The sequence below is a fragment of the Kushneria indalinina DSM 14324 genome (assembly GCF_003385845.1).
Classification (GTDB): Bacteria; Pseudomonadota; Gammaproteobacteria; order Pseudomonadales; family Halomonadaceae; genus Kushneria; species Kushneria indalinina.
Genome location: NZ_QRDJ01000006.1, coordinates 1,052,707 through 1,421,887 on the forward strand (window position 1 = coordinate 1,052,707; position 369,181 = coordinate 1,421,887).

348 protein-coding genes, 8 tRNA genes and 1 other RNA gene are annotated in these 369,181 nt (G+C 59.6%); 139 read left to right on the forward strand and 218 right to left on the reverse strand.

Annotation, left to right across the window (positions count from 1 at the left end; genetic code table 11):
• The 6 genes from C8D72_RS17330 to C8D72_RS04915 all read left to right on the forward strand — a co-directional run.
• On the forward strand, window positions 1-812 hold an 812-nt coding region (locus C8D72_RS17330; RefSeq protein ID WP_211308757.1), incomplete at its 5' end, for a hypothetical protein.
• 15 nt (window positions 813-827) lie between these two features.
• Entirely contained in the window at window positions 828-902 is a 75-nt protein-coding gene (locus C8D72_RS17830) for a hypothetical protein (RefSeq protein WP_211308784.1), read from the forward strand.
• 186 nt (window positions 903-1,088) lie between these two features.
• The gene (locus C8D72_RS04900) at window positions 1,089-1,439 is read left to right on the forward strand and encodes a flagellin N-terminal helical domain-containing protein (protein WP_115853232.1); all 351 of its coding nucleotides are present in this window, start codon (window positions 1,089-1,091) and stop codon (window positions 1,437-1,439) included.
• 82 nt (window positions 1,440-1,521) lie between these two features.
• Entirely contained in the window at window positions 1,522-3,216 is a 1,695-nt protein-coding gene (locus tag C8D72_RS17730) for a flagellin (protein ID WP_115853233.1), read from the forward strand.
• A 284-nt stretch (window positions 3,217-3,500) separates the two neighbouring features.
• Window positions 3,501-4,157, forward strand: a complete 657-nt coding sequence (locus tag C8D72_RS04910) for an OmpW/AlkL family protein (RefSeq protein WP_115853234.1) — start codon at window positions 3,501-3,503, stop codon at window positions 4,155-4,157.
• Between the two features lie 125 nt (window positions 4,158-4,282).
• The gene (locus C8D72_RS04915; protein WP_115853235.1) at window positions 4,283-5,416 is read left to right on the forward strand and encodes a GGDEF domain-containing protein; all 1,134 of its coding nucleotides are present in this window, start codon (window positions 4,283-4,285) and stop codon (window positions 5,414-5,416) included.
• A 54-nt stretch (window positions 5,417-5,470) separates the two neighbouring features.
• Here the strand turns inward: C8D72_RS04915 and C8D72_RS04920 are convergent, their stop codons facing one another.
• A complete protein-coding gene (locus tag C8D72_RS04920; protein WP_170140503.1) occupies window positions 5,471-6,367 on the reverse strand; it encodes an ATP-grasp fold amidoligase family protein in 897 nt (298 codons plus the stop codon).
• 575 nt (window positions 6,368-6,942) lie between these two features.
• On the opposite strand from C8D72_RS04920, the gene C8D72_RS04925 reads away from it, so the two are divergent.
• Window positions 6,943-7,275 carry a flagellar protein FlaG gene (locus C8D72_RS04925; RefSeq protein ID WP_115853237.1) on the forward strand — a complete coding sequence of 111 codons (333 nt, stop codon included), beginning with the start codon at window positions 6,943-6,945 and terminating at the stop codon, window positions 7,273-7,275.
• Window positions 7,276-7,389: 114 nt separating this feature from the next.
• Here C8D72_RS04925 and fliE read toward each other — a convergent pair whose 3' ends face one another.
• Complete coding sequence (fliE, locus tag C8D72_RS04930; RefSeq protein WP_342768063.1) at window positions 7,390-7,713, reverse strand: flagellar hook-basal body complex protein FliE; 324 nt, start codon at window positions 7,711-7,713, stop codon at window positions 7,390-7,392.
• A gap of 264 nt (window positions 7,714-7,977) precedes the next feature.
• Here fliE and fliF point away from each other — a divergent pair, with 264 nt between their 5' ends.
• The 13 genes from fliF to fliR all read left to right on the forward strand — a co-directional run bounded on the left by fliF (window position 7,978) and on the right by fliR (window position 19,584).
• A complete protein-coding gene (gene fliF / locus C8D72_RS04935) occupies window positions 7,978-9,717 on the forward strand; it encodes a flagellar basal-body MS-ring/collar protein FliF (RefSeq protein WP_115853238.1) in 1,740 nt (579 codons plus the stop codon).
• The gene (fliG, locus tag C8D72_RS04940) at window positions 9,704-10,708 is read left to right on the forward strand and encodes a flagellar motor switch protein FliG (RefSeq protein ID WP_115853239.1); all 1,005 of its coding nucleotides are present in this window, start codon (window positions 9,704-9,706) and stop codon (window positions 10,706-10,708) included. The genes fliF and fliG overlap by 14 nt, the downstream gene beginning before the upstream one ends.
• Complete coding sequence (locus tag C8D72_RS04945; RefSeq protein WP_115853240.1) at window positions 10,701-11,393, forward strand: flagellar assembly protein FliH; 693 nt, start codon at window positions 10,701-10,703, stop codon at window positions 11,391-11,393. The genes fliG and C8D72_RS04945 overlap by 8 nt, the downstream gene beginning before the upstream one ends.
• A 27-nt stretch (window positions 11,394-11,420) precedes the next feature.
• Window positions 11,421-12,797: a flagellar protein export ATPase FliI gene (fliI, locus tag C8D72_RS04950; protein ID WP_245955148.1), complete on the forward strand. Its 1,377-nt coding sequence runs from the start codon at window positions 11,421-11,423 to the stop codon at window positions 12,795-12,797.
• Window positions 12,798-12,857: 60 nt separating this feature from the next.
• The gene (fliJ, locus tag C8D72_RS04955; RefSeq protein WP_115853241.1) at window positions 12,858-13,304 is read left to right on the forward strand and encodes a flagellar export protein FliJ; all 447 of its coding nucleotides are present in this window, start codon (window positions 12,858-12,860) and stop codon (window positions 13,302-13,304) included.
• 30 nt (window positions 13,305-13,334) lie between these two features.
• Window positions 13,335-14,789: a flagellar hook-length control protein FliK gene (locus tag C8D72_RS04960; RefSeq protein ID WP_115853242.1), complete on the forward strand. Its 1,455-nt coding sequence runs from the start codon at window positions 13,335-13,337 to the stop codon at window positions 14,787-14,789.
• Window positions 14,790-15,043: 254 nt separating this feature from the next.
• The gene (gene fliL, locus C8D72_RS04965; protein ID WP_115853243.1) at window positions 15,044-15,535 is read left to right on the forward strand and encodes a flagellar basal body-associated protein FliL; all 492 of its coding nucleotides are present in this window, start codon (window positions 15,044-15,046) and stop codon (window positions 15,533-15,535) included.
• A 6-nt stretch (window positions 15,536-15,541) separates the two neighbouring features.
• Window positions 15,542-16,549 (forward strand): flagellar motor switch protein FliM, encoded by a 1,008-nt coding sequence (gene fliM / locus C8D72_RS04970; protein ID WP_115853244.1) that lies wholly within the window; start codon window positions 15,542-15,544, stop codon window positions 16,547-16,549.
• Window positions 16,542-17,066 carry a flagellar motor switch protein FliN gene (fliN, locus tag C8D72_RS04975; protein ID WP_115853245.1) on the forward strand — a complete coding sequence of 175 codons (525 nt, stop codon included), beginning with the start codon at window positions 16,542-16,544 and terminating at the stop codon, window positions 17,064-17,066. Before fliM ends, fliN begins: the two co-directional genes overlap by 8 nt.
• A 53-nt stretch (window positions 17,067-17,119) precedes the next feature.
• A complete protein-coding gene (gene fliO / locus C8D72_RS04980) occupies window positions 17,120-17,671 on the forward strand; it encodes a flagellar biosynthetic protein FliO (protein WP_115853246.1) in 552 nt (183 codons plus the stop codon).
• Window positions 17,668-18,450 carry a flagellar type III secretion system pore protein FliP gene (gene fliP, locus C8D72_RS04985; protein WP_115853247.1) on the forward strand — a complete coding sequence of 261 codons (783 nt, stop codon included), beginning with the start codon at window positions 17,668-17,670 and terminating at the stop codon, window positions 18,448-18,450. Before fliO ends, fliP begins: the two co-directional genes overlap by 4 nt.
• 70 nt (window positions 18,451-18,520) lie before the next feature.
• On the forward strand, window positions 18,521-18,790 hold the full coding sequence (gene fliQ / locus C8D72_RS04990) for a flagellar biosynthesis protein FliQ (RefSeq protein ID WP_115853248.1): 270 nt from the start codon (window positions 18,521-18,523) through the stop codon (window positions 18,788-18,790).
• A gap of 11 nt (window positions 18,791-18,801) precedes the next feature.
• Window positions 18,802-19,584 (forward strand): flagellar biosynthetic protein FliR, encoded by a 783-nt coding sequence (fliR, locus tag C8D72_RS04995; RefSeq protein WP_115853249.1) that lies wholly within the window; start codon window positions 18,802-18,804, stop codon window positions 19,582-19,584.
• A gap of 131 nt (window positions 19,585-19,715) precedes the next feature.
• Here the strand turns inward: fliR and flgL are convergent, their stop codons facing one another.
• From flgL to flgB, 11 genes are all read right to left on the reverse strand, one after another.
• Complete coding sequence (gene flgL, locus C8D72_RS05000; protein WP_115853250.1) at window positions 19,716-20,657, reverse strand: flagellar hook-associated protein FlgL; 942 nt, start codon at window positions 20,655-20,657, stop codon at window positions 19,716-19,718.
• A gap of 14 nt (window positions 20,658-20,671) precedes the next feature.
• Window positions 20,672-22,333 carry a flagellar hook-associated protein FlgK gene (gene flgK / locus C8D72_RS05005; protein ID WP_115853251.1) on the reverse strand — a complete coding sequence of 554 codons (1,662 nt, stop codon included), beginning with the start codon at window positions 22,331-22,333 and terminating at the stop codon, window positions 20,672-20,674.
• A 103-nt stretch (window positions 22,334-22,436) separates the two neighbouring features.
• A complete protein-coding gene (flgJ, locus tag C8D72_RS05010) occupies window positions 22,437-23,567 on the reverse strand; it encodes a flagellar assembly peptidoglycan hydrolase FlgJ (protein ID WP_115853252.1) in 1,131 nt (376 codons plus the stop codon).
• Window positions 23,567-24,697 carry a flagellar basal body P-ring protein FlgI gene (locus tag C8D72_RS05015; protein WP_115853253.1) on the reverse strand — a complete coding sequence of 377 codons (1,131 nt, stop codon included), beginning with the start codon at window positions 24,695-24,697 and terminating at the stop codon, window positions 23,567-23,569. Before C8D72_RS05015 ends, flgJ begins: the two co-directional genes overlap by 1 nt.
• Before the next feature lie 15 nt (window positions 24,698-24,712).
• A complete protein-coding gene (locus C8D72_RS05020; protein ID WP_425453254.1) occupies window positions 24,713-25,381 on the reverse strand; it encodes a flagellar basal body L-ring protein FlgH in 669 nt (222 codons plus the stop codon).
• A gap of 54 nt (window positions 25,382-25,435) precedes the next feature.
• Complete coding sequence (gene flgG / locus C8D72_RS05025) at window positions 25,436-26,218, reverse strand: flagellar basal-body rod protein FlgG (protein ID WP_115853254.1); 783 nt, start codon at window positions 26,216-26,218, stop codon at window positions 25,436-25,438.
• A gap of 72 nt (window positions 26,219-26,290) precedes the next feature.
• Window positions 26,291-27,037 (reverse strand): flagellar basal-body rod protein FlgF, encoded by a 747-nt coding sequence (flgF, locus tag C8D72_RS05030; protein WP_115853255.1) that lies wholly within the window; start codon window positions 27,035-27,037, stop codon window positions 26,291-26,293.
• Between the two features lie 209 nt (window positions 27,038-27,246).
• Entirely contained in the window at window positions 27,247-28,443 is a 1,197-nt protein-coding gene (gene flgE, locus C8D72_RS05035; RefSeq protein WP_115853256.1) for a flagellar hook protein FlgE, read from the reverse strand.
• Between the two features lie 83 nt (window positions 28,444-28,526).
• Window positions 28,527-29,225, reverse strand: coding sequence for a flagellar hook assembly protein FlgD (locus C8D72_RS05040; RefSeq protein ID WP_115853257.1), 699 nt, complete (start codon window positions 29,223-29,225; stop codon window positions 28,527-28,529).
• 23 nt (window positions 29,226-29,248) lie between these two features.
• A complete protein-coding gene (gene flgC, locus C8D72_RS05045; RefSeq protein ID WP_115853258.1) occupies window positions 29,249-29,653 on the reverse strand; it encodes a flagellar basal body rod protein FlgC in 405 nt (134 codons plus the stop codon).
• Window positions 29,654-29,674: 21 nt separating this feature from the next.
• A complete protein-coding gene (flgB, locus tag C8D72_RS05050; RefSeq protein WP_115853259.1) occupies window positions 29,675-30,097 on the reverse strand; it encodes a flagellar basal body rod protein FlgB in 423 nt (140 codons plus the stop codon).
• Between the two features lie 190 nt (window positions 30,098-30,287).
• Between flgB and flgA the strand changes: the two genes are divergently transcribed.
• The 3 genes from flgA (at window position 30,288) to C8D72_RS05065 (ending at window position 31,942) form a co-directional block, all read left to right on the forward strand.
• On the forward strand, window positions 30,288-31,016 hold the full coding sequence (flgA, locus tag C8D72_RS05055) for a flagellar basal body P-ring formation chaperone FlgA (RefSeq protein WP_115853260.1): 729 nt from the start codon (window positions 30,288-30,290) through the stop codon (window positions 31,014-31,016).
• A 158-nt stretch (window positions 31,017-31,174) separates the two neighbouring features.
• Window positions 31,175-31,447, forward strand: coding sequence for a flagellar biosynthesis anti-sigma factor FlgM (gene flgM / locus C8D72_RS05060; protein WP_170140504.1), 273 nt, complete (start codon window positions 31,175-31,177; stop codon window positions 31,445-31,447).
• A gap of 39 nt (window positions 31,448-31,486) precedes the next feature.
• Window positions 31,487-31,942 (forward strand): flagella synthesis protein FlgN, encoded by a 456-nt coding sequence (locus C8D72_RS05065; protein ID WP_115853262.1) that lies wholly within the window; start codon window positions 31,487-31,489, stop codon window positions 31,940-31,942.
• Between the two features lie 178 nt (window positions 31,943-32,120).
• On the opposite strand, the gene C8D72_RS05070 is transcribed toward C8D72_RS05065, so the two are convergent.
• From C8D72_RS05070 to C8D72_RS05225, 32 genes are all read right to left on the reverse strand, one after another.
• Window positions 32,121-32,546 (reverse strand): flagellar protein FlhE, encoded by a 426-nt coding sequence (locus C8D72_RS05070; RefSeq protein WP_245955149.1) that lies wholly within the window; start codon window positions 32,544-32,546, stop codon window positions 32,121-32,123.
• Complete coding sequence (gene flhA / locus C8D72_RS05075) at window positions 32,543-34,627, reverse strand: flagellar biosynthesis protein FlhA (protein ID WP_115853263.1); 2,085 nt, start codon at window positions 34,625-34,627, stop codon at window positions 32,543-32,545. The genes C8D72_RS05070 and flhA overlap by 4 nt, the downstream gene beginning before the upstream one ends.
• Before the next feature lie 68 nt (window positions 34,628-34,695).
• Window positions 34,696-35,862 (reverse strand): flagellar biosynthesis protein FlhB, encoded by a 1,167-nt coding sequence (flhB, locus tag C8D72_RS05080; RefSeq protein ID WP_115853264.1) that lies wholly within the window; start codon window positions 35,860-35,862, stop codon window positions 34,696-34,698.
• Between the two features lie 129 nt (window positions 35,863-35,991).
• Complete coding sequence (gene cheZ / locus C8D72_RS05085) at window positions 35,992-36,663, reverse strand: protein phosphatase CheZ (RefSeq protein ID WP_115853265.1); 672 nt, start codon at window positions 36,661-36,663, stop codon at window positions 35,992-35,994.
• A 30-nt stretch (window positions 36,664-36,693) separates the two neighbouring features.
• Window positions 36,694-37,083, reverse strand: coding sequence for a chemotaxis response regulator CheY (gene cheY, locus C8D72_RS05090; protein ID WP_115853266.1), 390 nt, complete (start codon window positions 37,081-37,083; stop codon window positions 36,694-36,696).
• 63 nt (window positions 37,084-37,146) lie between these two features.
• Window positions 37,147-38,208 carry a protein-glutamate methylesterase/protein-glutamine glutaminase gene (locus C8D72_RS05095; RefSeq protein ID WP_115853267.1) on the reverse strand — a complete coding sequence of 354 codons (1,062 nt, stop codon included), beginning with the start codon at window positions 38,206-38,208 and terminating at the stop codon, window positions 37,147-37,149.
• On the reverse strand, window positions 38,205-38,819 hold the full coding sequence (locus C8D72_RS05100; protein WP_115853268.1) for a chemoreceptor glutamine deamidase CheD: 615 nt from the start codon (window positions 38,817-38,819) through the stop codon (window positions 38,205-38,207). Before C8D72_RS05100 ends, C8D72_RS05095 begins: the two co-directional genes overlap by 4 nt.
• Complete coding sequence (locus tag C8D72_RS05105; protein ID WP_115853269.1) at window positions 38,816-39,661, reverse strand: CheR family methyltransferase; 846 nt, start codon at window positions 39,659-39,661, stop codon at window positions 38,816-38,818. Before C8D72_RS05105 ends, C8D72_RS05100 begins: the two co-directional genes overlap by 4 nt.
• 29 nt (window positions 39,662-39,690) lie before the next feature.
• Window positions 39,691-41,481, reverse strand: a complete 1,791-nt coding sequence (locus tag C8D72_RS05110; protein WP_115853270.1) for a methyl-accepting chemotaxis protein — start codon at window positions 41,479-41,481, stop codon at window positions 39,691-39,693.
• Window positions 41,482-41,679: 198 nt separating this feature from the next.
• Window positions 41,680-42,168 carry a chemotaxis protein CheW gene (gene cheW / locus C8D72_RS05115; RefSeq protein WP_115853271.1) on the reverse strand — a complete coding sequence of 163 codons (489 nt, stop codon included), beginning with the start codon at window positions 42,166-42,168 and terminating at the stop codon, window positions 41,680-41,682.
• A gap of 67 nt (window positions 42,169-42,235) precedes the next feature.
• Window positions 42,236-44,305, reverse strand: a complete 2,070-nt coding sequence (gene cheA / locus C8D72_RS05120; RefSeq protein ID WP_211308786.1) for a chemotaxis protein CheA — start codon at window positions 44,303-44,305, stop codon at window positions 42,236-42,238.
• 94 nt (window positions 44,306-44,399) lie between these two features.
• Window positions 44,400-45,347, reverse strand: coding sequence for a flagellar motor protein MotB (motB, locus tag C8D72_RS05125; protein WP_115853273.1), 948 nt, complete (start codon window positions 45,345-45,347; stop codon window positions 44,400-44,402).
• 3 nt (window positions 45,348-45,350) lie between these two features.
• A complete protein-coding gene (gene motA, locus C8D72_RS05130; RefSeq protein ID WP_115853274.1) occupies window positions 45,351-46,232 on the reverse strand; it encodes a flagellar motor stator protein MotA in 882 nt (293 codons plus the stop codon).
• Between the two features lie 328 nt (window positions 46,233-46,560).
• Window positions 46,561-47,139 (reverse strand): flagellar transcriptional regulator FlhC, encoded by a 579-nt coding sequence (gene flhC, locus C8D72_RS05135; RefSeq protein ID WP_115853275.1) that lies wholly within the window; start codon window positions 47,137-47,139, stop codon window positions 46,561-46,563.
• Window positions 47,132-47,485 (reverse strand): flagellar transcriptional regulator FlhD, encoded by a 354-nt coding sequence (flhD, locus tag C8D72_RS05140; protein ID WP_342768064.1) that lies wholly within the window; start codon window positions 47,483-47,485, stop codon window positions 47,132-47,134. The genes flhC and flhD overlap by 8 nt, the downstream gene beginning before the upstream one ends.
• A gap of 356 nt (window positions 47,486-47,841) precedes the next feature.
• Window positions 47,842-48,129: an EscU/YscU/HrcU family type III secretion system export apparatus switch protein gene (locus C8D72_RS05145; RefSeq protein WP_115853277.1), complete on the reverse strand. Its 288-nt coding sequence runs from the start codon at window positions 48,127-48,129 to the stop codon at window positions 47,842-47,844.
• On the reverse strand, window positions 48,126-49,211 hold the full coding sequence (locus C8D72_RS17335; RefSeq protein WP_147301501.1) for a flagellar hook-length control protein FliK: 1,086 nt from the start codon (window positions 49,209-49,211) through the stop codon (window positions 48,126-48,128). The genes C8D72_RS05145 and C8D72_RS17335 overlap by 4 nt, the downstream gene beginning before the upstream one ends.
• 2 nt (window positions 49,212-49,213) lie before the next feature.
• Window positions 49,214-49,564 carry a flagellar protein FliT gene (gene fliT, locus C8D72_RS05155; protein ID WP_115853279.1) on the reverse strand — a complete coding sequence of 117 codons (351 nt, stop codon included), beginning with the start codon at window positions 49,562-49,564 and terminating at the stop codon, window positions 49,214-49,216.
• 1 nt (window position 49,565) lies between these two features.
• Complete coding sequence (gene fliS, locus C8D72_RS05160) at window positions 49,566-49,982, reverse strand: flagellar export chaperone FliS (protein ID WP_115853280.1); 417 nt, start codon at window positions 49,980-49,982, stop codon at window positions 49,566-49,568.
• A gap of 26 nt (window positions 49,983-50,008) precedes the next feature.
• On the reverse strand, window positions 50,009-51,373 hold the full coding sequence (gene fliD, locus C8D72_RS05165; protein WP_115853281.1) for a flagellar filament capping protein FliD: 1,365 nt from the start codon (window positions 51,371-51,373) through the stop codon (window positions 50,009-50,011).
• Between the two features lie 89 nt (window positions 51,374-51,462).
• Window positions 51,463-52,302 (reverse strand): 3'(2'),5'-bisphosphate nucleotidase CysQ, encoded by an 840-nt coding sequence (cysQ, locus tag C8D72_RS05170; RefSeq protein WP_115853282.1) that lies wholly within the window; start codon window positions 52,300-52,302, stop codon window positions 51,463-51,465.
• Window positions 52,303-52,520: 218 nt separating this feature from the next.
• Complete coding sequence (locus tag C8D72_RS05175) at window positions 52,521-53,342, reverse strand: glycosyltransferase (protein ID WP_115853283.1); 822 nt, start codon at window positions 53,340-53,342, stop codon at window positions 52,521-52,523.
• Between the two features lie 592 nt (window positions 53,343-53,934).
• The gene (locus tag C8D72_RS05180; RefSeq protein WP_115853284.1) at window positions 53,935-55,002 is read right to left on the reverse strand and encodes a glycosyltransferase; all 1,068 of its coding nucleotides are present in this window, start codon (window positions 55,000-55,002) and stop codon (window positions 53,935-53,937) included.
• Window positions 55,003-55,016: 14 nt separating this feature from the next.
• On the reverse strand, window positions 55,017-56,075 hold the full coding sequence (locus tag C8D72_RS05185) for a hypothetical protein (RefSeq protein WP_115853285.1): 1,059 nt from the start codon (window positions 56,073-56,075) through the stop codon (window positions 55,017-55,019).
• A 10-nt stretch (window positions 56,076-56,085) separates the two neighbouring features.
• Entirely contained in the window at window positions 56,086-56,988 is a 903-nt protein-coding gene (locus tag C8D72_RS05190) for a glycosyltransferase family 2 protein (protein ID WP_115853286.1), read from the reverse strand.
• Between the two features lie 13 nt (window positions 56,989-57,001).
• Entirely contained in the window at window positions 57,002-58,504 is a 1,503-nt protein-coding gene (locus C8D72_RS05195; protein WP_115853287.1) for a lipopolysaccharide biosynthesis protein, read from the reverse strand.
• A 9-nt stretch (window positions 58,505-58,513) separates the two neighbouring features.
• The gene (locus C8D72_RS05200) at window positions 58,514-59,674 is read right to left on the reverse strand and encodes a glycosyltransferase family 4 protein (RefSeq protein WP_115853288.1); all 1,161 of its coding nucleotides are present in this window, start codon (window positions 59,672-59,674) and stop codon (window positions 58,514-58,516) included.
• Window positions 59,674-60,492, reverse strand: a complete 819-nt coding sequence (locus C8D72_RS05205) for a hypothetical protein (RefSeq protein ID WP_147301502.1) — start codon at window positions 60,490-60,492, stop codon at window positions 59,674-59,676. The genes C8D72_RS05200 and C8D72_RS05205 overlap by 1 nt, the downstream gene beginning before the upstream one ends.
• 161 nt (window positions 60,493-60,653) lie before the next feature.
• On the reverse strand, window positions 60,654-61,940 hold the full coding sequence (locus C8D72_RS05210; RefSeq protein ID WP_245955151.1) for an exopolysaccharide biosynthesis polyprenyl glycosylphosphotransferase: 1,287 nt from the start codon (window positions 61,938-61,940) through the stop codon (window positions 60,654-60,656).
• A 70-nt stretch (window positions 61,941-62,010) separates the two neighbouring features.
• The gene (locus C8D72_RS05215; protein WP_115853290.1) at window positions 62,011-64,245 is read right to left on the reverse strand and encodes a polysaccharide biosynthesis tyrosine autokinase; all 2,235 of its coding nucleotides are present in this window, start codon (window positions 64,243-64,245) and stop codon (window positions 62,011-62,013) included.
• A gap of 128 nt (window positions 64,246-64,373) precedes the next feature.
• On the reverse strand, window positions 64,374-65,492 hold the full coding sequence (locus tag C8D72_RS05220; protein WP_115853291.1) for a polysaccharide export protein: 1,119 nt from the start codon (window positions 65,490-65,492) through the stop codon (window positions 64,374-64,376).
• Between the two features lie 639 nt (window positions 65,493-66,131).
• Complete coding sequence (locus C8D72_RS05225; protein WP_115853292.1) at window positions 66,132-66,515, reverse strand: histone-like nucleoid-structuring protein, MvaT/MvaU family; 384 nt, start codon at window positions 66,513-66,515, stop codon at window positions 66,132-66,134.
• 440 nt (window positions 66,516-66,955) lie between these two features.
• Here C8D72_RS05225 and dinB point away from each other — a divergent pair, with 440 nt between their 5' ends.
• A complete protein-coding gene (gene dinB, locus C8D72_RS05230) occupies window positions 66,956-67,999 on the forward strand; it encodes a DNA polymerase IV (protein ID WP_115853293.1) in 1,044 nt (347 codons plus the stop codon).
• Between the two features lie 30 nt (window positions 68,000-68,029).
• Here dinB and purU read toward each other — a convergent pair whose 3' ends face one another.
• Window positions 68,030-68,884 carry a formyltetrahydrofolate deformylase gene (gene purU / locus C8D72_RS05235; protein WP_115853294.1) on the reverse strand — a complete coding sequence of 285 codons (855 nt, stop codon included), beginning with the start codon at window positions 68,882-68,884 and terminating at the stop codon, window positions 68,030-68,032.
• A gap of 122 nt (window positions 68,885-69,006) precedes the next feature.
• Between purU and C8D72_RS05240 the strand changes: the two genes are divergently transcribed.
• Window positions 69,007-70,653 carry a ribonuclease J gene (locus tag C8D72_RS05240; protein WP_115853295.1) on the forward strand — a complete coding sequence of 549 codons (1,647 nt, stop codon included), beginning with the start codon at window positions 69,007-69,009 and terminating at the stop codon, window positions 70,651-70,653.
• Window positions 70,654-70,746: 93 nt separating this feature from the next.
• On the opposite strand, the gene C8D72_RS05245 is transcribed toward C8D72_RS05240, so the two are convergent.
• The 12 genes from C8D72_RS05245 to C8D72_RS05300 all read right to left on the reverse strand — a co-directional run bounded on the left by C8D72_RS05245 (window position 70,747) and on the right by C8D72_RS05300 (window position 79,182).
• Window positions 70,747-71,037, reverse strand: a complete 291-nt coding sequence (locus tag C8D72_RS05245) for an H-NS family histone-like protein (protein ID WP_086622989.1) — start codon at window positions 71,035-71,037, stop codon at window positions 70,747-70,749.
• Window positions 71,038-71,163: 126 nt separating this feature from the next.
• Window positions 71,164-72,153, reverse strand: coding sequence for a GTP 3',8-cyclase MoaA (gene moaA / locus C8D72_RS05250; protein ID WP_115853296.1), 990 nt, complete (start codon window positions 72,151-72,153; stop codon window positions 71,164-71,166).
• Window positions 72,150-72,656, reverse strand: coding sequence for a molybdopterin synthase catalytic subunit MoaE (gene moaE / locus C8D72_RS05255; RefSeq protein WP_425453256.1), 507 nt, complete (start codon window positions 72,654-72,656; stop codon window positions 72,150-72,152). The genes moaA and moaE overlap by 4 nt, the downstream gene beginning before the upstream one ends.
• Complete coding sequence (gene moaC / locus C8D72_RS05260) at window positions 72,625-73,428, reverse strand: cyclic pyranopterin monophosphate synthase MoaC (protein ID WP_115853298.1); 804 nt, start codon at window positions 73,426-73,428, stop codon at window positions 72,625-72,627. Before moaC ends, moaE begins: the two co-directional genes overlap by 32 nt.
• Complete coding sequence (locus tag C8D72_RS05265; RefSeq protein WP_170140505.1) at window positions 73,425-74,660, reverse strand: molybdopterin molybdotransferase MoeA; 1,236 nt, start codon at window positions 74,658-74,660, stop codon at window positions 73,425-73,427. The genes moaC and C8D72_RS05265 overlap by 4 nt, the downstream gene beginning before the upstream one ends.
• On the reverse strand, window positions 74,653-75,219 hold the full coding sequence (gene mobB / locus C8D72_RS05270) for a molybdopterin-guanine dinucleotide biosynthesis protein B (RefSeq protein WP_115853300.1): 567 nt from the start codon (window positions 75,217-75,219) through the stop codon (window positions 74,653-74,655). The genes C8D72_RS05265 and mobB overlap by 8 nt, the downstream gene beginning before the upstream one ends.
• Before the next feature lie 73 nt (window positions 75,220-75,292).
• The gene (mobA, locus tag C8D72_RS05275) at window positions 75,293-75,874 is read right to left on the reverse strand and encodes a molybdenum cofactor guanylyltransferase MobA (RefSeq protein WP_115853301.1); all 582 of its coding nucleotides are present in this window, start codon (window positions 75,872-75,874) and stop codon (window positions 75,293-75,295) included.
• Between the two features lie 8 nt (window positions 75,875-75,882).
• Window positions 75,883-76,512 (reverse strand): uracil phosphoribosyltransferase, encoded by a 630-nt coding sequence (gene upp, locus C8D72_RS05280; RefSeq protein WP_115853302.1) that lies wholly within the window; start codon window positions 76,510-76,512, stop codon window positions 75,883-75,885.
• A 150-nt stretch (window positions 76,513-76,662) separates the two neighbouring features.
• Window positions 76,663-77,364, reverse strand: coding sequence for a uracil-DNA glycosylase (ung, locus tag C8D72_RS05285; protein ID WP_115853303.1), 702 nt, complete (start codon window positions 77,362-77,364; stop codon window positions 76,663-76,665).
• Window positions 77,365-77,366: 2 nt separating this feature from the next.
• Window positions 77,367-77,855 (reverse strand): xanthine phosphoribosyltransferase, encoded by a 489-nt coding sequence (gene gpt / locus C8D72_RS05290; RefSeq protein ID WP_115853304.1) that lies wholly within the window; start codon window positions 77,853-77,855, stop codon window positions 77,367-77,369.
• A gap of 40 nt (window positions 77,856-77,895) precedes the next feature.
• Entirely contained in the window at window positions 77,896-78,447 is a 552-nt protein-coding gene (locus tag C8D72_RS05295; protein ID WP_115853305.1) for an adenine phosphoribosyltransferase, read from the reverse strand.
• A gap of 126 nt (window positions 78,448-78,573) precedes the next feature.
• The gene (locus C8D72_RS05300; RefSeq protein ID WP_115853306.1) at window positions 78,574-79,182 is read right to left on the reverse strand and encodes a riboflavin synthase subunit alpha; all 609 of its coding nucleotides are present in this window, start codon (window positions 79,180-79,182) and stop codon (window positions 78,574-78,576) included.
• 241 nt (window positions 79,183-79,423) lie between these two features.
• On the opposite strand from C8D72_RS05300, the gene C8D72_RS05305 reads away from it, so the two are divergent.
• From C8D72_RS05305 to C8D72_RS05320, 4 genes are all read left to right on the forward strand, one after another.
• On the forward strand, window positions 79,424-80,467 hold the full coding sequence (locus tag C8D72_RS05305; protein ID WP_115853307.1) for a methionine ABC transporter ATP-binding protein: 1,044 nt from the start codon (window positions 79,424-79,426) through the stop codon (window positions 80,465-80,467).
• On the forward strand, window positions 80,448-81,101 hold the full coding sequence (locus C8D72_RS05310; protein WP_115853308.1) for a methionine ABC transporter permease: 654 nt from the start codon (window positions 80,448-80,450) through the stop codon (window positions 81,099-81,101). The genes C8D72_RS05305 and C8D72_RS05310 overlap by 20 nt, the downstream gene beginning before the upstream one ends.
• A 125-nt stretch (window positions 81,102-81,226) precedes the next feature.
• The gene (locus tag C8D72_RS05315) at window positions 81,227-82,045 is read left to right on the forward strand and encodes a MetQ/NlpA family ABC transporter substrate-binding protein (protein ID WP_170140506.1); all 819 of its coding nucleotides are present in this window, start codon (window positions 81,227-81,229) and stop codon (window positions 82,043-82,045) included.
• Between the two features lie 67 nt (window positions 82,046-82,112).
• Window positions 82,113-82,598, forward strand: coding sequence for a GAF domain-containing protein (locus C8D72_RS05320; protein ID WP_115853309.1), 486 nt, complete (start codon window positions 82,113-82,115; stop codon window positions 82,596-82,598).
• A gap of 60 nt (window positions 82,599-82,658) precedes the next feature.
• Here the strand turns inward: C8D72_RS05320 and C8D72_RS05325 are convergent.
• The 4 genes from C8D72_RS05325 to C8D72_RS05340 form a co-directional block, all read right to left on the reverse strand.
• Window positions 82,659-82,735: transfer RNA gene (locus tag C8D72_RS05325), tRNA-Val, on the reverse strand.
• A gap of 45 nt (window positions 82,736-82,780) precedes the next feature.
• Window positions 82,781-82,857 (reverse strand) — tRNA-Val (locus tag C8D72_RS05330).
• Window positions 82,858-83,090: 233 nt separating this feature from the next.
• Window positions 83,091-84,599, reverse strand: a complete 1,509-nt coding sequence (gene glpK, locus C8D72_RS05335; protein WP_115853310.1) for a glycerol kinase GlpK — start codon at window positions 84,597-84,599, stop codon at window positions 83,091-83,093.
• Between the two features lie 52 nt (window positions 84,600-84,651).
• Window positions 84,652-85,380 carry an MIP/aquaporin family protein gene (locus C8D72_RS05340; RefSeq protein WP_211308759.1) on the reverse strand — a complete coding sequence of 243 codons (729 nt, stop codon included), beginning with the start codon at window positions 85,378-85,380 and terminating at the stop codon, window positions 84,652-84,654.
• Window positions 85,381-85,735: 355 nt separating this feature from the next.
• Here C8D72_RS05340 and C8D72_RS05345 point away from each other — a divergent pair, with 355 nt between their 5' ends.
• On the forward strand, window positions 85,736-86,500 hold the full coding sequence (locus C8D72_RS05345; RefSeq protein ID WP_115853311.1) for a DeoR/GlpR family transcriptional regulator: 765 nt from the start codon (window positions 85,736-85,738) through the stop codon (window positions 86,498-86,500).
• 170 nt (window positions 86,501-86,670) lie between these two features.
• Window positions 86,671-88,242: a glycerol-3-phosphate dehydrogenase gene (gene glpD / locus C8D72_RS05350; RefSeq protein ID WP_245955152.1), complete on the forward strand. Its 1,572-nt coding sequence runs from the start codon at window positions 86,671-86,673 to the stop codon at window positions 88,240-88,242.
• A 99-nt stretch (window positions 88,243-88,341) separates the two neighbouring features.
• On the opposite strand, the gene C8D72_RS05355 is transcribed toward glpD, so the two are convergent.
• The 3 genes from C8D72_RS05355 to attM form a co-directional block, all read right to left on the reverse strand.
• The gene (locus C8D72_RS05355) at window positions 88,342-89,721 is read right to left on the reverse strand and encodes a class II fumarate hydratase (RefSeq protein WP_115853313.1); all 1,380 of its coding nucleotides are present in this window, start codon (window positions 89,719-89,721) and stop codon (window positions 88,342-88,344) included.
• 116 nt (window positions 89,722-89,837) lie between these two features.
• On the reverse strand, window positions 89,838-90,962 hold the full coding sequence (locus C8D72_RS05360) for a zinc-dependent alcohol dehydrogenase family protein (RefSeq protein WP_115853314.1): 1,125 nt from the start codon (window positions 90,960-90,962) through the stop codon (window positions 89,838-89,840).
• 47 nt (window positions 90,963-91,009) lie between these two features.
• The gene (gene attM / locus C8D72_RS05365) at window positions 91,010-91,795 is read right to left on the reverse strand and encodes an AttM family quorum-quenching N-acyl homoserine lactonase (RefSeq protein WP_115853633.1); all 786 of its coding nucleotides are present in this window, start codon (window positions 91,793-91,795) and stop codon (window positions 91,010-91,012) included.
• A 223-nt stretch (window positions 91,796-92,018) separates the two neighbouring features.
• Between attM and C8D72_RS05370 the strand changes: the two genes are divergently transcribed.
• The gene (locus tag C8D72_RS05370) at window positions 92,019-92,438 is read left to right on the forward strand and encodes a secondary thiamine-phosphate synthase enzyme YjbQ (RefSeq protein ID WP_115853315.1); all 420 of its coding nucleotides are present in this window, start codon (window positions 92,019-92,021) and stop codon (window positions 92,436-92,438) included.
• 45 nt (window positions 92,439-92,483) lie between these two features.
• Here C8D72_RS05370 and C8D72_RS05375 read toward each other — a convergent pair whose 3' ends face one another.
• The 8 genes from C8D72_RS05375 to C8D72_RS17585 form a co-directional block, all read right to left on the reverse strand.
• Complete coding sequence (locus C8D72_RS05375) at window positions 92,484-93,503, reverse strand: DctP family TRAP transporter solute-binding subunit (RefSeq protein WP_211308760.1); 1,020 nt, start codon at window positions 93,501-93,503, stop codon at window positions 92,484-92,486.
• A gap of 23 nt (window positions 93,504-93,526) precedes the next feature.
• Window positions 93,527-94,807 carry a TRAP transporter large permease subunit gene (locus tag C8D72_RS05380; protein WP_115853316.1) on the reverse strand — a complete coding sequence of 427 codons (1,281 nt, stop codon included), beginning with the start codon at window positions 94,805-94,807 and terminating at the stop codon, window positions 93,527-93,529.
• Window positions 94,804-95,346: a TRAP transporter small permease gene (locus C8D72_RS05385; RefSeq protein WP_115853317.1), complete on the reverse strand. Its 543-nt coding sequence runs from the start codon at window positions 95,344-95,346 to the stop codon at window positions 94,804-94,806. The genes C8D72_RS05380 and C8D72_RS05385 overlap by 4 nt, the downstream gene beginning before the upstream one ends.
• A gap of 101 nt (window positions 95,347-95,447) precedes the next feature.
• A complete protein-coding gene (locus C8D72_RS05390) occupies window positions 95,448-96,386 on the reverse strand; it encodes an NAD(P)-dependent oxidoreductase (protein WP_115853318.1) in 939 nt (312 codons plus the stop codon).
• Between the two features lie 47 nt (window positions 96,387-96,433).
• Window positions 96,434-97,213 carry an IclR family transcriptional regulator gene (locus C8D72_RS05395; protein WP_115853319.1) on the reverse strand — a complete coding sequence of 260 codons (780 nt, stop codon included), beginning with the start codon at window positions 97,211-97,213 and terminating at the stop codon, window positions 96,434-96,436.
• Window positions 97,213-98,265 carry a D-2-hydroxyacid dehydrogenase gene (locus C8D72_RS05400; protein WP_115853635.1) on the reverse strand — a complete coding sequence of 351 codons (1,053 nt, stop codon included), beginning with the start codon at window positions 98,263-98,265 and terminating at the stop codon, window positions 97,213-97,215. The genes C8D72_RS05395 and C8D72_RS05400 overlap by 1 nt, the downstream gene beginning before the upstream one ends.
• A 162-nt stretch (window positions 98,266-98,427) precedes the next feature.
• Complete coding sequence (locus C8D72_RS17580) at window positions 98,428-98,940, reverse strand: ketopantoate reductase family protein (protein ID WP_211308761.1); 513 nt, start codon at window positions 98,938-98,940, stop codon at window positions 98,428-98,430.
• A complete protein-coding gene (locus C8D72_RS17585; RefSeq protein ID WP_211308762.1) occupies window positions 98,918-99,340 on the reverse strand; it encodes a ketopantoate reductase family protein in 423 nt (140 codons plus the stop codon). Before C8D72_RS17585 ends, C8D72_RS17580 begins: the two co-directional genes overlap by 23 nt.
• 178 nt (window positions 99,341-99,518) lie before the next feature.
• On the opposite strand from C8D72_RS17585, the gene C8D72_RS05410 reads away from it, so the two are divergent.
• The 3 genes from C8D72_RS05410 to C8D72_RS05420 all read left to right on the forward strand — a co-directional run bounded on the left by C8D72_RS05410 (window position 99,519) and on the right by C8D72_RS05420 (window position 103,176).
• A complete protein-coding gene (locus C8D72_RS05410) occupies window positions 99,519-100,016 on the forward strand; it encodes a TspO/MBR family protein (protein ID WP_115853320.1) in 498 nt (165 codons plus the stop codon).
• A gap of 92 nt (window positions 100,017-100,108) precedes the next feature.
• Window positions 100,109-101,485 (forward strand): carboxylesterase family protein, encoded by a 1,377-nt coding sequence (locus tag C8D72_RS05415; RefSeq protein WP_115853321.1) that lies wholly within the window; start codon window positions 100,109-100,111, stop codon window positions 101,483-101,485.
• Window positions 101,486-101,640: 155 nt separating this feature from the next.
• Complete coding sequence (locus tag C8D72_RS05420; RefSeq protein WP_115853322.1) at window positions 101,641-103,176, forward strand: Na+/H+ antiporter NhaC family protein; 1,536 nt, start codon at window positions 101,641-101,643, stop codon at window positions 103,174-103,176.
• Window positions 103,177-103,290: 114 nt separating this feature from the next.
• Here the strand turns inward: C8D72_RS05420 and C8D72_RS05425 are convergent, their stop codons facing one another.
• Window positions 103,291-104,349 (reverse strand): SDR family oxidoreductase, encoded by a 1,059-nt coding sequence (locus C8D72_RS05425; RefSeq protein ID WP_115853323.1) that lies wholly within the window; start codon window positions 104,347-104,349, stop codon window positions 103,291-103,293.
• A gap of 105 nt (window positions 104,350-104,454) precedes the next feature.
• Between C8D72_RS05425 and C8D72_RS05430 the strand changes: the two genes are divergently transcribed.
• Window positions 104,455-105,402: a LysR family transcriptional regulator gene (locus C8D72_RS05430; RefSeq protein ID WP_115853636.1), complete on the forward strand. Its 948-nt coding sequence runs from the start codon at window positions 104,455-104,457 to the stop codon at window positions 105,400-105,402.
• Window positions 105,403-105,407: 5 nt separating this feature from the next.
• Here the strand turns inward: C8D72_RS05430 and C8D72_RS05435 are convergent, their stop codons facing one another.
• The 6 genes from C8D72_RS05435 to C8D72_RS05460 all read right to left on the reverse strand — a co-directional run bounded on the left by C8D72_RS05435 (window position 105,408) and on the right by C8D72_RS05460 (window position 110,382).
• Entirely contained in the window at window positions 105,408-106,349 is a 942-nt protein-coding gene (locus C8D72_RS05435; RefSeq protein WP_115853324.1) for a DMT family transporter, read from the reverse strand.
• Complete coding sequence (locus C8D72_RS05440; protein WP_245955153.1) at window positions 106,346-106,933, reverse strand: TetR/AcrR family transcriptional regulator; 588 nt, start codon at window positions 106,931-106,933, stop codon at window positions 106,346-106,348. The genes C8D72_RS05435 and C8D72_RS05440 overlap by 4 nt, the downstream gene beginning before the upstream one ends.
• Before the next feature lie 316 nt (window positions 106,934-107,249).
• Window positions 107,250-107,939, reverse strand: coding sequence for a type 1 glutamine amidotransferase domain-containing protein (locus C8D72_RS05445; RefSeq protein ID WP_115853326.1), 690 nt, complete (start codon window positions 107,937-107,939; stop codon window positions 107,250-107,252).
• Between the two features lie 224 nt (window positions 107,940-108,163).
• The gene (locus C8D72_RS05450; protein WP_115853327.1) at window positions 108,164-108,322 is read right to left on the reverse strand and encodes a metallothionein; all 159 of its coding nucleotides are present in this window, start codon (window positions 108,320-108,322) and stop codon (window positions 108,164-108,166) included.
• Between the two features lie 142 nt (window positions 108,323-108,464).
• On the reverse strand, window positions 108,465-108,671 hold the full coding sequence (locus C8D72_RS05455) for a hypothetical protein (RefSeq protein ID WP_115853328.1): 207 nt from the start codon (window positions 108,669-108,671) through the stop codon (window positions 108,465-108,467).
• 133 nt (window positions 108,672-108,804) lie between these two features.
• On the reverse strand, window positions 108,805-110,382 hold the full coding sequence (locus C8D72_RS05460) for a methyl-accepting chemotaxis protein (protein WP_115853329.1): 1,578 nt from the start codon (window positions 110,380-110,382) through the stop codon (window positions 108,805-108,807).
• A gap of 390 nt (window positions 110,383-110,772) precedes the next feature.
• Here C8D72_RS05460 and bla point away from each other — a divergent pair, with 390 nt between their 5' ends.
• A complete protein-coding gene (gene bla, locus C8D72_RS05465; RefSeq protein ID WP_115853330.1) occupies window positions 110,773-111,666 on the forward strand; it encodes a class A beta-lactamase in 894 nt (297 codons plus the stop codon).
• 19 nt (window positions 111,667-111,685) lie between these two features.
• Here bla and C8D72_RS05470 read toward each other — a convergent pair whose 3' ends face one another.
• Window positions 111,686-112,270, reverse strand: a complete 585-nt coding sequence (locus C8D72_RS05470; protein WP_115853331.1) for a CGNR zinc finger domain-containing protein — start codon at window positions 112,268-112,270, stop codon at window positions 111,686-111,688.
• 89 nt (window positions 112,271-112,359) lie between these two features.
• On the opposite strand from C8D72_RS05470, the gene C8D72_RS05475 reads away from it, so the two are divergent.
• Window positions 112,360-113,265 (forward strand): alpha/beta fold hydrolase, encoded by a 906-nt coding sequence (locus tag C8D72_RS05475; RefSeq protein WP_211308763.1) that lies wholly within the window; start codon window positions 112,360-112,362, stop codon window positions 113,263-113,265.
• A 279-nt stretch (window positions 113,266-113,544) separates the two neighbouring features.
• Complete coding sequence (locus C8D72_RS05480; protein WP_115853333.1) at window positions 113,545-115,071, forward strand: mechanosensitive ion channel family protein; 1,527 nt, start codon at window positions 113,545-113,547, stop codon at window positions 115,069-115,071.
• 228 nt (window positions 115,072-115,299) lie between these two features.
• Here the strand turns inward: C8D72_RS05480 and C8D72_RS05485 are convergent, their stop codons facing one another.
• Window positions 115,300-115,878, reverse strand: a complete 579-nt coding sequence (locus tag C8D72_RS05485; protein ID WP_115853334.1) for a hypothetical protein — start codon at window positions 115,876-115,878, stop codon at window positions 115,300-115,302.
• Between the two features lie 570 nt (window positions 115,879-116,448).
• Entirely contained in the window at window positions 116,449-117,348 is a 900-nt protein-coding gene (locus tag C8D72_RS05490) for a LysR family transcriptional regulator (protein WP_115853335.1), read from the reverse strand.
• Window positions 117,349-117,459: 111 nt separating this feature from the next.
• On the opposite strand from C8D72_RS05490, the gene C8D72_RS05495 reads away from it, so the two are divergent.
• Window positions 117,460-118,335 (forward strand): SDR family oxidoreductase, encoded by an 876-nt coding sequence (locus C8D72_RS05495; protein WP_115853336.1) that lies wholly within the window; start codon window positions 117,460-117,462, stop codon window positions 118,333-118,335.
• Here the strand turns inward: C8D72_RS05495 and C8D72_RS05500 are convergent.
• Window positions 118,317-118,592 (reverse strand): putative quinol monooxygenase, encoded by a 276-nt coding sequence (locus C8D72_RS05500; RefSeq protein ID WP_115853337.1) that lies wholly within the window; start codon window positions 118,590-118,592, stop codon window positions 118,317-118,319. The two genes, C8D72_RS05495 and C8D72_RS05500, sit on opposite strands and share 19 nt — an antisense overlap.
• A 316-nt stretch (window positions 118,593-118,908) precedes the next feature.
• Between C8D72_RS05500 and C8D72_RS05505 the strand changes: the two genes are divergently transcribed.
• Window positions 118,909-119,442, forward strand: coding sequence for an HPP family protein (locus C8D72_RS05505; protein ID WP_115853637.1), 534 nt, complete (start codon window positions 118,909-118,911; stop codon window positions 119,440-119,442).
• A gap of 96 nt (window positions 119,443-119,538) precedes the next feature.
• Here C8D72_RS05505 and C8D72_RS05510 read toward each other — a convergent pair whose 3' ends face one another.
• The 3 genes from C8D72_RS05510 to C8D72_RS05520 all read right to left on the reverse strand — a co-directional run bounded on the left by C8D72_RS05510 (window position 119,539) and on the right by C8D72_RS05520 (window position 120,993).
• Window positions 119,539-119,736 carry a hypothetical protein gene (locus tag C8D72_RS05510; protein ID WP_115853338.1) on the reverse strand — a complete coding sequence of 66 codons (198 nt, stop codon included), beginning with the start codon at window positions 119,734-119,736 and terminating at the stop codon, window positions 119,539-119,541.
• 98 nt (window positions 119,737-119,834) lie between these two features.
• The gene (locus C8D72_RS05515) at window positions 119,835-120,476 is read right to left on the reverse strand and encodes a LysE family translocator (protein ID WP_115853339.1); all 642 of its coding nucleotides are present in this window, start codon (window positions 120,474-120,476) and stop codon (window positions 119,835-119,837) included.
• Between the two features lie 103 nt (window positions 120,477-120,579).
• A complete protein-coding gene (locus C8D72_RS05520) occupies window positions 120,580-120,993 on the reverse strand; it encodes a winged helix-turn-helix transcriptional regulator (protein WP_115853340.1) in 414 nt (137 codons plus the stop codon).
• A 79-nt stretch (window positions 120,994-121,072) separates the two neighbouring features.
• Between C8D72_RS05520 and C8D72_RS05525 the strand changes: the two genes are divergently transcribed.
• Entirely contained in the window at window positions 121,073-122,005 is a 933-nt protein-coding gene (locus C8D72_RS05525) for an aromatic alcohol reductase (protein WP_115853341.1), read from the forward strand.
• A gap of 189 nt (window positions 122,006-122,194) precedes the next feature.
• Window positions 122,195-122,782, forward strand: a complete 588-nt coding sequence (lpcA, locus tag C8D72_RS05530; RefSeq protein ID WP_115853342.1) for a D-sedoheptulose 7-phosphate isomerase — start codon at window positions 122,195-122,197, stop codon at window positions 122,780-122,782.
• 75 nt (window positions 122,783-122,857) lie between these two features.
• On the opposite strand, the gene C8D72_RS05535 is transcribed toward lpcA, so the two are convergent.
• Window positions 122,858-122,934 (reverse strand) — tRNA-Arg (locus C8D72_RS05535).
• A 379-nt stretch (window positions 122,935-123,313) separates the two neighbouring features.
• Here C8D72_RS05535 and C8D72_RS05540 point away from each other — a divergent pair.
• Window positions 123,314-124,207, forward strand: a complete 894-nt coding sequence (locus C8D72_RS05540) for a restriction endonuclease (protein WP_245955179.1) — start codon at window positions 123,314-123,316, stop codon at window positions 124,205-124,207.
• A gap of 50 nt (window positions 124,208-124,257) precedes the next feature.
• On the opposite strand, the gene C8D72_RS05545 is transcribed toward C8D72_RS05540, so the two are convergent.
• From C8D72_RS05545 to C8D72_RS05570, 6 genes are all read right to left on the reverse strand, one after another.
• Window positions 124,258-125,019 (reverse strand): SDR family oxidoreductase, encoded by a 762-nt coding sequence (locus tag C8D72_RS05545; protein ID WP_115853344.1) that lies wholly within the window; start codon window positions 125,017-125,019, stop codon window positions 124,258-124,260.
• 70 nt (window positions 125,020-125,089) lie between these two features.
• Complete coding sequence (locus C8D72_RS05550; protein WP_115853345.1) at window positions 125,090-126,142, reverse strand: substrate-binding domain-containing protein; 1,053 nt, start codon at window positions 126,140-126,142, stop codon at window positions 125,090-125,092.
• Window positions 126,143-126,198: 56 nt separating this feature from the next.
• Window positions 126,199-127,206 (reverse strand): ABC transporter permease, encoded by a 1,008-nt coding sequence (locus C8D72_RS05555; RefSeq protein WP_115853346.1) that lies wholly within the window; start codon window positions 127,204-127,206, stop codon window positions 126,199-126,201.
• Between the two features lie 39 nt (window positions 127,207-127,245).
• On the reverse strand, window positions 127,246-128,796 hold the full coding sequence (locus tag C8D72_RS05560; protein WP_170140507.1) for a sugar ABC transporter ATP-binding protein: 1,551 nt from the start codon (window positions 128,794-128,796) through the stop codon (window positions 127,246-127,248).
• Between the two features lie 289 nt (window positions 128,797-129,085).
• Window positions 129,086-129,736, reverse strand: coding sequence for a class II aldolase/adducin family protein (locus C8D72_RS05565; RefSeq protein ID WP_115853348.1), 651 nt, complete (start codon window positions 129,734-129,736; stop codon window positions 129,086-129,088).
• Between the two features lie 55 nt (window positions 129,737-129,791).
• A complete protein-coding gene (locus C8D72_RS05570; RefSeq protein WP_115853349.1) occupies window positions 129,792-130,784 on the reverse strand; it encodes a carbohydrate kinase family protein in 993 nt (330 codons plus the stop codon).
• Window positions 130,785-130,948: 164 nt separating this feature from the next.
• Between C8D72_RS05570 and C8D72_RS05575 the strand changes: the two genes are divergently transcribed.
• Window positions 130,949-131,908, forward strand: coding sequence for a sugar-binding transcriptional regulator (locus C8D72_RS05575; RefSeq protein WP_115853350.1), 960 nt, complete (start codon window positions 130,949-130,951; stop codon window positions 131,906-131,908).
• A 40-nt stretch (window positions 131,909-131,948) separates the two neighbouring features.
• On the opposite strand, the gene madM is transcribed toward C8D72_RS05575, so the two are convergent.
• The 4 genes from madM to C8D72_RS05595 form a co-directional block, all read right to left on the reverse strand.
• Window positions 131,949-132,710 (reverse strand): malonate transporter subunit MadM, encoded by a 762-nt coding sequence (madM, locus tag C8D72_RS05580; protein ID WP_115853351.1) that lies wholly within the window; start codon window positions 132,708-132,710, stop codon window positions 131,949-131,951.
• A gap of 67 nt (window positions 132,711-132,777) precedes the next feature.
• Window positions 132,778-133,185, reverse strand: coding sequence for a malonate transporter subunit MadL (madL, locus tag C8D72_RS05585; protein WP_115853352.1), 408 nt, complete (start codon window positions 133,183-133,185; stop codon window positions 132,778-132,780).
• A gap of 135 nt (window positions 133,186-133,320) precedes the next feature.
• The gene (locus C8D72_RS05590) at window positions 133,321-134,856 is read right to left on the reverse strand and encodes a malonate--CoA ligase (protein WP_115853353.1); all 1,536 of its coding nucleotides are present in this window, start codon (window positions 134,854-134,856) and stop codon (window positions 133,321-133,323) included.
• A gap of 78 nt (window positions 134,857-134,934) precedes the next feature.
• Window positions 134,935-136,296, reverse strand: a complete 1,362-nt coding sequence (locus C8D72_RS05595) for a malonyl-CoA decarboxylase (RefSeq protein WP_245955154.1) — start codon at window positions 136,294-136,296, stop codon at window positions 134,935-134,937.
• A gap of 157 nt (window positions 136,297-136,453) precedes the next feature.
• Here C8D72_RS05595 and C8D72_RS05600 point away from each other — a divergent pair, with 157 nt between their 5' ends.
• A complete protein-coding gene (locus tag C8D72_RS05600) occupies window positions 136,454-137,137 on the forward strand; it encodes a GntR family transcriptional regulator (protein ID WP_245955155.1) in 684 nt (227 codons plus the stop codon).
• 160 nt (window positions 137,138-137,297) lie between these two features.
• Here C8D72_RS05600 and C8D72_RS05605 read toward each other — a convergent pair whose 3' ends face one another.
• The 13 genes from C8D72_RS05605 to C8D72_RS05665 form a co-directional block, all read right to left on the reverse strand.
• Complete coding sequence (locus tag C8D72_RS05605; protein ID WP_245955156.1) at window positions 137,298-138,026, reverse strand: FadR/GntR family transcriptional regulator; 729 nt, start codon at window positions 138,024-138,026, stop codon at window positions 137,298-137,300.
• 112 nt (window positions 138,027-138,138) lie between these two features.
• The gene (locus C8D72_RS05610; RefSeq protein WP_115853357.1) at window positions 138,139-139,098 is read right to left on the reverse strand and encodes a 2-hydroxyacid dehydrogenase; all 960 of its coding nucleotides are present in this window, start codon (window positions 139,096-139,098) and stop codon (window positions 138,139-138,141) included.
• Window positions 139,099-139,110: 12 nt separating this feature from the next.
• Complete coding sequence (locus C8D72_RS05615) at window positions 139,111-140,607, reverse strand: tripartite tricarboxylate transporter permease (RefSeq protein WP_115853358.1); 1,497 nt, start codon at window positions 140,605-140,607, stop codon at window positions 139,111-139,113.
• 20 nt (window positions 140,608-140,627) lie between these two features.
• Entirely contained in the window at window positions 140,628-141,104 is a 477-nt protein-coding gene (locus C8D72_RS05620) for a tripartite tricarboxylate transporter TctB family protein (RefSeq protein ID WP_115853359.1), read from the reverse strand.
• A gap of 11 nt (window positions 141,105-141,115) precedes the next feature.
• A complete protein-coding gene (locus tag C8D72_RS05625) occupies window positions 141,116-142,033 on the reverse strand; it encodes a tripartite tricarboxylate transporter substrate binding protein (protein ID WP_170140508.1) in 918 nt (305 codons plus the stop codon).
• Window positions 142,034-142,270: 237 nt separating this feature from the next.
• Complete coding sequence (locus C8D72_RS05630; RefSeq protein ID WP_115853361.1) at window positions 142,271-143,848, reverse strand: aldehyde dehydrogenase (NADP(+)); 1,578 nt, start codon at window positions 143,846-143,848, stop codon at window positions 142,271-142,273.
• Window positions 143,849-143,885: 37 nt separating this feature from the next.
• Complete coding sequence (locus tag C8D72_RS05635; RefSeq protein ID WP_170140509.1) at window positions 143,886-145,214, reverse strand: enolase C-terminal domain-like protein; 1,329 nt, start codon at window positions 145,212-145,214, stop codon at window positions 143,886-143,888.
• A gap of 12 nt (window positions 145,215-145,226) precedes the next feature.
• Window positions 145,227-146,717: a tripartite tricarboxylate transporter permease gene (locus C8D72_RS05640; protein ID WP_115853362.1), complete on the reverse strand. Its 1,491-nt coding sequence runs from the start codon at window positions 146,715-146,717 to the stop codon at window positions 145,227-145,229.
• Window position 146,718: 1 nt separating this feature from the next.
• Window positions 146,719-147,237 carry a tripartite tricarboxylate transporter TctB family protein gene (locus C8D72_RS05645; RefSeq protein WP_115853363.1) on the reverse strand — a complete coding sequence of 173 codons (519 nt, stop codon included), beginning with the start codon at window positions 147,235-147,237 and terminating at the stop codon, window positions 146,719-146,721.
• Between the two features lie 16 nt (window positions 147,238-147,253).
• Entirely contained in the window at window positions 147,254-148,198 is a 945-nt protein-coding gene (locus tag C8D72_RS05650; RefSeq protein ID WP_115853364.1) for a Bug family tripartite tricarboxylate transporter substrate binding protein, read from the reverse strand.
• Window positions 148,199-148,261: 63 nt separating this feature from the next.
• Window positions 148,262-149,173, reverse strand: a complete 912-nt coding sequence (gene kdgD / locus C8D72_RS05655) for a 5-dehydro-4-deoxyglucarate dehydratase (protein ID WP_115853365.1) — start codon at window positions 149,171-149,173, stop codon at window positions 148,262-148,264.
• Window positions 149,174-149,293: 120 nt separating this feature from the next.
• Window positions 149,294-150,418 (reverse strand): L-talarate/galactarate dehydratase, encoded by a 1,125-nt coding sequence (locus C8D72_RS05660; protein ID WP_115853366.1) that lies wholly within the window; start codon window positions 150,416-150,418, stop codon window positions 149,294-149,296.
• Window positions 150,419-150,579: 161 nt separating this feature from the next.
• On the reverse strand, window positions 150,580-151,674 hold the full coding sequence (locus tag C8D72_RS05665; RefSeq protein ID WP_115853367.1) for a LacI family DNA-binding transcriptional regulator: 1,095 nt from the start codon (window positions 151,672-151,674) through the stop codon (window positions 150,580-150,582).
• Between the two features lie 258 nt (window positions 151,675-151,932).
• On the opposite strand from C8D72_RS05665, the gene C8D72_RS05670 reads away from it, so the two are divergent.
• A complete protein-coding gene (locus C8D72_RS05670) occupies window positions 151,933-152,886 on the forward strand; it encodes a tripartite tricarboxylate transporter substrate binding protein (protein WP_115853368.1) in 954 nt (317 codons plus the stop codon).
• Window positions 152,887-152,963: 77 nt separating this feature from the next.
• Here C8D72_RS05670 and C8D72_RS05675 read toward each other — a convergent pair whose 3' ends face one another.
• The 8 genes from C8D72_RS05675 to C8D72_RS05705 all read right to left on the reverse strand — a co-directional run bounded on the left by C8D72_RS05675 (window position 152,964) and on the right by C8D72_RS05705 (window position 160,338).
• On the reverse strand, window positions 152,964-153,497 hold the full coding sequence (locus tag C8D72_RS05675; protein ID WP_245955157.1) for an Ldh family oxidoreductase: 534 nt from the start codon (window positions 153,495-153,497) through the stop codon (window positions 152,964-152,966).
• A 31-nt stretch (window positions 153,498-153,528) separates the two neighbouring features.
• Window positions 153,529-153,684, reverse strand: a complete 156-nt coding sequence (locus tag C8D72_RS17590; RefSeq protein ID WP_211308765.1) for a hypothetical protein — start codon at window positions 153,682-153,684, stop codon at window positions 153,529-153,531.
• Window positions 153,681-155,195, reverse strand: a complete 1,515-nt coding sequence (locus C8D72_RS05680; RefSeq protein WP_115853369.1) for a tripartite tricarboxylate transporter permease — start codon at window positions 155,193-155,195, stop codon at window positions 153,681-153,683. The genes C8D72_RS17590 and C8D72_RS05680 overlap by 4 nt, the downstream gene beginning before the upstream one ends.
• A 34-nt stretch (window positions 155,196-155,229) precedes the next feature.
• The gene (locus C8D72_RS05685; protein ID WP_115853370.1) at window positions 155,230-155,727 is read right to left on the reverse strand and encodes a tripartite tricarboxylate transporter TctB family protein; all 498 of its coding nucleotides are present in this window, start codon (window positions 155,725-155,727) and stop codon (window positions 155,230-155,232) included.
• Between the two features lie 91 nt (window positions 155,728-155,818).
• On the reverse strand, window positions 155,819-156,763 hold the full coding sequence (locus tag C8D72_RS05690; RefSeq protein WP_115853371.1) for a Bug family tripartite tricarboxylate transporter substrate binding protein: 945 nt from the start codon (window positions 156,761-156,763) through the stop codon (window positions 155,819-155,821).
• Between the two features lie 31 nt (window positions 156,764-156,794).
• Entirely contained in the window at window positions 156,795-158,138 is a 1,344-nt protein-coding gene (locus tag C8D72_RS05695; RefSeq protein ID WP_115853372.1) for an enolase C-terminal domain-like protein, read from the reverse strand.
• Between the two features lie 391 nt (window positions 158,139-158,529).
• Window positions 158,530-159,327, reverse strand: coding sequence for an NAD-dependent epimerase/dehydratase family protein (locus C8D72_RS05700; protein WP_115853373.1), 798 nt, complete (start codon window positions 159,325-159,327; stop codon window positions 158,530-158,532).
• Window positions 159,328-159,441: 114 nt separating this feature from the next.
• Window positions 159,442-160,338, reverse strand: coding sequence for a TRAP transporter substrate-binding protein (locus tag C8D72_RS05705; RefSeq protein ID WP_245955158.1), 897 nt, complete (start codon window positions 160,336-160,338; stop codon window positions 159,442-159,444).
• A gap of 260 nt (window positions 160,339-160,598) precedes the next feature.
• On the opposite strand from C8D72_RS05705, the gene C8D72_RS05710 reads away from it, so the two are divergent.
• Genes C8D72_RS05710 through C8D72_RS05720 form a run of 3 tightly spaced genes read left to right on the forward strand, consistent with a single transcriptional unit; the run spans window position 160,599 to window position 164,816 of the window.
• Window positions 160,599-161,141, forward strand: a complete 543-nt coding sequence (locus C8D72_RS05710) for a TRAP transporter small permease (RefSeq protein WP_115853375.1) — start codon at window positions 160,599-160,601, stop codon at window positions 161,139-161,141.
• On the forward strand, window positions 161,135-162,430 hold the full coding sequence (locus tag C8D72_RS05715; protein WP_115853376.1) for a TRAP transporter large permease: 1,296 nt from the start codon (window positions 161,135-161,137) through the stop codon (window positions 162,428-162,430). Before C8D72_RS05710 ends, C8D72_RS05715 begins: the two co-directional genes overlap by 7 nt.
• Window positions 162,431-162,440: 10 nt before the next feature.
• Window positions 162,441-164,816, forward strand: coding sequence for a glycoside hydrolase family 31 protein (locus C8D72_RS05720; protein WP_115853377.1), 2,376 nt, complete (start codon window positions 162,441-162,443; stop codon window positions 164,814-164,816).
• 94 nt (window positions 164,817-164,910) lie between these two features.
• Here the strand turns inward: C8D72_RS05720 and C8D72_RS05725 are convergent, their stop codons facing one another.
• The 7 genes from C8D72_RS05725 to C8D72_RS05755 all read right to left on the reverse strand — a co-directional run bounded on the left by C8D72_RS05725 (window position 164,911) and on the right by C8D72_RS05755 (window position 173,816).
• Window positions 164,911-166,191 carry a TRAP transporter large permease gene (locus C8D72_RS05725; RefSeq protein ID WP_115853378.1) on the reverse strand — a complete coding sequence of 427 codons (1,281 nt, stop codon included), beginning with the start codon at window positions 166,189-166,191 and terminating at the stop codon, window positions 164,911-164,913.
• A 5-nt stretch (window positions 166,192-166,196) separates the two neighbouring features.
• The gene (locus C8D72_RS05730; protein WP_115853379.1) at window positions 166,197-166,730 is read right to left on the reverse strand and encodes a TRAP transporter small permease; all 534 of its coding nucleotides are present in this window, start codon (window positions 166,728-166,730) and stop codon (window positions 166,197-166,199) included.
• 57 nt (window positions 166,731-166,787) lie between these two features.
• The gene (locus C8D72_RS05735) at window positions 166,788-167,786 is read right to left on the reverse strand and encodes a TRAP transporter substrate-binding protein (protein WP_115853380.1); all 999 of its coding nucleotides are present in this window, start codon (window positions 167,784-167,786) and stop codon (window positions 166,788-166,790) included.
• Window positions 167,787-168,151: 365 nt separating this feature from the next.
• Entirely contained in the window at window positions 168,152-168,310 is a 159-nt protein-coding gene (locus C8D72_RS05740; RefSeq protein WP_108843789.1) for a YqaE/Pmp3 family membrane protein, read from the reverse strand.
• Between the two features lie 289 nt (window positions 168,311-168,599).
• On the reverse strand, window positions 168,600-169,538 hold the full coding sequence (gene epsC, locus C8D72_RS05745) for a serine O-acetyltransferase EpsC (RefSeq protein WP_115853381.1): 939 nt from the start codon (window positions 169,536-169,538) through the stop codon (window positions 168,600-168,602).
• Window positions 169,539-169,755: 217 nt separating this feature from the next.
• A complete protein-coding gene (locus C8D72_RS05750) occupies window positions 169,756-172,098 on the reverse strand; it encodes an ATP-dependent DNA helicase (protein WP_245955159.1) in 2,343 nt (780 codons plus the stop codon).
• On the reverse strand, window positions 172,095-173,816 hold the full coding sequence (locus C8D72_RS05755) for a VRR-NUC domain-containing protein (RefSeq protein ID WP_115853382.1): 1,722 nt from the start codon (window positions 173,814-173,816) through the stop codon (window positions 172,095-172,097). Before C8D72_RS05755 ends, C8D72_RS05750 begins: the two co-directional genes overlap by 4 nt.
• A 278-nt stretch (window positions 173,817-174,094) precedes the next feature.
• Between C8D72_RS05755 and C8D72_RS05760 the strand changes: the two genes are divergently transcribed.
• Window positions 174,095-174,346: a CsbD family protein gene (locus tag C8D72_RS05760; RefSeq protein WP_115853383.1), complete on the forward strand. Its 252-nt coding sequence runs from the start codon at window positions 174,095-174,097 to the stop codon at window positions 174,344-174,346.
• A 269-nt stretch (window positions 174,347-174,615) separates the two neighbouring features.
• Here C8D72_RS05760 and hda read toward each other — a convergent pair whose 3' ends face one another.
• A complete protein-coding gene (hda, locus tag C8D72_RS05765; RefSeq protein WP_115853384.1) occupies window positions 174,616-175,317 on the reverse strand; it encodes a DnaA regulatory inactivator Hda in 702 nt (233 codons plus the stop codon).
• Between the two features lie 204 nt (window positions 175,318-175,521).
• Here hda and purM point away from each other — a divergent pair, with 204 nt between their 5' ends.
• The 5 genes from purM (at window position 175,522) to C8D72_RS05790 (ending at window position 180,491) form a co-directional block, all read left to right on the forward strand.
• Window positions 175,522-176,589: a phosphoribosylformylglycinamidine cyclo-ligase gene (purM, locus tag C8D72_RS05770; RefSeq protein WP_115853385.1), complete on the forward strand. Its 1,068-nt coding sequence runs from the start codon at window positions 175,522-175,524 to the stop codon at window positions 176,587-176,589.
• Between the two features lie 16 nt (window positions 176,590-176,605).
• Complete coding sequence (purN, locus tag C8D72_RS05775) at window positions 176,606-177,322, forward strand: phosphoribosylglycinamide formyltransferase (RefSeq protein WP_115853386.1); 717 nt, start codon at window positions 176,606-176,608, stop codon at window positions 177,320-177,322.
• Between the two features lie 405 nt (window positions 177,323-177,727).
• Window positions 177,728-178,909: a Na/Pi cotransporter family protein gene (locus tag C8D72_RS05780; RefSeq protein ID WP_115853387.1), complete on the forward strand. Its 1,182-nt coding sequence runs from the start codon at window positions 177,728-177,730 to the stop codon at window positions 178,907-178,909.
• A gap of 4 nt (window positions 178,910-178,913) precedes the next feature.
• On the forward strand, window positions 178,914-179,147 hold the full coding sequence (locus tag C8D72_RS05785) for a hypothetical protein (RefSeq protein WP_115853388.1): 234 nt from the start codon (window positions 178,914-178,916) through the stop codon (window positions 179,145-179,147).
• Window positions 179,148-179,411: 264 nt separating this feature from the next.
• Complete coding sequence (locus tag C8D72_RS05790) at window positions 179,412-180,491, forward strand: aldo/keto reductase (protein ID WP_115853389.1); 1,080 nt, start codon at window positions 179,412-179,414, stop codon at window positions 180,489-180,491.
• A 178-nt stretch (window positions 180,492-180,669) separates the two neighbouring features.
• Here C8D72_RS05790 and ykgO read toward each other — a convergent pair whose 3' ends face one another.
• From ykgO to gyrA, 7 genes are all read right to left on the reverse strand, one after another.
• Window positions 180,670-180,813 (reverse strand): type B 50S ribosomal protein L36, encoded by a 144-nt coding sequence (ykgO, locus tag C8D72_RS05795; RefSeq protein ID WP_115853390.1) that lies wholly within the window; start codon window positions 180,811-180,813, stop codon window positions 180,670-180,672.
• Between the two features lie 147 nt (window positions 180,814-180,960).
• The gene (gene rpsA, locus C8D72_RS05800) at window positions 180,961-182,637 is read right to left on the reverse strand and encodes a 30S ribosomal protein S1 (protein ID WP_115853391.1); all 1,677 of its coding nucleotides are present in this window, start codon (window positions 182,635-182,637) and stop codon (window positions 180,961-180,963) included.
• Between the two features lie 182 nt (window positions 182,638-182,819).
• On the reverse strand, window positions 182,820-183,515 hold the full coding sequence (gene cmk, locus C8D72_RS05805; protein WP_115853392.1) for a (d)CMP kinase: 696 nt from the start codon (window positions 183,513-183,515) through the stop codon (window positions 182,820-182,822).
• On the reverse strand, window positions 183,512-185,761 hold the full coding sequence (locus C8D72_RS05810) for a bifunctional prephenate dehydrogenase/3-phosphoshikimate 1-carboxyvinyltransferase (protein WP_245955160.1): 2,250 nt from the start codon (window positions 185,759-185,761) through the stop codon (window positions 183,512-183,514). The genes cmk and C8D72_RS05810 overlap by 4 nt, the downstream gene beginning before the upstream one ends.
• The gene (gene pheA / locus C8D72_RS05815) at window positions 185,758-186,876 is read right to left on the reverse strand and encodes a prephenate dehydratase (RefSeq protein ID WP_115853394.1); all 1,119 of its coding nucleotides are present in this window, start codon (window positions 186,874-186,876) and stop codon (window positions 185,758-185,760) included. Before pheA ends, C8D72_RS05810 begins: the two co-directional genes overlap by 4 nt.
• A 5-nt stretch (window positions 186,877-186,881) precedes the next feature.
• Entirely contained in the window at window positions 186,882-187,961 is a 1,080-nt protein-coding gene (gene serC / locus C8D72_RS05820) for a 3-phosphoserine/phosphohydroxythreonine transaminase (RefSeq protein ID WP_115853395.1), read from the reverse strand.
• Window positions 187,962-188,021: 60 nt separating this feature from the next.
• Window positions 188,022-190,724: a DNA gyrase subunit A gene (gyrA, locus tag C8D72_RS05825; RefSeq protein WP_115853396.1), complete on the reverse strand. Its 2,703-nt coding sequence runs from the start codon at window positions 190,722-190,724 to the stop codon at window positions 188,022-188,024.
• Window positions 190,725-191,073: 349 nt separating this feature from the next.
• Between gyrA and C8D72_RS05830 the strand changes: the two genes are divergently transcribed.
• Together C8D72_RS05830 and C8D72_RS05835 are read left to right on the forward strand one after the other, a co-directional pair.
• On the forward strand, window positions 191,074-192,000 hold the full coding sequence (locus C8D72_RS05830; protein WP_115853397.1) for a recombination-associated protein RdgC: 927 nt from the start codon (window positions 191,074-191,076) through the stop codon (window positions 191,998-192,000).
• Between the two features lie 29 nt (window positions 192,001-192,029).
• The gene (locus tag C8D72_RS05835; RefSeq protein WP_115853398.1) at window positions 192,030-193,199 is read left to right on the forward strand and encodes a 1-acyl-sn-glycerol-3-phosphate acyltransferase; all 1,170 of its coding nucleotides are present in this window, start codon (window positions 192,030-192,032) and stop codon (window positions 193,197-193,199) included.
• A gap of 74 nt (window positions 193,200-193,273) precedes the next feature.
• On the opposite strand, the gene C8D72_RS05840 is transcribed toward C8D72_RS05835, so the two are convergent.
• Together C8D72_RS05840 and C8D72_RS05845 are read right to left on the reverse strand one after the other, a co-directional pair.
• The gene (locus tag C8D72_RS05840) at window positions 193,274-194,758 is read right to left on the reverse strand and encodes a TrkH family potassium uptake protein (protein ID WP_425453257.1); all 1,485 of its coding nucleotides are present in this window, start codon (window positions 194,756-194,758) and stop codon (window positions 193,274-193,276) included.
• 141 nt (window positions 194,759-194,899) lie between these two features.
• A complete protein-coding gene (locus C8D72_RS05845; protein WP_281271602.1) occupies window positions 194,900-195,367 on the reverse strand; it encodes a pilin in 468 nt (155 codons plus the stop codon).
• Window positions 195,368-195,529: 162 nt separating this feature from the next.
• Between C8D72_RS05845 and pilB the strand changes: the two genes are divergently transcribed.
• The 5 genes from pilB to yacG are packed head-to-tail and all read left to right on the forward strand — an operon-like array spanning window position 195,530 to window position 200,287.
• Window positions 195,530-197,263 carry a type IV-A pilus assembly ATPase PilB gene (pilB, locus tag C8D72_RS05850; RefSeq protein WP_115853400.1) on the forward strand — a complete coding sequence of 578 codons (1,734 nt, stop codon included), beginning with the start codon at window positions 195,530-195,532 and terminating at the stop codon, window positions 197,261-197,263.
• 8 nt (window positions 197,264-197,271) lie between these two features.
• A complete protein-coding gene (locus tag C8D72_RS05855) occupies window positions 197,272-198,513 on the forward strand; it encodes a type II secretion system F family protein (protein ID WP_115853401.1) in 1,242 nt (413 codons plus the stop codon).
• Between the two features lie 7 nt (window positions 198,514-198,520).
• Complete coding sequence (locus tag C8D72_RS05860; protein WP_115853402.1) at window positions 198,521-199,408, forward strand: prepilin peptidase; 888 nt, start codon at window positions 198,521-198,523, stop codon at window positions 199,406-199,408.
• Between the two features lie 56 nt (window positions 199,409-199,464).
• Window positions 199,465-200,076, forward strand: coding sequence for a dephospho-CoA kinase (gene coaE / locus C8D72_RS05865; RefSeq protein WP_115853403.1), 612 nt, complete (start codon window positions 199,465-199,467; stop codon window positions 200,074-200,076).
• Window positions 200,069-200,287, forward strand: coding sequence for a DNA gyrase inhibitor YacG (yacG, locus tag C8D72_RS05870; RefSeq protein WP_115853404.1), 219 nt, complete (start codon window positions 200,069-200,071; stop codon window positions 200,285-200,287). The genes coaE and yacG overlap by 8 nt, the downstream gene beginning before the upstream one ends.
• Window positions 200,288-200,381: 94 nt before the next feature.
• On the opposite strand, the gene C8D72_RS05875 is transcribed toward yacG, so the two are convergent.
• The 3 genes from C8D72_RS05875 to secA form a co-directional block, all read right to left on the reverse strand.
• Window positions 200,382-201,326 carry a Nudix family hydrolase gene (locus C8D72_RS05875; RefSeq protein ID WP_115853405.1) on the reverse strand — a complete coding sequence of 315 codons (945 nt, stop codon included), beginning with the start codon at window positions 201,324-201,326 and terminating at the stop codon, window positions 200,382-200,384.
• Window positions 201,327-201,431: 105 nt separating this feature from the next.
• A complete protein-coding gene (gene argJ / locus C8D72_RS05880) occupies window positions 201,432-202,640 on the reverse strand; it encodes a bifunctional glutamate N-acetyltransferase/amino-acid acetyltransferase ArgJ (protein ID WP_115853406.1) in 1,209 nt (402 codons plus the stop codon).
• Window positions 202,641-202,715: 75 nt separating this feature from the next.
• A complete protein-coding gene (gene secA, locus C8D72_RS05885) occupies window positions 202,716-205,463 on the reverse strand; it encodes a preprotein translocase subunit SecA (protein WP_115853407.1) in 2,748 nt (915 codons plus the stop codon).
• Between the two features lie 481 nt (window positions 205,464-205,944).
• Between secA and C8D72_RS05895 the strand changes: the two genes are divergently transcribed.
• Complete coding sequence (locus C8D72_RS05895) at window positions 205,945-206,373, forward strand: DUF721 domain-containing protein (RefSeq protein ID WP_342768065.1); 429 nt, start codon at window positions 205,945-205,947, stop codon at window positions 206,371-206,373.
• Window positions 206,374-206,462: 89 nt separating this feature from the next.
• Here C8D72_RS05895 and lpxC read toward each other — a convergent pair whose 3' ends face one another.
• The 16 genes from lpxC to rsmI form a co-directional block, all read right to left on the reverse strand.
• On the reverse strand, window positions 206,463-207,374 hold the full coding sequence (lpxC, locus tag C8D72_RS05900) for a UDP-3-O-acyl-N-acetylglucosamine deacetylase (protein ID WP_115853410.1): 912 nt from the start codon (window positions 207,372-207,374) through the stop codon (window positions 206,463-206,465).
• Window positions 207,375-207,526: 152 nt separating this feature from the next.
• The gene (gene ftsZ, locus C8D72_RS05905) at window positions 207,527-208,717 is read right to left on the reverse strand and encodes a cell division protein FtsZ (protein WP_115853411.1); all 1,191 of its coding nucleotides are present in this window, start codon (window positions 208,715-208,717) and stop codon (window positions 207,527-207,529) included.
• Between the two features lie 33 nt (window positions 208,718-208,750).
• A complete protein-coding gene (gene ftsA, locus C8D72_RS05910; RefSeq protein WP_115853412.1) occupies window positions 208,751-210,034 on the reverse strand; it encodes a cell division protein FtsA in 1,284 nt (427 codons plus the stop codon).
• A gap of 197 nt (window positions 210,035-210,231) precedes the next feature.
• A complete protein-coding gene (locus tag C8D72_RS05915; RefSeq protein WP_115853413.1) occupies window positions 210,232-210,957 on the reverse strand; it encodes a cell division protein FtsQ/DivIB in 726 nt (241 codons plus the stop codon).
• A gap of 43 nt (window positions 210,958-211,000) precedes the next feature.
• The gene (gene murC / locus C8D72_RS05920) at window positions 211,001-212,422 is read right to left on the reverse strand and encodes a UDP-N-acetylmuramate--L-alanine ligase (protein ID WP_245955182.1); all 1,422 of its coding nucleotides are present in this window, start codon (window positions 212,420-212,422) and stop codon (window positions 211,001-211,003) included.
• A 22-nt stretch (window positions 212,423-212,444) separates the two neighbouring features.
• Complete coding sequence (gene murG, locus C8D72_RS05925; protein ID WP_115853415.1) at window positions 212,445-213,527, reverse strand: undecaprenyldiphospho-muramoylpentapeptide beta-N-acetylglucosaminyltransferase; 1,083 nt, start codon at window positions 213,525-213,527, stop codon at window positions 212,445-212,447.
• 2 nt (window positions 213,528-213,529) lie between these two features.
• On the reverse strand, window positions 213,530-214,708 hold the full coding sequence (ftsW, locus tag C8D72_RS05930; RefSeq protein ID WP_115853416.1) for a putative lipid II flippase FtsW: 1,179 nt from the start codon (window positions 214,706-214,708) through the stop codon (window positions 213,530-213,532).
• Complete coding sequence (gene murD, locus C8D72_RS05935; RefSeq protein WP_245955162.1) at window positions 214,705-216,087, reverse strand: UDP-N-acetylmuramoyl-L-alanine--D-glutamate ligase; 1,383 nt, start codon at window positions 216,085-216,087, stop codon at window positions 214,705-214,707. The genes ftsW and murD overlap by 4 nt, the downstream gene beginning before the upstream one ends.
• Window position 216,088: 1 nt before the next feature.
• Window positions 216,089-217,171 carry a phospho-N-acetylmuramoyl-pentapeptide-transferase gene (gene mraY / locus C8D72_RS05940; protein ID WP_115853417.1) on the reverse strand — a complete coding sequence of 361 codons (1,083 nt, stop codon included), beginning with the start codon at window positions 217,169-217,171 and terminating at the stop codon, window positions 216,089-216,091.
• Window positions 217,171-218,568, reverse strand: coding sequence for a UDP-N-acetylmuramoyl-tripeptide--D-alanyl-D-alanine ligase (locus tag C8D72_RS05945; RefSeq protein WP_115853418.1), 1,398 nt, complete (start codon window positions 218,566-218,568; stop codon window positions 217,171-217,173). Before C8D72_RS05945 ends, mraY begins: the two co-directional genes overlap by 1 nt.
• Window positions 218,561-219,970, reverse strand: a complete 1,410-nt coding sequence (locus C8D72_RS05950) for a UDP-N-acetylmuramoyl-L-alanyl-D-glutamate--2,6-diaminopimelate ligase (RefSeq protein WP_245955183.1) — start codon at window positions 219,968-219,970, stop codon at window positions 218,561-218,563. The genes C8D72_RS05945 and C8D72_RS05950 overlap by 8 nt, the downstream gene beginning before the upstream one ends.
• A gap of 55 nt (window positions 219,971-220,025) precedes the next feature.
• Window positions 220,026-221,771 carry a peptidoglycan D,D-transpeptidase FtsI family protein gene (locus C8D72_RS05955; RefSeq protein WP_115853420.1) on the reverse strand — a complete coding sequence of 582 codons (1,746 nt, stop codon included), beginning with the start codon at window positions 221,769-221,771 and terminating at the stop codon, window positions 220,026-220,028.
• The gene (gene ftsL, locus C8D72_RS05960) at window positions 221,768-222,100 is read right to left on the reverse strand and encodes a cell division protein FtsL (protein ID WP_115853421.1); all 333 of its coding nucleotides are present in this window, start codon (window positions 222,098-222,100) and stop codon (window positions 221,768-221,770) included. Before ftsL ends, C8D72_RS05955 begins: the two co-directional genes overlap by 4 nt.
• A 5-nt stretch (window positions 222,101-222,105) precedes the next feature.
• Complete coding sequence (gene rsmH / locus C8D72_RS05965) at window positions 222,106-223,065, reverse strand: 16S rRNA (cytosine(1402)-N(4))-methyltransferase RsmH (RefSeq protein ID WP_115853422.1); 960 nt, start codon at window positions 223,063-223,065, stop codon at window positions 222,106-222,108.
• A 31-nt stretch (window positions 223,066-223,096) separates the two neighbouring features.
• Window positions 223,097-223,462, reverse strand: an RNA gene (gene rnpB, locus C8D72_RS05970) — RNase P RNA component class A.
• Between the two features lie 111 nt (window positions 223,463-223,573).
• Window positions 223,574-224,440 carry a 16S rRNA (cytidine(1402)-2'-O)-methyltransferase gene (rsmI, locus tag C8D72_RS05975; RefSeq protein WP_115853423.1) on the reverse strand — a complete coding sequence of 289 codons (867 nt, stop codon included), beginning with the start codon at window positions 224,438-224,440 and terminating at the stop codon, window positions 223,574-223,576.
• Between the two features lie 166 nt (window positions 224,441-224,606).
• Between rsmI and C8D72_RS05980 the strand changes: the two genes are divergently transcribed.
• The 4 genes from C8D72_RS05980 to C8D72_RS05995 all read left to right on the forward strand — a co-directional run bounded on the left by C8D72_RS05980 (window position 224,607) and on the right by C8D72_RS05995 (window position 227,948).
• Window positions 224,607-226,337 (forward strand): penicillin-binding protein activator, encoded by a 1,731-nt coding sequence (locus C8D72_RS05980; protein WP_115853424.1) that lies wholly within the window; start codon window positions 224,607-224,609, stop codon window positions 226,335-226,337.
• Between the two features lie 6 nt (window positions 226,338-226,343).
• Complete coding sequence (locus C8D72_RS05985) at window positions 226,344-226,718, forward strand: YraN family protein (RefSeq protein WP_115853425.1); 375 nt, start codon at window positions 226,344-226,346, stop codon at window positions 226,716-226,718.
• Between the two features lie 77 nt (window positions 226,719-226,795).
• Window positions 226,796-227,389: a phosphoheptose isomerase gene (locus C8D72_RS05990; protein WP_115853642.1), complete on the forward strand. Its 594-nt coding sequence runs from the start codon at window positions 226,796-226,798 to the stop codon at window positions 227,387-227,389.
• 31 nt (window positions 227,390-227,420) lie between these two features.
• Window positions 227,421-227,948 carry a BON domain-containing protein gene (locus tag C8D72_RS05995; protein ID WP_170140511.1) on the forward strand — a complete coding sequence of 176 codons (528 nt, stop codon included), beginning with the start codon at window positions 227,421-227,423 and terminating at the stop codon, window positions 227,946-227,948.
• Between the two features lie 112 nt (window positions 227,949-228,060).
• Here the strand turns inward: C8D72_RS05995 and C8D72_RS06000 are convergent, their stop codons facing one another.
• The 5 genes from C8D72_RS06000 to zapE all read right to left on the reverse strand — a co-directional run bounded on the left by C8D72_RS06000 (window position 228,061) and on the right by zapE (window position 231,576).
• On the reverse strand, window positions 228,061-228,549 hold the full coding sequence (locus C8D72_RS06000) for a ClpXP protease specificity-enhancing factor (RefSeq protein WP_115853427.1): 489 nt from the start codon (window positions 228,547-228,549) through the stop codon (window positions 228,061-228,063).
• A gap of 96 nt (window positions 228,550-228,645) precedes the next feature.
• Window positions 228,646-229,275, reverse strand: coding sequence for a stringent starvation protein SspA (gene sspA, locus C8D72_RS06005; protein WP_115853428.1), 630 nt, complete (start codon window positions 229,273-229,275; stop codon window positions 228,646-228,648).
• Window positions 229,276-229,438: 163 nt separating this feature from the next.
• A complete protein-coding gene (rpsI, locus tag C8D72_RS06010) occupies window positions 229,439-229,831 on the reverse strand; it encodes a 30S ribosomal protein S9 (RefSeq protein WP_115853429.1) in 393 nt (130 codons plus the stop codon).
• A 12-nt stretch (window positions 229,832-229,843) separates the two neighbouring features.
• Window positions 229,844-230,272: a 50S ribosomal protein L13 gene (gene rplM, locus C8D72_RS06015; protein ID WP_115853430.1), complete on the reverse strand. Its 429-nt coding sequence runs from the start codon at window positions 230,270-230,272 to the stop codon at window positions 229,844-229,846.
• Window positions 230,273-230,421: 149 nt separating this feature from the next.
• Entirely contained in the window at window positions 230,422-231,576 is a 1,155-nt protein-coding gene (gene zapE / locus C8D72_RS06020) for a cell division protein ZapE (protein ID WP_115853643.1), read from the reverse strand.
• Between the two features lie 207 nt (window positions 231,577-231,783).
• Between zapE and C8D72_RS06025 the strand changes: the two genes are divergently transcribed.
• Window positions 231,784-232,233 (forward strand): Z-ring associated ZapG family protein, encoded by a 450-nt coding sequence (locus tag C8D72_RS06025; RefSeq protein WP_170140512.1) that lies wholly within the window; start codon window positions 231,784-231,786, stop codon window positions 232,231-232,233.
• A gap of 32 nt (window positions 232,234-232,265) precedes the next feature.
• Here C8D72_RS06025 and C8D72_RS06030 read toward each other — a convergent pair whose 3' ends face one another.
• Window positions 232,266-233,021, reverse strand: a complete 756-nt coding sequence (locus C8D72_RS06030) for a Nif3-like dinuclear metal center hexameric protein (RefSeq protein WP_115853644.1) — start codon at window positions 233,019-233,021, stop codon at window positions 232,266-232,268.
• A 198-nt stretch (window positions 233,022-233,219) separates the two neighbouring features.
• Here C8D72_RS06030 and C8D72_RS06035 point away from each other — a divergent pair, with 198 nt between their 5' ends.
• Window positions 233,220-234,458 (forward strand): trypsin-like peptidase domain-containing protein, encoded by a 1,239-nt coding sequence (locus tag C8D72_RS06035; RefSeq protein ID WP_115853432.1) that lies wholly within the window; start codon window positions 233,220-233,222, stop codon window positions 234,456-234,458.
• 31 nt (window positions 234,459-234,489) lie between these two features.
• On the opposite strand, the gene hisD is transcribed toward C8D72_RS06035, so the two are convergent.
• From hisD to C8D72_RS06080, 9 genes are all read right to left on the reverse strand, one after another.
• Window positions 234,490-235,806 (reverse strand): histidinol dehydrogenase, encoded by a 1,317-nt coding sequence (gene hisD, locus C8D72_RS06040; protein WP_115853433.1) that lies wholly within the window; start codon window positions 235,804-235,806, stop codon window positions 234,490-234,492.
• Window positions 235,807-235,906: 100 nt separating this feature from the next.
• The gene (gene hisG, locus C8D72_RS06045; RefSeq protein WP_115853434.1) at window positions 235,907-236,563 is read right to left on the reverse strand and encodes an ATP phosphoribosyltransferase; all 657 of its coding nucleotides are present in this window, start codon (window positions 236,561-236,563) and stop codon (window positions 235,907-235,909) included.
• Between the two features lie 54 nt (window positions 236,564-236,617).
• On the reverse strand, window positions 236,618-237,877 hold the full coding sequence (gene murA / locus C8D72_RS06050; RefSeq protein ID WP_115853435.1) for a UDP-N-acetylglucosamine 1-carboxyvinyltransferase: 1,260 nt from the start codon (window positions 237,875-237,877) through the stop codon (window positions 236,618-236,620).
• 20 nt (window positions 237,878-237,897) lie between these two features.
• Window positions 237,898-238,155 carry a BolA family protein gene (locus tag C8D72_RS06055; RefSeq protein WP_115853436.1) on the reverse strand — a complete coding sequence of 86 codons (258 nt, stop codon included), beginning with the start codon at window positions 238,153-238,155 and terminating at the stop codon, window positions 237,898-237,900.
• A 127-nt stretch (window positions 238,156-238,282) separates the two neighbouring features.
• Window positions 238,283-238,636 (reverse strand): STAS domain-containing protein, encoded by a 354-nt coding sequence (locus C8D72_RS06060; RefSeq protein ID WP_115853437.1) that lies wholly within the window; start codon window positions 238,634-238,636, stop codon window positions 238,283-238,285.
• The gene (locus tag C8D72_RS06065) at window positions 238,636-239,292 is read right to left on the reverse strand and encodes an MlaC/ttg2D family ABC transporter substrate-binding protein (protein WP_115853438.1); all 657 of its coding nucleotides are present in this window, start codon (window positions 239,290-239,292) and stop codon (window positions 238,636-238,638) included. Before C8D72_RS06065 ends, C8D72_RS06060 begins: the two co-directional genes overlap by 1 nt.
• A gap of 67 nt (window positions 239,293-239,359) precedes the next feature.
• Entirely contained in the window at window positions 239,360-239,821 is a 462-nt protein-coding gene (gene mlaD, locus C8D72_RS06070) for an outer membrane lipid asymmetry maintenance protein MlaD (protein ID WP_115853439.1), read from the reverse strand.
• Complete coding sequence (gene mlaE, locus C8D72_RS06075; RefSeq protein ID WP_115853440.1) at window positions 239,821-240,597, reverse strand: lipid asymmetry maintenance ABC transporter permease subunit MlaE; 777 nt, start codon at window positions 240,595-240,597, stop codon at window positions 239,821-239,823. The genes mlaD and mlaE overlap by 1 nt, the downstream gene beginning before the upstream one ends.
• On the reverse strand, window positions 240,597-241,409 hold the full coding sequence (locus tag C8D72_RS06080) for an ABC transporter ATP-binding protein (RefSeq protein ID WP_115853441.1): 813 nt from the start codon (window positions 241,407-241,409) through the stop codon (window positions 240,597-240,599). The genes mlaE and C8D72_RS06080 overlap by 1 nt, the downstream gene beginning before the upstream one ends.
• Before the next feature lie 220 nt (window positions 241,410-241,629).
• Between C8D72_RS06080 and C8D72_RS06085 the strand changes: the two genes are divergently transcribed.
• The 11 genes from C8D72_RS06085 (at window position 241,630) to mgtE (ending at window position 250,305) form a co-directional block, all read left to right on the forward strand.
• A complete protein-coding gene (locus C8D72_RS06085) occupies window positions 241,630-242,613 on the forward strand; it encodes a KpsF/GutQ family sugar-phosphate isomerase (RefSeq protein WP_115853442.1) in 984 nt (327 codons plus the stop codon).
• Window positions 242,614-242,700: 87 nt separating this feature from the next.
• Window positions 242,701-243,255 carry a KdsC family phosphatase gene (locus C8D72_RS06090; protein ID WP_115853443.1) on the forward strand — a complete coding sequence of 185 codons (555 nt, stop codon included), beginning with the start codon at window positions 242,701-242,703 and terminating at the stop codon, window positions 243,253-243,255.
• A 31-nt stretch (window positions 243,256-243,286) separates the two neighbouring features.
• The gene (lptC, locus tag C8D72_RS06095; protein ID WP_115853444.1) at window positions 243,287-243,877 is read left to right on the forward strand and encodes an LPS export ABC transporter periplasmic protein LptC; all 591 of its coding nucleotides are present in this window, start codon (window positions 243,287-243,289) and stop codon (window positions 243,875-243,877) included.
• A 41-nt stretch (window positions 243,878-243,918) separates the two neighbouring features.
• Window positions 243,919-244,476, forward strand: coding sequence for a lipopolysaccharide transport periplasmic protein LptA (lptA, locus tag C8D72_RS06100; RefSeq protein WP_115853445.1), 558 nt, complete (start codon window positions 243,919-243,921; stop codon window positions 244,474-244,476).
• Window positions 244,476-245,201 carry an LPS export ABC transporter ATP-binding protein gene (lptB, locus tag C8D72_RS06105; protein ID WP_115853446.1) on the forward strand — a complete coding sequence of 242 codons (726 nt, stop codon included), beginning with the start codon at window positions 244,476-244,478 and terminating at the stop codon, window positions 245,199-245,201. The genes lptA and lptB overlap by 1 nt, the downstream gene beginning before the upstream one ends.
• Before the next feature lie 119 nt (window positions 245,202-245,320).
• Window positions 245,321-246,736: an RNA polymerase factor sigma-54 gene (locus C8D72_RS06110; RefSeq protein ID WP_115853447.1), complete on the forward strand. Its 1,416-nt coding sequence runs from the start codon at window positions 245,321-245,323 to the stop codon at window positions 246,734-246,736.
• A 181-nt stretch (window positions 246,737-246,917) separates the two neighbouring features.
• On the forward strand, window positions 246,918-247,229 hold the full coding sequence (hpf, locus tag C8D72_RS06115) for a ribosome hibernation-promoting factor, HPF/YfiA family (protein ID WP_115853448.1): 312 nt from the start codon (window positions 246,918-246,920) through the stop codon (window positions 247,227-247,229).
• Window positions 247,230-247,232: 3 nt separating this feature from the next.
• Window positions 247,233-247,706, forward strand: a complete 474-nt coding sequence (ptsN, locus tag C8D72_RS06120) for a PTS IIA-like nitrogen regulatory protein PtsN (RefSeq protein ID WP_115853449.1) — start codon at window positions 247,233-247,235, stop codon at window positions 247,704-247,706.
• 11 nt (window positions 247,707-247,717) lie between these two features.
• Window positions 247,718-248,614: an RNase adapter RapZ gene (gene rapZ / locus C8D72_RS06125; protein WP_115853645.1), complete on the forward strand. Its 897-nt coding sequence runs from the start codon at window positions 247,718-247,720 to the stop codon at window positions 248,612-248,614.
• Window positions 248,601-248,870, forward strand: a complete 270-nt coding sequence (locus tag C8D72_RS06130) for an HPr family phosphocarrier protein (RefSeq protein ID WP_115853450.1) — start codon at window positions 248,601-248,603, stop codon at window positions 248,868-248,870. Before rapZ ends, C8D72_RS06130 begins: the two co-directional genes overlap by 14 nt.
• 82 nt (window positions 248,871-248,952) lie before the next feature.
• The gene (gene mgtE / locus C8D72_RS06135) at window positions 248,953-250,305 is read left to right on the forward strand and encodes a magnesium transporter (RefSeq protein WP_115853451.1); all 1,353 of its coding nucleotides are present in this window, start codon (window positions 248,953-248,955) and stop codon (window positions 250,303-250,305) included.
• Window positions 250,306-250,347: 42 nt separating this feature from the next.
• On the opposite strand, the gene pmbA is transcribed toward mgtE, so the two are convergent.
• Window positions 250,348-251,685 (reverse strand): metalloprotease PmbA, encoded by a 1,338-nt coding sequence (gene pmbA, locus C8D72_RS06140; protein WP_115853452.1) that lies wholly within the window; start codon window positions 251,683-251,685, stop codon window positions 250,348-250,350.
• Window positions 251,686-251,773: 88 nt separating this feature from the next.
• Between pmbA and yjgA the strand changes: the two genes are divergently transcribed.
• A complete protein-coding gene (gene yjgA / locus C8D72_RS06145; RefSeq protein ID WP_115853453.1) occupies window positions 251,774-252,340 on the forward strand; it encodes a ribosome biogenesis factor YjgA in 567 nt (188 codons plus the stop codon).
• Window positions 252,341-252,360: 20 nt separating this feature from the next.
• Here yjgA and tldD read toward each other — a convergent pair whose 3' ends face one another.
• From tldD to C8D72_RS06180, 7 genes are all read right to left on the reverse strand, one after another.
• On the reverse strand, window positions 252,361-253,824 hold the full coding sequence (tldD, locus tag C8D72_RS06150; protein WP_115853454.1) for a metalloprotease TldD: 1,464 nt from the start codon (window positions 253,822-253,824) through the stop codon (window positions 252,361-252,363).
• The gene (locus C8D72_RS06155) at window positions 253,824-257,708 is read right to left on the reverse strand and encodes a YhdP family phospholipid transporter (protein ID WP_115853455.1); all 3,885 of its coding nucleotides are present in this window, start codon (window positions 257,706-257,708) and stop codon (window positions 253,824-253,826) included. Before C8D72_RS06155 ends, tldD begins: the two co-directional genes overlap by 1 nt.
• A 2-nt stretch (window positions 257,709-257,710) precedes the next feature.
• Window positions 257,711-259,171, reverse strand: coding sequence for a ribonuclease G (gene rng / locus C8D72_RS06160; RefSeq protein ID WP_115853456.1), 1,461 nt, complete (start codon window positions 259,169-259,171; stop codon window positions 257,711-257,713).
• Window positions 259,168-259,797 (reverse strand): Maf family protein, encoded by a 630-nt coding sequence (locus C8D72_RS06165; protein WP_115853646.1) that lies wholly within the window; start codon window positions 259,795-259,797, stop codon window positions 259,168-259,170. The genes rng and C8D72_RS06165 overlap by 4 nt, the downstream gene beginning before the upstream one ends.
• 84 nt (window positions 259,798-259,881) lie before the next feature.
• On the reverse strand, window positions 259,882-260,358 hold the full coding sequence (gene mreD / locus C8D72_RS06170; RefSeq protein WP_115853457.1) for a rod shape-determining protein MreD: 477 nt from the start codon (window positions 260,356-260,358) through the stop codon (window positions 259,882-259,884).
• Complete coding sequence (gene mreC, locus C8D72_RS06175) at window positions 260,355-261,326, reverse strand: rod shape-determining protein MreC (protein WP_115853458.1); 972 nt, start codon at window positions 261,324-261,326, stop codon at window positions 260,355-260,357. The genes mreD and mreC overlap by 4 nt, the downstream gene beginning before the upstream one ends.
• Window positions 261,326-262,363, reverse strand: a complete 1,038-nt coding sequence (locus tag C8D72_RS06180; protein ID WP_115853459.1) for a rod shape-determining protein — start codon at window positions 262,361-262,363, stop codon at window positions 261,326-261,328. Before C8D72_RS06180 ends, mreC begins: the two co-directional genes overlap by 1 nt.
• A gap of 223 nt (window positions 262,364-262,586) precedes the next feature.
• Between C8D72_RS06180 and gatC the strand changes: the two genes are divergently transcribed.
• The 3 genes from gatC to gatB all read left to right on the forward strand — a co-directional run bounded on the left by gatC (window position 262,587) and on the right by gatB (window position 265,873).
• On the forward strand, window positions 262,587-262,874 hold the full coding sequence (gene gatC / locus C8D72_RS06185; protein WP_115853460.1) for an Asp-tRNA(Asn)/Glu-tRNA(Gln) amidotransferase subunit GatC: 288 nt from the start codon (window positions 262,587-262,589) through the stop codon (window positions 262,872-262,874).
• 87 nt (window positions 262,875-262,961) lie between these two features.
• On the forward strand, window positions 262,962-264,413 hold the full coding sequence (gene gatA / locus C8D72_RS06190) for an Asp-tRNA(Asn)/Glu-tRNA(Gln) amidotransferase subunit GatA (RefSeq protein WP_115853461.1): 1,452 nt from the start codon (window positions 262,962-262,964) through the stop codon (window positions 264,411-264,413).
• A gap of 5 nt (window positions 264,414-264,418) precedes the next feature.
• Window positions 264,419-265,873 (forward strand): Asp-tRNA(Asn)/Glu-tRNA(Gln) amidotransferase subunit GatB, encoded by a 1,455-nt coding sequence (gatB, locus tag C8D72_RS06195; RefSeq protein WP_115853462.1) that lies wholly within the window; start codon window positions 264,419-264,421, stop codon window positions 265,871-265,873.
• A gap of 99 nt (window positions 265,874-265,972) precedes the next feature.
• Here the strand turns inward: gatB and C8D72_RS06200 are convergent, their stop codons facing one another.
• Window positions 265,973-266,671 carry an SDR family oxidoreductase gene (locus C8D72_RS06200; protein WP_115853463.1) on the reverse strand — a complete coding sequence of 233 codons (699 nt, stop codon included), beginning with the start codon at window positions 266,669-266,671 and terminating at the stop codon, window positions 265,973-265,975.
• Between the two features lie 298 nt (window positions 266,672-266,969).
• Here C8D72_RS06200 and C8D72_RS06205 point away from each other — a divergent pair, with 298 nt between their 5' ends.
• The 5 genes from C8D72_RS06205 to C8D72_RS06225 all read left to right on the forward strand — a co-directional run bounded on the left by C8D72_RS06205 (window position 266,970) and on the right by C8D72_RS06225 (window position 272,919).
• Window positions 266,970-267,890 (forward strand): polyprenyl synthetase family protein, encoded by a 921-nt coding sequence (locus C8D72_RS06205; protein WP_170140513.1) that lies wholly within the window; start codon window positions 266,970-266,972, stop codon window positions 267,888-267,890.
• Window positions 267,887-269,356, forward strand: a complete 1,470-nt coding sequence (gene crtI / locus C8D72_RS06210; RefSeq protein WP_115853465.1) for a phytoene desaturase family protein — start codon at window positions 267,887-267,889, stop codon at window positions 269,354-269,356. The genes C8D72_RS06205 and crtI overlap by 4 nt, the downstream gene beginning before the upstream one ends.
• Window positions 269,353-270,291 carry a phytoene/squalene synthase family protein gene (locus tag C8D72_RS06215; protein ID WP_115853466.1) on the forward strand — a complete coding sequence of 313 codons (939 nt, stop codon included), beginning with the start codon at window positions 269,353-269,355 and terminating at the stop codon, window positions 270,289-270,291. Before crtI ends, C8D72_RS06215 begins: the two co-directional genes overlap by 4 nt.
• Window positions 270,288-271,427 carry a lycopene cyclase family protein gene (locus C8D72_RS06220; protein WP_115853467.1) on the forward strand — a complete coding sequence of 380 codons (1,140 nt, stop codon included), beginning with the start codon at window positions 270,288-270,290 and terminating at the stop codon, window positions 271,425-271,427. Before C8D72_RS06215 ends, C8D72_RS06220 begins: the two co-directional genes overlap by 4 nt.
• Window positions 271,428-271,533: 106 nt before the next feature.
• The gene (locus C8D72_RS06225) at window positions 271,534-272,919 is read left to right on the forward strand and encodes a glutamine synthetase family protein (RefSeq protein ID WP_115853468.1); all 1,386 of its coding nucleotides are present in this window, start codon (window positions 271,534-271,536) and stop codon (window positions 272,917-272,919) included.
• A 35-nt stretch (window positions 272,920-272,954) separates the two neighbouring features.
• On the opposite strand, the gene C8D72_RS06230 is transcribed toward C8D72_RS06225, so the two are convergent.
• The 13 genes from C8D72_RS06230 to hemA form a co-directional block, all read right to left on the reverse strand.
• Window positions 272,955-273,797 carry an EamA family transporter gene (locus C8D72_RS06230; RefSeq protein WP_115853469.1) on the reverse strand — a complete coding sequence of 281 codons (843 nt, stop codon included), beginning with the start codon at window positions 273,795-273,797 and terminating at the stop codon, window positions 272,955-272,957.
• A gap of 31 nt (window positions 273,798-273,828) precedes the next feature.
• A complete protein-coding gene (locus C8D72_RS06235) occupies window positions 273,829-275,136 on the reverse strand; it encodes an NAD(P)/FAD-dependent oxidoreductase (protein WP_115853470.1) in 1,308 nt (435 codons plus the stop codon).
• Between the two features lie 42 nt (window positions 275,137-275,178).
• On the reverse strand, window positions 275,179-276,255 hold the full coding sequence (locus C8D72_RS06240; protein ID WP_245955164.1) for a polyamine ABC transporter substrate-binding protein: 1,077 nt from the start codon (window positions 276,253-276,255) through the stop codon (window positions 275,179-275,181).
• Between the two features lie 71 nt (window positions 276,256-276,326).
• Window positions 276,327-277,694, reverse strand: coding sequence for a glutamine synthetase family protein (locus tag C8D72_RS06245; RefSeq protein ID WP_115853471.1), 1,368 nt, complete (start codon window positions 277,692-277,694; stop codon window positions 276,327-276,329).
• A gap of 75 nt (window positions 277,695-277,769) precedes the next feature.
• Complete coding sequence (locus C8D72_RS06250; RefSeq protein WP_115853472.1) at window positions 277,770-278,840, reverse strand: ABC transporter substrate-binding protein; 1,071 nt, start codon at window positions 278,838-278,840, stop codon at window positions 277,770-277,772.
• Between the two features lie 66 nt (window positions 278,841-278,906).
• Entirely contained in the window at window positions 278,907-279,701 is a 795-nt protein-coding gene (locus C8D72_RS06255; RefSeq protein ID WP_115853473.1) for an ABC transporter permease, read from the reverse strand.
• 9 nt (window positions 279,702-279,710) lie between these two features.
• Window positions 279,711-280,625: an ABC transporter permease gene (locus C8D72_RS06260; RefSeq protein ID WP_115853474.1), complete on the reverse strand. Its 915-nt coding sequence runs from the start codon at window positions 280,623-280,625 to the stop codon at window positions 279,711-279,713.
• The gene (locus C8D72_RS06265) at window positions 280,622-281,797 is read right to left on the reverse strand and encodes an ABC transporter ATP-binding protein (protein ID WP_115853475.1); all 1,176 of its coding nucleotides are present in this window, start codon (window positions 281,795-281,797) and stop codon (window positions 280,622-280,624) included. The genes C8D72_RS06260 and C8D72_RS06265 overlap by 4 nt, the downstream gene beginning before the upstream one ends.
• Before the next feature lie 79 nt (window positions 281,798-281,876).
• On the reverse strand, window positions 281,877-283,148 hold the full coding sequence (locus C8D72_RS06270) for an NAD(P)/FAD-dependent oxidoreductase (RefSeq protein ID WP_115853476.1): 1,272 nt from the start codon (window positions 283,146-283,148) through the stop codon (window positions 281,877-281,879).
• 233 nt (window positions 283,149-283,381) lie between these two features.
• Window positions 283,382-284,131, reverse strand: coding sequence for a HesA/MoeB/ThiF family protein (locus tag C8D72_RS06275; RefSeq protein ID WP_115853477.1), 750 nt, complete (start codon window positions 284,129-284,131; stop codon window positions 283,382-283,384).
• A gap of 19 nt (window positions 284,132-284,150) precedes the next feature.
• Window positions 284,151-285,017 carry a peptide chain release factor N(5)-glutamine methyltransferase gene (gene prmC, locus C8D72_RS06280; protein WP_115853478.1) on the reverse strand — a complete coding sequence of 289 codons (867 nt, stop codon included), beginning with the start codon at window positions 285,015-285,017 and terminating at the stop codon, window positions 284,151-284,153.
• A gap of 24 nt (window positions 285,018-285,041) precedes the next feature.
• Entirely contained in the window at window positions 285,042-286,133 is a 1,092-nt protein-coding gene (gene prfA, locus C8D72_RS06285) for a peptide chain release factor 1 (RefSeq protein WP_115853479.1), read from the reverse strand.
• Window positions 286,130-287,401: a glutamyl-tRNA reductase gene (hemA, locus tag C8D72_RS06290; RefSeq protein ID WP_115853480.1), complete on the reverse strand. Its 1,272-nt coding sequence runs from the start codon at window positions 287,399-287,401 to the stop codon at window positions 286,130-286,132. Before hemA ends, prfA begins: the two co-directional genes overlap by 4 nt.
• A gap of 263 nt (window positions 287,402-287,664) precedes the next feature.
• Here hemA and C8D72_RS06295 point away from each other — a divergent pair, with 263 nt between their 5' ends.
• The 10 genes from C8D72_RS06295 (at window position 287,665) to C8D72_RS06340 (ending at window position 295,892) form a co-directional block, all read left to right on the forward strand.
• A complete protein-coding gene (locus C8D72_RS06295; protein WP_170140514.1) occupies window positions 287,665-289,491 on the forward strand; it encodes a tetratricopeptide repeat protein in 1,827 nt (608 codons plus the stop codon).
• A complete protein-coding gene (lolB, locus tag C8D72_RS06300) occupies window positions 289,488-290,120 on the forward strand; it encodes a lipoprotein insertase outer membrane protein LolB (protein ID WP_245955165.1) in 633 nt (210 codons plus the stop codon). Before C8D72_RS06295 ends, lolB begins: the two co-directional genes overlap by 4 nt.
• On the forward strand, window positions 290,117-291,022 hold the full coding sequence (gene ispE / locus C8D72_RS06305) for a 4-(cytidine 5'-diphospho)-2-C-methyl-D-erythritol kinase (protein WP_115853482.1): 906 nt from the start codon (window positions 290,117-290,119) through the stop codon (window positions 291,020-291,022). The genes lolB and ispE overlap by 4 nt, the downstream gene beginning before the upstream one ends.
• Window positions 291,023-291,056: 34 nt before the next feature.
• A tRNA-Gln gene (locus C8D72_RS06310) sits at window positions 291,057-291,131 on the forward strand.
• 73 nt (window positions 291,132-291,204) lie between these two features.
• The gene (locus C8D72_RS06315) at window positions 291,205-292,146 is read left to right on the forward strand and encodes a ribose-phosphate pyrophosphokinase (protein WP_211308766.1); all 942 of its coding nucleotides are present in this window, start codon (window positions 291,205-291,207) and stop codon (window positions 292,144-292,146) included.
• A 106-nt stretch (window positions 292,147-292,252) separates the two neighbouring features.
• A complete protein-coding gene (locus tag C8D72_RS06320; RefSeq protein ID WP_115853484.1) occupies window positions 292,253-292,936 on the forward strand; it encodes a 50S ribosomal protein L25/general stress protein Ctc in 684 nt (227 codons plus the stop codon).
• A 127-nt stretch (window positions 292,937-293,063) separates the two neighbouring features.
• On the forward strand, window positions 293,064-293,651 hold the full coding sequence (pth, locus tag C8D72_RS06325; RefSeq protein WP_115853485.1) for an aminoacyl-tRNA hydrolase: 588 nt from the start codon (window positions 293,064-293,066) through the stop codon (window positions 293,649-293,651).
• Between the two features lie 37 nt (window positions 293,652-293,688).
• Entirely contained in the window at window positions 293,689-294,567 is an 879-nt protein-coding gene (locus C8D72_RS06330) for a DMT family transporter (protein WP_115853486.1), read from the forward strand.
• Between the two features lie 94 nt (window positions 294,568-294,661).
• On the forward strand, window positions 294,662-295,753 hold the full coding sequence (gene ychF / locus C8D72_RS06335) for a redox-regulated ATPase YchF (protein WP_115853487.1): 1,092 nt from the start codon (window positions 294,662-294,664) through the stop codon (window positions 295,751-295,753).
• 62 nt (window positions 295,754-295,815) lie between these two features.
• A tRNA-Met gene (locus C8D72_RS06340) sits at window positions 295,816-295,892 on the forward strand.
• A 57-nt stretch (window positions 295,893-295,949) separates the two neighbouring features.
• Here C8D72_RS06340 and C8D72_RS06345 read toward each other — a convergent pair.
• Window positions 295,950-297,257, reverse strand: a complete 1,308-nt coding sequence (locus C8D72_RS06345) for a M18 family aminopeptidase (protein WP_115853488.1) — start codon at window positions 297,255-297,257, stop codon at window positions 295,950-295,952.
• Window positions 297,258-297,397: 140 nt separating this feature from the next.
• Here C8D72_RS06345 and C8D72_RS06350 point away from each other — a divergent pair, with 140 nt between their 5' ends.
• Window positions 297,398-299,602 carry a carboxy terminal-processing peptidase gene (locus C8D72_RS06350; protein WP_115853489.1) on the forward strand — a complete coding sequence of 735 codons (2,205 nt, stop codon included), beginning with the start codon at window positions 297,398-297,400 and terminating at the stop codon, window positions 299,600-299,602.
• Window positions 299,603-299,728: 126 nt separating this feature from the next.
• On the opposite strand, the gene C8D72_RS06355 is transcribed toward C8D72_RS06350, so the two are convergent.
• The 4 genes from C8D72_RS06355 to C8D72_RS06370 form a co-directional block, all read right to left on the reverse strand.
• The gene (locus C8D72_RS06355) at window positions 299,729-299,923 is read right to left on the reverse strand and encodes a hypothetical protein (protein WP_115853490.1); all 195 of its coding nucleotides are present in this window, start codon (window positions 299,921-299,923) and stop codon (window positions 299,729-299,731) included.
• Between the two features lie 508 nt (window positions 299,924-300,431).
• A tRNA-Asn gene (locus C8D72_RS06360) sits at window positions 300,432-300,507 on the reverse strand.
• 22 nt (window positions 300,508-300,529) lie between these two features.
• Window positions 300,530-300,605: transfer RNA gene (locus tag C8D72_RS06365), tRNA-Asn, on the reverse strand.
• A gap of 112 nt (window positions 300,606-300,717) precedes the next feature.
• A tRNA-Met gene (locus tag C8D72_RS06370) sits at window positions 300,718-300,794 on the reverse strand.
• A gap of 260 nt (window positions 300,795-301,054) precedes the next feature.
• Between C8D72_RS06370 and betI the strand changes: the two genes are divergently transcribed.
• The 3 genes from betI (at window position 301,055) to betA (ending at window position 304,952) form a co-directional block, all read left to right on the forward strand.
• A complete protein-coding gene (gene betI / locus C8D72_RS06375; protein WP_211308767.1) occupies window positions 301,055-301,651 on the forward strand; it encodes a transcriptional regulator BetI in 597 nt (198 codons plus the stop codon).
• Window positions 301,652-301,704: 53 nt separating this feature from the next.
• On the forward strand, window positions 301,705-303,174 hold the full coding sequence (gene betB / locus C8D72_RS06380; RefSeq protein ID WP_115853492.1) for a betaine-aldehyde dehydrogenase: 1,470 nt from the start codon (window positions 301,705-301,707) through the stop codon (window positions 303,172-303,174).
• A 74-nt stretch (window positions 303,175-303,248) separates the two neighbouring features.
• A complete protein-coding gene (gene betA / locus C8D72_RS06385; RefSeq protein WP_115853493.1) occupies window positions 303,249-304,952 on the forward strand; it encodes a choline dehydrogenase in 1,704 nt (567 codons plus the stop codon).
• A 50-nt stretch (window positions 304,953-305,002) separates the two neighbouring features.
• Here the strand turns inward: betA and edd are convergent, their stop codons facing one another.
• Window positions 305,003-306,904 carry a phosphogluconate dehydratase gene (gene edd / locus C8D72_RS06390; RefSeq protein WP_115853494.1) on the reverse strand — a complete coding sequence of 634 codons (1,902 nt, stop codon included), beginning with the start codon at window positions 306,902-306,904 and terminating at the stop codon, window positions 305,003-305,005.
• Window positions 306,905-307,229: 325 nt separating this feature from the next.
• On the opposite strand from edd, the gene C8D72_RS06395 reads away from it, so the two are divergent.
• From C8D72_RS06395 to C8D72_RS06410, 4 genes are all read left to right on the forward strand, one after another.
• The gene (locus C8D72_RS06395; protein WP_115853495.1) at window positions 307,230-308,501 is read left to right on the forward strand and encodes an efflux RND transporter periplasmic adaptor subunit; all 1,272 of its coding nucleotides are present in this window, start codon (window positions 307,230-307,232) and stop codon (window positions 308,499-308,501) included.
• Window positions 308,498-311,617 (forward strand): multidrug efflux RND transporter permease subunit, encoded by a 3,120-nt coding sequence (locus tag C8D72_RS06400; RefSeq protein ID WP_115853496.1) that lies wholly within the window; start codon window positions 308,498-308,500, stop codon window positions 311,615-311,617. Before C8D72_RS06395 ends, C8D72_RS06400 begins: the two co-directional genes overlap by 4 nt.
• Window positions 311,614-314,676, forward strand: coding sequence for an efflux RND transporter permease subunit (locus tag C8D72_RS06405; RefSeq protein ID WP_115853497.1), 3,063 nt, complete (start codon window positions 311,614-311,616; stop codon window positions 314,674-314,676). Before C8D72_RS06400 ends, C8D72_RS06405 begins: the two co-directional genes overlap by 4 nt.
• Window positions 314,677-314,893: 217 nt before the next feature.
• Window positions 314,894-316,315 (forward strand): hypothetical protein, encoded by a 1,422-nt coding sequence (locus C8D72_RS06410; RefSeq protein WP_115853498.1) that lies wholly within the window; start codon window positions 314,894-314,896, stop codon window positions 316,313-316,315.
• Between the two features lie 59 nt (window positions 316,316-316,374).
• Here C8D72_RS06410 and C8D72_RS06415 read toward each other — a convergent pair whose 3' ends face one another.
• Window positions 316,375-316,896 carry a hypothetical protein gene (locus C8D72_RS06415; RefSeq protein WP_147301503.1) on the reverse strand — a complete coding sequence of 174 codons (522 nt, stop codon included), beginning with the start codon at window positions 316,894-316,896 and terminating at the stop codon, window positions 316,375-316,377.
• A gap of 232 nt (window positions 316,897-317,128) precedes the next feature.
• On the opposite strand from C8D72_RS06415, the gene ugpB reads away from it, so the two are divergent.
• The 5 genes from ugpB to C8D72_RS06440 all read left to right on the forward strand — a co-directional run bounded on the left by ugpB (window position 317,129) and on the right by C8D72_RS06440 (window position 322,165).
• Window positions 317,129-318,460: a sn-glycerol-3-phosphate ABC transporter substrate-binding protein UgpB gene (gene ugpB / locus C8D72_RS06420; protein ID WP_115853500.1), complete on the forward strand. Its 1,332-nt coding sequence runs from the start codon at window positions 317,129-317,131 to the stop codon at window positions 318,458-318,460.
• Between the two features lie 75 nt (window positions 318,461-318,535).
• On the forward strand, window positions 318,536-319,414 hold the full coding sequence (ugpA, locus tag C8D72_RS06425) for a sn-glycerol-3-phosphate ABC transporter permease UgpA (protein ID WP_115853501.1): 879 nt from the start codon (window positions 318,536-318,538) through the stop codon (window positions 319,412-319,414).
• Between the two features lie 41 nt (window positions 319,415-319,455).
• Entirely contained in the window at window positions 319,456-320,301 is an 846-nt protein-coding gene (gene ugpE, locus C8D72_RS06430) for a sn-glycerol-3-phosphate ABC transporter permease UgpE (RefSeq protein WP_115853502.1), read from the forward strand.
• Window position 320,302: 1 nt separating this feature from the next.
• Entirely contained in the window at window positions 320,303-321,397 is a 1,095-nt protein-coding gene (locus C8D72_RS06435) for an ABC transporter ATP-binding protein (protein ID WP_115853503.1), read from the forward strand.
• A 3-nt stretch (window positions 321,398-321,400) separates the two neighbouring features.
• Window positions 321,401-322,165 (forward strand): glycerophosphodiester phosphodiesterase family protein, encoded by a 765-nt coding sequence (locus tag C8D72_RS06440; RefSeq protein WP_115853504.1) that lies wholly within the window; start codon window positions 321,401-321,403, stop codon window positions 322,163-322,165.
• Window positions 322,166-322,262: 97 nt separating this feature from the next.
• Here the strand turns inward: C8D72_RS06440 and trpC are convergent, their stop codons facing one another.
• The 5 genes from trpC to C8D72_RS06465 form a co-directional block, all read right to left on the reverse strand.
• Window positions 322,263-323,063, reverse strand: coding sequence for an indole-3-glycerol phosphate synthase TrpC (gene trpC, locus C8D72_RS06445; RefSeq protein WP_115853505.1), 801 nt, complete (start codon window positions 323,061-323,063; stop codon window positions 322,263-322,265).
• Between the two features lie 64 nt (window positions 323,064-323,127).
• Window positions 323,128-324,156: an anthranilate phosphoribosyltransferase gene (gene trpD / locus C8D72_RS06450; protein WP_115853506.1), complete on the reverse strand. Its 1,029-nt coding sequence runs from the start codon at window positions 324,154-324,156 to the stop codon at window positions 323,128-323,130.
• A gap of 83 nt (window positions 324,157-324,239) precedes the next feature.
• On the reverse strand, window positions 324,240-324,860 hold the full coding sequence (locus tag C8D72_RS06455) for an anthranilate synthase component II (RefSeq protein ID WP_115853507.1): 621 nt from the start codon (window positions 324,858-324,860) through the stop codon (window positions 324,240-324,242).
• A 101-nt stretch (window positions 324,861-324,961) separates the two neighbouring features.
• Window positions 324,962-326,449: an anthranilate synthase component I gene (gene trpE, locus C8D72_RS06460; protein ID WP_170140523.1), complete on the reverse strand. Its 1,488-nt coding sequence runs from the start codon at window positions 326,447-326,449 to the stop codon at window positions 324,962-324,964.
• A 196-nt stretch (window positions 326,450-326,645) separates the two neighbouring features.
• A complete protein-coding gene (locus C8D72_RS06465) occupies window positions 326,646-327,320 on the reverse strand; it encodes a phosphoglycolate phosphatase (protein WP_115853509.1) in 675 nt (224 codons plus the stop codon).
• A 226-nt stretch (window positions 327,321-327,546) separates the two neighbouring features.
• Between C8D72_RS06465 and C8D72_RS06470 the strand changes: the two genes are divergently transcribed.
• From C8D72_RS06470 to C8D72_RS06485, 4 genes are all read left to right on the forward strand, one after another.
• On the forward strand, window positions 327,547-328,845 hold the full coding sequence (locus C8D72_RS06470; RefSeq protein WP_115853510.1) for an NAD(P)/FAD-dependent oxidoreductase: 1,299 nt from the start codon (window positions 327,547-327,549) through the stop codon (window positions 328,843-328,845).
• 246 nt (window positions 328,846-329,091) lie between these two features.
• A complete protein-coding gene (locus tag C8D72_RS06475) occupies window positions 329,092-330,153 on the forward strand; it encodes a LacI family DNA-binding transcriptional regulator (RefSeq protein ID WP_115853511.1) in 1,062 nt (353 codons plus the stop codon).
• Between the two features lie 85 nt (window positions 330,154-330,238).
• Window positions 330,239-330,991, forward strand: coding sequence for a sugar phosphate isomerase/epimerase family protein (locus C8D72_RS06480; RefSeq protein ID WP_115853512.1), 753 nt, complete (start codon window positions 330,239-330,241; stop codon window positions 330,989-330,991).
• A gap of 76 nt (window positions 330,992-331,067) precedes the next feature.
• A complete protein-coding gene (locus C8D72_RS06485; RefSeq protein WP_115853513.1) occupies window positions 331,068-332,057 on the forward strand; it encodes a 2-hydroxyacid dehydrogenase in 990 nt (329 codons plus the stop codon).
• Between the two features lie 116 nt (window positions 332,058-332,173).
• Here the strand turns inward: C8D72_RS06485 and C8D72_RS06490 are convergent, their stop codons facing one another.
• The 6 genes from C8D72_RS06490 to C8D72_RS06515 all read right to left on the reverse strand — a co-directional run bounded on the left by C8D72_RS06490 (window position 332,174) and on the right by C8D72_RS06515 (window position 337,694).
• Window positions 332,174-333,940, reverse strand: coding sequence for a GMC family oxidoreductase (locus C8D72_RS06490; RefSeq protein ID WP_115853514.1), 1,767 nt, complete (start codon window positions 333,938-333,940; stop codon window positions 332,174-332,176).
• Window positions 333,941-334,017: 77 nt separating this feature from the next.
• Complete coding sequence (locus C8D72_RS06495) at window positions 334,018-335,376, reverse strand: cytochrome c (protein ID WP_211308768.1); 1,359 nt, start codon at window positions 335,374-335,376, stop codon at window positions 334,018-334,020.
• A 43-nt stretch (window positions 335,377-335,419) separates the two neighbouring features.
• On the reverse strand, window positions 335,420-336,142 hold the full coding sequence (locus C8D72_RS06500; protein ID WP_115853515.1) for a gluconate 2-dehydrogenase subunit 3 family protein: 723 nt from the start codon (window positions 336,140-336,142) through the stop codon (window positions 335,420-335,422).
• Between the two features lie 240 nt (window positions 336,143-336,382).
• The gene (locus C8D72_RS06505; RefSeq protein ID WP_115853516.1) at window positions 336,383-336,694 is read right to left on the reverse strand and encodes a GIY-YIG nuclease family protein; all 312 of its coding nucleotides are present in this window, start codon (window positions 336,692-336,694) and stop codon (window positions 336,383-336,385) included.
• Window positions 336,678-337,373 (reverse strand): ribulose-phosphate 3-epimerase, encoded by a 696-nt coding sequence (rpe, locus tag C8D72_RS06510; protein ID WP_115853650.1) that lies wholly within the window; start codon window positions 337,371-337,373, stop codon window positions 336,678-336,680. The genes C8D72_RS06505 and rpe overlap by 17 nt, the downstream gene beginning before the upstream one ends.
• A 144-nt stretch (window positions 337,374-337,517) precedes the next feature.
• Window positions 337,518-337,694 (reverse strand): hypothetical protein, encoded by a 177-nt coding sequence (locus tag C8D72_RS06515; protein WP_115853517.1) that lies wholly within the window; start codon window positions 337,692-337,694, stop codon window positions 337,518-337,520.
• A gap of 182 nt (window positions 337,695-337,876) precedes the next feature.
• Here C8D72_RS06515 and ggt point away from each other — a divergent pair, with 182 nt between their 5' ends.
• From ggt to C8D72_RS06540, 5 genes are all read left to right on the forward strand, one after another.
• Complete coding sequence (gene ggt / locus C8D72_RS06520; RefSeq protein WP_115853518.1) at window positions 337,877-339,595, forward strand: gamma-glutamyltransferase; 1,719 nt, start codon at window positions 337,877-337,879, stop codon at window positions 339,593-339,595.
• Between the two features lie 199 nt (window positions 339,596-339,794).
• Window positions 339,795-340,814, forward strand: a complete 1,020-nt coding sequence (gene cysP, locus C8D72_RS06525; RefSeq protein WP_115853519.1) for a thiosulfate ABC transporter substrate-binding protein CysP — start codon at window positions 339,795-339,797, stop codon at window positions 340,812-340,814.
• Window positions 340,814-341,650 carry a sulfate ABC transporter permease subunit CysT gene (gene cysT / locus C8D72_RS06530; protein WP_115853520.1) on the forward strand — a complete coding sequence of 279 codons (837 nt, stop codon included), beginning with the start codon at window positions 340,814-340,816 and terminating at the stop codon, window positions 341,648-341,650. Before cysP ends, cysT begins: the two co-directional genes overlap by 1 nt.
• A gap of 1 nt (window position 341,651) precedes the next feature.
• Window positions 341,652-342,479, forward strand: coding sequence for a sulfate ABC transporter permease subunit CysW (gene cysW / locus C8D72_RS06535; RefSeq protein ID WP_115853521.1), 828 nt, complete (start codon window positions 341,652-341,654; stop codon window positions 342,477-342,479).
• Window positions 342,476-343,534: a sulfate/molybdate ABC transporter ATP-binding protein gene (locus C8D72_RS06540; protein WP_115853522.1), complete on the forward strand. Its 1,059-nt coding sequence runs from the start codon at window positions 342,476-342,478 to the stop codon at window positions 343,532-343,534. The genes cysW and C8D72_RS06540 overlap by 4 nt, the downstream gene beginning before the upstream one ends.
• Window positions 343,535-343,611: 77 nt before the next feature.
• On the opposite strand, the gene C8D72_RS06545 is transcribed toward C8D72_RS06540, so the two are convergent.
• The 3 genes from C8D72_RS06545 to C8D72_RS06555 all read right to left on the reverse strand — a co-directional run bounded on the left by C8D72_RS06545 (window position 343,612) and on the right by C8D72_RS06555 (window position 345,451).
• The gene (locus tag C8D72_RS06545) at window positions 343,612-344,289 is read right to left on the reverse strand and encodes a class I SAM-dependent methyltransferase (RefSeq protein WP_115853523.1); all 678 of its coding nucleotides are present in this window, start codon (window positions 344,287-344,289) and stop codon (window positions 343,612-343,614) included.
• Between the two features lie 2 nt (window positions 344,290-344,291).
• Complete coding sequence (locus C8D72_RS06550; protein WP_115853524.1) at window positions 344,292-344,903, reverse strand: TIGR04211 family SH3 domain-containing protein; 612 nt, start codon at window positions 344,901-344,903, stop codon at window positions 344,292-344,294.
• A gap of 221 nt (window positions 344,904-345,124) precedes the next feature.
• On the reverse strand, window positions 345,125-345,451 hold the full coding sequence (locus C8D72_RS06555) for a DUF1820 family protein (protein ID WP_086620260.1): 327 nt from the start codon (window positions 345,449-345,451) through the stop codon (window positions 345,125-345,127).
• A 332-nt stretch (window positions 345,452-345,783) separates the two neighbouring features.
• Here C8D72_RS06555 and miaB point away from each other — a divergent pair, with 332 nt between their 5' ends.
• The 7 genes from miaB (at window position 345,784) to C8D72_RS06590 (ending at window position 353,615) form a co-directional block, all read left to right on the forward strand.
• Complete coding sequence (gene miaB / locus C8D72_RS06560) at window positions 345,784-347,133, forward strand: tRNA (N6-isopentenyl adenosine(37)-C2)-methylthiotransferase MiaB (RefSeq protein WP_115853525.1); 1,350 nt, start codon at window positions 345,784-345,786, stop codon at window positions 347,131-347,133.
• 170 nt (window positions 347,134-347,303) lie between these two features.
• A complete protein-coding gene (locus C8D72_RS06565) occupies window positions 347,304-348,305 on the forward strand; it encodes a PhoH family protein (RefSeq protein ID WP_115853526.1) in 1,002 nt (333 codons plus the stop codon).
• Window positions 348,302-348,829, forward strand: a complete 528-nt coding sequence (gene ybeY, locus C8D72_RS06570; RefSeq protein WP_115853527.1) for an rRNA maturation RNase YbeY — start codon at window positions 348,302-348,304, stop codon at window positions 348,827-348,829. Before C8D72_RS06565 ends, ybeY begins: the two co-directional genes overlap by 4 nt.
• The gene (locus C8D72_RS06575; protein WP_115853528.1) at window positions 348,826-349,719 is read left to right on the forward strand and encodes a CorC family transporter; all 894 of its coding nucleotides are present in this window, start codon (window positions 348,826-348,828) and stop codon (window positions 349,717-349,719) included. Before ybeY ends, C8D72_RS06575 begins: the two co-directional genes overlap by 4 nt.
• Before the next feature lie 95 nt (window positions 349,720-349,814).
• Window positions 349,815-351,302, forward strand: coding sequence for an apolipoprotein N-acyltransferase (lnt, locus tag C8D72_RS06580; protein WP_115853529.1), 1,488 nt, complete (start codon window positions 349,815-349,817; stop codon window positions 351,300-351,302).
• Window positions 351,303-351,331: 29 nt separating this feature from the next.
• On the forward strand, window positions 351,332-352,075 hold the full coding sequence (locus C8D72_RS06585) for a YdcF family protein (RefSeq protein WP_115853530.1): 744 nt from the start codon (window positions 351,332-351,334) through the stop codon (window positions 352,073-352,075).
• Between the two features lie 130 nt (window positions 352,076-352,205).
• Window positions 352,206-353,615, forward strand: a complete 1,410-nt coding sequence (locus C8D72_RS06590) for an MFS transporter (protein ID WP_211308769.1) — start codon at window positions 352,206-352,208, stop codon at window positions 353,613-353,615.
• 4 nt (window positions 353,616-353,619) lie between these two features.
• Here the strand turns inward: C8D72_RS06590 and C8D72_RS06595 are convergent, their stop codons facing one another.
• Window positions 353,620-354,210 (reverse strand): zinc ribbon-containing protein, encoded by a 591-nt coding sequence (locus C8D72_RS06595; RefSeq protein WP_115853531.1) that lies wholly within the window; start codon window positions 354,208-354,210, stop codon window positions 353,620-353,622.
• A 261-nt stretch (window positions 354,211-354,471) separates the two neighbouring features.
• On the opposite strand from C8D72_RS06595, the gene leuS reads away from it, so the two are divergent.
• The 6 genes from leuS (at window position 354,472) to C8D72_RS06625 (ending at window position 361,040) form a co-directional block, all read left to right on the forward strand.
• Window positions 354,472-357,063: a leucine--tRNA ligase gene (leuS, locus tag C8D72_RS06600; RefSeq protein ID WP_115853532.1), complete on the forward strand. Its 2,592-nt coding sequence runs from the start codon at window positions 354,472-354,474 to the stop codon at window positions 357,061-357,063.
• Window positions 357,064-357,153: 90 nt separating this feature from the next.
• On the forward strand, window positions 357,154-357,699 hold the full coding sequence (locus C8D72_RS06605) for an LPS-assembly lipoprotein LptE (RefSeq protein ID WP_170140515.1): 546 nt from the start codon (window positions 357,154-357,156) through the stop codon (window positions 357,697-357,699).
• A 13-nt stretch (window positions 357,700-357,712) separates the two neighbouring features.
• On the forward strand, window positions 357,713-358,786 hold the full coding sequence (holA, locus tag C8D72_RS06610) for a DNA polymerase III subunit delta (protein WP_115853534.1): 1,074 nt from the start codon (window positions 357,713-357,715) through the stop codon (window positions 358,784-358,786).
• 4 nt (window positions 358,787-358,790) lie between these two features.
• Window positions 358,791-359,894 carry a DUF5924 family protein gene (locus C8D72_RS06615; RefSeq protein ID WP_115853535.1) on the forward strand — a complete coding sequence of 368 codons (1,104 nt, stop codon included), beginning with the start codon at window positions 358,791-358,793 and terminating at the stop codon, window positions 359,892-359,894.
• Between the two features lie 88 nt (window positions 359,895-359,982).
• Window positions 359,983-360,435, forward strand: coding sequence for a transcriptional regulator SlyA (slyA, locus tag C8D72_RS06620; protein WP_115853536.1), 453 nt, complete (start codon window positions 359,983-359,985; stop codon window positions 360,433-360,435).
• Between the two features lie 146 nt (window positions 360,436-360,581).
• A complete protein-coding gene (locus C8D72_RS06625; RefSeq protein WP_115853537.1) occupies window positions 360,582-361,040 on the forward strand; it encodes a universal stress protein in 459 nt (152 codons plus the stop codon).
• A gap of 104 nt (window positions 361,041-361,144) precedes the next feature.
• On the opposite strand, the gene C8D72_RS06630 is transcribed toward C8D72_RS06625, so the two are convergent.
• Window positions 361,145-363,064: an ATP-binding cassette domain-containing protein gene (locus C8D72_RS06630; RefSeq protein ID WP_115853652.1), complete on the reverse strand. Its 1,920-nt coding sequence runs from the start codon at window positions 363,062-363,064 to the stop codon at window positions 361,145-361,147.
• Between the two features lie 142 nt (window positions 363,065-363,206).
• Between C8D72_RS06630 and C8D72_RS06635 the strand changes: the two genes are divergently transcribed.
• Window positions 363,207-364,040: a TatD family hydrolase gene (locus C8D72_RS06635; protein WP_115853538.1), complete on the forward strand. Its 834-nt coding sequence runs from the start codon at window positions 363,207-363,209 to the stop codon at window positions 364,038-364,040.
• Window positions 364,041-364,075: 35 nt separating this feature from the next.
• A complete protein-coding gene (locus C8D72_RS06640; RefSeq protein WP_115853539.1) occupies window positions 364,076-364,591 on the forward strand; it encodes a hypothetical protein in 516 nt (171 codons plus the stop codon).
• A 19-nt stretch (window positions 364,592-364,610) separates the two neighbouring features.
• On the opposite strand, the gene C8D72_RS06645 is transcribed toward C8D72_RS06640, so the two are convergent.
• On the reverse strand, window positions 364,611-365,192 hold the full coding sequence (locus C8D72_RS06645) for an elongation factor P hydroxylase (protein ID WP_425453259.1): 582 nt from the start codon (window positions 365,190-365,192) through the stop codon (window positions 364,611-364,613).
• A gap of 148 nt (window positions 365,193-365,340) precedes the next feature.
• On the opposite strand from C8D72_RS06645, the gene C8D72_RS06650 reads away from it, so the two are divergent.
• Both C8D72_RS06650 and C8D72_RS06655 read left to right on the forward strand, forming a co-directional pair.
• Window positions 365,341-366,720 carry an MATE family efflux transporter gene (locus C8D72_RS06650; RefSeq protein ID WP_245955185.1) on the forward strand — a complete coding sequence of 460 codons (1,380 nt, stop codon included), beginning with the start codon at window positions 365,341-365,343 and terminating at the stop codon, window positions 366,718-366,720.
• 162 nt (window positions 366,721-366,882) lie between these two features.
• Entirely contained in the window at window positions 366,883-367,575 is a 693-nt protein-coding gene (locus tag C8D72_RS06655) for a hypothetical protein (RefSeq protein WP_115853541.1), read from the forward strand.
• Window positions 367,576-367,577: 2 nt separating this feature from the next.
• Here the strand turns inward: C8D72_RS06655 and tusA are convergent, their stop codons facing one another.
• Window positions 367,578-367,844, reverse strand: a complete 267-nt coding sequence (tusA, locus tag C8D72_RS06660; RefSeq protein WP_115853542.1) for a sulfurtransferase TusA — start codon at window positions 367,842-367,844, stop codon at window positions 367,578-367,580.
• A 17-nt stretch (window positions 367,845-367,861) separates the two neighbouring features.
• Window positions 367,862-368,944 (reverse strand): 23S rRNA (cytidine(2498)-2'-O)-methyltransferase RlmM, encoded by a 1,083-nt coding sequence (gene rlmM / locus C8D72_RS06665; protein WP_115853543.1) that lies wholly within the window; start codon window positions 368,942-368,944, stop codon window positions 367,862-367,864.
• Between the last annotated feature and the right edge of the window lie 237 nt (window positions 368,945-369,181).

Sequence of the window (369,181 nt, forward strand, 5' to 3'; positions counted from 1 at the left end):
ATCCTGCAGCAGGCCGGTACTTCGGTTCTGGCGCAGGCCAACCAGACCACTCAGGGCGTCATGTCCCTGCTGCGTTAATCGCAGACCGGTTGAAAGCGTTAGATTTGAACATATCAGGGGCGCCTTCGGGCGCCCTTTTTTGTGTTGTCACCATGGCATATTTAACAAGTAACTGTTGCGAGGCCACCATGAATTACTCTCCAGCACTGCGCCAACAGGGTAAGGCGCTCTTTGGCGTTTTGGCTTTGATGGCTGCTTTCTGTTTCTTGTTGCTGGGGTTACTCACTATCGTGGTTATCAGCTTTACTTGGTCTTATAAAAACCTGACTGCTGAGGATTATGTGGCGACACTATGGTTTGAACCGGCGGCTGTACACAGCAACCTAGCTTACATGGCACATCTTTCGACTGATCAGGATCACTCGGAATATAAGAGTTATGAAATTATGGGTGATCAGTGGCGACTGGATGCTCGCTTTTTAAAAATGCGCTGGATGGCAACGGCATTTGTAGGGCAGCAGTCCAGATACGCCCTTTCTCGCCTGGAAGGTCGTTACTCCAACATCAATGATGCCAATCATCTGCCACATATGGCGCACGATATCGACGGCGGTGGTGTCTTGGAGAGCTTTTCAATCTTTGGTTTTAATATCTTTGCCGATATCAACTATGGCTCTTCGGTTTATCAGGATATCCACCCGAATACGCTTTACACCGTCTATAAGACTACCACCGGCCTACTGGTTAGACAGGCCGTCATGCATGAAGAAAAAACACTAAGAAACTTCTGGCAACGACTCATCGATTTTTAGAAGTCAACGAAGACCTTGCAGCAGGCCGGCACGTCCGTTCTGGCGCAGGCCAACCAGACCACTCAGGGCATCATGTCTCTGCTGCGTTAATCGCAGTTCGGTTGAAAGCATCAGGGGCGCCTTCGGGCGCCCTTTTTTGTGCCCTGTTGTTGACGCCCTCCTCCGCCTCAGCCGCAGCGTCCTTGAACATGGCCCCACCAATTTTTTTATTTTCTAAACCTCAGAAAACTTTGGCCGTTAAAGCGGTTATCCGGCTACCCGCTCCTGAGGATCCGCATGACCTCGATCTCATCCGCATCGTCTCGCCTCGCCACTAATTCACTGGACAAGACTCAGCGCTCGCTCAATCAGGCGATCGAGCGGTTATCCAGCGGGCTGCGCGTTAATTCCGCGAAGGACGATGCCGCGGGTCTGGCGATTGGCAACCGAATGGAGGCGCAGGTGCGCGGCACCGAGCAGGCGCGACGCAATACCAATGATGGCGCCTCGATGTCGCTGACCGCCGAAGGCGCGCTTTCCCAGGTCAACGATCATCTGCAACGCATTCGCGAGCTGACCGTTCAGGGGGCTCAACGGCACGCTCAAGCTGGTCGATCAGGATGCCATCCAGCAGGAAATCAATCTTAACCTGAAGGAAATTGATCGGCTCAATAGCCAGGCAGAGTTCAACGGCATCAATCTGCTCGATGGCTCAGCGGGAACAGTCAACGTGCAGGTGGGTGCCAATGACGGGGAAACGCTGGGCGTGGATCTCAACCGCCCTGGCTTCAGCGTGGAGGAACTCGGGCTGACCGATTTCACCGTTGCCGGCATCAGCGGCGAGGTGACCGATATCAATATCGTGACGGGCCGCGCACGGGATATCGCCGTCAGGGCCGGTGATTTTGCCCTGCCCGCCGGCTACAACAACCCACAGCTGATGCAGGCCGGTGCCAACACGGCCGGCTACCCGGCCAGCTGGTATACCCGCGCTCAGGATGGCGAGGGTAACACCGTTTATTTCGCCTCCAGCGTCAACGCTACTCACGAGACCGCCACGGATGCCAGCCAGGTTCGCATCGATATCAACCAGCAGCTCTACGCGCCGGTCACCAGTCATCAGGGGTATCAGATCGCGGACGTGGACAGTGTTTTTCTTGATCGCAGCGGGGCCACCCTTGCGGGTGATAACCAGCTGGTCAAAACCGGAACGCAGCACTTCATTAAAAACGGCAGTGGCTTTGATGCCACTTACTACCGCGCCGATGTGACCACAAGCCCTGCGGCCATTGAGACCCAGGTGAACAGCAACGAGGCTACGTGGCCGCCCTCGCCGGTCACCAGTATCAATGGGATATCGTTTGAAAATACTGATGCCGAGTATTTCGATAGCAACAATCAGCCGGTAGACCGTGCCACCCTGAGCCAGACGAATGGTAACTATTATCTGACCACCTCGGATACTGACGGCAACAGCGTCTTTTACCCGGCAGACGTTGATACTGATAATTACGTTGTTAGAGCAAATTCTGACCAACCGGCTTCAGCGCCGGTCACCCGGCCCGTCACCGAAGTCGATGGTCAGTCAATTGATGAGGCGTCACATCGTTATCTTGATGCCAACGGCAACCCGGCGCTTTTTCAAAATGCGACGCTCACACAATCCGATGATGGTCAGTACTACCTTGAGCAGGAGGGCCGCTATTACGCCGTCGTGCCCGAAAGCGTCACCGCCAGCCGGCCGCAGGTGATTGCCACCGCCACGACAGACACGCCGATTACGTCCCCTGAAAAGGCCATTACGATCGAGCGTGACATGGTCGATGGCGCCTCCACCATCACGCTTGATCCGCGCAACGTGACGGCAAGCTATACCGACCGGGACGGCCGACGCATGGAAGATGCCCTGCGCGTGGATGGCGACGGGCAGTATTTTTTACGCGCTGCCAACGGTGGTGATGAGACGACCGGGTACCGCTCCGCGACACTGGTCAACACCCAGGAGATGGGCACCCTGCTCAAGACGCGTACCGGCAGTGGCGATCTGATCATTTATTATCGGATGAACGTGCGCGCCAATACGGATGTGCCCAGCACGCACAGCACGGTCGAGCTGACGGAAGTAAACCCCGAGATTCGTCTCAGAACCCCCGATGACCCGCTCGCTGCACTCGATCGCGCCATCGCCCGGGTCGATGGCAAGCGCAGCGCGCTGGGTGCCACCCAAAACCGCATGAGCGCGATCATCGATCAGCAGGGTCATACCATTGGCGCCCTGAGCGAAGCGCGCTCACGCATCATGGATGCCGACTACGCGGTGGAAGTCTCCCGCATGAGCCGCGCTCAAATCACCCAGCAGGCCGGTACGGCCGTGCTGGCCCAGGCCAATCAGCGACTGGACAGCGTGCTCGCCCTGCTGCGTTGAGCGTGGCGAACTGCTCTTCTGCCGGATAGTTTCGACACTGGCCATCCACTTTTCCCTGCCCGCGTTTTAGTCCCCTTCTCCTGCTTGGTTACCACACGCACAGGGGCAGCCTCACTGTTACAAAATGTTAAAGAAACTTTGCCCCAGGCCGTTATTTCAGTCATCAGGCAGTGTTTTCAGTTCGTCATACGACGCCGCTTTCAGTGCCGGCTTATCGCCCTTATGGGTGTTGAATCAGCACAGCCATAACGCCTGAACATCACGTTGGTTTATGGAGTGTTGTCATGTTTCGAACCCTACGGCGTTTTCCAGCAGCTCTGATGGCCACCGCGCTAATGGTGTTGTGCATGCTGCCCGGACTGTCCCAGGCAGCATCGAGCGGCATTCAACAAGGCGACTGGCTGCTACGCCTGAAGGTGGCCGGCCTGGTGCCCACGCATGAAACAAGCAGCACTACCCCACTGGGCGGCCATCTGGACACACCATCGACGATATTACCCACGCTGGATGTGAGCTATTTCCTGACCGATCACTGGGCCGTCGAAATGAGCGGCGGCACTTTCTCGAGCGATTATCGACTGCGCGACAGCCTGCTGGGCGATCTGGAGGTCGGCCGCATTAAAAGCGGGAGCGTCTCGCTGGTGGCGCAGTATCACTTTCGCCCGGATACTGCTATCAGACCCTGGTTGGGCATCGGTATTAATCATACCTGGCCGATAAGCATCGATCCGGAAGAAGGTGTGCCCGATTTTGAGGCCAGCAGACTAACCAGCCCATTGATTGATGCCGGTCTGGATTACCCGTTATGGGGGCCGTGGTTTGCCAGTGCCAGCATGCGCTATGTGATGCTGCCGACTCAGCGCTTTGAAGGGGATGGTTTCAGTGCCAGGTCACGCTTGAATGTTCTGGTCATGAGCGCCGGTCTGGGGCTTCATTTCTGACGATAGACGCCACTGCTGGCGTCTTGTCTTTCTTTTCCAGATTGTCTGGTGGTGGCGCATCGCCCGCGCGGCCCAAACGACAGCTTGCCGGAAACCGGCATATTGGCAGGGGGGCATTCACCTTGATGCTCGATCTTGGAACACTTCATTTCTCGAGCGCTGTCAGCCGTGGGGCCTATCTTGCCGTTTTTCTGGTATTGGCTGTGCGCCAGCGCGAGGCGCGCTATCTGTGGCACTGGATCGGCGCGATTCTCGCCTCCCTACTGGGCGCGCTGGTGTTGTTCAATAATCCGATCGACGAGCAATTACCCGTCTGGGTAAGCATGCAGCTTTTTGCCTTTTATATGGCAAGCCTAGTGCTGTCATGGAGCGGGTTACGGCGTTTTTATGGCCATAACCTGCATTGGCCGGCGCTGCTGATATTGATTGTATTGCCATCGCTTGTGTGTCTTCCGCGGCCATGGCTGAACCTTTCGGCACATACCACGACGCTTGTGTTTTTCATGTGCGCTGCCCTTGCCGCAGGCCTGGTGGTGGTCGAGATTATCAGGGCCAGAAGCGAAAGGCTCTGGTCACAGCTGGTCGTGGCGCTTGCCTTTACGGGTTACTGTGCCAGTTTTTTGCTGGTCGTTTTGTTGTTGCAATTCACATCGCTACAGGTGTCGTCAAAAACGTCCTACCTGTCGATGATTTTTGACCAGGTCACCAGCATTCTGGTGTATGTCGGCTATATCGCGATGAACGGTGAGCGCGCCAATCTGAAGCTGAGACAACAGGCCGACACCGATCCCCTGACCGGGCTTTTCAATCGGCGCGGCATTCAGCGCATGCTCAAGGAACGACCCTGTGAAGGGGCTGAAAGCGAGCCGATGAGCGTCGTCATTGGCGATCTTGATCACTTCAAGCGCATCAACGACACGCTGGGGCATGAGGGCGGCGATGTGGTGTTGAGAATTTTCACCGAGCGCTTGAAAAGCACGCTGCGCCGCGATGATCTGGCGGTGCGCTGGGGTGGCGAGGAATTTCTGGTGGTGCTGCCGCATACCGATATCGAGGCAGCCGAGGTATTTGCTGAACGCTTGAGAGAGCTGACCGAAACCCACCCCTTTCAGGTGTGCGGCAAGAGCCTTGCCATCACCATCAGCATTGGTATTGCCGAGGTCGAGCGACCGGCAGAGCACTTCAACAAGGCGATCCAGCAGGCTGACAAGGCGCTCTATCGTGCCAAGCGTGAAGGACGCAATCGGGTCTGCCGCTAGATTGAACCTGCAGCACGTCGTTGACGCGATACAGGTTCATTGATCGCTGTCCATTCAGTAACGATTGCCTTCCATATCTTCATAACCAAAATCTTTTGTCATCGCCCGGTGATCAAACAGTTCCCCCCAGGCACGATCATGCGCCGCCGAGCGAAAGTTTTTCATGCCACCGGTAGGGGTAAAGGTGATTTCGCCAAAGTAAATGGCATCACGCATCAGGTAGAAATCAACACGTGCAAACCCGAAACCTTCCGACAGCTTGAGCGCCAGCTTCATGGCACGATCCAGCTGGGCTGGCTTCTCGATCGGACAGTCGGTATTGAAACGCTCGTTAACCACTTCCACAAGATTCCAGTCCTGATCATAGTAATCGACATGAAAATCGGTGAAGCGGTCATGCGTGACTTCGATGAAAATCTTCGGTTCCTGCCCCTCGGCTCGAAAGCAGTAGAACTTGTAGTCCTTGGGGATCTTGCCGTTTTCATCGAGCAGCAGCTTTTCACACATCAGCCGGGGCTTGATGCTGCGATAGTGCAACTCTCGGCTGTCACGATAGAAGTTACTGGCGAGCCAGTGATCGCTGAGACGACGCATCAGATCGTAGCTGTAGTCGGCCTTGTTGTGCACCACCAGGTTGTAGCCGGAGCCGTGGTTGGCCTTGAGCACGAAACTGTTGGGCAGGCGGTCGTAATCGTCCTGAGTAAAGGGCTGAGAGATGGGATACAGCGGCAGCAGGGTGTCATTGCCAATCTTCTGGCGCACATAGTCACGTACCAGAAGTTTGTCACTGAGCGGCGAGAAGATGGGCTCGGGATGCAGGCGCCGATAGCATATTTTTTCGTTAAAGGTTTCAGGATTGATCAGGTTGGGCCTGACGCCAAAGTGCTTCTGGTAGCGGTGCGCAATGTAAAGGCGATCCGGTATCCAGCGGGTAATGCTTCTTCGCATCATGCGTAGCCATTTCTGGCGCTTTTGAGGGAGAAGCTTTTTGAAATCGGTTTCGTAACCCTGCATCTCTGCTTTGGCGTGCTGACTTGCGGTTGAAAACACGTGTAATTCAGCCATTGCCATCCCCTGCGAGGTCATTGGATATTTCAGTAAGTAACGCCGACCTCACAAAAGGTAAAACGAGTAACTTGAAGAAAGTGTGCCGCAGCGTGCATGCCCCCTGGCTCTAACTGATCTCGTTGATGGCTGGCAAAGCCCGTGAGCTACAGGGTGTCATGAGTTGGCGCCAGTCCACGTGCCGCCTTCAGCCCGGCATCAAAAAAGCAGGTAACTCCCTGTTTCGAGGAACTTAAGTTTCTTCTGACGTAAGCGTTAAATTCATTCTCGCGCTCGTTTTCTCGAAGAATTCTCATCCTGATGGCTCAAAAATCGCACCAGCCCCCTCGAATTTTTCTGCTCAAATTCAGCTTTTTTTGGGATTTATTGCATCAGGTAATTTTTATATAAAAGCGTTCCAGCACAGTTTTTAGCAACCTTTAAAACGTTTTCAACAGCAACCCCGGAAAGGGAGCATCACCATGATCATCAACCCCATCATCCAGAGCGTTTCCAGTACCGCTGTATCCTCCAGGCCCGTTACGGCCTCTGCCCTGCCTGTCACCGCATTGCCCTTGCCTTTCGAAAAAGAAGACAACACCACAGGGCTTGAAAAGGCCGTGAGCCGGCTGAATCAGGATTTCGCCCCTATCGGCATCGAATTTGATATTCATGACGACAGTGGCCGAATCGTGACGCGCGTGATCGATCGCGCAAGTGGCGATGTACTGCGTCAGATCCCCACCGAAGAGGTGCTTCATATTGCGCGCCTGGCGGCACGTCAGCAGGGCCGTCTCTTGCAGACAACAGCGTGAAAGGCAGCCGATAGCTCAGGATATGAAGGCTGCAGATACAACAAAGCGCCCTTTCGGGCGCTTGATCGGAATCAGAAAAGATACTGCAGGGACGCAGTATCACTCCCTCAATATTTACACCTGCATGCTCATGATCTCGCGATAGGCGCTGAGCACACGATTGCGCACCTGTACCCCCATTTCCATGGCGACGCTGGATTTTTGCATGTCGACCATGACGTCGTTGAGCGCCACATTGCTGTCACCGCGCGAAAAGGCCAAAGCCTTGGTTTCGGCAGCCTGCTTCAGACCATCGATCCGATCGATCGCCCCCTTGAGTTCTCCAGCAAAACTGACACCTCCAACCTGCTGTGCAGCATTGTGATGACCGCCTGCCTGCTGCGCCACGCCCTGCATCTGCTGAACCAGGGCCTGAAGGCCCGCTGCTGCCACTGACATTAGAGTAACTCCGGGAGAGTAAACGTAACTGGAAGTAAAGTTTGTCAAGGAATGTGGCGCAGCTTAAAGACAAAGTGCTCCTGTCGATTGTTCTAAATAGTGAAAAAAACAACGGCTATTCGATCCTTCAATCTGGTTACTTACCGTAATAATGACGCCACTCCCGGTATAGGGTGCCACCGTTGCAGGCGCCCAGCGCATAAAGAGTCTGCCGATGCCCATCGAGCTGAACCCGCGTAACACCAATAACACTGAGGCGATGTGATGAGTGCTCAAGCAACACAAGGCACCGATCAGAAGCTGTCCGGACTGATGGATCGCCTCAAGGCCAATCCGCGTCTGCCCCTCATTGTGGCCGGCGCTGCTGCCATCGCGATTCTGGTCGTGCTCTTTTTGTGGGCACGTTCTCCCGACTATCGCGTGCTGTTTTCCAATCTGAGCGACAGCGATGGCGGCGTCATCATCGCGCGCCTGGACCAGATGCAGGTGCCCTACCGCTTCTCGGAAGGCGGCCAGGCCATTCTCATCCCGGCCGAGCGTGTCGAGCAGACCCGCATGGCGCTGGCCAGCGAAGGCTTGCCCAAGGGCGGCGGTGTCGGCTTTGAGTTGATGGACGGCCAGTCCTTCGGCATCAGCCAGTTTGCCGAACACGTGAACTACCAGCGCGCGCTTGAAGGCGAGCTGGCACGCTCCATTGAATCCATTGAGGCGGTCCAGGTCGCTCGCGTACATCTGGCGATGCCGCAGGAGTCCGTCTTTGTCAGGGATCGCCGCCAGCCGTCGGCCTCGGTCATTCTGACGCTGTATCGCAATCGGGCCGTCAGTGAAGGTCAGGTCAGCGCCATTACGCATCTGGTGTCTGCCAGCGTCTCGAACCTGCCGGTCAATCAGGTCACCGTGGTGGATCAAAGCGGCAACCTGCTGTCACAGCCCGGCAGCGAAGGCAGCCGTAACCTCAATGATGCGCAGCTCAAGTACACCAGTCAGGTCGAAGAAAGCTATCGCAAGCGTATCGAGACCCTGCTGTCCACCATCGTGGGCCACAGCAATGTGCGCGCTCAGGTGACCGCCAACATCGACTTCTCCATCGGTGAGCATACGCAGGAAACCTACGACCCCAATCAGGACCCCAATCAGGCCAGCGTGCGCAGCATTCAATCCAGTGAGAGCGAACAAAGCGGCAATGGCGGTATTGGCGGTGTCCCCGGGGCGTTGAGCAACCAGCCGGCACCTACCGTTCCCTCGCCGGTCGAGAACGCCGCAAACAACGGGCAACAAAACGACGACCAGGAGGGTGATGAGGAGGAAAATGTTACGACGCAGGCACCGGCCACACCGCGATCTGCCTCGCGCAGCAGCACGACCAATTACGAGATCAACCGGCTTATCCGCCATGTGCAGGAAGACACCGGTCAAGTACAGCGTCTGTCAGTGGCGGTCGTGGTGAACTACCGCGAGCAGACCGGTGAAGACGGCCAGACCGAAATGGTCGCCCTGTCCGAGGAAGAAATGAATCGGATCCAGCGGCTGGTGCGGGAAGGCATGGGCTTTTCCGAGGCTCGGGGCGATTCACTGGAAGTCGTCAATGCCGCCTTCAGCCAGCAGGCAACACCTGCGTCACCGGAACTGGCCTGGTATGAAAACCCCGAGATCATCTCGCTGGCCAAGACACTGGGACGCTACCTGCTGATCGCGATTGTCGCCTTTATCCTCTGGCGCAAGCTGCTCAAGCCGCTGGTAGAGCGCCAAAAGGCCATGCTGGTCCCGGCAGGCACCACAGCCGATGGCAGCACAAGCAATGGCAAGCTGCTGGCCACCGCCGGGGATGACGATGAGGAAGAGGAAGAAACCGAGTCCGATATCGCTGAACAGATTGCGAAAAAGCAGAAGCGCCGTCAGCGCATTGAACATGAAACCCTGTTGAACACGGTGCGCGAACAGGCTCAGAAAGACCCCAGAATGGTCGCAATGATTATCAGAGGCTGGATCAATGGCAAAGACTGAAGGCAGTGAAGAAGGCATCGAGCGCAGTGCCATTCTCATGATGGCACTGGATGATGATACGGCCGCCGAAGTCTTCAAGCACATGTCACAGCGGGAAGTGCAAAAGGTGGGTATGGCCATGGCCGGGCTCACCCAGCTGACCAACGAGCATCTGTTAGAAGTGCTCAGGCAGTTTGATCATGAGGTCGAAGAGCTTGGCGGCCTCAACCTGCAATCCAGCGATCATATTCGCTCGGTACTGGTCAAGGCGCTGGGCGAGGAGCGCGCCTCGAGCCTGCTGGAGGATATCTTTGAATCCGGCAACGATTCGGGCATCGATGCGCTGAATCTGATGGAGCCCAGCGTGGTGTCCGAGATGATCCGCGATGAGCATCCGCAGATCATTGCCACCATCATGGTGCACCTGGAGCGCCACCAGGCCTCTGAAGTACTGGCACGCTTTGATGAATCACTGCGTAACGATGTGGTACTGCGTATCGCCACCTTCAGCGGCGTACAGCCGGCCGCCCTTCAGGAACTTACTGAAGTGCTCAGCGGGCTGCTGGATGGTCAGAACCTCAAGCGCAGCAAGATGGGCGGCGTAAGAACGGCGGCCGAAATCCTCAACCTGATGAACTCCACCCAGGAAGAGAGCGTTATCGACAGCGTGCGCCATCATGACGACTCGCTGGCGCAGCAGATCCTTGATGAGATGTTCGTCTTCGACAATCTGGCCGATATCGACGATCGCAGCATCAAGCGCATCCTGCAGGATGTCGACAGCAACTCGCTGGTCATTGCGCTGAAGGGCGCACCGGAAGAGATTCGCGACCGCTTCCTCGCCAACATGTCCTCGCGTGCAGCCGAACTTCTGCGCGAAGACATGCAGATGCGCGGACCGATTCGCCTGTCGCAGGTCGAAGCCGAGCAGAAAAACATCCTGCAGCTGGTGCGCCGTCTGGCCGATGCCGGCGAAGTCACCATAGGAGGAGGCGACGACGCCTATGTCTAGGTCGAACGATCACGCCTCGTGGCAGCGCTGGGAGATGGGTCGTCTGGAACGACGCGAGGCGCGACAGCCCTCTCCCGAGGTGCTGGAGCAGCACAATATTCCTCAGCGCCGGGAAGATGACGACGCACGTCGCGAGGCCTTCGAGAAGGCACGTCAGGAAGGCTTTGAACAGGGCCGACGAGAAGGTCATGACGCCGGCTATGCCGCAGGACTTGAAGCCGGTCGCGAGCAGGCCCAGCAGGAGTACCAGCTCGAGCTTGAATCACGTCTGCACGAGGCGCTCGCCCCGGTGGCCGATATGGTCAACGCCTTTGATGCGGCCGCCGGTAGACTCAAGGACGATATTGCCTACACGCTGGTCGAGCTGGCGCTGGAAACCGGTCGGCAGCTGGCCGGGCGGTCGCTGGAGCTGGCCCCCGAACACATTCTCGATGATATCGAGAAGCTGATGATGGAACACCCGACCCTGGGCGGCACGCCGCGCATCTGCGTGCATCCCGATGATCTGGTCATGGTCCAGAAGCAGTTGAGCACCCTGCTGGGTGATGCCGGCTGGCAGCTCAAAAGCGATTCATCGCTGTCACGCGGTGACTGCCGACTGGAAACCGATCAAATTGAAATCGATGCCACTCGCGATGATCGATGGGAACGGCTGCGTCACGCCGTCGGCCATGGCAAGCACTGATGCCCCCCGGGACAGGAGACAGCAACCATGTCAGCAAACAGTGATGCCATGCTCAATCAGTGGAAGCGCACGCTGGAAACGGCCACCCGCCGCGTACAGAAGCTGCCGGCCAATCGTGAACGTGGCCGGCTGACACGCGCCACGGGGCTGGTACTGGAAGCGGTCGGCCTGCGTCTGCCGCTGGGCTGTAGCTGCATGGTCGAGCTGGCCGACGGTCAGGGAGAAGCCGAGGCCGAAGTGGTCGGCTTCAACGGCGACCGACTCTTTTTGATGCCGCTGGTTGAAACCAGCGGTCTGGTGCCCGGCGCGCTCGTCTGGCCCGCCAACCCTCGACCGGGCGCCAGCCAGTCCCAGAGCAAGCAGCTGCCGGTGGGCGATGCCCTGCTCGGGCGCGTGGTGGATGCCCGCGGCCGGGTACTGGATGGCCGTGGCCCGCTGGTCGAGCCGGATAATGTCTCGCTCAATGCCCCAACGCTCAACCCGTTGCAGCGAGCCCCCATCGAGGAAGTGCTCGATGTTGGTGTGCGCGCCATCAATGCCCTGCTCACGGTCGGTCGCGGCCAGCGTCTGGGCCTGTTTGCCGGTTCCGGCGTGGGCAAGAGTGTGCTGCTGGGCATGATGGCCCGCTATACCCAGGCCGACGTCATCGTGGTGGGTCTGATCGGTGAGCGTGGTCGTGAGGTCAAGGACTTCATCGAAAACATTCTGGGCGCCGAGGGTCAGCGCCGCGCCGTGGTGGTCGCCGCACCGGCTGACATGTCGCCGCTTTTGCGTCTTCAGGGCGCCGCCTATGCCACGCGCCTGGCCGAGGACTTTCGGGATCGCGGCAAGAACGTGCTTCTGATCATGGATTCTCTGACCCGCTACGCCATGGCCCAGCGTGAAATTGCGCTGGCCATCGGCGAGCCGCCGGCCACCAAGGGCTACCCGCCCTCGGTCTTTGCCAAGCTGCCGGCACTTGTTGAGCGCGCCGGCAATGACGCACCGGGCAAGGGCTCGATCACCGGCTTTTATACCGTACTGACCGAAGGCGATGACCAGCAGGACCCGATCGCCGATGCGGCGCGCGCCATTCTTGATGGCCATATCGTGTTGTCCCGAAAACTTGCCGAAGCCGGCCACTATCCGGCCATCGATATCGAAGCATCGATAAGCCGTGCAATGACAGCGCTTATCGACGAACCACATTTCGAGTGCATCAAATACTTTAAGCAGATGTTGTCACGCTATCAGCGCAACCGTGATCTGATCAGCGTGGGTGCCTACGCCGCAGGCAGTGACAGACTGCTGGATGAAGCCATCAGGCTCTATCCGGACCTGGAAGCCTTCCTGCAGCAGCGCATGAGCGAGCGCGCCGATGTTGAACACTCGGTAGAAGGGCTCAAGTCGCTTTTAAGCTCATAGCGCCAGGCACACCGACTACCAGCGGCCATCCGGCTGAATGTCACTGATATCGAGGGGACCATGTCCAATCATTCATCTCTTGAAATGTTGATCGAGCTGGCCGAAGGCGATCGTGACGCCGCAGCCAAACTGCTGGGTCAGCTACGCTCGGCACACCAGCAGAGCCATACACAGCTCGAGATGTTGAGTGATTATCGCAATGACTACCTGCGTCGTTTCGAACAGGCCATGCAGCGCGGTCTGACCATGGCCTCCATTCAGAACTATCAGCGCTTTTTGTCATCGCTCGACCGTGCCATCGAACATCAGCGCCAGCAGGTTGATCAGCATCAGGGCCGTATTACTCGCGGCATGACCAACTGGCAGCAGCAGCAAAAGCGGGTGAACTCCTATGACGTGTTGATCAGTCGACGCCGTCAGGAAGCGCAGCACCGCATGAACAAGCTCGAACAGCGCCAGAGTGATGAATATGCCAGCCGGGCCACCTCCGCGCTGGGTGGGTTCTAACCACGTTTTTTCTGTCAGGAAACATGACGCATGCTGACGCCAGTTAATGCTCAGATCACCTCTCAAGGCTCCGCCAGCGCCAACACCAAAGGCAGTGACGGTGATAGCGGCTTCGGCGCCCTTTTGAGCGATACAAGGGCGCGCCGCCAGAACGATGCCGGAACGTCAACGGCCAACACCGAGACACGCACACCGGCGTCGTCCCGGCAACAGGCACGCACCGATGATACCGGCGCTGACCACAAAGACACTGCACTGCAGACAGACAGCGGCGACGCCCTCGCGGACGGTCGCAAGCCCGTGCAGGCCGATAACGCCCGTCAGACGCTGTCCAGTGCTCTTGAGCAGCTTCAGGGCAATCGTCTGGAAGGCCGTGGGCAACGCGAGGAGGTTGGCCAGCAGCGCAGTAATGACCGCACCCGGCCGACACTGTCCGACCAGAAAATGGTCGATGGTGCTCGCCAGGAGAAGCTCGCCACCCTGGCCGATGGCCGCCAGCCCCTTGAAGCGCTCAGCGTCGAGCGTGCCGGCAGCAAGCTGGACAAGCCATTTGCCAGCCGTGCCGACGCCAAAGCCGACACGCTTGATGACAAGGGCAAGCGTCTGACCGAGAGCGATCAGACAGAAAGCGCAGCCTCACTGTATGGATTGATCGATACCGGCTTTTTGATGCAGGCCTCATCGGCGCAGAAGGCACCCACCGGACGTGAAGGCGCCCTGCCCGCTCGAGGCATCATGCTCGAGCAGGGGCTGCGCGGTCGTGACGCCGCAGGACTTGATGGCGCATCGGAGGCGTTGAAGGGTCGCGAGCAGGAGAGTGCCAGAAGTGACCGTCTTTTCGGCGAGATTCTGCAGCAGCGCGAAGGGCCGCTTGCCCGGTTGAATGGCGCAGGTGCTGACGCAGCGTTCAATACTCAGACAACCGCATCCACCACCAACGACAGCCCGCTGAACACCCTGTCGGCCTTGACGGGTCAAACCGGCACCAGCCCCATGGCCCCGGGCGCGGCCCAGGCCGTGGCCACCGCCACCCTGCCTGCCATGGACAGCGATCAGTGGAGCACGGCCCTTGAGCGTCATACCATCAACCTCAGCATGCGTGGCGGCGGTGAAGCACGGCTGAACATGAATCCGCTCGAACTGGGCCCGCTGTCCATTTCGCTGAAAATGGGTGAACAGAGCGCACAGCTGCATATTGCCTCGCATCACGCCCAGGTCCGTGCGGCCGTCGAAGCCGCCCTGCCGCAGCTTCGTGAGGCGTTCAGTGCCAGCGGCATCGAGCTGGGCCAGGCCTCGGTCAGTGATCAGGGCAGTTTCCAGCAGGGTGGTTTTCAGCAGCAGCAGGAACGCGCTCCTGGTGCCCTTGCCGGCCGTGATGGCGCCGGCGCTGTCTCCGGCATCAGTACGGAAGGTGATAGCGACGTGATATCGATTACCCCCTTGAACGGACGATCGCTCAACGGCGGTATCGACCTTTTCGCCTGATCGTCCCTGCAGCACTGTCAACGATCTCTTTCAGAGTCGCGCTGGTCTCCACCAGCGCGGCTTTTTGTTTTATCGACTCGGATAGGCGCCACCCTGAATTTCAAAACGTTGAGATAACCGTATGAGAGCGCGCTATTTGATCCATCGTTTGGCGCGCCAATCCGTACCATGGCATCAACCCGAACACGCCATGACACATGATGTTACGGATTAACGAACAAGTGTTCTCAACCCTGATGGATTGATCTGACGCCATGACGACATCTACCGCAACGCCTCCGGCCAAGGCCGGCAGTAAAAAACTCCTCTGGGTCATTGTCGCGCTGCTGGTCATTCTGGTGGGCATGGGATGTGCCGCTGGCGCCTGGTATTTCCTCAAGGGAGATGCTCCCGCCGAGACAGCACACGAAACCGAACAGAGCGCGCCCGCACCGGTTCCGGTCTTTGTCGAGCTCAAGCCCTTTACCGTGAACCTCAATGATGGCAGCGGTCGGATTCTTTATATCGGCATCACCCTCAAGGCAGAAGGTGAAGCCGCGGCCAGCACACTCAGGGAACAGATGCCCGAGGTGCGCAATCGCATCCTGATGGTATTGACCGGTCAGCAGGGCGATCAGCTGACCACGTCGGCCGGCAAGCAGGCCCTGGCACAAGCGTTGATTGGCGCCTTTGAGCAGCCCTTCAATGGCGATACAAGCAGCGTCGCGGTAAGCGATGCCCTCTTCACCGACTTCATTGTTCAGTAGGTCCTCATGGCAGATGAAATGCTGTCCCAGGAAGAGATCGACGCGCTACTCAAAGGGGTGAGTGGCGAGGAAGAAGAGACGCGTTCCGGGGACGTTGGCACCAAGCGTATTCGCCCTTTCGATCCAGCCAACCAGCAGCGCGTAGTGCGCGGCCGACTGCAGTCGCTCGATATTATTCATGAGCGCTTTGGCCGTCGCTTTCGCATGGCGCTGTTCAACCTGATCAGACGTACGGCGGACATTACGGTCGGTCCGGTCAAGATTCAGAAATACAGCGACTTCACGCGCAATCTGCCGGTACCGGCCAACATCAACATGATTGCGATCAAGCCGCTCAAGGGTAATGCGCTGATCGTGTTTCCGCCCAACCTGGTCTTTCTGGTGGTGGACAGCCTCTTCGGCGGAGACGGGCGTTTTCTGACCAAGTCAGAAGGCCGGGAATTTACCCATACCGAGCAGCGCATTATCCAGCGTCTTTTGAATCTGACGCTGGACAGCTATGCCGAGGGCTGGCAGTCCATCTACCCGGTGGAGCTTGAGTATCAGCGCTCGGAAATGCAGGTGAAGTTCACCAACATCACCAACAGCGCCAACGAACTGGTGGTCAATACCACATTCCATGTCGAGGTCGGTGCCTTTGGCAGTGATTTTCACATCTGCATGCCCTACTCGATGATCGAACCCATTCGGGAAACACTCTCCGGACCGCTGCAGCGCAACGACCCGGAAGAGGATCGCGAAAGGATGCAGCGTCTTGCCGGCGAGGTGAAATCCTCAAGCGTGGATCTGATCGCGGACTTTACGACGATCGAGACCACACTGAGCAGGATCGCAAGGCTGTCGGTGGGTGATGTACTGCCCATCGACCTGCCGCAGGACATCAACGTGCGCGTCGACGGTGTACCGGTCATGGCCTGCGATTACGGCAGTCTCAATGGCCAGAAGGGTCTGCGCGTCAAAAGACTGATCGACCATCGTCCCATCGATGCCAACAGGAACACGCATCATGACTGATCCCAAAAATCCGGATTCACCCAACGACAAGAATGATGAGATGCCCGATGACTGGGCCAGTGCCATGCAGGAGCAGGGCGTTGGCACTGATGAGGACGATATCGACTGGGGTGCCGCCTTTGCCGAGACCGGTGAAACGCCGGAGCATGAGCTCGAGGCGTCAGCCACCACAGCACCGGCCGCCACAGCACCGGCTGCCGCGGAGTCTGCCAGTGATCGTATCTTCCAGCCGCTGTCGGGCACTGACGCACACGGTCAGTCGCGCGAGCTGGATGTCATCATGGAAATTCCGGTCACGCTGTCGGTCGAACTTGGCCGTACCCGCATGACCATCCGTGAACTTCTGGACCTGGCCAAGGGGTCGGTCGTGGAGCTTGACGGTCTGGCCGGTGAGCCCATGAATATTCTGATCAATGGCTACCTGATTGCTCAGGGTGAGGTGGTCGTGGTGGAGGACAAATACGGTATCCGAATTACTGATATCATTACGCCTTCTGAACGCATTCATAATGCTTAATCGTTGAACGCGCGCCTCGCTCGTGCTAAGTCGTCTCCTCTGAATGAAACGATATGAGTCATCCCATGACCGACAGCCGCATGCGCGAGGCAACTGCCTCCCCCCCTTCAGAAAGCGCCAGCCACTCCGCTGACGGCCCGCTTCATGCCGAGGCGCTTCAAAGCGCCCGACATGTCGGTAGCGCTCACATTGCCGTAACGCCTGCCACCTCATCTCCCGGCATGTCTCAGGACAGTGGACTGGGGATGGCAGGGCTTGGCAAGACGGCACTGGGGCTGGCGCTGGTACTTTTGCTGATCTGGGGGCTTGGCGCGATCATCAAGCGTTTCGGACCGGGGCGACGCCTTCAGGGACAGTCACTTCGTATCGTGGCCAGCCAGAGCGTCGGCGCCCGCGAGCGCGTGGTGGTCGTTGAAGTAGACGATACCTGGCTGGTGCTGGGCGTCGCGCCCGGCAGCATTAATCGACTGCATGAGATGCCGGCCAGATCGCAGGAGCCTCTGGGCGGTGCCGGCGCCCCTGTCGATCAGACCACTTCTTCTCGCCTTACCTTTTCCGAAAGCTTCAAGCGTGCGCTGTCACAGCGCTTTGATAGGCGTCCATGACTCATTGTGCCCTGCTCCGTCTACCTCACTGGACCCGACACTGCCTGCCGGTGCTTTTGCCGGTGCTGGCTTTGCTGGTGTCACTGCCGAGCCACGCCTCGGCCGAATTCCCGGCCATGACCAGCCAGCCCATGGATGGCGGCGGCCAGTCCTGGAGTCTGTCCGTCGAGACTCTGGTGCTTTTGAGCTCGATGGCCTTTCTGCCGGCGGCGCTTTTAATGATGACCGGCTTTACCCGCATCATTATCGTACTGGGGCTTTTGCGCAGTGCGCTGGGCACCCAGTCCTCACCGCCCAATCAGGTGCTGGTGGGACTGGCGTTGTTTCTGACCTTTTTTGTCATGTCACCGGTCTTTGAGCAGATCTACGAAACGGCCTGGCAGCCGCTGTCGGAAGGTAACATCGGCATGCCACAGGCTATTGAGACCGGCAGCCAGCCGCTGCGGGAGTTCATGCTGCATCAGACCCGCGAAAGCGATATCGCCATGTTCGCCGGCATTGCCAATATGCCGGCCATGGAGGGCCCCGAGGATGTACCCATGCGTCTGCTGCTGCCCTCCTTTGTCACCAGTGAGCTGAAAACCGCCTTTCAGATCGGTTTTACGATTTTCATTCCCTTTTTGATTATCGACCTGGTGGTGGCAAGCGTTTTGATGGCACTGGGGATGATGATGGTGCCGCCTGCCATCGTCTCATTGCCCTTCAAGCTGATGCTCTTTGTTCTGGTCGATGGCTGGGGGCTTTTAATGGGGTCGCTGGCACAGAGTTTTTACATGTAGGCATGGCAATGGCAGCTGGTCGTTTCCAGCGTCATTGTCCCGTGTTATCTCGACTTCAAGGAGTGACTCCATGACACCGGAAATGGTAATGAGTCTGGCGTATCGCGGCATGATGCTGACGCTTTTGATTGCCGCGCCACTTCTGCTGGTGGCACTGACGGTCGGGCTGCTGGTCAGCCTTTTTCAGGCGGCCACCCAGATCAACGAAATGACGCTGTCCTTTATCCCCAAGATTCTGGCGGTTTTTACGACGCTGATCATTGGTGGCTCCTGGATGCTGGGAACGCTGTCCGATTTTACCCGGGAACTTTTTAACAACATTCCCGGCATGATCGGCTAGAGGGCCCTGCCTTGCTGGAGATTACTTCCGCCCAGCTTGATGCCTGGCTAACGGCCTTTCTCTGGCCGTTTGTCAGAATTCTGGCCTTTATTGGCGCCGCCCCCATCTTTGGCGAAAACTCTATCCCCCGAACCGCCAAGGTCGGGCTTGCCTTCGCCCTGACCATCATCGTGGCGCCCGTGTTGCCGCCCATGCCGGAGGTTCCCCCCGCCTCCTGGGCCGGCATCATGATCATCATCCAGCAATTCATTATCGGTGTGGCCCTGGGGCTGGTCATGCGGTTGGTCTTTGCCGCCATTCAGGCCGCCGGTGACTATATCGCCCTGCAAATGGGCCTCTCCTTTGCCTCGTTCTACTCGCCTGAGGCTCAGGGTACGACCACGGTACTGGCGCGCTTTCTCAACATGATTGCCATCCTCATGTTCATGGCGCTTAACGGTCATACCCTCATGATTCGGCTTCTGATCGAGACCTTTACCCGATTGCCCATCGGCCTGACAGGACTTGAACCGGCCGGCTTTGATGCCATCGCGCGCTGGGGCAGCTTCATCTTCTCGGCAGGTTTTCTAATGGCCCTGCCGGTACTGACGGCGCTTTTGATCATCAATATATCGATGGGGATTCTCAACCGCGCCTCACCGCAGTTTTCGGTCTTCTCGGTAGGCTTTCCCATCACCCTTACCACCGGGGTCATACTGCTTACCTTCATGACGCCAGAGCTGGGAACGATCTTTCAGCGCATGTTTGAAAGCGCACTCAATCAGATGGTCAGCGTTACCGAACTGTTTTCCTGAGTTGCGAGGTGTGCTCCCTCAAGTCATGGGTGTCAGGACATGCCCCGTTATCAGGGCGCTACACAACACGCATAAGAAAGCCCCCATGTCGGTCACGACATGGGGGCTTTTGTGACGCATTGTCTGGATCGTTAGCGAATCAGGCTGAACAGTGAGGTCTGCTGTGTCTGCATGAACATTTTCTGCGAGGCTTCAAGCCCGATCTGACCCAGCGTATAGCGAGAGATGGCTTCAGCGTAATCCAGATCTTCAAGATCAGAGAGCGCGATCTTGTTGCTGATGGTACGCGTATCCCCAATATCGCCAAGCACTTCCAGCTCGTTAAGCTTGCTGCCGATTGCCGAGCGCACGCTCAGAATATTGTCGCTGCCACTGTCGATCCGGCGGTTGGCCTGGTCCAGGTCGGCACGCAGTTCATCCTGGTTCTCCGCAGTCTGTGGTGTCTTAAGCGTCTCGATGGCTTTTTCAAATACCTTGAAAAGATCGCTCTCGGCATCACCACCCTTGGTGGCGGGTACCTTGAAGACTTCCGAACCTGCTGCGTTGACGTTCATGCTGCGCGACGCATCAACCTGCATGTTCAGCGGTTGCGTGTCTCCAGCATAGGCCTCGACCGTACCATCAGCGGACGTTTCAAAGGGTTTTACGTCTCCCTGTGACCCTGAAAACATGTATTGGCCGCTGCTGTCTCGAGTGTTGGCAAGACCCAGCATCTGGTTATAAAGCCCTTCAAGCTCTGTAGCTACCGAGGCGCGATCACTATCGGTGTAGGTACCGTTACCGCCCTTGATGATCAGCCCCTTGGCACTGGTCAGCAGATCCGACATGCTGTTCAGGGTATTTTCCTGCAGGGAGAGCGTGTTATTTGCCGTCACCCGACTGTCCTTGTACTGCTCCTGAACAGCCTGGTCCTGCTTGACGATCAACGCCTGCGACGCGGCGCGTGGGTCATCGGATGGTGAGACGATACGCTTGCCATTGGCTACCTGCTCGCCCACCTTTGACAGGTCGCTCTGGCGCCCCTGCATCGCATTCTGACTACGCTCGAACATCATTGAAGTACTGATACGCATTTAATATATACCCCTTAACGCATGATGCCGATCAGCGCGTTGAACATCTCCGAAGAGGCCCGGATCATCTGTGCGCTGGCAGTGTAAAGTTGCTGATACTTGAGCATATTGGCGGCTTCTTCATCGATATTGACCCCCGATACCGACTGCTGCGCGCTCTTGAGTTCCTGGGAAATCTGGGTCTGGGAGGCGTTGCTGCTCTTGAGTGTGGCCGTCTTGTTACCCACATCACTGACCATCGAGGCATAGGCCGTATTCAGGCTGGTGCTGCCGTTGATCAGCTTTTCGTTTTGAATGTTGGCCATGGCCAGTGCGTTGCTGTTGCCACGGACGCCTTCACTCAGGCTGCCACGGGCCGCGATGCCTTCCGGTGTCATGTCGCTGCTGACACTCAGTTGACCGGCGGCGTTATCAAGCGGCTTGATCACAAAAGTATCGCCGTTGATCATTCCTTCAGGCAGCGTTATATCAAGACCGACCTCATCAGCATTAACCGCCTGCCCGTTGTCCAATCTGACCAATGAGTACTCAGTATCACTGGTCATCGTCAGCTTGTAGTTACTGGTGGAGACTTTTGAAATCTCGGCGGTACCTTCCGGGTCAGACTCGCTTTTTGCACTTTCCCTAAAGGATACTGTTGGCACAACATCACTGCTGTTGCTCCTGCTCGCTACAACCCCCGGGGTGCTGGTGGTAAAAAAGTTTTTGCCAGCCTTGTCATCGAGATCGTAGCCACCGGTCTGCAGGTCATTAAGACGTGTCGTCAGCGCATGGGCCATCTGATCCAGGCGCTGCTGGGTAGGCTCCAGCGACTGGTTACGAAACTGCACCAGACCACCCAGCGTACCCCCGGCCAGCCTGCTTTCATCGAGCTCGAACAGGTTACCGTCGCTGGCCTTGAGGGCGACCACCTGACGGGTCGGGTCGTCTTCCGAGGCCACCATTTGCAGTGACTGTACCTGCTTGCCGGCCACCAGCGCCTGGCCGGTCGAGAGCGACACCATGTACTGACCATCCTGATCAACCACGGAGACGCCGGTCAGTTCGCTCATTTTGGCGACCAACAGATCGCGCTGATCCAGCATATCGTTGGGCGGCGTACCGGTCTTGGCCTGCGTCTGGGTAATCTGAACGTTGAGCGTGGCAATCTGTTTTGAGTAGCTGTTGATCTCATCGACCGCACCGCCCATCTGCGCCACGGTATTGTCCGACATGTTTTTCAGATAGCTGTCGGTGGCGCGAAACTGTGCCGTCATGCTTTCGGCATTGCCCAGCATGGCCTGGCGTGCCGAGGTATCGGCAGGATTGTTGGCCATGGTCTGCATGCCGGCAAAAAAGGTCTGCATCTGCCTGTTGAGACCGGCATCGCCATCGCCCAGCAGATTATCAATCTGGGACATCTGCGCCAGATGCGACTGGCTGGCACCCAGCTCACTGTTGGCTTCGTTGAGCTGAGTGCTGAGATACTGCTGATACTGGCGCTGTACGCCGGTCACACTGACGCCACTACCGGCGAAAAGCCCACCGGCACTGGTGCCCTTGGATTCGGCAAGCCCGGTAATCTGACGGTTGTAACCTTCAGTATTAACGTTGGCAATGTTGTTGCTTGTGGTATTCAGACCGATCTGGGCTGCTCGCAACCCGCTCAGCGCTGACCCCATCAATGAACCGGACATGGTGTTTCCTCGCACGCGCCCTTAAGGGAGTTATCTGTCATGTACTATCGGCCGCTGGCCGGGAAATTTTAGAAAATGTGTCCTGACCGACGGCTTCAAGGCATCAGAAAATCCTGCTGGCCTCGTTCTCAACGGCGTAGGCCATGGCAGCCCGTCGCTGTGCCACCGCCGAGATATCGCTTTCCTGACCTGCTGGAGTGCGTGAGGCATACAGCGACCGGGAAACGCCGGTCTCCTCTTTCGGCATCTGTGCCATGATGGATACCAGCTTTTCGCCGTAGCGCGGGTCGGTCGCATAGCCACATTTTTGCAGGGCATGCGCTGCCGCCTCGGGCGTACGTGCATCGAGTACGGGCTGGTAGCGCGAATTTTCGGTCAGAAGACGTGCATAGTCGGAAAACGCCGCTTCATAGGAGTCGTAGACCCTGAAAGCAGCGCGCTCCTTGCGCGCCGTACCGGCTTCAAACTCCGTGGTCATGACGCTTGCCCGATCGCCCTGCCAGCTACCGGTGGCCTTGATATTGAAAAGGTTATGACTGGCCTTGCCATCCCCAGTGCGAATTTCCTTCGCGCCCCAGCCGGTTTCAAGCGCCGCCTGTGCCAGAATCAGCTGATGCGGTATGCCGGTGCGGTCGCTGACCGCGCGCGCCGCACTGCCCATTTTCGAGACAAACGAAGAGACATGCGGGGCAACGTCCGCCACCATTTTCTGATGATCGTCACGCCCCTGCAGAGGATTGCCCAGCGAGGCATAGCCTTCAATCAGCGGCCCGCGCTTTTGCTCGGCCGGCTTGACCACATTGCCGCCCGCCTCAAGGCTCGCGTTACGCTTCAACTGCTCGTCGCTCAGCGGCATGGCCAGCGCCGAGGGGATATTACGTGACTGCGCCTTTAGCGTTTCCAACGGATCATTGGGGGACTGGCTGTCAGACATCGCACTGTCCTTCGACAGCTGCTTGATCATCATGTCGGACAGCCCGATGCCCTGCTCGGAGAGATTCTGCGCCCACTGCTGGTCCAGCATTTTGGTATAGGTGTCCATGCTGTCGCTTTTGAGCAGATCGCTCTTGGGCATGGCATCACGCATGCTTTTCAGCATCTTTTGCAGAAACAGCGCTTCAAACTGCTGCGTGGTTTCCTTGAGGCTCTCCTGAGGATTGTCACGCGCGCTGTACTTGAGCTTCGAGAGCCCCTGTACATCGAGTGCAAAACTTCCCCGACTGTCCATCGCCATTAGATGATCTCCAGATCCGCGTTGAGCGCACCGGCCGATTTGAGCGCCTGAAGAATGGCCATCAGGTCATTGGGGGTTGCGCCCAGACGATTAAGGGCATCCACCACCTGACTCAGGTCCGCTTCACCGCTGACGATGCTCAGCGCCCCGGACTCTTCCTGCACGCTGATATCGGCATTGGGTACCACCGCAGTTTGCCCGCCCGACAAGGCATTCGGTTGGCTGATAATCGGGTTGGAATCGATCGTAATCGACAGATTGCCATGGGCGATCGCGGCACGGTTGAGCGTGACACGGGTATTCATCGCCACCGACCCTGTACGTGCGTTCATGATGACCTTCGGCGTGACCACGCCCGGATCAACGTCGATGTTTTGTATGCGCGCCATAAAGGAGACCTGAGAGGCGCTATCCAGCGGTGCGGCCAGCGAAATCACCCGTGAATTCTGAGCCACCGCAATCCCCTGACCCATGGCATTGTTGATGGCATTCATGGTGCGCAGGGCCGTATTGAAGTCGGCGTCCTTGAGCTCCAGGTTGATACGCCCCTGCTCGGCCATCTGGACCGGCACCGTGCGCTCGATGGTGGCCCCTGCCGGAATACGGCCTGACGAGGTCTGATTGACCTGAACACTGCTGCCGGCGGCATCGGCACTGATGCCGGGAATGACCATGTTGCCCTGCGCCAGGGCGTAGATCTGGCCATCGGCGCCCTTTAGAGGCGTCATGAGCAGCGTACCGCCACGCAGGCTGCGCGCATTGCCCACCGAGGCAACGGTAATATCCAGGCGCTGACCCGGGCTTGAAAAGGGCGGCAGCTCGGCCGTGACCATGACGGCCGCGACATTCTTGAGCTGCATGTTGGTGCCGGCCGGCACCGTGACACCCAGCTCGGAGAGCATGTTGGTGACCGACTGCCCGGTGAAAGGCGCCTGCATGGTCTGGTCACCGGTGTTGTCCAGACCCACGACCAGGCCATAGCCGACCAGCGGGTTGGAGCGCACGCCCTGGAAGGTGGCAATGTCACCCAGTCGGGCCGCCTGTGCCTGACAGGCCATTCCCATCAGGGCACAACCGCTCAACAGCAGTGCTGCGCAACGTAGGGATAGGGGTTTCAACATTGCCATCATCGTGAACATCCTCGATCAGAACGGTGAAATATTGAGGAAGAAGCGCTGCAGCCAGCCCATGGTCTGCGCCTCGTTGATATACCCATCGCCGTAATACTCAAGACGGGCATCCGCGACCTGCGTCGAGGGTACGGTATTGAGTCCGGTAATCGTGCGCGGGTTGACGGTGCCCGAAAAACGGATGTATTCGGTGCCCTGATTGATGCCGATGCGCTTCTCGCCGGCCACCTGGAAGTTGCCATTGGGCAGCACGTTCATGACCGTGGTCGTGATGGTACCGGTAAAGGTATTGGACGCATTCGCCCCACCCTGCCCCTGGAAGGTCGTGTTGCCGGAAAGACTGGTCGTCTGTCCATCCAGCAGACCGCCGATGACTCGTGGCGTGGCCTCAAGGCCAAGGGCGGTCGAGCCATTACGGCTGGCGTTGGCGGCCGAGCTTTTGGTGGCGCTGACGTTTTCATTGAGCACAATGGTCAGGATGTCGCCCACACCGCGCGGGCGGCGATCCTCAAACAGCGGCCGCGTGTAATTGCTCTGATAGATCGAGCCGTTGGCCACCGGCATCGGCGGAAGCTGGGGCGGTGCCGTCGTCGGCCCTTCCACCACGTTTTGCCGCGGAATCTGGGCGCAGGCCACCATGGTCATGGCCAGACAGGCAACCAGAAGCAGCTTCCACAAACGCATGTATCGCATCATTGATCCCCGGTTACCCCTGCACGAATGCATCAACATCCCCTGTTAGAGCTGGGTCAGACGACCGAGCATCTGGTCGACGGTCGACACGGCCTTGGAATTGATCTCGTAGGCGCGCTGCGTCTCGATCATGTTGACCATCTCCTCCACCACATTGACGTTGGAGGTTTCCACAAAACCCTGATAGATCGTGCCGGCACCGTTGTTGCCGGGAATGCTGTCATTACGCGGCCCCGAGGCATCGGTTTCGAGATAGAGGTTATCGCCAATGCTTTCCAGACCGGTCGGGTTAATAAAGGTGGTCAGCTGCAGCTGGCCGACCTGCTGGCTGGCCGCAGCGCCCGGTACAGTGACCGACACCAGACCGTCATTGGAAATCGAGACCGACAGGGCGTTGGCCGGAATCACGATGCCCGGATCGACCGGAAACCCGTTGGCCGTGACCAGCTGACCGTCCTGATTGACCTGGAAGGCGCCGTCGCGAGTAAAGGAATTGGTGCCGTCAGGCATCTGGATGGCAAAAAAACCATCGCCACGAATCGCGACATCCTTGGTATTACCGGTCTGCTCCAGGTTCCCCTGGGTGTGCAGGCGCTCGGTGGCCACAGCTCGTACGCCGGTACCAATCTGAAGCCCGGAAGGCAGATTGGTCTGTACCGACGACATCGACCCCGGCTGGCGCAGGTTTTGATACAGCAGATCCTCGAACACCGCGCGCGAACGCTTGAAGCCGTTGGTCGAGACGTTGGCCAGGTTGTTGGAAATGACGTCCATGTTGGTCTGCTGGGCATCAAGACCGGTTTTGGCAATCCAGAGAGCGTTAATCATTTTTTTCTCCATTCACCGGACATGATCCAGTGACTTCATGTGCCTGATCAGGGCCGTCATGGCCCGGAACCATCAATTCATTGAGAGCAGCGAGTTGGCGCGCTGATCGTTCTCATCGGCCGTCGTGAGCACTTTCATGTTCATCTCGAAGCGACGGGCCGTATCGATCATGGCGACCATCGCTTCGGTCGGGTTGACGTTGCTGCCCTCAAGCGTGCCGCTGATCACCTGCGTATTTTCATCGCGCGGCAGGGCTGCCATGGGACCACCCTGCGCATTCCAGGCACCAAACAGGCCGTCCTCACGCCGAGCCATGCGGCCATCAGGGTTGCTGGCCAGCATCAGCCGACCGACTTCAGCCTGTACCTGGGTGCCGGCCTCCCGCGCGGAGATGGTGCCGTCACCGGCAATCGAGACCTCGGCATTGAGCGGCAAAATGATAGGGCCATCCTCACCCATCACCGGCCGGCCCTGAGACATCAGCATGCCGGTCGCATCGACCTGCAGCGCACCGTTACGGGTGTAGGCCGTTTCACCGTTGTTGGCCTGTACCGCCAGCCAGCCCTCGCCATTGATGGCAACGTCCAGGGCACGGCCCGTGGTGGTGAAGGAGCCGGGCGTAAAATCGGAGCCGGGGGTGGAATCAGAGGTAATGGCGCGCGTGGCATAGCCTGCGCCGTTGACCGGTACCGCGCGAGCGGCACTGAGTTCGGCACGAAAGCCGCTGGTCGAGACATTGGCCATGTTGTTGGCAACGGCCGACTGCCGCTCCAGACTCTGTTTGGCGCCCGACATGGCGGTATAGATGATTCTGTCCATGACCCGCTCCGAAAAGCTTGAGGAAGTATCGCGGCCGGCGTTTGGGTGTAACCGAAGGCCTGCTCTTTGTGACGCCTAGTAAACACGCAAAGGCATCTTCTCAAAGGCACAAGAAAGGCACGAGAAAGGTCGTATTTCGTAGGCTGCAAAACGCAGGGATCAAAAAAACGACCGGCTCTGAGCCGGTCGTTTTCACTGCATATCGAGATTTAGCGCAGGCTGACCATGGTCTGAAGAATCTGGTCCTGCGTCTTGATGGTCTGCGAGTTGGCCTGATAGTTGCGCTGCGCCACGATCATGGTGACAAGCTCGGCCGCCAGATCAACGTTGGAGTTCTCAAGCGTGCCCGACAGCAGTGACCCCAGCTGACCGGTACCGGCACTGCCCAGCAGCTCCTGGCCAGAGTTGGTGGTCGCCAGCCAGGCGTTGTTGCCATCCGGCTTGAGGCCCTGCTCGTTGGTGAAGCTGGCCAGCGCAACGCGACCCAGCGCGCGACTCTGGTTGTTGGAGTAGTTGCCCATAACGTTGCCGTTATCGGCAATCGATATGCCGGTCAGGCTGCCGGCGGCGTAGCCGTTCTGGGTGGCGGCCTTGACGTTAAAGTCGCCACTGTTCTGGGTCACGCCGGCCAGGTCGATATTGGCGGCAATATTGGCTGCGCCATTGCCCGGATTGATGGCAAGCGCCAGATTGGTGTTACCGGTCAGATTGCCGTTGACATCGAATTCAAGATCCAGCGAGCCAACATCGTTGCCACCGCTGCGCGCGTTCATGGTCCACTCGTTGCTGCCGGTTTTGACAAAGTACATGCTGACCTGCTGCGCGTTGCCCTGCGAGTCATAGGTCGTCAGCGGCGCCTGCCAGTTGTAGGTTTTGGGATCGCTGGCGTCGAAGTTGGCGTTATCCTTGGCTGTGTCGTTCGACGGCAGGTTAAAGGTCATGCTGCCGGTGGTGGTGGCGCTGGCATCGATATCGCCCTGGGGCACCTGCAGCGCGACTGGCTGGGCACCGGCCAGCACCACCGGGTTGGCAGAGGTCGGATCATCGACCGGATAGCCCGTCAGCCTGCCGCCGGTGTTGTTGACCAGAAAGCCGTTGGAATCCATCTGAAACTGACCGTTGCGCGAATAGGTGGTCTGCTGACCGTCGGTCAGGCGGAAGAAACCGCCACCGTCGATGGCCAGGTCAAGTTCACGGTCGGTCGTTTCCAGCGCGCCCTGCGAAAACCCCTGGGTAATGGCAGACACCTGCACCCCCAGACCTGCCTTGGCGCCGGCATAAAGATCGGCAAACTCGGTACGGCTTTTCTTGAAGCCGACGGTCTGCGAGTTGGCAATGTTGTGGCCGATGGTATCCAGCTGACTGGAAGCTGCATTCAGACCACTAACGCCCTGTGTAAAAGCCATGGTTCATCCTCTGATTAAAAGTCGTCTCACCGGCCGGGGCCGGATGGATCATCAGGACGCGCAACACCGCGCCCGGTGGTGCGTTACAGAATCTGTTTGACGTCGTTGAAGGCGACGCTGCCCATGTTGGGTCCCAGATCCAGCTTCGTAGCGTTATTCGCTGTCATCACGCCACTGACATAGCCGTACTGAAGGGCCCGTGAGGCCACTGCCCGCCCGCTGCCGTCAGTGGCCGCAATGCTGACCTGATAGGTAGTGCCATCCTCGACACGGGTATTGCTGGCGTCGGTGCCATCCCAGTTAAAGGACTGAACGCCAGCTGACATGGGCCCGCTTTTGGTCAAATCGTATTGATTGATGATGCGCCCCGAACCATCGGTAATGGTGGCCGTGACCTTGGCGGCATCATCATCCAGTTCGATACCAAACGGCAGTACAGTGTTGTTGTCCACGTGAATCTTGTTGCCTTCTACCAGTACGCCACGCCCCACCATCGCGCCTGCCTGCAGCTTCTGGGAGGCATCAATCTGACCGGTGATGCTGGACAGCGTGTTGTTAAGCTTGTCGATACCGCTGACCGTATTGATCTGCGCAATCTGTGAGGTGAACTCCGAGTTCTCCATCGGATTGAGCGGGTCCTGGTTTTTGAGCTGGGCGACCAGCAGGCTCATGAATTCTTCGCCCAGATCACTGGCGCTGGTGGCGCCCATGCCGCTGCCATTTGTGCCGCCGGTGGTACTGGTGCCGTTAACACGGCTCACCAGAGAGTTATCAAATGCCATGCTTCACTCCTTGATGACCCGATTTACTGACCCAGCGTCAGCGTCTTGAGCATCAGTGTCTTGTTGGTGTTGAGTACTTCGACGTTGGCCTGATAGGAGCGCGCTGCCGAAATCATGTTGACCATTTCAGAGGTGGTATCCACGTTGGGCATGCTGACGTAGCCCTGGTCATCTGCCGCCGGGTTTTTGGGATCATAAAGGCGCCGAAACTCACTCTGATCTTCACTGATACCCGCCACGCGCACGCCACCAATCTGCTGACCGGGCTCGCCGGCCATTTCGAAGGTCAGCTGCCTGGCGCGATAGGGCTGGCCATCCGGGCCCGCCACACTGTCAGCATTGGCCAGGTTGCTGGCAGTCACGTTCATGCGCTGCGACTGCGCCGACAGGGCCGAACCCGAGATGTTGAAAACGTTAAAAAGACTCATTGACTATGCTCCTGTCGGTGATCAGGACTCGCGCTGCATGGCGTTTTTCAGGCCCTGCAATCGACTGGTCAGAAACTGTACGTCGGCCTGGTAATGCACGGCGTTGTCTGCGAAGTTGACGCGCTCCATATCCATGTCGACCGTATTGCCATCCAGGCTTGGCTGCGTCGGGTTGCGATACAGCATGTCAATGCCGCCCACGCTGCCATTGGCCTGTGCCGGGATATGCCGGCTGGAAGTCATGCTCAGTGATAGCCCGCTCTGCCCTTCTGCCCGCCCCTGATTGACGACACGATCCAGTTCGCTTTTGAAGTCAAAGTCGCGTGCCTTGTACCCGGGCGTGTCAGCGTTGGCGATATTGGCTGACAGTACTTCCTGGCGTTCGGCACGCAGGTTAAGAGACTGCTGCATAACGTTGAGTGAGGCATTGAGCCGGTCGATCATGGGAGTCACTCCGTTGCGCCATGAATCATTAAGACAACAAAGGTTACTTTCGCTTACCTTCTGGGATGAGCGCAGCATAGAGAGCCCGCAACCTCCACCATTGAATGAAAAGGCTACTTTTTAGGGGTCATTTCGCACCCTGTTTTTTTTGGCGCTTGTCTAGAATGCCCAGCATCCGGGTAACCGTTTGATGACAACAGGCCATTTCATGTCGCTGCCCTTCACACGCTCACTTCAAAGGCACTGCCGCCGTGGCGCTACCCTTCTGCTGGTAGCGGCAGGGCTCGCCTGTACACCGGCTCAGGCGAGTGAGCAGGTCATTTATGACGTGATCGAAGGATTTTTGCTGGAGCAGACCGCAGGCGAAAACGGGGAAGTCGTCATCGACGTGACCCCGTCACCGGCGGCGGCCATGGCCTGTCAGGCACCCTCTGCCTTTCTACCGGGGCGCGGCGGCAAGGTCTCGGGGCGCACTTCTGTTGGGGTACGCTGTCCGGGCAACTCACCGGAAACGCGCTATTTTCAGGCCTACGTGCATATCAATGGACAGTATCCGGTCGTCAATCGCAACATTATGCCGGGCGATGTCATCGAAGAGAGTGATCTTGACTGGCAGGAAGGGGATCTGACCCGGCTTTCCAGCCGCTTGATTACCGATGCCTCACAACTGGTGGGACAGGTATCGCAGCGTCGTATTGCCGCCGGACAGCCGCTTCAGACAGGTATGGTCAAGGCGCCCGTGCTGATTCAGCGCGGTGCCAGGGTTGCCCTGCTGATAAGGGGCAATGGTTTCATGATCAGTAGCAACGGCCAGGCGTTGAATGACGCAGGCCTTGGTGAAAGTGTTCGGGTTAGAATGCCCTCTGGCAGCGTTATCAATGGTGAGGCAAGTCGCGAAGGACTGGTGGAAGTTCACTAGCCGACAAGGCAGCAACATTACGCACTGATATCCAATCGATACCTTTCGTTACTCAGACAGGTTAAAGAACCTGCCTGTGGTGTCGATAATGGATACAACAGCGCTTGCCTGCGCCCCTTTATCAGCTCACCCGAGTGAGCGCTTCGGAGAGCATGACGATGAAAATTGACAGCAACAACAGTTCGATCAACCGCATTGCCAGCCCGGTATCGGTATCCCGCGTCAATACGCCTGAAACCGCCAAAACCGAGCAGAGTGCCGCAACGCGCTGGGTTCCTTCCAGTGCCCATGATGGCTCACAGGACATTGACACGGTGCGTGTCAACGAACTGCGTCAGGCCATTCGCGACGGCAGCTTTGAGGTTGATACCGGAAAAATTGCCGACGGCCTGATCGCAAGCGCGCAGGAGCTGCTTTCGAACAAGGGCTAGGGCATCCCCTCTGCTTGACCGCCTTTGGAGAACACGTGAATGAACGATTACGCCAATATCCTGAATCAGATCGATGAAGCCCTCGGGCGCTTCATCGATCTACTGGATCGCGAGGCCGCACTGCTGGAAAGCCATCCGGTGGATATTGAAGCCCTGCTGCAGGTTTGTGAGCACAAGGGGTCTTCAATGGTCAGGCTGGACCAGCTCGAGCGTGCGCGCAGTGCGCTGCTCGAAAGCCGCGGTCTCAGCGCGGATCGCGCTACAAGCGATCGCGCCGCCATCAAGCTCGAACTCAACGAGATCTGGCAGCACATCATCGAGCGCACTGAAGCCGCCGCGCAGCGTAATCGTCTCAACGGGTTCGTGATTGGCAGACGTCTGGATTTTCACAGTCGCGCGCTTAACTTCCTGCAAACCGCCGCCGGCATGACCATGTATGGCCCCAACGGCCGCCAGCACAATATCGGCCGTTCCAGTACGCACCTGGTAGGCTGACCAGACCGAGCATCCGATACCAAAAGGCCGCGCCATAGTCATGGCGCGGCCCTTTTATTGTTGCTCTATTTTATTGTGGCTCTATGTACCGCTGTTCCTGCCGATGACACCCGAGCACTGTGTTAACACGCTTCAGGCAGGACATCAACGTCCTGCTCGACCAGCAGCTACCCTGCCATTACTCCTGCGTGCGGTAATTGACAAATACCTGTGCCACACCGCCTCGCACCGGACGTTTGAGCATGCCTTCCCCCGGCAGCACAAAACGCAGCGACAGCGGCGTACTGGCCGGCAGCCCGGCCAGCGCATCGGTACTGCCGTAGGCGAGGTTCAGTGCTACGCACTCTGCCGGCGTACAGAGCCAGGCGGCGGGCGCCGGGCCGCTCGGGGCCAGTTCATAGTGCCATGAAAGCTCGGTCAACTGGCTACCGGCGGGAGCGCTGTCAGCAGGCATCAGCGCCACTCGGTACTCCCACCCCTTCTGTCTCATGTCAGGGATGTTGCCCTGAACCGGTATGGCACCGCCGGCGCTGGCCCCGGCAAACACCATTGGTGAGGCCAGCGCGGCAGTGATCATGAGCCCAGGCAGCAGACGCGTGATCATGCCTGCGACCCGATAATGGCGGTCACGCGAATCTGGCGCTCTTCAGGAATTTCTGCCTGGGAGAGCACCACCAGACGCGGCAGGCGCCGACGCAGAAAGCGTGACAGAAGCGCGCGCACGCCGTGCTGCACCACCAGCACGGCCGGCAGACCACGCTCTTCCTGACGCTGAACGGCCGTTTCTGCCTGTTGAATCAGGGTGTCGGCCAGCCCCGGCTCCAGCGCCCCACCATTGTTGAGCGCCTGCATCAGCATTTTCTCCAGATCGACGTCCAGGCTGATGACCTCGGCAGCCTCCTGTCCCGGGAAGTACTGCTGCGTGATGGCACGGCCCAGCGCCAGTCGTACGGCCGCCGTCAGCTCCATGGCGTCGGTAGTATGGTTGGCGTGATCGGCCAGCGTATCGATAATGGTGCGCATATCGCGGATCGAGACATCTTCCGACAACAGCTGCTGCAGAATGCGGGTCAGCGTCGTCAGAGAAATCAGCTTGGGCACGACCTCCTCGACCAGGCTCGGTGACTCTTTCGCCAGTCGATCCAGCAGCTTCTGGGTTTCACTGCGACCCATCATTTCACTGGCGTGTTCGCCCAGCAGATGGTTAAGGTGCGTTGCCACCACCGTACTGGCATCTACCACGGTAAAGCCCTGCATCTGTGCCTGGTCGCGTTGATTGGCATCTATCCAGGTCGCAGGCAGTCCAAATGCGGGGTCCTTTGTGACGCGGCCTTCAAGGTTGCCCATCGCCTGACCCGGGTCGATGGCCAGATACTGTCCGGGCCATGACTCCCCTTCGCCAATCAATACGCCATTGAGCGCGATGCGATACTGCTGCGGCTGTAGCGACAGGTTATCGCGGATATGGACCACCGGCGGGAGGAACCCCACCTCCTGGGCAAACTTCTTGCGCAGGCTCTTGATGCGCTTCAAGAGCTCGCCGTCCTGGTTTTGATCCACCAGCGGAATCAGGCGATGGCCGACCTCAAGGCCAAGCGGGTCCACCAGCTGCACGTCATCCCAGCTGGCTTCGTGACTGTCGGTGGCGGCTACCTGTGCCGGCTGCGCGTCTTCGACGATGGCCGCTTCCTGCTTTTTCTTGTTCAGATACCAGCCCAGGCCGCCCAGCATGGCGGTGAACATCAAAAATACCAGGTTGGGCATGCCGGGAATGATGCCCAGTAGACCGATAACGCCCGCCGCAAGATAAAGAACCCGAGGATTGGTAAACAGCTGACCCAGCAGCTGCTGGCCGACGTCCTGCTCGGTATTGACGCGTGAGACGGTAACACCGGCCGCGGTCGAGATGATCAGGGCCGGAATCTGACCGACCAGACCATCCCCGATGGTCAAAAGCGTATAGGTATGCGCAGCATCACCCACCGACATCCCGTGCTGGGCAACGCCCACCACCAGCCCGCCCACGATGTTGATGACCATGATCAGAATACCGGCGATGGCATCACCACGCACAAACTTGCTGGCACCATCCATGGAACCGAAAAACTCGGCTTCCTGAGCGATCTCCTTGCGCCGCTCGCGCGCAAACTTTTCATCGATCAGACCAGCGTTAAGATCGGCATCGATGGCCATCTGCTTGCCGGGCATGGCATCCAGGGTAAAGCGGGCCCCGACTTCGGCAATACGCCCGGCACCCTTGGTGATGACCATGAAGTTGATCACCACCAGGATCACGAACACCACCAGACCCACGGCAAAGTTGCCGCCGACCAGAAACTCGGCAAACGCCTCGATAACCTTGCCCGCGGCATCACCGCCGCTGTGTCCTTCCAGCAGAACCACGCGGGTCGAGGCGACGTTCAGCGATAATCGCAGCAGCGTCGAAAACAGCAGCACCGCCGGAAAGGCAGCAAACTCGAGCGGCTTGGTGGTGAACATGCTGACCAGCAGCACCATGATCGACAGCGCGATGTTGAAGGTAAACAGCATGTCGAGCAGAAATGGTGGCAGCGGCAGCACCATCATCGACAGGATCATGAGAATCAGAATCGGGCCGGCCAGAAACTTCAGCTGGCTGCTCTGATTCAGACCACCACGGGAAAGCAGTGCACTCAATGCATTCATGTCAGCGATGACCTGTCACGGTAGATAGATGATTCAGGGCCTGTAATGGGCAATGCAGCGCCCGGGCATCAGTGTTCATTGTTGTCACCGTTATCCGAGGGTGTCGGGGTATAGGCCATCTCTTCAGGGACCTCGATATGGCCAGGCCGCTGCGGGGACTTGCCCCCCTCGCTGCGATAGCGCCGAAGCTGATACACCCAGGCCAGCACTTCAGCGACGGCGGTATACAGTGCCGCGGGAATTTCCCGGCCCAGCTCACCATGGCGATACAGGGAGCGTGCCAGCGCCGGGGCTTCCAGAAAGGGGATACGGTTTTCCTGCCCCAGCTCGCGGATTTTGGCCGCCACGGCATCGGCGCCCTTGGCCACCACCCGGGGCGCGCCCATTTCGTCATCCTTGTAGGCCAGCGCGACGGCAAAGTGGGTCGGGTTAGTGATGATGACATCAGCCTTGGGGACTTCACTCATCATGCGTCGCCGCGCGATCGCCTGCTGCTGCTGGCGAATGCGGCCCTTGACGTGCGGATCCCCTTCGGACTCCTTGTGCTCCTGACGAATATCCTCCCGGCTCATGCGAAGCTTTTTGGTATGGCTCCACAGCTGGTAGGGCACATCAATCAGGATGACGACGATAAAGGCCAGCAGGATCAGGGCACAGCAGAAGACAACCAGCAGCAGCATGTGGCGCATGGCGGACTGAATGCTTTCGCCGGCAAGCCTTAGAAGCTCTCCCTGATGGCTATAGATAAAGCCGGCGGCCACCAGTGCAATCAGCATCGATTTGGCAATGGTCTTGGCCAGCTCCGCCAGCACCTGGCTTGAAAACATGCGCTTGAGCCCGGAGATCGGGTTGAGCTTTTTGACATCGACCTTGATCGATTTGGTCGAAAACAGCCAGCCGCCCAACGCCATGGGCGCCATCAGCGCCACCACACCCATGATGCCCAGAATGGGCGCAAGGGCCAGCAGTGCCTGGCCACCCAGCGCAGAGACGTTGATCATCATCCGCGAAGGGTCGCGTGCCACATCGGCATCAAAGGTCAGTCCATCACTCATGACCTTTGAGAGCACCTCGCCCATCCAGCTCATGCAAAGCGACAGGCCAGCGGCCCCGACGGCCAGCATCAAAAAGGTGGTCAATTCACGTGAACGGGCAACCTGACCGTCTTCACGGGCCTTTTCAAGACGCCGCGCCGTGGGCTCTTCGGTTTTTTCTGCGTCGCTGTCGCCTGACATTTCGACCCCATGGAATCCTGTAGAGCATCGTGCTCACTGGGCGACATTGTGCGAGGAAGGAGGGAAAAACAATCGCTCGAATAGCCCTCCCGAGGGAGAGCTATTCGAAACATAAGCAGGAAATACGGTTTAAAACCCGAGACTGTCGAGCAGATCATCGACCTGTGACTGGTCGGTCACGACATCCGTGCGCCCTTCCGTCTTGATCTGCGGTCCATTGAGCAGGCCTTCCGACGTCGTCTTGCTGCTGCTCTCCTTGGCACGCTCACGCATGGTGTCTGATGGCATGTTGTCAATCAGCACCTGCAGAAGCTCGCGCTCGATCTCGCGGATGACCTCCATCATCTTCTTGATGACCTGGCCGGTCAGATCCTGAAAGTCCTGGGCCATCATGACTTCCATCAGCTGGCTCTGGGTCGCGCGGGTCTGTTCCGGCACCCACTCAAGATAGGCCCGGGTGTCCCCGACCAGATCACGCGCCTCCCCTTGCTCGAGCGGCTTGTCGAACCACTGGTCCCAGCGACCGGCCAGTTCAGCCGACTGTTTTTCAATATTGTCCTGGATCGGCTGGGCAATCTCGATGGCATTGAGCGAGCGTTCGGCGGCCTGCTCGGTCATGGTCGCGATATAGCTCAGACGATCACGGGAGTCGGGGATGGCCTGGGCGGCCTTCTCGACTTCCTTGTCCAGGCCGAGCTCTCGCATGTTGTCACGCAACGCACGCGTCAGATTACCGATTCTGGCGATAAGATCCGCCGGGATCGCATCATCTGCGTTCTGCGGTTTGGCATTGGCTGTCATGTCATAAACTCCCGATGGCTATCCGCAGACCTATTTATCGAGCTTTTCGAAGATCTTGTTCAGCTTTTCTTCGAGCGTTGCGGCGGTAAAGGGTTTGACCACGTAACCATTGGCGCCGGCCTGCGCCGCGGCAATGATATTTTCCTTTTTGGCTTCTGCCGTCACCATCAGCACCGGAAGATGCTTGAGGGCGTCATCGGCGCGAATCTGCTTGAGCATTTCCAGACCGTCCAGGTTGGGCATGTTCCAGTCAGAAACCACAAAACCGAAGCTGTCACTGCGAAGCTTTGCCAGACCATCGACGCCGTCTTCGGCTTCATCAACGTTGTTAAAGCCAAGCTCCTTGAGGAGGTTACGCACGATACGACGCATGGTGGGAAAGTCGTCCACCACCAGGATGTGAATGTTCTTGTCAGCCATGTCTGCCATTTCCTTTTCAAATAAGTGCGCTTGCGCGCGAGTCAACGATTCAGTGGTGCCGCGCTAGACGCGCAGCGCCTGACGATTGCTGCCACCCAGCTGTGCCAGCGCTCGTTCGCACATGCTGGTGATGGAGACGACCTCGCATGCGGCTCCCAGCGCAATGGCTTCACGCGGCATGCCAAAGACCACACAACTGGCCTCGTCCTGCGCCAGTGTCCAGGCACCGGCCTGACGCATCTTCAAAAGTCCCTGAGCGCCATCCTTGCCCATACCGGTCAACAGCACGCCGATGGCATTCTTGCCTGCGTTGGTGGCGGCTGATTCAAACAGCGCATCAACGGAAGGCCGGTGGCGGTTGATGGGGGCCTCATGGTCCAGTGAAATCACATAGTTGGCGCCGCTGCGGGCCAGACGCAGATGCGCCTCGCCACCGGGCGCCAGATAGGCATGCCCGGGCAGCACACGTTCGCCATGCACGGCTTCACGCACGCTGATGCGACAAAGGCTGTCCAGCCGCGCGGCAAAGGATTTGGTAAAGCCGGCCGGCATGTGCTGCGTAATCAGTATTGCCGGGCTGTCCGAAGGCAGCGGCATCAAAAACTCCCTGATGGCTTCGGTACCGCCCGTCGAGGCGCCGACAATCAGCAGCTTCTCGCTGGAGTACATCGGTGCGCGCAGTGCTGCCGGCGCCGGCGTCGACGAAGTCTGCGCCACCTTGAGCTTTGCTCTGGAGGCCGCCCGGATCTTGTCGGTGATGGCATGGGCGTATTCGGCCATGCCTTCACGAATGCCAAGCTGGGGCTTGGTCACGAAATCCACGGCCCCCAGTTCCAGCGCTCGCATGGTGATTTCCGAGCCGCGCTCTGTCAGGGAGGAGACCATGACCACCGGCATGGGGCGCAGACGCATGAGCCTTTCCAGAAAATCCAGGCCATCCATGCGCGGCATTTCGACATCCAGTGTCAGCACATCGGGATTGGTCCGCTTGATCAGATCACGAGCCACCAACGGATCGGGGGCCGTCGCGACCACCTCCATGTCCGGTTCCTGATTGATGATTTCGCTGATCAGGCTGCGAATCAGTGCCGAGTCGTCAACACACAATACCTTGATCTTGCTCACCGTCCTGCTCCTTTCATGCCTGCCGCCGCGACCAGCGGATGGACAGCTTCTTCGACCAGCGCCTCGATCAGCGTCTTTTCGCGACTGCAGACCGTGGCACTACCGTTGAGACGCCTGACCCGTACCTGACCGGTCCCCGGCAGATAGTGCACGCGACGCGCATGGCTACCGTTAAGGTCCTGCGCGAGCACACGAATGTTTTCGCGATCAAGCCATGCCATGACAAACTCGGCATTGGCAAAACCAATACGCGATGCCATGCCGGCGATGACCATACCGCCCCCGAACACCTTGGCTTCCAGCCTGTCCCGCCGTCCGCCCAGTCGGCATATCTCCTCGACCAGCGTGCTCATGGCGTGCTCGCCATAGCGCAGACGCGGTCCGCTGGTATCGTGGCTGCCATCGCCGGGCAGCATGTAGTGATTCATGCCGCCCACCCCTGCGACGCTGTCGCGAATGCACGCGGACACACAGGACCCCAGCACCGTCGACAGCACCATGGGGGATGAGGCCACGTAATACTCGCTTGGCAGCAGCTTGACCGCGTCAAGGCTGTCATCGCGATCAAAATAAAAGTGGTTGGCCAGTCCCTCCTGCTCCCGGACCTTCATGAGCGCGAGCCCGGGCCGGAAGCCAGCCCATAGACGGTATGGCCCTGCAGCCGGAAGGCATCGGTCAGATAGGTAAAGTTTTCGGAATGCCCCGCAAACAGCAGCCCGTTGGGCTTGAGCAGCGGTGCAAACCGCTCCAGAATCCGCTTCTGGGTGGGCTTGTCGAAATAGATCATGATGTTGCGACAAAAGATCACATCAAACGGGCCTTCCACGTTCCACCGTGCTTCCAGCAGATTCAGCTGTCGATATTCCACCATGGCTGCCAGCGCCGGATTCACGCGGGCGACGCCGGATTTGGCCCCTACCCCGCGCATGAAAAACCGCTTGCGCTGCTCCATCGACAGCTTCTCGATTTGAGCGATCGGGTAGATACCGGCCGCCGCCGTGGCAAGCGCCTTGGTATCAATATCGGTGGCCACGATTTTGGCGTTCTGGGCCCTGGAACCAAGCGCCTCGGTCAGCGTCATGGCCAGTGACCACGGTTCTTCACCGGTCGATGCCGCGCAACACCACACCTTGACGCTGCCACTCTGGGCACGGACATGATCGGCCAGAATCGGAAAATGGTGCGCCTCGCGGAAAAACGACGTCAGGTTGGTCGTCAGTGCATTAACGAAGTGCTCCCACTCCGAGGAGTCGACATGTCCATCCAGCAGATCCAGATACGCCTTGAACTGATTGAGCCCCAGCGTGCGCAGGCGACGTGCCAGACGGCTATACACCATCTCCTTTTTGTGTAATGCCAGTGCGATACCTGCACGCTCATGGATCAGGCGCCTTACACGCTCGAAATCCTCATGCGTCAGTTTTAAATCGCGGCTTTCAGCGACTTCTGTCACGTCTTTTACTCCGCATCACCTGAAGGTGATTAAAAGGTTGTCCAGTCCTCATCTGCCGTTGCAGATGCTTGCTCATCACGCTGGCGAGTCACCGACGCTTGGGCAGGGACAGAGGAGCCGGTCCGGGCAGATTCGATATGTGACGACGCTGGTGCGTGTCTGCTCGATTCCCTGTCGCTCGGCTGCTTCCTGCGCTGTGTTGCCAAAGCAGCCCCGTCTGAAGCTATTATCGGCCTCCGGGCGCTTTCCTTGATCCTGAAAAGACTGACAATTTCATTGAGGTGATCGGCGTTTTGCCGCATCGATTCAGACGCGGCCGAAGACTGCTCCACCATGGCGGCATTCTGCTGAGTCATTTCATCCATGCGATGGATCGCCTGACCGATCTGTTCGATACCGTTTTTCTGCTCATCGGTAGCCGAGGAGATCTCCTGCATCAGAGCGCTGACCCGATGTACCCCGCCGACGATATCGGTCATGGTGGACTGGGCGCGTGCGACCAGCTCACTGCCGGCACTGACTTCCACCGAAGACTCGTCGATCAGCTCTCGGATCTCGCGCGCAGCCTGCGCACTGCGACTGGCAAGGGAACGTACTTCGTTGGCGACCACGGCAAACCCCTTGCCCTGATCCCCGGCACGCGCCGCCTCGACTGAGGCATTGAGCGCCAGAATATTGGTCTGAAAGGCAATGCTGTCGATGACGCCCACGATATCGGAGATGCGTGCCGAGGCCTGCGTGATGCCCTCCATGCGGGCCACGACATCGCCCATCTCGTTGCGGCCGCGCTCTGCCACGGTCGACGCCTCATGAGCCAGCTTCGAGGCATCCCTGGCATGCCCGGCGTTATGGCCTACCGTGGCGGTTAGCTCTTCCATGCTGCTGGCGGTCTCTTCCAGTGACGCCGCCTGCTCCTCGGTACGTCGAGAGAGATTCTGATTACCGCTGGCAAGCTCGTTGCTGGCCGGGGCAATCACGCCAGCGCTGCTTTTGACGTCACGCACGACGCACAGCACGCACTTGCGCATGGTATCCAGCGCAATCATCAGTTGATCGCGACCATGACTGGTCGCTTCGAGATCGCCACCGGAAATCTGGCGGCAGCACGCCAGCGCCTGCTCAAGCGAGTGCTTCACACGCCGAACCAGCCAGGCACCTGCCACGGCAGAGCCTGTTGCAAGCAGGGCGGCGCCAACCGTGAGTACGCTCATGAGCGTGGGCAGGGCCTGCTGTGTCGAGAGCATCTGATAGTCCGCCATCAGAAGCCCCAGAAGCGCCATTGATGACACGGCGCTGGTCATCCCGGCCCAGCCAGCCTTGCGCGCGGGCGTCAAACGGCCAAGGCGGTTTATCCAGCCCCGCGGGCCGATCGGCGTAATGACACCCTGCACCAGGGTCCAGCTCTTGCCCCGCCCCTCATTGATTTGTCGATATACCTGTTCAGCGTGGGCAATGGCCGCATCATCAGCCTTGACCCTGACCGAGGCATACCCCTTGATCTGGCCCTGCTCGACCATGGGCATGACGGTTGCCCTGACCCAGTAATAGCCGCCATCCTTGCGACGATTCTTGACCATGCCAATCCAGGTGCCGCCATCCCGCAGGGTCTGCCACAGGTTGGCAAAGGCGATCGGCGGCATATCCGGATGACGCACCAGATTATGCGGCGCGCCGATCAGCTCATGACGCTCAAAACCGCTGACATCGATAAACGCCGGGTTGGCATAAATAATGTTGCCGTCCAGATCGGTCTGTGAGATCAAAAACTGCTGCTCATCAAGAACATGATGTTTGTCATTGATCGGTTGGTTGTTGCGCAAGGATAGATCTCCTGCAGTAGCCTCTGTAACCGGCAGATGCCAGCGTGTCTGCGCATATCAAACTATATTTTGAATAAAACAAACCAAGGATTAGCGCGTCTTAAACTACGTTATTTATGCCGAGACATTTTTAGATCAGATACAAAAAAGCGCCGGCAAATGCCGGCGCTTTTCGCTTTCAAAGTTACAGATTAAAAATCAAGCAGCCTTGTCGATCAGGGCCATTTCTTCACTGGTCATCAGCTTTTCGATATCGACCAGGATCAGCATGCGATCATCCAGACTACCCAGTCCCATCAGGTAGTGCGTGGAAAGTGTCGAACCAAATTCCGGTGCCGGCTTGATCTGCTCGCCGGTCAGCGCCAGAACATCGGAGACACCATCCACCACCACGCCCACGACGCGATGACCAATGTTGAGCACGATCACGACGGTTTGCGCCGTGTAGTCGGCATTGCCCAGGGCAAACTTCAGACGCAGGTCAACGATGGGGACAATAACGCCACGCAGGTTGGTCACGCCCTTGATAAAGGAAGGTGCGTTGGCAATGCGTGTCACCCCTTCATAGCCGCGAATTTCCTGCACACTCAGGATATCGATGCCGTACTCTTCCGCGCCCAGTCGAAAGACCAGAAACTCGTGACCTTCCCCTTCCAGCTGTACCTTGTCGATAGCAGAAGCTTCCATTGTCTCAACTCCCAGATGCCCGACCCAGCGGGCAGAATTAAAAATGGCTGTGCGTTATGCAACTGAATCAGTGCAGCGCGGCAGCACTACGATGATGACCTGCGTGACTGCCTTCACGATCCTGAGGCGCACGTGACAGTGCCGGAATGTCCAGAATCAATGCCACGCTGCCATCGCCCAGGATGGTGGCGGCAGAGATGCCGGGGACACGGCGATAATTGGTTTCCAGGTTCTTGACCACGACCTGGTGCTGCCCGATCAGTTGATCAACCTGTAGAGCAAAACTGCGCCCTTCGCTTTGCACGATCATGACGATCCCTTTGGTGACATCCTGCTGGGCATCGGGAATATCGAACACACGATACAACTCGACCAGGGGCAGGTATTCCCCGCGAACATGCAGTACGCGGTCGCTACCGGTCACGGTACTGATATCTTCGGGACTGACCTGCATGGATTCCTTGATGGCGCCCAGCGGCAGGATATAAACCTCTTCCCCCACGCGTACCGACATGCCATCGAGGATGGCAAGCGTCAGTGGCAGCACGATTCGCGTCGTGGTGCCCTGCCCGGGACGGGAGAGGATGTCCACGTGACCGCCCATCTGCGCGATATTACGCTTGACCACATCCATGCCGACCCCGCGCCCTGAAAGGTCAGTGACCTGCTCGGCCGTTGAAAAGCCCGGCGCAAAGATCAGCTGCCAGACATCGTCATCGCTCATGGCATCCGATACCGCCAGACCACTTTCGCGTGCCTTGTTCAATATACGGTCCCGGTTCAGACCAGCACCGTCATCACTGATCTCAATCAGAATGTTGCCACCCTGGTGGCTGGCGGACAGGGTCAGCCGACCCGCAGCCGGCTTGCCAGCGGCCAGGCGCCGATCGGGTGTTTCGATGCCGTGGTCCAGACTGTTGCGCACCAGGTGCGTCAGCGGGTCAACAATGCGCTCGATCAGGCCCTTGTCGAGTTCGGTGGACTTACCCACTGTCTCGAGTTCGACCTGCTTGCCAAGCTTGCCGGCCAGATCGCGCACCAGCCGCGGAAAACGGTTAAAGACCACATCCATGGGCATCATTCGAATCGACATGACCGCTTCCTGCAGATCGCGGGCATTGCGCTGCAGCTGATTCATGCCACTGAGCAGGCTGCCATGGGTCACCGGATCAAAATCGGCAGTTCCCTGCTCCAGCATGGACTGGGTAATCACCAGCTCACCGACCAGGTTGATGATCTGGTCAATCTTTTCGATCGATACACGCAGGGAGGCATTTTCACTGCTGGCGGCGGCGCTTGCGGCCTTTTTGGCGGCAGGCGCAGCGGCTTTGGCCGGCTCTGCCGGCACAGCAGCGGCATCCACTGCCGGCGGCGGGGTAGCATCATCCTTTTCAGGTGCTTCCTGCTCCACCTCTTCAGCCGCCGGGGCTACCACGGCACTTTCGGTCAGCGTTGCCGCGGCACTTTCAGACGGCGCTGACGCGGCACTTTCAAAGGTAATCTGATCGTCGTCGACCACAAAACAGAGCACGGCACGGATATCATCCTCACCCGTGGCGGTTTCAAGCTGCACGGTCAACACGTCATTGGCGTGCTGCTGATCCAGAACGGTTCCGAACAGCGCCAGCTCTTCGGCCAGGCTGGTGGCATTGTCCGCCGCCACACCGGCAATTCTGATCACCATTGCACCGCCTTTGGCGGGGCTGGCAGCGGACACCGGCGCTGCCGTATCGGCGACGCCAGCGCCCTGGCCCTTCTCTTCGGCCAGTGCCTTCAGTGTGTTGCAGATACGCTCGTAGGTGGCGCTGTCCGGCTCGGTCTGTTGACGATAGGCGTTGAGCTGATCGCTGAGCATATCCTTGGTTTCCAGAAATATGTCGATGATGGTCGGGTCAAGGGTCAGTTCATGATGACGCGCCTTGTCGAGCAGATTCTCGAACAGGTGCGTGGTCTCCTGTAGTACGGTAAAGCCGAACGTACCCGCACCGCCCTTGATGGAATGTGCAGCTCGAAAGATGGCGTTGAGCTGTTCGCTGTCAGGATCACTGGGATCGATCTGCAACAGCTGCTGCTCCATATCGCTGAGCAGTTCCTCGGCCTCTTCGAAAAATGTCTGATAAAACTCGGTAATGTCGATGCTCACGCCTGATGCCCTGCCCTGCTTCTGGATTCGGTCCAACGCTCGACTCGAGCGTGCGCGAAACTGCTGTCAAAACCTGCTGTCATGGTGCTCATGACTGTGTCGTCTGCTCTGACGCCCCCGGGACTTCCGAGGCGTTTTCGCTCCGGGTCAGATCCTCGATTGAAAGCGGGCGCTTCTCACCATCAATGACGGCCGGCGCGCCTGGTGCCATGTTTTCCTGTTCCATCATCTTCTGGGCACGGCTGTTGAGCACCAGAATGCTGATCCGACGATTGAGTGCATTGTCTTCTTCGCCGGGCATGTTCATGGTGTCCGCCATGCCAATGACCCGCAGCAGTTTCTCGGGCTCAAGCCCGCCTGCCACCAGCTCACGTCGTGATGCATTGGCCCGATCCGTTGAAAGCTCCCAGTTGCTGTATCCCCTGAGGCCGGCAGCAAACGGAAGATCGTCCGTATGCCCTGACAGGGTCAGCTTGTTGGGCAGTTCATTAAGCAGCGGTGCAATGGCCGTTAGTATGTTGTGCATGTGAGGCGCCACCCGTGCGCTGCCTATCTCAAACATCGGTCGGCGCTGACTGTCCACGATCTGAATTCGAAGCCCTTCGGGGGTAAGATCCAGACGCATCTGCGAGCGCAGATCCCGCAGTGCCGGGTCTTCCTGCATCAGCGCTTCAAGGCGTGCCTTGAGCCTGCTGAGCGCCGACATGTCGGCTGCCATGCTACTGTTTTGCTCGATGGTGATTCGAGAGCGCTCACCCTCACTGTGCATGACATCATCGCCGCCACCAGGGATGGCACTGTTACTGGCCGAATTACGATCCCCACCGGCCAGCGCCACCTTCAAGGGCGTGCGAAAATATTCACTGATCTGTTCAAATTCGGCTTTCGATGTTCCGGCCAGCAGCCACATGACCAGAAAGAAGGCCATCATGGCCGTCATGAAGTCGGCGTAGGCAATCTTCCAGCTGCCGTGCGAGCCGTGATGGCTGGCTGCTTTCTTGCGACGTACGACAATGGGACGGCGATGCTGGCTCATGATTTATCCCTGCCCATTGCCGCTGGGCTGTGAACGCACGCTGCGCACATGCTCTTCCAGTTCGTTGAAGCTGGGACGTTCCGTTGAATAGAGTACCTTGCGGCCAAATTCGACAGCGATTGGCGGTGCATAGCCATTCAGGTTGGCCAAAAGCGTGACCTTGATGCACTGCAGCATCTTCTCGACTTCACCGATCTGGTGCCTGATGTGTGTGGCAAGCGGTGTGACAAAACCATATGCCAGCAGTATGCCCAGAAATGTCCCTACCAGTGCCGCCGCGATCAGAGGGCCCACTTCTTCCGGCGTCAGCCCTTCGGCACCCAGTGCGTGCACTACCCCCATGACCGCAGCCACGATACCGAAGGCCGGCAAACCATCGCCCACCCCTGCAATGGCGTTGACGGGAATTTCGGCTTCATGCTGGAAGGTTTCAATTTCATGATCCATCAGCGCTTCGATTTCAAAGGCATCCATATTGCCGCTGATCATCAGGCGCAGATAATCGGTTAGAAACTCCATCAGCAATGGGTCTGCCATCAGCTTCGGGTAGCGGGTAAACAAGGGGCTTTCTGCGGGAGTTTCCACATCACGCTCGAGTGCCATCATGCCTTCCTGACGCCCCTTGGCCAGCAGCAGGTACAAAAGCGCCATGAGCTCCATGAAAAGCACCTTGTTGTACTTGACGCTTCCCTTGAGCTTGGGAACGACCCGCATCGTGGCCTTGATGGCCTTGCCGTTGTTACTGGCAATGAAGGCACCCACGGCAGCGCCACAGATAATAACGATTTCGGCTGGCTGGAATAATACTGCCAGATGCCCCCCCACCATCATGTACCCCCCGATTACCGAGGCAATAACAGCAACGTATCCAAATAATATAAGCACGGTAATTCCTCAGTATTCAGGATCTGGAGATAACATCGGCCAAAAGTGGCCTGGCTTGAGAGGCCATCTCATCAGATTCATCAGGGCAAAAGAGGTATGGCTTCTGCAACACTGCTGTTTCGTCCTGCAGGATAATGTCCGCAAGATTAACGCCTTTCATTGACGATCAAAGGCAGGACTAGCCTCAGAAAAAGTGGTCATTTTTCTTGTTTGAAAGCAGATGCAACAGCGTTACGCAGACAATAAAAAGCCCCGGAAGCATGGGCTCCGGGGCAAGGGGAATTATGGCAACGATGGGGGGTTAAATCAGAACGGTATAGAGCCTTGATCAGTATTGCGTACCGCTTTCCTGCGAACCGCTTTCCTTTCGGATGCGTTCCCTTTCAGCAGCGCGCCGGGTTTTGCCCGCACGTGAGGGTGGCTGGCAGATACCACAGACAAAATCCCGATCAAGGCTGTGGGCATGATTGACAAACCTGCCGCTGCATGAGGTACATGAGGAAAGCTGCATCATGTCGCTTTCAAAAAAGCGCACCAGTGTCCATGCACGGGTCAAACCCAGCACGGCTTCACCATCTTCAAGCATGGAAATCTGCTCATAGTAAAGCCGGTAGGCCTTGATAATGGCTTCCATGCGGTCGCAGCGGCTCTGTTCGCGCAGGGACAGATAAATATTGTAAAAAAGCGACGAATGAATGTTGGGAAGCCAGGTAATGAACCAGTCTGTCGAGAAGGGCAGCATTCCTTTCGGGGGGGAAACGCCACGCACCTCCTTGTAAAGACGGATCAATCGTCCACGAGACAGATCCGTTTCGGTTTCAAGCACCTGAAGCCTGGCCCCCAGCTCGATCAGTTCAATCGCCAGCTGGATATCACGCACTTCATTGATGACGCTTTTATCAGCCATGGTGATGCCCCTTTTTCAGCACCACCTCCTCCTCGTCATCATGCATGCTACCTGCCAGCAAAATGGCAGCATGTGTACGCTTGAGGTCATCCTCACGCTGCTGCGTGGTCAGCGAAGAAAGCTGTGAAGGATCCACCAGAGCAAAATGGCACAGCAGCTGATTGGAGTTGGCAAGCTTTGCAAGCTGGGATATGGGTAACGATGCCAGGGTATCAGCCATCTGCTCATTCAGTTTCAGCCTGAACATCGCAGAAGAGCGGTCTTCGTTTAACAGGCGCTGTACCAAAAGCAGATAAGACAGATTGACGTTGCGAATATCGTCCAGCAGATGGCTCGTGGTCATCATGTTCCCTTCCCCTCGTCTTGAAAATTTATCCCGTGTCACGACAGGTGCAGCGGCGATTGTTCACGCTCTTGACCGGTGTGTCGCAACAGGTTCATTGCCAGGCCAGGCGACATTTGGTCAGTTAAATGTAACGCCTCGTTACTTTTTGCAATATTGCCACATCATACTTTCCTATCACAACCATTTTTTTGTCTAGTACAAAAACAATGTTTCCTTATTCATTGTCTTAAGACAATAACAGAGAATTTAATCAATAAAATCAACGTTAGACGAAAAGGGCGTAAAAAGTGCCCCAATTCGTCGATTTGGGAAAGATTTAATGTGCATTTATGTTACATGGATGTTGCGAGGAAGTGTTACAAAACGGAGGCAGCGTCCTGCTCAAGTTCATGTATCCAGCACAGGAGCTCTGCCAGTGCCAGATACAGCTCCTGGGGGATGCGATCATCAAGATCGACGTGTAACAGCAGATTGACCAGCTCTGCAGACTGGTGCACATAAACACCACTTGCCTGTGCCTTTTCCATGATGGCATCGGCCGTTGTGCCATAGCCCTTCGCCACCACGCGAGGCGCATCGTTAATATCATGCGCTATGGCGACGGCGCGCTGGCGCTTCGAGGGCTGATCGTTGGAAGGTGTCATACCGTCTCCTCCCCATGATCATCCTTGTGCCGGGGCGAGAAATGCAGTGCCGTTAATTGAAGGCCTGCGTCTGACAGTCTTTCATCAAGATGTCGTCCCTGAACGGTCATCCACGCAAGATAGGTGCCTTCTACTTTGCCACTGACATTGATGGCCTTGTCCTGCAGACTGATTTCCAGAGCAACATGACCCAGCGCAGGCAGCACCAGATTCAGCTTTGAACGCCAGACACGTGGCGTTTCCTCTGCACTCTCACCGGTGGCCGCCTCTGACTCCTGCTCGATTTCCCATTGCACCGGTACCTGAGGCGTTAGAAGGCCTTCCCAGCGAATAAGTGGGTAAGTCATGAGCTCCAATTGGTGACGCAGAATGCCCTGTAGATCATCCTGCGCTGATGACATACCAGTAGCGCCACCTTCCTGAGACGGGAGACCGCCTCCCGATTGCGTTGTGACACGCTCGTGCAGGGCTACGGCTGATGCACTATAGGCCCTGCCAGTGTCAGCGGTCGTTTGACTGCCGGCCGCAGTCGGCTGAAAAAGCCTGTTTTGCGGTTCCTTGAGCAACTCCTGCTGATCATGCTGACCCACAAGCCATTGACGCAGATGCGACTCATAAAAGAGGCCGCTATGCCTGATCTGCCCGGCAAGCGTCGCCGCAAGAGCGGAAGGCTCAGGTGGGTGCGCAGCAGGTAATAGAACAGCATCGGACCTGACCACTGGCGCCGTGGCCGGGAATTTTTCCAGAATACGGGATATGGCCCTGGCTTCAGCACTAAAATGCGTCGTGGAGGATCTGGATGCTCTATCCGGGGTCCTGTCTTCGGAAGGAAGACCGTTGCCCGAAGTCGTTACTCGCGCAGTAGATGCCTTGTCGGCGGCTTTGGCCCTTGCAGCCGCATCTTCGCTGTGGCGCTCCAGAGTTTCATCCGGAGTATCGGAGGTGCCATGTCGCACTGCCGGTGTATAAGTCACGCCACCCAATGGCAGATCGGGTTGCCTTGAAGCAACCCGATCCAGATCCGCCCGACGCCCAAGAACGTTATGAAGCAAGGTATCCAGCAGTGGCGTAATCGCACTCATGACTACTCCCCCAGCGGGGCTGATGCCGCACTATAGGCACGACTGACCTGCTGTTGTACCCGCCCCTGCCCCATCAGATGACTGAGCTCGGCGAGCCTTTGCTGCAGCAGTGTATGTAGTCGCTGATCGTTTTCCAGAAGCCGCGCCAGAATTTCCTTCTTGTAGGTCTGACGAGTACTATCCAGCGTTATCTGACCATCACGTATCCTCAGGCGATCAATCTCACACAAGTAGTCATGCTCAAGGGCGATAAGCTGTTGCCACTCGCCTGCATCGGCATACCCAAGCATTTTCTGGCTCAGCTCAAGCGCCCGCTCGTAGCCATGAATGATCAGCGCACGTTTTTTTTCCATGTCAGACCTGAGCGGCAGCAGTGGGTTGCTGGGCAGTCGGGCCGATTTCCTTCCAGGCCCCTGCAATATCGCTCAAAAGGCTTTCTACATGCTCAAGCAATGCCTTGTCGTTCGACACATTGACCTTCAAAAGAGAACGCGACATGTATTCATAAAGCGATGACAGACGCTCCGCCAGAGCGCCACCACGCGTCATGTCCAGACTGGCGCGCAACCCGCCATCGATGATGTCGATGGCCTTGGAAATGGCCATGCCCCTGCCGGCGATATCGTTGTGCTCCATGGCCCATTTGGCCTTGAAGATGGCCGCCATGGCACCGTCAAACAGCATGACGATCAGCTGATGGGGCGATGCGCTCATCACGCCCGTCTCCACACCCACCGATGCGTAAGTGCTTGCCCCTCTTTGTGCATACATAATTGGTATCCGCCACTATGAACCGGTTAGTTTTTCGAAGCGCCGTTAAGCGCATCAAACTGCTGAGTAAGGTATGACTGTGTATTGTTGAGCTTGGACATCATCACATCGAGCTGCTGAAACTGCTTCTTGTAGCGCTCTACCGTTGCATCAATGGTGTCCTGCATTCGCAGACTGCGGGCTTCAAGGCTTTTGACAGAACTTTCAAGGCCTGACTTGGCACTGGCCACTGCGCCATTGTTTGTCAGCATCTGGGTAATACTGGTATCAAGCTTGGCGGCGATACCGGTCTTGCCGTCCCCGGCAAATAGCCCTTTCACCCCATCAAGATTGTTGGCCAGAGCGTCATCGAGCGTCTTCTCATCGCTGATCTCAAGCTTGCCGCTCTTGGTCAGATCCTTGCTAAAACTGACACCAGCCTCAAAGAGATAGTTCATGCCCTCGCCGCCCACGGCACTGCTCATGACATTGCGAAGCGTGCTCTGGACAGAACGTACGGTGCTGTTACCTGTCAGCGCAGCGCCCTTGACCTTGTCCCCCTCTGCATCGACCTTGGTCAATGACGTAATCTTGTCAGCCAGAGAGTTATAGGCTTTTACAAAATCCTGCACGGCAGTTTTAACGCTGTCGGTATCCTGACTGACCGTTAGTTTTGTAGAAGCACCTTCCGCGGTCGTCTCGACAAGATTCAGGGTGACGCCCTGAATGGCCTCTTCAACAGTGTTGGAAGCGCTCTTGATGGCCAGGCCATTCACTGTCAGAGACGCATCTGCTGCAGCGACTGTTTCAGTAGCGCCAGAAAAAAGCGCGCTGAGATCACTGTTGTCACTTGAAAGGGACATTTTCGACGCAGCGCCCGTTGTCTCGGAGCTCAACACCAGACGGTAAGGCGTACCGCTGCCATCATTGACAATGGAGGCGGTCACCCCGGCATCGGACTTGTTGATGGCATCGCGAATACCGGCCAGTGATCCATCGGTAATCTCGACATCAGTGGATTTGTCACCCACCTTGACGCTTAGCGTTCCTGTACCGATAGCACTGGTCGTATCAGCACGTCCGGTAGTAGCCAGAGACTGCGCCGTTGCCAGAGAATTGATCTTGATGTCATAGCTGCCTGCTGCTGCCGTACTCCCTGCAGTGGCAGTCAACGCCGAACCGCTGACCTTGGTAGCAAATCCTTCATAAAGCTTGGGACTGTTGAGCTTCTGAGCCGCCGTCTGAAAGCTTTCGAGCGACTGTGTCAATTGACCAAAGCCCGACAGTTTGGCGTTAGTGGAGGAAAGCTTGGAATTGATCGGCGCAAGCTTTTCCTGCTCTGCTGATTTCAAACCTGAAAGCAGTGACGTCAGATCAAGACTGGAACCAACACCCAGTGATTCGATAGCCATTTATAACACTCCGGAATGGGGGAACCCTGGCAGGCAAAGGCGGATTCATTGTTCTCTCAAGGACACTATCGGCCGGGGTCATAAAATATTTAAGTCGATTCATCATTGGCGCCCTTTAAAAACGTGGGAAGGTTCCACTGCTCGGCTAGTCCCGCACCAAGGGCAATAAAATCGGGATTGATCAGTGACTGACGCTGGTTGTATTGGAGCGCCTCTTCTACCTGAAGAGTACGGGTATTCAATTGCAGGACGGCGCCACCGGCTTCTTCAAGGATGATGTGGGCAGCCCCGGTATCCCATTCACAGGTTGAGCCAGGCCTTGGGTAGCAATCAGCGGCGCCCTCCGCGATACGACAGAACTTGAGAGAACTCCCTACGCCCTGCAAATGGTATGGCGGCAGGGCTTTGAGCAAACGCTCAAACTCATCACTGCCATGAGAGCGGCTTCCCACGACGCGCAGTACCTGATCAGGCTTCCATGCCGTGGTGGCGATGGGCTCAGCCGCCTCGCCTGCACGCTGACGCCATGCCCCATTGTCCTTTGCCCCGTACCACATGGTGTTTAAAACGGGCGCTGCGATAACGCCCAGGATCGGCTTTCCTTCATGCACCAGCGCAATATTGACTGTAAATTCGCCGTTTCGGTTAATAAATTCCTTTGTGCCGTCCAGTGGATCAATTAACCAGAAAATCGACCACGACAATCGATTCCGTATTTCATCAGCATCTGATTCTTCAGAAAGCGTCGGCCAGGAAGGTGCCAGGCTGGAAAGACGCTCCACTATCAACCGATGTGCCGCCAGATCAGCCTGGGTCAGGGGGCTACTGTCAGATTTGGCAGTAACCTCTATCGAGTCCTGATAGATGCTCATGATGGCGCCACAGGCGTCCCAAGCAATATTTTTCACGGACTCGAGCAGTTCTGTCATTGATTTACTCCCTTTACCTCATGGCTTGGATACTATACCGCGACTACCGATGGCAGCCGAGCCTGCCAGGTTACTTTGCATGAGTCGAGTAACGCGGGTTTTGGATCACTTATCGAGCTATCAGTGTGAAGAAAATCAAAAACCCCGGTACAGGCTTTTGGCCTATACCGGGGCAATAATGTGTTACAAGCAAGGTTAAGCTTGAAGGAGTAGCCTTCTTATCCGGCCGGCTTTTTCCTCAGAATGCCCTGATATACCGCAGCCAGCAGTTTTTCCGGCATGAGACGTAACGGGGCTCTCTTGAGTATATTCATGCACATGGTGCCCGGCCCGACAAACCCCATATCGAGAAACTTTTTCTGAAGTTTCACATCCTGCTTAAAATAGCCCCATCCTCGGCGTCTTGCCAGCATGCCGTTACCAACACGTGCATTAACCAGAATATCGCTGACATTATCAATATGGCTGCCCTGACACAGCAGGCGCGCCCACAAATAATAATCTTCGATACCCAAAAAATGCTGATAGCCGCCTGCTTTCAGAATGGCCGAGCGACGAAACATGACCGTCATGTGATTAACCGGGCAACGTGATCGTGCAAAACGTGCTACCTGTTCCTTGCCAGTGGGCAGCTCTCGAATGGCGTGAGGTTGTTGAGGATCCTCATTAAATTCGGCAATGGCACCGCCCAGCATGTCCACTTCCGGATGGGCTGCCATATAGTTGACCTGCAGCTCGAAGCGTCCCGGGCAACAGTGATCATCGGTATCCATCCTGGCAACAAGGTCATTACTGCAATGCTCAAGGCCCGTATTGAGCGCCTCACCCAGACCCTTGTTCTGTGCCAGCCTTACGGAAACAATATTCAGTGTGGGGCGGTATTCATCAAGCGCTTCATGCAATTGATCATTGATAGGGCCATCTTCGACGATGACAATTTCATCAGGCTGCACGCTCTGCGCCCTGATGCTTTCGAGGCATTCGCGTAGGAAGCGTGGTGATTCCTTATCATACACGGACATCAGCACTGAAAATTTCATTGCAGCCTTTTCCTTGAATATTTAATAAAAACGGTGCTATCGGCCCTTCTGGCAAACAGATATCAGCTGCCTCTCAATCTTTTAATGGCTGCTCAAACATCAGATATCCGGGACTCGACATGCCTTCGAACCACACAAACTACCGTAAATTGTAACGCTGGACATTTACATCATTTGTGCAATAAAGGGTCCCAACAAACGCTCATACATACAACAGGGTTCCTGACGTACTTTATAACTTGTCATCCAAACTGGAAGGCATTGTCATGTCAGCATGTGTGATACAAACTGCACCAATGTTCACCTTTCGCCCTGCCTTATTATCAAAGTTGTTACGCCCGGACATGACATACCCAAGTGCTTGCCCTAAACGTGATGCGCATTATCAGACAGACAAAAAGGCCAGTGTCTGCTTCAGATAAAATACTAGTCATCAACATCAGAAAAGGTTGGCCTATTCTGTTCACGCAAAACTATTGAAGCCTTGATTCAGAAACCACCTGACTCATCAGCACTTGCACATACCAGCGTCAGTTGAGAAATACCTGAGAACGATCAGGATGCTGATAACTTGTCATCAGCATAGCGTGCCTTATAAATCGACTGCCTTTCCCTTCTTTTTCATTACTTCCCTGTACAAGGCCTGATAGTTCTGGCTCATGGCTTCGCCTGTAAATTGGGCCAAGTAACGATTACGAGCACGCTCGGATAATTGCTGCCGATGACCAAGAGCACTGGAGATAGCGCTCTTGAGTGATGCCTGATCGCCAACAGTAAAGAAAGCAGCTTCATTCTCACGCAGAATTTCGCGGAAAACGCCGATATCACTACAAACACAGGGCAAGCCAGCTGCCATGGCCTCGAGCAGAGCCAATCCAAAACCTTCACTGACGCTGGGCATCATGTAAACATCATAATACGGCAGAAAAGCCGAAACGTTGTCCCTGTATCCCGCAAACCAGCACCTGTCTTTTACCCCCGCTTTTTTAGCCTGCGAGACAAGATCCTGCTTGTAAGGACCATCCCCTACAACCACAAGTGCACATTCGGGCATCTGTGAAAGCACACTAACGATCTGATCAACCCCTTTCCTTTTAATAAGATGAGCGTTGGTCCCCAGGACATGGTAGTGCTTGGAAAGCTCCTCCATCCTTGACCTGTCTTCAAAGGAGAGATCATGGATGGATGCCAGCTCTCGAATGCCGTTATGTACAACGCGTAATTTTTCGACTGGCAGACTAAAACGATAATAATTGTAGGCATCCTGAGTCAGCACAGCCAGACCATCCATGTGACGCCAAACTTTCATCCACAAAGGAGTAACAAAAGTTGCCGCCTTTTGACCATAAATGTTTAACAGCTCATCCCTGACGTAATTATGCAGGGTCGAGATAAAGACGCTTTTCCTGTTAAACAAGGAGGCATAGGCTCCCAGAAAATCCGGCCTGATACCATGAGAGTGCACAACATCAAATGGTTTAAGGAGACCGGGGTTACGGAAATCTATTTGCTTTGTCTCACAATTAACCTCCAACGTAGGAGGCCCTCGAAAATAAAAAATAGTTGATTCAACATCTGCGGGCAGATTGTCCACGATGTTTTTGACGACGTTGGCCGGCCCGCTCGGTTTAAGTTCAGTAATAATTTGAGCAATTTTCAATGTCGACTCCGAGACTAACCTGAAAGGCGCGCCGCTGTTATAAGGAAGTTATACGCTGAGCTAAACAGGAAGGTTGGTGCGATACCCGCCATGACAAAAAGCATACGCATCAGGATTTTTTCATTCTGTGATCTAAAGCTGCGATCAAGGTTTGTCGCAAAAATGGGCATGGTCACAATCAGCAGCATCATGCCAATACGCTCAGCCTGAGCTCCTCCCAACGCGGGAATGAAGGCCATAAATGTAAATATGGAATAGACCAGAGTCGTATTGTGTTGCACGAAGCGTTTCAAATTGAAGTTTTCAAGCACAAAGGCAACAGCGGACATCGCTATGAAAACCGCAAGGTAGGCATAGGTTAATGAAATCCCGGTAGACGAAGAAGATTTTCCAAATTCACTATCTCCCAAAGAAGAATAATAAACGCCTGCCAACATTATCAGGTAAAGAAATGCAAAAATGGTTTTATGAAAAAACCTGATCTTAGGAACTACCATACCGTTGGTCACGGCAAAGAGATAGAGCAGCGGCATATAAACAATAGAGGCATTATGTGTAAACAATGCCAGCAAGCCAAAGAAGCCTGCTATTACAAGATTTCTTGCCCCGAAGAAAGCAAATAGCACAAAGACACAGGCGATCAATTGACGATATACGTTTTGGTAGCCCATCAATAGCGGGAAAAACACTATCATGAAAGGAATGACATACATTGGCACTTGGCTACTTAACCGTCTATTACCCATTGCATAAAACAGCAGGGTAAGCCAGATCATATCAATGACCCAAAGCGTTACGACGTCATCCCGTATCCAGCTATACAGGTAGCCTGATCCGAACCAATATACAAACTCTCTTATATAATACGTTGTCGCTGTCGCAAAATCGAAATCGTAAGTAAGATATCTGGCATAGCCTACCATGTCGTAGTCGAAGCCCGAAGTTCGCACGATCCACAAATAATAAGCGGCAACCACATAAGTAATTAAAATTAGCGGCGTTCTTTTATTGACGAAGCAATAAAAAAAAGCGAGGCAACATAACACCAGATACCATGTAAGCTCAGCAGTCATATATCACCCATCAGGATCTTTTTAATCTAGCAATGGCTTTATAAGTGCCAAGCAAATGAGGTAACAAAAAGAATAGACCTATTTTATCAAGTGCATCACCTGCCATCTTGATCGTTTTGAACTTTGGTTTCAAAAGCTCTGGCATGATGCGATTTGAAAAAAAGCGGTAGGCACCATGGTCCTTCAAAAGGGCTGCCAGCACAAAGTGGCGTTTGGCAAAACCACTGATATGATTCGGATCTACAAGATATTTGTTCATGAAAACCTTGCTGGCTTCCATATTCATGGAGCCACTCATGCGTCCATCACGATCGCAATTCAATCGTACCCCTGGAACAGGATCATATCCCCATGATCTGCTGTGCTCGGCGGTATCGATCAGAAACCCCCAGTCCTGATGCTTGTTCAGGCTTTCATTGAACCGAAAGGTTTGCTTACGCTCAGCCAAAAAACTGATAGTGGACGTCCTGATGTCCTTGTCTTCGATAAAGAGGTAGTGGCGAGCATCACGAACGTCAGGCCTTTCAATAAAATCCCTTTCACCATCGAGCGAAACGTTTGTGTAGGCACCAAAACAAAAATCATGCTGTTCTCGATGCATAAAATCCAGGCGCTCGTTGATGTAGCCCGGCTTGAAATGATCATCAGAGTCAAGCAGGAAAATATGGCTGCCCGAGGCGCGCTCAATACCCATATTTCTTGAGACGGCAGCGTTGGATTTTTTTTCCTTTTCTACCAGAAAGGTATTGGGTGAATCGCTCACAATCGATAACAGCTTTTCAATGTCATCAGAACAATCGTCTACCAAAATCACTTCATAATCATGATCACGGGCGGATTGATGAACACTTTCGAGCGTATCCTTGATAAAACTACTGCTTCGATAAGTAGGAATAACTACTGAAATTTTCATTATCTAAACCTGGTTATCCTGCAATCAACTTCATTTTTCTTAAAGGCTTTTGCAATATTCTGGCGAAAAAAATCGCGGATTCATTTTTTAGCATAACTCCCAACGCCATCGTTATAACTAATTGAGAAACGCCGAAAAGGGCCAGATCGCAAAGGCTGGAAAGCGTTTTATTCGTCATAAACCCGAACGGTGATGGCATCCAATATACGATAGAGAACATGCCAGCCAGCAAAATAGCGGAAAGCAACGCTGTTGAAGGCATCCCTTTTAAAAGAACTTCCATTCTGAAATTTTCATTTTTGACATGTAATAACCAGAAGCATTGTATAAAGTTGAGAATACTGGCCATGGACAGCAGAAAAGCAACCAGATAAAGATTATTTAGGTAAACACCGGTGGCAATGGCCAGCACGCTTGTAATAGAAGAAAAGACGCCACAATAAAAAAGGGATTTTGTCTGGCCAAGGGTTTGCCATATTCCACCAGTAGTGGCCAGCACAATCTGAAAAACCAGAAACGGTGTCAGACACTCCAATATTACAGCGGAACGTTCCCACCCCGGGCCATAAAGTACATATATAATCTTGTCTGCAAACAGAAAAATATAGATGGCAACAAAAAAACCCAGAAAAAAGATCTTGTTAACCAGTCCATTGTAACTTTCCGCCACTTCTTTTTGACCGAACGTGCTATATACCGGTTGAAGCGCTGCTGTTGCGATGCCTGCTATATTCTGAATAGGTAGCATCATTAGGCGATAAGCCATATCATAAAGCCCCACCGCCGCTTCACCGATAAACTTTGAAATAAGGATCTTGTCAGAGTTTCTGGAAAAATAATTCAAAAAATTAAACATGAATTGGTAGGTAGAAAACCCCAACACCGTCTTGAATCCCGTTAGCGCTATTCTGCCTATTAAATTGCGCCATCCGGCATAAACACATACCAGAACAAACCGCATGCCTGTATGAATAATGGACTTCCACACCAGGGCATATACTCCATACCCACGGTACGCCATGACGCAGGCAATGGCGCCTGATGTCAAAGCGCTGATCAATGTAATAATGGCTACGGCGCTAAATCTTTTTTCCCGCCTCAACAGAGTTTCAGGCACAATTGAAACTACGGAAAATAAAATCATGGCCCCGATCAGAGGCATAACACCATAGTAAACGTCATTATTAAAGAAATCGACAGCGACAAATGAACCCGCTGAAAATATAAAATACAGCGCAATCCCCAATATGAGACAAATCAGGAAGAGGCCACGTATTTCTTCAGTCGTCAGCTCTTTATGATAAATAATGGCCGGACCAAGTCCCATCTCACCTAAAAGATTAAAGAAAAAAATAATCACCATGACGGTCGCCACAACACCGAATTCACTTGGCGTTAAAAACCGTGCCAGAACCATGGTGACAGCAAACTGTACAATCAGATTCGAGTATTTTTCTATGAAGCCAAAAACGAAACCGGATTTTAGATCTCGGTTCATTGCATCCGTATTACTCATTTGACTTCCTTATGCACCGCGATATAGCTCAAGTATTTTCCCACGATTGCTATCAGTACTAAAATGCGATAATAGATCGTCTACCTGCTCTTTTTTAAGCGGCGGGTGTTCACTTTCAATAATATCTACTACAGCCTGACAAATGCCTTGACTGCTTTTGGCATCGATAATCTGTGTCATCGGTTGATAGGGCGCGGCACAGATGGTGTCAGGCAGACCACCACTATCAGTCACCACTACCGGAAGGCCTACTGATATGGCTTCAAGGACAGCAATTCCGAAACTTTCTTCCTGCCCCGTTTCCTCGTCCTGTACCGAGGACTGAATATAAATATCGCTGGAAGATAACTCTTCAAATATTTTTTCGCGTGGCAAGTCAATTTTGAAATCCACTGCCCCTTCCAGACCGAGGTCAACGGCCTGTTGCCGCAATGCGCTTTCCAGTGGACCAAAACCGATTAATTTAAGCCTGACCTGTTTATACCCGTTTTCATGAAGTCTGGATAATGCATCAATCAGGTAGGCTTGCCCCTTGAACCCTACAAACCGACCAACATTGACTATATAAATATTTTCAGCAGGATCAATTTCTTTTTCTTTAAAGTCCGCCATTGAAATATTTACACAATTGGGCAAGACAATAATTTTTTCACCGGCGATGCCAAATATTTCCTGCAACTTTCTTTTCAGATAATTTGATGGCGCTGTAAAGTAGATATTATCATGCTGCTGACACTTATAAACCTTTTCTACATATTGTGGCTGCCCATACAACTTGTTATTCACCACATCGATACCGTGTGTAGAAATAATGACACGCCCGCGGAATCCACTTTTAATTATATCGTGTATATTTTCAAAAAAGTAATTGAAATGACTATGCACCACATCTGGTTGGATATCATTCACTACCTGCTGCAGCTTTTTTTGCTCGAAAACATGATAATCATTGAGTAACTTTCTACGCCCTCTTTTCAAGATTTTTTCAAAGATATTTCTATGATCAATATCAAAGCTAATCACTTTACTGAAAGGACGTTCAACCTTGTTGATATGCCGATTGGTCACAACATGGTTATCTATCCCTAACTCCTCCATGTCTACGACAAGATCATAGATAAATGTCTCGGATGAGTTAGAGAAATCAGAAACAAGATGAAGCACTTTCATTAAGAGACGTCCTTGTTAACAGTTTCTCTATATCTTTGAAGCTCTTCATCGTCCCCGTGCTGAAAGTAACCGTACCTATCATTGAAGTTGACCGGTTTTACACGCCCGAACCCGAAAGGAAAGACATCATAGCCTTTACCATATTTGAACAACCAGTATTGCAACTTATTAATTAGCTTATTTTTAAAGGTGCTATAATCTCGCTGATAAAAGAGCCTCTCCGGCAACCATTGGGCTACCTTCGTCGAAGCGATAGCAAATTTCATTTCAGGTGTAATGACTTCATCAGTCGCTTTTATTCGGGCATAAGCATTCAAAAAAGCCGGTATTGCAGATTTTTTGATAATCATCATTGATTGTTGCAGTGGCTGAGGCGTATTTCCTCTATCGCCAAACATGAAGTCAGAGGTCATGTTGTCGATCGCATATTCCACAATGCCCTTTCCGAAAAGCAGCGCATCCTGCTCGACGTACACCCAGTACTCTGCATCGCTTGCATAGGTATACGCCAATCCCACGAAAAAACATCTCGTGCAACCGGCATATTTTCCCAAATGGCTTGTAGAATGGCCGCCATTGACATCCATACTAACGAATTCCATACGCTCATCATCAGGCAGCTCAGGAACAGTGGGTGAAGCTGAGTCAACCACAATAATTTTTGTTGGTGATGTGTGTCGGTTTACCGATTCATACCATTCGCGAAAAAAAGCGACGCCTCTTATCTCATTTGAGCCATATTCAACTCTTTTATCGTTCTCGGGTGTCCTTTCACCACACCACCATCCAGAGTTGAGTATATAACTATATTTAGACATGCTTATCCCACACGGTACGAATCGTTTTGCCATACGATAATGCTTATATCGTATGACACGTTATGAATCATTGTTCGAGTCAGGCAAGTCACCTGCCCTAAAATAAAATTCTGAGCATTGGCGATATAACCAATGCTCAGAATGATGACTGCGAACAAATCTTATCTGGCGCCGAAGCCCGTCAGCATTGTTTTTATCGTGCGAATAACGATAAGAACGTCCAACCAGAATGAAAAATTCTTGATGTAGTAGAAGTCATGCTCAAGCTTTTTGGTCATGCCTTCTACCTCAGCAGCATAGCCAAGCTCAACCTGAGCCCAACCGGAAATTCCGGGACGTACTACGTGACGATAGTTAAAAAACGGGACATCACGCTCGTACCACTCTGCCAGGTTGCATGATTCCGGCCTTGGGCCAATCAGACTCATGTCTCCCTTGAGCACATTGAAAAGCTGGGGCAATTCGTCGATGCGGTATTTCCTGATGACCTTGCCCACTCGTGTAATGCGCGGGTCCTCACCTTCAGACGTAAAGCCAAGCCCCTCATGATTCATATACATGCTACGAAACTTGAACAACTTGAATGGGCGGCAATGGAAGCCCATGCGTTGCTGATTAAAGAAGGCCGGGCCCGGATCATCTCTTTTGATGATAATGATGGTTGCCAGCATGATTGGCAACACTACCGGCAACACCAGCAAAACACCAAAAATATCGATCAGGCGCTTGGCAAACTCATAATTCTCGCTGGGCGTCAGGCTGCCATACTTGTTTTCGTACAGATGATCCAGGTGTACCCGACCGGTAATGGATTCATGTATCTGTCGCGCATTGAACACCGGAATACGATGGATCGTGCAGTCGGCAAGAAATTTTTGCCAATTGTCATCCAGATCAGCACGCAGGTCTGCAACAACGCCATCAACGCGCAGCGTTTCAAGATCAGGTTTTTCCAGCCAGCGCCAGTCAACACTTTTGTCATGACAAAATTCGTGTACCCGCCCAAAAGGCACTACAGCCAGCTTACGCGTCCTGTAGCGGGTACTAAGCTGATATCCCAGAGAGCAGTACAGCACTGCAATCACATAAGAAAGAACAATCTGCGTTGTGGCAATATCAAGTTGCAGACTCAGCAAAATCGCTGTCATCACAATGTAAGACATTGTGATAAAAGGAATAATGTATAAAAAAGCCTTGGTTCTAGGGAAGTTAATAAGACGGTGTACGGCTATGATCGCTACCAGGTAAGCCAGAGCCGTACCCAGAAGTGTAATACAACGCTCAGCCTGCCACTCCGCTATTAGACTCCAGTTCCACTGAAACATCGCCGGCAGCAGCACAGCGATAATCAGCCCCAGCGCCTGGTTAAAGCGATAGCTGAGCAGGAGCTTTTCATACCACCGTGAATGACGACGATTCTGTTCCATGAAATTTGTGAACGTTTCCATGTTGCTTTTCTCACTTCCGATACGGCCACTCTGCCTTAAGCAGAGTGGCCACGGGGCGTTCTCTTAATCTTTACGATTTTTTGCCATAGCTGTAATGGTAATTGCCGTAGTTACCACCATAGCGATGAGAAGCCGTTTGCTCTATACCGTTGAGAACGGCCCCCTTGATTTCAACACCACTATGCTCGAATCGACGCCGTGCCTGCTCAATTTCGGCCGGAGGATTCACACCATATCGTGCGAGCAACATATTGGTGCCAGCCTGCTTGCCGATAATTGCAGCATCCGTTACTGCCAGAATGGGCGGTGTATCGATTATAATCAGATCGTAATGCTGATCTGCCCATGCAAGCAGCTCACTAAACCCTGCACTCATCAGCAGCTCAGCCGGGTTCGGCGGCGCAGCACCTCGAGAGATGAAGTCCAGTCCGTCAACACCACCGGAACGCACTACCGCGGAAGCTGTCGTCCTGCGTGCCAGAACATCACTCAAACCGTTCTCAGAGCGTCCCTTGAAGACATGGTGCAGATGACCCATACGCATATCGGCATCGATCACCAGTACTCGCTGGCCCGCCTGAGCGCAGACTACGCCCAGATTGGACACCACGAAACTCTTGCCGGCACCTGGACTGGCACTGCTGATCATGAGACGCGCGTTGGGGGCTTCCATCATGGCAAAGTGCAGGCTGGTTCGCAGACTACGGACAGCCTCAACAGCCTGATCATCCGAATTGCGCAGTGCCAGCACGCCAGTATCTACCGTATTTCTGGCACCTTGTTTATTCCCGATACGCAGGCCGCGATTGTTTCGTACCCTTTTCACCAGGCCACTTTGACTGCTGCTTAGCGGCACAGAGGCATAAACAGGCATACCGATTTGCTCAAGCTGTTCGGGACTTTCAATGCCGCGATTCATGATACGACGTATCAGGACCACGATAATGGCAATCACCAGTCCCAGTACAAAAGCGATGACGGTTACAAGAACCTTGCGCGGGGCTACCGGACTATTCTGCAGCGTTGAATCATCGATGATACGCACGTTGCCTACGGCACCAGCTTTTGCGATGTTCATTTCCTGCATGCGGTTAAGCATCTGAACGTACATTTCCTGATTAACGTTCACATCACGCTGAAGGCGCAGTACTTCCTGCTGTGTTTCAGGCAGGCTGTCGACACGCTTTTGCAGTCTTTCCTTTTCTGCATTGAGCTCCTCACGCTTTTCCAGAAGAGCCTGATACTGAGGATGACTTCTGTTAAAGCGACGAGAAAGGTCTGACTCGTCGAATCTCAGCTGATTAAGCTGATTATCGATGTTAACGATCTGGTTCAATACTGAAGAGGTTTCTTGATCCAGATCCACGGAATCCTGATTGACGCGATAGCTGTTAAGCTTGTTTTCTGCTTCAACAAGGCTTTCACGAACACGTGGCGCCTGCTCATTCAGGAAGTCAAGACTCTTTTGTGCTTCAGCAGACTGTCTTTCGATGTTTTGTGTGATGTAGATATCGGTAATGGCCTTGAGGCTGTCACGGATCTGGTTTCGATCAGTGCCCTGGAGGGTCAGTCTCAGGATACCCGTACCGGAACGGCCGACCTCTTCAACTTCAAAACCACCACGAAGACTATTGATAGCTGACAGACGCGAGCGCTTCACGACAGTAAACTCCGCTCCCTGCCCTGCCGTCATGTCCATGATACGCATTTCGACATTGCCATCACGTGACTGCGCCAGCTGGCCTACCTCACCTTCCAGGATCAGTTCGCCATCAGCGCGCAGCTCATAGCGATCGTTGCCCTGCGACCTGATGGTAAGCGGTCGGTTGATCCAGCCATCCGGAACGACAAATCGTGTGACATTGATGCCTTCACCGGCCCATACCGACGACCAGCCCTGAGCAAAGGAAGGACGCTCGATGCCGCGGCGCGCCAGCGTATCACCCAGAACAGGCAGGCCTTCCGGCTTGATGCTCAGTTGAAGATTGAGACGGTCAGCAGCCTGCCCGAGCACCATCCGCGACGTGAGAATCTGCATCTCGGCCGTCGAACGGGGTGTATCCCCGAAAACGCCCAGATTCTGGACCGGATTGTTGGCCGGATTGGCACGTCCCTCTATTTCAAGGAGTGCATCACTCTGGTAAACAGGCGTTTTAAACGTCACATAGAGAATACCAAGGAACGTAAATACACATACGATCAAGGCGATTAGCCACTTGTTGTCAACCATTAGACCGAAAAGACGGCCTAGATCAAGCTCTTCGCCGGAATCGGCTGACTGATATTTTTCAGTATTCGAGGCCATATTGATTTATCACTGATTCCATTTACGAAATGGTACATGAGCATATCTGTCAGTTTTATACAGCGCTCATTCCCGATACTGCCGCCTGGAAGCTCACGCTATCCAGCAGCCTGGATAGCGCGAACTCGTTAGAGGTCGTTGTAGTCGTTGACCGAGCCAACCGATTGACGCGTCAGGTTGGTTGACGGCAGCAGCTGGCTGATGACGCGGTTCCAGCGGCTAATGGGCGCGGTCGTGACATAAACAATGTCGCGCGGCTCAAGCTGGAACTCTGTGCCAATGACATAGGCCGCAGCATTACTGGCATCAAGCTGGTAAACGGTCGCCTGCTTATCGCCCGGCCCTCCCTGCCTGATGACAAAGATACCCGATGCACGTGCCTGGACTTCATCGATGCCACCAGATTGACTCAACGCGTCAACCAGGCTGAAGCGATGACCACCCATCGGCAGATCCTGAGGTCTTTGAACCTCGCCAAGCACGTAAACCTTCTCGTTACCTACATCAGGCACATGCAACACATCACCATCGTGAAGCAGCCGGTTCTGGTTGAGCTGACCGTTTTGCAGCATGTCATAAACATTAATAATTTCTTCCTGACCGTTGTGCGTCAGTATGACATGACGCCAGTCAGCGTTCTCATTGAGACCACCCGCGCTGCTGATGGCGTCCAGTACCGTAAGCGGGGTATTGGTAATCGCCTGCTGGCCAGGGTTGGACACCTGTCCGCTCACATAGGCTCTCTGGGACTGGAAGCTAGCAATGTTGACTTCGACCTGAGGCTCGGCGATGTAATCAGCCAGAGCTGAAGCAATCTGACTGCGAACATCCGCTACGTTCTTGCCGGCGACATGCACGCGTCCCACATAGGGGTAAAAGATGGTGCCATCGCTATGAACCACGTTACCGGTCTCGACCGAACTGCGCTCACCCCCGGCAGGAATTGTGAGTTCAGGATGGTCATACACGACAATATTGAGAATATCGCCCTTGCCTATCTGATAATCGTAATCGCTGGCGTTAAACTGCAGATCCTCGGTGGCCTCTTTCAGGCTTCGCTGAGAGCTGGCCTCCTGGCGTGCAGCGTTCTGCGCCTGCACCAAGCCAAAGGTGATGGGCTGGACATCTACCAGATCATCGATGGGTGGCCCCGAATTGTCATAGGGCATATCACTGCCGGGAGAAAGAACGCAGCCCCCCAGAAAAAGGGAACTCCCCAACAAGGCACAACTCAGCAGCCGCTTCATTAACCGCTTACTCCTGTCAAAATTATTCCGGCGTCTGGACACGCTACCGCCACGGAATGTCAATACTGGCGTGTTTCCGAGGCCATAAGATACCGCCGATGTCGCTTTTTTTTACCCGGCGCCTGCCGAGCGGTACCGCATGATGCAGCAGCCCATGACTGCAAGTCGAATCGACGCCTCAATAACATGACCTGATCTGATTAAAGCTATCGGCAAAAAAGCCTAAAGCTTTTAATTAAAGATCAGATAAAATTATTCAGACTTCTGGATTGCTGCTGATGCTATCAGACCCCCCTGGGTGGGGGTATGCTGCTTTGAGCATCATAATTTCGGGATTCTACAGCACCAGCATCACGCCGGCCATTAACAACCCTTTGTTTTACGAACCATCATGTCACGACGTGTTACGAGAACTCATGAAAAGGAGTTTAGACTGCGCCCCGGCTGGCTACTGAGTGTTTTAATCAATGGTCGATCTGATACTTTTGCAAAACAGATCATATATCTGAAGCTGCTACTGAAAGTCATGACAGCACAATAGAGCTACAGGGTAATATTGTCTCGCCCACCCACCACGCCAGTATCAAACTATAGATATAAAAAAAGGGCCGTCAGGACGGCCCTTCTGAAAAGAAAAAACTACTCGGTACGCTCAAGCCACTGTTCAACCGTATCGTTACCGTACTCTTCCTTCCAGGCCTTGAGCGTTTTCTGGTTGCCGCCACGGGTTTCCACGACATCACCGGTATGCGGGTTACGGTACACCTTCAGCTTGCGCTTGCGTCGACCCGCTCCCTGACTCTCGGAAGAAGATGGCTGCCTTGCAGTTGACTGTTCGCTATCAGGATTGAGGAGCTCAATGACATCAGCGGCCGTCTTGTCGTGAGACTGCATGAGTTGCTCAAGCTTTTCCTTGAACTCAAGCTCTCCCTTGAGCCTTTGATCCTGCTCCAGCTGCTGCAGCTCATCGCGCAGCTGCTTGAGCAGTTGTTCTTTTTTCATATATTCATTTAACAGCGACATTACCGACCTCTTCAGTTAATACACATCCCTTGACGAGATGCTGACCCCGCGGCCTATTAAAATAGTTTTAACCTCTGGTTAATCGGATAATACGTCAAAAAAAGAGCACTTTAAAGTGAAAACTGGCGCCAACAACCTCTTCAGCCGCAATTGATGATATATAACTGTGCCATACCCGCCATACGCGATATTAGAAAGTCCTGCCGAACCATCGTCAATAATGAAGAAACAATATTAGATGCCCGGTTTTCACCCTCTCACCTTGATCAATTTAGCACCATGGTAATAGCCATTATCAATACTTGAGCAGAAAGGCATTTACAGTGTGGCATGACGGATAGCAATTCAGGACAACACAACCTTCATGAAGAAACATGAAGCATTTACAGACTATCGGAGCTGTAGTATGTATATCCATACAGCCACTTCCAAGATTCTCAATGCGAAAGATACTTCACGCTGACTGTGACTGCTTCTATGCAGCAGTCGAGATGCGCGATAACCCTTCCCTGCGAGACGTTCCGTTAGTAATCGGTGGGCGCGCGGAACACAGGGGGGTCGTGGCCACATGTAATTATCCGGCCCGCGAATATGGCATACACTCGGCCATGTCGATGGCACATGCCAAAAGGCTTTGTCCTCATCTGCAACGCTTGAGTCCCGACTTTGACAAGTACCGGCAGGCCTCGCATCAGGTGCAGGATATATTCCGCCAGCTGACCCCTCTCATTGAACCGCTATCGCTTGATGAGGCATTTCTGGATGTCACGCATGTCGAGCGCATGCAGGGCAGTGCCACCTGGATGGCGCAATGGCTCAAACAGGAAGTACAACAGCGCGTGGGAATTACCATTTCCGTGGGCGTTGCTCCCAACAAGTTTCTCGCCAAGATAGCCAGCGATTGGCGAAAGCCTAACGGCCTCTATACCATCACGCCCAGCCAGGTCAGCGGATTTCTGGACCAGTTGCCCATCACAAAGCTTCATGGGGTAGGGCCGGCCACGGCCAAAAAGCTTGAAGCTCAGGGAATACATACCTGCAAGGAACTAAGAGCCGTTGAGCTTCCGGTACTTCTGGAAGAATTCGGCAAGTTCGGCGTACGGCTTCATGAGCTATCGCGCGGCATAGATGAGCGGCCGGTCAAGGTAGAAAGGGAGCGAAAGTCCATCAGCGTTGAAACCACGTTTGACCGCGATCTTCCCAGCATGGCTGCGTGCCGGGAAAAGATAACCGAGCTAGTGACGCGCCTGGAGGAACGCATGGCGCGCAATCAAAACCCGGCCATCAACAAGCTTTTCGTCAAAATACGCTTTGACGACTTTTCAATTACGACGATGGAAACTGCAGGGCAAACGCCTGAGCTGGAAAGCTTTCTGCCACTTTTTGATACGGCCTGGCAGCGAGTGGAGCGCCCGGTCAGGCTGCTTGGCGTCGGGGTACGGCTGGCATCAGAGGACGCGCAGCGACAGCTGGGTCTTTTTTAAATCATGAACCAGCTGCCGATGGAATCACGCTCAGGAAAAAACGACTGTCTTGTTGCCGTCGATCAACACGCGGTCCTGTAAATGCCAGCGTACGCCGCGTGCCAGTACAGATTTTTCTATGTCCCGTCCCAGCCGCACCAGGTCACCCGTCGTATGACAGTGGGTGACACGCTGAATGTCCTGTTCGATGATCGGCCCGGCATCCAGCTCCTGAGTGACATAGTGACAGGTAGCACCGATCAGCTTGACCCCACGGGTATGGGCCTGATGATAGGGTCTTGCCCCAGCAAAGGACGGCAGAAAGCTATGATGGATGTTAATAATCTGCCCACTGTAGCGTTCACACAACGAAGGCGGAATGATCTGCATGTAACGTGCCAGCACGATCGTATCAGCTCGGCTGTCTTCAATAATTTTTTCGACACTCGAGAAAGCAGACGCCTTGTCATCGGCTGATACCGGGACATGGTGATAGTCGATACCGTGCCATTCGACCACGCTGCGCATGTCTTCATGGTTGGAGATCACGCCTGCGATCTCGCAGTCAAGTTCACCGGCCGTCCATCGATACAATAGATCCACCAGGCAGTGAGACTCACGAGACACCATGATCATCAAACGCCGGCGCCTTTGCTCACCATCGCGCCATTGCCACTGCATCTCAAACTCTTCGGCAATGTGGGCAAAGGCCTGGCGAAAGGTATCGCTGTCAGCATTCATGTTCCGGGTCTCGACTTCATAGCGCATGAAAAAGCGCCCGGTTTCCAGATCGGAATGCTGATTGGCTTCGGTAATAGAGCCACCCTGCTCGGCGATAAACGACGAAACACGCGCGACAATACCAACACGATCAGGACAGGTTACCACTAAACGGCAAAGGGACATCGGGATCACGCTACTTGGTCAAAGACAGGAATTGTAGCGAATTCAGATGCTTTTGAGCAGTGTTCGTTGTGAGCACCTGATGCGTTGCGTATAGTTGATATCAAACTATCGCCGGACCCGCCATGGATCAGACACGCGTACAAGTTCGCCCCCGTCGCCGCTCTGAGATTGAAATATTACCGCTTGGCGGCTGCGGTGAAATCGGCATGAACCTGATGCTTTACGGCTTTCAGTCTCGATGGCTGATCGTCGATTGCGGCATGGCCCTGCGTCAGGACCTTCCAGATACTCCCTTGCAGATTCCCGATATCTCTTCGCTGGCAACGCTTGGTATTCACCCCGAAGCCATTGTCATCACCCATGGCCATGAAGATCATCTTGGCGCACTGGGCTGGCTATGGCCACGCTTTGGCTGTCCGATACATGCAACACCTCTGGCAGCCGGGATTGCACGCCAAAAGCTTGTCGAGCAGGGCCTGGCAACCGATGCCATTCGTACCTTTACCCCGGGCGCTCGCTTCGATGCAGGCCCCTTCTCGGTGCAAAGCCTCAATGTTGCGCACTCCATACCGGAAAGCGTTTCGCTGCTGCTTGAAGTAGACCGTCACCGCATTCTGCACACCGGTGACTGGAAAATTGATCCCCGCCCCCTGCTGGGCGCTCGGACCCGCGAACAGGACTTCACGCGTATTGCGCCTGTCGACCTTGTGGTAGGCGACTCTACCAATGCCATGGTGGAAGACCATTCACGCAGTGAAAGCGAGGTGGCCGCCACACTTGAACAGCTCATGGCGGGCCGTGAAGGTCGTATCGTGGTCAGTTGCTTTGCCAGTAATCTGGCACGCATTCTGGCCACAGGACTTGCCGCACGTCGCCACCACCGGCGCATCGCTCTGCTGGGCAGGGCAATGGAAAAAATGGTGCGTCTGGGGCGTGAGCTGGGCTATCTGGAAGACTTTCCGGACACGGTGCCTCTATCCGATATCGGCTACCTCCCTTCTGAAGAGACTTTGATTCTGGCAACCGGAAGCCAAGGAGAACCTCGCGCCGCTCTCTCCCGCCTGGCGGCCAATCAGCACTCTGCTCTTGAGATCGAACCCGGTGACTGCATCATCTTTTCCTCTCGAGCCATCCCGGGCAATGAAAGGGCCGTCACACGGCTACAGCAGGCGTTCACGCAAAGAGGCGCCCACGTTTTCAGCGATGAGACGCATCCGGGCCTGCACGCCTCGGGCCACCCCGGGCGTGACGAGCTAATCAGCCTGTATCAGTGGGTCAAACCGGCGCATCTATTGCCCGTGCATGGCGAAAGCGCACACCAACAGGCGCACTGTGACATTGCGGATACGCTGGGCATCAAGAGCTCGATACTTCCCGTTAACGGACAGTGGCTGCGCTGGAATGGCAAGCGCATGACGACCGAAGAGACACTACCCCTCTCACCGATCATCATTTCCCAGCGCAAGCGGGCAAGAAAACCCTCAAATCGTCAAAACGATACGGTCATTGTGCTACCGGTTACTTACCAGACTGACACGGGACAGTGGCAACGTATAGGCAGGATGCTGATCGACAGTCAGATCAGCGCCTTCGTGGATGAGGAAACGCTGGGAGATTGGGTAGATATCACCCTGGAAGGCATGACTGCACGTTCTGCCCGGGAATTGGCACATTTGCTTGAGGAGATGGCCAACCACTGGCTCAAGGAGCAGCTTCGACAATCATCCAGAGTCACAATTGATGTCGTCGATACAACGCTACATGAATAGTGGCATACCCATTATAAAAGCCGTGTAGCCATCACGGCTTTTCGCAAGGAGAGAGTGACAGGTAAAAGAGGCACGCTTGAACAGCAAGGATAGTCAGGCATTGGCATCCTTGGGTGGCCGACCCCGACGCTTCCTTGGCTGCTCGTTGCCGACAAGGTCATTAACAGACAAACCGGCATCCGTCATGGCAGCACGGATTTCGGCAAGTTTCTGTTCCTTGCTCGCCTCTTCCTGACGTCGCTTTTGTTCCTCTTCCTGCTTTTGTGTCATGACCTCATCAATGATTTCAGACAGCTTGCTCAACTGCTCCATACTCAATTGACGCGCCGCAGCCCTTGCTACATTCTTGTTGCGAGCGATCTTTTCCAGTGTTTCTGTCGACATATCAAGCACTCCAAATAAAAGACATATGCCTCGAGTAGTATATACCCTGAAAAAGGGTTAGCAATTATTCAATATAAAGAAAAGGGCCAACATGTGTCGGCCCTTTTTTCATAAAAGCAGGACGTTCTAGCCCCCTGTCATATTCATGAATCTGACAATCTGCACATCGCCATCGGTCGTAAAATGATGGCGATGAGGCTTGAGAGACATCGACTCACGAATTCTTTGCTTCAGAGGCTCTATTTCACCCGGGTTTTCGCGGATGACCTCACGTAAATCCGTGGAGTGCTCATTGCCCAGGCACAGCAGCAGCCTGCCCTCGCAGGTCACACGCACTCTGTTGCAAGTGTCGCAAAAGTTATGACTATGAGGAGAAATAAACCCGATTCTTGAGTTGCTGTCAGCCATGCGGTAGTAACGCGATGGCCCTCCTGAATTTTCGGCAGAGTGCAGCAACGGATAGCGGGTTTCTATGACCGAACGCACCTCATCGCTGGAGCAAAAGGTCTCCTGACGTGAATGCTCTGATACATCACCCAGTGGCATTTCTTCGATAAAGCTGATATCGATCCCTTCATCGCGAGCGAACTCTACCAGATCGGGTATCTCATCATCATTTCGCCCCTTGAGAATGACAGCATTGAGCTTGATACGCTCAAAGCCTGCCTCTTTTGCAGCGTGAATACCGTCGATAACCTTCTCGAGATTCCCGGTCCGGGTAAGCTCCTTGAAACGCTCCGGTTTCAGGGAATCGAGGCTGATATTGAGTCGCTGCATCCCCGACTCACGCAGCGACGACGCATACTTTCTCAGTTGCGCTCCATTGGTGGTCATGGTGAAGTCACGAAGGCCTTCCAGTGCACCGATATTGCCGACCAGTTCATCGATATTGCGTCGTACCAGGGGCTCACCGCCGGTCAAGCGGATCTTCTCCACGCCCAGCTCTGTAAATGCCTGCGCGACAAGCGAGATTTCCTCAATGGAAAGCACCTGATCACGCGGGAGAAAGGTCATTTCCTCACTCATGCAATAGACGCAGCGAAAATCGCAGCGATCCGTTACAGAGATGCGGACGTATTTGATACGACGATCAAAATCATCAATCAATTCACTCATTGCTGCTCCCAGCGCTTCAACGACGCCAGATCGCTTTCACGCTCACTGACCCAGTAAGCACCACTTTGGGTATGTTCTTTTTTCCAAAAGGGCGCACTGGTCTTTAAAAAATCCATGATAAAAGCGCAGGCTTCAAAAGCTGCATGACGGTGCGCCGTACTGACAAGTACGGCCACGATATCGTCTCCCGGTGTCATATAACCGATACGATGCACAATGATCGCATCATTGATCTCCCAGCGACCCTGCGCCCGCTCAACCACATTTTCCAGCGCCCTTTCGGTCATGCCAGGATAATGCTCAAGCGACAGTGCCGTGACCTCAGGTGATTCATTGAAATCCCTGACCCGACCAACGAAACTGACCACTGCACCGGTATTGTGGCTGCCTTCTGAAAGCCCCTTGTAAAGGGCACCAATATCGAAGGGCTCATGCTGTATCCTAATCATGCATTTTTTCTGACAATCATGATCAGCCTCCGGTAACGGGTGGGAAAAAGGCAACCTCATCGCCGGGATTTATGGTGATATCCCCCTGTACCATATCGTGATTGACAGCACACAGCAGGCGCGGCTGATCCAGTGCCTGCGGCGCATCAACCTGCGACTTTACCCACTCCTTTAGTCCCCTCAGTGTAGGAGACGATAGATGCCCTGGTAAAACACTCAATTTTTCGATACCCAGGCGTTCTCTGAGTTCGGCAAAAAAGCGTATCTCAATGGGGCTTTCATTCGATTTATCTGAAAGATCGGTAGTGTCAGCGACAGGCGCCACCGTGTCACTGGATACTGTTTCCGGCGATGCCTTTCTTTCCCAGACACCCGACTGACCACCGCTTTTATGCTCAAGGCGCACGTCCATGATTTCCATGCCACGATCCACGGCCTTGCACATGTCATAAAGCGTCAGACAGGCCACGGAAACTGCCGTCAGCGCCTCCATTTCCACGCCTGTGCGCCCACCGAGACGGCAAAAGGCACTGACCCGCACACAGTGAGCAGCCGTATCGAGCTCAAAATCCACCGTCACCTTTGAAAGCATCAGAGCATGACACAACGGGATCAGCTCATGCGTGCGTTTGGCCGCCTGAATGCCGGCAATACGCGCTGTCGTCAGTACATCTCCCTTGGGCATGCTGCCGTCGGCGAGAAGTTTCAATGTCTCGGGCTGCATGACAATGCGACCGCTGGCCACGGCTTCACGATGGCTGCTCTGCTTGTCCGATACATCGACCATGCTCGCCTCACCCCGTTCGTTAAGGTGGGTCAATGTCATATCAATTCTCCAAGCGGTTGTATGGTCACGGGCGTGCCGGCATCACAGGCCTCCATATCGGCAGGCAGCTCTATCAGGCAGTTGGCGTCATAAAGTGAACTCAAACGGTGCGAGCCCTGCTCCTTAAGAGCGCTGACACTGATGACGCCCTGAGCATCGATATGATAGCGACCTCTCAAGAGATCCAGACGGCCGAAACGCCCCTTCAGGGACTGCTCGCTGATGGCATGCCATTTAACGGCTTCCCAGTGGGTCATCCCGCAAAGCTGACGAAACAGGGGCTGCACAAACTGCATGAGGGTGACCAGTGCTGCCACGGGATTGCCCGGCAGGCCAAAAAACGGTATCTGTTCAATATGGCCAAAGGCCATCGGCTTGCCCGGCCGCATGGCGACACGCCATGAGGTTACCTGCCCAAGCTGCTGAATGGCGGCACGCATCAAATCGGCCTGACCTGCTGACACCCCTCCCGAAGTAATGATCAGATCAGCCTGCCTGCTGGCGCTTGAAAGACGGCTCACGCTGTCCTCAAGACTGTCAGGCAGTATATCGGTCATGACAACGTCCGCTCCCCAGCGCTTCAGACAGGCCGCAAGGCTAAAGGCATTGGCATCAAACAGGGAAGGCGCAGCATCTTCGACGTCCCCGGCACGTCGGAGTTCGTCACCACTGGAAAAAATAGCGACTTTCGGCCGGCAGTGCACCTCGATGTACTCATGACCGAGTGAGGCTGCCATACCGAGCTGGGCAGGCCCCAGAGGCGTGCCGGGCGAAAGAACGCTGTCTCCAACGGCAACTTCTTCGCCGGCATGGCGAATGTTCTGCCCCTGCCCGACCGCTTCAGGTCGAGAGAGCTTGGCCCACTCACCGGTGACGATAATATCTTCTGCCATGACCACCGTATCGCAGCCGGCCGGCAGCGGTGCGCCCGTGGTAATGGACACCGCCTCACCCGGAGCCACCGCGGCATCAAAGGGATGCCCGGCCAGGGCCTCTCCTACCAGCCTGAAACATCGTCGGTCCTGATACGCGAAGGCAATGCCATCCATGGCAGAGGCGGTATAGCGTGGCAGCGGCAGCGTGGCCACGATCGGCGCGGCAAGTATCCGGTCGACAGCCTGCGCCAGAGGCACATGCTCCCGGCCCACCGGCATGGGCGCAGCGGCCCTGATATGCGCCAGCATCTCGCTGACATCAAGAAGCGCCCCGCTGCTGCCAAAACAATCACTCATGACGCGGCCCCTGCGCCATGGCATGCCACCGGGAAGGCCAGGCAACCAGCCAATCCAGCAAGGCGGCGTGGTCATCAAGGTTCAGGCGCTCAACGCCCTGGGGCAAAGCCACCTCATCGGTGGTGGCCACCGCACGAACCCAGGGATCTTCAAAGGCGCGCAGTGACTTGCCCACGGCTTCACGATAAAGCTCAAGCTTGGGCAGTGACCACTGCTTGAACCCCTCGATCAGTACAAGATCCGGTCCCAGCATCAGCACCTGATCCAGCAGTGTCAGCAGGCAGGGCTCCTCCTGACCGGGAGTTTCCATCATCAGGGCAAACCGTTTTCCGGAGGCGACCAGCATTGGCGCAGCCCCCGCCGTTCGCAGACGATGGCTGTCCTTGCCGGGAACATCGACATCAAAGTCATGATGGGCATGCTTGATCACGGCCACATTGAGACCGCTCGAGCGCAAGGCGGGTAGAAGGGCTTCCAGCAGCGTTGTCTTGCCCGTACCACTCCAGGCCGCGATGCCCAGAAGCGGTGTATCAATGTCGGAAAGGGTCAGCTGCGTCATGGTACCTGCCAGAAAAAAGCGACACGGTTACCTGCCTGATATCAGGCCCGGCCCTGCATGACCCGTGACATGATCATTGGCCAAAGGCATCCCTGTCGTTGAGTGTATTGATGTTGATAAAGGCCCGCGCATCATCAAAATGACAGGATGCATGCGGATGACGTGCATACCACTGATCAATCTTGCGACCACCGCTGACCAACCACTGCTCGAGATCGTCTGCCAGCTCACGCTTCATGAGGACAACCGCAGGATGGGCACGCTCATGATCACTGGCATAGGCGATGTCCACCTCACGGTCCGTGAGTGTAGTCCAGAGCGCTTCTACCAGTGTGGCGGGAAGCGCCGGCGTATCACAGGGCACCATCAATACCAGTGGCGTTGAGGCTGCTCTGAGCGCGGCGTGAAAGCCTGCCAGCGGCCCGGCGCTGCCCGTGACGACATCAGAAATCACCGGATAACCCAGCGATGCATACTCCTCATGATGGCGATTGGCATTGATCATGACCTGCGATACCTGAGGCGCGATCGTTGCCAGCACATGACTGACCAATGGCCGACCGGCCGCCTCGACCAGCCCCTTGTCGACGCCTCCCATGCGGCGTCCCAGACCACCGGCCAGTACCACGCCGGTAATACACGCCCGGTTCTCCATGGTCACTGTCAGCGCGTGCCGAAGATCTTGTCACCGGCATCACCGAGCCCGGGAACGATATAGCCATGGCTGTCGAGGCCTTCATCGACCGCCGCCGTATAGAGCTCGATCTCGGGATGCGAACGGGAGACGCGTGCGATGCCTTCAGGCGTTGCCACCAGCACGATCACCTTGATCTGGCGACAGCCCTTGGCCTTGAGCATATCAAGCGTTGCGGCCATCGAGCCGCCGGTGGCAAGCATCGGGTCGATGACAATTGCCAGGCGCTCGTCCAGATCCTGCACAAACTTTTCGAAATAGGGGACCGGCTCGAAGGTCTCCTCATTGCGATAGAGACCCACGACGCTGATACGGGCACTCGGCAGAAGCGTTGTCACACCATCGAGCATCCCCAGACCGGCGCGCAGGATCGGCACGACCGTGACCTTCTTGCCCCTGATCTGCTGAACCTTGAGCGGCTTGCCGCTCCAGCCTTCGATGGTTTCATCACCTAGCTCCAGCCCCTTGGTGGCCTCATAGGTCAAAAGGGTCGCAAGCTCATTGGCCAGCTCGCGAAAGTGCTTGGTACTGATCCCCGCACCCCGCAGCAGTCCAAGCTTGTGTTTGACGAGAGGGTGATCAATGGTATGAACATTCATGATGGATATACGGCCTGATAGAAGAATATCGCTGTCCTTTTTACAGGTTGAACAGCGCAAGTGCCCCCTATTCTACTCCGGCGCACAGAGACGGTTAAGTCTCCACGCGCCGACAACAGAGGACATATTGACACATTGCCATGACGCTAATTAAGCGCCGGACAGTTGCTCAAGCGAAGGTAGACGCCAGTCGATGGGCGTTTCACCCTTTTGCGTCAGAAAGGCATTGGCTTTCGAGAAATGATGAGAGCCAAAAAAACCGCGGTGTGCCGCCAGCGGTGAAGGATGGGGCGCATGAAGCACCAGATGCTTCGTTCGATCCACGAAGGCCGCCTTTTTCTGGGCATAGCTGCCCCAGAGCAGAAAAACGACGTGCGAGCAGTGCTCGTTAATCGCTTCGATGGCCCGATCCGTAAAGGTCTCCCAGCCCTGCCCGCGATGTGAAGCGGCCTGTCCTCGCTCGACGGTCAGCACACTGTTGAGCAGCAGCACCCCCTGGCGCGCCCAGCTTTCCAGAAAGCCGTGATTGACCGGCTCAAAGGCCACATCATCGCCTTGCAGCTCCTTGTAGATATTGACAAGAGAGGGCGGAATGGCCACTTCCGGGCGCACCGAAAAACACAGGCCATGTGCCTGACCCGGCCCGTGGTAGGGGTCCTGCCCCAGAATGACGACCCTGACATTTTCCAGCGGTGTCAGTTCAAAGGCACGAAACCAGTGCTCGGAGGCCGGATAGATGACCTTGCGCTGATCCTTTTCATGACGCAAAAAGCCTTTCAGCGCCTGCATGTAGGGAGCATCCACCTCGTCACCAAGGTAGCGATGCCAGCTCTCGGGCAGCGGCAGGGCCATGATTACTCCTTGCGGGTACGAAACTGATCCACCAGCGGCTCGACAAAGGAGATGCCCATGTCCCATGGGAACTGGATCCAGGTATCCTGCGCCACTTCGGTGAGATACTGATCCACCATCGGGCGCCCTTCCGGCTTGGCGTAGATGGTCACGAAATGCGCGCGAGGCAACATCTCACGCACCGCGCCGGCCGTCTTGCCGGTATCGACCAGATCATCCACTAAAAGCCAGCCATCGCCATCATGATCGATGCCCTTGAGCACATTGATGCTGCTCTGCTCCATATGCTCATAGCTTTTGATGCAGACCGTATCGATCAGGCGGATATCAAGCTCGCGTGCGATCAGGGCCGCCGGAATCAGGCCACCGCGGGTGACGGCCACAATACCCTTGAAGTCACGTTCCATGAGCTGATGACACAGCATGCGCACGTCGCGATGAAGGCGGTCCCAGGAGATGGTGAACTGGTTATGATAGCGCTCGGTACTCATTGAAATATCCTGTGCGTCAAGGAAGACACGTCTGCCCTGCCTATTCGTCTTCGGTGAAGGTGCAGGCCGCAAAGACGCTGTAGCCTTCGGCGCGAATCATGTCACCGCCGCCAAGCTCGGGCAGATCAATGATGGCTGCCGTCTCAACGATGATGCCGCCGCTGCGCTCGATCAGCCGGGCAGCGGCCAGCATGGTGCCCCCCGTGGCAATCAGATCGTCCACCAGCAGGATCCTGTCGCCCTTTTGAAACGCATCGGAATGCAGCTCCACGGTCGACTCACCATACTCGAGGCTGTAGGTTTCGCTGATGGTACGAAACGGCAGCTTGCCCTTTTTCCGCACTGGTACGAAGCTGCATCCCAGCTCGTAGGCCAGTGGCGCGCCAATAATGAATCCACGCGCATCGATCGCTGCGATCGCATCGATATCAAGCTCCTGATATCGGTGAACGAAGCTATCGATCAGTTTTCGAAAGGCAGCACTGTTTTGCAGTACCGGCGTAATGTCGCGAAAGTTGACACCGGGTTCCGGCCAATCCTTCACGGTACGAATCACCGACTTGATATAGTCGCCGTAAATACTTGTCGCCACGTTCAATCTCTCGTCGACCCATATGCAAAACGACCGGTCGTTGCCGGTCGCTTTATATAAACGCTGAACATTTTACCCAATGGCGCCCGTGCAAGCGACCCGCACAGGCCACATCGGCATGCAATTTCACGCTCTTGCAGCAAGAACGCGCTCGACAGTCTCGACAATGGTCTGTGTCTGGGGGTCAATTTCGATATTGACCTGATCACCGACGCCGCGAGTGCCGATCACGGTACGTGCCAACGTATCGGGAATCAGGTTGACACAAAACTGGTGGCCCCTGACCTCACCGATGGTCAGGCTGATGCCATCCACCCCGATATAACCCTTGTCGAACAGAAATTTCGTCCACTGCTGCGGCAGCTCGAACCAGAGACGGCAGTTGTTGGGCGCATCCTCGCGTGACACCAGCGTCGCCATGCACATGACATGCCCCGACATCGCATGACCACCGATCTCGTCACCCAAACGTGCCGCTCGCTCTACATTCACATAATCTCCGACCTCCAGCGCACCCAGATTGGTCAGCGCCAGGGTTTCACGCATGAGATCAAAACCGATGTGCGACCCATCGATGGTCGTGACGCTCAGACAGCAACCGTTGTGCGCGACCGAGGCGCCATGGGCCAGCCCTTCAAGAAGCGGCGCGGGCATGTCGATCACATGACGATTGAGCCCCTCCAGGCGTTCGATGGCTACCATCCGGGCCATGCCCTGTACGATACCGGTAAACATGATGGCCTCACTGATAGATGAAAATGACCATACTCGCCTGTTCCGTGCGCGCTGTCACCCGGCATGGCCGATGGTCTGTCCATATAGCTGCGCTATAGGGTACTTATGACGCGAAAGAACGCTGTATCAAGTATACTGGCGCGCTTTGTGCCCAATGCACTTTTCACGACGATCACATTCACCACGTCAGGCATGCGCCCGGTGGTAAACGACCCAACTGTATTTAAGACATTCCAATCCGATGATTCGACTTGAAAATGTGACCCGAGTGTATGGTCAGGGTGCCAGAGCCGTGACGGCGCTCAAGGACGTCAATCTGGAAGTGGCCCCCGGCAGCATCACCGGTGTCATCGGGGTCTCCGGTGCCGGCAAGAGCACGCTGATCCGATGCGTCAATTTGCTTGAGCGTCCCACGCAGGGGCGGGTGTTCGTGGCCGACCAGGAGCTGACGGCCATGAGCAAGACCGAGCTGCGAAAGGCACGCCACGGCATTGGCATGATCTTTCAGCACTTCAACCTGCTCGAGTCACGTACCGTGCGTGGCAATATCGGCCTGCCGCTCGAACTGATTGGCACCCCGCGCCGCGACATCGATCAGCGCATCGATGAGCTGCTGGAACTGACCGGCCTGACCGAGCGCGCCAATGCCTATCCTGCTGCCCTCTCCGGTGGCCAGAAACAGCGCGTGGCCATCGCCCGGGCGCTGGCGAGCAATCCGCAGGCCCTATTATGTGACGAGGCCACCTCGGCGCTGGACCCGCAGACCACCAGCTCCATCCTGACGCTATTGAGAGACATCAACCAGCGGCTGGGGCTGACCATCCTGTTGATTACCCACGAAATGGAAGTGGTCAGAACCATCTGCGATCAGGTGGCCCTGATCAGCGGCGGAGAGCTGGTAGAAACCGCCCCGGTCGGCGATTTCTTCACCCGCCCCGCCACCGAGGAAGGCCGGCTCTTTCTCAACGACTTTTTGCAACTGGCGCCTTCCAACGCCCTGCTGCAACGCATGACAGCCCCCGCCGAAGGCGACAGCCTGCCCGTTGTGCGCCTCACCTTCCGCGGCCAGGCACTATCCAGCGAGCTGATGACCCGCCTTGTGCAGGACTTCGGCATTCGACTGCGCATTTTGCAGGCGCGCGTTGAAAACATTCAGGGCCGCACGCTCGGCCTGATGATTGTGGAGCTTGAGGGGGCCGGCGCCACCTTCGACGCCGCCATGGACCATCTACACACGCTTGACGTTCAAACGGAGGTACTCGGCCATGTCCAGCGCCATGATTGATCGTATTCTCGAGGCCGTTTTCGACACCTTCTATCTGGTCATCTGCAGCGGCCTGATCGGTATTGCGCTGGGCATCGTGATGGGTGTGGCGCTCTACGTCACCCGGGAAAACCGCATCATGGCCATGCCGGTCCTCAACCGCGCCATCAGCCTGGTCGTCAACGTGGGCCGCTCGGTCCCCTTTATCATTCTGATGCTGGCACTGGCACCCTTTACCCGCTGGCTGGTGGGTTCCTATATCGGCACGACCGCCGCTCTGGTACCGCTGAGCATTGCCGCCATTCCCTTTGTCGCACGCCTGGTCGAGGGCGCCCTTAATGAAGTGCCTCACGGCCTGATCGAGGCGGCAGAGTCGATGGGTGCCACGCCGTGGCAGATCATTACCCGGGTGCTGCTGCCCGAGGCACGAGGCGGGCTGATCACGGCCGCCACCATCACCATCATCGCGCTGATCGGCTACAGCGCCATGGCCGGTGCCATCGGCGCAGGCGGTCTGGGGGCCGTGGCCTATAACTACGGCTACTCCCGCTACAACCCGATGGTCATGTTGGTGACGGTACTGATCATGGTGGTCATGGTGCAGGGCGTGCAGATGCTGGGCGATTTCTTCGTGCATCGCAGCCGCCATCGCTAGGCGCAGGCCACACGCCAGAAGCAACGATTTTAAAACAACAACGACGACACCCACGGGCGCTGCCAATGGCCCGTTCAACCCTTTCGACAGTATTTCCCGTCGAACCCATTGCAAGGATATGGCACATGAAGATGTTACCGAAGGTTCTGGGCACTGCGCTGGCACTGAGCGCCAGCGTCATGGTCACCGGCTGCGGCAGCCAGAGCGACGACGACAACACCATTCGCGTCGGCACCATGGCAGGTCCTGAAACGGCGCTGATGGAGACCGCCGCAGAAGTGGCTCAGGAGCAGTACGGACTCAACGTCGAGATCACCGAGTTCAACGACTACGTCTCCCCCAATGCCGCACTTGACGATGGCAGCATTGATGCCAATGCCTATCAGCACCAGCCCTATCTGGACAGCATGATGGAAGACCGCGGCTTTGATTTCGTCGCCGCTGGCAAGACCTTCGTGTATCCGATCGGTGCCTACTCCGACAAGTACCAGAGCATTGACGAGCTGCCGGAGGGCGCGTCCATTGCCGTTCCCAATGATCCCTCCAACGAAGCGCGCGCCCTGCTGCTGCTGGCCCGCGAAAACCTGATCACCCTGCGTGATCCGCAGAGTCCGACCGCCACGCCGGATGACATTACCGACAATCCGCACAACTATCAGCTGCGCGAACTGGACGCTGCCCAGCTCACCCGCGCTCTGCCCGATGTCGACATGGCCTTTATCAACAGCACCTACTCGGTAGCCGCCGATATGACCGTTGATCAGGCGCTGATCGTTGAGGATGGCGACTCCCCCTATGTGAACCTCATCGTGGTGCGCCAGGGCGATCAGAACGGCGAAAAGGTGCAGCACCTCGTTGACGCCTTCCAGAGCCAGCAGGTCATCGACAGGGCCGAGGAACTCTTCCAGGGTGGCGCCATCGCGGGCTGGGAAAACGACCAGTAAGCACCCATATGATTGACAGGGGCCGGCCCATGCCGGCCCTTTTGTTATTCAGGCATCGAGACAATTCATGAACGAGACACACCCCACCACTGACTACGCCATGCTCAAGCGCCAACTGGCGGCCCTGCTCGACACGCGGGACTGGGTGACCAACACCTCACAGATGGCCGCCTTTATCTTTCAGCAGGTTCCCGAGCTGAACTGGGCAGGCTTTTATATCCAGCGCGAAGAACGCGTGCTGCGCCTCGGCCCGTTTCAGGGACAGCCGGCATGTAATCCCATCGAATTCGAGGCAGGGGTCTGCGGCGCGGCGGCGCGCACGCGTCAGACCCAGCGAGTGGAAGACGTACACGCCTTCCCGGGTCACATCGCCTGTGACGCAGCCTCGCGCTCCGAACTTGTCGTGCCGCTGATCAGTAATGATCGGCTCTGGGGCGTGCTGGATCTGGACAGTCCTCTGCCCGGCCGTTTTGCCTTGGAGGATCAGGAAGGGATTGAAGCGCTGTGTCAGGTACTGATGGATCAGACCGATCTACCTGACCTGATCGGCTAGATAATAGACAATAAAAGACAGGCAATAAAAAACCCCGCTTTCGCGGGGTTTTCAATATTCTGGTAGGACCGAGCGGATTTGAACCGCTGACCTCCACGATGTCAACGTGGCGCTCTAACCAACTGAGCTACGGTCCTTCAAATTAATACGTTTGAAATCGGCTGACCTGTCATCTGAATCACTGGTAGGACCGAGCGGATTTGAACCGCTGACCTCCACGATGTCAACGTGGCGCTCTAACCAACTGAGCTACGGTCCTGCTTCAATGACATGCGAGTGCCGTTTCAACGCTGCGCTATTGTACTGATTTCTGGTTCGAGCGCAACCGTTTAGCAGCCGCACCGGCATGATTTTTTGTTTTCCAGGCTCACGCTTACCGTCGGCAACGGCTGGAAAAACCGCACGATACAGCTCGCAATTCAAAATGCACCGGGCCTGTCGACATGACATCGACAGGCCCGGACACTATTCAGGCGATGCTATCCTTGGATACTACGACTCCACCCGGAATCCCATGGTGGCTTCAACCGCCTGCTTCCAACCGCCGTAAAGCTCGTCGCGCTGCTTCTCACTCATGGCCGGTTCGAATTTGCGCTCCAGTGCCCAGTACTCGGCAATCTGCTCACGCGACTCCCAGAAGCCAACCGCAAGACCGGCGAGATAGGCCGCGCCGAGCGCAGTGGTCTCGTTGACCTCACAGCGCAGCACGTCAACGCCCAGGATATCGGCCTGAAACTGGGCGAGGAAATTGTTGGATATGGCCCCACCGTCGGTACGCAGTTCGGCCAGCGCGATATTGGCATCATGTTGCATCGCGTGCAGCACGTCAGCGCTCTGGTAGGCCAGAGACTCTACCGCAGCGCGAATGAAGTGCTCCTTGGTCGTGCCTCGCGTCAGGCCGAACATGGCACCGCGCACGTTGGAGTTCCAGTAGGGTGCACCCAGACCGGTAAATGCCGGCACCATATAGACGCCGTCGTTGCTGCCGGCGCGCTCGGCGTAGGCTTCCGAATCGGACGCCCTGCCCAGCATGCGCAGCCCGTCACGCAGCCACTGGATGACCGAGCCGGCCACGAACACACTGCCCTCCAGTGCGTATTCCATGGTGCCCTCGATCTCCCAGGCCACGGTGGTGAGCAGCCCGTTATCGGAGGGCGTCGCCTCGGTACCGGTGTTCATCAGCGTAAAGCAGCCGGTACCGTAGGTGTTTTTGGCCATACCGGGCTTGAAGCAGGCCTGACCGAACAGCGCCGCATTCTGATCGCCTGCCATGCCGGCAATCGGCACCTCATGACCGAACAGATACTTCGGCAGCACATGGCCATACACTTCACTGTTGGACTTCACTTCGGGCAGCATGCTTTCAGGCACGCCGAACAGTTCCAGCAGCTCGGGGTCCCACTTGCGCTCTCGAATGTTGAAAAGCATCGTGCGCGAGGCATTGCTCACGTCGGTCACATGCACCTTGCCACCGGTCAGATTCCATACCAGCCAGCTATCGATGGTGCCAAACAGCAGATCGCCCTGCTCGGCCTTTTCCTTGACGCCCTCGACGTTATCGAAGATCCATTTCAGCTTGGTGGCGGAGAAATAGGCATCGATCACCAGACCGGTCTTGTCGCGAATCATGTCGGCATGGCCTGCTTCGCGCAGCTCATCGCAGATTTCAGCGGAGTGGCGCGACTGCCAGACGATGGCGTTATAGACGGCGTGGCCCGTCTTCTTGTCCCAGATAACCGTTGTCTCGCGCTGATTGGTGATACCGATCGAGGCGATTTCGCAGACATCAACTTCCGAGTTGTTGATGACCTCGGCAAGCGTGGTCAATACGCTGGTCATGATTTCGCGCGGGTTGTGCTCGACCCAGCCCGGACGCGGAAAGATCTGCTCAAATTCGCGCTGCGCGATACCCGCGACACGACCTTCATGATCGAACAGCATGGATCGTGAGCTGGTCGTGCCCTGGTCGATCGCGAGAATGTACTTTTTCTGCTTGCTCATGCGTGTTGACTCCTCGATTGAATACGAGCGGAGGTATGAAACCGATGATGACTTAATAAATGTGGGCAGCCAGGGCGGCCAGCGTACTGCCAATGATCGGCCCGATCACCGGCACCAGGGCGTACCCCCAGTTGTTGCTGCCCTTGTTTTTAATGGGCAGCACAGCATGCGCGATGCGAGGGCCAAGATCGCGCGCCGGGTTAATGGCGTATCCGGTAGGCCCGCCCAGTGATGCACCGATCGATACCACCAGCAGCGCCACTGCAAGCGGGCCGAGGCCGCTGGGGGTGTTGCCAAACATGATGATCACAAAGATCAGCACAAATGTCCCGATGATCTCGGTCACCATGTTCCATCCGTAGGACTTGATGGCTGGCCCGGTGGAGAACGTGGCGAGGATAGCGCCGGCATCATCCATATCGTCGTACTGCTTCTTGTAGGCCAGATAGCACGCTATCGCCCCGATAAAGGCGCCGATAAACTCGGCCACCAGATAGGCAACCGTGGTGGCGAAGGTGATCGGGATCCCCTCGGCATACTCCTTTGCCGGTCCGATGAGCAGGGCAACGGTCACGGCCGGATTGATATGTGCACCGGTATCAAAGGCCACATAAACGGCGCAAAACACCGCCAGGCCCCAGCCAAAGAAGATGACGATACCGTCACTACCATGGCCATTGGTCTTTTTCAAAAGCACGTTGGCAACCACACCACAACCCAGCAGCGTCAAAAAGGCCGTACCCGCTATTTCGTGAACCAGAATGGTTTCGATGACACCCATTTTTAACCCCGGAAAAACGTTGATTTTTATACATTCAAGGCATATCTGTGTTGCTTTCCGAGCATCCTATAGAAACCACTTCAAAAAACGATGTGCCGTTTCCGACTTTTTGCCTTTATTATTTCAAGGTATTGATTTTAAAGATATTAAAAGCTTTTAAACCTTAGTAGTACAAGCCGTTTTCAACGGCTTTACCCCACTTTGGCATGAGCAGAAAGCAACGCCCCCTGTTGCCTGATGAACATGCCGGCAGCGGATGACAGCAAGACGCACACAACTATTGCCGCACGGGCGCCGCGGGGCTAACCTGGTCATCTCGATCAGCCCCGGCAAAAGCCTCCGGACAGGACAGAACATGACCCAGCAGGAACGCCACAGCACTATCGCCGACATGGTCAAGCGTCAGGGCTACGCCACCATTGAGCAGCTGGCGCATCACTTCAATGTCACCCCGCAGACCATCCGACGCGATCTCAAGGTTCTGGCCGATGAGCAGGTGATACGACGAGTGCATGGCGGCGCCGGCCTGCTGGAATCCAGCACGGTCAATACCGCCTACAGTGCCCGCAAGTTGATCAACCACGATGCCAAGGCCCGCATTGCCCGGGCGCTGGCCGAACAGATCCCGGATCAGAGTTCGCTTTTCATCAATATCGGGACCAGCACCGAACTGATCGCCGAGGCGCTGCTCCATCATCAGGGGCTGGAAGTCATCACCAACAATCTCAACGTCGCCGCCACGCTCCAGCACCGCGAGGACTTCAACGTCATCGTGGCCGGCGGCAGCGTGCGTTCGCGCGATGGCGGGATCATCGGTGAGGCCACGGTGGACTTCATCAATCAGTTCAAGGTCGACTTTGGCATCATCGGCATCAGCAGTATCGACGAAGACGGCGCCCTGCTCGACTTTGATTACCAGGAGGTCAGAGTGGCGCAGGCGATCATCAGCAACTCGCGTCAGGTCTATCTGGCCGCCGACCACTCCAAGTTTGCCCGCAACGCCGTGGTGCGACTGGGCCATCTCACTCAGATTCACGCCCTGTTTACCGACCAGGAACCCCCGGCAGGCATATGTCGCCTGCTCAGTGAACACAGCATCACGCTCAACATCTGCCCCTGACAGGAGAACATCGAACGCGCGGCAAAACCGATCATGCCGATTGCATCAGACAATCACCGCTGACTTGATGTTCTTTTGAACATGCCTTATGTTCACATTCGAACATTCGTGATGGTATCGTTACCGCGTTCCCCAACTCCCTATCCGGCGCAGACGCGCAAGGCAGGCGCATGACTTCCGACAAGACTTCCGCAATGGACACCCCGGTTCTGGACCTTTTCATCATCGGTGGCGGCATCAATGGCACCGGTATTGCCAACGATGCGGCCGGCCGCGGTCTCAGCATCGGACTTTGTGAACAGGCCGACCTTGCCAGTGCCACCTCCTCGGCTTCCAGCAAGCTGATTCATGGCGGTCTGCGCTATCTGGAGCACAAGGAATTTCGTCTGGTCCGCGAAGCGCTTCACGAGCGTGAAGTACTGCTCAACAAGGCACCGCACATTATATGGCCGCTGCGCTTTATCCTGCCGCATCGCCAGCACCTGCGCCCTGCCTGGATGCTGCGCGCCGGTCTCTTTTTGTATGACCATCTCAGCCCGCGCGACACGCTGCCCGGCTCGAAATCGCTGAAATTCGACAACAACAGCGCGCTCAAGCCCGAGATCAAAAAAGGGTTTGAATACTCCGATTGCTGGGTCGACGACGCGCGTCTGGTCGTGCTCAACGCCCTGCAGGCGCAGGAACAGGGCGGTGAAATCCTGGTGCGCACGCGCTGTGTCAACGCCGTTGAAAAGGACGGTGTCTGGGAGATCACGCTTGAAAACACCCGCACCGGCGAGCAGATGGTTCGTCGAGCGAAGGCGCTGGTCAATGCCGCAGGTCCCTGGGTCGAGTCGTTTATCAAGGGCAGCACCCAGCGCCAGTCGCGCTACGGCATCCACATGATCAAGGGCAGCCATATCATCACCCGCCGCATCAACAGTGACGATCGCGCCTTCATCCTGCAAAACGAAGACAAGCGCATCGTCTTTGTCCTGCCCTGGCAGAACGACTACAGCCTGATCGGCACGACCGATCAGAACTACGAGGGTGATCCGACGCATATCACCATCAGTGACGAAGAGACCGACTACATCCTCAATGTCGTCAACGCCCACTTCAAGGAGCAGCTGACCCGTGACGACGTGGTCACCAGCTACTCCGGCGTTCGCCCGCTGTGTGATGATGAATCCGATGACCCGTCGGCCATGACGCGTGACTACACGCTGGCGCTGGATGATACCGGCGCGCCGATGCTGTCGGTGTTCGGTGGCAAGATCACCACCTTCCGCCGGCTGTCGGAATCCGCCATGGAAAAGATCGAACCCTGGTTCCCCAGCATGGGCAAGCCATGGACCGACAAGCGTCCCCTGCCGGGCGGCAATATCGATTCGCGCGAGGGCTATACCCGCAAGCTGCTCAATCAGTACCCGTTTCTCGGCGAGCGGCGTGCGAACCGGTTTGCCTCCAGCTACGGCACGCTGTGCGAGACGTTCCTCAAGGGAGCTACCGATGAAGCCGAACTGGGCGAGGACTTCGGCGCCGGTTTGACTCGCGCCGAGGTGGATTATTTGATCGATCACGAATGGGCCACTCAGGCCGACGATATCCTCTGGCGTCGTACCAAGATGGACATGCGCCTTGACGAGCCCCAGCGCACGCGACTGCAGCAATACGTCACCGGTCGCATGGATGCCGTCAGCCCGAATGACATGAACGAGCCGGTCGGCACCCCCTCGCCGGACCACGCCCTGGCGCACTGACTTCGCAGCCAGCAGCACACGAAAAAGGGCCCCGAACGGGGCCCTTTTTTTATCCTGTACGGCCTTGATGGCCGTAACAGTGTGCGCTTTCCCCAGCACCTATTCCTGAATGCCGCCGCGTGTCAGCTGTGCCGGGTCGAGATAGCGCTCGAGCTCCTCGCGGGAAAGCTCGGTTTCCTCCTCGGCCACGTCAATGATCGCCCGCCCTTCCTGATAGGCCTTCTTGGCCACACGCGCGGCCTCGTTGTAACCGATCACCGGGTTGAGTGCGGTGACCAGCACCGGATTGCGCGCCAGCGGCGACTCGATATTGTCGCGGCGCACGTTGAAGCTCTTGATCGCCTTGTCTGCCATCAGCACGGAGACGTTGTTCAACAGCGATATCGAACTGAGCACGTTATGTGCCATCAGCGGCAGCATGACGTTGAGCTGAAAGTTGCCCGACTGCCCGCCCACGGTCACCGCAGCGTCATTGCCGATCACCTGGGCGGCCACCTGGGCGGCCGCTTCGGGAATCACCGGGTTGACCTTGCCCGGCATGATCGAGCTGCCCGGCTGCAGCGCTTCAAGCTCGATTTCGCCCAGCCCCGCCAGCGGCCCGGAATTCATCCAGCGCAGATCGTTGCTGATCTTCATCAGCGCGCAGGCATAGGCCTTGAGATGGCCGGAAAGCTCTACGGTGGCATCCTGTGACCCCAGCGCGGCAAAGAGGCTGTCCGCCGGCGTAAAGCCAAGCCCGGTCTGCTCCGACAGACGGCTGGCAAAGCGCTCGGCAAACTCCGGATGAGCGTTGATGCCGCTGCCCACGGCCGTGCCGCCCTGAGCGATACGCAGCATGCGCATCAGTCCGCTCTCAAGGCGCTCGATGGACTGCTCGACCTGACTGGCCCAGGCCCCCAGCTCCTGACTCATGCGCACCGGCATGGCATCCATCAGGTGGGTACGACCGGTCTTGACCACATCATCAAGCGAGGCAGCCTTCTCCTCGATGGTCTGCTGCAGATAGCGCAGCGTCGGTAAAAGGCGCTCGTGAAGCTCCATGGCGATCGAGACATGCAGCGCGGTCGGAATGGTGTCGTTGCTGCTCTGGCCCATGTTTACGTGATCGTTGGGCCCCACCTCGAGATCGGTCCGTGTGGCCAGATGCGAGATGACCTCGTTGACGTTCATGTTCGTCGAGGTGCCCGACCCGGTCTGATAGATGTCGATCGGAAACTGATCGGCGTGCTCGCCGCGAATGATCGCATCGGCGGCCTTGACGATGGCCAGCGCCCGCCCCTCATCAAGCAGCCCGAGGTCCAGGTTGACCTCGGCGGCGGCACGCTTGACCCGCGCCACGGCCGCAATGAACGACGCCGGCATGGGCTGACCGCTGACCGGGAAGTTGTTGATGGCCCGCTGGGTCTGCGCGCCATAAAGTGCCGTCATCGGCACTTCCAGCTCGCCCATGCTGTCCTTTTCGATACGGGACTGATCCATGATCCTCTCCTGATAATCAACGATGAAGCGCCGAAAGATGCTCTTCAGGTTAGCAGGACAGTCGACATCACACCCGTCTCATCCTGGGTACCGGACGGGCCGCTGCGCTTTTCGGGTCAAAGATCGATGACCTGGCGAATGGCCTGCCCACAGGCCAGGCGCTCAAAGCCCTCGTTGATCTCATCAAGCGTCAGCCGATGGGTCAAAAGCCGGTCCACCGGCAGCCGTCCGGCCTGATAGAGCGCGATATATTCCGGCACATCCAGCGTGGGCACGTGGCCGCCCAGATAGGAGCCCTTGAGCGTGCGCTGCTCGGCCACCATGCGTGTCGGGCTGATCGACAGTCGCACATCGGGATGCGGCAGACCGGAACTCACCGTGGTCCCGCCGCGCCGGGTACACTCAAAGGCAAACTCCAGCGCCGGTGCCACACCGGCGAATTCGGTAGCCAGATTGACACCGCCGCCGCTGATCTCGCGCACCTGCTCGATGGCATCCTCATCGCCGCTGTTGACCACATGGGTCGCCCCCATCGCCCTGGCCGTTTCCAGCTTGTCGGCATCGATGTCGGCGGCGATCACCTGACGGGCACCGCCGCCCAGCGCCCCCAGTACCGCCGCCAGCCCCACGCCGCCCAGTCCGACCACCAGCACCGACTGCCCAAGCCTGAGCTGCCCGGTATGCACCACCGCCCCGACGCCTGTCAGCACCGCGCAGCCAAACAGTGCCGCGATATGAAACGGCAGCTCCGGGTCGATACGCGTCAGAGAGCGGCGCGAAGCCACGGCGTACTCGGCAAACCCGGACACCCCGATGTGGTGATAGACCGTCTCGTCATTTTGACGCAGCCGCATGCCGCCGCCCAGCAGATGCCCGGCGGTATTGGCCGCCGCCCCCGGCTGACAAAGCGCCGCCTCACCGGACAGGCAAAACGCGCAGGTGCCGCAGTTGGGCGCGAAGGAGAACACCACATGATCCCCGGCCTCGAGATCGTCGACACCCTCACCCACCTCAACCACCTCGCCGGCCGCTTCATGGCCCAGCACCATGGGCAGCGGCCGCGGACGATCACCGTTGATGGTGGACAGATCGGAATGACAAAGCCCCGCGGCGCGAATGCGCACCAGCACCTCGCCGCGACCGGGCGGGTCGAGCGTGACCTCCTCGATCGACAAGGGCTGTGACGTCCCGTAGGGGCGGGGCTTTTGCATCTCTCGCAGCACGGCGGCACGGGTTTTCATGGCACTCTCCTGATCACGGGCATGACAACGGCGATATCACGTTGAACTCAGCGGTAATACTCGGGGGCATGGCGAAACGTCGGCCAAGCCTCGGGGTCATGCCCGGTCACCACCATGGCCTGCGTCTTGCGCGCCAGCGCATGCAGCTTCTGTACCGAGCGCACGGCGTCGACCGTCGAGACCAGAAAGCCCGGCAGCGCCTTTTCATTCCAGTGATCCATGGTGTAGGCCGCATCCACGGCCAGCAGCACCGGGCCGGTCTCTTCGAGGTTCACCAGAAAACTGGCGTGGCCGGGGGCATGGCCGGGGGTGAAGATAAAGCGGATCGCGCCATCACCGAACAGATCAAACCCATCCTCGCTGTCGTCCAGAAATTGCCATTGAATCCCCGGGCGATCAAAGTCCCTGCGGATATAACCGCCATCGGCAAACCAGTCCGGTGCCATGGCGTATTCATACTCCCGCCGGCGGACGACATGAACGGCGTTGGGAAAACGTCCGGTCGCGCCGGTATGATCCAGATGCAGATGGCTTTGCAGTACATAAGCCACGTCTTCGGGCGCGATGCCCATTTCCTGAAGCACCTGAACACACCCCTCCTCTTCGCGCATCACCGGCTGATAGACCGCCGTAATGTCGCCCCAGTGGCCCTTGGCATCCGTGGCGCACTCCACGGCGCAGCCGCCATCGATGACCACGTTCCCCCGTGGATGAGTAATCAGATACCACGGCACCGGTATCTCGTAGTCATCCAGCCCGGCATTCATGCTGATGTTGCACCGACGGCATTTGAGGGTTCCGGTCTGGAACATGTAAAGACGCATCTGGCTCATGACGATTCTCCCGGCCGAGGCCTGACAGGCATTGATCGTAATGCATGAACAGCAGCTGACACGGCGTACCAGCTTGCTCCATCCAGACATATCTCCTCATGGGCGTATATTCGACCCTGGTCCTGGCATTACCACCGGTGCCATAACGATGGACACCCGACAGGACGTCATCGGCACGCTCATCTACCCTTGACCCCAGACGACATCAACAAGGAGCCTTCTTATGTGGTACCGCCAGCAGATTACCCTCAAGCCCTACAAGCGCGGTTTTCACCTGATCACCAACGACATCCTGAGCTCGCTCGACCGAATGCAGGAGGTCTCCACGGGGCTTTTGCACCTGCAGATGCTGCACACCTCTGCCTCATTGACGCTCAATGAAAACGCCGATCCCGACGTGCGCCACGACATGGAAGCCTTCTTCCGGGATCGCGTTCCGGGCGATCTGCCCTACTTTCGCCACACCATGGAAGGCCCGGACGACATGCCCGCCCACATCAAGGCCAGCCTCATGGGCACCGAGCTGACGCTGGCCGTCGACAACGGCCGCCTGGCCACCGGCACCTGGCAGGGCATCTGGCTCGGCGAACATCGAGAAAACGGCGGCAGCCGCCGCATTCTGGCCACGCTTTACGGCGAGTAACGCCTCACATGCCGGGGCGCGGCCCCGGCATGCAGACACCACCGCCTACGACTGGCGCTCGCCCGATACGGCCTGAATCGCCTTGATCATTTCGTCGCCGTTCAGGTCGACAAAGGTCTCCCAGACAGGTTCGATGGCCTGCTGGAAGGCCGCCGTGTCCACATCGCGATTGACCTCCATGCCTTCCTCTTCAAGCGTTGTGATCATCTGCTCGGTCTGCTCGGTGTTCATCTGGCGCTGCATGGCCGTGGCATCCGCTGCCGCCTTCTCGACAATCTGCTGCTGCTCGGGCGTGAGGCTGTCAAAGCGCTTCTGATTCATGACCATCAACAGCGCCGAGTAGGCGTGGTTGCTGATCGACAGATAGTCCTGCACCTCGTTGAAGTTAAACGACACCACGATGCCCAGCGGATGCTCCTGAGCGTCTACCACGCCGGTTTCCAGTGCCGTGTAAAGCTCGGCGACCGGCAGCTGCTGCGGGTTGGCGCCGAGAAGCTCGAACATGTTGTTGAGCGTGATCGAGTTGTTGACCCGCATGCGCAGGCCCTTCAGGTCCGCCGGCTCCCGAATCGGCCCGCGATTGTTGGTCATCTCTCGAAAGCCGTTTTCCGGAAAGGCCAGCCCCTTGAGCCCCAGCGCCGGCAGCTTGCTCATGACCGCCTCACCCGGTGCCCCATCCAGCGCCTGATAGGCGGCATTGCTGTCGGTGAACATGAACGGCAGCTCAAAGGCGCCGGCTTCCGGCACCATGCCGGTAAAATTGGTCAGCCCCGACAGCGTGATATCGATGATGCCGGAGCGGGCGCCGTCGATCATCTGGGCGTCGTTGCCCAGCTGACCGTTGGGAAAGATCTGCACCTTGAGATCACCGTCGCTGGCCTTTTCCACTTCCTCCTTGAACTTCTCCGCCAGCACATGCTGCAGATCGCTTTGTGGCGTGGGGTGCGCAAAGCGCAGCGTGGTCGCCGCCCAGACACTGCTGGACACCGACATGGCCACCATCAGTGCTGCCGCAGTTGTACCGAGAGTCATACCGAGCGTCGTACCGAACAGGAATCTTGTCATGTTGTTGCTCCTTGCCTTCGGAATCAGCCGATCAGCCAATGCATCGGCACGGTAATGATCTGGGGTATCAGCACAAACAGCGCCAGCAGCGCGATATACACCAGAACAAAGGGATAGACGCCGCGCACCGCGTCACTCATCGTGGTCTTGCTGATCCCGCACACCACGTTAAGCACGGTACCCACCGGCGGAGTGATCAGACCGATACAGCAGTTGATGACAAACATCAGGCCGAAATAGACCGGATCAATGCCTGCCTCGCGCACCAGCGGCATGAACAGCGGCACCAGAATCAGGATCGCCGGCGCCAGATCCATCACCATGCCTACCAGCAGCACCACCACCATGATGGCGGCCATCAAAAGGCGCGGATTGTCGACCAGCGGGCCCAGCAACTCGGCAAGCTGCTGCGGCAGCTGCGCGATGGTAATCACCCAGGAGGCCACCATCGCCGCGCCGACCAGAAACATCACCAGTGCCGTCGAGCGCCCGGCGCTTTTGAGCACCTGTGCAAGCTTGGCCAGGCTCATTTCGCGATAGATCACGGTCGAGACCACAATGGCGTAGACTGCCGCGACCACAGCCGCTTCCGTTGGGGTAAACACGCCCATGCGAATGCCGACAATGATGATCACCGGCAGCAGCAGCGCCCAGACGCTCTCCTTGAGGGCCTTGAGCCGCTCGGCCCGGCTCGCCTTCGGCTGCAGCTCGATGTCGGATTTGCGCATCATGAACCGCCACGTGATCATCAGCGCCACGCCCATCAAAAGCCCCGGCACGATGCCGCCGATAAAGAGCTTGGCAATCGAGATATTGCCCGCCACACCCAGAATGATCAGCGGCAGTGAGGGCGGAATGACCGGCGCGATGATGCCGCCGGCGGCCAATAGCCCCACCGAGCGAAACGCCGGATAGCCGCTTTTGCGCATCATCGGATAGAGAATGCTGACCAGTGCGGCGGCATCCGCCACCGCCGAACCCGAAAGCCCTGCCAGCAGTATCGAGGTCAGAATGGCGACGTAGCCCAGCCCGCCGCGCCAGTGCCCGACCAGCGTCATCGCCAGCTTCACGATGCGATCGGACAGCCCGCCGACCGCCATCACCTCGCCGGCAATCATGAAAAAGGGAATCGCCAGCAGGGCGAAGTTGTCCACCCCGTTGATCATCGACTGCGACAGGATGTCGGCGCTGAACATGCCCAGATTGAGCATCAGCGCCCCCGCCGCCAGCAGCAGCGCAAACGCCACCGGCAGGCGCAGCAGAATCGCGCCGATCAGTACGCCCAGAAACAGTGCCAGCGTCATGAGTGGTGCTCCCCGTTGGGGGCGTGCGCCGCCTCATCGACGGCCAGCGAATGGCCATCGCCACCCTGCTCGCCCGGCGCCTGCCCGGGCCCTGGCCGCAACAGCCCGATCAGGGCGGTAATGCTCATCAGCGTGCCGGCAACGACCCCGGCCAGATAGAACAGTCCGGTGGACAGCCCGGTCAGCGGCGAGATGTTGTGCCAGTTGGCCAGTGTCTGCTTCCAGCAGCCCATCAGCAGCATGATCGAGGCGCCCAGAATCACGATCCACAAAAAACGCGCGATCACGGAGCGCACCCCGGCCGGCAGACGATCAAAGAACTCCGTGACGGCCAGGTGCTCGCCATCCTTTAAACACAGCGAGGCCCCCAGCATCACCACCCAGACAAACCCGAGCCGGGAAAGCTCGATACCGGAGCGCAGGCCCGAGGAGAAGCCGTAACGCAGCACCACGTTGAAAAACACCAGCACCATCATGGCGGTCATGAGGGCCACGATCAGCCACTCGATGCTGCGCCACACCGCGCGAAATATTGTCATTGTTGGTCTCCACGACCCGTCCGGGCCGCCGCTTCGGTTGTTCCCTGTGTAATCCCCTGTTCCCGCTTCCTTTCTGTCTGTGCCTGCCTGTGCCCGACGGATCAGTCGTGCCGATCGCGGTCGGTCTGTTGATCCAGCTCGGCGATATAGCGCTGCGTCACGGTCAGATCCAGTTCGCCCAGCCCGCGCTCGCCCAGGTCCTGATACAGCGACAAAAGCGTCGAGAGCTGCGGCGTGACGACCTGCTGCTGCGCGGCCTCATCATGGGCAAAGCCGAGATCCTTGATCATGTAGCGCGCAATGCCGGAGGGCGCGTAGTCCTTGTCGATCAGGCGCTGCTTGCGTGATTCCAGAAAGCGCCCGCCGGCGTAGCCGCCGCCCAGACAGGTCAGAAGTTTCTCGACGTCCAGACCGGCGCGCTCGGCGATGGTGGTGGCCTCCGACAGCGCCACCATGGTGGCCGCCACCACCATCTGATTACACGCCTTGGCCACCTCGCCCGCGCCCAGCGGGCCCAGCAGCACCGGCGTACCCATCGTCTCCAGCGCAAAACGCGCGCGGTCGAGATCCGCCGCCTCCCCGCCCACCATGATCGAAAGCGTGCCCGCCTCGGCGCCGTCCGTACCGCCGGACAGCGGCGCGTCCAGCACGTGAATCTGCCCCTGGCTTCGTTCATCAAGCCGCTCGGCCAGCGCGCGAACGCCCTCGGGCGACGAGGTCGAACAAATCACCAGCAGCAGCGGCCCGGCAAGCCCGGCCAGCAGGCCGTCATCGCCGTCGATCAGCGCCTCGAGCTGGGGCAGGTCCGGCAGTACCGTGATGACCACATCGCTTTGGCCTGCCAGCGCCCTGGGGGTGTCACAGCGCTCGGCGCCGGCCGCCAGTGCCGGGGCGAGTTTTTCCGGCGAGCGGCCGAAGACACTGACCCGGCTGGCGACACCGGCCGTGAGCAGATTGCGTGCCATCGGCATGCCCATGCTGCCCAGACCGATCATCCCGACCCGCAGAGCACTGCCCGGCGACGCTTGAGCTTTTTGCATGTGTCTCTCCCTCAAAGTGGCTATGGTGGCCGGCAGCGCTGGGCTCGTCAGGTAGTGGCGCCGGCGCTGCCCTTGCCCAGATTCATCGGATTGGCAATGTGTACGGCCATGCTGGACAGCGCCTCGATGGCCTGCAGCTCGATATGATCGTTGCAGTACACCTCCAGCAGCGAAGCGCCCACGGCAAAGCCCTGCTCGCCGCTGTACTGCGGCGCTACCGCCACCGCCAGCCCGCGGATGCCGGTAAACACTTCGCCTTTATCCCGTGCGTGCCCCCGACCGCGCACATCGCGAATCTTGTCGATCAGCGCCTCGAGATCGGTGATGGAATCTGCCGTCCAGGCCGGGCGCGTGGCCGGGTCCTCGAAGCGCTGCCTGAGCTCGTCATCATCAAGACCTGCCAGCAGCGCATTGCCCACCGCCGTGATCGAGGCCGGAAAGCGACTGCCGATGCTTGCCGTCATGCGCAGCGGTAGGCGCCCGGCATGGGCGGCGAGATAGAGCACGTCCGTGCCGTCCAGCACCGCCAGCTGACAGATTTCGTCATGAAGAAAGGGGGTATCGCTGCAGGCCTGATAAAACGCCTGCACCGGGTCCACCGTGCGCAGATACGCCCCGCCCAGCTCCACCAGACGGCGCCCCAGCCGGTAGCCGCCCTCCACGCGCTGGATCACCCCTTCGGCTTCCAGCGACAGGCAGATGTTGAAAAGCGACGAGCGGGCCACGCCGAGCTGGCGCGCCATTTCGCTCACGCCCAGCGTTTCACCGGCCGCCGCTTCCAGCAGGGTCAGTACGCGCAGGGCACGCGTCACGGCCGGGGCGCTCATCAGTAGAACTCGACCGTATCAACACGGTTTCTAAGCGCCTCGCCGTTGAGATAGCGCCGAGCGTTATCGGCAAAAAACTCGGCGATCAGACGGTCCTCGGACTCGCTGAGCGCGGCGGTATGGGGCGTGAGCAGTACGTTGGGCATGTCCCATAGCGGTGAGGTGTTCTCCAGCGGCTCCGAGGCCGTTACATCCAGCACCGCCAGCCCGATGTGATTGCTCTGCAACGCCTGGATCAGCGCGGGTTCATCGATGACCGTGCCGCGTCCGACGTTGACGAGAGTAACGCCGGGCTTCATCTCGGCCAGCAGTTCGGCATCAATCAATCCTTCAGTGGCCTCGGTACCCGGCAGCGCGATCACGATGGCATCGGCGCGGCGCACACCGTCGCGAAGCTGGGAGGGCGCGATAATTTCATCGACATGGGGCACCAGGCGCTGCTGGCGCGACACGCCCAGCACGTGCATGTCCAGAAGCGACAGCCGGCGCGCCACTTCACGGCCGATACCGCCCAGCCCCAGAATCAGCACCTGCTGCTCGCTGATCTGCCCCATCAGCCAGCGATCGCCCCAGTGATGATCGCGCTGCTGGGCCATAATGCGGGGCAGCTGCTTGGCGCCGGCCAGCACGCCAAACACGGCGTACTCCGCCAGCGGCGCGCCATGCACACCGGCCGAGGTGGTAAACATCACCCGTTCCAGCGCCTCGCCGGAAAGCCCCGCCGCCTTGACCTGCCCCCCACCGCCGGCAGCCATGACGTGCACCCAGCGAAGCTTCGGGTTGGCCTTAACGATTCTGGCCAGCCACTGCGGATCGACATCCGGAATGCCGTAGAGCACGTCCGCCTCGCACAGCAACGCGTCAAAGCGCGCCTCCTCCTCGGGCGTACGTTTGAAATTCGGGTCACCGGCAAAGTCTGCCGGGTGGCGCATGGGCGGCAGCAGCGACTGGTCACGCAGCAGCTCGATCTCGGGCACCAGGGACTCGATCAGCGCACACAGTGTCTCGCTTAGTGGCGTGGCCACCGCCACCTTCAGCGTTTTTTGCGTCATGGCGCGCTCCGAAGACCTGCGGTCGTACAGTGGATTGAACATTGTTCAGTGGACTGTACAGCGCACCTGACCTGCGAGAAGCGCGGCTTTGGTCGATATCGGGACCAAAGTGCAATGCCGGCGGCCGCAGAGCCCGGCCGCCGATACCGGAAGAGGGTTATATCAGCAGGAAGACATATCAGAAGTGGCGTGCCTTTGCTCCAGAGCACGTATCTGCACCAGCAGGGCGTGGTTGATGGGCGTGGCGATGCCGTGGGCCTGCGCCTGTCGCACGATAAAACCGTTAAGGTGCTCGATTTCACCGGGACGGCCACGGGCCAGATCCTGCGCCGTTGAGGAGTGCTGCCCCGCCATGGTCTCGGCAATCGCCAGGGTTGACGCCGTAATGTCATCGGGAAGCGTCACCGCACAGACCCGTGCCACGGCCCGGCACTCGTCAACGATCATTGTCACCAGCGCCCGGGTGCCTTCAACCGCCATCAGCACGCCGTAGGGCTGCCGGGTGATGGCCGACATCGCATTCCAGGCGCAGTTGATCACCAGCTTGGCCCACAGCATGCCGGCCACGTTATCGGACACCTGTGTCGGGATACCGGCACGCTCGAACAGATCCGCCAGCGACTCACTCACGGGTGAGGCGCCCAGCGCCAGCTCACCGCGACCGTAGTGGCGCACGTGCCCCGGTCCTGCCATGGCCACCGCGGTATACACCAACCGGCATCACCGCACGGCCCAAAAGGGCGGCGAGCCGCTCGGCGTTATCCACCCCGTTTTGCAGACTCAGAATGATGGCGTTGTCAGAGAGCATCGGGGCCATCGCCGCGCCGGCGGCCTCGGTATCGGTGGCCTTGACACAAAAGAGCACCAGCTCGGCGTCTTTTAGCGCGCTCACATCAACGCTGGCCGAGACCTCGAACGTCTCGCGCCTTGACGCCGTTTCAAGGATCAGCCCTTGCCGGTGAATGGCCTCGATGTGATTGGTGCGGCCGATCAGCGTCACCGCATGGCCGGCGCGGGCCAGCAGCGCGGCGTAGTAGCACCCGACCGCACCGGCGCCCATGATTGCAATCTGCATGCGCTCTCCTCTTATCAGCGGTGACATCATGAGTCATCCTGCCCCACTGCCACACCCGGTCACGAGCGCTATTATGCAAAGCGCCCCCATGCGCTATCGCACACGGCGCCAGCTTGAATGTCACAGCAGACGTTCAAGCCGGACGGTTTACAACAGATTTTCAAAAAAGAGACATGGCATGAAGTCACTCACCCAACGTCAACAGTTCATGGGCCTGGCCGGCTGGCTGATGCTGGCCTATATCGCCGCCGCCATCGGCGCGGTTGCCTCCGTCAATGCCGCCGAATTCTATCAGCAGCTGCAGCAGCCCTCCTGGGCGCCCCCGGCCGGCGCGTTCGGCCCGGTCTGGACCACGCTCTACACCCTGATGGGCATTGCCGCCTGGCTTGTCTGGCGGGAAAAGCCGACGCAAAACGTGCGCCCGGCGCTGACGCTGTTTGTCGTGCAGCTGGCACTCAATGCGCTGTGGAGCTGGCTCTACTTTGTCTGGCAGCTGGGCGCGATCGCCTTTGCCGGCACGGTCGTACTCTGGATCCTGATTCTCGCCACGCTAATCGCCTTCTGGCGCATCAAACCGCTCGCCGGCGCCCTGCTGGTGCCCTATCTGGCCTGGGTGACGCTGGCCACCGCGCTGACCTGGAGCACCTGGCATCTCAACCCGCAGGTGCTGGGATAAACCGGCTTCCCATGCATGACAGCCCGATTGCCCGCGCCTGACCGTGATCAGTGCCGGGCACTCGTCATACGACTTCATGGCCAGAGACCCGGATGTCAGAGACGACCCTAGCCCCGCCCCGTTTTAACGCGCCGGCCGGTGAGATCATCGGCTGGCGTGACGGCAATGTGCTGCGCGCCACCGGCATCCCCTACGCCCGCACCGAACGGTTTCAGCCGCCTATACCGTTGGCACGATCTGAAGCGCCGATCAGTGCGACGCAATGGGCACCCGCCAGCCCGCAGCGACCCATGCAGGCCTTCGCCCGTCTGCTGGGCGTCTCTCCAGGCGCCATGGCACAGCAGGAAGACTGCACCCGGCTGTCCATCTGCTTACCCGATCACCCGGCCACCACACCTCGCCCGGTGATGGTGTGGATTCACGGCGGCTCCTACATCTTCGGGGCGGGGGATCTGCCCATCCACGACCCGAAATCACTGGTATCAGAGCAGGACGTGGTCACCGTTAATGTGACCTATCGTCTGGGCATTTTCGGCTTCGTGGGTGGCACCTTTCAGGCAGAGACAAACACTCGGGAAAAGAAAAAGGCCCGCCCCGCCAATCTGGGCCTGCTGGACATGATCGCCGCGCTGCGCTGGATCAGGGAGAACATCGCCGCCTTTGGCGGCGACCCCGACAACGTCACCCTGTTCGGCGAATCGGCCGGGGGCGATGCCATCGCCCACCTGATGAGCTCCGATGAGACCCGAGGGCTTTTCCGGCGCGCCATCATCCAGAGCGCGCCTTTGGGCATTACCCCCGGGCGCCGTGCCATGCATGTCGCCATGGCCAGAACAGCTTCGAGCATCGACGAGCACAGCTCCCTGGAAGCCTGTCTTGATACCCAGCTCGAGGTCGAAAAGATTGGTCAGCGCTATCTGCCCCGCGGCCTGATGCCCTTTGGCGTGCAGTTCGGTCAGGCACCACTGCCATCGCTCAGAGAGCGCCGAGCCGAACTTGACGAGCGCGCGCCCCATTGCGACCTGCTGATCGGCCACAACGTCGATGAAGCGGAACTGTTCATGCCCGAAGCCGAAGCGCTGCAGGGGCTGTTCCACCTGCCGGTGATCGGCGCGGGGTGTCGGCGCGCGCTGAGCCGAGCCATCACCGCCGGACTCTATTCCCGCCCCGCCGAACGCTTTGCCCGGCGCCATGCCAACGCCGGTGGGCGCGTGTGGCGCTACCGGCTGGACTGGGGCAGCGACCGGGCCGCCCGCGGCGCCTGCCACAGTATCGATCTCGCCCTGCTGTTCGCCGGCTGGGACTTGTGGCGCCATGCCGGTATTGTCGAGGGGATGAGCGAACAGACCATGGAGACCGATGGCCGTCGACTGCGCGCGCTCTGGGCCCAGTTTGCCCGGGAAGGCACGCTGGAAGATGAGGGCGCCATTGAAGGCGTGCTGGCATGGAAAAGGGTCAGGCCACAATAGATCAGTGCCCCGTGTGATCACGGTTCCCATCCGATTGCCCTTTCGCAGTCACCGGGCCACATCTGCATGGAATCTCCTTCGACGAATGCAACTTGCGCATCCCCTTTTTAATGTGATTCCAATACAGCGAACACAACAAGAATGGGGACCACTGCATGGATGCGCTGATTTCACTGCTGCCACCGCTTGCCGCTGTGGTACTGGCACTGGCGACCCGCCGGGTCAACGTGTCGCTCTTTGTCAGTATCTGGCTGGGAGGCTGGCTGGTCGCGGGCAATCCTATCGCTGCCGTGGGCCAGACGTTTGACTGGTTTGCTGAAGTGATGACTGATGAATGGAATGCTCGTTTTCTGGTGCTGGTAGCACTGCTAGGTGCAGGCGCGGCCTTCATGCACCGCACCGGCGGCTCTCAGGCACTGGCTCACGCGCTTTCCAAGCGGATTCATTCGGGGCGGGCATCCCTGCTGTTCACCTGGGTGCTGGGTGTGGTGATCTTTTTCAACGACTACGTCAATTCGGTCATCGTGGGCAATGCCACTCGCGATCTCACCGCCCGCCAGCGCCAGTCCCGGGAAAAGCTCGCCTGGGTGATGGATGCCACTTCCGCGCCCATGGCGACGCTGGGCCCTGTCTCGGACTGGATCGGCTATCAGGTGTCGCTGATCGCCGGGGCGCTGGTGGGCCTGAGCTTCTCATCGGCGGAACCCTACCGGCTCTTTCTGCAGTCGATCCCGTGGAATTTTTACGCCCTGCTCTGCCTGGCCTCGGTGCCCATGATTCTGCTGGCCGGCGACTTCGGCCCCATGGCACAGGCCCAACGCCGTGCCGCGGAAACCGGAGAGCTGGTCGCCCCCGGCGATACCCCGCTCTCCAACGTGGATGCCGACCTGGGCGAAGTCCCCGAGGGGCGCGGGCGACTCTGGCATTTTGTACTGCCACTGGTCGTGCTGATCAGCGTGGCCTGCTGGGGGCTCTGGTACACCGGTGGCGGCGCCGAAGGTGCAACGGTCATAGACGCGCTGGCGGATACCGATGTTAGCGTGGCGCTCTCCTGGGCGGCCTTCGCCATGGTGGTCACCGGCATGTCCATGGCACTGCTGCAGCGCCAGAGCCTGAAGGATTGCGAAGAGACGCTGCTGGCAGGGTTTCGCACCATGCTGCCGGCACTGGCCATCATGGTGCTGGCATGGAGCATCGGCACTGTCACCGGTGCACTGGATACGGGAGAACACGTCATCAATGTCACCCGTGACTGGCTTTCCCCGGCACTTCTGCCGCTTTTGATCTTTCTGATCGCCATGGTGATCTCGTTTGCCACCGGCAGTTCCTGGGGCGCCATGGCGATACTGACCCCCATCGGCGTGCCGCTTGCCTTCGAGCTTTCCGGCGGTGATATGACACTGGTCAGCATGGCAATCGGCGCCATTTTCTCCGGCTCAATCTTCGGAGATCACTGCTCACCCATCTCCGATACCACGGTGATGGCGTCGATTTTCGCTGGCTCCGACCATATCGCCCACGTACGCACCCAGATTCCCTATGCGCTGATACCGGCCATCGTGAGTGCACTGCTTTACGTGGCCTCGATGGTCATTGAATCCGTATGGCTGCTGCTGGCGGCGGGACTGGTGGTTCAGTTCGGAGTGATCATGGTGCTGGGACGATCGGGCAAAAGCTCAGACAGCGGATAAAACATGCCAGAACCGCCACTCCATTGGCGCTAAACGAGCCCCGATAACAGGTTCATCAAAAAAGCCCGCCACTCAATAGGAGTGGCGGGCTTTTGATTTCACAACAGCACCGATTTACGGAATGACCTTCTCCGCCCGCAGCCGGGTAAAGAGGTCAAAGAAGGCAGCGCGGGTCTCGCGGAACTCATCAAAGCCGAAGTCGCGGCATTTGACGAGGTCGTTGACGCACTCCTGCTCGCGGCCGAGATCGGCGTCGGTGTGCCACCAGGAAACCAGCTTCGTCACGTCGGATTCGACCAGACCATACTGCTCGGCAATCCTTTGCCACTTGGGCTCAAGACCGGCCATCTGCTCTTCCAGCGGCTGCGGCGTTTCGGGGCAGTCCGCCACTTCCAGGCCGAAGAACTCACCGATCTCCTGCCACATGCGGCGCCAGCGGAAGGTATCGCCGTTGACCGTGTTAAACGCCTGATTGTGCGCGCCGGTGGTCAGTGATGCCCACTCCATCTGGCGTGCCAGCAGCAGCGCATCGGTCATGTCGGTCAGTGCGTTCCACTGAAGCTGCGAGCCCGGGAAGACGAACTGTCGACCGGTGGCCTTGCAGATCGAGGCATAAACGCCAAGCGTTGTGCCCATGTTCATGGCGTTGCCGCGGGCATGGCCGATGACGGTATGCGGACGATGCACGTTCCAGGCAAAGCCGTATGTGCCGGCGGCCTCGATCAGGATATCTTCCAGCGTGTAGTAGAAGTTTTCCCCCGGGACGCGCGGGGCGGACTCACGAAACGGCGTTTCGACCTTGCCACTGCCGTAGCTTTCAAAGGAACCCAGATACTGCTTGGTGCCGGTGACCAGCGCCGCATGCTCGAGCTTTTCCGGGTTCAGCGCGGCAAACAGGTTATTCATCATCGCGCCGTTGGCTTCGACGTTTTCCTGTTCGCTGTCACGCCTGGTCCATGTGCAATAAAAGACATGGCTGATCGGCAGGCCTTCAAGCGCCTGTGCGGTGGCATCGGCATCTAGCAGATTGGCCGAGACCGGAATCACGCCGTCCTTGCCGGTGGGCTGACGCGACAGACCGTAAACGGTCCAGCCGCTGGCGACCAGATATGAGGCCAGGTTACCGCCGGTAATGCCGGTGGCGCCGACCACCAGTGCTACACCCTTTTGCATGATGAGACTCCCTTGTTCATCAAATGATGCCAGCCATTATGGTCCTTGCGCGGCATTGCCGAAATCGAACATTATGCAAATGATTATTGCATTAGGTGCAACATGATGGATCTCAATGGGTTACGAACATTTGAACGGGTTGCGGCGACCGGCAGCTTTACAGCCGCTGCACGACATTTCCATATGGCGGTCTCCTCCGTCTCACGCCAGGTCAGCGCGCTGGAAGAGAGCCTGGGCATTCGACTGCTTTATCGCCATACCCGAGCTGTGACGCTGACCGAGGCAGGCCGGCAGTACTACGAGCAGATTCGCGTCACGCTCGAGCAGCTTAATCAGGCCACCGAGTCACTGAAAGGCCCGACGCGGGCACCGTCAGGAACGCTGCGCATCAATAGCCCGGTGGCGTTCGGCCGCCATCAGGTGGTACCGCTGCTGCGCGGTTTTCACAAGCGCTATCCGGACGTACACGCCGAGCTGCTGCTCACCGATGCGCTGACCGACCCGGTGCGAGAAGGCAGCGACATTACCTTTCGTGTCGGGCAGCTGGCCGACTCCTCCCTGATTGCCCGACCGCTGGCCCCCATGAACTACGTGGCCGCCGCCTCCCCCGCCTATCTGCTGGATCACGGGACGCCCGAGACGCCACAGGCGCTGACAGATCACGACTGCCTGCTCTATCAGGGTGAGATGGGCCGCCAGCGCTGGTATTTTCAAGCACCCGGTGACGCCGCTCCCACAGCGTTCGAACTGGCTGGCAGCCTCTACAGCAACGATGCCGACAGCCTGTTACAGGCCGCCATTCTGGGTCAGGGCATTGTGCTCTTCCCCACCTGGCTGATCGATGAGGCGCTGGCTTCACAACAGCTGGCGCCGATATTGAGTGGCTGGCGCTGCGAAGTCGTGCCCGAGCGGCGCATGATTCATGTGCTGACCACCGACGGCCGGTTGCGCACGCCCAAGGTGGCGGCCTTCATGAGCTACCTGCAGGACGTCATTGGCGATGCACCTTCGTGGGACAAGTGGCAGCATCCCGACGCACCGCCCGCCTCATAGCCACGTCAGCCGGCCGTCGATGTCGCCTTGTTCACCCGGGCGCGGGGCCAGCGCATCGGCGCCGAAAGACACACCAGACAGGCGATCACCAGCACAATGCCGGCCCAGCCCAGCGGCGGCAGACGCTCACCGACGATTACGACCGCCAGCAGCGCGGCCACGACCGGCTCGAACAGCGTGATGGTGGTGGCGGTACTGGCCGGCACTCGGGCCAGCCCGTACCCAAAGCCGAGATAGCCCAGAAACATCGGCACCAGCGCCATATAAAGCCCGACGGCGGCGTTGTTGATCGAGGCCAGCAGCGGCGCGCAGGTGAGCAGCAGCACCGGCATCAGTAACAGCCCGCCCAGGCCAAAGGTGGCGCCCATGGCCGCCCGTGTGGGGATGCCGCCCTGCATCAGATGTCGCGCCGACCAGGAGTAAAACGCGTAGGTCAGGCCGGCCACCAGCCCCATCGCCACGCCCTGCAGCACCTGCGTCGTACTGCCCACACCGGCGTGAGGACCCGTTTCTGCCACGCACAGCAGTCCCATACCGACCAGTCCTAGCGTCGCGCCAATCGTCCAGCGCGCGCCGAGTTTCAGCCCTTCCAAACGGGATTCAATCAACGCCGAGAGCAGCGGTGCCGAGCCGATCGACACCACCGTACCGATGGTGACGCCGGCCAGACGCATCGAGCCGTAAAACGCCAGCGGATAGATGGCCACCGCCACCGCCCCGGAGAGCAGCCAGGGCCAGCGCGCGCGCAGCTGCGACCGGGCCTTTCGAATGCGTGGGGCCGCCACCAGCGCCTGCAATAGTCCGCCCAGCCCCATCGCCACGGCGCCGATGGCCACGGCACTGACCTCGGGGGCGAAGGTGGCGGCCGTGCCGGTGGTGCCCCACAGCACGGCGGCGATCAGCACGCCGGCCACGCCGAGCAGGTGTTCGCGAGAGGTCGTATTCATGGGGCATTCACCATCGCCCTGGCCATATCATGGGCCTGACGAACGCAGCGGCTATTGCCTTCAAGGCCCGCGCGCACCATCGCGCCTTCCAGCAGAAAGGCGAGCTGCTGCGCCAGCCGGGCCGCTGTGGCTTCATCGCCGGTCAGTTCAGCCAGCGGTGCGGCCAGCAGCGCCTCCACCTGACGCTTGTGACCGAGGACCACGTCGCGACCCTCATGACCGGCCGGCAGCTCGGCGGCAGCGTTGAGCAACCCGCAGCCGCGAAAGCCGCGCTCATAGGCCCACTCGGCGTGATCCTGATAGGCCAGAAATACTGCCAGCACCTGATCCGTGGGGGTGAAGGCTTTTGTCAGTCGCGCCTCATACAGCGCGAGCCACTCGGTGTGACGCGCCTGCAGATAGGCCGTCACCAGTGCTGCCTTGGAGTCGAAGTTGTTGTAGAGACTCTTTTTGGCCACGCCCGCGCGTCTGACAATGGCATCGATACCGGTGCCGACAATACCGTCACTGTAAAACAGCACGGCCGCTGCGTTGAGCAGGCGCTCGCGAGCGCTGGTCGCCGATGGCGCTTCAGATGATGTCATGGCCATGATCCAGAATGCAGAGTAGGTAGAACAGTCTACCTACCTGAGAATTCACGTCAAAAGCCGTGTATTAGTGTTCTTTTATAACCATGAGCAGGGCATTATAGACCCGGCCTTTTGGACAGAGGCCTTCGATAACCAGAAGGAAGGAACAACATGAGTCAACGGTTAATCTTTATTCTGCTGGCCTTTGCAGGTTTTACGATCTGGATGCTGCTGGATCGATAGCTCTGCCCCCGGTGATGTGACGGCTCGCGACGGCCCCCAGACATAAAAAAAGCCCCGACGCTTCAACGTCGGGGCTTTTTATGGTGCATCAAGCGTTTAGCGCTGCCAGCAGTTTCTCGGCCACGGCTTCCGAGCTTGCCGGATTCTGGCCGGTAATCACCAGACCATCTTCCACGGCAAACGCAGCGAAGGCATCCACCTTCTGATAGTCCGCACCGCGGCGCTTGAGCTCATCTTCCAGCAGATGCGGCACCACCTCGGTCAGGCCGACGGCGGCCTCTTCCTCATTGGTAAAGCCCGCAACCTTCTTGCCCTTGATCACGTACTCGCCCTGCTCGTCCCTGACATTCAAAAACGCCGTGGGCGCGTGGCATACCGAGGCGATCGGCTTTTGCTGGCGCAGGAAGTCTTCCAGCAGCGCGATGGACGCCTGATTATCGGTCAGATCCCACAGCGGGCCGTGGCCGCCGGGATAGAACACGGTGTCGAAATCCTCGGCACGCACGTCGGCAAGCCGCGTGGTATCGGCAATGCGCGCTTTCGCCTCGTCATCGCCATAGAAACGATGCGTGGCGTCGGTCTGGGCATCCTCGCCTTCACTGTTGGGATCAATCGGTGCAGCACCGCCTGCAGGCGTTGCCAACACGATCTCGCAACCGGCATCGAGGAAGGTGTAATAAGGGGCGGCAAACTCTTCGATCCAGAAACCGGTCTTGTGGCCGGTATCGCCCATCTCATCGTGAGAGGTCAGAACCATTAGAATACGTGGTGCGCTCATGAAGCACTCCTGAACAGGTGGATTACCCCCGAGATGGTTGCGCCCATGGCAGATATCAAGTCACGCCGCTGCGGACAGTTTGTCGCAGCCCACTGTAACCCCCGCCACGGCCGGCTGGCCGTCGTGATGCAGGCACATAAAAAATGCCCCGCCGGCCAATCACCGAGGGGGCATGCCAGGCAGTAATGACGGGCCGCCCGCAGCGGCCTGTCATTGGCCTTTCGTTACTCGCCGCAGCTGCAGTTGTGGCCGCAGTCTTTCGAGCCATCGGCATGGCCGGTGGCACAGGCCTGGCAGCAGTACAGTTCGCCGTCGCGTTCAACGGCGTTGTCGTTAACGGCACAGGTGCATTTGGGGCAGGCACAGCTGGTCTGGTCGGACATGATACGGCTCCTTGCAAGGTGAAGGTCTCCTTTGTAAACCTTCTACCTTCTATAAGGTCAAGCGTTTTCCAGGACCGACACGACCATAAAAAAGCCCACCGGCAGATCACCGATGGGCTCGATGTTTTAAGCGAAAAAGGGGTTAGCCTTCTTCTTCGTTCATTCGCTGGCAGTCTTCTTCGGCTTCCTCGCGCACCTCATATTCGGTACTGACATAGCGCTCTTCTCGAGTGTCCCAGATGCGAAAGCACTCCAGCGGCATGTCATCCATTTCCTTTTGCTGCTCACGATTGGGTGCGCCCTGCACGTGCGCGGTGTCGTGTTCATGCACTTCATAGCGGCTCGCCATGCCTTCTCTCCCTCATTGATAGGTCCCGAGAAAAGTGTGGTCATGAACGTCATGAAATGCCACTGAGACGAGTCTTCGAGGCTCACCGGCGACAACGCAGCAGTATCATCCGCCAGCGCTGTCCGAACACGCATCACCACCTGCCATGCGCGCCCGATACCTGATCGCCCAGCCTGAAGCGCCCCACCGTTTCGACCAGTTCATGTGCCTGCCCCTTGAGGCTGACAGCGGCAGCAGCAGACTCCTCGACCAGCGCCGCATTTTGCTGCGTCGTTTGATCCAGCTGGCTGATGGCCTGACTCACCTGACCGACGGACAGGTTCTGCTCGCTGCTGGCGCCGCTGATCTCACCGACGATATCGCTGACGTGCTGGATGGAAGAGACAATCTCCTCCATGGTCCTGCCCGCCTGATCGACCAGCGTCGTGCCCTTTTCCACACACTGAACGCTGACATCGATCAGCATCCGGATGTCCTTTGCCGCCTCGGCACTGCGCTGGGCCAGGCTGCGCACTTCACTGGCGACCACGGCAAACCCGCGGCCCTGTTCCCCTGCGCGCGCCGCTTCCACCGACGCGTTGAGCGCCAGGATATTGGTCTGAAAGGCAATGCTGTCGATAACGCTGATGATGTCGTTGATCTTGCCGCTGCTTTCGTTGATCTCACGCATTGTCTGCACGACCTGGCCGACGACATCGCCGCCCTGGTGCGCCACGGCGCTGGCACTGGAGGTCAGCTGATGGGCCTTTTGCGCGTTATTGGCGTTCTGGGTCGCACTCGAGCCCATCTCCTCCATGGACGCAGAGGTCTGCTCGATCGCCGAGGACTGCACCATGGTGCGCTGACTCAAATCGTCGTTGCCCTGTGAAATCTGCGCACTCGCCGAGGCCACGCCTTCCGCGCTGCGGCGAACGGTAAACACGACTTCCGAAAGGCCCGCCACCATCTCCTTCTGGGCGATCAACAGCTGGCCGATTTCATTTCTGGAACGCGCTTCAACGCTGACCGACAGATCCCCTGAGGCCACCGCCCTGGCCTGCTGCACGGCCTGTCCCAGGGGCTTTGTGATCCCTCGGGTAATGACGACCGCCACCACAATGGAGATCAAAATGGCAATGGCCCCCAATACCAGATTGATCAGCAGCACCTGATGGTATTGGGATTCCCCATGTGCCATACCCACCTGCGCTTCCGCCAGCTGAATCTCGATCAGCTCACCGATGGCATGGCTGATCGGGTCGATGGCGGCGTAAAGCGGCCCGTCGATCATGTCCAGCTGCCCCCTGACCAGGCCCGTCATGCCCTGCAGTATCTGTTCCACTTCATCAAGGGCATTGTCGGCAGTCGTAAAGCTCGACTGTGCCCGCGCCGCCGCGGCCGCCTCTTCCGGGGTCAGTTTTGTCTGCAGGTAGGCTGCCCAATCACGGGTGATGGTCTCGTGAGCGCCGTGCACTGCCTTCAAGGCTTCTTCGGCCGTGATCAGGCCAGCGTTGGCCTTGTTCACCGCATCGATGACATCCACGGCATAGGCGTCCGAAATCTCCTTGAGACCCTTAAGGGGGACCACCCGGTCATGATACAGCGACTGCATGGTGTCATTGACGCTGCGAAGGCTCAGCGAACTCAACACGCCACTGAGCACCAGAAACAGGATGGCGACGAAAAACCCCAGCCCGATCTGCTTGCTGATGGAAAGGTCTCTTATGGTCATTGCATGGTTCCGGAAAGGTTCGGGAAATAGCCGCAAGGGCGGCTATGGCCAGGATCCCTCCCATATCGGGGCAAGTCTTGAATGCTTGACTCTTATTCACGATTAAATCGTGCATTAATTAAATGCTGGTAAAGATAAAACCAAGTGCTCATGGCGCTCGATGATCGCCGGAATGTTCGAATCGCACGCCCGCACCCGAGAAAATGATCAGCGTTATCAAATGACTCCTTTATCGAAACCAGCGTATCTACCACTGCAAGGCCCTCACCCCTCGGCTGGAAAGGGTTTATCACCTCCTGTAACGACCGGGTTCATGGCGAATGGGTCCGCTTTGTATTACGCCACTGCTTCGGGCTATGTTGCCTGTTCCCATGCTCCAGGAATGCCCAAATGAAGCTGATCGATCGTCGACGCCTGCTCTGTGCTTTCTCATTGTTACCACTGGCCACCTTACCCCTGCCAACGCTTGTCAAAGCGTCGAGCACCTCCAGCACGCAGGAGGTAGCGCGTCGGCTTCAGGCGCTGGAACAGCAACACAAAGGGCGGCTGGGCGTGGCGCTCATGAATGTAGGCACAGGGGCGGTCGTGAGTCATCGAGGCGATGAGCGATTTTTGTTCAACAGTACAGGCAAGGTATTTATCGCGGCCGCCGCACTGGCACAAGTGGACCGCGGCGAGGAATCACTGGATCGGCGCATCGAGATCAAATCTTCTGATCTCACCGGCTGGACACCCGTGACCGAAAAGCAAATGGGCAGCCCGGGCATGACGATCGCAGAACTCGGCCAGGCCGCGGTGGCGTGGAGCGATAACGCCGCTGCCAATCTGCTGATCGAAAGCCTCGGCGGCCCGGCGGAGGTCACGGCCTTTCTGCGCGGCATCGGGGATACCACCACCCGTCTTGATCGCACCGAGCCGACGCTCAACGAGCATGAACACGACGGAGACGAGCGCGACACCACCACACCGCGGGCGATGATGCAGACCCTGCGCACCCTGCTTTTGGGCGAAGTGCTCTCGCCTGCCTCGCGTCACCAGCTTGCTGCCTGGATGATCGAGGGCAAGACAGGCGATGCCCGACTGCGCGCCGGCATGCCCAGTGGATGGTTGGTCGGCGAGAAAACCGGCACCAACAGCGTCGGCAATGCCGGTGATATTGGCATCGCCTGGCCATCGGATCGCGGGGCGGTGATCGTCATCGCCTATGTCTACCTGCCGGAGGCCGACAAGGCGCAGCGCGATCAGGTTATTGCCGAGATTGGAAAACTGGCGGCGAAGGTCTGAGGTCCTTTCGGCGTCAGGATCAAGTGCCCTTTTTTCGTGCTCGAAACGCGGCCACCTTCATGCGATTACCGCAGGTCGCCATGTTGCACCAGCGGCGACGGTGCGATTTGGTCTGATCGAGAAACAGCAGTACGCAGTCGTGCGCTTCGCACTGCTTTACATAAACAAACTGCTCGCTGGTTAGCAGGGCCACCAGCGCCTCGGCGATCGGTGCCAGCAGACCAGAAGCGTCATGGTGCGGTCGGTGCTGTTCGAGCTCGAAAGCTACTGCTTCGTCATTCCACACCAGTGACCGAGCAGGTTGCCCCTGGGCAAGCATCTCATTGATCAGCGACACCTCCGCAGGTTTCCCCTCCTGCGCCGCCTCAAGGGCGGTCCACGCACAGCTCCTGAGCGCTTGCGCCCGCGTCATTAATCCCTCGGGGGCAATCTCGACCGAAGGCGACACCACCTCGGCTGCCTTCAGCCACTCAAGCACGCGTGCGTCGTCCGTGAAGACTTCCTGCGCTTCTTCTCCGGTGCCGTAGCAGGTATTGATGAAATCGAGTGCGAGGTTATTTCCGACAAACAGTGACGCCGGTGGTGCATCGGTTGGTGTGTCCATCGAACCTGTAACCTTTAAATAATTTTTGACAGGTTACACGCCCTGGCCGTAACCTTCAAATCGAAATTTAACGGTTACAGGAGTTTCTGATGATGGACTCAACCTCTTGCACAATGCCCGATCAAATCACACTGAACCCTGTGCACTATCGTTTCGAGCAGGTCGATAACGTTGAAGTGTTCTACCGCGAGGCCGGCGACCCGGACGCCCCGGTAGTACTGTTGCTGCATGGTTTTGCAGCCTCCTCGTTCATGTTTCGGGATCTGATTCCGATGCTGGCCGAGCGCTACCGCGTGATTGCCCCTGATCTGCCCGCCTTCGGGTTTACGCATTCTCCTTCACGTAGCGATTACACCTACACCTTTGAGCGGCTGACGCGCACCATCGAGCGATTCACCGAGCAGCTCAGGCTTTCCGAGTATGCCTTGGTAGTGCATGACTACGGCGCGCCGGTTGGCTGGCGGCTGGCGTTGAACCACCCGGAGCGCATTACCGCGCTGGTCTCTCAAAACGGCAACGCCTATGAGGAAGGCCTTGGTGACAGCTGGCAGCCGATCCAGCGCTACTGGAAGAACCCGACGCCTGAAAACCGCGAGGCGCTGCGCGACTTCCCAACGCCGGAATCGATCAAATGGCAGTATCTGGAAGGAGTCTCCACGCCCGAGGCAGTCTCTCCAGACAGTTACACGCTGGAAGGCCTGCAGATCCAGCGGCCCGGTAACGCCGAGATTCAGCTCGATCTGGTGCTGGATTACGCCAACAACGTAGCGCTGTATCCGGAATTTCAGGCGTACTTCCGCCGCCACCAGCCGCCGCTTTTGGCCGTGTGGGGCGAGCACGACCCGTTTTTCATTCCGCCGGGCGCACAGGCCTGGACACGCGATCTACCCAACGCCGACATCCGCTTTTTTGATACCGGCCACTTCGCGCTCGAAACCCATGGCGCAGAGATCATCCCGACCATCCGTACATTTCTGGATACCCACATCGGCTGATCGCGCTCCCATTAGCTGATCGCGTTCTCACTGACGCTGCCTCGTAGCTATAGGCGAGGCGGCGCCATCAAAACGTGATACCACTATCTCGCCTTCGCCACACCGCGATCCGGACGCCAACCAAAAACCTTCCTCCCTGGCCGCGCGGGTTTGAAAAATTGCCCCACCGCCCTCACACGGCGCGCCGCTCGACTAGAGTATTCCCGCACAGCCGATTTTTGTGGACCCGTCGCCCGGTACACTCATGACAGGCCCAGCCCAACCCGATACAGGATCACCATGGCCGCTTTCCCGCCCTCTCTTTACGGCTGCCGGCGTCTGAGCGCCTGCGTCTTTTTGCTGGTGCTGCTGAGCGCGCTCATCGGCGCCCCGGCGCACGCCGCGGAAGAACTGTCCGCCGCCGCCCAGGCCCTGAGCGGCAGCAGCACGCAGGCAGAAAGCCCGGATGCGCCCGGAATCGACACCACTCCGAGCCCGCGTCAGGACAGCGACATTCAGACACGCATCGCCGGGATCTTTTCCGAGATCGAAGGCCTGAACGCCGTCGAGATCAGCGTGGTTCAGGGCGTGGTGACGCTCTCGGGGGAAACGGCCAACGAGAAAAAAGCGCAGCAGGCCATCAGCCTTGCCAGCCGCCTGACCGATGTGGTCACCGTCAATGACGCCATCAACCGCACCCTGGATGTGCAGGACAACGTCTCCACCGTCGCGCAGGGGCTGATCGCCCAGGCCCGTGGCCTGATCAAGGCCCTGCCCCTGCTGCTGGTCGGTATTGTGCTGTTCGGGCTTGTCGCGTGGTTCGGGGCCTGGCTCTCCAGGCGCCAGCGCCTGTGGCAGCGCCTAACGCCCAACCCGTTCGTGGCGGCGCTGGTGTCGCAGACTGTCCGGGTCATTTTTATCGTCTTCGGGCTGATACTGGCGCTCAGCCTGATGGGCGCCGAGACGGTGCTGGGCACGCTGCTGGGCGGGGCCGGCGTGATCGGCATCGCCGTGGGCTTTGCGGTCAAGGACACCATCGAAAACTACATCGCCTCTTTGATGCTGAGCATTCGCCAGCCCTTTCGGGCGCGCGACCAGGTGGTCATCAACGGCCAGGAAGGCATCGTCGTGCGGCTGACCTCCCGCGCCACGATTCTGATGACGCTGGATGGCAATCAGCTGCGCATTCCCAACGCCGATGTGTTCAAGGGCACCATTCTCAACTACACCAGCAACCCGGAGCGGCGCTTCACCTTTGAGCTGGGCGTGGATGCCAGTGACGACCCGCTCGCCGCCATCAAGGTCGGCCTGGACGCCGTGCACCAACTGGATTTCGTGCTGGAGGAACCCAGGGCCATGGGCGTGATTACCCAGGTGGGTGATTCCAACATCATGCTCGAGTTTCAGGTCTGGGTGGATCAATCCGACACCGACTTTGCCAAGGCCCGCAGCATCACCATTCGCGAGACCAAGCACGCGCTTGAAAGCGAAGGCTTCAGCCTGCCCGAACCCATTTACCGCCTGCGATTCAACCACTCGCTGGAGCAGGCGCTGGAACGCCTTCAGGGCAACAGCGCAGACCAGCCCCGCACGGATACCCCTGCCCCGGCCTCTCCCGAAGGCCAGACAGCACCTGTACCGCCCGCGACGGATGGCAGCGACAAACACCAGGCAAGAGCCCGCGCCCGGCAGATCCTGCGCGACCCCGGCGCCGAAGCCCTGTTCGATGCCCGCCCGGATGACAAGCTGATGAAAAAGGTCGAGCAGGAGATTGCTCGAACCAGCGAGGAAACCGACCTGTTGAGCCAGCGTGCGCCGAAGGAGTAACGCCGCAGCCAGGTTATCGCCTCATGGGCTGATGAAGAACGCAAAAAAGCCCCGCGAATGCGGGGCTTTTTGGAGCGGAATGCGGTGATCAAGTGGCGGGAGGCAGGACTATAAATAAACCATAAGACTATGATTTTTAGTAATTTTATTTTTATTAAGGCAGATATATATACCTTTTTGTATACCATAAACTCTCTTGCATCTATCGTTTAGCCCCCTACGCAATACCTACCGAGATGCTCCAAGATAGTTACCTTTGATTTCGTATCTAGCTCTAAATCCGTGCGGCCCTTTCCAAGGTGTTGACAGAAGATGAATGAGACGGCGACCGTAAGCGGCCATTAGGTGCTCATATCTGTCCCAAAGCTCTTCATTAAGTATGAGAGGTTGAGCACTATCCTCCTTTTTTAAAGCACATGGGTACCTCGCCCAAGATTCATTACCCTCTTCAAATGCTCGTAGAGTTTTTTTACCTTTTTCCTTGTATGGAATATTAGTAGACATTTTTGCTAGGTCAGTAAGTTCGTGAGACCTTAAATTCTTTGCAAGCGTACCATTTGAAATCCACCCGGGGTTTTCATAAACAAGGAAAGCTTTAATAGAATTTTCCAACGCAAAAGATGCCAAAAGAAATGTTGACCTATTTGCATTATCCCAACTGACTTTTATTTTTGAACGATGATCAATATGGGTCAAGTGCCCTCGACCAAATCTTTGCCTTAGCTCTACAGCTTGTAGATGTAGATCGTCGGCAACTAAAAACCAACTATGTGGACATGCCAATTCTACAAATTCCTCGTTCGTCATTATGCCCCTACTGTTTTAGTGACTCTACTAACACGTATGCTCTCAGACACGGCCAGACACGCCTGCCGCTCTCCTGACACATGGAAAAAATCTTCAAAACTTCTCATTCAGATCCCCTAGCGCGCTGTCGACTCCCCGCCCCGCCTGCGCGCTAAATGGGTCGGTTTTATTGCACCCTTGCAGGGGGCGCTGAGCCGCCCCAGTACTGGGCCGCGCGGCGGTTTTATGGCGTCCCAAAACCTTGCGTTTCCTTGCATTTCACACCGGCCACATTCAGTGGCGTGAAGTCAAAAGCCGGCTTTGTGATACACGTTGCTGCACTGACCTGAAAACGTGTGTCTCTTGCGATCCTCGGGAAGCTCAACAGGTCTTTTCAGCACAATATTCGAGCGCACTGATTAAGTAAAATTGTGTAACGGTGAGGTAAGACAAAAGCAGCATCCATCACGAACCCCTTTCGCTCGCCAGAATGAAATGAACGCGCCGCACTCCTTTTCTTTAACCCTGCCCACTATTGGCAAACGATAATCTGTTGGCATGAAGCACTACCCACCCAGGACCGCATCCGGGCTACAGAGGATGCTGCTCTTTCAGCATGTCGATAAAGGCCTGTAGCCCCGATGGCACATGCCGACGCCCGGAGTAATAAAGGCATAGCCCGGGGATGAGGGGGCACCATTCATCGAGCACGGTCACGAGTTCGCCCTGAGCGATTCGGTGACGCACGACGTGTTCGGACAGGTAGGCAATGCCCAGATCGTTGGCAGCGGCCTTGGCCATCAGCCCCGGATGATCGAGCGTCAGTACCCCGGGAACATCCACGTTCGTTTCTTGACCCTGATGCTCGAACTCCCATCGATAACGCTTGCCACTCGGTAGGCGCTGGCGAATACAGGCGTGCTGATAGAGCGCATCGGGCGTATCGGGCGTGCCTTGGCGGGCGATGTAGCGGGGTGAGGCCACAGTGACAAAACGTGTATCACCACCAAAGGGAACAGCGATCATGTCCTGTGGCACTGCTTCGGCCAGCCTGACGCCAGCATCGAAACCGGCTTTCACAATGTCGACTAGCCGGCCTTCGGTCACGATGTCCAGTGTCATTTCAGGATACTGCGCCAGAAAAGCCGGTATGACGTCTGCCATCAAGATTCGCGCCGCAATCTCGCTGGCATTGATGCGGAGCGCCCCGCTCGGCCGACCGCGTTCGTCATTGACACTTTCCAGCGCCATGTCGAACTCCTCGAGTACCGGCTTCATTCGAGTGATCAAGCGCTGACCGGCCTGCGTGGGAGAGACACTGCGCGTTGTGCGATGCAACAGGCGAACGCCCATCGTCGTTTCGAGGGTGCGCATCCGGTGACTCAGTGTTGACGGTGAAAGGCCCAGCTCATCGGCTGCGCGCCGGAAGCTCCGGTAAGTGGCAATCAGTGAAAGTGCACTGATGTCATCAAGGTCTGGTTTGGCATTCATGGCTTATTTTCACCGGTTCATCCCGTATTGGCCGGATAGTAGCAGCAATAGCAGAGTGCGAAGATGACGTCTCATTCGTCATCCGGCGACGACTCGCTGATGGAGAGTTTCATGACACAGCCAGCACAGAAGACATGGTTCATCACCGGCGCATCCAGCGGTCTTGGCCTCTCGATGACCCGGCAACTGCTGGCGCGCGGTGATCGCGTCGCGGCAACGCTACGCAAACCCGAGCGTCTCAACGATTTAAAAGCGCAATACGGTGACAGCCTCTGGGCTGCAGAGCTTGACGTGACGGACACCGACGCCATTCGGACCACGCTGGCCAGTGCCTTTGGCGAACTCGGGCGCATCGATGTGGTGGTCAGTAACGCCGGCTATGGCCTGTTCGGCGCTGCCGAAGAGTTAAGCGACCAGCAGATCCAGCAGCAGATTGCGACCAACCTGATCGGCTCCATTCAGCTCATACGCGCAGCGATTCCCCATCTGCGCGAACAGGGTGGCGGGCGGATCATTCAGGTCTCTTCCGAAGGCGGACAGCTCGCTTACCCCAACTTTAGCCTCTACCACGCAAGCAAGTGGGGCATCGAAGGGTTCGTGGAGTCGGTCGCCCAAGAAGTGGCACCGTTCGGTATTTCGATCACGCTTTCCGAGCCGGGGCCAACCGCGACCAATTTTGCCGAAGGGCTGATCAGCCCTGAGCCCCTGGCCGTCTACGACCAGACGCCGGCAGGTGACGTTCGACGCGCCGTAGCGGAAGGCAACTTCGGCGGGTTCAGTCATGGCGACAAGGTGGCCTGGCTGATGATCGAAAGCGCCAGTCTTGAGCCAGCTCCCAAACGCCAGGTTTATGGGGAAGAGGCATGGCAGCGTCTTCATGACGTATACCACGGACGGCTCACCACGCTGGACGCACAGCGCGACATTGCAGTCTCGGCCGATACCAACACCGCTCTGCCAAATGCCATTCATTCAATAATGTCATAGTGGCGTTCTGCATTACGGGTTAGCTTGCCCCAATCGGAACCGGCTACCCGCCGCTGGTGCAGTTCAAATGCCTCGCGGTCAACAAACTCTTCATAAACATTGAAACGGCAAGGGTCGTTTTCCTCCTGAATGACCCTGAACGTGATACAGCCAGGCTCTTCGAGGGTTAGACGACAATGGTTGGCGAGCTCCTGGTTAATGGCCTCAAGCTCGTCGCTGGGAACCTGTATAAAACCTTTCAATACGACCTTACTCATACCTGCCATCCAGAAGAGTGTTGTTGGAAAGACCCGTGACGATGATGCACGACGCTGGATGCTGAACACCAATAGTGCGGTATTTCCCGCGTCAGGTGCCCTGCATCAAAGTATGTAAGTTCGCCAAGCATACCTTTCATGTGTTGACCGATATAACAGGGCTGATGTCTTTAAAACCCTGCCCATTAGCGCCCTCTTATATCTGTGCAAGACCATCCAGAAAACAACTTGACCCTATAGCCATCTGCAATTTCAGTGCATTACGCGCAAGTGGCACTATTCGCGATCTTTTTTGAACGGTCACGACGAGGGCTTCGTGAAAAACTATCTGGGCAAGATGAGAGGCACAGCGGCGTCGCGTACCGCACCCTGCTGGCGTGATGCGCTCTGGTCGTGGGTTGGGGCGTTTGTGGGCATGACCGGGGTGGGCTGGATCAGCGCGCAGTCGCTTCAGACCCATACGCTGTTAATGATCGGCTCGTTCGGCGCCACTTCGGTACTACTCTACGCGGCACCGGAAAGCCCCTTTGCCCAGCCACGAAACGTCCTCGGCGGCAGCGTGCTCTCGGCGCTGTGTGGGTTTGTCATCTGGCTGCTGCTGGGTGACAACTGGATTGCTGCCGCCGTGGCGGTTTCTACCTCCATCCTGATCATGCAGTTGACCCATACTTTGCACCCGCCCGGCGGTGCCACGGCGCTGATCGCGGTGATCGGCTCCAATGAGCTGCACGAGCTGGGCTGGGTCTACGCATTCTTTCCGGTCGGGATCGGCTGCCTGCTGATGCTGTTCGTGGCGGTAGTGATCAACAATCTGGCCAGACACCGGCGCTACCCGCAGCACTGGCTCTAGATATCGGTTTCTGACCGAATGGTCCGACATCCTTAAAGGTCGCACCCATAAAAAAGCCCCGCACCTGGCGGGGCTTTTTTGTATCACTGGTCATGATCAGACGGCACTGTCGTCGCTGTCCTCATCCTCACGGCGGGTCAACTGCCCTTCCCGGTTGCGAGGGTTCGCCTGTGGTGACTTCGTCTGCGTGTACTCGACCTGGCTGCGGCTGTTGGCCTGGCGAACATCGACGTAGTGCAGCAGGGCAAGCTGCATGATCAGAAAACCACAGCAGAGCAGGATGCCTTTCAACATGTCTTTTATACCCGGTATGAAAAAGGAGCTGGAAAGGTTCGTGACGTTACTGCATTTAATCCAAAATTTTCCAGTAGGCCTCTAACCAGTTTCGCGCATCAGCCAGTGCCGTGTCGGGCCAGTAGCGCCCCGGCACCGATCATCAACCCACCGGTAATACGATTCCACCACTGACGAACGCGCGGGCGTTTCAAAACATTCGCGACCTGCTGCATCACCGCTACCACGCCCCACCACCAGACAACACCGATCGCCACATCCAGCACGCCCAGCATCAGTATCTGACGCACGGCATCGCCGGCGGGGTCCATGAACTGCGGCAATACGCTCAGGAAAAACACGATCGCCTTGGGGTTGAGCAGGTTGGTCAAAAAACCGTTAGCGAACGCGCGGCGGTGGCCGTTCAGAACCTGCTCGCTCTGAACTTTCTCGCTCTGAACATCGCTGGAGGCTGTATGATGACGACCTTGACGCAGCACGGTGATGCCCATCCAGACGAGATAGGCCGCGCCCAGCCAGCGCACGATCATGAAAAACTCGGCAGACTGCGCGGCAATGGCCGAAAGGCCCAGCGCGGCCACCAGCATATGCACACACAGCCCACTCTGCGCCCCCAGCGCCGCCGCCAGGCCAAGGCGCTTTTCCTGCACGGCGTAGCGGCTGACCAGCAAAAAGTCCGGCCCCGGGATCAGATAGGCCAGCACAACGACGGCGATAAACCCGACAAGCTCGATTCCCATTCAGGGCTCCTGGCGATGGTGGTGTCTGTTGAGCGTAGCGCAGCCACGGGTAGGTGATATCTACCGCACTCGGCGGGTGACATCGTCGCTGGATGAGTTCCCGCTATTCGCTCGGCTTTTTTGAATAGACGTCCCGCGCCTGGCGGAAATCTTCCGCGTGTTCAAAAATCCAGAGCCACATCGGGATGATTTGAAGAAGAAACGCCTCCCCCAGTGGGGTCAGCTCGTATTCAACACGCGGTGACACTTCCTCATGGTCCGTGCGCAGAATCAGTCCGTCCCGCTCGAGCTGTCGCAGCGTTCTTGTCAGCATTCGCTGTGTGACGCCCTCGAGCCGCCGGCGGATTTCGGCATGCCTTAACCGCCCCCCTTCCTTGAGCACGTGAATGACCCCAAAGGCCCAGCGGTTACCGGCGTGAGAAAGCACCTCTCTTTTAAGCCAGTCGTCTTCGTCCTTCATCATATTGCAGAGCGCCCGGGAGCGCGCCAGCAGTTCATCGTTGTCGTGTGGTATCACTGATGTGCCTACTTATGTGGGAAATGCTGACGTGTAAACATCCTCCAGATCGGGCAAAAACGCCAACGCTGGAGATAGCATGAATCACACTAACCGTCAGGAATCGATACTGGTACTGGGCGCGGGAGAACTGGGGTTTGAAGTGCTGCGCCACCTGGCCCAACACGCTGACAAGCATCCGTCAGTGCGTATTTACGCCCAGCTGCGGCCATCCACGATAGAGTCGACAGACCCCGCCAAAAAGCAGCACGTCGATCAGCTAAGGGCATTGGGCATCGAGACGGTGGCGGGCGATGTGGCCACCAGTGGACAGGAGGCGCTCGCCGCCCTTCTCGCCCCCTACGATACGGTCATTTCCTGTATCGGTTTCTCGGCAGGGCGTAGTACTCAGGTCAAGATTACCAAGGCCGTACTGAAAGCCGAGGTCAAACGCTATGTGCCGTGGCAGTTTGGCGTCGACTACGACACGATCGGCCGGGGCAGTGCCCAGGACGTTTTCGATGAGCAACTCGACGTGCGTGATTTACTGCGTGCGCAGAGTGGCACTGAATGGTTGATTGTGGCCACGGGCATGTTCACCAGCTTTTTGTTCGACCCCTCTTTCGGGGTGGTGGATCTCGAGCATGACAGCGTGCATGCGCTGGGTAGCTGGGAGAACCGGGTGACGGTGACCACGCCGGAGGATATCGGGCTTCTGACCACGGTAATCCTGTTTCACGAACCACGCTTTAAACATGACACCATCTTCGTTGCGGGGGATACCCTCAGCTACGGGGAGATGGCAGATGAATTGGAGCGCCAGCTGGGCCGGACGCTCACGCGTGAGGCGTGGTCAACCGATCACTTGAGCAAGGCCCTGGCCGCCGATCCCGATAACAACCTGCTCAAGTACCACGCGGTTTTCGCAGCCGGCGGTGGCGTCGCCTGGCCGAAGGAGACAACCTTTAATTATCGTCAGGGAATCGAAACGGTCGATGTTTCCACATGGATCAGCCGCCACCTGGTGAAGTGATGCTCAAACACCCTTCATGACCATGATGGCCCCACAAAAAAACCGCGCATGGCGCGGTTTTTTATTTGAAAGTGGGCAGCCTGCCCTGCGAGCGTTAAAGTCGTCGCTTTTTGCATTTTCCAGACGACTGATGATGCTTACCGCTGACGAGCACTTCGCCAACAGACACGACAGATATGGGATATCCAGATGGACCTGAAAGAGATCGTACAGAGGCAACTGACAGAGGCCGCTGAGGTGCTTGCCCGTTTCAGTCAGGATGAGACGCAGATCGAGGCCATCACGCAGGCCGCAGAGCTATTGGCAACCCGCTTCAAGGCCGGCGGCAAGGTGCTGGCCTGCGGCAACGGCGGCTCGCACTGCGATGCGATGCATTTTGCTGAAGAGCTGACCGGACGCTTTCGTGACCATCGCGCCGGGCTGCCGGCCATCGCCATTTCAGATCCGAGCCACCTATCTTGTGTGGCCAACGATTACGGCTATGAGCATGTCTTTTCACGGTATGTCGAGGCGCTGGGGCAACCGGGTGACGTTCTGTTTGGTCTATCCACATCCGGCAATTCGGACACCATCATCAAGGCAGTCGAGGCCGCCAGAGAACGAGGTATGCACGTCATACTGCTGACGGGCAAGGATGGCGGCAAACTGGCAGGCCAGGCCGACGTTGAGGTTCGCGTACCGCATTTCGGCTATGCCGATCGTATTCAGGAGATTCACATCAAGGTGATTCATTCCATCATTTTGATGGTGGAGCAGCTGATGGCATCAAAGGATTGAAGCGGCTGGTGGCGAGGCAATGCTCGAACACGGGAAAAGGTAACTGGGGGGCTGATCAAAACCGATCAAGAGAAGTGGCGCCCGAGGCAGGACTCGAACCTGCAACCCACGGCTTCGAAGGCCGTTGCTCTATCCAATTGAGCCACTCGGGCAGTGATGCGTTGCGCATCAACGGGCTCCATTCTAGCGGCCCAGCGCCTGCATGAACAGGGTGAATTTCATTGCCTTTTCAAGACGCTGTGTCGCCGTCCACCATTAGCCGGTCGCCGATGCCGGCTTCGGTCTGGATCAGCGAGGGTGCGCAGGGGTCATCATGGCACGCTGGCGCGAGCGGCCTTTTGCCTTCATGTCGAAAAGCGCCCACGGCAACCTGTTGTTTCCCACCTGACATTCCATCGCTGGTTGAGCTGGGCAGTCAGATGGCGGTGTAGGACAATGAGGCACACAGCAGCGCGAACAGCCCTGCTACTCTTTATCCTCACTGGAGCCACCTGACCCAACGGCATGCCGATTCCCGATTTTCATTCCTTGATGTATCCCCTCTTGCAGCTGGCCGCCGGGGCCGAGACGCTGCGCCTGCGCGACAGCTACGCCCCGCTTGCCGATGCCTTTGAGCTGACCCCACAGGAGCGCCATCAGCTCAGCCCCAGCGGTCAGCAGTATCTGTTCAACAACCGCGTGACCTGGGCGGCCAGCTACCTGCGCAAGGCCGGGCTTCTGGAATCGTGCGGGCGCGGGCTGGTGGCGATCACGCCGCAGGGCTATGTCACTCTGTGCGAAGTGCGCCACATCGACATGGCCTATCTGATGGGCTTTGAATCGTTTCAGGCGTTTCGCCGTCGCACCAGCAGCCCGCCCCGCGCCCGCAGTCTGGACGATCAGGAAACGCTGGACGATGTCCCGGACTGCCTGACCCCGCTGGAGAGCATGGAGGTCTCGTGGCGTGCCATTCGCGCCGATCTCGAGTTCGATTTGATCGAGCGGATGCAGCAGATCCACCCGGCGCGCTTTGAGCAGCTGGTGATCGATGTATTGATGACCATGGGCTATGGCTGCGGCGAATCGGCCGGTCAGAACGTGGGGCAAAGCGGGGATGGCGGTATCGATGGCATCATCAATGAAGACCCGCTGGGCCTTGAGACCATCTATCTGCAGGCCAAGCGCTGGGTGAATCCGGTGGGGCGCCCGGACATCCAGAAGTTTTCCGGTGCACTGTCCGGCAAGCGGGCACGCAAGGGCGTGTTCATCACCACCTCGCATTTCACCCGTGAGGCGCAGGAGTATGTCACGAGTCTTGAAACCCGCATCATCCTGATCGACGGCCCGCAGCTCGCGCGCCTGATGATCGATCACAACGTGGGCGTATCGACCGTGGATCGCTTCGAGATCAAGCGGCTGGACAGCGATTATTTTCTGGAAGAGTAAGGCACTGACTCAGGGTAGCCGGCCGCCCATGGCAGGCGGCCGAAGTACGGCTACTGAATGCTGTAGCCGCCATCAATTACCAGGTTAGCACCATTGATCATGTCGGCGGCATCGCTGGCGAGATAGAGCGCGCAGCCGGCAATCTCTTCCGGATAGACAAAGCGCCGGGCAGGAATCTTCTGTTTCATCTGCTCTCCCACCTCGCCGGCCCAGGCTTTCTGCCCCAGCTCAGTCAGCGCCACGGTGGGTGAAATCGCATTCACACGCAAGTTGCGTGGCCCCCACTCGCTGGCCAGTGTCTGGGTAATGCTGACCACCGCCGCCTTGCTGGCGCTGTAGGCCAGGTGCTTGTCCAGCGCGACCACCGCGGCCTGTGACGCCATATTGATGATGCGTCCACTACCCTGTTCGAGCATGTGCCGCCCCACCGTCTGACAAAGTAGAAAAACGCCCCTGAGGTTGACGGCCATGGTGGCATCCCAGTCTGCCTCGGAAAGCTCCTCAGCTGGGGCCAGCGCTACGATGCCGGCATTATTGACCAGTATATCGATACCGCCCAGCTCCCCGATCACATGCTCGACACAGGCCTGTACGTCGTCGCTCGAGGTCACATCGCCCTGTACCGCAATGGCCCCGCCGCCGATGTCACGAGCGGCGTCATGAACCCCTTCGCTGCGATCTAAAAGGGCCACGCGCGCGCCCTTTTCGACATAAAGCTCGGCGATGGCGCGACCGATGCCCGCTGCCCCACCGCTGATCAGCGCCCGGCGTCCGGTTAGTGAAAAATCCTTGCTGTAGCCTCGGTATTCCATGGGTGCCTCCTCCTGTTGGCATACATGCTTTCAAGCTTGGCGCCGTCCAGCAGAGCGACGCCATAGTCCCTTATTGCTGCGAGCCATAATCGCCGGAGGCAAGATTGCGGCGGATCAGCTCGGGCAGGTCGGCCAGAAACTGCGAACGGTTTTCATACATCTGCTGGTAGTACTGGCTGGCATTTTCCTCGTTCACAATGGGCATCTCGATAAAGATCTCTTTGGGCACCTCTTGGCCCCGAGCGGCGTTGGCGGCCACCTGCAGCGCCATACCCAGCTGCAGCGGTGCATTCTGCAGGTTGGTCATCAGCTGACGACCGGCGTCAACGTTTTGCAGGCCTGCTTCAATGCCATCAATCCCGACAATCGGAATATCGTTGACACGGCGCTGACGCATGGCTCGAATCGCGCCCACTGCCATGTCATCGTTTTCCGAGATCACACCGTCAATCTCTTCGCCATAGCGCGACAGCCAGGAAGCCATGATGTTGTAGCCCTCCTCCCGCTTCCAGTCACCAGGGCGCATGGCCAGCACATTAACGTCAGGATGTTCGGCCAGAACGTTTTCGATGCCCGTGGTGCGATCAATCGTGCCCGACTGACCTAGCGGGCCCTGTAAAATGACCACGTTGCCCGATCCACCGATTGCCTCGATCAGCGCGCGAGTTTGATTTTCACCCGCCGTGATGTCATCCGGGCCGACGTAGGCGTTGAGAAACTGCTTGCCAGGCTCAAATATCTTGACATTGGTGCCAATAACCGGGATACCGCGATCGCGAGCTGCCTTGATCTGTGGTCCCAGGGCAGCCGAGTCGACGGCATCGACCACGATGGCGTCCATCCCCTGAGCAATGAACTGATTCATGTGCGCCACCTGAGAAGCCACCGAGTTGTCGGCGCTGGCCCAGCGCAGATCAATATTGTTGGCCCGTGCCACTTCATCGACACCTTCCCGCCCCGAGGAGACCCAGCCGGACATGGCATAAACGGTGTAGCCGATAGTCAGCGGCTCGTTATTTCCTTGTGCTTCACTCTCCTGAGCCTGCGCCATACCAATTAGCGACAGCCCGTACATCACGGCCGCACCAACGACCAGTTGCCTGAACCACTTTGCCTTTTTCATGATTATTCTCTCCTTCGGGATGGTTGGCTTGCGTACCGCAGATGGAAATCGGCCATCTAGACCAGTTTCCGACGGTTTGCGACCGTGTCGAGGTACACGGCAAGAATGATGATAAAGCCGCTAATAATGTGCTGGTAGAACGGCGAAACGTTCAGGATTGTCAGACCGTTATCGATGGTTCCCAGCAGAATCACCCCGAACAGGGCGCCAGCTATTGAGCCGCGGCCGCCAGCCAGACTGATTCCACCAATAACCGGGGCTGCGATGGCAATCAGTTCATAGCCAGTGCCAGTAGTGGCAATACCGGCAGTAATCTGCGAAGCCAGAAGCACTCCCGCCAATCCGGATAATGCTCCGGAGATGACAAAGGCCGAAATCAATACTCTCCGAATTGGCAGTCCTGCTACAAAAGCTGCTTGGATATTGCCGCCCACGGCATAGACATAGCGACCCAACCGGGTCCGTGACAAGGTGAGCCAAAGTAGAAGAAAGACAGCAAACATGATGTAGATCGGGATCGGAATGCCGAACCAGGAGTAAACCGAGATATCCAAAAAGGCCATGTTGTTGATTGAAATCTGTTGGCCGTTGCTGAGTACGTATCCGAATCCCAGTGCGATCGACAGCGTTCCCAGAGTGGCTACAAAGGCGGGAATGTTGAGCAACGCTACAGCGATACCATTGAGCATGCCGATGACAATACCGGCAAAAACGCCGCCCACTATTGCTATCAATGCCCAGCCGATGCCGGTATTTCCTTGCATGATCAGTGCCGCCACCACGCCGGCCAGCCCTACCACGCTTCCTACAGAAAGATCGATCCCCCCGGACAGCACGACCACACCCTCACCAAAGCCGATCAGGGCATACACCGATATCAACATCAGAATCGAGATGATGTTGTAAAAAGAGATGAACTGGGGCTCGACAATCGCCAGCGGCACTACGTAACAGGCAAAGGCAATCCAGACCACCAGCGACGCAAGGCGAGCGCGACTGAACAGCGCACTGAATGTCTTTTGCGGTCGCGAGCGAGCGGCTGTCTCCGTATGGGCTGTGCTCATCGAGTGTTCTCCTTTGGGTCGGTCGGGACATGCAGGCAATCAGGCACCGATAGCGGCACGTACAATTTCTTTTTCATCAAACGCATCGCGCTCAAGGCTTTGACATATGGCGCCATCCCGGAACACGGCAATACGATGAGAAAGCGTCATCAACTCAGGCAGCTCGGATGAAGAGACCACGATCGCAATGCCATGACGGGCCAGGTCAACAATGATGGCGTAGATATCCGCTTTGGCCCCCACATCGATGCCGCGGGTGGGTTCATCCAGCAGCAGTACCTGGGGGTCGTCAGCGATCAGACAGCGCGCCACCATCGCCTTTTGCTGATTGCCGCCGCTAAGCGCTGCGACTGGCGTGCGTGCTCCGAAGTATTTGGTATGCAGGCTTTCCAGCGCTTCACGACTGACGTTTTCCTCCTGCCCGCGCCTGATCCAGCCGCCAGGGCCGGTAAAACGCGCGAGGTTGGACAGAATGGTGTTCTGCGCAATATCCAGCGACAGCACCAATCCGGCCTCCTTGCGATTTTCCGGTATATAGATCAAACCGCGCTTGAGGGAGTTCGACGGCGATCGTTTTGTGTAGGGCTGTCGAGCCAGCTTTACATCGCCGGTACGGGCGGTGTGCAGGCCATAGACCGATTTAAAAAAGGCAGTGCGCCCTGAGCCGGCGATGCCGGCCAGCCCGACGATTTCTCCCGGTCGAACGCTGAAATCGAAAACGCCCTCATGACCTTCCGACGTCTGACGTGTGGCATAGTTGCTGACGCTCAGGACGGGATCTGTCTCTTTGATGGGCGGCAGATCCAGCTGCTGTTCAGCCAGTTCGCGTCCCACCATGGCGCTGATGATCTCATTTGACGAGAGACGCTCGATTGGGGCTGTCAGGGTGATCTTTCCATCGCGCAGCACTGCGATGTCATCTGCCATCTGCTCGACTTCATCCATCTTGTGCGTGGTAAAGACCACCGAAGTACCGGCATCGCGCAACCGCCTGACAATCTCGAAAAGATGTCGGGTTTCATTGCGCGTCAGTGATGAGGTGGGCTCGTCGAGCAGCAGAACCCGCGGGCGTCGATGCCAGGCCCGAATAATTTCAACAATCTGAGCGTATGAAAGGCTGATCTGTTCGATACGATCATCGGCCGCAATCGGAATATCGAACTCATCAATGGCCGCCTGGGCCTCTTGAGTCATCCGTGATGACTTTAAAAAACCGCCGGTGCGAGCGCCTTGCGTCAGTTCCCGGCCGAGAAAGATGTTATTGGCGACCGTCAGATGAGGCACCAGTGACAGTTCCTGAGTCACAATTTCGATGCCACTTGCCTGCCCGGCACTAGGCGAATATTCGGTGATCTCTTCACCATCAACGACGATGGCCCCCTGAGAGGGCGCCAACAGACCGGCCAGAATACTCAGCATGGTGGACTTGCCGGCACCGTTCTCACCCATCAGCGCCATGACTCGACCCGGATAAAGTGACAGGTTGATCTCATCAAGCACGACAGAAGTACCAAAGCGTTTGCTGATATCCCGGTATTCCACCACTGCGACTGCAGCATCCGAGCTTTTGTATTCGACGTTCTTCGCCATGAGGCACCTTTTCCCTTTTCTCAGCAGCGCCATCGCCTCCCGGCGCGCTCAACAGCTTTCTTCCAACAAAATAGCAACACATCGCTCTTATGAGCGGTATCGCCTATTAGTCGCAATCTCGTCGTAATAGGACAGTCGATGTATCGAATTCCTGAGCCTTGTGCCGCGCCAATACAAACGGAAAAACCAAGCATTCATGAGGCGGAAACCCGGGATAGACCACCGCTTGGCCGTGGTCGGAAGAAGGTTATGACAGCGCACCTGCTGTGCCGAACAGGCGCTGCCCATGTCAGGTAGCACGATTGGGCTGGCGACCGTAATCCTTGAACTTATCGATCACTCGAGTCATTTCCTGGCGATCCAGTATGTGAGGCGTTCCGATCGATCTGGCGATCACGTACTGTCGTGCCAGCGTTTCTACCTCGACCGCTAGCCACATGGCACGGCCAAGCGTTGCGCCGCATGCAACCATGCCGTGGTTGGCCATCAGACACGCTCGTCGGTTTTCCAGTGCCTCCAGCAGGGCTTCGGAGAGGGCGTCAGTGCCAAAGGTTTCGTAGCGCGCGCAGGGCACCGTTTCCCCTCCTGCCGCCGCCACCATATAGTGCGCGGCAGGGATATCCTGACGGCACATGGCAAGGGCTGTGGCATGCACAGGGTGGCTGTGCACCACTGCATCGAACGCGTCATATCGGTTCAAAATAGCCAGATGAAAACGCCATTCGCTGGAGGGGTTGAGCTCACCGTGCGGCTGGCCCTGCTGATCGACAAAAACAATGTCATCGGCGCTCATCTCCCGGTAATCGACGCCGCTGGGGGAAATCAGCATCCCCCGCTCGTGACGCAGGCTAATATTGCCGGAAGTGCCCTGATTCAGGCCGGTCCGGTTCATTTCCAGGCAGTGATCAACGATCATCTGCCGCTTGTCGTTTTCGTTCATATCATCTGTCCGGGCGTTATCAAGAAAAGACATCCATCAGAGCAAAGGAAACAGTTCATCCTATCCCTGCCATGTCTTTGGCATACCGACCACTTCGATAATCCTCATGGTGTCGCTCAGCGATGTCACGAGTAGCTTCCAGCGATACGATGCCGGCTTTGGACCCCAGCCCCGATAGCACAAGCGATGAAACAGCAGTAGCAAAACAGGCAGAAAACTCGAGACTCCAGCCATGATGCAGACCGACAATAATGCCGGCCGAATAACCATCGCCGCAGCCGGTCGTATCTACCGGCTGCAAGCCGGCAATCGCCGGTACGTGAATCCGCTCGTCAAGATCGCGTCCAGCCAGATAGCTACCCTTCTCGCCCAACGTCAGGATCACATTGGCGGCCCCCTTTTCGAGGTAGTAGTCGATAATTTGGTCAGGATCATCAAGACCGGTCAGCACCTGCGCTTCGTCGATGCTGGGGATAAAGTAATCGGTCCACGGCATGAGTGGATCGACCGCCTCACGCACTTCGGGTCGGGCAAAAATCAGGTCCAGCGTCGTTATGCAGCCATTGCCCTTGGCGCGGCGCATGAAATCCAGCGCCGGCTCTCCATCGAATTCACCCAGCAGCCCGATACCGCCCACATGGACAATGCGGCTTTGTAGGGCCCGCTCGACGGCGGCTGCATCCGGTCGGTAGCCGCCGGCAGCTCCCCGGAAATGCCAGTGGCGCCGCTCACCGGAACCGCCGCTGGCAATCATTGATGCCGAGGTGGACAGATGGGCAAGGCGTTCAAGCCCGCCGGTGTCGACGCCACACGCCGCCAGATTGTGGAAAATGAAATCAGCCTTCTCATCGTTACCGAGCGCTCCGGCAGCGTGGACATTCATGCCCAGCAGCGCGCAGTCGACCGCTACCCCCCCGGCGGTTCCCGCTACCGTGAACACAATGTCATCAATGAACTGACCGGTGCCCTCATCCGGTAATGATGTGATCGCTCGGCCGTGCACATCGACCACATAAAGTCCCACGATGGATGCATCAAAAGCAGACATGGCAATCTCCCGATCTGGATGGTCAGGCCTTTTACGCTCGAGCTGGACGCACTAATCGCCCACCCGGTAAAATCGAAGCCTTTTCACTCAAATGAAAACACCCTCGCTCTTTTGTGCGGTATTCCCATTTCGTAGGGTCTTTTTCAGGTAGCAAGGAGCAATTCATGTCCAGCGATCAGGAGACAGGTCTTCTGGCAGCAAGTGTGGCGCAGCGGTTTTACATCGATAACGATTCCAAGATTCAGATCGCCGAGGATCTGGGCATCTCCCGCTTCAAGGTAGCGCGATTGCTCGATATGGCGCGTGAGAAAGGCATGATCGAATTTGTGATTCGTCCGCCCATTGAGGTGCACACGGCGCTGTCGAGCGAAGTACGTCGCCGCTTCGGACTGCGTGAAGCCGTGGTCGTGGAATCCTTCGTCGAAGAGGACGATTCGGTTCGCACTCGACAACAGATCGGTCGCGCCGCTGCAGCGCTGCTAAGTGACTTGGTGGCCGAAGACGACGTTCTGGGAGTGGGCTGGGGTCGTACTACCAGTGCCATGGTGGATCAGCTTTATCAGTTGCCTGCATGTGCCGTCGTACAGATCTGCGGCATTGTGGGCACACCCGGCGAAAATTCGCTTGACATGATCCGGCGTATTACCGAACGCAATCGGGGCGTGGCCTATCCCATGTACGTACCGCTGATGGTGTCGGATGCCGCCATTGCCGATAGTCTGCGTCACGAACAGGGCGTGGCGGCTGCAATGGAACAGTTCGCCAACGTGACGGCGGCAGCCATCTCGATTGGTAGTCTCCACCCGCTTCAGTCACAGCTGACGCAGCGCCTGACGAAGGAAGAGCAGCAGATCATTGTCGATTCAGGTGCAGTTGCCGAGGTTCTTGGTACATTCATTCGTGCCGATGGCAGCCGGTTTACCGACTTCTCACGACGCACTCTGGCAATGGGCTTTGAAGAGATGCGCCGGATCGACAACCTCATGGTACTCGCCAGCGGCGCTTACAAGGCTGAAGCCGTCAGAGCCGCCTTCGCGGCCGGTCTAGGCAATATTCTAGTGACCGACCGTCGCCTTGCGGAAAGATTACTGGATGGTCATGACAACGCCCGAACACATCAATGACGTGCCCGGGTGCCGCCTTGATAACGTCTCGGACGAAGGCTCAGAAAAACATCCGCACCGCCAGAAACAGCACCGTGGGCGCCAGCAGAATGCCCAGCCCGGTATAGAAGGTGGCGGTCATCGCCCCATAGGGCACCAGGCGTGCGTCGGTGGCGGCAAGTCCTGCCGCGACCCCGCTGGTGGTGCCGATCAATCCGCCAAAGATCATCGCCGAGCGCGGGTTATCCAGCCCGATCAGGCGCGCCACCATGGGCGTGACGATCATGGTCAGAATCGATTTCACAAGCCCTGCGGCAATGGAGAGCGCGACGACCTCGGAACTCGCCCCCAGCGTGGCGCCGGTAACCGGGCCCACGATGTAGGTCACCGCCCCTGCCGCGATGGTGGTGATGTCCACCGCGCTGGTATAGCCAAAGGCCACGGCCACCACGGCGCCGGCGAAAAACGACACCAGTACACCGGCAAAGAGCGCGATCAGCCCGCGCATGCCGGCCTTTTTGATCTCGCTAAAGCGCACCCCATAGGCGGTGGCGATGATCGCCAGATCACGCAGCATCCCACCGCCCATCAGGCCCAGTCCGGTAAAGAGCGACACATCCGCCAGCCCGTTGCTGCCGCCGGTATAGACCCCGCCAAAGTAGGCCAGCGCCAGCCCGATCAGGATGGCGATCGCCGAGCCGTGCAGTCGCCCGGCGGTAAATCGCCGGCTCATCCAGTGCGAAACGAACATGGTCAGGCCGATCACGGCAAAGGCCGCAATCAGGTGATACTTGTCCAGCAGTGACATGATGGAATCGTTCATGAAACTCTCCGTGAGCCACAGCGCGAGGCCGTATCCGGGCCGTCAGCGATACAGTGGCAAGGCATGATCAATGAGGGCGACCCGGCGCCGGTGCCGGCCGGGCATCCAGCGGTGTGGCATCTTCAACGCGCTTGCCGGTGAGCAGCGGCACCATGGCAAGCCCCAGCACCACGGACAGGGCACCCGCCAGAATCGCGACCATGCCGCCGCTGAACGCCGCCGCCACGTTCTGACTGGCGGCCATCGCGACCACGATGGGGATGTACATCGCATTCCAGAAGTTGATCCCGCTTTCGGTGCTCTCCGGCAGATGATCATGCGTTTTCAGATAGCTGGTCACGAAAATCAGCAGCAGCATGGCAATCCCCACGCCGCCAAGATTGGCATTGATGCCCAGAAGCTGCCCCAGTACATCACCAATGATCAAACCGACCAGCATGCAGCCGGCCAGTAGTGCCACGCCATAAATCACCATGCCCATCTCCTTGTGTCTGCTGGTCTGACCGCCCACCGCCTGGGTCTTGCGGTGGTCAGGTCGATAACGACGTCAACGGATATTGCTTATTGTTGTGGCGGCCCTAATGTGTAGCGGCCCTGGCAGGCGGCCACCCTAGTGGTGGGCAGCCGTCTGCTGGTAGGTGTCAGCGTAGCGCTCACGCAGGACATTCTTTTGCACCTTGCCCATCACGTTGCGGGGCAGTGACTCGATGAAAAACACGCGCCCGGGCTGCTTGTAGCGGGCCAGCTTGTCCTTGAGGGCCTCCAGCACCTGCGCCTCATCGAGGCGGGCGTTATCCCGCAACACCACGGCCGCCGTCACGCCCTCGCCCAGATCCGGATGTTGCACGCCGATCACCGCCGACTCCGAGACTTCCGGCAGCGCGTCGATCCACTGCTCGATCTCCTTGGGATAGACGTTGTAGCCGCCCGAGATCACCAGATCCTTGTCGCGCCCAACGATGTTGAGATAGCCCTTCTCGTCGATCAGACCCAGATCACCGGTGATGAAAAAGCCGTCATCCCGAAACTCTTCGCGGGTCTTGTCCGGCATGCGCCAGTAGCCCTTGAATACGTTGGGCCCGCGCACCTCGACCAGCCCCGTCTCGCCATCCGGCAGGGGCTTGCCGGTGTCTCGATCGGTAATGCGCACCTCGCTGCCGGGCAGCGCCATGCCGACCGTGCCGGGGCGGCGTTCGCCATCGTAGGGGTTGGAGGTGTTCATGTTGGTCTCGGTCATGCCGTAGCGCTCGAGAATGGCGTGACCGGTACGCTCGAAAAAGTCGTGATGGGTTTCGGCCAGCAGCGGTGCCGAGCCCGAGATGAAAAGGCGCATATTGGCAGTGCGCTCGCGATCAAGCCGCGGGCTGGCCAGCAGTCGGGTGTAGAAGGTCGGCACGCCCATCAGCACCGTGGCGCGCGGCATCAGATCGAGCAGCTGCTCGACATCCAGACGCGGCATCAGCGTCATCGAGCCGCCCACGGTGAGGGTGACGTTACAGGCCACGAACAGCCCGTGGGTATGAAAGATCGGCAGCGCGTGCAGCAGGTGATCCTGTTCGGTGAACTGCCAGGTCTCGACCAGCGCCTGGCTGTTGGCGGCCAGATTACCGTGGGTCAGCATGGCGCCCTTGGAGCGCCCGGTGGTGCCGGAGGTATACAGAATCGAGGCCAGATCATCCCGGCCCACTTCGGCGATCTGCGGCTCCTCACTGCCCGCCTCGGACTTGTCCATCAGGGTACCGTCGCTTGCCACGCCCAGACTCTCGACATGGGCCACGCCGCAGCGTTCGGCAAGCCCCCGGGCCTGCTCAAGGTCATCGGGTCGGCAGATATACAGCCGCGGCTCGGCATCATTGAGGAAATATTCGATTTCCGACTCGGTATAGGCGGTATTGAGCGGCAGCCAGGCCGCGCCCACCTGCAACGCGGCCAGATAGAGCATCAGCGCCTGCGGGCTCTTGTCGACCTGCACCACCACACGGTCGCCCGGGCTTACCCCCAGCGCCTTCAAAACACTGGCAAAGCGGCGCGAGCGGGCCAGCACGTCGGAGTAGCGATACTGGTCCCCTTCGGGGGTGTCGATCAGCACCTTGTCGGGATGGCGCTCGAAGTGCGGATAGAACTGCATGTAAAGGTTATGGTTCATGAAAACTCCTGCCGATGGTTCCCTTGATGCCTGTCACCCGGCCTGAAGCCGGGCGCCCTGCCCGCTCCGGACACCGGATCAGGCGTTGTCCTTCGAGGCCAGGCGCTTGCGGCCGGACCTTGCCTGGCGACGAACCTCGTTTGAGCAGACCACCGTGCCCTCTCGACTGAAGGCTTCATGGTTCTGCTCGATACGATCAAGCTCGTAGAGATAGTTGACCATCAGGCCATGGGCCTGCTGACAGCCCTTCTCGGAGGTATCCCCCGGCCAGTTGATGCGATGCAGGCTGGCACCGTTGCCCAGATGGAAACGGGCCACCGGGTCCAGCGGCTGCCCCTTGTGGCTGCGCGCCTCCAGCAGATAGTGCGCGGCCAGGGACCGCAGCTCGGGGGCCAGGCGCTGGCGCTCCTTTTCATCGATGGTCCAGCTGGCCCGATCAAGGGCGGCGCAGAGCTCGTCATCCTCGGCGAGCTCCCCTTCTTCGCGCTGCGTCTCGAGCCAGCGGGCAAAGCCCGGGACCGGCGAGAGCGTGACGAAGTTGGTCAGTCCCGGCAGGTCGCGCTTGAGCTCCTGCACTACCTGCTTGATCAGGAAATTGCCAAACGAGATGCCCTTGAGCCCGCTCTGGCAGTTGCTGATGCTGTAAAACGCGGCCGTATCGGCCTCACCCGGCGCCACTTCCTCACCGCCGGCAAGAATGGTCTGGATGTTGTCAGGAATGCCCTTGCACAGCGCCACCTCGACAAAGATCAGGGGTTCATCGCCGGTGGCCGGATGGAAGAAGGCGTAACAGCGCCGATCACCGGGGTCGAGCCGGCGGCGCAGGTCCGACCAGTCCTGAATGGCGTGTACCGCCTCATAGCGAATGATCTTTTCCAGCACCGCGGCCGGCGTGTTCCAGCCAATGCTTTCCAGCATCAGGAAACCGCGGTTGAACCAGGAGACAAACAGGTGAGCAAAGTCATCATCGAGCGGGGCGAGTTCGGGGCTGGTTTTCAAAAATCGCAGCAGGTCAGCACGCATGGCCACCAGCTCATAGGTGCCGCCCGGGCACAGATTGAGCCGGCGCAGCAGGTGCTGGCGACGCGGTTCGCACACTGAGAAAAGCTTTTGAAGCGTGGCGTTGTCTTCACGCTCGCTCCACTCCCGATAGGCCTTGTGGATGTCGTCGCTGTCAGCGGCGTAGTGCTCGGCGAGCATCTCGAAAAAGGCCAGCTTGTCGGCATCATCAAGGCTTCGATAACGCGTGAGGGCCTGCTGGGCAATCAGGATCTGGGAGGCTTCCCCGCCGCGCTGCATGAGCGTTTCACAGCTTGAGGCCAGCTGCGCAAGGCTGGCGGTCTTGTCGTTACTTTCACCGTCGGTACTGCGAAACCGTTCACGGGTGCGGCGCTCAATACTCGATAGCAGCTCCTGGAGGAAATTCATGTTGACGTTCATGGCGGCCCTCTTCGATGGCGTGAACGGGAATCCCGGCGCTCGGCGATGAGTATTGCTTGTCATCAACCGGAAAGTTACTGTTCATATACATGTCACCGTTTTGTTATATATAACAATCCGCGCGCCGACCGGGGGTGTCAACATGGGAGAAAGTCTATTGAATGAAAGTCCAGGACGGCGAATCCCACAGGCGCAGCGGCTTCGTGATCTGCTGGAAGACGCCATCGTCGAGGGCCACTACGCCCCGGGCGACCGCCTCGACCCTGAAGCGCTGGCGCGACAGTATCATTGCTCGCGCACGCCCATTCGCGAGGCGCTGACCCAGCTGGCCGTCTCCGGCATGGTGAAGGTGGCACCCAAGCGCGGCACTTTCGTGGCACGTCTGAGCGTCACCGAACTGGTGGAACGCTTTGAGGTGATGGCCGAGCTTGAAGGCATGTGCGGCCGGCTGGCCGCGCGGCGCATGACGAATGAGAGCCTGATGGCACTGCAACAGGCGCAGGTCGAGTGTCGTCAGTGCATGCTCGAGGGGGACGTCAACGGCTATTACTACAAAAATGGCGAATTTCATCGCCTGATCTATGAGGCCGGGCACAACGCCTTTCTGGCACAGGAAGCCAGACGCCTCCACGCCATGCTAAAGCCCTATCGGCGTCTGCAGCTGCATGCCCGCCACCGGCTGGAAAGCTCCTGGTGTGAGCATGAACGCATTGTTGCGGCCCTGATGGCAGGTGATGCCGAGACTGCGCAGCGCGAGCTCAGGGAGCATGTGCTGCTTCAGGGTGAGCGATTCAACGATCTGGTGGCCTCGATGCAGCGCCTGGAACAGGCGCAGACCTGACACCACCGATTCGTGGCACTGTCGATGGGTGACGTCTCGATGGGTGACGTCTCGATGGGTGACGTCTCGATGGGTGACGTCTCGATGGGTGACGTCTCGATGGGTGACGTCTCGATGGGTGACGTCTCGACAGGTGGCATCTCGACAGGTGACAGCGGCGTCAGTGTTTTTCGCGATAGGCCGTGTAGGTCTGCCTGGCACGAGAGAAGTGCTGCCTGACCGCCTGGTCGGCACGCTCGGGATCGCGGGCCAGAATAGCGTCCAGAATGGCCTGATGCTCCCCCGCCACCATTTCCAGATAGCGCCGTGCCGTCTCGACGTTCAGCTCGTTGTCGACCAGTCGGGCACGGGGGATGGCCTCCTGGCTGAGCGGCTCATAAAAGGACAAAAAGAAGGGATTGTGTGTCGCCTCGATCAGGGCGTGATGGAACTGATAGTCCTCGTGGCGTGCCTGTCGACCCTGTTTCATGGCCTCCAGAAAGGCTGCATGGGCGCTTTCAAGGCGGCGGGCATCCGCCTCATCATGTCGCTCGGCGGCAAGCGCTGCGGCCTGAGGCTCCAGCGTCAGGCGAAGCTCCAGCACATGCAGAATATCCTCCACCGTATTGGCACTGATGCGCCGGGCCGGCGACGGCTCCAACTGACGCGCCTGGATGACACGCGTGCCGATCCCGCGTCGGGTTTCGATCAGCCCCGAGGAGCGCAGATGGGCAATCGCCTCACGCACGGCGGTGCGGCTGACGCCAAACATGTCGCACAGCTCGCTTTCGGTGGGCAGCTTGTCACCCACGGCGATCTGGCCGTTGGCGATCGAGGCCTCCAGCTGTCGGGCAATCTGTGCTGACAGGCTGCCCTGCTGAGTAATGCGTTCAAGTTTGAGCGTCTTCATGGGAATCATCTGCTGTTGTGTAGTGGCCGGTATCGGTCACGCGCGAAAGCAATACCGTACAGGCTGTGTGCCCTGCCCGGCCAACCGGATTGCACCATCCTTTCTGACAGCGCTACACGGACGTTAGTGCCGGCTCACCACCCAGTACCCGATTCAGGTTGTCGGCGGCCAGATCACACATGGCGTTGCGCGTTTCAAACGTTGAAGAGCCGATATGCGGCAGCAGCACGGCATTATCAAGGGACAGCAGCGCGGAATCGGAGGCCAGCGGCTCACGTTCGTAGACATCAAGGCCTGCGTAGTAGAGTGTGCCGTCCTGCAGACAGGCGATCAGATCGTCTTCCCTGACCACCTGCCCGCGCGAGATATTGATCAGGATCGCCTTGTCGCGCGTGGCGGCCAGCAGCCTGCGATCAATCAGCCCTCGCGTGTCTTCCGACAATGCCACGGTCACCACGATAAAGTCTGATTCACTGAAAAGCGTTTCCAGCGAGACCTGGCGGGCATCGAAGGTGTCTTCGAGTTCCGGCTTGTCGCTGCGGTTATAGAAAACGACCGGCATGTTGAAGCCGTGATGACCGCGCTGGGCGACTGCCTGGCCGATGCGCCCCATGCCCACCACACCCAGCGTCTTGCCGGTGATGTCGATGCCAAAGTCGGCACGACCCAGCGAGGCCTGCCACTGGCCGCCGCGCACCTTGCGCTCCATCTCGCCGGCGCGCCGGGCGGCCATCATCAAAAGCAAAAAGCCGGTATCGGCCGTGGCATCAGTGAGCACTTCGGGTGTATTGGTCAAAACGATATTGCGAGCGCGGATCTCGTCGAGCGGATAGGCATCCACCCCCACCGACACGCTGGCAATCACCTTCAGACGTGGCGCGCCATCCAGCAGCGCCTTGTCGAATTTGACGTTGGAGCCGATAAAGGCGTCCGCTTCCGCCATCGCTTCCCGAAAAGCCTGCCGGTCGTCATCACTGGCCAGACGCTGGAAGTGCGTCACGTGATAATCAGCCTGCAGCGTCGTCAAAAGCTCCGGGTAGAGCTCGTGAACCACCACAATATTGTGTGTCATGTCATTGTCCTGTCAGTTTGAAACGGCGTTGGCTTTTTTGTCCCGCCAGGTGGCGCGCAGGGAGAAGGCAACAAACACCAGCGCCAGTACCAGAAAGGTCACGCTGATGGGACGGGTAAAGAAGGGTTCCCAGCTGCCGTCAAAGGTCTGCAGTCCGCGACGCAGGTTGGTTTCCGCCACGCCCCCCAGAATCAGACCGATCACGGCGGGCGCCACGCCAAAGCCGAAACGGGCCAGGAAGAAACCCAGCACGCCGAGTGCCATCATCAGATACACGTCGAAGTAGTCACTGTTGATGCTGAACACGCCGATGGCGCAGAAGATGAAAATCAGCGGCAGCAGATAATGCTGGGGAACCCGCAGAATGCGTACGAACAGACGGATACCCCACCACTGCACGAACAGCATCATGATGTTGGCCAGCAAAAAGGCCACGAAGATGCCGTAAATCAGCGTGGCCTGGGTATCAAAGAGCATCGGGCCCGGCTGAATGCCCTGGATCATCAGACCGCCAATCAATACGGCAGTGGCACCTTCACCGGGAATGCCCAGCGTCAGCATCGGGATCAGCGCCCCGCCCACCATGGCATTGTTGGACGACTCGGAGGCAATGACACCTTCCGGTGCGCCCTTGCCGAACTCCTTCGAATTTTTGGAAAAACGCTTGGCCTGGTCATAGGCCATGATCGAGGCAATACTGCCGCCGGCACCCGGCACGGCCCCCACGCCGGTACCGATCAGAGAGCTCATCAGCAACAGCTTCCAGTTGCGCAGTACTTCACGCATCCGCGGGAAGGCCCCTTCGAGCGCGTTCTCCACCTTCATGGACGGGCGCTTTTCATGCATCTTTTCCATGTCCAGCAGCAGCTGGGAGACGGCAAAGATACCCACGATCACGGCCAGCAGGCTGATACCGGTCAGAAGCGACATCTGGCCAAAGGTCAGTCGCATGGCACCGGTGACCTGATCGGCGCCGACCGTCGACATCAGCATGCCGATCAGGCCCACAATCAGGCCCTTGATCAACGAGCCACCGGAGATCGATACGATGATCATCAGCCCCAGAATGCTCAGGGAGAAGTACTCGGCCGCCCCGAACTGCAATGCAATCGAGGCAATCAGGGGTGAGACCAGCATCAAAATCAGGGCACTGATGGTGCCGCCCAGAAAGGAAGCCGCCACCGACAGGCCCAGCGCCTTGCCCGCACGGCCATTGGCCGCCATGGGCGCGGCGTCAAAGGTGGTGGCAATGGAGCCCGGAGTGCCCGGCATGTTGAGCAGGATGGCCGGCACCGAACCGCCGGCAATGGCGCCGCAGAAGGCCCCCAGCAGCATGCCGATACCGGCGATGGTATCCAGCCCATAGGTCAGGGGCAGCAGCAGGGCCACGGCCATGGCGGCCGAAAGACCCGGCAGCGCCCCCAGGATAATGCCTAAAAAGGTGCCGGCCAGTATGGCCAGCAGGGTCAGCGGACCAAAGAGCTGAATGGTCTCTGTCAGTGTTTGCATAAAACCTCCCGCTATTCAGCTCAGAATCTGACCTTGAGCATCTCGACAAACACGCCATAGATGATGCCCGTACCGATCAGTGCAAAGGCAATTACTCGCGCCCAGAACGCCGGTTTGGCCAGTAGTCCCTTGCGGTCAGCAGAAATCAGGCAGATAAGAAGCGGCATTAAAATGAGGTAAAAAAACGTGGAAACCACAAACCCTGCCACGCTCATTGCCCATATATAAGCGGTGCTGAGCACGATAAACAGGATCAGGTTCAAAATCCCCTGCCGCGAAATTGCCGGCAGGGTATCCGCTTTTTTTCCCTTCAAAAGACTGGCTGCGACATTCAACAAAGCCAGTAAAGCGATGGCGAATGTGATAGCACTCGGAAAGGTCGCCGGCGCAATGGAGCCGTGCGCTCCGCCGGGGATATCCATGGCCGCCACACAGAGAAAGGCGGCCACTCCTGCCAGCAACAGGCTGAAAAAGGCTTCCTGAAGATGACCTTTCATGGCAATGCTCCTCAGCTGTTTTCGCTGGCAACCTCTTGCGCGACCGGAATCAGTTCCTGCGCCAGATCATCAACATACTGGTCGAATTCCTCACCGGAGCGGAAATTAACCTGAATGCCCAGCTGCTCGATGCGCTTGACGAAGGTCGGGTCCTGCGAGGCCTTCTCGAGCGCGCTGAGCCAGCGCTCGCGGGTCTGCTCGTCCATGCCCTTGGGTGCGGCCACACCGCGCCAGTTGGAGATGTCGATATCGTGGCCCAGCTCCTTCATGGTGGGCACGTCCGGCAGGGAGTCACTGCGTTCGCCGCTGGTCACCACGAGCGGTTTCATCTGACCAGATTCCAGCGCACTGCGAAGGTCCATCGGGTCCATGACCACGCCATCGATATGGCCGCCCATGACCGCCGCCGTCGCATCGGGAGCGCCCTGATAGGAGATGGTATCGAAGTTGGCGCCCAGCTCCTTGCCGACCAGCACACTCATGATGTGGGTGGAAGAGCCGATGCCGGCAAAGCCGATTTTCAGACGGCGATTATGCTCGCCACCGGGGAGAATATCCTCGACGCTGTCGATGCCGAGTTTGCTGTTGACTGCCAGCACATAGGGCACGGAATAAAAGCTGGCAAGGTAGTCGAAATCTTCATACTTGAAGTTGACATTGCCCATGCCCTGCTGGGTAAACACCTTGTTATCAATGGCGACAACCGTGTAGCCATTGGGTCGCGCCTGCATGGCTTTCATGAACCCGATCGCGCCGCCACCCCCGGTCAGATACTGGGGAATGATATTGACGCCCAGATCCTTCTCGAGACCTTCCTGCAGCGAGCGAATCAGGTAATCGGAACCGCCACCCGGCGAGGCCGGAGAGATAAAGGTAATGTCGTCATCAGGGAAGTCGGCAGCCATGACCGTTGAAGAAACTGTAGCCATGCTGACAGCCATGGCGATGGCAACACACCCTTTCTTCAGAGCAAATTTTTTCATGTCCGGCCTCATCAATGTCTCGGCTTTCAAAAGTCATACATCATACATAAGTGATAATACGCCTTTTGAACCGGCTTGCTCTGCTCCTTTAGTCCATCCCTCGACCATTGTATAAAATCAAAAAAGGGTCTGCCTATCGGCAGACCCCTTCATTCAATCCGGATGGATTGTCAGACCCGAAAATCAGTCCTCACGCTTGCCATCCACCAGCCGCTTGAGCTGATAGGGGTTGGACTCACGCAGGGCTTCCGGACGCAGCTCATCCGGCAGGTTCTGATAGCAGACCGGGCGCAAAAAGCGCTTGATGGCGGCTGTACCGACCGAGGTGGTACGGCCGTCGGAGGTCGCCGGGAAAGGCCCGCCATGCACCATGGCATCGCTGACTTCAACGCCGGTCGGCCAGCCGTTGACCAGAATACGGCCCGCCTTGCGTTCCAGAATCGGCACCAGCGCGCGAGCGCTGTCCATATCGGCGTCATCCATCTGCAGGGTAGCGGTCAGCTGCCCTTCGAGATGCTCGGCCACCGCTGCCAGCTCATCACTGTCAACGCACTCGATGATCAGCGAGGTCGCACCGAAGACTTCATCCTGCAGTTCGGTATCGGCCAGGAAAGTCTGCGCCGAGGCGGCATAGAGACCGGCCTGACACGTATAGGCGCCCTCACCGGTCGGACCACGACCCAGTTCGGTCACACCACTGCGCTGTGACAGATGCTCGACACCCTCACGATAGGCATCGCTGATGCCGGGGGTGAGCATGGTCTGGGCGTTGGCATCGGCCAGCGCTTCGGTGGCTGCCTGCTTGAAGGTCTCCAGCGCCTCGCCCTTGATGGCAATGACCAGCCCGGGGTTGGTACAGAACTGCCCGGCGCCCATGTTCAACGAGCCGACAAACGCCTTGCCCATCTCGCGGCCGCGCGCCTTGAGCGCTTCCGGCAGCGGGAAGACCGGGTTGATGCTGCTCATCTCGGCGTAGAAGGGAATCGGCTCATCGCGCGACTGCGCCACTTTCCACAGAGCCATGCCGCCGCTGCGTGAACCGGTAAAGCCGGCAGCCTTGACGCGCTTGTCACTGACCAGCGCCGTGCCAACATCGCGGCCCGAGCCGTACAGCAGGGAAAAGACCCCTTCCGGCAGGTTGCAGCGCGAAACGGCCTTTTGAATGGCGCGGCCGACCAGCTCGGACGTGCCCGGATGGGCGCCGTGCGCCTTGACGATGACCGGGCAGCCAGCCGCCAGAGCGGACGCTGTATCACCACCGGCGACCGAGAAGGCCAGTGGGAAGTTACTGGCACCAAAGACCACGACCGGGCCCAGACCAATGTGACGCTGGCGCAGGTCGGTACGCGGCATCGGCTGACGATCCGGCATGGCCTGATCGACGCGTACGTCCAGCCATTCACCGTCACGTACGACGCGAGCGAAGGTCCTCAGCTGACCGCAGGTACGCCCACGCTCGCCCTGAATACGTCCTTCGGGCAGACCGGTTTCGGCAACGGCGCGTTCGACCAGCGCATCACCGATCGCCTCGATCTCATCGGCAACGGTTTCCAGAAAGACAGCGCGCTCTTCAAGCGATGTTTCCCTGTACTGATCAAAGGCCTGCCAGGCCAGCGCGCAGGCCTGTTCGACCTCGTTGCTGCTGCCACCGTTGTAGACCGGCTCCAGCTTGTAGCCCGTGGCAGGATTGATGGCCTGAACCGGATCGCGTGTGCCCTTGATGGCGTGCTGTCCGATAAGAAGTTCGCCTGTCAGTTGCATCTTTCTCTCCTGATGGTTGCGTTGCGTATTGCCAGGTTCAGCGCACCAGCGCGGGGCGCTTGGGATCAAAAGCCCAGCCGTCGATCAGATACTGCATGGCTGTGGCATCGTTGCGGGCGCGCACATCCAGCGAGCGATAAAGCGCGTGCGCTTCATCAAGTTTGCCCTGATCCAGCGTCACACCCAGTCCGGGCGTTTTCGGCACGGTCAGCTTGCCGTCGTGAATTTCAAACGGGGCCTCGGTCAGGCGCTGACCGTCCTGCCAGATCCAGTGGGTATCAATGGCCGTGATCTCGCCCGGGCAGGCGGCTGCCACGTGCGTCATCATCGCCAGTGAAATATCAAAGTGGTTGTTGGAGTGTGACCCCCACGTCATGCCCCACTCGTCACACAGCTCACCAACCATGACGGCGCCCTGCATGGTCCAGAAATGGCAGTCCGCCAGCGGAATGTCGACCGAATTCATGATGGCCGCGTACTGCAGCTGCTTGAAGTCGGTGGCAATCATGTTGGTGGCCGTGCGAAGACCGGTGCGGCGCTTGAACTCCGCCATGGTTTCGCGCCCTGACCAGCTGCCTTCCTGACCACAGGGGTCTTCGGCATAGCTGAGAATGTCGCGAATCGGTTCCAGCACCCGAATTGCCTCTTCCAGTGACCAGGCCCCATTGGGGTCCAGCGTCAGCCGTGCGTCGGGGAAAATCTCGTGCATGGCGCGAATGCAGTCGGCTTCCTGCTCACCGGCCAGTACCCCGCCCTTCAACTTGAAGTCACGAAAGCCATAGCGCTCGTGTGCGGCTCGGGCAAGCTCGGCCACGGCGGCCGGCGTCAGCGCTTCCTGACAGCGTAGTCGCTCCCAGTCATCGCGTGGGTTTTCAGCGGTGGGATAGGGAAGGTCGGTCTTTTTCGGATCACCCAGCAAAAAGAGATAGCCCAGCGCCTCGACCTCATCGCGCTGGCGGCCCAGGCGACCCAGCAGATCGGCCACCGGCGTCTCGACAGCCTGCCCGTAAAGGTCCAGCAGCGCCGATTCAATGGCCGTCAGTACATGTACCGCTACCCGCAGGTCAAAGGTCTGACGGCCGCGTTCTTCCGGCCCGCCCTGGGCCAGCAGTTTTTTGGCACTGTTGAGCGTGCTCCGCCAGGCATTGAGATTGGTGCCTTCCACCAGCGAACGGCACTTTTCAAGCCCTTTCAGAATCCCTTCGCTGGAAGGAATCTCGCCCACACCCTTGTTGCCGGCGTTGTCTTCAAGGATCAGGACACAGCGCACAAACCAGGGGGCATGCCCGCCACTGAGATTGAGCAGGAAGCTGTCATGACCCGCGACCGGCACAATGGTCATGCGTGTAATGGTAGGCAGTGACATACAGGGCTTCTCCTATGAATGGGGAGTCGTTTGGCGACGGTTCTGCCACAGGGTGAAAAACAGGAATGCCGCAGAGACCAGCAAAAACGTCAGACTGATCGGGCGCGTGACCAGCACGCTCCAGTCGCCACCGGAGAGCAAGAGCGCCCGGCGAATGTTGGATTCGGCAATGGGCCCCAGAATCAGGCCCAGAATGACCGGCGCCGTACCAAAGTCATAGCGGTTGAGGAAATAGCCCAGCACCCCGAAACCCAGCATCAGATAGACATTGAAGATATCGGCATCGACGGCGTATACCCCGATCACACAGAACATCAGGATCAGCGCCATCAACAGCTTGCGCGGTACCTGCAGCACCTTGACGAACAGCTGAATGCCGAACCACTGGATCAGCAGCATGAAGATGTTGGCGACAAAAAAGGCGATGAAGATGCCGTAAATGATCGAGCCATTATCGGTAAAGAGCGTCGGCCCCGGGCTGATGCCCTGGATCATCAGACCGCCCATCAGTACGGCCGTAGCCGCCTCCCCCGGAATGCCCAGCGTCAGCATCGGGATCAGCGCCCCGCCGACCAGCGCATTGTTGGAAGACTCCGAAGCCACGATGCCTTCAGGATGCCCGGTGCCGAATTTCTCCGGCGTCTTCGACATTTTCTTGGCCTGATCGTAGGACAGAAACGAACCGATGCTGCCGCCGGCGCCTGGAATGGCGCCAACGATTGTGCCGATCACCGAACTCGAGGCCAGCACCTTCCAGTGACGCAGGGTTTCCATCCAGCGCGGCCGGGCATGATCCATCTTGTTCTTGCTGTGCTCAACGGGCCCACCGCTGAAGTAGTCGACCACGTCCTTGAGCACCTGAGAGACGGCAAACAGACCGATCAGCGCCGGCAGCAGATTGACGCCGGTCAGCAGCGACAGGTTGTTGAAGGTGTAGCGCTGCACGCCGGCGACCGGGTCGGTCCCTACCGTAGCGATCAGCAGTCCGATCAGACCGGCCACCAGCCCCTTGATCAGGGATTTACTGGAAACCGAGGCGATAATAACCAGCCCGAAGACGCTCAGCGCAAAATATTCGGCCGGGCCGAAACGCAGTGCAAAGTCGGCAATGGGCGGTGCCAACAGGCTCAGCACCACGGCGCTGAAAATACCGCCGATGAACGAGGCCACGATACAGATGCCCAGTGCCCTGCCGGCTTCCCCCCGGCGCGCCATGGGAAAGGCATCCAGCGTGGTGGCTACCGAGGACGGCGTACCGGGAATGTTCAACAGTGTGGCCGACACCGACCCACCGGCGATGGCCCCGCACAATGTGCCCAGCAGCATGCCCATGCCCATGACCGGCGGCATGCCAAAGGTCAGCGGCAGCAGCAGCGCAATGGCCATTGCCGCGGTCAGACCCGGCAGCGCGCCCATGATCAGACCCAGCAGCGTGCCGGCACCGATGACCAGCAGCACATGCCATTGAAAGACCAGTCCGAGCGCCTCTAGATAATCTCCCATGTCACACCCCCATCACGCCGATGGTGGGCAGCACGATTTCGAACCCCACCGAGAAGATCAAAAAGATGGCAACGGAGACCGTTGCAGCGAACAGCGCCAGCATGAGCACCCGGCCGATGGCGATGCTCTCACCGCGCTGGCGTGACAGCACGCTGACGATAGCCACACACAAAAAGAGAAACAGCGCCGTGGAGATGACATAGCCCAACGGCTCCAGCAGCATGGCATAGAACACCAGCAACAGAGCCACGGCACCCCAAGCCACCACCGGCACCCAGGCCGGCGCAGTGGCCTCTTCATTGGTGGCGTCACGCGTCAGCAACGTGCCCGCGATCAGACCGCGAACCATCGATATCAGCAACAAAAGGACAATGGCTGACGATATGGCCCGTGGGAAGAACGCGGGAGAGAGACTCCCCCCCGCGGCATTGGCCGGCAGATGCCAAGCCTGCTGCAGAAACCAGCCTGCCAGCGCCAGCAGCACCAGATGGAAAAGCGCATCGCTGCGTGTTTTGACCATGGAGCCTCCCGGTTCCTTACTGACGAATGGCCTGGGCTTCTTCGATCAGCGGTTTGGAAGTCCTCTCGACAAACTGATCCAGTTCGTCGCCATACAGGGGGCTGATATCCGAGCCCATGCTTTGTGCGGCCTTCTGGAACTGCGGATCCTCCACGGCCTGCTTGACCGCCTCGACCCACTTCGCCTCGATCTCCGGATCAAGCCCTTTCGGTGCGGCAATGCCACGCCACTGCGCCAGCTCGAAGTCGTAGCCGGCCTCGGTCATGGTGGGTGTATCCGGCAGTGCCCCGCTACGCTCTTCGCCTGTGCTCACGATGGAGACCAGCCGATCGCCGTTGATGGCCGACACCACCTCGGAGGGATTGAGCACCACGCCGTCGATGTGGCCGCCCATGGCCGCAGAGACCGCTGCCGAGCCGCTGTCAAACGGGATGACCTGCATCTCGATCCCCAGCTCCTCGCCCAGCATCAGGGTCATGATATGCGTTGATGACCCTACGCCGGAGGCCCCCATGCGCAGCGGCTCACCGGAGGCCTTGCGCTCGGCAATCAGGCTTTCCAGGTCCGACCAGTCGTCATTGGGACGCACTGCCATGACGTAGGGCTCGACCAGCACGCGCGCGATATAATCGAAATCATCCTTCGTGAAGGCGACGTTCCCCAGTCCTTCCAGCGTAAAAGTGGCGTTGGTCGGAATGGTAACGGTATAACCATCCGGCTTTGAGGCGATCGCGCGCGAAAACCCCACGGCACCGCCGCCGCCCGAGATGTTGCGCACCACGATGGTGGTGCCCAGCGCCTTTTCCAGTGACGGCTGCAGGGCACGTACCACGTTGTCCGCGCCGCCACCAGCCGACCAGGGCACGATGAATTCGACGTTTTTGGACGGATAATCGGCTGCCATTGTCATGCTGCTGGACAGCAGCGTGGCAGCACCCAGTACACTCAGTAGTTTTTTCATGTCATCGATCTCCTCGACTGCCCGCGCAGGCCATGGCCCGGACGGGCAGGCAGTCGTGAATGGTTAACGAACACGCTCAATCAGCACCTTGAGTTTCTCGACTTCTTCAGCATTGGGCATGGTCAGCGGCGCACGAACGTTGCCCCCCGGGTAGCCCACCTGAGCCGCACCGGCCTTCACCAGGCTCACGGCATAGCCACGGCACGTGTCGCGCAGGGCCACAAACGGAATGAAGAAGTCATTTGTCAGACGAGCCACGGTCTCGTGATCGCCGGCACGCAGGGACTTGTAGAAGTGCACGGCCATTTCCGGCACGAAGTTGAACACCGCCGAGGAGTAGGTATTCACGCCGATGGAGAGATAGGCTTCGGCAAAGATTTCCGCGGTCGGCACCCCGCCGATATAGATCAGACGATCGCCGACGGTCTTGATGGTGACATTGAGCGACTGCATGTCGCCGCGCCCATCCTTGAGCCCGATCAAATTGGGGCAACGATCGGCCAGCGCCTTGACGGCCTGGGCTTCCAGCGCGCCGTTGGCACGGTTGTAATAGATGACGTTGAGGCTGGTGGAGTCACAGATTGCGGCAGCGTACTCGACGATGCCTTCCTGCGAGCACTCGGTCAGATAAGGCGGCATCAACAGGATACCATCAGCCCCGGCGGCTTCGGCAGCCGCAGCATGGGCCTTGGCCATGGTGATGCTCTGGCCGGCGCTGGCGATGACGGGCACACGGCCGGCGGTCTCTTCCACGGCGACCCGCACGACCTCACCGAACTCCTCAAGGCCCAGGTTGAAAAATTCGCCCGTACCGCCGGCGACAAACAGCGTGGAGATCTCGTACTCAAGCAGCCATGCAATGCGACGACGATAGCTTTCGGCATCAAATTGACCATCGCTGTCAAAGTCCGTGACCGGAAAGGAGAGCAGGCCATCGCCTGCGGCACGCGTAACGTCAGCTCGTGAAAACGTCATAAAGGGTCCTCTGGATTGGCCTGCTCCACCACGCGGTGAAGCGATGTCAGCTACTTTGTCATACATCATACTTTTAAAGCCATTATACGAAGGGCATAGTTCGCCCTTCGTATTTCCCGCTCAGGCAGTAAAGGTCTGATGATTGATTGTCCACTGGCGCGCCTGCTCGGTCAGGGTAATGCCAAGGCCCGGGCGGTCCGGCACGATCATGCGGCCATCACGGGTTTCGAGGACCTCATTGAACAGCGGCGCCAGCCAGTCAAAGTGCTCGACCCACGGCTCGGTGGGATAGGCCGCCGCCAGGTGCAGGTGAATTTCCATGGCAAAGTGCGGCGCCAGCTGCAGCCCGGCCTGAGAGGCGAGCGTGGCAAGCTTCAAAAACTGGGTAATCCCGCCAATGCGCGGGGCATCAGGCTGGATGATGTCGGCGCTGCGGTGCTCGATGAGTTTCACGTGCTCGGCAACGCTTGAAAGCATCTCACCGGTGGCGATTGGCGTATCCAGCGCCGCGGCCAGTGCGGCATGGCCTTCGGCGTCGTGGGCATCCAGCGGCTCCTCGATCCACACCAGCTCGTATTTCTCCATGGCGCGACCAAAACGCAGCGCGCTGGCGCGGTCCCACTGCTGGTTGGCATCCACCATCAGCGGCACGTTGTCACCGATGTGGGCGCGCACCGCGGCCACCCGTTCCAGGTCGATGCGCATGTCGGGCTGGCCGACCTTGATCTTGATGCCGGCGATGCCGCTTTCCAGCGAGTGCGTGGCGTTTTTGAGCACCTCATCGATGGGCGTGTGCAAAAAGCCGCCCGAGGTGTTGTAGCACTGCACCGAGTCGCGGTGCGCTCCGATGAGCTTGGCCAGCGGCAGACCGGCACGCTTGGCCTTGAGATCCCACAGACCGATATCGACCGCGGCGATGGCCTGGGTCGACACCCCGCCCCGCCCGACCGATGCACCGGCCCAGACGAGCTTTTGCCACAGCTTGTCGATGTCGTTGGGATCTTCACCGATGATCGCCGGGGCGATTTCACAGGCGTGGGCGTACTGGGCATAGCCCCCGGCCCGCTTTGAGTAGCTGAAACCGATGCCGGTGTGGCCGTCACGCGTGGTGATCTCGGCAAACAGGAAAGAGACTTCGGTCATCGGCTTTTGCCGTCCGGTCAGCACCTTGGCATCGCTGATGGGCGTGGCCAGCGGCAGCAGGACGTGAGAGAAGGTGATCGAGGTAATGGCATCAAAGGACATGGGGACTCCAAAGGCACGTGGACCGACCCGGGACGAGGCTGCGGCCTGATGATGTTAGCGCTATCATTTCGCGCCAGACAATGCCTCATGTCAACCGACACCAAGGTCTAATTCCGGAAACGCCACTACCGCGATATCCAGACGACGAGCGCCGGACTTCCTTACGACCGGGGAGACAGCGTGGTCTGGCGCGCCACGATCTCAAAGCCGACATCGACAATGTCATGGGCGGGATCAGGGCTGCCGGCGCCAAAGCGCTGCAGAAGATGTGCCGCGGTCAACCGCCCGATTTCGGCCCCATCAATGCGCACCGTACTCAGTGCCGGCCAGGTGGCGGCGGCAAAGCTCATGTCACCAAAGCCCATCACCGCCAGCGCCTCCGGAATGGCCATGGCACGACTCTGCGCCTCGGCAATGACGCCCATGGCCAGCGTGTCCGAACTGCAGAAAATCGCTTCGCAGTCGGGCATCCCGGCCAGCACGTTCGCGGCGGTCGTACGTCCGCCGACCAGGGTTGCCGGTATTTCCGCCCAGTGCGTGGTGACCTTGATGCCGGCGTCCGGGCGGGCCTTTTGTTCAGCCAGGATACGGGCGTTGAAGCCTTCGGCGCGCTGATGAGAGCGCGGGTCATCGGCCATCGCCTGCCCGAAGCGCTGATAACCACACCCCAGCAGATGGTCGGCGACCGCCTCCCCCACCGCGTGATGGGAAAAACCGATCAGCATGTCCAGCGGATCATCACTCATGTCCCAGATCTCGACTACCGGGATACGCGCCGCACCGAGCCGCTGCCGCGTGGCCTCGGAGTGACGGGTACCGGCCACCACCAGCGCATCCGGTCGCCGGCTCAGCACGGTCTCCACCACCGCGGCTTCCTCCTCGGTCTGGTAGCCGGTCAGCCCCAGCAGCACCTGATAGCCCTCCACCGCGAGCGTATCGGTAATCGACTGCACCACATCGGCAAACAGTGAGTGCGCCACGGTCGGCACCAGCACCGCGACCATTTTACTGCGACTCGATGCCAGCGCGCCCGCCACGCGATTGGGCACGTAGCCGGTCTCGATCACGGCGCGCTGCACCCGCTCGCGGGTACGCTCGCTGACAAGTTCCGGCTGGTTGAGGGCCCGCGACACGGTCATGGCGGCCACCCCGGCCGCGGCCGCCACATCGCTCAGACGCACGGCGCCGGTCGCGCGCGGGTTGTCACGACCGCCGTCGGCCGCCTTGTCAAAGCGGGAATCGGGAAAACGTCCCATGCATCTCTCCAGCAGAACCTCAAAAACACAGCGAGCGCCATGTTACAGCCAGGACGTCCGTCCGGATAATACCGTTTCACCCCACCTTACTGCCCCACGCCACTTTCTCTGTGCTGGAGCTTGCCCTGCAACGATAGTCGAAATGATAGCGCTAACAAAACCTGCGTAAGATGGCGTCGTTGATCGAAGGCACCCCTGGGCGAGGATGACACTGCCTGGCGGTCGTCATGTCTTTACCCCGAGAGGGAATTGCTGCACATGAAAAAGACACTATCCGTACTGATCATGGCCACGGCCATGCCGGCAGCGGCCTGGGCGGCCGACTACCCGACCAAAAATCTCGACATGCTCATTCCCGCCTCCCCGGGCGGCGCCGCCGATACCCTGATGCGGGCCCTTCAACCCGGGCTTGAATCAAGCCTGGGGCGGACCATCGTGGTGCGCAACATGGGCGCCGGCGGCGGTGCACTGGCACTGACCCGTACCGTCACGGCCAAACCCGATGGCTACACCCTGACACTGGCCAACAATCAGAACTTCACTCTGGAGGGCCTGGGCAACGTCGACTTCAAGTATCAGGATTTTGACTATCTGGCCCGTGTTACCGAAGAGCCCTACCTGCTGGTCAGCAACAACAACGACCAGTGGCAGGACGCTGAAGGCCTGGTGGCGGATCTCAAGGAGAGCGGCAAGCCGCTGCAGGTCGGCACCTCCGGGGTGGGCTCGTCCACCTACGTGGTGGCCTCGATGCTGGGCAGCCAGCTGGGCGTTACGGTTCAGGTCGTGCCCTTTGACGGCGGCTCACCGGCCATTTCGGCGTTGATGGGCGGTCATGTAGACGCCGTGGTGGTCAATCCTTCCGAGGTGCTCTCCCAGATTCGCGGCGACCGATTGCAGGCAGTGTTGTCCACCGGTAGCCAGCGCAGCGAAATGCTGCCCGACGTCAAGACCATGCAGGAGCAGGGCTATGATCTGGCGGTCAGCCAGTGGCGCGGCATTGCCGTGCCCGCCGGCGTCAGTGACGAGGTCGAAGATGCCTGGGTCGAGGCGGTCAAGCAGGCCATCGAGGCACCGGAGTTCAAGCGCTTTGCCGAAAGCACCGGCGTTGAGGTCAGTCCATTGTTTGGCGAGGAGCTGGACGCCTACGTCACCGAGATGGCCGAGGTCATGATCCCGGCCTCACGCAAGGTCGCAGAAGACAACAATCAGTAGTTAAAACAACCAATAATTACAACAATCGGTCCGCCGGTCCGTTGCGCCGCCCTGTCGGGCGGCGCCTTTCAAATCGGTCAGGGCAGTGTCCCGTCACTCGCCAGCCGCTGTACTTCCATCCAGATGTCCGGGTTGACCACGACATCGGTCGTGTTGTGACGCCGATGAAAGGTGGCCGCCCCCGGCCAGCGCACTGCCCGGCCGGACTCATCCGGCGTCGCCTGCGACAGGTGGGCTGTCATGTCATCCACCATCGCCCGACAGGCATCGATGCCGCCAAGCTGGTCGGGATCAAATACCATGAACACCTGTGAACTGCCACCGCCGCTGCCCCGTTCGACTCCGTCGATCGCATGCGTTGCCCGCCCCTGCGACAAAAGTGCTGCCATGGCATCAAGCAGAATGGCCAGCCCCGAACCTTTCCAGTAACCGGTGGGTAGAATGCGTCGAGTGGCCTGAATGACCTCCGGATCACGAGTGAGCTGTCCGCTGTCATCGAACCCGCCATCCACCGGCAGCTGTTCGCCGCGTTCCTTCAGCACACCCAGACGGCCATAGGAGAACTGCGACATGGCCATATCCAGCACCAGCGGCGCATGACCGCCAGGCACGGCCATGACCAGCGGGTTGTTGCCGATGCTCTCACTGCTTGCGCCCCAGGCCGTGAGAGTTCACCCCATCGCGGGTGCTTTCGGCGTGAACCCGGGCACACGCGGTCGCATCCTCCGGCGCAAGCCCCGCGCGCAGCAGGGCCCGCTCGATCACCTCGTGCAGGATCTCAAGGGTAACAGTGGTCATTCTCCTTTCTCTGACGATGTTGCAGGAACGCGCCTGGTGCGGTAGTTCTGCCACAGCGTCAGCGCCAGCAGGCCCACGGCAATGACCAGAAAGGTCAGGCTGATGGGCCGGGTGAAAAACGGCGTCCAGTCACCCTCGAAGGCCTGCAGCCCGCGGCGCAGGTTGGATTCAGCAATCGGTCCCAGTATCAGCCCCAGAATGACCGGTGCGGTGCCAAAGTCATAGCGGTTGAGGAAATAGCCCAGAATGCCGAAGCCCAGCATCAGATAGAGATTGAAGACATCCCCATCAACGCCGTAAACGCCAATGAAACACAGCACCAGAATGGCCGAGAGCAGCTGCTTGCGCGGCACCATCAGCACGCGAATGAACAGTTTGATGCCCAGACACATGATCAACAGCATGAAGATGTTGGCCACCAGATAGGCCAAAAAAATGCCGTAGACGATGCCGCTTTGATCATCGAACAGCATCGGGCCGGGGGTTACCCCCTGAATCATCAGACCGCCGAGCAGCACCGCCGTGGCGGCCTCGCCCGGAATGCCCAGCGCCAGGGTCGGAATCAGGGCGCCACCCAGCAGGGCATTATTGGCACTTTCCACCGAGACAATGCCCGGTGCATGACCGGTGCCGAATTTTTCGGGATGCTTTGAAAAGCGCCGCGTCTGATCATAGGCCACCAACGAGGCAATGCTGCCGCCGGCGCCGGGCACGGGGCCGACGACCGACCCGGAAAGGATACCGGCCAGCAGCGCGCGCCAGTTGCGCAACGTTTCCATAAATCGCGGGCGGGCTACATCGATGCGATGACCGCTGTCCTTCAGGCGCTGATTCGGATCGTACTCGAAGGCATCCTTGAGCACCTGGGAGACAGCAAACAGACCGATCAACGCCGGCAGCAGATTGATACCGGTCAGCAGCGACAGCTCACCGAAGGTGAAACGGTCCACCCCGGTGATGGGGTCCGTGCCGATGGTAGAGACGAAAAAGCCGAGCAGCCCGGCAATCAATCCCTTGAGCAGCGATTTACCCGCCACCGAGGCGATAATCACCAGCCCAAAGACACTCAATGAGAAGTACTCGGCGGCCCCGAAGCGCAACGCAAAGTCTGCAATCGGTGGGGCCAGCAGGCTCAGGATCACCATACTGGCGACCCCGCCGAAAAAGGAGGCCACGATCGAAAGCCCGAGCGCCCGACCGGCTTCGCCCTTCTGGGCCATGGGGAAGCCATCAAAGGTGGTCGCCACCGAGGAAGGCGTGCCCGGAATATTGAGCAAAATGGCCGGAATCGAACCGCTCGCGCCGGCGCCGCACAGTGCGCCCAGCATCATGCCGATTCCCATGACCGGCGGCATGCCAAAGGTCACCGGCAGCAGTAGCGCCACTGCCATGGCAGACGTCAGCCCGGGCAGCGCCCCCATGATGATGCCCAGTAGCGTACCGCCGGCGATCGCCAGCAGCGTGCCAAACTGCAGCACCATACCCAATCCATCGAGATAGCCGGCAATCATGAAACGCTCCTAAGGGTCGTACAGTGACGAGACGTCAGCCCGGTAGCGGGATCTCGAACAGCTCGGTAAAGACGTAAAAGATGACCACGGCCAGTACGGCGGCAAAAACGGCCGCGCCGGCCAGACTTTTGGCGCGCCGGGCGTTCGTCAGCTCACGCCAGGTACCGCCGGTCAGCAGCAGCCCGACCACGCAGGCGAAGACGAATATTGCCGTACTGACGATATAGCCCAGCCGCTCAAAAATGAGGATATAAACCAGCGCCAGCGCCACGATCAAAAGCCACTGCGCCACACCTCGAGGGGCACCGGTGCGCTCGCCATCAGTGCCGGCAGCCTGCCATTCACGGAAATCCTTGATCAGACACGGCACGGCGAACAAAAAGACCAGTGCCGAAATCAGCATGGGGAAAAAGGCCGGCGACAGATCGCCGACGATCTCGATGTTGGGCAGCGTCATCGAGACGGCAAAGGCAGCGGCCGAGGCAACTACCAGCAGCAGGTCGAACAGCGGCTTGCCGATATCACGTTGCATGATTCAGGGCTCCATCACTGAAGATCCGGGCGACGGCCGCCGCCCGGATCAAAGTGGCACCCCGCCATCGTGTGGCGGCGTGCCCAACGCGTTACTTCGCCAGATCACCGGCGGCTTCACGCATGACATCCGCCGAGTTATCGATGAAGGTATCGAGTTCGTCACCATAGAGCGGCGACAGCTGCGTGCCGAGGTTGGCAGCCGTTTCTTCGTAGGAGCCATCGGCCACGATCTGTTGAATGGCCTCGACCCACTGCTGCTCGACCTCTTCCGGAATGCCCTTGGGCGCTGCAATACCGCGCCATACCGTCAGCGTCAGGTCATAACCCGCCTCCTGAAAGGTCGGCACGTCGGGCAGCGAGTCGCTGCGCTCGGCATAGCTCATGGCCAGCCCCGTCAGGCGGCCGGACTCCAGCGCCGAGCGCAGTTCGGAACCGCCCAGCACGACCGCATCCACGTGGTTGCCCATGGCCGCGGAGATCGTCTCGGAGCCGCCGGGATAGGGAATAATGTTGAAGTTTGCCCCGGTGCGATTCTGCATGGCGACCGCGGCAATGTGCGCCGAAGAACCGACGCCCGAGACGCCGACCCGAACACGGGTACCATCCTTTGTGGCCTCGACCAGGCTTGCCAGATCGGTGTACTTGTCGTTGTCGCCGACTGCAATCACGTAGGGCTCTTCGATGACCTTGGCGATGAAGTCAAAGTCATCGTGAGTGAACGCCACATTGCCCATGGCCTCAAGCGTCAGCATGGCATTACTGGCCGCCAGCATGGTGTAGCCGTCAGCGTTTGATGCAGCGACCCGGGATGTGCCGACGGCCCCGCCGCCGCCGGCGATGTTACGGATGACCAGGTCCTGGCCCAGCTGCTTCTCGAGCAGCGGCTGCAGGGCGCGTACGAAAGTATCGTTACCGCCACCGGCAGAAAACGGCACGATCATGTCGACACTTTTAGTGGGATAGTCGGCCGCCATTGCCGAACTGCCCAGCACCATCGTGGCCGCAACGGTCAGCGTACTCAGTAATTTTTTCATGATGTCCTTCCTTGTCGTGTTCAGACGGTAGTCAGCGCACCAGAGCCGGGCGCTTGGGGTCGAACGTCCAGCCGTCAATCAGGTACTGCATGGCCATGGCGTCATTGCGCGCGCCGGCCGGCAGGGCGCGATAGAGCGCATTGGCCTTCTCGATCGCCTCCATGTCGAGCTCGATACCCAGCCCGGGCGCATCGGTAACCGCCACATGGCCATCGATGATCTCGGGGGACTCACGAGTCAGGCGTGCATCGCCTTCCTGCCAGATCCAGTGGGTGTCCAGCGCCGACACCGATCCGACAGCCGCTGCGCCCACCTGGGCGAACATGGCCAGCGAAATGTCGAAGTGGTTGTTGGAGTGCGAGCCCCAGGTCATGCCGTGGTCGGCACAGAGCTGGGACACTCGCACAGCGCCAGAGAGCGTCCAGAAGTGCGGGTCCGCCAGCGGGATGTCCACGCTGCGCAGCATCAGGGCGTGGGCCATCTCCCGCCAGTTGGTGGCCACCATGTTGGTTGCAACCGGCAGCCCGGTGGCATGACGAAATTCCGCGAGAATCTCGCGACCGGAGAAACCCTCTTCGGCGCCGCAGGGGTCCTCGGCATAGGCGAGCACGCCGTGAAGGTCCTTGCACAGGCGAATCGCCTCCCGCAGGGACCAGGCGCCGTTGGGGTCGATGGTGGTACGCGCTTCGGGAAAGGCTTTCGACAGCGCCGTGACGGCCTCGATTTCCTGCTCGCCGGGCAGCACACCGCCCTTGAGCTTGAAGTCGCGAAAGCCGTAACGGTCCTGGGCGGCCTGGGCCATTTCCACAATGCGCTCGGGCGTCATGGCGGCCATGTCACGCTGGCGATACCAGTCGTGCGACTGATCAGGCGTTGACTGGCGATAGTCCAGCGGCGTTTTGTCACCGTCACCGACGAAAAAGAGATAGCCCAGCACCTCGACGCTGTCGCGGCGCTTGCCCTCGCCCAGAAGTTCGGCCACCGGCACGCCCAGATGCTGGCCCATCAGGTCCAGCAGCGCCGCCTCAAGCGCTGCCACGGCATTGACGCGCAGCTCAAAGGTCCAGGCGCCCTTGCCGAAGTCGTTGAAGTCAGCACGCTGACCGCTGGCCGCAAGTGACGACACCATCGAGCGCAGCTTGCCCAGCGACTGGCCTTCCACGACCTGGCGTGCCTGCTCGAGCGAGCGCTGAATGGTCTCGCCACCAGGGGCTTCCCCAACGCCGACGCGCCCGGCGCTGTCTTCCAGAATCAGGATATTGCGGGTAAAGAACGGGGAGTGAGCGCCGCCCACGTTGAGCAGCATGCTGTCACGCCCGGCCACGGGAATGACCCGCATGGATACGATGGTGGGTGTCTCGGTATGTAGCGCCATGGCAGCTCCCTGGTGGATGAAACTCTAGCTGGATGTCGACTTGTCAGTTACTGCACGCGCCCATCACGGCCCCCTCCTGAAGCCTTGATTGACCGTGTGCGGTGGGTCTGACAACACCTCTGTTGCAGCATTGATGCCTGGAAGCCTCAACCAACAGATACGGTTGCCAGGGTGTCATACATCATACTTTCTGAACTACGCGACCTTGGTCCATTGAACTTTGGACACAGGCGCTCGACCCGGCTCGATGCGAACATCGGGGCGATGGAAAAAAGCAGCCGTGGTCAAAAACGCCCATGAAAAAGCCTGCCCCACAGGCAGGCTTGAAGGAGGCGCCCGACACCCTCATCGGGCGCCGGCCCTTTGAAAAAGGCATCCGACAGGCATTACATCAATCGTCAGGATGGCCGGTACTGGCGAATTTGCCTCCCTGGTAGACCACCGTCGGATCATCGGGGTCGATCTCGCCGGCCGCCGCTTCGGTTTCCGCGCGCCACGGCTCGGAGCTGTCCTTTGGCACCCAGCCCAGAAACGAGGATTTGCGGTTGTCCCACCAGCGCTCGCTGTTGTCCGAAACCCCATAGATCACCGTGCAGCCCAGCTTCGGCGCCACAAACGCCCGCTCCAGCAGCGCCACGAAGTCCTCCACGCTCATCCAGGTGGCCAGCATTCGGGTATCGGCCGGCTTGGGAAAGCAGGAGCCGATCCGCACGTTGAGGGTTTCGACGTTGAACTTGTGGTAGTAAAGGCTGGCGAGATCCTCGCCAAAGCATTTGGAGACCCCATAGAGCGAATCGGGCCGGCGCGGGGAGTCGGTATCGATAAAGGTCGTGCGCGGATAGTAGCCGATGGTGTGATTGGAGCTGGCAAACACAACCCGCGGGCGGCCGTGGTGTCTGGCGGCTTCATACAGGTTGTAGGTGCCGATGATGTTGGCCTGCAAAATGCTCTGCCAGGGGCTTTCCACCGAGATGCCGCCCAGATGCACAATGCCGTCACAGTCACGCACCAGTTCACTGACAGCGTCGGCGTCGGAGAGCTCACAGCGCACGACCTCTTCGTTATCCTCGTTTTTTTCCAGCTCGACGATATCGGACAGTCGCACATGACGGGCCAGCCGCGACAGATGCGGGCGCAGGGCCTGACCCAGCCCGCCGGCGGCACCGGTTACCAGAAGACGATTGAGCACGGTATTCTCCTTTGAGAGATTAATAGACGAACGCCGGAAACGGCTCCCCGGTTCAGTACGCCATGACCCGACGCCTGCCCTGCCGTTCGGGCGCTCGCGCCAAAAGCACAGCACTTACACCGACAGACGCTCGATGTCCTGAATCACTTTTTCAGACTGCGCCGACTGTGAGGCGATTTCATTACGAAGCGGCCGGGTTCTGTCGGCAAACAGGGCCTGGTCGACGTCAATGAATTCGACGCCCATCTCGGCTTTTGCCGTGGCGACCGCCTGTTCGCTCGCGTTTTCCCAGACGCCCTTTTGAAATATCATTGATTCATGCGCCGCCTGATAGAGCGCGTCGCGGTGCGCACTCGACAGGCGCTCGAGCGTTGCCGTGGAAATGACCAGCATGTCGGGCACCCGCGTGTGCTCATCAAGCGTGAAAAACCTGGCAACTTCGCCGTGCCGAGCCGTGACCAGCGCCGTGGGGTTATTCTCGGCAGCGTCAACGACGCCCTGCTGCAGGGCGGTATACAGCTCACCGAAGGACAAGGGGGTCGGGCTCGCGCGCAGCAACTGCGTCATGGCAATCGCCGTGGCACTGGGCTGAACCCGAACCTTCATGTTGTAGAGATCATCAGGGGTTCTGATCGGACGGGTGGCATAAAAGCTGCGCGCGCCGGAATCATAAAAGGTAACGCCCTCGAATCCTCTGCTGCGCGAGGCCTGAAAGATTTTTCGACCGATGTCGCCGGTCATCGTCTGATAGAAGTGATCCCGGCTGGTGAACAGGTAAGGCACATTCAGGACGGAATAAACGGGGTCAAAGGCTTCCAGCTCGCTGGCATTGGTTTTGGCCATGTCCAGAATGCCGCGTTGTACCAGCTCGACGGATTCGCGCTGCGTTCCCAGCTGTGCCCCGGGATAAATGCGCACCCTCACGGCCCCATTGGTCAGTTCGGCCACGCGCTCCCCCATCATGGTCATGGCCTTGTGCACGGAGTGATCGGTGGTCAGATTGTGACTCAAACGTAATTCATGCGACCCCGATTGTGCCGCCCAGGAAGGCGTCATTTTGCCTAAAAGCAGGGCTCCAGCCGTCAGCGTGCAGAATTTACGACGATTGATCACGCGGCCGGACTCCTGAAATAGTGCCATGATGGTTCGAAAGCTAATCAGTCAATGTCGCCGCCGTCAAAGCGACCAATGTCCAGGTTGATGCCCGTGACATATCCCGACATGCTGCGTCTGATCAGCCGAGGTCATACATCATACATGGAGAAGACCTGATGCCCTTTTCTCAGGGGTTTTTTCTCGCACTGAACAGGGTATCCTCCTTTCTTGATCGTCTTCTGGGCATCATGCTGATCTGCCTTTTTTTCCTGCTGGTCCTGGTGGTCACCGTTCAGGTCGGCAGCCGATATCTTACCGATTCCCCCACCACTGCCACCGATGAAATGGCCCGCTTTGCCCTGATCTGGCTGGGGCTTATGGGCGCGGCCTACGCCTCGGGCAGGATGCGCCATCTTTCCATTGACCTGCTTCCCGACGCACTGCCCTGGCCCACAAGGCGGTGGCTTCTGTTTTTCCTGCAGCTGCTGGTTTTGTTTTTTGCCGGCTACATCATGCTTTATGGCGGTGGGAGCCTGGTCATGACCACGCTTTCGACCGAACAGACCACGCCCATGCTGGGGTGGCACATGGGCTGGATCTATCTGGCCCTGCCGTTGTCCGGGGCCTTTATCGTCTTCCATGCCTGCCTGCAGATGCTTCGTCTTGCCGGCTCAAAAGATGCGCCGAATCAACACAAGGAAGATGACACATCATGGTGATCGAAGCCGCCATCCTGTTCGGGGTGTTCTTTCTTCTGATGGCGCTGGGGTTGCCCATCATTTATGCCCTTGGCCTGGCATCAATGGCCACGCTGTGCACCACCTTCCCGCTGGAGACCAGCGCCTATGTGGTGGCCCAGCGCATGCTGGCAGGGCTGGACAGCTTTACGCTGCTGGCGATTCCGTTTTTCATCCTGGCCGGCAGCCTGATGAATCACGGCGGTATCGCCATCCGCCTGATTGACCTGGCAAGGCTGATCGTGGGGCGTCTGCCGGGCGGCCTGGCCCACTGCAACGTGGTGGCCAACATGCTGTTTGGCTCCATTTCGGGCTCGGCCGTGGCCTCCTGTGCTGCCGTCGGCAGCGTCATGACCCCGCTTCAAAAGCGCGAGGGCTACGACCCCGGCTATGCCGCAGCCGTCAATATCGCGTCCAGCCCGGCCGGGCTTCTCATTCCCCCCAGTTCCACCTTCATTGTCTACTCGCTGGTTTCCGGTGGTACGTCGATTGCGGCGCTGTTCGTGGCCGGCTATCTACCGGGGCTTTTAATGGGTCTTGGCCTGATGGTGGTCGCCGGTATCATTGCCAAACGCCGCGGCTATCCGACCTCTCCACGCCCCACCGGCCAGGACGTCGTGACCACGCTCTTGCATGCCATCCCCTCGGTACTGCTGATGGTGATCGTGATTGGCGGCATCATCACGGGCGTTTTTACAGCGACCGAAGCGTCGGCCATTGCGGTGGTGTATACGCTGATCCTGACCATGGTTGTCTATCGCACCGTGTCCTTTCGCACCCTGCCAAATATCGTGCTGGATGCGGCCATGACCACAGCCATCGTACTGCCGCTGATTGCCGTTTCCGGCGCCATGTCCTGGTCCATGTCGCTTGAAAGCATTCCACAGCAACTTTCCGATTTGCTGCTGGGTCTTTCCGATAATCCGCTGGTCATTTTGCTGCTGATCAACCTGGTGATTCTGTGCATCGGCATGTTCATGGACATCACGCCGGCGCTGTTGATTTTCACGCCAATCTTTTTGCCCATCGTCACCCAGTTCGGTATGGACCCCGTCCATTTCGGCGTGGTGTTGACCTTCAATCTGTGTATCGGCATCTGCACGCCCCCTGTGGGAAGCGCCCTTTTTGTGGGAAGCTCGATTGCCGGTGTGCCGATCAGCAGTGTGGTTCGACCGCTGCTGCCGATGTTTTTAATGCTGTTCGCGCTGCTGCTGGCAATTACCTATATCCCTCAGATCAGCCTTGCGCTGCCCAATCTGCTTTTGAATTAACGAGGTCCACATGCGCTTTCTGTCCGACTGGTCACTTCATGAGGTCATGGCAGATCGCCTCATCCTCGAGACCGGCAAGCACCATATGGTGCTTTTCCCGCTGGCGGCCAATCTCGTTCGTGTCTTCGTCTACCGCCCCGAACAACCGCGCCCGGCCAATACCTGGTCGATCGACCCGCTGGGTGATCTCCCCCGCGAGGGGCGCCATCGCCTCTCGAGCGACGGGTTCGAGACACCGCAGTGGCGCTGGGAGGAGACCGCTGATGGCCTTGTCATCGAGATGGAGAACCTGCGCCTGACCGTACACCGCCCCCTGCGGCTGGAGTGGTCGATTCGCTATCAGAGCCAGTGGATTACCGTGGCCCGCGATCGACCCACCGGCGGCATCGCGGTTGCGCGTCACGGTCTGGGCGTCGAGCATTACATGACGCGCAGCAGTGATGAGCGCTACTACGGACTGGGCGAGAAAAGCGGCGATCTGGAACGCTCCGGCCGGCACTTTGAAATGCGAACCCTGGACGCCATGGGCTATCGCGCCGATCGCACCGACCCACTCTACAAACACATCCCCTTTACGATTACCCGCACGGCCGAGGGCCTGTCCTATGGCCTCTTTTACGACAATCTATCGACCTCGCGATTTGATCTGGGCAACGAGCTTGATAACTATCACCCGCCCTATCGAGCGTTTCGCGCCGAGGACGGCGATCTCGACATGTGGTTTCTGCTCGGACCCGACATCCTTGATGTGGTCAAGGGCTTTACCCGGCTCACCGGCGGGGTCGCCTTCGGCCCGAAATGGTCGCTGGGTTATTCGGGCTCGACCATGCACTACACCGACGCGCCCAATGCCCAGGAGCGGCTTGGCGAGTTTGTTGATCTGTGCCAGCAGCACGCCATTCCCTGCGACTCGTTCCAGCTCTCCTCGGGCTACTCCTCGATCGGTGCCAAGCGCTACGTCTTTACCTGGAACCGTGACAAGGTACCGTCGCCCCAGGCCATGGTGAAGCGCTTCCATGACGCCGGGATGCGGGTGATCGCCAATATCAAGCCCTGTCTGCTCACAGACCATCCGGCCTATGACGATGTCGCCGACCAGGGTCTTTTCGTCGCCGATTCCGATACCGGCACGCCGGAAATCTCGCCCTTCTGGGACGCCGATGGTTCCCATCTGGATTTCACCAACCCGGCCACCCAGCAGTGGTGGCAGGACAATCTCACGACGCAGCTGCTCGAGATGGGTGTGGACAGCAGCTGGAACGACAACAACGAGTTCCAGATCATCGATCAGCAGGCGCGCCTGGCAGGCTTTGGCACACCGCTAACCGCCTCGGTCGGCAAGCCGGTGCTGTCGCTGCTCATGGTACGGGCCTCTCATGACGCCCAGGCGCGCCACGCGCCGGACAAGCGTCCGTTTCTGATTACCCGCTCGGGCGGACCGGGGCTGCAGCGCTATGCCCAGACCTGGACCGGCGATAACCGCACCGAATGGCGCACGCTGCGCTACAACCAGCGCATGGGGCTGGGCCTGGCGCTGAGCGGCATCTCCAATATCGGTCACGATGTCGGCGGCTTTGCCGGCCCGCGCCCGGATGCCGAACTCTTTATCCGCTGGGTGCAAAATGGCGTCATGCATCCGCGCTTTACCATTCATTCATGGAATGACGATGGTACGGTCAACGAGCCCTGGATGTACCCGGAGGCCGTGGATGCCATACGCCAGGCCATCGAGCTGCGCTATCGCCTGCTGCCCTATCTCTACACCCTGCTGTGGCAGGCCCATGTCGATCACGAGCCGATGATCCGCCCGACCTTTCTGGATCATGAGCACGATACGACAACGTTTGAGGAAAACGATGAGTTTCTGCTCGGCCGGGATCTGCTGGTCGCCACGGTCATCGAACCGGACGCGCGCAGCCGCACGCTCTACCTGCCGGACAATCACGAGGGCTGGTACACCTTCGAGGGGGACCAACACTTCGCGCCCGGTACCACCGTTACGGTGGACGCCCCGCTGGAGCACATGCCGATTTTTGTCCGTGCCGGCAGTGTCATTCCCACCTCCGAGCGCATCGCCCATGTCGATGCCGAACGCGACACGGCCCGCGCGTTGCGACTCTATCCCTTTACCCGAAAGGGTCAGCGCACCGTCACGATCTTTGAGGACGACGGCGAAAGCCATCTCGATCAGGGCCCGGGCACGCTGGTCATGACGCTGGAACTGGCTTGCGACGAAAAAACCATTCACCTGAACTGGCAAACGCAGGGTCACTACCGCCCCGCCCATGACAGGCTGCGCATCGAGCTGCCCACCGATGACCGGCGCGCACTGTTCGTCAACGGCCAGCAGGTGACCCCGGGAGATTCGGTAGCGCTCGAGTCCTGATCACATCGGCACGACGAAAAACGTTCGACAAAAAAGAGGCTTTTGAAAAGCCTCTTTTTTGTCGTCGCGGTTTTATGGTCGAAACATCAAAGGGCTATTCGATCAGGCCCGGCAGCCACATGGAGACCATGGGGACGTAGGTCACCAGCATCAGCACGGCAAACAGCGCCAGATAGAACGGCCAGATGGTGCGCACGGCCTGCTCCATCTTGATCTTGCCAATGACGCTGCCCACGAACAGACAGGCCCCAACCGGTGGCGTGCAAAGCCCCATGCCCAGGTTGATCATCATGACGACGCCAAACTGTATCGGATCCATGCCGAACTGCATGGCGATCGGCAGAAAGATCGGCGTGCAGATCAAAATCAGCGCCGCCATGTCCATGATCATGCCCAGCCCCAGCAGGGTCACGTTGAGCATCAAGAGAATCACGAGCGGGTTATCGGAGATATTCAGCAACAGATCGGTCAGAAGCTCCGGCACGCTGTAAAGCGCCAGCAGCCAGGAGAACGCCGAGGCACAGCCGACCAGAATCATTACCAGCGAGGTGGTGCGCACCGACTGATAGACCGCTTTCTTGAAGTTGTCCCAGCGCAGCTCGCGATAGACCAGCGCCGTCACCACGATGGCGTAGATGGCACCGAAGGCGCCCGACTCGGTCACGGTCAGAATACCGGAGAGCACCCCGCCGACAATGATGATCGCCGTCATGAGACCGGGCAGCGCTGCCACCAGACTAATCAACAGTACCCGCCAGCCCGGGAAGGTCTCGGCCGGATAGCCCCGCTTGACGGCCACCACATAGGCCGCCACCGCCAGCGCCACACACATCAGAATGCCCGGCACGACACCGGCCATGAACAGCTGGGTCACCGAGATGCCGCCGCCGGCCGCGACAGCGTAGAGGATCATGTTGTGGCTGGGGGGAATGACCACGCCGGCAATCGAGGACGTTACCGTGACATTGACGGCGTAATCGGCGTCGTAGCCTTTCTCCTTCATGACCGGAATCAGGATCGAACCCAGCGCCGAGGTATCGGCCACGGCCGAACCGGAGATCCCGCCAAACAGCATTGAGGAGCTGACATTGACCAGCCCCAGACCGCCGCGCACGCGCCCCACCGCCGCCGAAGCCAGCCGTACCAGTCGATCGGAAATACCGCCATGGAGCATCAGCTCGCCGGCGAAGATAAAAAACGGAATCGCCAGCAGCGAGAAAACGGAGATCCCCGAGAGAATGCGCTGAAAGCCGACAAAGAGCGGCAGTCCCTCGTAGAGAAAGGTCACGACGGCGGCCAGCCCCACGGCAAAGGCCACCGGCGCCCCGATTACCAGCCCGATAAAGAACACACCAAACAAGATCATCAGACCCATGCTGTTTACACCCTTGTTTTATGGGTAAGGCGCTCGACGATATTGGCACCGGCAAACAGCACCATCAGTCCACCGCAAATGGCCAGAGGCGCTGCCCGCCAGCTCTCCGTCAGCCCGATCATGGGAATCGCTCGGGTCATGTTGTCCAGCACCAGATTGGTACCCTGCCAGGCCATGAAACCACCGAAAACCAGAACGAAGAGATCGGCGAGATGGCACATGATCGCTCTGGGGATCGCCGGCAGCGCCTCGCGCACCATGTCGATGCTCAGATGCGTGTTGTGGCGCACGCCGGCCGCGGCGCCCAGACAGGTGATATACACCACGATGAGCAGCGAGGACTGCTCCACCCAGGTCGGTGTGTTGTTGAGCACATAACGGCCATAGACCAGCCAGCCAAACGAGGCGATCAGAAATACCAGCAGCGCGCCGGAGACCATGATGCACAGATGGGCAAGCCCATCGAGAATGCGTCCTGCGACGCCTGTGCTCGGATGCTCCTGCGGTATGTCTTCGATCTGATCGGTAGAGCTATTCATGGTGGGGATACTCCCGGGCACGCCTCACCTCGAGGCGTGCCTTTCGCTGTTGTTGTTTTACTGCGCGTTGCGAACGTCGTTGAGCAAGGGCTCAAGATCGGGATGTTGTTCGATGAAGGCGGCGTAGATCGGCTCCATTCGGGTCTGGAAAGCCGGCTTGTCCACTTCGTTGATCTCGACACCGGCAGCGATGACTTCTTCACGGCTCTTTTTGGAGCCTTCCGCCCAGAGCTTTCGCTGCAGCGTTGCGGCATCAAGTGCGGCCTGGCGCACGATGCCCTGATCCTCCTCCGAGAGCTTTTCCCAGCTCGCCTTGGCGATACACACGCACTCGGGCAGGATCAGGTGCTCGGTTTCAGAGAAATATTTCGCGACCTCGTTATGGCCACTGGACTCAAAGGAGGGGAAGTTGTTTTCGGCACCATCGAGCACGCCGGTCTTGAGCGACTGATACACCTCACCATAGGCCATGGGCGTGGCGTTACCGCCCAGGGCATCAATCATCTCCACGTAGAGATCATTGTTCATGACGCGAACCTTGAGCCCCTTCATGTCCTCGGGCTCATTGATGGGGCGCTTGGTGTTGTAGACGCTGCGAGAGCCGGAATCGAACCAGGACAGCGCTACCAGATTTTTCCTTTCCAGCGCTTCGGCAAACCGCTCGCCGATCTCACCGTCCATGACGTGGTGCATGGCGTCGATGTCCTTGAACAGAAACGGCAGCGACAGCACGTTGGTTTCCGGCACGATCGGCCCCATCGGGCCCATGTTGAAGTTGGCAAAGTTCAGCGCGCCGCTGCGGGTCTGCTCGATGGCATCGGGCTGATCACCCAGAACACCATTGTGAAAGATCTTCGCATTGACGCGCCCGTCGGTCTTCTCGGTCACATCCTTGACGAAGCTGTCGAGCGCTTCACTGTTGGGATAGCCTGGCGGATGGACGTTCCAGCCCCGCCAGTTATCGGCCTGGGCCGGCGTTGTCATGGCGGCCAGCACGCCGACAACGGCGGCGGCCTGAAGGCAATGAACAGGATTCAGGTAAGATCTGATGGACATGGCATGCTCTCCTGGCAATAAGTCATCAAGCATTTCGCCGAACAGCGCTGTTCCCGTTACGCTGGGCAGAAGGTAGCCATGTCAGGGGGTTGCAGCGGGTTATCAAAGATTTGCCGCCTGCCGAATAGGGGAAGCCGCACGAATGGGAACGGCATGGCCGGGGCTAAATTTGTCATACATCATATCTATCCCACCACTATACAATGTGTCATAGGACTTTATATGTAGGACATACGCTCAGGCGGGAACCCGCCAGCCTGCCGCCGCCATAAGCGTCATTTCTTCGGCCCCATCAATAAAAAAGGGAAGGCCCTGATGGGCCTTCCCTTTCAACAATCAGCATCTCACCCAATGGTGAGCAGGCATTAACGACGCGCGATAATCCAGATGGCGTGGATAATACCGGGAATATAACCCAGAAGGGTCAGCAGGATATTCACCCAGAACTGCAGTCCCAGACCCACCTGAAGAAACACGCCTACCGGTGGCAGCAAAATGGCAAAAATAATTCTGACGATATCCATATCCCAACCTCACTTCATTTCCAGAAAGTGTTATTACGACGCCAGCCATGCTGGCGACCAAATGTTCCACCAGCGCTGCGTCCTGCTGCCGTGGTCAGTACGGATATGAGGGCTTTGGAGTCCAAAGCCAAGCCCCAGGTCAAAACGGGCTCGAACTGACATCGCGTCGCCGGACCGGGCTGCCTCATTTCCGTACCACAAGGGCGAAAGTATAGACGTCACACCTCGATCGCGCGACCGGGTCTGACGCGGCTGCCCGTTGGAGACTGTGCCTAGCAGGAGACCGTGCCTAGCAGGGCGACTTCTGCAGACTGGCCTGAGAGACGTTGCTGTGCGGCTCGACGCTTCGGGTCAGCCACACATTGCCGCCAATGATCGAGTCATGGCCGATGGTGACACGGCCAAGAATGGTGGCACCGGCATAGATGACCACGTCGTTTTCCACGATCGGGTGGCGGGCATGCCCCTTCTCCAGCTGGCCGCTTTCATCGGCCGGGAAGCGCTTGGCGCCCAGCGTAACCGCCTGATAGATCCGCACCCGGTCACCGATGATGGCGGTCTCCCCGATGACCACGCCGGTACCGTGGTCAATGAAAAAGCCCGAACCGATACTGGCGCCGGGGTGGATATCGATCCCCGTGGCCGAGTGCGCTGCCTCGGACACCATGCGGGCCAGCAGCGGTGCGCCGGTCGAATAGAGCTGGTGCGCCAGCCGGTGATAGATAATGGCGGTGATGCCCGGATAGCACAAAAGCACTTCATCAACGCTGCGCGCCGCCGGGTCGCCGCGATAGGCGGCCATGATATCGATATCCAGCCAGTGGCGAATGGTCGGCAGCATGGCGCCGAAGTCACGCACGATGGCCACGGCCTGATCGGAGTGATCCTCCGGGGCTTCACCGCGACGCATGGCGGTGTGATCCAGCTCGAGCAGGACCTGATCGAGCAGTGCATTGAGTGCGGCATCCAGCGTATAGCCGACAAAGTAGTCTTCGCTGTGATGACGCAAATTGGAGGGGCCCAGACGCATGGGGAACACGGCCCCGATGACGGCGTCGACCACCTCATTGATGATCTCGCGCGACGGCAGGCTGCGCCCGCCCGACTCGTTGGTGCGGCCGTGATCGGCACGCCACTGCTCGCGTGCGCCCCTGAGCTCGTGCACCACGCTATCGAGCTGCCAGTCGATGGCGTGATCCGCCTTGCTGTAATGATTTAACCGTGCCATGTGAGTATCCCGGAGTGCCGGACGACACCGCAGGTCGAGTGACCGCGATGTGTCATGTCATGAACCAATATGCTGTTGAGCGTAGCGCAGTCGACCTGACACGGCCCGTTGATCTCGCTCTGCCACCCCGCAAGGGGCACAGGCCGTATGCCGGATCGAAACGAACAGTGTGTTCTTAAGTGGGCCTTGAGAGGTTCCTTTTCAATGAACACAGGCCCTATCCGGAGAGATCGTTTGATCGATCGGCAGATGGCAGCGCCCACCAGCTCGGCAGCAGCGCCTGAATCTCGCCGCGTCGGAAACGATCATCAATGAGATGAATGACGCCCCGGTCCTCGGGCGAGCGGATCACACGGCCGGCCGCCTGCACCACGCGCGTGATGCCCGGATACAGATAGGCGTAGCGATAGCCATCACCGAATAGCGTCTCCATGCGGGCCTTCATCTGCTCGTTGACCGGATTGAACTGCGCAAGCCCGAGCGTGGCGACAAAGGCGCCGATCAACCGCTCGCCGGGGAGATCAATGCCCTCGCCGAAAATGCCGCCCAGCACGGCAAAGCCGATGCCCTGCCCGTCCAGCGTAAAGCGCGCCAGAAAGGCGTCTCGCTCAGGCTCCGACATGCGCCGCGCCTGTGACCACTGCGGCACATCAGGCGCGTGTTCGGCCAGCGCCTCCCTGACCTGCTCGAGATAGTCAAAGCTGCTGAAAAAGGCCAGATAGTTGCCGGGGCGCTGATAAAACTGATCGGCCATCAGCGCCGCGATGGGCGCAAGGGACGCGGCTCGGTCGCGGTAGCGCGTGGAGATATGCCCGGCCAGATGCACCTCGAGCTGCCCGCCGGTAAAGGGTGAGGCCATCTCGAGCCAGGGCGTCGAGGGCGCAAGCCCGAGCTGATCACGGTAGTAATGGCCCGGCGACAGCGTGGCAGAAAACAAAATGGCCGAGTGGGCGGCCTCGAAACGCGCCGCCAGCAGCGGCGCCGGTACCACATTGCGCAGCGACAGCGTGGCGCTTTTGCCGCGGCGTTCGATATCAAAGAGATAGTGGTCAGGGTCGCATTCACCGGCGAGTTCCGCGATACGCACGATCTGCATGGCATCAAACCACGCCTCCAGCAGTGCGCTCTCAAGACCGACAGGCGTCTCGACCATCAGATCACCGACGGCCGTCACGAACTGCGACAGCGCGTTGAAGAGCTTGCGCGGCGGCGCTTCCAGACAGACGTAATTGCCGTCATGTTCACGCAGCAGCGCCTTCCACTGGCGCCAGAGCCGATCCAGCGGTCGCTTGAGTGCAGGCGGTGCGTCGCGCCGGGCCGGGGCAAAACGGCCCTGATCAAACTCGGCGCCATACATGGCCCGCCCGCGCTCGACGAGATTGTGCGCCTCATCAATGAGCACGCTGACCCGCCACTGGTGCTGCCGGGCCATGGCATAGAGCATGGCGCTGGTATCGAACCAGTAATTGACATCGCCGATCACAACATCACACCAGTGCGCCATCTCCTGCCCGAGGTAGTAGGGGCACACCCGATGGGCCAGGGCGACCTCTTTGAGCCCGGCGTGGTCCAGCCAGCCCTTGTCCACCGCGGCCTGGCGCGCCTCGGGCAGCCGATCATAAAAACCGCTCGCCAGTGGACAGCTGTCGCCGTGACAGGCCAGGTCCGGATGCTCGCAGGCCTTGTCACGCGCGATCAGCTCCAGCGTTCGAACGCTGGAACCGGCGCCCTCTTCGCAGGCCTCTGCCATACCCAGCGTGGTCAGCGCTTCAAGCGCCAACCGGCGCCCGGTGGTGCGCGCGGTGAGAAAGAACAGGCGATCGAGCTGCTGGCCCGGCATCGCCTTGAGCGCGGGGAACAGGGTACCCAGCGTCTTGCCGATACCGGTCGGCGCCTGCAGCATCAGATCGCGCCGGGTACTGATCGCCTTGAAGACGCTTTCGGCCAGCGCCCGCTGACCGGGGCGGAAATCGGCGTGCGGAAACTCAAGCTGCGCAAGCCGCTGCGCGCGCGCCGCCTCATGGGCAAGTTCCTGCTCGGCCCAGTCGATGAAACGCTCGCACTGCACTATAAAGAAGGCCTCCAGCGCGTGGCGGTCCATGGTCTCAACAAGAACGGTTTCGCGCTGCTGCTCGATATCGAAATAGACCAGCGCGACTTCCAGACTTTCAAGTCCGCGCTCACGGCACATCAGCGCGGCATAGACCTTCGCCTGCGCCCAGTGCAGCGCGCGCTGATTGGCCGGCATGGCCTCAATGTCACCCCGCCGGGTCTTGACCTCCTCCAGCCGCTGACGCACCGGGTCATAGCCATCGGCGCGGCCCCGCACGACCAGCGCACCATATTGGCCTTCCAGCGTGACCTCATGCTCGTAATGCTCACCCCGGCGCGAGGCCACCACCTGATGGCCGGCAATGCCCTGCTGCGCGGTGGGGGCCGGCGTAAATCGCAGGTCAAGATCGCCCGTGCGGGCGGTAAACTCACACAGCGCGCGCACCGCCACGCGATAGCGCGGTGACTCGACATCCGTCGGCGCGGTTATCGCGGGTGCCGTGCTCAAGACGCGCCCTCCTCACTTTGCCAGCGCACATGGCAGACCGTGACCGGCATGTCATGGCGGGCGCAAAAGGCAATCCAGCGCTTCTGATTGTCCTGCAGTCGATCACCCGGCCCCTTGACCTCGATCATCTCATAGCGCGATGTGCCCTCGGGCGCCTGCGGGTAAAAGCGGATGAGATCCGGCATGCCAGCGCGATTGGCGCGGATATCGGTCAGTAGCCGCTCGAACCAAGCGCGTAGATGCGCCGGCGGCAGGCACTCAAGCGCCAGCGACAGCAGCTCATCATCCAGTGCGCCCCAGTGCACGAAGGGTGACTGGATGCCCTGCTTTTCCCGGTAACGCTGCTGGATGGTCTCACGCCAGGTGCCCTCCTCGAGCCGAGCCAGACAGCGCTGAAAGAGTTGTTCGCGCTGCAAATAAAACTCCGGGCGCATCAGATCAGCAGGGCCGCTCTGGAACGGATGAAAGAAAGCCCCCGGCAGCGGGGCAAAGATGGCTTCCCAGCAGAGCAGCCCAAACAGCGCGTTGATCAGCGTGTTTTCAACGTAGAAGACCGGCGCTTCCGGCGAATCCAGGTGCTCACGGACGGTGCGCTCCACGGATCCACTTCGTGGCAGGGCCAGATCACAGCGCCTGACCGGCGCGTCCGCCTGACTCAATGGTTTTGCCATGCCCAGCGCGCGATGCAGCCGCGGCTGAATGCGCGCTGCCTGTTGACGCTCGGCCTCGCTGGCTGGCGCGTGTTGCGCCGCAGTGCACAGGGCCAGTGCCGGCTGATGCTCACCGAGACGCTCCAGCACCCGAATACGGCGAATGCGCGCCTCCGCTTGGCCACTGTGGCCGTAAAGCTCAGCAGCCCGCACGAGTTCACCCTGGCGCTCGCAGTGGCGGGCGATGGCATGGATGACCCGGCCCCGGCGCGCCTCCAGCCAGACACTGTCACCGATGCACTCGGGCAGTGCCGCCAGCACCTCATCCATGTCGCCGCCGGCTTCGAAGCGCTCTCGACAGTCATGAATCTGCCAGTAGCGCTCGATATCCGCTCGGGACTGGAATGCCCGGGAATCGGGCGTGAAAGGCACCACTTCAAATCGATAGATGCCCTGATCCGCCAGCACGAATTCGGAAAACTGCTGGCGCAGGTTGCCAAAAAACATCAGCCGCAGCCGTTCGCATACCGGCATGACGGTCAGGCAAACGACGTCGGCCACCATGGCCCGACCGGCCGCCGCCGCCCAGGCCTCTGGTACCAACGCCTGATCAAACGTTGGCGCCAGCGCTTCCTTTAACAACGCCTTGCGATCGCGGGGTCTGGGCAGATGGTCACGAAACAGACCCACCAGCTCGTCACGCGTGAAGAGATCAAAAAGGCGATCAAGGGTCAGACAGGGGCTATTGTCGACCAGACCCTGCTCGATCAGCGGTGCCAGTGCCGCGTCGATGTCGCCGATCTCGTCGTAGTTGAGCCGATCGAGGCGAAAATGCTCGCCCTTACGCATCACCATGCGTACCAGCAGCGCTTTTGACGCCACGGGCAGGCCCTGAAAGCGCGTGATGAAGTCACGCTCGTCATCATCAAGCAGATCGTTATAGCGCTCGCTGACCCAGGTCAGCACGTTTTCAAAATTGACCAGGTAATAGCGCGGATCGCGCAGGGAATCCGCAACGGTCAAAAGCGGCGCATCATGGACCGCTGTAGAGGCAGGAGTACTGTTCATGTATCCATGTTATCAGCGTGCCAGGGCCGGTGGCGAGAGATGTCGCACGTGCTGTTGCGCCCTTTCATGACGGCCACGACAGCCGCCGCAGTGACTATCTATTGGCGCCCTGAGGGCTGCCGGGGATCAGGTGGTGCATTATTCTTGAGCGCCCCTGTCGAGCTTTCGCCATGTGACAATTTTGTTGTGCCGAAATGAAGATAATCCTGGCGTAACCGCTAACATGAGATAGATTTAAGAAAGTACAAGGTTTATTCACCCATCGGAGTCAGGACACCATGTTCAAGAATCAGATCGAAGGCGAAACCAAAAACGCAGTAGGCAAGGCGCAGGAAGCCTATGGTGACTTTACCGATGACAACGAGCACCGCACCGAAGGCAAGCTGCGCAGCGCCGCAGGCCAGGTGCAGTCCCAGTATGGCGAAGCCGTCGACACTGCTCGTGAGTTCACGGTCAAGCAGCCGGTAGGCGCACTGGCAATTGCCGCAACCGTTGGCTTTGTACTGGGCGCGCTGGTCACACGCCGCTGATTACCAGCCAGTACCACGGTGATTAAAAAACCGGTTCCCTTGGGAGCCGGTTTTTTTGCATCGCAGCGTCAGGTCTGTGTTAAACCTCTGGTCCTCGTGGCGACCCGAGACCTGCGCGGCGCGTATGTTTCAGACAATCGCATATTTCAGACAATAAAAAACCGCCCGGGGAAGTGGGCGGTGAACAGGAAACCAGAAGTGTTGATTTCCAGTATAGATCGCCTGACCGGAACTGCCAGTTTTTCCTGATACAGATCAGTAATGGTGATTTACCAGTCCAGCGCCTGCTTGACGAAGGGGATGGTCAATCGACGCTGCGCTGACAGCGAGGCGCTATCAAGTCGGGTCAGAAGCGCCAGCATGTCGCCCAGCCGCCGCGGCCCGCGATGCAGCAGGTAGCGGGCCACTTCATCGGGTAACTGCATGCCACGCTGATGCGCTCGCAGTCGCAGCACTTCCAGTCGGTCCTGATCACTCAGCGGCTGTAGATGAAAGGTCATCCCCCATCCCAGCCGTGACGCCAGATCCGGCAGCACCACGGGCAGCGCTCGGGGTGCCGCCTGAGCGGCAATCACCAGCCGGCAGTTGGCATCCCTGAGCCGGTTGAAACAGTGAAAAAGGGCCTCTTCCCAGCGCTTTCGCCCGATGACGCGCTCCAGATCATCAATGGCGATCAGATCCAGCGCCTCGAGATCCTCAAGCATGTGCGGCGGAAAGTGCCCCAGATCATCCAGTGGCAGATACAGCGCTCTGGCGCCGCGGTCGCTCGTTTCAAGACAGGCGGCCTGAAGCAGGTGGCTGCGTCCGCTGCCGGAGGCGCCCCAGAGATAGATAAACTGCTCGCCGCCATCATCAAGCTGATGACGCAGATGGGTGACAAGGCTTGCATTGGCACCGGGCCAGAAGCTGGCAAACGTGGCGTCATCGCGCGCACCAACACCTAGCGGAAGCTGTAGGGTATCCGGACTCATTACGGCGTCCATGCTCAAAACAAGGGGAACAGCGGTCACATTATCATGAACCCGATGACTCGGGGCAGCCTGTTCATATCCGGGTCATCAGGCCCTGCAGTTGCGATGCGATCGACCATGGCCGATGGTACAATGCTGCCCTTCTTGATTATCGCTCTGGCCCCGGCCGGAACCCCGTCTCATTTTCAGTGACAGGACCCCAACATGACCGAGCCTTCGTCTCGTGACTCCCTCTCCTACAAGGATGCCGGTGTTGATATCGACGCCGGCAATGCGCTGGTCGAACGCATCAAGCATGTCGCCAAAAGTACAATGCGACCGGAAGTGATGGGCGGGCTCGGCGGTTTTGGCGCGCTGTGTCAGCTCCCCAGCGGCTATCGCGAGCCGGTGCTGGTATCGGGCACCGACGGCGTCGGCACCAAGCTGAGACTGGCCATGGACCTGGGTCGTCACGACACCATCGGCATCGATCTGGTGGCCATGTGCGTCAACGACCTGGTGGTCGCCGGTGCCGAGCCGCTGTTCTTTCTCGACTACTACGCCACCGGCAAACTGAATGTCGAGATGGCCGCCGATGTGGTCACGGGTATCGGTGAGGGGTGTCGCCAGGCAGGATGCGCCCTGGTGGGCGGTGAAACGGCTGAAATGCCGGGCATGTATGAGGGCTCCGATTACGATCTGGCCGGATTTTGCGTCGGCATCGTTGAAAAGTCGGAAATTCTTGACGGGTCAAAGGTTGGCGAGGGTGACGTGGTCCTGGGGCTGGCTTCCAGCGGCCCGCACTCCAATGGCTACTCGCTGATTCGCCGCGTGCTCGAGCGCAGCGGCGCCAGACCCGACACACCGCTGGAAGATGGTCAGACCCTGCACGAGGCGCTGATGGCGCCGACCCGTATCTACGTTAAATCGCTGCTGGCCATGCTGCATGACAGCGATATTGCCGTGCATGCGCTCTCTCACATTACCGGGGGCGGACTGCTCGAAAATATCCCCCGCGTGCTGCCGGAACACACCAGCGTCCATCTCGATACACAGGCCTGGCCACGTCCGGCCGTCTTTGACTGGCTGCAGCGTGAAGGCAACATCGATGAGACCGAGATGCATCGCGTGCTCAACTGCGGCATCGGCATGGTCGTGGTAGTGCCCGCGGCACAGGCCGAACAGGCCGAGACCTTTCTGGAAAGCACGGGCGAAACCGTCTATCGACTGGGGTATGTCAGCCGCTCGGACGAGACACAGCCAAGCGTTGCACTTGAAAATGCACGTCAGTAATTGAGCAGGAACCCTCATGTCCGATAACGAAACCGCCGAGCAGGAAAGCCAGTTCGAACAGCCCGATCGGCAACGGCTGGTGGTCCTGATCTCGGGAAGCGGCAGCAATCTGCAGGCACTGATCGATGCCGAAGCCCATGACGAGCTGGGCGGCGAAATTGCCGCCGTCATCTCCAATCGGGGCGATGCCTACGGCCTGGTACGCGCTCGTGAAGCGGGGATTCCGGCCGTGGTGCTGCCCCATCACGAGTATGACTCCCGCGAGGCCTTCGACGCGGCCCTGGTCAAGGTCATTGATCGCCATGCGCCGGATCTGATCGTGCTGGCCGGCTTCATGCGCATCCTGACGCCGGCTTTTGCACAGCGCTATCACGGCCGCATGCTCAACATTCACCCCTCACTGCTGCCGGAGTATCGGGGTCTGAATACGCATGCCCGCGCACTTGCCGATAACGTGAAGGAGCATGGCGCCAGCGTTCATTTCGTCACCGACGAACTGGATGGCGGCCCTGTCGTGGTCCAGGCCGCAGTAAGTGTGGCCCCCGAAGATGACGAGGCGGCACTGGCCGAGCGGGTACTCACACGCGAACATGTGATCTACCCGATGACGGTGCGCTGGTTCATGCAGGGTCGTCTCAAACTGACGTCGGATGGCCCCAGGCTTGATAATCACCCGCTGCCTGCAAGCGGGCTGCGACTGTCAGCCGAGGATGTCACCGAAGAGGATCTCTAGTCCCTGACACCTTCCTGACCGATGATCGCCAGCATGACATCCCAAGCTGGCGATCCCTTCCCTGATCGCCTTTCCCTGGCCCGAGCACTTCTCCCTGCCCAGAAACCCCTCGCCTATCCAGAACATCTCTTGTTTATCCAGAACACTTTTTGCCTATCCAGAACACCTTTCGCCGATCGTTTTTACCGACCATGAGATGTCGATTCGACGGCGATCAAGCGTCATTTGTAACGCCTGACAAGGCGACCTGCCTGCCCTGTTGGGCTCATTGAATTACCCGTCACTGCCCATCAACGATCGAGCCCTTTTAAACAGCCCGTCACCTCACTGTCATCGGGGTCCGTCATGCTCGGGAAAGCCTAGTCACAGAGTGAGTACGCTTGACTTCCTAACGAGGCAAAGACGATGACCGAAGCGACAAAAGGCATGGCTGATCAGGCCACTGATTACCATGATGAAAGCGCCCAACAAGGCGGGCGCACAAGACGATGGCTTACGCTTTTACTGCTGATTTACTGCCTTATTTGTGCGGTATCGGTAATTGGCGACGGCTTTAGTACGGCTACGGGCGATCATGCCGAGCAGCTTTTCAATTTTGCGACAAATCCCTTCGTGGGGCTGATGGTGGGCATCATGGCCACCTCGCTGATTCAGTCCTCATCAACAGTGACCTCCATCATTGTGGCCATGGTGGCAGGAGGTCTGCCGGTCGCGATTGCGGTGCCGATGGTGATGGGCGCCAATATCGGCACCACGATGACGAACACGCTGGTAAGCCTGGGTCACGTACGCAACAAGGACGAATTCCGACGCGCCTTCGCCGCGGCTACCGTACACGACTTTTTCAACTTCCTCGCGGTCGTCATTCTCCTGCCTCTGGAGATCCTCTTTAGTCCCCTTGAGCGTCTGGCCGAGCAGGCCGCCGTGATCTTTTACGGTGATGCCAACCTGTCCATCGATAATGCCAACCTGATAGATATGGCGACGGACCCCGTCACCGGCACGGTAGAGCATCTTGCCTCAATGCTGCCGACCGTTTTGAGCGGTATCGTGATGATCGCGGTGGGAATCGCGGCGATCTTTCTGTCCATCCGCTACATTGGCAAACTTCTGAAGGGTCTGATGGTCGGGCGCGCCAAACGCATCATGAACAACGCCATTGGCCGCGGTCCGGTCAGCGGCGTCACCTCCGGCGCCCTTGTCACGCTTCTGGTGCAGTCATCCTCGACCACCACCAGCCTGATGGTGCCGCTTGCGGGTTCGGGCACCTTTACCCTGAGGCAGATCTATCCCTTCACGATCGGCAGTAACATCGGCACCACCTTTACCGCGCTGCTCGCCGCTACGGCAATCGGCGGTGCCAATGCCATACTGGCGCTGGAAATTGCCCTGGTGCATCTTTTCTTCAATCTTTTTGCCATGCTCATTATTGGCGGCCTGCCGTTTTTACGACAGCTGCCCGTCAAGGGAGCACTGAAGCTGGGAGAGCTGGCCGCCGAGCGAAAAGCGCTGGCCGCCGCCTGGGTACTGGGCGCTTTTATTGCGCTGCCTGCAACACTGATCGCCATTACTGCTGTGACGGGATAAGGCCATGAGTATCGAACATCATATTGAGAGCACGTCAACGGCCGAGCTCGAGGCCATGCTGAACGACTCCGCCGAGCTGATCGCGGAAATCAGGGCCGAACTTGCCTCACGAGAAACCCAGAAGCGCGAGCTGGAGTCGATGGATACCCTCATCCACGATGCCCGACCCAGACTTCAGGAAATTCGTGGCTTTTTTGCGCTGGTGCTTGATGAGCTGCGCGAGCGTCGCAGCGAGTGACGCTCTGTCGGCTTGCGAAAGAATGGCGCGCCCGGCTATAGAGCGGTTTAAATCCTGGCTCATGATAACGCCCTCCCTGCCGGGGTGGGCGTCAGCCAGGCCAATAACCCGGCGTGAGCGGCGCCCTTTCCACATCTCGTGCCTTTATCGCAGGGCCTTCTCTCAGGTTAACCATTGACGGCTTGTCGCTCCGATCTGATCTGCCAGGCTTGTGACTCGACCAACCATCCAATGGTTTTGTTCGGAAAACAGGGAAGCTTTCACATGAAATATCGTCCGCTTGGCAACTCCGGTCTGCTGGTTTCTGAAATGGTGCTGGGCACCGTGCCCTTTGGTGGCAGCGGTGGCTTTGAAAAGGCAGCCAGCGTTGATGTCGATGGCGCCCGACGCCAGTTCGATATCGCCCTGGATGCCGGCGTTAACCTGATCGATACCGCAGATCTCTACTCCATGGGTGAGGCCGAAGAGCTGGTCGGCCGCGCCCTGGGTGACAAGCGCAATGACATTATTCTCGCCTCCAAGGCGAGAAGCCCGATGGGCGACAACCCCAATCACAGCGGGTTTTCGCGCTATCATCTGATCAATGCCTGTGAGGCGAGCCTCAAGCGCCTGGGCACCAATCATATCGATCTTTATCAGATGCATAACTGGGACGGCGTCACGCCTGTCGAAGAGATGCTTTACGCCCTCGATCATCTGGTACAAAGCGGCAAGATTCGCTACTACGGCACCTCCAACTTTACCGGCTGGCAGATGATGAAAACCATCGGCAAGGCCGAGCTGCACAACCTGGTACAGCCAATCAGCCAGCAGATCTACTACACGCCCGAGGCACGTGAAGCCGAATATGAGCTGATGCCGCTGGCCATCGATCAGAACGTTGGCACACTGGTCTGGGGACCGCTGGGAGAAGGCGTCTTTAATGGCAAGGTACGTCGTGGCCAGAAGGCGCCGGAAGGCACCCGTCAGGGCAATGACTGGCCCGAGCCCTACATCCATGACATGGAGCGTGCCTACGACATCATCGAGCTTCTGGCCGAAATCGGTGAGAAGCACAACGCCTCGATCCCCCGTACCTGCCTGGCATGGCTCAAGGATCGCCCGGGCGTGACTTCCCTGATCATCGGCGCGCGCAATGAAGAGCATCTCCAGGATAATCTGGCCGCCACCGAGATGACACTCGATCAGGAGGACATCGATCGCATTGAAGAGGCGACACGTCCGGCGCCCCTTTATCCGTACTGGCACCGGGTCGTGGCCGGCATGGATCGTATCGACAAGGCAGAAAAACCCTTCATCGATAACTATCGCAAGACCATCGAAAAGCGCAACGATCAGCGCTGATGGACAGCCTTATTGATTCTTGAAGGCAGAAAGGCCCATCCAGTGGATGAACCTTTTGATTGGGCGGTCATGCAGCCCCATGGCATAAAAACAGTACCAGGATATAAAAAAGGCCCCCAATGCATCATTGGGGGCCTTTTGCGTCGATACCCGAGAGTATCCGATCATGCCTGTGGCATTAACGCTTGGACTTCGGACGGCCCTGAACGGCCTTGAAGCGCGGGTTGGATTTGCAGATAACGTAAACGCGACCGCGGCGCTTGACGACCTGGCAATCCTTGTGGCGAGTCTTGGCTGACTTGAGTGAGCTGACGACCTGCATGTTACCTCCGTCTCCCTGAATGACCAGGGGCGATTAAATCCGTGATTTCAACATTGTCGCCAGCAGGGCTGATCCTGCTGACGACAGTGTCATTCATGTATCTGAACATACCACAGCGGCCATCCAGTGATGGCCACCAGCGTGTTATCAGTCCTGATTCATCTGCTGCTTGATCAGGTCACCGATAGTGGTCGGACCGGAAGTCTCGGTCTCCTGCTCACGCATGTTGCGCATGTTCTGACGAGTCTCGTCCTGATCCTTGGCGCGAATGGACAGGTTGATGACGCGGTTCTTGCGATCAACGCCAACGATGCGCGCTTCAACGCTGTCGCCTTCATTGATCACGGTGCGTGCATCTTCAACGCGGTCATTGCTGATCTCGGAAGCCTTGAGCACGGCGATGACGTCAGTTGCCAGTTCCACGTAGGCTTCACGGGCGTCAACTTCGGTGACACGACCGGATACCATGGCACCCTTGTCGTTGACCGCCAGATACTCGGACATCGGATCGCTTTCAAGCTGCTTGATGCCCAGCGAGATGCGCTCACGTTCCGGATCGATCGACAGGATGACAGCTTCTGCTTCTTCGCCCTTGCGATAGCGGCGAACGGCTTCTTCACCGGTCTCGTTCCAGGAGATGTCGGAGAGGTGCACCAGACCGTCAATGCTGCCGTCCAGACCGATGAAGATACCGAAGTCGGTGATCGACTTGATGGTACCGGAGACACGATCGCCCTTGGCAAAGCGCGAGCTGAAGTCTTCCCACGGATTGGACGTGCACTGCTTGATGCCCAGCGAGATACGACGACGTTCTTCGTCGATATCCAGCACCATGACTTCAACATCATCACCGACCTGAACGACCTTGGACGGATGGATGTTCTTGTTGGTCCAGTCCATTTCGGAGACGTGAACCAGACCTTCAACACCCTCTTCCAGCTCGGCAAAGCAGCCGTAGTCGGTCAGATTGGTCACGCGAGCGTTGACCTTGGTGCCTTCGGGATAACGATTCTTGATGTTGACCCACGGATCTTCGCCCAGCTGCTTCAGACCCAGCGATACGCGGTTGCGCTCGCGGTCAAACTTCAGCACCTTGACATTGATCTCGTCGCCCACGGCCACGATTTCGCTCGGATGCTTGATGCGCTTCCAGGCCATATCGGTGATGTGGAGCAGGCCGTCAACGCCGCCCAGATCAACGAAGGCGCCGTAATCGGTCAGGTTCTTGACGATACCATTGATCTGCTGGCCTTCCTGCAGTGTCGCGAGCAACGCTTCACGCTCGGCACTGTTTTCGGCTTCAAGTACCGCACGACGAGAAACAACAACGTTGTTGCGCTTCGCATCAAGCTTGATGACCTTGAAGTCGAGTTCCTTGTTCTCCAGGTGCGCGGTGTCGCGAACCGGTCGGACATCGACGAGCGAGCCCGGGAGGAAGGCACGGATGGAATTGACATCGACGGTGAAACCGCCCTTGACCTTTCCGTTGATCACGCCCTTGACGACTTCGTTTTCCTCGAAGGCTGCTTCCAGTTCCTTCCAGGCTTCGGCACGCTTGGCCTTTTCGCGAGACAGGCGCGTCTCACCGAAACCGTCTTCCACGGCTTCCAGCGCAACCTTGACTTCATCGCCGACACTGATGGTCAGTTCACCGTTGTCGCTACGGAACTGCGCCGCAGGGATCTGCCCTTCGGATTTCAGCCCGGCGTTGACAGTGATCCAGTCACCTTCAATGTCCACCACGGTCGCCATGACAATGGCACCGGGTTCCATGTTGATGTCCTGAAGAGACTGTTCAAACAGTTCTGCAAAGCTTTCGCTCATGGTATTCCTATAGTGATCAACAAAAAGCAACCAGGACGGTTGCATTCTCCACGCCACCAGCAAGCGCGGGCCAATGACAAACTCCCCGGGGACGTTAACGCTGGTTAGACGTGGCAGGGTTTACAGATGTTGACCGCTGCCACCCCATGACGTCTTGCCGGGGCCTCCGGAAATTCAGGCGCTCATTGCGGGCTTTTCAAACCACGCAGGGAGAGAAGTGCTTCAATGCGTGCCACGACATCCGGGATCGAAAGCTCGGTCGTGTCGATGGTGACCGCATCCTCGGCAGGCTTTAATGGCGCCACCGTTCGCTGCATGTCACGCGCGTCCCGAGCCTCTATCTCCTTTAAAAGGCTCGAAAGGCTAGCATGTTGTCCGGCCTCTCGCAACTGATCATGCCGTCTTCTTGCCCGTTCCTCGGCACTGGCGGTCAGGAATATCTTGAGCGGCGCCTCGGGAAAGACCACGGTTCCCATGTCTCGACCATCTGCCACCAGCCCCGGCATTTTGGCAAACTCACGCTGACGCGCCAGCAGTGCCTCACGCACGCCGGTGATCGATGCCACCTGTGAGGCGCACCCGCCAACATGCTCATTGCGAATGTCAGTACTGACATCCTCGCCTTCCAGCATAATGCGCGTATGCTCGCCTTCACTGACGAAGATGACATCCAGTTCACGCGCGACCGATTCAAGGGCGGCGGCATTGGTCATGTCGATCTCACGACGCATGGCTGCCAGCGCCGTCAGGCGATAAAGCGCGCCGGAATCCAGCAGATGCCAGCCCAGATCCTGAGCCACCAGCCGACTGATGGTGCCCTTGCCTGCCCCGCCCGGGCCGTCGATGGCGATGACTGCCGTGTCTGTCTGCTGACTCATGCGCCCTCCGAAACAACCTCGACCTGCATACCGACGTCACCGGCCAGTGCAGGAAAGTTGGGAAATGATGTCGCCACGTTGGCGCAGTCACGAATGGTGATATCGCCTTCGGCGCGCAGGGCAGCCACCGCGAAGGCCATCGCAATACGATGATCGCCCAGGCTTTCAACCTCGCCACCCTGGTAGCGGCCACCCACGATATCGATGCCGTCTTCCACCACGGTATTGACCACGCCCAGCACTTCCAGACCGTCGGCCATGGCCTTGATGCGATCGGACTCCTTGACCCGCAGCTCAAGCGCATCCCGAAGGCGCGTGGTGCCACGTGCATTGGCGGCCGCAATAAAGAGCACCGGGAACTCATCGATGGCCAGCGGCACCTGATCGGCCGGGATATCGATGCCGTGCAGCTCGGCATGACGCACACGCAGGTCGGCAACCGGCTCGCCGCTGACCTTGCGCTCATTGAGCAGCTCGATGCTGGCACCCATCTCACGAAGGATGTTGATGACGCCGATCCGGGTCGGGTTGATCCCGACATGCTCAAGCGTTAGATCCGCGCCGGGCGTAATGGACGCCGCGACCAGAAAGAAGGCCGCCGAAGAGATGTCTGCCGGCACATCGATGAAACCGCCCGTGAGGCTGCCACCGCCTTCGATGTGAGCGACGTCCTCGTGACGCGTGACCGGGTAGCCAAAAGCGGTGAGCATGCGCTCGGTGTGATCGCGGGTCGGCGCCGGTTCACGCACGCTGGTCGCGCCGGTGGCATACATGCCGGCCAGCAGCAGGCATGACTTGACCTGGGCGCTGGCCATGGGGAGATCGTAATCGATGCCGGCCAGGCGCTGACCACCGCGTATGGTCAGCGGCGGACGACCGCCTTCACCGGTATCGATGACGGCGCCCATCAGTCGCAGCGGATCCGCCACACGCCCCATAGGGCGGCGATTGAGCGAATCATCCCCGGTCAGAGTGACGTCAAATGACTGTCCGGCCATGAGTCCGGCAAACAGGCGCATGCTGGTACCGGAGTTGCCCAGATACAGCGCACCCTTTGGCTGTTTCAGCCCGTGAAGGCCGACACCGTGGATGACCACGCGGCCGGCCTGAGGCCCTTCAATCGCAACGCCCATTTCACGAAAGGCCTGCAGCGTGGCCAGACTGTCCTCACCTTCGAGAAACCCTTCGACGGTCGTCACGCCTTCGGCCAGCGCCCCCAGCATAATGGAGCGATGCGACATCGATTTGTCGCCGGGCACGCGGATATTGCCCCTGACCTGCCCACCGGCGCTCGCGCGGTACATAACGTTTCTGGTTTCCATGACCTGATAGCTCTTCTGGCTGAGTAATCTGTCGAAATAATGTCGCGCGTGGCTCGCGCGGGAAAAGATGCCCAGCATGGCATCACTGTCACCACCTGCCACGGCAGTGCGCAGTTCGCTGACGCCGGCCTCGAACTCGGCAAGCGCCTCAAGGACGGCTTCCCGATTGGCAAGGTAAATGTCGCGCCACATGACCGGATCACTGCCGGCGATGCGGGTAAAATCACGAAAGCCGCCGGCGGCGTAGCGAAAGATATCCAGCCGATCATCCTGACGCGCCAGCGTATTAACCAGTGAAAAGGCCAGCAGGTGCGGCAGGTGGCTGGTACGGGCCAGCACCTCATCGTGGCGCTCGACCGTCAATCGTTCGATGTGGGCGCCACAGGTGCGCCAAAGACTCTCGATGCGACGCAGCGCTTCCGGGTCGGTATCGACTTCAGGCGTGACAATGACGCGATGATGCTGATAGAGCGTCGGGTTGGCCGCCTCGACGCCGCTTTTTTCGGCCCCGGCGATGGGATGTCCCAGCACCAGCCAGTTCGGCACCCGGCCCAGAGCCGATCGGATCTGATCGCGAATGGCCGATTTGGTACTGCCCACATCGGTCACGACCTGCCCGTGGCGGCGCAGCTGACTCAGCTGCGCCATGACCGGGGCAATGGCCATGACCGGCACGGCCAGTACGATCAGCGAAACATAGGGTAAAAACGCTGCCAGATCCGGGCCACCGTCATCAATCAACCCCATGCGCTGCCCCAGCGAGACCTCGTTGGGGTTGAGATCCACGCCAAAACAGCGACCCGCATAGCCGGCATCACGCAGGGCCGCCAGCAACGAACCACCGATCAATCCCAGTCCGATCACCAGAATACCCGGCTCTTCTGACAATACGGACGGCGTCTTCGAAATGTCCTGCTCGCTCAAAGCACACCTACCGGATAGGACCCCAGTACCCGGACATCGGCGGCGCGCAGTCGCACTTCTTCCAGCGCGGCCTGAACCCGCGGCTCTTCCTGATGCCCCTTGAAGTCAATAAAGAAGACATAGTTCCAGAGACCGTGACGTGACGGCCGACTCTCCAGACGCGTCATATCGACGTGATGACGATGGAAGGGTTCCAGCAGATCGTGCAGGGCGCCAGGCTGGTTGCGCATGGACGCCACCAGTGACGTCTTGTCCTCACCGCTTTGCGGTACGTCCTGGTTGCCGATGATCAAAAAGCGCGTCGAATTGTCCGGCATGTCCTCGATCTTTTCCTCGAGGCGCTCCAGGCCGTAAAGCCGCGCGGCCATGTCACCGGCGATGGCGGCGGTATGCCACTCGCTCTTGACCCGACGAGCCGCTTCGGCATTGGAAGAGACCGCCACGCGCTCGGCGTGCGGATAATGCGCGTCCAGCCACTTGCGGCACTGCGCCAGCGACTGCGAATGGGAATAGATGCGCGACACCTTGTCCCGACGCGTGTTGCTGCCGACCAGCAGGTGGTGATGAATGCGCAGTACCACCTCACCGCAGATACGCAGTGAGGTATCCATGAAGGAGTCCAGCGTATGGTTGACCACGCCCTCGGTCGAGTTTTCTACCGGAACAACGCCATAGTTGGCAGCGCCCGCCTCGACCTCGCGAAAGACCTCATCGATGGCCGGCAGCGGCGTACAGACAGCGCTGTCACCAAAGTGCTTGAGCGCGGCCTGCTGGGTAAAGGTTCCCTCCGGGCCGAGATAGGCCGCGCGCACCGGCTTTTCCAGCGCCAGACAGGCCGACATGATCTCACGGAAAAGACGCGCCATCTCCTCGCCGGGCAGCGGCCCCTTGTTGAGGGCCATGATGCGCTTGAGGACCTGGGCTTCGCGCTCGGGGCGATAAAACAGCGCCTGGGGGTCTTCGGCCAGCTTGACGTGCGCGACCTGCTGGGCACAGGCCGCCCGCTCACTGATCAGGTCAAGAATCTGCTGGTCCAGCGTATCGATGCGGTCCCGCAGGGCGCCAAGATCCACGTCCTGACCGCTATTATCATGGGATGAAGGCTGATCCGTCATGTGTTCTACCCGTAGCGACGCTCGAAGTCCTGCATGAAGGACACCAGTCGATCAACGCCCTCTTCCGGCATGGCGTTATAAAGGCTGGCACGCATACCACCCACACTACGATGCCCCTTGAGCGTCAGCAGCCCTGCGGCCTCGGACTCGGCAAGGAACGTTTTGTTGAGCGACTCATCACCGAGCACGAAGGGCACATTGGTCAGCGAGCGATTGGCCGTAGCGATCGGATTGGAATAGAAGCCGCTGGTGTCGATGGCGTCATAGAGCTTTTGCGCCTTGCGACGGTTGACCTTCTCGATGGCATCTACCCCGCCCTGCGCCTTGAGCCATTCAAACACCAGACCCGACAGATACCAGGCATAGGTGGCCGGCGTATTGAGCATGGAGCCGTTATCGGCAAACGCCTTCCAGTTGAGCATGGAAGGTGTCTCCCGGCGAGCACGCCCCAGCAGATCGTTGCGCACGATGACAATCACGATACCGGCCGGGCCGATGTTCTTCTGCGCCCCGGCATAGATCACGCCGAATTTCGACACATCCACCGAGCGCGACAGAATCGAGGAGGACATGTCACAGACCAGCGGTACATCGGCCTGCGGGACGTAATCCATCTGCAGCCCGCCGATGGTCTCGTTATCGCAGTAGTGCAGATAGGCGGCATCACTGGACAGCGCCAGTGCCTCCTGACCGGGCACGGCGGTATAGCCGTTGCCTTCGGCCGAGGCGACCAGATGGGCATCGCCCAGATGCCGACCTTCCTTCAGGGCCTTCTGCGACCAGATGCCGGTATCCAGGTAATTGCCACGACCGCCCTGCCCCAGCAGGTTAAACGGCACACACCCGAACTGCTGCGTGGCACCGCCCTGCATGAACAGCACGCTGTAGTTGTCCGGCACCTGCATCAGTTCACGCAGATTGGCCTCGGCACGTTCCGCGACGGCGATAAAGGCCTCACTGCGATGACTCATCTCCATGACGGAAAGGCCACGCCCTTCAAAATCGAGCATCTCATCGCGTGCGCGCTCAAGCACGGCGGTGGGCAGCGTGGCGGGGCCGGAACAGAAGTTGAAATGTCGGGTCATGTCAGGTCTCGACAGGCTTGAAAAAATAACGGCGCCTTTCCATGAAAGGCGCCGATGGTTCTAGTCTTCGCGGGCCGAATCGGCATCGCCGTCATCGGTGGCAGCCGGGGACTGATCAGCATCCTCGTCCAGGGCTTCCTCCTCGGCAAACGCCTCATCGTCCTTTTCCAGCTCATCAAGGCGCACCGTGGAGACCAGGCTTTCACCCTTGACGGTCCGGATCAGGGTGACGCCCTGGGTGTTACGCGAGCTGATGGAGACCTCGCTGACGCGAGTACGGACCAGCGTGCCCCGATCGGAGATCATCATCATCTCATCGCTGTCACCGACCTGGATGGCAGCTACCAGTGCGCCGTTACGCGCCGTGGTCTGCATGGCGATCACGCCCTGCCCGCCACGCCCGCGCAGCGGGAACTCCTCGAGTCGGGTCCGCTTGCCGTAGCCATTGATGGAGGCCGTCAGGATATAGCACTGCCCTTCACTGATCTGGCTGGACGCCACCTCGCTCTCATCATCGGCACCTTCATCGATGGTGGTGCTGCTGGGAATGATCAGGCTGATCACCCGGGCATCGCCCAACAGTCGCATCCCTCTGACGCCGCGCGCCGTACGGCCCATGGCACGCACGTCGTTTTCGTCAAAGCGGATCGCCTTGCCGTTGGAGGACAGCAGGATGGCATGATCGCTACCCGACGTAATGGCAGCGCCCACCAGGCGGTCCCCTTCATCCAGATCCAGCGCGATCAGACCGGCACTGCGCGGACGCGAGAACTGATCCAGCGTGGTGCGCTTGACCGTGCCGTTGGCGGTAGCAAAGAAGATATAGCTGTCGTCGCGATACTCCTTGACCGGCAGGATCGCGGTAATCCACTCGCCCTCATCCAGCGACAGCAGATTGACCAGCGGTCGGCCACGCGAGCCGCGCGAGGCCTGCGGCATCTCATAAACCTTGAGCCAGTAGACCTTGCCACGATCGGAGAAGAGCAGCACGGTGTCGTGAGTCGAGGCCACCAGCAGATGCTCGATGACATCCTCATCCTTCATGCTGGTCGCCGACTTGCCGCGCCCGCCACGCTTCTGGGCCTGATAGTCGGACAGCGGCTGAGTCTTGGCATAGCCGCTGCGAGAAATGGTCACCACCATATCCTCGGCCGCGATCAGATCTTCCATTGTGAGATCACGACGGCTGTTCTGAATCTCGGTGCGACGCTTGTCGCGATACTGATCGCGTACGGCTTCCAGCTCTTCACGAATGACTTCCATCAGGCGGTCGGCGGATGAAAGGATTCGGGTCAGCTCGGCGATGGTATCCAGGATACCCTTGTACTCATCGAGCAGCTTTTCGGTCTCAAGCCCGGTCAGCCGGTGCAGACGCAGCTCCAGAATGGCCTGAGCCTGAGCAGCCGACAGCTGATAGCGACCGCGATCCTCCGACAGTCCACAGCTCTCTTCGAGATCATCGGGCTTGCAGGAGGTCGCGCCGGCGCGGTCCAGCATGTCGATGACCTGACCCGGCTGCCAGTCACGCGCGATCAGCTTTTCCTTCGCCTCGGCCGCGTTGGGCGAGGCCTTGATCAGCTCGATCACTTCATCGATGTTGGAGATGGCGACCGTCAGGCCTTCAAGAATGTGGCCACGCTCCCTGGCCTTTTTCAGCTCATAGAGCGTGCGCCGGGTCACCACTTCGCGGCGGTGGCGAACGAAGGCTTCCAGCAGCTGCTTGAGGTTGAGCGTTTTGGGCTGGCCGCCTTCCAGAGCCACCACGTTGATCCCGAACACGGTCTCAAGCTGGGTCTGGGAGAAGAGGTTATTGACCACCACATCACCGGACTCGCCACGACGGGTCTCGATGACAACGCGCAGACCATCCTTGTCGGACTCGTCACGCAGCTCGGCGATGCCCTCGATGCGCTTTTCCTTGACCAGCTCGGCGATCTTTTCGATCAGACGCGCCTTGTTGACCTGGTAGGGAAGCTCGGTCACGACAATGTGATCACGCCCGGTGCGATCATCGTGCTCGACGGTATGGCGGGCACGAACGTGGATACGCCCACGGCCGGTGCGATAGGCATCCAGAATGCCGGCACGGCCGTTGATGATGCCGGCGGTCGGGAAATCCGGGCCGGGAATATACTCCATCAGCTCATCGATGCTGAGCGTATGGTCCTCGATCAGCGCCAGACAGCCGTCGATGACCTCGCCCATGTTATGCGGCGGCACGTTGGTTGCCATGCCCACTGCAATGCCGGAGGCACCGTTGACCAGCAGATTGGGAACACGCGTTGGCAGCACCTCGGGGATACGCTCGGTGCCGTCATAGTTGTCGACCCAGTCGACCGTGTCCTTTTCCAGATCCGAGAGCAGCTCATGCGACAGTCGTGCCATGCGCACTTCGGTGTAACGCATGGCGGCGGCACTATCGCCGTCGATCGAGCCGAAGTTGCCCTGTCCATCCACCAGCATGTAGCGCATGGAGAAGTCCTGGGCCATGCGCACGATGGTGTCGTACACGGCGCTGTCACCGTGCGGGTGATACTTACCGATGACATCACCGACAACACGCGCCGATTTCAGATAGGACTTGTTCCAGTCGTTGCGCAGTTCATGCATGGCATACAGCACGCGACGGTGTACCGGCTTGAGCCCGTCCCTGACATCGGGCAGCGCTCGACCGATGATGACGCTCATCGCGTAATCAAGGTACGACTGCTTCAGCTCGTCCTCGATATTGACTGGCAGAATCTCTCTGGCGATCTCACCCATGGGTCGTCAAATCCTGGTCCTGTTCAAGAAGCCCTGCTGCCTGAACACCCCGGCCACAGGGGCCATGGGGCGTTCAGGCGCGAACACCCGTAATGCAATCACGACGCACACATGATCGCGCACGGATGATCCAATTGGTTGGCCCGGATTGTACCACAGCCCCACCGCTCTCCGGCAGACAGTGATGCAATCCGGCGGTGATTCGAACACCTGCGGACAATGGCGCTGTCATGCCCCGCATCGAGGGCCATCATTATCGGATAGTCCAGGAGTACGGGATCAGAACGTGCCAGCGCTGGCACCCGCGCCTGCCATTCGACATAATGTGCGCCTTCAAGGAAAGGACGCTATGTGGTTCAAGCATTTACAACTTTATCGCCTACACGATGAGCAGGACTGGTCACTGGATCAGCTCACCCAGGCTCTCGACACCTATCGTTTTGCGCCGGTCACCGAGACTCAGGCCCGCCGCGTGGGCTGGTCAGCGCCTGCCGGACGCCACGGCGACCAGCTGGTGCATGAAATTCAGGGCCACCGTCTGATGACGCTGCTGCGCCAGGAGCGGCTGTTACCGAGTGCCGTGGTCAAGGAAACGCTCGAGGAGCGTGTCGAGGCGCTGGCCGCCCAGCAGGGCTACCCGCCCAGCCGACGTGACAAGCTGGCGCTCAAGGAGCGCATTGTCGAGGAACTGCTGCCACGCGCCTTTACCCGCACGACCCGCACGGATCTGTGGTGGGACACGAAACGCCGCCTGATCGGGATCAACGCCTCCAGCGCCAAACGCGCCGAGGAGATCCTCGACGTGCTGCGTGAATCGCTGGGCTCGCTCAAGGTGATTCCACTGGTGCCGCAGACGCCGGCCGGACGCACCATGACGACCTGGCTGACCGACCCGACCACCCGCCCGGAAGGCGTGATTCTGGGCGATCAGATCGAGCTGCGCGCCAAGGGCGATGACGGCATTCTGCGCGCCCGCAGCATCGACCCGGACGGTGAAGAGGTACGCATGTCACTGGACGTTGGCCGTCAGGCCAGCAAGCTGGCACTGAATATCGAAGAGCAGATGACACTGGTGCTACAGGAAGACATGTCGATCAAGTCCATTCGCTTTGCCGATGCCGTGCTCAAGGAGATCGATGACACCGACAGCGATGACAACCCCGTCATGCAGATGGAGACCGAGTTTGCGCTCATGGCCCATGTGCTGGGCGATACTGCCGAGCGACTGATGCAGTGGCTGGGCGGCGAAGCGACCACGGCTCCTGCAGCACCATGAATCAAACGTCTGACGACCCGCGAAACGAGATGACCTCCCCTGAAGCGCTGCCGAGCGTGGACGATTTCGAGGCCATACGCCCCTATAACGATAATGAAGTCGTGGCCACGCTGGCGCGCCTGGTGCGCAATGATGAATTCATCGACACCATTACGCGCTACCGGCTACCCCGGCTGGCCCGATATGCGCCGCGCGTGGCACGCGCACTGGCGCGCCACGGGCTCAGGCGTGCCGTGCGCAATATCCATACGGTGGGGGATTTTCAAAATCACATCTCCCATTACATGGCGCGCATGATCCAGAACACGACCAACACCTTCAGCGTGGAGGGTCTGGAGCATCTGGATCATCAAAGGGCCTATCTTTTCATCGGCAACCACCGCGACATTGCCCTTGACCCGGCGTTTGTCAATTACGCGCTCTATCACAGCGGGCGCAGCACCGTGCGCATTGCCATTGGCGACAACCTGCTGCAAAAGCCCTACGTGACCGATCTCATGCGGCTCAACAAGAGCTTTATCGTGCCCCGTTCGGCGCGCGGCAAGCGGGCGATGCTGGCCGCCTATCAGCAGCTGTCCAACTACATTCGCCACTCCATTGTCGAGGACAATCATCCGATCTGGCTGGCCCAGCGCGAAGGCCGGGCCAAAAACGGCGTGGACCGCACCGACAGCGCGATCGTCAAGATGCTGGGCATGGCCCGGCGCATGAAGGACAAGGACGCCCCGGTCAGCGAGACCATTGCCGAGCTGCGTATCGTGCCGGTGTCCATCAGCTACGAATTTGATCCCTGCGATCAGCAAAAGGCGCGCGAGCTCAAGGCGCGCAACGACGGCGTGGCGTATGAAAAGATCGCCTATGAGGACATTCTCTCCATCGCCGCCGGCATTACCGGGGACAAGGGGCGTGTCAGGCTGGTGTTTGGTGCGCCGCTCGAAGGTGATCAGGACAGCTACGACAGCGCCGCCCAGGAGATTGACCGCCAGGTACTGGAAAACTACACGCTCTTTCCCAGCCACTACCTGGCACTGGAAGCCACCGGCCACGCCCCGGAGCTTGTCGACACCCGCGATATTACACCGGCGGATCGACAGGCCTTCCAAAGGCGCCTTGAACAGGTGCCCGAAGAGCTTCGCCCCTGGTGGCTGAGTCAGTACGCCAACCCCGTGCTCAACCGGGCCGGCCGCGAGCCCCTCTAGCACCAGACTGGAGGGCGCCCGAGCCGGCAGGGTTCAGGGGGGCGCCCTGCGTCGAGGGCACGAGACGGGATTGGCTACTTGCGCCAGAAGGTCGGTGTCAAAAGCACCAGCACGGTCAGGATTTCCAGACGTCCCATCAGCATACCGATACTCAGCATCCACTTGGCCGCATCCGGCAGCGGCGCAAAGTTGCCGGCAGGACCGATCACGTCACCGACGCCCGGACCGACATTGGCCACTGCCGTGGCCGCGCCGGAAAGCGCCGTGATCAGATCCAGCCCCATCAGCGATAGCCCCAGCGCCAGCACCGCTACGGTAAAGAAGAAGAAGAAGGAAAAGGCGATAACCCCGCGTATCTGGTCCTCGGTCAGCACGCGCCCGTTATAACGCTGCACGAAGACGCCATTGGCATGCACCAGATAGCGCAGCTGGTTGACCAGCATGATCAGCCCCACCTGAAACCGGAAGACCTTCATCCCGCCACTGGTCGACCCCGAACAGCCGCCCACAAAAATCAGATAGAAAAAGGCCGCCGCCGACAATGGTCCCCATGCCGTGTAGTCGTCCGTGGCATAGCCGGTCGTGGTCACCACGGACACCACATTGAAGGCCACCTGGGTGAGCGCATCGAAAAACTCCATGCCACGCACTACCCGATACAGCGTCAATAGCGCGATAACCACCATCAGCAACGCCAGCAGCCCTCTCACCTGCTGATCCTTCCAGAGCACGCCCGAACGCTCACGCGCCATGCGAATATAGAGCACAAAGGGCAGCGCTCCGGTCAGCATGGAGAGAATGCTCAACCAGAGAATGATGGGATTGTCAGCGTATTGGCCGAAGGAGGCGTCGTAGTTGGCAAAGCCGCCGGTGGCCACGGACGTCATGCCGTGCACCACGGCGTCCAGCGGCAGCATGCCGGCCAGCCAGTAGCTGATGATCGAGACGATCGTGAAGCCGACATACACCAGCCCGATCGCCTTGGCGACCGTCCCGGCCCGGGGCAATACCTTGTCCGACCAGTCAGAGGATTCGGTCTGGAAAAGGCGCATGCCGCCCACACGCAGAAAGGGCAGCACGGCAATGGCCATGACGATAATCCCGACCCCGCCGACCCACTGCATCAGACCGCGCCAGAGCTTGAGCCCATCGGAGAGATGTTCGATGCCAACCAGTACGGTCGCCCCGGTCGTGGTGATGGCCGAGACCGATTCAAACACCGCATCGGCCATCGACAGACGCGGCGCCCCGAACTGCATGGGCAGGCTGGAAAAGGCCGACATCACCACCCAGCTGGAGGTGGTCAGGATGAACATCTGCCGGGGACGCAGCTCGATCTGCACACCCCAGGTCAGCAGGATCACCGCAACGGCCGTACCGAAGGTCACCGCAAAGGCCCAGAGAAAAGGCCACATCTGCCCGTCACGCTCCAGAACCAGAAGGCCCAGCGGAATCAGCATGAACAGCGACAGGACCAGCAGCAGCATGGCCAGAATACGCAGAATGGGGCCCATTCCGGCCGGATTACGGAAAAGCGGCAGACGCAGCATGCATTGCATCCAGAGTGGTCAACAGGTGCGCGCTACTATAGCGGCTTAAGGAAAGTGACGCAGCCGGGAAAGCTTATAAAAACAAAAGCCGGCGCGAGGCCGGCTTTGAATATTCAGATTACTTTATTGTGTGACAGTGATGGGGTCGCCTCAGCCATTCTCACAACCACGCGGCTTATATTCGGGAGCAACATCAGTAGTACAGTTCCAGACACCATCCACTGTTCTTGAAAGTTTGATATGTTTGCTTCGCAAGGTCGAATTTGCTCCTGTGTCAAAATCTAACTGAACAGAAGCTACTCCAGTATTACCGGAATTAGTATCCGGGACAGTCAAGGTACCCAGTTTCACCTGTTCATTGGTAAGACCGATAAAACCTTTAGTATCTGGCGTAATACTGATCGATTCTCCACGAAGCACAGCTTCCTCGATTGCTGTTTGCGTGCCTCGAATTGAGGCCAGCCCTGAAGCCACTTCTGATCTTGCCACATAGTCCTGATATCGCGGCACGGCAATGGCCGCCAGTACACCGATGATGGCGACCACGATCATCAGTTCGATCAACGTAAAACCACCCTGCCTGCCTGCCATTGACGTGCCCTTCTTGATTGAATGCATAAGGTCCTGCACGAACAGGCAGGATAACGGTATATTTTGCGTTGGATACTTGATTGACGCAGAGCCCTTAACGACAAAAGCGCCGGGAACTTTAGAGAAATGAACGCCCGCCGATAACAGGGACAGGTCGCCATTCCCCTCTGGCCATATGGACGCACGTGTATGTCGGATGCCCTCACTCAGCTGTCTGCCAACCCCCTGCGCAGCCTCGCCCACCAGCTGGTCGAGGATGGCCTGCTGGAGGCCGAGCATGCGCTGGCACTCGAAGAGCAGGCGCACCGGGAAAAGCGCCCGCTCCTCAAGCTCATTACCGAAGAGACCGGCGTATCGCAGCGCGATGCCCTTCAAAGCGCCGGCTGGGCCTTCGGGCTCGGCTGTGTCGATCTGGAGGCCATTGCGGTGGCGCACCTGCCGCCGCTGCAGGGCCTGCCCGAATCCATGATTCGTCGGTTGGGCGTTTTGCCTCTAATGCGCCTGGAGCGCTGCCTGATCGTGGCGGTGGATGACCCTTCCCGCCTGCCCGTGCTGGATGAGCTTCAGTTCGTGATCGGCATGAGCGTGGAAGGCGTGCTGGCACCGGGCGATCAGCTCGCCTCAAGGCTTGAGCAGTATCTGGAAATTCACGGCGAAGGGGCACTGGCACTGCTGGAGGGTCAAAACGCCATCGAGACGCTGGCGCTTGAAGAGGGAGATATTGCGGAGCACGCAGAAGACGCCTCCTTCCAGTCCAGCGATGATGCGCCGGTGGTACGCTTCGTCAAACAGATCCTGCTGGACGGCATTCGCCGTGGCGCCTCTGATATTCATTTCGAGCCGTTTGAGGAGAGCTTTCGCATCCGCTTTCGCATCGACGGCATTCTCATGGAGGCCTCGCGACCGCCGACCCAGCTCCGCCAGCGCATTGCAGCACGCATCAAGGTGATGGCAAAACTGGATATCTCCGAGCGGCGCCTGCCTCAGGACGGCAGCCTGCGCCTGAAGCTGTCGACAAAACGCCATGTCGAGTTTCGCGTCAACACCCTGCCAACGCTCTTTGGTGAGAAGATCGTGATGCGTCTGCTGGACCCGGACAGTGCCCGCATGGGCATCGATGCGCTGGGCTTCACACCGGAGCAGCGCAGCGTTTTTGAACAGGCCATTGCTCGACCGCAGGGCATGATTCTGGTCACCGGCCCCACCGGCAGCGGCAAGACCGTCACGCTGTATACCGCGCTCAACCTGCTCAACACCGAAGCGCGCAACATTGCCACGGCCGAAGACCCGGTCGAGATCAAGCTTGAAGGCATTAATCAGGTCAACGTACGCCCGGGGATCGGCTTTGACTTCGCCGCCGCCCTGCGCGCCTTTCTGCGTCAGGACCCTGACGTGGTGATGGTGGGTGAGATTCGCGATCTGGAAACGGCGGAAGTGGCCATCAAGGCTGCCCAGACCGGTCATCTGGTGCTGTCGACCCTGCACACCAATTCGGCTGCCGAGACCCTGACCCGACTGGGCAACATGGGCGTGGCCGGGTTTAACATTGCCACCTCCATCAGCCTGATCATCGCCCAGCGACTGGCACGCCGTCTGTGTGATCGTTGCCGCCAGCCGGTGGCCCTGCCCCGTGACGTGCTCAAGCATCAGGGGCTTGAAGACGATGAAATCGACCGGGCCACGCTGTATCAGGCCGTGGGCTGTGAGCACTGTACCCATGGCTACCGGGGCCGTGTGGGCATCTATGAAATGGTGCCGGTTTCATCCGCCATGAGCCATCTGATCATGCAGGATGCCGGGGCCATGGCACTGGCAGAGCAGGCAAGGCGCGAAGGCCATCGTGACCTGCGTCGCAGCGGCCTTCAAAAGGTACTGGCAGGGCTGACCACGCTGGAAGAACTTAACCGGATCATTCAGGAGTAATCATTCCCATGGCGTCTTCCGCCCTGCCAAAACGCTCGTCTGCCTCCCCGGGCGAGGCCATCACCTTTCGCTGGATGGGCAAAAACGCCCGTGGCGAGCGGGTCAGGGGGGAGATGCACGGCGTCAGCGAGCATGACATTCGCCGCCAGCTGTCCTCGCAGGGCATTATCGTGACCCGCCTGATTCGCAAGCGCTCCCTGCCTGGCACGGGGCATCGCATCAAGGGCCAGGATATCACTCTGTTTGCCCGGCAGATGGCCACCATGATTCGTGCCGGCGTCCCCTTGCTGCAATCTCTGGAAGCGGTCGCCAATGGCACCAATCGCCCGGCGCTGCGCCATTTCATCGAGACACTCAAGCATGACGTCTCAAGTGGCATGAGCTTTTCCCAGGCCCTGGCGGCGCATCCACGCCATATCGATCAACTCTTCGTTCATCTGGTCGAGGCCGGTGAACAGGCCGGCGCTCTTGATCGCATGCTTGACCGCGTGGCCACCAACAAGGAGCGCCTTGATACCCTCAGGGGTCGCGTTCGCAAGGCGCTGTATTATCCTGCCGCCGTCGTGGCGGTCGGTATCGGCGTGACCGCACTGCTGTTGATCAAGGTCGTGCCACAGTTTGAAAGCATGTTTGCAAGTTTTGGCGCTGAACTACCGGCCCCGACCCGGATCACCATTGCACTCTCGGAGGCCGCACAGCGCCTGTGGTGGCAGGTACTGCTGGCAACGATAGCCATCGGATTTTTCATCCGCCGCCTGCTGAAACGCTCACCGGCACTGGCATTTCAGGCCAGCCGCCTGGTGCTCAGGCTTCCGGTGATTGGCCCGGTCATCGAAAGGGCCGCCATCGCGCGCTTTTCACGCACTCTGGCCACCACCTTTGCCGCCGGGGTACCCCTGATGTCGGCGCTGGAAACGGCCGGCGGCGTCTGCGGCAACCTGGTGTTCGAGCAGGCCATCGAACGTGTTCGTGAGGATGTCAGCGCCGGTCAGCAGCTGCATTTTGCCCTGCGCAACACGGGCCTTTTCACACCTATGGCCCTGCAGATGGTGGCGATCGGTGAAGAGTCCGGCTCACTGGAGGCCATGCTCAACCGGGTGGCCGATTTTTATGACGCCGAGGTCGAAAGCCGGGTCGATACGCTCACGACCCTTCTGGAGCCCCTGATCATCGTGGTACTCGGCTCTCTGGTCGGTGGCGTGGTGGTCTCGATGTATCTGCCCGTGTTCGATCTTGGCAGCGCCATATAGGAATCTCATGATGCTCCCGCTTACCGATCCCCTTCTGCTGGTTTTCGTGGCACTGCTGGCTCTGACCCTGGGCAGCTTTCTCAATGTCGTGATCGCCCGGCTGCCCGTCATGTTGTCCCGACAGTGGACGCTGGAGGCGCATCAGACACTGGCACTAACGTCATCGACACAGACGCAGACGCAGACACAGACGCAGACAACCTACAATCTGCTGGTGCCACGCTCGCGCTGTCCGGAATGTGACACCACCATTGCCTGGCATGACAATATTCCCCTGGTGGGTTATCTGAAGCGTCGGGGGCGCTGTGCACAGTGCCAGGGTCACATCAGCGTGCAGTATCCGCTGGTCGAGGCGGCGAGCCTTGCGCTGGTGCTCTGGGTCGTGTGGCTCCATGGCCTGACATTCACCGGGCTTGCCTTCGCGCTCGCCGGCCTGACGCTGTTGACTCTGGCCGTGATTGATTTGCGCACCCTGCTGCTGCCGGATGTGCTCACCCTGCCGCTGCTGTGGGGCGGGCTTTTGTATCAATCGACGGCGCATCCCGACAGGCTGGCCGAATCCGTTATCGGCGCGGCGGCCGGTTACAGCATCGCCTGGGGGTTTTACTGGCTCTTTCGGCTTGCCACCGGTAAAGAGGGTCTGGGCCGGGGAGATTTCAAGCTGCTGGCCGCACTGGGGGCCTGGTGTGGCTGGCAGAGTCTGCCGCTGATTCTGGTGCTCTCGGCGACCGCAGGTGCCGTGCTCGGTATCATTCTACAGCTGTTGCTGCCCCGACTGCGGGGGGCACCCATGCCCTTTGGCCCCTTTCTAAGCGCGGCCGGCATGCTGGTACTGCTGGGAGGTGATAGGGTGATCGAGCTTTATTACACCGTCATCGGCCTCTCTTCGATCTAGATCATGCATACATTTTTTGCCCCCGGGCATCACAACGGTTATCTGTGGGAGCTTTCATGCTGATTATCGGCCTGACCGGGGGCATTGCCGCCGGCAAGACCACCATCGCCGAAGCCTTCGCGCGGCGCGGCGCAGACTGGGTGGATGTGGATCATCTGGCGCGCGAGGTGGTCATGCCGGGTGAGCCCGCGCTGGCAGAAATCCACGAACGCTTTGGCGACAGCGTCATGACCGAGGGGGGCGAACTGAACCGGGCCGCCCTGCGTCAGATCATTTTCGATGACGCCCGGGCACGCCAGGATCTCGAGGCCATTACGCACCCGCGTATCCGGGAACGGCTGATGCAGCGCCTTGAAACGTTCTCGGGCCCCTACGCCCTGCTGGTGTCACCGCTGCTGCTGGAAACCGATCAGCACCAGCTGGTCAACCGGATTCTGGTCATTGATGTGCCCCCCGAGGAGCAGATCAGAAGGACCTGCGAGCGTGATGGTGTTTCAGAGACACAGGCGCGCGCCATCGTGGACGCCCAGATGTCACGCAATCGGCGACTTGCCAGCGCCGACGACGTTATCGACAATGTCGGCAGCTTTCACGTCGTCGATGCCCGCATCGATCGGCTTGATCTTTTTTACCGCCAGCTTGCCAGTCAGTACAACGCCCATGAATGATGAGAGCCAGACACCTGTAGTGCCCTGCCCCCAGTGCGGCAAGCGACTTTACTGGACCAGTGATAATCCCTGGCGCCCGTTTTGCTCCAAACGCTGCAAGATGATTGACCTGGGGGCCTGGGCGGACGAGTCACACCGCATTGCCGGTGAGCCCGCCATGGATGATGCCAGCCTTGATGAACTCATGAATCGCATCGAGCGGGGCGACTAGCCGCCCGCCATGCTCAGGGTCATGACCTTGAACCGCCATGAAAGCAAAAGGGCCACCCCGACGGGGTGGCCCTTTTTTTGCCCATGAGACCGGCTTAACGCCAGAATTCACGGATCGAGGCAATGCCCTGGGCCCCCACGGCGCGGGCCCGGTCGCCATCATCACGCGTGGTGCCGCCCAGGGCATACACCGGCATGGTGACCTCCTCGACCATCTGCTGCAGATCATGCCAGCCGATGGTGACAGCGCCCGGATGGCTGGGCGTTTCGCGCACCGGTGACAGCGTCACGAAATCACAGCCCAGCCGCTGGGCCTGGGCAAGCTGCTCCTCGTTGTGCGTGGAAGCGGCCAGCCACTGACCATCCTCCACGGGACGGTGCGTCAGTGCCATCAGCTCCCGACTGGGCAGATGCAGCCCGTCAGCCCCCACGGCCCTGAAGGTCTCCAGCGAGCAGTTGAGGATCAGCGATGCGCCATGCTCGCGGCACCTTGCCAGTGTGCGTTCGGCGCGGGCCTGGTAGGCCTTTTCGTCCAGATCATGGGCCCGCAGCTGCACCAGCTTGATGTCATCTTCCGCCAGCGCGCGCTCGAGCATGCGATCAAACGCTGCCTCATCAGCGGCCTCACCCGTAATCAGATAGTCGTGGGGCAGAATCACGGCGCGAATGATGGGCCCGTTGGCTGCCGGGAAGGCGTAGCGGTGCAGGTCATCCGGGCTGACCCAGCGTACGGCCTGCCCTTCACGTCCCCAGGGCTCCCCCTCGAAATCATGCGTTTCCCAGACATCGAGCAGAATATGCTTGTCGGGATACTCATGATGCACGCGAATCAGCGGCTGAGCGCGCTGGATACTGATGCCAAGCTCTTCGCGCAGCTCACGACGCAGTGCTTCAAGCCCGGTTTCATAAGGGGCCAGCTTGCCACCGGGGAATTCCCACAGTCCGCCCTGATCGGCAATCGATGGCCGCCGTGCAATCAGCACCTGGCCCTGATCGTTGAAAATGGCCGCAGCGGCGACATGTACCCTTCTTTTCGGCATGCTGGCATGACCTTTCATGATGCGTGAATATCGATCGGTAAAGGGAGTGGCACAACCTGCTCGCCACCCCGGGATTTAATAATGACAGCGCACAAACGGCGTGCGTTAGCTGCGGTAATCGGCATTGATGGAAACGTAATCGTGGGAGAGATCCGAGGTCCAGACCTGCTCCTGCGCCGTGCCACGTCCCAGATGGATGGTGATGTTGATCTCTTCCTCGGCCATGACGGCAGCACCCGCCTCTTCACGGTACTCCTGGGCGCGGCCGCCCTGTCTGGCGATGATGACCCCGTTGATATCGATGGCCACCTGGCTGACATCAAAATCACTGATGGGCACCTTGCCCACTGCCATCAGAAGGCGGCCCCAGTTGGCGTCGCTGGCATAGAGAGCCGTCTTGACCAGCGGCGAGTGCGCCACACTAAAGGCAACGGCCAGCGCTTCTTCGTCACTGGCGGCCTCTTCGATGGTGACCGTGACAAACTTGGTCGCCCCTTCGCCGTCACGCACGATGGCCTGAGCCAGCGTCAGCAGCACATCATCAAGCGCCTCGGCAAACTGCGCCAGCGCCTCATCGCTTTCAAGAGCAGCGCCACGGCCCGTCGCCACCAGCGTGCAGGCATCATTGGTAGACGTATCGGAGTCGATGGTGATGCGATTGAAACTGCGATTGACACTATCACGCAACAGGGTCTGCAGCGTGTCATGTCTGATCGCAGCATCGGTGGCCACAAAGGCCAGCATGGTCGCCATGTTGGGGCAGATCATGCCGGCGCCCTTGGAGATGCCGTTAATGGTGACCGGCTGACCCTCGATCGTGATCGTGCGCGTCGCGCCCTTGGGCCGCGTATCGGTGGTCATGATGCCTTCAGCCGCGGCCTGCCACTGCCCGTCATCCAGCGAGCTCAGCGCCTCATCCAGACCGCCCCGAATCCGCTCGACCGGCAAGGGCTCGCCGATCACGCCGGTGGAAAAGGGCAACACCTGCTCGGGCAACTGTCCGGTCCGCTCGGCAAGCGCGGCGCAGCAGGCCAGCGCATCCTTCATGCCCTGCTCACCGGTACCGGCATTGGCATTGCCGGTGTTGATCAGCAGATAGCGCGGCGCGCCGTCGGCAAGATGTCGCCGGGCCACATGTACCGGTGCCGCGCAAAAGGCGTTGCGGGTAAAGGTGGCTGCCACATGACTGCCTTCAGTCAGTTCAAAAATCACCAGATCACGTCGATCCGGCTTCTTGATGCCTGCCCGGGCAGTGCCCAGCCGCAGCCCTTCGATGCGAGGCATATCCGGAAAATGCGCGTTACCTACGGCCATGACCACTGCCCTCTGCTGTCCATGTTGTCTGCCCGGTGCCGATAGGGCCGCCGGGCAACGTTGTGGCACCGATGACTAATTGCTGAGACTGCCATGACAGTGCTTGTACTTTTTGCCTGAGCCGCACGGGCAGGGATCGTTACGCCCCACCTTCGGTTCATCACGTCGTACGGTTGGATTCTGCACGGCCTCGGCAGCAGCCACGGCCTCTTCGCTCACCTCGGGCGCCGGCACATCTTCATGAGCGACATCGGTGCGCGTCATCTCGCTGGCCTGCTGCTCACGCTCCAGGTTTTCCCGACGCTCGCGTTCGAGCGTTTCGGGGTCCGCCTGCTGGCGCACCTGAACGTGACTGAGAATGCGCACCACATCGGATTTAATGTTGTGCAAAAGCGTCTGAAACAGCTCGAAGGATTCGCGCTTGTATTCCTGCTTGGGATTTTTCTGCGCGTAGCCGCGAAGGTGAATGCCGCGACGCAGATGGTCCATCGACTGCAGATGTTCCTTCCAGCGGGTATCGAGCACCTGAAGCATGACCTGCTTTTCAAAGCGGCGCATGGTCTCATCACCCACGGCTGCTTCTTTCGCTACCCACGCCTGGCGAAGCTGCTCGTGCAGCCGTTCGCGCAGCATCTCTTCGTGGAAGCCTTCATCATCGCGCGCCCAGGCGGCGACCGGCGCCTCCAGATTGAACTCCTGGCGCAGGTGTTCTTCAAGCCCGACCAGATCCCACTGTTCGGCCAGACTTTGCGGTGGCACATAGCTTGAGATGGCGTGATCCAGCATCTCGACGCGCAGGCCCTGAACGTTGTCGGAGACATTATCGGACGCCAGGATCTCGTCACGCTGTTCATAGACGACGCGACGCTGATCGTTGGCCACGTCATCGTATTCCAGCAGCTGCTTGCGCATGTCGAAGTTGCGCCCTTCAACCTTGCGCTGGGCACGTTCCACTGCGTTGCTGACCATCTTGTGCTCGATGGCCTCGCCCTTTTCAAGACCCAGAACACCCATCATTTTCTGCACCCGTTCGGAGCCGAACAGACGCATCAGGTTATCTTCCAGCGACAGGAAAAAGCGGGTGGAACCCGGGTCGCCCTGACGGCCGGAACGCCCGCGCAACTGGTTATCGATACGGCGCGATTCATGGCGCTCGGTACCAATCACGTGCAGACCGCCCGCCTCGATCACGGCATCATGGCGCTTTTTCCACTCGGCCTTGATGGCCTCAATGGCGGCCTCGCTCGGGTTATCGAGCGCAGCCACTTCGGACTCCCAGTTACCGCCCAGCATGATGTCGGTACCGCGACCGGCCATGTTGGTGGCGATGGTGACCGATGCCGGCCGGCCGGCCTGAGCGATGATTTCCGCTTCACGATCGTGCTGCTTGGCATTGAGGACATTGTGGGCCAGCTGCTGCTTGCGCATCATCTCCGAGAGTACCTCGGAGCTTTCGATCGAGGCCGTGCCGACCAGGATCGGACGCCCCTCGGCCTGTTTCTCCTTGATGTCTTCAATGATGGCCTCGAACTTCTCCTGGGTCGTCATGAAGACCAGGTCGTTGAGGTCCTTGCGCGCGCGTGGCTTGTTGGTCGGAATGACCAGCACATCGAGATCATAGATCTCACGGAATTCGAAGGCCTCGGTATCCGCCGTGCCGGTCATGCCCGAGAGCTTGTCATAGAGACGGAAGTAATTCTGGAAGGTGGTGGACGCCAGCGTCTGGCTCTCCTTTTGAACTTCCACGTTCTCCTTGGCCTCGACCGCCTGGTGCAGGCCTTCGGACCAGCGACGCCCGTGCATGGTACGCCCGGTGTGCTCATCAACGATGATGACCTCACCCTTGGCCACCACATAGTCCACGTCGCGGTGGAAAAGATGCTTGGCCCTTAGCGCGGCCGCCACATGATGCAAAAGCCCAAGGTTATGAGCGGCATACAGGGAGTCTTCATCGGGGAGCAGATTGGCCTGGCGAAGAATGTTTTCGATCTCGTTGTGGCCGCGTTCGGTCAGCTCGATCTGCTTTTGTTTCTCATCGATGACGAAGTCGCCGGTCTCCGGATCCTCGGGATCCTCGCTGGGTACCAGCGGCGCGACCAGCTGATGGATGGTGCGATAGATATCGACATTTTCATCCACCGGGCCCGAAATGATCAGCGGCGTGCGCGCCTCGTCGATCAGAATCGAGTCCACTTCGTCGATGATGGCGTAGTTGAGCTTGCGCTGGACCTTTTCAGCCTGTGAAAAGGCCATGTTGTCGCGCAGATAGTCAAAGCCGTATTCGTTGTTGGTGCCGTAGGTAATATCGCAGGCATAGGCATTACGCTTGTCACGCGGCTGCTGACCGGCATAGATGACACCCACGGACAGGCCCAGAAATTCATACAGCGGGCGCATCCAGTCAGCGTCACGACGCGCCAGGTAGTCATTGACCGTGACCACGTGCACGCCCAGCCCCGGCAACGCATTGAGATAAACGGCAAGCGTGGCTACCAGCGTCTTGCCCTCGCCGGTTTTCATCTCGGCAATGCGGCCTTCATTCAGCGCCATGCCACCGATCATCTGGACATCAAACTGGCGCATGCCCATGACGCGCTGGGTCGCCTCACGCACGGTCGCAAAGGCCTCGGGCAACAGCTTGTCGAGCGTCTCACCATTGGCAAGACGCTCACGAAGTTTACTCGTCTGCTGTTGCAGTGCCTGGTCATCAAGGGCACTCAGGGACTCTTCCAGTGCATTGACCTTTGTGACGGCCTTGCGTATGCGTCTGACTTCACGGTCGTTCTTGCTGCCGACCATCTTGCGTAACAGCGTATTCAGCATCTCTTTATCCTGTGTCGTCGTGTCATGTCATTTACAAGGGCAATGACACGTCGAAGGCGGGCCGCGGCGCGACAGCACATCATGGCCTGTCGGCATGCCAAGCCAGGGTCGCACAGGCAACACCGTGCGCACGACACGAAGCAGAGCCACCGGCAGCCACCAGAAGCGTAATACCAGTCGCCTGAGGCGATAGCGACGACGGGACTCGGCACGAATATGCTCTGGCGAATGAAAGCAGATCCGGATCAGTTGGGCAGCCGTGCCATCAAGGCGAGCATCAGCCATGCCTATTGGCAAAAGACAGCCAATCAGGAGGCCGGCCAGCCACCATCGGGTCCTGAAGCCCCGAGGCAGACGGAATGTGCGAGCGGGATGGGTCATGCTGTCAATCTGAGGATCAGCCGTGATAAATTGGCGCCATCCTTAATGATCGCGCGGCAGGGCCATGAGTATAAAGGGTAAAGGAGTACGCGCCCAGCCCGTGGGGCAATTGTTACGCACCCGCGGCTCTCTGGCACCGCTGATTCATACGGCAGGTGTTCTCCTTGAGGCACAGGAACACCTTCTCAAGACGCTGCCCGATGAGCTCAGTGATCATGTTCGCGTCGGTGGCTATCACGATGGCAATCTGACGCTGATGACCGATCGCGCTGTCTGGCTGACGTGGCTGCGCTTTGAACGCCAGCGCCTGTTGACTCTGCTGCGACAGCTTCCCGCCTTTCACGATCTTTCGGGCCTGACCTTCAAGGTACGCCCCATCAAACCTGTCTATACCCCGCATCCACGGACTCGCGAGCTTCCAGAAACGGCAGCCTCCCAGCTTCGTGAATGCGCTCGCGATACAACAAGCCCTCGTCTTAGAAAATCGCTTGAGCGGCTGGCCTCTCATGCGGGTCAGGACAGCGAATAACCACGGTTACTGCTGATAAAAAAAGGGCACCGATCAATGATCGGTGCCCTCGCAGACTGTTGGATATCCTGCTGGCGTAACCCGTTGGATTACATGGCCATGGCCGGTTCGGAGTAGGAAATCGGTGAGGTTTCACGATCCTCGAAGGTCACGATTTCAAAGGCTTCCTGATGCTGAAGCAGAGCCCGGACCAGCTGATTGTTGAGCCCGTGACCGGACTTGTACCCTCGGAACTCGCCAATCAGGCTATAGCCCAGCTGGTAAAGATCGCCGATGGCATCAAGTACCTTGTGGCGCACAAATTCATCTTCGTAGCGAAGACCATCTTCATTGAGGATACGGTACTCGTCGACAACGATGGCATTGTCCAGACTTCCCCCCAACGCCAGGTTCTGGGAGCGAAGGAATTCGATATCACGCATGAAGCCAAAGGTACGTGCGCGACTGACTTCCTTCACAAACGAGGTCGTCGAGAAATCAACGCTTGTCGTCTGCTTCTGGCTGGCAAAGACAGGATGATCGAAGTCAATGGCAAAGCTGACCTTGAAACCATCGTGCGGCAGGAAGGTAGCGTACTTGTCGCCATCCTTGACCGTCAGCTCCTGCTTGATGCGGATAAACTTCTTGGCCGCCTCCTGTTCGGCAATACCTGCCGACTGAATCAGAAAGACGAACGGGCCGGCGCTACCATCCATGATGGGCACTTCGGGTTCACTGAGATCGACAAAGGCATTGTCGATGCCCAGGCCCGCAAAGGCCGACATCAGATGTTCAACGGTGGACACACGCACATCGCCCACGGCAACGGCGGTACACATGGTCGTAAAATGGACGTTTTCCGGGTGTGCCGGGATGCGAACGACCGGGTCCAGGTCGGTACGGACAAACACGATTCCGGTATTGGCCGGCGCTGGGCGCAGTGTCAGGTAAACCTTTTTACCTGAATGCAGGCCAACGCCTGTCGCACGAATGGTGTTCTGTAATGTTCTTTGACGGATCATAGTCTGAGCTACCAGGCAGGAAACATTCAAACAGTTGTTTATATGGTAACAGTTCCCTTGGATTTCGACAACGAACAGTGTTCGATTAGTCGATTATTATACTTTTATTACCACCACAAAAGTTGGCGACCCCGAAGGGCCGCCCAATCACATCAGTCTGCCTGGCGACGCAGGAAGGCTGGAATATCGAGATAGTCATCCATTTCCTGCGACTTCTGACGTCGTTCACGGGAAGCCTTCTGCTGCTCCTTTTCCTTCTCCTTTTCGCGCGCATCGCGTGAGGCGGCCTGCTGGCGGGAAACTGCCGGCTGACGTGCCATGCGGCGATAGTCAGATTGATCACTGCGAGACGTCTGGGTCTGTCGCGGCGTGGCCTTCTCTACGCGACCATCAAGGCCTGCGGCCACAACGGTAACGCGCAGATCGTCGGTCATCTCCATATCGATGGCAGTACCCACCACGATGGTGGCGTCCTGGGAAGCGAATTCCTGGACCGTGGCGCCCACATCGTTGAATTCACCGATGGAGAGGTCCGGACCCGCCGTAATGTTGACCAGAATGCCGCGCGCGCCGTTGAGATCGATATCTTCCAGAAGCGGACTGCGAATGGCCTTCTCGGCAGCTTCACGAGCGCGATTTTCGCCCATGGCCGTGCCGGTACCCATCATGGCCATGCCCATCTCGGACATCACCGTGCGAACGTCAGCAAAGTCGACGTTGATGATACCCGGACTGGTAATCAGCTCCGCGATACCCTGGACCGCACCCAGCAGTACGTCATTGGCAGCACTGAACGCCGTCAGCAGGCTGGCATTCTTGCCCAGCACCGTCAGAAGCTTTTCATTGGGAATGGTAATCAGGGAATCAACATGCTCGGAGAGCTCCTTCATGCCCTCCTCGGCAGCACGCTGACGCTTGGGACCTTCAAAGGGGAAGGGGCGCGTGACAACAGCCACGGTCAGAATGCCCAGCTCCTTGGCCACCTGCGCCACGACAGGCGCACCGCCGGTACCGGTACCGCCACCCATACCGGCGGTAATGAAGACCATGTCAGCACCCTGCAGGAGCTCGGCAATGCGTTCGCGGTCTTCCATGGCAGCCTGACGGCCGACTTCCGGGTTTGCCCCGGCACCCAGTCCCTTGGTAATTTCACTGCCCAGCTGCAAAACGGTCTTGGCAGCAACTCTCTTGAGCGCCTGCGCATCGGTATTCGCGCAGATGAATTCAACGCCTTCGATATTGCTTTCGACCATGTGGTTGACAGCGTTGCCGCCGCCACCACCTACGCCGATTACCTTGATTACCGCGCTGCTGGATGGCGCATTGTCTACAAGCTCAAACATAACCCCGTCTCCTGGACCGCCAAGGCAGTCCTGTCAGAAATTTCCTTTTAACCAGCCCTTGATCCGCGTAATGGTTGAGGAGAGCCGCTCGTTGTCCTGGCGCTCGGACTGGTAACGTCTTGGCTGCTCTTCCCGGCGGGGTTGGGCCGTAGAACGCGAGTAGCGAGAATATTTCATGCCGTAGAGTAACAAACCAACGCCGGTCGAATAAATTGGATTGCGCACGACATCTGCCAGCCCTCGCACGTTCTGCGGACAGGCAATGCGCACCGGCATATGGAATATCTCTTCTGCCAGCTCCCCCACCCCTTCCATTCTTGAGGTGCCACCTGTCAACACGATACCGGCAGCCACCAGATCTTCATACCCGCTGCGCCGAAGTTCCTCGCGCACCAGCGTAAAAAGTTCTTCATAGCGAGGCTCGACCACCTCGGCCAGATGCTGCCTGGAAAGATCCCGCGCCGGACGATCGCCAACGCTTGGTACCTTGATCATTTCATCACTGGACGCCAGCTGTGTCAGCGCACAGGCATATTTGACCTTGATGTCTTCTGCATACTGGGTCGGCGTACGCAGTGCCATGGCGATATCGTTGGTGACCTGATCACCGGCAATGGGAATGACCGCGGTGTGTCGAATGGCGCCTTCGGTAAAGACGGCAATATCGGTAGTGCCGCCCCCGATATCCACCATGCACACACCCAGTTCGCGCTCATCCTCGGTCAATACGGCATAGCTTGAGGCCAGTTGTTCGAGAATGATGTCATCCACTTCCAGACCACAGCGACGTACGCATTTTTCAATGTTCTGGACCGCATTGAGCGCCGCTGTCACCAGATGTACCCGCGCCTCAAGACGCACTCCCGACATGCCCAGCGGCTCACGAATCCCTTCCTGGGTATCAATGGCATACTCCTGCGGCAACACATGCAGAATTCGCTGACCTTCGGAAATGGCACGTGCCCGGGCGGAATCTATGACACGATCGATATCGGACGGCGCTACTTCACGTTCCTTGATGGCCACAACACCATCGGAATTCATGGAACTGATATGGCTGCCTGCAATACCGACATAGACAGAATGAATGTCACATCCTGCCATCAGCTCGGCTTCTTCAACGGCGCGCTGAATGGACTGCACCGTGGATTCGATATTGATGACCACCCCTTTTTTCATGCCATGCGAGGGGTGGGAACCGATGCCGGCAATTTCTATACCGCCGTCATCGGTGGGTTGTCCAACAATGGCCACAACCTTGGATGTTCCGATATCCAGCCCGACTACCATATTGGAAGCGTTGGTTTCTCCTGCCATAGGTCGGGCCTACTCCCTGATCAACCTGTTAATACGCACAATTATCTCAATCGCATCCAATTAAAAAAGTAACTGGCGTAATTACGCGTTAATAATAATGAAAAGCCTCACCGAGAATACGGTGATTTTAAAGCGAAAGAAATACCCATTACCTTTCATGGCCCGTGTTTTTACGCAACTTAACGAGAACGTTCCATTTATCCATCTGAATTATCATTTTCGGGCTCGTTTTCGCCATGCCACGCCACCGAGACCCCGTTGGGATAACGCAAATCGATATAGCGGATATCGTCTCTACTCGCTGAAAGCCCACGCTGCCATGCCGTAATAAAACGCTCAAGGCGCATATCCAGATCCGTTCTCCCAAGCATGATCCAGAAGGCATTATCGAGCTGTACCCGCCAGGCACCGCGTGGTTCGAGTCGAAGTTGCGTAATGGTCATGTCCAGCCGCGCAAACTGCGTTTTCAGCGCATCATAATAGGCAAGCACTTCCGCACCGCTACCTCCAGGACCGGCCAGCCATGGTTTTTCACCCACATTGCTGATGGGGCCGGCCGCAAAGGGTTCGCCCTGTGCGTTGAGCAGCGAGTCATCGTTCCACCAGGCCACGGGGCGCTGTTCATAGAGCTCAAACGTCAGCGCATCCGGCCAGCGCCTTGAAAGACGCACATCCTTGAGCCATGGCACCTCAAGCGCTGCATTGCGCAGCTGGCCGATATCGACGGACAGCCAGCTCTGCCCGGCAATCAGGGGCGACAGCTGATCCTGCAGGTAGGCGGCATTGACATACTCCAGATCACCTCGAATGGACACATGCTCAATGGGCTTGTCCAGCCATATCCAGAGCGTGCGACCACCTGCCACCAGCAGCGCCACAATAAGAATCAGCCCCAGCAGGCGATTGGAGGTTGCCGTTGTCATTGAACGCCCTGCACCGGACAAAAGCTTTTAAGGACCCCACTCATTACAGGGCGACCTCCTTGAGCCTGAGTTCACATTGGGCCAGCGCAGTGCTGATACCACCGATATCCCCGGCCCCCTGCGTGATCAGAATATCGTTGTCATCCAGTACGTTGCCCAATATGTCTGCCAGCGCTTCGCGACTTTCGACAAACAGTGGCGATGTCTGCCCACGCTGACGAATGGACCCTGCCAGGGCGCGCGAGTCAGCGCCGGTAATGGGTGTTTCGCCGGCGCTGTAAACGTCCAGCAGCAGGAGCTGATCCACGCCCGAGAGCACCCGTACGAAATCCTCATAAAGATCGTGGGTTCTGGAGTAGCGATGCGGCTGATAGATCATGACCAGCCTCCGATCCGGCCAGCCCTCGCGAACAGCACGAATGACCATTTCCACTTCGCGAGGATGATGCCCGTAGTCATCCACCAGCATCACCGGCAGGTTGTTGTCGCTGCTGTCAGGTAGATGGTAATGCCCCTGTACCTGAAAGCGTCGCCCAACGCCGGCAAATCCCGCCAGGGCCTGAACGATCGATGCATCGCTGACACCGGCGTCCGTGGCCACCGCAATCGCCGCCATGGCGTTAAGCGCGTTATGGCGCCCGGGCATGGCCAGGCGGATGGCAATCGGCGCATGGGGGGCAGGCCGACAGGCCGTAAACGAGACGGTATCGCCCTGCTGAGAGAAGTCGGTGATGCGGTAATCAGCGCCTTCGTCAAAGCCATAGGTGACAAAGTGGCGCTGAATTCTCGGCAGCAGCTCGCGCACGATGGGATCATCAAGACAGACAATGGCCAGCCCATAGAACGGCAGGTTATGCAGAAACTCGATGAAGGTATCCTGCAGGCGCCCAAAGTCACCTTCATAGGTCGCCATGTGATCGGCATCGATATTGGTCACGATGGCCGTCATCGGCTGAAGATGCAGAAACGAGGCGTCGGACTCATCGGCCTCGGCGACCAGATAGTCGCCCTGCCCCAGCTGAGCATTGCTACCGGCACTGGTGAGTCGTCCGCCGATTACAAAGGTCGGATCCAACCCACCCTCGGCCAGAAGCGTTGCCGTCAGACTGGTCGTCGTCGTCTTGCCGTGGGTGCCCGCCACGGCGATACCGTGACGAAATCGCATCAGCTCGGCGAGCATTTCCGCGCGACGCACGACCGGCACCCGATGTTCACGCGCTGTCATGACTTCAGGATTGGCCGGGTCCACCGCACTCGATACCACCACGACATCGGCATCTCGCACATTGTCGCCGTGATGACCGATGGCCACACGAATGCCGCACTGGCGCAAATGGGCCACGACCGAAGATTCACGCAGGTCACTACCGCTGACGCAAAATCCCTGATTGGCCAGCACCTCGGCAATACCGCACATGCCGGAACCGCCAATGCCCACAAAATGAATACAGCGTATACGACGCATACCGCTACGTGCCTGCACCTGATTACTCAAAACCTGTCTCCATACAGCCCCGGGCCATGATGTCGGTCGCCTCCAGCTGCGCCACGCTTCTGGCACGCTGTCCCATTTCCAGCAGACGATGAGCATCCAGCAACTCGGCCAGCGTGTCACTCAATGTCTGCACGCTCATCCGGGTCTGGGGAATCAACTGCGCCGCACCGGCCCTTACCAGATAGTTTGCATTGATGGTCTGATGATCATCCACCGCGTGCGGAAATGGCACTAGAAGCGATGCCCTGCCCGCCGCTGCCAGCTCGGTGACGGTCAGCGCACCGCTGCGACAGACCACCAGATCGGCCCACTCATAGGCCTGTGCCATGTCGCCAATAAAATCGGAAACACTCGCCTCGACGCCCGCCTCCTGATAGGCCGCAATGGTTGCGGCCTCCTTGTCCCGACCGGCCTGGTGTCGAACCTCGGGCCGGACGTCGGCGGCCATTAAACCAAGTGCCGCAGGTACACGCTCATTGAGCACCTGCGCCCCCAGCGACCCGCCTACCACCAGCAGTCTCAGCGGCCGCCCCATCAGGGTATCGATCTCTCGGGAAATCTCACCGATAGCGGCAATCTCCTGACGCACCGGATTGCCGATCACCACCGGATGGCGAGCCTCATCGAAGGCACCCGGGAAGGCGGCGTAGACACGCCTGGCCAGCCGCGCCAGCGCCTTGTTGGTCATTCCCGGCAGTGCATTCTGCTCGTGAATGATCAGGGGTCTTTTCATCAGCCAGGCGGCCAGCCCGCCAGGGCCGCTGGCAAACCCGCCCAGCCCGACCACCAGAGACACATCCAGTGATTTGATAATCCGACGCGCCTGACGTACGGCCTTCCACAACCGCCAGGGCGCCTTGAGCCAGCCCAGTGCCCCATTACCGCGCAGACCGACAATTGAGACATGATGAAGGGGAATGCCGGCCTCGGGCACCAGGGTGTTTTCAATACCGCGCGGCGTACCCAGCCAGTGTATTTCGACACCTTTTGCCTGCAGCGCGCGCGCCAGCGACAGGGCAGGAACCACGTGGCCGCCGGTGCCCCCGGCCATGATCAGGGCCCTTTTGGGTTGCATGCTCATGCCGGCACCTCGGAGGCCGTACTGCGAGAGCGCTTGCGCGCGGCGCGGCGGCGGCCTCTTGTTTCCCCATCCACGCGCAATAGCACGCCTACCATGGCACCGCTGACCATCAGACTCGACCCGCCATAGCTTAAAAGCGGTAGCGTCAGCCCCTTGGTCGGTAACAGCCCGGCATTAACCGCCACATTGATAAAGGACTGCGAGGCAAAAATGATGCCGATGCCATAGCAAACATAGGCCGCAAAGAGATGACCGCTCTCCTCGGCATTGCGTCCGATGCGAAAGCAGCGATATACCAGAATGGCAAAGAGCGCGACCGCACCTACGGCGCCCAGCATGCCAAGCTCTTCCGCCAGCACTGAAAACACAAAGTCGGTATGCGCCTCGGGCAGATAAAAGAGCTTCTGCACGCTGTTGCCAAGCCCCAGACCGCTCCAGCCACCGCGCCCGAAGGCAATCAGCGCCTGGGTCAGCTGATATCCTGAGCCGTACTGGTTGGCCCACGGATCAAGAAAACTGGCAATACGGGCCAGGCGATAGGGTTCTGATATCGCGACAAAGGCGCCGAGTGTCACCACGCCCCCGGTCAGCAGCACAAAGCGCCACAGGGAGGCCCCCGCCAGCAGCAGCACGCCCATGGTGGCGGCCAGCATCACGACCGCAGCGCCATAGTCCGGCTCCAGAATCAGCAGAATCCCCAACGCAAAGGTCAGCATCAGGGGGGCCATGAAGCCCCACCAGCTACGACGAAGCCGCGTCAGATGACGCTCGGTATAACCGGCGATATAGATAATCAGACAGAACTTGGCGACTTCGGAGGCCTGGATATTGATCGGGCCAAGATGAATCCAGCGCCGGCTGCCGTTGACCTCTCTTCCCACGATCAGCACGGCGGCCAGCAAAATGGCGGCAATGAGCAATAGCGTTGGTCCGTTGGCCCGCCACCACACCGACGGAACGCGCATGACCAGCAGCGCGATGGAGATGGAAGCCAGCACGAAAATGCCGTGTCGAGTGCTGTAATACCACGGATTGCCGGTCTGGCTGTTGGCCACTTCCGTTGAGGCTGACGTCACCATGATCCAGCCGATGACCATCAGGGTAATGGCCGAAAGCACCAGCCAGCCGTCGATGACATGGCGTTCGGTGGAAAAACGTTCTGCCAGAGGTTTCATGAATGAGGCTGCCACTGTTGGAGCCACGCGCAGAAGGCCTCTCCGCGTGCTTCGAAGTTATCGAACTGATCAAGACTGGCGCAGGCAGGAGACAACAATACGGCGTCGCGCGGTTGCGCCACGCCCATCGCATGTTGCATGGCCTGCTCGAGCGTGTCCACGATCACCACCGTTACCGCCGCACGCAGGGCGCGGGCCAGCAGTTCACGGTCACGCCCGTAGACCACCACGGCTCGGGCATGACGGGCAAGCGGTGCGGCCAGTGGCGTAAAGTCGGCGCCCTTGCCTACCCCGCCTGCCAGCAGAATCAACCGACCGGTCAGGGTTACCCCGATGCCTTCGATGGCAGCAAGCGTCGCCCCCACGTTGGTGCCCTTGGAGTCGTTGATCCAGGTGACGCCGTTGATGTCGGCCACCCGCTGCGCCCGATGCGGCAGTCCGGCAAAGTGCGTCACGGTATGAAGCATGTCATCCAATGACCAGCCGGCCTCATGACCGACCGCCAGTGCCGCCAGCACGTTAAGCAGATTGTGCTGCCCCGGCATCATGACGTCGCGCGCGGCCATGACTGACTGCCCTCCCCTCATGAGCCAGACACCGGCGTCGCGCGCGACAAGCCCCCAGTCCCCATCGCTGCCGGGCCTGTCACTGCCAAAGGAAAGAGTACGCGCCACCTGCGCTGTCTCGCACGGCGTCGTAGCGGGATCATCGCGATTGATGATGCCAACGCCGGCACCGTTGAAAATCTGCTGCTTGGCATGGGCGTAGCCGGCCATACCATCATGCCGATCCAGATGATCGCCGCTGAGATTGAGATACACGGCAATATCGGCGCCCAGCTGCGGCGTTGTTTCCAGTTGAAAGGAGGAAAGCTCCAGCACAAAACACTCAGCCGTCGGCTGCTGCTTCAATAGTGTCAGCGCCGGCGTGCCCAGGTTGCCCCCGACCGCCACATCAATGCCGCAGGCGCGAGCCATGTCACCTACCAGGGTGGTGACCGTCGACTTGGCGTTGGAGCCGGTAATGGCGATCAACATCGGGCGCTGCGACCGCTCGCTCAGCGCTTCTACAAACAGCGCCGTCTCACCCACCACCTCAAGACCGGACTGTTCCAGTCCCGGCGTACGGGTATCCACACCCGGGCTTAGAATGACCCTGCCGGCCCTTTGAAGATCCAGCTCGCGCAGATCGCCGCAGTGCACCGGAGCGTCCGGATAAAGGCGCTGAAATTCTTCAAACCCGGGCGGCCTGGGCCGAGTGTCCGCCATGACAAAGGCCTCACCCCGGCGACTCAGGTGCTCGGCAATGGCCAGACCCGAACGGCCCAGCCCGACAACAACGTTGTGATGTGGCTCGATCAGCATGTCAGCCGCTGCCATGTCAGCGAATTTTCAGGGTGGCCAGACCCAACAGCACCAGCACCACCGTAATGATCCAGAAACGGATAATGACGCGCGGCTCGGGCCATCCCTTCAATTCAAAGTGGTGATGTAGCGGCGCCATGCGAAAGATGCGACGTCCGGTCAGCTTGAACGAGGCGACCTGCAAAATGACCGACACGGTCTCCATGACAAAGACGCCGCCCATGATGAAAAGCACGATTTCCTGTCGTACGGCCACGGCCACCACGCCCAGCGCCGCGCCCAGTGCCAGCGCACCGACATCGCCCATGAACACCTGAGCGGGGTAGGTATTGAACCAGAGAAAGCCCAGCCCCGCGCCGATGATGGTGCCACAGAACACGGCCATTTCACCGGCCCCGGGGACCGAGGGAATGTGAAGATACTCGGCAAACATGGCATTGCCGCTGGCATAGGCAAAAACACCCAGCCCCATGGCGACCAGCACGGTCGGCATGATCGCCAGCCCGTCAAGGCCATCCGTCAGGTTAACGGCATTGGAGCTGCCCACGATGACCAGATAGGTGAGCAAAATGAAAAAGGGACCGAGCTGAATCACGATGCTTTTGAAAAACGGTACGATCAGGCTGGTCTCCACGGGAGACGCCGCCGTGAAATAGAGTGCCACGGCCACGGTCAGACCGATGACCGACTGCCACAGATACTTCCATTTGGCCGGCAACCCACGCGGATTCTTCTCGACCACCTTGCGATAGTCGTCAACCCAGCCGATGGCACCGAATCCCAGTGTGACCAGCAGCACCAGCCAGACATAGTGGTTGCCCAGATCCGCCCATAACAGGGTGGAAATCGCGATCGACATCAGAATCATCACGCCCCCCATGGTGGGCGTGCCGGCCTTGGACAGATGCGACTGCGGGCCGTCGTCACGAATGGCCTGACCAATCTGACCGGCCACCAGCCGACGAATGACCCAGGGGCCGATCATCAGCGAGATCAAAAGCGCGGTCAGGGTGGCCAGAATCATTCGCAGGGTCAGATACCCGAAAACGCTGAAGCTGGTTTGAAAGGAAGCGAGCAGTTCGGCAAGAAAGAGCAACATTATGAGTCATCACCTGAAGATTCTGATCGAAGTGCGTTGACCAGACGGTCCATCCCCGCATCAAGGGATCCCTTGATCAGCACGCTGGCCTGTGACGGCAGGGAGTGACGGGCAAAATCGATCATGGCTGCCCAGTCATCGAAATGACGCCCGCGCGCACCGGCCGCCGTTGAAATCGCCCGGGCAGGCTCGCCGATCGTCACCACCTGATCAATATCAAGGTCACGGGCGTAGTGCCCCAGCGCCTCATGCGCCTGGACGCTGTAATGCCCCAGCTCGCCCATGGCGCCGAGAAAGCACCAGCGAGGCCCCGGCCGCTGCACCAGGGTATCCAGTGACGCGCGCATGGCGCCAGGGTTGGCGTTATAGCTGTCATCAATCAGCGTGGTGCCGCGAATGCCTTCGATCATTATCATTCGCCGCGCCACGCCCTCGGCCTCGTTCAGCCCGGCCAGTACATGCACTGGCGCGCAGCCCATGGCATGAGCCGCGGCCGCTGCCCCCAGCGCGTTCATGACGTTATGGCGCCCCATCAGGGGCAGCGCCACCCGACCGATTTCCTCACCGTCGATGGCAAGGGTAAAGCGATAAAAGCCCTCGTCGCTGACCATATCGACGGCCTGAACACGTGCAGGCACGTCAATGCCGAAATCCAGCACCTCATGGCCTGACGCCAGCGCTGCCCAGACAGGGTAAAAGCGATCGTTGCGATTGAGTATCGCCACACCATCGGGTGACAGTCCCGAGAGGATCTCTGCCTTGGCCTGGGCAATATGGCCGGCACTGCCGAACTCGCCGATATGGGCATCGGTAACATTGTTGATCAGCACCACATCCGGCCGGGCCAGCGACGTCGTCCAGGCAATCTCGCCCGTGTGGTTGGCACCGGCCTCGATGACAGCCTGTGCACAGCTGTCATCCAGCTGCAAAAGCGTCAGCGGCACACCGATATCGTTGTTGAGATTGCCTCGTGTGGCATGGGTTGGCCCACTGCGTGACAAAATCGCCTCGCACAGGGCGCGCACGGTGGTCTTGCCGCTATTGCCGGTAATGGCGGCCAGCCGTCCCTGCCAGTGCAGGCGGTGATAACGGGCCAGAAGCCCCAGCGCCAGGCGCGTATCGGCCACGATCAGCTGCGCAATGCCCGCCTCGACCGGCGCCTCGACCGGCGCCTCGACAATGGCGGCAACAGCGCCCCTGTCCCGGGCCGTTTCAAGAAAGTCATGACCATCAAAGCGCTCACCGCGAAGGGCCAGAAACACATCCCCCGGGGCAAGGCTTCGTGTATCGGTCACCACGCGACAGGCAGCGGCTCGCCTGAAATCGCCTTTAGGGTCGATGATGGCATCATCTGTCAGACCCAGTGCTTCAATGAGCCGTTCCGGCGTATTACTCATGCCAGTGTGCCTCCAGCGCCTGCAACGCCACATCAACGTCGCTGAAGGGATAGCGTACGCCCTGAATCTCCTGGTAATCCTCGTGCCCCTTGCCTGCCAGCAGGATCACGTCTTCCGGCTGCGCACCGGCCACGACCTCGTCGATGGCCCGCGCACGACCGGCAACGTTCCTGACGTGCGTGCCGTCAGGCATTTCAGCCATGATCATGCGACGGATATCGTCGGGTGACTCGCCCCTGGGGTTATCGTCGGTTACCACCACTTCATCGGCCAGAAGCGCCGCCACACCGCCCATCAGTGGCCGCTTGCCACTGTCGCGCTCGCCGCCGCAGCCCAGCACGCACCAGAGCCTGCCCGGCACATGCTCGCGCAGGGCCAGCAGCGCATTGCGAAGCGCATCCGGGGTATGGGCGTAATCCACGACCACCGCAGGGCCCCCTGAGCGTGTCAGCAGCTGCATTCTGCCCGGTACCGCCGTCAGACGGCCAGCGGCCTCCAGCAGTGCGTCAAGCGGGCTGCCCAGCCCATACAGGGTGGCGATGGCCAGCACAACGTTGTCCAGATTGAAGCGCCCCATCAGCGGCAGCCGCAGGCTGCGCTCGCCTTCCGGCGTCATGAGGGTGGCTTCAAGGCCAAGGCGCTCTACCTGCCAGCGGCGCACCTGAAAATCATGGGTGTCCTCACTGCCCACTTTCAGCACCCGCGCCTCTCTGGGTACACCCGCCAGCATCAGGCGAGCAAGCCCGTCATCGGCGTTGACGACGGCCAGCTCAAGCTCGGGACGCTGAAAGAGTCTGGCCTTGGCGGCGGCGTAGGCCGCCATGCTGGGGTGATAGTCCAGATGATCACGGCTCAGATTGGTAAAGACCGCGGCGCGAATTTGGCAGCCGCTCAGACGCTGCTGATCCAGTGCGTGTGACGAGGCTTCAAGCGCCACACACCTGGCGCCTGCCATTGCCAGCTCACGCAGGCGCTGCTGCAGTGAAATGGCATCCGGCGTGGTCAGCCCGGCGTGGTCGAGCGCCCCGGGGCGGCCACTGCCCAGTGTGCCGATCATCCCGGCAGGCATGGCCAGCGCCTCGCTAAGGGCCGCGATGTAATGAGTGACCGAGCTCTTGCCGTTGGTACCGGTCACGGCAATCTGCTCAAGCGAACCCGGCACACCCATCACCAGTGCCGCAAGCTGACCCAGACGGTTCGATAACCCGTCAAGCACCAGAAGGTCATCGGCATCTTCCTGCCATGGCGGGGCCACCAGCGACAGCACGGCACCTTTTTCACGGGCCTGGTCGATGTACTGACGACCGTCGACTTTTGTGCCGGGCAGGGCCACGAAAACATCGCCGGGTTGAATCTGGCGTGAATCCAGCACCAGCCGCGCATCCTCCGGCAGTAATAACATCCCGGCTTCGGGCCAGAGCCGTGTAATGGCATCGGCCAGCGTGCCGGTCGGCAAATCAGGCACCAGGCGCCTCCTTGCTCTGATCGTCGGGGGGAATGTCAAGAAGGCGCAGCGCATTGCCGGCCACTCTGGAAAAGATCGGGGCAGCCACCAGGCCGCCGTAATACTCTTTGCCCTTGGGATTATCGATCGAGATCACGGTCACGATCCGTGGGTTGCTCGCCGGCGCAATGCCCACAAAATTGGAGCGATAAGCCTCTTTCTGATAACCGGTATTGCCCACCTTGCGGACGGTACCGGTCTTGCCGGCTACCCGATAACCCTCCAGGGCTGCACGCGTACCGCCACCGCCCGGCTCCACAACCGTCTCCATCATGCGGATCAGCTCATGAGACGTTTTGGGGGACATCACCCGATGTCCCTCGGGAGGCTTGTTCAGCTTGAGCAGTGAAGGCGGCAGCTGCTTGCCATCGTTGGTAACCGCCGTATAGGCGCTGGCCAACTGCACCGCATTGACCGACAGGCCGTAGCCATAGGAGAGCGTGGCGCGCTTGGCCTTGGACCAGCTAAAGGGCGATGGCAGGCTGCCGGTGGCTTCGCCAGGGAAACCGAGCCCTGTGGGGTGCCCCAGCTTCATCGAGTCATAGACATTCCAGATCGCATCGTCCGGCAGGGCCAGCGCCATGTGGGTCATGCCGATATTGGAAGAGTGGGTAATGACCCCGGTCATGTCCAGCTTGCCGAAATTGCGGGTATCCTTGATGGTGTAGCCATCCACCATCATCCAGCCAGGGCTGGTATCCATGGGCGTATCGGGGGTGAACTTGCCGGACTCGAGGCCCGCACTCATCGCCAGCGGCTTCATGACCGAGCCGGGCTCGAAGGCATCGGTCAGCGACCGATTGCGCAGCCCTGCCGGATCCACGCTGGTGCGATTATTGGGGTTATAGGAGGGCAGACTGACCATGGCCAGCACCTCACCGGAGTGGGCGTCCATCATGACCATGGTGCCACTGTCGGCGTTGTGTTCGTTAACTGCCGCCTTGAGCTCGCGATAGGCCAGATACTGCAGACGCAGATTGATCGAGAGCGTCACGTCCCCGCCCGGATGAGCCTCGCGAATCATGTGCAGATCGCGTACCAGCTGACCCTTGCGGTCCTGCAGCACACGACGCTGACCCGGGCGACCGGAGAGGTAGCGGTCAAAGGCAAGCTCGAGCCCTTCCTGACCGTGGTCATCGATGTTGGTCATGCCCACCAGCTGCGAGGTCACCTCACCGGCCGGATAGTAGCGCTTGTATTCGTGACGACCATGCACGCCGGGGATATCGAGCGCCAGCACACGATCGGCAGGCTCGGGCGTCACCCGGCGCTTGAGATACATGAACTCCTTGTCACGATAGTTCTGCACCCGCGCCATGAGATCAGAGGGTCGCTCACCCAGCGCATCAGCCAGGCGCGTCAGCTGCACCGGATCTTCGGGAAGATCGCCGGGGTTGGCCCACAGGGTGACCACCGGTGTGGAGACCGCCAGCGGTTCGCCGTCGCGGTCGGTAATCATGCCGCGGTGGGCATCAATGTTCTGCACCCGAATGGTTCTGGAATCCCCCTGCCCCTGCAGGAACTGATGGTCGACCACCTGCAGATAAACAATACGACCCACCAGCACCGCCATGGCCATGAAGATGATGGCCAGCACGAATCGATAGCGCCAGATCGGCATGGCGGCCACATGGCTTGATGCCGTCTCGCCACCATACATGCGTGCATTGCGCCCGACACGGCGGTCCTGTTCGCTCATGGCCGCATGACTCTGGTGTGATGAACATCCGGCACATGCATCTCGAGACGATCACGGGCCAGATTTTCAATACGTGACGGGGTCGACCAGGTACTTTCTTCAAGCAGCAGACGGCTCCAGACCGTCTGGAGCTGGTCATGTTCACGCTCCATGGTCTGCAGTCGCGCATACTGGGAGCGCGTGTGATAGGCCGTGCTGATAACGCCAAGCGCTGAAAGGATGACCAGTACCAGCAGCACCAGTACAACGCCGTGCATGAAGGTCAGACGGAGTCGGAAGGGCCACTGCCATTGTCCGCCCGAAGGGGGACCCTGAGTGCGTTCAACCATGGTGACTAGACCTCCTGCCCCAGCTTGCGAGCCACACGCATGACCGCACTGCGGGCGCGGACATTGAGCCCGGTTTCCTGCTCATCCGGGCGTATGGCCTTGCCTACCGGGGCCATGTCACGCTGGATCTGGTCTTCGCGCAGCGGCATGTGACGCGGCAGATGCTGATCGCCCCGGGACTTGTCACGGATAAAGCGCTTGACCAGACGGTCTTCAAGCGAGTGAAAGCTGATCACCACCAGACGACCACCGGGCGCCAGCGCTTCAAGCGCGGCACTCAATGCGCGCTCAAGCTGGCCCAGCTCATCGTTGAGGTGAATACGAATGGCCTGAAAGGCACGCGTGGCGGGATGGCGCCCCTTCTCCCATGCCGGATGGGCCGTCTTCAAAAGCTCGGCAAGCTCTACGGTACGGGTAATGGGGGTTTCCCTGCGCCGTTCTACCACGGCACGTGCCAGCCGTTTGGCGAAGCGCTCCTCGCCCAGACGCTTGAAGACGTCGGCGATATCGCGCTCGGGCGTCTCGGCAATCCATTGAGCGGCACTGATACCGGAATCGGGATCCATGCGCATGTCCAGCGGGCCATCACGCATGAAGCTGAAGCCGCGACCGGCGTCATCCAGCTGAGGAGAGGAAACGCCGACATCCAGCAAGATGCCGGAAAGCCTGCCATGCACCCCTTGCTGGCGTGCCACTTCGTCCAGATCGGCGAAGGTGGCGCGAACCATGTTGAATCGCGAATCATTGATGTCCGCCGCAGCGGCAAGCGCATCGGGGTCCCGGTCGATGGCGACAAGACGCCCCTGGTCGTTCAGGCGCTCCAGAATGGCGCGGGAGTGCCCGCCACGCCCGAATGTGCCGTCCAGATAGAGGCCATCCGGGCGTTGAACGAGGGCATCGACGGCACCCTCAAGCAGGACGCTTTCATGCTTGTGGTCTTGCCGGATACCTGGGGTCTGATTCATGAGGGCTCAAGGGATGTTTCAAGGGAAAACAGGTGGGAGTCGGCCTGTAAGCCGGGTTCTGTCGAGAACAGTCATTCCTCTAGGGCGTTCGTCACCGAACGCCTCAAGCAACCTACCCGAACCCGACGCGGGCCACGCCAATGGGTTCCTATTCGGTCTTGCTCCGGATGGGGTTTACCTTGCCACGACCTGTTACCAGGCGCGCGGTGCGCTCTTACCGCACCCTTTCACCCTTGCCGTCGGCATCGAGAGACTCGACACCGCTTGGGCGGTCTACTCTCTGCTGCACTTTCCGTCGGCTCGCGCCGCCCAGGCGTTACCTGGCATCCTGCCCTGTGGAGCCCGGACTTTCCTCCCCCGAACCCGAAGGTCCGGCGGCGACTGTCCGGCCGACTCCCAAGCGCGCAAGAATATCAGTGCCGAACCCCGGCTCCAAGCGCGTTAACCATTTTTATCCTTGTGCACGGGCATTTGTGACGCCCTGGCAACAATTATTTACGCAGTTCGTCTACTGAGACGGCTTGCCATCCTTGAGCGTCTGGGCACGCTGGTACCAGTCACTTTTGCGCCCGCCCAGTACTCGTGTCGCCACACTTGCCGACTGCTTGACCCCCACGCCCTCTTCAAGCAGCGATGAGAGCAGCTGATCGGCATCGATCTGGCTGCTGTCCGTATGCTCTCTTTCCGGCGCCGGCGCCATCATGACCACGAACTCGCCGCGCACCTGGTCAGCATCTTCTGCCATGCGTTCAAGCAGCTCGCGCGCCGTTCCCTGCAGGAAGGTTTCAAAGGTCTTGGTCAGCTCGCGCGCGATCACCACGGGGCGCTCACCACAAACGATCTCGATATCCTCCAGAAGCTGGCGAATACGATGGGGCGATTCATAAAGCACCAGCGTCACCGGCAACTCGACGACATCGCCCAAACGCTGGCGTCGCCCTGAGCTTTTGGCTGGTAGAAAGCCTTCGAACAGGAAACGCTCCGTCGGTAACCCGGCAGCACTGAGTGCCGTGATCAGCGCACTGGGACCGGGAATGGGGATGATGGTGTAATCCGCCGCCCGCAGCGCCTGCACCAGACGATAGCCCGGATCGGAAATCAGCGGTGTACCGGCATCGCTGATCAGAGCGACGCGCTGGCCCTCATCAAGGGCCTGTCTGATACGCTCGATTCGCGAGGTTTCGTTGTGCTCGTGAAGGGACACCAGAGGTACACGCACCCCGATATGATCGAGCAGACGCACGCTGTGGCGGGTGTCTTCAGCGGCGATCAGATCGGCCTGTGCCAGGGTATCCATGGCCCGTCTGGAGAGGTCATCAAGGTTACCAATCGGGGTGGCAACCACGTACAATGCGCCCTTGCTAAAACTATTCATGTCATCACACTACGCTGGTTCGGACGCGTTATTGCCTTCGGATTCGCCTGTGTCATGACAAACAACATTACAGGCTCGACTGGAGCTGCATGGTACGCCGTGCAGTTCGCGGACGCCACGCTGTGGCGCCATCACGGAGACCGGCAAGAAAAGGAAATGCTCAGGCATGCGAACATCATTTACCAGACTGGCCGGCGCGGCCATGGTGGCACTGACACTGGCAGGCTGTGCCGGCACATCGGGCATTGTTGATCGCTTTGGCGGCCAGTCCTCCGATGACCTTCTGCGTCAGGCCCAGCAACAACAGGGCGGCGAGGCGGCAACAACCCGTCTTCAGGCCGCCGAAATACTGCAGCGTCAGGGCAACAATACGCGCGCTCTGGAAGTGGCCAACGACCTTGACCGCTCGGTACTTCCCGCTGATCAACAACTTCGCTGGGCACTATTGACGTCACGTGCCGCGCTGGACCTGCAGGAGCCGCAGGCCGTGCTGGAGGCCACCGCCATTCTCGACAGCAACGTGGCGATGCCGGACAACGAAAGAAACACGCTGCTTGAGCGCCGCGGCCTGGCCCAGGCCATGAATAATCAGCCCATGGAGGCTGCACTTACCCTGACCGCCCTGCAGCAGCGCACGGGGGATACGCAGCTTAATGACACCATCTGGCGCCAGCTCAATCGCCTTGACCCGGGTCAGCTCGACCAGCTGGCCGGTCAGGGCAGCGTGGCAGCCGGCTGGGTCGAGCTGGCACGACTGCAGCGCCAGCAGGGTGCCAACATCAGCACCCTGACTGACGCCATCAGCCGCTGGCAGTCCAATAATTCGCGCCACCCGGCGTCTCGTCGCCTGCCCACGGATCTGAGTACCCTGGATGAAATCCGCGACCAGGAGATTCGCAAGATCGCCGTATTCCTGCCGCAGAGCGGATCACTCGAGTCCATCGCGACCGCTATCCGTGAAGGCATCCAGACCCGCGCCGACGACGTGCGCAGCCAGGGCGAGCAGGTACCGGAACTGGTCTTCTACGACACCACCGGCCAGGACCTAGAAAGCCTTTATGCGCGCGCTACCATGGAGGGCGCCCAGGCCGTCATTGGCCCACTCAGCAAGGAACAGGTCTCGCAGCTGGAGACCCGTGACGGTGTAGCCCTGCCGACGCTGGCCCTCAATTACGGCACGCACGATCACAACAGCGCCCGCAACCTGTTTCAGTACGGTCTGTCTGCCGAGGACGAAGCACGCCAGGCGGCGCAGCGTGCTCAGCTCGACGGTCACCACAGGGCCGGTGTCATGGTGCCTGACAACGAATGGGGCAGCCGCGTCCTGAGCGCCTTCCAAAAGAGCTGGCAGCAGGATGGCGGTGACCTGGTCAGCGTCCAGAGCTACGACCCGTCAGCATCCGCCACCTCCTCGGTGAAATCGGTCGTCAATGGCGGCCGCGGCCGGCCCGACATGCTTTTCCTGCTGGCCCTGCCCGGCTATGCCCGCCAGGTGCCGCCCACGCTTGATTATTATGACGCGGCAGACCTGCCGATCTATGCGACCTCGCATGTCTATGAAGGCTCGCCCCAGCCGAGAATGGATCACGATCTCAATGATGTGATGTTCGTGGACATCCCCTGGCTGATCCCCGAAGCAGCGGCCGGCGGCAGCGATGCCCTGCCCTTTGAATCCACCCGTGAGCGCCTGATCCAGGACGATCAGCCGGCATTGATCAAACTTCACGCCATGGGGGTAGATGCCTTTGAACTGGCACGTCGCCTGCCAGTCATGAGCGCCATTGGCGGGTTCGAACTTTATGGCGCGACCGGTCGTCTGGCGCCCGGACAGGATGGCCGGATCGTGCGCACCCTGCCCTGGGCAGTGTTTCGCAACGGCCAGCCGACGCTGCCCTGATCCGCCGTGACGCTTCGCCCTTTCAGTAGTCGCCAGCGCGGTCACGACATCGAGTCGTTGACCGCGCAGTGGCTTGAGCAACAGGGCTTGATCACGATTGCACGCAATCAGCATGTGCGAGGCGGGGAAACCGATCTCATCATGCGCGATGGTGAATATCTGGTCTTTGTTGAAGTGCGCTATCGCGCACGCCCCTCGCATGGCTCTCCGCTTGAAACCATCACCCCCGCCAAGCAGCGAAAGCTGATCCGGGCAGCGCGTTTTTATCTGCTCGACAAGCAGTTATCATGCCCCTGCCGCTTTGATGCGGTAGGCGTGACGGGTGAGCCTCCCAAACGCTTGCACTTTGAGTGGATCAAAAGCGCCTTTGATGCCTTTTGACCCCCGCCGTGAGATCGCGGGTGATCCCTGCCGTGACGCCGCGGGAATACAACGCCATTTACGATCTGAAGAGTGCCATGGACTTTCAATCACGCATCATCGATCACTTCAACGCCAGCATCGACGTCAAGACCTGGTCGAGCGAGGTCCTGCCCCCCTTCATCGAGGCTGCCAGCCATATCATGGTGCAAAGCCTGATCAATGACGGCAAGATCCTGACCTGCGGCAACGGCGGTAGCGCCGGCGATGCCCAACACTTTTCTTCCGAGCTGCTCAACCGCTTTGAGCGTGAACGCCCAAGCCTGCCCGCTCTGGCCTTGACCACGGACACGTCAACGATCACCTCGATCGCCAACGACTACAGCTACAACGATGTTTTTTCCAAGCAGATACGAGCGCTCGGCCAGCCCGGCGACGTGCTGCTGGCCATCTCGACCAGCGGCAACTCTGCCAATGTCATTCAGGCCATTCAGGCCGCGCACGATCGCGACATGATCGTTGTCGCCCTGACCGGCCGCGATGGCGGCAACATGGCCTCTCTGCTGGGTCAGGAAGACTGTGAAATTCGTGTACCTGCCACAGTGACGGCCCGCATTCAGGAAGTGCACCTGCTGGCCATCCACTGTCTTTGCGACCTGATCGATCACCAACTCTTTGGCAGCAATGAATAAGTCCTCTTTTCCCCGGATAACAGGCGCCCTGTTGCTTGGCGCAACGCTTGCCGTCAGCGGCTGCAGCACCATTACCGGCAGCAGTGGCTATGGTACGCGCACCAGCTACGCCATCGACCAGGACACACAGATCGCGCGCACGCTCTGGGACAGCATCCGGGCCGACGACAGCCTTGATGATACCCATATCAATGTCGACGCTTATAACGGCTTTGTGCTGCTGACCGGCCAGGTGGGCAGCGAAGCACAAAAGGCGCAGACAGGTGAGCTGGCCACGCGCATTCAGGGGGTTCGTCACCTGCGCAACGAGCTCGGCGTGGGTCCCAACAGCTCGACGCAGCAGCGACTGCAGGACACCTGGATCACCTCACGCGTGAAGGCGCGCCTGGCGACCAGCAATCGCATCGACAGCGATCGGGTCAGAATTCTGACTGAAAATGGCACGGTGTATCTGATGGGCATGGTCCGCTCCCGCGAAGCAGACTACCTGGTGCAGCTGGCATCGCAGACCAGTGGCGTCGAGCGCATCGTCAAGGCATTCGAATACCTTGATGTCTGACGTTTTCAGGCCACCCTGCCCGTGATCGCATCAGAGCACAAAAAACGGACCCGCTTTTGTAGCGGGTCCGTTGGCATTGCAGCATCAGATCAAGCGGCATCAAACCAAATTGCTACTTGATGACCTTCAGAGACGGACGACCTTTGCGAGGACGCGAGCTTTCGTCATCGTCATCATCGTTACTCTCGCCACTTTCCTCGTCCGTTTTGGCCACTGCGCCCAGATGTGAGTCACGCTCATCGAGGTCATCACTGTCCGGCTCGGCAACGCCCGACGCGTCATCCGGCATGACAGGCTCCTGGCCAAAGACCATGCCCACACCATTTTCACGCGCATAGATGGCAATGATGGCATCGATGGGCAGCTCGACAGTCATCGGCTGGCCGCCAAAACGGGCATTGAAAGCCACCATATCGTTTTCCATGAAAAGCTCTCGAACGGCACCCGGACCGATATTGAGAACAATCTGGCCGTTCTGAACGAACTGTTCCGGTACTACCACACCCGTACGTTCGGCATCGACAACGACATAAGGCGTACAGTCGTTGTCCAGCAGCCACTGATACAACGCACGAATCAGATAGGGACGGCTGGAATGCATGTTTTCACCTCACTGAAGAATGCATCAAAATGTAGACCCTGCGCATCAATCAGCATGTCTGCTGCAAAGCACCCGGTGCCTGCAGCGATGATCCGATCAGGTGCGAAGCTCACGCTCCGACTCAAGAAGCGATGCTCTGAAAGCGTCCCGCGCAAACAGCCTTTCCATATAGCTCATCAGCGGCTTGACCTGCTGTTCGGGCAGCTCGACACCCAGTGCCGGCAAACGCCAGAGGATGGGAGCCAGACAGCAGTCCACCAGCGAAAATTCTTCGCTCATGAAAAACGGGATATCTTCAAAAATCGGGCTGATGCCTATCAGGCTCTCACGCAATTCCTTGCGTGCCTGCTCGACTTCCTTTTTGGAACCCGGCGACAGGATGCGCTCCACCATAGGGCACCATTCACGCTCGATACGGTGCATCCACAGACGGCTCTGAGCACGCGCTACGGGATATACCGGCAACAGAGGCGGATGCGGAAAACGTTCATCCAGGTACTCCATCATGACCTTTGATTCATAAAGAACCAGATCACGATCGATCAGTGTCGGCACACTATTGTAGGGGTTAAGATCAGCCAGCTCCGCCGGACGATGCTCATCGTTGACCTCGATGATGTCAACGGAAATCCCCTTTTCGGCCAGCACGATCCTGACGCGATGGCTGTAATGGTCGTCACTGCCTGTATAGAACGTCATCGACGATCGTTTGGCCACAACACCCATAGAAAGTCCTCACTTTAATGACGAGCTGGATGATAACACGAGAGCACACGTCTCGGGTTGCCGGATTGGCAACCACAGCGTTTCAACAGGGATGGAAAACAGCTTCTCAGACACAAAAACGCCCGGGAAAACACCCGGGCGTCCTGAGACATGACGTCGAAGCTTAACGCTTGGAGAACTGGGGACGACGACGTGCCTTGCGCAGACCCACTTTCTTACGCTCGACCATACGCGCATCGCGCGTGACATAGCCGGCGCTACGTAGCGGTGTGCGCAGCTCTTCATTGTAATCCATCAGGGCACGAGTAATGCCGTGACGAATGGCGCCTGCCTGTGCAGAACCGCCGCCACCCTGAACGGTGACATAAATGTCGAACTGGTTGGTCAGCTCGGTCAGCTCGAGCGGCTGGCGCACAACCATCTGGGCTGTAACGCGGCCGAAGTATTCATTGAGCTCACGCTTGTTGACCGTGATCTTGCCATTGCCCGGACGCAGGAAAACGCGTGCGGTAGAGGTCTTGCGGCGGCCTGTGCCGTAGTACTGCTGCTGTGCCATGAAAATGTTCCTTTAGAGATTCAGTGCCTGAGGTTGCTGCGCCGCGTGAGGATGCTCACCACCGGCATAAACCTTGAGCTTGGAATACATGGCGCGACCCAGCGGGCCCTTGGGCAGCATTCCCTTGACAGCGATTTCGATGACACGCTCCGGCGCATGATCGATCATCTGCTCGAAGTTCATCGAACGCAGGCCACCGGGGTAACCGGTATGGCGATAATACTGCTTGGCAAAGGACTTCTTGCCGGTCACACGGACCTTCTCGGCGTTGACGATGACGATGTAATCGCCGGTATCAACGTGAGGGGTATATTCGGGCTTGTGCTTGCCGCGCAGACGGCGAGCAACCTCGGTAGCCAGTCGACCCAGAGTCTTGTCTGCAGCGTCGATGACATACCAGTCGCGCTGCACGGACTGCGGTTTGGCGCTGAACGTCTTCATGTATGAATCACCATGGTTGTGGCGAGAGCACTGCTTCCGCTCTGCCAATCCCTATTTTTCTTGGTTGTTGCCCTGCAGGCAGAAACAACAACGATAAGCGAGCGCGCATTGTACAGAGCCAGCCCCCCGCGAACAAGGGTTAATCACAGTCAGGGCTTGTGCGTCAACGCCAGATAGTCGCTTGATTGCATCTCCTGCAGCCGCGATACCGTGCGTTCGAACTCGAACGCCAGCTCTCCGCCGCTGTACAGTGACTCGGGCTCGGCATCGGCCGACATCACCAGCTTGACGGCGCGATCGTAAAATTCGTCCACAAGGTTGATAAAGCGGCGCGCCTGATCCTCGATCGCGGCACCCATGACCGGCACGTTGGAAATCAGCACGCTGTGATACTGCCGCGAGAGCTCGATATAGTCATTCTGGCTGCGCGGCCCGTCACAAAGCGTTTTGAAATCAAACCAGACCACCCCGTCATGACAGCGACGCGCCGGCAGGGCACGGCCGTTGATGCGCAGCGTGTCTTCGTCGCCGGGCTCGCCGGCCAGATGAACAAAGCTTTCCTGCAGGGCCTCGTCGGCACTGTCGCCGGCCGGCGTATGGAAGACCTCTTCCCGAGTCAGCGTACGCATTCGATAATCGATGCCCGCATCGACATTGACCACCTCACAGTGACGATTGAGCAGATCAATGGCGGGCAGAAAGCGGTCACGCTGCAGGCCGTTTTTATACAACTCGTCCGGCACGATATTGGAGGTGGTCACCAGCACCACACCCTGCGCGAAAAGCGCATCAAGCAGGTTGCCCAGAATCATGGCATCGGTAATGTCCTTGACGAAAAATTCGTCGAGACAGATGACTCTGGCTTCTTCGGCAAGCTTCGCCGCTACCAGGGTCAGAGGGTTTTTCTGACCCTTATAAACTTCCATTTCCTTGTGCACACGCTGCATGAAACGATGAAAGTGTGTACGCATCTTGTCATCGAAGGGCAGACTGTCGTGAAAGGTATCGACCAGCCATGTCTTGCCGCGGCCCACGCCTCCCCAGAAATAGAGCCCCTTGATCTCCGGTTCGGCAGGGGCCGTGGGCGCTGATGACGTGTCCTTCCTGCCAAAAAAGCCCGACATTTTTGACTTGAGCCCGCTCTCTGACGCGGTGGTCGTCGAAGGTTTGGGACGCGGTCTGCTCGTCAGGGCGTCATAAAGACGCTGCAAATGCTCGACGGCCTTTTCCTGGGAGCTGTCATGCTGGAAGCCTTCACGTTCAAGATCCTGCCGGTACTGTTCTCGCGGGGAAAGTCTGGACATGTTATCTGGTGCCTTGCAGAAGATCGGGTACCCATGATTGTACAGCGTGACACATGCTGGTTCGCCCCTGGGCGATGAGTCATCATCGCTGATAAGCATGATTATGTCGTGAGTGAATTGACCCGAACAACAGGACGCCTTCTATAATGGCTCATCGCATGGTCACGCCGGTCGTGCGGGCAATCAGCATCGAAGAGGGGAATATTGGTGAACGAAGGCAATATTGATTGGATAGTCGCCATTGTGGCACTGCTGGCAGGCATCGTGATCGGCGTACTGATCCGCCATTTTTCTGGAAGCCAGAGAGCCGCCAGCCAGAAACTCAAGCAGAGACTCGCCGAAACCGAGCTTGAGCTCAAGGCGCTGCGCGAGAACGTGAATACGCATTTTGCTGACATCACGACGCTCGCCCGTAACATCACCCGTCAGAGTGAAGAGCTTCAGTCTCGACTCGACAGGGATGCCGACACCATGACCAGCGACCCGGCCCTTAAGCGCCACCGCCAGGTCGAATCTCCGGAGGACAGCGAAGCCGATACAACCTCCCTTCATGTTCCTCGCGACTACGCCGACAGCAATGGCACGCTTGATGAGAGTTATGGACTGCGCCAGAAACAGGAAGACGACAGCACCAACCCACAACCGCCCCGATACTGATTCGACAATGGCTGCCGGCGCGTCGGCAGTCGTTACACCGGATTATCGATATCGACGAAGCGATGCTCGACATCATGCTGCTGTGCCAGCCGTACGCCCAGGGCACGAATGCCGTCACGCTCGGTGGCGTGATGGCCGGCCGCATAGTAGGTAATGCCCATCTCGCGGGCCAGATGTGTCGTTCGCTCTGATACCTCACCGGAAACAAAGGCGTCCACGCCGGCTTCCGCAGCCTCGATGATCATGTCCTGGGCGCCGCCCGTACACCATGCAATACGCCTGATGGGTCGATCATGCCCTGAAATCATCAGCGGCTTGTGGTCAAGACGCTGCTGAAACTGCTGGGCCAGTGTTTGCTGTGAGCACTCCGTCATCTCGCCGTGATACAAAAGCCCCTGCCCCATCTCGCCGTCAAGCACGCCCTTCACCTGCCAGCCCATACGGTCGGCCAGCAGCACGTTATTGCCAAGCGTTGCGTGGGCATCCAGCGGCAGATGCCAGGCCACCAGATTGATATCGTGCGCCAGCAGCGTGGCAATACGGCGCTGCTTCATGCCCGTAATGGCCACCGGCTCGTTTTTCCAGAAGTAGCCGTGGTGAACCAGCACCATATCGGCCTGCCATGCCACCGCCTCATCGAGCAGCGCCTGACTGGCCGTCACACCGCTCATGATCCGTGTCACTCGATCACTGCCCTCGACCTGCAGACCGTTGACGGTAAAGTCCTTGAAACGCTCTGGAGCAAGCAGCGCATGCATGTCATCCAGCAATACCTTGCGTGCGGTCATATGGTTTCTCTCGGCCATCAATTCCTGAAAGTGTAACGCCTGCATCGGACATTGCTGACGCCTCGGTGATAAACTCGCTCAACTCTTACGCAACATTGTGATCGGCATTTGAGAAGGCAACGCCTTCACTCCGGATGCCGGGTCCCGATAATCTGCAAGTCTGCAGCCCAGGGCTGTCTGTTTCAAAAGGATGTTGTCATGCGCCGATTTCTGGTGCCCCTGATCTGGCCTGTCGTCTGCGGCGTACTGCTGGCGCTGGTACTGCTGGATCATATGCCGCAGATCATTGACAGCGGCGACCGCCTGGCCGGTAGCAGCCAGCAGGACCAGAGTGTTGCCGCCCCACCTGCCATGCAGGTCGCCACGCCACCCGTGCAGCGCACACCGCCGGTGACGCGGGACGCCACACCGCTGCAGCGTGGCCCGGGTACAGCCAGCTACTCCGATGCCGTTCAAAAGGCAGCGCCGGCCGTGGTCAATGTCTATTCATCGCGCCTGGTCGAGCGCGACCATCATCCACTGATGTCCGACCCCTTCTTTGAGCAGTTCTTTGGCAACAGCCGGTCCGGCCGGCGACGCATGCTCTCGAGTCTGGGCTCGGGCGTCATCGTCAGCGATGAAGGCTACATCCTGACCAACAACCACGTGATCAGCGGTGCCGATGAAGTCCAGATTGCCCTGCGTGACGGCCGCGAGACGCTGGCGACCGTCATCGGCACCGACCCGGAAACGGATCTGGCCGTTCTCAAGATCGATCTCGACAACCTGCCGGTCATCGACCTTGCCGATGCTACCAATACCCGTGTCGGCGACATTGCCCTGGCCATCGGCAACCCCTTCGGCGTCGGACAGACCGTGACCATGGGCATTATCAGCGCCACCGGCCGCAATCATCTGGGGCTCAACGCCTACGAGGATTTCATTCAAACGGATGCCGCCATCAATCCGGGCAATTCAGGCGGCGCGCTGGTCAATGCCGAAGGCGCGCTTGTTGGGATCAATACGGCCATCTTTTCACGTACCGGTGGATCACAGGGCATCGGGTTTGCCATCCCTACCAACCTGGCACACGGCATTCTCAATGATCTGGTCACCCGTGGGCGGGTGGTCAGGGGCTGGCTGGGCATCGAGGCCAGAGAGGTCAGTTCAAGCCTTGCCTCGTCGCTGGATATCAACGCCCCACGCGGGGTCGTGGTATCGGATGTGGTGGAGGGTGGCCCGGCGGCACAGGCCGGCATCCGGGTGGGCGATCTGATTTTGTCGATCGATGGCAAGCCGCTGCTGGATGCCCAGACCGCCATGGTGGATATCGCCGAGATCGAGCCTGGCAAACAGCTGCCGGTCGAGCTTTATCGCAGCGGCAAGCGGTTTGGCGTCAACGTGAGTGTGGGCGAGCGCCCCAGCCGACCGGTGTCGCCGGCACAGCCCGAAAGCTGACCGGCGGCTAATGGCTGAAAGTGTCCGGATATCAGCCCTTGTCGCTATCGATCCGGTTTTCGGCCGAACGGGCGTGCGCCGTCAGCGACTCGCCTCTTGCCAGTACGGACGCCGTTTTTCCAAGCGTTGACGCCCCCTGCGGTGAGCACTGAATCAGCGACGAGCGTTTTTGGAAGTCATAAACCCCCAGTGGCGAGGAAAAACGCGCCGTGCCAGAGGTGGGCAGCACGTGGTTGGGCCCGGCACAGTAATCACCCAGCGCCTCGGCCGTATAGCGACCCATGAAAATGGCACCGGCATGACGCACCTGCTCTGCCAGCCGCTGTGGCTCGGCCACCGAAAGCTCCAGGTGTTCCGGCGCGATGCGATTGGCAAGCGTTATGGCCTGCGCCTCGTCATCGACCTGAATCAGGGCGCCACGGCGCGACAGCGATTCGCGGATGATGTCGGCACGCTCAAGCGTGGGCAGCAACCGCTCGATGCTCTGTGCTACCGCCTCCAGATGCTGCGCGTCCCAGCTGATCAAAATCGCCTGAGCGTCTTCATCGTGCTCGGCCTGCGAGAATAGATCCATCGCCAGCCAGTCCGGATCGGTGCCGCCATCAGAGACCACCAGGATTTCCGACGGTCCGGCAATCATGTCGATGCCGACCTGTCCGAACACCGCGCGCTTGGCCGTGGCCACAAAGATATTGCCCGGCCCCACAATCTTGTCGACCCTTGGGATCGTTTCGGTCCCAAACGCCAGTGCCGCCACGGCCTGCGCCCCACCAATGGTGAAAACCCGGGCCACGCCGGCCACATGAGCCGCGGCCAGCACCAGCTCATTGAGCACGCCGTCCGGCGTGGGTACGACCATGACGATGTCTTCCACGCCGGCCACGTGGGCTGGAATGACGTTCATCAGCACCGATGACGGATAGGCGGCCTTGCCACCGGGCACATAGACGCCGGCCCTGTCCAGGGGCGTCACCTTCTGGCCCAGCATGGTGCCGTCGGCTTCCTCGTAGGACCAGGATTCGGGCTTCTGGCGTTCGTGGTAGGCGCGAATGCGATCACCCGCCACCGCCAGTGCCTGGCGCTGCGCTTCCGGCAGCCCATGCCATGCCTGTTCCAGTCGCTCGGCGCTCAATGTCAGTGCCGACATATCCTGAACGTCAAGACGATCGAACTGACGGGTGAGATCCATGACGGCGGCATCGCCGCGGCGACGAACATCGGCAATGATGGCGTCCACGCTGCGCTGGACCTCGGCGCTTGAAACGCTTTCCCAGTCCAGCAGTGCTTCCAGCCGGGTATCGAAATCCGGCTGCTGTGTAGAAAGTCGATGTATGCTCTGCTTGTCCATCACGCCTGAATGACTCCTTGCATTCCGGCCTGTGCCGGAAAGTATCATGCGACACCGATAGAGCAGCGTCCTGCGCCGGCCGGTCAGTACCCGGTCGGACTCAGGACGACATGTCGCTGTAACGGCGCGCTTCCACGGCCTGTCCCATGCGCTCGATCAACGGCCCCAGTCGCGCGTGCTCCACGGTCATGGAGGCCTTGTTGACCACCAGACGCGTGCTGATATCAGCGATCAGCTCGCGCGGTGCCATACCGTTGGCACGCAGGGTATTGCCGGTATCCACGATATCGACGATCTCATCGGCGAGATTCATCAGCGGTGCCAGCTCCATGGCGCCGTACAGCTTGATGACCTCGGCCTGAATACCCAGTCCCGAGTAGTAGCGCCGGGCGATATTGACGAACTTGGTCGCCACACGACGCCGGGCACGCCCGGGGGTAACGCCCTCGATACCCGCCGTCATCAGGCGACAGCGTGAAATATCCAGATCCAGCGGCTCATAGAGCCCCTGGGCGCCATGTTCGAGCAGAACATCCTTGCCGGCCACACCCACGTCGGCGGCGCCCATCTGCACATAGGTCGGCACATCAACAGCACGCAAAATGACCAGCTTGACGTTTTCAAGCGTGGTGTCGAACAAGAGTTTTCGGCTCTTGTCTAGCGGCTCCAGCGGCTCAATGCCGGCAGCAGCCAGCAACGGCAGCGTCTCCTTGAGAATTCGACCCTTGGAGAGCGCCAGTATCAGCGGTTTACTCATGTGATCTTCAATGGCTGCAAAAATGAATCGGCGTGGCGTGTACCCGTGCGGCCCCTAGCGCGGCACGCGACGAATACGCGCCCCCATCAGCTGAAGCTTTTCCTCGATGCACTCGTAGCCGCGGTCGATGTGATAGATACGGTCCACTACCGTCTCACCCTCAGCGACCAGTGCGGCAATGACAAGGCTTGCCGAGGCGCGAAGATCGGTCGCCATGACGGGCGCGCCGCTCAAGTGCTCGACGCCGTTGACCAGTGCCGTGTTGCCTTCCAGAGAAATGTCCGCGCCCATGCGGTTGATTTCCTGAACATGCATGAAACGATTTTCAAAAATGGTTTCAACCACACGACCGCTGCCTTCGGCCACGGCGTTGAGCGCCACGAACTGCGCCTGCATGTCGGTCGGAAAGGCCGGATAGGGTGCCGTGCGAATGTTTACGGCTTTGGGCCGGCGACCATGCATGTCCAGCGAGATCCAGCCGTCGCCGGTTTCGATCTCGGCACCGGCTTCCTCCAGCTTGAGCAGCACCGCTTCCATGGTATCGGCGCGGGCATTACGCACCCGGACCCTGCCACGAGTCGCCGCTGCGGCCACCAGAAAGGTGCCGGTTTCGATGCGATCGGGCATGACGTCGTAGTGACAGCCGTGCAGGCGCTTGACGCCCTCGATGGTAATGGTGCTGCTGCCATGGCCGCTGATGTTTGCACCCATTGCGATCAGACACTCGGCCAGATCCACGATTTCAGGCTCGCGGGCGGCGTTTTCCAGCACGGTACGCCCTTCGGCAAGCGTTGCGGCCATCAGGAGGTTTTCCGTGCCCGTCACCGTAACCGTATCCATCACGATATGGACGCCTTTCAGACCATCGGGCGCTCTGGCACGAATGTAGCCGCTTTCCACCTTGATATCGGCGCCCATGGCCTGCAGACCGCGGATGTGCAGATCCACCGGGCGAGAGCCGATGGCGCAGCCGCCGGGCAGCGAGACATCGGCGGTGCCGAAATGGGCAAGCAATGGCCCCAGTACCAGAATCGAGGCCCGCATCTTCTTGACCAGGTCATAGGGGGCATGACAGTCCCTGACCCGACCATCGAGCTGGATGCTCATCTTCTCGCCCATGATGGGCTCTACCCCCATGCGCCCGAGCAGCTCGAGCGTGGTGGTAATGTCCTGCAGATGCGGCAGGTTGCCGATGGTTACCGGCTCATCGGCCAGCAACGTGGCAGCAAGAATGGGCAGGGCCGAATTCTTGGCACCCGACGTCCAGACTTCGCCGGACAGCGGCCGGCCACCGCTGATAATCAGTTTATCCATTCATCAGGCTTCCACGGCAATCAGGCACGATCTGAATCAGGTGACGCACTGGCCCACTGAGCCGGCGTCCTGGCCTTGATGGTAATGGCATGCAGCGCGCCGCTGGCAATCTCTTCGGAAAGCGCCGAATAGATCAGCTGCTGACGCTTGACGGGGCTCATGCCTTCAAAAACGTCACCGATGGCGGTGACCTGAAAATTGCACCCTTCTCCCTGAATATGAAATTCACATCCATCGATTCGGGCCTGGAGCAGGTGCTTGACCTCTTCGGGTTGCATGATGACTCCTGTACTGGTGTGTTGGGTGCCAATGGTAAATGAAAAGCATGACCCGGCGCGAATGGACATAAAAAAAAGGCGGCGTCAGTGACGCCGCCCTTCAATCATGAATTATCAACTCAGAGGTTCACGACTCGCCGGCTGTCGCAAACGAGGTTTCATGCGCCGGAAACACATCGCTCAACTCTGCCATCTCGATCAGCTCACGCATGCTGTCCGAAAGCGTGATGCGATCCACTTCCAGCGTTTTTTTCTGTGTCATGCGCAGCCATTCAAGCAGCACCGAGATGGTGGCGCTGCTGGTACGGTTAACGCCGCACAGATTAAAGGAGACCTGTGCCCCCTGATATTTCTCGAGCCAGTTGATACCGGCCCTGGCCAGCTCTGGCGCGTTGTCAAAGCCAGGTGCGCCCTTCAGGTAAAGGGCAGCATCGCGAGCCTCGAGGGTAACGGCATCATCGCTGTAGAGCGTATCGCTCATCAGCCCTGGGCCTTCTGGTTGTCCCCATCGCCCTCTTCAAGGTCAACATCGGGCGACCAGCCGTTGATGACCGCATCAAAGTCGCGGTTATTGGAGCGCATGGCCTGGTCAAACTGGTTGCGGAAAGTCAGCCCCAGATTGATGCCGTTGACCACCACGTTGATCACTTTCCACTCGCCGCTGCGCTCACGCATCGTGTAGGAGACCGGATAGCGCTGGCCATTGGCCGCCACGACCTCCATATCAACGCTGGCCTGATCTTCGTAGCGCGTGTTCTGATTGTTATCGAGTACACGCACGTCCTGGTAGTCAAACGTCACCAGCCCCTGGGCATAGGTATCAATCAGGGTCTGCTTGAACACGCGCGCAAACCGGCTGCGCTGCTCAGGGCTTGCCGCCTGAAAGTACTTGCCCATGACGCTTGCCGAGGCATAGCGCCAGTCAACGATGGGGTCGATGTTCTGCTCAACCACACTTTTGAGCTCATCGGGATGATTGCGATAGCGGTCCTGATTGTTGTCGAGCCTTGACATCAGTTGCTCAACGCTCTGGTTGACCACCTCGTGCGGAGACTGATTGGCCGCCTGAGCAGACATCACGCCCATGCCAATCATGGCCGCTACCAGCACACCCACATAACGGGAGACTTTTTTCATCTACATCACCTCCTGGCGATACATATTGCGAGAGCGCCGAATAACGTCGCGGCGCTCGTCGTTGAGGTTACTTGGACATGTTCGAGACAAACTGTTGAATCAGCTCTTCGAGCACCAGCGCCGACTGCGTATCGCGAATGGTGCCGCCATCCTTGATCATCTCGGGCGCCCCACCGGTTGAAAGGCCGATGTATTTCTCGCCCAGAAGCCCTGCCGTCAGAATAGACGCCGTGGAGTCTTCCGACAGCTTTTCACCCACATCGCTGTCGATCTTCATCGTTATACGTCCTTCAAGCCACTGCGGGTCCAGCTCGATGTCCGTGATACGGCCCACGGTGACACCCGCCATGGTGACTCTTGAACGCTCCTTGAGACCACCGATGTTGCTGAAGTTCGCATGCACCGTAAAATTCTGCTCAGCCTGCCCGGGAGCGAGACCACTTACCTGTAGACCCAGAAAAACGAGTCCCAGAAATCCGGCCAGTACAAAGGCACCCACACCGGTTTCAAGCCACTTAGAGCGCTTCATCAGAATTCTCCAAACATCAGCGCGGTCAAAATGAAATCCAGCCCCAGCACGGCCAGCGAACCAAAGACAACGGTTCGAGTCGTGGCGCGCGAAATTCCCTCGGAGGTCGGTACGAGATCGTAACCCTGAAAGACGGCGATCCATGTCACGACGACACCAAAGACCACGCTTTTCAGCATGCCGTTCATGACATCATCCATGAAGACAACGCTGCTTTGCATGTTGCCCCAGAACGAGCCCTGATCGACGCCCAGCCAGTCCACGCCGACAAGATAGCCGCCTGCGATACCGATCACGCTGAAAAACACGGTCAGTATCGGCATGGACACAAAGCCTGCCCAGAGCCGTGGCGAGATGACCCGGCGCAACGGATCAACGCCGATCATCTCCATGCTGGAGAGCTGCTCGGTTGCCTTCATGAGTCCGATCTCGGCGGTCAACGCCGAACCGGCACGACCGGCAAACAACAGCGCCGTCACGACAGGGGCCAGCTCCCGCAGCAGCGACAGCGCCACCATCTGGCCCAGCGCCTCATCGGCGCCGAATCCGGACAGCACCAGATAGCCCTGAAGTGCGATGACCATACCGATGAAAAGCCCCGAGACAGCAACGATGGGCAGTGACATGACGCCCACGAAATACATCTGTCGCAGCCACAGTCTGACGCCTTCAGCGCGGGGCAGATGGCAAAGGGCCTGTGCCAGAAAGATGGCACTGCGCCCGAGCGATTCGAGCGCATCCAGCGTTTTTTGCCCCAGAGACGTCAACGGTGACATCACGACACCTCCGATGGCGCAAGAATATCTTCGTAGAAATTCTTAGAGGGATAATGAAAGGGCACCGGTCCATCGGGCTCGCCCCGAATAAACTGACTGACCCGGGGATCCTGCGCTTCACGCAGTGACGCCGGCGACCCGCTGGCCATCACGCGGCCGTCGGCGATCACATAGACATGATCGGCAATCGACAGCGTCTCCTTGATATCGTGAGACACCACAATGGCCGTCATGTTAAAGGCGCTATTGAGTCGGCGAATCAGCGTGACCAGCACACCCATGGAGATCGGGTCCTGACCGACAAAGGGCTCGTCATACATGATCAGGTCCGGATCCAGCGCAATGGCACGCGCCAGCGCCACACGTCGGGTCATGCCCCCCGAGAGCTCGGCGGGCATAAGATCACGGGCGCCGCGAAGGCCGACTGCCTGCAGTTTGATCAGTACCAGATCACGGATCATGTGCTCGGGCAGATCGGTATGAACGCGTAGCGGAAAGGCCACGTTCTCGAAAACACTCAGATCCGAAAACAGCGCCCCGCTTTGAAACAGCATGCCCATGCGACGTCGCATTCGAAACAGCGCCTGACGGGACAATCGATGCACGTTGTCCTGACCGACATGCACACTGCCCGAATCAGGCGTGAGCTGTCCGGCGATCAGCTTGAGCAGGGTTGTCTTGCCGGTGCCACTGGGTCCCATGATGGCCGTAATGCGCCCTTTTGGAATTTCCAGATCAACGCCCGAAAAAATGGGTCTGCCAGCTCGCGAGAAATGTAGATTCTCGACGCTGACCAGTGTTGAGTCGGACATACAACTCCTGAGTAAACACAAAAGGATATGGAGTTAGCGAACATCGTATCCGAATTATACCCGCCCCCACCAGTGCCCGTTGCCGCCAACTGCCATAAAGGCATAAAAATCACGTGTTCGATGATCGACAAGTACCCTGCCACCGGCGCAGAAATGGTTCCGTTATCGTCCACACGGTTGCGCTTGTGCCCGGGGGCATCCGGCGTCAGAATTCACTGCCATGACGACACCTGATACCAATCACGATTTTCTGGCCAGCGCACGACGCACGCTTTTGCTTGAGCAGAACGCACTGCAGGATTTGTGCGAACGCCTCGATGAGCCCTTCACTCGCGCGTGCCAGCACATTCTTCAGTGCAGCGGGCGCGTGGTGGTCATTGGCGTTGGGAAATCGGGCCATGTAGGGCGAAAAACGGCAGCCACCCTGGCCAGCACTGGCACCCCTTCGTTTTTTGTACATGCCGGTGAAGCCAGCCACGGCGACCTGGGCATGGTGGTACGCAACGACCTCGTTCTGGCAATGTCCAACTCCGGTGAGACGGCTGAACTGACGGCCCTTCTGCCCCTTTTCAAGCGTCTGGGAACCACCATGATTGCAATGACCGGCAATCCGTCATCAAGTCTTGCCAGACATGCTGACGTGCATCTTGATGCCAGCGTGGCACAGGAAGCCTGTCCGCTGAACCTGGCGCCGACCTCCTCCACCACGGCGGCTCTGGCGCTGGGCGATGCGCTGGCGATCGCCCTGCTTGAAGCGCGACGCTTCAGTCCGGAAGATTTTGCCCTGTCTCATCCGGGCGGCACGCTAGGCAAACGCCTGCTGCTACGAGTGGAAGACCTGATGCATACCGGTGACGAACTGCCGGTCATCCGACAGGAGGCACTGCTCAGCGAAGCGCTGGTAGAAATGACCCGCAAGGGCCACGGCTTTACCTGCATCACCGATGATGCCGGTCGTCTCGTGGGCATCTATACCGATGGTGACCTGCGCCGGACGATCGATCGCCACGGCGATGTTCGACAGTTGATCATCAAAGATGTCATGACGCCGGGCGGGCGCACCATCGAGGCACAAACGCTCGCGGCAGAAGCCGTCAGGGTCATGGAGGATCATCGTATTACGGCGCTGGTGGTAGTCAACGATCAGCATCATCCCACTGGGCTTCTCAAGATGCACGACCTGCTCAGAAGCGGCATTGTCTAGCATCATTTTGATCCATTCGAACGCAAAAGCGCCTGTTGCCGACCACAAACGGTCGATCAGCCTGCTCAATATTTGAAGGCATACATCATGACACACCTGGATGAGACGACCGCTTCACTGACGGCGCGCGCCCGCCCCATTCGTCTGCTGGCGCTGGACGTTGACGGCGTGCTGACCGATGGTCGCCTCCGCTACGCCTCGCAGGCAGAGCATGATGGCGACAAGGTATTTCATGTCCGTGACGGCCTTGGTCTGAAACTGATCATGCAGGCCGATATAGAGGTTGCCCTGATTACCGGACGAATCTCCCCGGCCGTCGATCGACGGGCGCAGGAGCTGGGCATTCGCCATGTCATTCAAGGGCGTGACGACAAGCGCGTAGTGCTGGAAGCCCTGATGGCAGCGCATGGCCTGGAACCCCGAGACGTCTGCTACTGCGGGGACGATCTGCCGGATCTGGGCGCTATCATGCATGCGGGCCTGGGAGTGACGGTGGCCGATGCGCCGGACTATATTCGTCAGCGCGCCGATATGGTGACCCGGGCCCCCGGCGGACACGGTGCCGTCCGTGAACTCTGTGAATGGTTATTGAACGCGCGTGGCGTCTGGCAGGATATCATTGGTGCGCACGAGCGGCCCTGAGGCTGCATCGCTTACCCGACAGGAAGTGCATATGGCGTTTCGAGACAGACTCCCAACCGGGCGAGCCCGGGCACGCCTTGGCATTCTGGTGCTGATACTGGCACTGGGCGGGGTACTGACGCTGATCGACCAGCGAAACACCCTGATGACGCCGGGGCCGGCGCCGGACAGCGACGCCGGCGTGCCGGATTACTATCTTGAAGGCGTGTCCTATACCCGCTTCGATGACCAGGGTCACATGTCGCAGACCATGGAGAGTCCGCGGATATCCCACACGCCCGAAGATGACGTGACCCGTGCCACCACGCCGCATTTCACGTTGCTCGGCAGTGATGGCAATCGCTGGACAGCCGATGGCGAGCGCGCCACGCTCGGCCCGGATGCCAATACGTTCGAACTGTCCGGCAACGCTGTACTGCGCCAACCCGCGGACGGGTGGCAACTTGAAACGGATGTGCTGCATTATGACGTACCATCGCAACATGCATGGAGCGATAGCGACGCCATTTTTACCCAGAACGAGCAGCGTACCCGTGGCGACCGCTTTGACGGCTGGGTCAATGAGGATCGCATGACGCTTGAAGGCAATGTGCAGGGCTTTCACCCACCCATTCGCCAGTAATCGCCGCCCTTTACAAACATGAATGATGACAAGGATTCCCCATGACGCGCCCTGTGCTGCTGTGTACCTCTGCCCTGCTGCTGGCACTGTTCGGTCAGCAGGCCATGGCCCTGGAAAGCGATCGCCAGAAGCCCATCGATATCGGTGCCGATGAGCTTAATATCGACAACCGTGCCGGAACCGCCGTCTACACCGGCACCGTCGAAGTCGATCAGGGCACCATGAAGCTGCGCTCCAGCCGGGTTGAGCTGCAGCGGGCTCAAAGCGGCGGGCTCTCCAGTCTGACGGCCAGGGGCGGCAGCGGTGGACGCGCCTACATCGAGCAGCAGCCGGCGCCCAACGACCCGCTGGCCAAGGGCTGGGGCAATACCATCATCTATCACGCCGGTGAGCGACGCGTCGAGCTGATCGGCAACGCTGAACTGCATCAAAGCGGCGACACCTTCAACGGCGGCTACGTGGAGTATTTCCTCGACTCCCGCCAGGTCAATGCCCGCGGCAATCAGAGCGCTCAGGGCAACAGCAGCGCCGACGGCAGTTCAGGCGGTCGCGTTCGCATGCAGCTTACCCCCGAAGACCAACAGGGGAGCAGCAATTGATGAAAACCCTTCACGCAGCCCATCTGGCCAAAAGCTTCAAGGGGCGCCGTGTCGTTCAGGACATCAGCCTGTCGATCCAACAGGGAGAGATCGTCGGGCTGCTCGGCCCCAACGGGGCAGGCAAAACCACCTCGTTTTACATGATCGTGGGACTGATTCAGGCCGATGCCGGCCGTGTCGCCATTGATAATCTCGATTTGAGCCGTAGCCCGATGCACAAGCGCGCCCACGCCGGCATCAGCTATCTGCCCCAGGAAGCCTCCATCTTTCGCAAGCTCTCGGTGGCCGACAACATCATGGCCATCCTTGAAACGCGCAAGGACCTTGATCGCCATCAGCGTCGCGAACGTCTTGATCAGTTGCTTGAAGAGTTCAGCATTACCCATATTCGCGACAACATGGGCATGAGCCTGTCCGGTGGTGAGCGTCGTCGTGTCGAGATCGCACGAGCCCTTGCCATCGAACCGGCCTTTATCCTCCTCGATGAGCCCTTTGCCGGCGTGGACCCCATCTCGGTCGGCGAGATCAAGGGCATCATCCGCCAGCTTCGCACGCGTGGCATCGGCGTTTTGATCACCGACCACAACGTGCGTGAAACACTCGATATCTGTGACAACGCCTATATCGTCGGCAGCGGCCTGATCATCGCTGAAGGTGACGCCAACGCCGTCCTGAATAACCAGCACGTGCGCGATGTCTACCTGGGCCACGAGTTTCGCCTTTGACCCCACAGGGTTATCGACCAATGGCACGGTATTTGCAGTTCACGACGCCTTCAGCACTTGCAAGGTCGCCGCGGACTGGATAGCGTGGCATCAAACGTTGGCGACCGGGCGTTACCCCCATGATGAAACCCGCCTTACAGCTTCGTACCGGCACTCAGCTCACCATGACGCCACAGCTGCAGCAGGCCATTCACCTGCTGCAGCTCTCCACGCTGGATCTGCAGCAGGAACTGCAGATGGCGCTGGAAAGCAATCCGCTGCTGGATATCGAAGAAGAGCAGACCATCGAACAGCCGGAAACGCCGCTGTCTCAGGATGAATGGTCCGACACCATCCCGGAGGAGCTGCCGCTGGATGTCCGCTGGGAGGATGTGTACACCAACGGCAACAGCACCCTCGGCACGGCAGATGACAGCTGGAATATCGAGCACAACGCTCAGGCCACTGACCTGGCGTCACACGTGCGCGATCAGATCATGCTGATGGACATGGACCCGCGCGAACAGCTGATGACCGACACGCTGCTGGATGCCCTTGAACCCAGCGGTTATCTCGGCATGAGTCTGGAAGATCTTGCCAAAGGGCTTCGTCAACAGGGCCTGAATGATCTCAGGCAGGCCGAGATGGAGCGCATGCTGGCGCGACTTCAACAGTGTGAGCCCACCGGCGTCTTTGCGCGCGATCTACGCGAATGCCTGCTGTTGCAACTCGATCAGTTACCGAACGATACCCCCTGGTTTGCCCAGACCCGACGCATGATTCGCCAGTTCCTGGAGCCACTGGGACAAAATGATCGCCGCCTTTTAAAGCGCCGCCTGAGCCTTGACGATGAGGCACTCGATAAGGTGATCCACACCATTCGCTCGCTCAATCCGCGCCCGGGGCAGGCGTTCGAAGCAGTTGATCAGCACCTTGTCATTCCAGATCTGATCCTGCGATACCAGGCGCGCCACGGCTGGCAGGTCGAGCTCAATGAAGAGGCCCTACCAAGGCTTCGCATCCAGCCCGATTATGCCGCGCTGGTGCGCCGCGCCGATAAAAGCGATGACAACACCTTTCTCAGGCAGCACCTTCAGGAAGCACGCTGGCTGCTCAAGAGCCTCTCAAGTCGCAACGACACCCTGCTGCGGGTGGGCCGTGAAATCATGACGCGCCAGTCAGGCTTTATCGAGCACGGGGACGAGGCGCTCAAGCCCATGATCCTGGCCGATATTGCCCAGGCCGTGGACATGCATGAATCCACCATTTCCCGGGTGACCACGCGCAAGTACATCCACACGCCCCGCGGGGTCATGGAGCTCAAGTACTTCTTCTCGAGCCACGTCGGTCAGGAAGGTGACGCCCATGCCAGTACGGCCATTCGCGCCCGGATACGCAAGTTCATCGGCGATGAAGCGCCGCGACGTCCGCTCTCCGATGCCCGTCTGGTACAGCTTCTGGCCGACAACGGCATCATGGTCGCCAGGCGCACCGTGGCCAAGTATCGCGAGGCCATGGGCATCCCCTCCTCCAGTGAGCGCAAGCGTCTGGCCTGAAGTGCGTCATGACATAATGCAGCTCGAAACAGGCCCTGAAAGGTTTCCCGAAACATAACGACATGATTCAGGGTTTGCGCCGACGGGAAAAGCGTTACAATCTGAGAGTAGCCGGAGAGGCTTGCAGGTCCGGCAGTCCACACGGGCTGCCGGTTATCCGTTTCGATTCAGGGAGCATGCCATGCAGGTAAATATTACCGGGCACCACGTCGAACTGACCGATGCACTGCGCGAGCACGTCAACCAGAAGCTTGCCAAGCTGGAACGCCACTATGACAACATCACCAATGTTCAGGTGACGCTGTCTGTCGAGAAGGAACGCCAGCAGGCCGCGGCCACGCTTCACGCCGCCGGTGCCGAGCTTCATGCTCAGGCCGAGCAGGAAGACCTCTATGTTGCCATCGACGCCTTGACCGAGAAGCTTGATCGACAGCTGCTCAAGCACAAGGAGAAAACACAGGCCCGCTCCCAGGGCAACGGCAAATACCTGTAACCCATGACACTTGACCAGATACTCCCCTCCGACCGAATCCTGTTTGATGTGGAAGGAGGCAGCAAGAAGCGCGTGCTGGAGTTTTTCAGCGGGTTCATCTCACAAAACATTCCCAGTCTCGACAGTCAGGAAGTCTTTTCCCGTCTGATCAGCAGGGAGCGTCTGGGGAGTACCGGTGTGGGGAATGGCGTGGCCATTCCCCATGCACGCAACTCACACTGCCGCCAGCCACTGGCCGGATTCATGCGTCTTCAACAGGCCGTGGATTTCGATGCCATCGATGGTGAACCCGTCGATCTGCTGTTTGTCCTGCTGGTTCCTGAAGCCGCCGAAGATACGCATCTCTCCCTGCTGGCACAGATCGCTGAAGTCATGAACGCCGCCGAAACCCGGCAGGCCCTGCGCAATGCCCAGGATGAGCATGAACTCCATGACATCCTGATGCAGGCCATCAGCCAACTTTCCACGCGAGTATAAGCAGCATGGCCATGGAACTTGTTATCGTCAGTGGACGCTCCGGTTCCGGTAAATCCATTGCGCTGCAGGCACTGGAAGATCAGGGCTTTTATGCCATCGACAATCTTCCGGCAATGCTTTTGTCTGCCCTGATCGACGAACTCGAGGCCGGCAGCCCACACCGCAACCGCGTTGCGGTCAGCATTGATGCCCGCAATCTGCCCAGCGAGCTGGAGCGTTTTCCGGAGCATCTGGAAGCGCTCTCCACACGCGGCATTCACTGCCGGGTGGTCTATCTGACAGCGGACTCCAGGGTCCTGCTGGAGCGCTACGCGGCCACGCGACGGCGGCACCCGCTGACGCGAGAAACCCAGATGACGCTGGCCGAGGCGATCGAGGCGGAGCATCAGTTCCTCTCGCCCCTTCGCTATACGGCCGATCTGATCATCGATACCTCCGGTCAGTCGGTGCACGATCTGAGACGCCGTGTGTCCGAACAGGTCGCACGGCACGACATCAACGACCTGACGCTGACCTTTGAATCCTTTGGCTTCAAGCGCGGCGTGCCGCTGGATGCCGACATGGTATTTGATGTGCGCTGTCTGCCCAATCCCTACTGGGACCCGCGCTATCGCACCCAGACCGGCCAGGACGATGACGTGATCGCCTTTCTTGAAGCTCACGATGAGGTCAGGGCGATGTTCGGTGACATCTGTCAGTGGCTCGAGCGCTGGCTGCCCTCCTACCTGGCCAGCCATCGCAGCTATCTGACCGTCGCCATCGGCTGTACCGGTGGCCAGCATCGCTCGGTCTATCTGGCCGAACAGCTCGGCGAGCATTTTGCCGGTCAGTTCCCGGCCGTGCGCATTCGCCATCGTGAACTGACCATCCAGCGCGCTGTCAGCGAGGCGGGTGATGCTTCAGCGTGAACTGACCCTGACCAATCGTCGCGGGCTGCACGCACGAGCTGCGACGCGTCTTGTGCAGTGCTGTCAGCCCTTTGCCTCACGGGTCACCATATACCATGGTGACAGAAGTGCCGACGCGGCCAATATCATGTCCCTGCTGATGCTGGCCGCCCCCTGCACCAGCGTGGTTCAGGTCCATGTTGAAGGCGAGGATGCCGAAGAGGCGATGGCCGCCATCGTGGCGCTGTTTGAGGCGCGCTTTGACGAAGATCAGTAGTCCCTGCGGGCATTCACGAACATTGTTCGACGCTCTGCTAGAATACGGCTCTCACATGGGCTGACACAGGGATGTCACGGCAATGAGCAACAATCAAAAAAGACGTCAGCCTCGTCTGGAACGCCTCGAAAATGCCCTGGCACAGCGGGAAATGGAGCAGGTGCGACGACTGCTCCGCCGTGGCCTGCCACCGGCCGACATTGCCCAGCTGCTGGAGTCCACGCCGCCGCGTGAGCGTGATATTCTCTGGGAGCAGGTCGACAGTCACGCCAAGGGCGAGATCCTTCAGTACCTCAATGACGACATCCAGACCGAGTTTCTGACCCGGATGGATGCCTCGCAGCTGCTGATCGCCACCCAGCAGCTCGACAATGACGATGCGGCCGACCTGCTGCAGCGTCTGCCTCATACCACGCTTGAAGACATCCTTTCGATGATGACGCCTCTCCGGCGGGCGCGCATCGAAGCGGTCCTCTCCTATCCCGAGGACACGGCCGGCGGTCTGATGGATACCAACACCGTCACGATTCGCCCGGAGGTCACCCTGGATGTGGTGCTGCGCTATCTGCGCCGCCACACGCGTCTGCCCGAATCCACGGACAACCTGCTGGTCGTGACGCGCCACAACGAACTGATCGGTGCCCTGCCCATCAACCGCATTCTGGTCAGCGACCCCGGGATCAGCGTGCGGGAAATCATGGATACCGACGTCGTCACGCTGACTGCGCTGATGCATGAAGATGAGGTGGCCAGCATCTTCGAGCGCAGGGATTTAATCTCGGCGCCGGTGATCAGCGCCGACAACCGACTACTGGGGCGTATCACCATCGATGATGTGGTCGATGTCATCCGCGAAAACTCGGCGCGCACCATGATGAGCATGGCGGGTCTCGAAGATGAGGAGGACACCTTCGCCCCGGTACTGCGCACCAGCCGCCGCCGCGCCGTCTGGCTGGGCATCAACCTGGTGGCAGCCACGATCGTCTCGATTGCCATCGGCTTTTTCGAGGACACCATTCAACAGATTGCCGCGCTGGCCGTTTTAATGCCGATCGTCTCCAGCATGGGCGGGATAGCCGGGTCGCAGACCCTGACCGTACTGATTCGCGGCATTGCGCTGGGGCACGTGTCGGGCGCCAACGTGCGCTGGCTGGTCGTGCGCGAGCTATTGTCCGGCTCGATTAACGGCGTGCTCTGGGCCGCGGTGGTCGCCGTCATGGCCGTGGCACGCTTTCATGACATGAAACTGGGCGCCATCATTGCCATGGCCATGGTGATCAATCTGCTGGTCGCTGCGCTGGCCGGCACCCTGATCCCGGTCATTCTGAAACGGCTGTCGATCGACCCGGCGCTGTCAGGCGGGGTGCTTTTGACCACCATTACCGATGTGGTGGGCTTTGTGGCCTTTCTGGGGCTGGCCACCGCCCTGTATTGAGACGCCCTCAGTGCATCAGGATACCCTGAAGGCCAGTCCACCTTATCCGGCGACCATCATGTCATCGATCAGCCAGCTGCCGGTATGCACGCTGCTGCGCCGGTCGATGTCATCACCCAGCCCGGCAAGATTGCGGAACATGTCTCGCAGGTTACCGGCAATGGTGAACTCCTCCACCGGTGCCACGATCTGTCCCTTCTCGATGAGAAAGCCGGCCGCCCCGCGGGAGTAGTCTCCCGTGACCATATTGACGCCCTGCCCCATCAGCTCGGTGACCATCACGCCGCGCTCGACGCTGCCTAAAAGCTCCCTTTCGGGCATCAGCGGCGCCTGCAGGCGCACGTTGCGTGCCCCGCCGGCGTTGCCGGTAGTCACAAGCCCGAGCCGCCGGGCGCTGTAGCTCGAGAGCATCCACCCTGCCAGCCGTCCATCCCTGACAAAGTCATTGTCACGCGTGTAGACACCGTCATCGTCATAGGCGCTGCTGACCATCGCGCCATACTCGCGCGGTCGCTCCCCGAGGCTCAGCCACTCGGGAAATATGGGCTCTCCCATGGCGTCACACAGAAAGGAGGATTCACGGAAGATGGCACCACCGGCAATGGCGTTGAGAAAATGTCCAATCAGCGACCGCGCCATGTTGGGAGTGAAGATCACCGGCATCCTGCCGGTCTCCATCTGCCTGGCGCCCAGGCGTGCCATGGCCTGCTCGGCGGCCACACGCCCGACCGCCTCGGGCTCGCGCAGGCGAGACGCATCACAATTCACGGTGTAGTCGTGATCACGCTGCATCCCTGAGCCGTCGCGAGCGATCATCATGCACGACAGCGCATGATGACTGGCGCGCGTGACGCCCATGAATCCGTGGCTGTTGCCATAGACGCTGACACCTTCACTGGTGGTCAGTGAGGCGCCATCGCTGCTGTCGATGCCTTCAACCGCCAGACCACCCTGCTCGCAGCGCCTGGCAAGCTCGATCCCTTCATCAGGCTCAAGCGCCCAGGGATGGTGAACCCCCATGTCCGGCAGTTCACGCGCCAGCAGTGACGGGTCGGCCAATCCCGAGGCCGGATCCTCGGCCGTATAGCGGGCAATATCGAGTGCCCGGCTGACGGCATCCACCAGCGAGCCCTGTGAGGCATCACTGCTGGAGACGCTGGCGCGACGCTTGCCCAGATACAGCGTGACGCCAATGCCCTGATCACGCGCCATTTCCAGCGTCTCGACGCTGCCCCCGCGCACGTTGATCTCCATGCCCTGCTGGACGCTGGCGCCGATTTCACAGGCATCCGCGCCGGCACTTCGGGCGTGTTCCAGTGCCTGCGCCACGGCCGTTTCCAGTGCCGCCTGCTGACCATCAATATCCAGTGTGCTCGCCATGGCGCTCTCCTGTCTGTCCTGGAAGGGGAACGAGCCTGATATACTCGCCTCCCCTATTCATTGGTTCTTCGCTCGCCGGAGCTTTTGCATGTCGCCACGAAAAAAATCACGCGCCCCCTCCGTGGAGGAGACGCCTTCTGACACCGACAGCCCGCATGATGCGTTCCATCATGACAACGGCCGTCCCAACAAGACCCGCCTGAAACAGGAAGCGCAGGATCTCAAGGAACTGGGCGAGCAGATCATTGCCCTGTCCGACAAAGAGCGTGCGCGCCTGCCGCTGTCCGATGATCTGCTGGCCGCCATCGACGAAACCCGGCGTATCACTTCCCGCGAAGCCCGGCGCCGCCACATGCAGTATGTCGGCAAGATCATGCGCGCCGAATACCTCGACGAGATTCGCGCCGAATTCGATACCATGGCGCGTGAAAAGCGCCAGCGTGAGCTCGGCTTTCATCACCTGGAGCAGTGGCGCGACCGCCTGATCGAGGGCGACAGCGACACCGTGACGGCCTTTGTCAACGAATACCCGGACGTGGATCGTCAAACGCTGGGCCAGCTGGTTCGCAACGCCCGGGCCGAACGCGCCGCCGACAAGCCACCGGCCAGTGCCCGCAAGCTTTTTCGACTGATTCGCGACACCGCCGGACTGTAACTCCTGATCGGCCGGCCGTCTTAACCAGCCGTGCCGCCGATCGTCATGGCATCGAGTTTCAGGGTGGGCTGTCCAACGCCAACAGGGACGGACTGCCCTTCCTTGCCACAGATGCCCACCCCGGTGTCGAGCGCCAGATCGTTGCCGATCATCGAGATCCGCCCCATGGATTCCGGGCCGTTGCCGATCAGGGTAGCGCCGCGCACCGGCGTGGTGATTTTGCCGTTTTCGATCAGATAGGCCTCGCTTGCCGAGAAGACAAACCGGCCCGAGGTGATATCCACCTGCCCACCCCCAAAGCTTGCCGCGTAAATGCCGTGATCCACCGAAGCAATGATCTCGTCGGGATCATGTGCGCCCGCCAGCATATAGGTGTTGGTCATGCGCGGCATGGGCAGGTGGGCATAGGACTCGCGCCGGCCGTTGCCGGTCGGCGCCATGCCCATCAAGCGCGCATTGAGCCGGTCCTGCATGTAACCGGTCAGGATGCCATCCTCGATCAGCGGCGTGTACTGCCCGGGCGTGCCCTCATCATCCACGCTCAGCGAGCCGCGACCGCCTTCACAGGTGGCGTCATCCACCACGGTCACCCCGCGCGCAGCCACCTGCTCGCCGATTCGACCGCTGAACGCCGAGCTGCCGCGACGATTGAAGTCCCCTTCAAGCCCATGACCCACCGCCTCGTGCAGCAGCACGCCCGGCCAGCCGTTGCCCAGCACCACCGGCAGCTGCCCGGCCGGCGCATCGATCGCCTCCAGGTTGACCAGCGCCTGACGAACGGCCTCTCGAGCATACTGCTCGGCCACGTCATCGCGCACGAACTGCGTCAGCGAGAAACGACCGCCGCCGCCGGCACTGCCGCGCTCACGACGCCTGTCACGCGCAGCGATGACCGAGACGTTAAAGCGCACCAGCGGACGCAGATCCAGCGCCTGGGTGCCATCACTGTTTTGCACCATGATGGCCTCAAAGGAGGCGCTCAACGAGACGCTGACCCGCGTCACGGCCGGGTCGGCCGCCCGTGCGATCCGATCGGCATGCTTGAGCATGGCCACCTTGTCGTCGGCCCCCAGTGACTCCAGCGGATTGTCGCTGCCATAGCGCGCATCAACCGGGACTGGCGCACCGACCGCCACCGGCGGCGTACGCTGTCCGGCACGGACGATCAGTGACGCGGTACGCGCCGTGCTGCCAATGGCCTCACGGCTTAACTGGTTGGAATAGGCAAAACCGGTCTGCTCAAGGTGCTGCGCGCGAATGCCCAGACCGCTGTCGATGCTGTAACCGGCCTCCTTGACCTCACCGTCCTCCAGCGACCATGACTCGCGCCAGCTGCGCTGCAAAAAGATATCGGCAAAATCGATGCCCGGTCCCATGGCCGCTTCAAGCCCCTGATAAAGCGCGGCATCGTCGAGACCGTGCGCGTCGAGCAACAGGGCACGGGCATGATCCGACCGGGTACCCGAAAAGGATGGCGTTGTCATCAGCGCGTATGCTCCAGCTTGACCTGTGGCGTCTCCCAGGGACCCGCCACGTGATAATGAACCTGCGACACCCGGTCGAACCAGGGCTCGAACAGTCTGTGTAAAAGATAAAGCACACCGCCCACCTGAGGCGCGCCCACCAGCACCGCGGCCAGGGGCAGGTTCTGGGAGACCGGCACGGTCAGGCCCAGATGGGCATCCAGCGTGCGGGCCGGTATATCCACCTGCCCCCTCGCCGAGAAGCGGGTGGCGGAGCCGTCAAAGACCACCGGCTCTACCGTGCGTACCACGCCCTCATGCAGCGTCGTGCGGGCCTTGACCGACTTGAAGGCGATCCCCGAGCGGGTCACGTCCGAGAAATTGAGCTGGAGGCGTTGTATCAGGTTATCCAGATTCAACAGCGAGATCAGATTGGCCCAGCGCGATTGAAAGAAGGTCAATCGTCCGCTGCCGAGGTCTGCATTAACGCTGCCATTGACCTCTTCAATATCAAACTGCCACGGCGCCCCCGGCCAGGCCAGTTTCGTATCGAGTCTGCCCTGATCGGTCTGCAGCACGTTGTCGACGCCAAGGGAGGCCATGGTCCTGCCCAGATCTCCAGCGCTGGCCTCAAGCCGCAGACGACTGAGGCTTGGCAGGCTACCGGCCTGTTCCCACACCAGCTGCCCGTTGGCCTCCAGATCCCGCATGCGAATCTGCAGGGGCGATATGTCGATACGCTCGTCATTCGAATGCCAGTGGCCCGAGACACTCCCGAGCATGTTGCCATCGAGTCGCACCTGGTCGATCGTGAACTCGCCGTCCCCCAGGCTTGCCAGCCCTTCCGGGTAGGCGGTCAGCGACTTGTCAGCGGGGATGCCCGAACCGCCACCGGCCGTCTCACTGGTGCGCCTGGCCTCGGTCATCAGCGGGGTCAGATCCAGCCAGTCAATATGCACGGCCACCGGCAACTCCGGATTGTCACGCCAGTCTGCCGTACCGCTCAAAAAGGAGCTGTCGACCATGGCATGCCAGTCGTTGCCCCGCACCTCCCCCAGCCCCCGGGCACTGCCAAGGCAGGTGACCCCGAACAGGACACAGTCGGTATCGACCGCAATACGCTCGATGGGCGAAATCTTCTGCGAGGGCGCATCCGGGCGACGGCGACGGCTGTTGTCATCGGCCGTATCGGAGAGCTGCGAAATGGCCAGCTGCCAGGCCACCAGATCCAGCCGATCCGCCTGCCAGTTGACCTGCCAGTGCTCCTGATCGGGCCACTCGACCTCCTCGGACGGCATCTCTTCCAGCCAGACCTGCCCCTGGTGACTGTTGTGGCGCCAGCGGGCACGTATCAGGTCGCCGGCTCGCAGTTCACCGGCGCCGCTGCCAACGTCCACATCCAGCGTCAGCGGCAATGGTGTATCGGGTGATTTCTGAAACGGCTGCGGCAGCTGCAGCGACAACCCTTCCAGCGGGGTCTGCACGTGAATCTGCGCGCCCCCTTCACCCAGCATGATCTGCGCCGTATAGTCGATCGGGCCGTGGACGATGGGAATAACGTTCTCAAGACCCAGCCAGCCCGCCACGCCTTCCGCATAGCCCTGTCCGGAGATATCGATACCGCCATCCATCAGATGCAGTTGCGCCTTGACCGGTCCCTCGAAGACGCGCGCATCCAGCGCGCCGGTAATGCTGCTCTGCTGACGACGATAGCCGTAATGGACATCGCCCTCGATATCGGTCACGGTCAGGTCCGACTCCTTTGAGTACAGCGTACCGTTGTCCAGCCGACCGTCACCGCTGATCCTGACCGCCTCCGGATCCGTGGTCGGCAGCGAGACATTGACCGAGCCGATCAGGCTGCCACTCGTGCGCCAGCTGTTGAGCGTCTCGCTGAGCGAGGCATCTTCCAGCGGCGCCTGTTGCAACAGCTCAAGCAGATTGCCGGCATCACCGGTTACCAGTGCCGACAGCGTAAACTGTTGATCCCGAAGCGCCGCCTTCGCCCCGCGTGAGACCATGCCCATCAGATTGGCGTGGGTAATATCGGCATCGAAATTGTTGCCTGCCATGGTGAACCGACCATCCAGCCCGGTCACCGGCGGCCAGCCCTCCTGCCAGGTCATGCTGACGTTACGGCCCTCTACCGAAAGTCTGACCTTGTCCTCATCGGGCACCTCGGGCCGATCATCATTGAATATCAGCCGCAGCGCCACCTCGCCATTCGGGATATCAGCGCGATGAATGCGCTTGTCCAGCCAGACACGTACTTCGGGGTCATCAATGGCATTGACGGGCAGCCATTCCCGCGGCCTGTCGGTTGAAACGCCGTCAAAGGCGACATTCATGTCAAAACGCTCCGGCTGGCCCGGCGGCGCCGTCAGGGCAAAATCCCCCTGAGCATGAGCGCCACGACGCTCCAGTTTGATGTCGCTGCCGCCAAAGTGAATCTCGCCATCATCGCCGACATTAAAGGCAAGCGTGCCGCTGACGTTGTCCAGCTGCCAGGGGTCAAGAAAGACGCGGGGAAGATTCAGTACCGTGTGACGGCCACCAAAGCGCAGCCTGGCATCGAGATCCTCGGCCATCAGCCAGCCATCGACCGGACCGAATCCGGGGATCTGCTGTACCGGCTGTCCCGAGACCTCCCGCAGTGCCGCGCGTGTTTCAACCGGACCATTCGGGCGGCGCTGAATGGAAACCCCCTCAATGCGGCCCTTGAGCGCCATTCCGGCCAGCATCTGCCGGCTTTCACCGTCAGGCAGGGGCATAAGATCCGAGATGGCCGTGATGTCATCAAGCGCGAAGCCTGCGGTGGTCACGCTGAAATCGGAGAAATCCTCCGCCGCATCCAGCCTAGCAGCCTCGGGCAGCAGGGAGAGCGCCCGGCCATCACGCGAAAGCCCGAGGCGTTCGACGCTGCCGTGCCAGCGCCCGTCCGGGGCACGTTCAATACCGGCCTCAAGGGTCATGTCATTGAGGGTGAATGCCGCGTCACGATGGAGCCCGGAGAGCTCCGGCACGTCCAGTGACAGCCGGCCGGTCGTCATGTCGCCCTCGTGCCAGCCGGCCCATAATGAGGCCTGACCCCGAGCGCCCGAGACGGCGTAACCGGGCCAGAGCGGGCTCCAGAGACTGGCCAGACGCCGAGCCTGCTCGGCATCGGCCTCAAGCTGCAGCTGTCCATCCAGTGAGGCAACGTCATTAAAGCGCCCCGCAAGACTAAAGCCTGCCTCATCGGCGTTGTCCCAGCGCGCCGAAGCCGCAACCGTCCGCGTGGCGTTCCTGCCCCCGGTGATGGCCGCCTGGTCAATCAAAAGTGATGACGTCGTGACCGGCACCTCGTCGTCAGCGATCTCCCCCGGGACACTCTCCGACAGACGGGCGTGGAATTTGATGCGTGTGTTCTGCAGATCAAGGGACTGGCGCATCAGCGTCTCGACCCAGGTCGTCAGCTGCTCCGGCGTGACGTCCATGGCCTCATCGTCATCGTCCTGTGACGACGGCCCCCATCCCCACTGCCCCGGCGCGGTTTCATACAGGTCGAGGGTGGCATCGCGGGCATCAAGGGAGGAAAACGTCAGTGCCTGACCGGCCAACAGCCCGGCAACATCAAGATGCGCCTCAAGCGCGCCCAGCGACATCAGTGAGCGCGTGCCTTCATCGCCATCAAGGTTCAGATTATTCAGGGTCAGAACCAGATCGCGACCCTGCAGTTCAAGACGCATGTCCTGCCAGCGCACGTGATACTGCGACGGCAGATCCAGCAGTTCGAGTACCTGCTGTTGCAGGGCGGGCTGATTGAGCACGCCGAAGCGCAGCGAGGTGGTCACCACCGCCAGCAGCAGCAGAACAATCGCCACCAGGGTCAGCAGCCAGCGCATCAGGATTCGCAGCGAAGACATGATCACATCAGTACGATGTCGTACTGCTCCTGACAATAGTGCTGTTCTACCTGAAAGCGGATGGTCTTGCCGATAAAGCTCTCCAGATCAGCCACCGCCGTCGACTCCTCTTCATGCAGTCTGTCTACCACGCTCTGAGCGGCCATGACCAGATAGGTCTCCGGCGAATAGGCCCGCTCCTCGCGCATGATTTCGCGAAAGATCTCATAGCACACGGTCTCCGGCGTCTTGAGGGTGCCGCGCCCCTTGCAGACGGGGCACGGCTGGCAAAGCACATGCTCCAGACTCTCCCGGGTCCGCTTGCGCGTCATCTGCACCAGCCCCAGCTCGGTCACCCCCGATAGTCGGGTGCGGGCGTAATCGCGCTCAAGGGCCTTTTCAAGGACCCGCAGCACCTGGCGCTGATGGTCGCTGTCGAGCATATCGATGAAATCGATGATGATGATGCCGCCCAGATTACGCAGGCGAAGCTGTCGGGCAATCGACGTGGCCGCCTCGAGATTGGTCTTGAAAATGGTCTCTTCGAGGTTGCGATGGCCCACAAAGGCGCCGGTATTGACGTCGATGGTGGTCATGGCCTCGGTCTGATCAATGATGAGATAGCCGCCGGATTTCAAATCGGCGCGGCGCTCCAGCGCTCGCTGCAGCTCATCCTCGACCGAGAAGAGATCGAAAATGGGCCGCTCCCCCGGGTAGTACTCGATCCGCGATTCCAGTGCCGGCATCAGCTCCCGGGCGAATTCGCGCAGACGGTCATGGTTTTCTCTCGAGTCGATCCGGATACGCTCGATACCCTCGCGCATGACATCGCGAAGCGTACGGGTCGGCAGCGCCAGATCCTCATAGAGCACGGCCGGGGCGCGCGTCCCGCGGCGGGCAGCATCGATCTTGCGCCACAGTCGCAGCAGAAACTGCATGTCGGCCGCCAGCGACGCCTCATCCACCCCTTCGGCTGCGGTGCGAATGATAAAGCCGCCGACCAGCCCGTCACGGGCGCTGGCCTGGGCGTTGACCATGTCACGCAGACGCTCGCGCTCGGCGTCATCCTCGATGCGCTGCGAGACGCCGGTATGGGCCGCCCCCGGCATATAGACCAGGTAGCGCGAGGGGATGGAAAGCTGAGTGGTCAGACGGGCACCCTTGGTGCCCATGGGGTCCTTGATGACCTGCACCACCAGCGCCTGCCCCTCATGAACCAGTGTTCGAATCGGTGCGGCCTCCTGCCCGGGATGGCCGGCCGGCATCAGCTCGTGGGCATGGATGAAGGCGGTGCGGGCCTGGCCGATATCGACAAAGGCCGCCTGCATGCCGGGCAGCACGCGCACGACCTTTCCCATGTAGATATTGCTGACAATGCCTCGGCACTGGTCCCGCTCGATCCAGGCCTCCTGCAGCACGCCGTTTTCCACCACCGCGACACGGGTTTCCATGGGCGTCATGTTGATCAGGATCTCACCATTCATGACGCCCCTCCCCTTATCGATTCATTGCCAGTCAGTTCATTGCCAGTGAGCCAGGGCGTCACTCCCTGGCGGGCGAGCAGCTGCGCCGTTTCACAAAGCGGCAGTCCGACGATACCCGACCAGCTCCCCTCGATGCGTGACACAAACATGGCTGCGCGCCCCTGCAGGGCATAACCGCCGGCCTTGTCGCGCCCCTCACCGCTGGCAACATAGGCGTTGATCTCTGCTTCTTCCATCAAGCGAAAATGAACATCGCTGATCACGCAGGCCTCCAGCAGTCCGGCAGGCCCGGTGACTGCCACGGCGCTGATGACCTGATGCGAACGCCCCGAGAGATTGCGAAGCCACGCCCGGGCCTGATCATCGCTTTCCGGCTTGCCCAGAATCTGCCCGTCCACGGACAGCGCGGTATCGCCGCCCAGCACGGGCAGTTCTGAACCAGCCGCCTGCTGGCCTGCCAGTGCCTTCTCTCGGGCCAGACGCATGACATAGTCCCGCGCGGGCTCATCGACATGCGGCGTTTCATCCAGATCCACCGGGCAGGCGCATGCCACTACGTCAATGGTGGTCAGCAGCTCCAGGCGCCGGGGAGACGCCGAAGCAAGAATCAGATCAGGCGATGACATGCACATGGGGTATCCGAAAAAGGAGGCTGCAAAAGCGCCCTGATCCACCGAACAACACGTCGTCTGGCAAACGCGAACGGAAAATCAAAAGGAGGCAAAGCGTCGACGTACGATCTGCATCAGGGTAAACAGCCAGGGCCATAATATGCCACCCAGCAATGCCGCGTAGACAAACTCGAGATGCAGCGGCGAGCTCAGAAGAATGGCCCGCAGCCACTGCTCGAACAGCTGCATCAACGCCAGCACGATCGTAACCAGCATGGCCTGTCGCCAGAGCGCATAGATACGCATGCGCTGATAGAGCAGCAGTGTCAGAAAGGCGATGGTGGCATACAGCAGGGCATTTTCTCCCAGTGGGGTGCCCTGTAACAGATCAATCAGCATGCCGATCAAAAAGCCGTGGAAGACCCCCACCCGGTAAGGGGTAATGATGCACCAGTAGATCAGCACCAGCGCCGTCCAGTTGGGCCGCCACAACAGCCACGCCTCGGGCAGGGGCATGACCTGCAGCATCAGCGCAAACAGGAAAGAGAGTGGAATGATGACGGAATAGCCTCTCATTGACGCGCCTCCTGACGAACGGGGCGTGCCACCTGAAGCGCGGCATCCACCGCCTCCTGGCTCAGCCGGTGACGGGTAGGCTTGAGGCTGTCATGGGTAAAAAGCAGCAGGAAATTGCGACTGCGATCAAGCTGAGCGATGGGCTGCACTTCCACACTGGCAAAGGGCGTGCCCGCATTGCGTACGATGTGGCTGACGCGTGCCACCGGATAGCCTTCGGGGAAGCGTCCGGTCAGCCCCGAGGTGACCAGCAGGTCACCCTCACGCACATCGGTATTGTTGGGCACGTTGTCCAGCGTCAAACGATTGGGTTGACCCGCTCCGCGAGCAATGAAGCGCAGGCCATTGCGATTGATCTGTACGGGTACCGAATGGCTGGCATCGGTAATCAAAAGCACCCGGCTCGAGTAGCGCGATACCGAAATGATTTGCCCGGCAAGCCCTGCCGAGTCCACCACCGGCTGACCGCTGTAGACACCGCTTTGCTGACCGCGATCAATGATCATCTGCTGCAGGAAAGGGTCGTTATCAAGCGTCAAAAGACCCGCCGTAATCCAGGGAATTTCCTGGCGCGGCGTCGCCTTTAAAAGCTCGCGCAGACGGGTATTTTCCTCGGAGAGACTGGCCATGCGCTGCACGCGCTGTGACAGGGTCAACAGCCGCTCGCGAAGCTGGCGATTTTCATTGACCAGCCGGGTCTGATCGCTCAATACCAGAGAGGCCAGACTCAAGCCGCGCGCCGGCAGGCTGACAATCCACTGCACTGGCGCCACTACGGTTGATATGTGGGCCCGCACGTCTTCCATCCAACTCATGCGCTGATCGGCAAACATCAGAAAAGACGCCAGAATGACGCACAGGATCATTCGGTAGCCGGGAATGGGACCGTGCGAAAAAAGCGGTTTGATAGGCCTTCCTCCCGCGAACCGTATGCCGCCGACGCAAGACGCGCCGGCAGCCGCTGCCATCAGTCGGTAGACAGCAGTTCGAAGGTATGCTGATCGATCATTTCAAGCGCCTTGCCGCCCCCGCGGGCCACACAGGTCAGCGGGTCCTCGGCAATGATGACCGGCAGGCCGGTCTCTTCGGCAATCAGCTTGTCGATATCACGCAGAAGACCGCCACCGCCGGTAATCACCAGACCACGATCGGCAATATCGGAGGCCAGCTCCGGCGGCGACTGTTCCAGCGCACTCTTGACGACGGCCACGATCGAGGAAAGCGGCTCCTGCAGGGCGTCCAGAATCTCGTTGGAGTTCAGGGTAAAGCTGCGCGGCACGCCTTCGGCGAGGTTACGACCGCGAACATCGATCTCGCGCAGCTCACCGCCGGGCCAGGCACAGCCGATCTCTTCCTTGATGCGCTCGGCCGTGGCCTCGCCGATCAGGCTGCCGTAGTGGCGACGCACATAGGCCGTGATCGCCTCATCAAAGCGGTCACCACCGACACGCACGGATTCGGAATAGACCACACCGGAAAGCGAAATGATGGCAATTTCGGTCGTGCCACCACCGATGTCGACCACCATCGAACCGGTCGCTTCCTCGACCGGCAGGCCGGCACCGATGGCAGCCGCCATCGGCTCTTCGATCAGAAAGACTTCACGGGCCCCGGCGCCTTCAGCGGACTCCTTGATGGCGCGGCGCTCGACCTGCGTCGACATGCAGGGAACGCAGACCAGTACACGAGGACTGGGGGTTAAAAAGGTGCTTTGATGCACCTTGCGAATAAAATACTGCAGCATTTGCTCGGTCACGGTGAAGTCAGCAATAACGCCGTCCTTCATCGGGCGAATGGCCGTAATATTACCGGGCGTACGCCCCAGCATTCGCTTGGCATCGAGACCAACAGCGGCCACGCTTCTCATGCTGCCGGACTGGCGAATGGCCACGACCGAGGGTTCATCAAGCACGATACCGCGACCACGTACATAAATCAGTGTATTGGCTGTTCCCAGATCGATCGACAGATCATTGGAAAACAACCCCCGTAAACGTTTAAACATGAAAGTCTTTCACCTGGGCCAGACCGGAACTTGTGCGGATGCAAACGGTATCATCGCCGTCATGATGCGGCAAGCAGCCCGCCTGCCATGCCGTCGCTGCTTATGATACCTTCTTCTCACAATGTGGCCTCCCTTCTTTTTGTTGGTTTTATGCAGCCCGATCAGAAGCTGGACATCCACGCTTTTGCAATCCAACCCTGTACCGCTCAAAGGTAGAACCGCCATGGCTATTGAACACGCCAATGTTCTGCGCGCAGCGCATCTGGCTCGTCTGGGCGTGAGTGATGCCCAGGCTGAACGTTATGTCGATGATCTGTCTCGCATACTCGAGATGGTAGACCGGCTTGCCGAGATCGACACCGAGGGCGTGGCACCGCTGTCTCACCCGCTGGACGCCACCCAGCCCCTGCGCGCTGACGAGGTGATCGAAACCGATCGTCGCGACACCTTCCAGAAAGTTGCACCTGCCACGGCAGACGGCCTTTACCTCGTGCCACGCGTGGTCGAGTGATCGATATCACAACGCCTGACCGGTTTGAGATGCGACAGATCAGAGACGCTGCCCCGATTGGTGGCAGCCAAGGAGTAACAAGCCCCCATGCATGACAAGACACTTGCCGAACTGGCCCGCGGCCTGGCTGCCGGTGACTTCTCCAGTCGTGAGCTGACGACCTCGCTGCTTGCGCGCATCAAGCGCCACGACCCTGCCATCAACAGCTTCATTACCGTCACCGAAGAGCAGGCGCTCGAGGACGCCGATGCGGCCGACGCCCTGCGTCACAGGGGTGAAGCCGGTGTTCTCGGTGGCCTGCCGCTGGCCTACAAGGACATCTTCTGCACCGAGGGCGTGCGTACCAGTGCCGGCTCGAAGATGCTGGACAACTTCATCGCCCCCTACAATGCCACCGTGGTGGAAAAGCTTCGCCACGCCGGTACGGTCAGCCTTGGCAAGACCAACATGGATGAGTTCGCCATGGGCTCTTCCAACGAAAACAGCTACTACGGCCCGGTCAAAAACCCCTGGAATCCGACGCTGGTCCCCGGTGGCTCCTCGGGCGGCAGTGCCGCGGCCGTGGCCGCAGGGCTTGCGCCGGCCGCACTGGGCACCGACACCGGCGGCTCGATCCGCCAGCCGGCGGCGTTTTGCGGCATTACCGGCCTCAAGCCGACCTACGGGCGCATCTCGCGCTACGGCATGATCGCCTACGCCTCGAGTCTTGACCAGGCAGGTCCCATGGCCCGCACGGCCGAAGACTGCGCGATGCTCATGAACGCCATGGCCGGTCATGACGCGCGCGACTCCACCAGCGTCGCGCGCAACGTTCCCGACTACACCCAGGATCTGGACAAGCCGCTCAACGGGCTCAAGATCGGCCTGCCGGTGGAGTATTTCGGCGAAGGTCTGGCCCCCGAGGTCGAGTCGGCGGTTCGCGAAGCGGTGAAGGTCTATGAGTCTCTCGGCGCGCAGGTCATCGATGTCAGCCTGCCGCATACCCGCCTGGCGATTCCGGCCTACTACGTCATTGCCCCGGCCGAGGCCTCTTCCAACCTGTCACGCTACGATGGCGTGCGCTTTGGCCACCGCTGTGAAGACCCCGCCGATCTTGAGGATCTTTACAAGCGTACCCGCGCCGAAGGATTCGGTGACGAGGTCAAGCGTCGCATCCTGATCGGCACGCATACCCTCTCCGAGGGCTTTTTCGATGCCTACTACCGCAAGGCGCAGCAGGTCCGCCGCCTGATCCGTCAGGACTTTCTCGACGCCTTTACCCGGGTGGACGTGCTGATGGGGCCGGCCGCGCCGACCACGGCGTTTGAGCTGGGTGCGAAGGCCGACCCGGTGCAGATGTATCTGCAGGACATCTACACCATCGCCATCAACCTGGCCGGCATTCCCGGCATCAGCGTGCCGGCCGGTCTGGCCGACAACCGCCCGGTCGGGCTGCAGATTCTGGGGCCGCATTTCGGTGAGGCTCATCTTCTTAACGTGGCGCATGTCTATCAGCAGGCCACGGACTGGCATCAGCGCCGGCCCGAGATCAAGGAGTAATCAACATGCAGTGGGAACCCGTGATCGGGCTTGAAGTCCACGTGCAGCTTTCGACCTGCTCGAAAATCTTTTCCGGTGCCTCGACCGCCTTTGGTGCCGAGGCCAATACCCAGGCCTGCGGCATCGACCTGGCCTTGCCGGGCACGCTGCCGGTACTCAACGAAAATGCCGTCGCCATGGCCGTGCGCTTTGGCCTGGCGATCAACGCCGAGATCCCCGAGTACTCGGTGTTCGAGCGCAAGAACTATTTCTATCCGGATCTTCCCAAGGGCTATCAGACCAGCCAGATGGCCCATCCCGTGGTCGGGCGTGGCGAGGTCGACATCACCCTGGGCGATGGCACCATCAAGACCGTGCGCATTCACCATGCCCACATGGAAGAGGATGCCGGCAAGTCGCTGCACGAGGACTACAGCGGCATGACCGGCATTGACCTCAACCGCGCCGGCACACCGCTGCTGGAGATCGTCTCCGAGCCCGACATGCACAGCGCCGAGGAGGCATCTGCCTATATCCGCGCCATTCACGCCATCGTGACCTATCTGGGCATCTCTGATGGCAACATGGCCGAAGGTTCAATGCGCTGCGACGTCAACGTGTCGCTGCGTCCCAAGGGCCAGGAGAAGCTGGGCACCCGCGCCGAGATCAAGAACGTCAACTCTTTCCGCTTCGTCGAGCGCGCCATTGCGTTTGAAATTGAGCGTCAAAGCGAGATTCTCGAGGAAGGCGGCGTCATCGTTCAGGAAACGCGTCTCTATAATCCGGATCTGGACGAAACCCGCTCGATGCGCACCAAGGAGGAAGCCAACGACTACCGCTACTTTCCCTGCCCTGACCTGCTGCCGCTGATGCTCGATGAAGCCTATATCGAGCATCAGCGCTCGCTCCTGCCGGAGCTGCCGAGCGAGAAGCGCCAGCGCTTTGTCGAGTCCCTCGGGCTTTCGACCTACGACGCGGATGTGCTGACCGGCTCACGCCCCCTGGCCGAATATTTCGAAGCCGTTCAGAAGCTCTGCGGCGATGCCAAGCTGGCTGCCAACTGGGTACAGGGCGATCTGCTGGGCCGGCTTAATCGTGACGGGCTCGACATTACCCAGACCCCGGTCAACGCCGAGCAGCTCGGCGGTCTGCTGGCGCGTCTGCAGGATGACACCATCAACGGCAAGGCGGCCAAGCAGGTCTTTGCCGATCTTTGGGAGTGCCGGGGCGAGACGGCCGACGAGATCATCGAGACCCGTGGGCTCAAGCAGGTCACCGATACCGGTGCGATCGAATCCCTGTGTGATCAGGTCATTGCCGACAATCCGGTTCAGGTCACCCAGTACCGTGAAGCAAGCGAGGACAAGCGCGGCAAGATGATCGGCTTCTTTGTCGGCCAGGTCATGAAGGCTTCGCGCGGTACGGCCAACCCGCCGCAGGTCAACGCCATGCTCACAGAAAAGCTCGACGCCCTGTTATAACGACATCGTGGCCATCCGAGTGGCATCAATACAAAAGGGGGCGCCTGCTGGCGCCCCCTTTTTATACTGCTCATGGAACTGCGACGTTCTGGCCCGACATCACTCCTCGATCGGTGGTGTCGGCAGAATGCACATGTCATGTACTTCCACGTGTTTGGGCTGGGTGAGGGCAAAGATCACCGAGCGGGCAATATCGTCAGGGGTCAGCGCATCCTCCTGCGGTTCATCGAAGAAGGGGGTATCCACCACACCCGGCTCGATCAGCGTGACCCGCATGCCGCTGCCCTTCACCTCTTCGCGCAGGTTATAGGCCATGCTCTGGACGGCGCTTTTGGTCGCCCCATAAAAGGAGCCCGGCATGACCCGACGACCGGCAACGGAGCCGGTAATCAGCACGTGTCCCCGGGTCTTTTTCAATTCAGCCATTGCCGCCCGCACCGTCAGGGCCGGTCCCAGTACGTTGGTCAGAAGCACTTCACGCCACTCTTCCGGGTCACTGCCGCCATAGCCGCGTCCTTCAAGGCCGCGTCCGGCGTTGGCGAAAACGGCATCCAGACCACCGAAATGCTCAACGACCGACGCCACCAGCTGCTCCTGCGCCTCCCACGACTGCACGTTGCAGGTAAAGGCCGCCGAGCGTACGCCGTACTCGTTTTCAAGCGTCTCGGCCAGCGTTTCCAGGCGCTGGGTGCTGCGCGCCGCCAGTGCCACGTTGTAACCGGCCTGGGCGGCATGGCGGGCACTGGCCTCACCGATGCCGGTCGAGGCGCCTGTAATCAAAAGCGTTGGGTTGGCCATCTCTGCCTCCTGTACATTCGGGTCACCATGACCCTTTATGTCGTATCATCTGCCCTGAGTCTGGCAATCCAGACCCGGCTGCGCCAGCCGACGTGTGAATACGTCTCCTCGCTGCCCGCTGAAGAGAGCCCCGTGGCCAGGGCCTGCGACCATGACAGTGGCAGTGCTTTTCAGCTATCCTGGAGTAACTCGTTTTATTGCCCTGAATCAACCAATGCCCTGCCGTTCGCCCCTGAACTGTCAGGTGACTATAACCATGGATGTCGGTCGCAACCGCGCGTCAGACAAGGAGAGATTCATGACCGGCCTGACGTCTCCGATCGTCGAACGCCAATCCGTACAGGACGACCCGTACGCCGTTCTCAACAGCGACATTCACGCGACCCTGGTGCAGGCGCTCAAGGATGACAGCCAGCAGGGGGTGATCCGTGATGCCATCACTCATCATCTGGCCGCCGCCGGCGGATATCTACGCGCGCGACTGGGCTATCACACCGGCCGGGCCCTGGGCCTTGCCCATGATGAAGCCCTGACCTGCGCCTGCATCAGCGAGCTTTTGCACAACGCCTCCCTCATTCATGATGATGTGCTCGATCATGACAGCATGCGCCGCGGCCAGCAGAGCATCTGGCGGGTCTGGAACGAGGGCGTGGCCATCTGCCTGGGGGATCTGTTCATCTCGGCCGCCTATGGCCTGATGGCCGGACTTGGCGCCCATGCCACGCATCTGCCTGCCCTGCTCTCCTGCGTCCACCATCACGTACGTACCACCATTCATGGCCAGGCCGACTGTTTTAGCCTGGCGCTGGCGCCGGGGGTCGATTTCGAGCAGTGCAGTCAGGCGGCCTGCGGCAAGTCCGGCCCACTGTTTGCGCTGGCGCTTGAAGCGCCCCTGTTGCTCACCGGCCATGACAGCGCCGTCCATGGCGCCCGTCAGGCCGCGCTGTCGTTTGCCACGATCTATCAGCTCATCGATGACATCGAGGATTTCGACAGCGACATGACCGACCAACAGCAGGGGACCTGCAACATGCTTCATGCCCTGAGCCGCCGCGGTGATACCGCACCCATGGCCTCGGCGCTGGATTACGGTCGCCGCCGTCTGGCCCGAACGCGCCATCTGGCAGACACCCTGCCAGAGGGCTGCGGTCAGGCCCTGATCGAAGAAGCCTACAGGCTCGAGGAGAAACTGATGAGCGTGACAGGTGAACCATCATGAGCCGAGCACTGGTGATCGGCGGCGGTTTCGGCGGTATGGCGGCCGCCCTGCGCGCCCGCAAAAAGGGCTATGACGTCACGCTCATCGAGCGCTGCGAACAGCTGGGCGGGCGTGCCCAGGTCTTTACCGATCAGGGTTTTCGCTTTGACGCCGGCCCTACGGTCATCACCGCGCCCTTTCTGTTCGAGGAGCTTTTTGAGCTGTTCGGCAAGCGCCTGGAAGACTACGTCGAGATGGTCGCACTCGATATCTGGTATCAGTTCTACTTTCAGGATGGCCGCACCTTTGACTACGGCACCGACATGTCGGCCACGCTTGCCAGCATTCGCCGGTTCAACGAGCGCGACGTCCAGGGCTACCAGAATCTTTTGAAAACCTCGAAGGAGATTTTCGAGATCGGCTTTGAGCAGCTGGCCGATCGCCCCTTTCATCAGTTCTCGACCATGGCCGCGCAGATTCCGGCGCTTTTGCGGCTGAAAAGCTATCGCTCGGTATGGCAGATGGTCTGCGCCCACATCGAGGACGACAGCCTGCGTCAGGCCTTTTCGATCCCGCCACTGCTGGTGGGGGGCAATCCTTTTCGCACCACCAGCATCTATGGCCTGATCCCCTGGCTCGAACGCAAATGGGGCGTACACTTTCCCATGGGCGGCACCGGGGCGCTGGTCGCCGCACTGGAAAAGCTGATGCGCGATGTGGGCATCACCATCGAGACCGGCACCACGGTCAAACGTATCCTGAGCGAGCACGGCCGCGCCAACGGCGTGGAACTCGAAAGCGGCGAGAAGCTGCCGGCTGACGCCGTCATCAGCAACGCCGATGCGGCGCACCTGTATACCAACATGATCGATCAGGTCTCGACCAGCGCGAAGCTGAAACTCGCCGGCGCGCGCTACTCGATGGGTCTTTTCGTGCTCTATGTCGGCACCAATCGGCAGTTCTCCCAGGCCGAGCACCACACCATCTGGATGGGCCAGCGCTACCGCGAACTGCTCGAGGACATCTTCGAGCATCGCGTGCTGGCCAACGACTTCTCCCTCTATGCCCATCGCCCGACCGCGACCGACCCCTCCTTTGCCCCGCCCGGCTGCGATTCGTTTTATATCCTCGCCCCGGTGCCCAACCTGCAGGGGGACGTGGACTGGTCACGTGAAGGCGACAGGCTCGGGGATGCCATTATCGACGCGCTGGATCGCACCACCCTGCCGGGCTTTCGTGAATCGATCGTCACCCGTTTCCACATGACACCGAAAGATTTCAGCGAGCGTTATCTGTCGATGCACGGCACCGGCTTCTCGATTGCGCCCATCTTTCGCCAGTCGGCCTGGTTTCGCTTTCACAACAAAAGCGAAGTGCTGGAGAACCTCTATCTCACCGGGGCCGGCACCCATCCGGGCGCGGGTCTGCCGGGCGTACTCTCCAGCGCCCGCGTGGTCGACCACCTGCTGCCGGATGCCGACGCATGACACAGGGCGCCCGACCCGACAGCGCAGAGGCCATCCTGGCGCGCCACGGCAAGTCGTTTCGCTTTGCCAGCTACTTCATGGAGCGCGACGACGCCCACGATGCCGCGCTTTTATACATGGTCTGTCGCGAGCTGGATGACCTGGCCGACCAGGACATGCCCACCGAGGCGGAAAACGCGGATGCCCACCGCCGTTTAATGGCCATTCGCGGTGAGCTGCTGGCCGGCGCCGGCAGCGACTCTCTGACTCATGTGCTGATCGATCTTCAAAAGCGCCGCGGGCTGGATACGCGCGCCGCCGTGGCACTGATTGACGCCTTAATCGAGGACGTCCGCACTCCGGCCCTGATTCAGGATGAGCGTGATCTGATGCGCTACTGCTACGGCGTCGCCGGGGCCGTGGGGGTATTGATGTGCCCGGTGGTGGGCGCCGATGACAGCGCCATCCCGCACGGCATCGATCTGGGTTTGGCCATGCAGATGACCAATATCGCCCGCGACGTGCGCGAAGACGCCGACATGGGCCGGCGCTATCTGCCGGCCGAGTGGATCGGTCATCTAGCCCCGGAAGAGATTGCCCGCGCCGATGAAGGGCAGCGCGAGCAGGTAGCCCGCGCGATTGATCGCCTGCTGACCCGCGCCGAGGCCTACTACGCCAGCGCCGCCGACGGCTTTGATCGCATCCCCGGCAAGAACCGCCGCGCCATTGCGGTCGCCGCCGATGTCTATCGCGCCATCGGCTTTCGCCTGCGCCGTGAACGCCTTGCCTGGTGGCAGGGTCGCGTGCATGTGCCCCTGCCCGGCAAGGTGTGGCTCGCCACGCGCCGCCTGAGCGGCCGGGGCGCCATCCGGGCCAGCGACCGCGAGGACCACAACGCCGAGCTGCACCGCCATATTAGCGACCTGCCCGGGGCTCATGCGCCCGGTAACGCATGAGCGTTGGGGAGACTTTCGATCTCGTGATTCTCGGCGGCGGCTGCGCCGGGCTGAGCCTCGCCTATCGACTGGCACAACATGACCGGCCGCCACGTACGCTGATCATCGATCCCCGCAGTGAATACACCAACGACCGTACCTGGTGCGGCTGGCCGGTCACGACGCACCCCTTTCAAGACGATGTCCGTGCCCGCTGGCATCGTTTGACCCTGCACACCCATCAGGCCAGCACCACCGTTGAAAGTCGGCGCTACCCTTATGAGATGCTGGAAGCCGAGCGCTTTTACGCACGCACGCTTGAAGCGATTGATGCCCATCCGTGCATCACACGCCATCAGGGGCGCGCGGTGGCGATCGAGGATCGCGAAGATGGCGTTACTGTAACGCTGGAAGACGGCGAGACGATTCAGGCCCGCTTTGGTGTGGATACCCGCCCGCACCCGCAACCGCTGTCATCGCCCTGGCTGTGGCAGGATTTTGCCGGTATTAACGTCCGGGCCGACAACATGCCTCAAAGCGCCGAGCTGATGGATTTTCGCGTGGGGGATGATCCGCACGCCGACATCGATTTTCTCTACGTCCTGCCCTACGCTCCGGATCAGGCGCTTTTTGAGTGGACCCGCTTTGGTCGTCCGCCGACCGACCCGGCCACGCTGGAACGCGCGCTGGAAGATCATCTGGAGGTGCGTTTTGGCGCGGGTTGCTGGCAGGCCCTGCGCCGTGAGACCGGCACGCTGCCCATGGCCCCGCCAACCCGCACGGCGGGCCGTTCAATGGTGGTGGCCGGTGCCTACGGCGGCAGTATGCGTGCCGCCACCGGCTACGCCTTTCACGCCATTCAGCGCTGGGCCGATGACTGCGCCGCGGCCCTGCTGGCAGGCCACCCGCCGGTGGGCGCCCGGCCGGGCCGAATTCTGCCGCACCTGGACCACATTTTCATGAGCACACTGGCGCGCCACCCCGAGCGCGCCCCCGAGCTCTATCAGCTGCTGTTCGAAAAAGCCCCCACCGACCGCCTGATCCGCTTTTTAAGCGGTGTCCCCAGTGCGCGCGATACACTCTCGGTCATGAACACTCTGCCCTGGGCGCCGCTGATCAAAAGCACGATACGCCATGCTCTGCCGCATAAAATGTGATTTCCGAGCAGGCCATCCTGACCATCTGCTGCGCGTGGCACTGCAATTGTCGCCTCGCTTGCGTACTATCACCTGATATTCCCAGCCCTGCCCGAGCCGCTCGACCATGACCGATAGCCCTGCCACTGGCGCCTTCGAGGCGCATCAGTTTCTGGAAGCCCATCCTGACATTACCCAGATCGATGTGTTGATCAGCGATCTCAATGGTGTCCTGCGCGGCAAGCGCATCCCGCGCGCCAGTCTTGATGAGGCCTATACCAGCGGCGTCAATCTGCCCGCCTCGATCTTTGCTCTGGACATTACCGGCAATACGGTGGAAGAGACCGGCCTGGGGCTCGACAGCGGCGATGGCGACCGCGCCTGCATGCCGATTCCCGGCACGCTGGTGCCGGTCTCGTGGCATCAGCGTACGCCGACCGCGCAGCTTTTGATGACCATGGTGGAGCCGGACGGCAGCGGCTGGCACGCCGACCCGCGCCAGGTGCTGGCACGCGTGCTGGAGGGCTTTACCCGTCGGGGGCTGACGCCAGTGGTGGCCATCGAACAGGAGTTTTACCTGCTGGATACCGAACGCAGTGACCGCGGCCGGCCCCAGCCGCCACGCTCGCCGCTGACCGGTGAGCGCGCGCGCTCCAGCCAGCTTTACTCGATCAGCGAGCTCGACGAGTACGCCGATTTCATCGATGCCATTCATGAGGCCTGCGCCCAGCAGGGACTGCCGCTGGATACCGCCCTCAAGGAGTGCGCGCCGGGCCAGTTCGAGATCAACCTGCGCCATCGCAGCGATGCCCTGCGCGCCTGTGATGATGCGGTCATGCTCAAGCGCGCCATCAAGGGCGTGGCCCAGCGGCAGGGGTTTGAGGCGACCTTCATGGCCAAGCCGTGGGGCAATGAAGCCGGTAGCGGCACGCATGTACATATCAGCCTGTTGGATGAGAACGGCCGCAACGTCTTTGCCGCCGAAGACCAAAATCCCATGGGCAGTGCGGCGCTGCATCAGGCGATTGCCGGCGTGCTGGAGTTGATGCCGGCCTCGATGGCAGTCTGCGCGCCCAACCTCAACGCCTTTCGTCGTTTCCAGCCCGGGCTTTACGTGCCGATGGCGCCCTCCTGGGGGCTCGATAATCGCTCGGTGGCAGTGCGTATTCCCTCGGGGCCGGCGGCCGCCACGCGTCTGGAGCATCGCGTAGCCGGCGCGGACGTCAACGTCTATCTGCTGTGCGCGGTGCTGCTGGCCTCGATCTCGCACGGCCTCGACGAGCAGCTCACGCCGCCACCGGCGATCGAGGGCAACGCCTATACGCAGCTCGACGCCTCCCTGCCAGATTCCTGGGGCGTGGCGCTGGAACTCTGGATGGAAAGTGAAGTACTGGGGGAGCGGCTCGGGCGCGGCTTTCAGCATATCTACTACGCCAACCGACAGGCGGAGCGCGCGCTGGCCCAGCGCACCGTTAGCGCGCTGGAGTATGAATGGTATCTGCGCCTGGTCTAGAGGCAATCGCCCGGGCCCAAGCGGTGGCGCCCCGGCTACCCCAAACGCAGCACGACCACCCCGATCAAAATGATCAGCCCGGCCACCAGCCGCTGACGGCTCAACCGCTCGCCCAGAAACAGCGCCGAAATGGCCAGCGCAAACAGCACGCTGGATTCGCGCAGCGCCGCGACCATCGCAATCGGTGCCTGGCTCATCGCCCAGATGGTCGCGCCGTAGGCGGCCATCGACATCGCCCCGCCTGCCAGCCCAACCCGGTAGTGGCCGGCAATGGCGGCCAGCGTCCGGCGCCCACGCATGGCCCACAGCAAAAGCCCCATACACAGGCCGTTGAGGGCGAAAAGCCACAGTATATAGCCGATGGCGTCGTGGTTGGCACGCGCCCCCAGCCCATCACTGAGCGTGTAGGACGCGATGAAAACGGATGTGATGAGCGCGCTGACCAGCCCCGTGCGAGGCAGTCTCGTCACGCCGGCACCGCGCACCGCCATCCACCAGATGCCACCGCTGAGCAGTACCACGCCCGAGTACCCTACCAGCGAGGGTTGATCCCCCAGCGCCATCAGCCCGACCAGCGCCACAATCAGCGGCGCCGAGCCGCGCGCGATGGGATAGACCTGGCCGAAGTCACCGCTGGCATAGGCGCGGGCCAGAAACACGTTATAGCCCACGTGCAACACCGCCGAGAGCGCAAGCCAGGGCCAGGCCGCAGCGCCGGGCACACTGACCAGCGGCAGTAACCCCAGCGCCAGCACGCCGCCCCCGATCTGGATGAGCGTGACCGCCAGCAGCCGATCAAGACCCACCCGCACCAGCGCGTTCCAGCCGGCATGTAGCGCCGCACCGCACAGCACGATGGCAAAAACTTCCGGGCTCACGGGACGCCCCCCGTTAAGCGACAGCCTGTCATCACATGCCCAGCCGGTCGCGTAGCGCGTAATACCAGGCCCCCATGGCAGAAAACGGCACGGCAAAGCGCCGCCCACCCGGAAACGGCAGATGACGGATATCGGCAAAGGCGTCAAAGCGTGCGCTTTCGCCCTTGATGATCTCACCGACCAACCGACCGGCCAGATGCGAGGATGTTACCCCGTGGCCCGAGTAGCCCTGGGCGTAATAGACGTTGTGATGAAGCCGGCCGAACTGCGGCAGTCGATTGAGCGTGAGCAGAAAATTGCCGCTCCAGGCGTAGTCGATGCTCACCTTCTTGAGTTCCGGGAAGGTCTTTAACAGCTTGGGGCGAATGGCACCTTCGATGCTGGCCGGGTCGCGCCCGCCGTAGGTGACACCGCCGCCGTAGATCAATCGGCGCTCGGCAGAGAGCCGGTAGTAGTCGAGCAGGTAGTTGCTGTCCTCCACCGCGCGGTCGGTGGGCAGAAGCCGCTTTGCCGTGGCTTCATCAAGCACTTCGGTGGCGATCACCTGGGTGCCACACGGCATGGAGCGATCAGCAAGCTCGGGCACGACATCGCCCAGATAGGCATTGCCGGCGATCACGGCGCGCTCGGCCTCGATCACACCATGGGCGGTATGAATCCGCACCCGCTCGCCGTGTTCCAGCCGCGTCATGGGCGAGTGCTCGAAAATCACGCCGCCAAGGGATTCAAACGCCGCGGCCTGCCCCAGCACCAGATTCAGTGGATGAAGATGACCGCCGGAGTGGTCCAGCAGCGCCCCGGTATAGCGTGCGCTACCGATCTCACGATGATAGGCGTCACCCTCCAGCAGCTCCAGTTCCCTGTGGCCGTACTTCTCCCACAGTTTTTGGTGATGCCTGAGCGCGGCGAGCTGTTTGTCATTGCAGGCGGCAAAAAGATTGCCGTTTTTAAGATCGCACTGGATGTCGTAGCGCTCGATGCGCTCCCGGATGATGCGATTGCCCTCAAACGCCATATCTCCCAGCGCCTGCGCCGAGCGCTGTCCGAAGCGGGCCTCGATCATGTCCATGTCGCGGCTGTAGCTGTTGACAATCTGACCGCCGTTGCGGCCGCTGGCGCCAAAGCCCACGCGCTGCGCTTCAAGCACGGCGACGCGAAAGCCCTGCTCGGCCAGATGCAGAGCACTTGAAATGCCGGTAAAGCCGGCCCCCACCACGCAGACATCCACGCTGTGATGCCCGGCAAGCGCCGGCCGATCAGGCGCGGGGTTCATGGTGGCGGCATAGAGCGAGCGGGCGTGGCCGTCGCGATGGGGTGATGCAACATCAGGCTGGGTCATGACAATGTACCGTGCAGACGGCCCTGGCCGGGCCGTCATTGTTTAGCGACTGCGCATTTCATTGTTGAGCTGTGACAGCGTGCCAAGCTGCGCCGTATCGATCAGCGGCACAAACACCAGCCGCGAGCGCTCCTCGTCACCGAGACTCGAGGGGGGTTGTTTCAGGGCATCATCGAGCTGGTCGAGCGCGGCCTTGTTGGGCGTGGCATAGAAGGTATAGTTGCTGATGCGCGCGGCCACGTCAGGTCGCAGGGTATAGGCAATAAACGCCTGTGCCAGCTCGGGGTGCGGTGCGCGCTTTGGAATCACCAGTGTATCGATGCCGCGCTGGGAGCCCTCCTCGGGCACAAAAAAGCGCAGATGGCCGTAGGTGTCCGGGTCCTCAGCCTGACGCCAGGCCAGATCGCCGTTATAGGTCATGCCCATGGCGCTGACGCCGCGCACGATCTGGTCAATGGTGGCGGTGCTGTCGGTAAAGCCGACGAAGTTCGAGCGCTTTTTGGTGGCCATTAGACGCCGGGCGCTGTCCACCCACTGATCCCTTTGCGTGCAGTCAAAGCCGTAGCCGAGTGAGGCGCAGGCGGCACCAAACAGTACCTGTGGGTCACCGCCCAAAAGCGTAAAGGGCGCCTCCGGGTTCACGGTCGGGTCAAACAGCGCCGACCAGCTGTGCGGCACGTCATCGAGCACGCGAGTGTCATACACGATGCCGGTCACACCCCATTGATAGGGCACGCTGTAGCGATTGCCCGGGTCGTAGGCGGGGTCCTGAAATTCGGGCAGCAGGTGTTCAAGCCCTGGCAGCCGTTCATGATCCAGCGGCCGGACAAGATCCGCCGCCACCAGCCGGGGTACAAAATAGTCGGTCGGCACGACCACGTCGTACTGGGCATCGCCGCCGCTACGCAGTTTGGTAAACATCTCGGCGTTGGAGGTGAAAAAGTTCTGCACCACGCGAACGTCGTATTCGCGCTCGAAATCCTGAAGCACCTCCGGCGGCATGTACTCCGTCCAGTTGAACAGATAAAGCGTGTCCGCCTCTTGCGCCGCGGCCCCCGCCGAGAGACTCGCACTCATCAGCACCAGCGCACCGGCCCGCCATCGCCATGATCGTGTCATCACGCCTTCCCCTTTTGATCACTTGTTGTTGTGTTCGGCCCGCCGTATCGACCGATGTTCTTGATGAGCGGTTATACCCGCAGCAGCAGATGCTCGCGCTCCCAGGAGCTGATCACCCGGTAATAGGCCAGATGCTCGGCGCGCTTGACCGCCAGGTAGCTCTTGACGAAGCGCTCGCCGAGCACCTGTGCCAGCGCATCGCAGCCGTCCAGGGCGTCAAGGGCCGGCCCGACATCGTTGGGCAGGGCAATACCGCCGCTCCAGGCACCGCCGCTCAGAGGCGGACGCGCCTGCAGCCGGCTCATCATGCCCAGATAGCCGCAGGCCAGCGACGCCGCCATGACCAGATAGGGGTTGGCATCGGCGCCGGGCAGGCGATTTTCAACCCGTGTGGCCTCGGCATTGCCCACCGGCACTCGCAGCCCCACGGTGCGGTTGTCGTAGCCCCACTCCACGTTGGTCGGCGCCGAGCCGCCATATTCGCCGGGCATCAGCCGGCGCCAGGAGTTGATATTGGGCGCAAAAAACGGCATGGCCGCAGGCATCCAGGTCTGCAGCCCGCCGATATAGTTCAAAAAAAGGTCGCTGGGCTGGCCGTTGTCCCCGGCGAACAGGTTGTCGCCGCTGTCACGATCCAGCAGGCTCTGATGCAGATGCATGGCACTGCCCGGCTCGTTGGCCATGGGCTTGGCCATGAAGGTGGCATACATGCCATGACGCAGCGCCGTCTCGCGCAGGGTGCGCTTGAAGATCACCACCTGATCGGCCAGATAGAGCGGGTCGCCGTGCTGGAAGTTGACCTCCATCTGCCCGGCACCCTCTTCGTGAATGAGGGTATCGATGTCGAGCTTTTGCGCCTCGCAGTAGTCGTACATCTCCTCAAAGAGCGGATCAAACTCGTTGACGGCATCAATGGAAAACGACTGCCGGCCGCTCTCCTGGCGCCCGGAGCGACCGATCGGCGGCTCCAGCGGGTAGTCCGGGTCGGTGTTGGTCTTGACCAGATAGAACTCGACTTCCGGCGCCATGACCGGCTTCCAGCCCTGCGCTTCATAAAGGGCCAGCACGCGCTTGAGGACATGACGTGGCGCGATTTCGACCGGCTCGCCGTTCATGTAATAGCAGTCATGAATGATCTGGGCGGTGGGGTCTTCCGCCCAGGGCACCAGATAGGCAGCCGCCGGGTCGGCAATCAGCTGCATGTCGAGCTCGGCGGCATTCCAGAAGCGCAGGGCCTGGTCATCGGGATAGCCACCGGTGACCGACTGAATAAAGATCGAATCCGGCAGACGCGGCCGGCCGCCATTGAGGTACTTGCCGGCCGGCATGATCTTGCCCTTGAGAATGCCGGTCAGGTCGCTGACCAGACACTCCACCTCGGTAATGCGATGCTCTTCAAACCAGTCCGTCAGTACCACCGGACAATGCTTTAGCGTCATGTCGGCCTCCCCAGCCGAGCCTGATCAAACGCATGAAAAGGGCGGTCCGCATGATGGCGAACCGCCCGTCACGGCCTAACGTGACTGTACTTCATTCCACAGCTGCTGATAGCGCTGCAGGTCCTGCCCGGACAGCGTCGGGGTAAACTTCAGCCGCGCCATGTCCTCATCACTGGGCAGGGAGGGCGGCTGCTGAAGGACTTCATCAAGATGCTCGACTGCCGCCTCGTTGGGGGTGGAATAGAAGGTGTAGTTGGCCAGCTGCGCCCCCACCTGAGCATCCAGCATGAAATTGATGAACTTGTGGGCCAGCGCCGGGTGCGGTGCCCGCGCCGGAATCGCCATGGAGTCGATCCACAGCTCGGAGCCCTCCTCCGGAATCACAAACGCGGTATTGGCGTAGCCTTCCGGGTCGTCATCCCGATACTGCAGATAATCGCCGTTGTAGGTCACGCCGAGCGCGTTGACGCCCCGAGACACCTGACCCAGCACCGGGGTGGAGTCGGTAAAGCCGGTAAAATTGCGCCGATGCTTGGTCTTGAGCATCAGTTTGGCGGCCTCGACCATGTCGTCCTGCGCGGTGCAGTTATAGGGCTTGCCCAGAAACGCACAGGCCGCACCAAACATGACCTGGCCATCCTTGAGCATCGAAAACGGTTGATCGCTGTTGGTCGACTCATCAAAGACCATCGACCAGCTCGGCTCGGCCTCGGGGAAGGTCTCGGTGTTGATGATCAGCCCGGTCGACCCCCACAGATAGCCCGCCGTGTACTGGTTGTCCGGATCATAGGGCGGATCAACGAAACGCTCCATGAGGTTGTCCATGTTGGGCAGCTGCGACTTGTCCAGCGGCTGCAACAGGCCGGCCTCGATCATGCGCGGTATGAAATAGTTCGACGGCACCACGATGTCATACTGCGATACGCCGCCGGCCTGCAGCTTGGAAAACATCTCGCCCAGCGAGCCGTAGTAGTTCTGCACCACCTCCACATCGTATTTCTCTTCAAACGCCTCGATGAGCTCCGGGTCCATGTAGTCGGTCCAGTTGAACACGTAGAGCCGGTCGGCGGCGCTGGCGTGGGCCGAGAACATGACGGCAGCGACGGCACCGGCCAGAAGCGCCGGGCGGGGTGAGAAAAGCGTCATTGGCAGTGTCCCTTCAATGATGGTGATTATCGGTGTTACAGTTTTTTATGAGTCCGCCACCGCACTTCAGGCGCGGCGACGGTTGAACAACAGGCTCACGACGGCCACCAGCGCCACCGAGGCAATCATCAGCGTGGCAATGGCGTTGATCTCCGGGGAGATACCGCGGCGGATGGCGCCCCAGATATAGATCGGCAGCGTCGCGCTTTCCGGTCCGGCCGTAAAGAAGCTGATGACGAAATCATCGACCGACAGCGTAAACGACAGGAAAAACGCCGACAAAAGCGCCGGTTTCAGCGTGGGCAAAATGAAATGCAGCATGCGCTGCCAGGGGCTGGCGTAGAGATCCTTGGCGGCATCAAAGAGCGTGGCATCAAGACCGACAAAGCGGGAATAGACGATCAGCGCCACAAACGGAATCTGGAAGGTGACGTGGGCAATGACCATGGTCGAAAGCCCCGGTGAGAGCAGGCCCGTCAGGCGGTTGATCTGGACGAAAAACGCCATGTCGGCGATGCCGAACACGATGTCCGGCATCACGATCGGCAGATAGATCAAAACGATCAAAAGCCCGAGCCTGCGGGCACGGTGTCGGTACAGCCCGTAGCCGATCATCGCGCCCAGAATCACGGCGATAATGGAAGATATCACCGCCAGCAGCAGCGTATGACCGATGGCGCTGATCACCACATCGTTGTTCAAAAGCCGCTCGTACCAGCGCAGCGAAAAGCCGCCCCAGCGCGCCGAGGTGTTGATGGCGTTAAACGAAAACACCATCACCACCAAAAGCGGCGCGTAGAGAAAGATCAGCGTCAGCCACCAGAAAACGGCGAGCCCTTTCTTGAATCCCCGGTTTTGCATGCCGCTCTCCTAGATCACCATCTCGGTACCACCGCCCAGGCGGCGACCCATTCGACGCAGTATGAAAAGCCCCATCAGGGTGGCCAGCAGCATCAAAAGCGCCCCGGCAGCCCCCAGCGGCCAGTTGGCCGCCTCCCCAAACTGACTCGCGACCAGATTACCCAGCATCTGCGAGCGCCCGCCGCCCAGCAGCTCGGGAATCACGTACATGCCAAAGGCTGGAATGGCCACCAGCACGGAGCCGGCCAGAAGCCCCGGCAGGGTCTGCGGCAGCACGGCGACAAAAAAGGTACGCAGCGGCGAGGCGTAGAGATCGCGCGCCGCCTCGATCTGGGCGTGATCGAGCTTTTCGAACGCGGCATACAGCGGCAGCACCATAAAGGGCAGAAAGTTGTAGACCAGCCCCAGCGTCACGGCAAAATCGGACGGAAAGAGCCCCATGTTGGGCGCGATCAGCCCCATTTTCTCGGCAAGACTCGACAGCGGCGTGCCCGGTGAGAGCAGATTCATCCAGCCAAAGGCGCGGATGACCTGGTTGGTCCATGACGGCACCACCACCGCCAGCAGCATGATGGCACGCAGCCGTGGCCGGCACAGCGAGATGTACCAGGCGACCGGATAGGCCACCAGTACCACCAGTGCCAGCGAGATAACGGACTGAAATATCGAGCGCCACAGCGTATAGAGATTGCCCGGGCTCCAGCCCAGAAAGCCAAAGCCTGCCAGATTGCGAAAGGCATCCAGCGTCAGCGGCATCTGCGGCTGACCGAAGCCGCCGTTGGTCATGAATGCCACTGACATCAGATAGGCGCTGGGCAGCACCAAAAAGATGAAAATCCACAGCGCGCCCGGCAGCACGCTGACCAGAAGATGCCGGGTTTCCCGACGCTGGCGCCGGCGCCAGACCACATCCGCCTGACTCATGCGCCCTCCTCGTCATCGCTTAGCATGATGACGTCTTCGGGATAGATCTCGACTTTCACCTCATCCCCGACCCGAAACAGACGCTCCCCGGTGTTGGAGATTTCGGCAATCAGCTCGCTGTGCTGCTCGCCGCTTTGGTGAGACAGCCGGTATTCGACATTGCTGCCGCGATAAAAGCGCTCCACGACCCGACACATGAGCGTATTGAGCTGCTTGCCCGGCTCCACGCTCGGCGCGCCGGGCGAGGTCAGCTCCAGGGTCTCGGGGCGAATCAACGCCACTTTCCCCTCATTGTGATCCTCGGTTTCCAGCGCCCCGATCGGCGTTTGCACCGTCATGCCCTCTCTGGCCGAGATCGAAAAGAGATTGTCATGCCCCATGAAACGGGCCACGAACAGATTGGCCGGGCGCTCATAGACTTCCTGCGGGGTACCGATCTGCTGAATGATCCCATCGCTTAACACCGCGATGCGATCGCTCATCACCATCGCCTCTTCCTGATCGTGGGTGACAAACACAAACGTCATGCCCAGACGCTTCTGGGTGCGCAAAAGCTCCACCTGCAGCTGGCTGCGAAGCCCGGCATCGAGTGCCGACAGGGGCTCATCGAGCAGCAGCACGTCGGGTTCACAGATCAGCGCGCGCGCCAGCGCAATGCGCTGTCGCTGGCCGCCGGAGAGCTGATCGACGCGGCGGTCCACCAGCGAGCCGAGCTTGATGAACTCGGCAATCTCGACCACCTTCTGCTCGCGCTCGCTGCGCGCCATGCCGCGCATTTTCAGACCAAAGGCGATGTTGTCGCGCACCGACAGATGCGGAAACAGCGCATATGACTGAAAGACCGTATTCACGCTGCGCTTGTGAGGGGGCGTGTCGGTGACATCCACCCCACCAATGGACAGCGTCCCGGCGCTGGGCTCATCCAGCCCCGCCAGCATGCGCAACAGCGTGGTCTTGCCGCAGCCGGAAGGCCCCAGCAGGGTAAAGAACTCGCCGGCGCGGATATCCAGATCCACGCTTTCAAGCGCCACCACGCCCCCCGGATACTCCTTGCGAATGCCTTTCAGGTTGATGGAAGACGCCTCACGCGCCGCCCCGGCATTGGCGCCCTGAGTGCTATCGCGATGCTGAAATGGCCCGTCGGGTGCGGCGGTCGGTGAGCGTTCTGCCATCGAACAGGATCCCCTTGCGTATGAATGCACCGCTTGTGCAGTGTCGGTATAGGTCGGTTGCAGGACAGCGCTCCAGAGCTCAGAGGCGATCCCTTAATCGGTAAAAGGCGGTCGCCAGCACCAGAAGCGGCGTTCGAAGCCGGCGACCGCCCGGAAAATCAAGATGTTTCATGGCGGCCAGTAGATCAAAACGCTCGCGCTGCCCGGCCACGGCCTGCGCCATCAGCTGTCCGGCAAGCCCTGCCAGCGCCATGCCATGGCCCGAATAGCCCTGCACAAAATAAATGTTGTCATCCAGCCGGCCAAAGTGCGGCGCCCGGCTGCGGGTGATCGCTACCCGGCCGCCCCAGCGATAATCGATCGCCACATCTTCAAGCACTGGAAAGAGCTCGCGCATCTTGCGCTGCATGATCGTGACAAGCCCGCGCGGCTCACGGCCACTGTAGCTGACCTGACCGCCATAGAGTAAACGCCGCCCTGCGGTGAGGCGATAGTAGTCCAGCACAAAATTGGCATCCGAGACCGCGTCACGCTGTGGCAGGGTCTGTGCCACCTGGTGCTCGGAGAGCGCTTCGGTGGCGATGATGTAGTTGACCACCGGCATGATCTTGCGCTCGATCTCCGGCACCAGCCCGCCCAGATAGGCATTGCCGGCGACCAGCAGATGGTCACAGTCAATTTGCCCATGTGCCGTGGTCAGCTGCACGGTCTTGCCACGCGTGATATCGCTCACACGGCTGTGCTCGAAAATCACGGCCCCGGCACGCTGGGCGGCGCGTGCCAGCCCCAGCGTATAGTTGAGCGGATGCAGATGGCCTGCCTCGCGCTCATACAGACCGCCGAGGTAGGCATCGGTGACCACATGGCGTCTCAGGGCCTCGCCTTCCAGCCATTCCAGCCCTTCGTAGCCGTAGCGCGTGGCCATCTCGTCCCGCCAGGCCTTCATGGCCCGCTCGTGACGCGGCTTGATCGCGGCATGAAGATACCCGCGGGAATACTCGCAGTCGATGTCGTGACGTTCGATCAACGACTCGGTCAGCCGCACGGCCTCGCGACTCATCGCCCAGATATCGCGCGCCGCCTGATGCCCAAGCGATTTTTCGATGACCGACAGCTCGGTGCCCAGCCCCGGCAAAATCTGCCCACCGCTGCGGCCCGACGCCCCCGCCCCGATCTCCCCCGCCTCCAGCAGTGCCACCCGATAGCCCCGCTCGGCCAGATGCAATGCCGCGCTGCAGCCGGTTACCCCACCGCCAATGATCGCCACATCAAAACGCTGCGCGCCTGCCAGGGGAGCCGTATTGTCCAGCGCCAGATTGCGGGAGTAGGCATACCAGGAGTGCTCGCTCATCGGGACAGCTCATCAAGGCGTATGAAAAAAGCATTATGGTGGGAAAGCGCGTCAGGAGGCCATGGATCAGCACAGTCTACAGGGACTTTTTTGACGGTTTTGATTCATCAGGGACGAATCCGATGAACGCTGCGGCCTGCTCCCGACGCGTGTATCGCTACTTTTTCATCAGAGACAGGCCGGCCACAAAAAAGCCGCGCTCATTGAGCGCGGCCTTGATCATGCTTCGAGTCTCAGGGCCTGAGGCTACACACCGGGCAGTGCGGGTCACGCCCCAGCCCGAAGTGTCGCCACTGCCCGCTCAGACCATCGAAGGTAGAAAGTCCCTGATGGGGGGGGCCGCAGCCGCTCAAAAGCTTCAGGGCTTCGAGCGCCTGATAGCTGCCGATCATGCCGACCAGGGGGGCAATGACGCCGCTCTCGGCACAGGTCAGCTGATCCTCATCGGCACTGTCGCCGTAGAGGCAGGCGTAACAGGGGGCGGCCGGGTCGCGAAGATCAAAGACGGCCAGCTGCCCCGAGAAGCGGATGGCCGCGCCGGAGACCAGCGGCGTGCCGGCCGCCACGCAGGCGCGGTTGATGGCATCCCGGCTTTCGAAACGGTCGGTGCAGTCCAGTACGACATCGGCGCGGGCCACGGCATGCTGCAACCCTTCGCCCTGCAGACGCTCGGTGATGACCTGCGTCCGACAGTGGCTGTTGATCGCGGCGATGCTGTCAGCCGCCGACTGCGCCTTGAAGCTGTCGATATCCACCTCACCATGGGCGATCTGGCGCTGCAGGTTGGAGAGATCGACCCGGTCATCATCGGCCAGTGTGAGCGTGCCGACACCGGCGGCCGCCAGGTAAAGCGCCGCCGGCGAGCCCAGACCGCCCAGGCCAATGATCAATACATGCCCGGCCATGAGGCGCGTCTGACCCTCGTAATCAAGCTCGTTGAGCATGATCTGACGGCTATAGCGCAGAAGCTGCTCGTCGTTCATGGGAACTCCCGTACAGCGATCAAGGATTCGGAGAGGCAGAAGGCCACTGCCCCAGAGTGACACGCTCACGCCCGCCGAGGTCTCGGCAGGTGCCCACGGTCGTATAACCGGCACTTGTCAGCGCCGCCCGCACCGCTTCGCCCTGCTGATGGCCGTGTTCCAGCATCAGCCAGCCACCGACGGTCAGAAAATCACGGGCAGTCTCGATCAGGTGCAGCAGATCGGCCATGCCGTCCTGCCCTGCCACCAGCGCCGAGCGCGGTTCAAAGCGCACATCGCCCTGCCCCAGATGCTCATCAGACGCGTCGATGTAGGGCGGGTTACTGACGATCAGCTCAAAGCGCATGGAGGGCGCCAGCGCCGAGAAGAAATCGCCCTGCTCAAAGCGGACATTGGTGATGCCCAGCGTCTCGGCATTGCGCTGCGCCAGGGTGACGGCTTCTGCAACAATATCGATACCGGTCACCTGCCAGTCGGGGCGTTCAGACGCCAGCGCCAAGGCAATGGCGCCGCTGCCGGTGCCCAGATCCAGTGCACGCACATCGCTCGCCGGCATATGCGTCAGCGCCTGTTCGACCAGGGTTTCGGTATCAGGACGCGGGATCAGGGTATGAGGCGACACGGCGAGAGGCAGGCCAAAAAACTCGCGATAGCCCAAAAGCCAGGCCACCGGTTCGCCCTGCTCACGCCGCTCAACCAGGGCATTGAAACGCTTGGCTTCGGCTGGTTCAACCTCGCGATCCCCCCAGGTATAAAGCCAGGTCCGCGAACGCCCCAGCACATGGGCCAGCAGCAGCTGGGCATCAAGATGGGGCGTGGCTGTCTCGTCAGTGGCGTGACGGGCAAGACGGGCCACGGCATCGGACAGGGCCTGATCAATGCGCATGAAAGCTCTTGTCAGTCATTCCTGTCAGCCGTTTTCGCCGGTCATGGCCGCCAGCTGGTCGGCCTGATATTCATGCACCAGCGGATCGATGATGTCATCAAGCGCACCGGTCATGACTTCCCCAAGCTTGTAGAGCGTCAGGTTGATACGGTGATCGGTCACCCGGCCCTGCGGGAAGTTATAGGTGCGGATGCGCTCGCTGCGATCGCCCGAACCCACCAGCGAACGGCGCGTATCGGACTGCTGCTGTTGTCTGGCGCTTTCGGCACTCTGTTTGAGGCGGGCCGCCAGTAGCGACATGGCGCGGGCACGGTTTTTGTGCTGGCTGCGCTCGTCCTGGCATTCCACCACGGTACCGGTCGGCAGGTGCGTAATGCGGATCGCGGAATCGGTGGTATTGACGTGCTGGCCGCCGGCGCCGCTGGCGCGGAAGGTGTCTACACGCAGATCACCCGGGTTGAGCTCGACCTCGGCGACGTCATCGGCCTCGGCCATGACGGCCACCGTGCAGGCCGAGGTATGGATGCGCCCCTGGGATTCGGTCGCCGGCACCCGCTGCACCCGATGCGCGCCGGATTCAAACTTGAGCCGGGCATAGATATCGCCGCCGGCCACACGGGCGATGATCTCCTTGAACCCGCCCTGTTCGCCGTGGCTGGCGCTGACGGTTTCCATTTTCCAGCCGCGGCTTTCGGCGTAGCGCGAATACATGCGAAAAAGATCACCGGCAAAGAGTGCGGCTTCATCGCCGCCGGTGCCGGCGCGCACCTCGAGATAGACGCTGCGCTGATCGTCCGGGTCCTTCGGGATCAAAAGCTGCAGCAGCTGTGGCTCCAGCGCCTCGAGCTTCTCGTCGATGTCGGCAATCTCGTCATGCGCCATGGCGCGCATGTCCGGATCGCTGTCTTCAAGCATCTGACCGGCGCTGTCACGATCGGCCTCGAGGCTGCGATGGCGTGCCCAGTGTCCGACCAGTTCTTCCAGATCGGCATACTCGCGCGAGTAGTTGCGAAACCGGGTCTGATCACCGATGACGCCCGGGTCGGAAAGGAGTCTCGAGAGTTCTTCAAAACGTTCGGCAAAGCCGTCAAGGCGGTCTCTGAGCGAGGCCTTCATGGCGATTCCTGGTGCAGCGCGCTGTCGTCGATCAAGAGTTCCTCCGCAGCCTGGATCAGATCCACCCGCTCGGCACCGGAGGCCGCGCGAATGCGTGAAGTCGTACCGTGCAGCAGCCGGTTGGTGAGCTGCTGCGTCAATTTCTGGATGACCCGCTCGGGGTCCTGACCGCGTGACAGCGCCGCCAGCGCCTCACTTTCAGCCTCGGCACGCAGGCGCTCGGCCTGATGGCGATGGCGCCGGATCAGGTCGCCGGCGCTGCGCACCCGTCTTTCGTGCTGCCAGGCCGAGACATTGGCCAGAATCATCTCTTCGGCCTGGTCGGCGGCGGCCTGGCGCGAACGGCGGTTTTCACTGATGACCTCGTTGAGATCATCAATGCTGTACAAAAAGATGTCGTCAAGCTCGCCCACCTGCGGCTCGATGTCCCGCGGGATGGCGATATCCACCATGAAAATGGGGCGGTGCTTGCGTGTTTTCAGCGCCGATTCCACGAGCCCCTTGCCCAGCAGCGGCGTGGGGCTGCCGGTCGAGGAGATCACGATATCGGCACAAATCAGCGCGTTTTCGAGCTCGTCCAGCCCGATCGCCACGCCGTTGACCTCATCGGCCAGCGTCTGCGCGCGCTCGCGCGTGCGGTTGGCCACAATAATGCCCTGAATGCCGGCATCGCGAAGATGACGTGCGACCAGTTCGATGGTTTCGCCGGCCCCGATCAACAGCGCTCGGGACTGACGAATGTCATCAAAGATGCGACCAGCCAGATTGACCGCGGCATAGGCCACCGAGACCGGGTTTTCACCGATGCCGGTATCGGTACGCACCTGCTTGGCCACGGCAAAGGTGTGCTGAAAAAGACGCTCGAGCTCGCTGCCCAGGCTTTGATGGGCCCTGGCCACCTGATAGGCACTCTTGATCTGCCCCAGAATCTGGGGCTCGCCGAGTACCATCGAATCAAGGCCGCAGGCAACCCGCATCAGATGACGCACGGCCTCGCCGTCACGATGCCACCGGGCGCATTGCTCCAGCGACTCCACGGGCAGACGATGAAAGTGGCCGAGCCATTCGAGGATCAGGCGCTCGTCCCCCCCGTCGAGCCGACAATAGATCTCGGTTCGATTGCAGGTCGACAGAATGGCGGCTTCCTGAACCTCGGCAAGCGAGGTCAGATCTTCAAGCGCCAGTGCCATCTGACTGGAGGAGAAAGCGACCTGTTCACGTACCTCAAGGGTCGCACTTTTATGATTGATGCCTAGAGAAAGAAGCATCGTGATACCGTATTAGCTATAACGTTCGTTTAGAACGCTGAGACACGACTGGATAATGTGTCAGGCATCCAATCCTGTCAGGTCAGGTCCGTTATCGGTGATACAGTGCGCATTTCGTGCATGAACGGCATCAGGGGACTGCGTAGTGCCGCGGTGCTCGCACTTCATGGTCGTGCATTCTAACATAGCCCCGGGCGCCGTGGGATGGAACGCTTTCATCAGCTTCATAGCCCCGGCAGGTTTCGCCATCAATGAGGACACGGATGCGCCAACGCACAATATGGCTATCGATGGCCGCCCTGCTGCTGCCCGCGGCACTTTGGCCGACATCTTTTGCGACCGCGAGTGATCAGCCTGCTCCGTCGACCTCTCATGATGTCAACGCCCCAAAGCAGAGTAATGCCTCGCCAGAGCAGCGCAACCCTTCCAGGGAAGGTCTTGACGGGGCCACGCTCGGCGCCCTTCTGGGTGCCGATATTGCTGCACAGCGCGGTGATACCGGGCTTGCAGCCCGCACCTATCTGCAGCAGAGCCAGCGCCACACGGACATTGGCCTGGCCCGACGCGCCACACAGATGGCGCGTCTGGGCAATGACCCGCAGCTGGTTATTGCCGCGGCCAATCACTGGGCGGCGCTGGACAGAAACAGCGCGACTCCCCGCCGTATTCTTGCTGCTGCCGCCGCCGAACAGGGCGAATGGGCAACGGCCATGGCACTGCTGCTGGAAGTCGACGCCAGCGGGCAGGATGCGGATCTCGAGTCGTTTCTGGAAGATGCCATTACCAGCGGCGCCAGCACTGAAGAGCTGCTGGCACCGCTTGAAAGCTATATCACGCGCCATCCCGAACAACCTCATGCACTGACAACGCGTGCCCTGCTTCGATCGTTGCAGGGTAATAACGACGCGGCCAGCCGTGATCTTGAGCGCGCAGAAGCCCTTGATGCCGAGCTGCCGGCGATCTGGCTCGCCCGCAGCCAGATTGCACTGGATCAGGAGGATGCTGCCGGCGCGCTGAAATCCGCCCGGCGCGGCCATGAGCTTGCCCCGCAGGACAACCGCTTCATTCTGGCCATGGCCCAGGCCAATCTGGCCATGGATGATGTCGATGCAGCCGAGAAGCAGTTCGACACCCTGATGCAGGACATGCCGGACAATCTGCAGCTGCGTCTGGCACTGGCCCAGCTTTATCTGCGCAACGATCATCCTGACGCTGCACAGCGTTTGCTGAAGCCGGCTTTGGAAGAGGACAACGCCTCCCCATCCGGCGAGCTTTATATGCTGGCCGGCCTTGTCAGCGAAAGACTCGATGACATCGATCAGGCACTGGCGCTCTATGCCCGTGTCCCCGAAGGCGAACATTTTGCAGGAGCCCGTGTCCGCGGTGTACAGCTGCTGGCAGAGCGTCAGCGCATCGATGACGCCCTGGACTGGCTGCACGATCAGGAAGATGACTACCCCGACCAGTTTGCTGCGCTCATGGAGCTCTCCCTGTCACTGCTGGATCAGAATGATCAGCAGGCGCGGGCCGATCAACTGCTCGACGGCGCCATCGAGGAACGCGCCCCCGATAACAGCGACCTCCTTTATATACGCGCCATTCGCGCCATCGAACATCAGGATCTCGAGGCCATGGAGCGCGACATGCGTACACTGCTCGAGCGCGATCCCGACAATGCCGATGCGCTCAACGCCTTCGGCTATACCCTGACCGAGCAGACCGATCGTCACGAAGAGGCGCTGGAACTGCTTGAGCGCGCCCATCGTCTGGCGCCGGAATCGGCACCGATCATCGACAGCCTGGGCTGGGCGCATTTTCATCTGGGCCAGCTGGATCAGGCCGTGTCGCTGCTCAAGCAGGCCTACGCCCTGATGCCGGATGAAGAGGTCGCAGCGCATCTGGCAGAAGCGCTCTGGGCCAGCGGTGACAGCGAGCAGGCACGACGCATTATCGCAGGGGCCACGACACGCTTTCGCACCCACCCCACCATCGATGATCTGCTGAGCCGCTATCCGCTGCTGACACCGCTCAGCCCGCTGCCAAAAGCCACGGATTCACCCACTGTCACTTCCCAGGAGAACACCCCATGACGTCAGGTAACGCGATCGGTCGCATGCTACAGTTTCTGACCCTCGCCCTGATCGCCCTTCTGGCCGGCTGTGCCACTCAGGCGCCATCGCAGAAGCAAGACCGCCTTCCCGGTGACTGGCGTACCCAGCAGGCACGACTTGAAGCGCTGGATACCTGGACAGCGGCCGGCAAGGTCGGCATTCGTACGCCGGAAGACAGCCAGAGCGCCAACCTCGACTGGACCCAGCGTGCCAATCAATATCGCATCTCGGTCAGCGGTCCCTGGGGTACGGGACGTAACACGCTGGAAGGCGATGGCCGTCAGGTCACGCTCACCAATGGCGATGGCACCTTTCAGGCACCGACGCCCGAGGAACTGATGGCGCAGCAGATGGGCTGGTCGCTGCCGCTTTCTTCGCTGGTCTACTGGGTGCGTGCCCTGCCCGACCCGCGCGGCCCCCACAGCATGAGCAAGGATGATGTCGGCTTTCCCGCCACGCTGGATCAGGCCGGCTGGCATATTGACTATCGCGACTGGATCCAGGCAGACGGCATGTGGCTGCCGCGGCGTATTGTCATGGCCTATGACGACATCCGCACCACGCTGGTCATCAACCGCTGGCAGCCGGGGCAGGCAGAGCTGCCATGAAAGGTAATGCCACGCTGACCCTGCCGGCGCCGGCCAAGCTCAACCGCATGCTGCATATCGTGGGCAAGCGCCCGGACGGCTACCACGAGCTGCAGACCCTGTTTCAGTTTCTGGAACATGGCGACACGCTGCATTTTCGCCTGCGCGATGATGACGCCATTACCCTGTCGCCACAGCTTGACGGCGTCAGTGCCGAGGACAACCTGATCGTTCGCGCCGCCCGGTTACTACAGGGCACCGTCGGTCAGCCGCTGCCGGGTGTGGACATCGCTCTGGAAAAAAGGCTGCCCATGGGCGGCGGCCTGGGAGGTGGTAGCTCCAATGCGGCCACCACCCTGCTGGCGCTCGACCATCTCTGGCAGCTCAATCTGGACACCGACACTCTGGCAACGCTGGGGCTGACGCTGGGTGCCGACGTGCCCGTGTTCGTTCGCGGTTTTGCCGCCTGGGGGGAAGGCGTTGGAGAACGACTGGTGCCGGCGCCGCTGGATACGCCCTGGTTTGTGGTGGTTCATCCCGGGGTAAGCGTGTCCACGGCCGGCGTCTTCGGCCATCCACAATTGACACGTGATACCCCCTTGATTAGTATGTCGCGCGCCCTGCAGGGAGGTCACAACGACTGCGAGGCCGTGGTGCGAAGGCTTGAGCCGGGTATCGGTGAGGTCATTGACCTGCTTCGTCAGCACGGACCTGCCATGCTGACCGGAACCGGCGCCTGCGTTTTCTGCCCCATCGAGGAGGAAGCGGCAGCGCTTGAACTGGAAAGGGAGATACTTTATGGTATCGCCCGGCATGCGTACCCGGACCGCTGGAGCGTCTTCGGGGCACGCGGTTGTAACATCTCTCCCCTGCATCAGGCTCTGAACAGGCTTCGGGTATCATCAAGTACCGGAGTATCATGAAGCATTGAGCGTCAGTGCTTGCATCAAAGGTTACTGGGGTATAGCCAAGTGGTAAGGCACCGGTTTCTGGTACCGGCATTCCCAGGTTCGAGTCCTGGTACCCCAGCCATTTCTTTTCGATGTCACTCACGTTTGACTTCAAACCACCCCGATTTTCTACAAGCGTCCAAAGGTGGCTGCGCGTGTCTAAACTGATGGTCTTCGCGGGGAACGCCAACCCCGAGCTTGCCCGCAAGGTGGCCGAGAGCCTTGATAATCGTCTGGGCCATGCCACGGTCGGTCAGTTCAGCGATGGCGAGATCGCGGTCGAGATCAACGAGAACGTGCGCGGCAAGGACGTTTTTATCCTCCAGTCGACCTGTGCACCGACCAATGACAACCTGATGGAACTGATCCTGATGGTGGATGCCCTGCGTCGGGCCAGCGCGACTCGTATTACTGCCGTGGTGCCCTACTTCGGCTACGCCCGTCAGGATCGTCGCGTGCGTTCGGCACGTGTACCGATTTCTGCCAAGGTCGTTGCTGACATGATGGTCAAGGCCGGCGTGGATCGCGTCATGACCATGGATCTGCACGCCGACCAGATTCAGGGCTTTTTCGACGTTCCAGTCGATAACGTCTACGGTTCGCCCATCCTGCTCGATGACATCGAGCGTCAGAATTACGATGACATCGCCATTGTCTCGCCCGATGTGGGCGGTGTCGTTCGTGCCCGTGCCATCGCCAAGCAGCTCAACGCAGATCTGGCCATCATCGACAAGCGTCGCCCATCGGCCAATCAGGCTCAGGTGATGCACATCATCGGTGATATCAAGGACCGCACCTGCGTGCTGGTCGAAGACATGGTCGACACGGCCGGTACCCTGTGCAAGGCCGCCGAAGCGCTCAAGGCGCACGGCGCCCGACGCGTACTGGCCTATTCGACGCATGCGATCCTGTCGGGTCCGGCGGTCGACAATATTTCAAAATCCCAGCTCGATGAGCTGGTCGTTGCTGACACCATCCCGCTTGCCGAGCATGCCCGTCGCAGCGGCAAGATCCGCCAGCTTTCGGTCGCCGGCCTGATCGCCGAGGCGATCCGTCGTGTCAGCAATGAAGAATCCGTCAGCGCAATGTTCCACTGAACCTGCGCCGGTACTCGCTTTCGCCTGATGCGAAAGCCCGATAAAACGGCACGAGCCTGGTCGCGGGCCGTGTCGTTTTCGACTTGAACCAATGAGGGTCCAACCCATGAAACATGATTATCAACTGACCGCTGTCGCTCGTACGGCGCTGGGGAAAGGTGCGAGCCGCCGCCTGCGTCGTGCGAACGAACGTGTCGCGGCCATCATCTATGGCGGCAGCGCCGAGCCGCAGCCGATCGCCATCGACAAGCCGGCCTTTTACAAGGCACTTGAAGACGAAGCCTTTTTCTCCTCCATCATCAACATCGACATTGATGGCAGCAAGGAGCAGGTCGTCATTCGTGATCTGCAGCGTCACCCCTACAAGGAGCTGATCACGCACGCCGACTTCATGCGCGTTGATGCCACTCACGAGCTGACCATCACCGTACCGCTGCACTTTGCAGGCGACGAAGAGTGCAAGGGCGTTCGTGAACAGGACGGTGTCCTGCACGTACTGGCCAATGACGTCGAAGTCAGCTGCCTGCCGGCCGATCTTCCCGAGTATCTGGAAGTCAACGTGGCCAACATGGAACTGGGCGACACCCTGCACCTGTCCGATATCCCGATGCCGAAGGGCGTCACCGTTGTGGCGCTGACCCATGGCGAAGACCACGACATGGGCATCGTGACCGTGACACATCCGGATCGCGGCACCGATGAAGAAGGCGACGGCGAAGAGGAAGACGCTTCTGACGCTGACGTTCAGCGCCCCGAAGCCGACAACGGTGGCGAGGGCGAGCAGGTCTAAGGTGGGGTTTGCCATCTGATGCCTGACGGCCGGTCGGGCCGGGCCATATGCCCGGGCCGCCCGGCCGTTCTGATGTATGACCTGCATGCACCGCAGGGCGTTGTGATTACAAAAGCGAGAACGCCTCATGAGCGATATCAAAGCGATCATAGGGCTGGGCAATCCGGGCGCCCAGTACACGCAGACCCGTCATAATGCCGGCTTCTGGCTGATCGATGCGCTGGCCGGTCGCTATCACACCACGCTGCGCAGCGAGCGCAAGCTGCTCGGCCACTACGCTCGCGCCACCATCGAGGGGCAGGATATTCATCTGCTGGCCCCGACGACCTACATGAATCACAGCGGCCAGTCGATTGGCGCGCTGGCCGCCTTTTACAAGCTGCCGCCCGAATCACTGCTGATCGTGCATGACGAGCTGGACCTCTCCTCCGGCCAGGCCCGCTACAAGCAGGGCGGCGGCCATGGCGGCCACAATGGCCTGCGCGATACCATCAATGCCCTGAGTCAGAACAAGAACTTCCACCGCCTGAGACTGGGCATCGGCCATCCCGGCAGTGCCAGTCAGGTGGTCAATTACGTGCTGGGCGCCCCGGGCAAGAGCGAGCGCCGGGCCATCGATGAGGCCATCGAGGCCTCGCTCGAGACCCTCCCACTGGCGCTGTCCGGCGACTGGGCCCGCGCCATGAATCAACTTCACAGTTTCAGCGCAGCCTAGCCTTGCGCGACGATCCTCGCTGCAGGAGCTTTCTGTCATGACGCTTGAACGCCTTGTACCGCTGGCCTTTGTCGGCATCTGGTCTACCGGCTTTATTGCCGCCCGCCTGGTCGCCCCCTGGACCGATCCGCTTACTTTCCTGAGCTATCGGTTCTTCCTCAGCGCGCTGGTGTTCATGCTGATTGCACAGGCCGTCGGCGCCCGCTGGCCGCGCGGACGGGCGGCCTGGACGCGAGCATTGCTGGTAGGGATTCTGCTGCAAAGCCTCTATCTGGGCGGCGTTTTCTGGGCCGTCGATCGCGGCCTGCCGGCAGGCGTAGCGGCGCTGGTGGTCGGGCTTCAGCCGCTGGCCACCACCCTTTTCGCCGGCTCGATGCTCGATGAGCGACCCGACACTCGCCAGTGGCTGGGCGTGCTGCTCGGTCTTGTCGGCACCCTGCTGGTCCTGCTGCCCGGGCTGGAAACGGATCTCGGCGAGATTGATCCGCTGCCGCTGGTGGCCGTACTGATTGCCATGCTGAGCATTACGCTGGGCACCATCTGGCAGAAACGAACCGGTCCCGGTGCCGATCTTCGCACCAACGCTGCCATTCAGTTCATCGGCGCCCTTGTGGTCACCCTCCCGCTGGCGATGGCCACTGAAAGCATGCGCTTCGAATCAAACTGGCAGGCCTGGACCGGCCTTTTATGGTCGGTCTTTGGCCTGTCGGTAGGCGCCATCTCGCTACTGCTGGTCATGATACGCCGTGGCTCGGTGTCGAGCGTGGCATCGCTTTTTTATCTGGTGCCACCGGTCGTGGCGCTTCTAAGCTGGCTTTTGTTTGATGAAACGCTGGGCCCGTTACAGGTCGGCGGCATGGTGCTTGCCGCCTGCGGCGTAGGCCTTGCCAGCCGCCGGACCTCGCCCGGACGGTAGCGACCCGACCGCGGCAACAGGTAAACTTCGCGCCATATGGCCCGAACAGCGGGTCGAATACAAAACATCGCCCTACACTGCAGGATGCACCTCCATGGGATTCAATTGCGGTATTGTCGGCCTGCCCAACGTGGGCAAATCGACCCTTTTCAATGCCCTGACCAAGTCAGGCATCGATGCAGAAAACTTCCCCTTCTGCACCATCGAACCCAATACCGGCCTCGTGCCGATGCCGGACCCTCGCCTTGATCGGCTGGCAGAAATCGTCAAGCCGGAGAAGGTCATCCCGACCACCATGGAGTTCGTGGATATCGCAGGCCTAGTGGCCGGCGCCTCCAAGGGTGAAGGACTGGGCAATCAGTTTCTGGCCAATATTCGTGAAACCGATGCGATCGCGCACGTGGTGCGCTGTTTCGACGATGACAACGTGATTCACGTGTCCAACGAGGTCGACCCGCGTGCCGATATTGAAACCATCAATATCGAGCTGGCCCTGGCGGACCTGGATAGCGTCGAGCGTGGCCTGCAGCGCCTGGCCCGCACGGTCAAAAGCGGTGACAAGGATGCCATCGCCAGCAAGGCGCTGCTGGAGCGTATTCAGCCGCATCTGGCGGAAGGTCAGCCGCTGCGCAGCTTCGGTCTGAATGACGACGAGAAGAAACTGCTCAGAAGCTTTGGCTTTCTCACCCTCAAGCCCACCATGTACATCGCCAACGTTCATGAAGAGGGTTTTGATAACAACCCGCACCTGGAGGTGGTGAATACCATCGCCGCCGAAGAAGGTGCCGTGGTGGTGCCGGTCTGCAACAAGATCGAGGCCGAAATCGCCGAGCTCGAGGAAGAAGAGCGTGCCATGTTCCTTGACGAGCTTGGCATGGAAGAGCCCGGGCTGGACCGCGTGATTCGTGCCGGCTACGGTCTTCTGGGCCTTCAGACCTACTTCACTGCCGGCGTCAAGGAAGTTCGTGCCTGGACGGTGCCGGTCGGGGCCACCGCTCCGCAGGGGGCCGGGGTGATCCACACCGATTTCCAGAAAGGCTTCATCCGCGCTGAAGTCGTCGCCTACGAGGACTTTGTCTCCCTGAACGGTGAACAGGGCGCCAAGGAAGCCGGCAAATGGCGTCTGGAGGGCAAGGAGTATGTGCTCAAGGACGGCGACGTGGTGCATTTCCGCTTCAACGTCTGAGAACGCCGGCACAGGGGCTTGACGTTTTGATAGGCCTTGCGTAGTATGCGCTCGCGTTGCACGGCTACGTAGCTCAGCTGGTTAGAGCACATCACTCATAATGATGGGGTCCCCTGTTCGAATCAGGGCGTAGCCACCAGATATGAAAAAACGGCATCTTCGGATGCCGTTTTTTTATGCCTGCTCTGCAGACCGCTCAGACAAGCTGCTCGCGATTACAAAATGCTGTCAGCGCACGGATCAGATAGTCGGGATCATGCGCCCCCGCCGTTTCGCGAATGGAATGCATTGCCCACTGGGCCAGGCCGATATCCAGCGTCGGCACCCCGGTACGCGTCGCCGTGAGCGGCCCGATCGTGGTCCCACACGGCATGTCGGCACGGCTGACGAAGGTCTGTACCGGCACATCCGCCTCACGACACAGCTCGCGAAAGAGCGCACCGGTGGCGGCATTCGTGGCATAGCGCTGGCTGACATTGACCTTGATGACAGGGCCTCGGTTCAGTGCCGGCTGATGGCGCGCGTCATGCTTGTCGAGATAGTTCGGATGCACGGCATGCGCGTTGTCGCAGGAGATCAGGCGCGATGACTGTAAAAGCCGGATACGCGCCTCGGCACCGCCCGTGCCCTGCGCTTCGGCCAGACGTGACACGACATCGCCCAACAGCGTGCCCTGTGCCCCGCCGGTGCTGCCGCTGCCGATCTCTTCGTGATCGTTGGCAACAAACAGCGCGCCCTGACTGCCGTCACTTTCCATCAGCGCGCGCATGCCGCAATAGCACGACAGCAGATTATCCAGACGCGCCCCGCTGATCATCTCACCCTCAAGGCCCAGCCGTGATGCAGGCTGTGCATCATAAAAGCTCAACTCATAATCAACGATGCCGATATCTTCCAGGCCATGCTGATCACGAAGCCAGCGCTTGAGCAGCGATTCGATCGAAGGCGGCGCCTGCCCGGAACCGGCCTGCCAGACCACGGGCGCCATCTGAGTCTGGGCATTGAGCGCCTTGCCCTGATTGACGTCACGATCAAGATGAATGGCAAGGCTCGGGATGACGGCAACGGGCCGGTCCACCTTAAAGAGCTGCTCGCGGAGCCCGCCCTGATCGTCGCGAAGATAGACGCGCCCGGCGATGGCCAGGTCCCGATCAAACCAGGGTGCCAGCAGAGCGCCGCCATAGACTTCGACGCCCAGCCGCATCCAGTCTGCTGACATCTGCACGGGCTGGGGCTTCAGGCGCAGCGCGGGGCTATCGGTATGGGCACCTACCATGCGAAGCGCCTCAAGCGGCCCTTCGGGCAACTGAAAGGCTACCAGGGCGCCACCGGCACGGGTGCAGTAATAACGCTTTCCGGGAACCAGCTGCCATGGCTGCGTTTCATCCAGCGCTCTGAAACCCGCGGATTCAAGACGCGAGGCCATCTCCTCGACCGCATGCCACGGTGTAGGGGAACACTTGAGAAAATCGAACAAATCAGTAATTGTCGAGGAATGAGACACGTAATTCTCCCATACTACCTATCGTTGTTAAGGACGTCGGCCTGCTACAATGACGGCCCTGCCTGCTGACCTGCAACAGACCCTTTTAATCCTGTATTAACAGCACACAAAGTGTACATGAACCCGGGAGTGCTTCCTTGATGAGCCTGTTTGCCCCAGCCCGCAATATTGCGGTGTTCGCTCTGTGCCTTTTGACTGCCCTGCCCGCAATGGGCGATGAGGCAATCAAGCCAACCGACGAGGGGCGACAGGCGTCTCGGGAAGTCATTCAGTCGCTGGAATATGGCCACTATGAACCTGTAACCCTCAACAATGACTGGGCAGACAGAGTTTTCAGTCGCATGCTGAAACTGCTGGATTCCCAGCACGCCTATCTGACCCGGGAAGATATCGCGCAGTTCAGCGATCTGCGTACCGGCCTCGATGAGATGCTGGTAGAAGGCGACCTGGATCGCGTCTATGCGTTTTACAATCTCTACCAGACGCGGCTGGAAAACCGGCTCGAATGGCTGGTGAATCGACTCGAAAACCAGCCCGATTTCGATTTCACCGATAATGAACGTCTGCCGACCAATCTTGAAGACGCTGGCTGGGCAGAAAGCCAGAATGAACTGGATGATCTCTGGCGCAGACGCCTCAAGAATGCTGCCCTGACGCTCTCCCTCGCCCCGCAAACCTCGGATGAGACCCCGGTGGTCGACACCAGTGTCCTTTCCGAAATTGCCACCATTCCGGCCCGGGTCTCCGAGCCCGAAACGCACGCCGGCGATGAAGGCAAACCCATGAGCAGCGAGAAGATCACCAAACAGCTGGCCGATCGATACAGGAGTCAGCTGTCCCGGCTTAAACAGACCAATACCGAGGATGTGTTAAGCGTTGTTCTCAATGCCGCCACGGGTTCCATTGATCCACATTCCGAATACCTCTCTCCGAGCCGCGGTCAGTCCTTCGATATCCAGATGAAGCTGTCACTGGAAGGTATTGGCGCTCTTCTCCAGCAGGACAGCGAATACGTTCGCGTCTCGAGTCTGGTCTCCGGCGGCCCTGCCGAGCGCAGCGGACAACTCAAGCCGGCGGATCGCATCGTGGCCGTGGGTGATGGCGACAATGGTGAAATGATCAGCGTCATTGGCATGCGTCTTGATGAAGTCGTTGAGCATATTCGTGGCCCGAAGGGCTCAAAGGTGCGCCTGGAAATCATCCCGGCGAAAGCCATTGATGTGACCCAGACGCGCACCATCGAAATCACGCGCGATACCGTCAGCCTGGAAGATCAGGCAGCCAGCAGTCGCGTCATCGAGACCCAACGCAATGGCGAAAGCCATCGTGTCGGGGTGATCAAGGTACCGGCCTTTTATGTCGACTTTGATGCCTATCAGGCAGGCGATCAGAACTATCGCAGCTCGACACGCGATGTCGCCAAACTGATCGAAAAGCTGAAGACGCAGAATGTGGAAGGCATCGTGCTGGACATGCGCGGCAATGGCGGCGGCGCGCTGCAGGAGGCCAATTCGATGGTGGGTCTCTTTATCGATCGCGGCCCCACGGTACAGGTTCGTGATGCCCGCGGGCGCATCAGTTTGTATGGCGATACGGATCGCGGCGTCGCCTATGATGGTCCGCTGGGTGTGCTGGTCGACAGACTCTCTGCTTCCGCCTCGGAAATCTTTGCCGGCGCCATCCAGGACTACGGCCGCGGCCTGGTACTGGGCAATCAGACCTTCGGCAAGGGGACGGTCCAGACGCTCAGCGACCTGAGCCACGGCGAACTGAAGCTGACACGCGCCAAGTTCTATCGAATTTCCGGAGAGAGTACCCAGCTGCGCGGCGTGGAACCGGATATCGCCTTCCCGAGTCTGATCGACAAGGATGAAATCGGCGAGAGCGCTCTCGACTATGCCCTGCCATGGGATACGGTACGCCCGGTCAGCTATCGCCTGTATGGCGAACCCTGGCAGTTCGTGAATCAGCTCAGGCAAAAGCACGAGCAGCGCGCTCAAGGCAATCCCAACTTTCATTACCTGATGCGCGAGGCGCAGCTGGCCGAGCAGTTCCAGGCGCAGAACAATACGGTCAGTCTCAATCGGGAACAGAGGCAGCGCGAAATGGAGGCCCAGGAAGCCGAGCAGCTGGCGCTTGAAAATCAGCGGCGACGCGCGCTCGGGTTACCGGAAATCGATACATGGACCGATGCCCGTGATGAGGCGCTGAAAACCGGGCAGGACGCGGACTCCGAATCGCCCATTCAGCAGGCAGCCATGGAAGAGAGCGTTGAAATCCTGCTCGACTATGCGCTATTGGTGAATACACGCCAAAAGGCAGGCCCTTCCTCTTCTCGTCAGTAACCGCACCTGAAACAAAGGGGGCTACCTGTATTAACAGGCAGCCCCTTTTTATTGTTGGAAGGACCAGACACTGTCTCAATATTTAATGTCGCATTTCATCAACACAACAAAAAATGACTAATTAAATTATGCCTGCTGGATGAGTTCCAATATTTTGATGGTGTCGTGATAACTCATATTATAACTCTGCATCAGCGCTTCAAGCTCCTCGGAAAAAGCGGGTCTGGCGGGCTCTTCCTTTTCAAGGCCTCTCAGCATTTCGCCAAGCTGATTATCAAGCGACCATTTGTCCTTGATGGATAAACTTCTCTCGCGAGGCATTCTTCTACATTCCTGAAATTATTGATGTTACGAATGGATATGGTGCCAACAGGCATGGGCAGGCAATGATATTGAAACGGGCAGACCGCCTGTCACGCGCTGACTTTGCAGACTGATGCAATGCGTCGACAACGACTATAGTCTGTTAAAACCACATGCCGATAACGCGTGAACGGAAAGTCGCCAACCGGCAGAATAGAATTAACAACCCGATACAGGATATTGAAAATACAGGAGCAGCGAAAACCGTTCACGGTCATGAACCGCAATTGCTTATAACAAACGCGATTTATCGAGTCAAACGGAGGCTGGAAGATACCTTGATATAATCGCCATCAAATCCAGGTAAATAATCCAGAATAGACTGGCCAAGATGGACCGGATAATAGCGATCAAAAAATCGTGCGCGGGATTGGGTTAAACGAAGTATACAGCGCAGGAACTAACAGACAGACAGTACGAGAGAGAAGTGCTTCGCGTCACCTACGCATCATGATCATGCAGTAAATGGCTCCCTGAGCAGGACTCGAACCTGCGACCCAATGATTAACAGTCATTTGCTCTACCAACTGAGCTATCAGGGAACAACGAAGTATCAGATTTTATTGGCTCCCCGAACAGGACTCGAACCTGTGACCCAATGATTAACAGTCATTTGCTCTACCAACTGAGCTATCGGGGAATCTCTTTCCGATTACGCGGCGTAGTATACGTATTTCAGAAAAAACGTCAAGGTCCTGATAAAGACCCGGGCATTATTCATGTCATGAAACTACACGAACATTGCCTGTCGCTGGTGGCTACGCCCTGATTCGAACAGGGGACCCCATCATTATGAGTGATGTGCTCTAACCAGCTGAGCTACGTAGCCAGCGACCGTGCGCATTGTACAGAAGCGCCATGGGTATGCCAATCCCTCGAAGAGCGTCGCCTCAGGGATCGTGAATTCTTCCCGGACTGGCACCCTCTTTTGTGTGAGGCCCACATTCATGAAATTACTCAGGCCTGCCCTGCAGCCGTCATGCCCTGCACGCGAGCAGAACCAGCCCAAACCCTTTATTGATTGTCCGTTCAATAAAAAAAGCTTACTCTGGGTATCACAAGAGGCCTTCCATTACAGGAGAGGGAGCAGTGCCCAAGGTAGGTATGGAGCCCATTCGGCGGCAGCAGTTGATCGACGCCACCATGGCCATCATCGACGAAGCCGGTCTGGCGGACAGCACCATCATGCAGATTTCGCGGCGTGCCGGCGTTTCTGCCGGGATTATCAGCCACTATTTTGGCGGCAAGGACGGCCTCCTCGAGGCCACCATGCGCCACATTCTCGGCGATCTCGGTAAATCGGTGGCCAGGCGACGCCAGGCGCTGAACAGCAATGATGCAAAAGCGCATCTTTATGCGATTGTGGAAAGCAACTTTGACCGCAGTCAGGTCAGTCAGGCGGTGATGAAGACATGGCTGGCCTTCTGGACCACCAGCATGCACAAGCCCAATCTGCAGCGACTGCAAAGGGTCAACGACCGTCGTCTCTACTCCAATATCAGCCATCAGTTCAGAAAGCATCTGCCCCCTGCTCAGGCACGCCCTGCCGCTCAGGGTCTGGCGGCACTCATCGACGGTCTGTGGCTGCGTGGTGCGCTGGCACCGGAAAAGTTTGATACCTCGAATGCCGTCGCGCTGGCCCGTCGCTATATCGATGAGCAGCTTGATGGCGGCAACACAGCCTGACGCCGTGCTCTAGTTCTGGCACTTCGACTTCCACTGTTTATCCGGGAGGCCCCATGGCCCTGTTCGATCCCCAGCAGCTCTATATTGATGGCAAGCGCGTTGACGCGACCTCGGGTGAGACCTTTGAGTCCATCAATCCTTACAACGGTGACGTACTGGCCGAGATTCAGCAGGCCTCTCAGGGTGATATTGACCGCGCCGTCGAGTCCGCACGTCGCGGTCAGAAGATCTGGGGGGCAATGACCGGTGTCGAGCGCGCACGCGTTCTCAATCGTGCCGTGGCCCTGCTGCGCGAAAGAAACGACGAGATTGCCCGCATCGAATCTCTGGATACCGGCAAGCCGCTGAGCGAAACCACGGCCGTAGACATTGTCACCGGCGCCGACCAGCTCGAATACTACGCAGGCCTGGCCGCCGCGGTCGAAGGCGAGCAGATTCCCATCCGTTCTGACTCCTTTGCCTACACCCGTCGTGAGCCGCTGGGCGTCTGTGCCGGCATCGGTGCATGGAACTACCCGATCCAGATTGCCTGCTGGAAATCGGCGCCGGCGCTGGCCACCGGCAATGCCATGATTTTAAAACCCAGCGAAGTTACCCCGCTGACCACGCTGATGGTGGCCGAAATTTTCACCGAGGCCGGTCTGCCGGACGGCGTGTTCAACGTCGTGCAGGGCGATGGTCGCGTCGGCGCGATGCTGACCGAGCACCCTGGCATCGACAAGATCTCCTTTACCGGCGAGGCCGACACTGGCAAGAAGGTCATGGCGGCGTCTGCGTCATCATCACTGAAGGAAGTCACCATGGAGCTGGGCGGCAAGTCGCCCCTGCTCGTCTTTGCCGATGCCGATCTTGATCGCGCCGCCGATGGGGCGATGATGGCCAACTTCTACTCCACCGGCCAGGTCTGCACCAACGGCACGCGCGTGTTCGTGGAACGCTCGGTCAAGGAAGCCTTTGAAGCGAAGCTGCTCGAGCGCGTCGAGCGCGTGAAGGCTGGTGACCCGCTGGACCCGGCCACCAACTTCGGCCCGCTGGTCAGCTTCGAGCATCTGGAAAAGGTCTGCGACTATCTGGAAGCCGGCCGCCAGGACGGCGCACGTCTGCTGGTGGGCGGTGCACGCATGACCGAGGGTGACTTCGGCAAGGGGGCGTTTGTGGCCCCCACCATATTTACCGACTGCAGCGATGACATGCGCATCGTGAAGGAAGAGATTTTTGGGCCCGTGATGTCGATTCTGGCCTTTGACGATGAAGAGGAAGTCATTCGCCGCGCCAACGACACCGAATACGGCCTGGCCGCCGGGCTATTCACCGAAGGGCTCAACCGCGCGCATCGCGTGGTGCACCAGCTCGAAGCCGGCATCTGCTGGGTCAACACCTGGGGCGACAGTCCGGCACAGATGCCGGTCGGCGGCTACAAGCAGTCCGGCGTGGGCCGCGAAAACGGCCTGCTGACGCTTTCGCACTATACCAGGGTCAAATCCGTCCAGATCGAGATGGGCCCGTTTGAATCGGCGTTTTGATCGGCGCTTCTCGTTTTGACAGGGCAGGCATCACGGTTACCGATGCCCCGCCCATGACTCCTCAGGAGGGCTTGATGACTGACACACGTGAATACGACTACATCATCATCGGCGCCGGGTCGGCCGGCAACGTACTGGCGGCGCGTCTGACTGAAGACGACGATGTCACCGTACTGCTGCTGGAGGCCGGCGGGCCGGATTACCGACTTGATTTTCGCACCCAGATGCCGGCGGCGCTGGCCTATCCGCTGCAGGGCAAGCGCTACAACTGGGCCTTTGAGACCGACCCCGAACCCTTCATGAACGATCGGCGCATGGAGTGCGGTCGCGGCAAGGGACTGGGTGGCTCATCGCTGATCAACGGCATGTGCTATATCCGCGGCAACGCCATGGATCTGGAAGGCTGGACCGAACTGCCCGGCCTGGACGACTGGGGCTATGCCCACTGCCTGCCCTATTACAAGAAGGCCGAAACCCGCGACATCGGCGGCAACGACTATCATGGCGACCACGGCCCGGTGCAGGTCGCCACCCCCAGGCCAACCACCAATCCGCTCAACCGCGCCTTCATCGAGGCCGGCAAACAGGCGGGCTACGGGGAAACCGACGATCTCAACGGCTATAAGCAGGAAGGCTTTGGGCCGATGGATCGCACCACCACGCCCAACGGCCGTCGCGCTTCAACCGCGCGGGGCTATCTCGACATTGCCCGCCATCGCCATAACCTGACGATCGAAACGCACGCCGTGACCGACCGGATCCTGGTCGAAGGCAAACAAGCCGCTGGCGTTGCCTATTCCCGCCGAGGCCAGAACCAGCAGGCCCATGCCCGTCGAGAAGTGCTGCTGTGCGCCGGCGCCATCGCCTCGCCGGCCATCCTGCAGCGCTCAGGAATAGGCGATCCCGACTGGCTCCGAGAGATGAGCATCGACGTAGTGCACGAGCTGCCAGGTGTCGGCAAGAACCTGCAGGATCACCTGGAGATGTACATCCAGTACGAATGCAAGCAGCCCATTACGCTCTATTCGGCGCTGAAGTGGTACAACCAGCCCGGGATCGGGGCCGAGTGGCTCTTTCAGGGCAAGGGCATCGGCGCCAGCAACCAGTTCGAGGCCGGCGGTTTCATTCGCACCGATGAGGGCGAATCCTGGCCCAATCTGCAGTATCACTTCCTGCCGTGTGCCATCAGCTACAACGGCAAAAGCGCCGTCCAGGCCCACGGATTTCAGGCTCACGTCGGGTCGATGCGCTCGAAAAGTCGCGGGCGCGTCAAAATCAAGTCGCGCAACCCGGACGAGGCGCCCAGCATCCTGTTCAACTACATGAGCGAGACGCGGGACTGGGAAGAGTTTCGTGACGCCATTCGCGTCACACGGCGTATCATCGAACAGCCGGCGCTGGATGCCTACCGTGGCCGCGAAATCGCACCAGGCCCTGATATTCAAAGCGATGAGCAGCTCGACGAGTTCGTGCGCCATCACGCCGAGACGGCCTATCACCCCTGTGGTACCTGCCGCATGGGCGAAGGGCCGGATGCCGTGGTGGATGGCCAGGGGCGTGTGCACGGCATGGAAGGGCTGCGCGTGATTGATGCCTCCCTCATGCCCATCATCGTGACCGGCAACCTCAACGCCACCACCATCATGATGGCGGAAAAGCTGGCCGACAGCGTGCGTTCCCGCCAGCCGCTGCATCCGCTGACCGAGGTGACGTTTTATACCGCGCAAAAGCCCGGGCAGAACGCCCGCGAGACTGGTGGCTCTCAAGCGCATCAGTAGCCTCTCACGGTCTGATCATGAAAAAACACCGGGCCTGTGCCCGGTGTCTTTCATTCGTGGCCTGCATTGATGGAATCGATGCAGACCGGGGAGCGCTCCCTGTCAACGGGCGAGACAGGTGCTACCTCGGCGGCCTCGAAGCCGCCAAAGGTGCTGGCGCCCTCCTCGGCGCTGCCCACCAGCGCACGCATGCCGGCAAACATCTCCCGGCCCAGACCGTGATGATACTGCTCAAGATCGGCCTGAGCACACTGCCGTGCGGCGAACTCCTCGGCATCGATGAGCACCTCAAGGCGACCGCTGATCGAATCGAGTCGAACCATGTCACCATCGCGCAGTCGCGCCAGCGGCCCGCCATCCAGCGCCTCGGGGGTCATGTGAATCGCAGCCGGCACCTTGCCGGAAGCCCCGGACATGCGGCCATCGGTCACCAGCGCTACCTTGAAGCCCCGATCCAGCAGTGACCCGAGATAGGGCGTGAGCTTGTGAAGCTCGGGCATACCATTGGCACGCGGACCTTGAAAACGCACCACGGCAATGACATCACGCTCGAGTTCACCGTTATTAAAGGCCGTCTTGAGTGCGTCCTGATCGGCAAACACCCTCACCGGCGCCTCAATAATACGAAACTCCGGTTTGACCGCAGAAATCTTTATCACGCCACGCCCGAGATTGCCATCCAGTACCGCCAGCCCGCCCGTGGGCGAGAAGGGATGCTCAACGTCGGTGAGCACGTCCGGGTCCAGACTCTCTGCCGGGCCCTCACGCCAGACCAGCCTGTCCCCTTCCAGGAAAGGCTCCTGCGTGTAGCTTTCCGCCAGCGTTTTCCCCGTGACAGTCGGGATATCGCCATGCAGCAGGCCACCCTTGAGCAGCTCCCGGATCAGGACGCTCATGCCGCCGGCGGCGTGGAAGTGGTTTACATCCGCCTGCCCGCTCGGGTAGACATGCATCAGGCTGGGCACCACCGCCGAGAGCTCGGCAAAGTCATCCCAGTTCAGGGTAATGCCGGCCGCGCCCGCCATGGCGATCAGGTGCAGGGTATGGTTGGTGGACCCACCCGAAGCCAGCAGCCCCACCAGCGCATTGACGATCGCACGCGCATCGATCTGCTGCCAGAAGGGCAGATAGCTGCCGCCCGGCTCGGAGTTCTTGATCGCGCGCTCGGTGCCATGGGCCGTCAGGGCATCGCGCAGCGGCGTATTGGGATTGACAAAGGAAGACCCCGGCAGATGCAGCCCCATGATCTCCATCATCAGCTGATTGGAGTTGGCCGTGCCGTAAAAGGTGCAGGTGCCGGGGGCATGATAGGAGGCGGATTCCGACTCCAGAAGCTCGGCGCGCCCCACCTTGCCTTCGGCAAATTTCTGACGAATGCGCGCCTTTTCCTTGTTGGGCAGGCCGCTGGGCATGGGTCCTGCGGGAACAAAGACGGCCGGCAGATGCCCAAAGCGGGCGGCGGCGATGAAAAGCCCGGGGATGATCTTGTCGCATACCCCCAGAAAAAGCGCGGCATCGAACATGTTGTGAGAAAGCCCGATGGCGGCGCTGCGGGCAATGCTGTCGCGTGAAAAGAGTGACAGCTCCATGCCGGGCTGGCCCTGGGTGACGCCGTCACACATGGCCGGCACACCGCCGGCGACCTGAGCCGTTGAGCCCATGCGGCGCGCGGCTTCGCGAATGACGTCGGGGAATCGCTCAAAGGGCTGATGGGCCGAGAGCATATCGTTGTAGGACGTTACGATGCCCAGGTTGGCGCTGTTGGTCAGCTTGAGCTGCTGCTTGTCAGAGGCGCTGCAGGCAGCAAAGCCATGGGCCAGATTGCCGCAGTCAAGCGCGCCGCGATGAACACCTCGGCGATGCTGTTCCTGCATGCGAGCTTCATACAGGGCGCGGCGCGACTCGGATCGCTCGATGATGCGCCGGGTTACGCGGGTCAGGGTGGTGTGCATGAAAACCTCGCCTGTCACGGTCTCGAAGGGAATGGATCAGTTTATCCGAATTGTCTCGTTTTTGTAGTTAAACTACCTTTTGCGTCCACCACAATGTTCGGGCCGTGGTACGACGCCCGGGTCAGCTCCCCGGATGATGAGGTAAACTGATCCCCTGCAGGTGAAATGATGTCATCCCATGAAGCCTATGCCTAATCTCATGCGGCGTTTCCTGATATTTCCTCAATGACCGCCGATAAAAACGTTAACCTGACACCACCCATCGACGAGTGCCTGCCCGGTGCCGGTCGTGGGACAACAACAGCCTGACAACGGAAGTGGACGCATGTCTCACCCCCCTTCAACGCGCCGTATTACCGTCAAACGTGTGCTTTTGTGGACCCTGTTACTCCTGATTGGCCTGATCATTGTGTGGTGGTTTTTTCTGCGCGAGAGCCCGGAAAGCGATGACACCGACTCACAGGACGGCGCCATGCCACGCTCTGCGGTGGCCGCAGTGATGGCCCGACAGGGGGACTTCCCGGTCACCCTGAGTGCTCTGGGCACCGTACGCTCACTTTCGAGTGTCGAGATTCGGCCTCGTATCGAAGGCGAACTGCTATCGGTAGACTTCGAGGAAGGTCAGCGCGTCGAAAGGGATCAGGTACTGGCGCATATTGATGACCGTACCTATCAGGCACAGCTGGCCCAGGCCAACGCCGAGCTGACCCAGAATCAGGCGCAGCTGGCCACGGCCCGGGAAGACCTTAAGCGCTATGAGAATTTAAGCCGCGCCAACAACGTCTCGCGTCAGGACCTGGAAACCCAGCGCCAGCTGGTGCAACAGTATCAGGGCGCCGTGGAAGCCTCCCGCGCCAATATTCAGAGCGCCCGTGTTCAGCTGGACTACACCACCGTGCGTGCCCCGGCCGATGGCATCATCGGGCTGCGCAACGTGGATCCGGGCAACATTGTCGCCACCGGCGATGAGAACCCTATCGCCACCCTGACCGCGCTCAATCCCATTTCGGTCGTGTTCTCCCTGCCCGGCCAGTATCTCTCCCGGGTACGCAACAGCATGCAGCAGAAGCCCATGATGGTCAGCGTCATGGATGACAGCGCCTCTGACTCGATCGCGACAGGCGAGCTGACCAGCATCGACAGCGCCATCAATACCGATACCGGCACGGTACGGCTGCGCGCGCGGCTGGATAATGACGACGAGCAGCTCTACCCCAATGCCTTTGTCAACGTGGAGCTCACTCTGGCCACGCTGGAAAACGTGGTGATTGTGCCCGAGACCGCCATCCAGAACAGCGAAGCCGGCAACCATGTCTATGTGGTGGATGACGAGGACACCGTCCATCAGCGCAGTGTGAGCGTGGGTGCCAGTGACGATCTGCATGCCGTCATCGACTCCGGCCTTGAGGTCGGCGAGCGGGTGGTGGTGGATGGCGTGGATCGCCTGCGCGATGGCGCCAGCGTCAACGTGGTCAGTAACAACCTGCCGGGCGAAAGCGACGCCACGGACGAGGCCCCCCCGGCGGGCGAGACCACCAATGAGGGTCAGCTCAAGTCAACCGATGAGCCCGCCGGCGAGGGTGAACGATCGTCATGAACCCGTCGCGTCTTTTCATCCTCCGGCCGGTCGCCACCTCGCTGATCATGCTGGCCATTCTGCTGGCCGGCGTCATGGCCTATCGACTGCTGCCGGTGGCCTCCCTGCCGGAGGTGGATTACCCCACCATTCAGGTGACGACGCTCTACCCGGGTGCCAGTCCCGACATCATGCTCTCCAACGTCACCTCGCCGCTGGAGGATCAGCTCGGCCAGATATCCGGGCTTGAGGACATGCGCTCCACCAGCACCGGGGGCGCGTCGCTCATCACGCTGCGCTTTGGCCTCGACAGCGACCTGGGCGTGGCCGAGCAGGATGTGCAGGCCGCCCTTAACCAGGCCAGCAATCTGCTGCCCAATGACCTGCCCATGCCGCCGAGCTACAGCAAGGTCAACCCGGCGGACGCCCCGGTCATGACGCTGGCCGTGCGCTCGGACAGCCTGCCGCTGACGCGCGTCTATGATCTGGTCGATACCCGACTGGTACAGCGCCTTTCCCAGGTCAGCGGTGTCGGTCTGGTGTCCCTGTCCGGCGGGCATGAGCCCGCCATCCGTATCGACGGCGACGCTCGCCGCATGGCGGCCCACGGGCTGGACATGGAAGCGGTGCGCAATGCCATCACGGCGGCCAACGTCAATCAGCCCAAGGGCACCCTGTATGGTCCCTATCGGGCGCTGACCATCGATGCCAACGATCAGCTCACCTCTCCCGAGCAGTACCGCGACCTGATCATCAAATACGACAACGACATGCCGCTGCGCCTTCGCGATATCGCAAACGTTCATGAGGGCTCGGAGAATGCCTGGCTGACCGCCTGGGCCGATCGTGACCCGGCGCTGATCATCAGCGTTCAGCGCCAGCCCGGCGCCAATGTCACCAGCGTGGTCGACGACATTCAGCGCCAGTTGCCCGAGCTGCAGGCAAGCCTGCCCGACAGCGTGGATATCTCGGTGCTCAGCGATCGCACCCAGACCATTCGCGCCTCGGTCGAGGATACCCAGTTCGAGCTGGTGCTGGCCGTGGGGCTGGTCATCCTCATTACCTTTCTGTTTTTGCGCAACATCCCGGCCACCATCATCCCGAGCCTGGCCGTGCCCATGTCGCTGATCGGCACCTTCGGCGTCATGCATCTGGCGGGCTTCAGCCTCAACAACCTCACCCTGATGGCCCTGACCATTGCCACCGGCTTTGTCATTGATGATGCGATCGTGGTGCTGGAGAACATCATTCGCTACCTGGAGAAGGGCGAAAAACCCCTGGATGCGGCGCTCAAGGGCGCCAAACAGATCTTTTTCACCATCATCTCGCTGACCGTGTCGCTGGTGGCGGTGCTGATTCCGCTGCTGTTCATGCAAGACGTGGTCGGGCGCCTGTTCCGCGAGTTCGCCATTACGCTGGCCGTGGCCATCGTGATCTCGGCGTTCATTTCCCTGACGCTCACCCCCATGCTGTGCGCCAAAATGCTCAAGGCACGCGCGCCCGAAAAAGGCGCCGACAGCGATGATGCCCAGGCCCATGCCGAGAGCTACTCGGGGCTTTTCGGACGACTGCTGCGCCTTTATGACCGCGGGCTTCGATGGGTGCTGGCCCGCCAGCGCCTGACCCTGGCAGTGGCCGTCATCACCTTTGGCGTCACGGCGCTGTTGTATCTGGCCATTCCCAAGGGGCTCTTTCCGCAGCAGGATACCGGCGCCATTCGCGGTATCAGCGAGGCGGATCAGTCGATCTCCTTTGACGCGATGGCCGAACATCAAAAGGCGCTGGCCGACATCATCCTGAACGACCCGGCGGTGGAGAGCCTCTCCTCGACCATTGGCGTCAACGAGGACAACAGCACGCTCAATACCGGGCGCTTTCAGATCAACCTCAAGCCGCTGTCCGACCGTGACGGCGCCCAGCAGGTCATCGAGCGGCTCAACGACAAGGCCCAAACCGTGGCCGGCATGCGGCTCTATCTGCAGCCGCTGCAGGATCTGACGCTGGATGACAACGTCAGCCGCTATCAGTACCAGATGTCGGTAACCAACAACGATGCCGGCCTTCTGTCACGCGATGTGGAAGCCCTGCTGGATGAGATCCGCCAGTCGCCGGCCGTTTCGGGCGTGGCCTCGGATCTACAGGAGCGCGGCCTGCAGCTCTATCTGGATATCGACCGCGACCGCGCCAGCCGGCTGGGCATCAGCGTCAGCGATATCGATGCCACGCTCTACAATGCCTTCGGTCAGCGCCTGATCTCGACCATCTTTACCCAGTCCAACCAGTACCGGGTGGTCATGAACGTCGCCGATGATCAGCAGCGCGGCCCCTCGGCGCTGGATCGCCTTTATCTGGAAGCCGACAGCGGCGACATGGTGCCATTGACCTCGCTGGTCAGCGTCGAGCAGCGCTACGCGAGCCTGTCACTGTCGCGCCAGAACCGTATCGCCGCCGCCAACGTCTCCTTTGACGTGGCACCGGGTTACTCGCTGTCCCAGGCCTTTGATGCCATCGATGAGGCAGCCAGCCAGGCGGAGCTTGATCAGGATACGCAGATGGCCTATCAGGGCGCCGCGCTCGGGTTTGCCGGCTCCACGGCCAACACGCTGTTGCTGATTCTGGCCGCCGTGGTGGTGATGTATATCGTGCTGGGCGTCTTGTATGAGAGCTACATCCATCCGCTGACCATTCTCTCCACTCTCCCCTCGGCGGCCATCGGGGCGCTTCTGGCGCTGATGCTTACCGGCAACGATCTGGGCATGGTGGGGATCATCGGCATCATTTTGCTGATCGGGATCGTCAAGAAAAACGCCATCATGATGATCGACTTTGCCCTCGACGGTCAGCGCCATATGGGGCTGACGCCGGGTGATGCGATCTATCGCGCCGCGCTGTTGCGCTTTCGCCCCATCATGATGACCACCTTCGCCGCCCTGTTTGGCGCCATTCCGCTGATGCTCGCCAGCGGCTTCGGCTCGGAGCTGCGCCAGCCGCTGGGCCTTGCCATGGTCGGCGGGCTGCTGGTCAGTCAGCTGCTGACACTCTTTACCACGCCGGTCATCTATCTGTTCTTTGACCGGCTGGCCAGCCGGGTCACCCGTACCGACCACACGACCGCCACCGATGGACACGCCTCATGAGTCTGTCCTCGCCCTTTATTCAGCGACCGATCGCCACCTCGCTTCTGACCCTGGCGATCATTCTGGGCGGACTGCTCTCCTACGCACGCCTGCCGGTGGCGCCGCTGCCGGCGGTGTCGTTCCCCACCATCCTGGTCACGGCCAGTCTGTCCGGGGCCAACCCGGAGACCATGGCCTCGACGGTGGCCACCCCACTGGAGCGTTCGCTGGGCCAGATCGCCGGCATCAGCCAGATGACGTCGTCGAGTTCGGACGGCTCGACCAGCGTCGTCATTCAGTTCGACCTGGAAAAGGATATCAACGAGGCCGCCCGTGAGGTACAGGCGGCCATCAACCGGGCCGAGGCGCTGCTGCCGAGCGCCATGACCAGCTCTCCTCGGCTTCGCAAGCTCAACCCGGCCGACTCGCCGATCATGCTGCTGTCACTGACCAGCGCCGAGATCGACAAGGGCACGCTTTACAACCTGGCCGATCAGGATATCGCTCCGCGCATCTCGCAGGTCGAAGGGGTTTCCCGCGTCAGCGTTGGCGGCAGCTCCTCGCCGGCGGTACGCGTCACGCTCAACCCGCGCAAGCTCGAAAACGCCGGCATCAGCCTGAACGAGGTCCGCGATGCCATCAACGCCGCCAACAGCAATCAGCCGACCGGCTTTACCGAAGATGACCGCTATCGCTGGAGTGTGCATACCGACTCGCAGATGTTCGAGGCACAGGGCTATCGTGATCTGATCATCCATCGCGACGGCGATCACGTCATGCGCCTGGGCGATGTGGCCCGCATCGAAAAAAGCGTCGAGGACATCTACAACGTCGGCTTTTACAACCGCCAGCCGGCAGTGGTCATCGTGGTGAGCCCGGCCAGCGATGCCAACGTGATCGAGACCATCGATCGCATCAAGGAGCGCCTGCCCGGCATCCACGCCGCCCTGCCCGCCAGCGCCGACCTGCATACCGTGCTGGATCGTTCACCCGGCATCAGCGCCTCGCTGCAGGAGACCCAGATCACCCTGATCCTGGCAGTATTTCTGGTGGTGATGGTGGTCTTTGTCTTTCTGCGCAACCCGCGGGCCACGCTGATCCCGACCGCCGTCATCCCGGTGTCGCTGCTGGGCACCTTCATGGTGATGTATCTGCTGGGCTATTCGCTCAATACGCTGTCGCTGATGGCGCTGATCATTGCCATCGGCTTTGTGGTCGATGACGCCATCGTGGTGGTGGAAAACATCGCCCGACACATCGAGGCCGGCATGGACGTGCGCCAGGCAGCGCTTTTGGGCGCGCGTGAGGTGGGCTTTACGGTGCTGTCGATGAGCGTGTCGCTGGTCGCCGTGTTCGTGCCACTGCTGTTTCTGGGCGGCTTTGTCGGCCGGCTCTTCCACGAGTTTGCCATGACGCTGGCCACAGCGGTCCTGGTGTCGCTGCTGGTCTCGCTGACGCTCACGCCGATGCTGTGCTCGCGCTGGCTTAAAGGGTCCGCGCATGAGCGCCCCCCGGGCAGAATCCCGCGTCTGATCGAGCGCTGCGGTCAGGCCATTCTGGCCGGCTATGAGCGCACGCTGAACGTTGCCCTGCGCCACCGGCGCCTGACGCTCTTGTCGCTGGTGGCCGTGATCGTGCTTAACGGCTTTTTGTATGTGCACATCGACAAGGGCTTCGTGCCCGATCAGGACACCGGGCGGTTGATCGGCGCGGTGCGGGGCGATCAAAGCATCTCGTTTGAGGCCATGTCGGCCAAGCTGGAAATGGCGCGGGATCGCCTGCTGGCCGATGACGCGGTGGCAAGCGTACTGGGCTTTCTGGGCGGCAGTGGCCCGGGCGGCGGCGGCATGAATTCGGCCACCCTGTTTGTGTCCCTCAAGGAGGATCGTCAGGGCGATACCAACGCCAACGGTAACCGCCTTTCCGCTCTGATGAGCGACATTCCCGGGGTGCAGGTGTTCATGCGCGGGCTGCAGGATCTGCGCATGGGCGGGCGCTCATCCAGCAACAGCCAATACGAGCTGACGCTCAAAAGCGACGACCTGGCGCTGCTCCGGGAATGGTCGCCGCGGGTGGCGCAGGCGATGCGGGACATTTCGGAAATCACCGGCGTGGACAGCGATAACCGCGACGGCGGCCAGGCCATCAAACTGGTGGTGGATCGCGACCGGGCATCTCGACTGGGCCTGAGCATGCGCGATATCGATACCCTGCTGGGCAACGCCTTCGCCCAGGGGCAGATCTCCAGCGTCTATGAAGGCACCAACCAGTACTACGTGGTGCTGGAAGTCGCCCAGCAGTGGCAGCGCTCGGCCAGGTCACTGGAGATGATGCACATCGTCAACGACGAGGGCAGCCCCATACCGCTGTCGACCTTCAGTCATTACGAGCGCAGCACCAGCCCGGTCAGCGTCAGCCACCAGGGACAGTTTGCCGCCACCACGGTATCGTTCAATTTAAGCGACGGAGTGTCCCTGTCCGAGGCGACCGACATCATCAGCGACCGCCTTGATCGACTGCACCTGCCCACGGATATCCAGGCCGACTTCGAGGGCAGTGCCGCCAGCTTTCAAAGCGGCGTAGAGGCAATGCCCTGGCTGATACTCGCCGCGCTGGTCACGGTCTACCTGGTGCTGGGTATCCTCTACGAGAGCTACATTCATCCGCTGACGATCCTGTCTACCCTGCCCTCCGGGGGGATAGGGGCGCTGCTGGCGTTGATGCTGCTGGGCAAGCCTTTCAGCCTGATTGCCCTGATCGGCATCATTTTGCTGATCGGCGTGGTCAAGAAAAACGCCATCATGCTGGTGGATTTTGCCCTGAGCGCCGAACGCGAGCGCGGTCTTTCTTCAGGCGACGCCATCCGCGAGGCGGCACTGGTGCGCTTTCGCCCCATCATGATGACCACCCTGGCCGCCATTCTGGGCGCCCTGCCGCTGATGTTCGGCACCGATGAAAATGCCGCCCTGCGCGCGCCGCTGGGCATCTCCATCGTCGGCGGCCTGATCGTCAGTCAGATCCTGACGCTCTACACCACCCCGGTGGTCTATCTCTATCTGGATCGCCTGAGACGACGCTGACCAACGCCTTCAGACAGACACACAAAAGGGCCCTTCCTGACCACAGGAAGGGCCCTTTCGCGTTTACGGCCATCAAACAAAAGCGGTCTGCTTTTATTTATAAACAGCGTTTATACCTTTAGTTTCCAGTGGTAAGTTACCTGTGACAGGGCGTATCACAATCACAAGAAAACCGCTCCATGTCTGCCCTACATAACAACGATCACAGGAACAGTCCATGACAACCCAAACGGATTCACGACGTCTGAAACTGCTGGCGCTCTCCTTGAGCGTTGCCACGGCCATGGCCGCCACCGCCGCGCAGGCCGCCCCGGATGACCAGCAGACCATCGAGGCGCTGCGCACCCAGCTCGAGCAGATGCAGCAAAGGCTGGACCGGCTGGAAAGCCAGCAGGCGGCCTCTTCCAATAATCATCAGGACGTAGCGACAAGCGATACTACGGCCACTGCTGATCCGCAGCAGTCACAGTCACAGTCACAGCAGAGTCTGGCGCAAGAGAACAGCTCTGCCATTGAGCAGATTCAGCAGACCCAGATCAGCGGCAAGCTCGAGTTTGGTGGCAGCTTTAACGACTGGAGCCGTACAAGCAGTCGTGATGATAACGGCAACCGCACTCTCAATACTGAAAAGGATACTGCCGGCGATCTGGACTTCGGCAAGTTCATTCTGGCCGTGGAAGGTGGGATAGGCGATCTTGAATACGCCTTCGAGTATCGCTTCTATGACGGCTACCAGTTCCTGAAATCGGGCTGGCTCGGTTTCAATCCTAATGACGATGACACCATCCGCGTTGGTCTGGTCCAGACGCCCTTTGGCAACATGGACTACGGCTATCAGGGGTGGTATGGCACCCTGCCCTATCTCGCCGGTTTCAACGACAACCAGAATGCCGGGGTCAAGTGGGATCACCGCCAGGGGCCCTGGGATACCTCGCTGGCCTTTTTCAAAAGCGATAATCTGGGCAGCGGCAACGAGCACTATGGCGCCAACGCTATTGGTGAAAGTCCGCAGGCCAACAGCGAAGAGAATCAGCTCGCCGCCCGCGCCGGCTATACCTTTGACCACGGCGAAGACTACTCGACCCAGCTGAACGTCTCGGCCAAGGGCGGACAGCTCTACAATCAGCAGACCAACCGCAGCGGTGACAACTGGTCGGCAGCCATCGGACTGGACGGATCGTACGGCAACTGGCGCACCATGTTTCAGGCCACGACCTATGAATACAACCCCAAAAATCCGTCGGAAGCGCAGTCCGGCATCTCCGACAACGCCGTACAGATCGGTGCCTTTGGCTTTAACTACCTGATTCCAAAACGCGGCCAGATGTATACGGCCAGTGCCAGCTACAGCATGGATGTCGACTGGGGCCCGGTTGAAAACCTGTTTTTCTTCAATGATTTCAGCTACATCGACCCGTCGAATGATTTCTCGTCCATCGATAGCCTCGGCAACGATATCGTTGGCTCCGGCAGTCAGAAAGATCCGATGCTCAACGACCTGGGTGTGCTGGTGACCGCTGGCCCCTACTATGCCTGGTTTGACATCGTGACCAACAAAAACGGGTTGAACTATTTTGGCTCACCGGTCAACGACGGCTGGCATACCAGCTTCCTGACCAATTTCGGCATCAATTTCTAACTGTCGATGACCATTAAAAAACCCCGGCCATAGCCGGGGTTTTTTAATACGCCCGCCGGTCAGATCAACGTAGTGAAGTGCTCAAGCCCTTCGGCAAAGCGGGTCTTGTGGCGCTCAAACAGGGACGAATCACGCTTGAAGGCGCGCAGCACGGCGTCCGACTGAAAATCCACCACCTCCGGTGCCTGCTCGAGCGAATCCACGCTGGAACGCGCGTTGAAACCGGTGCGCAGATCGCTATCGGCGTGGCGATACCAGCGCTCGAAACCAAAGGTGGTGAAAAAGGCTTCAAGCCTTGGGTCCGAGGTCGTGACCCGCATCGCCGTCGACTCTCCGAGCCGGGTGACCAGTCGACGGCCATACCCTCTGCCCTGCTTTTTCTCGGGCGTGGCCAAAAGCCTGAGTGCCACCCCGCGCCCTTCCACGTCAAGCGTCAGCAGGGCCACCGAGCAGAGCCTTGCGCTGTCATCAAAAAGGGCCACGATACGCGCCGACTCCTGCTCCAGCAGTCGGCTCACGCCGGCAAACTCGACCAGGGGCGCAAGCCCCGCTTCCCGCCCGAATACGCTGGCACAGAGCATGGCCAGACAAGCATCCCGATCCTGCGCGTCGGTGATATATGAAATCTTCAAAGCTGCGTCTGTCCGCCGTTCAAAAGGGTCATGATGCCACGCGCCCCGCTTTTGTGGCTAACCCTTGTCGCGCCTGGCGCACTGTCACACGTCTGACACATATCCGACACATGATTGCCACGCCGGCCTCTCAGCATATTGATGCAGCAGAGATTTCCATAAAGACAACGCGGAGCACAACATGGTCAAGGGTTTCAGGGGCATCGCTTCAATGGCAGCACTGTCCACGCTGGCGCTGGGCGCCATGCCGGCCAGCGCCGCCACCGATATCGTCTGGTGGCATGCCATGGAGGGCGGACTGGGTGACAAGATCGACGAGATCGCCGAAGGCTTTAATCAGTCGCAGTCCGACTACGTGGTCAAGCCGGTCTACAAGGGCACCTACAGCGAGAACATGACCTCAACCATTGCCGCTTTCCGCGCCGGTAATGCCCCGGCCATTACCCAGGTCTATGAAGTCGGCACGGCCACCATGATGAACGCCCGCGGCGCCATCTATCCGGTGCATGAGCTCATGGCCGACACCGGCCAGCCTTTCGACCCTGACGGCTATCTGCCGGCCGTCACCGGCTATTACAGCACCACGGATGGCGACATGCTGTCGTTGCCCTTCAACTCTTCAACGCCTGTGGTCTATTACAACCGCGATCTTTTCGAAAAGGCCGGGCTTGATCCCGATGCCCCGCCGACCACCTGGGAAGACATTGCCGAGGCGAGCCGTAACATCACGGACAGCGGTGCCGCCAGCTGCGGCTTTACGACCACCTGGCCCAGCTGGATTCAGCTCGAAAACTTCGCCGCGCGCCATGACATTCCCTTTGCCAGCGAGCAAAACGGTTTTGGCGGACCTGCAGCGCGAATGACGTTCAACGAAAGCGACGCCGTCGTCGCCCACGTGCAGGATCTGATCGACTGGCAGCAAAGCGGCGTATTTGCCTATGGCGGTCGCGAGGATCAGGCCTCACCGCGCTTTTTCTCCGGCGGCTGCGCCATGCTGATGGCCTCCTCGGCAAGCTATGCCAGTGTGCGCGACAACACCGAAAACTTTGAATTCGGTGTGGCCCCCCTGCCCTGGGATCCCGAAGTGATCGATCAACCAAAAAACTCGATTATCGGCGGCGCCTCGCTGTGGGTGCTCCAGGGGCAGAGTGATGCGGTCTACCAGGGCGTTGCCAGGTTCTTCAACTACCTCTCTTCACCGGAAGTGCAGGCCGACTGGCATCAGTTCACGGGCTATCTGCCCATTACCGACAAGGCCTATGCCCTGACCCGGGAGCAGCACTTCTATGAGGAAAACCCCGGCACCGAAATTGCCCTCAAGCAGATGACCAGCGGTGAGCCGAGCGACAACTCGCGCGGGCTGCGTCTGGGTAACATGCCCCAGATTCGTGATGTTATCGAAGAGGAACTCGAACGGGCCCTCAACGGCGACAAGAGCGCTGAGCAGGCGCTGGACGACGCAGCCGAACGAAGCAACGAGCTGCTCGAGCAGTTCGAGCGCAGCGTGCGCTGACGCCTTGCCCCGGCGGCGCTGACGTCGGGGCAAGCCTGCCTGTTTTCTGTGTCTTTCGGATATTCCTGCCAGCCCATGTCCACCTTTCAACGTCACCGCCTCACGCCATGGATGCTCATGGCACCCCAGCTCATCATCGTGCTGGTGTTCTTTTTCTGGCCGGCCATCACGGCCCTGCGACAATCCCTGTATGTGCAGGATGCCTTCGGCCTGGGCGAAACCTTCGCCGGCCTGGCCAACTTCACACGGGTGCTGGCCTCACGGAGCTACCACGAAGCGCTGGTCAATACGGCCATCTTCAGCGTCAGCGTGGCGCTGGGGGCGATGGCCATTGCGCTGTTGCTGGCCACCATGGCCGATCGGGTGCTGCGCGCCAGCCGCGCCTACCGCACGCTTCTGATCTGGCCCTACGCCGTGGCGCCCGCCGCGGCCGGCGTGCTGTGGATGTTCATGCTTGACCCCACGCTGGGAGTGCTGACCCGGGCGATGACGGTGCTGGGCATTGACTGGGATTTCCGGCTCAACGGTGGTCAGGCCATGGCGCTGGTAATCGTTGCCGCCATCTGGCAGCAGATGAGCTACAACTTCGTGTTCTTTCTGGCCGGCCTTCAGGGCATTCCGGCCAGCCTGCTGGAGGCCGCTGCCATCGATGGCGCCGGACCCTGGCGGCGCTTCTGGACCATCACCTTTCCACTGCTCTCGCCTACCACTTTCTTTTTGCTGGTCATGAACACCATCTACGCCTTTTTCGAGACCTTCGGCACCATCGATACAACCACCAGCGGCGGGCCGGGCGGTGCCACCCGCACCCTGGTCTACAAGCTCTATCAGGACGGCATTGTGGGGCTGGATCTGGGCGGCTCGGCGGCGCAGTCGGTGCTGTTGATGCTGATGGTCGGTCTGTTGACCCTGGTACAGTTTCGCTATGTCGAACGCCGCGTGCAGTACCACTGACGTTCCTTCAACCGCATTGAACCCTGTCAGGAAACCTTGTCATGCGCTATCACCGCCCGGGCCTTGATGTACTGGCCCACACCCTGCTGATCATCGGGGCGCTGATCTTCATGCTGCCCGTCATTCTGGCCGTACTGGCCTCGACCCAGACGCCCGGGGCGCTGTTTTCCGGAACGCTGCCGCTGTCGTTCGGCACCAGCGGGCTGGATCACTACCTGACGCTGTTAAGCGAACCGGTCCGCGGCATTGGCGTGCCTGCCTGGCGACTGATGCTCAACTCGCTTTTGATGGCGCTGGGCATCGCCATCGGCAAGCTGGTCTTTGCGATTCTGGCGGCCTATGCGCTGGTCTTTTTTCGCTTTCCGTTTCGCCGCTGCTGCTTCTGGCTGATCTTTGTCACGCTCATGCTGCCCATCGAGGTGCGCATCGTGCCGACCTACGGCGTGGTCGCCGACCTTGGTCTGATCGACAGCTATCCGGGGCTGATCCTGCCATTGATCGCCAGCGCCACGGCAACCTTCCTCTTTCGCCAGTTCTTTCTGACATTGCCTCCCGAACTGATGGAGGCTGCCCGGGTAGACGGCGCCGGGCCGTGGCGGTTTTTTATCGACATTTTGCTGCCGTTGTCCAAAACCAATATCGCAGCGCTGTTCGTCATCATGTTCATCTACGGCTGGAACCAATACCTGTGGCCGCTGGTGGCCATGAGCAGCGCCGATAACGCAACGCTTGTGATGAGCCTCAAGCGACTGACCCTTTCCACCGATGGCACCCCACCCTGGCATCTGGCCACCGCCATGACCGTGCTGGCCCTGCTGCCACCGGTGGTCGTGATCATCATCATGCAACGCTGGTTCATCAAGGGCCTGGTGGATACGGAGAAATAACATGGCAGAACTGGAACTCAGACGCCTTCGAAAGCGCTATGCGGGCGGCGCGGACGTATTGCATGACATTGAACTGAGCGTCCATGACGGCGAGATGATCGTGGTCGTGGGCCCGTCGGGCTGTGGCAAGTCAACGCTTTTGCGCATGGTGGCAGGGCTTGAAACGATCAGCGGCGGTGAGCTTTTGATCGACGGGACGTGCGTCAACGGCCAGGAGCCGGCCGAGCGTGACATTGCCATGGTGTTTCAAAACTATGCGCTCTACCCGCACATGAGCGTGTTCGACAACCTGGCCTATAGCCTTAAAAATCGCGGCACCCCAAAGGCCGAGATCGCCCGGCGCGTTGAGGAGACCGCACGGCTTCTGGACATCGCCACGCTTGTGGATCGAAAACCCCGCCAGCTCTCCGGCGGGCAGCGCCAGCGCGTGGCCATGGGTCGCGCCGTGATTCGAGAGCCGCGCGTGTTCCTGTTTGACGAGCCGTTGTCCAACCTGGACGCCAGCCTGCGCGTGCAGATGCGTCAGGAGATTCGCGCCCTGCAGCAGCGCCTGGGTATCACCTCACTCTACGTGACCCATGATCAGACCGAGGCCATGACCATGGCCGACCGGCTGGTGGTTATGAATGCCGGACGCATCGAACAGATCGGCACGCCCATGGCACTGTTTCGAAAGCCTGCGACCCGGTTTGTCGCCGGCTTTATCGGTTCACCGGCCATGAACTTTCTGACCTTTGCCACCGATGATCTGCCCGACTGGCTGACCAGGGTGCCGGCAGACACTACGGAGCCGCTCAGGGGCGAGCTGAGTGTGGGCATCCGACCCGAGCACATCATGCTGACGCCCTCGGACGCAGGGCATATCGAGGCTCGTATCGAGCTGGTAGAGCCGCTGGGCTCGGAGAGTCTGGTTCATGTACGCCCGGCCGATCACGAGGCGCGACTGGTGGTGCGACACGCCGGTACAGAACTGCCCACGGCGGGTCAGATGACTGGCCTGAACGTCCAGGGACCGTTTCATCTGTTCGATCACCATGGACAACGACTGACGACCCGGCCCAGACTTGCCGACACTACCTGTCCCATGGAGTCCTGATGCATGCAACTACCACGCTATATCGCCCACCGTGGCCTCTCGAAACACGCCCCTGAAAACACGCTGGCCGCCATTCAGGCCGCCGCTGATGCCGGCTGTGAGTGGGTCGAGCTCGACGTCCAGTGTCTGGGCGACGGTACGGCGGTGATCTGGCATGACGAAAGCGTTGATCGCTGCAGTGATGGCCAGGGGACGCTGATTGACATGACGCGCGATCAGATTCGCCACCTGGATGTCGGCAGCTGGTTCTCTCCTGACTTTCGTGGCGAGCGTATGGCGCTGCTCGATGAAGCGCTCTCATTGATCAGCGCGCTGGAGCTGGGTGTGAATCTGGAGCTCAAGATCAACCCCGGCCACGACCCGGTCGAGCTTGCCAACACCGCGGTCCACCGCGCCCGCCAGGTCCTGCCGCTTGATCGTCTGCTGGTATCGAGTTTTGACATGAACGCGCTTGAAAGCGCCCGGGCACAGGATGAAAAGCTGGCGCTGGGGCTTTTGTATGAGGCCATCCCGCGGCGCTGGGCCAGTGACGCCCAGCGGCTTCGCCCTGTCAGCGTCCACGCCGACTGGACACAGCTTGATCAGGAGCGGCTTATCGAGATTCAAAGCGCCGAGCTTGCTCTGCTCTGCTATACGGTCAACGACCCCGAGCGCTTCGCCTCCTGGTGGGACCACGGCGTCAGTGGCGTCATCACCGATGACCCTGCCCTGTTTGATTCGCGCTATCAGCGTCGAACGCGCGGCGACGGCAGCCGCAAGCCGCGCTAAAGGCTCTGGAGCGTCTGAAGTTCAACAGGTGAAAAAGCCCCGAAACGAACACTGCCAGCGCGTGGCTGGCAGTGTTGATCGTGCTTGCGGGGTCGGCTCAGGTAAAAAAGAGCTGGCGCAGGGCGTCGCCCGGGTCCGCTTCCCGCATGAAATGCTCGCCCACCAGAAAGGCGTTGACGTTGCCGCGACGCATGCGCGCCACATCCTCGCGAGTGGCAATGCCTGATTCGGTGACCACGCGCACGCCTTCCGGCACCTTCTCGAGCAGTTCAAACGTGGTGTCCAGCCGGGTCTCGAAGGTATGCAGATCCCGGTTGTTGATGCCCACCAGCGCCAGATCCAGCTTTAGCGCCCGCTCGAGCTCTGCCATGTTGTGTACTTCGACCAGCACGTCCATGCCCAGCTCGATGGCCAGCGAATTGAGCGTTTTCATCTGGCGATCATCGAGTGCGGCCACGATCAGCAGGATCGCATCGGCCCCCATGCTGCGCGCCTCATAGACCTGATAGGGCGCGACGATAAAGTCCTTGCGCAGCACCGGCAGCTGACAGGCGCCGCGGGCGGCGATCAGAAAACGCTCGCTGCCCTGGAAGTAGTCGGCATCCGTCAACACGGACAGGCAGGCGGCACCGCCGGCTTCATAGCGCTGGGCGATGGCGACCGGATCAAAGTCGGCGCGAATGATGCCCTTTGAAGGCGAGGCCTTCTTGATCTCGGCAATCACGGCCGGGTCGCCGTTGGTCAAACGCTGATTCAGCGCGGCGGCAAACCCGCGGGTGGCCGGCGCCTGCTCGGCGCGCGCACGCAGCGTGTTTTCGCTGATGCTGGCCGAGCGCTCGGCAATCTCTTCATGCTTGCGGGCCATGATACGGGTCAGAATGGTAGGCAGCGTACTCATGCGGTGTTCCCTGAAAATCGCCGGGGCGTGCGCGTGCGTCACACCCCGGCGCTATTGTAGTGAGTCAGTCGCCGGCCTCGGCCAGTCGGGCAGAGAACTCTGCCAGCGCGTCCAGTTTTGCAAGCCCCTGCCCCTTTTCGAGGGCGTCACGCACGGTCTGCACGCCCTCCCTGATGGAGCCGGCCACATCGGCCACATAGAGCGCGGCACCTGCGTTGTAGGCCACCATGTCGGCGGCCACACCCTCCCCGCGCAGGGCCGCCTTGACCAGTACCAGGCTCTCATCCGTGCTGTCGGCGCGGATCGCTTCCAGCGGCTGGCGCTCAAGACCGACATCCTCGGGAGTGATCACATATTCGTGAATCTCGCCGTGATGCAGCTCGGCCACCCGGGTGGCCGAGGCGATAGAGAGCTCATCAAGGCCATCCTCGGCGTGCACGACCAGCACATGCTGGCTGCCCAGGCGTCGCAATACCGTCGCCATGGGCACGAGCAGATCAGGGCTGTAGACCCCGATAACCTGGCGCGTGGCCCCGGTCGGGTTGGTCAGCGGCCCGAGGATATTGAACATGGTGCGCACGCCGAGCGCCTGGCGCACCGCCACGGCGTGGCGCATGGCCGTGTGGTGGTTGGGGGCGAACATGAACCCCACCCCGACCTCCTCGATGCAGCGGGCGATCTGCTCGGAGGAGAGTTCCAGTGACACGCCGGCACGCGACAGCAGATCGGCACTGCCGGAGCTGCTGGAAACGCCCCGGCCGCCGTGTTTGGCCACACGGGCACCGCAGGCCGCCGCGGCAAAGCTGGCCGCGGTCGAGACATTGAACAGCCCCGCGCCATCGCCACCGGTGCCCACGATATCGACCACATGGTCGGCATCGACCTGCACCGGATACATCAGCTCACGCATGACCATGACGGCGGCCGTAATCTCGTCGACGGCCTCGCCCTTCATCGCGAGACCGACCAGAAAGCCGCCCATCTGCACCGGGTCGGCTTCACCGCGCATGATGGTCGACATGACCGTTCGCATCTCGTCTAGACCAAGATCCTCACGGCGGGTAACGCGCGAAATGGCTTCCTTGAGCTCCACGAGTCTCTCTCCATGCCACAGGCAGCAGGCGCCACCCGAAAGGTTTTTTGATCATCGCATCAGGGTGAAGATGCGCCGGAACCTCAGGCTTCGGCCGTGGCCATGCGTGAGGGATTTGATGGCTGACGCTTGAGGAAGTTGGCCAGAAGCTCATGGCCCTGACGCGACAGGATCGACTCCGGATGAAAGAGCACGCCTTCCATGTCCAGCGTCCGATGGCGAATGCCCATCACAAGACCCGGGGTCACATCATCGCTCACGGTCGTGGACGTAATCTCAAAGCAGTCGGGCAGCGTCTCGCGCTCGAGAATCAGCGAATGATACCGCGTCACTTCCAGCGGATTTTCAAGACCTTCAAAGGCCCCTTTCCCGTCATGATCGATCATCGACGTCTTGCCGTGCATGACCATGGGGGCCCGGACCACCTTGCCGCCATAGGCCTGACCGATGGCCTGAAAGCCCAGACAGATGCCAAAGATCGGCACCCGGCCGGCAAAGTGGCGGATCAGATCCAGCGAAATGCCGGCTTCACTGGGACTGCAGGGCCCCGGTGAAATCATCAGATGGGTAAAGTCACGCTGCTCGATCTCCTCGATCGTCAGCGTGTCGTTGCGGATCGTCTCGACCTCGGCCCCCAGCTCGCCCAGATACTGGACGATGTTGAAGGTAAAGCTGTCGTAGTTGTCGATCATCAGAATTTTCATGGCTTTCCCTCCCCACGATGGCCGGGCGGTCGGTACATCGACACAAAATGGCCCGGCTGGTATTCGGTGTTGGCGCGTTGATTCAGAAACGGAATCCGGCGCTATTCGAGGTTGTCCAGCCCGCGTTCTGCCATGGCAACGGCGCGGAACATGGCACGGCGCTTGTTGAGCGTCTCCTGCCATTCATTGTCGGGATCGGAGTCGGACACGATACCACCACCGGCCTGGACGTGAAGCTCTCCGTTCTTGATCACGGCGGTACGAATGGCGATTGCCATGTCCATGTTGCCCTGCCAGGAGAGATAGCCCACGGCGCCCGAGTAGATGCCGCGCTTGACCGGTTCGAGCTCGTCGATGACCTCCAGCGCGCGCACCTTGGGGGCCCCGGAGAGCGTACCGGCCGGGAAGGTGGCACGTAAAACGTCCATCGGTCCCAGTGACGGCTTGAGGCGCCCGGTCACGTTGGAGACGATATGCATGACATGCGAGTAGCGCTCGATGGTCATTTTATCGGTCAGCTCGACCGAACCGGGCTCGCTGATACGTCCGACGTCGTTGCGCCCCAGATCGATCAGCATGACATGCTCGGCAATCTCCTTGGGATCAGAGAGCAGCTCGTTTTCGAGCGCTCGATCTTCCTCTTCACTGGCGCCGCGATGACGGGTGCCGGCGATCGGGCGCAGCGTGATCTCGTCGTGATCCAGGCGTGCCAGGATCTCGGGAGAGGCCCCGACAACATGGTGGTCATCGAGATTGAAAAAGAACATGTAAGGTGACGGATTAAGACTTCGAAGCGCCCGGTACAGATCCAGCGGCGGCGCCTGATAGCCGATGGTCATGCGCTGGGAAGGCACACACTGCATCAGATCGCCGGCCGCCACGTACTCACGAATGCGTGTGACGGCGTCCTTGTAGCCCTGCTCCGAGAAACTGGCAAAGAAATCGTCCTCGGCCACGGCATCGCGACCGGTACCGGGACTCGAAGTGTTGATCGGGGTATGGCGAAGCTGATGCTCAAGCGTTACCAGCCGCTCGCGGGCCTGCTCGAGCGCGTTCGCCTCACCCGGATCGGCATGAACGAGCAGGGTCAGGCGTCCGGAGAGGTTGTCAAAGACCACCAGCTCATCGGCCACCATCAGAAGAATGTCGGGTACATCGATCGGGTCGGGCTTTTCGACCCCGCGCAGACGCGGCTCGATCAGGCGGATGGTGTCATAGCCGAAATAGCCGACCAGCCCGCCATCAAAACGCATGGCGTCACTGGTTTCCGGCGCCCGGAAACGTCGGCGAAACTGCTCGATCCATTCCAGCGGGTCATCGACCTCGGTGGCGCCCTGCAGATAGTCATCCACGTAGTGGCGAACGGTGAAGCCGCGCACCTCGATACGCTCGCGACAGGGCAGACCGATAATGGAGTAGCGACCCCACTTCTCGCCGCCCGTGACCGACTCGAGCAGAAAGCTCCAGGGCGCGTTGGCAAGCTTTAAATAGGTCGACAGAGGCGTTTCAAGGTCGGCCAGCACCTCACGGGTGACCGGAATACGGTTATAGCCTTCGGCGGCGAGTTCGGCGAAGCGCTCGGATGTCATCATGTCGCTGAGTCCTGTAGAGGAAGAAACGGTAGTTCGTTGCAGGGAGCCGGTATCACCAGCGCCAGCGCTTGACGTTTCTCATCAGTCCGCAGGCCTTTGCATTGAGTGACATGATTGTATCTCGCAAGCTGAAAATTCCTTCGCAGGAAGGTAGAAAAAGGGCGAGCAGCGCGACCATGGCGCGTTTTTAACCCTAAACGAGTTCTTCAAGTGAATCAAGAAGATGGTCGGGGTTCAGTGCTGCAATGGGCTCGCCATGATTGTAGCCGTAGGTGACCGCCAGACAGCGACATCCGGCGGCCCTGGCGGCCTGCACATCACTGCGTGAATCACCGATCATCAAAACGCGCTCCGGCGCGATATCAAGCAATCCGGCGATATGCAAAAGCGGCGTCGGATCAGGCTTTTTCTGCGCCAGAGCGTCTCCCCCCAGGGCATGGGAGAAAAACCCGTCAAGCCCCATGGCCTCGAGAAGCGGGTCAATGAACCGCGACGGCTTGTTGGTCACCAGCGCCTGGGCAATGCCGCGCTCGCGCTGGGCCTCAAGACAGTCGATCACGCCGGGATAGCAATAGGTGTTGGACATCATGTGCTGCTCATAGAACTGCATGAACAGCGCCAGCGCATCGTCAAGCTGCGCGCTATCAGGTCCCTGCCCCCCGAAGGCGCCGGCATGCAAAAGCGCCCGCTCGACCAGCCGCCGTGAGCCGTTGCCCACCCAGTCGCGTACCCGGTCGATGCCGACGGGCGAGAGGTCCATGGCTTTCATCATCTCATCGACAGCCAGCGCCAGATCCGGCGCCGAGTCGATCAGGGTGCCATCGAGGTCATAGAGGATCAGGTCAATATCGTGGAGCGCATCGTGCATTGTCAGGGCATCACCGCAGGTGAATTCGGGTCATGATGACCCCATGTAAGGGGAGGCGGGCATATCGGAGATTATCGGGATTAAATGCACCGCCGTCGTGTCGAAAGTATCGGTGCCAGCCGCCGACATGTCACGGTCCATCGTGATCGGAAGCCTTCAGGCCGTGGTCCGCAGATCGGGCCACTGCCTGAACGTTTCCCTCTTTATTCTTTTCATGGAGCAATCAATGGCAATCCCTCGCATTGTGGTGGTCGGCGGTGGCGCCGGCGGTCTGGAACTGGTCACGCGCCTTGGACGCAAGCTGGGCAAGTCGGACAAGGCCGAGATCATTCTGGTCGATCGCAACCCTACCCATATCTGGAAGCCGCTGCTGCACGAAGTGGCCGTCGGGGTGATGGACTCAAGCCTTGATGAGGTGTCCTATCAGGCCCATTCGGCCAATGCCGGCTATCGCTATCAGATCGGCACGCTTTGCGGCCTCGACCGTGAACATCGCCAGATTCGTCTGGCCGCCATTCACGACGACAAGGAGCGCGTCGTTCTGCCCGAGCGGCGACTCGATTATGACTATCTGGTGTTCTCGGTCGGCAGCGTGTCCAACGACTTTGGCACGCCGGGTGTGGTCGACCACTGCTATTTTCTGGACAGCGTCAGCCAGGCCGAAGCCTTTCGCAAGCAGATGCTCAATACCTTCCTGCGCTGCAGCAACCGTGAGGAATCGGACAAAACCGGCATGTCGGTGGCCATCGTGGGCGGTGGCGCCACGGGGGTGGAGCTCTCCGCCGAGCTTTTGAACGCCACGCAGATGCTCCATGGCTACGGCTTTAGCCGCATCAGCCGCCAGCAGCTCAAGATCCACCTGCTGGAGGCCGCCCCGCGAGTATTGCCCGCCCTGCCCGAGCGCATCAGCCAGTCGGTGCACCGCGAGCTCGAACGCCTCGGCGTGGAAATTCACACCGATACCCGCGTCACCCAGGCCGACGAGCAGGGCTTTGAGATCGCCGACGGTTCCCGTATCGATGCCGACCTGACCGTCTGGGCGGCCGGCGTTCGCGCGCCCTCCGTGCTGTCGGAGCTGGGCCTGTCCACCCAGCGCAACCACCAGCTTGTCGTGCAACAGAACATGCAGAGCGTGGATGACGAGCGCATTTTTGCCCTGGGTGACTGCGCCGCCTGCCCACAGCCCGGCGACAAGATGGTGCCGCCGCGCGCGCAGGCCGCCCACCAGCAGGCCAATACGCTCTACAAGAACCTGCGCGCCGCCATGGCCGGACGCGAGCTGACCGACTTCCATTACAAGGACATGGGCTCACTGATCTCGCTGGCGCACTTTGACGCCGTGGGCAATCTCATGCGCGGGGCCTCCGCCCGCGGTGTGCTGGTCGAAGGCTGGCTGGCCAAGATCTTCTACGCCTCGCTGTATCGCATGCACCAGGCCGCCATCCACGGCTATACGCGCACCGGCGTTCGCATGCTGGTCGATCGCATCAATACGATCATCCGACCGCGACTCAAGCTGCACTGACCCTTCCCGCTTCAGGGGGCCGCTTTTCAGCGGCCCTTTTTCATGATTGGTCACTCATGGTCGATCACCCTTCTTCAGCATCCGCCCGGCGCAGCCACCCTGCCCGCCCAACGCAGCCACCCTGATGCAGTGCCATCGACACTGCGACCAAGGTCTGGTTTCCCGAAACGCTGTCGTATCGCAACCTGATTGATATTGGGACCGTTCCCAAACAGTATTTCACGGTGTCGACAGACAGGCAGCGACATGACAGCGTCCATACCCAACCATCCACCAGAGCCCGCCAGTGAGCGCCGCCGCCCGACCATCCACGATGTGGCGCGCGATGCCGGCGTCTCCAAGACCAGCGTGTCGCGCTACTACGGCCGCGAACGCGACCTGCTGTCCGATACCATGATCGAGCGGATCGAGGCGGCCATCGAGCGCCTCGGCTTTGCCCCCGACCGTATTGCCAGCAGCCTGCGCGGGCGTCGTACCGGCCTGATCGGCGTGGTGGTGGCCGACATGCGCAATCCCTATACCGTCGACATGCTTCATGGCGCCGAGCAGGCCTGCCGCAAGCACGGCTATTCGCTGCTGGTCTGCAACACCGGCAACGATGATCAGCTCGAGCGACAGCATCTGGAAATACTGCACGGCTATAGCGTGGAAGGACTGTTGATCAACACCCGGGGCCGCAACGCTGCAACGCTGGCCGCCCGCCAGGACAATGGCCTGCCCATGGTGCTGGTGGATCGTCATATCGACGGGCTCGCCTGTGACATGGTCGGCCTCGACAACGACCAGGCGGTGGGCCTGAGTGTCTCGCACCTGGTGGATCAGGGCTATCAGCGCCTTTTGATGATCACCGAACCGGTGGCCGGGATCAGCTCTCGTGAAGCGCGTATTCAGGCCTTTCAACACCAGGCGCAGGCGGCGGGTGTACTCGCCGAGGTTCATGAAGGCCTGGAGGAGACCCTCGATGCTGCCTGGCTTGCCGCCACGCTGGAGCAATGGCTAAAGACCAGTGAGGCACCAGGCGCCATCGTGTGTGCTAACGGTGTGATCACCCTGGCCGTGTGTCACGCCCTGTTCGCACTGCTGAAGTCGCCCTTTGACCAGGTCGGCCTGCTGGGGATCGATGAGCTGGCCTGGTGCGCGCTGGTAGGCCCGGGCATCACGACCGTGGCCCAGCCGGTCGGCGATATCGGCTACAGCGCCATCGAAGCACTGGTGCATCGCATCAGCCATACCGCGAGTGAGCCGCAGAGCCTTCTGTTCCCGGCGCACCTGACGCCGCGCGGCTCCACTACACTGAACATGACATGAGCATTTCACATCCAGTGGCGGCCAGGGCCAGGACGGCCACGCCCTCTGGGACCGTTTTCAAACCAGATGATGCAAGGAGTCTTTCATGGGCCCGGTAATGATCTGCACTTCTGCCTTTGGCGCCGATCGGGTCAAACGACTTGGTCAGGCGGGTGTTCTCGAACACATCAGGGACGCCGGCGCACAGGGCGTTGAAATTCGTGAAGAGCTCCTGAGCGAACACGACCTGCCGCTTGAGCAGCTGCGCTTGGCCATCGAGCAGGCCTCGCTGACCTGCGTCTATTCTGCCACCATGCCGCTTTTCGATACGCGGAGCAGGCTGAATGCAACGGCCATCGATCAGGCCATGGCGCGCGCCGAGACACTGGGGGCGCAGTGGATCAAGTTCGGCCTTGGTCAGCTCTATGCCGAATGCATCGATGACGGCGCCGCCGCGCTCAAATCCCGGCTGGCTGACAGTACGATGCCGATTCTGATTGAAAACGATCAGACCTCCTGCGGTGGCGACCCGTTGATCCATGCCGCCCTGCACCGGGCGCTTGATGCTTCCCTGTTCGGGACGACCCTGGATCTGGGCAACGGCTACTGGACGGATCATGACCTTTCGCAGGCGGCCAGCCGGCTGGGCCGGCAGGTCCAGTATGTACACTGCAAGGCCGTCACGCATACCAATGGCGTACCTCATGCCTCCCCCCCGGACAATGCCACGCGCTCGCACTGGATCGAGCTCTGGCACCATTTTCCGGCCGACGTGCCGCGGGCCATCGAGTTCCCGCTGGATCATGACAATACGAGTGCGACCGCACGCCATGTCGAGCTGCTGCGCGCGCTTGCCTGAGCGCCTGCGAGGCAAGGGTGCCACTGTCTCAAACTGCAATCCTTAAACTGCACGACACACCGATACAGGAGAAATCATGTCCACAAGGAAAACGGTCATTGTCTATCAGCGCGCCCTGAAGCCGGCCCTGCGGGAAAAGCTCGAGCGTGAATGCGAGGTGCTGGATTTTTCGCAGACCCAGAACCTGACCGAAAACAGTGACTTCAAACAGGCGCTGTCCCGGGCGCATGGCCTGATCGGCTCCAGCGTCAACCTCACCCCCGAACTGCTGGATCAGGCGCCCAATCTTGAAGTGGTCTCGAGCGTTTCGGTCGGCGTGGACAACTATGACATCGACTATCTCAGCAAGCGTGGCATCGTGCTTTGCCACACTCCGGATGTGCTGACCGAAACCACTGCAGACACGGCCTTTTTGCTGGTACTGGCCAGCGCCCGACGCGCCGTGGAACTGGCGGAAATGGTCAAAAAGGGAGAGTGGACCGGCGGGATTGCCGAACCGCAGTTTGGTGTTGATGTGCAGGGCAAAAAGCTCGGCATTGTCGGCATGGGCCGCATCGGTGCCGCGATCGCCCGCCGCGGGAAGTTCGGCTTCAACATGCAGGTGAGCTATCACAACCGTTCACGTCACGAGGATTTCGAGCGCGAGCTGGACGCCGACTGGCAGGAACTCGACGACCTGCTGCGTGACTCGGACTTTGTCTGCGTGACCGTACCGCTTTCCGATGCCACCCGTCACATGTTCGGCAAGCGCGAGTTCGAACTGATGGGCGAAAATACGATCTTCATCAACATCGCCCGCGGCGGCGTAGTGGACGAGCCGGCCATGATCGAGGCGCTGCAGAATGGCACCATTCGCGCCGCAGGTCTGGATGTATTTACCACCGAGCCCCTGCCCGGTGATTCGCCGCTGGCACACATGGACAACGTCGTCGCCCTGCCCCACATCGGCTCGGCCACCCATGAAACGCGCTACGCCATGGCAGAGCTTGCCGTGGACAACGCCCTGGCGGTATTCAAGGGAGACAAGCCGCGGGCGCCCTACAACTGGGACGCGCTTGATCGCTGAGTCTTGATCGGATCACCCCATCAACACGCGGTGACACCAGCCGTAAAAAAATCGCCGGCCCGAAGGCCGGCGATTGATCGGTTCTTCCCCTGACGGGAAAGCGCTCGCGTCCCGATTCAGACCGACATCAAGGGCCCCGGATTTTTCAGGTAATCCTCGCGAATCTTTTTGGCGCACCAGTAGGTCAGTGCGCCGATCAGATCCGTCGGGTTGGCCTGAAAGTTCTGCGGAAAGGCGCTGCCGCTGGGCACAAAGACGTTGTGCACGTCCCAGCTCTGCAGATAGCGGTTGACCGCCGAGGTCGAAGGATCGGTGCCCATGGCTGCGCCGCCCACGTTGTGGGTCGAGACGTAACTGGTGACCTTGAAGTGGCTGCCTTCCAGCTGGAAGCCTTCATCCATGCGATCAGGCTTGAGAACATCGGCGATTTCCCTGAGACGGTCGCGCATGAACCGGGAAAGCTTCTGCTCGTTTTCCTTCCAGTCAAACGTCATGCGCAAAAGCGGCATGCCGTAGGGGTCCTTCCAGGTCGGGTCGAGATCGAGCATGTTGGAGCGATAGGACATCACGCTACCGGTCATCGACAGCTTCATGTGATGACCGTAGTTTTCGCGCAGCGCGTCCTTGTAGCCCTTGCCCCACTTCGGCGCACTCTTGGGCAGTGACGTCTTGATGGGGGTGCCGCTGGCCTGCGAGGAGTGCATCTTGGCACCGCCGATAAAGCCGTGCTGGGCGCTGTCGAAGGTACCGGGCGAGAAGTCGTTGAACATGCGCCCGGTGGCACCGGCCGTGGCAAACGGGTTGAAGTCGATGTCATCGAAATACATGTTGATGCCACCGCCGACCTGATAGGCGTAGTTACGCCCGACCACACCGGTGCGCGAGACCGGGTCGTAGGGCTTGCCGATCTTCGAGTTCAGCATCAATCGCACGTTGTTGAGCGAATAGGAGGCCAGAATCACGATATCGGCCGGCTGAAACACCTCTTCGCCATCGCCGTCGATGTAGGTCACACCGGTGGCGGTCTTGCCATCGTCAGCCAGCTCGACACGGGTCACGTTGGCGTGAGTGCGGTAGGCGAAATTGCTGCGCTGTTTGAGGGCATTGAGAATGCAGGTCTGCGGCGAGGCCTTGGAGTAGTTCAGACAGCCATAACGCGAGCAGAAGCCGCAGTAGTTGCACGGGCCCAGCTGCATGCCATACGGGTTGGTCCAGGCGCGCGAGACGTTGGCCGACGGGTTGGGGAACGGATGATATCCCAGCTGACGCGCGGCCTTGTCAAACATCTCGGTGTTCTGGGTATCCTGCAGCGCCGGCAGCGGATAGGGTTCGCTGCGCGGCCCCTCGAAGGGATCGCCGCCCTCCTGAATCTCGCCGTTGAGGTTGCCCGTGGTGCCGGACTGACCGCACACCTTTTCGAAAAAGGTAAAGTGCGGCTCGAGCTCATCCCAGGTGACGCCGAAGTCCTGAATCTGCATGTCGTCCTGCAACACGCCGGGCTCAAACGCCTGGTCGGCAAAGCTTTTGAGCTGCAGATCGGTCGGGGTCGGTCGGATCAGTACGCCGGTCCAGTGGGCGCCGGCACCGCCGACGCCGTCACCGGGCAGAAAGGCGCCCAGCTTGCGCTGGGGCAGCGCGCGCTCGTCGAGGTCGCGACGAATCGTGACCGCCGACTGCTTCGGCTTTTGCATCATGGTATGACGAATGCCGTACTGAAGCTCATCGGCCGGCTTCGGATAGGCGAAATCCTCATTGGTACGATCGGCGCCACGCTCCAGCGCCAGCACGTTAAGGCCTGCCTCGGTCAGCTCCATCCCCATGATGGAACCACTCCAGCCGAGACCGACGATGACCGCATCGACACGCGGTTGTTGCTTAGCCATGTACTTTTAACTCCTCGATCCTGTCGACGCGCACTGTGGCGCGCCATCCGGCCGCCCGTCGGGCGGCCGGCTCATCATTATTTGGCGCCGTCGGTCTCGTTCAGCTCGCCGTTGGGATCAACGGCCCTGTTCAGGGACGCCTCACCGAGCTCCTCGCGAACGTCTGCGACCTGGTCGGCATTCACCGCGCCCCCGTCATTGCCCCAGGCACTGCGAACGAAAGTCGCAAGCGAGGCGACTTCATCGTCCGACAACCGCCAGGCAAAGCCGGGCATGGGCAGCTGAGCCGGAATGGTCGGCGTCGACGGCGGCTGGGCACCGGCCAGAATCGTATGGATCAGGCCGGAGGGATTGTCGGCATTGGCCAGCGCATTGCCGTCAATCGGCGGGAAGACCCGCTCGGCGCCCATGCCGTCATTGAAATGACAGGCCGAGCAGTTATCGAGATAGAGTCGCTCGCCCTCGCTGAGATCCCTGGCAGCACTCAGTTTTGCCTGAGTCTTCTCGCTGGCCTCACGGCGCTGATCCGCTGTCGTGGCATCCTTGCCGGCCGGGTTGGCCGGGAGGGACTTGAGATACAAACCGATGCTACCCAGATCCTCGTCGCTGAGATGCGAGGTGCTGTGCGCCACAACCGAGGTCATCTCGCCACCCACGGTGGCATGAACGTTGCGGCCGGTTTTCAGATACTCGGCAATCTCTTCGGCGCTCCAGCTTTCAAGACCACGGCCATCGCCGCCCTCTCCGCCGCGCAGTGAGGGTGCCCACCAGTCGTTGAGATCGGCGCCGGCGAGGTAGTCATCCCCACCGTTGTCATCCAGCGCCTTTTCCTGCTGAGCGAGTCCGCGCGGGGTATGACAGCTGCCGCAGTGACCCAGGCCTTCGACCAGATAAGCGCCGCGATTGAGCTGCTCGCTGCGATCGGCTTCCGGTTCAAACACCTCGGCATCGGCAAACAGCCAGTTCCAGGCGGAAATGCCCCAGCGCTGATTGAAGGGGAAGGACAGGCTGGTCTCTTCGGGCTGATGCCGGACCGGCTCGACACCTTCCATGAAATAGACATAAAGGGCGTGGATATCCTCATCGGATACCTTCGCGTAGGCGGGATAAGGCATGGCCGGATAGAGATTGGCGCCGTCGGCACGCTTGCCGTCGCGCAGCGCCGCGGCAAATTCTTCCTCACTCCAGTCGCCGATGCCGGTCTCGCTGTCCGGGGTGATATTGGTGGAGTAGATCATGCCAAACGGGCTTTCGATGCCCAGTCCGCCGGCAAATTCTTCACCACCAGGGGCGGTATGACAGGCAACGCAGTCGCCTGCCCGGGCCAGATACTCGCCTCGCTTGACGGTCTCGTCACTGTCGGCTGCACTGCTGGCAGAGGCCATCGTCAGGGTTGTGATACCCGCCAGCACTGCCATGATTTCTTTTCTGTTCACTTGCGCTTTCCTTCGCGAATCCATTCTGCAGCGGCTCGGGGAATCAGCCGCGCTCACCGCTGAGACTGACGGGACCCAGCGGATATTCGACATCGTGCTGATCGACCCAGTCACGAAAGCTCGCACGCGCGCCCGGGAAGCCGACCATTTTCCACGCCGCCATATTCTTGTTGCCGCCATGGATGGGGTCGGAGAGATACCCTTCCTTGGTGTGCTGCAAAAGCCAGGAGAAGAAGTCATCAGAGGTCAGCCACTCTTCGTCCAGCGCGGCAAAGTCGACCTCGCCCTGTTCCAGAGCGCTCAGCACCTGATCGCGTGTGTCGGCCTCCAGAGATTCAAAACGCGCATCGTGATGCTGCTGGCACCAGCGCTGCGTCAGGGCAATACCGCGCTGATACACTTCCCGGGGCGTATAGGGATACTGAAACCCGAGATCCGACGAGCCGGCGACAAAGGGGCCTTCCATGTACCAGCGCTCGGCGTGGCCGTAAGGCGCGTCCATCTGACGATCGATGAACACCGGTACGTTGGTATCGAGCGCGCCCGGCCCCTCGCCTTCGCCGGGAATCAAGCGGTCGCAGGCGGCCAGCACAAAGGCCCACTCATCGCTTGTAAAAAAAAGGGGGGAATAATCGCTCAGCGCCGGCGCCTGTTCGGCGGCCCGGGCTGTCAGCGAGACGCCGCTGCCCAGGGTGATGGCGGGAATCATCGTCAGCGAACCACGAAGGAAATCGCGGCGCTGTCTGTTGTGTATCCGGGAAGACATGTCAGGTTCCTACAGGAGTTCTTGTCACAATCACGACGTCAAGCGTCAGACCCTTTGCTGTCATCTCTGGGCAGGTCATGCATGGCTTGCAATCGAATGTGGTGTTCTGTCGCAGCGCGCGCACAGTATCATTAATACGACGATAGTTTAAGTTTCGTTTCAATGAGAGTGACGATGTAAAGCCCATGACTCTGAGGATTCGCGCGAGGAAAAAGCCCCGGAGGTTGTCCTGATGGAGCGCTATTCGAGAGGGAGCCTGCCGTTTTCGATGATGGCAAGGCGTTGATGACGGGAGAGTTTCTTGATGCGTCGCTCGAGGCTCAGCGCCCGGCTTTTGTCTCCCACCGGGCAGGAAAACCGCAGCCGCAGCGGCCCCTTGCCGCGCAGGGACCGGGCGCAACGCGCACCATCCTGCTGGTGCTCGTTAAAACGGCGCGCCACGTTCGTGGTCACGCCGGTATAGAGATGTCCCAGCCGATTTTCGATGATGTAGAGCGACCAGACCGCGGACGCCGGTTCCGCGTCGGCCTGGTGATCAGCCTGACAGGCCATCAAGCGGTTCCCTGAAGGCACGCATGATCGAGTCATAGCGGTTCGGGTCATTATCACTGCGTTTGGCAAAGATGGAGGAACCGGAGACGAAGGTATCGGCGCCGGCCTCGGCGATCTCGCCAATGTTGCCAGCGTTGATGCCGCCATCCACTTCAAGGCGTATGGGTTTGCCGGTGGCATCGATCATGGCCCGCGCCAGGCGTAGCTTGTCCATCATGGCGGGAATGAAGGACTGTCCGCCAAAGCCCGGATTGACCGTCATTACCAGCAGCATCGACAGCTTGTCGAGCACATGATCCAGCGTGGAAAGCGGGGTTGCCGGATTCAGCGCAAGCCCTGCCGTAGCGCCGCCATCAATGATCAATTGCAGCGAGCGGTCGATGTGCAGGCTCGCCTCGGGATGAAAGGTAATATGGTTGGCGCCGGCATCCAGAAAGGCACGAATCAGGTCATCAACCGGTGACACCATCAGATGCACATCGATCTCCGCCGTGGTGCCGTAATTGCGCAGCGCATGACAGACGGCCGGACCGAAGCTCAGGTTGGGCACATAGTGGTTGTCCATGACATCGAAGTGGATCATGTCGGCGCCGCTGGCCAGCACGTCGTCCACTTCCTGCCCCAGCCGGGCGAAATCTGCCGACAGAATGGAAGGCGCAATCCTGAAGGGTTGTTGCACTGTAAACACCTCATCAAACAAATTCGATATCAATCAGCGTACACCGCGATCACGCATCGTAACAGGGTCGCCCCGAGTGATCGTAAAGGCGCGGCACAAAAAAGGGGCCGCATCGTTGCGGCCCCTGATCAGGACGCTGAAAAATCAGTTCTCACACTCATAGCGCTTGACCGCATCCAGCGCCTCTTCTTCGGTCTCGTATTCACTGAGCAGGGTATCCTTGTCAGGATTAACGCCGCGAACTTCATAGACGGTAGTGCCACCGCCCTTGTCGACCTTCTTGACGCAGGCCGTGCGGGGAGTAGGCGTTTGATCGGGCATGGCAATAACCTCTGTATGAACGTGCAGGAATCACTATAGTGCATGCCTGCCGGGAAGCGAGCGACTTGCCGGTTTACCGAAATCCTTCGGCTTCCGGAAACCCTGCATATGTTTTACTTTCTGTCATACGGCATTAAACAAGACTAATACAACAATACAAACCACGCCAAAGGGGAATCCGAATGTCTGAAAGGAAATCATTGGCACTGACCTGTCTGCTTTTGATGCTGACACCACTGGCTGCCATCGCGTCGCCGCCCATCATCGAAGGTGAGCGCTTCCATCCAGAGCCCGGCCAGCACGCCATGGTGGTCACCAGCCATACGCTGGCAAGCCGTGTGGGTCGCGACATCCTGCGAGACGGTGGCAATGCCGTGGATGCCGCTGTCGCCATCGGCTTTGCGCTTGCCGTGGTGCAGCCACGCTCGGGCAATATCGGCGGCGGCGGTTTCATGGTGATCTCCGATGAGAAAAGCGATCAGGTGACCTCGATCGACTACCGGGAAACAGCCCCCGCCGGCGCCTTCGAGACCATGTTTCAGGATGACGAGGGCAATGTCATCGAAGAAGCCTCGCGCTTTTCGGCCAACGCCTCGGGGGTCCCCGGCACGGTATCAGGGATGGCCATGGCACTTGAGCGCTACGGCTCCATGTCGCTTGACCGGGTCATGGCCCCGGCTATCCGTCTGGCACATGACGGCTTTGCCATCCCGCAGCGCTTTGCCGATGGCCTCAACGGCAGTCGTGAACGGCTGGAAAAACAGGAAGGCACGCGCCGCCTGTTCTACAAGGCTGACGGCAGCAACTGGCGCGCCGGCGAGGTCTTTCGACAGCCCGAACTGGCGGCCACGCTGACGCGCATTGCGCAAAACGGTCCGCGAGAGTTTTATGAAGGCGAGACGGCCGATCATCTGATCGAGACCCTTCAGGCGCACGGCGGCATCATGACCCGGGCAGACCTGAAGGATTACCGGGCCATTGAGCGCGCGCCGGTTCACGGCACCTACCGGGACTACGATATCTACGCGATGGCCCCGCCCTCTTCCGGCGGCGTCCACATCGTGCAGATTCTGAACATGCTGGAAAATGATGATCTGACCCGCATGGGGCATGGCTCGGCCGCTAGCATGCACCTGATGAGCGAGGCGATGCGCCGCGCCTACGCAGACCGCTCAAAGTACCTGGGCGACCCCGCCTTCTTTGATGTGCCGGTCGAGGCGCTGACCTCAAAGGATTATGCCCGCGAGCTGCGCGCGCAGATTTCTCTTGAGAAGGCGACGCCCTCGGAGGCCATCGGCCCGGGCAACATTACGCCTTATGAATCCAATGAAACCACCCACTACTCGGTCGCCGATGACTCGGGTCTGGCCGTGGCCAATACCTATACACTCAACTTCAGCTACGGCTCCGGCATCGCCGTGGACAAGGCAGGGTTTCTGCTCAATAACGAAATGGATGACTTTTCAGCCAAGCCCGGCGTGCCCAATGCCTTTGGCCTGATCGGTGGCGAAGCCAATGCCGTGGAACCCGGCAAGCGCATGCTCTCCTCCATGACGCCGACCATCGTCAAGCGCGATGGCAGGAACTTCCTGATCACCGGCAGCCCCGGCGGTTCACGCATCATCACCACCACGCTTGGCGTGATCAGCAACGTGATCGATCACGGCATGAATATCCAGTCGGCCGTCAGCGCCCCGCGCTTTCACGATCAGTGGCTGCCCGACGAGATCCGTATCGAGGATGGTTTCAGTCCCGACACCGTGCGGCTACTGGAGAGCATGGGTCACAACGTGACACAGCAGTCGGCCATGGGCGCCAGTCAATCGATACTGATCAATGACGACGGCTTCCAGGGCGGCGCCGACCCACGCCGGGAAACGTCCTCGGCGCTGGGACTTTAGCCGACTCGGCAGGAGAGTTGATCGTGTCGGCAGGAGAGCCTGTGTCTCCTGCCGGCTTGATCCTGGCTCAGCTTTAAAGAACAAAATGGCATAACTGGATTGATTGTCATTCCCATGAGTTTTGTTTAGCCTCTGCTTAATGCCAGAGTCACTGGCTTTCGATAAAAAATCCTGCCGATCAGATGCCGGGGAACACCACATGTCCGTACGCTCGACCCTTTTACGTCGCGTTGTTGCTACCGCTGCGCTGAGCATGGCGCTTGGCAGCACACAGGCCTTCAGCGCCGATCGCGAGCTGCTCAACGCCTCCTACGATATCGCGCGCGAACTCTTTGCCGAACTCAACCCGCAGTTCGTTGAACAGTGGCAGGAGGAACACGGTGAGTCGGTCAGCATCAAGCAGACCCACGCCGGCTCCTCGACCCAGGCCCGCGCCATCCTGCAGGGACTGCGCGCCGATGTCGTAACGTTCAATCAGGTCACTGATGTCAACGTACTGGCAGAGAAAGGGGAACTGATTCCCGATGACTGGCAGTCGCGTCTGCCCAACTACAGCTCGCCCTACTACTCGACCATGGCGTTTCTGGTCAGAAAGGACAATCCGAAGGATATCCATGGGTGGGCAGATCTGGCCGGTGATGACGTGGCGCTGGTATTCCCCAACCCCAAGACCTCCGGAAACGGGCGCTATACCTACCTGGCGGCCTGGGCGGCCAGCAATCACGACAATGGTGAGGACGAGGCCGCCACGCGCGACTACATGAAGAAGATGCTGGCCAATGTCGAGGTCTTCGACACGGGCGGCCGCGGCGCCACGACCACCTTTGCAGAGCGCGGCATCGGCGATGTGCTGATCACCTTTGAATCGGAAGCCAACAACATCCGCAACCAGTACGGTCCGGATAACTATGAGGTCGTTGTACCGCCGGTGGATATCATGGCCGAGTTTCCGGTGACCTGGGTGGACAGCAACGTCGAGCGCAACGGGACCGAGGATCTGGCGAAGGGCTATCTGGAGTACCTCTACTCGCCCGAAGCGCAGCGCACGCTGGCGCAGTACTACTACCGCGTCAACGATGACGAGATCAGCGAAGAGTTTGCCGAGCGTTTCCCGCAGACCACCCTGCTGCGCATCGAGGACGCCTTCGGGAGCTGGGAGGATGTGATGCAGACGCATTTCACCAGCGGTGGTGAACTCGACCAGCTGCAGCGCCGTTAATGAGCACGCGTTCGGCCAGGGTATTGCCGGGGTTTTCGCTCTCGCTGGGCGTGACCCTGCTGTTTGTGTCGCTGATCCTGCTGCTGCCGATGACCAGCCTCATCGGCCAGCTCTCCACGCTGTCATGGTCACAGTACTGGGCAGCGATTACCGACCCGCGCCTGATCGCAAGCTATAAGGTGACGCTGCTGGCCGCACTGGCGGCGTCGCTTTTCAACGCGCTGTTCGGGCTGTTGATGGCCTGGGTGCTGGCCCGCTACACGTTTCCCGGCAAGCGCATCCTTGATGCGCTGATGGATCTGCCCTTTGCCCTGCCCACGGCGGTGGCCGGCATTACGCTGGCCACCCTCTATTCACGCAACGGCGCGGTCGGCAGTCTGCTCGACCCGCTGGGCATCGAGATCGCCTACACCTGGCTGGGCATTGCGCTGGCCATGGCCTTTACCAGCGTTCCCTTTGTAGTGCGCACCGTGCAGCCGGTATTGGAGGATCTGCCCGGCCATGCCGACGAGGCGGCACTCACGCTGGGCGCCAGCAACCTGTACGCCTTCCGACGGGTCATTCTGCCGCATATCTGGCCGGCCATCGTTACCGGTACCGGGCTCTCCTTTGCCCGCTCGCTGGGCGAATTTGGCGCCGTCATTTTCATTGCCGGCAACATGCCCTACCGCACCGAAGTCGTCTCGCTGATGATGGCCACGCGACTGGAAGAGTATGACTACGCCGGGGCCGCCGCCATCGCGTCGCTGGTCATGCTGGTGTCGCTGCTGCTATTGCTGGCCATCAATCTCTGGCAGGGACGTTTCTATCGCCGTCTGCATGGCGGGAGACACTGACATGAAGCGTATTGGTGATGGCGCCGCTACACGTCTGGGGCTGATTGCGCTTGCCGTAATCATGACAACGCTGTTTCTGGTCATACCGCTGGCCGGCATTTTCTATCAGGCCTTTGCCGAAGGCTTGGCGCCGTTCTGGCAAAACCTGACCAGCAATTTTACCCGGGAAGCGATCGGCCTGACGCTTTTGATCGCGCTTTTGACCGTGCCGGTCAATCTGATCTTCGGCATCTTTCTGGCCTGGCTGGTGACCCGTTTTACCTTCCCGGGCCGGCGCATTCTGCAGACGCTGATCGATATTCCCTTTGCGGTCTCACCGGTCGTGGCCGGTCTGCTCTATCTGCTGCTGTATGGCCGCACCGGCTGGCTGGGCAGCATCCTGTCCGAGCACGATGTGCAGCTGATGTTCGCCTGGCCCGGCATGGTGCTGGTGACCATTTTTGTCACCTGCCCATTTGTGGCGCGTGAACTGATTCCCCTGATGCAGGCGCAGGGCAGCGCCGAGGAAGAGGCCGGCGTCACGCTGGGTGCCAGCGGCTGGACGCTCTTTCGCCGTATCACGCTGCCCAACATTCGCTGGGCGCTGGTCTACGGCGTGATCCTGACCAACGCCCGTGCCATTGGCGAGTTCGGCGCCGTCTCGGTGATCTCGGGCAGCATTCGCGGCGAGACCATCAATCTGCCGCTGCAGGTGGAGCTTTTGTATCAGGATTACAACACGGTGGGCGCCTTCACCAGTGCCGCGCTACTGGCCGCTCTGGCGATTGTGACGCTGATGATCAAGGCACTGCTTGAGTGGCATACCCATCGTCGGGAGGAAACAGCATGAGCATTACCGTAAGCGACGTCTCCAGGCGCTTTGGCAACACGACGGCCCTGCATCCACTGTCGCTGGAGATCAAAAAGGGTGAGATGGTGGGGCTGCTGGGGCCGTCGGGGTCCGGCAAGACCACGCTTTTGCGCATCATCGCAGGCCTTGAAGCGCCGGATAGCGGCTCGATTCACTTTGGCGATCGCGACGTGACCCATGTCCACGTGCGAAAGCGCCGGGTCGGGTTTGTCTTTCAGCACTACGCGCTCTTTCGTCACATGAGCGTGTTTGAAAACGTGGCCTTTGGGCTGCGGGCGCGCCCCACCAGCGAGCGCCCTTCCAATGCCGAGATTCGTGATCGGGTGCAGCACCTGCTCGAGCGAGTCCGCCTTGACGCCCTGGCCAAACGCCTGCCGTCACAGCTCTCCGGCGGCCAGCAGCAGCGCGTGGCGCTGGCTCGCGCACTGGCCGTCGAGCCCGAGGTGCTTTTGCTGGATGAACCCTTCGGCGCGCTGGATGCCAGGGTGCGACTGGAGCTGCGCCGCTGGCTCAGGCATCTGCACGAGGAGTTCGGCTTTACCAGCGTGTTTGTGACCCATGATCAGGAAGAGGCGCTTGAGCTTTCCGATCGCGTCGTGGTCATGAGCAACGGGAAAATCGAGCAGATCGACACGCCGCAGGCGCTCTACCGCGCGCCGGCCAATCGCTTTGTCTTCTCGTTTCTGGGCGAAACCAATCGCTTTGGCGGCGAGTATCGTGAGGGCAAACTGCAGCAGGGCAACGCCTGGATTGCGATGGCGCACTCGGACATCGCCCCCAACGAGGTGCTGTTGCGCCCGCATGAGCTGATGCTGACCACGGCGCCGGACGCGAAAGCGCACCTGCCGGTTACGGTCGATGCCGTGTCACCGGTGGGCAGTGACGTACGCGTCGAGCTGACCGCCGACTGGATGGACACGCCATGGCTTGCCAGCATCACGCACCATGACTTTGACCGACTGCAGCCGGCGCGCGGCGCGAACTTTTACCTGGTCCCCTCACGCTGGCACCAGTTTGCCCCCGAAACATCCTGAGACTGCCTGATCGCACAGTGGTGCGCACGCCATGACCGCCGCCACCGCGCGTTCAGGCTTCGAGGCTGTTCAAACCCTCAGCAGGACAGCGGCGCCTTGCGCCGCAGTCGCCAGGCGATATCGGTCATGCCGCGCTCGTCAGGCTGCTCTCCCAGCCGTTCCAGCTCGAAGTTGGGTGCAAAAAGCCGCTCTACTTCCTCATCGGTGACCACATAGGGTGGCCCCTGGTCACGCCGCTCGTCGCGTACGACCGAGATCAGAAGCCCCTCCACGCCGGGTCGACACAGCTCGGCCAGTTTGAGCGCATAGCGCTGCCGGGCCGCTTCGGGCAGTGCAATCAATGCGGCCCGATCATGGAAGGCATCGATGCTGTCACTTAGACCCGTTTCCAGATGGAAGAAGTTGCCGACATCCAGTGAGACAGCGGCACGGTCGGAGCGCTCCGGGCTTTCGAAGCGGTTGAAGTTTGTGCGCGAAAGCGCCCGAGGCAGCATTTCGCCCTGAGCGGTAAACCAGCCTCTGACCGCCTCCTCCACCAGCTCAATCCCCAGCACGGGATGACCACACTGCGCCAGCCAGTGAATATCACCGCTTTTACCGCACAGCGGCAGCAGCACCCGTGCCCCGGGTGGTGCCTGCAGGCATGACCAGTAGCGTGCCAGCATGGGCTGGACGCTGTCGCTGTGAAAGCCGATGCGCCCTTCCCGCCAGCGCTCAAACCACTGCTCATTGTCCCGTCCGGAAGCTGACGACATGATCAGAACCAGCGATCGCGCTTTTTACGACGCCTTGGCAGATGCGGCACGAGCAGACCCAGTACCAGACCGCCGCCCGCGACGCTACCGCCATAGACGAAGTAACGCATCAGGAGATCCTCGCGTTCCGTGTCCAGCTTTGCCTGATATTCACGCATTTTCGACTGCGCCTGGGTGAGCTGGGCATTGAGGTCATCGTTGCTGGTCTGCAGTTCGTTGACCCGGGCCTGACTGCTCTGCAGCGAGCTTTTCATGTCGGCGACCCGATCATTCCACTCATCGTCGATGCCTTCCAGGCGCTGCGTCAGGGTCTGCACGCGCTCCTGCATTTCCGGCATACGATCCTGCACGCTCTGCTCGGCCTGCAGGTCATCACTGGGGATCCAGACGGTGTCACCGCCTTCGGTTTGAATGCGGCTGTAATCGCCCTGGGTCTCAAGCTGAGTCACACGCTGACCGGCATCCACCGTTCCCACGATGCGGTAGCTGTCGGTGGGACCACTTCTGACATAGGTCGATAGCGAATCACTGACCCAGCGGGCTTCTTCAGCGTGGGCGGTGCTGATACCGACACCGATCAAGATACCGACGCAAAGTTTTCCAATTGTTTTCATGGTGGAGTCATTGGTTCGTCAAAATTGTATTCACATCATGATGCCTGAGCCGAGCGTAACCATTACCTGAACCCCGAGACGGTCGTACCTGATCCCCGAAACGGTCGCTCATCCACAGTTTCTGTGGATAACCTACGGGACAACCTGATCACATGACTTTCAAAGCGCCCGACTGACAGGCCATGACACCATTTTGTTCAAAAAATGTTCAGCTCAGGAGCCTACTCTTCGCGCGGCGGCCAGTGCATGGCGCCCGGGAAGGCGGTCACGTTGCCCTCGGCCTTGACCGCTCTTGGCGTCCCTTCACGCTCGACTTCGTCGATGCGGACAATGGCATTCATCGGCAGATAGCTGCGCGACACGCCCTCAAAGGTACGACGCAGCTTTTCAGCGCCGGGATCAACCACCACCTTCGTGTCATCACCGAATACCACACCCTCGACCTCGATAAAGCCCCACAGCTCGCTTTGAAAGATATCGCGTGCGTAGAGCTCCCAGAGCTCGCCCTGCTGCAGGAAACTGATTCTATAAAGGGGCCTTGCCGCCATGTACGCTCAATCCTCACTGTATTGCGCCAGACCGATGATCGTCGCAGCCCCCTGGAGGGCCGCAACAAGCGCGGGAGTTTATCATAGGCTTTTGCGCTGATGGCGCCCGTCGCGAGCCTGCTCACGTGTTGATACACAAAGACCCTTTTTTACTACACAAGCGCGTGCTGGCCTGTGCCTGCACCCTTGCGTATAATTTCGCCATCTTCAGGTCGCTGTGCGACAGTTCACGACACTTCTCTCGATGGTAGGGCGAAAGCACGGCCGTTTTTATGCTGTCATCGCCGAATCATCGTCTGACACCCACTTTTAAGTATGTGTACCCAAGGCCCATGACGAAGAAACTCTTCATCAAGACCCACGGCTGCCAGATGAACGAGTACGACTCGGCTCGCATGGCCGACCTGCTGGGCGAATCCCATCAGCTTGAACTGACGGACAATGAAAACGAGGCAGATGTCATTCTGCTCAATACCTGCTCGATTCGCGAGAAGGCGCAGGAGAAGGTATTCCATCAGCTCGGACGCTGGAAAAAACTCAAGGCCGCCAATCCGGATCTGGTGATTGGCGTTGGTGGCTGCGTGGCGAGCCAGGAAGGCGACAATATCCAGAAGCGGGCCCCCCATGTCGACATGGTCTTCGGACCGCAAACCCTCCACCGCCTGCCGGACATGATGGATAACCGCAATGAAAGCGGGAACCTGATTTCGATGGTGGATGTCACCTTCCCGGAAATCGAGAAGTTTGATCGCCTGCCGGCGCCCAACTCCGATGGCGCTTCGTCCTTTGTGTCGATCATGGAAGGCTGCTCGAAGTACTGCAGCTTCTGCGTGGTGCCCTATACCCGTGGTGAGGAGATCTCGCGTCCGTTCGAGGATGTGCTCGATGAGGTCGTGCACCTTGCCGAGCAGGGCGTGCGTGAAATCAATCTGCTGGGCCAGAACGTCAACGCCTATCGCGGCATCGATGACAACGGCGAAGAGATTGACCTGGCCGAAATGATTGCGGCCGTGGCCGCCGTTGACGGCATTGATCGCATCCGCTTTACCACCTCTCACCCGGTGGAGTTTACCGATAGCCTGGTCGAGGCCTTCGGCGAGATTCCGGAGCTGGTGAGCCATCTGCACCTGCCGGTACAGTCAGGCTCAGACAATATCCTCAAGGCAATGAAGCGCGGTCATGGTCGCGAGGAGTACATTGCCAAGATGGAGCGCATTCGTGAAAAGCGCCCGGACATCAGCTTTTCCTCGGATTTCATCATCGGCTTTCCCGGTGAGACCGAGCAGGACTTTCTGGACACGATGGATCTGATCGAGTGCATCGGCTTTGATCACTCTTTCTCGTTTGTCTATTCCAAACGTCCGGGCACGCCGGCCTCTGACCTGCCCGATGACACCCCGGAGCTGGTCAAGAAGCAGCGGTTAAAGATCCTGCAGGACCGCATCACCCAGAATGCGATCGGCATTTCGCGGCGCATGGTGGGCACGACGCAGCGCATCCTGGTATCAGGCTTTTCTCCCAAGGATCCCGGCGAGCTTTCCGGGCGGACCGAAAACAACCGCGTGGTCAACTTCAAGGCCGCCAATCCGATCGATCTGATCGGCTATTTCGTCGACGTTGAAATCGTGGAAGCCTTCCCCAACTCTCTCAGGGGTGAGCTGGTCTCTGCACAGAGATACTGATTCGACAGACGCGCTTTTGATGTCATGTCGCATGCACCGGACCGGCATGCCATCGCAGGCACTCTCCCGCGATGGCGACTCTCCCTTTCCGATCGAACAATTGGTGCTATTGTTCCCGGACAGGACCAGATCCAGGCTGCCTTTCAACGACGCAACGACCGGACCCAACATTGACCCAGAAAACTGCCAACTCGCATCGTATTCTTCAGCTGTCGCTGGAACCCAATGACCCCATGCGGCTGGCCAATCTAAGCGGTCAGCAGGATGAGCATCTTCATCTGATCGAGCAGCGCCTCGAGGTCACGGTACGCAACCGTGGCAACGAGTTTCAGCTGGCCGGCAATGCCGCACGCGTCAAGGCGACGGCCAACGTGCTGGAGCACCTGTATCGCGAGACCCAGACGCAGACCCTGTCACCGGAGACGGTCCATCTTTATCTGCAGGAATCGGGCCTAGAATCGATTGCCGAGGATGAAGACGATGACATGCCGCGCGAGGGCGTAATTCTGCGTACGCCGCGTGCGGTCATCAAACCGCGCGGGCAGAACCAGCAGCAGTACGTTGAGCAAATCCGCAACCATGACATCAATTTCGGCATCGGCCCTGCCGGTACCGGCAAGACCTATCTGGCCGTGGCTGCAGCCGTTGAGGCACTCAACCAGCAGGACGTGCGTCGCATTCTTCTGGTGCGCCCGGCCGTTGAAGCCGGCGAAAAGCTGGGCTTTCTGCCGGGCGATCTGGCGCAAAAGATCGACCCCTATCTGCGCCCGCTTTATGACGCGCTCTACGAGATGCTGGGCTTTGAACAGGTCAACAAGCTGATCGAAAAGCAGGTCATCGAGATTGCCCCGCTGGCCTACATGCGCGGGCGAACGCTCAATAACGCCTTCGTCATTCTCGACGAGAGCCAGAACACCACACGCGAGCAAATGAAGATGTTTCTGACGCGTATCGGCTTTGGCTCAACGGCCGTGATTACCGGCGACATTACTCAGGTGGACCTGCCCCGCGGGACGCACTCCGGCCTGATTCACGTGCTCAATGTGCTCAAGGACATCAACGGCATCAGCATGACCCGCTTTGCCTCCAAGGACGTGGTTCGCCATCCGCTGGTCGCACGTATCATCGATGCCTATGAGGCGCACGAATCCGAAGAGGATCGCCACTCATGAGCGATGCGGTCTGTGTCGACTGCCAGGTGGCGGTCGACTTTGACGCACTTCCCAAAGAGCACACCCTTGAGCACTGGTTTACGGCGGTGCTCAAGCACTTTCCGGGCGAGATTCGTCGGGAGATGACGGTGCGCTTTGCCAGCGAAGAAGAGAGCCGCAGCCTCAACCATGACTATCGCGGCCGCGACAAATCGACCAATGTGCTCTCCTTCCCTTTCGAGGCGCCGCCGGACGTTCCCCTCCCTCTGCTCGGCGACCTGGTCGTCAGCCCTCATGTGGTGGCGCGCGAAGCCCTTGAACAGGACAAGCGCCTGGAGGATCACTTCGCCCACATGATCGTGCATGGTACGCTGCATTTACTGGGCCTTGATCACATCGACGATGATGAGGCCGAGTCCATGGAACAGCTCGAGCGGGACATTCTGTCCACGCTGGGCATTTCTGATCCCTATGCTGTTATCCCTGAAGGTCCGGGTGCGCGTGACAGCCATCAGGTATCCGAGGAGAAGAGAACCGACGCATGAGCGATGACCGACCGGCAAGTCAGCCATCCCGATCCTGGCTTGACAGAATAATCGGCGCTTTTTCCGGCGATAACGAAGAACCCAGCAGTCGCGACGAGCTGATCAGCTTTCTCAAGGAAGCGTCCACGCGACTGAGCCTCGATCAGGATGGCCTGACCATCATCGAGGGGGCCTTTGATATCAGCACCATGCAGGCACGTGAAGCCATGGTGCCCCGCTCCCAGATCGTGGCCATTCAGGCCGATCACTCTCCCGACCAATGCCTGCCCATCATTCGCGAGACCGCCCACTCCCGCTATCCCGTCATCGATGACAATCTTGATGAAGTGGTGGGCGTGCTGCTGGTCAAGGACATGCTGCCGCTCATTTTGCAGGACAGTGAGGAACGCCAGCGCTTCGAACTGCGCGAGGTATTGAGGCCGGCCCTGTTCATCCCGGAATCCAAGCGGCTCAACAACCTGCTGCGCGAGTTTCGCGATACGCGCAACCACATGGCCATCGTGGTGGATGAATATGGCGGTACGGCCGGCATCATCACCATCGAGGACATTCTCGAGCAGATCGTCGGGGATATCGAGGACGAACACGATATCGACGAGGAAGACGATATCCGTGATCTGGGCAACGGGACCTACGCCGTCAAGGCGCTGACGCCCATCGATGACTTCAACGAGCGCTTCGAAACCAGTTTCTCTGATGAAGAGTTCGACACGGTCGGCGGTCTGGTCATGCAGCGCTTCGGGCATCTGCCGGCACGCAACGAGTCCACCGAGCTGGATCACTGGCGCTTTACGGTCATGAACGCCGACAGCCGCCGCATTCGCTGGCTGCAGGCAGCCCGTACCGATGTCAAAAACCCCACGGACGATGCGTCCCTGCCCGATCAGTGATGCAGGGCATCGGCAGGCCTGAACACGCGCCTGCCTTGTGAACCCCATTACGGGCAGGCATGATCGCCTGCCCGTTTTCTGTTAGAGGATGCAGCATGGCCTCCCTTCTACAGCGTCGCGGCGCCGGTTCGATTCTGGCCCTGCTGGCTGGCGCACTCACGACACTGACCTTCGCACCCTTCAATCTCTGGGGGCTTGGCCCCATGGCGCTGGCGGTGTTCTATGTCGTCCTCCAGAAGGTCAGCCTGCGCCAGGCGCTATGGCGTGGCTGGCTGTTTGGCGTGGGCATGTTCGGCAGCGGCGCGTCGTGGGTGTATGTCTCGATCCATGACTATGGCAATACGGGTGGGCCACTGGCCATCGTACTGACGGTGCTCTTTATTATCGCCACGGCACTGTTTGTGGTGCTGCCGGCGCTTTTATATCGTCTCTGCGCCGCCTCCAGACTGAATATTGTGGCCTTTGCCGGCGCCTGGGCATTGAGCGAGGCCTTTCGCAGCTGGGCCTTTACCGGCTTCCCCTGGCTCTTTCTGGGCAGCGCCCATGTCAGCTCGCCGCTGGCCAGTCTGGCGCCGCTGGGCGGCGTCTATCTTGTCTCTCTGGTCGTGGCCCTGAGCGGTGCCCTGCTGGCCGGACTGGTGTTGTCCCGGACCTGGTGGCTGATCGCCCCGCTGGCAGCGCTTTGGCTTGTTCCGCTGGCGCTGCCCACGCAATGGGCCGAACCGGCAGGCGATGACGTCACGGTTTCACTGGTGCAGGGCGATCTGGCGCAGCTGAGCAAGTGGACGCCTGACGGCCAGCGCGACGCCGTCAACACCTATTTCAGCCTGACCCGCCAGCACGGGCTGGATAGCGACATTGTCATCTGGCCGGAAACGGCCCTGCCCATGCTGGAACAGCAGGCCATGCCCTTTCTACAGCGCGTACAGTCAACGCTGCCGGCGGACAGCACCCTGATGACTGGCATCATGCAGCGGGATCAAAACGGCATGTTTTACAACAGCATGATCTCGCTGGGAGAGCAACCCGGTCAGTATCGCAAGGCGCACCTGGTGCCCTTTGGTGAGTATCTGCCGCTTGAACCGCTGCTGGGTGGCCTGCTGCGCATCTTCAATATCCCGATGGGCAACATCGGCGCGGGAAGCGATGACCAGCCGCCGCTTCAGGCCCACGGACTGCGTCTGGGGGTCGCCATCTGCTATGAAATCGTCTACCCCGACCTGGTGCGCGCGCGCGCCGAAAATGCCAACGCGCTGGTGACCATTTCCAACGACACCTGGTTTGGCCACTCCATCGGGCCGCTGCAGCACATGCAGATGGCGCAGCTCAGAGCACTGGAGAACAACCGCTACCTGATCAGAGCCACCAACAACGGCATGACCGCGATCGTGGCGCCGGATGGGCACATCGTGGGACAGGCTCCGCGCTTTGAGCCGGCCGTTCTCTACGGCGCCGTTCGGCCGATGGAAGGTCTGACCCCCTTTACCCGCACGGGAAGCTGGCCTGCGCTACTCCTGGCACTGTTAATGTTGTTTTGTGGTGGTATCTTGCGCTCTCACCGGCGTAACCAAAACGCCCATTGACCCCTGATGCCCCGGCAGAGACCACGACCATGCTGACGCTTTTAAAAATGTATCTTCTGCCGCCGGGCATTATTATCGTGGCGCTCCTGTTTGCCCTTGTCATCGTGTGGCGCCGGCGTCGGCGCTGGGGGCAACGGCTGGGGATTGCCGTCGTACTGATTTTCTGGGCGCTGTCGACATCGCGCGGCGCTACCCTGCTGATGGACCCGCTGGAAAGTGCGGTGCCCATCGCCACGCAGGCGCAATGGGAGCAGGCGCAGGCCATCGTTATCCTCAGCGGCGGGCGGCTTTTCGGCCAGTCCCAGCTTGACGGCCATGATGACGTTACCCCCATGGCCATGCAGCGACTGGCCGACGGTGCCCGCATCAAGCGTGAAACCGACCTGCCGGTGCTGATCGCCGGCGGCGGCGGGCGCCGGGGCACAAGTCATCTGCCGGAAGCGGACCTGATGGCGTTTCGTTTTGAAAACAGTTTTGGTCTGCCCGTGCAGTGGCGGGAGATCCAGAGTCACAATACGGAGCAGAACGCGCTTTACAGCGGCCGCATTCTGCGTGACGAAAACATTGATACCATTATCCTGGTGACCAGCGCCTGGCACATGCCGCGCGCCCAGCGCGCCTTCAAGAATGAAGGGCTTAATGTCCTGGCCGCCCCCACCGGTTTCACGGCGCGTGCAGGCTTTGGCCCGCGCAGCTTCTCTCCTGACATGACGGCCCTGGGCAACAGCTACTGGGCGCTGCATGAGTATGTCGGGCTGCTGGTCGGTCGATAGCTTCGCAAACCTACCGGCGTCGTCCCTGACAATGTCGATGGCGCTCTGGTGGGTTTCCCTTGTATGGCTGATGGCAAACTGAACAGACAGGCATTCTGCCCATGTTGATCCTCTGTTCAGGAACTCGATCATGCCCAATAACAATCATGTTGGTCCATCAAGCAGCGATGGCTATCACACGCCACATTCAGCGCCCCTGTCGCCGGAAAGGCGCAAGGCCATGCATCAGGTCATCATTGCGTCAGCCATCGGCAACTTCGTGGAGTGGTTCGATTTCGCCGTCTACGGCTTTCTCGCCACCATTATTGCCCAGCATTTCTTCCCGCCGGGCGAGCCGGCGCTTGCCCTGCTCCAGACCTTCGCGGTGTTTGCCGTCTCCTTTGCCCTTCGACCGATCGGCGGACTCTTTTTTGGCAAACTGGGCGATCGCATCGGGCGCAAGAAGGTTCTGGCCATCACCATTCTCCTGATGGCCGGGGCCACCGCACTGATTGGGGTTTTGCCGACCTACGGTGCCATCGGGCTCATGGCCCCGCTCCTGCTGGCGCTGGCACGCTGCATACAGGGCTTTTCGGCCGGCGGCGAATATGCCGGAGCCTGCACCTATGTGCTTGAACATTCTCCCACCCATCAGAAGGCGCGCTATGGCAGCCTGATCCCGGTATCGACCTTCATGGCCTTCGCCGCCGCCGCCACACTGACCCTGCTGCTGGGCGCCGTCATGTCGGATAGCGCCATGCAGAGCTGGGGCTGGCGCATCCCGTTTCTGGTCGCAGCCCCCCTGGGTCTGGTCGGGCTGTACATGCGCCTGCATCTGGAAGAGTCTCCCGCCTTCAAGACACTGCAGAAGGCGCCCGAGACGCCCCATGCGACGGTCAGCGAAACGGTGAAGATGCATGGCGGGACCATCGTCTGCCTCAGCGCCTTTATTTCGGCCACAGCACTGTCGTTTTACATGTTCACGACCTACCTGGTGACCTACATGCAGGTCGCAGGCGAGGCCAGCATCACGACCGCACTGCTGGCGAGTCTGGGGGCGCTGGTGTTCTCGGGCCTGCTTTGCCCGGTCATTGGGCGACTCTCGGACCGCATCGGGCGACGAAACACCATTCGCGGTGCCTGTCTGTCTCTGATGGTGGCGGTCTTCCCGGCCTATTATCTGGCCGGCAGCGGTGAACTGTGGCTCGCCATGCTGGGCGCTTCACTGCTGGCCGTAGGGGCAGTCACGTGTGGTGTGGTCACGGCGGTTCTGATGGCCGAGCAGTTCCCGACCCGGGTGCGTTATACGGCGTCGGCGCTGTGCTACAACGTGGCCTATACAATTTTTGGCGGTACTGCACCGCTGATCGCCACATGGCTGATCGATCTGACCGGACACTCGCTGGCGCCCGCCTTCTATCTGATCGCCATTGCCGTGCTGGCCCTCGTGGGCGGTTCGCGTCTGCCGGAATCCGCCCATCGGGCGCTGGATGACAATGAGGCAGGCTGGCATGACCGCCCTGCCGCCGGGAAGCAGGCAGCCACGGCCATGTCCTCCTGATCGATCAGTATCCCGCGCGCTGAAAATAGCGATGGCCACACTGGTGGCAGGGCTCCAGCAGCTGTCGATAGTGCAATATGACAGGATGCTCGCAGTGAACGCAGGACATGCGGCCCGGTGCGACCACCTCCCCTTCGGTATAGTCAGCGCGCGCCACCTCGAGCTCTTCCTCGAAACGCTGTTGATCCAGCGCGGTGCGATCGGCCACGGACAAAAGCCCCTGGCGCAGACGATCGGACAGCATGCTCAGATCGATGCCCAGAAAGCCCGCCAGGCTCTCCCCGCCACTGGCCAGGTAACGTCGAAAGTCACTGACATCACGCTCTACCCAAGCCCGTAGAATGGCCAGCTCATCGCGGGTGAATTCCTCGACATCCGCTTCAAAGCTCAGGGCTTCATCGAGCTCCTGCTGCATCCCCTCCCGGGACAGGGAATCGCTGCGATCATTAAAGCGCGCCACGATACGTTCATAGGCTTCCGAAAGACGCCCGGAACCGTGCTCGGCCGATGCTCCGGACGCAGTGTCGGGCTCACCGTATTGATGGGTTACAGGCGCAACATCGTTGTCTCTTGCAGGTTTGTCATGCTCAGCCATGGTGAAGCTCCTTGCGTGTATGCCCGATGATATAAACGACGCGGCCCGGGCCTACCTGTCACTGGCCGAGTCGGGTATCCTTGATCACCACCAGCGGCCGGATTGATGTCATCATTTCAAGCATTGACTTCTCAGGGCACGCTGTCCAGAACGATGCTCATGACATCATGACGCTGTTCTGCTGCCTCGACTACCGGTCATTCGGCCCGCATACATTTTCAGGGCGTCGCTGCCCAACGCCAAGGCTTCAAGACGGACACGATGGACGCACAATACAATCCCTTCGAAATCGAACGCACCGCCCAGCAGTTCTGGGAAAAGAACCGCTGCTTCAAGGCGGTTGAAGATGCCAATCGCGAAAAGTATTACAGCCTGTGCATGTTTCCCTACCCCAGCGGCAAACTGCACATGGGGCATGTGCGTAACTACACCATCGGTGATGTCGTCTCCCGTTTTCAGCGCATGCAGGGCAAAAACGTCCTGCAGCCGATGGGGTGGGATGCCTTTGGCATGCCGGCCGAGAATGCGGCGATCAAGAACCGCGTCGCCCCCGGTGACTGGACCCATCAGAACATCGACTACATGCGTGACCAGCTCAAGGCGCTGGGTTTTGCCTATGACTGGGACCGTGAATTTGCGACCTGTGACAGCGACTATTACCGCTGGGAGCAGTGGTTCTTCGCCCGTCTGGTCGAGAAGGGGCTGGTCTACAAGAAAAACTCCACGGTCAACTGGGACCCGGTGGATCAGACGGTGCTGGCCAATGAGCAGGTCATCGACGGTCGCGGCTGGCGCTCGGGCGCACTGGTCGAACGGCGCGATATCCCGCTGTGGTTCTTGAAGATCACCGACTACGCCGAAGAGCTGCTGGCCGATCTCGAACATGTGGACTGGCCCGAACAGGTCAAGACCATGCAGCGCAACTGGATCGGCAAGTCACGCGGTCTGGAGCTGAGCTTCGATGTCGCGGATGACGGTCGGGCCCTGCCGGCGGGCAGCGAGCAGCTGACGGTATTCACGACCCGCCCGGATACCCTGATGGGCGCGACCTATCTGGCCGTGGCGGCGGACCACCCGCTGGCAGAAGCCGCCAGCGCCCATGTCGACGGCATGACGGCCTTTCGTCAGGAGTGTCGCCAGGGCGGCACTTCGGAAGCCGACATGGCCACCATGGAGAAAAAGGGTCTGGCCACCGGATTTGAAGCGGTGCACCCCATCAGCGGCGATCGACTGCCCGTGTTCGTGGCCAACTTCGTTCTCATGGAGTACGGCACCGGGGCCGTCATGGCCGTGCCCGGCCATGACCAGCGTGACTGGGAATTTGCGACAAAATACGGGCTGCCGATTGTCCCGGTCATTGCCGACGGTGAAGGCAAAACGCCCGATCTGTCTGAGGGCGCCTTTACCGAGCACGGCACGCTGATCAACTCCGGTGAGTACGACGGGCTCGACTTTGACGCCGCTTTTTCAAGCATCTCTGCGCGCCTTGAGCAGGAAGGGCGTGGCGTCGTGAAGACCAACTTCCGCCTGCGCGATTGGGGTGTGGCCCGCCAGCGCTACTGGGGCGCGCCGATTCCGGTCAAGTATGGCCCCGAAGGCCAGACCGTGCCGCTGACCGACGACGAGCTGCCGGTCGAACTGCCCCGCGAGGTCGAGTTTGATGCCACCGGTTCACCGCTGAAAAAGATGCCGGCCTTTTATGATCTGGGCGACGGCTGGGTTCGCGAGACCGATACCTTCGATACCTTTATGGAGTCCTCCTGGTACTACGCGCGCTTTTGCTGTGCCGACAATGATCAGGCCATGCTGGATGAGCGCGCCAACTACTGGCTGCCGGTAGACATCTACATTGGCGGGATCGAGCACGCCATCCTGCACCTGCTCTATGCGCGGTTTTTCCACAAGCTGATGCGCGACTTTGGCCTGGTCGAGAGCGATGAGCCCTTCAAGCGGCTACTGACTCAGGGCATGGTGGTAGCCGAAACCTACTACCGCGATCTGCCCAATGGCGGCCGTGACTGGTTCAATCCGCTGGAGGTTACGGTGGATCGTGATGAGCGCGGGCGCCCGCTCACCGCACGTCTGATCAGTGATGGCGAGCCTGTCACGCCGGGCGGCATCGAGAAGATGTCGAAATCGAAAAACAACGGCGTTGATCCGCAGTCCATGATTGATCGCTTCGGTGCCGACACCGTGCGACTGTTCATGATGTTTGCCGCCCCGCCCGAGCAGTCACTCGAGTGGTCAGATTCAGGTGTTGAAGGCGCACACCGCTTTATCAAGCGCCTCTGGCGCCAGGTCATCGAGCATGCCGAGGTCGGCACGCCGCAGGGCCTGGATCCCGAAGGCCTCGATGATGATCAACGCGCGCTCCGACGCAAGACGCACGAGACCATTGCCAAGGCCAGTGACGATATTGGGCGACGCATCACGTTCAATACGGCGATCGCTGCGGTGATGGAGCTTTCCAACGCGATCTCGCGCTTTGAGGACAGCAGTACGCAGGGCCTGGCCGTGGCTCGCGAAGCGCTGGAAGCCTGCGTCCTCCTGCTGGCGCCCATTACCCCGCACGCCATGCATGCCCTCTGGCAGCAGCTGGGACATGACACAGCCGTGATTGATGCCGACTGGCCGCAGGTCGACGATCAGGCGCTGGCGCGTGACAGCGTCGAGCTTGCCGTGCAGGTCAATGGCAAGCTGCGCGGGCGTATCAGCATGCCAAGCAACGCCGAGCGTGATGACATCGAGCAGGCAGCCATGGCGGATGCCAACGTGGGGCGCCATATCGAGGGCAAGACGGTACGCAAGGTGATCGTGGTGCCCGGCAAGCTGATCAATATCGTGGTCGGCTGACCCCGACCTTCCAGCGAACTCCCGCCAGCACCTGGCGGGAAACAGAACAATATTCCCTGCGCTATCGTTATGGCGCACAAGGAGTTCAAGGTGAAAAGACGTTCGTTTCTTGCAGGCCTGGCCGGTGCCGGCCTTGTACTGGTACTGGCAGGCTGCGGCTTCCAGCTTCGCGGCACAGGCCCCGGCAGCACACTGACCCTTGGTGATCTGGCGCTGGACAGTGCCGGTGGCCCGACCAGTGAACTGACCCGCGAGGTGAGCCAGGAGCTCAATAGCGCCGGTGTCGCCCTCAACGATCAGGCGCCCCTGCGACTCAATCTGGGCTCGGAGGAGCTCCGGGAGCGGGAGTTGACCTATGGTGATGCCGGCACCCAGGAGCGCCAACTGACGCTGACCGTCCCCTGGTCGCTACAGCGGGTTGACGATGGCGCCTACCTGGCCAGTCAGGAAGACGTGACTGTATCGGGAACCTTCTATACCAGCAGTGACCAGCTGCTGACGCGTGACGATGCCCGTGAAGCCCTGCAAAGCCAGCTTCGTCAGGATGCTGCTCGTCGCCTGATCGACCGGCTACAGACCTTTCAGCCCGACAGCACCGGGACGGTTCAGCCCGCATCGCCTGCCCCGTCATCCTGAAGGACCGGTCTGAATGAGGGTCTACCCGGACAAGCTTGCCGAGCAGCTCGCACGCAAGCTCGCGCCCATCTATATCGTGGCTGGCGAAGAGCCGCTGCTGCATATGGAAGCCTGTGATGCGATCCGAACCCGTGCGCGTGAATCAGGGGTCGAGGAGCGCGAGATTCTGCAGGTGGAACAGGGATTTGGCTGGCATCAGCTGATGGAAAGCGCCAATAACCTGTCCCTGTTTGCCACGTCCCGGCTGATCGAGCTGCGCCTTGGGTCGCAGTCGCCCGGCCAGGAGGGCGCCCGTGCGCTGGAAGCCTACGCACAGCAGGCCGATGACAGCAGCGATATTTTGTTGATCAGTGCCGGGCGCATGGAGCGGCGCCTGTTGCAGAGCAAGTGGTTCAAGACGCTCGAAAGCAAGGGTGTCCATGTGCCGGTGTGGCCCGTCGATCATCAGCGACTGCACTTCTGGGTACGCGATCGCGCCGGGCGTCACGGCCTGGAGCTTGATCAGGAGGCGGCGCGACTGCTGGCCGAGCGCACCGAGGGCAATCTGCTGGCCGCGGATCAGGCGCTGATCCGGCTGGCACTGGTACATCCGGCCGGGGCGCGACTGAATGCGCAGGCTGTTGCTGCCGATACAGAGGACAGTGCCCGCTTTGATGTCTTTAACCTGACGGATGCCTGCCTGCGCGGGGAACGTGACCGGGCGGTCAGGATCGTGTCAGGGCTGAGAGAAGAAGGCATCGAGGCGCCCGTGGTGCTATGGGCACTGACTCGTGAGCTGCGTACGCTGCTCTCCGTTCGGCAACACATGGATCAGGGCCAGAGCCTTGAACATGCCTGCAAGGCACAAAGACCGATGATTCCGGAAAAGCGCCGCCCTCAGTATCAGCAGGCCCTGAAAAGACTCCCCCTGAAGCGTCTGCACAAGCTGCTGCTGCTGTCACAGCGTATCGATCAGGCCATCAAGGGCGCAGCGCCCCTGCCCACCTGGGCAAGCCTTGCTGATCTTGCCCTGACGCTCGCCGGTGGCCGTGGCATGCTGGCAGAGATGCCGGACAGCTATCGCATCACCCTGCCCGGACGGGGCTAGCCCCATGACAAGCGCCTCCAATCTTGTTCCCGCACGGCTGGAGCGGCTCTATCACTGGCTGCGTCGCTACTACTGGCTATGGCCGCTGATCAGCTTTGGCAGCGGCCTTTTCAGCTTTTTTCTGATCAGCCGGCAGCAGACGCTCGGGGCATGGCTGGCTCTGGCACTGATGCTCACCTGGCTTTTGCTGTCGCTTGAAAGCCTCTGGAGCTGGTGGCACCGCCATCGCGAGCACTCTTCGCTGCCACGACTTCTGGCGACCTTCTGCGCCCAGCTGACCCATCAGGAGACCCTGTTCTTCTGCCTGCCCTTTTTCTTGATCACGACCGTATGGCGCAGTGGGCAGGCCCTCTTCACCGGGCTTCTGGTCGTCTGCGCCATTATTTCCATTGTCGATCCGCTCTATTTTCGCATTGCCGAAAAGCGCCGATGGCTCTATTTCAGCTATCACGCCCTGTGCGTGTTTGCCGTGCTTCTGGTAGTCGGGCCGCTGCTGCTGCGACTGTCCACGGGTACCAGCCTTTTAATGGCCGCCATTGCTTTTCCCCTGGTCGCGCTGCCCAGCCTGATCAGCATTTTGCGCCCCGATCGGGCATGGCGATGGCTGGCGCTGGTCATGCTGGCAGCGGCCATCAGCGGCGGTGCCTGGGCGATGCGCACCTTTATCCCGCCGGCCACGCTCTGGATCGATGCCAGCGCCCTTTCCCCCTCGTTTGATACGGCCGCTCGCGAGCCGCGAGGCAGCATGGTAATGACACCCGATGCCCTCCGCGCCCAGGGGCTTTATGCCTTTACGGCCATCCATGCACCGCTGGGGCTCAACGAACACATTCGTCATGTCTGGCGCCATGAAGGTCGTGTGGTTGATGAAATCGATCTGACCATTCAGGGTGGCCGTGATCAGGGTTATCGTGCCTGGTCACGCAAGCAGCATTTTGGCGCTGATACTGAAGGAGAGTGGCAGGTTGATGTCGTAACGGATGCCGGACAGCGGCTGGGCGTGATACGCTTTAGCGTTGTTGACGATGTCGACCAGGCTCGCAGGGTCGATGGCCGTCTTGAAAGAACGCCAGGCATCGGCTGGTTGCGCAGGCAACACAGTGACTGACTCCTGCCCTCCCGGCTAAAGTTAACTTGCATCGAGGCGCGGTAATTCGCAAGAATCGGCGTCCGATCCATCATGACCAACGGATAACATGCACGAATCTCTCTGCCTTAAGGTTTCGCGTGTACCTCGCCTGTGGCGCGCCGTTATTGACCAACGGCTGGCGCCGCTCGGCATGACGCATACGCGCTGGGTCACGCTGTACCATCTATGGCGCTATGGAGATGGCCAGGCACAGTGTGATCTGGCACGTATCATTGGCGTTGAAGCGCCGTCACTGGTGCGCACCCTCGACCAGCTCAGCCAGCAGGAGCTGATTGAGCGTCGCCCCAGTGAAGAAGATCGTCGTACCAAGCTGGTGTATCTCACGACTCAGGCAACGCCACTGCTTGAAGAGATCGAGAAGGCGGTCAACGATGCCCGGGGCGACATGCTCAGGGATATCAGCGAAGAGGATCTTGAGCATTTCGAGCGCGTGTTGACCCTGATCGAAAGCAACGGTAGCCATGAGCTGGCTCTGCGCGACAGCGAACCGTCTCCCTGATCCCGTTTTTTCCTGTAGTTACTTCCAGCCTCTTCCCTCTCCCTTCGTCAGCGGCTAAATTAAGATTATTGCCGCTGACGGGCCATTCCCGACGGACCAGGCCACAGAGCCATTCGCCTTGGATAACATGACGGGAGAACAGGGACATGAGTGAACACTATCAGCACGTACTGGTAGCCGTTGATCTGACACGCGATTCGGGACTGGTTTTGGCGCGTGCCATACGGATCGCACGGCGCAACCAGAATGCACGGGTCTCCATCATTCATACGCTTGAGCCGCTGGGGTTTGCCTACGGGGGCGATATTCCCATGGATCTCACCAGCATTCAGGATCAGCTTGATGGCCATGCCAGAGACCGTCTGGCGGAAATCGCCGATGCTCATGGCATTCCCCGCGAGGACCAGCATGTGGTTGTGGGCATGCCCGACGCCGAGATTCACCGTTTTGCCGGCGAGCGCAAGGTGGATCTGATCGTGGTGGGCTCTCACGGCAGAACCGGGTTCGCACTACTGCTGGGATCAACCTCTACCGGGGTACTGCACGGCGCGAAATGTGACGTTCTGGCCGTGCGAGTCGGCGCAGAAGGCGAAGCCACCGAGTAATCGGGGGAGCATCTGCCAGGGAAGGGGGCATCGTTAGCCACGGTGCACCCTTTTTATGGCCATCGGATCACCGGTTATGAGTGATCCCTGGTGCTTTCGGACACTCAGCCATTGTCGCTTTCCAGCTCGAGCCAGCGCTCCATGGCCTGCTCCAGTGACTGCAGGGCATTGCCATGCTCCTCAAGGGTGGCATCGATGGTGGCGCTGTCCTGCTGGTAGAAATTAGCGGAACCGATGGTGGCCTCAAGCTCGGCGATGCGTGCTTCAAGCTGTTCGATCTGCCCGGGAAGCTGATCCAGCTCGCGCTGCAGCTTGTAGCTGAGCTTCTTTTTGGCCGGTGCCGGAGTGCCGGCCTTCTCGCGGGGGGTCGACTTCTTTTCGGCCGCGATATCTTCGCCGGTATCCGGCCCCCGCCCACGCATTTCTCCGGGCGCCGGCGGCAGCTTGCCACCCTGTCGAACCCAGTCGGTATAGCCGCCCACATAGTCGCGAATGACGCCGTCACCTTCAAAGGCCAGAACGCTGGTCACCACGTTATCCATGAAGGCACGGTCGTGACTGACCAGCAGCAGCGTGCCGTCGAAATTGATCAAAAGCTCTTCGAGCAGTTCCAGCGTTTCCACGTCCAGATCGTTGGTCGGCTCATCGAGCACCAGTACGTTGGCCGGCTGGGTAAAGAGCTTGGCCAGCAGCAGCCGATTGGACTCACCGCCCGACAAGGCCCTGACAGGCTGACGCGCACGATCGGGTGAAAACAGGAAGTCCTGCAGGTAGCTCATGACATGACGGTCACGCCCGTTGATGGTGACCTGATCACGCCCGCCGGCGACGTTGTCCAGTACGGTGGCGTCCATATCAAGCCCGGCACGGAGCTGATCGAAATAGGCCACCTTCAGGTTGGTACCTTCCCGGACGCTGCCTTCCTGGGGTTCCAGTTCTCCCAGCAGAATTTTCAAAAGCGTTGTCTTGCCGGCCCCGTTGCGACCTATGAAGCCAATGCGATCGCCACGCTGTATCTCGATGGACAGATCGCGGACGACCCAGTCCTGACCAAACCGGTGGCTGACGTTTTCAAGCTCCACGACGCGCTTGCCGCTTCGCTCGCCGCTATCGACGTTGATATTGGCATTGCCCTGTCGTTCACGGCGCTCGGCACGCTCGGACCGCAGCTTTTCCAGCGCACGTACGCGCCCTTCGTTACGGGTGCGACGCGCCTTGACGCCCTGGCGGATCCAGCGCTCTTCGGCGGCCAGTTTCTTGTCGAACTCATCGCGCTCGCGCGACTCGACTTCAAGCTCATGCTGCTTCTGGGCCTGATACTTTTCATAATCGCCCGGATAGCGCCCGAGACGACCGCGATCCAGCTCCAGAATGCCGGTCGATAAACGCTTGAGGAAGGCCCGGTCGTGGGTAATGAACAGCACCGAGCCGTTGAACTGTAGAAGCTGCTCTTCCAGCCAGTGGATCGTATCCAGATCCAGATGGTTGGTCGGCTCATCCAGCAGCAGAACATCAGGATCAACCACCAGTGCCCGTGCCAGCGCCACACGACGGCGCCAGCCGCCCGAAAGCCCTTCCATCATGGTGGTGGCCGGCAGGCCCAGACGGGTCAGTACGGTGTCGATACGCTGATGATAGGACCAGCCATCTCGCGCCTCGATGGCCGTCTGCAGCGTCGCCAGGCGGTCCATGTCGGGATCGGCAGATTCAATCAGATGCTGATACTGGCTCAAAAGCTCGCCGGTTTCGGGCAGCCCCTCGGCGACCACATCGAAAATGGTGCGCCCTTCCGCCGGCGGGAGATGCTGCAGGAGCGTTCCCACCCGAAGACCCGGCATGCGCCAGATATTGCCGCCATCAGGCAGCGCACGTCCCTCGATCAGGGACATCAGAGTGGACTTCCCGGTGCCGTTGCGACCTACCAGCGCCAGACGCTCGCCCTTCTCCAGTACGAGGTCGGCGCCATCGAGCAGCACATGAGTGCCATAGGCCAGTTGAAGCTGTTCCAGTCGTAAAAGCGTCATGGAGCTCTGCAAATTAGTGAAGGCGTATGCGAAGGCCTCATTGTACCTCATGCATCCGGGTTGTGGCTGCCAGGCAATGGGACATCGATGAAGGGGGTATCCTACAATAACGCCCAAACATATCCTGACCCACGGAGATGGCATGCTGCCTGACGCCCTGAGCTTTCAATCACCGGAACCCTTGATCGATATCGGTGCCAACCTGACGCACGAAAGCTTTCAAAAGGATCTGGACGACGTACTCGAACGTGCCGCTCGGGCCAACCTGACGGCGATGGTGCTGACCGGTACGGATCGCGCCAGCATTGAGGCAAGCGTTGAGCTGACCCAGCGGGAAAATCCTGTCGCGCTCTATGCGACCGCCGGTCTGCACCCCCATCACGCCAGCGAGTTTGATCCATCACTCAAGCGTTTTATCGAAGGCTATCTTGATCACCCTCGCGTGCTGGCCGTGGGCGAGTGCGGTCTGGATTATCATCGCGACTTCTCTTCACCGGCCGATCAAAAACGAGCCTTCGAAGCCCATCTCGAGATGGCCGCACGAACAAAAAAACCGCTGTTTCTGCATGAGCGTGACGCCGGCAGCGACATGCTGGACATGCTCAGGCAGTGGCGTGACGACATCGGCCCTGCGGTTGTCCACTGTTTTACGGGAGACAAGCCAACACTGTACGGCTATCTGGACATGGATCTTTATATCGGCCAGACAGGCTGGCTGTGCGATGAGCGTCGAGGTGAGCATCTGCGCGAACTGGTCGGTGATATACCCACCGATCGCCTGATGATTGAGACCGACTGTCCTTATCTATTGCCACGTAACCTGCCTGCCAAACTCAAGGGCAGGCGCCACGAACCGGCGCTGCTGCCTTGGATCGCCCGGGAGATTGCCGCCTGTCGCGGTGTCAGCGAGGCCGTCATTGCACGGGAAACCACGGACAATGCACGCCGCTTCTTTGACATTCCGGCCTCTTCATAATCGTTTCAGGACATCTACTTCAGGACACCATAGACATGCAGGATGATTACGAGTTTTCCAACACCGAGGCCCTGAATCTTCCCGGTTTTATTGCGGTGGAAAGCGGGGAAGGTGATGTGCCGGTCGCCATCGCCTGGACGCTGCCGGATGGCGGGGTCAAGCACACCCTGATTCAGCCCGATGAGACCTGGCTTGAAGACGATGTGGCAAGCCTTGGCGATTATCACGCCGATGAGCTTCTTACCATGGGCGTGAGCGTCAGCGATGTGATCCGTGAGCTGGAAGCCGACTATCACGGCAGCACGCTCTACAGTGCCAATCCAGACCAGGACGAGGCCGCCCTGTCCCGTATCTTTGAAGCCGTCTCTGCCACAACGTTCGTGTCCATTGTCGATGCCGGTACCCTCTATAGTGACCCGGAAGAGTGGCATCAGCAGCGCAGCGAGATGTTCAGTGAAATGGGGCTCGAACCGGGGCGTGCCGAGCACGACCTGGAGACGCTGCTGAAGCTGCACGTTCGCTGGATGGATGATGACATGCTCGCTGACTGAACCGCCATCGATCGCCTGATCAGCACGCCACCGCGTGCTGATCCAGCCACTCACCTGCATAATGGCCCGCCTGTTCGAGCGAATGACCCTCGATGAAAAGCGCCGTTAGGGCGCGGCGAAAGGCTTCTGCTCTCGCCGGCAGTCCCTCCTCGAGATAGCGCTGTCGCCTTGCTTCCACCTTTTGGGCAAACGTCTCGCGATCTACCTCGGCGCTGCCTTCGAGATTGTCCACGCTGACGTTGAAGCGGCGGTCACAGGCCTGGGTCAGCATCTTTTCAATGGCCTGAGGCGCGATCTCGGCTGATTCAAAAGCCTCCTGAGCACTGTCATCACGGCCGTCGGGCATGTACCAGTAGCCATAATCTTCCAATAGACGTCGCCGCGCGCCGGCGATACACCAGTGACTGATCTCATGCAGTGCACTGGCGAAGTAGCCATGGGCAAATACGATACGGTGGTGGGCGTGGTTTTCATCGGCAGGCAGGTAGATGGGCTCGTCGTCACCGCGCACCAGAAGCGTCTGATAGCGTGACGAGAACACCTGGTTGAAAAGCGCCATCAGTTGCTCGACCCGGCGCTGTTCCTGTTGCTGAGAGGTCACATACTTCTCCTGAGATATGCTTTCGGCGCGCCACTTTATCACGAGGTTCACAGCGCGAGTGCTTTGCTACAATGGCGCTTTCCTCTGGCTGGAGCCGGCCTTGTTGCGCATCGATTTGACTGCCTGTCGTCTTGAAACTTCTGCCCTGATGCGCCTGGCGCTGCCGATTCTGGGTGCCCAGCTGGCACAGGCTGCCATGAGCACCGTTGATGTCATGATGTCCGGTCGTTCCAGTGCCACGGACCTGGCAGCCGTATCGGTTGGCGCCAGTCTCTGGGTGCCCTTGATGCTGTTCATGACAGGAACCCTGATGGGCCTGACGCCCATCGTTGCCCAGCATCTGGGCGCGCGGCAACAAAGCGCCATTCGACCTGCTGTGCATCAGGCGCTTTGGGTCGCCCTGCTGCTGGGGCTGATGGCATGTATGCTGATCTGGCTGACGGCAGAGCCGATCTTTACCTATATGTCGGTCCCTGAAGCGGTGGCCACCACGTCAACACAATATCTGCATGCCGTGGCATTCGGCATGCCTGCTGTCGCGCTTTATCAGGCATTGCGGGCGTTTTCAGACGGCGTCAACCATACGCGTCCGGCGCTCTGGATCAGTCTGATCGGCCTGGGGGTCAATATCCCCGGTAACTACCTGCTGATCTTTGGCGGCGCAGGCGTTGTCTCACTGACCGGGACTTCCTTTCCCCTGCTGGAAGCCGTGCCTGCCCTGGGCGCGACCGGATGCGGCATCGCCACGGCCATTGCCATGTGGGTCATGTGCGGTTGCATGGCCTTTTATACCCGCCGTGCCCGGGTCTATGCCCCCATCCAGATATGGCAGGGGTTCAGCCGGCCCGATCTGCGCCTGACCGCGGAGCTTTTGCGAATAGGGCTACCGATTGGTGTGGCCATTTTTACGGAGGTCACCCTTTTTGCACTGATTGCGCTTTTTGTGGCAAGTCTTGGTGAAATCGTGGTCGCCGCGCACCAGGTCGCTCTCAATTTCACCTCGTTGCTGTTCATGCTGCCGCTGTCATTGGGCATGGCACTGACGGTACGCGTGGGCAATACCCTGGGTCAGGGGGATGGCAAGCGAGCGCGCTTTATTGCCTGGAATGGCGTGGGAATGGCGCTGATTGCGGCCCTTCTTATCGATGTCGTGCTGGTGGTTGCCGCTCATCCCATCGTTGCTCTCTATTCAGGCAACATGGAAGTACGTGCTCTGGCGGCCAACCTGATACTGCTGGCGGCCATCTATCAGATTTCAGACGCGCTTCAGGTGAGCATGGCGGGCGCGCTGCGAGGCTACAAGGACACACGTATTATCATGCTCATTACCCTGGCTTCCTACTGGATTGTCGGCATGGGTGGCGGACATCTGCTGGGCGGTGGGTTGCCGGACATTTTCTCGGGCTGGGGCGTTTACGGCTACTGGCTGGGGCTTATTGCCGGGCTCAGCGTAGCGTCCATTCTGCTCGGGCTTCGTTTGTATCGCACATCCGGCAGATACCGGCAGGGGGCGCTTGAGAACGCATAGTGACATGCATTGTTGTTTCCTGACGGAAGCCGTGAAAGTATCACCTATGGTATGACATTCCTTACCGCAGCTGTGCTAATAGTTAAAAATGCGTCTCGATGACCGGACGCCAGCTTGATCAAGGACAGGGATATACCGGACAGATAACCGGAGGGGCAAGCAATGAACACGATGTCGACTTATCATCGTATGCAGGTTATCGACCTGGAGAGCGTGCGTCAGCAGCGGCGTAAAAAGCATCGTATCGTGCGCCTGGCACCTGAACTTGATGGCCTTGAAATGCTTTATCAGCTTGCAAGCGACGCACAGTCTCTATATGGCATGCCGGTATTGGCCTGGGGACTACAGGAAGATGGTCATGTCGTCGGGCTGGTCCCCTGGCTGGATCGACTGACTCGCTGCCATACACTGGAAGACCCGGATCAGGGCTGCTTTGTAGGTTACCGTGATCCAGAATCGGAGCTTGTCATGGACTCGCCCCCGCTTCACAAGGTGGTCGAGCTTGAGCATGCTGCAGCGTATTTCGAGTATGAGCATGAGGATGAACCCTGCGTCCTTCAGCACCTGCCCGATACTCAGGGCACCCATGCCCTGTGTCATGCCCACGATGACAGCTGGCAATTAAAGCAGGTACATGGGTGGCATCTTTATAGCGATGGCAATATAGAAGCGCTTTTGCAGGATGAGGATCAGGACTGCGAGGAGCCGATTCTACCCGGTGATGACTGTCTTTATCCGGGCCATGCCCGACACGAATCGCTCTATCTGTTTCAGCGCCAGATTGCCAATCGTATTCGCAGCCAGGACCCCGCGACGCTGGAGGCGCTTTCGGTCATGATGGTCACGCAGGACTGATATCACTGCTCGGGAGGGGCAAGGCGAACATAATAGCGCCATGTCCCCTCTTCTTCGTACTGTTCAATCAACTCATGACCCAGGAAGGTGCAGAATTTGGGAACATCCCGCGTGGTGGCCGGATCGGTAGCGATAATTTCAAGCACCTGCCCCGGCGCCATTTCTCTGACCCTGTTGTGCATCATCATGATGGGCTCGGGGCAATAAAGCCCTGTCGTATCGAGCGTTTCGTTGCTTTCAGGTTTTTCAGCCACTGTCTTCTCCCGCATTATCGTGTCGCCGTGCGTTAAACAATAGCAACATAGACGGTTACTTCTTCCCGGTCATGATAAAGATGACGGCATCGGATATGCGCCTTGTGCCCGGCCTTTTCAACGCACTGATGTAATAGTTCAAGACAGTGCTCGACCTCGTGCCAGCGCTGCTTCATCGGTAATTTGAGATTAAAAATGGCACGTCGTGTCCAGCCGTTTTCAAGCCATGTCCCCATGAGCCTGGCCACCCTGACGGGTTGATCTACCATGTCGCATACCAGCCAGTCCAGCGAATGCGGAGGCTGCCAGCTATAGGCATCTTCGCGCAGATGTTCTACCTGTCCGGTATTCAGCAGGGATGCCTGCATGGGGCCATTGTCGATGGCGTAAACGCTCATGCCGCGCTTGACCAGCTGCCAGGTCCAGCCGCCGGGGGCTGCACCCAGATCGGCTGCCCACATGTTTTCGCCAAGCACTTCCTCCCACTGCGCCGGCGCAATGAAGGTGTGCCAGGCCTCTTCAAGCTTGAGCGTCGAGCGACTGGGGGCATCATGGGGAAAGCGAAGATGGCGAATACCACCCGGATACTCACTGCGATTGCCCGGAAAGCTAATGGCTATTTGCACCTGATCACCGGCGGTCCAGAAAAGATGCAGCCACCGCTTACCTGCCTTTCGCCGTAGCGCGCCGCATTTACGACCGGCACTTTCCAGTGCCTTTTGAAGCGACTTGCCAAGCCCGGTCAGCGCCTTGCCGTCATTGGTGTCCGGTATATCCTGACAGATATGCTCAAAGCTCCAGCCGCTTTCGCGAATCAATGCCATGATCGGTGATATCCGATCCTCGCGGTCCAGATTGGCCAAAGGCGGAAAGGCAACCAGCGTCTGTCTCGGAAATACCAGGGTGTCGAAGGAAAGCTGCCTTTGAAGCGTATGGGCCGGCTGCTGATCCGCCAATACGTAGCGCACAAATCCGGTATCGGCCGAAGCGATCGGGTAGCCATTGGCGCCAAGCACGGCAGCCTTTTTAGCAATTTCTGCAGCAAGATCTGCCTCGAAGCCGGCACGGCAATAAAGCAATATTTCGCTGGCAACACGATCGGCATTTGCAGACATAGAGAATGTTATTCCGGGAAGGCGGTGCATGAAGGCATGTATTGTACATGATCAGCGACAGAGCGCCGCTTTGCATCCAGACAGAAGACGTCGGGCCGGGGACAGCGCCGGCGGCGGCCATGTGGCCGTGGCCGACGGCGGACATAAAAGAACCCCGGTCCTGTTAAGGACCGGGGTTCGGAAGGGGTGCCTGACGATGACCTACTCTCACATGGGGAGACCCCACACTACCATCGG

What these genes read in the sequence shown, in the direction of transcription:
- lptC (WP_115853444.1), top strand. Translation starts at nt 243,287, where the DNA reads ATGGCGTTTCGAGACAGACTCCCAACCGGGCGAGCCCGGGCACGCCTT.
- C8D72_RS05710 (WP_115853375.1), top strand. Translation starts at nt 160,599, where the DNA reads ATGCCCTTTTCTCAGGGGTTTTTTCTCGCACTGAACAGGGTATCCTCC.
- pmbA (WP_115853452.1), bottom strand. Translation starts at nt 251,685, where the DNA reads ATGGCGAGCACACTGGATATTGATGGTCAGCAGGCGGCACTGGAAACG.
- ykgO (WP_115853390.1), bottom strand. Translation starts at nt 180,813, where the DNA reads ATGCAGGTCGTCAGCTCACTCAAGTCAGCCAAGACTCGCCACAAGGAT.
- cysQ (WP_115853282.1), bottom strand. Translation starts at nt 52,302, where the DNA reads ATGACAGAACTGCTCGAGTCCGTGAAAAATATTGCTTGGGACGCCTGT.
- C8D72_RS05610 (WP_115853357.1), bottom strand. Translation starts at nt 139,098, where the DNA reads ATGACACACAATATTGTGGTGGTTCACGAGCTCTACCCGGAGCTTTTG.
- glpD (WP_245955152.1), top strand. Translation starts at nt 86,671, where the DNA reads ATGACTTCCGACAAGACTTCCGCAATGGACACCCCGGTTCTGGACCTT.
- rpsA (WP_115853391.1), bottom strand. Translation starts at nt 182,637, where the DNA reads ATGAGCGAAAGCTTTGCAGAACTGTTTGAACAGTCTCTTCAGGACATC.
- C8D72_RS06060 (WP_115853437.1), bottom strand. Translation starts at nt 238,636, where the DNA reads ATGAGCGATACGCTCTACAGCGATGATGCCGTTACCCTCGAGGCTCGC.
- flgG (WP_115853254.1), bottom strand. Translation starts at nt 26,218, where the DNA reads ATGATTAACGCTCTCTGGATTGCCAAAACCGGTCTTGATGCCCAGCAG.
- C8D72_RS06410 (WP_115853498.1), top strand. Translation starts at nt 314,894, where the DNA reads ATGACAACCCAAACGGATTCACGACGTCTGAAACTGCTGGCGCTCTCC.
- C8D72_RS05660 (WP_115853366.1), bottom strand. Translation starts at nt 150,418, where the DNA reads ATGTCCTTTGATGCCATTACCTCGATCACCTTCTCTCACGTCCTGCTG.
- glpK (WP_115853310.1), bottom strand. Translation starts at nt 84,599, where the DNA reads ATGAGCAAGCAGAAAAAGTACATTCTCGCGATCGACCAGGGCACGACC.
- C8D72_RS05205 (WP_147301502.1), bottom strand. Translation starts at nt 60,492, where the DNA reads ATGTCTAAATATAGTTATATACTCAACTCTGGATGGTGGTGTGGTGAA.
- ftsW (WP_115853416.1), bottom strand. Translation starts at nt 214,708, where the DNA reads ATGAAACCTCTGGCAGAACGTTTTTCCACCGAACGCCATGTCATCGAC.
- C8D72_RS05570 (WP_115853349.1), bottom strand. Translation starts at nt 130,784, where the DNA reads ATGTCTGCTTTTGATGCATCCATCGTGGGACTTTATGTGGTCGATGTG.
- C8D72_RS04910 (WP_115853234.1), top strand. Translation starts at nt 3,501, where the DNA reads ATGTTTCGAACCCTACGGCGTTTTCCAGCAGCTCTGATGGCCACCGCG.
- hisD (WP_115853433.1), bottom strand. Translation starts at nt 235,806, where the DNA reads ATGGACAAGCAGAGCATACATCGACTTTCTACACAGCAGCCGGATTTC.
- C8D72_RS06435 (WP_115853503.1), top strand. Translation starts at nt 320,303, where the DNA reads ATGGCAGAACTGGAACTCAGACGCCTTCGAAAGCGCTATGCGGGCGGC.
- lptA (WP_115853445.1), top strand. Translation starts at nt 243,919, where the DNA reads ATGACGCGCCCTGTGCTGCTGTGTACCTCTGCCCTGCTGCTGGCACTG.
- C8D72_RS06655 (WP_115853541.1), top strand. Translation starts at nt 366,883, where the DNA reads ATGAACACGATGTCGACTTATCATCGTATGCAGGTTATCGACCTGGAG.
- lnt (WP_115853529.1), top strand. Translation starts at nt 349,815, where the DNA reads ATGGCCTCCCTTCTACAGCGTCGCGGCGCCGGTTCGATTCTGGCCCTG.
- C8D72_RS05420 (WP_115853322.1), top strand. Translation starts at nt 101,641, where the DNA reads ATGGATGCGCTGATTTCACTGCTGCCACCGCTTGCCGCTGTGGTACTG.
- yjgA (WP_115853453.1), top strand. Translation starts at nt 251,774, where the DNA reads ATGTCGCCACGAAAAAAATCACGCGCCCCCTCCGTGGAGGAGACGCCT.
- C8D72_RS05685 (WP_115853370.1), bottom strand. Translation starts at nt 155,727, where the DNA reads ATGCAACGTGATATCGGCAAGCCGCTGTTCGACCTGCTGCTGGTAGTT.
- C8D72_RS05210 (WP_245955151.1), bottom strand. Translation starts at nt 61,940, where the DNA reads ATGGAAACGTTCACAAATTTCATGGAACAGAATCGTCGTCATTCACGG.
- C8D72_RS05525 (WP_115853341.1), top strand. Translation starts at nt 121,073, where the DNA reads ATGAATCACACTAACCGTCAGGAATCGATACTGGTACTGGGCGCGGGA.
- rapZ (WP_115853645.1), top strand. Translation starts at nt 247,718, where the DNA reads ATGGAACTTGTTATCGTCAGTGGACGCTCCGGTTCCGGTAAATCCATT.
- C8D72_RS05605 (WP_245955156.1), bottom strand. Translation starts at nt 138,026, where the DNA reads ATGAAGACGCTCAAACTTGAACGCATTACTCAGCAGGGCAGCCTGTCA.
- kdgD (WP_115853365.1), bottom strand. Translation starts at nt 149,173, where the DNA reads ATGACGTTTTCACGAGCTGACGTTACGCGTGCCGCAGGCGATGGCCTG.
- C8D72_RS05410 (WP_115853320.1), top strand. Translation starts at nt 99,519, where the DNA reads ATGAAGTCACTCACCCAACGTCAACAGTTCATGGGCCTGGCCGGCTGG.
- C8D72_RS05515 (WP_115853339.1), bottom strand. Translation starts at nt 120,476, where the DNA reads ATGGGAATCGAGCTTGTCGGGTTTATCGCCGTCGTTGTGCTGGCCTAT.
- zapE (WP_115853643.1), bottom strand. Translation starts at nt 231,576, where the DNA reads ATGTCCAGACTTTCCCCGCGAGAACAGTACCGGCAGGATCTTGAACGT.
- secA (WP_115853407.1), bottom strand. Translation starts at nt 205,463, where the DNA reads ATGCTGAATACGCTGTTACGCAAGATGGTCGGCAGCAAGAACGACCGT.
- mreD (WP_115853457.1), bottom strand. Translation starts at nt 260,358, where the DNA reads ATGAGAGGCTATTCCGTCATCATTCCACTCTCTTTCCTGTTTGCGCTG.
- C8D72_RS05300 (WP_115853306.1), bottom strand. Translation starts at nt 79,182, where the DNA reads ATGTTTACCGGTATCGTACAGGGCATGGCCCGGATGGTAGCCATCGAA.
- C8D72_RS06455 (WP_115853507.1), bottom strand. Translation starts at nt 324,860, where the DNA reads ATGAAAATTCTGATGATCGACAACTACGACAGCTTTACCTTCAACATC.
- fliJ (WP_115853241.1), top strand. Translation starts at nt 12,858, where the DNA reads ATGTCCAATCATTCATCTCTTGAAATGTTGATCGAGCTGGCCGAAGGC.
- cheY (WP_115853266.1), bottom strand. Translation starts at nt 37,083, where the DNA reads ATGGCTGACAAGAACATTCACATCCTGGTGGTGGACGACTTTCCCACC.
- flgE (WP_115853256.1), bottom strand. Translation starts at nt 28,443, where the DNA reads ATGGCTTTTACACAGGGCGTTAGTGGTCTGAATGCAGCTTCCAGTCAG.
- murC (WP_245955182.1), bottom strand. Translation starts at nt 212,422, where the DNA reads ATGCGTCGTATACGCTGTATTCATTTTGTGGGCATTGGCGGTTCCGGC.
- flgK (WP_115853251.1), bottom strand. Translation starts at nt 22,333, where the DNA reads ATGTCCGGTTCATTGATGGGGTCAGCGCTGAGCGGGTTGCGAGCAGCC.
- C8D72_RS06110 (WP_115853447.1), top strand. Translation starts at nt 245,321, where the DNA reads ATGATGAAACCCGCCTTACAGCTTCGTACCGGCACTCAGCTCACCATG.
- C8D72_RS05830 (WP_115853397.1), top strand. Translation starts at nt 191,074, where the DNA reads ATGTGGTTCAAGCATTTACAACTTTATCGCCTACACGATGAGCAGGAC.
- C8D72_RS05730 (WP_115853379.1), bottom strand. Translation starts at nt 166,730, where the DNA reads ATGAATAGCTCTACCGATCAGATCGAAGACATACCGCAGGAGCATCCG.
- C8D72_RS05265 (WP_170140505.1), bottom strand. Translation starts at nt 74,660, where the DNA reads ATGAGTGATTGTTTTGGCAGCAGCGGGGCGCTTCTTGATGTCAGCGAG.
- C8D72_RS05630 (WP_115853361.1), bottom strand. Translation starts at nt 143,848, where the DNA reads ATGCAACTGACAGGCGAACTTCTTATCGGACAGCACGCCATCAAGGGC.
- C8D72_RS06480 (WP_115853512.1), top strand. Translation starts at nt 330,239, where the DNA reads ATGGGCCCGGTAATGATCTGCACTTCTGCCTTTGGCGCCGATCGGGTC.
- C8D72_RS06575 (WP_115853528.1), top strand. Translation starts at nt 348,826, where the DNA reads ATGAGCGATGACCGACCGGCAAGTCAGCCATCCCGATCCTGGCTTGAC.
- cysT (WP_115853520.1), top strand. Translation starts at nt 340,814, where the DNA reads ATGAGCACGCGTTCGGCCAGGGTATTGCCGGGGTTTTCGCTCTCGCTG.
- C8D72_RS05190 (WP_115853286.1), bottom strand. Translation starts at nt 56,988, where the DNA reads ATGAAAATTTCAGTAGTTATTCCTACTTATCGAAGCAGTAGTTTTATC.
- C8D72_RS05400 (WP_115853635.1), bottom strand. Translation starts at nt 98,265, where the DNA reads ATGACGCAAAAAACGCTGAAGGTGGCGGTGGCCACGCCACTAAGCGAG.
- C8D72_RS05100 (WP_115853268.1), bottom strand. Translation starts at nt 38,819, where the DNA reads ATGAAGGTCCGGGAGCAGGAGGGACTGGCCAACCACTTTTATTTTGAT.
- trpE (WP_170140523.1), bottom strand. Translation starts at nt 326,449, where the DNA reads ATGACATCCGAGCGCTTCGCCGAACTCGCCGCCGAAGGCTATAACCGT.
- C8D72_RS05450 (WP_115853327.1), bottom strand. Translation starts at nt 108,322, where the DNA reads ATGTCCGACCAGACCAGCTGTGCCTGCCCCAAATGCACCTGTGCCGTT.
- C8D72_RS06540 (WP_115853522.1), top strand. Translation starts at nt 342,476, where the DNA reads ATGAGCATTACCGTAAGCGACGTCTCCAGGCGCTTTGGCAACACGACG.
- gatC (WP_115853460.1), top strand. Translation starts at nt 262,587, where the DNA reads ATGGCTATTGAACACGCCAATGTTCTGCGCGCAGCGCATCTGGCTCGT.
- C8D72_RS06585 (WP_115853530.1), top strand. Translation starts at nt 351,332, where the DNA reads ATGCTGACGCTTTTAAAAATGTATCTTCTGCCGCCGGGCATTATTATC.
- C8D72_RS05915 (WP_115853413.1), bottom strand. Translation starts at nt 210,957, where the DNA reads ATGACAACGGCAACCTCCAATCGCCTGCTGGGGCTGATTCTTATTGTG.
- murG (WP_115853415.1), bottom strand. Translation starts at nt 213,527, where the DNA reads ATGCAACCCAAAAGGGCCCTGATCATGGCCGGGGGCACCGGCGGCCAC.
- C8D72_RS06000 (WP_115853427.1), bottom strand. Translation starts at nt 228,549, where the DNA reads ATGCATTCCAGCCGTCCCTATCTGATTCGTGCGTTGTATCAGTGGCTG.
- C8D72_RS05575 (WP_115853350.1), top strand. Translation starts at nt 130,949, where the DNA reads ATGTCCAGCGATCAGGAGACAGGTCTTCTGGCAGCAAGTGTGGCGCAG.
- C8D72_RS06200 (WP_115853463.1), bottom strand. Translation starts at nt 266,671, where the DNA reads ATGGCCAACCCAACGCTTTTGATTACAGGCGCCTCGACCGGCATCGGT.
- C8D72_RS05065 (WP_115853262.1), top strand. Translation starts at nt 31,487, where the DNA reads ATGAACGATTACGCCAATATCCTGAATCAGATCGATGAAGCCCTCGGG.
- C8D72_RS05725 (WP_115853378.1), bottom strand. Translation starts at nt 166,191, where the DNA reads ATGGGTCTGATGATCTTGTTTGGTGTGTTCTTTATCGGGCTGGTAATC.
- C8D72_RS06035 (WP_115853432.1), top strand. Translation starts at nt 233,220, where the DNA reads ATGCGCCGATTTCTGGTGCCCCTGATCTGGCCTGTCGTCTGCGGCGTA.
- murD (WP_245955162.1), bottom strand. Translation starts at nt 216,087, where the DNA reads ATGGCAGCGGCTGACATGCTGATCGAGCCACATCACAACGTTGTTGTC.
- moaA (WP_115853296.1), bottom strand. Translation starts at nt 72,153, where the DNA reads ATGAGTGAATTGATTGATGATTTTGATCGTCGTATCAAATACGTCCGC.
- C8D72_RS05380 (WP_115853316.1), bottom strand. Translation starts at nt 94,807, where the DNA reads ATGACGCTGGCACTGTTTCTGGGCGTACTGATCGGCGCGATTCTGCTG.
- ftsL (WP_115853421.1), bottom strand. Translation starts at nt 222,100, where the DNA reads ATGGTTGAACGCACTCAGGGTCCCCCTTCGGGCGGACAATGGCAGTGG.
- flhB (WP_115853264.1), bottom strand. Translation starts at nt 35,862, where the DNA reads ATGTCAGGCGACAGCGACGCAGAAAAAACCGAAGAGCCCACGGCGCGG.
- C8D72_RS04915 (WP_115853235.1), top strand. Translation starts at nt 4,283, where the DNA reads ATGCTCGATCTTGGAACACTTCATTTCTCGAGCGCTGTCAGCCGTGGG.
- C8D72_RS05360 (WP_115853314.1), bottom strand. Translation starts at nt 90,962, where the DNA reads ATGAAAACCCGTGCCGCCGTGCTGCGAGAGATGCAAAAGCCCCGCCCC.
- C8D72_RS17590 (WP_211308765.1), bottom strand. Translation starts at nt 153,684, where the DNA reads ATGACCACTGTTACCCTTGAGATCCTGCACGAGGTGATCGAGCGGGCC.
- C8D72_RS06415 (WP_147301503.1), bottom strand. Translation starts at nt 316,896, where the DNA reads ATGCTCTGTGCCAGCGTATTCGGGCGGGAAGCGGGGCTTGCGCCCCTG.
- C8D72_RS06030 (WP_115853644.1), bottom strand. Translation starts at nt 233,021, where the DNA reads ATGACCGCACGCAAGGTATTGCTGGATGACATGCATGCGCTGCTTGCT.
- flgF (WP_115853255.1), bottom strand. Translation starts at nt 27,037, where the DNA reads ATGGACAGAATCATCTATACCGCCATGTCGGGCGCCAAACAGAGTCTG.
- C8D72_RS06080 (WP_115853441.1), bottom strand. Translation starts at nt 241,409, where the DNA reads ATGTCCGACTCAACACTGGTCAGCGTCGAGAATCTACATTTCTCGCGA.
- C8D72_RS05740 (WP_108843789.1), bottom strand. Translation starts at nt 168,310, where the DNA reads ATGGATATCGTCAGAATTATTTTTGCCATTTTGCTGCCACCGGTAGGC.
- C8D72_RS06320 (WP_115853484.1), top strand. Translation starts at nt 292,253, where the DNA reads ATGAAACATGATTATCAACTGACCGCTGTCGCTCGTACGGCGCTGGGG.
- C8D72_RS05345 (WP_115853311.1), top strand. Translation starts at nt 85,736, where the DNA reads ATGACCCAGCAGGAACGCCACAGCACTATCGCCGACATGGTCAAGCGT.
- C8D72_RS05860 (WP_115853402.1), top strand. Translation starts at nt 198,521, where the DNA reads ATGATGCTCCCGCTTACCGATCCCCTTCTGCTGGTTTTCGTGGCACTG.
- lpcA (WP_115853342.1), top strand. Translation starts at nt 122,195, where the DNA reads ATGGACCTGAAAGAGATCGTACAGAGGCAACTGACAGAGGCCGCTGAG.
- ugpA (WP_115853501.1), top strand. Translation starts at nt 318,536, where the DNA reads ATGTCCACCTTTCAACGTCACCGCCTCACGCCATGGATGCTCATGGCA.
- rpsI (WP_115853429.1), bottom strand. Translation starts at nt 229,831, where the DNA reads ATGGCACAGCAGCAGTACTACGGCACAGGCCGCCGCAAGACCTCTACC.
- C8D72_RS05955 (WP_115853420.1), bottom strand. Translation starts at nt 221,771, where the DNA reads ATGAGCGAACAGGACCGCCGTGTCGGGCGCAATGCACGCATGTATGGT.
- C8D72_RS06470 (WP_115853510.1), top strand. Translation starts at nt 327,547, where the DNA reads ATGGCAATCCCTCGCATTGTGGTGGTCGGCGGTGGCGCCGGCGGTCTG.
- holA (WP_115853534.1), top strand. Translation starts at nt 357,713, where the DNA reads ATGAGGGTCTACCCGGACAAGCTTGCCGAGCAGCTCGCACGCAAGCTC.
- fliM (WP_115853244.1), top strand. Translation starts at nt 15,542, where the DNA reads ATGGCAGATGAAATGCTGTCCCAGGAAGAGATCGACGCGCTACTCAAA.
- C8D72_RS06235 (WP_115853470.1), bottom strand. Translation starts at nt 275,136, where the DNA reads ATGACCCAGCCTGATGTTGCATCACCCCATCGCGACGGCCACGCCCGC.
- C8D72_RS06350 (WP_115853489.1), top strand. Translation starts at nt 297,398, where the DNA reads ATGAGCCTGTTTGCCCCAGCCCGCAATATTGCGGTGTTCGCTCTGTGC.
- motB (WP_115853273.1), bottom strand. Translation starts at nt 45,347, where the DNA reads ATGAGCCAGCATCGCCGTCCCATTGTCGTACGTCGCAAGAAAGCAGCC.
- C8D72_RS06630 (WP_115853652.1), bottom strand. Translation starts at nt 363,064, where the DNA reads ATGACGCTTTTACGACTGGAACAGCTTCAACTGGCCTATGGCACTCAT.
- fliS (WP_115853280.1), bottom strand. Translation starts at nt 49,982, where the DNA reads ATGTATGCACAAAGAGGGGCAAGCACTTACGCATCGGTGGGTGTGGAG.
- fliD (WP_115853281.1), bottom strand. Translation starts at nt 51,373, where the DNA reads ATGGCTATCGAATCACTGGGTGTTGGTTCCAGTCTTGATCTGACGTCA.
- tusA (WP_115853542.1), bottom strand. Translation starts at nt 367,844, where the DNA reads ATGCGGGAGAAGACAGTGGCTGAAAAACCTGAAAGCAACGAAACGCTC.
- C8D72_RS05470 (WP_115853331.1), bottom strand. Translation starts at nt 112,270, where the DNA reads ATGGACACACCAACCGATGCACCACCGGCGTCACTGTTTGTCGGAAAT.
- prmC (WP_115853478.1), bottom strand. Translation starts at nt 285,017, where the DNA reads ATGCGCATTGATCAGGCCCTGTCCGATGCCGTGGCCCGTCTTGCCCGT.
- C8D72_RS06055 (WP_115853436.1), bottom strand. Translation starts at nt 238,155, where the DNA reads ATGCAACCCGAAGAGGTCAAGCACCTGCTCCAGGCCCGAATCGATGGA.
- C8D72_RS05755 (WP_115853382.1), bottom strand. Translation starts at nt 173,816, where the DNA reads ATGAACAGTACTCCTGCCTCTACAGCGGTCCATGATGCGCCGCTTTTG.
- lolB (WP_245955165.1), top strand. Translation starts at nt 289,488, where the DNA reads ATGACGTCAGGTAACGCGATCGGTCGCATGCTACAGTTTCTGACCCTC.
- cheW (WP_115853271.1), bottom strand. Translation starts at nt 42,168, where the DNA reads ATGGAAGCTTCTGCTATCGACAAGGTACAGCTGGAAGGGGAAGGTCAC.
- C8D72_RS06330 (WP_115853486.1), top strand. Translation starts at nt 293,689, where the DNA reads ATGACGCTTGAACGCCTTGTACCGCTGGCCTTTGTCGGCATCTGGTCT.
- gyrA (WP_115853396.1), bottom strand. Translation starts at nt 190,724, where the DNA reads ATGGGTGAGATCGCCAGAGAGATTCTGCCAGTCAATATCGAGGACGAG.
- sspA (WP_115853428.1), bottom strand. Translation starts at nt 229,275, where the DNA reads ATGGGTGTTGTGGCCAAACGATCGTCGATGACGTTCTATACAGGCAGT.
- purN (WP_115853386.1), top strand. Translation starts at nt 176,606, where the DNA reads ATGTCCGATAACGAAACCGCCGAGCAGGAAAGCCAGTTCGAACAGCCC.
- C8D72_RS06440 (WP_115853504.1), top strand. Translation starts at nt 321,401, where the DNA reads ATGCAACTACCACGCTATATCGCCCACCGTGGCCTCTCGAAACACGCC.
- C8D72_RS06255 (WP_115853473.1), bottom strand. Translation starts at nt 279,701, where the DNA reads ATGCAAAACCGGGGATTCAAGAAAGGGCTCGCCGTTTTCTGGTGGCTG.
- C8D72_RS05385 (WP_115853317.1), bottom strand. Translation starts at nt 95,346, where the DNA reads ATGACAATATTTCGCGCGGTGTGGCGCAGCATCGAGTGGCTGATCGTG.
- cmk (WP_115853392.1), bottom strand. Translation starts at nt 183,515, where the DNA reads ATGAGTCAGCAGACAGACACGGCAGTCATCGCCATCGACGGCCCGGGC.
- C8D72_RS05460 (WP_115853329.1), bottom strand. Translation starts at nt 110,382, where the DNA reads ATGACCATAAGAGACCTTTCCATCAGCAAGCAGATCGGGCTGGGGTTT.
- flgB (WP_115853259.1), bottom strand. Translation starts at nt 30,097, where the DNA reads ATGATCGACCGGCTCAATGCCTCACTCAACGTTATGCAGCAGTCTCTT.
- C8D72_RS06220 (WP_115853467.1), top strand. Translation starts at nt 270,288, where the DNA reads ATGAGCGTTGGGGAGACTTTCGATCTCGTGATTCTCGGCGGCGGCTGC.
- betB (WP_115853492.1), top strand. Translation starts at nt 301,705, where the DNA reads ATGGCCCTGTTCGATCCCCAGCAGCTCTATATTGATGGCAAGCGCGTT.
- C8D72_RS05595 (WP_245955154.1), bottom strand. Translation starts at nt 136,296, where the DNA reads ATGAACGTCAACATGAATTTCCTCCAGGAGCTGCTATCGAGTATTGAG.
- C8D72_RS05375 (WP_211308760.1), bottom strand. Translation starts at nt 93,503, where the DNA reads ATGACAAGATTCCTGTTCGGTACGACGCTCGGTATGACTCTCGGTACA.
- C8D72_RS06505 (WP_115853516.1), bottom strand. Translation starts at nt 336,694, where the DNA reads ATGGCCTGTCAGGCTGATCACCAGGCCGACGCGGAACCGGCGTCCGCG.
- cheZ (WP_115853265.1), bottom strand. Translation starts at nt 36,663, where the DNA reads ATGACAGCCAATGCCAAACCGCAGAACGCAGATGATGCGATCCCGGCG.
- C8D72_RS06405 (WP_115853497.1), top strand. Translation starts at nt 311,614, where the DNA reads ATGAGTCTGTCCTCGCCCTTTATTCAGCGACCGATCGCCACCTCGCTT.
- C8D72_RS06485 (WP_115853513.1), top strand. Translation starts at nt 331,068, where the DNA reads ATGTCCACAAGGAAAACGGTCATTGTCTATCAGCGCGCCCTGAAGCCG.
- C8D72_RS05545 (WP_115853344.1), bottom strand. Translation starts at nt 125,019, where the DNA reads ATGGAATACCGAGGCTACAGCAAGGATTTTTCACTAACCGGACGCCGG.
- C8D72_RS05550 (WP_115853345.1), bottom strand. Translation starts at nt 126,142, where the DNA reads ATGAAAAAGGCAAAGTGGTTCAGGCAACTGGTCGTTGGTGCGGCCGTG.
- C8D72_RS05790 (WP_115853389.1), top strand. Translation starts at nt 179,412, where the DNA reads ATGAAATATCGTCCGCTTGGCAACTCCGGTCTGCTGGTTTCTGAAATG.
- C8D72_RS05560 (WP_170140507.1), bottom strand. Translation starts at nt 128,796, where the DNA reads ATGGCGAAGAACGTCGAATACAAAAGCTCGGATGCTGCAGTCGCAGTG.
- C8D72_RS05485 (WP_115853334.1), bottom strand. Translation starts at nt 115,878, where the DNA reads ATGACGAACGAGGAATTTGTAGAATTGGCATGTCCACATAGTTGGTTT.
- C8D72_RS05225 (WP_115853292.1), bottom strand. Translation starts at nt 66,515, where the DNA reads ATGTCGCTGTTAAATGAATATATGAAAAAAGAACAACTGCTCAAGCAG.
- C8D72_RS06155 (WP_115853455.1), bottom strand. Translation starts at nt 257,708, where the DNA reads ATGTCTTCGCTGCGAATCCTGATGCGCTGGCTGCTGACCCTGGTGGCG.
- pilB (WP_115853400.1), top strand. Translation starts at nt 195,530, where the DNA reads ATGTCGGATGCCCTCACTCAGCTGTCTGCCAACCCCCTGCGCAGCCTC.
- edd (WP_115853494.1), bottom strand. Translation starts at nt 306,904, where the DNA reads ATGCACACCACCCTGACCCGCGTAACCCGGCGCATCATCGAGCGATCC.
- C8D72_RS06395 (WP_115853495.1), top strand. Translation starts at nt 307,230, where the DNA reads ATGTCTCACCCCCCTTCAACGCGCCGTATTACCGTCAAACGTGTGCTT.
- C8D72_RS06465 (WP_115853509.1), bottom strand. Translation starts at nt 327,320, where the DNA reads ATGCACGATGCGCTCCACGATATTGACCTGATCCTCTATGACCTCGAT.
- hda (WP_115853384.1), bottom strand. Translation starts at nt 175,317, where the DNA reads ATGAGTCCGGATACCCTACAGCTTCCGCTAGGTGTTGGTGCGCGCGAT.
- C8D72_RS05320 (WP_115853309.1), top strand. Translation starts at nt 82,113, where the DNA reads ATGAACGAGACACACCCCACCACTGACTACGCCATGCTCAAGCGCCAA.
- ftsA (WP_115853412.1), bottom strand. Translation starts at nt 210,034, where the DNA reads ATGGCAGGAGAAACCAACGCTTCCAATATGGTAGTCGGGCTGGATATC.
- trpC (WP_115853505.1), bottom strand. Translation starts at nt 323,063, where the DNA reads ATGAGTACGCTGCCTACCATTCTGACCCGTATCATGGCCCGCAAGCAT.
- C8D72_RS05020 (WP_425453254.1), bottom strand. Translation starts at nt 25,381, where the DNA reads ATGCGTTTGTGGAAGCTGCTTCTGGTTGCCTGTCTGGCCATGACCATG.
- C8D72_RS05145 (WP_115853277.1), bottom strand. Translation starts at nt 48,129, where the DNA reads ATGACACCTTCCAACGATCAGCCCTCGAAGCGCCAGCGCGCCGTCGCC.
- rsmH (WP_115853422.1), bottom strand. Translation starts at nt 223,065, where the DNA reads ATGAATCAGACCCCAGGTATCCGGCAAGACCACAAGCATGAAAGCGTC.
- C8D72_RS05670 (WP_115853368.1), top strand. Translation starts at nt 151,933, where the DNA reads ATGAAAAAGACACTATCCGTACTGATCATGGCCACGGCCATGCCGGCA.
- C8D72_RS06595 (WP_115853531.1), bottom strand. Translation starts at nt 354,210, where the DNA reads ATGGCTGAGCATGACAAACCTGCAAGAGACAACGATGTTGCGCCTGTA.
- C8D72_RS05990 (WP_115853642.1), top strand. Translation starts at nt 226,796, where the DNA reads ATGGACTTTCAATCACGCATCATCGATCACTTCAACGCCAGCATCGAC.
- fliT (WP_115853279.1), bottom strand. Translation starts at nt 49,564, where the DNA reads ATGGAAAAAAAACGTGCGCTGATCATTCATGGCTACGAGCGGGCGCTT.
- C8D72_RS04960 (WP_115853242.1), top strand. Translation starts at nt 13,335, where the DNA reads ATGCTGACGCCAGTTAATGCTCAGATCACCTCTCAAGGCTCCGCCAGC.
- hemA (WP_115853480.1), bottom strand. Translation starts at nt 287,401, where the DNA reads ATGCTTCTTTCTCTAGGCATCAATCATAAAAGTGCGACCCTTGAGGTA.
- mreC (WP_115853458.1), bottom strand. Translation starts at nt 261,326, where the DNA reads ATGGCAGCGGCTGCCGGCGCGTCTTGCGTCGGCGGCATACGGTTCGCG.
- gpt (WP_115853304.1), bottom strand. Translation starts at nt 77,855, where the DNA reads ATGAGTACCGAGCGCTATCATAACCAGTTCACCATCTCCTGGGACCGC.
- C8D72_RS06550 (WP_115853524.1), bottom strand. Translation starts at nt 344,903, where the DNA reads ATGAAAACAATTGGAAAACTTTGCGTCGGTATCTTGATCGGTGTCGGT.
- fliG (WP_115853239.1), top strand. Translation starts at nt 9,704, where the DNA reads ATGGCAAAGACTGAAGGCAGTGAAGAAGGCATCGAGCGCAGTGCCATT.
- C8D72_RS05495 (WP_115853336.1), top strand. Translation starts at nt 117,460, where the DNA reads ATGACACAGCCAGCACAGAAGACATGGTTCATCACCGGCGCATCCAGC.
- C8D72_RS05315 (WP_170140506.1), top strand. Translation starts at nt 81,227, where the DNA reads ATGAAGATGTTACCGAAGGTTCTGGGCACTGCGCTGGCACTGAGCGCC.
- hpf (WP_115853448.1), top strand. Translation starts at nt 246,918, where the DNA reads ATGCAGGTAAATATTACCGGGCACCACGTCGAACTGACCGATGCACTG.
- C8D72_RS05950 (WP_245955183.1), bottom strand. Translation starts at nt 219,970, where the DNA reads ATGTTATTACTGCCGGAGGATGCGCGGCTGGTGCTGGATTCACGCCAG.
- fliL (WP_115853243.1), top strand. Translation starts at nt 15,044, where the DNA reads ATGACGACATCTACCGCAACGCCTCCGGCCAAGGCCGGCAGTAAAAAA.
- C8D72_RS06590 (WP_211308769.1), top strand. Translation starts at nt 352,206, where the DNA reads ATGCCCAATAACAATCATGTTGGTCCATCAAGCAGCGATGGCTATCAC.
- C8D72_RS05945 (WP_115853418.1), bottom strand. Translation starts at nt 218,568, where the DNA reads ATGAGTAATACGCCGGAACGGCTCATTGAAGCACTGGGTCTGACAGAT.
- argJ (WP_115853406.1), bottom strand. Translation starts at nt 202,640, where the DNA reads ATGGCCGTAGGTAACGCGCATTTTCCGGATATGCCTCGCATCGAAGGG.
- fliE (WP_342768063.1), bottom strand. Translation starts at nt 7,713, where the DNA reads ATGTCAGTGGCAGCAGCGGGCCTTCAGGCCCTGGTTCAGCAGATGCAG.
- C8D72_RS05310 (WP_115853308.1), top strand. Translation starts at nt 80,448, where the DNA reads ATGTCCAGCGCCATGATTGATCGTATTCTCGAGGCCGTTTTCGACACC.
- epsC (WP_115853381.1), bottom strand. Translation starts at nt 169,538, where the DNA reads ATGGCACGGTTAAATCATTACAGCAAGGCGGATCACGCCATCGACTGG.
- C8D72_RS05490 (WP_115853335.1), bottom strand. Translation starts at nt 117,348, where the DNA reads ATGAATGCCAAACCAGACCTTGATGACATCAGTGCACTTTCACTGATT.
- C8D72_RS05665 (WP_115853367.1), bottom strand. Translation starts at nt 151,674, where the DNA reads ATGGGACGTTTTCCCGATTCCCGCTTTGACAAGGCGGCCGACGGCGGT.
- ybeY (WP_115853527.1), top strand. Translation starts at nt 348,302, where the DNA reads ATGAGCGATGCGGTCTGTGTCGACTGCCAGGTGGCGGTCGACTTTGAC.
- fliQ (WP_115853248.1), top strand. Translation starts at nt 18,521, where the DNA reads ATGACACCGGAAATGGTAATGAGTCTGGCGTATCGCGGCATGATGCTG.
- ugpB (WP_115853500.1), top strand. Translation starts at nt 317,129, where the DNA reads ATGGTCAAGGGTTTCAGGGGCATCGCTTCAATGGCAGCACTGTCCACG.
- flgA (WP_115853260.1), top strand. Translation starts at nt 30,288, where the DNA reads ATGACAACAGGCCATTTCATGTCGCTGCCCTTCACACGCTCACTTCAA.
- C8D72_RS05840 (WP_425453257.1), bottom strand. Translation starts at nt 194,758, where the DNA reads ATGCAATGCATGCTGCGTCTGCCGCTTTTCCGTAATCCGGCCGGAATG.
- C8D72_RS05845 (WP_281271602.1), bottom strand. Translation starts at nt 195,367, where the DNA reads ATGCATTCAATCAAGAAGGGCACGTCAATGGCAGGCAGGCAGGGTGGT.
- C8D72_RS05555 (WP_115853346.1), bottom strand. Translation starts at nt 127,206, where the DNA reads ATGAGCACAGCCCATACGGAGACAGCCGCTCGCTCGCGACCGCAAAAG.
- pth (WP_115853485.1), top strand. Translation starts at nt 293,064, where the DNA reads ATGAGCGATATCAAAGCGATCATAGGGCTGGGCAATCCGGGCGCCCAG.
- C8D72_RS06215 (WP_115853466.1), top strand. Translation starts at nt 269,353, where the DNA reads ATGACACAGGGCGCCCGACCCGACAGCGCAGAGGCCATCCTGGCGCGC.
- C8D72_RS05445 (WP_115853326.1), bottom strand. Translation starts at nt 107,939, where the DNA reads ATGAGCGCACCACGTATTCTAATGGTTCTGACCTCTCACGATGAGATG.
- C8D72_RS05835 (WP_115853398.1), top strand. Translation starts at nt 192,030, where the DNA reads ATGACCTCCCCTGAAGCGCTGCCGAGCGTGGACGATTTCGAGGCCATA.
- C8D72_RS05245 (WP_086622989.1), bottom strand. Translation starts at nt 71,037, where the DNA reads ATGTCGACAGAAACACTGGAAAAGATCGCTCGCAACAAGAATGTAGCA.
- C8D72_RS06635 (WP_115853538.1), top strand. Translation starts at nt 363,207, where the DNA reads ATGCTGCCTGACGCCCTGAGCTTTCAATCACCGGAACCCTTGATCGAT.
- C8D72_RS04925 (WP_115853237.1), top strand. Translation starts at nt 6,943, where the DNA reads ATGATCATCAACCCCATCATCCAGAGCGTTTCCAGTACCGCTGTATCC.
- C8D72_RS06275 (WP_115853477.1), bottom strand. Translation starts at nt 284,131, where the DNA reads ATGAACGACGAGCAGCTTCTGCGCTATAGCCGTCAGATCATGCTCAAC.
- mraY (WP_115853417.1), bottom strand. Translation starts at nt 217,171, where the DNA reads ATGTTGCTCTTTCTTGCCGAACTGCTCGCTTCCTTTCAAACCAGCTTC.
- ychF (WP_115853487.1), top strand. Translation starts at nt 294,662, where the DNA reads ATGGGATTCAATTGCGGTATTGTCGGCCTGCCCAACGTGGGCAAATCG.
- C8D72_RS05390 (WP_115853318.1), bottom strand. Translation starts at nt 96,386, where the DNA reads ATGCAAAAAGCTCAAGCGTCGCCGGGCAGTGCTCTGCGGGTCGGGATG.
- gatB (WP_115853462.1), top strand. Translation starts at nt 264,419, where the DNA reads ATGCAGTGGGAACCCGTGATCGGGCTTGAAGTCCACGTGCAGCTTTCG.
- mgtE (WP_115853451.1), top strand. Translation starts at nt 248,953, where the DNA reads ATGAGCAACAATCAAAAAAGACGTCAGCCTCGTCTGGAACGCCTCGAA.
- mlaE (WP_115853440.1), bottom strand. Translation starts at nt 240,597, where the DNA reads ATGTCACCGTTGACGTCTCTGGGGCAAAAAACGCTGGATGCGCTCGAA.
- C8D72_RS05720 (WP_115853377.1), top strand. Translation starts at nt 162,441, where the DNA reads ATGCGCTTTCTGTCCGACTGGTCACTTCATGAGGTCATGGCAGATCGC.
- fliN (WP_115853245.1), top strand. Translation starts at nt 16,542, where the DNA reads ATGACTGATCCCAAAAATCCGGATTCACCCAACGACAAGAATGATGAG.
- upp (WP_115853302.1), bottom strand. Translation starts at nt 76,512, where the DNA reads ATGAATGTTCATACCATTGATCACCCTCTCGTCAAACACAAGCTTGGA.
- C8D72_RS05425 (WP_115853323.1), bottom strand. Translation starts at nt 104,349, where the DNA reads ATGCAAAAGGGTGTAGCACTGGTGGTCGGCGCCACCGGCATTACCGGC.
- C8D72_RS05735 (WP_115853380.1), bottom strand. Translation starts at nt 167,786, where the DNA reads ATGTCCATCAGATCTTACCTGAATCCTGTTCATTGCCTTCAGGCCGCC.
- leuS (WP_115853532.1), top strand. Translation starts at nt 354,472, where the DNA reads ATGGACGCACAATACAATCCCTTCGAAATCGAACGCACCGCCCAGCAG.
- C8D72_RS05015 (WP_115853253.1), bottom strand. Translation starts at nt 24,697, where the DNA reads ATGATGGCAATGTTGAAACCCCTATCCCTACGTTGCGCAGCACTGCTG.
- C8D72_RS05430 (WP_115853636.1), top strand. Translation starts at nt 104,455, where the DNA reads ATGGATCTCAATGGGTTACGAACATTTGAACGGGTTGCGGCGACCGGC.
- mobB (WP_115853300.1), bottom strand. Translation starts at nt 75,219, where the DNA reads ATGACGCAGCTGACCCTTTCCGACATTGATACACCGCTTCTGGGCATC.
- fliI (WP_245955148.1), top strand. Translation starts at nt 11,421, where the DNA reads ATGTCAGCAAACAGTGATGCCATGCTCAATCAGTGGAAGCGCACGCTG.
- tldD (WP_115853454.1), bottom strand. Translation starts at nt 253,824, where the DNA reads ATGACAACGCCATCCTTTTCGGGTACCCGGTCGGATCATGCCCGTGCC.
- C8D72_RS05855 (WP_115853401.1), top strand. Translation starts at nt 197,272, where the DNA reads ATGGCGTCTTCCGCCCTGCCAAAACGCTCGTCTGCCTCCCCGGGCGAG.
- C8D72_RS05635 (WP_170140509.1), bottom strand. Translation starts at nt 145,214, where the DNA reads ATGTCACTGCCTACCATTACACGCATGACCATTGTGCCGGTCGCGGGT.
- attM (WP_115853633.1), bottom strand. Translation starts at nt 91,795, where the DNA reads ATGAGCCAGATGCGTCTTTACATGTTCCAGACCGGAACCCTCAAATGC.
- C8D72_RS05435 (WP_115853324.1), bottom strand. Translation starts at nt 106,349, where the DNA reads ATGAATACGACCTCTCGCGAACACCTGCTCGGCGTGGCCGGCGTGCTG.
- mlaD (WP_115853439.1), bottom strand. Translation starts at nt 239,821, where the DNA reads ATGAAGCGCTCTAAGTGGCTTGAAACCGGTGTGGGTGCCTTTGTACTG.
- C8D72_RS05875 (WP_115853405.1), bottom strand. Translation starts at nt 201,326, where the DNA reads ATGCCGAAAAGAAGGGTACATGTCGCCGCTGCGGCCATTTTCAACGAT.
- C8D72_RS05565 (WP_115853348.1), bottom strand. Translation starts at nt 129,736, where the DNA reads ATGAACGAAAACGACAAGCGGCAGATGATCGTTGATCACTGCCTGGAA.
- flgJ (WP_115853252.1), bottom strand. Translation starts at nt 23,567, where the DNA reads ATGGCGATGGACAGTCGGGGAAGTTTTGCACTCGATGTACAGGGGCTC.
- C8D72_RS06205 (WP_170140513.1), top strand. Translation starts at nt 266,970, where the DNA reads ATGACCGGCCTGACGTCTCCGATCGTCGAACGCCAATCCGTACAGGAC.
- serC (WP_115853395.1), bottom strand. Translation starts at nt 187,961, where the DNA reads ATGACCCGACATTTCAACTTCTGTTCCGGCCCCGCCACGCTGCCCACC.
- C8D72_RS05510 (WP_115853338.1), bottom strand. Translation starts at nt 119,736, where the DNA reads ATGTTGAAAGGCATCCTGCTCTGCTGTGGTTTTCTGATCATGCAGCTT.
- C8D72_RS05715 (WP_115853376.1), top strand. Translation starts at nt 161,135, where the DNA reads ATGGTGATCGAAGCCGCCATCCTGTTCGGGGTGTTCTTTCTTCTGATG.
- C8D72_RS05370 (WP_115853315.1), top strand. Translation starts at nt 92,019, where the DNA reads ATGTGGTACCGCCAGCAGATTACCCTCAAGCCCTACAAGCGCGGTTTT.
- C8D72_RS05355 (WP_115853313.1), bottom strand. Translation starts at nt 89,721, where the DNA reads ATGGATCAGTCCCGTATCGAAAAGGACAGCATGGGCGAGCTGGAAGTG.
- ispE (WP_115853482.1), top strand. Translation starts at nt 290,117, where the DNA reads ATGAAAGGTAATGCCACGCTGACCCTGCCGGCGCCGGCCAAGCTCAAC.
- C8D72_RS06180 (WP_115853459.1), bottom strand. Translation starts at nt 262,363, where the DNA reads ATGTTTAAACGTTTACGGGGGTTGTTTTCCAATGATCTGTCGATCGAT.
- flhA (WP_115853263.1), bottom strand. Translation starts at nt 34,627, where the DNA reads ATGAATGCATTGAGTGCACTGCTTTCCCGTGGTGGTCTGAATCAGAGC.
- ptsN (WP_115853449.1), top strand. Translation starts at nt 247,233, where the DNA reads ATGACACTTGACCAGATACTCCCCTCCGACCGAATCCTGTTTGATGTG.
- C8D72_RS05455 (WP_115853328.1), bottom strand. Translation starts at nt 108,671, where the DNA reads ATGGCGAGCCGCTATGAAGTGCATGAACACGACACCGCGCACGTGCAG.
- C8D72_RS05185 (WP_115853285.1), bottom strand. Translation starts at nt 56,075, where the DNA reads ATGACTGCTGAGCTTACATGGTATCTGGTGTTATGTTGCCTCGCTTTT.
- C8D72_RS05680 (WP_115853369.1), bottom strand. Translation starts at nt 155,195, where the DNA reads ATGATTGCCGGCTATCTCGATGGATTGGGTATGGTGCTGCAGTTTGGC.
- dinB (WP_115853293.1), top strand. Translation starts at nt 66,956, where the DNA reads ATGCGAAAGATACTTCACGCTGACTGTGACTGCTTCTATGCAGCAGTC.
- madL (WP_115853352.1), bottom strand. Translation starts at nt 133,185, where the DNA reads ATGGTGATTTATGGCGTGGCACTACTGGCCGGCTGCATGCTGGTCGGT.
- ftsZ (WP_115853411.1), bottom strand. Translation starts at nt 208,717, where the DNA reads ATGTTTGAGCTTGTAGACAATGCGCCATCCAGCAGCGCGGTAATCAAG.
- C8D72_RS06065 (WP_115853438.1), bottom strand. Translation starts at nt 239,292, where the DNA reads ATGAAAAAAGTCTCCCGTTATGTGGGTGTGCTGGTAGCGGCCATGATT.
- ugpE (WP_115853502.1), top strand. Translation starts at nt 319,456, where the DNA reads ATGCGCTATCACCGCCCGGGCCTTGATGTACTGGCCCACACCCTGCTG.
- C8D72_RS06130 (WP_115853450.1), top strand. Translation starts at nt 248,601, where the DNA reads ATGCTTCAGCGTGAACTGACCCTGACCAATCGTCGCGGGCTGCACGCA.
- C8D72_RS06615 (WP_115853535.1), top strand. Translation starts at nt 358,791, where the DNA reads ATGACAAGCGCCTCCAATCTTGTTCCCGCACGGCTGGAGCGGCTCTAT.
- C8D72_RS05500 (WP_115853337.1), bottom strand. Translation starts at nt 118,592, where the DNA reads ATGAGTAAGGTCGTATTGAAAGGTTTTATACAGGTTCCCAGCGACGAG.
- C8D72_RS06165 (WP_115853646.1), bottom strand. Translation starts at nt 259,797, where the DNA reads ATGTCATCGCCTGATCTGATTCTTGCTTCGGCGTCTCCCCGGCGCCTG.
- betA (WP_115853493.1), top strand. Translation starts at nt 303,249, where the DNA reads ATGACTGACACACGTGAATACGACTACATCATCATCGGCGCCGGGTCG.
- flgM (WP_170140504.1), top strand. Translation starts at nt 31,175, where the DNA reads ATGAAAATTGACAGCAACAACAGTTCGATCAACCGCATTGCCAGCCCG.
- C8D72_RS05415 (WP_115853321.1), top strand. Translation starts at nt 100,109, where the DNA reads ATGTCAGAGACGACCCTAGCCCCGCCCCGTTTTAACGCGCCGGCCGGT.
- moaC (WP_115853298.1), bottom strand. Translation starts at nt 73,428, where the DNA reads ATGACATTGACCCACCTTAACGAACGGGGTGAGGCGAGCATGGTCGAT.
- C8D72_RS06265 (WP_115853475.1), bottom strand. Translation starts at nt 281,797, where the DNA reads ATGGCAGAACGCTCACCGACCGCCGCACCCGACGGGCCATTTCAGCAT.
- C8D72_RS05220 (WP_115853291.1), bottom strand. Translation starts at nt 65,492, where the DNA reads ATGAAGCGGCTGCTGAGTTGTGCCTTGTTGGGGAGTTCCCTTTTTCTG.
- ggt (WP_115853518.1), top strand. Translation starts at nt 337,877, where the DNA reads ATGTCTGAAAGGAAATCATTGGCACTGACCTGTCTGCTTTTGATGCTG.
- yacG (WP_115853404.1), top strand. Translation starts at nt 200,069, where the DNA reads ATGAATGATGAGAGCCAGACACCTGTAGTGCCCTGCCCCCAGTGCGGC.
- rplM (WP_115853430.1), bottom strand. Translation starts at nt 230,272, where the DNA reads ATGAAGACGTTCAGCGCCAAACCGCAGTCCGTGCAGCGCGACTGGTAT.
- rng (WP_115853456.1), bottom strand. Translation starts at nt 259,171, where the DNA reads ATGAATGGTGAGATCCTGATCAACATGACGCCCATGGAAACCCGTGTC.
- C8D72_RS05540 (WP_245955179.1), top strand. Translation starts at nt 123,314, where the DNA reads ATGTATCCCCTCTTGCAGCTGGCCGCCGGGGCCGAGACGCTGCGCCTG.
- C8D72_RS05785 (WP_115853388.1), top strand. Translation starts at nt 178,914, where the DNA reads ATGAGTATCGAACATCATATTGAGAGCACGTCAACGGCCGAGCTCGAG.
- C8D72_RS05395 (WP_115853319.1), bottom strand. Translation starts at nt 97,213, where the DNA reads ATGAGCGCCCCGGCCGTGACGCGTGCCCTGCGCGTACTGACCCTGCTG.
- C8D72_RS05480 (WP_115853333.1), top strand. Translation starts at nt 113,545, where the DNA reads ATGGCCGCTTTCCCGCCCTCTCTTTACGGCTGCCGGCGTCTGAGCGCC.
- prfA (WP_115853479.1), bottom strand. Translation starts at nt 286,133, where the DNA reads ATGAAGGCCTCGCTCAGAGACCGCCTTGACGGCTTTGCCGAACGTTTT.
- C8D72_RS05625 (WP_170140508.1), bottom strand. Translation starts at nt 142,033, where the DNA reads ATGGCTACAGTTTCTTCAACGGTCATGGCTGCCGACTTCCCTGATGAC.
- C8D72_RS05780 (WP_115853387.1), top strand. Translation starts at nt 177,728, where the DNA reads ATGACCGAAGCGACAAAAGGCATGGCTGATCAGGCCACTGATTACCAT.
- cysW (WP_115853521.1), top strand. Translation starts at nt 341,652, where the DNA reads ATGAAGCGTATTGGTGATGGCGCCGCTACACGTCTGGGGCTGATTGCG.
- C8D72_RS05175 (WP_115853283.1), bottom strand. Translation starts at nt 53,342, where the DNA reads ATGAAATTTTCAGTGCTGATGTCCGTGTATGATAAGGAATCACCACGC.
- mobA (WP_115853301.1), bottom strand. Translation starts at nt 75,874, where the DNA reads ATGGAGAACCGGGCGTGTATTACCGGCGTGGTACTGGCCGGTGGTCTG.
- flgC (WP_115853258.1), bottom strand. Translation starts at nt 29,653, where the DNA reads ATGAGTCTTTTTAACGTTTTCAACATCTCGGGTTCGGCCCTGTCGGCG.
- purM (WP_115853385.1), top strand. Translation starts at nt 175,522, where the DNA reads ATGACCGAGCCTTCGTCTCGTGACTCCCTCTCCTACAAGGATGCCGGT.
- C8D72_RS04900 (WP_115853232.1), top strand. Translation starts at nt 1,089, where the DNA reads ATGACCTCGATCTCATCCGCATCGTCTCGCCTCGCCACTAATTCACTG.
- C8D72_RS05240 (WP_115853295.1), top strand. Translation starts at nt 69,007, where the DNA reads ATGGATCAGACACGCGTACAAGTTCGCCCCCGTCGCCGCTCTGAGATT.
- gatA (WP_115853461.1), top strand. Translation starts at nt 262,962, where the DNA reads ATGCATGACAAGACACTTGCCGAACTGGCCCGCGGCCTGGCTGCCGGT.
- lptB (WP_115853446.1), top strand. Translation starts at nt 244,476, where the DNA reads ATGAAAACCCTTCACGCAGCCCATCTGGCCAAAAGCTTCAAGGGGCGC.
- C8D72_RS06515 (WP_115853517.1), bottom strand. Translation starts at nt 337,694, where the DNA reads ATGCCCGATCAAACGCCTACTCCCCGCACGGCCTGCGTCAAGAAGGTC.
- lpxC (WP_115853410.1), bottom strand. Translation starts at nt 207,374, where the DNA reads ATGATCCGTCAAAGAACATTACAGAACACCATTCGTGCGACAGGCGTT.
- bla (WP_115853330.1), top strand. Translation starts at nt 110,773, where the DNA reads ATGAAGCTGATCGATCGTCGACGCCTGCTCTGTGCTTTCTCATTGTTA.
- C8D72_RS06085 (WP_115853442.1), top strand. Translation starts at nt 241,630, where the DNA reads ATGACGACACCTGATACCAATCACGATTTTCTGGCCAGCGCACGACGC.
- C8D72_RS06490 (WP_115853514.1), bottom strand. Translation starts at nt 333,940, where the DNA reads ATGGCTAAGCAACAACCGCGTGTCGATGCGGTCATCGTCGGTCTCGGC.
- C8D72_RS05475 (WP_211308763.1), top strand. Translation starts at nt 112,360, where the DNA reads ATGATGGACTCAACCTCTTGCACAATGCCCGATCAAATCACACTGAAC.
- pheA (WP_115853394.1), bottom strand. Translation starts at nt 186,876, where the DNA reads ATGACGGATCAGCCTTCATCCCATGATAATAGCGGTCAGGACGTGGAT.
- C8D72_RS17335 (WP_147301501.1), bottom strand. Translation starts at nt 49,211, where the DNA reads ATGAGTGCGATTACGCCACTGCTGGATACCTTGCTTCATAACGTTCTT.
- ung (WP_115853303.1), bottom strand. Translation starts at nt 77,364, where the DNA reads ATGGCCCTGCCGCTGCCCGAGAGCTGGCATCGCTACCTTGGTGACGAG.
- C8D72_RS06400 (WP_115853496.1), top strand. Translation starts at nt 308,498, where the DNA reads ATGAACCCGTCGCGTCTTTTCATCCTCCGGCCGGTCGCCACCTCGCTG.
- C8D72_RS06250 (WP_115853472.1), bottom strand. Translation starts at nt 278,840, where the DNA reads ATGACGCTTTTCTCACCCCGCCCGGCGCTTCTGGCCGGTGCCGTCGCT.
- C8D72_RS05070 (WP_245955149.1), bottom strand. Translation starts at nt 32,546, where the DNA reads ATGATCACGCGTCTGCTGCCTGGGCTCATGATCACTGCCGCGCTGGCC.
- slyA (WP_115853536.1), top strand. Translation starts at nt 359,983, where the DNA reads ATGCACGAATCTCTCTGCCTTAAGGTTTCGCGTGTACCTCGCCTGTGG.
- C8D72_RS05440 (WP_245955153.1), bottom strand. Translation starts at nt 106,933, where the DNA reads ATGACATCATCTGAAGCGCCATCGGCGACCAGCGCTCGCGAGCGCCTG.
- hisG (WP_115853434.1), bottom strand. Translation starts at nt 236,563, where the DNA reads ATGAGTAAACCGCTGATACTGGCGCTCTCCAAGGGTCGAATTCTCAAG.
- C8D72_RS05645 (WP_115853363.1), bottom strand. Translation starts at nt 147,237, where the DNA reads ATGGTCAAAACACGCAGCGATGCGCTTTTCCATCTGGTGCTGCTGGCG.
- miaB (WP_115853525.1), top strand. Translation starts at nt 345,784, where the DNA reads ATGACGAAGAAACTCTTCATCAAGACCCACGGCTGCCAGATGAACGAG.
- fliP (WP_115853247.1), top strand. Translation starts at nt 17,668, where the DNA reads ATGACTCATTGTGCCCTGCTCCGTCTACCTCACTGGACCCGACACTGC.
- C8D72_RS06090 (WP_115853443.1), top strand. Translation starts at nt 242,701, where the DNA reads ATGACACACCTGGATGAGACGACCGCTTCACTGACGGCGCGCGCCCGC.
- C8D72_RS06650 (WP_245955185.1), top strand. Translation starts at nt 365,341, where the DNA reads ATGCGCCTGGCGCTGCCGATTCTGGGTGCCCAGCTGGCACAGGCTGCC.
- coaE (WP_115853403.1), top strand. Translation starts at nt 199,465, where the DNA reads ATGCTGATTATCGGCCTGACCGGGGGCATTGCCGCCGGCAAGACCACC.
- C8D72_RS05305 (WP_115853307.1), top strand. Translation starts at nt 79,424, where the DNA reads ATGATTCGACTTGAAAATGTGACCCGAGTGTATGGTCAGGGTGCCAGA.
- rsmI (WP_115853423.1), bottom strand. Translation starts at nt 224,440, where the DNA reads ATGAATAGTTTTAGCAAGGGCGCATTGTACGTGGTTGCCACCCCGATT.
- C8D72_RS06270 (WP_115853476.1), bottom strand. Translation starts at nt 283,148, where the DNA reads ATGAGCGAGCACTCCTGGTATGCCTACTCCCGCAATCTGGCGCTGGAC.
- C8D72_RS17585 (WP_211308762.1), bottom strand. Translation starts at nt 99,340, where the DNA reads ATGCAGATTGCAATCATGGGCGCCGGTGCGGTCGGGTGCTACTACGCC.
- fliO (WP_115853246.1), top strand. Translation starts at nt 17,120, where the DNA reads ATGAGTCATCCCATGACCGACAGCCGCATGCGCGAGGCAACTGCCTCC.
- C8D72_RS05980 (WP_115853424.1), top strand. Translation starts at nt 224,607, where the DNA reads ATGCGAACATCATTTACCAGACTGGCCGGCGCGGCCATGGTGGCACTG.
- madM (WP_115853351.1), bottom strand. Translation starts at nt 132,710, where the DNA reads ATGAACGATTCCATCATGTCACTGCTGGACAAGTATCACCTGATTGCG.
- flhD (WP_342768064.1), bottom strand. Translation starts at nt 47,485, where the DNA reads ATGATGACCACGAGCCATCTGCTGGACGATATTCGCAACGTCAATCTG.
- C8D72_RS05200 (WP_115853288.1), bottom strand. Translation starts at nt 59,674, where the DNA reads ATGAAAGTGCTTCATCTTGTTTCTGATTTCTCTAACTCATCCGAGACA.
- flgL (WP_115853250.1), bottom strand. Translation starts at nt 20,657, where the DNA reads ATGCGTATCAGTACTTCAATGATGTTCGAGCGTAGTCAGAATGCGATG.
- C8D72_RS05340 (WP_211308759.1), bottom strand. Translation starts at nt 85,380, where the DNA reads ATGGGTGTCATCGAAACCATTCTGGTTCACGAAATAGCGGGTACGGCC.
- rlmM (WP_115853543.1), bottom strand. Translation starts at nt 368,944, where the DNA reads ATGTCTGCAAATGCCGATCGTGTTGCCAGCGAAATATTGCTTTATTGC.
- C8D72_RS06640 (WP_115853539.1), top strand. Translation starts at nt 364,076, where the DNA reads ATGCAGGATGATTACGAGTTTTCCAACACCGAGGCCCTGAATCTTCCC.
- C8D72_RS05760 (WP_115853383.1), top strand. Translation starts at nt 174,095, where the DNA reads ATGTTCAAGAATCAGATCGAAGGCGAAACCAAAAACGCAGTAGGCAAG.
- purU (WP_115853294.1), bottom strand. Translation starts at nt 68,884, where the DNA reads ATGTCCCTTTGCCGTTTAGTGGTAACCTGTCCTGATCGTGTTGGTATT.
- C8D72_RS06225 (WP_115853468.1), top strand. Translation starts at nt 271,534, where the DNA reads ATGACCGATAGCCCTGCCACTGGCGCCTTCGAGGCGCATCAGTTTCTG.
- C8D72_RS05695 (WP_115853372.1), bottom strand. Translation starts at nt 158,138, where the DNA reads ATGGCGCTACATACCGAGACACCCACCATCGTATCCATGCGGGTCATT.
- C8D72_RS05690 (WP_115853371.1), bottom strand. Translation starts at nt 156,763, where the DNA reads ATGAAAAAATTACTGAGTACGCTGACCGTTGCGGCCACGATGGTGCTG.
- C8D72_RS06475 (WP_115853511.1), top strand. Translation starts at nt 329,092, where the DNA reads ATGACAGCGTCCATACCCAACCATCCACCAGAGCCCGCCAGTGAGCGC.
- C8D72_RS06545 (WP_115853523.1), bottom strand. Translation starts at nt 344,289, where the DNA reads ATGTCGTCAGCTTCCGGACGGGACAATGAGCAGTGGTTTGAGCGCTGG.
- C8D72_RS06555 (WP_086620260.1), bottom strand. Translation starts at nt 345,451, where the DNA reads ATGGCGGCAAGGCCCCTTTATAGAATCAGTTTCCTGCAGCAGGGCGAG.
- C8D72_RS05615 (WP_115853358.1), bottom strand. Translation starts at nt 140,607, where the DNA reads ATGCAAACACTGACAGAGACCATTCAGCTCTTTGGTCCGCTGACCCTG.
- C8D72_RS05040 (WP_115853257.1), bottom strand. Translation starts at nt 29,225, where the DNA reads ATGGCATTTGATAACTCTCTGGTGAGCCGTGTTAACGGCACCAGTACC.
- C8D72_RS05215 (WP_115853290.1), bottom strand. Translation starts at nt 64,245, where the DNA reads ATGGCCTCGAATACTGAAAAATATCAGTCAGCCGATTCCGGCGAAGAG.
- C8D72_RS05620 (WP_115853359.1), bottom strand. Translation starts at nt 141,104, where the DNA reads ATGAAAGGTCATCTTCAGGAAGCCTTTTTCAGCCTGTTGCTGGCAGGA.
- C8D72_RS06500 (WP_115853515.1), bottom strand. Translation starts at nt 336,142, where the DNA reads ATGTCTTCCCGGATACACAACAGACAGCGCCGCGATTTCCTTCGTGGT.
- C8D72_RS05650 (WP_115853364.1), bottom strand. Translation starts at nt 148,198, where the DNA reads ATGAAAAAACTACTGAGTGTACTGGGTGCTGCCACGCTGCTGTCCAGC.
- C8D72_RS06245 (WP_115853471.1), bottom strand. Translation starts at nt 277,694, where the DNA reads ATGACGCTAAAGCATTGTCCGGTGGTACTGACGGACTGGTTTGAAGAG.
- murA (WP_115853435.1), bottom strand. Translation starts at nt 237,877, where the DNA reads ATGGATAAACTGATTATCAGCGGTGGCCGGCCGCTGTCCGGCGAAGTC.
- C8D72_RS06295 (WP_170140514.1), top strand. Translation starts at nt 287,665, where the DNA reads ATGCGCCAACGCACAATATGGCTATCGATGGCCGCCCTGCTGCTGCCC.
- C8D72_RS04945 (WP_115853240.1), top strand. Translation starts at nt 10,701, where the DNA reads ATGTCTAGGTCGAACGATCACGCCTCGTGGCAGCGCTGGGAGATGGGT.
- C8D72_RS06240 (WP_245955164.1), bottom strand. Translation starts at nt 276,255, where the DNA reads ATGACACGATCATGGCGATGGCGGGCCGGTGCGCTGGTGCTGATGAGT.
- fliF (WP_115853238.1), top strand. Translation starts at nt 7,978, where the DNA reads ATGAGTGCTCAAGCAACACAAGGCACCGATCAGAAGCTGTCCGGACTG.
- C8D72_RS05590 (WP_115853353.1), bottom strand. Translation starts at nt 134,856, where the DNA reads ATGAACCATAACCTTTACATGCAGTTCTATCCGCACTTCGAGCGCCAT.
- C8D72_RS05640 (WP_115853362.1), bottom strand. Translation starts at nt 146,717, where the DNA reads ATGGGAGATTATCTAGAGGCGCTCGGACTGGTCTTTCAATGGCATGTG.
- C8D72_RS06260 (WP_115853474.1), bottom strand. Translation starts at nt 280,625, where the DNA reads ATGAGTCAGGCGGATGTGGTCTGGCGCCGGCGCCAGCGTCGGGAAACC.
- C8D72_RS06625 (WP_115853537.1), top strand. Translation starts at nt 360,582, where the DNA reads ATGAGTGAACACTATCAGCACGTACTGGTAGCCGTTGATCTGACACGC.
- C8D72_RS04920 (WP_170140503.1), bottom strand. Translation starts at nt 6,367, where the DNA reads ATGATGCGAAGAAGCATTACCCGCTGGATACCGGATCGCCTTTACATT.
- C8D72_RS05195 (WP_115853287.1), bottom strand. Translation starts at nt 58,504, where the DNA reads ATGAGTAATACGGATGCAATGAACCGAGATCTAAAATCCGGTTTCGTT.
- flhC (WP_115853275.1), bottom strand. Translation starts at nt 47,139, where the DNA reads ATGGCTGATAAAAGCGTCATCAATGAAGTGCGTGATATCCAGCTGGCG.
- C8D72_RS06355 (WP_115853490.1), bottom strand. Translation starts at nt 299,923, where the DNA reads ATGCCTCGCGAGAGAAGTTTATCCATCAAGGACAAATGGTCGCTTGAT.
- crtI (WP_115853465.1), top strand. Translation starts at nt 267,887, where the DNA reads ATGAGCCGAGCACTGGTGATCGGCGGCGGTTTCGGCGGTATGGCGGCC.
- cysP (WP_115853519.1), top strand. Translation starts at nt 339,795, where the DNA reads ATGTCCGTACGCTCGACCCTTTTACGTCGCGTTGTTGCTACCGCTGCG.